This is a genomic window from Streptomyces rishiriensis (assembly GCF_030815485.1).
Classification (GTDB): Bacteria; Actinomycetota; Actinomycetes; order Streptomycetales; family Streptomycetaceae; genus Streptomyces; species Streptomyces rishiriensis_A.
In genome coordinates this window covers 4,819,593-5,277,732 of record NZ_JAUSWV010000002.1, presented here as the reverse complement: position 1 = coordinate 5,277,732, position 458,140 = coordinate 4,819,593, and the positions used below count along the sequence as shown (strand labels likewise).

At 71.0% G+C, this 458,140-nt stretch carries 412 protein-coding genes, 4 tRNA genes, 3 rRNA genes, 7 pseudogenes and 2 riboswitches (2 of these 428 only partly in view); of the genes and pseudogenes, 157 read left to right on the top strand and 269 right to left on the bottom strand.

Features of this window, described 5'->3' with window-relative positions:
- Nucleotides 1-205, bottom strand: the 5' portion of a protein-coding gene (locus QF030_RS26075; protein WP_307167697.1) for a TM2 domain-containing protein. It extends 290 nt beyond the left edge of the window; only the first 205 of its 495 coding nucleotides appear in the window; its start codon is at nt 203-205; its stop codon lies off the left edge, out of view.
- A gap of 194 nt (nt 206-399) precedes the next feature.
- Between QF030_RS26075 and QF030_RS26070 the strand changes: the two genes are divergently transcribed.
- The 4 genes from QF030_RS26070 to QF030_RS26055 all read left to right on the top strand — a co-directional run bounded on the left by QF030_RS26070 (nt 400) and on the right by QF030_RS26055 (nt 2,699).
- A complete protein-coding gene (locus QF030_RS26070) occupies nt 400-807 on the top strand; it encodes a VOC family protein (RefSeq protein ID WP_307165035.1) in 408 nt (135 codons plus the stop codon).
- 116 nt (nt 808-923) lie between these two features.
- Nucleotides 924-1,340, top strand: coding sequence for a hypothetical protein (locus QF030_RS26065; RefSeq protein WP_307165034.1), 417 nt, complete (start codon nt 924-926; stop codon nt 1,338-1,340).
- Nucleotides 1,341-1,345: 5 nt separating this feature from the next.
- A complete protein-coding gene (locus QF030_RS26060; RefSeq protein ID WP_307167696.1) occupies nt 1,346-1,855 on the top strand; it encodes a thiol-disulfide oxidoreductase DCC family protein in 510 nt (169 codons plus the stop codon).
- Between the two features lie 10 nt (nt 1,856-1,865).
- Nucleotides 1,866-2,699, top strand: coding sequence for a TetR/AcrR family transcriptional regulator (locus tag QF030_RS26055; RefSeq protein ID WP_307165033.1), 834 nt, complete (start codon nt 1,866-1,868; stop codon nt 2,697-2,699).
- Between the two features lies 1 nt (nt 2,700).
- Here QF030_RS26055 and QF030_RS26050 read toward each other — a convergent pair whose 3' ends face one another.
- A complete protein-coding gene (locus QF030_RS26050) occupies nt 2,701-5,106 on the bottom strand; it encodes an MMPL family transporter (RefSeq protein WP_307167695.1) in 2,406 nt (801 codons plus the stop codon).
- A gap of 166 nt (nt 5,107-5,272) precedes the next feature.
- Here QF030_RS26050 and QF030_RS26045 point away from each other — a divergent pair, with 166 nt between their 5' ends.
- A complete protein-coding gene (locus QF030_RS26045) occupies nt 5,273-5,962 on the top strand; it encodes a response regulator transcription factor (RefSeq protein WP_307165032.1) in 690 nt (229 codons plus the stop codon).
- Nucleotides 5,959-7,419: a sensor histidine kinase gene (locus tag QF030_RS26040; RefSeq protein WP_307165031.1), complete on the top strand. Its 1,461-nt coding sequence runs from the start codon at nt 5,959-5,961 to the stop codon at nt 7,417-7,419. Before QF030_RS26045 ends, QF030_RS26040 begins: the two co-directional genes overlap by 4 nt.
- Before the next feature lie 196 nt (nt 7,420-7,615).
- Here QF030_RS26040 and QF030_RS26035 read toward each other — a convergent pair whose 3' ends face one another.
- The 4 genes from QF030_RS26035 to QF030_RS26020 all read right to left on the bottom strand — a co-directional run bounded on the left by QF030_RS26035 (nt 7,616) and on the right by QF030_RS26020 (nt 11,502).
- On the bottom strand, nt 7,616-8,044 hold the full coding sequence (locus tag QF030_RS26035; RefSeq protein WP_307165030.1) for an ATP-binding protein: 429 nt from the start codon (nt 8,042-8,044) through the stop codon (nt 7,616-7,618).
- Nucleotides 8,045-8,165: 121 nt separating this feature from the next.
- Entirely contained in the window at nt 8,166-9,704 is a 1,539-nt protein-coding gene (locus QF030_RS26030) for an ABC transporter substrate-binding protein (RefSeq protein WP_307165029.1), read from the bottom strand.
- Between the two features lie 206 nt (nt 9,705-9,910).
- Entirely contained in the window at nt 9,911-11,260 is a 1,350-nt protein-coding gene (locus tag QF030_RS26025) for a metallophosphoesterase (protein WP_307165028.1), read from the bottom strand.
- A 2-nt stretch (nt 11,261-11,262) separates the two neighbouring features.
- Nucleotides 11,263-11,502 carry an SCO4848 family membrane protein gene (locus QF030_RS26020; protein ID WP_307165027.1) on the bottom strand — a complete coding sequence of 80 codons (240 nt, stop codon included), beginning with the start codon at nt 11,500-11,502 and terminating at the stop codon, nt 11,263-11,265.
- Nucleotides 11,503-11,593: 91 nt separating this feature from the next.
- On the opposite strand from QF030_RS26020, the gene QF030_RS26015 reads away from it, so the two are divergent.
- On the top strand, nt 11,594-12,946 hold the full coding sequence (locus tag QF030_RS26015; RefSeq protein WP_373428807.1) for a D-alanyl-D-alanine carboxypeptidase family protein: 1,353 nt from the start codon (nt 11,594-11,596) through the stop codon (nt 12,944-12,946).
- On the opposite strand, the gene QF030_RS26010 is transcribed toward QF030_RS26015, so the two are convergent.
- The 3 genes from QF030_RS26010 to QF030_RS26000 all read right to left on the bottom strand — a co-directional run bounded on the left by QF030_RS26010 (nt 12,900) and on the right by QF030_RS26000 (nt 15,412).
- Entirely contained in the window at nt 12,900-13,817 is a 918-nt protein-coding gene (locus QF030_RS26010; RefSeq protein WP_307165025.1) for a YihY/virulence factor BrkB family protein, read from the bottom strand. The two genes, QF030_RS26015 and QF030_RS26010, sit on opposite strands and share 47 nt — an antisense overlap.
- A gap of 139 nt (nt 13,818-13,956) precedes the next feature.
- Nucleotides 13,957-14,910 (bottom strand): decaprenyl-phosphate phosphoribosyltransferase, encoded by a 954-nt coding sequence (locus tag QF030_RS26005; protein WP_307165024.1) that lies wholly within the window; start codon nt 14,908-14,910, stop codon nt 13,957-13,959.
- A complete protein-coding gene (locus QF030_RS26000; protein ID WP_307165023.1) occupies nt 14,903-15,412 on the bottom strand; it encodes a phosphatase PAP2 family protein in 510 nt (169 codons plus the stop codon). The genes QF030_RS26005 and QF030_RS26000 overlap by 8 nt, the downstream gene beginning before the upstream one ends.
- Nucleotides 15,413-15,544: 132 nt before the next feature.
- Here QF030_RS26000 and QF030_RS25995 point away from each other — a divergent pair, with 132 nt between their 5' ends.
- Together QF030_RS25995 and QF030_RS25990 are read left to right on the top strand one after the other, a co-directional pair.
- Nucleotides 15,545-16,918 carry an FAD-binding oxidoreductase gene (locus tag QF030_RS25995; protein WP_307165022.1) on the top strand — a complete coding sequence of 458 codons (1,374 nt, stop codon included), beginning with the start codon at nt 15,545-15,547 and terminating at the stop codon, nt 16,916-16,918.
- Nucleotides 16,915-17,724, top strand: coding sequence for a decaprenylphospho-beta-D-erythro-pentofuranosid-2-ulose 2-reductase (locus tag QF030_RS25990; RefSeq protein WP_307165021.1), 810 nt, complete (start codon nt 16,915-16,917; stop codon nt 17,722-17,724). The genes QF030_RS25995 and QF030_RS25990 overlap by 4 nt, the downstream gene beginning before the upstream one ends.
- 154 nt (nt 17,725-17,878) lie before the next feature.
- On the opposite strand, the gene QF030_RS25985 is transcribed toward QF030_RS25990, so the two are convergent.
- The 5 genes from QF030_RS25985 to QF030_RS25965 form a co-directional block, all read right to left on the bottom strand.
- Nucleotides 17,879-18,457 (bottom strand): 2'-5' RNA ligase family protein, encoded by a 579-nt coding sequence (locus QF030_RS25985; RefSeq protein WP_307165020.1) that lies wholly within the window; start codon nt 18,455-18,457, stop codon nt 17,879-17,881.
- Between the two features lie 185 nt (nt 18,458-18,642).
- Complete coding sequence (gene trpS, locus QF030_RS25980) at nt 18,643-19,656, bottom strand: tryptophan--tRNA ligase (RefSeq protein ID WP_307165019.1); 1,014 nt, start codon at nt 19,654-19,656, stop codon at nt 18,643-18,645.
- Nucleotides 19,657-19,779: 123 nt separating this feature from the next.
- The gene (locus QF030_RS25975) at nt 19,780-21,231 is read right to left on the bottom strand and encodes a glycine hydroxymethyltransferase (protein WP_307165018.1); all 1,452 of its coding nucleotides are present in this window, start codon (nt 21,229-21,231) and stop codon (nt 19,780-19,782) included.
- A gap of 40 nt (nt 21,232-21,271) precedes the next feature.
- Nucleotides 21,272-21,362, bottom strand: a riboswitch (ZMP/ZTP riboswitch).
- Nucleotides 21,363-21,547: 185 nt separating this feature from the next.
- Complete coding sequence (locus QF030_RS25970) at nt 21,548-22,735, bottom strand: glutathionylspermidine synthase family protein (protein ID WP_307165017.1); 1,188 nt, start codon at nt 22,733-22,735, stop codon at nt 21,548-21,550.
- 32 nt (nt 22,736-22,767) lie between these two features.
- Nucleotides 22,768-23,199 carry a hypothetical protein gene (locus tag QF030_RS25965; protein ID WP_307165016.1) on the bottom strand — a complete coding sequence of 144 codons (432 nt, stop codon included), beginning with the start codon at nt 23,197-23,199 and terminating at the stop codon, nt 22,768-22,770.
- A 129-nt stretch (nt 23,200-23,328) separates the two neighbouring features.
- Here QF030_RS25965 and QF030_RS25960 point away from each other — a divergent pair, with 129 nt between their 5' ends.
- On the top strand, nt 23,329-24,171 hold the full coding sequence (locus QF030_RS25960; protein WP_307167694.1) for a DMT family transporter: 843 nt from the start codon (nt 23,329-23,331) through the stop codon (nt 24,169-24,171).
- Nucleotides 24,172-24,313: 142 nt separating this feature from the next.
- On the opposite strand, the gene pdxR is transcribed toward QF030_RS25960, so the two are convergent.
- Nucleotides 24,314-25,738 (bottom strand): MocR-like pyridoxine biosynthesis transcription factor PdxR, encoded by a 1,425-nt coding sequence (gene pdxR / locus QF030_RS25955; protein ID WP_307165015.1) that lies wholly within the window; start codon nt 25,736-25,738, stop codon nt 24,314-24,316.
- 47 nt (nt 25,739-25,785) lie between these two features.
- Between pdxR and QF030_RS25950 the strand changes: the two genes are divergently transcribed.
- Genes QF030_RS25950 through QF030_RS25940 form a run of 3 tightly spaced genes read left to right on the top strand, consistent with a single transcriptional unit; the run spans nt 25,786 to nt 27,478 of the window.
- Nucleotides 25,786-26,304 (top strand): carboxymuconolactone decarboxylase family protein, encoded by a 519-nt coding sequence (locus QF030_RS25950; protein ID WP_307165014.1) that lies wholly within the window; start codon nt 25,786-25,788, stop codon nt 26,302-26,304.
- The gene (locus QF030_RS25945; RefSeq protein ID WP_307165013.1) at nt 26,301-26,744 is read left to right on the top strand and encodes a carboxymuconolactone decarboxylase family protein; all 444 of its coding nucleotides are present in this window, start codon (nt 26,301-26,303) and stop codon (nt 26,742-26,744) included. The genes QF030_RS25950 and QF030_RS25945 overlap by 4 nt, the downstream gene beginning before the upstream one ends.
- A gap of 14 nt (nt 26,745-26,758) precedes the next feature.
- A complete protein-coding gene (locus QF030_RS25940; protein WP_307167693.1) occupies nt 26,759-27,478 on the top strand; it encodes an isocitrate lyase/PEP mutase family protein in 720 nt (239 codons plus the stop codon).
- A gap of 66 nt (nt 27,479-27,544) precedes the next feature.
- On the opposite strand, the gene QF030_RS25935 is transcribed toward QF030_RS25940, so the two are convergent.
- From QF030_RS25935 to QF030_RS25915, 5 genes are all read right to left on the bottom strand, one after another.
- Nucleotides 27,545-28,501 carry an ABC transporter substrate-binding protein gene (locus tag QF030_RS25935; RefSeq protein WP_307165012.1) on the bottom strand — a complete coding sequence of 319 codons (957 nt, stop codon included), beginning with the start codon at nt 28,499-28,501 and terminating at the stop codon, nt 27,545-27,547.
- A 1-nt stretch (nt 28,502) separates the two neighbouring features.
- Entirely contained in the window at nt 28,503-30,449 is a 1,947-nt protein-coding gene (locus QF030_RS25930) for an ABC transporter permease (protein ID WP_307165011.1), read from the bottom strand.
- The gene (locus QF030_RS25925) at nt 30,449-31,597 is read right to left on the bottom strand and encodes a quaternary amine ABC transporter ATP-binding protein (RefSeq protein ID WP_373428917.1); all 1,149 of its coding nucleotides are present in this window, start codon (nt 31,595-31,597) and stop codon (nt 30,449-30,451) included. The genes QF030_RS25930 and QF030_RS25925 overlap by 1 nt, the downstream gene beginning before the upstream one ends.
- 5 nt (nt 31,598-31,602) lie before the next feature.
- Nucleotides 31,603-33,135 carry a GMC family oxidoreductase gene (locus QF030_RS25920; protein ID WP_307165009.1) on the bottom strand — a complete coding sequence of 511 codons (1,533 nt, stop codon included), beginning with the start codon at nt 33,133-33,135 and terminating at the stop codon, nt 31,603-31,605.
- A gap of 157 nt (nt 33,136-33,292) precedes the next feature.
- Complete coding sequence (locus QF030_RS25915; protein ID WP_307165008.1) at nt 33,293-34,822, bottom strand: aldehyde dehydrogenase family protein; 1,530 nt, start codon at nt 34,820-34,822, stop codon at nt 33,293-33,295.
- Nucleotides 34,823-35,194: 372 nt separating this feature from the next.
- On the opposite strand from QF030_RS25915, the gene QF030_RS25910 reads away from it, so the two are divergent.
- Nucleotides 35,195-36,094, top strand: coding sequence for a bifunctional helix-turn-helix transcriptional regulator/GNAT family N-acetyltransferase (locus QF030_RS25910; RefSeq protein ID WP_373428916.1), 900 nt, complete (start codon nt 35,195-35,197; stop codon nt 36,092-36,094).
- Nucleotides 36,095-36,275: 181 nt separating this feature from the next.
- Here QF030_RS25910 and QF030_RS25905 read toward each other — a convergent pair whose 3' ends face one another.
- The 5 genes from QF030_RS25905 to QF030_RS25885 all read right to left on the bottom strand — a co-directional run bounded on the left by QF030_RS25905 (nt 36,276) and on the right by QF030_RS25885 (nt 40,911).
- Nucleotides 36,276-37,265: a malate dehydrogenase gene (locus tag QF030_RS25905; RefSeq protein WP_307165007.1), complete on the bottom strand. Its 990-nt coding sequence runs from the start codon at nt 37,263-37,265 to the stop codon at nt 36,276-36,278.
- A 415-nt stretch (nt 37,266-37,680) separates the two neighbouring features.
- Entirely contained in the window at nt 37,681-38,655 is a 975-nt protein-coding gene (locus QF030_RS25900; protein WP_307165006.1) for a helix-turn-helix domain-containing protein, read from the bottom strand.
- A gap of 129 nt (nt 38,656-38,784) precedes the next feature.
- Nucleotides 38,785-39,243 carry a helix-turn-helix domain-containing protein gene (locus QF030_RS25895; RefSeq protein ID WP_307165005.1) on the bottom strand — a complete coding sequence of 153 codons (459 nt, stop codon included), beginning with the start codon at nt 39,241-39,243 and terminating at the stop codon, nt 38,785-38,787.
- 236 nt (nt 39,244-39,479) lie between these two features.
- Nucleotides 39,480-39,944 carry a DUF3017 domain-containing protein gene (locus QF030_RS25890; protein ID WP_373428913.1) on the bottom strand — a complete coding sequence of 155 codons (465 nt, stop codon included), beginning with the start codon at nt 39,942-39,944 and terminating at the stop codon, nt 39,480-39,482.
- A gap of 112 nt (nt 39,945-40,056) precedes the next feature.
- Nucleotides 40,057-40,911, bottom strand: coding sequence for a bifunctional methylenetetrahydrofolate dehydrogenase/methenyltetrahydrofolate cyclohydrolase (locus QF030_RS25885; protein WP_307165003.1), 855 nt, complete (start codon nt 40,909-40,911; stop codon nt 40,057-40,059).
- 295 nt (nt 40,912-41,206) lie between these two features.
- Between QF030_RS25885 and QF030_RS25880 the strand changes: the two genes are divergently transcribed.
- Entirely contained in the window at nt 41,207-41,839 is a 633-nt protein-coding gene (locus QF030_RS25880; RefSeq protein WP_307165002.1) for an RDD family protein, read from the top strand.
- A 157-nt stretch (nt 41,840-41,996) separates the two neighbouring features.
- Here the strand turns inward: QF030_RS25880 and purH are convergent, their stop codons facing one another.
- Together purH and purN are read right to left on the bottom strand one after the other, a co-directional pair.
- Entirely contained in the window at nt 41,997-43,580 is a 1,584-nt protein-coding gene (purH, locus tag QF030_RS25875; protein ID WP_307165001.1) for a bifunctional phosphoribosylaminoimidazolecarboxamide formyltransferase/IMP cyclohydrolase, read from the bottom strand.
- Complete coding sequence (gene purN / locus QF030_RS25870) at nt 43,577-44,206, bottom strand: phosphoribosylglycinamide formyltransferase (protein WP_307165000.1); 630 nt, start codon at nt 44,204-44,206, stop codon at nt 43,577-43,579. Before purN ends, purH begins: the two co-directional genes overlap by 4 nt.
- Nucleotides 44,207-44,514: 308 nt before the next feature.
- Between purN and QF030_RS25865 the strand changes: the two genes are divergently transcribed.
- Nucleotides 44,515-45,273, top strand: coding sequence for a hypothetical protein (locus QF030_RS25865; protein ID WP_307164999.1), 759 nt, complete (start codon nt 44,515-44,517; stop codon nt 45,271-45,273).
- A gap of 245 nt (nt 45,274-45,518) precedes the next feature.
- Here the strand turns inward: QF030_RS25865 and QF030_RS25860 are convergent, their stop codons facing one another.
- Entirely contained in the window at nt 45,519-47,279 is a 1,761-nt protein-coding gene (locus tag QF030_RS25860; protein WP_307164998.1) for a cell division protein PerM, read from the bottom strand.
- 96 nt (nt 47,280-47,375) lie between these two features.
- Here QF030_RS25860 and QF030_RS25855 point away from each other — a divergent pair, with 96 nt between their 5' ends.
- Nucleotides 47,376-48,626, top strand: coding sequence for a helix-turn-helix domain-containing protein (locus QF030_RS25855; RefSeq protein ID WP_307164997.1), 1,251 nt, complete (start codon nt 47,376-47,378; stop codon nt 48,624-48,626).
- Between the two features lie 90 nt (nt 48,627-48,716).
- Here the strand turns inward: QF030_RS25855 and sucD are convergent, their stop codons facing one another.
- From sucD to QF030_RS25825, 6 genes are all read right to left on the bottom strand, one after another.
- Nucleotides 48,717-49,604, bottom strand: coding sequence for a succinate--CoA ligase subunit alpha (gene sucD / locus QF030_RS25850; RefSeq protein ID WP_307164996.1), 888 nt, complete (start codon nt 49,602-49,604; stop codon nt 48,717-48,719).
- Between the two features lie 21 nt (nt 49,605-49,625).
- Complete coding sequence (gene sucC / locus QF030_RS25845; protein WP_307164995.1) at nt 49,626-50,804, bottom strand: ADP-forming succinate--CoA ligase subunit beta; 1,179 nt, start codon at nt 50,802-50,804, stop codon at nt 49,626-49,628.
- A gap of 542 nt (nt 50,805-51,346) precedes the next feature.
- Complete coding sequence (locus QF030_RS25840; protein WP_307164994.1) at nt 51,347-52,333, bottom strand: hypothetical protein; 987 nt, start codon at nt 52,331-52,333, stop codon at nt 51,347-51,349.
- A gap of 462 nt (nt 52,334-52,795) precedes the next feature.
- Nucleotides 52,796-54,103 (bottom strand): VWA domain-containing protein, encoded by a 1,308-nt coding sequence (locus tag QF030_RS25835; protein ID WP_307164993.1) that lies wholly within the window; start codon nt 54,101-54,103, stop codon nt 52,796-52,798.
- Nucleotides 54,100-56,781 (bottom strand): DUF5682 family protein, encoded by a 2,682-nt coding sequence (locus QF030_RS25830; protein WP_307164992.1) that lies wholly within the window; start codon nt 56,779-56,781, stop codon nt 54,100-54,102. Before QF030_RS25830 ends, QF030_RS25835 begins: the two co-directional genes overlap by 4 nt.
- Before the next feature lie 121 nt (nt 56,782-56,902).
- On the bottom strand, nt 56,903-58,045 hold the full coding sequence (locus QF030_RS25825; protein WP_307164991.1) for an ATP-binding protein: 1,143 nt from the start codon (nt 58,043-58,045) through the stop codon (nt 56,903-56,905).
- A gap of 179 nt (nt 58,046-58,224) precedes the next feature.
- Between QF030_RS25825 and QF030_RS25820 the strand changes: the two genes are divergently transcribed.
- Nucleotides 58,225-59,577, top strand: a complete 1,353-nt coding sequence (locus QF030_RS25820; protein ID WP_307164990.1) for an SWIM zinc finger family protein — start codon at nt 58,225-58,227, stop codon at nt 59,575-59,577.
- An 80-nt stretch (nt 59,578-59,657) separates the two neighbouring features.
- Complete coding sequence (locus tag QF030_RS25815) at nt 59,658-61,298, top strand: DUF5691 domain-containing protein (protein WP_307164989.1); 1,641 nt, start codon at nt 59,658-59,660, stop codon at nt 61,296-61,298.
- Between the two features lie 361 nt (nt 61,299-61,659).
- Here the strand turns inward: QF030_RS25815 and QF030_RS25810 are convergent, their stop codons facing one another.
- Complete coding sequence (locus QF030_RS25810; RefSeq protein WP_020132112.1) at nt 61,660-62,076, bottom strand: cobalamin B12-binding domain-containing protein; 417 nt, start codon at nt 62,074-62,076, stop codon at nt 61,660-61,662.
- Nucleotides 62,077-62,576: 500 nt separating this feature from the next.
- Here QF030_RS25810 and QF030_RS25805 point away from each other — a divergent pair, with 500 nt between their 5' ends.
- Nucleotides 62,577-63,572, top strand: a complete 996-nt coding sequence (locus QF030_RS25805; RefSeq protein WP_307164988.1) for an esterase/lipase family protein — start codon at nt 62,577-62,579, stop codon at nt 63,570-63,572.
- 242 nt (nt 63,573-63,814) lie between these two features.
- Nucleotides 63,815-65,347, top strand: a complete 1,533-nt coding sequence (locus tag QF030_RS25800) for a M23 family metallopeptidase (protein WP_307164987.1) — start codon at nt 63,815-63,817, stop codon at nt 65,345-65,347.
- Between the two features lie 283 nt (nt 65,348-65,630).
- Here the strand turns inward: QF030_RS25800 and pcrA are convergent, their stop codons facing one another.
- Nucleotides 65,631-68,138 (bottom strand): DNA helicase PcrA, encoded by a 2,508-nt coding sequence (pcrA, locus tag QF030_RS25795; RefSeq protein WP_307164986.1) that lies wholly within the window; start codon nt 68,136-68,138, stop codon nt 65,631-65,633.
- 454 nt (nt 68,139-68,592) lie between these two features.
- On the opposite strand from pcrA, the gene QF030_RS25790 reads away from it, so the two are divergent.
- Both QF030_RS25790 and QF030_RS25785 read left to right on the top strand, forming a co-directional pair.
- Nucleotides 68,593-69,759, top strand: a complete 1,167-nt coding sequence (locus QF030_RS25790; protein WP_307164985.1) for a C40 family peptidase — start codon at nt 68,593-68,595, stop codon at nt 69,757-69,759.
- 319 nt (nt 69,760-70,078) lie between these two features.
- The gene (locus QF030_RS25785; RefSeq protein WP_307164984.1) at nt 70,079-71,086 is read left to right on the top strand and encodes a tellurite resistance/C4-dicarboxylate transporter family protein; all 1,008 of its coding nucleotides are present in this window, start codon (nt 70,079-70,081) and stop codon (nt 71,084-71,086) included.
- Here the strand turns inward: QF030_RS25785 and QF030_RS25780 are convergent.
- Complete coding sequence (locus QF030_RS25780; protein WP_307164983.1) at nt 71,064-71,417, bottom strand: hypothetical protein; 354 nt, start codon at nt 71,415-71,417, stop codon at nt 71,064-71,066. The two genes, QF030_RS25785 and QF030_RS25780, sit on opposite strands and share 23 nt — an antisense overlap.
- A gap of 462 nt (nt 71,418-71,879) precedes the next feature.
- On the opposite strand from QF030_RS25780, the gene QF030_RS25775 reads away from it, so the two are divergent.
- Nucleotides 71,880-72,959, top strand: coding sequence for a C40 family peptidase (locus tag QF030_RS25775; protein ID WP_307164982.1), 1,080 nt, complete (start codon nt 71,880-71,882; stop codon nt 72,957-72,959).
- 39 nt (nt 72,960-72,998) lie between these two features.
- Here QF030_RS25775 and QF030_RS25770 read toward each other — a convergent pair whose 3' ends face one another.
- Both QF030_RS25770 and QF030_RS25765 read right to left on the bottom strand, forming a co-directional pair.
- The gene (locus tag QF030_RS25770; RefSeq protein ID WP_307164981.1) at nt 72,999-73,754 is read right to left on the bottom strand and encodes a LuxR C-terminal-related transcriptional regulator; all 756 of its coding nucleotides are present in this window, start codon (nt 73,752-73,754) and stop codon (nt 72,999-73,001) included.
- On the bottom strand, nt 73,751-75,079 hold the full coding sequence (locus tag QF030_RS25765; RefSeq protein WP_373428806.1) for an ATP-binding protein: 1,329 nt from the start codon (nt 75,077-75,079) through the stop codon (nt 73,751-73,753). The genes QF030_RS25770 and QF030_RS25765 overlap by 4 nt, the downstream gene beginning before the upstream one ends.
- Before the next feature lie 458 nt (nt 75,080-75,537).
- On the opposite strand from QF030_RS25765, the gene QF030_RS25760 reads away from it, so the two are divergent.
- Both QF030_RS25760 and QF030_RS25755 read left to right on the top strand, forming a co-directional pair.
- Nucleotides 75,538-77,112 (top strand): PspC domain-containing protein, encoded by a 1,575-nt coding sequence (locus QF030_RS25760; protein WP_373428912.1) that lies wholly within the window; start codon nt 75,538-75,540, stop codon nt 77,110-77,112.
- On the top strand, nt 77,099-77,344 hold the full coding sequence (locus tag QF030_RS25755) for a hypothetical protein (RefSeq protein ID WP_307164979.1): 246 nt from the start codon (nt 77,099-77,101) through the stop codon (nt 77,342-77,344). The genes QF030_RS25760 and QF030_RS25755 overlap by 14 nt, the downstream gene beginning before the upstream one ends.
- Before the next feature lie 401 nt (nt 77,345-77,745).
- Here QF030_RS25755 and QF030_RS25750 read toward each other — a convergent pair whose 3' ends face one another.
- Together QF030_RS25750 and QF030_RS25745 are read right to left on the bottom strand one after the other, a co-directional pair.
- The gene (locus tag QF030_RS25750; protein WP_307164978.1) at nt 77,746-78,282 is read right to left on the bottom strand and encodes a DoxX family protein; all 537 of its coding nucleotides are present in this window, start codon (nt 78,280-78,282) and stop codon (nt 77,746-77,748) included.
- 174 nt (nt 78,283-78,456) lie between these two features.
- On the bottom strand, nt 78,457-79,746 hold the full coding sequence (locus QF030_RS25745) for a hypothetical protein (RefSeq protein ID WP_307164977.1): 1,290 nt from the start codon (nt 79,744-79,746) through the stop codon (nt 78,457-78,459).
- 201 nt (nt 79,747-79,947) lie between these two features.
- On the opposite strand from QF030_RS25745, the gene QF030_RS25740 reads away from it, so the two are divergent.
- The gene (locus QF030_RS25740; RefSeq protein WP_307164976.1) at nt 79,948-80,877 is read left to right on the top strand and encodes a DUF4429 domain-containing protein; all 930 of its coding nucleotides are present in this window, start codon (nt 79,948-79,950) and stop codon (nt 80,875-80,877) included.
- Nucleotides 80,878-80,918: 41 nt separating this feature from the next.
- Here the strand turns inward: QF030_RS25740 and QF030_RS25735 are convergent, their stop codons facing one another.
- Nucleotides 80,919-82,199, bottom strand: coding sequence for an MFS transporter (locus QF030_RS25735; protein ID WP_307164975.1), 1,281 nt, complete (start codon nt 82,197-82,199; stop codon nt 80,919-80,921).
- A 136-nt stretch (nt 82,200-82,335) separates the two neighbouring features.
- Here QF030_RS25735 and QF030_RS25730 point away from each other — a divergent pair, with 136 nt between their 5' ends.
- Entirely contained in the window at nt 82,336-83,271 is a 936-nt protein-coding gene (locus QF030_RS25730; RefSeq protein WP_307164974.1) for a LysR family transcriptional regulator, read from the top strand.
- A gap of 133 nt (nt 83,272-83,404) precedes the next feature.
- Here QF030_RS25730 and QF030_RS25725 read toward each other — a convergent pair whose 3' ends face one another.
- Entirely contained in the window at nt 83,405-84,199 is a 795-nt protein-coding gene (locus tag QF030_RS25725; protein ID WP_307164973.1) for a class II aldolase/adducin family protein, read from the bottom strand.
- Between the two features lie 110 nt (nt 84,200-84,309).
- Here QF030_RS25725 and QF030_RS25720 point away from each other — a divergent pair, with 110 nt between their 5' ends.
- Nucleotides 84,310-84,936: a hypothetical protein gene (locus tag QF030_RS25720; RefSeq protein ID WP_307164972.1), complete on the top strand. Its 627-nt coding sequence runs from the start codon at nt 84,310-84,312 to the stop codon at nt 84,934-84,936.
- Nucleotides 84,937-84,993: 57 nt separating this feature from the next.
- Nucleotides 84,994-85,467 carry a pyridoxamine 5'-phosphate oxidase family protein gene (locus QF030_RS25715; protein ID WP_307164971.1) on the top strand — a complete coding sequence of 158 codons (474 nt, stop codon included), beginning with the start codon at nt 84,994-84,996 and terminating at the stop codon, nt 85,465-85,467.
- A 93-nt stretch (nt 85,468-85,560) separates the two neighbouring features.
- Here the strand turns inward: QF030_RS25715 and guaA are convergent, their stop codons facing one another.
- Nucleotides 85,561-87,141 carry a glutamine-hydrolyzing GMP synthase gene (guaA, locus tag QF030_RS25710; protein ID WP_307164970.1) on the bottom strand — a complete coding sequence of 527 codons (1,581 nt, stop codon included), beginning with the start codon at nt 87,139-87,141 and terminating at the stop codon, nt 85,561-85,563.
- Between the two features lie 341 nt (nt 87,142-87,482).
- On the opposite strand from guaA, the gene QF030_RS25705 reads away from it, so the two are divergent.
- Both QF030_RS25705 and QF030_RS25700 read left to right on the top strand, forming a co-directional pair.
- On the top strand, nt 87,483-87,764 hold the full coding sequence (locus QF030_RS25705) for a chorismate mutase (protein WP_307164969.1): 282 nt from the start codon (nt 87,483-87,485) through the stop codon (nt 87,762-87,764).
- Between the two features lie 813 nt (nt 87,765-88,577).
- The gene (locus tag QF030_RS25700; RefSeq protein ID WP_307164968.1) at nt 88,578-89,603 is read left to right on the top strand and encodes an LPXTG cell wall anchor domain-containing protein; all 1,026 of its coding nucleotides are present in this window, start codon (nt 88,578-88,580) and stop codon (nt 89,601-89,603) included.
- Nucleotides 89,604-89,739: 136 nt separating this feature from the next.
- Here the strand turns inward: QF030_RS25700 and QF030_RS25695 are convergent.
- From QF030_RS25695 to QF030_RS25655, 9 genes and pseudogenes are all read right to left on the bottom strand, one after another.
- Nucleotides 89,740-91,519, bottom strand: a pseudogene (locus QF030_RS25695) (GMC family oxidoreductase N-terminal domain-containing protein).
- Nucleotides 91,520-91,595: 76 nt separating this feature from the next.
- Nucleotides 91,596-93,239: a succinic semialdehyde dehydrogenase gene (locus QF030_RS25690; RefSeq protein WP_307164967.1), complete on the bottom strand. Its 1,644-nt coding sequence runs from the start codon at nt 93,237-93,239 to the stop codon at nt 91,596-91,598.
- Nucleotides 93,240-93,361: 122 nt separating this feature from the next.
- Nucleotides 93,362-94,267, bottom strand: a complete 906-nt coding sequence (locus tag QF030_RS25685; RefSeq protein WP_307164966.1) for a hypothetical protein — start codon at nt 94,265-94,267, stop codon at nt 93,362-93,364.
- 124 nt (nt 94,268-94,391) lie between these two features.
- A pseudogene (locus tag QF030_RS25680) lies at nt 94,392-95,324 on the bottom strand (serine/threonine-protein kinase); the annotation flags it as partial.
- Nucleotides 95,325-95,509: 185 nt separating this feature from the next.
- Nucleotides 95,510-97,135 carry a serine/threonine-protein kinase gene (locus QF030_RS25675; protein WP_307164965.1) on the bottom strand — a complete coding sequence of 542 codons (1,626 nt, stop codon included), beginning with the start codon at nt 97,133-97,135 and terminating at the stop codon, nt 95,510-95,512.
- Nucleotides 97,136-97,227: 92 nt separating this feature from the next.
- The gene (locus tag QF030_RS25670) at nt 97,228-98,877 is read right to left on the bottom strand and encodes a serine/threonine-protein kinase (protein ID WP_307164964.1); all 1,650 of its coding nucleotides are present in this window, start codon (nt 98,875-98,877) and stop codon (nt 97,228-97,230) included.
- A gap of 72 nt (nt 98,878-98,949) precedes the next feature.
- A complete protein-coding gene (locus QF030_RS25665) occupies nt 98,950-100,644 on the bottom strand; it encodes a serine/threonine-protein kinase (RefSeq protein WP_307164963.1) in 1,695 nt (564 codons plus the stop codon).
- A gap of 168 nt (nt 100,645-100,812) precedes the next feature.
- A complete protein-coding gene (locus QF030_RS25660) occupies nt 100,813-103,497 on the bottom strand; it encodes a protein kinase (protein ID WP_307164962.1) in 2,685 nt (894 codons plus the stop codon).
- Nucleotides 103,498-103,673: 176 nt separating this feature from the next.
- Nucleotides 103,674-105,824 (bottom strand): serine/threonine-protein kinase, encoded by a 2,151-nt coding sequence (locus QF030_RS25655; RefSeq protein ID WP_307167690.1) that lies wholly within the window; start codon nt 105,822-105,824, stop codon nt 103,674-103,676.
- 252 nt (nt 105,825-106,076) lie between these two features.
- On the opposite strand from QF030_RS25655, the gene QF030_RS25650 reads away from it, so the two are divergent.
- A complete protein-coding gene (locus QF030_RS25650; RefSeq protein WP_307164961.1) occupies nt 106,077-107,120 on the top strand; it encodes a serine hydrolase domain-containing protein in 1,044 nt (347 codons plus the stop codon).
- Nucleotides 107,121-107,473: 353 nt separating this feature from the next.
- Here the strand turns inward: QF030_RS25650 and QF030_RS25645 are convergent, their stop codons facing one another.
- Nucleotides 107,474-109,180 carry a glycerol-3-phosphate dehydrogenase/oxidase gene (locus QF030_RS25645; protein WP_307164960.1) on the bottom strand — a complete coding sequence of 569 codons (1,707 nt, stop codon included), beginning with the start codon at nt 109,178-109,180 and terminating at the stop codon, nt 107,474-107,476.
- 356 nt (nt 109,181-109,536) lie between these two features.
- On the opposite strand from QF030_RS25645, the gene QF030_RS25640 reads away from it, so the two are divergent.
- Entirely contained in the window at nt 109,537-110,745 is a 1,209-nt protein-coding gene (locus tag QF030_RS25640; RefSeq protein ID WP_307164959.1) for a nucleotide sugar dehydrogenase, read from the top strand.
- Between the two features lie 650 nt (nt 110,746-111,395).
- Here the strand turns inward: QF030_RS25640 and QF030_RS25635 are convergent.
- The 4 genes from QF030_RS25635 to QF030_RS25620 form a co-directional block, all read right to left on the bottom strand.
- A complete protein-coding gene (locus QF030_RS25635) occupies nt 111,396-112,520 on the bottom strand; it encodes a GuaB3 family IMP dehydrogenase-related protein (RefSeq protein WP_307164958.1) in 1,125 nt (374 codons plus the stop codon).
- Between the two features lie 128 nt (nt 112,521-112,648).
- Nucleotides 112,649-114,154 (bottom strand): IMP dehydrogenase, encoded by a 1,506-nt coding sequence (guaB, locus tag QF030_RS25630; RefSeq protein ID WP_307164957.1) that lies wholly within the window; start codon nt 114,152-114,154, stop codon nt 112,649-112,651.
- Nucleotides 114,155-114,318: 164 nt separating this feature from the next.
- Nucleotides 114,319-114,906, bottom strand: a complete 588-nt coding sequence (locus QF030_RS25625; protein WP_028807228.1) for a sigma-70 family RNA polymerase sigma factor — start codon at nt 114,904-114,906, stop codon at nt 114,319-114,321.
- A gap of 451 nt (nt 114,907-115,357) precedes the next feature.
- Nucleotides 115,358-115,969, bottom strand: a complete 612-nt coding sequence (locus QF030_RS25620) for a response regulator transcription factor (RefSeq protein WP_003948568.1) — start codon at nt 115,967-115,969, stop codon at nt 115,358-115,360.
- Between the two features lie 379 nt (nt 115,970-116,348).
- Here QF030_RS25620 and QF030_RS25615 point away from each other — a divergent pair, with 379 nt between their 5' ends.
- The gene (locus tag QF030_RS25615; RefSeq protein WP_307164956.1) at nt 116,349-116,678 is read left to right on the top strand and encodes a WhiB family transcriptional regulator; all 330 of its coding nucleotides are present in this window, start codon (nt 116,349-116,351) and stop codon (nt 116,676-116,678) included.
- Between the two features lie 229 nt (nt 116,679-116,907).
- On the opposite strand, the gene QF030_RS25610 is transcribed toward QF030_RS25615, so the two are convergent.
- Entirely contained in the window at nt 116,908-117,843 is a 936-nt protein-coding gene (locus QF030_RS25610) for a LysR family transcriptional regulator (protein WP_307164955.1), read from the bottom strand.
- 80 nt (nt 117,844-117,923) lie between these two features.
- On the opposite strand from QF030_RS25610, the gene QF030_RS25605 reads away from it, so the two are divergent.
- The 3 genes from QF030_RS25605 to QF030_RS25595 all read left to right on the top strand — a co-directional run bounded on the left by QF030_RS25605 (nt 117,924) and on the right by QF030_RS25595 (nt 120,450).
- On the top strand, nt 117,924-118,622 hold the full coding sequence (locus QF030_RS25605; RefSeq protein ID WP_307164954.1) for an MOSC domain-containing protein: 699 nt from the start codon (nt 117,924-117,926) through the stop codon (nt 118,620-118,622).
- A 256-nt stretch (nt 118,623-118,878) separates the two neighbouring features.
- Complete coding sequence (locus QF030_RS25600) at nt 118,879-119,652, top strand: SDR family NAD(P)-dependent oxidoreductase (protein WP_307164953.1); 774 nt, start codon at nt 118,879-118,881, stop codon at nt 119,650-119,652.
- A gap of 90 nt (nt 119,653-119,742) precedes the next feature.
- Nucleotides 119,743-120,450: an ester cyclase gene (locus QF030_RS25595; RefSeq protein ID WP_307164952.1), complete on the top strand. Its 708-nt coding sequence runs from the start codon at nt 119,743-119,745 to the stop codon at nt 120,448-120,450.
- 103 nt (nt 120,451-120,553) lie between these two features.
- Here QF030_RS25595 and groL read toward each other — a convergent pair whose 3' ends face one another.
- The 4 genes from groL to QF030_RS25575 all read right to left on the bottom strand — a co-directional run bounded on the left by groL (nt 120,554) and on the right by QF030_RS25575 (nt 124,795).
- Nucleotides 120,554-122,179, bottom strand: a complete 1,626-nt coding sequence (gene groL / locus QF030_RS25590) for a chaperonin GroEL (protein WP_307164951.1) — start codon at nt 122,177-122,179, stop codon at nt 120,554-120,556.
- Between the two features lie 111 nt (nt 122,180-122,290).
- Nucleotides 122,291-122,599 carry a co-chaperone GroES gene (gene groES / locus QF030_RS25585; protein ID WP_020132158.1) on the bottom strand — a complete coding sequence of 103 codons (309 nt, stop codon included), beginning with the start codon at nt 122,597-122,599 and terminating at the stop codon, nt 122,291-122,293.
- Nucleotides 122,600-122,984: 385 nt separating this feature from the next.
- A complete protein-coding gene (locus QF030_RS25580) occupies nt 122,985-123,809 on the bottom strand; it encodes a polysaccharide deacetylase family protein (protein WP_373428805.1) in 825 nt (274 codons plus the stop codon).
- The gene (locus tag QF030_RS25575; protein WP_307164950.1) at nt 123,806-124,795 is read right to left on the bottom strand and encodes a polysaccharide deacetylase family protein; all 990 of its coding nucleotides are present in this window, start codon (nt 124,793-124,795) and stop codon (nt 123,806-123,808) included. Before QF030_RS25575 ends, QF030_RS25580 begins: the two co-directional genes overlap by 4 nt.
- Nucleotides 124,796-124,935: 140 nt before the next feature.
- Here QF030_RS25575 and QF030_RS25570 point away from each other — a divergent pair, with 140 nt between their 5' ends.
- Nucleotides 124,936-126,132 (top strand): class I SAM-dependent methyltransferase, encoded by a 1,197-nt coding sequence (locus QF030_RS25570; RefSeq protein WP_307164949.1) that lies wholly within the window; start codon nt 124,936-124,938, stop codon nt 126,130-126,132.
- Here the strand turns inward: QF030_RS25570 and QF030_RS25565 are convergent.
- The 6 genes from QF030_RS25565 to QF030_RS25540 all read right to left on the bottom strand — a co-directional run bounded on the left by QF030_RS25565 (nt 126,110) and on the right by QF030_RS25540 (nt 134,177).
- The gene (locus QF030_RS25565; protein ID WP_307164948.1) at nt 126,110-128,161 is read right to left on the bottom strand and encodes a cell wall-binding repeat-containing protein; all 2,052 of its coding nucleotides are present in this window, start codon (nt 128,159-128,161) and stop codon (nt 126,110-126,112) included. The two genes, QF030_RS25570 and QF030_RS25565, sit on opposite strands and share 23 nt — an antisense overlap.
- Nucleotides 128,162-128,528: 367 nt before the next feature.
- Nucleotides 128,529-129,866, bottom strand: a complete 1,338-nt coding sequence (locus tag QF030_RS25560; RefSeq protein ID WP_373428804.1) for an RNA polymerase sigma factor — start codon at nt 129,864-129,866, stop codon at nt 128,529-128,531.
- Between the two features lie 79 nt (nt 129,867-129,945).
- The gene (locus QF030_RS25555) at nt 129,946-130,302 is read right to left on the bottom strand and encodes a YciI family protein (protein WP_307164946.1); all 357 of its coding nucleotides are present in this window, start codon (nt 130,300-130,302) and stop codon (nt 129,946-129,948) included.
- A 216-nt stretch (nt 130,303-130,518) separates the two neighbouring features.
- The gene (locus tag QF030_RS25550; protein ID WP_307164945.1) at nt 130,519-131,574 is read right to left on the bottom strand and encodes an LCP family protein; all 1,056 of its coding nucleotides are present in this window, start codon (nt 131,572-131,574) and stop codon (nt 130,519-130,521) included.
- A gap of 83 nt (nt 131,575-131,657) precedes the next feature.
- Nucleotides 131,658-133,013, bottom strand: coding sequence for an endo-1,4-beta-xylanase (locus QF030_RS25545; RefSeq protein ID WP_307164944.1), 1,356 nt, complete (start codon nt 133,011-133,013; stop codon nt 131,658-131,660).
- 105 nt (nt 133,014-133,118) lie between these two features.
- Nucleotides 133,119-134,177, bottom strand: a complete 1,059-nt coding sequence (locus QF030_RS25540) for a LacI family DNA-binding transcriptional regulator (protein WP_307164943.1) — start codon at nt 134,175-134,177, stop codon at nt 133,119-133,121.
- A gap of 153 nt (nt 134,178-134,330) precedes the next feature.
- On the opposite strand from QF030_RS25540, the gene QF030_RS25535 reads away from it, so the two are divergent.
- Nucleotides 134,331-136,634: a beta-xylosidase/alpha-l-arabinosidase gene (locus tag QF030_RS25535; protein ID WP_307164942.1), complete on the top strand. Its 2,304-nt coding sequence runs from the start codon at nt 134,331-134,333 to the stop codon at nt 136,632-136,634.
- Nucleotides 136,635-136,761: 127 nt separating this feature from the next.
- Here QF030_RS25535 and QF030_RS25530 read toward each other — a convergent pair whose 3' ends face one another.
- The 4 genes from QF030_RS25530 to tsaB are packed head-to-tail and all read right to left on the bottom strand — an operon-like array spanning nt 136,762 to nt 139,334.
- The gene (locus QF030_RS25530; protein WP_307164941.1) at nt 136,762-137,022 is read right to left on the bottom strand and encodes a hypothetical protein; all 261 of its coding nucleotides are present in this window, start codon (nt 137,020-137,022) and stop codon (nt 136,762-136,764) included.
- The gene (gene tsaD / locus QF030_RS25525) at nt 137,019-138,116 is read right to left on the bottom strand and encodes a tRNA (adenosine(37)-N6)-threonylcarbamoyltransferase complex transferase subunit TsaD (protein WP_307164940.1); all 1,098 of its coding nucleotides are present in this window, start codon (nt 138,114-138,116) and stop codon (nt 137,019-137,021) included. Before tsaD ends, QF030_RS25530 begins: the two co-directional genes overlap by 4 nt.
- Nucleotides 138,109-138,639 carry a GNAT family N-acetyltransferase gene (locus QF030_RS25520; protein ID WP_307167687.1) on the bottom strand — a complete coding sequence of 177 codons (531 nt, stop codon included), beginning with the start codon at nt 138,637-138,639 and terminating at the stop codon, nt 138,109-138,111. The genes tsaD and QF030_RS25520 overlap by 8 nt, the downstream gene beginning before the upstream one ends.
- A 41-nt stretch (nt 138,640-138,680) precedes the next feature.
- Nucleotides 138,681-139,334 (bottom strand): tRNA (adenosine(37)-N6)-threonylcarbamoyltransferase complex dimerization subunit type 1 TsaB, encoded by a 654-nt coding sequence (gene tsaB, locus QF030_RS25515; protein WP_307164939.1) that lies wholly within the window; start codon nt 139,332-139,334, stop codon nt 138,681-138,683.
- Nucleotides 139,335-139,445: 111 nt separating this feature from the next.
- On the opposite strand from tsaB, the gene QF030_RS25510 reads away from it, so the two are divergent.
- Complete coding sequence (locus tag QF030_RS25510; RefSeq protein ID WP_307164938.1) at nt 139,446-139,997, top strand: hypothetical protein; 552 nt, start codon at nt 139,446-139,448, stop codon at nt 139,995-139,997.
- Between the two features lie 154 nt (nt 139,998-140,151).
- Nucleotides 140,152-140,322, top strand: coding sequence for a hypothetical protein (locus tag QF030_RS25505; protein WP_307164937.1), 171 nt, complete (start codon nt 140,152-140,154; stop codon nt 140,320-140,322).
- A gap of 79 nt (nt 140,323-140,401) precedes the next feature.
- Here QF030_RS25505 and tsaE read toward each other — a convergent pair whose 3' ends face one another.
- From tsaE to QF030_RS25475, 6 genes are all read right to left on the bottom strand, one after another.
- On the bottom strand, nt 140,402-140,917 hold the full coding sequence (gene tsaE / locus QF030_RS25500) for a tRNA (adenosine(37)-N6)-threonylcarbamoyltransferase complex ATPase subunit type 1 TsaE (protein WP_307167686.1): 516 nt from the start codon (nt 140,915-140,917) through the stop codon (nt 140,402-140,404).
- 86 nt (nt 140,918-141,003) lie between these two features.
- Complete coding sequence (locus tag QF030_RS25495; RefSeq protein WP_307164936.1) at nt 141,004-142,242, bottom strand: alpha/beta fold hydrolase; 1,239 nt, start codon at nt 142,240-142,242, stop codon at nt 141,004-141,006.
- 55 nt (nt 142,243-142,297) lie between these two features.
- The gene (gene alr, locus QF030_RS25490) at nt 142,298-143,461 is read right to left on the bottom strand and encodes an alanine racemase (RefSeq protein ID WP_307164935.1); all 1,164 of its coding nucleotides are present in this window, start codon (nt 143,459-143,461) and stop codon (nt 142,298-142,300) included.
- A gap of 34 nt (nt 143,462-143,495) precedes the next feature.
- Nucleotides 143,496-144,326: a L,D-transpeptidase family protein gene (locus tag QF030_RS25485; protein ID WP_307164934.1), complete on the bottom strand. Its 831-nt coding sequence runs from the start codon at nt 144,324-144,326 to the stop codon at nt 143,496-143,498.
- Between the two features lie 176 nt (nt 144,327-144,502).
- Nucleotides 144,503-145,942: an NAD(P)H-hydrate dehydratase gene (locus tag QF030_RS25480; protein ID WP_307164933.1), complete on the bottom strand. Its 1,440-nt coding sequence runs from the start codon at nt 145,940-145,942 to the stop codon at nt 144,503-144,505.
- 69 nt (nt 145,943-146,011) lie between these two features.
- A complete protein-coding gene (locus QF030_RS25475) occupies nt 146,012-146,383 on the bottom strand; it encodes a holo-ACP synthase (RefSeq protein WP_307164932.1) in 372 nt (123 codons plus the stop codon).
- 185 nt (nt 146,384-146,568) lie between these two features.
- Here QF030_RS25475 and QF030_RS25470 point away from each other — a divergent pair, with 185 nt between their 5' ends.
- Both QF030_RS25470 and QF030_RS25465 read left to right on the top strand, forming a co-directional pair.
- On the top strand, nt 146,569-147,558 hold the full coding sequence (locus tag QF030_RS25470) for a hypothetical protein (RefSeq protein WP_307164931.1): 990 nt from the start codon (nt 146,569-146,571) through the stop codon (nt 147,556-147,558).
- Entirely contained in the window at nt 147,555-149,312 is a 1,758-nt protein-coding gene (locus QF030_RS25465; protein ID WP_307164930.1) for a M16 family metallopeptidase, read from the top strand. Before QF030_RS25470 ends, QF030_RS25465 begins: the two co-directional genes overlap by 4 nt.
- 257 nt (nt 149,313-149,569) lie before the next feature.
- Here the strand turns inward: QF030_RS25465 and glmS are convergent, their stop codons facing one another.
- Nucleotides 149,570-151,417, bottom strand: a complete 1,848-nt coding sequence (gene glmS / locus QF030_RS25460) for a glutamine--fructose-6-phosphate transaminase (isomerizing) (RefSeq protein WP_307164929.1) — start codon at nt 151,415-151,417, stop codon at nt 149,570-149,572.
- 162 nt (nt 151,418-151,579) lie between these two features.
- On the opposite strand from glmS, the gene coaA reads away from it, so the two are divergent.
- The gene (gene coaA, locus QF030_RS25455; protein WP_307164928.1) at nt 151,580-152,548 is read left to right on the top strand and encodes a type I pantothenate kinase; all 969 of its coding nucleotides are present in this window, start codon (nt 151,580-151,582) and stop codon (nt 152,546-152,548) included.
- A 16-nt stretch (nt 152,549-152,564) separates the two neighbouring features.
- Nucleotides 152,565-153,503: a DUF389 domain-containing protein gene (locus QF030_RS25450; protein ID WP_307164927.1), complete on the top strand. Its 939-nt coding sequence runs from the start codon at nt 152,565-152,567 to the stop codon at nt 153,501-153,503.
- A gap of 130 nt (nt 153,504-153,633) precedes the next feature.
- Here QF030_RS25450 and glmM read toward each other — a convergent pair whose 3' ends face one another.
- The 3 genes from glmM to rplM form a co-directional block, all read right to left on the bottom strand.
- On the bottom strand, nt 153,634-154,992 hold the full coding sequence (gene glmM, locus QF030_RS25445) for a phosphoglucosamine mutase (protein ID WP_307164926.1): 1,359 nt from the start codon (nt 154,990-154,992) through the stop codon (nt 153,634-153,636).
- A gap of 278 nt (nt 154,993-155,270) precedes the next feature.
- Nucleotides 155,271-155,792: a 30S ribosomal protein S9 gene (gene rpsI / locus QF030_RS25440; RefSeq protein WP_081553202.1), complete on the bottom strand. Its 522-nt coding sequence runs from the start codon at nt 155,790-155,792 to the stop codon at nt 155,271-155,273.
- A gap of 40 nt (nt 155,793-155,832) precedes the next feature.
- On the bottom strand, nt 155,833-156,276 hold the full coding sequence (gene rplM, locus QF030_RS25435) for a 50S ribosomal protein L13 (protein WP_020132189.1): 444 nt from the start codon (nt 156,274-156,276) through the stop codon (nt 155,833-155,835).
- A 440-nt stretch (nt 156,277-156,716) separates the two neighbouring features.
- Here rplM and QF030_RS25430 point away from each other — a divergent pair, with 440 nt between their 5' ends.
- Nucleotides 156,717-157,589 carry a hypothetical protein gene (locus QF030_RS25430; protein WP_307164925.1) on the top strand — a complete coding sequence of 291 codons (873 nt, stop codon included), beginning with the start codon at nt 156,717-156,719 and terminating at the stop codon, nt 157,587-157,589.
- Nucleotides 157,590-157,617: 28 nt separating this feature from the next.
- Here QF030_RS25430 and truA read toward each other — a convergent pair whose 3' ends face one another.
- From truA to rpsJ, 31 genes are all read right to left on the bottom strand, one after another.
- Nucleotides 157,618-158,475, bottom strand: a complete 858-nt coding sequence (truA, locus tag QF030_RS25425) for a tRNA pseudouridine(38-40) synthase TruA (protein WP_307164924.1) — start codon at nt 158,473-158,475, stop codon at nt 157,618-157,620.
- 110 nt (nt 158,476-158,585) lie between these two features.
- Entirely contained in the window at nt 158,586-159,098 is a 513-nt protein-coding gene (gene rplQ / locus QF030_RS25420; protein WP_307164923.1) for a 50S ribosomal protein L17, read from the bottom strand.
- Nucleotides 159,099-159,289: 191 nt separating this feature from the next.
- Nucleotides 159,290-160,312 carry a DNA-directed RNA polymerase subunit alpha gene (locus QF030_RS25415; protein WP_081553201.1) on the bottom strand — a complete coding sequence of 341 codons (1,023 nt, stop codon included), beginning with the start codon at nt 160,310-160,312 and terminating at the stop codon, nt 159,290-159,292.
- A 175-nt stretch (nt 160,313-160,487) separates the two neighbouring features.
- Nucleotides 160,488-160,892 (bottom strand): 30S ribosomal protein S11, encoded by a 405-nt coding sequence (gene rpsK, locus QF030_RS25410; protein ID WP_010354218.1) that lies wholly within the window; start codon nt 160,890-160,892, stop codon nt 160,488-160,490.
- Between the two features lie 70 nt (nt 160,893-160,962).
- Entirely contained in the window at nt 160,963-161,343 is a 381-nt protein-coding gene (rpsM, locus tag QF030_RS25405; protein WP_307164922.1) for a 30S ribosomal protein S13, read from the bottom strand.
- Between the two features lie 211 nt (nt 161,344-161,554).
- Complete coding sequence (gene rpmJ, locus QF030_RS25400; protein WP_003998809.1) at nt 161,555-161,668, bottom strand: 50S ribosomal protein L36; 114 nt, start codon at nt 161,666-161,668, stop codon at nt 161,555-161,557.
- A gap of 72 nt (nt 161,669-161,740) precedes the next feature.
- On the bottom strand, nt 161,741-161,962 hold the full coding sequence (infA, locus tag QF030_RS25395; RefSeq protein WP_003948620.1) for a translation initiation factor IF-1: 222 nt from the start codon (nt 161,960-161,962) through the stop codon (nt 161,741-161,743).
- Between the two features lie 305 nt (nt 161,963-162,267).
- Nucleotides 162,268-163,104: a type I methionyl aminopeptidase gene (gene map / locus QF030_RS25390; protein WP_307164921.1), complete on the bottom strand. Its 837-nt coding sequence runs from the start codon at nt 163,102-163,104 to the stop codon at nt 162,268-162,270.
- A gap of 105 nt (nt 163,105-163,209) precedes the next feature.
- Complete coding sequence (locus QF030_RS25385) at nt 163,210-163,872, bottom strand: adenylate kinase (RefSeq protein ID WP_307164920.1); 663 nt, start codon at nt 163,870-163,872, stop codon at nt 163,210-163,212.
- Nucleotides 163,872-165,185, bottom strand: coding sequence for a preprotein translocase subunit SecY (secY, locus tag QF030_RS25380; protein ID WP_307164919.1), 1,314 nt, complete (start codon nt 165,183-165,185; stop codon nt 163,872-163,874). The genes QF030_RS25385 and secY overlap by 1 nt, the downstream gene beginning before the upstream one ends.
- Before the next feature lie 257 nt (nt 165,186-165,442).
- Nucleotides 165,443-165,898, bottom strand: coding sequence for a 50S ribosomal protein L15 (gene rplO / locus QF030_RS25375; protein ID WP_307164918.1), 456 nt, complete (start codon nt 165,896-165,898; stop codon nt 165,443-165,445).
- Between the two features lie 2 nt (nt 165,899-165,900).
- Nucleotides 165,901-166,083 carry a 50S ribosomal protein L30 gene (gene rpmD, locus QF030_RS25370; protein ID WP_005313525.1) on the bottom strand — a complete coding sequence of 61 codons (183 nt, stop codon included), beginning with the start codon at nt 166,081-166,083 and terminating at the stop codon, nt 165,901-165,903.
- Nucleotides 166,083-166,688: a 30S ribosomal protein S5 gene (rpsE, locus tag QF030_RS25365; RefSeq protein WP_307164917.1), complete on the bottom strand. Its 606-nt coding sequence runs from the start codon at nt 166,686-166,688 to the stop codon at nt 166,083-166,085. The genes rpmD and rpsE overlap by 1 nt, the downstream gene beginning before the upstream one ends.
- 64 nt (nt 166,689-166,752) lie before the next feature.
- Nucleotides 166,753-167,136, bottom strand: coding sequence for a 50S ribosomal protein L18 (rplR, locus tag QF030_RS25360; RefSeq protein WP_020132625.1), 384 nt, complete (start codon nt 167,134-167,136; stop codon nt 166,753-166,755).
- A 3-nt stretch (nt 167,137-167,139) separates the two neighbouring features.
- Nucleotides 167,140-167,679, bottom strand: a complete 540-nt coding sequence (rplF, locus tag QF030_RS25355) for a 50S ribosomal protein L6 (RefSeq protein WP_307164916.1) — start codon at nt 167,677-167,679, stop codon at nt 167,140-167,142.
- Nucleotides 167,680-167,703: 24 nt separating this feature from the next.
- A complete protein-coding gene (gene rpsH / locus QF030_RS25350) occupies nt 167,704-168,102 on the bottom strand; it encodes a 30S ribosomal protein S8 (RefSeq protein ID WP_030788259.1) in 399 nt (132 codons plus the stop codon).
- Nucleotides 168,103-168,316: 214 nt separating this feature from the next.
- A complete protein-coding gene (locus QF030_RS25345; protein ID WP_030890724.1) occupies nt 168,317-168,502 on the bottom strand; it encodes a type Z 30S ribosomal protein S14 in 186 nt (61 codons plus the stop codon).
- Nucleotides 168,503-168,507: 5 nt separating this feature from the next.
- A complete protein-coding gene (rplE, locus tag QF030_RS25340; RefSeq protein ID WP_030788262.1) occupies nt 168,508-169,065 on the bottom strand; it encodes a 50S ribosomal protein L5 in 558 nt (185 codons plus the stop codon).
- The gene (gene rplX, locus QF030_RS25335) at nt 169,065-169,388 is read right to left on the bottom strand and encodes a 50S ribosomal protein L24 (RefSeq protein ID WP_006376030.1); all 324 of its coding nucleotides are present in this window, start codon (nt 169,386-169,388) and stop codon (nt 169,065-169,067) included. Before rplX ends, rplE begins: the two co-directional genes overlap by 1 nt.
- A gap of 2 nt (nt 169,389-169,390) precedes the next feature.
- Complete coding sequence (rplN, locus tag QF030_RS25330; RefSeq protein WP_003992364.1) at nt 169,391-169,759, bottom strand: 50S ribosomal protein L14; 369 nt, start codon at nt 169,757-169,759, stop codon at nt 169,391-169,393.
- A 129-nt stretch (nt 169,760-169,888) separates the two neighbouring features.
- Complete coding sequence (rpsQ, locus tag QF030_RS25325; protein ID WP_057602880.1) at nt 169,889-170,176, bottom strand: 30S ribosomal protein S17; 288 nt, start codon at nt 170,174-170,176, stop codon at nt 169,889-169,891.
- Nucleotides 170,176-170,400 (bottom strand): 50S ribosomal protein L29, encoded by a 225-nt coding sequence (gene rpmC / locus QF030_RS25320; protein ID WP_005481220.1) that lies wholly within the window; start codon nt 170,398-170,400, stop codon nt 170,176-170,178. The genes rpsQ and rpmC overlap by 1 nt, the downstream gene beginning before the upstream one ends.
- Entirely contained in the window at nt 170,400-170,819 is a 420-nt protein-coding gene (gene rplP / locus QF030_RS25315) for a 50S ribosomal protein L16 (protein WP_006140905.1), read from the bottom strand. The genes rpmC and rplP overlap by 1 nt, the downstream gene beginning before the upstream one ends.
- A gap of 5 nt (nt 170,820-170,824) precedes the next feature.
- Complete coding sequence (rpsC, locus tag QF030_RS25310) at nt 170,825-171,652, bottom strand: 30S ribosomal protein S3 (protein WP_020132630.1); 828 nt, start codon at nt 171,650-171,652, stop codon at nt 170,825-170,827.
- Complete coding sequence (rplV, locus tag QF030_RS25305) at nt 171,652-171,999, bottom strand: 50S ribosomal protein L22 (RefSeq protein ID WP_003974262.1); 348 nt, start codon at nt 171,997-171,999, stop codon at nt 171,652-171,654. The genes rpsC and rplV overlap by 1 nt, the downstream gene beginning before the upstream one ends.
- A gap of 41 nt (nt 172,000-172,040) precedes the next feature.
- Nucleotides 172,041-172,322 carry a 30S ribosomal protein S19 gene (gene rpsS, locus QF030_RS25300; protein WP_307164915.1) on the bottom strand — a complete coding sequence of 94 codons (282 nt, stop codon included), beginning with the start codon at nt 172,320-172,322 and terminating at the stop codon, nt 172,041-172,043.
- A 12-nt stretch (nt 172,323-172,334) separates the two neighbouring features.
- On the bottom strand, nt 172,335-173,171 hold the full coding sequence (rplB, locus tag QF030_RS25295; protein ID WP_020132633.1) for a 50S ribosomal protein L2: 837 nt from the start codon (nt 173,169-173,171) through the stop codon (nt 172,335-172,337).
- A gap of 40 nt (nt 173,172-173,211) precedes the next feature.
- The gene (gene rplW, locus QF030_RS25290) at nt 173,212-173,631 is read right to left on the bottom strand and encodes a 50S ribosomal protein L23 (RefSeq protein WP_020132634.1); all 420 of its coding nucleotides are present in this window, start codon (nt 173,629-173,631) and stop codon (nt 173,212-173,214) included.
- Entirely contained in the window at nt 173,631-174,287 is a 657-nt protein-coding gene (gene rplD, locus QF030_RS25285) for a 50S ribosomal protein L4 (protein ID WP_307164914.1), read from the bottom strand. The genes rplW and rplD overlap by 1 nt, the downstream gene beginning before the upstream one ends.
- Before the next feature lie 7 nt (nt 174,288-174,294).
- On the bottom strand, nt 174,295-174,939 hold the full coding sequence (gene rplC, locus QF030_RS25280; RefSeq protein ID WP_020132636.1) for a 50S ribosomal protein L3: 645 nt from the start codon (nt 174,937-174,939) through the stop codon (nt 174,295-174,297).
- 18 nt (nt 174,940-174,957) lie between these two features.
- A complete protein-coding gene (gene rpsJ / locus QF030_RS25275; RefSeq protein ID WP_003948644.1) occupies nt 174,958-175,266 on the bottom strand; it encodes a 30S ribosomal protein S10 in 309 nt (102 codons plus the stop codon).
- 694 nt (nt 175,267-175,960) lie between these two features.
- Between rpsJ and QF030_RS25270 the strand changes: the two genes are divergently transcribed.
- Nucleotides 175,961-176,239: a hypothetical protein gene (locus tag QF030_RS25270; RefSeq protein ID WP_307164913.1), complete on the top strand. Its 279-nt coding sequence runs from the start codon at nt 175,961-175,963 to the stop codon at nt 176,237-176,239.
- 106 nt (nt 176,240-176,345) lie between these two features.
- On the opposite strand, the gene tuf is transcribed toward QF030_RS25270, so the two are convergent.
- The 5 genes from tuf to QF030_RS25245 form a co-directional block, all read right to left on the bottom strand.
- Nucleotides 176,346-177,539 (bottom strand): elongation factor Tu, encoded by a 1,194-nt coding sequence (tuf, locus tag QF030_RS25265; RefSeq protein WP_057602878.1) that lies wholly within the window; start codon nt 177,537-177,539, stop codon nt 176,346-176,348.
- Nucleotides 177,540-177,693: 154 nt separating this feature from the next.
- Nucleotides 177,694-179,820 carry an elongation factor G gene (gene fusA / locus QF030_RS25260; protein ID WP_307164912.1) on the bottom strand — a complete coding sequence of 709 codons (2,127 nt, stop codon included), beginning with the start codon at nt 179,818-179,820 and terminating at the stop codon, nt 177,694-177,696.
- A gap of 39 nt (nt 179,821-179,859) precedes the next feature.
- Nucleotides 179,860-180,330 carry a 30S ribosomal protein S7 gene (gene rpsG, locus QF030_RS25255; protein WP_020132641.1) on the bottom strand — a complete coding sequence of 157 codons (471 nt, stop codon included), beginning with the start codon at nt 180,328-180,330 and terminating at the stop codon, nt 179,860-179,862.
- Between the two features lie 3 nt (nt 180,331-180,333).
- Nucleotides 180,334-180,705: a 30S ribosomal protein S12 gene (gene rpsL, locus QF030_RS25250; protein WP_003948652.1), complete on the bottom strand. Its 372-nt coding sequence runs from the start codon at nt 180,703-180,705 to the stop codon at nt 180,334-180,336.
- Between the two features lie 256 nt (nt 180,706-180,961).
- On the bottom strand, nt 180,962-182,095 hold the full coding sequence (locus tag QF030_RS25245; protein WP_307164911.1) for a glycosyltransferase family 2 protein: 1,134 nt from the start codon (nt 182,093-182,095) through the stop codon (nt 180,962-180,964).
- Nucleotides 182,096-182,236: 141 nt separating this feature from the next.
- On the opposite strand from QF030_RS25245, the pseudogene QF030_RS40620 reads away from it, so the two are divergent.
- Nucleotides 182,237-183,515, top strand: a pseudogene (locus QF030_RS40620) (hypothetical protein).
- A 99-nt stretch (nt 183,516-183,614) separates the two neighbouring features.
- On the opposite strand, the gene QF030_RS25235 reads toward QF030_RS40620, so the two are convergent.
- From QF030_RS25235 to QF030_RS25225, 3 genes are read right to left on the bottom strand one after another with little or no spacing between them, the layout of a single operon-like run.
- Entirely contained in the window at nt 183,615-183,899 is a 285-nt protein-coding gene (locus QF030_RS25235; protein ID WP_307167858.1) for a hypothetical protein, read from the bottom strand.
- A complete protein-coding gene (locus QF030_RS25230) occupies nt 183,896-184,558 on the bottom strand; it encodes a hypothetical protein (protein WP_307164909.1) in 663 nt (220 codons plus the stop codon). Before QF030_RS25230 ends, QF030_RS25235 begins: the two co-directional genes overlap by 4 nt.
- Nucleotides 184,551-184,868 (bottom strand): WhiB family transcriptional regulator, encoded by a 318-nt coding sequence (locus tag QF030_RS25225; RefSeq protein WP_307164908.1) that lies wholly within the window; start codon nt 184,866-184,868, stop codon nt 184,551-184,553. The genes QF030_RS25230 and QF030_RS25225 overlap by 8 nt, the downstream gene beginning before the upstream one ends.
- A 223-nt stretch (nt 184,869-185,091) precedes the next feature.
- Here QF030_RS25225 and QF030_RS25220 point away from each other — a divergent pair, with 223 nt between their 5' ends.
- The 5 genes from QF030_RS25220 to QF030_RS40615 all read left to right on the top strand — a co-directional run bounded on the left by QF030_RS25220 (nt 185,092) and on the right by QF030_RS40615 (nt 188,352).
- Nucleotides 185,092-185,589, top strand: coding sequence for a helix-turn-helix domain-containing protein (locus QF030_RS25220; RefSeq protein WP_307164907.1), 498 nt, complete (start codon nt 185,092-185,094; stop codon nt 185,587-185,589).
- Nucleotides 185,590-186,172: 583 nt separating this feature from the next.
- Nucleotides 186,173-186,586 carry a hypothetical protein gene (locus QF030_RS25215; RefSeq protein WP_307164906.1) on the top strand — a complete coding sequence of 138 codons (414 nt, stop codon included), beginning with the start codon at nt 186,173-186,175 and terminating at the stop codon, nt 186,584-186,586.
- 230 nt (nt 186,587-186,816) lie between these two features.
- Nucleotides 186,817-187,419 carry a phage tail tube protein gene (locus QF030_RS25210; protein ID WP_020132649.1) on the top strand — a complete coding sequence of 201 codons (603 nt, stop codon included), beginning with the start codon at nt 186,817-186,819 and terminating at the stop codon, nt 187,417-187,419.
- A gap of 139 nt (nt 187,420-187,558) precedes the next feature.
- Nucleotides 187,559-187,849 carry a hypothetical protein gene (locus QF030_RS25205; RefSeq protein WP_054238774.1) on the top strand — a complete coding sequence of 97 codons (291 nt, stop codon included), beginning with the start codon at nt 187,559-187,561 and terminating at the stop codon, nt 187,847-187,849.
- A gap of 116 nt (nt 187,850-187,965) precedes the next feature.
- On the top strand, nt 187,966-188,352 hold the full coding sequence (locus tag QF030_RS40615; RefSeq protein ID WP_373428803.1) for a hypothetical protein: 387 nt from the start codon (nt 187,966-187,968) through the stop codon (nt 188,350-188,352).
- Nucleotides 188,353-188,403: 51 nt separating this feature from the next.
- Here QF030_RS40615 and QF030_RS25195 read toward each other — a convergent pair whose 3' ends face one another.
- Nucleotides 188,404-189,564, bottom strand: coding sequence for a hypothetical protein (locus QF030_RS25195; protein WP_307164905.1), 1,161 nt, complete (start codon nt 189,562-189,564; stop codon nt 188,404-188,406).
- Nucleotides 189,565-189,882: 318 nt separating this feature from the next.
- On the opposite strand from QF030_RS25195, the gene QF030_RS25190 reads away from it, so the two are divergent.
- Nucleotides 189,883-190,092: a hypothetical protein gene (locus QF030_RS25190; protein ID WP_307164904.1), complete on the top strand. Its 210-nt coding sequence runs from the start codon at nt 189,883-189,885 to the stop codon at nt 190,090-190,092.
- A 52-nt stretch (nt 190,093-190,144) separates the two neighbouring features.
- Here the strand turns inward: QF030_RS25190 and QF030_RS25185 are convergent, their stop codons facing one another.
- Entirely contained in the window at nt 190,145-190,822 is a 678-nt protein-coding gene (locus QF030_RS25185; RefSeq protein ID WP_307164903.1) for a hypothetical protein, read from the bottom strand.
- 28 nt (nt 190,823-190,850) lie between these two features.
- Here QF030_RS25185 and QF030_RS25180 point away from each other — a divergent pair, with 28 nt between their 5' ends.
- The 14 genes from QF030_RS25180 to QF030_RS25115 all read left to right on the top strand — a co-directional run bounded on the left by QF030_RS25180 (nt 190,851) and on the right by QF030_RS25115 (nt 204,113).
- Nucleotides 190,851-191,540 carry a hypothetical protein gene (locus tag QF030_RS25180; protein WP_307164902.1) on the top strand — a complete coding sequence of 230 codons (690 nt, stop codon included), beginning with the start codon at nt 190,851-190,853 and terminating at the stop codon, nt 191,538-191,540.
- A 10-nt stretch (nt 191,541-191,550) separates the two neighbouring features.
- Nucleotides 191,551-192,744, top strand: coding sequence for a phage tail protein (locus QF030_RS25175; RefSeq protein ID WP_307164901.1), 1,194 nt, complete (start codon nt 191,551-191,553; stop codon nt 192,742-192,744).
- Entirely contained in the window at nt 192,741-194,030 is a 1,290-nt protein-coding gene (locus QF030_RS25170; protein WP_307164900.1) for a tape-measure protein, read from the top strand. Before QF030_RS25175 ends, QF030_RS25170 begins: the two co-directional genes overlap by 4 nt.
- Nucleotides 194,031-194,284: 254 nt before the next feature.
- Nucleotides 194,285-195,205, top strand: coding sequence for a phage distal tail protein (locus QF030_RS25165; RefSeq protein WP_307164899.1), 921 nt, complete (start codon nt 194,285-194,287; stop codon nt 195,203-195,205).
- 4 nt (nt 195,206-195,209) lie between these two features.
- On the top strand, nt 195,210-196,526 hold the full coding sequence (locus QF030_RS25160; protein ID WP_307164898.1) for a hypothetical protein: 1,317 nt from the start codon (nt 195,210-195,212) through the stop codon (nt 196,524-196,526).
- A gap of 70 nt (nt 196,527-196,596) precedes the next feature.
- Nucleotides 196,597-197,811 carry a hypothetical protein gene (locus QF030_RS25155; protein WP_307164897.1) on the top strand — a complete coding sequence of 405 codons (1,215 nt, stop codon included), beginning with the start codon at nt 196,597-196,599 and terminating at the stop codon, nt 197,809-197,811.
- Nucleotides 197,812-197,849: 38 nt separating this feature from the next.
- Entirely contained in the window at nt 197,850-199,037 is a 1,188-nt protein-coding gene (locus QF030_RS25150; protein ID WP_307164896.1) for a hypothetical protein, read from the top strand.
- Nucleotides 199,038-199,080: 43 nt separating this feature from the next.
- Complete coding sequence (locus QF030_RS25145) at nt 199,081-200,103, top strand: hypothetical protein (RefSeq protein ID WP_307164895.1); 1,023 nt, start codon at nt 199,081-199,083, stop codon at nt 200,101-200,103.
- A gap of 37 nt (nt 200,104-200,140) precedes the next feature.
- On the top strand, nt 200,141-201,283 hold the full coding sequence (locus QF030_RS25140) for a hypothetical protein (RefSeq protein WP_307164894.1): 1,143 nt from the start codon (nt 200,141-200,143) through the stop codon (nt 201,281-201,283).
- Entirely contained in the window at nt 201,283-202,023 is a 741-nt protein-coding gene (locus QF030_RS25135; RefSeq protein WP_307164893.1) for a hypothetical protein, read from the top strand. The genes QF030_RS25140 and QF030_RS25135 overlap by 1 nt, the downstream gene beginning before the upstream one ends.
- Nucleotides 202,024-202,052: 29 nt before the next feature.
- Nucleotides 202,053-202,592 carry an ATP-binding protein gene (locus QF030_RS25130; protein WP_307164892.1) on the top strand — a complete coding sequence of 180 codons (540 nt, stop codon included), beginning with the start codon at nt 202,053-202,055 and terminating at the stop codon, nt 202,590-202,592.
- 111 nt (nt 202,593-202,703) lie between these two features.
- Nucleotides 202,704-203,591 (top strand): peptidoglycan-binding protein, encoded by an 888-nt coding sequence (locus QF030_RS25125; RefSeq protein WP_307167685.1) that lies wholly within the window; start codon nt 202,704-202,706, stop codon nt 203,589-203,591.
- A 16-nt stretch (nt 203,592-203,607) separates the two neighbouring features.
- Nucleotides 203,608-203,856 carry a hypothetical protein gene (locus QF030_RS25120; protein WP_307164891.1) on the top strand — a complete coding sequence of 83 codons (249 nt, stop codon included), beginning with the start codon at nt 203,608-203,610 and terminating at the stop codon, nt 203,854-203,856.
- Entirely contained in the window at nt 203,853-204,113 is a 261-nt protein-coding gene (locus tag QF030_RS25115) for a hypothetical protein (RefSeq protein ID WP_307164890.1), read from the top strand. Before QF030_RS25120 ends, QF030_RS25115 begins: the two co-directional genes overlap by 4 nt.
- A 78-nt stretch (nt 204,114-204,191) precedes the next feature.
- Here QF030_RS25115 and QF030_RS25110 read toward each other — a convergent pair whose 3' ends face one another.
- From QF030_RS25110 to QF030_RS25060, 11 genes are all read right to left on the bottom strand, one after another.
- Entirely contained in the window at nt 204,192-208,091 is a 3,900-nt protein-coding gene (locus QF030_RS25110; RefSeq protein WP_054238758.1) for a DNA-directed RNA polymerase subunit beta', read from the bottom strand.
- 97 nt (nt 208,092-208,188) lie between these two features.
- Complete coding sequence (gene rpoB / locus QF030_RS25105; protein WP_307164889.1) at nt 208,189-211,674, bottom strand: DNA-directed RNA polymerase subunit beta; 3,486 nt, start codon at nt 211,672-211,674, stop codon at nt 208,189-208,191.
- A gap of 556 nt (nt 211,675-212,230) precedes the next feature.
- Nucleotides 212,231-212,614 carry a 50S ribosomal protein L7/L12 gene (rplL, locus tag QF030_RS25100; RefSeq protein ID WP_307164888.1) on the bottom strand — a complete coding sequence of 128 codons (384 nt, stop codon included), beginning with the start codon at nt 212,612-212,614 and terminating at the stop codon, nt 212,231-212,233.
- Nucleotides 212,615-212,725: 111 nt separating this feature from the next.
- Nucleotides 212,726-213,256, bottom strand: coding sequence for a 50S ribosomal protein L10 (gene rplJ, locus QF030_RS25095; protein WP_307164887.1), 531 nt, complete (start codon nt 213,254-213,256; stop codon nt 212,726-212,728).
- A gap of 293 nt (nt 213,257-213,549) precedes the next feature.
- Nucleotides 213,550-214,371, bottom strand: a complete 822-nt coding sequence (locus QF030_RS25090) for an LppX_LprAFG lipoprotein (RefSeq protein WP_307164886.1) — start codon at nt 214,369-214,371, stop codon at nt 213,550-213,552.
- A 93-nt stretch (nt 214,372-214,464) separates the two neighbouring features.
- Complete coding sequence (locus QF030_RS25085) at nt 214,465-215,370, bottom strand: hypothetical protein (RefSeq protein WP_307164884.1); 906 nt, start codon at nt 215,368-215,370, stop codon at nt 214,465-214,467.
- A 146-nt stretch (nt 215,371-215,516) separates the two neighbouring features.
- Nucleotides 215,517-216,242: a 50S ribosomal protein L1 gene (gene rplA, locus QF030_RS25080; RefSeq protein ID WP_020132674.1), complete on the bottom strand. Its 726-nt coding sequence runs from the start codon at nt 216,240-216,242 to the stop codon at nt 215,517-215,519.
- 85 nt (nt 216,243-216,327) lie between these two features.
- Nucleotides 216,328-216,762: a 50S ribosomal protein L11 gene (rplK, locus tag QF030_RS25075; RefSeq protein WP_020132675.1), complete on the bottom strand. Its 435-nt coding sequence runs from the start codon at nt 216,760-216,762 to the stop codon at nt 216,328-216,330.
- A gap of 167 nt (nt 216,763-216,929) precedes the next feature.
- Nucleotides 216,930-217,790, bottom strand: coding sequence for a transcription termination/antitermination protein NusG (gene nusG / locus QF030_RS25070; protein ID WP_307164883.1), 861 nt, complete (start codon nt 217,788-217,790; stop codon nt 216,930-216,932).
- 80 nt (nt 217,791-217,870) lie between these two features.
- Nucleotides 217,871-218,158, bottom strand: coding sequence for a preprotein translocase subunit SecE (secE, locus tag QF030_RS25065; RefSeq protein WP_062640252.1), 288 nt, complete (start codon nt 218,156-218,158; stop codon nt 217,871-217,873).
- Nucleotides 218,159-218,271: 113 nt separating this feature from the next.
- A tRNA-Trp gene (locus QF030_RS25060) sits at nt 218,272-218,344 on the bottom strand.
- Nucleotides 218,345-218,560: 216 nt separating this feature from the next.
- On the opposite strand from QF030_RS25060, the gene QF030_RS25055 reads away from it, so the two are divergent.
- On the top strand, nt 218,561-219,787 hold the full coding sequence (locus QF030_RS25055) for a pyridoxal phosphate-dependent aminotransferase (RefSeq protein ID WP_307164882.1): 1,227 nt from the start codon (nt 218,561-218,563) through the stop codon (nt 219,785-219,787).
- Nucleotides 219,788-219,922: 135 nt separating this feature from the next.
- Nucleotides 219,923-220,954 (top strand): adenosine deaminase, encoded by a 1,032-nt coding sequence (locus QF030_RS25050; RefSeq protein WP_307164881.1) that lies wholly within the window; start codon nt 219,923-219,925, stop codon nt 220,952-220,954.
- A gap of 4 nt (nt 220,955-220,958) precedes the next feature.
- On the opposite strand, the gene QF030_RS25045 is transcribed toward QF030_RS25050, so the two are convergent.
- The gene (locus QF030_RS25045) at nt 220,959-221,546 is read right to left on the bottom strand and encodes a TetR/AcrR family transcriptional regulator (protein ID WP_307164880.1); all 588 of its coding nucleotides are present in this window, start codon (nt 221,544-221,546) and stop codon (nt 220,959-220,961) included.
- 99 nt (nt 221,547-221,645) lie between these two features.
- Between QF030_RS25045 and QF030_RS25040 the strand changes: the two genes are divergently transcribed.
- Nucleotides 221,646-222,278 carry an NAD(P)-dependent oxidoreductase gene (locus tag QF030_RS25040; protein ID WP_307164879.1) on the top strand — a complete coding sequence of 211 codons (633 nt, stop codon included), beginning with the start codon at nt 221,646-221,648 and terminating at the stop codon, nt 222,276-222,278.
- An 85-nt stretch (nt 222,279-222,363) separates the two neighbouring features.
- Here the strand turns inward: QF030_RS25040 and QF030_RS25035 are convergent, their stop codons facing one another.
- From QF030_RS25035 to QF030_RS25000, 8 genes are all read right to left on the bottom strand, one after another.
- Nucleotides 222,364-223,419: a UDP-N-acetylmuramate dehydrogenase gene (locus QF030_RS25035; RefSeq protein ID WP_307164878.1), complete on the bottom strand. Its 1,056-nt coding sequence runs from the start codon at nt 223,417-223,419 to the stop codon at nt 222,364-222,366.
- Nucleotides 223,420-223,612: 193 nt separating this feature from the next.
- Entirely contained in the window at nt 223,613-225,073 is a 1,461-nt protein-coding gene (locus tag QF030_RS25030; protein WP_307164877.1) for a DHA2 family efflux MFS transporter permease subunit, read from the bottom strand.
- A 105-nt stretch (nt 225,074-225,178) separates the two neighbouring features.
- Nucleotides 225,179-225,748 carry a TetR/AcrR family transcriptional regulator gene (locus QF030_RS25025; protein WP_307164876.1) on the bottom strand — a complete coding sequence of 190 codons (570 nt, stop codon included), beginning with the start codon at nt 225,746-225,748 and terminating at the stop codon, nt 225,179-225,181.
- A 103-nt stretch (nt 225,749-225,851) separates the two neighbouring features.
- Nucleotides 225,852-226,280, bottom strand: coding sequence for a MaoC family dehydratase (locus tag QF030_RS25020; RefSeq protein WP_307164875.1), 429 nt, complete (start codon nt 226,278-226,280; stop codon nt 225,852-225,854).
- A 7-nt stretch (nt 226,281-226,287) separates the two neighbouring features.
- The gene (locus QF030_RS25015; protein WP_307164874.1) at nt 226,288-226,770 is read right to left on the bottom strand and encodes a MaoC family dehydratase N-terminal domain-containing protein; all 483 of its coding nucleotides are present in this window, start codon (nt 226,768-226,770) and stop codon (nt 226,288-226,290) included.
- A gap of 136 nt (nt 226,771-226,906) precedes the next feature.
- Nucleotides 226,907-227,071, bottom strand: coding sequence for a 50S ribosomal protein L33 (rpmG, locus tag QF030_RS25010; protein WP_003948671.1), 165 nt, complete (start codon nt 227,069-227,071; stop codon nt 226,907-226,909).
- An 89-nt stretch (nt 227,072-227,160) separates the two neighbouring features.
- Nucleotides 227,161-227,233, bottom strand: a tRNA-Met gene (locus QF030_RS25005).
- 46 nt (nt 227,234-227,279) lie between these two features.
- Nucleotides 227,280-227,352: transfer RNA gene (locus QF030_RS25000), tRNA-Thr, on the bottom strand.
- 271 nt (nt 227,353-227,623) lie between these two features.
- Here QF030_RS25000 and QF030_RS24995 point away from each other — a divergent pair.
- Nucleotides 227,624-228,892, top strand: a complete 1,269-nt coding sequence (locus QF030_RS24995) for a hydrolase (RefSeq protein ID WP_307164873.1) — start codon at nt 227,624-227,626, stop codon at nt 228,890-228,892.
- A 141-nt stretch (nt 228,893-229,033) separates the two neighbouring features.
- Entirely contained in the window at nt 229,034-229,690 is a 657-nt protein-coding gene (locus QF030_RS24990) for an SDR family oxidoreductase (RefSeq protein WP_307164872.1), read from the top strand.
- A 47-nt stretch (nt 229,691-229,737) separates the two neighbouring features.
- On the opposite strand, the gene QF030_RS24985 is transcribed toward QF030_RS24990, so the two are convergent.
- Complete coding sequence (locus QF030_RS24985) at nt 229,738-229,959, bottom strand: hypothetical protein (protein ID WP_307164871.1); 222 nt, start codon at nt 229,957-229,959, stop codon at nt 229,738-229,740.
- 98 nt (nt 229,960-230,057) lie between these two features.
- Here QF030_RS24985 and QF030_RS24980 point away from each other — a divergent pair, with 98 nt between their 5' ends.
- A complete protein-coding gene (locus QF030_RS24980) occupies nt 230,058-230,405 on the top strand; it encodes a hypothetical protein (protein ID WP_307164870.1) in 348 nt (115 codons plus the stop codon).
- Nucleotides 230,406-230,492: 87 nt separating this feature from the next.
- On the opposite strand, the gene QF030_RS24975 is transcribed toward QF030_RS24980, so the two are convergent.
- Nucleotides 230,493-230,574: transfer RNA gene (locus QF030_RS24975), tRNA-Tyr, on the bottom strand.
- Nucleotides 230,575-230,797: 223 nt separating this feature from the next.
- Here QF030_RS24975 and QF030_RS24970 point away from each other — a divergent pair.
- Nucleotides 230,798-231,286 carry a YajQ family cyclic di-GMP-binding protein gene (locus tag QF030_RS24970; RefSeq protein WP_307164869.1) on the top strand — a complete coding sequence of 163 codons (489 nt, stop codon included), beginning with the start codon at nt 230,798-230,800 and terminating at the stop codon, nt 231,284-231,286.
- A 106-nt stretch (nt 231,287-231,392) separates the two neighbouring features.
- Here QF030_RS24970 and QF030_RS24965 read toward each other — a convergent pair whose 3' ends face one another.
- Nucleotides 231,393-231,659, bottom strand: a complete 267-nt coding sequence (locus tag QF030_RS24965) for a GlsB/YeaQ/YmgE family stress response membrane protein (protein ID WP_307164868.1) — start codon at nt 231,657-231,659, stop codon at nt 231,393-231,395.
- 186 nt (nt 231,660-231,845) lie between these two features.
- Here QF030_RS24965 and QF030_RS24960 point away from each other — a divergent pair, with 186 nt between their 5' ends.
- Entirely contained in the window at nt 231,846-233,099 is a 1,254-nt protein-coding gene (locus QF030_RS24960; RefSeq protein WP_307164867.1) for an APC family permease, read from the top strand.
- Between the two features lie 84 nt (nt 233,100-233,183).
- Here QF030_RS24960 and QF030_RS24955 read toward each other — a convergent pair whose 3' ends face one another.
- Nucleotides 233,184-233,783, bottom strand: coding sequence for an SMI1/KNR4 family protein (locus tag QF030_RS24955; protein ID WP_307164866.1), 600 nt, complete (start codon nt 233,781-233,783; stop codon nt 233,184-233,186).
- Nucleotides 233,784-233,967: 184 nt separating this feature from the next.
- Nucleotides 233,968-234,258, bottom strand: coding sequence for a YccF domain-containing protein (locus QF030_RS24950; protein WP_373428911.1), 291 nt, complete (start codon nt 234,256-234,258; stop codon nt 233,968-233,970).
- A 117-nt stretch (nt 234,259-234,375) separates the two neighbouring features.
- Between QF030_RS24950 and QF030_RS24945 the strand changes: the two genes are divergently transcribed.
- Genes QF030_RS24945 through QF030_RS24935 form a run of 3 tightly spaced genes read left to right on the top strand, consistent with a single transcriptional unit; the run spans nt 234,376 to nt 237,215 of the window.
- Entirely contained in the window at nt 234,376-234,777 is a 402-nt protein-coding gene (locus QF030_RS24945) for a YccF domain-containing protein (protein ID WP_307164865.1), read from the top strand.
- Between the two features lie 44 nt (nt 234,778-234,821).
- On the top strand, nt 234,822-235,394 hold the full coding sequence (locus QF030_RS24940; protein ID WP_307167684.1) for a replication initiator: 573 nt from the start codon (nt 234,822-234,824) through the stop codon (nt 235,392-235,394).
- 12 nt (nt 235,395-235,406) lie between these two features.
- Nucleotides 235,407-237,215 (top strand): recombinase family protein, encoded by a 1,809-nt coding sequence (locus QF030_RS24935; RefSeq protein ID WP_307167683.1) that lies wholly within the window; start codon nt 235,407-235,409, stop codon nt 237,213-237,215.
- Here QF030_RS24935 and QF030_RS24930 read toward each other — a convergent pair.
- From QF030_RS24930 to QF030_RS24875, 12 genes and pseudogenes are all read right to left on the bottom strand, one after another.
- A pseudogene (locus QF030_RS24930) lies at nt 237,181-237,309 on the bottom strand (YccF domain-containing protein); the annotation flags it as partial. The gene QF030_RS24935 and the pseudogene QF030_RS24930 overlap by 35 nt on opposite strands.
- Complete coding sequence (gene htpX, locus QF030_RS24925; RefSeq protein WP_307164864.1) at nt 237,306-238,169, bottom strand: zinc metalloprotease HtpX; 864 nt, start codon at nt 238,167-238,169, stop codon at nt 237,306-237,308. The pseudogene QF030_RS24930 and the gene htpX, both read right to left, overlap by 4 nt.
- Nucleotides 238,170-238,371: 202 nt before the next feature.
- Nucleotides 238,372-239,907: an NADH-quinone oxidoreductase subunit N gene (locus QF030_RS24920; RefSeq protein WP_307164863.1), complete on the bottom strand. Its 1,536-nt coding sequence runs from the start codon at nt 239,905-239,907 to the stop codon at nt 238,372-238,374.
- Nucleotides 239,904-241,502 carry a complex I subunit 4 family protein gene (locus tag QF030_RS24915; RefSeq protein WP_307164862.1) on the bottom strand — a complete coding sequence of 533 codons (1,599 nt, stop codon included), beginning with the start codon at nt 241,500-241,502 and terminating at the stop codon, nt 239,904-239,906. The genes QF030_RS24920 and QF030_RS24915 overlap by 4 nt, the downstream gene beginning before the upstream one ends.
- A gap of 6 nt (nt 241,503-241,508) precedes the next feature.
- Nucleotides 241,509-243,503: an NADH-quinone oxidoreductase subunit 5 family protein gene (locus QF030_RS24910; protein WP_307164861.1), complete on the bottom strand. Its 1,995-nt coding sequence runs from the start codon at nt 243,501-243,503 to the stop codon at nt 241,509-241,511.
- Nucleotides 243,500-243,901, bottom strand: coding sequence for an NADH-quinone oxidoreductase subunit NuoK (gene nuoK / locus QF030_RS24905; protein WP_307164860.1), 402 nt, complete (start codon nt 243,899-243,901; stop codon nt 243,500-243,502). Before nuoK (QF030_RS24905) ends, QF030_RS24910 begins: the two co-directional genes overlap by 4 nt.
- Nucleotides 243,901-244,560 carry an NADH-quinone oxidoreductase subunit J family protein gene (locus QF030_RS24900; protein WP_307164859.1) on the bottom strand — a complete coding sequence of 220 codons (660 nt, stop codon included), beginning with the start codon at nt 244,558-244,560 and terminating at the stop codon, nt 243,901-243,903. The genes nuoK (QF030_RS24905) and QF030_RS24900 overlap by 1 nt, the downstream gene beginning before the upstream one ends.
- Nucleotides 244,557-245,141 (bottom strand): NuoI/complex I 23 kDa subunit family protein, encoded by a 585-nt coding sequence (locus QF030_RS24895; RefSeq protein ID WP_307164858.1) that lies wholly within the window; start codon nt 245,139-245,141, stop codon nt 244,557-244,559. The genes QF030_RS24900 and QF030_RS24895 overlap by 4 nt, the downstream gene beginning before the upstream one ends.
- Nucleotides 245,141-246,109 (bottom strand): complex I subunit 1/NuoH family protein, encoded by a 969-nt coding sequence (locus QF030_RS24890; protein WP_307164857.1) that lies wholly within the window; start codon nt 246,107-246,109, stop codon nt 245,141-245,143. Before QF030_RS24890 ends, QF030_RS24895 begins: the two co-directional genes overlap by 1 nt.
- Complete coding sequence (locus QF030_RS24885; protein ID WP_307164856.1) at nt 246,106-247,590, bottom strand: NADH-quinone oxidoreductase subunit C; 1,485 nt, start codon at nt 247,588-247,590, stop codon at nt 246,106-246,108. The genes QF030_RS24890 and QF030_RS24885 overlap by 4 nt, the downstream gene beginning before the upstream one ends.
- Nucleotides 247,587-248,333 carry an NADH-quinone oxidoreductase subunit B gene (locus QF030_RS24880; RefSeq protein ID WP_307164855.1) on the bottom strand — a complete coding sequence of 249 codons (747 nt, stop codon included), beginning with the start codon at nt 248,331-248,333 and terminating at the stop codon, nt 247,587-247,589. The genes QF030_RS24885 and QF030_RS24880 overlap by 4 nt, the downstream gene beginning before the upstream one ends.
- The gene (locus tag QF030_RS24875) at nt 248,324-248,731 is read right to left on the bottom strand and encodes an NADH-quinone oxidoreductase subunit A (protein ID WP_307164854.1); all 408 of its coding nucleotides are present in this window, start codon (nt 248,729-248,731) and stop codon (nt 248,324-248,326) included. Before QF030_RS24875 ends, QF030_RS24880 begins: the two co-directional genes overlap by 10 nt.
- Before the next feature lie 197 nt (nt 248,732-248,928).
- On the opposite strand from QF030_RS24875, the gene QF030_RS24870 reads away from it, so the two are divergent.
- The 5 genes from QF030_RS24870 (at nt 248,929) to QF030_RS24850 (ending at nt 256,387) form a co-directional block, all read left to right on the top strand.
- Nucleotides 248,929-250,224 (top strand): sensor histidine kinase, encoded by a 1,296-nt coding sequence (locus QF030_RS24870; protein WP_373428802.1) that lies wholly within the window; start codon nt 248,929-248,931, stop codon nt 250,222-250,224.
- A 250-nt stretch (nt 250,225-250,474) separates the two neighbouring features.
- Nucleotides 250,475-251,869 carry a sensor histidine kinase gene (locus tag QF030_RS24865; RefSeq protein ID WP_307164853.1) on the top strand — a complete coding sequence of 465 codons (1,395 nt, stop codon included), beginning with the start codon at nt 250,475-250,477 and terminating at the stop codon, nt 251,867-251,869.
- A gap of 571 nt (nt 251,870-252,440) precedes the next feature.
- Nucleotides 252,441-253,100, top strand: coding sequence for a response regulator transcription factor (locus tag QF030_RS24860; protein ID WP_307167681.1), 660 nt, complete (start codon nt 252,441-252,443; stop codon nt 253,098-253,100).
- A 268-nt stretch (nt 253,101-253,368) separates the two neighbouring features.
- Nucleotides 253,369-255,315: a 2-oxoacid:acceptor oxidoreductase subunit alpha gene (locus QF030_RS24855; RefSeq protein ID WP_307164852.1), complete on the top strand. Its 1,947-nt coding sequence runs from the start codon at nt 253,369-253,371 to the stop codon at nt 255,313-255,315.
- A complete protein-coding gene (locus QF030_RS24850) occupies nt 255,308-256,387 on the top strand; it encodes a 2-oxoacid:ferredoxin oxidoreductase subunit beta (protein ID WP_307164851.1) in 1,080 nt (359 codons plus the stop codon). Before QF030_RS24855 ends, QF030_RS24850 begins: the two co-directional genes overlap by 8 nt.
- A 21-nt stretch (nt 256,388-256,408) precedes the next feature.
- Here the strand turns inward: QF030_RS24850 and QF030_RS24845 are convergent, their stop codons facing one another.
- A complete protein-coding gene (locus QF030_RS24845; RefSeq protein ID WP_307164850.1) occupies nt 256,409-256,804 on the bottom strand; it encodes a winged helix-turn-helix transcriptional regulator in 396 nt (131 codons plus the stop codon).
- A 107-nt stretch (nt 256,805-256,911) separates the two neighbouring features.
- Here QF030_RS24845 and QF030_RS24840 point away from each other — a divergent pair, with 107 nt between their 5' ends.
- The 4 genes from QF030_RS24840 to QF030_RS24825 all read left to right on the top strand — a co-directional run bounded on the left by QF030_RS24840 (nt 256,912) and on the right by QF030_RS24825 (nt 260,843).
- Complete coding sequence (locus QF030_RS24840) at nt 256,912-257,766, top strand: SDR family oxidoreductase (RefSeq protein ID WP_307164849.1); 855 nt, start codon at nt 256,912-256,914, stop codon at nt 257,764-257,766.
- Between the two features lie 139 nt (nt 257,767-257,905).
- Entirely contained in the window at nt 257,906-259,102 is a 1,197-nt protein-coding gene (rarD, locus tag QF030_RS24835) for an EamA family transporter RarD (protein ID WP_307164848.1), read from the top strand.
- Between the two features lie 131 nt (nt 259,103-259,233).
- The gene (locus QF030_RS24830; protein ID WP_307164847.1) at nt 259,234-259,719 is read left to right on the top strand and encodes a VOC family protein; all 486 of its coding nucleotides are present in this window, start codon (nt 259,234-259,236) and stop codon (nt 259,717-259,719) included.
- A 170-nt stretch (nt 259,720-259,889) separates the two neighbouring features.
- The gene (locus QF030_RS24825; RefSeq protein ID WP_307164846.1) at nt 259,890-260,843 is read left to right on the top strand and encodes a M28 family metallopeptidase; all 954 of its coding nucleotides are present in this window, start codon (nt 259,890-259,892) and stop codon (nt 260,841-260,843) included.
- 15 nt (nt 260,844-260,858) lie between these two features.
- On the opposite strand, the gene QF030_RS24820 is transcribed toward QF030_RS24825, so the two are convergent.
- A complete protein-coding gene (locus QF030_RS24820; RefSeq protein WP_307164844.1) occupies nt 260,859-262,439 on the bottom strand; it encodes a tetratricopeptide repeat protein in 1,581 nt (526 codons plus the stop codon).
- Between the two features lie 216 nt (nt 262,440-262,655).
- Here QF030_RS24820 and QF030_RS24815 point away from each other — a divergent pair, with 216 nt between their 5' ends.
- From QF030_RS24815 to QF030_RS24805, 3 genes are all read left to right on the top strand, one after another.
- Entirely contained in the window at nt 262,656-263,159 is a 504-nt protein-coding gene (locus QF030_RS24815) for a DUF6668 family protein (protein ID WP_307164842.1), read from the top strand.
- Between the two features lie 51 nt (nt 263,160-263,210).
- Nucleotides 263,211-264,509 (top strand): amidase family protein, encoded by a 1,299-nt coding sequence (locus tag QF030_RS24810; RefSeq protein ID WP_307164841.1) that lies wholly within the window; start codon nt 263,211-263,213, stop codon nt 264,507-264,509.
- Between the two features lie 92 nt (nt 264,510-264,601).
- On the top strand, nt 264,602-265,189 hold the full coding sequence (locus QF030_RS24805; protein ID WP_307164840.1) for a flavodoxin family protein: 588 nt from the start codon (nt 264,602-264,604) through the stop codon (nt 265,187-265,189).
- Between the two features lie 61 nt (nt 265,190-265,250).
- Here the strand turns inward: QF030_RS24805 and QF030_RS24800 are convergent, their stop codons facing one another.
- From QF030_RS24800 to QF030_RS24785, 4 genes are all read right to left on the bottom strand, one after another.
- Entirely contained in the window at nt 265,251-266,198 is a 948-nt protein-coding gene (locus tag QF030_RS24800; RefSeq protein WP_307164839.1) for an ABC transporter permease, read from the bottom strand.
- A complete protein-coding gene (locus QF030_RS24795) occupies nt 266,185-267,213 on the bottom strand; it encodes an ABC transporter ATP-binding protein (RefSeq protein WP_307164838.1) in 1,029 nt (342 codons plus the stop codon). The genes QF030_RS24800 and QF030_RS24795 overlap by 14 nt, the downstream gene beginning before the upstream one ends.
- A 164-nt stretch (nt 267,214-267,377) precedes the next feature.
- The gene (locus QF030_RS24790; RefSeq protein WP_307164837.1) at nt 267,378-268,646 is read right to left on the bottom strand and encodes a LolA family protein; all 1,269 of its coding nucleotides are present in this window, start codon (nt 268,644-268,646) and stop codon (nt 267,378-267,380) included.
- A 227-nt stretch (nt 268,647-268,873) separates the two neighbouring features.
- Nucleotides 268,874-269,884 (bottom strand): polyprenyl synthetase family protein, encoded by a 1,011-nt coding sequence (locus QF030_RS24785; protein ID WP_307164836.1) that lies wholly within the window; start codon nt 269,882-269,884, stop codon nt 268,874-268,876.
- Between the two features lie 943 nt (nt 269,885-270,827).
- A riboswitch (cyclic di-AMP (ydaO/yuaA leader) is annotated at nt 270,828-271,027 on the top strand.
- Nucleotides 271,028-271,030: 3 nt separating this feature from the next.
- Between QF030_RS24785 and QF030_RS24780 the strand changes: the two genes are divergently transcribed.
- Nucleotides 271,031-271,504, top strand: a complete 474-nt coding sequence (locus QF030_RS24780) for a transglycosylase SLT domain-containing protein (protein WP_307164835.1) — start codon at nt 271,031-271,033, stop codon at nt 271,502-271,504.
- 103 nt (nt 271,505-271,607) lie between these two features.
- Here the strand turns inward: QF030_RS24780 and QF030_RS24775 are convergent, their stop codons facing one another.
- Entirely contained in the window at nt 271,608-272,432 is an 825-nt protein-coding gene (locus QF030_RS24775) for an HAD family hydrolase (protein WP_307164834.1), read from the bottom strand.
- A 291-nt stretch (nt 272,433-272,723) separates the two neighbouring features.
- Between QF030_RS24775 and QF030_RS24770 the strand changes: the two are divergent.
- The 6 genes and pseudogenes from QF030_RS24770 to QF030_RS24745 all read left to right on the top strand — a co-directional run bounded on the left by QF030_RS24770 (nt 272,724) and on the right by QF030_RS24745 (nt 280,635).
- Nucleotides 272,724-273,789, top strand: a pseudogene (locus QF030_RS24770) (GNAT family N-acetyltransferase).
- 154 nt (nt 273,790-273,943) lie between these two features.
- Nucleotides 273,944-275,383, top strand: coding sequence for a glycosyltransferase (locus tag QF030_RS24765; RefSeq protein ID WP_307164833.1), 1,440 nt, complete (start codon nt 273,944-273,946; stop codon nt 275,381-275,383).
- A gap of 164 nt (nt 275,384-275,547) precedes the next feature.
- Nucleotides 275,548-276,303, top strand: a complete 756-nt coding sequence (locus QF030_RS24760) for a polysaccharide deacetylase family protein (RefSeq protein WP_307167680.1) — start codon at nt 275,548-275,550, stop codon at nt 276,301-276,303.
- A 73-nt stretch (nt 276,304-276,376) separates the two neighbouring features.
- Complete coding sequence (locus QF030_RS24755; protein WP_307164832.1) at nt 276,377-278,389, top strand: hypothetical protein; 2,013 nt, start codon at nt 276,377-276,379, stop codon at nt 278,387-278,389.
- A 36-nt stretch (nt 278,390-278,425) separates the two neighbouring features.
- Entirely contained in the window at nt 278,426-279,100 is a 675-nt protein-coding gene (locus QF030_RS24750; RefSeq protein WP_307164831.1) for a hypothetical protein, read from the top strand.
- Nucleotides 279,101-279,450: 350 nt separating this feature from the next.
- The gene (locus tag QF030_RS24745; RefSeq protein ID WP_307164830.1) at nt 279,451-280,635 is read left to right on the top strand and encodes a glycoside hydrolase family 26 protein; all 1,185 of its coding nucleotides are present in this window, start codon (nt 279,451-279,453) and stop codon (nt 280,633-280,635) included.
- Here the strand turns inward: QF030_RS24745 and QF030_RS24740 are convergent.
- Nucleotides 280,556-283,132, bottom strand: a complete 2,577-nt coding sequence (locus tag QF030_RS24740) for a lipopolysaccharide biosynthesis protein (protein WP_307164829.1) — start codon at nt 283,130-283,132, stop codon at nt 280,556-280,558. The two genes, QF030_RS24745 and QF030_RS24740, sit on opposite strands and share 80 nt — an antisense overlap.
- The gene (locus QF030_RS24735) at nt 283,125-284,360 is read right to left on the bottom strand and encodes a DegT/DnrJ/EryC1/StrS family aminotransferase (RefSeq protein ID WP_307164828.1); all 1,236 of its coding nucleotides are present in this window, start codon (nt 284,358-284,360) and stop codon (nt 283,125-283,127) included. The genes QF030_RS24740 and QF030_RS24735 overlap by 8 nt, the downstream gene beginning before the upstream one ends.
- A 301-nt stretch (nt 284,361-284,661) precedes the next feature.
- Here QF030_RS24735 and fahA point away from each other — a divergent pair, with 301 nt between their 5' ends.
- From fahA to QF030_RS24695, 8 genes are all read left to right on the top strand, one after another.
- Nucleotides 284,662-285,873 (top strand): fumarylacetoacetase, encoded by a 1,212-nt coding sequence (gene fahA, locus QF030_RS24730; protein ID WP_307164827.1) that lies wholly within the window; start codon nt 284,662-284,664, stop codon nt 285,871-285,873.
- A 441-nt stretch (nt 285,874-286,314) separates the two neighbouring features.
- On the top strand, nt 286,315-287,253 hold the full coding sequence (locus QF030_RS24725) for a M56 family metallopeptidase (protein WP_307164826.1): 939 nt from the start codon (nt 286,315-286,317) through the stop codon (nt 287,251-287,253).
- A 279-nt stretch (nt 287,254-287,532) separates the two neighbouring features.
- Entirely contained in the window at nt 287,533-288,321 is a 789-nt protein-coding gene (locus QF030_RS24720) for a GntR family transcriptional regulator (protein WP_307164825.1), read from the top strand.
- A 199-nt stretch (nt 288,322-288,520) separates the two neighbouring features.
- Nucleotides 288,521-288,748: a 4Fe-4S dicluster domain-containing protein gene (locus tag QF030_RS24715; RefSeq protein ID WP_020130156.1), complete on the top strand. Its 228-nt coding sequence runs from the start codon at nt 288,521-288,523 to the stop codon at nt 288,746-288,748.
- A gap of 15 nt (nt 288,749-288,763) precedes the next feature.
- A complete protein-coding gene (locus QF030_RS24710) occupies nt 288,764-290,104 on the top strand; it encodes an ABC transporter substrate-binding protein (protein ID WP_307164824.1) in 1,341 nt (446 codons plus the stop codon).
- Complete coding sequence (locus tag QF030_RS24705; protein WP_307164823.1) at nt 290,101-290,982, top strand: ABC transporter permease; 882 nt, start codon at nt 290,101-290,103, stop codon at nt 290,980-290,982. Before QF030_RS24710 ends, QF030_RS24705 begins: the two co-directional genes overlap by 4 nt.
- Nucleotides 290,966-291,781, top strand: a complete 816-nt coding sequence (locus tag QF030_RS24700; protein WP_307164822.1) for an ABC transporter ATP-binding protein — start codon at nt 290,966-290,968, stop codon at nt 291,779-291,781. Before QF030_RS24705 ends, QF030_RS24700 begins: the two co-directional genes overlap by 17 nt.
- An 11-nt stretch (nt 291,782-291,792) precedes the next feature.
- Complete coding sequence (locus QF030_RS24695; RefSeq protein ID WP_307164821.1) at nt 291,793-294,729, top strand: fumarate reductase/succinate dehydrogenase flavoprotein subunit; 2,937 nt, start codon at nt 291,793-291,795, stop codon at nt 294,727-294,729.
- 72 nt (nt 294,730-294,801) lie between these two features.
- Here the strand turns inward: QF030_RS24695 and recQ are convergent, their stop codons facing one another.
- The 15 genes from recQ to QF030_RS24620 all read right to left on the bottom strand — a co-directional run bounded on the left by recQ (nt 294,802) and on the right by QF030_RS24620 (nt 313,135).
- A complete protein-coding gene (gene recQ / locus QF030_RS24690; protein WP_307167679.1) occupies nt 294,802-296,844 on the bottom strand; it encodes a DNA helicase RecQ in 2,043 nt (680 codons plus the stop codon).
- A gap of 225 nt (nt 296,845-297,069) precedes the next feature.
- Nucleotides 297,070-298,728, bottom strand: a complete 1,659-nt coding sequence (nuoN, locus tag QF030_RS24685) for an NADH-quinone oxidoreductase subunit NuoN (RefSeq protein ID WP_307164820.1) — start codon at nt 298,726-298,728, stop codon at nt 297,070-297,072.
- Nucleotides 298,725-300,296, bottom strand: coding sequence for an NADH-quinone oxidoreductase subunit M (locus QF030_RS24680; RefSeq protein ID WP_307164819.1), 1,572 nt, complete (start codon nt 300,294-300,296; stop codon nt 298,725-298,727). Before QF030_RS24680 ends, nuoN begins: the two co-directional genes overlap by 4 nt.
- A gap of 5 nt (nt 300,297-300,301) precedes the next feature.
- The gene (nuoL, locus tag QF030_RS24675) at nt 300,302-302,266 is read right to left on the bottom strand and encodes an NADH-quinone oxidoreductase subunit L (RefSeq protein ID WP_307164818.1); all 1,965 of its coding nucleotides are present in this window, start codon (nt 302,264-302,266) and stop codon (nt 300,302-300,304) included.
- A 15-nt stretch (nt 302,267-302,281) separates the two neighbouring features.
- Nucleotides 302,282-302,581 carry an NADH-quinone oxidoreductase subunit NuoK gene (gene nuoK / locus QF030_RS24670; protein ID WP_020130147.1) on the bottom strand — a complete coding sequence of 100 codons (300 nt, stop codon included), beginning with the start codon at nt 302,579-302,581 and terminating at the stop codon, nt 302,282-302,284.
- The gene (locus tag QF030_RS24665) at nt 302,578-303,420 is read right to left on the bottom strand and encodes an NADH-quinone oxidoreductase subunit J (protein WP_307164817.1); all 843 of its coding nucleotides are present in this window, start codon (nt 303,418-303,420) and stop codon (nt 302,578-302,580) included. Before QF030_RS24665 ends, nuoK (QF030_RS24670) begins: the two co-directional genes overlap by 4 nt.
- A complete protein-coding gene (nuoI, locus tag QF030_RS24660) occupies nt 303,417-304,058 on the bottom strand; it encodes an NADH-quinone oxidoreductase subunit NuoI (RefSeq protein WP_307164816.1) in 642 nt (213 codons plus the stop codon). The genes QF030_RS24665 and nuoI overlap by 4 nt, the downstream gene beginning before the upstream one ends.
- Nucleotides 304,051-305,412, bottom strand: a complete 1,362-nt coding sequence (nuoH, locus tag QF030_RS24655; protein WP_307164815.1) for an NADH-quinone oxidoreductase subunit NuoH — start codon at nt 305,410-305,412, stop codon at nt 304,051-304,053. Before nuoH ends, nuoI begins: the two co-directional genes overlap by 8 nt.
- A complete protein-coding gene (locus QF030_RS24650) occupies nt 305,409-307,913 on the bottom strand; it encodes an NADH-quinone oxidoreductase subunit G (RefSeq protein WP_307164814.1) in 2,505 nt (834 codons plus the stop codon). Before QF030_RS24650 ends, nuoH begins: the two co-directional genes overlap by 4 nt.
- Nucleotides 307,910-309,262, bottom strand: a complete 1,353-nt coding sequence (gene nuoF / locus QF030_RS24645) for an NADH-quinone oxidoreductase subunit NuoF (protein WP_307164813.1) — start codon at nt 309,260-309,262, stop codon at nt 307,910-307,912. Before nuoF ends, QF030_RS24650 begins: the two co-directional genes overlap by 4 nt.
- Nucleotides 309,259-310,131 carry an NADH-quinone oxidoreductase subunit NuoE gene (nuoE, locus tag QF030_RS24640; RefSeq protein WP_307164812.1) on the bottom strand — a complete coding sequence of 291 codons (873 nt, stop codon included), beginning with the start codon at nt 310,129-310,131 and terminating at the stop codon, nt 309,259-309,261. The genes nuoF and nuoE overlap by 4 nt, the downstream gene beginning before the upstream one ends.
- Nucleotides 310,128-311,450, bottom strand: a complete 1,323-nt coding sequence (locus QF030_RS24635) for an NADH-quinone oxidoreductase subunit D (RefSeq protein WP_307164811.1) — start codon at nt 311,448-311,450, stop codon at nt 310,128-310,130. Before QF030_RS24635 ends, nuoE begins: the two co-directional genes overlap by 4 nt.
- Entirely contained in the window at nt 311,447-312,211 is a 765-nt protein-coding gene (locus QF030_RS24630; RefSeq protein ID WP_307164810.1) for an NADH-quinone oxidoreductase subunit C, read from the bottom strand. Before QF030_RS24630 ends, QF030_RS24635 begins: the two co-directional genes overlap by 4 nt.
- Nucleotides 312,208-312,762, bottom strand: a complete 555-nt coding sequence (locus tag QF030_RS24625) for a NuoB/complex I 20 kDa subunit family protein (protein WP_062640096.1) — start codon at nt 312,760-312,762, stop codon at nt 312,208-312,210. Before QF030_RS24625 ends, QF030_RS24630 begins: the two co-directional genes overlap by 4 nt.
- A gap of 13 nt (nt 312,763-312,775) precedes the next feature.
- Nucleotides 312,776-313,135, bottom strand: coding sequence for an NADH-quinone oxidoreductase subunit A (locus QF030_RS24620; RefSeq protein WP_007383963.1), 360 nt, complete (start codon nt 313,133-313,135; stop codon nt 312,776-312,778).
- Between the two features lie 739 nt (nt 313,136-313,874).
- On the opposite strand from QF030_RS24620, the gene QF030_RS24615 reads away from it, so the two are divergent.
- Complete coding sequence (locus QF030_RS24615; protein ID WP_307164809.1) at nt 313,875-314,675, top strand: C40 family peptidase; 801 nt, start codon at nt 313,875-313,877, stop codon at nt 314,673-314,675.
- 935 nt (nt 314,676-315,610) lie between these two features.
- Here QF030_RS24615 and QF030_RS24610 read toward each other — a convergent pair.
- Nucleotides 315,611-316,906, bottom strand: coding sequence for a geranylgeranyl reductase family protein (locus tag QF030_RS24610; RefSeq protein ID WP_307164808.1), 1,296 nt, complete (start codon nt 316,904-316,906; stop codon nt 315,611-315,613).
- 97 nt (nt 316,907-317,003) lie between these two features.
- Here QF030_RS24610 and QF030_RS24605 point away from each other — a divergent pair, with 97 nt between their 5' ends.
- Nucleotides 317,004-317,510, top strand: a complete 507-nt coding sequence (locus QF030_RS24605) for a GNAT family N-acetyltransferase (protein ID WP_307164807.1) — start codon at nt 317,004-317,006, stop codon at nt 317,508-317,510.
- Between the two features lie 147 nt (nt 317,511-317,657).
- Nucleotides 317,658-317,972 carry a PASTA domain-containing protein gene (locus QF030_RS24600; protein WP_373428801.1) on the top strand — a complete coding sequence of 105 codons (315 nt, stop codon included), beginning with the start codon at nt 317,658-317,660 and terminating at the stop codon, nt 317,970-317,972.
- Between the two features lie 54 nt (nt 317,973-318,026).
- Here the strand turns inward: QF030_RS24600 and QF030_RS24595 are convergent, their stop codons facing one another.
- From QF030_RS24595 to QF030_RS24580, 4 genes are read right to left on the bottom strand one after another with little or no spacing between them, the layout of a single operon-like run.
- The gene (locus QF030_RS24595) at nt 318,027-318,722 is read right to left on the bottom strand and encodes a demethylmenaquinone methyltransferase (RefSeq protein ID WP_307164805.1); all 696 of its coding nucleotides are present in this window, start codon (nt 318,720-318,722) and stop codon (nt 318,027-318,029) included.
- Between the two features lie 32 nt (nt 318,723-318,754).
- Complete coding sequence (locus QF030_RS24590) at nt 318,755-320,203, bottom strand: acyltransferase family protein (protein ID WP_307164804.1); 1,449 nt, start codon at nt 320,201-320,203, stop codon at nt 318,755-318,757.
- Nucleotides 320,203-322,548, bottom strand: coding sequence for a bifunctional polysaccharide deacetylase/glycosyltransferase family 2 protein (locus tag QF030_RS24585; RefSeq protein WP_307164803.1), 2,346 nt, complete (start codon nt 322,546-322,548; stop codon nt 320,203-320,205). Before QF030_RS24585 ends, QF030_RS24590 begins: the two co-directional genes overlap by 1 nt.
- Nucleotides 322,549-322,567: 19 nt before the next feature.
- The gene (locus QF030_RS24580; protein ID WP_307164801.1) at nt 322,568-322,978 is read right to left on the bottom strand and encodes a hypothetical protein; all 411 of its coding nucleotides are present in this window, start codon (nt 322,976-322,978) and stop codon (nt 322,568-322,570) included.
- Nucleotides 322,979-323,285: 307 nt separating this feature from the next.
- Here QF030_RS24580 and QF030_RS24575 point away from each other — a divergent pair, with 307 nt between their 5' ends.
- Nucleotides 323,286-324,326 (top strand): chitinase, encoded by a 1,041-nt coding sequence (locus QF030_RS24575; protein ID WP_307164800.1) that lies wholly within the window; start codon nt 323,286-323,288, stop codon nt 324,324-324,326.
- A gap of 47 nt (nt 324,327-324,373) precedes the next feature.
- Here QF030_RS24575 and QF030_RS24570 read toward each other — a convergent pair whose 3' ends face one another.
- The 6 genes from QF030_RS24570 to QF030_RS24545 form a co-directional block, all read right to left on the bottom strand.
- Complete coding sequence (locus tag QF030_RS24570; RefSeq protein WP_307164799.1) at nt 324,374-324,982, bottom strand: hypothetical protein; 609 nt, start codon at nt 324,980-324,982, stop codon at nt 324,374-324,376.
- Nucleotides 324,983-324,989: 7 nt separating this feature from the next.
- Nucleotides 324,990-326,189 (bottom strand): cyclic dehypoxanthinyl futalosine synthase, encoded by a 1,200-nt coding sequence (mqnC, locus tag QF030_RS24565; protein WP_307164798.1) that lies wholly within the window; start codon nt 326,187-326,189, stop codon nt 324,990-324,992.
- A 72-nt stretch (nt 326,190-326,261) separates the two neighbouring features.
- Nucleotides 326,262-327,116 carry a prepilin peptidase gene (locus tag QF030_RS24560; protein ID WP_307164797.1) on the bottom strand — a complete coding sequence of 285 codons (855 nt, stop codon included), beginning with the start codon at nt 327,114-327,116 and terminating at the stop codon, nt 326,262-326,264.
- Nucleotides 327,117-327,147: 31 nt separating this feature from the next.
- On the bottom strand, nt 327,148-327,753 hold the full coding sequence (locus QF030_RS24555; protein WP_307164796.1) for a hypothetical protein: 606 nt from the start codon (nt 327,751-327,753) through the stop codon (nt 327,148-327,150).
- Nucleotides 327,750-329,480: a serine/threonine-protein kinase gene (locus tag QF030_RS24550; RefSeq protein ID WP_307164795.1), complete on the bottom strand. Its 1,731-nt coding sequence runs from the start codon at nt 329,478-329,480 to the stop codon at nt 327,750-327,752. The genes QF030_RS24555 and QF030_RS24550 overlap by 4 nt, the downstream gene beginning before the upstream one ends.
- Before the next feature lie 73 nt (nt 329,481-329,553).
- A complete protein-coding gene (locus QF030_RS24545) occupies nt 329,554-330,402 on the bottom strand; it encodes a menaquinone biosynthetic enzyme MqnA/MqnD family protein (protein ID WP_307164794.1) in 849 nt (282 codons plus the stop codon).
- A gap of 288 nt (nt 330,403-330,690) precedes the next feature.
- Here QF030_RS24545 and QF030_RS24540 point away from each other — a divergent pair, with 288 nt between their 5' ends.
- From QF030_RS24540 to QF030_RS24515, 6 genes are all read left to right on the top strand, one after another.
- Nucleotides 330,691-330,894 carry a cold-shock protein gene (locus QF030_RS24540; RefSeq protein WP_003974443.1) on the top strand — a complete coding sequence of 68 codons (204 nt, stop codon included), beginning with the start codon at nt 330,691-330,693 and terminating at the stop codon, nt 330,892-330,894.
- A gap of 470 nt (nt 330,895-331,364) precedes the next feature.
- Entirely contained in the window at nt 331,365-332,114 is a 750-nt protein-coding gene (locus QF030_RS24535) for a class I SAM-dependent DNA methyltransferase (RefSeq protein ID WP_307164793.1), read from the top strand.
- A gap of 120 nt (nt 332,115-332,234) precedes the next feature.
- Nucleotides 332,235-333,038, top strand: a complete 804-nt coding sequence (locus QF030_RS24530; protein WP_307164792.1) for an alpha/beta fold hydrolase — start codon at nt 332,235-332,237, stop codon at nt 333,036-333,038.
- Nucleotides 333,038-334,363 carry a PP2C family protein-serine/threonine phosphatase gene (locus tag QF030_RS24525; RefSeq protein WP_307164791.1) on the top strand — a complete coding sequence of 442 codons (1,326 nt, stop codon included), beginning with the start codon at nt 333,038-333,040 and terminating at the stop codon, nt 334,361-334,363. The genes QF030_RS24530 and QF030_RS24525 overlap by 1 nt, the downstream gene beginning before the upstream one ends.
- Entirely contained in the window at nt 334,360-334,713 is a 354-nt protein-coding gene (locus QF030_RS24520) for an STAS domain-containing protein (RefSeq protein ID WP_307164790.1), read from the top strand. Before QF030_RS24525 ends, QF030_RS24520 begins: the two co-directional genes overlap by 4 nt.
- Nucleotides 334,714-334,812: 99 nt before the next feature.
- Nucleotides 334,813-335,772, top strand: a complete 960-nt coding sequence (locus tag QF030_RS24515; protein WP_307164789.1) for an aminoglycoside phosphotransferase family protein — start codon at nt 334,813-334,815, stop codon at nt 335,770-335,772.
- A gap of 36 nt (nt 335,773-335,808) precedes the next feature.
- Here the strand turns inward: QF030_RS24515 and QF030_RS24510 are convergent, their stop codons facing one another.
- Nucleotides 335,809-336,909, bottom strand: coding sequence for a helix-turn-helix domain-containing protein (locus QF030_RS24510; protein ID WP_307164788.1), 1,101 nt, complete (start codon nt 336,907-336,909; stop codon nt 335,809-335,811).
- A gap of 98 nt (nt 336,910-337,007) precedes the next feature.
- Here QF030_RS24510 and QF030_RS24505 point away from each other — a divergent pair, with 98 nt between their 5' ends.
- Nucleotides 337,008-338,300, top strand: a complete 1,293-nt coding sequence (locus QF030_RS24505; RefSeq protein ID WP_307164787.1) for an MFS transporter — start codon at nt 337,008-337,010, stop codon at nt 338,298-338,300.
- Here the strand turns inward: QF030_RS24505 and QF030_RS24500 are convergent.
- The 3 genes from QF030_RS24500 to QF030_RS24490 all read right to left on the bottom strand — a co-directional run bounded on the left by QF030_RS24500 (nt 338,216) and on the right by QF030_RS24490 (nt 342,244).
- A complete protein-coding gene (locus QF030_RS24500; RefSeq protein ID WP_307164786.1) occupies nt 338,216-338,710 on the bottom strand; it encodes a hypothetical protein in 495 nt (164 codons plus the stop codon). The two genes, QF030_RS24505 and QF030_RS24500, sit on opposite strands and share 85 nt — an antisense overlap.
- A gap of 42 nt (nt 338,711-338,752) precedes the next feature.
- Nucleotides 338,753-340,675 (bottom strand): AMP-dependent synthetase/ligase, encoded by a 1,923-nt coding sequence (locus QF030_RS24495; RefSeq protein ID WP_307164785.1) that lies wholly within the window; start codon nt 340,673-340,675, stop codon nt 338,753-338,755.
- A gap of 210 nt (nt 340,676-340,885) precedes the next feature.
- On the bottom strand, nt 340,886-342,244 hold the full coding sequence (locus QF030_RS24490; protein WP_373428800.1) for an acetyl-CoA C-acetyltransferase: 1,359 nt from the start codon (nt 342,242-342,244) through the stop codon (nt 340,886-340,888).
- A 101-nt stretch (nt 342,245-342,345) separates the two neighbouring features.
- Between QF030_RS24490 and QF030_RS24485 the strand changes: the two genes are divergently transcribed.
- A complete protein-coding gene (locus QF030_RS24485) occupies nt 342,346-343,737 on the top strand; it encodes a 3-oxoacyl-ACP reductase (protein WP_307164784.1) in 1,392 nt (463 codons plus the stop codon).
- A gap of 8 nt (nt 343,738-343,745) precedes the next feature.
- Nucleotides 343,746-344,597: a MaoC/PaaZ C-terminal domain-containing protein gene (locus QF030_RS24480; protein ID WP_307164783.1), complete on the top strand. Its 852-nt coding sequence runs from the start codon at nt 343,746-343,748 to the stop codon at nt 344,595-344,597.
- Between the two features lie 28 nt (nt 344,598-344,625).
- Here the strand turns inward: QF030_RS24480 and QF030_RS24475 are convergent, their stop codons facing one another.
- From QF030_RS24475 to QF030_RS24435, 9 genes and pseudogenes are all read right to left on the bottom strand, one after another.
- Nucleotides 344,626-345,270 (bottom strand): TetR/AcrR family transcriptional regulator, encoded by a 645-nt coding sequence (locus tag QF030_RS24475; RefSeq protein WP_307164782.1) that lies wholly within the window; start codon nt 345,268-345,270, stop codon nt 344,626-344,628.
- Between the two features lie 71 nt (nt 345,271-345,341).
- A complete protein-coding gene (locus QF030_RS24470) occupies nt 345,342-345,662 on the bottom strand; it encodes a DUF4229 domain-containing protein (protein WP_307164781.1) in 321 nt (106 codons plus the stop codon).
- Nucleotides 345,663-345,757: 95 nt separating this feature from the next.
- On the bottom strand, nt 345,758-346,282 hold the full coding sequence (locus QF030_RS24465) for a GNAT family N-acetyltransferase (protein WP_307164780.1): 525 nt from the start codon (nt 346,280-346,282) through the stop codon (nt 345,758-345,760).
- A 16-nt stretch (nt 346,283-346,298) separates the two neighbouring features.
- Nucleotides 346,299-346,967, bottom strand: a complete 669-nt coding sequence (locus tag QF030_RS24460; protein ID WP_307164779.1) for a UdgX family uracil-DNA binding protein — start codon at nt 346,965-346,967, stop codon at nt 346,299-346,301.
- 65 nt (nt 346,968-347,032) lie between these two features.
- Nucleotides 347,033-348,198 (bottom strand): annotated as a pseudogene (gene mqnE, locus QF030_RS24455) (aminofutalosine synthase MqnE).
- A gap of 102 nt (nt 348,199-348,300) precedes the next feature.
- A complete protein-coding gene (locus QF030_RS24450) occupies nt 348,301-348,756 on the bottom strand; it encodes an Lrp/AsnC family transcriptional regulator (protein WP_054238669.1) in 456 nt (151 codons plus the stop codon).
- Between the two features lie 104 nt (nt 348,757-348,860).
- On the bottom strand, nt 348,861-349,526 hold the full coding sequence (locus tag QF030_RS24445; protein WP_307167677.1) for a UbiX family flavin prenyltransferase: 666 nt from the start codon (nt 349,524-349,526) through the stop codon (nt 348,861-348,863).
- A gap of 146 nt (nt 349,527-349,672) precedes the next feature.
- A complete protein-coding gene (mqnP, locus tag QF030_RS24440) occupies nt 349,673-350,575 on the bottom strand; it encodes a menaquinone biosynthesis prenyltransferase MqnP (RefSeq protein WP_307164778.1) in 903 nt (300 codons plus the stop codon).
- Complete coding sequence (locus tag QF030_RS24435; RefSeq protein ID WP_307164777.1) at nt 350,572-352,029, bottom strand: menaquinone biosynthesis decarboxylase; 1,458 nt, start codon at nt 352,027-352,029, stop codon at nt 350,572-350,574. Before QF030_RS24435 ends, mqnP begins: the two co-directional genes overlap by 4 nt.
- Before the next feature lie 157 nt (nt 352,030-352,186).
- Between QF030_RS24435 and QF030_RS24430 the strand changes: the two genes are divergently transcribed.
- Nucleotides 352,187-352,600 carry a PLD nuclease N-terminal domain-containing protein gene (locus tag QF030_RS24430; RefSeq protein WP_307164776.1) on the top strand — a complete coding sequence of 138 codons (414 nt, stop codon included), beginning with the start codon at nt 352,187-352,189 and terminating at the stop codon, nt 352,598-352,600.
- Between the two features lie 57 nt (nt 352,601-352,657).
- Here QF030_RS24430 and QF030_RS24425 read toward each other — a convergent pair whose 3' ends face one another.
- Together QF030_RS24425 and QF030_RS24420 are read right to left on the bottom strand one after the other, a co-directional pair.
- A complete protein-coding gene (locus tag QF030_RS24425; RefSeq protein WP_307164775.1) occupies nt 352,658-354,004 on the bottom strand; it encodes a S8 family peptidase in 1,347 nt (448 codons plus the stop codon).
- A 618-nt stretch (nt 354,005-354,622) separates the two neighbouring features.
- On the bottom strand, nt 354,623-355,408 hold the full coding sequence (locus QF030_RS24420; protein WP_307164774.1) for a CDP-alcohol phosphatidyltransferase family protein: 786 nt from the start codon (nt 355,406-355,408) through the stop codon (nt 354,623-354,625).
- 305 nt (nt 355,409-355,713) lie between these two features.
- Between QF030_RS24420 and QF030_RS24415 the strand changes: the two genes are divergently transcribed.
- From QF030_RS24415 to QF030_RS24400, 4 genes and pseudogenes are all read left to right on the top strand, one after another.
- Nucleotides 355,714-356,172 (top strand): nucleoside deaminase, encoded by a 459-nt coding sequence (locus QF030_RS24415; protein WP_307164773.1) that lies wholly within the window; start codon nt 355,714-355,716, stop codon nt 356,170-356,172.
- Between the two features lie 52 nt (nt 356,173-356,224).
- Nucleotides 356,225-356,476, top strand: a pseudogene (locus QF030_RS24410) (2-oxoglutarate and iron-dependent oxygenase domain-containing protein); the annotation flags it as partial.
- Nucleotides 356,477-356,712: 236 nt separating this feature from the next.
- Nucleotides 356,713-358,896 carry a hypothetical protein gene (locus tag QF030_RS24405; RefSeq protein WP_307164772.1) on the top strand — a complete coding sequence of 728 codons (2,184 nt, stop codon included), beginning with the start codon at nt 356,713-356,715 and terminating at the stop codon, nt 358,894-358,896.
- Complete coding sequence (locus QF030_RS24400) at nt 358,896-360,452, top strand: hypothetical protein (protein WP_307164771.1); 1,557 nt, start codon at nt 358,896-358,898, stop codon at nt 360,450-360,452. Before QF030_RS24405 ends, QF030_RS24400 begins: the two co-directional genes overlap by 1 nt.
- Before the next feature lie 9 nt (nt 360,453-360,461).
- Here QF030_RS24400 and QF030_RS24395 read toward each other — a convergent pair whose 3' ends face one another.
- From QF030_RS24395 to hemL, 9 genes are all read right to left on the bottom strand, one after another.
- Nucleotides 360,462-361,409 (bottom strand): CU044_5270 family protein, encoded by a 948-nt coding sequence (locus QF030_RS24395; RefSeq protein WP_307164770.1) that lies wholly within the window; start codon nt 361,407-361,409, stop codon nt 360,462-360,464.
- Nucleotides 361,406-361,999, bottom strand: coding sequence for an RNA polymerase sigma factor (locus tag QF030_RS24390; protein ID WP_307167676.1), 594 nt, complete (start codon nt 361,997-361,999; stop codon nt 361,406-361,408). Before QF030_RS24390 ends, QF030_RS24395 begins: the two co-directional genes overlap by 4 nt.
- 114 nt (nt 362,000-362,113) lie before the next feature.
- Nucleotides 362,114-363,190 carry a c-type cytochrome biogenesis protein CcsB gene (gene ccsB, locus QF030_RS24385; RefSeq protein WP_307164769.1) on the bottom strand — a complete coding sequence of 359 codons (1,077 nt, stop codon included), beginning with the start codon at nt 363,188-363,190 and terminating at the stop codon, nt 362,114-362,116.
- Entirely contained in the window at nt 363,187-364,932 is a 1,746-nt protein-coding gene (resB, locus tag QF030_RS24380; RefSeq protein ID WP_307164768.1) for a cytochrome c biogenesis protein ResB, read from the bottom strand. Before resB ends, ccsB begins: the two co-directional genes overlap by 4 nt.
- 3 nt (nt 364,933-364,935) lie before the next feature.
- A complete protein-coding gene (locus QF030_RS24375) occupies nt 364,936-365,706 on the bottom strand; it encodes a cytochrome c biogenesis CcdA family protein (protein ID WP_020130083.1) in 771 nt (256 codons plus the stop codon).
- 1 nt (nt 365,707) lies between these two features.
- A complete protein-coding gene (locus tag QF030_RS24370) occupies nt 365,708-366,340 on the bottom strand; it encodes a TlpA family protein disulfide reductase (RefSeq protein WP_307164767.1) in 633 nt (210 codons plus the stop codon).
- Nucleotides 366,341-366,406: 66 nt separating this feature from the next.
- The gene (locus QF030_RS24365; protein ID WP_307167675.1) at nt 366,407-367,720 is read right to left on the bottom strand and encodes a hypothetical protein; all 1,314 of its coding nucleotides are present in this window, start codon (nt 367,718-367,720) and stop codon (nt 366,407-366,409) included.
- Between the two features lie 167 nt (nt 367,721-367,887).
- Nucleotides 367,888-368,607, bottom strand: coding sequence for a histidine phosphatase family protein (locus QF030_RS24360; RefSeq protein WP_307164766.1), 720 nt, complete (start codon nt 368,605-368,607; stop codon nt 367,888-367,890).
- Nucleotides 368,604-369,923 carry a glutamate-1-semialdehyde 2,1-aminomutase gene (gene hemL / locus QF030_RS24355; RefSeq protein WP_307164765.1) on the bottom strand — a complete coding sequence of 440 codons (1,320 nt, stop codon included), beginning with the start codon at nt 369,921-369,923 and terminating at the stop codon, nt 368,604-368,606. Before hemL ends, QF030_RS24360 begins: the two co-directional genes overlap by 4 nt.
- A gap of 563 nt (nt 369,924-370,486) precedes the next feature.
- On the opposite strand from hemL, the gene QF030_RS24350 reads away from it, so the two are divergent.
- The gene (locus QF030_RS24350) at nt 370,487-370,924 is read left to right on the top strand and encodes a hypothetical protein (RefSeq protein WP_020130078.1); all 438 of its coding nucleotides are present in this window, start codon (nt 370,487-370,489) and stop codon (nt 370,922-370,924) included.
- Between the two features lie 124 nt (nt 370,925-371,048).
- On the opposite strand, the gene QF030_RS24345 is transcribed toward QF030_RS24350, so the two are convergent.
- Nucleotides 371,049-371,906 carry an aldo/keto reductase gene (locus QF030_RS24345; protein ID WP_307164764.1) on the bottom strand — a complete coding sequence of 286 codons (858 nt, stop codon included), beginning with the start codon at nt 371,904-371,906 and terminating at the stop codon, nt 371,049-371,051.
- 613 nt (nt 371,907-372,519) lie between these two features.
- Between QF030_RS24345 and QF030_RS24340 the strand changes: the two genes are divergently transcribed.
- Entirely contained in the window at nt 372,520-373,377 is an 858-nt protein-coding gene (locus QF030_RS24340) for an SAM-dependent methyltransferase (RefSeq protein WP_307164763.1), read from the top strand.
- 23 nt (nt 373,378-373,400) lie between these two features.
- Here QF030_RS24340 and QF030_RS24335 read toward each other — a convergent pair whose 3' ends face one another.
- The 3 genes from QF030_RS24335 to QF030_RS24325 are packed head-to-tail and all read right to left on the bottom strand — an operon-like array spanning nt 373,401 to nt 377,164.
- The gene (locus QF030_RS24335; protein ID WP_373428799.1) at nt 373,401-374,285 is read right to left on the bottom strand and encodes a PaaX family transcriptional regulator; all 885 of its coding nucleotides are present in this window, start codon (nt 374,283-374,285) and stop codon (nt 373,401-373,403) included.
- 51 nt (nt 374,286-374,336) lie between these two features.
- Nucleotides 374,337-375,770, bottom strand: coding sequence for an alpha/beta hydrolase family protein (locus QF030_RS24330; protein ID WP_307164762.1), 1,434 nt, complete (start codon nt 375,768-375,770; stop codon nt 374,337-374,339).
- The gene (locus QF030_RS24325; RefSeq protein ID WP_307164761.1) at nt 375,767-377,164 is read right to left on the bottom strand and encodes an MFS transporter; all 1,398 of its coding nucleotides are present in this window, start codon (nt 377,162-377,164) and stop codon (nt 375,767-375,769) included. The genes QF030_RS24330 and QF030_RS24325 overlap by 4 nt, the downstream gene beginning before the upstream one ends.
- 245 nt (nt 377,165-377,409) lie before the next feature.
- Here QF030_RS24325 and QF030_RS24320 point away from each other — a divergent pair, with 245 nt between their 5' ends.
- Together QF030_RS24320 and QF030_RS24315 are read left to right on the top strand one after the other, a co-directional pair.
- A complete protein-coding gene (locus QF030_RS24320) occupies nt 377,410-378,021 on the top strand; it encodes a response regulator transcription factor (protein WP_307164760.1) in 612 nt (203 codons plus the stop codon).
- Between the two features lie 42 nt (nt 378,022-378,063).
- Nucleotides 378,064-378,522: a hypothetical protein gene (locus QF030_RS24315; protein ID WP_307164759.1), complete on the top strand. Its 459-nt coding sequence runs from the start codon at nt 378,064-378,066 to the stop codon at nt 378,520-378,522.
- A gap of 64 nt (nt 378,523-378,586) precedes the next feature.
- On the opposite strand, the gene QF030_RS24310 is transcribed toward QF030_RS24315, so the two are convergent.
- The 4 genes from QF030_RS24310 to QF030_RS24295 all read right to left on the bottom strand — a co-directional run bounded on the left by QF030_RS24310 (nt 378,587) and on the right by QF030_RS24295 (nt 382,813).
- Nucleotides 378,587-380,002: a sensor histidine kinase gene (locus QF030_RS24310; protein ID WP_307164758.1), complete on the bottom strand. Its 1,416-nt coding sequence runs from the start codon at nt 380,000-380,002 to the stop codon at nt 378,587-378,589.
- Between the two features lie 112 nt (nt 380,003-380,114).
- Nucleotides 380,115-380,852, bottom strand: coding sequence for a response regulator transcription factor (locus QF030_RS24305; RefSeq protein ID WP_307164757.1), 738 nt, complete (start codon nt 380,850-380,852; stop codon nt 380,115-380,117).
- A gap of 234 nt (nt 380,853-381,086) precedes the next feature.
- Nucleotides 381,087-381,707, bottom strand: a complete 621-nt coding sequence (locus tag QF030_RS24300; protein ID WP_307164756.1) for an FMN reductase — start codon at nt 381,705-381,707, stop codon at nt 381,087-381,089.
- Nucleotides 381,704-382,813, bottom strand: coding sequence for an LLM class flavin-dependent oxidoreductase (locus QF030_RS24295; protein ID WP_307164755.1), 1,110 nt, complete (start codon nt 382,811-382,813; stop codon nt 381,704-381,706). The genes QF030_RS24300 and QF030_RS24295 overlap by 4 nt, the downstream gene beginning before the upstream one ends.
- 115 nt (nt 382,814-382,928) lie before the next feature.
- Here QF030_RS24295 and QF030_RS24290 point away from each other — a divergent pair, with 115 nt between their 5' ends.
- Complete coding sequence (locus tag QF030_RS24290) at nt 382,929-383,726, top strand: helix-turn-helix domain-containing protein (protein ID WP_307164754.1); 798 nt, start codon at nt 382,929-382,931, stop codon at nt 383,724-383,726.
- Between the two features lie 65 nt (nt 383,727-383,791).
- Here QF030_RS24290 and QF030_RS24285 read toward each other — a convergent pair whose 3' ends face one another.
- Nucleotides 383,792-384,673 carry an NADP-dependent oxidoreductase gene (locus tag QF030_RS24285; RefSeq protein ID WP_307164753.1) on the bottom strand — a complete coding sequence of 294 codons (882 nt, stop codon included), beginning with the start codon at nt 384,671-384,673 and terminating at the stop codon, nt 383,792-383,794.
- Nucleotides 384,674-384,851: 178 nt separating this feature from the next.
- Here QF030_RS24285 and QF030_RS24280 point away from each other — a divergent pair, with 178 nt between their 5' ends.
- The gene (locus QF030_RS24280) at nt 384,852-385,268 is read left to right on the top strand and encodes a winged helix-turn-helix transcriptional regulator (protein WP_307164752.1); all 417 of its coding nucleotides are present in this window, start codon (nt 384,852-384,854) and stop codon (nt 385,266-385,268) included.
- A 33-nt stretch (nt 385,269-385,301) separates the two neighbouring features.
- Here QF030_RS24280 and QF030_RS24275 read toward each other — a convergent pair whose 3' ends face one another.
- The 4 genes from QF030_RS24275 to QF030_RS24260 all read right to left on the bottom strand — a co-directional run bounded on the left by QF030_RS24275 (nt 385,302) and on the right by QF030_RS24260 (nt 388,311).
- Nucleotides 385,302-386,198, bottom strand: coding sequence for a TIGR03943 family putative permease subunit (locus QF030_RS24275; RefSeq protein WP_307164751.1), 897 nt, complete (start codon nt 386,196-386,198; stop codon nt 385,302-385,304).
- Nucleotides 386,195-387,235: a permease gene (locus QF030_RS24270; protein ID WP_307164750.1), complete on the bottom strand. Its 1,041-nt coding sequence runs from the start codon at nt 387,233-387,235 to the stop codon at nt 386,195-386,197. The genes QF030_RS24275 and QF030_RS24270 overlap by 4 nt, the downstream gene beginning before the upstream one ends.
- Nucleotides 387,236-387,241: 6 nt before the next feature.
- Nucleotides 387,242-387,715, bottom strand: coding sequence for a MarR family winged helix-turn-helix transcriptional regulator (locus QF030_RS24265; protein ID WP_307164749.1), 474 nt, complete (start codon nt 387,713-387,715; stop codon nt 387,242-387,244).
- Between the two features lie 68 nt (nt 387,716-387,783).
- Nucleotides 387,784-388,311 (bottom strand): hypothetical protein, encoded by a 528-nt coding sequence (locus QF030_RS24260; RefSeq protein ID WP_307164748.1) that lies wholly within the window; start codon nt 388,309-388,311, stop codon nt 387,784-387,786.
- A gap of 127 nt (nt 388,312-388,438) precedes the next feature.
- On the opposite strand from QF030_RS24260, the gene QF030_RS24255 reads away from it, so the two are divergent.
- The 4 genes from QF030_RS24255 (at nt 388,439) to QF030_RS24240 (ending at nt 391,132) form a co-directional block, all read left to right on the top strand.
- Nucleotides 388,439-388,777, top strand: a complete 339-nt coding sequence (locus QF030_RS24255) for a YnfA family protein (RefSeq protein WP_307164747.1) — start codon at nt 388,439-388,441, stop codon at nt 388,775-388,777.
- Between the two features lie 67 nt (nt 388,778-388,844).
- Nucleotides 388,845-389,621 carry an SDR family NAD(P)-dependent oxidoreductase gene (locus QF030_RS24250; RefSeq protein ID WP_307164746.1) on the top strand — a complete coding sequence of 259 codons (777 nt, stop codon included), beginning with the start codon at nt 388,845-388,847 and terminating at the stop codon, nt 389,619-389,621.
- Nucleotides 389,618-389,848, top strand: coding sequence for a hypothetical protein (locus QF030_RS24245; protein ID WP_307164745.1), 231 nt, complete (start codon nt 389,618-389,620; stop codon nt 389,846-389,848). Before QF030_RS24250 ends, QF030_RS24245 begins: the two co-directional genes overlap by 4 nt.
- A 27-nt stretch (nt 389,849-389,875) precedes the next feature.
- Nucleotides 389,876-391,132 carry a GNAT family N-acetyltransferase gene (locus QF030_RS24240; RefSeq protein WP_307164744.1) on the top strand — a complete coding sequence of 419 codons (1,257 nt, stop codon included), beginning with the start codon at nt 389,876-389,878 and terminating at the stop codon, nt 391,130-391,132.
- A 75-nt stretch (nt 391,133-391,207) separates the two neighbouring features.
- On the opposite strand, the gene QF030_RS24235 is transcribed toward QF030_RS24240, so the two are convergent.
- Complete coding sequence (locus QF030_RS24235; protein ID WP_307164743.1) at nt 391,208-392,401, bottom strand: RtcB family protein; 1,194 nt, start codon at nt 392,399-392,401, stop codon at nt 391,208-391,210.
- A 203-nt stretch (nt 392,402-392,604) separates the two neighbouring features.
- Here QF030_RS24235 and QF030_RS24230 point away from each other — a divergent pair, with 203 nt between their 5' ends.
- The 3 genes from QF030_RS24230 (at nt 392,605) to QF030_RS24220 (ending at nt 395,927) form a co-directional block, all read left to right on the top strand.
- Entirely contained in the window at nt 392,605-393,438 is an 834-nt protein-coding gene (locus QF030_RS24230; protein ID WP_307164742.1) for a DUF3558 domain-containing protein, read from the top strand.
- Between the two features lie 118 nt (nt 393,439-393,556).
- Nucleotides 393,557-394,528 (top strand): DUF3558 domain-containing protein, encoded by a 972-nt coding sequence (locus QF030_RS24225; protein WP_307164741.1) that lies wholly within the window; start codon nt 393,557-393,559, stop codon nt 394,526-394,528.
- Between the two features lie 76 nt (nt 394,529-394,604).
- The gene (locus tag QF030_RS24220; protein ID WP_307164740.1) at nt 394,605-395,927 is read left to right on the top strand and encodes a DUF2637 domain-containing protein; all 1,323 of its coding nucleotides are present in this window, start codon (nt 394,605-394,607) and stop codon (nt 395,925-395,927) included.
- A gap of 61 nt (nt 395,928-395,988) precedes the next feature.
- Here QF030_RS24220 and lysS read toward each other — a convergent pair whose 3' ends face one another.
- The gene (gene lysS, locus QF030_RS24215) at nt 395,989-397,731 is read right to left on the bottom strand and encodes a lysine--tRNA ligase (protein WP_307164739.1); all 1,743 of its coding nucleotides are present in this window, start codon (nt 397,729-397,731) and stop codon (nt 395,989-395,991) included.
- 140 nt (nt 397,732-397,871) lie between these two features.
- On the opposite strand from lysS, the gene argS reads away from it, so the two are divergent.
- Together argS and QF030_RS24205 are read left to right on the top strand one after the other, a co-directional pair.
- Nucleotides 397,872-399,641, top strand: coding sequence for an arginine--tRNA ligase (gene argS, locus QF030_RS24210; protein ID WP_307164738.1), 1,770 nt, complete (start codon nt 397,872-397,874; stop codon nt 399,639-399,641).
- Between the two features lie 341 nt (nt 399,642-399,982).
- Nucleotides 399,983-400,771, top strand: a complete 789-nt coding sequence (locus QF030_RS24205) for a DUF4253 domain-containing protein (RefSeq protein WP_307164737.1) — start codon at nt 399,983-399,985, stop codon at nt 400,769-400,771.
- 15 nt (nt 400,772-400,786) lie between these two features.
- On the opposite strand, the gene QF030_RS24200 is transcribed toward QF030_RS24205, so the two are convergent.
- Entirely contained in the window at nt 400,787-402,064 is a 1,278-nt protein-coding gene (locus QF030_RS24200) for an aminotransferase-like domain-containing protein (RefSeq protein WP_307164736.1), read from the bottom strand.
- Between the two features lie 400 nt (nt 402,065-402,464).
- On the opposite strand from QF030_RS24200, the gene QF030_RS24195 reads away from it, so the two are divergent.
- Nucleotides 402,465-402,737 (top strand): hypothetical protein, encoded by a 273-nt coding sequence (locus QF030_RS24195; protein ID WP_307164735.1) that lies wholly within the window; start codon nt 402,465-402,467, stop codon nt 402,735-402,737.
- On the opposite strand, the gene QF030_RS24190 is transcribed toward QF030_RS24195, so the two are convergent.
- Nucleotides 402,677-404,011 carry a helix-turn-helix domain-containing protein gene (locus QF030_RS24190; protein WP_307164734.1) on the bottom strand — a complete coding sequence of 445 codons (1,335 nt, stop codon included), beginning with the start codon at nt 404,009-404,011 and terminating at the stop codon, nt 402,677-402,679. The two genes, QF030_RS24195 and QF030_RS24190, sit on opposite strands and share 61 nt — an antisense overlap.
- Before the next feature lie 188 nt (nt 404,012-404,199).
- On the opposite strand from QF030_RS24190, the gene QF030_RS24185 reads away from it, so the two are divergent.
- Entirely contained in the window at nt 404,200-404,925 is a 726-nt protein-coding gene (locus QF030_RS24185) for a DUF4232 domain-containing protein (protein WP_307164733.1), read from the top strand.
- An 11-nt stretch (nt 404,926-404,936) separates the two neighbouring features.
- On the opposite strand, the gene hemB is transcribed toward QF030_RS24185, so the two are convergent.
- The 6 genes from hemB to QF030_RS24155 form a co-directional block, all read right to left on the bottom strand.
- Nucleotides 404,937-405,929, bottom strand: a complete 993-nt coding sequence (gene hemB, locus QF030_RS24180) for a porphobilinogen synthase (protein ID WP_307164732.1) — start codon at nt 405,927-405,929, stop codon at nt 404,937-404,939.
- 357 nt (nt 405,930-406,286) lie between these two features.
- On the bottom strand, nt 406,287-407,993 hold the full coding sequence (locus QF030_RS24175) for a bifunctional uroporphyrinogen-III C-methyltransferase/uroporphyrinogen-III synthase (RefSeq protein ID WP_307164731.1): 1,707 nt from the start codon (nt 407,991-407,993) through the stop codon (nt 406,287-406,289).
- On the bottom strand, nt 407,990-408,958 hold the full coding sequence (hemC, locus tag QF030_RS24170) for a hydroxymethylbilane synthase (RefSeq protein ID WP_307164730.1): 969 nt from the start codon (nt 408,956-408,958) through the stop codon (nt 407,990-407,992). Before hemC ends, QF030_RS24175 begins: the two co-directional genes overlap by 4 nt.
- Complete coding sequence (locus tag QF030_RS24165) at nt 408,955-410,697, bottom strand: glutamyl-tRNA reductase (protein WP_307164729.1); 1,743 nt, start codon at nt 410,695-410,697, stop codon at nt 408,955-408,957. Before QF030_RS24165 ends, hemC begins: the two co-directional genes overlap by 4 nt.
- Nucleotides 410,694-411,458 (bottom strand): redox-sensing transcriptional repressor Rex, encoded by a 765-nt coding sequence (locus QF030_RS24160; RefSeq protein WP_307164728.1) that lies wholly within the window; start codon nt 411,456-411,458, stop codon nt 410,694-410,696. Before QF030_RS24160 ends, QF030_RS24165 begins: the two co-directional genes overlap by 4 nt.
- 250 nt (nt 411,459-411,708) lie before the next feature.
- Nucleotides 411,709-411,981 carry a glutaredoxin family protein gene (locus QF030_RS24155; protein ID WP_307164727.1) on the bottom strand — a complete coding sequence of 91 codons (273 nt, stop codon included), beginning with the start codon at nt 411,979-411,981 and terminating at the stop codon, nt 411,709-411,711.
- A gap of 102 nt (nt 411,982-412,083) precedes the next feature.
- Between QF030_RS24155 and QF030_RS24150 the strand changes: the two genes are divergently transcribed.
- The 3 genes from QF030_RS24150 to QF030_RS24140 all read left to right on the top strand — a co-directional run bounded on the left by QF030_RS24150 (nt 412,084) and on the right by QF030_RS24140 (nt 415,725).
- Nucleotides 412,084-413,031 carry an HAD family hydrolase gene (locus tag QF030_RS24150; RefSeq protein WP_307164726.1) on the top strand — a complete coding sequence of 316 codons (948 nt, stop codon included), beginning with the start codon at nt 412,084-412,086 and terminating at the stop codon, nt 413,029-413,031.
- Nucleotides 413,032-413,448: 417 nt separating this feature from the next.
- Nucleotides 413,449-414,228 carry an ECF subfamily RNA polymerase sigma factor, BldN family gene (locus QF030_RS24145; RefSeq protein ID WP_307164725.1) on the top strand — a complete coding sequence of 260 codons (780 nt, stop codon included), beginning with the start codon at nt 413,449-413,451 and terminating at the stop codon, nt 414,226-414,228.
- A 255-nt stretch (nt 414,229-414,483) separates the two neighbouring features.
- A complete protein-coding gene (locus QF030_RS24140; protein ID WP_307164724.1) occupies nt 414,484-415,725 on the top strand; it encodes a DUF5667 domain-containing protein in 1,242 nt (413 codons plus the stop codon).
- 136 nt (nt 415,726-415,861) lie between these two features.
- Here QF030_RS24140 and QF030_RS24135 read toward each other — a convergent pair whose 3' ends face one another.
- The 12 genes from QF030_RS24135 to QF030_RS24080 form a co-directional block, all read right to left on the bottom strand.
- Nucleotides 415,862-416,932: a lysophospholipid acyltransferase family protein gene (locus QF030_RS24135; protein ID WP_307164723.1), complete on the bottom strand. Its 1,071-nt coding sequence runs from the start codon at nt 416,930-416,932 to the stop codon at nt 415,862-415,864.
- A 14-nt stretch (nt 416,933-416,946) separates the two neighbouring features.
- Nucleotides 416,947-418,017 carry an NAD-dependent epimerase/dehydratase family protein gene (locus QF030_RS24130; RefSeq protein WP_307164722.1) on the bottom strand — a complete coding sequence of 357 codons (1,071 nt, stop codon included), beginning with the start codon at nt 418,015-418,017 and terminating at the stop codon, nt 416,947-416,949.
- Nucleotides 418,018-418,319: 302 nt separating this feature from the next.
- The gene (locus QF030_RS24125; protein WP_003948845.1) at nt 418,320-418,418 is read right to left on the bottom strand and encodes a 30S ribosomal protein bS22; all 99 of its coding nucleotides are present in this window, start codon (nt 418,416-418,418) and stop codon (nt 418,320-418,322) included.
- Nucleotides 418,419-418,595: 177 nt separating this feature from the next.
- The gene (locus QF030_RS24120; RefSeq protein WP_015658719.1) at nt 418,596-418,808 is read right to left on the bottom strand and encodes a helix-turn-helix domain-containing protein; all 213 of its coding nucleotides are present in this window, start codon (nt 418,806-418,808) and stop codon (nt 418,596-418,598) included.
- Between the two features lie 134 nt (nt 418,809-418,942).
- Nucleotides 418,943-419,758 carry a phosphatase gene (locus tag QF030_RS24115; protein WP_307167673.1) on the bottom strand — a complete coding sequence of 272 codons (816 nt, stop codon included), beginning with the start codon at nt 419,756-419,758 and terminating at the stop codon, nt 418,943-418,945.
- A gap of 238 nt (nt 419,759-419,996) precedes the next feature.
- A complete protein-coding gene (locus tag QF030_RS24110; protein ID WP_307164721.1) occupies nt 419,997-421,169 on the bottom strand; it encodes an acetoin utilization protein AcuC in 1,173 nt (390 codons plus the stop codon).
- Entirely contained in the window at nt 421,120-422,343 is a 1,224-nt protein-coding gene (locus QF030_RS24105) for an MFS transporter (RefSeq protein WP_307164720.1), read from the bottom strand. Before QF030_RS24105 ends, QF030_RS24110 begins: the two co-directional genes overlap by 50 nt.
- Nucleotides 422,344-422,419: 76 nt before the next feature.
- Nucleotides 422,420-423,136, bottom strand: a complete 717-nt coding sequence (locus QF030_RS24100; RefSeq protein ID WP_307164719.1) for a VC0807 family protein — start codon at nt 423,134-423,136, stop codon at nt 422,420-422,422.
- A gap of 86 nt (nt 423,137-423,222) precedes the next feature.
- Nucleotides 423,223-423,867, bottom strand: coding sequence for an HAD family hydrolase (locus QF030_RS24095; protein WP_307164718.1), 645 nt, complete (start codon nt 423,865-423,867; stop codon nt 423,223-423,225).
- Between the two features lie 72 nt (nt 423,868-423,939).
- Nucleotides 423,940-424,056, bottom strand: a 5S ribosomal RNA gene (gene rrf / locus QF030_RS24090).
- A gap of 91 nt (nt 424,057-424,147) precedes the next feature.
- Nucleotides 424,148-427,269: ribosomal RNA gene (locus QF030_RS24085) — 23S ribosomal RNA — on the bottom strand.
- A gap of 307 nt (nt 427,270-427,576) precedes the next feature.
- Nucleotides 427,577-429,102: ribosomal RNA gene (locus tag QF030_RS24080) — 16S ribosomal RNA — on the bottom strand.
- Together the 16S, 23S and 5S rRNA genes form the textbook arrangement of a ribosomal RNA operon.
- 856 nt (nt 429,103-429,958) lie before the next feature.
- On the opposite strand from QF030_RS24080, the gene trpS (QF030_RS24075) reads away from it, so the two are divergent.
- Nucleotides 429,959-430,996, top strand: coding sequence for a tryptophan--tRNA ligase (trpS, locus tag QF030_RS24075; RefSeq protein ID WP_307164717.1), 1,038 nt, complete (start codon nt 429,959-429,961; stop codon nt 430,994-430,996).
- Here trpS (QF030_RS24075) and QF030_RS24070 read toward each other — a convergent pair.
- Nucleotides 430,924-431,934 carry a GlxA family transcriptional regulator gene (locus QF030_RS24070; RefSeq protein WP_307164716.1) on the bottom strand — a complete coding sequence of 337 codons (1,011 nt, stop codon included), beginning with the start codon at nt 431,932-431,934 and terminating at the stop codon, nt 430,924-430,926. The genes trpS (QF030_RS24075) and QF030_RS24070 overlap by 73 nt on opposite strands.
- A gap of 75 nt (nt 431,935-432,009) precedes the next feature.
- On the opposite strand from QF030_RS24070, the gene QF030_RS24065 reads away from it, so the two are divergent.
- The gene (locus QF030_RS24065) at nt 432,010-432,597 is read left to right on the top strand and encodes a cysteine hydrolase family protein (protein ID WP_307164715.1); all 588 of its coding nucleotides are present in this window, start codon (nt 432,010-432,012) and stop codon (nt 432,595-432,597) included.
- Between the two features lie 15 nt (nt 432,598-432,612).
- Here QF030_RS24065 and proC read toward each other — a convergent pair whose 3' ends face one another.
- The 3 genes from proC to QF030_RS24050 form a co-directional block, all read right to left on the bottom strand.
- On the bottom strand, nt 432,613-433,425 hold the full coding sequence (proC, locus tag QF030_RS24060) for a pyrroline-5-carboxylate reductase (RefSeq protein WP_307164714.1): 813 nt from the start codon (nt 433,423-433,425) through the stop codon (nt 432,613-432,615).
- A 196-nt stretch (nt 433,426-433,621) separates the two neighbouring features.
- On the bottom strand, nt 433,622-434,458 hold the full coding sequence (locus QF030_RS24055; protein ID WP_307164713.1) for an ABC transporter permease: 837 nt from the start codon (nt 434,456-434,458) through the stop codon (nt 433,622-433,624).
- Nucleotides 434,455-435,360, bottom strand: coding sequence for an ABC transporter ATP-binding protein (locus QF030_RS24050; RefSeq protein WP_307164712.1), 906 nt, complete (start codon nt 435,358-435,360; stop codon nt 434,455-434,457). The genes QF030_RS24055 and QF030_RS24050 overlap by 4 nt, the downstream gene beginning before the upstream one ends.
- Before the next feature lie 154 nt (nt 435,361-435,514).
- On the opposite strand from QF030_RS24050, the gene QF030_RS24045 reads away from it, so the two are divergent.
- Nucleotides 435,515-435,988 (top strand): hypothetical protein, encoded by a 474-nt coding sequence (locus QF030_RS24045; protein ID WP_307164711.1) that lies wholly within the window; start codon nt 435,515-435,517, stop codon nt 435,986-435,988.
- Here QF030_RS24045 and QF030_RS24040 read toward each other — a convergent pair.
- From QF030_RS24040 to QF030_RS24030, 3 genes are all read right to left on the bottom strand, one after another.
- The gene (locus QF030_RS24040; protein ID WP_307164710.1) at nt 435,952-436,728 is read right to left on the bottom strand and encodes a class I SAM-dependent methyltransferase; all 777 of its coding nucleotides are present in this window, start codon (nt 436,726-436,728) and stop codon (nt 435,952-435,954) included. The two genes, QF030_RS24045 and QF030_RS24040, sit on opposite strands and share 37 nt — an antisense overlap.
- Before the next feature lie 346 nt (nt 436,729-437,074).
- Nucleotides 437,075-437,680: an EamA/RhaT family transporter gene (locus QF030_RS24035; protein ID WP_373428798.1), complete on the bottom strand. Its 606-nt coding sequence runs from the start codon at nt 437,678-437,680 to the stop codon at nt 437,075-437,077.
- Nucleotides 437,681-438,014: 334 nt separating this feature from the next.
- Nucleotides 438,015-438,335 (bottom strand): SH3 domain-containing protein, encoded by a 321-nt coding sequence (locus tag QF030_RS24030; RefSeq protein ID WP_307164708.1) that lies wholly within the window; start codon nt 438,333-438,335, stop codon nt 438,015-438,017.
- 181 nt (nt 438,336-438,516) lie between these two features.
- Here QF030_RS24030 and QF030_RS24025 point away from each other — a divergent pair, with 181 nt between their 5' ends.
- On the top strand, nt 438,517-440,679 hold the full coding sequence (locus tag QF030_RS24025) for a serine/threonine-protein kinase (RefSeq protein WP_307164707.1): 2,163 nt from the start codon (nt 438,517-438,519) through the stop codon (nt 440,677-440,679).
- 160 nt (nt 440,680-440,839) lie between these two features.
- Here the strand turns inward: QF030_RS24025 and ilvD are convergent, their stop codons facing one another.
- The 4 genes from ilvD to QF030_RS24005 form a co-directional block, all read right to left on the bottom strand.
- Complete coding sequence (ilvD, locus tag QF030_RS24020) at nt 440,840-442,693, bottom strand: dihydroxy-acid dehydratase (protein WP_307164706.1); 1,854 nt, start codon at nt 442,691-442,693, stop codon at nt 440,840-440,842.
- 125 nt (nt 442,694-442,818) lie between these two features.
- Nucleotides 442,819-443,424, bottom strand: coding sequence for a TetR/AcrR family transcriptional regulator (locus QF030_RS24015; RefSeq protein ID WP_307164705.1), 606 nt, complete (start codon nt 443,422-443,424; stop codon nt 442,819-442,821).
- Nucleotides 443,421-444,278 (bottom strand): sugar phosphate isomerase/epimerase family protein, encoded by an 858-nt coding sequence (locus QF030_RS24010; RefSeq protein WP_307164704.1) that lies wholly within the window; start codon nt 444,276-444,278, stop codon nt 443,421-443,423. Before QF030_RS24010 ends, QF030_RS24015 begins: the two co-directional genes overlap by 4 nt.
- A gap of 149 nt (nt 444,279-444,427) precedes the next feature.
- Nucleotides 444,428-445,360: a Ppx/GppA phosphatase family protein gene (locus QF030_RS24005; RefSeq protein WP_307164703.1), complete on the bottom strand. Its 933-nt coding sequence runs from the start codon at nt 445,358-445,360 to the stop codon at nt 444,428-444,430.
- A 71-nt stretch (nt 445,361-445,431) separates the two neighbouring features.
- Here QF030_RS24005 and QF030_RS24000 point away from each other — a divergent pair, with 71 nt between their 5' ends.
- Entirely contained in the window at nt 445,432-446,334 is a 903-nt protein-coding gene (locus QF030_RS24000; RefSeq protein ID WP_373428797.1) for a hypothetical protein, read from the top strand.
- Nucleotides 446,335-446,438: 104 nt separating this feature from the next.
- Here the strand turns inward: QF030_RS24000 and QF030_RS23995 are convergent, their stop codons facing one another.
- Nucleotides 446,439-448,217, bottom strand: a complete 1,779-nt coding sequence (locus QF030_RS23995) for a BACON domain-containing protein (protein WP_444875793.1) — start codon at nt 448,215-448,217, stop codon at nt 446,439-446,441.
- A gap of 271 nt (nt 448,218-448,488) precedes the next feature.
- Between QF030_RS23995 and radA the strand changes: the two genes are divergently transcribed.
- Entirely contained in the window at nt 448,489-449,898 is a 1,410-nt protein-coding gene (gene radA / locus QF030_RS23990; protein ID WP_307164701.1) for a DNA repair protein RadA, read from the top strand.
- Nucleotides 449,899-449,978: 80 nt separating this feature from the next.
- On the top strand, nt 449,979-451,103 hold the full coding sequence (gene disA / locus QF030_RS23985; protein ID WP_307164700.1) for a DNA integrity scanning diadenylate cyclase DisA: 1,125 nt from the start codon (nt 449,979-449,981) through the stop codon (nt 451,101-451,103).
- Nucleotides 451,104-451,279: 176 nt separating this feature from the next.
- Here the strand turns inward: disA and QF030_RS23980 are convergent, their stop codons facing one another.
- Nucleotides 451,280-452,128 carry a hypothetical protein gene (locus QF030_RS23980; protein WP_307164699.1) on the bottom strand — a complete coding sequence of 283 codons (849 nt, stop codon included), beginning with the start codon at nt 452,126-452,128 and terminating at the stop codon, nt 451,280-451,282.
- 260 nt (nt 452,129-452,388) lie between these two features.
- Between QF030_RS23980 and QF030_RS23975 the strand changes: the two genes are divergently transcribed.
- From QF030_RS23975 to cseC, 5 genes are all read left to right on the top strand, one after another.
- The gene (locus tag QF030_RS23975) at nt 452,389-453,321 is read left to right on the top strand and encodes an A/G-specific adenine glycosylase (RefSeq protein ID WP_307164698.1); all 933 of its coding nucleotides are present in this window, start codon (nt 452,389-452,391) and stop codon (nt 453,319-453,321) included.
- A 311-nt stretch (nt 453,322-453,632) separates the two neighbouring features.
- Entirely contained in the window at nt 453,633-454,175 is a 543-nt protein-coding gene (locus QF030_RS23970) for a SigE family RNA polymerase sigma factor (protein ID WP_307164697.1), read from the top strand.
- Nucleotides 454,160-454,825, top strand: a complete 666-nt coding sequence (locus QF030_RS23965) for a hypothetical protein (protein WP_307164696.1) — start codon at nt 454,160-454,162, stop codon at nt 454,823-454,825. The genes QF030_RS23970 and QF030_RS23965 overlap by 16 nt, the downstream gene beginning before the upstream one ends.
- 300 nt (nt 454,826-455,125) lie before the next feature.
- Complete coding sequence (cseB, locus tag QF030_RS23960; protein WP_307164695.1) at nt 455,126-455,827, top strand: two-component system response regulator CseB; 702 nt, start codon at nt 455,126-455,128, stop codon at nt 455,825-455,827.
- A gap of 25 nt (nt 455,828-455,852) precedes the next feature.
- On the top strand, nt 455,853-457,196 hold the full coding sequence (gene cseC, locus QF030_RS23955) for a two-component system sensor histidine kinase CseC (RefSeq protein ID WP_307164694.1): 1,344 nt from the start codon (nt 455,853-455,855) through the stop codon (nt 457,194-457,196).
- A 565-nt stretch (nt 457,197-457,761) separates the two neighbouring features.
- On the opposite strand, the gene QF030_RS23950 is transcribed toward cseC, so the two are convergent.
- Nucleotides 457,762-458,140 carry the 3' portion of an MDR family MFS transporter gene (locus QF030_RS23950; RefSeq protein ID WP_307164693.1) on the bottom strand. Its footprint extends 1,202 nt past the window's final position, so only the last 379 of its 1,581 coding nucleotides appear in the window; its start codon lies beyond the right edge, outside the window; the stop codon is at nt 457,762-457,764.

Genomic DNA, 458,140 nt, shown 5'->3' with positions numbered 1-458,140 from the left:
GGTAACCGGCTGCCGGGTAGCCGGGATGGGCGTAGCCCGGATAGCCGGGGTACGGCTGACCGGACTGGGGGTAGCCGTACGGACCGGGACCGGGCTGGCCCGGCTGGCCCGGCTGGCCCGCATCGTGCGGGCCGTGGGGGCCGGCGCCGGGGTAGCCGTAACCGGGCTGCGGCGGTTGCGGCGGCGGCTCGGGCGACTGCGGCATCGGCGGCTGCTGGGGCTCCTGAGGCTGCTGCGGCGTTTCGGACAAGGCGGTTTCCCCCGAGGTCAGGTGATCGGATCATCCGCAGATGAGACGAGTGCGGATGAATGCAGAACATCTTGCAGCAGAAATCGCGCCACGCGGAGACCGGGGTGCGGTTGACCGGTTTTCGGGCCCCCTACACCTAATCTGACGACATGTCAGATGACCAGTCGTACGAGCTGCTCGGTTTCGACAACGTCCTGCTGCCCGTCGGTGACCTCGGCGAGGCGGTCGGCTTCTACGAGCGGGCCGGCTTCACGGTGGGACTGCGGTTCGACGAGGCCGGGATCGCCCTGCTGAAGGTCGGGGGCGAGACGCCGGGGGTCCTCCTCCGGCACGAGGAGGCCCTGGGGCACCGGCCGCCGCCGTGGCCGTCCCCACGCCTCTGGCTGGAGGTGCCGGACGCGCGGGCGGCGGCCCGGCGGCTGGCCGGGGCCGGCATCACCCCCCTGGACCCGCCGTTCTCCACCTCCACCGGCTGGACCGTCGAGATCGCCGACCCCTGGGGGAACGTCATCGGGTTCACGGACTACCTCAAGCGGCCCGAGCTGGCGAGGCGTTAGGGCGGCGGGGCGGCGACGCCTCCCCCTCCGCACCCATCCAGTTGAACGTGTTCAAAACAAGCGCTACAGTCGCCCTCGACAGCGTTTTGAACGCGTTCAAGAAAAGGGTGGGGAACATGGACCGCACGGTCATCGCCTACGTCGTCTACCTGGTGGTCAGCATCGGCCTGACCGTCTGGGTGGCCAGGACGCTCAGTCGCAACGGACGGATCTTCCTCGCCGACGTGCTCCAGGGGAACGAGAAGCTCGCCGACGCCGTCAACCACCTCCTGGTGGTCGGCTTCTACCTCCTCAACCTCGGCTTCGTCGCCCTCTACCTGAGCGGCGACGACACCATCGAGGACACGCGCGGCATCTTCGAGGCCCTGTCGACCAAGCTCGGCGTCGTGCTGCTGGTCCTCGGCGCGATGCACCTGGCCAACGTGTACGTCCTCAACCGGATCCGGCGGCGCGGGGTCATGGAGCGGGAGCAGGTCCCGCCCGTCGCGCCGCAGGGCTGGGTCGCCCCTTCGGCGCCCACCGCCGGGGCGTGAGCACGATGGCCGCCGCTCAGGCCGCCCACGACCGGGGCGCCCAGCGCGTCCCGGTCCGCCGGCTCACCGTGCTCCACGACGCCGGATGCCCCCTGTGCGGCTTCCTGCGCGACTGGCTCGGCCGGCAGCCGCAGCTGGTGCCGCTGGAGTTCGTCCCGGCGGGGTCCGCGGAGGCGACCGCGCGCTTCCCCGGCCTCGACCACCGCGCGACCCTCGACGAGATCACCGTCGTCGGCGACTCCGGCCAGGTCTACCGGGGCACCGCGGCCTGGATCGTCACTCTGTGGGCGCTGCGCGAGTACCGTGCGATGTCCCACCGGCTGAGCACTCCCGCCGGGGCGAAACTGGCGCGGAGCGCCGTTCTCGCCGCCGCCAAGTGGCGCGACGGGCACGGGCGGGCCGTGGGCTGGGGCGGGGGCGTCTACCGCCGTGCCGACGGCTGGTCGTACGACCCGCGGCTGGGCTGGAGCTACCAGCGGCCCACCTGTGCCGACGGCGCCTGCTCCACTGGCTAGGCTCCTGTACGTGCCCGCGAACAACGACGGTCCCGCCGAGGCCGCTTCCCCGTCCGAGCCCCATGGGGCCGCCCCCGCGACCGAACACCATGAGGCCGCCCCCACGTCCAAGTCCGAGCAGACCCGCGCTCTGATCCTGGAGACGGCGATGCGGCTGTTCCAGGAGCGCGGCTACGACAAGACGACGATGCGGGCCATCGCCAAGGAGGCCGGGGTCTCGGTCGGCAACGCGTACTACTACTTCGCCGGCAAGGAGCACCTGATCCAGGGCTTCTACGACCGGCTCGCCGCCGAGCACCGGGAGGCCGTCCGGGACGTCCTGTCCCGGGAGACCGGCCTGGAGGCCCGGCTGGCGGGGGTGCTGCGGGTCTGGCTCGAGGTGGCCGAGCCGTACCACGAGTTCGCGGTCCAGTTCTTCAAGAACGCCGCCGACCCGGACAGCCCGCTCAGTCCGTTCTCCGCCGAGTCGGAGCACGCGCGCGTGGAGGCCATCGCCGTCCACAAGGAGGTGCTCGCGGGGTCGAAGGCCAAGGTCCCGCAGGAGCTGCGGGAGGTGCTGCCCGAGTTGATGTGGCTCTCCCAGATGGGTCTCGTCATGTACTGGATCTACGACCGTACGGAAGGGCGCGAGCGCAGCTACCGGCTGGCCGGCCGGGGGGCGCGCCTCACCGCGCGGGGCGTGGCGCTGGCCCGGTTCCGGGTGCTGCGGCCGCTCGTCCTCGAGGTCCACGACCTGTTCACGGACTTCCTGCCCGGCATGACCAACGCCCTGCCGGACCCCGCGAGGAAGAGCCCGCCCGGCCCGGCGGACTCCGCGGACCCCGCGGGCTCTTCCTCGGGTTGAGTCAGCCGACCTCCGCGCCCTCCTCCAGCTCCACGTCGAAGACCAGGGGCTCCCCCGCGACCGTCAGCTGCCGGGCGCGCCTCAGCAGGGGCGGGGCGGCGGTCGTCGACAGCAGATACGTCCCCGGGGCCGGGACGGAGAGGATGTAGGAGCCGTCGGCGAGGGAGGTCACGCGGTCCAGTTCCCGTCCGCCCTGCGACATCAGGGTGACCGTCGCGTTCTCGACCGGCCCACCCGCCGTGTTCCGGACGAAGCCGTGCACGACCGAGGCCGGTCCGTCGCCCGCCTCGGCCCCCGCCGGCGCCGCCGCCTCCTCCTTGGGCTCGACCGCGAGATGCGGCAGCCGCTTCTCCAGCCACCCGGGCAGCCACCAGTTGGAGTCGCCGAGCAGGTGCATCGCGGCCGGCACCAGTGCCGTACGCAGGATGAACGCGTCCAGCGCGACCGCGGCGGCGAGGCCGACGCCCGCCATGGCCGCGCCCGCGTCACCGCTGAGCACGAAGGCGAGGAAGACGCAGACCATGATCAGGGCTGCCGAGTTGATGACGCGGCTGGTCTCGGCGAGGCCCACCCGGACCGCACGGGCGTTGTCCCTGGTGTGCACCCACTCCTCGTGCATCCGGCTGACCAGGAAGACCTGGTAGTCCATGGACAGGCCGAAGAGCAGGGACAGCATGATGACGGGCAGGAAGGCGTTGATCGGCCCTTCCTTGCCGAGGCCGAGCAGATCCAGGCCCCAGCCCCACTGGAAGACGGCGACGAGGACACCGAAGGAGGCCGCGGCCGCGACCAGGTTCATCACGGCGGCCGTCAGCGGCACCACCAGGGAGCGGAAGGCGACCAGGAGCAGCAGGAAGCCGAGGCCGATGATGGTGGCGATGAACAGGGGCAGGCGGTCGCCGGTGACGGTGGCGAAGTCCTTGGAGACCGCCGTGACGCCGCCCACGTGCGCCTCGGCCCCGGCCGCCGGGATGACGTCGTCGCGCAGCCGGTCGATCAGGGTGTCGGTCTGCTCGGACTGCGGCGAGGTCGTGGGCACCACCTGGATGACCGTGACCCCGCTCGCGGGCGGCAGCGCGGCCACCTGGGCGACGCCGGGCGTCTGTTCGATGTCCTGGGCCAGGGCGGCCGCGTCGCCGCCGTCGACCACCACCTGGAGGGGACCGTTGAAGCCCGGCCCGAATCCCTCGGCGAGCAGGTCGTAGGCCTTGCGGGTGGTCGTCGAGGCATCGTCGTTGCCCTGGTCGGTGGCGCCGAGCCGGAGCGACAGCACGGGCAGCGCGAGGACGGCCATGACGACCAGCGCGAGCGCGGCGATCGTCCGCGGCCTGCGCTGCACGCCCATCGACCAGCGGGCGGCGGGACCGCTCGCCTTCTCCGGCTCGGGGCCGGTCGAGGCCAGCAGACGCCGCTGCTTCCGGTTCAGTACGCGCGCGCCGAGGAATCCGAGCAGCGCGGGCAGCAGCGTCGTCGCGGCGAGAACGCTCAGCACCACCGTCAGTGAGGTGCCGATGACGACGCCGTCCAGGAAGCGCAGGTTCGTCACCAGCATGCCGGCCAGGGCGATGCAGACCGTGCCGCCCGCGAACAGCACGGCCCGGCCGGAGGTGTTGAGGGCGGTGACAGCCGACTCCTCCGGGTCCAGGCCGCGCAGGACGCCCTTGCGGTGCCGGGTCACGATGAACAGGGCGTAGTCGATGCCGACGCCGAGGCCGATCAGCGAGGACAGCAGCGGGGCCAGGTCCGGGATGTCGGTGACATGGCTCAGCAGCTGGGTCGAGAACAGGCCCATGCCGACGCCGAAGACCGCCACGGCGAGCGGCAGCAGCATCGCGTAGAGCGAGCCGAAGGCCAGGAACAGGACGACCGCCGCCGCCGCGAGGCCGACCATCTCGGCGAGCCCGGTGGGCGGTTCCTGCACCCGTTGGACGGCCTGGCCTCCCACCTCGACCTCCAGGCCGTCCCGCCCGGCGTCCCGCGCGGTGTCGACGACGTCCTGGACGAGTTCCTTCGGGACGGCGTTCGCCTGCTCGGTGAAGGTGATCCGGGCGTAGGCGATCCGCCCGTCACCGCTGATCCCCGCCGTGTCCCCCGCGTACGGGCCGGTGACCCCGCCGACGCCCTTCATCTTCGCGATCCCGTCGAGCGCGGGCTGGATCCTGGACCGTACGTCCTGGTCCCGTACCGAGCCCTCGTCGACCTTCCACACGACGGTGTCGGTGTCGCCGGCGCTCGCCGGGAACGCCTTCTCCATCAGGTCGTACGCCTTCTTGGAGTCCGTGTCGGGGAGGGAGAAGACGTTCGCGTAGTCCGTACCCGCCGTCGAGGCCGAGAATCCCAGGCCGAACAGCGCCCCCACCCAGAGCAACAGGACCACCAGCCGGTGCCGATAGCACCAGCGTGCCAATGCCGCCACGCTCAATCTCCTTCTGCAGATCGTCGGTCGGTCCCCCGGGTCCTGGGCAACAGGATCGGCGGCGCGCGCACGCATGGACATGTGACGACCATGACTCTCAAGGAACTCCAAAGCGCGAACCGGCCCGATCGTGGGCGGGTCCGCCGATACTGGGGGCATGACGACGGCTTCCGGCACCGTGCTGGTCGTGGAGGACGAACCGAGCATCGCGGACGTCCTCGCCATCGCCCTGCGCTACCACCGCTTCGAGGTCATGGTCGCGGGCACCGTCCGCGAGGCCCTCGCCCTCGCCGACCGCACCCGGCCGGACGTGGCCCTGCTCGACGTGATGCTGCCGGACGGCGACGGCCGGGCGCTGGGCCGTGAACTGCGCTCGCGCAGGCCCGGCCTGGCGCTGGTGTTCCTCACCGCGCGGGACGCGCCGACCGAGATCGTCGGCGCCCTCGGCTTCGGCGACGACTACATCACCAAGCCGTTCGACATCGACGTGGTCGTCGCCCGCCTCACCGCCGTGCTGCGCCGTACCCGGCCGGCCGACGTCCTTCCGCAGCGGCCGCCGCTGCGCTACGGCGATCTGGAGCTCGACGAGACGACCTACAGCGCGCGCCGCGCGGGCCGCTCGGTCGAGCTGACCCCCACCGAGTACGCGCTGCTGCGGTTCCTGGTCCGCAACGGCGGGCGGATCGTGCCCAAGGAACAACTGCTGCGCCACGTCTGGCAGTACGAGCACACTCCGCCGGAGTCGACGGTCGTCGAGACCTACATCAGCTATCTGCGGCGCAAACTGGACGTCCTGGGACCGCCGGTGATCACCACCCGGCGGGGCGTCGGATACGGGCTGGCGTGAGGCGGATCCACCGGCCCGGCATCCACTCGCTGCGCGCCAAGCTGACTGCGGCGAACGTGGGGCTGCTCGCGTTCGGCATCGTCGTCGCGACCGCCGTCAGTCTGATGGGGATGCGGCACTATCTCCTCGACCAGGTGGACGCCGAACTGACCAAGATGCGTGACTCGCTGGGCAGTTCACAGCTGACCCTGCGCCAGATCGACTCGCTGTCCGTGCTGAGCGTCGTCAGCGACCGCCTCCTGCCGCAGAGCACGGACACGCAGGGCACGGACACCCGGCCGGCACCGGACTCGATCTTCACCGCCGTCGACGGCCGGGGCACGGCCCTGGCCGTCTTCGGCGTCCGGCCCACCGACGCCCAGCGCGGCCTCGCGGACGCGGTGCCGGACCCGCTCGCCCTCACCACCGACACCGAGCCGCACGACGTCACCGTGCACGGCGACACGTACCGCGCGACCGCGACCCGGCTGCCCGACGGCACCTACATCCTGCTGGCCACCTCCACCGAAGCCCTCCACAAGGGCATAGCGAAGGCCCTGAAGCTCGACCTCGCCGTCGGCACGCTGCTGCTGGTGCTGCTGGCCTGTCTGACCCTGTTCAGCGTGCGGCGGCGGATGCGGCCGCTGGAGGACATGGTGGAGACGTCGTCGGCGATCGCCGAGGGGGACCTGACCCGGCGCGTGCCCTCCAGCCACCACCCCACCCAGGAGGTCGAGCAGCTGCGGCTCGCCCTGAACTCCATGCTCCACCAGGTGGAGACGGCGTACCGCACGCGCGAGCACAGCGCGGCCCAGCTGCGCCGCTTCGTGGCCGACGCCTCGCACGAACTGCGCACCCCGCTCTCCGCGATCCGCGGCTACCTCCAGCTGTACGACCAGGGGATGCTGGTCGAGCAGGAGGAGCGCCGGCGGGCCTGGGACCGGATGAACGGCGAGGTGGACCGGATGGGCCGGCTCGTCGACGAGCTGCTCACGCTGGCCCGTCTCGACCAGCGGCCCGAACTTCGGCTGCGGGGCGTCGACGTGAGCCGTCTGGTGCGGGACTCGGCGCAGGACCTGCGCGCGCAGCAGCCCGGGCGGCCGGTCACGGTCGAGGCCGACGGGGCCGTGCTGGTGCGGGCCGACGAGTCGGGACTGCGTCAGGTGCTGGGCAACCTGGTGGCCAACGTGCGCACGCACACGTCGGCCGAGGTGCCGGTGCGGCTCGGGGTGCAGCGGGTGGACGGGGTCGTTCGGCTGTCGGTCGAGGACAAGGGGCCGGGGCTGGGACCGGAGGACGCGGCACGGGTCTTCGACCGGTTCTTCCGGGCCGGGGGCGGCGCGGGCAGCGGCCTCGGCCTGGCGATCGTGCAGGGGGTCGTGCGGGCACACGGGGGCGAGGTGAGCGTGCGGACGGCACCGGGCGAGGGCCTGACCGTCACGGTGACGCTGCCGACCCGCCCGAAGGCCGACACCTGAAAGCACCCCGGGCGAATGCCGTCCGTGGGATACCGCCGGGCGGTGCCGTCGGGCGGTCACCACCGGGCAGGCACCACCGGGGCGAGGCCGCCGGGCGGGTGCCGCCCAGGGGCCCCTGGGGGCCGCCGCGCAGGCACCTCCGGGCGAGGCCGCCGGGCGGGTGGTGTCGGGCGGGTGCCGTCGGGTGGGGCCGGGTCTAGGCGGGGGCCGTGACCAGGGCCCATACCGTCTTGCCGTGCCGGCCCCTGTTCCACACGCCCCACGCGGCGGCGAGGTGCTCCACCAGGTGCAGGCCCCGGCCGTGCTCCTCCGACTCCCCGACCGGCCGCAGCCGGGGATCGAGCCGGCCCTCGTCGGAGACCTCTATGAGGCAGGAGCCGTCACCGAGTGCGGTGACGGCCACCTCGAACTCGCGCTCGCTCCGGGGGTCCGGGCTCGAAGAGTCCGGGGAGCGTCCGTGGCGTACGACATTGGTGGCCAGCTCGGACACGACGAGGACGGCGTCGGCCAGCGCCGGGTCGTCGGGGCCGTGGCCCCAGTCCGCGAGATGGTCCCGCACCCGGCGCCTGGCGAGACCGACGGACGCCGGGTGCCGGGGCAGCCGGAAGGAGTTGCGTCTCAGCACGTCTGCTCCTCATCCCGTACACACCTCCGGCACATGGCGCCGCTCCGGGTGCCTGCCCGGTGTGACGGGGGCGCATGCCCGGCTCACGGGATCAAGTGTGCGAGCCGGTCGGGGAGCCGGCTCAGATCCAGTCGAGTTTCCAGAGACGGAACACACCGTTGCCGTCCGCCAGGAACTGACCGCCGCCGATGTCCGCGCTGGTGACGATGTACTCCTTGCGCTGCCACAGCGGGACGACCGGCACCTCCTCGGCGATGACCTGCTGGAGTTCGCGGAAGTCACCGGCGGCCCGGCTGCGGTCGGCGAACTGCCTGCTTCCGGCGACGTACTTGTCGACGGCCTTGTTGCTGAAGCCGGTGTTCATGGTGGAGTCGGTCCCGACGAGCGGACCCGCGAAGGTGTCCGGGTCGGGATAGTCGGCGACCCAGCCGACCGCGTACGCGTCGAGCTTGCCGGTGGCCCACCGCTTCTGGAAGTCGGTCCACTCGTAGCCCTTGACGTCCACCGTGAACAGACCGCTCGCCTCCAGTTGCCGCTTGACCTCCGCGGCCTCGGCCGCCGCGGCGCCGCTGCCCAGGCCGTAGCCGTAGGTGAACTTCACCGGGATGCTGACACCGGCCGACTTCAGGAGCTTGCGCGCCTTCGCGGCGTCGCGGTCCGGGTAGTTGTCGAAGAAGGAGGTGGTGTGGCCGGTGATGCCGGTCGGGATGAGCGAGTACAGCGGCTCGACGGTCCCGTCGTACACGCTCGCCGCCAGCTGTTCGCGGTCGATCAGCCAGGCCATCGCTTTGCGGACGTCCGAGTCGTGCAGCGGTGAGCCGGAGCGGGTGTCGAAGTACAGGTTGCGGGTCTCGGAGCCGTCGGCCTCGTAGACGCGCTGCTCGGGGTCGCTGGTGTCGAGGGCGGCCAGGACCGAGGGCGGCAGCTGACGGGTGGCGGCCTTGATCTGCTTGGCCTTCCAGGCCTTCTCGAGGGCCTCGGGGTCGGAGTAGTAGCGCAGCTCGACGGGGGCACCGGTCGACACGGCGCCCTCGTAGTGGGAGTTGGGCGACAGCAGGACCTTCTTGCCCTTCGTGTACCCGGTCAGCCGGTACGGGCCGGTGCCGTCGACACTGCTGCCGACGCGCAGCCCGTCCGCCGGGTAGCGGGTGCGGTCGACGATCGAGCCGGCTCCGGTGGCCACCTTGAACGGGAAGGTGGCGTCCGGCGACGACAGGTGGAAGGTCACCTTCAGGCCCTCGGCGTCCACCGACTTCAGGGTGGAGAACAAGGACGCCGGGCCCACATCCGAGTTGATCTTCTTGACCCGGTCGAAGGAGTACTTCACGTCCTCCGCGGTCACCTGGGAGCCGCCGGCGAACGTGAGGTCGTCACGCAGCTCACAGGTGTACGTGAGGAGACTGCCCGCGGCGAAGGAACAGCTCTTCGCCGCGTCCGGCACGGGTGAGACGCCGCCCGGCTCGTAGGTCAGCAACGACTGGAAGACGTTGCTGAACAGCGCCCAGGATCCGGCGTCGTAGGCGCCGGCCGGGTCGAGCGAGGTGATGGTGTCCGTGGTGCCGACCGTGATGGTCTCACCACCGCTGTCCTGCGACGGCAGCAACTGCCAGCCACCCACTCCGACGACCGCGAGAACCAGCAGCGTCAGGAGGATCCGCATGCGAACAGATCGCATGGTGATGCCCTGCCTCCCCAGGCCGCCAGAAGGGCCCAGTCCACAGAAAAAGTGCCGCTCCCCTTGGCGGCGGGCTCACCTAATCACACGTGTTTCGCCAGGGGGAAGAAGATTCGGGCGAGATGGGAAAGAACTTACCGACGCCGTGTTTCTGCCGGGTTTCACAGCCTCTGCACAGAGTTGACCGGCCGTCAGGCGTGCGTCGAGGCCAGTTCGACGACGGTGATGTCGGAGGGTGCTCCGACCCGGGTGGGCGGACCCCAGGCGCCCGCGCCGCGCGACACGTACAGCTGGGTGTCGCCGTAGCGTTCCAGTCCCGCCACCGTCGGGTTCGCGGCGGCCGCGAAGAAGTTGCCGGGCCACAGCTGACCGCCGTGCGTGTGGCCGGAGAGCTGGAGGTCGACGCCGTGCCGTACGGCGTCGTGGATCTGGACGGGCTGGTGGGCGAGGAGCACGCACGCGCGCGTGGTGTCCCGGTCGCCGAGCGCGCCGGCGAAGTCGGGCCCCTGGCCCTCGCTCTCGCCCGCGATGTCGTTGACGCCGGCCAGGTCGAACCAGGGCAGCTCCGTACGGGCGTTCTCCAGCGGGTTCAGGCCGAGCCGCCGCACCTCCTCGACCCACTGTTCGGCGCCGGAGAAGTACTCGTGGTTGCCGGTGACGAAGAAGCTGCCCTGCCGGGCCTTCAGCCGGGCGAGCGGGGCCGCCGCCGGGCCCAGGTCCTTCACGCTGCCGTCGACCAGGTCGCCGACGACCGCGATCAGGTCGGGCTGTGTCGCGTTGATCGTGTCGACGACCCGCTGCGCGAAGCCCCGGCCGAGGACCGGGCCCAGATGGATGTCGCTGACGACCGCGATCCGGTAACCGTGGGCGCCGCGCGGGAGCTTGGCCAGCGGCACCGTCACCCGCTTGACCCGGGGGCCGCGCAGCACGCCGTAGGTGCCGTAGCCGACCGTCCCGACGGCGGCCGCGGCGGCCGCGCCGCCCACCACCCGGGACACGAAGAGCCGACGGGAAGGGCCCGAAGGGGACTGCGCCGGACTCTCGGGCTCCGGGCGCTCGGGCGCCGGACCCCCGGGCGCCGACTTTCCGGACTCCGGCCCCTCGGCCGCCGGGTCCTCGGGGGTCGGCTCGGCGCGTTCCGGCCGTTCGGCCTCCGGTGTCTCGGCGGCCGGCCCTCCGATCGGGACCGGCTTCGGCTCGGGCCGTGCCGCGGAGGTCCGCGCGGGCGACCGCCTCTCCAGGAAGCGGCGCAGCAGCGGCCGTACGGCCTCGCCCACGATCACGCCGAGGAGCAGATAGACCGACAGGGCCAGCCACAGGAAGCCCGGCCAGGCCAGGACGCGCTGGAGCCAGAAGGGGGCGCCGGCGCGTTCGGCGACCAGGGCGCCGATCGCCAGCCCCCAGCCGCCCGCGATCAGCACCGCCCCGCCGCGGCGCGCCCGGCCGGGGCCGCGGGTGGTGTCGCGGAACAGCCTTCGCCACAGGTACCAGTTGGCCGCGACCAGCACGGTCAGGGCGAGCAGCGCGAAGACGATCACCACGGTTATGACGCCTGCCGCAGTGCGCGCAGGCCGCGCAACCCGATGAGCCCGACGGCCGTCCCCCATACGAAGGAGACGATTGCGAGCGTCAGGTGCACCCAGAAGTACGCCGTGGGATCGCCGTCGTCGAACGCGAGTCCGCTGCTGTCCTTGACCAGGTTCTTGACGAAAGTGATCCAGATGACCCAGCTCCACACCCCGAAGGCGAGCAGGAACCAGGAGACGGGGCGGCTGAGCTTCATGGGTTCAGTATCACCGGCGGTTGTCCGGTTCCGTGACCGGGGTGGGGTGGATGACGGGACATCCCGTCGTGTGCCAGGTACGTTCTCCGTCGTGCCCGCACCCATGATGCAGACCGTCAGGCGATTCCTGCTGGTCACCTCCGCGACCCTCGCGTCCCTCGCGCTCACCGCGCCCGTCTCGCTCGCGGCGCCGAGCCCGTCGCCCTCCCCGGCCGCGTCCGGGTCGCCGTCGGCGTCGGCCTCGCCCTCCGGATCGCCGGCCGCGTCCGCGTCGCCGTCGGTCACTCCCCCGGCGGGCATGTCGTCCGTGGGCGGCGCGCGGCTCGGGCAGGCCGGAACGCAGGTGGCGATCGCGGGCGGCGCGCCGGTGCTGCCGAAGGACCTCACCGCGCGGTCGTGGATCGTCGCCGACGCCGAGTCGGGGGACGTGCTCGCCTCGCACAACGCGCACTGGCGGCTGCCCCCGGCGAGCACGATGAAGATGCTCTTCGCCGACACCGTGCTGCCGAGGTTCCCCAAGAGCACCGTCCACAAGGTCGAGGCGAAGGACCTGGCCGGCATGGGGGCCGGCTCCAGCCTGGTCGGCATAAAGGAGGGCGAGACGTATACGGTCCACGACCTGTGGCTCGGCGTCTTCCTGCGCTCCGGCAACGACGCCGTGCACGTCCTGTCGCAGATGAACGGCGGGATCGCCGAGACCGTGAAGGACATGAACGAGCACGCCGAGGAGCTCCAGGCCCTCGACACGAACGTCGTCTCCCCGGACGGTTACGACGCCTCCGGCCAGGTCTCCTCCGCGTACGACCTGACGCTGTTCGCCCGTTCGGGACTCCAGAAGCAGGACTTCCGGGAGTACTGCTCGACCGTCACGGCCAAGTTCCCCGGCGAGACGACGAAGAACAAGAAGGGCAAGACGACCCGCGGGACCTTCGAGATCCAGAACACCAACCGGCTGCTGAGCGGCGACTACGACATCTCCCAGTACCCGGGCATCGCGGGCGTGAAGAACGGCAACACCACCAACGCGGGCGCCACCTTCACCGGCGTGGCCGAGCGCAACGGCAAGGTGCTGCTGGTCACGGTCATGCATCCGGAGAAGACCGACCACAACGAGGTCTACAAGGAGACCGCCGCGCTGCTGGACTGGGGCTTCCAGGCGGCCGGCAAGGTAAAGCCGGTCGGTGAGCTGGTCGCGCCGAAGGGCACCACGCAGGCCGACGCGCAGCCCGGCGCCAACCCGTCCTCCTCCGAGGCCGCCGGGCAGGCCGGTGGCGCCGGGAACGTGTCGGCGAAGCCGGTGGCGGGCGCGGTGACCGAGGACGGCTCGGGCGGCATGTGGATCGCGCTGGCGATCACCGGCGGTCTGCTGGTGCTGCTCGCGGGCGGCGGGTACCTCGTCAACCGCCGCTGGCCGCTGCCGGACCTGGTACGACGTCGTCGCTGACGTCGATGTCGCGGGGGCCGTCGGGGACGCTGCCCGTCGCCGTCCAGGCCGCGCAGTACAGGACCAGCTTCGAGGTGAAGTTGATCCACAGCAGCAGGGCGATGGGCACGCCGAACGCGCCGTACATGCTCTTGGCGGCCACGCCCTGCATGTAGCCGCTCAGCAGCAGCTTCAGGAGCTCGAAGCCGATGGCGCCGATGAGCGCGGCGACGACGAGACGGCGGCGCGGGGGTTCGACGCCGGGCAGCAGCGTGAGGACGTACAGCAGGAGCAGGAAGTCGGCCAGGACGGCGACGGAGAACGCGGCGACGCGCAGCAGGACGGTGCCCCAGCCCTCCTCGTCGATGCCGGACTGGTCGGTGATCCAGCCGACCAGCGCCGAGGCGACGGTGGAGATGGCGAGGGTGAGCAGGAGGGCGCCGCCGAAGCCGAGGAGCACGCCGGTGTCCTTGGCCTTGCGCAGAACGGGGTTCTCGTCGTCGTCGGGCCGCTCCCAGACGGCGCGCAGGCAGTCCCGCATCTGGCCGACCCAGCCGATGCCGGTGAGCAGCAGCAGCGCACCGGCGATGAGGCCGATGGCGCCCGCGTTCTCGACCAGTCCGTTGATGTCCAGCTGGTCGGAGATGCCGGGGACCTGGTCGGCGATCTTGTCCTGGAGTTCCTGCTGCTGGGACTCGCTCAGCGTGGCGGCGCCGATGGCGGCGGCCACGGTCAGCAGCGGGAAGAGCGCGACGAAACTGACGAAGGTCATGGCGGCGGCCAGCCGCGTCCACTTCACCCGGTCCAGTCGCTCGTACGACCGCCACGCGTGCGTGGCCATGAGGCGCGCGACCCACGGCCCGATGCCGGGGAGCTTCTTCAGCCAGTCCATGAGCCGACTCTGCCCCCGTCCGGAGGAACGACGCGGATATCGCCGATGCGGATCCCGCGGAACACCCTGGTTCGGGTACCCCGGGAACGCGGATCGGTGGCCGGTGCGGTGCCCCCCGGTCGCGGCACGCGCGCGTGGCTCACCAGTCGGCCACCGCCAGTGCGTACATGGCCAGCCAGGCCAGGGCGATCAGGGCGAGGGCGCGGTCGCCCAGGACGACCTCCTCGGGCTCGCCCGCGGTGCCCCGGTCGGCGAAGACGGCGTACCGCAGGACTCCCAGGATGAAGGCGACCACGGAAAGCTGACGCCAGGGCAGCACGCTCGTGTGCGGGACGCCGCCCTCCTCCAGGGCCCACAGGCAGTAGCCGAGGACGGCGACCCCGGCCGCCAGTTGCCAGACGAAGCGCAGGTAGCCGGTGGTGTACTCGGTGAGCAGCACGCGCGTGGCGCCCGCCGTGCCGGCCAGCTGGACGGCCTCGGAGTAGCGCTTGGCCGCGACCATGAACAGCGCCCCGAACCCGGTGGTGATCAGGAACCAGCGGGAGAGCGGGATCCCCAGGGCGAGTCCGCCCGCCATGGCCCGCATCAGGAAGCCGGTCGTGACGACGACGAGGTCGACGACCAGGACGTGCTTCAGGCTGACGCAGTACGCCAGTTGCATGCCCAGGTAGGCGGTGAGGAGCACCGCGACGGCGGGGTTCGTCAGCCAGGCCGCGACGGCCGGCGTGAGGACCGCGAGGGCGCCCGCGACGCCGTACGCGACGGGCACCGGGACCTGCCCGGCGGCGATCGGGCGGTGCCGTTTGGTGGGGTGGGCACGGTCGGCCTCGGCGTCCCGGGCGTCGTTGATCAGGTAGACGGCGGCGGCGCAGGCGGTGAACAGCGCGAAGACGAGGGCGAGTCGGGTGACCGCGTGCGCCGAGAAGAGCCGGCCGGCCGCGGCGGGGGCGGCGACGACCAGGACGTTCTTCACCCACTGTTTGGGGCGGGTGGTCCGCAGGAGGCCGCCGACGAGCGTGCCGGGGCGGCGGCTCGGAGGCCGGGGAGCCGGCGGGCGGTGCGTGCGCTGTTGGTGGAGCAGTGCCTCAGCCATGGTGGCCCTCCCTCATCCAGCGCGCCCCCCACCGCGCGGTGACCGCCCCCAGGGCCGCGCCCGCCGCCACGTCGGAGGGGTGGTGGACGCCGGCGACCAGGCGGGAGAGGCACATCGCGGCGGCGAGCGGCGCGGCGGCATGGACCCCGAGTGCGCCGTAGGCGACGGCCGCGGCCGCGGCGGAGGTCGCGTGCGAACTGGGGAAGGAGTGCCGTCCCGCGGTGCGTACGAGGTGTTCGACGTGGGCGGGGCGCGGCCGTCGGACGACGCGTTTCACTCCGATGCTGGCGGCGTGCGCGCCCGCGGTGAGCGCGGTGGCGCGCAGCCAGGCGCCGCGCCGAGCGCCGTCGACGGCTGCTCCCACGATGCCCCCGGCGAGCCACAGGGCGCCGTGCTCGCCCGCCCAGGAGAGGGCGCGCGCGACGCGGGCGACGCGTGGGTCCGCGCCCCGGGCGTGGAGCGCCGAGAGGATCCGATGGTCCAGGTCGTCCAGTTCGTCCATGGGGACTGACTGTTCACGCCCGCACCCTCGGAACTCCGGCAATATTGAGCGACATCCCATTAATCACCCATTTCGGGGAGTAATGCATGTTTCAAAATAAATCGCCCATATAGAGGCGATACGGTCACCACCATGCCTGCCGAGACCACCACCGAGCCCGTCCCCGTCACGGGATGGGGCCGCACCGCTCCGTCCGCCGCGCGGGTGATCCGCCCACGGAACTACGCGGAGGCCGTGGCGGCGGTCCGGGACTGCGGGCCCCGCGGAGGAATCCCCAGGGGTCTGGGACGGGCGTACGGGGACGCGGCGCAGAACGCGGGCGGGTCGGTGATCGACCTGACCGGCCTGGACCGGATCCACGTCATCGACGCCGACGACGGGAGCGTCCTGTGCGACGCGGGGGTCTCGCTGCACCGGCTCATGGAGGTCCTGCTGCCGCTCGGCTGGTTCGTGCCGGTGACCCCCGGCACCCGGTACGTGACCGTGGGAGGCGCGATCGGCGCCGACATCCACGGCAAGAACCACCACGTGTCCGGCTCCTTCGCCCGGCATGTGCTGTCCTTCGAACTGCTCACGGCGGACGGCACGATCCGCACGGTGGGCCAGGGCACCGACCTCTTCGACGCGACCACCGGCGGCATGGGCCTGACCGGCGTCGTCCTGACGGCCAGGATCCGGCTCCAGCCGGTCGGGACGTCCCTGATGTCGGTCGACACCGAGCGGGCCGCCGACCTCGACGACCTGATGGCCCGGCTCACGGCCGGCGACCACCGCTACCGCTACTCGGTCGCGTGGATCGACCTCCTCGCGCGCGGGGCGGCCACCGGACGCGCCGTCCTCACCCGTGGCGAGCACGCGCCCCTGGACGCCCTGCCCGCCCGCGCGCGCAGGGCCCCGCTCGCGTTCCGTCCGTCCCGGCTCCCGGCCGCTCCCGCGTTCCTGCCGAGCGGCCTGCTCACCCGCACGACCGTCGGACTGTTCAACGAGCTCTGGTACCGCAGAGCGCCCCGCGCGCGTACCGGCGAACTCCAGAGCCTGGCCGCCTTCTTCCACCCCCTCGACGGCGTGCCGCACTGGAACCGCGTCTACGGCCGCGACGGCTTCGTGCAGTACCAGTTCGTCGTCGGATACGGCCAGGAGGACACGCTGCGCCGGATCGTGGGGCGGATCTCCGCCCGCCGCTGCCCGTCCTTCCTGGCCGTCCTCAAACGGTTCGGGGACGCCGACCCCGGCTGGCTCTCCTTCCCCCGCCCGGGCTGGACCCTCGCGCTGGACATCCCTGCCGGACTGCCCGGCCTCGGCGCCTTCCTGGACGAACTGGACGAGGAGGTGGCCGGCGCGGGCGGCCGCGTCTACCTCGCCAAGGACTCCCGGCTGCGCCCGGACCTGCTCACCGCGATGTACCCGCGCCTCGACGACTTCCGCGCGCTGCGCGCGGAGCTGGACCCGCGCGGGGTGTTCGTGTCGGACCTCGCCCGCCGGCTCAACTTCCAGGAGTCACGATGAAGGACGCCTTCGGCCTCCCCCAGTCCCTGCTCGTCCTCGGCGGCACGTCCCAGATCGCGCTGGCCACCGCGCGCCGTCTGATCGCCCGCCGCACCCGCACGGTGTGGCTGGCCGGGCGCCCGTCGCCCGCCCTGGAGTCGGCAGCCGCCGCACTGCGCACGCTGGGGGCCGACGTCCACACCGTCCCCTTCGACGCGCTCGACCCGGGATCCCACGAGAGCGTCCTCGGCAAGGTCTTCGCCGAGGGCGACGTCGACACGGTGCTGCTCGCCTTCGGCGTCCTCGGCGACCAGGCGAACGACGAGCGGGACCCGGCGGCCGCGGTGCGCGTCGCGCAGACCAACTACACGGGGGCGGTGTCGTCGGGGCTGGTCGCCGCGCGGGCCCTCCAGGCCCAGGGCCACGGCTCCCTGGTCGTCCTCTCCTCCGTCGCCGGCGAGCGGGCCCGCCGCTCGAACTTCATCTACGGCTCCAGCAAGGCGGGCCTCGACGCCTTCGCCCAGGGGCTGGGCGACGCGCTGCACGGCACGGGCGTGCACGTCATGGTCGTACGCCCCGGGTTCGTCCGGACGAAGATGACGGCGGGGCTGCCGGAGGCACCGCTGGCGACCACCCCGGAGGCGGTCGCGACGGCCGTCGAGCTGGGGCTGCGGCGCCGCTCGGAAACCGTGTGGGTGCCGGGCGTGCTGCGCGTGGTGATGTCGGCCCTGCGCCACGCGCCCCGCGGACTGTTCCGCAGACTGCCGGAACAGGTGCGCCGACCGGACCGGCCGGTCGACGCGGCCCGGGTCGTGTCCGCGAAGTAGCGCCGTCTGACCGGGGGCAGAGCTCGCGGCGTCCGGTGCGCCCGATCGCAAGGCGGAGGGCCGGCCTCGTACCGGATGCGCGTGGGCGATCCCGACAACGCGGCGAGCGGGTGTGCCTGGCGTCGCGAGCCGGGCGGGACTTCGCGGACGGGGCCTAGCGCGTCGGCAGCGAGCCGCGGTCGACGTGGGCCGCCTGCGGGGGTACGACCGCGCCCCCGAAGGCGTAGTCGCGCAGTTTGCGCCAGACGCCGTCGGCACCCTGCTCGGCGAGGGCGAATCCGGTGCAGGACCACTCGGCGTCGTAGTGGGCGAGCTCGTCGAAGGCCCGGTCCATCGCCGCGTCGTCGATGCCGTGCGCCACGGTGACGTGCGGGTGGTAGGGGAACTGGAGCTCCCGCGTCAGCGGCCCGGAGCCGGACCGGATCCGCTGCTGGAGCCAGGCGCAGGTCTCGGCGCCCTGGACGACCCGCACGTAGACCACCGGCGACATGGGCCGGAAGGTGCCGGTGCCGGACAGCCTCATCGGGAAGGGCCGCCCGGCCGCGGCGACCTGGGTGAGGTGCGCTTCGACGGCCGGCAGCGCGCCGGCCGCGACCTCCGTCGGCGGCAACAGCGTGACGTGCGTGGGGATGCCGTGAGCCGCGGCGTCGCCGAAGCCCAGGCGCCGCTCCTGGAGCAGGCTGCCGTGAGGCTCCGGGACCGCGATCGACACGCCGATCGTTACGGTCCCCACGTCTTCTCCTGTCGTCATGTCGTCATGTCGTCATGTCGGGGTGTGTTGCCGGGTTCGTACTCAGTCGTACGGCTATCGACTGTACGGCCACAGCTGTGCTCTGGGCAGGCGCGGGGAAAGTGATGTGCAGCGCTCTGCCCTGAGGAACAGGAGTGCGGTGCGCCCCGAGTGCTGCGGAGCGCCGCTCAGTGCTTCGCGGGCAGGAATCCCACGCGCTCGTACGTCTGGGACAGCGTCTCCGCGGCGACGGCACGGGCCTTCTCCGCGCCCTTGGCCAGGATCGAGTCGAGCGTCTCGGGGTCGTCCAGGTACTGCTGGGTGCGGTCCCGGAACGGCGTCACGAAGTCGACGACGACCTCGGCGAGGTCCGTCTTGAGCGCGCCGTAGAGCTTGCCCTCGTACCGCTGCTCCAGCTCGGCGATGCCCGTGCCGGTCAGCGTCGAGTAGATGCCGAGCAGGTTGCTGACGCCCGGCTTGTTCTCGGTGTCGTAGCGGACGACCGTGTCGGTGTCGGTGACCGCGCTCCTGACCTTCTTCGCGGTCGCCTTCGGGTCGTCGAGCAGGTTGATGAGGCCCTTCGGCGTGGACGCCGACTTGCTCATCTTGATCGACGGGTCCTGGAGGTCGTAGATCTTCCCCGTCTCCTTCAGGATGTGCGGCTTCGGGATCGTGAAGGTCTCGCCGAAGCGGCCGTTGAAGCGCTCGGCGAGGTCGCGGGTCAGCTCGATGTGCTGGCGCTGGTCCTCACCGACCGGGACCTCGTCGGCCTGGTACAGCAGGATGTCCGCGACCTGGAGGACCGGGTACGTGAACAGGCCCACCGAGGCGCGGTCGGCGCCCTGCCTGGCCGACTTGTCCTTGAACTGGGTCATCCGGCTCGCCTCGCCGAAGCCGGTGAGGCAGTTCATGACCCAGGCGAGCTGGGCGTGCTCGGGGACGTGGCTCTGGACGAAGAGCGTGCAGCGGTCCGGGTCGAGACCGGCCGCGAGGAGCTGGGCGGCGGCCAGCCGGGTGTTAGCGCTGAGCTCCTTCGGGTCCTGCGGCACCGTGATCGCGTGCAGGTCGACGACCATGTAGAACGCGTCGTGGGTCTCCTGGAGCGCCACCCACTGGCGGACGGCGCCGAGGTAGTTGCCGAGGTGGAACGAGCCTGCGGTGGGCTGGATTCCGGAGAGCACGCGGGGTCGGTCTGAGGCCATGCGACTTATTGTCTCAGAGGTGTGGGAGTGGTTTCGGTGCCCGGGGAACCGCGCCGCCGTCGTGGTCGGCCGCGCCCCGTGGCGGAGCCGCACATGAATGCGGCCCCGCGCCCCCGAGCAGATTCACCCGAGGTTGATCTCGGGGTACAGCGGGAAGCCCGCGACCAGGTCCGTCGCCCGCTGGGCGATCTCTTCCGCCACCTTCGCGTCGAGCACGTGGGAGGCCTTGGACGGGGCGCCGGACTTGGTCGTGCCCGACTCGGTCGTGGTCAGGACCCGGTCGATCAGGCCCGCCACCTCGTCCATCTCGGCCGTCCCGAGGCCCCTCGTCGTCAGCGCCGGCGTGCCGATGCGGATGCCGGAGGTGTACCAGGCGCCGTTCGGGTCGGCGGGGATGGCGTTGCGGTTGGTGACGATGCCCGAGTCGAGCAGGGCCGCCTCGGCCTGGCGGCCGGTGAGGCCGTAGGAGGAGGCGACGTCGATCAGGTTCAGGTGGTTGTCCGTGCCGCCGGTGACCAGGGTCGCGCCGCGCCGCATCAGGCCCTCGGCGAGGGCGCGCGAGTTGTCGACGATGCGCTGGGCGTAGTCCTGGAAGGACGGCTGCCGGGCCTCCGCCAGGGCGACGGCCTTGGCGGCCATGACGTGCGGGAGCGGACCGCCGAGAACCATCGGGCAGCCGCGGTCGACCTGGTCCTTGAGGGAGTCGTCGCACAGGACCATGCCGCCGCGGGGGCCGCGCAGGGACTTGTGGGTGGTGGTCGTCACGATCTGGGCGTGCGGGACCGGGTCGAAGTCGCCGGTCAGGACCTTGCCCGCGACCAGGCCGGCGAAGTGCGCCATGTCGACCATGAGGGTCGCGCCGACCTCGTCGGCGATCTCGCGCATGATCCGGAAGTTCACCAGACGGGGGTACGCGGAGTAGCCCGCGACGAGGATCAGCGGCTTGAAGTCGCGGGCGGTGGCGCGCAGGGCCTCGTAGTCGATCAGGCCGGTGGCCGGGTCGGTGCCGTAGGAGCGCTGGTCGAACATCTTGCCGGAGATGTTCGGGCGGAAGCCGTGGGTGAGGTGGCCGCCGGCGTCCAGGGACATGCCGAGCATGCGCTGGTTGCCGAAGGCATGGCGCAGCTCGGCCCAGTCGGCCTCGGAGAGGTCGTTGACCTGGCGGACGCCCGCTTTCGCGAGGGCCGGGGCCTCCACACGGTCGGCGAGGACGGACCAGAAGGCGACGAGGTTGGCGTCGATGCCGGAGTGCGGCTGGACGTAGGCGTGGCGGGCGCCGAAGAGCTCGCGGGCGTGCTCGGCGGCCAGCGACTCGACGGTGTCGACGTTGCGGCAGCCGGCGTAGAAACGGCGGCCGACGGTGCCCTCGGCGTACTTGTCGCTGAACCAGTTGCCCATCGCGAGGAGCGTGGCCGGGGAGGCGTAGTTCTCCGAGGCGATCAGCTTGAGCATCTCGCGCTGGTCGTGGACCTCCTGGCCGATGGCGTCGGCGACGCGCGGCTCGACGGCGCGGATCACGTCCAGTGCGGCGCGGAAGGCGGTGGACTCGGTGGAGAGGGACTGCTGCTCGGACATGTCGTCGGCCTCCGGGGGCGTGGCGTGCGGTCACGGTTCTCGGTCTGGCCCAGGCGCACGGCACTCTTGTCGCTCACAGGCCGCTCCCCGATGGTCCGTCCCATCCCAGCGCGCCAGTCACGGCCCGCTCGCCAGCCTACCGGCCTCCCCCGATTCCCAAGGCCCGGCGTCCATCATGCGAGCGACGTCGGACCCGCACCGGACCACGCCTCCACCTGCCCCGGAGCGGCCGGTGGATCCGGGGGGCGGGGGTTCGGGGGGGTCGGGGGTCCAAGGGTTCATTGGGACTCGCGGGGGGGCCGAGGAGACTCGGGGTCTAGAGGATCACGTGGGGCAGGAAGCGGGCGTACTCGTCCGTGATCAGGCCGGAGGACTCGCGGATGCCGAGGCCGGCCGACTCGTCCTCCACCATCCACGCGCCGAGGACGACATGGTTGCCGTCGAACGCGGGGAGCGGCGCCAACTGCTGGTAGCAGCAGGCTTCGCCGGTGCGCGGTGCGGGATCGCCGCCCGGGGCGTGCACGGTGACGCCGGCGCCCTCGCGGCCCAGCAGCGGCTTGGCCACGTAGCCGGTGGTGGCCGCCAGTTCGCGGGGGCCGTCCAGGTAGGCGGGGAGGAGGTTGGGGTGCCCGGGGTACAGCTCCCACAGGACGGCCAGCAGCGCCTTGTTGCTGAGGAGCATCTTCCACGCCGGCTCGATCCACAGGGTCGTGCCGGTTCCGCCGCCGTTGTCGAGGGTGTCGAGGACATGACCGGCGAAGCGGTCGGTGGTCAGCCACTCCCAGGGATAGAGCTTGAAGCAGCTGCGGATGAAGCGGAGTTGCCGGTCGACGAAGCGGCCGGACAGCGGGTCCCAGCCGATCTCCTCCATGGAGATCCAGTCGGTGTCGAGGCCGGCCTGCTCGGCGGTCTCCTTGAGATAGGCGACCGTCATGAGGTCCTCGCCCAGCTCGTCCTCCGAGGAGTGCGCGAAGTAGAGCGGGCTGCCGGGCGGGAGCAGGGGGGCCTGCTTCTTCCAGGCGGCGGTGAGGCGCTCGTGGAGGGAGTTCCACTGGTCGGCGCCCGGGAATCGTTCCTCCATCCAGAACCACTGGGGGGAGGCCGCCTCCACGAGCGAGGTGGGCGTGTCGGCGTTGTACTCCAGGAGCTTCGCCGGGCCGGTGCCGTCGTAGCGGAGGTCGAAACGGCCGTACACGGACGGGAGTTCGGCGCGCCGGTGCCAGGCCTCGACGACCGCCGCCGCGATCCGCGGGTCGGTGATCCCGAGGTCGGCGAGGCGGTCGGACTCGACGAGGTGGGCGGCCGCCGCCAGGCACATGGTGTGCAGTTCCTCGACGGTCTCCTCCAGCGCCTCGACCTCGTCGAGAGTGAACACGTAGTACGCGCTCTCGTCCCAGTAGGGACGCAGGCGGCCGTCGGGGTGGCGGGTGAGGGGGTAGACGAGACCCTGTTCCTCGACGGTCCGCTGCCAGTCGGGGCGGGGTTCGATGCTGTGACGTCGCACGGTGCCGGTGTCCTGTTCAGCCGCTCGGGCGCTCAGCCGCCGGAGCTGCCCTTGCCGACACCGCTGCCGCTGTCGCTGCCGCTGCCGAACCCGTTCCGGTCCACTCCGCTGCCGCCGCTGCCGCCCCCACTGGTGCTGCTCGAGCCGGTCGAGCCGGTCGAGCCGCCGGACCCCTTGCCCGGCTTGGTGAAGGAGCCGCCGTCGACCCAGGAGCCCTTCTTGTCGCCGCCGTAGTACCAGGCGGCGTCGGTGGAGACCGTGGCGGACTTGCCGACCTTGCCGGACCCGGTGGACGTGCAGTTCTTGTCGGCGACGACCTTGTAGCCCTTGGTGAGGTTGTAGCTGTCGCGGTCGACGCACCGCTTGTCGGGGTCGGAGGAGCAGGCGGACAGGGCCGCCGCGAGCACTCCCATGCCGCCCAGTACGACCGTCCCCGAACGAAGTCTCCGCCGCGCGTCCGCCATGTTCCGTCTCCCCGTTGTCGCATCGCCGCTACGACGATTTCCGGCCGTCAGCCTAGACACCGTGCCGGGGGCGGCCGAAGGCGGCCCGCCCACGAGCCGTTCGCCTACAGTCCTTTCGTGCTCTTCGGAATGGTGTGCGCCCTCGGCGCGGCGGTCTGCTTCGGTACGGCGACGGTGTGGCAGGCGATGGCGGCGCGGGCGGCTGCCGACGGGACCGGCGGGGACGCGGCGCTGCTGCTCCGGGCGGTGCGGGAGTGGCGGTACCTGGCGGGACTCGGTCTGGACGGGCTGGGGTTCCTGTTCCAGATCGCCGCGCTGCGGTCGGTGCCGATCTACGCCGTCGGCGCGGCCCTCGCGTCGAGCCTGGCCGTGACGGCGGTGGTCGCGGCGCGGCTGCTGCGGGTACGGCTGAGCCGGACCGAGTGGGCGGCGGTGGCCGTGGTGTGCGCGGGGCTGGCGATGCTGGGTCTGGCGGCGGGGACCGAGGGCGAGGAGAGCGGCCCGCCGGCGCTGCCGTGGGTGATGCTCGGCGCGGCGGGCGGGGTGCTGCTGCTGGGACTCGCCGGAAGGCGGCTGACCGGGCGCGGACGGGCGCTGGTGCTGGGCCTCGGGGCCGGATGCGGGTTCGGGGTGGTGGAGGTGGCGGTGCGGCTGATCGACTCGCTCGCCCCGTCGGAGCTGCTCACCGATCCGGCGGTGTACGCGCTGCTGCTCGGGGGCGGTGCCGCGTTCCTGCTGCTGACCTCGGCTCTCCAGCGGGGCTCGGTGACGACGGCCACGGCCGGGATAGTGATCGGGGAGACGATCGGGCCGGCGCTGGTGGGCGTGGTGTGGCTGGGCGACCGTACCCGGGAGGGGCTCGGCTGGCTGGTGGTGCTCGGCTTCGCGGTGGCGGTGGCGGGGGCGCTGGCACTGGCCCGGTTCGGGGAGGCGCCCGCCGCGGCACCGGCGGCGGAGCGGGCAGGCGCCTGAGCCGCCGGTAGGGCGGTCGGCGCCGTGGTGCGGTCCCGCCCACAGGGGCGGGCCTCACCTCCGTCGAGGACCCGCACATCGCCGTTCGTCAGGGGGCGGCTGTCGGCGGCTGTCGCGGCTGTCGCGGCTGCCTCCGGGATGCCTATCCGGGAAAGGGGATCCCGGAGCCGTTCTCGCCGGAAGGAAGCGCCGCGCACAACGCGTCCAGCGCGCCGGACCAGGCGTGGTCCGGCGGGGTCCCGTAGCCGACGACCAGCGCGTCGAGGGGCTCGGTGACCGCGTCGGGGTGGCGGTGACGGGGGGTGAGGCCGTTCACCGCCAGGCCCTGGTAGGCGGCCGCCCGTACCGCCGCCTCCTCCGTGCCGGGCGGGAGCCGCAGGACGGCGTGCAGGCCCGCCGCGATGCCGGTGACGCGGATCGCGGGGGCGTGCGCGGTGAGGGCGGCGACCAGCGCGTCGCGGCGTCGGCGGTAGCGGGTGCGGGCCGCCCGCACATGGCGGTCGTACGCGCCCGACGTGAGGAACTCCGCCAGCGTCAACTGGTCCAGGACCCCCGAGGTGTCCACCCCGCCCTTGGCCGCCACGACCTCGTCCGCGAGGTCGGGCGGCAGCGCCGTCCAGCCCAGGCGCAGGCCGGGAGCCAGCGACTTGCTCGCGGTGCCCAGGTACACCACGTGGTCGGGGGCCAGTCCCTGGAGGGCGCCGACGGGCTGGCGGTCGTAGCGGAACTCGCCGTCGTAGTCGTCCTCCAGGACCAGCGCGCCGGTCCGCCGCGCCCAGTCGACGACGGCCGCCCGCCGGTCGTGGTGCAGGGGTACGCCCATCGGGAACTGATGGGCGGGGGTGAGCAGGACCGCGCCGGCGCCCTCCAACAGGCGGGTGTCGGTGCCGCGTTCGTCGACCGGTAGCGGGGTCATGGAAAGGCCCGCCGCCGCGAGCAGCTTCCAGTGCTCGTCCAGGCCGTACGAGTCGACGGCGATCGTGCGCACCCCGCGATCCCGCAGGACGGTGCTGAGCAGCCTCAGGCCGTGCGCGAACCCGGCGCAGATCACGACGTGTTCGGGGTCGACGCGTACGCCGCGGGCGCGGGCGAGGTAGCCGGCGAGGGCGGTGCGCAGCTCGACCCGGCCGCGGGGATCGCCGTAGCCGAGGGCGTCGGAGGGGGCCGCGGTGAGGGCGCGGCGGGCCGCCCTGAGCCACTCCGCGCGCGGGAAGGACCCGAGGTCGGGGGTGCCGGGGCGCAGGTCGTAGCCGGGCCGGCGGCGCTCGGGGCGAGGGCGCGCCGCGCCCGTGGGCGGGACGGTCCTCCCCTCGGCCACCCGTGTGCCCGAGCCCTGGCGGGCGGTGAGCCAGCCCTCGGCGACGAGGTCGGCGTAGGCGTCGGCCACCGTGTTGCGGGCGACACCGAGGTCGACGGCGAGCGAGCGCGAGGAGGGCAGCCTGGTCCCGGAGGGCAGACGCCCACTGCGGACGGCCTCGCGCAGGGCGTCCGTCAGGCCCCGGCGCAGGTGCGGTCCGGTCGGCTCCAGATGCAGGTCGACGCCGAAAGTGGCCCAGGATCTCGCCATGGAAATGGACCATACTCCTGGGCTGCCCCGCTCCTAGGGTCGAGGGCATGACGACGCACGCACACCCCACGAGCCCCGATGAACAAGTCCGCCACGCCCCCGAGCGCGCCCCCCGGCTGGACTGGGCCGCGCACGCGCCCGACGTCCTCAAGGCGATGCTCCGGCTCGACGCCGCCGCCCGGAAGGGCCTCGACCCGAAGCTGGCCGAGCTGGTGAAGGTCCGCGCCTCGCAGATCAACCGCTGTGCGCTCTGCGTCGACATGCACAGCAAGGACGCGCTGGCGGCGGGCGAGAGCGTCGAGCGGATCATCCAGCTCAGCGCGTGGGAGGAGTCGGCGCACTTCTACACCGAGAAGGAGCTCGCGGCGCTGGCCCTGACCGAGGCGGTGACCGTGCTCACGGACGGGTTCGTGCCCGACGAGGTCTACGAGCGGGCGGCCGAGCACTTCGAGGAGGCCGAGCTGGCGCAGCTGATCGCCGCGATCACGGTGATCAACGCGTGGAACCGGTTCGGCGTGACCTGCCGGCTGGTGCCGGGCCACTACCGGCCCGGGCAGCACGCGTGAGCCGGACGAACCTCCTCGACCGCGAGGTCGGCCGGGCCATGTCCTCGCTCAGCGCGGCCGCCAAGCGGGGTCTGGGCGACCCCGCGCTCGCCGAGCTCGTGGTGATCCGCGCCTCGCAGCTCAACCACTGCGCGTTCTGCCTCGACATGCACCTCACGATCGCCCGCGAGCACGGGGTGAGCGGGAAGCAGCTCGATCTGCTGAGCGCGTGGGAGGAGGCGGGGGACGTCTACGACGAGCGGGAGCGGGCCGCGCTCGCGCTGACGGAGGCGGTGACCGTGCTGACGGAAGGCTTCGTGCCCGACGAGGTGTACGAGCGGGCCGCCCGGCACTTCGACGCCGCGCGGCTCGCGCATCTCGTCGCGCTGATCACCGCCATCAACAGCTGGAACCGGGTGATGGTCGCCCGCCGCATCCCGACCGGGGGGTACACACCATGAGCGAGGTGGACGTCATGAGCAAGGTGGACGACTTCCGACGGCTGCACCACGGCCGGCTGCCGGGCGACCCGCTCGTGCTGCCCGGCCCCTGGGACGCGGCCAGCGCCCGGGTGTTCGCCGACGCCGGGTTCCCGGCGCTCGCGACGCCCAGCGCGGGCGTCGCCGCCTCGCTCGGGTACGCGGACGGGCTGACCCCGGCCGACGAGATGTTCGCGGCGGTCGCCCGGATCGTGCGGGCGGTGGACGTGCCGGTGTCGGCGGACGTCGAAGGCGGATACGGGCTGCCGCCGAAGGAGCTGGTGGAGCGGCTGCTGGAGACGGGCGCCGTCGGCTGCAACCTGGAGGACTCGGTCGACGGCGTCCTCAAGGACCCGCGCGAGCACGCCGAGTGGCTGGCCGAGGTGCGGCGGGCGGCGGGCGACCGGCTCTTCGTCAACGCGCGCATCGACACCTTCGCGCACGGCGACGGCGATCCCGCAGGTGCCATCGAGCGGGCGGCGGCGTACGTCGCCGCGGGCGCCGACTGCGTCTACCCGATCGGCGCCCCCACGGCCGTCCTGCCGTTGCTGCGGTCGGGCATCCAGGGGCCGCTCAACGTGGGCGGCCGGGTGGACGGCGAGGGCCCCTCGCCCGCCGGACTCGGCGAACTCGGGGCCACCCGCGTCACGTTCGGACCGGGCCTCCAGCGGCGGGCGGCGGCCGCCCTCCGGGAGATCAGCGCGGAGCTGATCTAGCGGCCGGTACGGCGGCCGGTGCGGCGCCCGCGGCCGCGCCCGGTGCTGGGGTCGAGGCCGTGAGGGTCAGGACAGCCACGCCTTCCAGGTCGACGCGTGGCTGTCCACCCACTTCTTCGCGGCCGCCTCCGGGGTGAGCTTCTGGTCGGCGATCATCAGGGACACCTCGTTCTGGTCCTCCGTCGTCCACTTGAACCTCTTCAGGAAGGCGGCCGCCTTGCCGCCGTCCTTCGAGAAGTCGGCGTTGAGGTACTTCTGGAGCGGGGTGTGCGGGTAGCCGCAGGCGACCTTGTCCGGCTCCGCGTCGCAGCCGTCCTTGTAGGCGGGCAGCTTCACCTCGGTCATCGGGACCTTCTCGAAGAGCCACTGCGGGGCGTACCAGTAGGTGAGGAAGGGCTTCTTCTCCTTGGCGAACTGCCGCATCTGGGTGATCTGGGCGGCCTCGGAACCGGCGAAGACGACCTGGTAGTCGAGCTTCAGGTTCTGCACCAGCGCCTTGTCGTTGGTGACGTAGGACGGGGAGCCGTCCATGAGCTGGCCCTTGCCGCCGCTCTCGGCGGTGCGGAACTGCGACGCGTACTTGTTCAGGTTCTTCCAGTCCGTGACGTCCGGGTGCTCCTTGGCGAAGTACGTCGGGACGAACCAGCCGATGTGTCCGGTGACGCCGAGGTCGCCGCCGTGCGCGATCGTCTTCTTGTCGTCGACGTAGCGCGCTTCCTGGTCGGGGTGGCCCCAGTCCTCCAGGATCGCGTCGACCCGGCCCTGGCTGAGCGCGTCCCAGGCGGGCACCTCGTCGACCTGCACGGTGTCGACGCGGTAGCCGAGCTCGTGCTCCAGCAGATACTGGGCGACGGCCACGTTGGCCTGCGCACCCACCCAGGACTGGACGGACAGGGTGACCGTCCTGGCACCCTGCGCGTTGGCGAAGGGCGAGGCCTGCTTGGTCATGTCGGCGGCGCCGCAGCCGGTGAGCAGCAGGAGCGCCGACGCCCCGGCGGTCAGGGCAGTGGTACGAAGTCGCATGTCACGCTCCCTTCTTCACACGGCGGTCGGCCGGCTGGGTCACCCGGTCGAGCATCAGGCCGAGGCAGACGATCGCGGCGCCGGCCACCAGACCGGTCGCGAGGTCGCCCTGGGCGAGCCCGAACACGGCGTCGTAGCCGAGCGCGCCACCGCCGACCAGACCGCCGATGATGACGACGGCGAGGACGAGGACCACGCCCTGGTTCACGGCGAGCAGCAGCGCGGGCCGCGCGAGCGGGAGCTGGACCTGGCGCAGTTGCTGCGCGCCGGTCGCGCCGAGGGACCGGGCGGACTCCATCGCCGCCGGGTCGACCTGGCGCAGGCCCTGGGTGGTGATACGGACGACGGCGGGCAGCGCGTAGACGACGGCCGCCGCGACCGCGGGGGCGCGGCCGACGCCGAACAGGGCGACGACCGGGATCAGGTACACGAACTGCGGCATCGTCTGGAACACGTCCAGGACCGGGCGCAGCAGCCGTTCGACGCGGTCGCTGCGGGCGGCGGCGATGCCGGTCGCGAAGCCGAGGACGAGCGTGACGGCGACGGCGGCCAGCACCTGGGAGAGGGTGTCGAGCGACGGCTCCCAGACGCCGAGCACGCCGGTCGCGGCCAGCGCGAGGACGGCGGTCAGCGCGGTGCGCCAGGTGCCGATCGGCCAGGCGATCGCGGCGACCAGCAGCAGCACCGCCCACCAGGGCAGGACCTGGAGGCCGTCCCGGAGGGGGTCGAGGACCCAGGTGGTGAAGTGCCCCGCCCAGTCGGCGGTGCCGCCGATCACGGGCACCCCGGAGTAGAGGTGGTCGGTCATCCAGTCGACGGCGTCGTTGACCGGGGCGGCGATGCTCACCGTCCAGGAGTCGGGCCAGTCGAGCCGGCCCGCCACGCGCCCGGCGAGCGCCACGGCCACGGCGGCGGCAGCGGCGTACAGCCAGGCGGCCCGGCCGTGGCCCGGTTCGCCGTCGCCGGCGTGCCCGGCGGCGGCCGTGACCCGGTCCAGGACGATCGCGAGCAGCACGATCGGGATGCCGGCGGCGAGCGCCGCGCCCACGTCGACCGAGGCCAGCGCCTGGTAGACGCGGTCTCCGAGGCCGCCCGCGCCGATCACCGACGCGATGACCGCCATCGACAGCGCCATCATGATCGTCTGGTTGAGGCCGAGGAGGAGTTCCTTGCGGGCCAGCGGGATCCGGGCGGTCAGCAGGCGTTGCCGGGCGGTCGCGCCCAGCGACTCCACCGCCTCCAGGACCTCCTTGTCGGCGCCGCGCAGCCCGAGCGCGGTGAGCCGGGCCATGGGCGGGGCGGCGTAGACGACGGTGGCCAGGACGGCCGCCGGGACGCCGATGCCGAAGACGAGCACGACCGGGAGCAGATACGCGAAGGCGGGCAGTACCTGCATCGTGTCGAGGACCGGGCGCAGGCCGCGGTCCAGGCGTTCGGAGAGACCGCCCGCCAGGCCGAGCACCACGCCCACGACGACCGACACGAGGACGGCGACGATCATCAGGGCCAGCGTCTGCATCGTCGGCACCCACATGCCGAGCAGACCGCAGGCCGCGAACGCGGCCGCCGTGCCGAGCGCGAGCCGCACCCCGGCCACCCGCCAGGCGACCAGCGCGGCCGCCGCGGTGACCCCGGCCCAGCCCGCGCCGAGCAGGACCAGGTACACGGCGCGCACCGAGAGGACCACGCCGTTGCTGAGGTAGCCGAAGAAGTAGAGGAAGAGCGGGTGGCTGTCGCGGTTGTCGACGATCCAGTCGCTGGCGCCGGTGAGCGGTGTGGTCAGGTCGACGGTGAGCGCGTGCGGCCAGGTGCCGCTGGACCACCGGGCGTCGGCCAGCGGGACGAGGATCGCGGCCGCTAGCGCGAGCAGCGCGAGCTTGCGGACGGCCTGGTGTTTGAGGACGCCCGGAAGGGCGACCCGGGGGGCGGTCGTGGTGAGCGTGGCCATCAGACCGCCTCCCTACGGGGCTCCGTTCCGACCGCGACGGATCCGGGCTCCCGTCCTGACGGGACGGACGGCGCGGACGGCGCGGGTGCGGAACCTGTTCCGGCCACGACGCCGAGCAGACGCTCGTGGTCGACGACGCCGAGGCACCGGCCCGAGTCCATCACCCGCACCGGGCCGCCCGACCGGGCGACCGCCTCGATCGCCTGGGAGACCGTGGCCTGCGGGGACACGGCCGGGCCGCCGCCCGCCTCCTCCAGGGAGGCGGGCCGCATGGCCGTACGGACCGTCAGGACCTGCTCGCGCGGCACGTCACGGACGAACTCGCGGACGTAGTCGTCGGCCGGGGAGCCGACGATCTCCTCGGGCGTGCCCAGCTGCACGACCTGCCCGTCGCGCATCAGGGCGATGCGGTCGCCCAGCTTCAGCGCCTCGCTGAGGTCGTGGGTGATGAAGACCATCGTGCGGCCCTCCTCGCGGTGCAGCCGGACGACCTCCTCCTGCATGTCGCGCCGGATGAGCGGGTCGAGCGCGCTGAACGGCTCGTCGAAGAGGAGCACCTCGGGGTCGACGGCCAACGCACGGGCCAGGCCCACGCGTTGCCGCTGGCCGCCGGAGAGCTGGGCGGGCCTGCGCTGTTCCATGCCGTCCAGGCCGACCTTGTCCACGACTTCCTGGGCGCGCGTGCGCCGTTCGGCCCGGCCCATGCCCTGGATCTCCAGGCCGTAGGCCACGTTGTCGAGGACCGTGCGGTGCGGGAGGAGGCCGAAGTGCTGGAAGACCATCGCGGCGCGGTGCCGGCGCAGTTCACGCAGCCTGGTGCGGTCCATCGCGCGGACGTCCTCGCCGTCGACGACGATGGTGCCGGCCGTCGGCTCGATCAACCGGGTCAGACAGCGCACCAGGGTGGACTTGCCCGAGCCGGACAGACCCATGACGACGAAGACCTCGCCCTTGCGCACGTCGAAGGAGACGTCCCGGACGGCGGCCGTGCAGCCGGTGCGCGAGCGCAGTTCGGCGGGTGGGAGCGCGGCGAGTTCCGGGTCGCCCGGGACGCGTTCGGACTTGGGGCCGAAGACCTTCCACAGGCCGTCGACCGAGAAGACGGGGGCGTCGGTGTCCGCGGTGGGCGGCTTACGGGTGGCGGGCATGATGGTCATCGCGCATCGTCTCCGATCAGGTCGACGGCTTTCTCGGCGACCATGAGCACCCCGATCATGGGGTTCACGGCGGGCATGGTCGGGAACACCGAGGCGTCCGCGATGCGGATGCCGTCCAGGCCTCGTATGCGCAACCGCGGGTCGACCACGGCCAGTTCGTCGTCCTCGGCCCCCATGCGGCAGGTGCCCGCCGGGTGGTAGACGGTGTGCGCGACCTTGCGGGCGTACTCGCTCAGCTCCTCGTCGCCCGTGATGTCCGGGCCGGGCGCCACCTCGCGCTTGAGCCAGCCGGCCAGCGGCTCGGTCTTCGCGATCTCGCGGGCGATCCTGATCCCGTCGACGAGGGTGCGGCCGTCGTGGTCGTCCTCGTCGGTGAAGTAGCGGAAGTCGAGGGCGGGCTTCACGGACGGGTCCGCGCTCTCCAGGTAGAGCCGCCCGCGGGACTTCGGCTTGGGGATGTTGGGGGTCATCGAGACGCCGTGCGGCGGGCGTTCGTAGCCCAGGCGCTCCGGGTTGTCCGTGAAGGGGACCTGGTAGAAGTGGAACATCAGGTCGGGTCCCGGGTGCCCGGGGTCGCGGCGCACGAAGAGACCGGCGTCGGAGTCCATCGCGGAGTTCTCGGGGAGCGGGCCGTGGGTCTCCCAGACGATCACCGACTCGGGGTGGTCGAGGAGGTTCTCGCCGACGCCCGGCAGGTCGAGCACGACGGGTATGCCGAGCGCGTCCAGGTCGGCCTTCGGACCGATGCCGGAGTGCAGGAGGAGGCGGGGCGAGTCCACGGCGCCCGCGCACAGCACGACCTCGCGGCGGGCCCGTACGAGGATCTCCTCGCCGTCCTTCGTGCGGACGTGCACGCCTTCGGCGCGCGCGCCGTCCAGCTCGAGCCGGTACGCCCAGGTCTCCAGCAGGATCGTCAGGTTGGGCCGCTCGTCCATCACCGGGTGCAGATAGGCGACCGAGGCGCTCGACCGCTTGTTGGTCTCCGGGTGGTAGGCGAGGTCGAAGAAGCCGACGCCGTCGTCGAAGGGCTTCTCGTTGAAGCCCTCGATCCGGGGCACTCCGGTCGCCTGCCGCGCGGCGTCGACGAAGTCGCGGGCGATGGCGTTCCGGTCCTTCTCGTCGACCGGGACGATGTTGTTCAGCAGCCGCGCGTAGTACGCCTCCATCGAGGCCGCGTCCCAGCCCTCGGCGCCGGCCGCCTCCCACTCGTCGAAGTCGGACGGCAGCGGCTTGAAGGCGATGAGCGTGTTGTGGGAGGAACAGCCGCCGAGGACACGGGCGCGGCTGTGCCGGATGTGGGAGTTGCCGCGCGGCTGTTCGGTGGTGGGGTAGTCGTAGTCGAGTTCACCACCGAGCAGGCCCATCCAGCGGCGCAGGGTGAGGACGTCGTCGCGGCCGACGTCGCTGGGGCCGCCCTCGATGACGGCGACGGTGGTGTCGGGGTTCTCGGTCAGCCGGGAGGCGATGACAGAACCGGCGGTTCCGCCTCCGATGACGACATAGTCGTAGACATGTGCGTTCTCTGGCATGGGGGGTACTCCAGGGGCGTGCGAAGTCTTCCGGCGGGCTGGGGCGGGCGGGAAGCCGGCCTGGGGAGGGATACCGGGAACGGGATACCGGCGCGGGGTGCCGGGCGGGGTGCCGGGGTCGGGATACGGGATGCCGGGGCGGGTTACCGGTCGGGGGTCAGCCGGCGAACCAGCGGACGGGACGCGGCGCGAGGTTCTGGTAGACGTGCTTGGACTCGCGGTACTCGGCGAGCCCGGCCGGGCCGAGTTCGCGGCCCACGCCGCTTTTTCCGAAGCCGCCCCACTCCGCCTGCGGCAGGTAGGGGTGGAAGTCGTTGATCCAGACGGTGCCGTGCCGCAGCCGGCCGGCGACCCGGCGCGCGCGGCCCGCGTCGGCGGTCCAGACGCCGCCCGCGAGGCCGTACTCGGTGTCGTTGGCGAGAGCGACCGCCTCGTCCTCGGTGCGGAAGGTCTCGACGGTGAGGACCGGTCCGAAGACCTCCTCCCGCACGACCCGCATCTCGCGGTGGCAGTGGTCGAGGACGGTGGGCTCGTAGAAGTAGCCGGACTCCGGCCGCTGCGGGGCGGGTTCGGGGCGCCGGCCGCCGGACCGCAGCACCGCGCCCTCCGCGAGCGCGGAGGCGACGTAGTCCTCGGTCTTGGCGCGCTGCTGCTCGGAGACGAGCGGACCGCATTCGACGCCGTCCTCCGTGCCCCGGCCGAGCCGGATCCTCCCGGCCCTGCGGGCGAGTTCGTCGACGAAGCGGTCCCGGACCGACTCCTCGACGATGAGCCGGGAACCGGCCGAGCAGACCTGGCCGCTGTGGATGAAGGCGGCGTTGAGGGCCTGGTCGACGGCGGTGTCGAAGCCCTCTTCGGTGGCGCAGGCGTCGGCGAAGACCACGTTGGGGTTCTTGCCCCCGAGTTCGAGCGCGACCTTCTTGACGCTCGGGGCGGCCGCCTGTGCCACCTTCGTGCCGCTGACCAGGCCGCCGGTGAAGGAGACCAGGTCGACGTCGGGGTGCTCGGCGAGCCGCGCGCCGACCGTGTGCCCGGGCCCGGTGACGATGCCCGCGACCCCGGCGGGCAGCCCGGCCTCGAGGAGCAGGTCGATGAGCGCGATCGTCGTCATCGGGGTGATCTCGCTCGGCTTGACGACGAAGGTGTTGCCCGCGGCGAGCGCCGGGGCGATCTTCCAACTCGCCTGGAGCAGCGGGTAGTTCCAGGGGGTGATGAGCGCGCACACACCGACCGGCTCATGGACGACGACGCTGTGGATGTCGGGCGAACCCGCGTCCACCACCCGGCCCGGGGCCTCGGCGGCGACGAGTCCGGCGAAGTAGCGGAAGGCGTCGGCGACGCAGTCGATGTCGACGCGGCCTTCCTCCAGCGTCTTGCCCGCGTCCCGGCTCTCCAGCAGGCCGAGTCGTTCGCGGTCGCGCACGAGCAGATCGGCGACGCGGTGCAGCAGGGCGGCGCGTTCGACGACGGGGGTACGCGGCCAGTCGCCCTCGTCGAAGGCGGCGCGGGCGGCCGCGACCGCCAGGTCGGTGTCCTTCTCGTCGCCCTCCGCGACCACGGCGAAGGGGCGGCCGTCCGCGGGGTCGAGGATCTCGCGGGTCGCACCGGAGACGGCTTCCAGCCACTCTCCGCCCGCGTGGATCGTCCGGTGGTCTCGCCGTTCCGGCTGTTCCGTCCTGTCGGCCATGATCGGTGTCGCCTTCCGTTCCTGTTCAGTCCCCCTGCGTCACCTGTGGGTCTGTCTCGGCGACGGCGTCCACATGCCCCCGCGCCCCCATTGCATGCGCAATCCATGGCCGAAAGTGCCCTGTGTCACTGACGTTGTGGACATAAGAATCCAAAACGTACGTCACCTCATACGCGGACGAACAGGTGCGGGAAGGGGAAGGTGCGGGAACGGGAAGGCATGGACGCCGCCGAAACCTTTGACTAAGGTCAAAGAACTATGGAGCCAGTGCAGAGGAAGCCGGCACAGACGGAGCCGGCACAGACGGAGCCGGGGCGGGCCGAGCAACCGCGGGCCGAGCACTCGGGGGCGGAGCACTCGGGGGCGGAACAGGTGGCGGCGGAGCAGGTGGCGGCCTTCCGTCGCTTCAACCGCTACTTCACGCGCCGCATCGGCGCCCTGGACGACCACTACCTCGGCCAGGACCGCCCCCTGGGCGAGGCCCGGCTGCTGTTCGAGATCGCCGACGCGGAGGCCGGGGTGTCCCTGCGCGCCCTGCGCGGCCGGCTCGGACTGGACGCCGGGTATCTGAGCCGGATGGCGAAGGCCCTGGAGGCGCAGGGCCTGGTCCGGATCAGCGTGCACCCCGACGACAACCGGCTGCGGATGATCGAGCCGACCCCGGCCGGACGCGTCGAGCTCAAGGAGCAGAACCGCCGGGCCGACGTGCGCACGGCGGAGCTGCTGACCGGGCTCGGCGAGGAACAGCGCGCGGAACTGACCGAGGCGATGGCCACGGCACGCCGTCTGCTGCGCCTGGCGGCCATCACCGTCGAGCCGGTCGACGGCGCCGCGCCGGACGCCCGCGCCTGCATGGAGGCCTACGCCGCCGACCTCACCGACCGCTTCGGCAGCTTCACGGCGTCCGATCTGGTCCGCCCCGCGGAGGTCTCCGGCGCGAGCGGCGCCTTCTTCGTCGCGTACGAGGAGGGACGGCCGGTGGGCTGTGGAGGACTGCGCACGCTGGAACCCGGCGTCGGCGAACTCAAGCACGTCTGGGTGCACCCTGACGCCCGCCGCCTCGGCCTCGCCCGGCGGATCCTCGACCGGCTGGAGTGCGCGGCGACGGAGCGCGGCCTGCGCCTGCTGCGCCTGGACACGAACGCGTCGCTCACCGAGGCACGGGCGATGTACCGGGCGTGCGGCTACCAGGAGATCCCGGCGTACGTCGACCACGTCTACGCCGACCACTGGTTCGAGAAGCGGCTCCCGACGTCAACGACCGCCGACTGACCCGGGCGACCCGGTTTCGCTCCGCGCAGCGCACGCGGGAAGAGGCTCCGTCAGGTCGGCGGGCGGCTGGGCTCCGGTCCGCGTTCGTCGGGTCCGTCCGGCGAGGCCGCCCACGTCGCCCGGCCCGAGACAGCGATCCCCGGGCGGCTCGGGCCGCCCGGGGATCAGTGGTCCGGAAACCTCAGAGGAGACCGAGGGCGCGGACCGCCTCGCGCTCCTCCGCCAGCTCCTGCACCGACGCGTCGATGCGGGCGCGGGAGAACTCGTTGACGTCCAGGCCCTGGACGATCTCGTACGAGCCGTCCTTGGTGGTGACCGGGAAGGAGGAGATGAGGCCCTCCGGGACACCGTAGGAGCCGTCCGACGGGATGCCCATGGAGGCCCAGTCGCCGTCCGCCGTGCCGTTGACCCAGGTGTACACGTGGTCGATGGCCGCGTTGGCGGCGGAGGCGGCGGAGGACGCCCCACGCGCCTCGATGATGGCCGCGCCGCGCTTGGCGACGGTCGGGATGAAGTCCTCGGCCAGCCACTTCTCGTCGTTCACGGTCTCGGCGGCGTTCTTGCCGGCGATCGTGGCGTGGAAGATGTCCGGGTACTGGGTCGCGGAGTGGTTGCCCCAGATGGTCAGCCGCTTGATGTCGGCGACCGTCGAGCCCGTCTTCTTCGCGAGCTGGGTCAGCGCGCGGTTGTGGTCGAGGCGGGTCATCGCGGTGAAGCGCTCGGCCGGTACGTCCGGAGCGGCGGCCTGGGCGATCAGGGCGTTGGTGTTGGCCGGGTTGCCGACGACCAGGACCTTGATGTCGTCCGCGGCGTGGTCGTTGATGGCCTTGCCCTGCGGCTTGAAGATGCCGCCGTTGGCCTCGAGGAGGTCGCCGCGCTCCATGCCCTTGGTGCGCGGGCGGGCGCCGACGAGAAGGGCGACGTTGGCGCCGTCGAAGGCGACGTTCGGGTCGTCGCTGATGTCGATGCCCTGGAGCAGCGGGAACGCGCAGTCGTCGAGCTCCATGGCGGTGCCCTCGGCGGCCTTCAGGGCCGGGGTGATCTCCAGCAGGCGCAGCCTGACCGGCACGTCCGCGCCGAGCAGCTGGCCGGAGGCGATGCGGAAGAGCAGGGCGTAACCGATCTGGCCGGCCGCGCCGGTGACGGTGACGTTCACGGGAGTGCGGGTCATGGCGTTCTCCGTATGACAGCTGTCGGTGGGGCGTCCCTGCCCCTGGTGGGACGTACAAATGATCGATCTCTTGGTATCAAGAGATCCAACCAGCGGTCAGGCTATCGCGCCTCCGCGATCCCGGGCGGCCGGGGTTGTGTGGCCCGTCCCACAGAGTGGCCCAGGGGGTAGGGGCGAGCGGCCGCGGCCCGACAGGGGGCGGCGGCCGCCGGTCCGGGAGAGGTGGAACCAGCGGCCGCCGTAGTGGGGGTACCGGGTCGTGCCGGACTCCCGTGGGGGTACGGTTCGCGTGCCCGCGGCGGAGGAGGGTATTCCTGCCCGTTCGGACTTTTTTGCACCGGGTCCGCCGACGCCGCCCGCCTCCCGTGCCCACCTCACCCGTCCGGCCCAACGGCGGGCCCGGCGCCCGGCCGTCTCACGGGGTGCAACCCTGCTCTCCCGACGCCAGGACCGCGCACACCGTCGCGTCCGCCGGGCTCTTCACCGCCACCATCGGGGTGTACGCGATCGTGTCGCCGGCCACCGTGACGGCGCCGGTCTGCCGTACCGGACCCACGGTCACCCGCACCTCGTCGCCCTGCGCGGCCCGGGTGATCCGGCCCCAGGCCGTCCCGCACGTGCTGCTGAAGCGGACCTCGACCAGGGTCGCCCCGACCGTCGCGGTCCTCGCCGTCGTCACGAGGCCGCCGCTGCACCCCATCTCCTCCGCGTCCCGGCCCGTGCAGTCGGAGCCACGGCACAGCACCCCGGGGGGCAGGGCGGTGCTCGGCGCGGCCGAGGCGGGAGAGGGCGGCCCGGTGGTGCCCACCGCCTGCTTCCGGTCCCCTCCGTCGGTCAGGAGGAAGGCGCCCACGACGACCGTCACCACCCCCACCACCCCCGCGAGGAACAGCGTCGTCCGCCGGGGGCCGGAACCACCCGGGGCGCCGCCGACCGGTATCCGCGCGTCCCGCGACGGCGGCATCGTCGGCGACACGCCCGCCGGTCCCGCGACGCCCGGGGTCACCGCGATCCGGCCCACATCGCGCTCGCGCACATCGGGCGGCGGCCCGAACTCTCCCGGCGCGGCCCGCGCCCGGGAGATCCGCACGGCCTCCATGGTCCGGTCGTGCCGCATCTCCGAGCTGCTCCACGCCCGCTCGGCCAGTTCCCACATGGTGGTGAGATGGAGGGGAGGCGTGCCCGTGACCTCGGCCAGTGCCACGACCGCGCCCTTGGGGGCGAGCAGCCGGCCGTTCAGATAGCGGTCCCAGGACGTCTTGCCGTAGCCCGTACGGTCGGCCACCACCGCGACGCTCAGCCCCGTGCGGTCCACGACCCGCCGCAACTGCTCGACGAACTCCCGTACCTGCGGGTCGAGTTCCCCGGGCAAAGCCTTCCAGCGAGGCATCGAACCCCCCTCCCCTCCGCCAGGTCCCCCATGGGCCACGTTAGACCTGATGACGAGACGATTCGGGACAGATACCCGAACGGTCAACGTATCGACACGAGAAGCGCACATCGGCACGACGAACGCACATCAGCCGAAGACGACCGCTCCCCCGACGGCGACGCACAGCAGGGCCAGCAGGAGCAGGGCCGCCCAGAGCAGCAGGCGTCCGGTGGGCCGGGCCGAGGCCGGTGGAGCGGGCTCCTCCAGCTGGTCCCACCAGGGGATCGTCGGGTCGTCACGGTACTCCTCGGCCGGGCTCGCCGGCACCGGCCGGGGCCAGGCCTCGACGGCCAGTTCCCAGCGCACGACGTGCCGTTCGGCGTCCGAGCCGACCAGCCCCGCCACCCGGCACAGCGCGGCGACGGCCTGCCGGGGCGGCGGCTGAACGGCGTTGAGATAGCGCTGCCAGGAGGACTTGCTGTACGCGGTGCGCGCGCCGAGCGAGGCCAGGCTGAGGCCCGTACCGTCCTTGAGCTGCCGCAACTGCTCCACGAAGTGCCGTACCTCCGACGGCAGCCCGTCCGGCAGCGGCTGCCAGGCGCCCATCCGGCCCACCTTTCCTTCGATCCGTTGGGGGGACGACGCGGGACGGCCGGACGGTTCCCATGGCGGGGGCGTCTGTGGCCGGGCGCGCACACCGTGGCGGAACGGTCACTTCCGTGCCACAGCCTCCAGGCGGCTGTTGAACAGGCAGCTCAGGAGGGTGGAACGTGGAACGCGTCGGCGGCCCGTCCTCCTCGGGGGATGAGGACGGGCCGCCGTTGCGCTGCGCGCAGCTCGGTTCAGCTGCTGACCGTGAAGTGCAGGGTGTCCTTCAGGAAGGGGATCTGGAGCCACGGGTTGGGCTGCGCCATCAGCGCGAGCAGGACGATGGCGGTGCCCAGCACGGTGTACGTCACGATGTCGGTGAAGCGGGAGCGTACGGCGAGCATGCCGACCCCGGGCAGCAGCCAGCGCAGCACCGCGCCGACCAGCAGGCCGACGCCGATCAGGATCGTGCCGATCCGGAACACGTCGAGCGCGGTCACCAGCAGACCGAGCGCGACGATGCCCAGGACGACGATGATCGGCCACTGCCGGGCGGCCAGCGCGTCGCCGGGCGCGGCCCGGCCGCCGCCCTCGGGGCGTGCGGTGTCCCTGGTGAACAGCGGGAAACGCCGGGTGGTGCGGCGCGCCACCCCGTCGGCGTCGGGCGCGCTGACCGGATCCCGCACCTCGATGTCGTCGGTCTCGTCGATCCCGTCGATGTCGTCCCTACCGCCGACGCCGTCGGTCGCCTCGGTGCCGTCGGTGACGTCGGTGCCGCCGCTGCTGATGCTGCTGGTTCCTTCGCGGTTTCCGGTCTTGCCGGAGGTCTTGTCAGTCGACACTGCGTTCCGCCGCCTCCACCACGTTGACGAGCAGTTGGGCGCGGGTCATCGGGCCGACGCCGCCGGGGTTCGGAGAGACCCAGCCGGCCACCTCACGGACGTCCGGATGGACGTCGCCCACGATCTTCCCCTCCGCGCTGCGGGAGACGCCGACGTCCAGGACGGCCGCGCCCGGCTTGACGTCCTCGGCCCGGATCAGGTGCGCCGAACCGGCCGCGGCGACGATGATGTCGGCCCGCTTCAGGTGCGCCGAGAGATCCCGGGTGCCGGTGTGGCACTGGGTCACCGTCGCGTTCTCGCTGCGCCGCGTCAGCAGCAGCGGCATCGAGCGGCCGATCGTGACCCCGCGGCCGACGACCACGACCTCCGCGCCCTTGGTCTCGACGCCGTACCGACGCAGCAGCGTCAGCACGCCGTTGGGGGTGCAGGGCAGCGGGGCGGGTTCGTTGAGGACCAGCCGGCCGAGGTTCGTCGGGTGCAGGCCGTCGGCATCCTTGGCCGGGTCCACGAGTTCCAGGATCCGGTTCTCGTCGATGCCCTTGGGCAACGGGAGCTGGACGATGTAGCCGGTGCAGGCGGGGTCGTCGTTCAGCTCGCGGACGACCGCCTCGATCTCCTCCTGGGTGGCCGTGCCGGGCAGCTCGCGCTGGATGGAGGCGATGCCGACCTCGGCGCAGTCACGGTGCTTGCCCGCGACGTATTTCTGGCTGCCGGGGTCGGTGCCGACGAGGATGGTGCCGAGTCCGGGCGTCACGCCCTTCTCCCTCAGCGCCGCCACCCGGGCGGTCAGATCGGACTTGATCGCGGCTGCGGTGGCCTTGCCATCGAGAATCTGGGCGGTCATGCACCCATCCTCCCGGATGACGGGCCCCCGGTTCCAATCCGCCCGGGTACCGGTCCGGGTGAACCCGGGCACCGGCGGGCCCCGATCCGGCCAAGCCCCTGGATCGTTCCGGCCATGATCGACAAGGTTGCACTTGCACAAAGCCTGCGGAATGCGGCTGGACAGGAGCACACCTGTCCAAGAACGATGGGTCCCCGCAGTATGCGGTCGGTGTTGGGGGGCAAACCGCTCATCTGAAGACGTTCCTCCGCGCATTCCGCGTCGTCCCCGCTTTTGTGCAACGGAGGAAATCGCCATGAGCTTCGGCCCGCCCAACGACCCCTACGGTCAGCCGCAGAACCCCCAGCAGGGGCAGCCCGGTTACGGCTACCCCCAGCAGGGCCAGCCCGGTGACGGCCAGCAGGCGCCGCAGGGCGTCCCCCCGCAGGGGTACGGCCAGCCGCAGCATCCCGGCTACCCCCAGCAGCCCGGCTACCCCCAGCAGCCCGGCTATCCCCAGCAGGGTCACGGTTACCCGCAGCAGCCCGGCTACGGCGGTCAGCCGCCGTACGCGAACTGGGGCCAGCGGTTCGGCGGCCTCGTGGTCGACATGCTGGTGTTCGCGGTGCCCTACGCCCTCGTCCTCATCGGCAAGGACACTCCGGCACTCCTGGCCATCGGCGCCGCCGCCCTCGTCGGCCTCGCGATCTGGCAGCTGATCCAGGAGGGCCGTACCGGTCAGACGGTCGGCAAGAAGGCCCTGGGCATCCGCCTCGTGCGCGAGATCGACGGCCAGCCGATGGGCGTCGGCATGGCGTTCGTCCGCCGCCTGGCCCACACCCTGGACAGCCTGGCGTGCTACCTCGGCTGGCTGTGGCCGGCCTGGGACGCCAAGAGGCAGACCTTCGCCGACAAGGTGTGCAGCTCGATCGTGATCCGCACGCACTGAAGTACGCACCGAAGCACGTCCGAAGCACGCCGGACGCACGCGCCGAGCCGCGGATGAACGCACGTCGGCCCCGGCCCCCCTCCTGAAACCAGGAGACGGGCCGGGGCCGCTGCTCGACCAGGGCAGACCGGAACAGGTCAGGCCAGGTCGGGCCGGCTCAGTGGAAGAAGTGGCGCGTACCCGTGAAGTACATCGTCACGCCCGCCTTCTTCGCGGCCTCGACGACCAGCTCGTCACGGACGGAACCGCCCGGCTGCACCACGGCCTTGACGCCCGCCTCGACCAGGACCTCGAGCCCGTCCGGGAAGGGGAAGAACGCGTCGGAGGCGGCGTACGAGCCGCGCGCCCGCTCCTCACCGGCGCGCTCGACGGCCAGCTTCGCGGAGTCGACGCGATTGACCTGTCCCATGCCGACGCCGACCGAGGCGCCGTCCTTGGCGAGCAGGATGGCGTTGGACTTCACGGCCCGGCAGGCCTTCCAGGCGAACGCGAGATCGGCGAGCTCCGACCCGGACAGCGCCTCACCGGTCGCCAGCGTCCAGTTCGCCGGGTCGTCGCCGTCCGCCTGGAGCCGGTCGGTGACCTGGAGCAGCGCGCCGCCGCCGACGGGCTTGAGCTCGACGGCGCCCGCGGGCCCCTGCGGCGCCCTGAGCACCCGGATGTTCTTCTTCTTGGTGAGGGCCTCGAGCGCCCCCTCCTCATAGCCGGGCGCGACGATGACCTCGGTGAAGATCTCGGCGACCTGCTCCGCCATCTCCTTGCTGACCGGCCGGTTGACGGCGATCACGCCGCCGAACGCCGACAGCGGGTCACAGGCGTGCGCCTTGCGGTGCGCCTCGGCCACGTCCGCGCCGACGGCGATCCCGCACGGGTTGGCGTGCTTGATGATCGCGACGGCCGGCTCGGTGTGGTCGTACGCGGCGCGGTGCGCGGCGTCCGTGTCCGTGTAGTTGTTGTACGACATCTCCTTGCCGTGCAGCTGCTCGGCCTCGGCGAGACCGCCGCCGCTGCCGTCCACGTAGAGCGCGGCGGGCTGGTGCGGGTTCTCGCCGTAGCGCAGGGTGCTCTTGCGCTCCCAGGTGGCGCCGAGGAAGTCGGGGAAGCGCGACTCGTCCACGGGCGCGTAGGAGGACGCGAACCAGGAGGCCACGGCCACGTCGTAGGCGGCGGTGTGCTGGAAGGCCTCGGCGGCGAGCCGCTTGCGGGCCGCCAGGTCGAAGCCGCCGGACTGCACGGCCGAGAGGACGTCGCCGTACCGCGCGGGGCTGGTGACCACGGCCACCGACGGGTGGTTCTTCGCGGCGGCGCGCACCATGGACGGCCCGCCGATGTCGATCTGCTCGACGCACTCGTCCTCCGAGGCGCCCGAGGCGACGGTCTCCCGGAAGGGGTAGAGGTTGACGACGACGAGGTCGAACGGCGCGACGCCCAGCTCGTCCAGCTGCTGCCGGTGGCTGTCCAGTCGCAGGTCGGCGAGGATGCCGGCGTGGACCTTGGGGTGCAGGGTCTTGACCCGGCCGTCCAGGCACTCGGGGAAGCCGGTGAGCTCCTCGACCTTGGTGACGGGGACGCCGGCGGCGGCGATACGGGAGGCGGTGGAGCCGGTGGAGACGAGCTCGACACCGGCCTCGTGCAGCCCGCGCGCGAGCTCTTCCAGACCGGTCTTGTCGTAGACGCTGACGAGCGCGCGACGGATGCCCCGCTTGCTGCTCTCTGCCGTGACAGTGCTGTCGGCGGTCACTGGATAACTACCTTTCGTCCCTCAATGCGATAGCCGTTGCGGGCGAGCCGCCCCACGACCTCGACGAGCAGCCTTCGCTCGACTTCCTTGATGCGCTCGTGCAGAGCGCTCTCGTCGTCCTCGTCCCGGACCTCGACCACCCCCTGGGCGATGATCGGTCCGGTGTCGACGCCGTCGTCGACGAAGTGGACGGTGCAGCCGGTGACCCGGGCGCCGTACGCCAGCGCGTCCCGCACACCGTGGGCGCCGGGAAAGCTGGGCAGCAGGGCCGGGTGGGTGTTGACGAACCGCCCCCCGAACCGCGCCAGGAATTCCTTCCCCACGATCTTCATGAACCCGGCGGAGACGACGAGGTCCGGCTCGTGGGCGGCCACCGCCTCGGCGAGCGCGGCGTCCCACTCCTGCCGGCTAGCGAAGTCCCCGACCTTCCGCACGAAGGTGGGAATCCCGGCGCGCTCGGCACGGGCGAGCCCCTCGATGCCCTCCCGGTCGGCTCCGACGGCCACGATCTCGGCGCCGTAGGCATCGACGCCGGTGGCCGCGATGGCGTCGAGGAGAGCCTGGAGGTTCGTACCGGATCCGGAGACCAGCACGACGAGGCGCTTGGCCACGGGCTTGGCGGCCACGGTGGGGGCCCTTTCTCGGGGAAGCGTTTGCACGGCCGGTTTATACATTCGTACGAATGCTTCGCGCCCCGGGATACGGGGAAGTCTACGAAGCGGCCGACCGTCAGCAACGATACCGGCACACCGGACGGCCCCCACGGGACGGGGGCGTGGCCGGAAGGTAGCGTCTGGGGCGAGCGGGTTCGGGAACGCGGTGGCCCTGTGGTGCGTTCTGCAAGTGACGGCCCAGCTAGGCAGTACCAGCCCAAAAACGTTCATTACCAGCCAAGCCGATCACCAGCCGATCACTAGGGGAAGACGCCCACTTGATGCCGGACCGCAGTCTGCGACGCCTCACGCTCCCCCCGCAGTCACGGCAGGGAGGGGAGCGCGGCGCCGTGCTGCTGCGAGAGCTCCCAACCTCTCCCCCCGACGCCCCCTCGGGCGACAACACGGGCGGCAACCCGCCCCCCGAGGACGACAATCCCTTCGCCCCGCCCCCCGAGGGCACCCCGGACCGGCCCTGGCAGCCCCGGCGTCCGGCGGGCGGCGCCCCCGAAGGCGGGCGCACCCCATGGGGCGGCCAGTGGAGCGACCAGCAGCCCGGCCGCTCTCCCGGCGGCTTCGGCGAGCGTCCCGGCGGCACCCCCGAGGGCGGCGGCCCCGGCACCGACCCGGGCAAGCGCTGGGACCCCACCGACCCGGCCCAGCGCCACGCGCGCTACGCCCTGCTCTGCGGTATGTGGGCCTTCTTCTTCGCTCTCTTCGGCTGGCCGTACGTGGCCCTGCTCCTCGGCGCGCTGGCCCTGAACTGGGGAATCAGCGCCCTGCGCGCCAAGCCCCGCACCCCCGACCCCGACGCCCCGCCCGCCCCGGAGCCCACCGGCCGCCCGCAGAAGACGGCCGCCGTCAGCGGCCTGGTCACCGCGTCCGTCGCCCTGGCCCTGGTCGCCGCCAGCTTCACCGCGCAGCTGGTCTACAGCGACTACTACACCTGCACGAACGACGCCCTCACCAACGAGGCCAAGCAGTCGTGCGACGACCTGCTCCCCAAGGAACTGAAGAACATCCTGGGTGCGAACGCGTGACCCTGCGAACCGCCTGACCCTCTGACGCACCGACCGGCCGCCGGGACCTCCGCGTGCCACTCCACGGCCCGCGCCGAGCCGACGCGTGGCACCCGCGTCTTCCCTGAGGCCCCGGACGGTCACTTCAGCCCGCCCGCGTCAGAGGACCAGGCCGTCCAGGCCGACAGGCCGTCCAGGCCGACAGGGAAGTCTGGGAGCGCAGCCCCCAGGGAAGGGTGGGGGCGGCGGGGCGAGATCCCCGAGGGTCACCGTCCCGCCCCCTCGGCCTCCTCCGGCCCCTCGCCCTCCCCCGCCTCCCGCAACGCCGCCCACCGAACCTCCCGGGCCACGTCCCCGTGCCACACCGGCTCCACGTGACTCAGGGGGTCGATGGGGATGGGGTCAGTGTGGTCCACGGGCTTCAAGGGATCCAAGGGCTCCAGCGGGTCCATCGGATCCAGCGAGGCCATGGGATTCCGAGGGCCGATGGAATTCCCCAGCCCGACAGGTTCGGGTGCGACAGCCGGTACGGGCGGCACCGCCGACATGGGCGCGACAGTCCCGACACGCGGCTCGGCGTCGGCGTACTCCACCGGCGAGAAGTCGTACAGCTCGGACCCATCGAGCTCACCGGGCCCACCAGGCTTACCGGGCTCATCGGACGACCCCGCCGGGCCGGTGGCAGCACCCACCGCCCGGGACCCCCTGCACCGCCACTCCCGCACCACCAGAGCCACCGGCACTCCCGCCCCCACGATCCACAACACCACCGCACCCCCCACCTGCCACCACACCGGCCCGAGCCGGGTCAACGCGGAAACCCCCAACGGCCCACCGGACAACCCGGCAAGCCCTCCCATCAGCACCCCGCACAACACACCCGCGAGCACCACGCCCCCCGCGGTCCGCCCGCGCGACCAGGCACCTCCGTCGCCTCTGTCACCCCCGCCACCAGCGCCGCCCGCTCCCCGAGCCACGAACACCCCCACCGTCACGCCGGCGACCAGCGGAACCACCCCCGGCGCCCAGTTCCACGGCGTCCCGACCCCCGCCTCCGGCACCGCCGCCAGCAGCGGAAACGGCGGCAGCGACAACGGAGCCGGGTCGGCGGCCAGCGGCGCGACCACATGTCCGGCGCCGAGGACGTACCCCGGCCCGAGGGCGTAGGCCGCCCCCCACACCGCCGCGTTCGGAACCAGCGCCACGCACAGCAACAGCACCGCGAACCGTCCCGACCAGCCCTCCGTCAACTGGAGGAACCCCTCACGGGCGACGCCCAGGTGCCATACCGAGGACACCGCCACCAGCGCCGCCCCACCCCCGAAGAGCACCGCCGCCCCGGCCCCCGCCGCACGCCCGGCGACCCCGAGCCGCTCCCGCCCGTCCGCCCCGAGCAGGTGCCGCCGCACGCCACGGGGCAACGCCAGGAGCACGCTGTCGACAGGCTCGCGGGGCCGGCCGTGGGCCGACCACACCCCCGCTCCGGCGGCCAGCACGGCGACCGCCGGCACGCACACCGCCGTCCAGGCCCACGACGGCCGCAGAGCGCCACCGGTGGCGGCGTAGCAGGCGACGCCCGCGCCGACGGCGAGGTAGCCGAGCACGACGCCCGCCCACGCCGTACGGGCACTCACCAGCACCGCGCCCTCGTCGTCACCGACGCCTGCGTCCACCGCGTCCCGCGCGGCGCGCCGCACCAGCCACACCGGCAGCGCGAGCACCAGCAAGGGAGTGACCCCGACCGGCGCCGGCATTCCGGACAGCGTGTCGACCCGTACCAGCTCCGCGCCGTGGGCCAGCAGCCACAGCGCGGCGGCGACATGCAGTGCGCCGTCCGGCCCGCTGTCGGGATACGGCGAGCTGATCCACAGCACCATCACGAGCACGGCGAACGAACCGAGCCCGAGCCCGGCGGCGAGCGCACCACCCAGGAGGCCGGCGGCCAGCCCGGAGGATCGGTCACGCATCCGGCTGAGCAGGGGCGACAACGACAGTCGGCGAGCGGTCATCTGGGTCACGCCCGTCATGCTCCCAACGACACGCGCTTTCCCGTCGTAACAGGCGAAGTTCCGTTGTGTCGCTCAATATACGTTTATGTACTTTTTCGTGGGAAGGGTTCCCCTGTGACACAGAGCCCTGCCCCACTCCCTCCCGCCAAGCAGCGCGGACACCTGCGCGAGGCGGCCTCGCTGACGCAGGCTCAGGTCGCCGAGCGGGTCGGCGTCAGCCGGGAGACGGTGCACGCGTGGGAGTCCGGCCGCACGACACCGCGCGGCCGAAGGCGGGAGGCGTACGCGAAACTGCTGGCATCGCTGACCAAGGCGGACATGGTGACGAACACCCAGGAGGCAGCGCCCCCACCCCCGGTGACGGTGTGCCTGAACAGCGACCCCCACCACCCCGAGACGCTCGAGATCCCCGCAACCCTGGGAGCCCCGGCAACCCAAGAAGCCCTGCCGGCCCCGGACACCCCGGAGACCCCAGACACTCCGGAAGCCCCGGAAACCCCGGAAGCCCTGGAAGCCCTGGAAGCCCTGGAAGCCCCTGGAGCGCAGCTCACGGGGGCCAGGGGCGCCGCCCTGACCCCGGCTCAGGCCTTCGACGCCCTCTACGCCTTCTGCGCCTCCGCCCTCGTACGGCAGGCATACCTGCTCTCCGGCCGCCGCGAACTCGCGCGCGAGTCGGTCGAGCGGGCGTTCCAACGGGCCTGGCAGCGCTGGCCCGAAGTGGCCGTGGACCGCGATCCGGCGGGCTGGGTGCGGGCGACGGCGTACGAGTACGCACTCTCCCCCTGGCATCGGTTCCGCCCCCGCTACCGGCACCCGGAGCCGCCCCCGGCCGACGCCGCCGACCGCGCGCTGCTGGACGTCCTGCTGACCCTCCCCGCGCCCTACCGTCGCACGCTCCTCCTCTACGACGGTGTCGGCCTCGACCTCCCGGAGACGGCGGCGGAGACGGAGGCGAGCACCCCCGCGACGGCGAACCGACTGCTGCACGCCCGCGAGGCGGTCGCCGCGCGGCTGCCCGAGCTGGCGAGCCCCGCCGCGCTGCACCGGCGGCTGGCGGAGGTGGCGTCCGCCGAACGGCTGCGCGCGGCCGGGCCGACCACCGTGCGGACGGGCAGCGAACAGCGGGCCCGCTTCTGGACCAGGGCGGCGATCGCGTTCACGGTCGCGATCATCGGCGCGACCGCACTGACCGTACGGACGGCCCCCACCCGGTACGAGCCCGCCGTACCCCCCGGCGAGACGGTGCAGGGCGTCCCCCCGCGGTCGGCCCCCGGCACGCTCTCGGACGCGGAGCTGAACCTGCGCGCCAAGCTGCGTTCCGATCTCCGGCACGGCCCGCAACGGCTGATCCCGCTGGCCGAGTGAACCGGGCCCGGCCGCGGCCCGGAAGGCCGGGAAACGCCGGTGGGCCCGCCCCCGCAAGGGGAACGGGCCCACCGTCACTCAGCCTGGAACTCAGCCGGCCGCGAGGATCTCGCGGGCCAGCTTCGCCGTCTCGGTCGGCGTCTTGCCGACCTTGACGCCGGCGGCCTCGAGGGCCTCCTGCTTCGCCTGGGCGGTGCCGGAGGAGCCGGAGACGATGGCGCCGGCGTGGCCCATGGTCTTGCCCTCGGGCGCGGTGAAGCCCGCGACGTAGCCGACGACCGGCTTCTTCACGTTGTCCTTGATGAAGGCCGCAGCCCGCTCCTCGGCGTCGCCGCCGATCTCACCGATCATGACGATGAGGTCGGTGTCGGGGTCGGCCTCGAACGCGGCGAGCGCGTCGATGTGCGTCGTACCGATGATCGGGTCGCCACCGATGCCGACGGCGGACGAGAAGCCGATGTCACGCAGCTCGTACATCATCTGGTAGGTCAGCGTGCCGGACTTCGAGACCAGACCGATGCGGCCCGGCTTCGTGATGTCGCCCGGGATGATGCCGGCGTTCGACTGACCCGGGGTGATGAGACCGGGGCAGTTCGGGCCGATGATCCGCGTCTTGTTGCCCTGCGAGACGGCGTACGCGTAGAACGCGGCCGAGTCGTGGACGGCGATGCCCTCGGTGATGACGACCGCGAGCGGGATCTCGGCGTCGATCGCCTCGACCACGGCGGCCTTGGCGAAGGCCGGCGGCACGAAGAGGACGGACACGTTCGCGCCCGTCTTCTCGATCGCCTCGGCGACCGTGCCGAAGACCGGGATCTCGGTGCCGTCGAAGTCGACGGACGTGCCCGCCTTGCGGGGGTTCACGCCACCGACGATGTTGGTGCCGTCCGCCAGCATGAGCTTGGTGTGCTTCATGCCCGTGGCACCGGTCATGCCCTGGACGATGACCTTGCTGTCCTTGTTGAGGAAGATAGCCATGGCTGTTCTGTCCCTCGTCCCTTACTTCGCAGCCGCGAGCTCGGCGGCCTTGTCGGCCGCGCCGTCCATGGTGTCCACGCGCTGGACCAGCGGGTGGTTGGCGTCGGAGAGGATCTTGCGACCCAGCTCGGCGTTGTTGCCGTCGAGACGGACGACCAGCGGCTTGGTGACTTCCTCGCCCTTGTCCGCCAGCAGCTGCAGCGCCTGGACGATGCCGTTGGCGACCTCGTCACAGGCGGTGATGCCACCGAAGACGTTGACGAATACGGACTTGACGTCCGGGTCGCCGAGGATGATCTCCAGGCCGTTCGCCATGACGGCGGCGGAGGCGCCACCGCCGATGTCGAGGAAGTTGGCGGGCTTGACCCCACCGTGCGCCTCACCGGCGTACGCGACGACGTCGAGGGTGCTCATGACGAGACCCGCGCCGTTGCCGATGATGCCGACCTCGCCGTCGAGCTTGACGTAGTTGAGGTTCTTCGCCTTAGCGGCGGCCTCGAGCGGGTTGGCCGACGCGTGGTCGACGAACTCCTCGTGTCCCGGCTGACGGAACTCGGCGTTCTCGTCCAGGGAGACCTTGCCGTCGAGGGCGATGACGTCGCCGGAGGCGACCTTCGCCAGCGGGTTGACCTCGACGAGAAGGGCGTCCTCCTCGATGAAGGTCTTCCACAGCGTCACGAGGACGCCTGCGACCTTGTCGGCGACCTCGGCCGGGAAGTTCGCGGCCTCGACGATCTCACGGGCCTTCTCGGGAGTCACACCCTCGTTGGCGTCGATCGGCGTCTTGGCGACGGCCTCGGGGCGGGTCTCCGCCACCTCCTCGATCTCCATGCCGCCCTCGACGGACGCGATGGAGAGGAAGGTGCGGTTGGCACGGTCGAGGAGGAAGGAGACGTAGTACTCCTCCAGGATCTCCGGGGCCGTCTCGGCGATCATCACCTTGTGGACCGTGTGGCCCTTGATGTCCATGCCGAGGATGTCCGTCGCGCGGGCGACGGCCTCGTCCGGGGTGGCGGCGAGCTTCACGCCACCGGCCTTGCCACGCCCGCCGACCTTCACCTGGGCCTTGACGACGGACTTGCCACCGAGACGCTCGGTGGCTGCGCGGGCCGCCTCAGGCGTGTCGATGACTTCACCGGCCAGCACCGGTACATCGTGCTTGGCGAAGAGGTCCCTCGCCTGGTACTCGAACAGGTCCACGCGCTTCCGTCCCTATCAGTGATCTCGCGGTTCGTCTGATGCGTGGGCGTGCCGCGAAGGGCAACGTGACGTCAGCCGTCTGTCACAAGAGAGGCGCACACGGTGTCCGAGCGCGCGGCATGTCCGTCTCGCAGGTTAGCGCTGCTTCTGGGAGGCCCCTAAATCGAGGGTCACACCTGAGCGGTGATACCTGTCACATGATGCCGGGATCACTGGCACCCCGTGCCGGATGTGAGGAGACCAGGAGCGGACGGGGAGGGCCTCACCGGGTTGGGGTTGGCCCGGTGAGGCCCCTGAACACCCCCTTAGGGGCCCTGGGCGATCGGTCCTCACCCCGATGAGGACCACTCGACCCCATCCGTGAGGTTTCGGTCGGACGGACCGGTGGCTTTCGGCCGTCCGGGGGCCTGCCGCCTCACGGAGTCAACCGGTCAGACGCGTGACGCGCTGCCGTTGTTCGTGGTTCGCCCGATCCGCGTACGGCCCACCCGGGAAGGCGTGGCACGGGGAAGGGAGCGGTGGGGAGGGGAGGGAGCCTGTCGCTAGCCGGGGAAGACGGGGATGTTCCGGTGCCGGTCGTGGACACCGGCCGCCTCGGAGCGCACGGCACAGCCGGGCACCAGCCGCACCGGTACCCGGTGGCACGACGTGACGGCATGCGTGTCGCCGTGCCGGGAGACACCGCCGTCGACCACCGACGCGGCGCCGATCAGCACGCCGTCCCGGCCACCCGCGGGTCCGCGGCGCACCGGCCCGGGAGCGCGGACAGCTGCGCGCACGCGACCGACGTCTTCGAGGTGATTGACGTGACCGACGTGACCGACGTGACCGACTTGGACGGACGCGACGCGGCGACCGGCGTCGACAGGACCGCCGATACCGGTACCCACCGGTCCGTACGACGCCGCAACCGCGCCGGCCGCCGCGTCCGGCGCTGTCACGGACGCGGTCACCGCCGTCGCCGCGTCGGCGGCCGTCCGGTCCCCGAGCCCGTCCGCGTCCGGCGGCGGGTTCGCCGCGGATCCCTGCGCGGACAGCCCCACGCCCGGCACCGGAAGCGTCCGCACGGAAACCGACGGAAGGGCGGAAAGTCCGGGGAGATCGGAGAGATCGGAGGGATCGGGAAGACCGGGCAGGGCGGGAAGACCGGGCAGGTGGGGCAGAGCCGGAAGGCCGCGGAAGGCTGGCAGGGCTGCCAGGACAGGAAGCTTCGGAGGAACGGGAAGCTTCGGGACGTCGGGCAGGCCGGAGACCGCGGAGAGCCTGGGAAGGTCCGCCGCCGCAGAAGGGCCGGGAAGACCGGCAAGACCGGGGAGGCGGGAGAGCTCGGACAGGGCCGGCACGGTCGGCGGCCTCGGCGGCGCCGAGACGGGAGGCGGCACCGAGACGGGCGGCGGCACCTGCGTCGAGAGCCGCTCACGCTGCTCCTCCTCGGCCGCCACCACGACATGACCGACCGCCGGAACCGAAATCAGCCCCTTGACCTGATGGTTGACCGCCCCCTCTACGGAGAGGAGAGGCGCGGACAAGGCTGATGTGGACCCCGCCGACGTGGAAGAGGCCGAGTTGACGCCCGCCGACGCGGACAGGGCCGACGCGGACAAAGCCGATGTGGAGCCCACCGACGCGGACAGGGCCGGCGCCGACAAAGCCGATGTGGACCCCGCCGACGCGGACCCTGCCGGTGTGGACGAGGCCCCCGCGGACAAGGCCGGTGCGGACAGGATCGGTGCGGACAGGGCCGGTGCGGAGAGGGCCGGTGCGGACTGGCTTTCCGCCGCATGCGCCTGTGCCCCGCTGAGGAACCCGAGTGCCAGCAACCCGCCGACCAGAAGCGCCAGTTGCGCCACACGTCGCCCGGCCGCGCCACGCAGGACGCGCAGAAGCCGCGGTGCGGCATCAGGCAGGGCGGTGGGCCGGATCAAGGTGGGAGCTTCCTCCCGTGCGGCGACGAGGTGCCCTCGATCCTCGCATGCGCGTCCCGCGTCGCGTCAGTCGGTGTCCGGCACGGGCAGCGGACGCTTCTCGATCGCCGCCGCCATGACGTCCGGGAACAGATCGGGCGTGCAGGCGAACGCCGGTACGCCCAGCGCCGCGAGCGCCGCCGCGTGCTCCCGGTCGTAGGCGGGCGCCCCCTCGTCCGACAGCGCGAGCAGCGCGACGAACTGCACGCCGGACGCCTTCATCGCCGCGACCCGCTTGAGCATCTCGTCCCGTATGCCTCCCTCGTACAGGTCGCTGATGAGCACGACCACGGTCTCGGCGGGCCGGGTGATCCGCGCCTGGCAGTACGCGAGCGCCCGGTTGATGTCCGTGCCCCCGCCGAGCCGGGTGCCGAAGAGGACGTCCACCGGGTCGTCGAGCAGGTCGGTGAGGTCGGCGACCGCCGTGTCGAAGACGACGAGCCGTGTGTTGATCGACCGCATCGACGCCAGTACCGCACCGAAGACCGACGCGTACACCACCGACGACGCCATCGAACCCGACTGGTCGATGCAGAGGACCACTTCCTTCTTCACGGACCGCGACGCCCGCCCGTACCCGACGAGCCGCTCCGGCACGACCGTGCCGTACTCGGGCAGATAGTGCTTGAGGTTGACGGCGATCGTGCGGTTCCAGTCGATGTCGTGATGGCGCGGGCGGCGGACGCGCGTGCCGCGGTCGAGGGCGCCGGTGAGCGCGGCTCGGGTACGGGTGGCGAGCCGCTTCTCCAGATCCTCGACGACCTTGCGGACCACGGCCCGCGCCGTCTCCTTCGTCGTCTCCGGCATCGCCTTGTTGAGCGAGAGCAGCGTGCCGACCAGATGCACGTCGGCCTCCACCGCCTCCAGCATCTCCGGTTCCAACAGCAGCGCGGACAACCCGAGCCGGTCGATGGCGTCGCGTTGCATCACCTGCACGACGGAGGAGGGGAAGTACCTGCGGATGTCCCCGAGCCAGCGGGCCACCGACGGCGCCGAGGCCCCCAGCCCCGCCGAACGCTCCCGCCCCGTCCGTGCCCCGCTCTCCTTCCCGTAGAGCGCGGTGAGCGCCTCGTCCATCTCGGCGTCCCGCCCGGAGAGTGCTTGGCCGGTGCCGTCGGCCGCGTCGCCCCCGAGCACCAGCCGCCAGCGCCGTAACCGCTCCTGCCCGGCCTCGACCCCCACTGCCCCGGTCGCCGCTGCGTTGACCGTCGCCGCGTTGACCGCCGCTGCCCCGGTCACCGCCGCGTCGCTCGGCGCAGCCCCGGTCGCCGCCGCGTTGACCACCGCTACCCCGGTCGCCGCTGCGTTGGTCGTCGCAGCCTCGGTCGTCCTCATGTGCCCATCCCCGCGAGCTCGTTGTCGTCCGCCAGCCCATGGACCGGCTCCGATCCCGACCCCGGCCCTGGCCCCCATCCCGATCCCGATCCCGATCCCGATCCCGATCCCAGCAGCAGACGTACCACCGGCAGGACCGCGTCGGCGCGTTCCTCGTCGAGTTCCGCCGCGAACCCGGGTGTCCCGGAGCCCGCGCCCGGCCCACTGCCCCGCTTGCCCGGGCCGCGCCGGACCAGCTCGCCCAGCGTTCTGCGCACCCCCTGTTCGTAGGCCGAGAACGTCCGCCGCAGCAACGGCAATACGTCCGTGAACGCCTCCGCCGGCACCGACGTGAGCCATCCGTCGACCAGTCCGAGCAGCCGTTCGTCGTGCATGAGGAGCAGCCCGCCCCCGGAACCGCCGCCGACGAAGCCCTCGATCCAGGCGGCCGCGTCCGACGGCGGTGTCCCCGCTGACAGGGCGAGCCCCATGAGCCGCGCCGCCTCGTCCTGGTGCAACTCCCCCTCGTCCAGGAGCAGCCGCACCGCCCGCCCCCGGATCACCCCCGGCACGGTGTCCCGCCCGGAGAGCACCCGCAGCACACTCCGCCAGCGCTCCCGCAGACCGCAGGGTCCCGGGCGGGGCTCCCCGTCGAGGTCCCGGTCCCGGTCGCCCGCCGCGGAGGCGCCCGGCAGCTCCCCGACCCCGCCGGGCTCCACGCCCCCGGCGCGACCCCCCGCTGCCCCGGGCACTCCTCCGGCCACCGTCGGTCCCGGTGCGGCGGCCCGTCCCGGAGCCGCTGCCGTCTCCTCCAGCATCCCCACCGCTGCGTGCACGGCGTCCACATGGCGCCGCATCCCGTCCGCCGCGTCCGCGTCCAGCGAGGCGCAGGCCGGGGGGAGGCCGACGAAGACCCGTTCGGCGAGGCCCGCGGCCACCTCCGCCAGCGCGCCGGTGTCGGTGCCGCGCACGTCGCCGTAGCGGAGCGAACGGACCAGCGCGGGCAGCGCCTGGGCGAGGTGGCCGACGTCCGTGTCGAGGGCCGCCCGGTCGGCGAGGACCCGCATCACCGTCGGAAGCGCTTCCGGCAGCCCGGCCAGGAGGCAGCGCTCGGCGAGTCCGGTCACCTCGGCGAGGTCACGCGCGGCGACGGCGTCCGCTTCCGCCTTGGCGGTGGCCGCGGCGAGCACGGTCGTCCCCCACACCCCGGCTTCGGCGGTCCGCACCGACAGCTCGGGCTCCCACCGCAGCCGCCATGTCTCCCGGAAGGTCCCCGTGCTGCCGGGCGAGGCGGCCGGCTCGCCCCACGCGATCCGCAGCAGCCGCAGCCGGTGCAGGAGCGTGCTGCGCTCGGCGTCGTTGTCCTTGCGCAGGTCCAGCGCCAACTCGCGTGCCGCCGCCTCCGGTTTCAGCCGCAGCCGGCGCTGAATCCGGTCGAGGTCACGCTGCAACGGCACGGCGGGCGCGCCGGCCGGCACCTCGCCCAGGACGTCCCCGACCACCAGCCGGTCGCGTACCAGCGCCAACGGAACGTCCGAGCCCTCGCACAGCACCGCACGCACGGCGTCGGTCGTCTCGCCCAGGCCGGGCAGCGGCCGGCCGCGCAGCGCGGCGAGCGTCTCGGCCAGCCGGACCGCCTCAATGACATGCGCCGGGGACACGATCCGGTCCTCCGCACGCAGCAGCATCGCCACCTTCGTCAGCCAGCGCTCGACCGGCCGGTCCGGCGCACCGAAGAGATGCGCGTACCAGCCCGGCGAGTCGATACCGGCCCCGTACCCTCCGGCCCGGGCAAGCCTGCGGTGGGTCCACGGCACCCAGGTCAGGTCGGCTCTGACCTTGGGCAGCCCCCTGAGCAGCGCGCGGTCGGCGGCGACGGCGACCTTCCTGCGGAGCGCGGGCACATGCCACGCCCCGCACACCACGGCCACGCCGTCCGGCCCGAACTCCTTTTCGGCGGAGCGGACTTGGATGCGCATGTAGGCCTCCCGCACGAGGTCCCGCTCCTCGCCGTCCCCCCGGGCTCCGGTCGCACCGGCCTCCCTCAGCGCCCCCATCGCCTCCTCGATCGCGGCGAACGGCGCGAACGGATCCTCGGCCCCCGTCGGCCGGTGCTCGACGACGTCCTCCCACCACCGCTCGGGATCGTCGTACCCGGCGACCGCGGCGAGCCGCCCGAGGGGGTCCCCCCGCATCCCGTCCCCGGCGCCGGGCGCGTCCTGCCCGCTCTCGCCTCCGCTCTCGCTCTGGCCCTCGCCCCCGCGATGTCCCCCGGGTTCCGTCCCCTCCTTATGGTCCTCCTCTGCCTTCTCCGCTCCCTCCTTCTTGCCCTTCTTCTCCCAGGCCAGGGTGTGCGTGGCCGGGAGGTCGATGAAGCGAGCGGGGACGCCGTGCTCCAGGGCCCAGCGGAGGGCCACCCATTCCGGGGAGAACTCCGCCAGCGGCCAGAAGGCGGAACGGCCGGGTTCGTCGACGGCGTGGGCGAGCAGTGCGACCGGCGGCCGCATGTCCTCGTCGGCGGCGAGCGGAATCAGCGTGTCGGCCTCGGGCGGCCCCTCGACCAGTACGGTCCGCGGCCGGGCGGCGTCCAGCGCCGCCCGTACCGCCCGCGCCGACCCCGGCCCGTGATGACGTACCCCGAGCAGCAACGGCCGCCCCGCCTCCGGGCCCCGACCGCCGCCCTCCGCGACGCCCGTCATCCCCTGCCCTCGCGCCTGCGGGGCCACCTCGTGTCGTCGTCCACAGCCACCCTCCACGCCTCACGGGCCCGCGCCCGAATGACCTCGTCACCGGTACCGGCGTCGCTCCTCCTGCTCCCGTTCACGCGCTCACCTCCCGGCAGGCGCGGTAGAAGTCGGTCCAGCCGGCGCGCTCCCGGACGACCGCCTCCAGGTACTCCTGCCACACGACCCGGTCGGCCGCCGGATCTCGGACCACGGCGCCGAGGACGCCCGCGGCCACGTCCCCCGCCCGCAGCACGCCGTCGCCGAAGTGCGCGGCCAGCGCGAGGCCGCCGGTGACGACGGAGATGGCCTCCGCGGTGGACAGCGTGCCGCTCGGCGACTTGACCTTCGTACGGCCGTCGGAGGTGACACCCGCGCGCAGTTCGCGGAAGACCGTCACCACCCGGCGGATCTCGTCGATCCCGTCGGGAGCGGCCGGCAGGTCGAGGGAGCGGCCGATCTGGTCGACGCGCCGGGCGACGATGTCCACCTCGGCCTCGACGCTTTCGGGCAACGGCAGCACCACCGTGTTGAAGCGGCGGCGCAGGGCGCTGGACAGTTCGTTGATCCCGCGGTCCCGGTCGTTGGCCGTGGCGATGAGATTGAACCCGCGGACCGCCTGCACCTCCTGCCCCAACTCCGGTATGGGGAGGGTCTTCTCCGACAGGATCGTGATGAGGGTGTCCTGCACGTCGGCCGGGATGCGGGTCAGCTCCTCCACCCGCACCGTCGCCCCCTCCGCCATGGCCCGCATGACGGGGCTGGGCACCAGCGCGTCCCGGCTCGGACCGTGGGCGAGCAGCTGCGCGTAGTTCCAGCCGTAGCGGATCGCCTCCTCCGGTGTGCCGGCGGTGCCCTGCACCAGCAGCGTCGAGTCACCGCTGACGGCCGCCGCCAGGTGTTCGGAGACCCAGGTCTTGGCGGTGCCCGGGACCCCGAGCAGGAGCAGGGCGCGGTCGGTGGCGAGGGTGGACACGGCGACCTCGACGATGCGGCGCGGGCCCACGTACTTCGGCGAGATCACCGTGCCGTCCGGCAGGACACCGCCGAGGAGATAGGTGGCGACGGCCCACGGCGACAGTTTCCAGCGGGCCGGGCGCGGGCGGTCGTCCTGGGCCGCGAGCACGGCGAGTTCGTCGGCGAAGGCGTCCTCGGCGTGCGGACGCAATGCTTCCGCCGAGTCGTTCCCACTCGGTTCCACGGACGTGGGTTCCGCCGTGGGATCTACGGACACGGACATGGCTGTGGCCCCCTCCAGCTCGGCCGGTTCGGCATCTGGTGTCCACCGTGCACCACGCCACTGACAATGCGATCCGACCTGCGAAAACGTCCTTCCGGCCGCCCTCGCCGGGCGGTCGGCGGGCGGCCGCCGGGTGCTCGCCGGACCGATTGTCAGTGGTGGGATCTACCTTCGATGGCATGACTCAGCAGGGGGTGCGCTGGACGGCGGACCAGGTGCTCGCACTGGCGCCTGACTCCACGTCACGCAAAGCGGGAAGCAAACTCGGCACGGCCGATCCGTGGTCGGGCACGGGCAGTTCGCGGGAGGGGGCGGTATGGGGCCTGTGCGAGGGCAGCGGCGGTACCCCGTACCGGACGGTCGTCGACACCGCGGACGGGGCCGGTCCGGCGTACAAATGCACTTGCCCGAGCCGCAAGTTCCCGTGCAAGCACGCGCTCGGGCTGCTGCTGCTCTGGGCGGACGGCGAGGGGGCTGTGGCGGCGGGACCGGTGCCGGACTGGGCCGAGCAGTGGATCGCGGGACGCAGGCGGACGGCGGGGAAGGGGGAGGCGGGTCCCACGGGTTCCGGGTCCGGCCCCGCCGATCCGGAGGGGGCGCGCCGCAGGGCGGAGCGGCGTGCCGAGCGGATCACCGCGGGGGCGACGGAACTGGAGGAGCGGCTCGCCGACCTGCTGCGCACGGGCCTGGCCGCGGCCGAGCAGTCCGGGTATGCGCTGTGGGAGGAGACGGCGGCCCGCATGGTCGACGCGCAGGCGCCCGGACTGGCGGCTCGGGTACGGGAGTTGGGTGCAGTTCCGGGGTCCGGTCCGGACTGGCCGGTGCGGTTGCTGGAGGAGTGCGCTCTGCTCCACCTTCTCGACCAGGGCTGGTTGCACCGTGCGGGACTGCCGGACGCCCTGGCGGCGACGGTCCGCGCCCGCGTGGGCCTGCCGTCCCCGCCGACGGGTCCGCCGGTCCGCGACCACTGGCTGGTGCTCGCCCAGTACGACACACCGGACCCGAGGCTGACGACCCGCCGCATCTGGCTGTACGGCACCGCCTCGGGCCGCACCGCGCTCCTGCTCTCCTACGGCGCGGCGGGCCGCGCACCGGAGCTCGCCCTGCCCGTCGGCCTCGCCCTGGACGCCGAGTTGTCCGCACACCCGGGCGCGGTACAGCAACGGGTATCGCTCGGCGAGCAGTTCGCCCCGCCGTTCCTCACCGGGAGCCGCCCCCCGGGCGGGACGACGACCGAGGCGACCGCCCGCTACGGCGAGACCCTGCGCCACGACCCCTGGCAGGACTCCGTCCCGGTGACGCTCGACAACGTCATACCGACCCCGGACGGCGACTCCTGGCAACTGGCCGACGCCGACGGCGACAGGGCGCTGCCGCTCACCCCCGCAGCGATCTCCCGCCCCGGCCTGTGGCGCCTGGTCGCCCTCTCGGGCGGCGCCCCCGTCAAGGTCTTCGGCGAGTGCGGCCACCGTGGCTTCACCCCGCTGACGGCCTGGCCGACGGGCCCCGGCGAGGCGGTACGCCTGTGCTGAACGAAGCCCGCAGCAGCGACCGGAACCACAACGACGGACCACGACGCGGGACCACGACGACGGCAGCAGAGGGAGGTTCCATGAACGCCGCCCGCCCCCTCACCCCACCGACCGCCTGGGAGGACCTGGTCACGGCCGCTCTCCTCGGAACGGACCGCCGTACGCCCCCGGGCACGGCTCCCGGCCGGGCCGCTCCGGCCGCCCTGTTGGACGCGGCGGCCGCGGAGACCGTACGCCGACGGGCCGGTCTGCGTCCCGGCCGGGCGGCCCCCCTGCCGGCGCCGGCCGCCGAGGACCCGCGTCCGGCACTGCCCGTCGCGGCGGCCCGCCGGCTCGCCTTCCTGCTGGCCGACCGACCCGGCAGCGGCTCGGGCGGCCGCAGAGGCACCGCACCGGATCTCATGGAGTTGCTGCCCCAGTGGCTGACGGCGGTGAACGCCCGGGGGTTCGCCGCACCCGCCGAGTCCCTCCCCGCGCTGCTGGACGCGGCGCGGGGGCGTACGGACCTGCGTCCGGCGGCGCTGGAGTTCGCCGGCCCGCGCGCCCTGTGGCTCGCCCGGCTGAACCCCGACTGGCGGTTCGCCCTGCGGGCGGCACCGGGCGGCGGCGCCTCGCTGCCGGGCCCCACGGAGACCGAACGCATCGAAAGGCTCTGGCAGGAGGGCCTGTTCGCCGAGCGGGTCGCCCTCCTGGCCACGATCCGCCTCCGCGACCCCGACGCGGCGCGCGAACTGCTCGCCGCGTCCTGGTCGGCGGAACGAGCCGAGGACCGACTGATGTTCCTCGACTCGCTGCGTGCCGGCCTCGGCCCACGGGACGAGCCCTTCCTGGAACAGGCCCTGACGGACCGGAGCCGCAATGTGCGGGCCACCGCCGCGGAGCTGCTCTCGGCGCTGCCGGGTTCGGCGCTCGCCGCGCGGATGGCGGTCCGGGCCGGCGCCTGCGTGGCCGTCGACCACACCGTCGACACGCCGACGCTCCTCGTGGAAGCCCCCCACGAGTGCGACGCGGCCATGGAACGTGACGGTGTGTCGGCCAAGGCGCCGCCCGGCCGGGGTGAGCGGTCCTGGTGGTTCGGGCAACTCGTGGAGGCTGCCCCGCTCGCCACCTGGAGGTCGCGCCTGGGCGGCCGTACGCCGGAGCAGATCGTTGCCCTGCCGGTGGCCGACGACTGGCTGGGCGAACTGCACGCGGCGTGGTGCCGGGCCGCCGTCCGGCAGCGCGACGCCGACTGGTCGCGGGCGCTGCTCGGGGTGCCGTCGGCGCCCGGCGCGGGCGGGCCGGGCGCGGTCTCCCTGGCCGAACGGGCCAAACTGCTGGGCACGCTTCCGGCGGCCGAACGGGCCGACTGGGTCGCCGGTTTCATCGCCGCCCACGGCCTCTCGGAGGCGTTCCAACTGCTCGGCGTATGCCCGGTACCGTGGGCGACACCGCTCGGCCGTGCCGTCGTCGACGCGCTCAACATCGCTCGGGACGCGGGCAGTTACCCCTGGAGCTTCAGCGGCGTCATGGGTTTGGCCGAACGCTGCCTCGACCCCGGGGAGGCAGCCCGCCTCGACGCCCTCCTGGCCGTACCGGACGAGCCGGAGGACGCCTCACCGGGCGCCGGCAGCTACTGGGCGGAGGCATTCCAACGGCTGGGAAGAACGCTCCGACTGCGGGCGGTGATGGCACAGGAACTGACCAGCCCCCCGGCCCCCACTTCCAGCCCACCCGACTGAGGAACACCGGTTCACCTGTCCCGCCGGCCCGACGGAGGACGCCGGTCCACCTCTCCCGCCGGCCCGACGGAGGACGCCGCTCCACCTGTCCAGCCGACCCGGCAGAGGAACGCCGGCCCGCCCATCCAGCCCGCCCGACCGGGGACGCCGACCAACGCGCTCAGCCCCCGACCGGGGGACGCCGGTTCACCTGTTGAGCCCGTCCGGCGATTGAGGACGAGGCCCGTTCAGGGCCGAACGGGGGTCTGGGGGCAGCGCCCCCAGGCAACGCCCACCCGAGCCACCTGCACATCCACGCGCAGACTCACCCGCACAACCACCCGTGAGAACCACCCGTGACATCCGCCCGCACGACAACCGGCTAGGCGCCGGCAGGCTGCCGCACGTTCGCTCGGACCCAGTCGACGATCGACGCGGTGGTCGCTCCCGGCGTGAAGATCTCCGCGACGCCCTTCTCCTTCAACGGCGCGATGTCCGCCTCCGGAATGATGCCCCCGCCGAACACCAGGATGTCCGCCGCGTCCCGCTCCTTCAGCAGCTCGATCACCGCGGCGAAGAGCGTGTTGTGGGCGCCGGACAGGATGGACAGACCGATCGCGTCGGCGTCCTCCTGGATCGCGGTTCCGACGATCTGCTCGGGCGTCTGGTGGAGCCCGGTGTAGATGACCTCCATACCGGCGTCGCGCAGCGCCCGCGCGATCACCTTGGCCCCGCGATCGTGGCCGTCGAGCCCCGGCTTGGCCACCACCACGCGGATCGGACCGGCTGCCACACCCATCACTGCCTCCATGAAGCGACTACGTCCATCCTCAACGGCACGGACACCCCGTGCCACACCGCCCGGGGAAGTGAACGAACGTTATCGCCAGCATCCCGCAAGCGGCAGTTTCACGGTGTGGACCGAGGGGGAAATCACACGAAGGGACATTTTCACCGCGCACCGTTCTCCCGCGCCACGGGAGAACGGTCGCACCGGGAGTCGCAAAGAGGTCGCCGTACCCACGCCGCCGGCCGCTGGCGTGGCGGCACGGCGCAACGGAAGGCACGATGGTCACGTAGGACAGGTAAGGCACGACAGCGGGGAGCCTCGTCGCCAGACCGGCAGGGTTCCTTGTGACGTCAGTGGTGTAACGGGTGTCACACAAGCCGTACACGCCCCGCGCTCCAGGCCCTGCCCGCCCCACTCCCTGCCGTGCCCGATCGACCTCCTCCACCGCGACTTCCACGAGGGCACACGGGGGACAGAGAAGTCCTCAGCGTGCCGACAGGAGGTCGGCCATGAAGGTCACCCGGGCACTACAGCCCTTTCTTCCGCTGTGTCAGCGTCTGTTGCCGGACCTGCGGACCCTTCCGGGCATCCTGAACCTCTCAAGCCTGCCGAACCTCCCAGGACTCCCCGGCCTGCCCGGCCTCCCGAGCAGACTGGCCGGACTCTCCCTGACCCTTCTCAAGGCGACGGCTCTGGACCTGGCGATCCTCGCGGGCCACCTGCTCCTCTACCCCTCCGGCATGGCGCAGGAGCGCCGAGCCGCCGCCCGGCCCGCGCTGCCCAGGGTGGCCGGTGCCGACGACCCCGCACAGCTGCCGACCAAGGGTCCGCTCCCGGTCGTCCTGCTGCACGGGTTCATCGACAACCGTTCCGTGTTCGTCCTGCTGCGCCGCAGCCTGGCCCAGCACGGCAGGCAGCGCGTGGAGTCGCTCAACTACTCCCCCCTGACCTGTGACATCCGGACCGCCGCCGAGCTGCTCGGCCGGCACATAGAGGAGATCTGCGAGCGCACCGGCAGTTCGCAGGTCGACGTGGTCGGGCACAGCCTGGGCGGCCTCATCGCCCGGTACTACGTGCAGCGGCTGGGCGGTGACGGCAGGGTCCGGACGCTGGTCACGCTGGGCACGCCGCACTCCGGCACCCGGGTGGCGCCGCTGGCGAACGCGCACCCGATCGTGCGCCAGATGCGCCCGGGCTCCGAGCTGATCGAGGAACTCTCCCGGCCGGCGCAGGGCTGTCGCACGCAGTTCGTCAGCTTCTGGAGCGACCTCGACCACCTCATGGACCCGCTGGAGTCGGCCTGCGTCGACCACCCCGACCTGTTGGTACAGAACGTTCGAGTGACCGGGATCGGCCACCTCGCCCTGCCGGTCCACCCGGCTGTCGCCACCGGCATACGGCAGGCCCTCGACACGGCACGTACGGGAGCGTCCGCCGGCGCGCGCACCGGCAGCCGAGCCGGCACCCGCACCGGCACTCAGACCGATGGCCTGACCGTGGCCTGACGCCGCCCCCGAGAGCGCCCCTGAGGACACTTCCACGGCGCCCGTGACGGCGTCCGACCTCCGATCAGCATCGAACGTCATTCGAACATAGGGCCAAACCCGCGCCCGCCGTCCCCCGAAACACGGCCGAATGCCCCTTTCCCGCAGGCATGAAACCTGCGGAAGATTGTCGTGCCCGCGTACTGCCGGGTACAGTCGCCGCACTGCTCTGGCAGCCCCTGTTGTCGGCGAAAGAGAAGTTGGTGAACGACCGTCACCCGTCGGGGATCATGACCACCCCGACCCCGGCTTCCGACGCCGTTTCGGCGCACTACGCGTCGTACGGCACCCAGGAAGCCCAGCACGACGGCTTCACCACGTACCCCGGTTACGAGAGCGGCGCCTTCGACACCGGCGCCCACGCCACCGGCCACTTCACACCGGCCGACCCGCTCTTCGGTGAACTCCCGGGCGACGGCACGAATCCCGCCACCGGCGCGTACGACAGCACCCAGTGGAGCACCGGCGGCCACCAGGCCCCGGACACGGGCGGTCACCAGACCCTGAACTACGACGGGTACGCGGCCCAGCACCACGCCTCGTACGACACGGGCGCGTACGACTCCACCGCCTGGTCCACCGGCCAGCACCAGCAGCTGAACGCCGTCCCACAGCAGGGCACGGCACCCGATGCCACCGGGCAGTGGGACGCGAGCGCCTGGCTCCAGCCCGACCGGTCCGTGAGCCCCGCCGACCAGACCCAGCAATGGGAATGGGGCACGCAGGCCTTCGACACCGGCGCCTACGACGCCACGCAGTGGAACTCCGACGGCGGCGAGGCCGGCCGGCACACCTCCGACGAACCGGAGCGGCAGGCCGAGGTCCCGTTCGACCAGCAGGCCACCGCCACCTTCGAACAGGTCGGACACGACGAACACGCCCCGGCCGAGGGTGAGTCGTCCGACGGCGTTCCGATGCCGCTCCTCGACGACCAGGAGGAGGCGGCCCCGGTTCCGGTCCCCGCGTCCGGCGGGCGGGCGGCCACCCGCAACGCGAACCGTTCCCGGCGCCGGATGCCCGCGAAGCGCTCCGCGCTGCTGACCGTGGCCGTCCCCTCGGCCTGTGTGATGGGGGTCGCCGGCATCGCCGCGGCCTCGGTCGGCACGCTGACCGGCGGCGACGACAAGGGCACGACGGCCTCCGCCTCGGACGCACAGCCGGTGAAACCGTCCGCCGCCAACAACAAGCTGGACGCCCAGCTCGAGACCCTCAGTGCCGAGGCCGACGACTTCGCCGACCGGGCCAGCCGGACGCAGGAACGTATCGACCTCAAGACACAGCAGGAAGCCGAGAAGAAGAAGGCGGCGGCCGAGGCGGCCCGCAAGGAGCGGCTGCGCCCCAAGTACGCCCTTCCGGTCGCTCAGCACGGCCTCAGCGCCTACTTCGGCCAGGCCGGCATCAACTGGATGTCCCAGCACACCGGCATCGACTTCCCCGTCTCCTACGGCACGACCGTGATGGCGGCGACCGACGGCACCGTACGGACGCAGTGGAACAGCGCCTACGGCAACATGATGATCGTGACGGCGAAGGACGGCACGGAGACCTGGTACTGCCACCTCTCCAGCTACCGCGTCTCCTCCGGGACGACGGTCAAGGCCGGCGACCCGATCGCGTACTCCGGCAACTCCGGCAACTCCACCGGCCCGCACCTGCACTTCGAGGTCCGGCCCGCGGGCGGCTCCGCGATCGACCCGCTGCCGTGGCTGCGCAGCCACGATCTCAACCCGACGTAGGCGCTCGCCCCGAGGCGAGCCCAGCGTGGCCGTGACCGCTCGCCGGGTGCGCATGAAGTGAGCCCCACCGTCGAAGCGGGGCCCCTTCGTGTGCGGACTACTTCATACGCGGAACTACTTCCCCTACGGAACTGCCTCACGCGCGGGACTACTTCCCCTGCGGAACTACCTCACGCGCGGGACTACTTCCCCTACGGAACTGCCTCACGCGCGGGACTGGTTCATGCGCGGGACCACCTCGTGCGCGCGACCACGACCACAGCCGCAGGCACGGCCGTGGTCGCTACAGCTTCTCCACCGGCGCGTACCGCAGCAGCAGGCGCTTCGGCTTGATGTCGCCGAAGTCGACCGTCGCCTCCGCGTTCGCTCCCGTGCCCTTCACGCCGACGACCGTGCCGAGACCGAACTGGTCGTGGGTGACGCGGTCGCCCACGGCCAGCGTGACCACCGGCTTGTCGGCGGACCGGCGGGTCGCGAAGCCGGACGCGCCCGCGGCCGAGGAACGCGAGCGGGACGAGGACAGCGACGCCGCCACGCCGGAGACGGGGCCGGAGGACACGGGCGCGGTCGCCCCCGTCCGCTTCCAGTCCACATGCGTCGGCGGGATCTCCTCCAGGAACCGGGAGGGCGGGTTGTACGACGGCTGCCCCCAGGCGCTGCGCAGCGCGGACCGCGTCAGGTAGAGCCGCTCCCGCGCGCGGGTGATGCCGACATAGGCCAGGCGGCGCTCCTCCTCGAGCTCCTTGGCCTGGCCGAGGGCGCGCATGTGCGGGAAGACGCCGTCCTCCATGCCCGTGAGGAAGACGACCGGGAACTCGAGTCCCTTGGCGGTGTGCAGGGTCATCAGGGTGATGACGCCCGAGCCGTCCTCCTCGTCGGGGATCTGGTCGGAGTCGGCGACCAGGGCGACCCGCTCCAGGAACGCGGAGAGCCCGACCGGCGCCACGGCCTCGCCCTCCGTCTCTCCCTCGGCCTCGCCGGCCTCCTGCTCGAACTCCAGGGCCACGGCGGCGAGTTCCTGGAGGTTCTCGATCCGCGTCTCGTCCTGCGGGTCGGTGGAGGCCTGCAACTCGGCGAGGTAGCCGGTGCGTTCGAGCACCGCCTCCAGGACCGTCGCCGGACCGGCGCCCGACTCGACGATCGTGCGGAGCTCCTCCATCAGCGCGTTGAACCGCTTCACGGCGTTCGTCGACCGCGAGGCCATGCCGTACGCCTCGTCGACGCGCTTCAGGGCCTGCGGGAAGCTGATCTTCTCCCGCTGGGAGAGGGCGTCGATCATCGCCTCGGCGCGGTCGCCGATGCCCCGCTTGGGCACGTTGAGGATCCGGCGCAGCGGCACCGAGTCCTCCGGGTTGGCCAGCACACGGAGGTAGGCCAGGACGTCCCGGACCTCCTTGCGCTCGTAGAAGCGGACTCCGCCGACGACCTTGTAGGGCAGGCCGACGCGGATGAAGATCTCTTCGAAGACACGGGACTGGGCGTTGGTGCGGTAGAAGACGGCGACATCGCCCGCCTTCGCGTCGCCCGCGTCCGTCAGCCGGTCTATCTCGTCGGCGACGAACTGCGCCTCGTCGTGCTCGGTGTCGGCGACGTAGCCGGTGATGCGCGCGCCCGCGCCCGCGTTGGTCCACAGGTTCTTGGGGCGACGTGACTCGTTGCGCTCGATGACGGCGTTGGCGGCGGACAGGATCGTCTGCGTGGAGCGGTAGTTCTGCTCGAGCAGGATCGTCGTAGCGTCCGGGTAGTCCTCCTCGAACTGGAGGATGTTGCGGATCGTCGCACCGCGGAAGGCGTAGATCGACTGGTCGGCGTCGCCGACGACGCAGAGTTCGGCCGGCGGCACGTCGTACTCGCCCGGGGGCACGTCGACGGGGTGCTCGGAGGTGCCGACCAGCTCGCGCACGAGGGCGTACTGGGCGTGGTTGGTGTCCTGGTACTCGTCGACCAGGACATGGCGGAACCGGCGGCGGTAGTGCTCGGCGACGTCCGGGAAGGCGCGCAGCAGATTGACCGTCGTCATGATCAGGTCGTCGAAGTCGAGGGCGTTCGCCTCGCGCAGCCGCGACTGGTACATCGCGTAGGCCTGGGCGAGGGTCTTCTCGAAACCGTCGGCCGCCTGGGCGGCGAAGTCCTCCTCGTCGATCAGCTCGTTCTTCAGGTTGCTGATCTTGGCGCTGAAGGACTTGGGCGGGTAGCGCTTGGGGTCCAGGTCCAGGTCCCGGCAGACCAGGGCCATGAGGCGCTTGGAGTCGGCCGCGTCGTAGATCGAGAACGACGACGTGAAACCGAGCTTCTTGCTCTCGCGGCGCAGGATGCGCACACACGCGCTGTGGAACGTCATCACCCACATCGCGTGCGCGCGCGGGCCGACGAGCGCTTCGACGCGCTCCTTCATCTCGCCCGCGGCCTTGTTGGTGAAGGTGATCGCGAGGATCTGCCCCGGGTGCACATGGCGCTCGGCGAGGAGGTGAGCGATGCGGTGGGTGAGCACGCGCGTCTTGCCGGAACCGGCCCCGGCCACGATGAGCAGCGGGGAGCCCGCGTGGGAGACGGCCGCGCGCTGGTTGTCGTTCAGCCCTTCCAGGAGCGCGGCCGCGTCCAGGACGGGGCGCGGGGCGCCGCCGCGGTAGTGGCTGTCCCGGTCCGGAGGCACGTCGAACTTCCCGCCGAACAGATCGTCCGGAAGCGACTCCGGTCCGTGATCGTCCTCGGGCGGTGGCGGGGGTTCCTCGTCGTGGGCACGGGGGCCCTGGAGGTTCGCCAGGAAGCTGTCGTCAAAGAGGCTGCTCATCGCTCTACGAGTCTAGGGGGCGCCACTGACAACCTGCCGCCGTCCCGGAAACATCCCTCACCTCACCCTGCGGCACACTCCTGTCACGATCGGCGACCCGCGCGGTCGCGACGTGGGTTCCCGACCGAAGGTCACGAAAATGTATCGGGCATATCGCCCATCAACCTTCACACGGACCACACGAGTTGGTTACCGTGCCGAGCAGGCCGTACGACCCCCACCGGCGAACCCCGCCGGACCGCACGGCCTCCGCCGAGTCCGACGCGTCCGCTCACGCCGACGGAACCGGGGACCCACCGGGGCCTGGGTGAATCGGCCCGACGCCCCCTTGGGGACGGGTCGTAGGGCAACCCTTCCGAGCCACCTGCCCGCACCCTCCCCCCAGCGCCTGGCCGGTCTGGGAGGGACCCACCGCTGACCCCGGCAGGCGGAGCACTGGAAGGAGTCGCCTCCCTTGGCGTCGCAGCACCGCAAGCCGCGCTCCGCGGGCACGCGCGTGGCGGGCATACGCACCCCCTCTCTCGCCACCGCCGCCCTCACGTCCGTGGCCCTGCTCTCCCAGACGGCGAACGCCGCTCCGTCGGACGACGGCAAGCCGAGTCTGGAGGAGGTCGAGAAGAAGGTCGACGACCTCTACCGCCAGGCGGAGTCGGCGACCGAGAAGTACAACGCCGTCAAGGAGAAGACGACCAGGCAGCGCAAGCGCGCGGACGGCCTCCTGAACGACGTCGCGCAGCGCACCCAGAAGCTCAACGAGGCGCGGGAGGAGCTGGGTTCGTACGCCGCGGCCCAGTACCGCACCGGCGCCTCCGCGCCCGACACGGCGTCGTTCCTGCTCGCGGACACCCCGCAGGACTACTTCGACCAGCACCACCTGATGAGCCGGCTGACCGACCGCCGGAAGGGCGCGGTCGACGACTACGTCACCGGGCAGTCCGCGACGATGAGGCAGCGCCAGGAGGCCAGCGAGAGCCTGGCGACGCTCACCGACTCGCAGAAGGACCTGCGGACCGCCAAGGCCACCGTCCAGAAGAAGCTCGGTGACGCGCGCGAGCTGCTGTCCCAGCTGACGGCCCAGGAGAAGGCGCGCCTCGCGGCGATCGAGAGGCAGCGGCAGGAGGAGGCCGCGCGCAAGGCGGCGGAGCTCGCCCGGCAGCAGGCGGCGGAGCAGGCGGTCGCGGCCCAGCAGGACAGCGGCGGCACGGCGTCGGGCACCGGGTCGTCCTCGACCGCCCCCTCCTCCGCCGAGGCCCCCTCGTACGCCACCAAGGCCGACAAGGCGCTCGCCTTCGCCCGCGCACAGATCGGCAAGCCGTACGTCTGGGGCGCGACGGGCCCCGACTCCTACGACTGCTCCGGCCTCACCCAGGCCGCCTGGAAGGCCGCCGGCGTCACCCTCCCGCGCACCACCTACGACCAGGTGAGCGCGGGCACCACGGTCGCCCTCGCCGACGCCCGGCCCGGCGACCTGGTCTTCTTCTACGACGACGTCAGCCATGTCGGCGTCTACATCGGCAACGGCATGATGATCCACGCCCCGAAGCCGGGCGCGTACGTCCGCGAGGAGTCGGTCTTCTACGACGGCGAGTCGGGCCTCCACAGCGTGATACGCCCGGCCTGAGGATTCTGAGGATCCTGAGCTTGCTGGGTTCCTGCGCTTGCCGGGGCCTTGAGGTCGCTGGGGTTCCGGATGACGGGCGGCACGCGCGCGTGGGGCCGCGTGGCACATGCGCGCCGGGCACGCGCGCGTGGAGCACTCTTCTGCGAGCCACGCCGGGCACGCGCGCGTGGGGCTTCGTTTCCGAGCGGCGTGACCGGCGTGACCGGCGCCTTCCCCGGCGTCGGCCCGCGCCTTGCACGCGCCGTGCACGCGCAGAATTCTGCGCACCCGCGCGCGTGCCCCGCTTCCGCAGCGCGCGGTGCTCCTTAGCATCGGCCGCATGCCCGGCTCCCCCGCCCTCCCGTCACCGGCGCCCTCCCCCGGCTCCCCACTGCGCGTCTGGTGGGCGCAGCGGCCACCGGCGGCGGGGGCGGCGGTCATGGCGACCGGCATCCTGTCGATCGGACTTCACCTGACGGGACACGACGTCCTGTCCCGCGTCGCCCTGGTGATGGCGGGCGCCGCTTGGGTGGCGCTGGCCGCGGACTTCGTCATACGGCTGGTGCGCAACCGCGAGCGGTGGCTGACGGAGGCGGGCACGCCCGGAGCGCTGACCGCGGTGGCGGCGACGACCGTGCTCGGCACGCGTGTCGCCGCGCTCGGCCGGCACACCCTCTCGGAGGCCCTGCTGGCGCTGGCGGCGGTGCTGTGGCCCGTACTGCTCGTGACCGTCGTACGGCGGTGGGAGCGGGGCATGCCGGGCTCGGTGTTCCTGTGCTGCGTGGCCACCCAGGGGCTCGCCGTGCAGGGAGCGGTCCTCGCCGAGGCGGAGGCGGCGGCCTGGCTCGCGCACACGGCGCTCGTGCTGTTCTGGCTGGGACTCGTGGAGTACGGCGTCGCCCTGGCCCTCTTCGACCCGCGGCAACCGGCCGAGGGCGCCGGGGACCAGTGGGTGGCGGGCGGCGCGCTCGCCATCTCGGCGCTGGCGGGGGCGGGACTGCTCGCGGCCGACGACGGGGGCCTGTACCTGTGGAACGCCGACGACAGCGGCGTGCTGCGCACGGTGACCCTGGCGCTGCTGGTGCTCTCCCTGGTCTGGTACGCCGTCCTGCTCGTCGCCGAGGTGCGCTGGCCGCGGCCTCGCTACGACATGTGCCGCTGGGCGACCGTGTTCCCGATGGGGATGACGGCGGCGGCGACGCTCTCCGTCGCCGCCGCCCTCGACGTGCCGTCGCTGAAGGGGCCGGGGCAGGTGCTGCTGTGGATCGCGGTGGCCGCGTGGTCGGCGGTCGCCGCGGCGGCTCTGGCCACGGCCCTGGCGTCCGTCAGGTCCAGAGCACCGCGATGAAGACGTTCGCCACGGTCAGCAGTCCGACCAGGCCGAACAGGGGCTTCTCCACCGTCTCGTCGTCCCGCTTCACATAGACGAGGCCGAGGATCACGATCAGCAGTGCCAGCTTCACACCGATCTTGATGTTGTTGACGTGCTGGTCGTCCGCCTGGTTCAGGCCGACCAGGATCACGCCGGTGACCAGCATCGTCGCCGCGCCGTGGAGCATAGCGGGGACGAAGCGGGCCGTGCCCCGGCCCATCGCCTTCAGCTGTGTGAGGAAGCCGCCGAGGAGCGCGGCGATGCCGATGATGTGCAGGCCGACGAAAAGATGGATGAGTACGTCCATGAAGCCGGATGCTAGCCAGCCGTGCCGGGGTCACCCGCCACCGGCCCTCCCGTTCGGCCTCAGGTGCATATATGCGTCCCATAGCACCGTGCCGCTCCGACGTGTCCCGAAATAACCGTTTCGGTCATCGCGGCGCGCGAAGCCGACGGCCCGGGCCCGGTTTTTCGGGCATGTGTGATCACGACGCGGTCCACTCGTGTCACTTCCGCACTTCGCGTTACCGGGCTGTCACACCCGGGCCTAGCGTCCTGCCCCAGGTGACCGGCTCCCCACCGCCGCCCGGGCCACGGGCGGCAGTCGGCCACCACCGCCGAGAAGGTCCGGCGGCGTCCCGCTCCCCCTGTGCGGGCCGTCGCCGGACGCGTCAGCCGCCCTCCGGGGCCGTCCGTCCGCTCCCCCGACGGCTCCCCGGAGGGTGTACGGGCGGACGAGGCGGTCGTACGAAAGGACGTGCAGTCCCACGTGGCAGCGCACCGCAAGCCCCGACAGCGCTCGCTCGGCGGCCAGACGGCCCGCACGGCGTTCACCCTCGCTCTCGCGGGCGCCGCGACGGCGACGGCCTTCGACGGGACCGGACAGGCCGAGCCGAACCTGACCCCGTCCCAGGTCGAGGCGAAGGTGGCGAAGCTCTACCAGGAGGCGGAGGCAGCCACCGAGAAGTACAACGGCGCCCGGGAGAAGGCGACGGCGGCCGAGCAGCGACTGAAGAGCCTGCGGGACGAGGCGGCGCGCAAGGAGGAGAAGCTCAACGCGGCGCGGGAGACGCTGGGTTCGATGGCGGCGGCGCAGTACCGAAGCACCGGGCTCGACCCGGCCGTGCAACTGGCGCTCTCCGACGACCCCGACCGGTACCTCGACGGCGCCGCCTTCGCCGAACGGGCCGGGGACCGCCAGTCGGCCGCCGTCACCCGAGTACGCAGACAGCTGCGGGAGATCGAGCAGCTGCGCGGCGCCGCGCGCGTCGAGCTGACCTCGCTCCGGACGCGCCAGGCCGAATTGAAGACCCACAAGAAGGCGATCACCGGCAAACTCGAGGCTGCGCGCCGCCTGCTGAACCGGCTGACGGCGGCGGAGCGGTCCCGGATCGGCGAGGCAACGAGCGGCGGCAGCGCGAGCGGCCGCGCCTCACGCTCCTCGACGGACGGACGCGACAGCCTCCAGACCCCGGGCACCGCCACCGCCGAAGCGCCCAACTCCCGTGCCGCCGAGGCCGTTTCCTACGCCTACTCCAAGCTCGGCAGCCCGTACGTCTGGGGCGCGACCGGGCCGAACGCCTTCGACTGCTCGGGCCTCGTGCTCGCCTCGTACCGCTCCGCCGGCGTCTCCCTGCCTCGCACCACCTACGCCCAGATCGGCGCCGGACAGCGCGTCTCCCGCTCCGAACTCCTCCCGGGCGACCTGGTGTTCTTCTACTCCGGCATCACCCACGTCGGCCTCTACATCGGCGACGGCCAGATGATCCACGCGCCGAACCCGTCGGCCCCGGTGCGGGTGGCCCCGATCGACGAGATGCCGTTCGCGGGCGCGACCCGGGTGGTGTGAGGGCCCGTGCAGGACCGCCCGTGTCGGACCGCCCGTGCCTCACACCAGCCGTCGCGCCGTCGCCCAGCGGGTCAGCTCGTGCCGGTTGGACAGCTGCAGCTTGCGCAGCACCGCCGAGACGTGCGACTCGACCGTCTTGACGGAGATGAAGAGCTGCTTGGCGATCTCCTTGTAGGCGTACCCACGGGCGATGAGCCGCAGCACCTCGCGCTCGCGCTGGGTGAGACGGTCCAGATCCTCGTCGACCGGCGGGGCGTCCGTCGAGGCGAAGGCGTCGAGGACGAACCCGGCGAGGCGAGGCGAGAAGACGGCGTCGCCCTCCTGCACCCGGAAGATGGAGTCCACCAGATCGGTGCCGGTGATCGTCTTGGTGACATAGCCCCGTGCGCCGCCTCTGATCACCCCGATCACATCCTCCGCCGCGTCCGACACGGACAGGGCGAGGAAGCGCACCGGCTGCTCGGCGTCGGACATCAACGGAGCGCAGCGGCGCAGCACTTCGACCCCGCCGCCGCCCGGCAGATGAACGTCGAGGAGCACCACCTCGGGCCGCGTCGCGGTGATCACCGTGACCGCCTGGTCGACGTCCGCCGCCTCGCCGACGACCTCGACCCCGGTCTGCTCGGTCTGGCCGATCTCGGCCTGCACTCCCGTACGGAACATGCGGTGGTCGTCGACGAGCACCACGCGCACATGGCGTCCGCCCGTGCCGCCGCCGGGTGCCTTCGTCGGCCCGGCCGCCTCCGCCGCTCCCCCAGTGCCGTTCGTGCCGGTCGTTTCGGTCGGGTCGCTCATGACGTCTTCTCCGCCCTCTCCATCTCCAGTTCGACCTCCGTGCCGCCGCCCGGGACGGCCCGCAGCCGCGCCGTGCCGCCGTGGCGCTCCATGCGGCCGATGATCGATTCTCTGACGCCCATGCGGTCGGCGGGTATCGAGTCGAGGTCGAAGCCGGGTCCGCGGTCCCGGACGGACACGAAGACCGTCCTGCCCTCGACTTCGGCGTAGACCTGCACGGCGCCGCCCTCGCCACCGTACTTGGCCGCGTTCACCATCGCCTCACGCGCGGCCTGCATCTGTGCCCCGACCCCTTCGTCGAGCGGACAGTCGCCGACGACGACGACCTCGATGGGGACGCCGTGCTTGTCCTCCACCTCGGCGGCGTTCCGCCGCACCGCGTCGGCGACCGTGGTGGGCTCGTCGGCCTCCTCCTTGCCGGTGCCCTCGGGTCTGTAGAGCCAGGTGCGCAGGTCGCGCTCCTGGGCACGGGCGAGGCGGCGCACCTCCCCGGCGTTCTCCGCGTTGCGCTGGATCAGGGTCAGCGTGTGCAGCACCGAGTCGTGGACGTGCGCGGCGACCTCCGCGCGCTCCTGGGCCCGGATGCGCATCAGACGCTCCTCGGAGAGGTCCTGGGTCATCCGGACCAGGTAGGGACCGGCGAGGAGCGTGATGCCGACGAGCACGGCGAGCGCCGCCTGGAGCACGGAACCGAGGTGGGCGGCCGAGCCCTGGAGGACGAAGATGCCGGAGACACCGGCCGTGACCAGCAGGACGCCGGCGCCCGCCCGCAGGAGCGTGAGCGTACGGCGTCTGCGGCCGACCTCGACCCAGCGGGCCCGGCGCGCGTTGTCCGCCTGGCGCCAGACCAGGGCGACTCCGGCGCCGACGAGGACGGCGGGCAGCAGATACGCCTTGGCGCCGCTGCCCAGGTTCACATTGCCCACGAAGACCATGGCGACGACGACCATGAGGAGCAGCGCGACGATCTGCCCCTTGTCCGGTTTGCGGGCCACGAGCCTGCGACGGCCGTCGGGTGCGGTCTCGGTGCCGACGAGCGCCGGGGGCTTCTGATCGCCGACCCCGCCGACCCCCAGCGGTACGAAGAACCAGAAGGCCGCGTAGAGCAGGGCGCCGAGACCGTCCGCCATGAACAGACCGGCGAAGACGAGCCGCACCCACACCACGGGCAGCCCGAGATGCCCGGCGAGCCCCCGCGCCACGCCACCGAGCCAGCGTCCGTCACTGCTGCGGTAGAGCTTGCGCGGCGGCCGCGGTTCGACGAGTGGCACTGCTGCGGCTTCCGGCATGCCAACGATGGTCACACGGGCCCCGGTCCCGGGCATCAGGGTTCGCCCCCGAGACGCCCCTGATCTCCTGGTTCCTCGGCCGTCGAACGCCTCCCCCGGCCCGGATCAGGGCCGATATCAGGGTCCGACCAGGGTCATTCCGGCTGCCGCGAGGGCGGCTCGCCCGCCACCATGGACTTATGACAGATCACCAGCACGCCGCGGACGCCGTGCCCAACGGGGGCACCGCGCCCGACGCGGCCGCCCCGTCCCCCGGCGCCCGGGGCACCGCGGGTGAGGATTCGCGGGCGCACGAGCGGGCGGGCGCGCATGAGCGGGCGGGCGCGCACGGGGAACAGGGAGAGGACGCGGAACGCCGCCCGTCGGCGGGCACCGGCGAGGGCGCGGACGACAGGACAGTGGTCGAGGCGGCCACCGAGGCCGCGACAGCCGCGGCGGCGGCCGGCACGGGAACCGGCGGCGGGACGGGAGCCGACGACGGTTCACCGGACGGGATCCGAGGACCGGGGCCAGGCAGGGGACCGGACGCCGGCCGGCGGTCCGGAGCAGACCACGAGCCGGTAGCGAGCCACCGAGGAACAGGCGAGGGACCGGGAGCGAGCCACCGACCCGGAACAGGCCACGAACCGGGAACGAGCCACGGACCCGGAAGAGGCAAGGGACCGCAAGCAAGCCGCGGGCCCGGAGCAAGCCAGGGGCCAGGCGGAAGCCCGGGACCCGCAGCCGGCGGCAGGTCGGCAGGCGGAAGCAGGGGGTCGGGAGGCCCGCAGGCGCCGCAGGAGGCCGCAGCTGTCGGGCTCGCGCCCAAGCTCCGGCGGGACCGGGAGCACAAGGTGCTCGCCGGGGTGTGCGCGGGCCTCGGGCGGCAGTGCGACATGGACCCGGTGATCTTCCGGATCACGCTGGCCGTGCTCTCCGCGACCGGTGGCATCGGCCTCATCTTCTACGGCTTCGCCTGGCTCTTCGTCCCCTACTCCGACGACGAACAGAACGAGGTGCGCAGGCTTCTGACCGGCCGGGTCGACGGCCAGGCCCTCGCGGCCGTGCTGTTCGCGCTGGTCGGCTGCGGGGTGTTCCTGTCGATGCTGAACAACGGCAGCGTGCTGGCCTTCGCCGTCGTCGTCTCCTTTCTCCTCGCGGGCGCCGGCTACTGGTCACGGCACCGGGACTCCTCGGACCCCGACCCGCTGGCCGCGCAGGCCGTGGCCGACGCCCCGCCGGAGGCCCAGGCACCGCCGGTCCCCTCCGCCTACCCGTCCTGGTGGCGCGACCCCATCGTCAAGGACGGCACACACGACGGCGGCACGGGCTATCTGTGGGGTCCCTGGGACGCCCGCGCCCGGGACTTCACGGCGACCATCGACGTCGACCTCGTCGGCCACACGCGCCGACCCGAGGACATACGGGCCCCGCACAAGCCGTACGCCGGGCCGCGCGGCCCGCGTTGGATCGGCGGCTGGCTCTTCCTGCTCGCCGCGCTCGCGGCCGGTCTCGTCACCCGGCTCACCTGGGACGACCACCCGCTGGGCACCAGCCTCCAGGCGGGACTCGCGGTCGCGCTCATGGTGCTCGGCGTGGGTATCGCGGTCAGCTCGTTCCTCGGGCGGACCGGCGCCGGGTCGGTGTTCCTGGCGATCGTCACGGCGGGCCTGCTGGCCGGTACGACGGTCCTGCCCAAGGACATCGGGACGCGGTGGGTCGACACGGTGTGGCAGCCGGCGGCGGTGGCGGACGTACGGACGGCCTACGACCTGGGCACCGGGGACGGCACCCTGGACCTGTCCCGGCTGGAACTCGCGAAGGGACAGACGGTGAGCACCAACGCCGAGGTGGGGGCGGGCCGGCTACGGGTGATCGTCCCGCCGGACGTGACCGTGAAGGTGAGGATCGACGTGGGGCTGGGAGACATCCAGCTGCCGGGCGACGACGAGAAGGATGTGGACGTGCAGCCGGGCAAGCACAAGGAGGTGACCCTGTCGCCGGTCTCGGGCGGCAAGGACTCCGGGACCATCGACCTGGACCTCCAGGTCGGGGTGGGACAGGCGGAGGTGGCCCGTGCTGCGTCATGAGTTCCAGCCCGGCAGGCTGGTCGCCGGCGCCTTCTTCACCCTCGCGGGCGTCATCTACGCAGGTGACGCGGGCGGCCTCTGGGAGACCCCGTGGTTCGTGGTGATCCCGGTCGTCACAGCCGGCCTCTGCCTGGCGGGCGCGACCGGCGTCGTGGCGAGGAGCATACGCAGACGCCGGAACCCGTCCCGCCGGACCACCCCGGCCGGGACCGGCCCGGACCCGGCCGCCTGACCGACCGCCCCCTGACCCCACGTCCCTCGACAACCGCACCCCTCTACCGCCCGTCAGCCACCCGCCGGCCGACCGGTCGGCCCCCCGCCCAGTCGGCCCCCCGCCCAGTCGGCCCCCCGCCCAGTCGGCCCTCCGACCGTCCGACGTCATGGTCCGAGGCGTCGGAGGGCTTCCGGTCGAAGGGCCTCACAGGGCCCCGGGCCTCACGGACACCAGGCGTCGAAGGGTCACCGGTCGTACGTCTCACAGGGCTCCGACCTCAAGGGCCAGGCGTCGGAGGGCCGCCGGCCCAAGGGTGTCACAGGGCTCCGACCCTCAAGGACCAGGCGTCGAAAGGCCGCCGGTCGAAGGGCCGCACAAGGCTCGGGCCCTCGGACCCTCAGGACCAGGCGTCGAGGGCCTCACAAGGCTCGGGCGCCCGATCGCTGTCGCCGCCTGGAGCGCCAGGCGGCGTCGAGGGAGAGGACGGGGGCGCCGGCGAGGACCAGGGGCAGCCAGGCCATCAGGTAGGCGAGATCGTTGCCGTAGTAGTACGGGTCCGAGGCCCAGCTCACCGTCAGCCACAGGCTGAGCGAGATCAGCGCGCCGCCGAGCGCGGCGAGTCGGGTGAGGACGCCCAGCAGGGTGCCGATACCGACGGCCAGTTCGCCGAAGGCCATGGCGTAGCCGAAGCCGACGGGGCTCTTCAGGGCCATGTCGACCAGGGCCGGGATGACCGAGGAGTCACGGACGGCGCGCATGGTGTCACCGATGGAGCCGGCGCCGCTGTCCTTCAGGAAGGCGCCGTCGGTGAGTTTGTCGAGGCCGGCGTAGATGAAGGTGACGCCCAGGAAGATGCGCAGGGGAAGGAGGGCGTACCGGGTGGCGGTGTCCCGCCAGTCGCGGCCGCCGCCTTCGAGATAGGGGGGGTAGGTATCCGTCCGCATGCCATGAGTCATCGCCCGTAGCCGCCTCTCGCCCGGTGGTGGGACCCCTCGACAGACCATACGTACGAAATGGGGGGTGCGCTCAACTGTTTGCACGAGCTGTCCGCACCACTGGTTCACTTCGGCCGGTCGATTCACTTCGGCCGGTCGCCCCGCCCGGGTCCGGAGTCCACTCCACCCGCCGGTTCAGTCCGTGACGTCGATCGCGTACCGGTTCGTCTCCGCACCGGCGGCCGTGACGACCTGCACGTCCACCCGGCCCGGTTCCACGTCCGCGGGGACGGGGACGGTGAGGACGGCGTCGGTGGGGTTGCTGAAGCCGCCGGTGACCGGCACCAGGGGGACGTGGACATGGACCGGGCCGATACGGACGACCATGCGGGAGAGCCGGTCGGCGGTCTGGGCGCCGGGTGGGACGAATCCGGCGCCGCGGATCTCGATGTCGTCGCCGGTGCGGATGGGGGCGTCGAGGTCGCCGGCCTCGCGGGAGCGGACGACGGAGAGGATGACGGGACGGCCGCCCTCCGCGTACTTGCCGGCGAGGTAGGTCGCGGCCGAGACGAGGACCACGACCGCCAGGCCCCAGGGAAGGTCGGGCAGCTGGTCGGGCCGGCGGGCCAGCCGGACCGCGGCGAAGACGAGGGCGACGGCGCCGATCACGACGTACTGGATGTCGGCGAAGGTGCCGCGGCCGGCGTCGTCGGTCAGCAGGTCGGCAGCCCGGGGGCGGTCGGCGCGGATCTTCTGGAGCCGCTGGCCGAGGACCCGCAGGCCGACCACCCGGCGCACCAGCACGGCGATCCCGCAGACGACGGCGAGGACGGTCACCACGCCGGCGCCGCGGGAGAGGTCGAGCCCGGCGAGCAGCGCGTCGCGTTCGGCGTGGCCGGAGGCGGCGGCGAGCCGGCCCACCAGGACCAGCACGGCGTAGGCCACGAGCAGTAGCCAGGCGACGGCGACTGCGCGCGAGGTGGAGAGGCGGTTGTCCTCGCCGATCACGGGGGCGAGCGCCCCGCCGCGCGTCCGGTGGAACCAGGAGGCGGCGGTCAGTGCTCCGGCGACGACGAGCGCGGCGATGAGTCCGGCGGTGCGGGCGTCGGTCCAGCCCGCGCCGATCGCGGTCAGTGACTGCGCCAGCAACAGGGCCACGACCGCCACCCACACGGTGACCGTCGTGCGGAGCCACAGACGGGACAGCCAGGCCTCGCCCTCGGCGCGGCCGCGTTCGGCGACGAGTTCGGCGGACTGGGTGAGCTCCTCGGAGACCCATTGACGGGAGGCCGAGACGGAGTGGGCGACGGCGGCCGGCAGGCCGTGTCCGGCCGCGAACCCGTCCCGCTGCACCAGGAACTCGGCCACCGCTCGCCGGTGTCCCGCACGGGCCCCGTGCGGGCAGTCCCCGCAGGTACAGCCACCCTCGTGGACGCCCGGCCCCCTGCGCGACTCCGTGCCCTGTCTCGCCTCCTGCACCGCCATGTCCGACGCCCGCCTTCCCCACGACCCGATCGGATGGCGGCCCTTGGGGGACCCGGTCCGGGTCCCGGCCGCCGCACTGTGAACAACTCCCCCGTAATGACAGCGAATTGTGCCCTACGGCACACCCCTTGTTCCCGGCAGGTCTGGTCAGCGCGGGTGAAGCGGGCGGGGCCGTGTTGACCCGGCTGCGAGAATTCCCGTATGGCCGAGATCATCCAGCGTGACGGGACCTGGGCCTTCGACGGCACATCGGTCAGGATCACGCCGGGACTCCACCGCTCCGTACCCCTGTTCCGGCAGACGTACGGGGAGATCACCGTGCCTCTGGAGGCGGTCGCCGGGGTCGTCTACGAAACCGAACGCAGGCGCGGGCGGCTGCGGATGCGACTGCGCGAGGGGGCCGATCCGCTGCTGCACGCGACCGGCGGCCGGCTGCCCGATCGGGCCGATCCGTACCGGCTCGTCGTGGACGTGGACCGTTCGGGGGTCGCCGAGTACCTCGCCGAGGAGATCCGGCACGCGCTGCTGCTCGACCAGATCCCGGGCGAGCCGACCAAGGCGTATCTCCTGCCGGGTCCGCCGGTTCCGGTCTCCGTGCGTTCCTCCGACGGCACCGTCTCCTTCGACGGCACCCGGGTACGGGTCGACTGGGCGGACACCTCGGACCGGGTGAAGCGGGCGACGGGCCCGCGCATGATCGACGTGGGCGATGTCGTGCGGGTCGAGTGGCTGCCCAACTCCGGCTACGAGGACGGCTTCCTGCGGTTCGTGACCCGCGAGACGGTTTTCTCGAGACTGCCGGCCGAGAAGGACCCGTACGCCCTGGATCTGTGGGGGAACGTGAGCCGCGATCTGCTGACGGCCCTGGTCGCGACGGCGGTCACCGCGCGTCTCCCGCACCCCTCCGCAGGTGCGGGTACGGAACACGTCGGCGAGGACGGGCACGGGCGGGAAGGCGCGTACGGGCACACGGTCCGTCGGCGCGGGCTCGCGGCGTCCGTCCCGCCCCCGGCCGACCACCACGACGTACTGCTGCGCCGACTGCGCGAGCTGGGCGAGCTGCACCGGGACGGGGTGCTCACGGACGAGGAGTTCGCACGGACCAAGGCGGTCGTCCTGCGCGGCTTCTAGGGCAGGGCCCGGTCCCGGACGGTCCCGGAGCGTGCGTCGGGTCAGGTGTGGCTGCGGGCCGGTTTCGGCTCGTGCTGCGGCACGTGGTCGTGCCGGGGAAGCAGCAGCGGGGTGGCCAGCAGGAGCACGCCGGCCAGGCCGATGGCCGTGCGGGGGCCGAGCAGGCTGCCCAGTACGCCCCAGGCGGCCGTCAGGAGCGCGGTCGTGGCCTTGGTCGTCACCGCCCAGGCGGTCAGGGTGCGGGTGACGCGGTCGGTCGTGGTGCGCTCGAGACGGTAGGTGGCGCAGACGGGGTTGAAGACCCCGCAGCAGAAGATGAGTCCGAGCTCGACGCCCGTCACCAGCAGCAGCCCGCCGGAACCCGGTCCGAGGAAGGCCAGCCCGACGGGCCAGATCGAGCGCAGTGCCCCGGACACGACCAGGACCCGGTGCTGTCCGAACCGGCTGACGAGCGGTCGGGCCAGCCGCGAACCGAGCAGTCCGGCGATCGAGGGCGCGGCGAAGGCCAGGCCGTACTGCCACGGTGCGAACCCGAGCCGGCCGAGCATCAGGACGGCCAGCAGCGGCTGGGTGGCCATCACCAGGCCGTTGAACAACGCGGTGTTGTGGAACAACGGTCGCAGTGTCGCGTCGGTGAGGATGTACCGCCAGCCGTCGAGCAGGTCCCGAGCCCGCAGACGCGTGGCCTCCCGGCGCTCGGGCAGCGGCTCGTGGCCGCCCATCGCGCGGATGCCCAGGGCCGAGAGCAGATAGCTGACCGCGTCGGCCACCACGGTCGCCACCGGACCGAGGAGCCCGATCGCGGCGCCGCCCAGCGGCGGTCCGATGATCGTGGTCGTCCAGGACGTGGACTCGAACCGGGCGTTGGCGACGAGCAGGTCCTCGGCCGGCAGCAGCGTCTTGAGGAACGCGCCGGAGGCGGCGCGGAAGGTGATGTCGGCCGCCGCGACGACGATCGAGACCAGCAGGAGCTGAAGGAAGGTGAGCACGTCGAGCGCGAAGGCGGCGGGGACCGTCAGCAGCGCCGTGAACCGCACCAGGTCCATCGCGATCAGTACCGGCCGCTTGCGACGGAACTCCACCCACGGGCCGAGCGGCACCGCCACGGCCGCACCCACCGCGGCCCCCGCGCCGGAGAGCGCGGCGACCTCGGCCGGTCCGGCGTGCAGCACCTCGATGGCGATCAGCGGGAAAGCGCCGAAGGCCAGCCAGGTGCCGAGCGCGCTGGTCCCGTACGCTCCCCAGAGCCACCCGAACCGCCGCCCCAGCCGGTGCCCGAGCGGACGCCCCGATCGCCGCTCCCGCCGGCGCCCGCTCCTCATGTCCGCCTCCGCCCCTCGCTCCCCGCCCGCACACCGATCCCCGGTCGGAAGCATCAAAGCGGGCCCCACCGGCGCGGAGCAAACAACCGCAGGGCCGACGGGTCACAACCAATGGTTGTGTCTCTAGGCTGTGGGCATGGACCTCGACACCGTTCGGACCTTCGTCGCCGCCGCCGACGCGGGGCAGTTCCAGGAGGCCGCCGCCGAGCTGGCGGTCACCCAGCAGGCTGTCTCCAAGCGCATCGCCGGGCTGGAGCGCGACCTCGGCGTGCGGCTGTTCACCCGCACCGCGCGGGGCGCCGTGCTCACCATCGACGGGCAGGCGTTCCTGCCCCACGCGCGTGAGCTGCTGCGCGTCGCCGAGCGCGCCGTCGCGTCCGTGCGCGCCGGCCGCCGTCCGCTGCGCGTCGACGTGATCGCCTCGCGCAGCGCGGCGTCGGGCCTGATGCGCGGCTTCCACCGCACGCACCCCGACATCGAGCTCGACGTCATGATGCTCTTCGACATCGAGACGGCCGTCGCCGCCATCCGGTCCGGGGCGATCGACGCCTCCTTCCGTGCCGTCGCCGTGCCCGGCCGGCCGCTCCCCGAGGACATCCGGTCCGTCCGGGTGCTCGACGAGTCGCTCCAGCTGCTCACCGGGCCTGCCCACGCGCTGGCGGGCGCGAGGTCGGTGCCCCTCGCCCGGCTCGCCGGGCACCGGATCTGGATGCCCGGCATCGTCCCCGGTACCGAGTGGGCCGTCTATTACGACGACCTTGTCGCCGAGTTCGGCCTCACCATCGAGGCGACCGGCCCCAACTTCGGCTCCGACGCCCTCCTCGACACCATCGCCGACACCCCGGCCCTGGCGACCTTCATGGGCGAGCAGACCCGCCTCATCTGGCCCGCCGGCCACGGCCTGCGCCGCATCCCGGTGACCGACCCGACGCCTGTCTACCCGCACTCACTCCTCTGGCACCGCGACAACGCCCATCCGGCGCTCGCCGCCCTCCGCGCCCACCTCACCGCCACGGCGACGGGCCACGACGCCACCGGCACCTGGGCCCCGCACTGGGTGACCCCGCACTGACCCCGCACTGACCCCGCAACTCGCACTGAACTCCTCAGCCGTGCACACACGGCCTGCGGGACAGGGCCGTCGGACACGGCCAGCGGACACGGCCAGCGGATACGGCCGGCGGACACGACCCCGAGGCAGGGGCTCAGCTCAGCAGGTCAGGCTCGCTCCGGCTGATGTCCTGCCACAACGGCTGGTAGTTGATCCATGCCACAAGGTCGCCGCCGAGCTGTTCCCTGGTCGCGACGGCCGCCCGGTGGTCGATCAGGACAGGTCGGCCCGCCGCCCGCGCGGTGAGCTGGACCTGGCTGGAGCGTTCCATCGACAGGAACCACCAGGCGGCCGCGTCCACCGAGTCGCCGACCGTCAGCAGCCCGTGGTTGCGCAGCACGAGCGCCTTGCGGGTGCCGAGCGCGGACGCGATACGCCGTCCCTCTCCCGCGTCGACGGCCACGCCGGTGTAGGCGTCGTAGAGCGCGTGGTCCTCGTAGAAGGCGCAGCTCTCCTGGGTGATGGGGTCGAGCAGCTCGCCGAGCGCGGCGAGGGCACGGCCGTGCACCGAGTGGCAGTGGGCGACCGCGACGACGTCCGGGCGGGCGGCGTGGACCTGGGCGTGCACCGTGAAGGCGGCCTGGTTGACGTGGTAGCGGCCCTCGACCACCTGTCCGTCGGCATTGGCCAGCACCAGGTCGCTGACGGTGACGTGCTTGAAGGGCATCCCGAAGGGGTTGACCCAGAAGCAGTCGTCGAACTCCGGGTCACGGGCGGTGATGTGCCCCGAGACGCCGTCCTCGAAGCCGAGCCGCCCGAAGACGCGTACCGCCCCCGCCAGCCGTTCCTTGCGGTGTCGGCGCTCGTCCTCCTCCGAGTCGTGCATCGGCGGCATCGCGAACCGGAGCCGGTCGGTGGGCAGTGGGGCAGGCGGCGTGGGCCCGTGCATCGGTCCTCCAGCACTGGGTTGCGTTACGACGCGGAAGTTACCGCCGGTCAGCACAAAAGGGCAGAGCCGTTATGTAAAGATGACGATTTCCGTCACCTCCGGAGCACACCTTGAGCCTCGCCGACCGCCACATCACCGCCCTCATGCGCCAGATCGCGACGCGCAACGCCATCGAGCTCGTCCATCCCTTCGCGGAGCTGGAGACGTTCGGGGCGCTGGTCTATCTCGCCGAGTGCTACGGCTTCCGGTACGAGAGCGTGCGCCTGGTCGGCAAGCACCGCGTCATGCACGTCCAGCTGGTGCGCGACCCGAGCCCCTGGGCGCGGCAGCGGGCCGCGGCGAACTCGGCGGCCTTCCCCGACCCGGGGCCCAGCCGCCCGGTGCCCGGCATGTACCTGGGCTCGCTCACCCCCGTCCCCGAGGTGCAGCCGGAGATCGACGTGATCACGGCGCTCATCCGGCACGACGCCCTCGGCGCGGCCGCCAACCGCAAGCAGCTGCTGGCCATCGGCTGGGGATCGGCGGTGCTGTTCCTGCTGATGGCCGTGGTGACCGGCGCGTACGCCGTCCTGCTCCCGCTGGCCGTGCTGATGCCGCTGTTCATGCTGGGCGCCCTCAAGGTCAACACGACCCGGCGCGCGAAGCTGGCCCAGCGGCTCATGGCCGCCGGCTGCACGCCCGTCCGGGACGCTGCGGGACTGGAGCGGTACGTCCGGCCGGTACCGCAGGGCTTCTGACCCACCGCCCGTAGATACCGGACAGCGGATGTCGGGTATCGGCGCCACACTCGCCGTATGACAGCGAACTGGGCGGCCTTCGCCGCTGCCGAACCCGCACTCGCGAAGCTCACCGAGGAACGCTTCGGAGCCTTCACGCATCACGTCCTCGCGACGCTGCGCAAGGACGGTTCCCCCCGCACCAGCGGCATCGAGGTCCGGTTCCTCGGCGGTGAGCTGTGGCTCGGCATGATGCCGGGCTCGCTCAAGGCCCTCGATCTGCGCCGTGACGCACGCTTCTGCCTCCAGGCCAACCCCGGCGAGGGCACCGGGATGGGCGGGGGCGACGTACGGATCGCCGGTCGGGCGGTCGAGGTGGAGGACGGGGAGGCTCGGGCGGCCTATGTGGAAGAGGTGGAACCGCCGCAGCCGTTCCACCTCTTCCGCACCGAGCTGACGGAGGTCGTACGGACCTACGTCGAGGACGACACCTATCTGGTCGCCCAGGTCTGGCAGCCCGGCGAGCCGGTGCGCACGCTCCGACGGACCTGAACCCTGTCCTCGGGAGAAGGCCTCAAGGGGCCGAGCGGCGAGCGACCCTCCTCCGGGCCCCAACGGTCCCCAGAAAGGGCCCGGAGGAAGGGCCTACTCCCACTCGATGGTGCCCGGCGGCTTCGAGGTCACGTCGACGACGACACGGTTGACGTCGCGCACCTCGTTGGTGATCCGGGTGGAGATCTTCGCCAGGACGTCGTACGGGAGGCGCGACCAGTCGGCCGTCATCGCGTCCTCGGAGGAGACCGGGCGCAGGACGATCGGGTGGCCGTAGGTGCGGCCGTCACCCTGCACGCCGACGCTGCGGACGTCCGCGAGGAGGACCACCGGGCACTGCCAGATCTCACGGTCGAGACCGGCGGCCGTCAGCTCCTCGCGGGCGATCGCGTCGGCGTCGCGGAGCAGGTCCAGACGGTCCTTGGTGACCTCGCCGACGATCCGGATGCCGAGGCCGGGACCCGGGAACGGCTGGCGCTGGACGATCTCCTCCGGCAGGCCGAGTTCCTGGCCGACCATGCGGACCTCGTCCTTGAACAGCTTGCGCAGCGGCTCGATCAGCTGGAACTCGAGGTCCTCCGGCAGGCCGCCCACATTGTGGTGCGACTTGATGTTCGCGGTGCCGCTGCCGCCGCCGGACTCGACGACGTCCGGGTACAGCGTGCCCTGGACCAGGAACTCCACCGCCGGACCCGCGTCCGCGATGATCTCCGCCTGGGCCTGCTCGAAGACCCGGATGAACTCGCGGCCGATGATCTTCCGCTTCTCCTCGGGGTCCGAGACGCCCTTGAGGGCGGTGAGGAAACGCTCCTCCGCGTCGACGACCTTCAGCTGGACGCCGGTCGCGGCCACGAAGTCCTTCTCGACCTGCTCGGTCTCGCCCTTGCGCATCAGACCGTGGTCGACGTACACGCAGGTCAGCTGGGAGCCGATGGCCTTCTGCACCAGGGCCGCGGCGACCGCCGAGTCCACGCCGCCGGAGAGGCCGCAGATGGCGCGCTTGTCACCGACCTGCTCACGGATGGCCGCGACCTGCTCGTCGATGACGTTGCCGGTCGTCCAGTCCGGGGTGAGGCCCGCGCCGCGGTACAGGAAGTGCTCCAGCACCTGCTGGCCGTGCGTTGAGTGCATGACCTCGGGGTGGTACTGGACGCCGTACAGCTTCTTCTCGTCGTTCTCGAAGGCGGCGACCGGGACGACGTCCGTGGAGGCGCTGACGCTGAAGCCGTCGGGGGCGGCGGAGCAGGCGTCGCCGTGCGACATCCACACGGCCTGCTCGGCCGGGGTGCCCTCGAAGAGGGTGGAGGACGCGCGGGAGACGCGCAGCTCGGTGCGGCCGTACTCACGGGCGCCGGTGTTGTCGACCGTGCCCCCGAGGCTCTGCGCCATCAGCTGGAAGCCGTAGCACATGCCGAAGACGGGGACGCCGGCCTCGAAGATCTCGCGGTCGAGGCGGGGGGCGCCCTCCTCGTACACGGACGAGGGGCCGCCGGAGAGGATGATCGCCGCCGGGTTCTTGGCGAGCATCTCCTGGACGGGCATGGTGCTCGGCACGATCTCGCTGTAGACCCGCGCCTCGCGGACTCGACGGGCGATGAGCTGGGCGTACTGCGCGCCGAAGTCGACGACCAGGACGGTGTCGGGGGCGGCGGCAGAAGGAGTCGCTGATGACACGGGGGCCTTCCGGCGGTGGGGCGGGGTCTCTGTGTAATCCGATTCTACCGAGGTGGACGTGGGACCGGTCCCGATGCCGGACCCACCACCCGCGTCTCAGGATGCGAGCCGCCTCGCGAACCGCCTTGGACCTCACCCGGAGACCCTGCATACTGGCCGCATGCTCACGCACGCGACCTTCCTGTTTACCTATGGCAACCGGCCCACCGGCTGCCATGGTCGTGCTGCTTGAGCAACTGACGAGCGACTTCCCAGGCGCCCCGGGCCGACAAGGCCCGGGGCGCCTGTCGTTTTCCCGGGTCCTGCCGCTCGGGGCACCCGTCACCACCACAGGAGCCCCCATGACCACCATCGACGTGACCGGCGCCCGCACCCCCGAGGCCGCCGACATGATCACCGGAGCCCGTGAGCGCATCGACTCGCTCGACGACCGGATCATCGGCCTGATCCAGGAACGGATGGCCGTCTCCGCCGTCATCCAGGAAGCGCGGATGACCTCGGGCGGCCGACGCGTGAACCTCTCCCGCGAGATGGAGATCCTCGGCCACTACCGGGACGCCCTCGGCAAGCCCGGCACGTCGCTGGCGATGACGCTGCTGGAACTCTGCCGCGGGCGCGTCTGAGGTCGGGCACCGGTTGTGCCCCCTTGGACGCCGCTCTCACCCGTACGGGCGCGTGACCGCCTCCCGGACGACCTCGTTGGTCCCGGTGTCCGTTCCAGCCAGGGGCGGGCCCGGAATAACCACGCGTGGCTCGCTGGAGCGATGAGGCGTACGGATCGTGCCGTGCGCCGTGGGACCTCGCTCCGGACAAGTGACCGGACGGCAGGGGACAGCAGCCCGGTCACCCAAGAGAACGGCCGGCCTCGGGGACGCCCGGGGCCGAGCCGACCGGCGAAAAATGCAAAAATGCACAAGGTCCGGGTCAAACGGTTGCGGGCGCCGCGCTCATCCAGCACGATGCGTAGAAAGCCCCGAACAGGCTCAACTCCCCCTCCGGGCAACCGCCTTCCGTGCGTTGCCCGCCCTGGCGAAGGTCCAGGCCAGCGGCGCGACCCCCCGGCGCCGCTCCCAGGCACCGGCGCTGCCCTGACGCCGGTGCTGACGATAGAGAAGGGCCTCGCGGATCCGTCCCGCGGGGCCCTTCGTCATGCCGCCACCACAGTTGACGGGCGCGGAGGCCTGAGGGGCACGCAGGTCTGAAGGGCGCGCAGATCTGAGGGGCACGCAGATCTGAGGGACACGCAGGGACGACGGGCACACAGCGCCCACGGGCACGGAGGGGCGATCCGGCCCTGGCGGTGTGACGGGCGTCATATAAAGATTCTGTGAGTCGCGCACAACTGTTCCCAGTGCTCGCCTGTCACACCTACCGAATCAAAGGCCACACCCACACCCCCATGCGGAAGGCCTCCCACCGGATCCATCGAGGTCTCCATGAAGCTTCGTCGCACGCTCGTCTCCGTGGCCGCCACGGCCGTCATCGCGCCGCTCACCCTGCTGGCCGCGCCCGCCGCCTTCGCGGAGGAGAGCGGTTCGCCGTCCGCCAGCGCGTCCGCGTCGGACGACACCTCCGCCTCGCCGTCGACCGGCTCGAGCGCCTCCGCCTCCGAGTCCGACACCTCGTCCCCGTCGGCGTCCGGCTCGCAGAGCGGCAGCGCCTCCGGCTCCCCGTCCGGCAGCTCGTCGCCCTCGGCGTCCGGCTCCGGCAAGGCCTCCACGAGCCCGTCGGCGAGCGAGAGCGAGGACGGGTTCGACCCGTACACGGACTGCAAGACCTTCAACCTGGACGAGAAGCTCACCGCCCATCTCAAGGGTCTGCCCAGCAAGATCGTCGCCGGTTCCGGCTGGCACGACTTCGAGTTCGTGGTCAAGAACGGCTCCGACCACGACCTGAAGAACGTGTACATCGACTCCTTCGTGGAGTACGGCGACGAAACGGACGAGTGGCTGTCCGAGGGCCTCGCCGTGCTCCAGGTCAAGGAGGACGGCAAGTGGACCGACAGCTTCCAGGACTACTACGAGGACGAGGACGGCAAGCAGGCCAACCTCACGAGTTCCTTCGTGGGTCTGCTCGACTCCCTGGAGAAGGGTTCCTCCGCCACCCTCGACCTGCGACTGAAGGTCAAGGCCTCCGCGCCCGCGGGCTCCTCGCTCGCCTTCAGCGAGGCCGTCTACGCGGGCGAGGACTCCCTCTGCTACGGCAACGGTGACCTCTACGACATCGAGATCCTCGCCGCCGGCAGCTCCGCGGACGGTGTCGACGACGCCGAGCCGAACGGTGACAAGCCGACCGACGGCGTCAAGCCCCAGGGCAGCGCCAAGCCCATCAGCGGCAGCCTCGCCTCGACCGGTTCGAACTCGGCGCTGCCGATGATCGGACTCGTCGGCGGAGTCGCCGTGGTGGCCGGCGTCGGCGCGGTGTTCGCGGTCCGTCGCCGCAAGGTCGGCACGCACGCGTAACGCGTATCGAGACCAGCGAAGGGACCTGCGCTCGGAGGGGGGCGCAGGTCCCTTCGCCTTTCGCCCTTCGTCTGGGCGGATCGCCTTCTGCTTTGGCCTGGGCGGATCGCCGACCGCTTTCGCCGGGCCGGATCGGCTACCGCTTGGGCGGGACGGCCGGCATGCCCAGGAACGGCAGGCGGAGCGCTCCGAACGCCTCGGCGGGCACCACCGGGCTGACCGGCTCCACCGGCTTCAGCCGCTCGTACGCCCTGCCCTGCGCCGGACGCGGGTCCGTCTCACCCTTGTTCGGCCAGTACGACATCGCGCGCTCGGCCTGGGCCGTGATGGTGAGCGACGGGTTCACGCCCAGGTTGGCCGAGACCGCGGCGCCGTCGACGACCGAGATGCCGGGGTGGCCGTAGAGGCGGTGGTACGGGTCGATGACCCCCGTCCGGCGCGAGTCGCCGATCGGGCAGCCGCCGAGGAAGTGCGCGGTGAGCGGCGTGCCCATCAGCTCGCCCACGTTGGATCCGGCGAAGCCGTTGATGTCGGCGGCGATCGCGGAGGCGGCCTCGGAGGCGGCCCTGATCTGCTTGGGGTTGGGGGCGCCGTGGCCCTGGCGGGCGGTGAGCAGGCCCTTGCCGACGCCGTCCGGTTTCAGGTACGTCGTCAGCGAGTTGTCCAGGGACTGCATCACCAGGCCGATGATGGTCCGCTCCGACCAGCGCCGGTTGGAGAGCGAGCGCAGGACGAGCAGCGGGTGGCGGGCCGCGTTCGCCAGCCACCCGGCGACCCTCGACGAGCCCTCCGCGTACGGCACCTGCAGGATCGACAGGCCGCCCATCGAGTTGGAGCCCTTGCCGTAGCGGACCGGCTCGATGTGGGTGCTGTCGTCCGGGTGGACGGAGGAGGTGATGGCGACTCCGCGGGTGAAGTCCACCTTCGCCGCGCCCGTCACCTTGCGATAGCGGCGGTCGTCGGTCTGCGCGCCGACCAGCGCCTCCGAGTTGGTGCGGGTCAGCTCGCCCAACCGGTCTGACAGGTAAGGGAGTTGGCCGTCCGCCTTCATGCGGTGCAGCAGCGTCTGGGTGCCGTAGGTGCCCGCGGCGAGCACTACTCGGCGGGCCTTGAAGACCCTGCCCTTCGCCTTGCGGCGGCCGTCGGTGGGGAGCGTGGCGACCGCGTAGCCGCCCTGCGAGTCGTCCGTGACGGACACGACCGTCGTCAACGGGTGCACGACCGCGCCCGCCTTCTCGGCGAGGTGGAGATAGTTCTCGTTCAGGGTGTTCTTCGCGCCGTGCCGGCAGCCGGTCATGCACTCGCCGCACTCGGTGCAGGCCTTGCGGGTCGGGCCGACGCCTCCGAAGTAGGGATCGGCGACCTGTTCCCCCGGCCCGGCCTTCGCCGTCCCGTCGGCGTCCTCGCCGTCGCCGAAGAACACGCCGACGGGGGCCATGTGGAAGGTGTCGCCGACGCCCATCCGCTCCGCCGCCGCCTTCAGATGCACGTCGGAGGGGGTCGTCGTCGGGTTGAGCCGTACGCCCAGCATGCGCCGCGCCTGGTCGTAGTACGGCTTCAGCTCCTCCTGCCAGTCGGTGATGTCACGCCACTGGGGGTCGTCGAAGAAGGGCTTGGGCGGTATGTAGAGGGTGTTGGCGTAGTTGAGGGAACCGCCGCCCACGCCCGCGCCGGCCAGCACCATGACGTTGCCCAGCAGATGGATCCGCTGGATGCCGTACATGCCGAGCCTGGGCGCCCAGAGGTAGTTCTTCAGGTCCCAGGAGTTCCTGGGCAGCGATTCCCGGGTGAAACGGCGGCCCCGCCTCCAGGACGCCGACCCGGTAGCCCTTCTCCGTCAGGCGCAGGGCGGTCACCGAACCGCCGAAGCCGGAGCCGACGACGAGGACGTCGTAGTCGTAAGCGTCCTGGGACACATGCTCTCCTCGTTGAGAACGGGTGGGGCGGGGCGTACTGGTGGGGCGGGGGACCGTAGGGCGGCGGCGGGGGCTCCTAGCGGAAGCGGAACGCCTTCATGAGCTTCAGGCTCCGGCTCATGAACTCCGCGTACTTCTCGTCGTCCATGCCCAGTGCCGGAGCCATCGGCAGGAGGCGCTGCTGGGCCACCGTCTGGGCCTCGGTGTACTTGAGGATGCCCTCGGAGCCGTGGCGGCGGCCGAGCCCGGAGTCCTTCATGCCGCCCATGGGGGACTGGACGCTGCCGTAGGCGGAGGCGTAGCCCTCGTTGACGTTCACGGTGCCGGCCCGCACCCGGGCGGCGACGTCCCGGCCGCGGCGGCCGTCCTTCGTCCAGACCGAGGAGTTCAGGCCGTACGGCGTGGAGTTGGCGAGCTCGACGGCCTCGTCCTCGGTCTTGAAGCGGTAGATCGAGACGACCGGGCCGAAGGTCTCCTCGGTGCAGACGGACATGGGTTCCGTCACGCCGTCGAGGATCGTCGGCTCGAAGAAGTAGGGGCCGATGTCCGGGCGGGCGACCCCGCCTGCGACGACCTTGGCGCCCTTGGCGACGGCCTCCTCCACGTGCCGGGTCACCGTCTCCAGCTGGCGTTCGCCCACCAGGGAGCCCATGTCGGCGCCGTAGGCCAGTGAAGTGCCCAGGCGCATGGCCTTGGTGCGGGCGGCGAAGCGCTCGACGAAGGCGTCCGCGATCGACTCGTGGACGTACAGCCGCTCGATGGAGATGCAGAGCTGGCCCGCCGAGGAGAAGCAGGCGCGGACGGCGCCCGCCGCGGCCTTCTCGATGTCGGCGTCCTCGAGGACCAGCATGGCGTTCTTGCCGCCGAGTTCGAGGGAGACGCCGACGAGACGGGCGGCGGCGCCCTGGGCGACCTCTCGGCCGGTGCGGGTGGAGCCGGTGAAGGAGACGTAGTCGGCGTGCCGGACGACCTCCGGGCCGACGACGGGCCCCTCGCCGAGGACGACCTGGAAGACCTCGGCGGGCAGTCCCGCCTCGACGAGCAGGTCACGGGCCCACAGGGCGGTCAGGCAGGTCTCCGTGTCGGGCTTCATCACGACCGCGTTGCCCGCGACGAACGCCGGGAGCGCGTCGCCGACCGACAGCTCCAGCGGGTAGTTCCAGGGGGCGATCTGGCCGACGACCCCGCGCGGGTGGCGCAGTTCGGTGACCTTCGTCAGCGTCGGCATGGCGCCCGCGTGCCGCTTGGGGCGGAGGTACGACGGGGCCTTGCGGCCGTAGTGCCGGGCGGCGACGGCCACCGCCTGCACCTCTTCGTGGGCGTGCAGTCGCGCCTTGCCGGTCTCCAGCTGGATGAGGTCGAGCACCTCGGCCTGGCGCTCCAGCACGAGGTCGTGGAAGCGGAGCAGGACGGCGGCGCGTTCCCGCACCGGCGTCCGCTCCCAGACCGCCTGCGCCTCGCGGGCCGCCTCGAAGGCCTTCAGCACGTCGTCAGGCGTGGACTCGGGCAGGTCGGCCAGCTTCCCACCGGTGAAGGGCGTGTGGTTGGCGGTACGGCCGGAGCCGGTCACCCCCTTGGTGAGCTGGGCTATCAGCTCGGGTGTGACCACGTCCGCGGCGGTACGGACGCCCTTGGGAGCGGGGGCGAGAGGGTTGGTACCGGTCGTGGTCTTCCCACTGAGCTCGGTGCCGGTCTTTTCCGGGGCCTGCGAGTCCGTCATGAGGCGCAGGGTATGACGTGGGGAGGACTTTGGGTACCCGCCGGTAATACCGTTTCACCGACCGCACACATGACGCCAGCGTTCACTGGCAACAAACCTGCTGATCAGGACGTTGTGCCCGGTCATTTACCGATTTCCAGGCGGTCCCGCGCCGCCTTGAACACCGCCGTGCCCTGCTTCTCCTCCGGGGTCCCCTTGGGCATGACGACGCGCAGCTCGTACATGCGGGCGTCGGCGGTGAGGACGAACAGTTCCATGACACGGGTCGGGGCGTCGTCCAGGGCGTAGGTGGTGTCGGCGAGGGCGGCCTCGGCGCCGTGGAAGGTGGTGCGGGTGGTCTGGGTGCGCGCGTCCGGGGCGTAGCCGTTCCAGGTGTCGTGCGTCTGGGCCGCTCTGGCCATCGGGGCGGCGGGCGCCTTGTCCCACAGGGTGAGGCGTACGTCGACCGGGCCCGCCGAGTAGACCACCAGCCGCGGTTCCTGATCCGCGCCGTCCTGCCGGGCCGACTGCCGGTACCCGCTCGGAAGGGACAGCACGGCGTCCAGCCCGGCCTCGCGGTGAGCGACCCACCGCGTGCCCGCGACGGCGGAGGCGGACGGAGTCGTCGACGCCGAGCCGGAGTAGGTCACCGGCCGCTCCGCCGCTCCGCTGTCGGTCCCGCCGAGCCGGTCGCTCCCCCACCAGGCGCCGCCGCAGAGCAGCCCGGCGAGCACGGCCAGGGTCAGCGAGCGACGCGTCGACGACCGCCGGAGGCGGCCCGCGCGGGCCGGTCCGGGCCCGGTGGCCGACGCCGGGTGGGGCAGCCGTGGTCCGGGGGCGTCGTTGACCGGCAGCGGCACGCTCGATTGCGCCGCTTCCGGCGGGGCCACGCCGACGCGCACCCTTCCCGCGTCCGGCCGGGCCGTCCTCACCCGCACCGTTCCCGCGTCCTCGCCGAACTCCCGTAAGACCAGCGCGTCCTGAGGCTCGACCTCACCGGCCTCCACCTCTTCGCCCGCCCTCTCCTCTCCCTGCTCCGCCTTCGTCACTTCGCCCGCCTTCTCCTCCTCTTCCTCCGCCTTCCCCTCCGCCCCCGTCTCCCCCGTCTCCCCCGTCTTCTCCGTCTTCTCCGTCTTCTCCGTCTTCACCACGTTCGCCGCTTCCCCCGTCCCGGGCTTCCCGGGTTTTCCCGGCGGGGGCCGGCAGGGGTCGGCCCCCGGTGACCGCGGCGAGTATCTCGGCGACCTCCGCCGGGCCGGGCCGCTGAACCGGGTCGCGGACCAGGAGCCGTACGACGAGGGGGCCGAGGGGGCCGGCCTGTTTCGGCTCCGGGGGGTCCGCGGCGATGATCGCGGCGAGCGTGGACTCCACCGTCGTCCGGCGGAACGGGGACCAGCCCTCGACGGCCGCGTACAGCAGGACGCCCAGGGACCAGAGGTCGGACGCCGGACCCCCGCCGCGTCCGGACATCCGCTCGGGCGCGACGAACTCCAGCGAGCCGACGAACTCGCCGCTGACGGTGAGGGATTCCTCGCCCTGGATGTGGGCGATGCCGAAGTCGGTGAGGACGACCCGGCCGTGGGGCTGCCCCGGCTCGGGCGGGATCGGCAGTGGGGGAGGTCCGAGCAGGACGTTGGCGGGTTTCACGTCCCGGTGGACGATGCCGACGGCGTGCGCGGCACGCAGGGCGCCCAGGACGGCGAGACCGATCCGGGCGGCCTCGGCCGGGTCGAGGGGGCCGCGCTTCAGCACCTCGTGCAGGGACTCGCCACGGACCAACTCCATGACGATCCACGGGAGTCCGCCCTCCACGCCGGCTCCCGTGCCCTCCTCCACCACCACGTCATGGATGGCGACGGCGTTGGGGTGGTCGACGCGCGCGGCGGCCCTGGCCTCCCGGTGGAGGCGGTGGGCGGCCCGGCGGTGGAAGTCGTCCTCGGGATCGCCGGGCAACCGGGGCTGCTTGACGGCGACCTCGCGATCCATGAGCTCGTCGCGGGCCCGCCAGACGGTGCCCATCCCGCCGGAGCCGATACGTTCCAGCAGCCGGTAGCGCCCGCCCACCGTCCGGTTTTCGGCGCCGCCGGGGCCCCCGTCGTTGCTCATGCCTCCATGACTACCACGATCCCCCGCACCCTCACCTGCCCAGGGCGAACCGTCCCGATTCCAGCCGTCGCCCCTCCACCGCGCCCTCCCCCGCGAGGTGTGCCGGTCTCACCAACTCCACTGACTTCAAGGCCCGTTCGCAGCACTCGTGCGTGCGCCGCGCGAAGCGACCCGTGGGCCACCGGCTAGAGCTTGTCGATCTCCAGGTTGGCGATCGCGGTACGGGCCACCTCACGGCCGCGCAGGGTGAAGTCGCCCTTGCCGGGGTAGCCGATCATCAGTTTGTACATGTCACCGCCGGAGGACTTGTAGTACAGGATCCTCAGCTCGCGCGGGGCCGGCTCCTGGGAGTCGGTGGTGGTGTAGCCGACCGTGTTCCCGGCGGCCTTGCGGTCGTGGAACGTCATGTTGTCGTCGGTCGAGGTGCGCGGCCCCTTGGGCATCTCGAGTTCGTAGCTGCCGGACTCCTTGAAGTCCCCGTCGTCGGCGTACATCTCGGCGGCCGCGGAGGCCTTGATCTCGTGGCCGGTGTCCTCCGCCTTGCGGCTCACCAGCAGGACGACCGAGATCGCGCCGCTCGGGTCGGTGTAGCTGACCCAGTGCTCGTCGGCGGCGGCGTTCTTCCCGGGTTCGCTGCGTACGTAGGTGTCGGGCACCGCCAGCGTCGCGGTGACCTCCTTCTCGTGCTCCGTCGTCCAGCCGTCCGGCAGCGGCCCCGCGAACGGGTCGGCGACCACCAGGTACACCGCCACCGCCGCCGCGACGACCGCCGCGCCGAGCCCGGTCCACACCGCGCGGCCGAACCGGCGCCGGGCGCGCGGGGCTTCGCCCTGCCGCACGACCTGGGTGGGCTGGGGCTGGGGCTGGGGTGCGGGCGGGTTCGCGGCGGCCTCCAGCAGGGCCCGCACCCGCGCGGCGGCCGGGCGGCGCGCCGGGTCCTTGTCCAGGAGTCCGTTGACGGCCTCGGCGAGCGGGCCCTGGGCGGCGGCGGGCGGCGCGGGCACCGCGTTGAGGACGGACTGGAGCGTGGCCGGGGTGTTGCTGCGGCGGAACGGCGAGACGCCCTCCGTCGCCGCGTACAGCACCACGCCCAGGGACCACAGGTCGGAGGCCGGGCCGGGTCGCTGGCCCAGCACCCGCTCGGGGGCGATGTACTCGGGCGAGCCGACGAAGCCACCGGTGTCGGTCAGGTTGGTCTCGCCCTCGATCTGGGCGATGCCGAAGTCCGTGAGGACGATCCGGTCGTGGCGGCCGAGGAGGATGTTGTCCGGCTTCACGTCCCGGTGCAGGATGCCCGCCGCGTGCGCCGCCTCCAGCGCGCCGAGCACCTCCAGGCCGACCCGGGCCGCCTCGCGCGCGCCGAGCGTGCCCTCCTGGAGGGCGTCGCCGAGCGAGCGTCCGTGGACCAGCTCCATCACGATCCACGGACGGCCGTCGACGACCGCCACGTCGTGCACGTTGACCACGGCAGGATGGTCCAGCCGGGCCGCGGCCCGCGCCTCGCGGCGCATCCGCTCGAACACGTTGGTCTGTTCACGTTCGGGAAGGTGGTCGGGTACGCGGGGTTCCTTGACGGCGACCTCACGGTCCACCGTCTCGTCCTTGGCGCGCCAGACCGTGCCCATGCCGCCGTGCCCGAGCTTGGCGAGCAGTCGGTAGCGTCCCGCGATGAGCCGCCCGACGCCCGGTTCCTGCGGCGGGACGGCCAGGTCGGGCAGCGCGGCCTGCTGCGGCGGCGCCGGCCTCGGCGGTTGCAGAACAAAACTCGTCGTCTCGTCGGCCTCGCGGCCGGCGCCCCCGTCGAAACTCATGACTCCATCCCTATCGCGCCGGACAGGCCGGTATCCACCGGCGGCGCACACCGGTCACAGACCCGTGACGCACAACGTTCCTTATTTCCCGTTTAGGTCGATACGGCGAACGTGTCGACCGCGACGTCGAAGTACTCCCGCGCCTCCCGCACCTTCCCGACCGGCGCCGACACCCACACGTCGTAGAGCAGCCCGCCCTCCTCCCAGCACAGGTCGTACGTGTGCCGGGGCCCCTCCGCCGCGCTGAAGCCGTCCCAGGTGAACTCCCAGAGGGCGGCGGGGCTCCGGCCGTGTGCCGTCTCGGTGACCCGGCCGTCGTGGTAGCCCGGGTTGGTGTCCGGACCCCCGGCGGCGGCGGACTCCATCACGGCGAGCGGGCCGCCGGGTGGTGCGGCGGCGACCTTGACGCCGAGCCGGAAGACCTGCCCCGGCGACAGGTAGAAGACCCGCTCGCCCTGGGGCACCCGCGTGAAGTCCTCCGGCACGGCGAGCGAGAACCCGGCGGGATCGACCGCCACCCGGTAGCCGGAGGGCGCGGTCGGCGTGCCGGGGCGGTCGTCCGAGGCCGCCGAGGCAGCGCCCGCCGTGGCGGACCCGGAGGGCCTGGAGGACGGGGTGGAGCCCGACGGCGAACGGGTGGCCGAGGGGGTCCCGGTGGGCGTGGGGCTCGCCGAGCCGCCCGCCGGGGACCCCGGCGCCGAACTCGTCGGGGTGCGCCCGCCGTCGCCGTCGCCGTTCAGCAGCAGCGCCGCCGCCGAGACACCCGCCCCCGCCATCGCGGCGACCAGCAGCGCGGCGACGAGCACCCCCCGGGTGGAGCGCTCCCTGGCCGGTGGCTCCCAACGCGGCCGGGACAGGTCCGCCTGGGTCGGCGTGTACCCCGCCGACACCGGGGCCGGCGTACGCCCGGTGTCCAGGTAGGCGCGCAGCAGCCGCTCCGCCTCGGCGGCGCCCAGCCGCCGGTCCGGATCGCGTTCCAGCAGCCCCCGCACGACGGGCAGCAGCGGCTCGGCCTGCGCGGGTGTCCGGATCTCGGCGAAGACGACCGCATGCAGGATGCCGCCCAACGAGTCGCGCCGGAAAGGCGACTCGCCGCTGAGCGCCGTGCACAGCAGCGCGCCGAGCGACCACAGGTCGGACTCCGCTCCGGTCCGCGCCCCGGACATCCGCTCCGGCGCGGTGTACTCGGGCGAGCCGACGAACGACCCGGTCTCGGTCAGCGTGGTGGCGCCCGCGACCTGCGCGATGCCGAAGTCGGTGAGGACGACGCGGTCGCTGTCGCGTTCGAGCAGGACGTTGGCGGGCTTGATGTCCCGGTGCAGGACCCCGGCGGCATGGGCGGCGCGCAGCGCCCCGAGGAGGGCGATGCCGATCCGGGCCGCCTCGGCCGGCTCGATCGGACCCCGCGCGGCGATCCGGTCGGCGAGCGATCCGCCGTCGATCAACTCCATGACGATGTACGGACGTTCGCCTTCCTCGACGACGTCGTGCACGACGATGATGTGCGGGTGGCTCAACTGGGCCACCGCGCGGGCCTCGCGCAGTGTCCGGTCGCGGCGGCCGCGGGCCTCCTCGTCGGAGAGCGTGTCGTCCCGGGTCAGCTCCTTGACGGCGACACGCCGTCCCAGCAGCTGGTCGGTGGCACCCCACACGACTCCCATGCCCCCGCGCCCGAGCCTCGCTTCCAGCCGGTAACGGCCCGCGATGACCCGTACGCCGTCCCCGTCCCCCTCGGTCCCCATGGACTCATCATGCCCCACCGGACACCACGCCTCCGGGGCGCCGTCCGGCCAACTACCGGGCCCCGGCCGACGCTACGAAGTGGGCTCCCGCCAGCTCTGTAGTACGGATTTGAACCGCTTGGCCGTCTCGGGCCAGTCCGCCGCGGGCGAGGACATGTAGATCGCGTACTCGGTGCCGTCGCGGGCCACGTACGTCTCCTCGATCGCGCGGCGCGGCCCGGGGAACTCCGTGTCCTTCGCCAGCGCGGTCCAGGTGTACTCCCATTCGGCGCCTTCGCGGTCCCGGTAGACGTTCTTCTCCAGGGTGACCCGGTCGTAGCCGACCAGCCGCTGGAGCTGCTGTTCGAGGTCGACCTGGTGCGCGTAGGGGTCGCTGAAGTCGGGGGACTTGTCGAGGGCGATGCGGAGGAAGTGCTCGCCGCCGTCGGGGGTGTAGTCGATCTGCTTGAGGTCGCCGTCGTCCTGGTAGACGTCCCGCTCCCAGCCCTTGGGGAGCGAGAGCCCGAAGCCCAGCGGGTCGTTGATCTCCTCCCAGGAGTCGTCCTGGGCGGGGGTGCTCGTCTCGGCCGACGTGCTCGGGCTCGGCGAGGTGGACGCCGACGCGGAGCCACCGGTGCCCTGCCGCCCCTCGTCCCACTTCTGCCACGCCACCGCCGTTCCCCCGCCGACCAGCGCGGCGAAGACGACCACGAGCGCCAGCACCCGACGACGACGAGGCGGCTGGGACCGCTGCGGCTGCCGTGCGACGTCCTGGCCGAGGTTCGTCGGCCCCACGGCGGTCGCGGCCGTCATGGGATGGCCGGGCACGGGCGTCGCCGCCTCCGGCGGCAGCGGGACGTACGCGGTGCCGGCCGTCGGGTGGGACGGCGGGTGCGCCACGGGGCGGTGATGCCCCGAAGCCCGGTCGGGACCGCCGTACTGCGTCGGCACGTACGCCTGCGCCCCGTCCGGGCGCCGCCCCTCGGCGGCCTCGGCAAGGAGTTGCTCGGTCTCGGCGGTGTCGGGACGGGTGGCCGGGTCCTTGCGCAGCAGGGCGGTGATGACGGGGCCCAGCGGGCCGGCGTGCCCGGCTTCGGCGGCCTCCTCCTCGACGACGGCCTGAAGAGTGGTCAGCGGCGAGGTGCGCCGGAACGGCGACCGTCCCTCGACCGCCGTGTACAGCGTCGCGCCCAGCGCCCACAGGTCCGAGGAGGGGCCGGGGTCCTGGCCGCGCACGCGTTCGGGGGCCAGGTAGTCGACCGAGCCGACGACCTCCCCGGTCCGGGTGATGGTGCTGTCGCCCTCGATCTGGGCGATGCCGAAGTCCGTGAGGAGGACACGGCCGTCGTGCGAGAGCAGCACGTTGCCGGGCTTGACGTCACGGTGCAGGACGCCGGCCGAGTGCGCGGCACGCAGGGCACGCAGCACCCACAGACCGATCCGGGCGGCCTCGGTGGGCTCGATCCGCCCGTCCTCCTTGACGGCGTCGGCCAGCGAGCGGCCCTCGACCAGCTCCATCACGATCCAGGGCCGGCCGTCGTGCTCGAGCACGTCGTGCACGGTGACCACGGCGGAGTGGTTGATCCGCGCGGCCGCGCGGGCCTCAGCTCTGGTCCGCGCCAGCAGCACGGTTCGGTCGCTCTCCGCGACGTAGAGCGCCGCCGTCAACTCCTTGATGGCGACGGCCCGGTGCAGCAGCTCATCGTGCGCACGCCACACCCGGCCCATACCGCCGCTCCCGATGGCGTCGGCGAGCCGGTAGCGACCCGCCAGGAGCAGGCCCTGCATCTGATTCACGTTGCCCCGCAATGCTCTTGACACAGCCAGCGTAAAGACCGGGCACCTTCCGGGGAACCGGCAGGGTGCCAAGGTGACAGCACTGTGACGGTTGTCGCCTCCAGGGCCGGGAGAGAACCGCACGCGAGCGGGCGGGACCGGACAGGACCGGGCGGGTGCTCAGCCGGTGTACTGGTACGTGGCCGACGCCTGCTCGAACAGCCGGGTGACCTCGTCCCGCTCCGCCTCCGGCCCCCTGACCTGCACGACGTGGTACCGCCCCGAGACGAGGATCGCGGCATTGCGGACGTACAGCTCCTGCCCGTCGCCGTCGGTCCAGGTGAACTGCCCCTCGGCCATGGTCCGGGCGCCCACCGTCGTCGTGCGCAGCCCCGAGGCCGTCGCCCAGCTGGAGTCACGGTACGGCTGGAGTTCGCTCTCCTTCTCCCGCTGGTAGACCATCGGGTCGCTGCCGTTCGACGACGCGCTGTCGCGTCCGGGCACGACGATCAGCTCGAAGTCGCCGTGCGCGTACACGACCTGGCCGCGCCCGTTCTTCGGGGTGCGGTCCCAGCCGTTGGCGACGGCGACCCGGAAGCCGGCGTCGTCCGCGCGGACGGTGAACCCCTCGGCGACGCCCGACCCGGACCCACCGGTCTGCGTCTGGGTGGCCTCCGCTCCCGAGGACGGCGAGGCGCCGGCGCCCGGCGAGGTCTGGTCGGGCCGGGGCTCGCTGCTCGCCTCGGGCGCCTGGCCGCCCGGCGCGCCGGTGGCCCCGGTCCGCCGTGAGCCGTCCGTACCGGCCGCGCCCTCGTCCGCCTTGGGCATGAACAGCACGGCGTACGCGATGGCCCCGGCCAGCACGAGCAGGATCAGCACCAGCAGGGTGCGGCCCAGGCTGCGGGGCGAACCGCTCGTCTCCGGCCGGTCCCGTTTGTGCCGCCCGTGGGTCGCGGGCAGACGGGCACGCCGTCTGCGCACCAGTTCGCCCCGGCGGCGGACGATCGGCAGCCGACGCGGATCGGTCGGCGGCGCGGCGACGACGTAGGTACCCGCCTCCGGCTCCGGCGCGGACCGCACCAGTGAGCGCAGCCAGCCCCGCAGTTCCTCGAAGCCGAGGCGCTCGGTCGGGTCCTGGCGCAGCAGCGACTCCACGACCGGTCTGAGCGGTCCGCACTCCTCGGCGAAGGCCGGCGGCTCGGCGCACACCATCTGCACCAGCTCGGCCGTCGACTCCTCGGGGTAGGGCGCATGTCCCTGTACCGCCCGGAAGAGCAGCGCGCCCAGCGCCCACAGGTCGGTCGCGGGACCGATCGGCGCGGCCAGCTGCCAGTTCTCGTGCACCGGCCCGGCCTGCTCGGGCGCCCAGCGTTCGGTGACCGGCCCGACCACGGCCATCCGGGCCTGCCGCGCCCGCTCCGCGGCCAGCGCGGTGCCGGGCCCGCGGCGCGCGACGCTCCCGGGCGCCCCGGCCACCGGCTCGTCCCAGCGGGCTCCGCCCGGGCCCTCCCCCGACGGTCCCGTGCCCTGCCCCTGCACGGGCACCTGGGCGCCGGGCACGGGCGTGAGCGAAGAGTGCGAGGCCGGCGGGACGGCGTGCGGTGCGCCGCCGGAGCCGGGGCCCGCCCGGTGGGGATGAGCGGGCTGTCCCTGGCCGTACCCGGCGGGGCCGGGCACGGGTGCGCCCGAGACTCCGTAGGGGTCGGCGATCTGCCCGGGGGGACCGCCTGCCGGGGTCCCCTGGCCGTCGTCGCCCGGGGTGCGGGCGCCCGGCAGGGCCGCACGTCCGTTCTGCTGCGCCTCCTGGGCCTCCTGCACCCGGGCCGCCGCCCGCGCTCCCGCGCGATAGGCGGCGATCGCCCCGGCGCGCGCGGCGCGGATGTCCCCGCCGGTCTCCGTCGGCGCCCTGCGGGCCACCGCCCCGGATGCCCCGCCGCCACCGGACGGCTCACCCGCCGGCACCGGCAGCGCACCCGATGCCCGCGCCTCTATGGCGGCCCGCCGCGCGGCCTCGGGGTCGACCGCACCGGCACCGGCCCCGCTTCCGCCGGAGCCGGCCCCGACGGAACCGCCGAAACCACCGAAGCCGCCGGAGCCACCGGTTCCGGCGGGTCCGCCGAGAGCGACCTGGCCGTCGGGTCGCGGCGCAGACACGGGGGCCCGGGGCCCGACGACGCTCCCGCCGTTGCCCGCGCCGCCGTTCCCCCGGCCCGCCACGCCCTGCTGACGCTCCGCGTCCGGCGCCGGGACCGGGTCGTACCCGCACAGCGCCTCTTCCGCCGCGCCCACCGCCAGGCCGGTCAGCATGACCCGCCCGTCGTCGCAGACGAGGACCGTACGCGCGGTGATGTTCCGGTGCACCCAGCCGTGCGCGTGCAGCACCCGCAGTGCCATGAGTACGTCGGAGGCCACCTCGGCCGCCCGGTACGGCGTCAGGGGCTTCTCGGCGAGCAGGGCCGCGAGCGGCCGCGCGGCCACCAGTTCACTCACTATCCACAGCGAGCCGCCCTCGGCGAACACGTCGAAGACCTGGTCGAGCCGCGGATGGTCGGGAATGCCCGCCGTCGCCTGCGCCGCCTCCATCGCCCGCCGGACGACGGGATCGGCGGGCCGTCGTGTCCCCTCGCCCAGGCCCCGGGGTCTGGGTCGCCGTGCCCCGCGCTCCCGCGCGGTGAACCCTTCGGGCAGTCCCTCCGCGTCGAGCACCTCGGCCTCGACCACCTCCGGCAACGGCACCTGGCGGACCAGGACTTCCTGCCCGCTGTAGGTGTCGAAGGCGCGTGTCTCGGTGAGTTCGTACTCGTCGGAGGGCGGCAGCGGCAGGCGGTAGCGGTCGACGAGTACTCGACCCGCGTAGTCGTCCACGTTGCCTCCCCCGGCCGCCCGGTCGGTCAATTCCGTTCGCGTTGCGTGCCGTTACAGCCGTATCCGGCCGTATAGCTGGATGCGTACGGTCCGCAAGCACTCACGATACGTGCCGGAGGCAACCCGCAAAGAGGGGATGCCAGATCTCACGCCCGAACACGGCTGCCCGGCGGCCACTACTTCTTGGGCGTGAAGGTGTCCGTCAGCGTCGTCCAGGTCGTCTGCCGCAGGTCGGTACCCCAGGCGGCGGACTTCGCCGTGTACATCAACGCGTACCCGAGAGAGTCGTCGACGACGAACCCGCGGTCGATGGTGCGGTACGCCGTCCCGCTCTCCGTGTAGGTGAAATCCCAGTCGGCCGTGTTCCAGCCGCGGTAGTCCACCGCCTCTATTCGGATCTTCTTGTACTGGGAGCGCGTCATGTAGCGCTCCTGGCTCTTCCAGTCGGCGACCGGGTCACCCTTGGGCGTGGTCGTCCAGGCGACGAGAAGTTTCTGTCCGTCGGGTCCGGTGAAGCGGTCGCCCGCGGAGTCCGAGGACCGGTACTTCCACCCCGCGGGCAGTCCGATCGAGTACCCCTGACCGCCCTGGTACGTCGTCGACGCCCGGGCGTCCCCCGAAGCGGTGACGCCGGATCCGGCGCCCCCGGCCGCGGAGGTCTCGCCCGACGTGGAACCGGAGGACGCGGCGGGCGCGGAGGCCTTCGCGGACGACGATCCGTCCGTACGGGTCCCGTCGTCCTCGTCCTCCTTGGTGTCGGCGCCGGTGCTCTCGGTGGCCGCCGCCCGGGAAGCACCGCCGTCCTTCGCACCGCCAGCGGTGTCGTCGCCTCCGCCGAGGGTGAGGGCCAGCACGGTACCGAGCACCGCGAGCACCACGACCACGGCGATGATCACCAGCGTCCGCTTGGGCACCACATCGGTCAGCGGCGCCCTGGGCACGTGCCGCGGCGGCAGATCCGGCGGCGTCATGACGGGCCATCCGGAACTCCGCGCACCGGAACCGGAACCGGAACGTGCCGCCGGTACGGACGCGGACGATGACGCGGACGACGCGGTCGACTGCGCCGCACCGGACGCCGGCCGGACGGCCGGACCCGAAGCCGGCCCGGTCGACGGGGCCGTGGCCGGACCCGTCGTGACCCGGGAGGCCGGGGCCGCAGGCGCGGCGGCGGACGGCGCGGAAGCCCCGGTACCCCGGGCCGCACCACCCTTACGCGTCTCGCTCTGCCGCGTCTCGGTCGCGCCCACGGAACCGGAAGCGCTCGTGCCGCTCGCCGACTTGGCGCGGGCCGCGGCCGCCGAGGTCGCGGCGCCCGCCGCCACGGCGGCCTTGCGCACGGACCGGAACGCGCCGCGCAGCTTCTCGCCCGCCTCCGCGCCCGCCGAACTCCCCTTGCTCCCGGCGCCGGCGCCCGGCAGCGCCGGCAACGGCACGACCTTCGTCGCGTCCGCCGGCTCGGCGTACCGCGGCTCGGGCGCGTGCAGCACCGCGTTGAACATCGCCCGCGCGCCGGCGTCGTCGAGCCGCCGTGCGGGATCCTTGGTGAGCAGGCCGTAGATGACGTCCCGCAGCGGACCCGCGTTCTTCGGCTCCTCCAGCTGCTCGGTCATCACCGCGGTGAGCGTGGCGATCGCCGAGCCCTTGTCGTACGGGGGCGAGCCCTCGACCGCCGCGTACAGCAAACCGCCGAGCGACCACAGGTCGGCCGCCGGACCCGGCTTGTGACCGCGGGCCCGCTCCGGGGAGATGTACGACGGAGCGCCGACGAGCATGCCGGTGGAGGTGATCGACGGGTCGCCCTCGACCTGCGCGATTCCGAAGTCGGTGAGGACGACCCGGCCGTCCTCGGCGATCAGCACGTTCGACGGCTTCACGTCCCGGTGCAGGATGCCCTCGCGGTGCGCCGAACGCAGCACGTCGAGGATGGCCAGCCCGACCTCCGCCGCACGCTTCGGCTCCAGCACTCCGTCCTCACGGATGACCTCGGCGAGCGACTTGCCCTCGACGAGCTCCATCACGATCCACGGCCGGTCGTCCTCCTCGACCACGTCGAAGACGGTCACCGCGCTGTTGTTGCGGATCCGCGCGATGGCCTTGGCCTCGCGCAGCGTCCGGGTGATCAGCCGGCGCTTCTCGTCCTCGTCGATGTTCCCGGGGAACCGCAGCTCCTTGACGGCGACCGTGCGTGCGAGGGTCTCGTCCTCGGCGCGCCACACCGTCCCCATGCCGCCGCGGCCGAGTACATCTCCCAGCCGGTACCGCCCGGCGAGGAGACGTGCGCTCTTGTCCTGACGGGATACTCCCGCCCGCTCCGCCTCCGACATGCGTCCCCTCATGCAACCCGCCCTGACAGAGCCTCCATTGTCCCCCACCCGACAAGTGCCCGACGCCCAGGGTGCCCCTGATGCGCTCCCGACCGCACTCAGGAGCGGTGCATTCCGGCCAGAAGGTGCAGCACGCTCCGGCCACGGAGCCCCACGAGCCCCTTTCGCGGGGCGGGGACCCGATGAAGTCGGGCGCGACCGGCCCTGGATGATGAGCCTGCCGGGGGAGGAGCGAAGAAGGGAGAAGCCGTGATGCGACCGCTTCGGAGCATGGTGGCCGTACCCGTGGCCCTCGCGCTCCTCGGCCTGTTCGCGACCAGTTCGCCCGCTGCTCCCGCACCGCCCACGGACTCCCTGCTCCCGCTGCTCCTCACCCGCGGCATGGCGCCCGCCGCCGCCCTGCTGGCCCGTGAGGAGGGCGGCACCCGCTACGCGGAGGCGGGCCCGGGCCTCTCCCGCTCCGACCATTTCCGGGCCGGCAGCATCACGAAGACCTTCCTCGCGACCGTCGTGCTCCAACTGGCCGCCGAGCACCGGCTGTCGCTGTCCGACACGGTGGAGTCGCACCTGCCGGGCCTGGTGCGCGGGGCGGGCAACGACGGGCGCGCGCTGACCCTGCGTTCCCTGCTCACCCACACCAGTGGCCTGTACGACTTCACGCGGGACACCGAGGGCGCCGTCCCCGTCCTCCCGATGCAAGCCGTCGGTATCGCTGTCACCCACCCTCCTGCCGACCGAGGCCGATTCGCCTACTCCAACACCAACTACGTCCTGCTCGGCCTGGTGGTCGAGCAGGTCACCGGCCGCTCGTACGCCACGGAGGCGGAACGGCGGATCATCCTTCCCCTGCGTCTGACGGGCACCTCCTTCCCCGGCTCCCGCACCTCTCTGCCCTCCCCGCACGGCCGCGCCTACGACCCGGACGGGACCGACGTCACCGATCTCGACCCGCGGGTGGCCGGGGCCGCGGGTGAGCTGGTGACCACGCTCAACGATCTGGACCGCTTCTACGCGGCGCTGCTCGGCGGCGAGCTGCTGCCCCCGCGCCGGCTGCGCGAGATGCTCGACACCCGTACCGCACACGGCTCGTACGGCATGGGCCTGTTCCCCGCGAAGCTCCCGTGCGGCGTCACGGTGTGGGGACACAACGGCCGGATCTCCGGAAGCTACGTGCGCAGCGCGGCCACCGTCGACGGTCGGCGTGTCCTCACCTTCCGGGTGAACACGACGGCGATAGCAGACCCCGCCCTCGAACCGGCCCTGCTCGCCGCCGAGTTCTGCCCTCGCAATCCGTAGAACGAGCCGATGCCGAACGGAGATCCCGGATCACCACACCCGTTCGAGTGAATCGCCACCCGGAGAACCGCCCCGCCCGGGCCGGAAGCCCGGCAGGTGGGGAGAGTTCAGGGGCAGAGGGGCAGAGGGGCAGAGGGGCAGAGGGGCAGACGGCCGTCCGGCCGGACGGCCGGAGAGCCAGACGGCCGGAGAGCCAGACGGCCGGAGGACCAGACCGCCGGAGAACCAGACCGCCGGAGAACCAGACCGCCGGAGAACCAGACCGCCGGAGAACCAGACCGCCGGAGAACCAGACCGCCGGAGAACCAGACCGCCGGAGGACCAGACCGCCGGAGGGTCAGACGGCCGGAGGGTCACAGGGGCACGATGTCCGGCGCTCCGAGGCGTGCCGCGTCCGCGGTCAGGTCGTCGGGCTGGCGCTGCGACTCCCGCTCGGCCTCCACCCGCTTCTCGTAGTGCTGGACCTCGCGCTCGATCTGGTCCTTGTCCCAGCCTAGGACCGGCGCCAGCAGCTCGGCCGCCTCCCGGGCGCTGCGCGTACCGCGGTCGAAGGTCTCGATGGAGATGCGGGTGCGGCGGGTCAGCACGTCGTCCAGGTGCCGTGCTCCCTCGTGGGAGGCGGCATAGACGATCTCGGCGCGCAGGTAGTCGTCGGCGGCCTGGAGCGGCTCGCCCAGCGTCGGGTCGTCAACGATGAGGTCCAGTACCTCCTCCGCCATCGCCCCGAAACGGTTCAGCAGATGCTCCACCCGCACCACGTGCAGGCCGGTCCGCGCGGCGATCCGCGCCCGCGCGTTCCACAGCGCCCGGTAGCCCTCCGCGCCGATCAGCGGCACGTCCTCCGTGACGCAGTCGGCCACCCGCTGGTCCAGCCCGCGCACCGCCTCGTCGACCGCGTCCTTCGCCATCACCCGGTACGTCGTGTACTTGCCGCCCGCGACGACCACCAGTCCCGGTACCGGATGCGCGACGGTGTGCTCCCGCGACAGCTTGCTGGTGGCGTCGGACTCGCCGGCCAGCAGCGGCCGGAGCCCGGCGTACACGCCCTCGACGTCGTCGCGGGACAGCGGCACCCGCAGGACCGAGTTCACATGCTCCAGCAGATAGTCGATGTCCGCGCTGGAGGCCGCCGGGTGGGCCTTGTCGAGGTCCCAGTCGGTGTCGGTGGTGCCGATGATCCAGTGTCGGCCCCACGGGATGACGAAGAGCACGGACTTCTCGGTGCGCAGGATGAGCCCGGTGGAGGAGCTGATCCGGTCCCTCGGCACGACGAGGTGGATGCCCTTGGACGCGCGGACGTGGAACTGCCCGCGCTCCCCCACCATCGCCTGGGTGTCGTCGGTCCACACACCCGTGGCGTTGACGACCTGCCGGGCGCGGATCTCGTACTCCCCGCCGCCCTCGGCGTCCTGCACCCGAGCGCCCACGACGCGTTCACCCTCACGCAGGAAACCCGTCACCCGCGCGCGGTTGGCCACCTTCGCCCCGTAGGCCGCGGCCGTGCGCACGAGCGTGGCGACGAAGCGGGCGTCGTCCATCTGGGCGTCGTAGTACTGCAACGCGCCGATCAGCGCGTCCTTCTTCAGGGCCGGGGCGACCCGCAGGGCGTGGCGGCGGGTCAGGTGGCGGTGCGTCGGCAGGCCCCGGCCGTGCCCGCGGGCCATGGACATCGCGTCGTAGAGCGCGACGCCCGAACCGGCGTAGAGCCGTTCCCAGCCCTTGTGCTGGAGCGGATACAAGAAGGGCACGGGTTTGACGAGGTGCGGAGCGAGTCGCTCCAGCAGCAGTCCGCGCTCCTTCAGCGCCTCCCGTACGAGCGCGAAGTCGAGCATCTCCAGATAGCGCAGGCCACCGTGGATCAGTTTGCTGGACCTGCTCGACGTGCCCGACGCCCAGTCGCGCGCCTCGACCAGCCCCGTGGACAGGCCGCGGGTCACGGCGTCCAGGGCGGTGCCCGCGCCGACCACACCGGCGCCCACCACCAGCACGTCCAGCTCCCGCTCGGCCATGGCTGCCAGTGACTCGGCTCGCTGTGTCGGCCCCAGTGTCGCTGTCCTCACCACTGCCTCCCGCTGTCGATCGCGCCGACCGCGCCCTCAGGGCGAGATCCGGTTCGTATCCCCCATGCCCAAATTCTGACCGCGTTGCCCGGCTTCAGCCACTACTCACCCCCAGCCTGTGGACAACTTCCACGGAACCTGGACCGGCCCTCCGGAAATCACGACGGAGGACACACCCGGTAACGGCCGGCCCGCACACCGCTCCGGCAGGCCCGACCGACACAACCGGCCAACACAACCGATCAATCCCGCATAACGGTCATATTTACTCCTAGTCTGACATTGCGCTCGCCCACTCTGTCCACCGGGCTTGCGCACCTGTCCCACCTCGGTTACTGGGAAGGACGGCATACGCCATGCCCGCAGATCTCGCCGTCATCGGACTCGGCCCGTTCGGCCTGCCCCTGGCCCAGGCCGCCGTGGCCGCCGGAATTTCGACCATCGGCTACCGCACCGGCCCCGAGGCCGGCTCCCTCAGTCCCGCCGAACTGCGCCGGATGCTCTCGGGAGGCTTCCGGCCCGCCACCAACCCCGCAGAGCTGGGGCGGGTGCGCACCGCCGTCATCTGTGCCCCCACCCCACGCGACGCGGACGGCGGACTCGATCTGAGCCAGCTCGAGGTGGCCGCCCGCACCCTCGCCGGACACCTGCGGCCGCACACCACCGTGATCCTCGAGTCGCCCGTGTACCCCGGGGCCACGGAGGAATTCCTGCGGCCGTTGCTGGAGGAGACCTCCGGCCTTCGCGCGGGCCGCGACTTCCACCTCGCCTACTCCCCCAGCCGGGTCGACCCCGGCAGCCGCGCCTTCAACCCCGCGAACACCCCGAAGGTGATCGGCGGCCTCACCCCGGCCTGCACCGAGTCCGCCGCCGCCTTCTACGGCCGTCTCACCGACAAGGTGGTACGCGCGCGTGGCCTGCGGGAAGCCGAGACCGTGCAGCTGCTGGAGACCAACTTCCGGCACGTCAACATCGCCCTCGTCAACGAGATGGCCGTCCTCTGTCACGACCTGGGCGTAGACCTGTGGGACGTCGTCCGCTGCGCGGAGACCAAGCCCTTCGGCTTCGAGGCCTTCCGCCCCGGCCCCGGCGTCGGCGGCCACTCCGTCCCCCTGGACCGCACCGGCCACCCCGGCAGCCCGCTGCGCATGGTCGAACTGGCCCAGCAGGTCAACAGCCGCATGCCCCGCTACGTCGTCCAGCGCGCCGCCGCCCTCCTCAACGAGCACGGCAAGTCGGCCCGGGGCGCACGCGTGCTGCTGCTCGGCGTCACCTACAAGCCGGACCTCGCCGACCAGCAGAACACCCCCGCGCGTGAGATCGCGATCCGCCTGATGGAGCTCGGCGCCGCCGTCAGCTACAACGACCCGCACGTCCCGTCCTGGAGCGTCCTGGACCGACCGGTGCCCCGCGCCGACTCTCTCTACGAGGCCGCCGCCGACGCCGATCTGACAATCCTCCTCCAGCAGCACCGGACGTACGACCTCCAAGGCCTGTCGGTGAAGGCACAGCTGCTGCTGGACACGCGGGGTGCCACTCCTACGGGGGCGGCGCACCGGTTGTGAGACGGGGCGCACGCGGCCACCCCGGGCTCCGGGGGCTGATGGCGTACGGCACGGCCCGCCGGTAACGTACAAACAGGTGGAGCCCACCGCAGCGGTCACTGCGGCAGGCTCCAGGATGGATCACGGAGTGTCCGCCCCTACTGTGTATGGGGGCGGCCGCTCACCATCCGAACAGGTGGAGCCCACCGCAGGGGCTACTGCGGCAGGCTCCAGGATGGATCACGGAGTGTCCGCCCCTAGTGTGTATGGGGGCGGCCGCTCACCATCCGAAAGACGCAAGATCCACCTCCTCCGGCACCGCACCGTCCGAAGACGGAGTCGGTCCCAGCGGGTGGGCTTGCGGTGACGTCCCACGGGCGCCCCCTTCCACGACGCCGTCATGACCCGGTGAACGGCACGTTCGGGAACTCGGGCCGGGCCCCGAGGGCCGGGGTCCGGAACCATGTCCTTGGAAGGGGGCACCCCACACAACTGGGGCGCCGACCCGGACGCTATCGCCCGCGAGCCCCCTGACCAGCCCGGTTCCGCCCCGGACGCAACCGGGCGCCCCCGTCCACGCCACACGCCCCGCCGCGTCCGGGCATGCGAAAGGGGCCGGTCATCTCACCGAGTGAGTGACCGGCCCCTGCCGACGTCCTACCGAAAAGCGCCTACTTCCGGTGCACGGAGTCCGCGACCGTCACCTCGACGCGCTGGAACTCCTTCAGCTCGCTGTAGCCGGTGGTGGCCATGGCGCGGCGCAGGGCGCCGAAGAGGTTCATCGAGCCGTCGGGCGAGTGGGACGGGCCCGTGAGGACCTCCTCGATGGTGCCGACCGTGCCGAGGTCGACCTTCTGCCCACGCGGCAGCTCCTCGTTGACGGCCTCCATGCCCCAGTGGTGGCCGCGGCCCGGCGCGTCGGTCGCGCGCGCGAGCGGCGAGCCCATCATCACCGAGTCGGCGCCGCAGGCGATCGCCTTGGCCAGGTCGCCGGACCAGCCGACGCCGCCGTCCGCGATCACGTGCACGTACCGGCCGCCGGACTCGTCCATGTAGTCACGGCGGGCCGCCGCCACGTCCGCGACGGCCGTCGCCATCGGGACCTGGATGCCCAGCACGTTGCGCGTGGTGTGCGCCGCGCCGCCGCCGAAGCCGACCAGGACGCCCGCCGCGCCCGTGCGCATCAGGTGCAGGGCCGCCGTGTAGGTGGCACAGCCGCCGACGATCACAGGGACGTCGAGCTCGTAGATGAACTGCTTCAGGTTCAGCGGCTCGTGCGAGCCGGAGACGTGCTCCGCCGACACGGTCGTGCCGCGGATGACGAAGATGTCCACGCCCGCGTCCACGACGGCCTTGGAGAACTGGACCGTGCGCTGCGGGGAGAGCGCGGCCGCGGTGACCACGCCCGAGTCGCGCACCTCCTTGATGCGCTGCCCGATCAGCTCCTCCTTGATGGGAGCCGCGTAGATCTCCTGGAGGCGACGGGTCGCGGTCTCCGCGTCCAGTTCGACGATCTCGTCGAGCAGCGGCTGCGGGTCCTCGTGCCGGGTCCACAGACCCTCGAGGTTGAGGACGCCGAGGCCGCCCAGCTCGCCGATGCGGATGGCGGTGGCCGGGGAGACGACCGAGTCCATGGGGGCGGCCAGGAAGGGCAGCTCGAACCGGTAGGCGTCGATCTGCCAGGCGATCGAGACCTCCTTCGGGTCCCGCGTACGGCGGCTGGGGACGACGGCGATGTCGTCGAAGGCGTACGCCCGGCGGCCGCGCTTGCCGCGCCCGATCTCGATCTCAGTCACGTGTGTGGCCTTTCCCTGATGCGTTGCAGCGTGTTCCAGTATCGCCGACGGGTACGACAAGGGCGGCCCCGGAGTCTCCCGGAGCCGCCCTCGGTACGCCCGACGCACGCTTCACGCGCGCGTAAGGGTCACTTACGGCTGTAGTTCGGCGCCTCGACCGTCATCTGGATGTCGTGCGGGTGGCTCTCCTTCAGGCCCGCGGAGGTGATCCGGACGAAGCGGCCGTTGTCCTGAAGCTCCGGCACCGTCCGGCCGCCGACGTAGAACATCGACTGGCGCAGACCGCCGACCAGCTGGTGGACGACGGAGGACAGCGGGCCTCGGTAGGGCACCTGTCCTTCGATGCCCTCGGGGATGAGCTGCTCGTCGGAGGCGACGCCCTCCTGGAAGTAGCGGTCCTTGGAGAACGACTTGCGCTCGCCGCGGGTCTGCATGGCGCCCAGGGACCCCATGCCACGGTACGACTTGAACTGCTTGCCGTTGATGAACAGCAGCTCGCCCGGCGACTCCTCGCAGCCGGCGAGCAGCGAGCCGAGCATCACCGTGTCGGCGCCCGCCACCAGGGCCTTGGCGATGTCACCGGAGTACTGCAGGCCGCCGTCGCCGATGACCGGGACACCGGCCTCCTTGGCGGCGAGCGCGGCCTCGTAGATGGCGGTGACCTGCGGGACACCGATGCCGGCGACCACACGGGTGGTACAGATGGAGCCGGGACCGACGCCGACCTTGATGGCGTCGGCGCCCGCGTCCACGAGGGACTTGGCGCCGTCACGGGTGGCGATGTTGCCGCCGATCACGTCCACCCGCGTGTGGTTCGACTTGATCTTGGCGATCATGTCGCCGACGAGCCGCGAGTGACCGTGGGCGGTGTCCACGACGATGAAGTCGACGCCGCGCTCGATCAGGGCCTGGGCCCGCTCGAAGGAGTCACCGGCGACGCCGACGGCCGCGCCGACCAGGAGTCGGCCCTCGGAGTCCTTCGCGGCGTGCGGGTACTTCTCCGCCTTGACGAAGTCCTTGACCGTGATGAGGCCCTTGAGGACGCCCTCGTCGTCGACGAGCGGAAGCTTCTCGATCTTGTGCCTGCGCAGCAGCTCCATGGCCTCGACGCCGGAGATGCCGACCTTGCCGGTGACCAGCGGCATCGGCGTCATGACCTCGTGCACACGACGCGTACGGTCGGTCTCGAAGGCGATGTCGCGGTTCGTGACGATGCCGAGCAGCCGCTTGTTCCCGTCGGTGACCGGGACGCCGCTGATGCGGAACTTGCCGCACAGCGCGTCGGCCTCGGCGAGCGTGGCCTCCGGGTGGATGGTGATCGGGTCGGTCACCATGCCGGACTCGGAGCGCTTCACGAGGTCGACCTGGTTCGCCTGGTCCTCGATCGAGAGATTGCGGTGCAGAACACCGACGCCGCCCTGGCGGGCCATCGCGATCGCCATACGCGATTCGGTGACCTTGTCCATGGCGGCGGACAGCAGCGGGATGTTCACCCGCACGTTCTTGGAGACGTACGAGGCGGTGTCGATCTCGTCGGGAGCCATGTCCGACGGGCCCGGCAGCAGCAGCACGTCGTCGTAGGTGAGCCCGAGGGTCGCGAATTTTCCGGGCACTCCGTCGACGTTGGCAGTCATGACACCTTCCCCAAATGGCCTTGATCGGTGCGGATGTCCATGCTAACGGGAAGCGCACCTCCCGAATTCCACGGTCGGACGTGACTACGGGCTTCGTAGGTTCGTACGGAAACGGTCGGCGCCCCGTTCACCGGCGCCCGTTCCGAAGGGATTGCTACGGACCGCTACTGCTCGGCGAGCGCCCGCAGTCTGCTCAGCGCCCGGTGCTGGGCCACGCGGACCGCGCCGGGTGACATTCCCAACATCTGGCCGGTCTCCTCGGCGGTGAGGCCCACGGCGATGCGCAGCAGAAGCAGTTCCCGCTGGTTCTCGGGCAGGTTGGCCATCAGCTTCTTGGCCCATTCGGCGTCGCTGCTGAGCAGGGCGCGTTCCTCGGGGCCGAGTGAGTCGTCCGGCCGTTCGGGCATCTCGTCGGAGGGGACGGCCGTCGAGCCCGGATGGCGCATCGCGGCGCGCTGGAGGTCGGCGACCTTGTGCGCGGCGATGGCGAAGACGAAGGCCTCGAAGGGCCTGCCGGTGTCCCGGTAGCGGGGCAGGGCGAGGAGAACCGCGACGCAGACCTCCTGGGCGAGGTCCTCGACGAAGTGGCGCGCGTCGCCGGGCAGGCGGGACAGCCGGGTGCGGCAGTACCGAAGTGCCAGGGGGTGGACATGGGCCAGCAGGTCGTGGGTGGCCTGCTCGTCGCCGTCCACGGCGCGATGGACGAGCGAACCGATCGTCCCCACGGCAGTGACCGCCTCGTCATCGCGCATCGGTCCATGGTGCACTGCGGCCGGACCGGCCGCGGCACCGTGCCCGTCGTTGTGCACCGAAGCGTTATGAGCAGGTGCGCCGGAAGCCATCCCCTGCGCCCTCCCCTCCCGCTCGACCGACTCGTCCCCGAGGAACTCCACACCTCAAGGATGCGGCATCCGCGACGAAACGAGCAGCGGGCACCCTGCGAGAGGCTGTACCGCTCCGGTCCGCCGTGCGGTGGAAGGGGTCCTCGTCCGGCCCTCGCACCGCGTCTGAGCAGGGAGTTCGGTCCATGACCCCGCTCCCCTCGGTGAATGACGGATGTCACCCGAACCCGGTCGGATCCACCGGACGGCCGGGGCCCGTCCCGCTTCGGACCGACCCGGGCCCCGTCCCGCTCCGACCGCTCCGAGCCCGACGGACGGGCGAGGAAGACGGACGGCGGGGACGGACGCGTGGGAGCGACCCCTAGCGGACCAGTCCCCAGCGGAAGCCGAGCGCCACCGCGTGCGCGCGGTCCGAGGCGCCGAGCTTCTTGAAGAGCCGGCGGGCGTGTGTCTTGACGGTGTCCTCGGAGAGGAACAGCTCACGGCCGATCTCCGCGTTGGAGCGGCCGTGGCTCATCCCCTCGAGGACCTGGATCTCACGCGCGGTGAGCGTGGGCGCCGCGCCCATCTCGGCCGAGCGCAGCCGGCGCGGGGCGAGCCGCCAGGTCGGGTCGGCGAGCGCCTGCGTGACGGTCGCCCGCAGTTCCGCGCGCGAGGCGTCCTTGTGCAGATAGCCGCGGGCGCCGGCGGCGACCGCGAGAGCGACACCGTCGAGATCCTCCGCGACGGTCAGCATGATGATGCGTGCTCCGGGGTCGGCGGACAGCAGCCGCCGCACGGTCTCGACGCCGCCCAGTCCGGGCATGCGTACGTCCATCAGAATCAGGTCCGAGCGGTCGGCACCCCAGCGGCGGAGGACTTCCTCGCCGTTGGCCGCCGTCGTCACGCGCTCGACGCCGGGCACGGTCGCGACCGCGCGGCGGAGCGCCTCTCGGGCAAGCGGGGAGTCGTCGCAGACGAGGACGGAAGTCATGGCCGCCCTCCGCAGCTGATGCGCGTCACCTTGTGCCTCCAGGCTGTTACGAATCGTCACCTGTGCGGTCGACCGTCTCGGACGCCTGCCCGAGCGTTTGTGTTTTCAACCGCCACCGCACTCTCAACGACGGTCACTCGAAAGAGTTACGGGGCCGCATGCATTCTTCGGCACTCTACGTGAGGGGGCGGATACGGAGGAGGCAACCACACGGACCCTCAAGCTTTCATCACAAGCGATGCCCCATTCGGCCCCATTTCTTCCCTTTTGCTGGTGTCTGAGGCTAGATTCGCAATGAGTCATATTTTCATCTCCTTAGATCGTAGTTGTACGGTCGTGGGCACCGTATCCGCTTTGAACGGCTACAAGGGGTCACGCAATGGCAGATTTCTCCCGCCTTCCCGGACCGAACGCGGACCTGTGGGACTGGCAGCTCCTGGCCGCCTGCCGCGGGGTGGACAGTTCGCTCTTCTTCCATCCGGAGGGTGAGCGCGGGGCGGCTCGGAGCGCTCGAGAGAACTCGGCCAAGGAGGTCTGCATGAGGTGCCCGGTCCGCGCGCAGTGCGCGGCGCACGCGCTGGCGGTACGCGAGCCCTACGGCGTCTGGGGCGGGTTGACCGAGGACGAGCGCGAGGAGCTGATGGGCCGGGCGCGCAATCGCCTGGTGTCGGCGTCGTCGGGCGCGAGAGACACTTCATCGAACACATGAAGGAACGTTTCTCCAAAACGCCCTGAAGCAGCGGTCCGGAAAACGGCGGGCACACGTGCGTGTGCCCGCCGTTGGCCGTTTCGGCTGAAGGCCTGCGGAGCCGAGGCGAGGGCTTGAAAGCCTGCGGTGCTGCATCCCTGTGGCGCTGGGGTGCTGCGATCCTGGGGCACTGCGGTGCTGCGGCCCTATCGCGCTGGGTGCTGCGGTGCGTGTGCTGTGTCTGCTGCCGTCAGCCGACGCGCGCCGCCGCCCTGCACAGTTGCTCCAGCGTGGCCGACACCGCCGGCACCTGGGCCAGGTCCGGCAGGGTGAGCGCGACGATCTCCCGCCGCACCGCCGGTTCCAGGGCCACCGCGCGGACACCGCGTGGCCGTACGGACTCGATCGCGAGCTGGGGCAGCACGGCGACACCGAGGCCCGCGCCCACCAGACCGACCACGGCCGGATAGTCATCGGTCGCGAAGTCGATGCGGGGTGTGAAGCCCGCACTCTCGCACACCTGGATCAGCTGACCGCGGCAGCGCGGACAGCCGGCGATCCACGGCTCGGCGGCGAGGTCGGCGATGGCGACGGCCTCCGAGGGCTCCGTGCGCGCGAGGCGGTGCCGTTCGGGGACGAGGGCGACCAGCCGGTCCGTCAGCAGCGGCCGGACGACCAGGTCGTCCCATTCGCCCTCGCCGGCCTGCGCGGCGTCGCCGGTGCCCGTCGCGCGTTCGTAGCGGAAGGCGAGGGCGATGTCGCAGTCGCCCTCACGGAGCAGCTCGACCGACTTCGGCGGCTCGGCCTCCTCCAGGGATACCCGGGTGCCGGGGTGAGCCGCGCGCAGGGCGGCGAGGGCGGTGGGGACGAGGGTGGAGCTGCCGCTGGGGAAGGAGACCAGACGGACCCGGCCGGCGCGCAGTCCCGCGATGGCGGCGACCTCCTCCTCGGCGGCGGTCAGTCCGGACAGGATGCCCGCCGCGTGCCGGACGAGGGCCTCACCCGCCTGCGTCAGGCGCATCTCGCGTCCGGTGCGGATCAGCAGAGGTGTGCCGACGGACGCCTCGAGGGCCTTCATCTGCTGGCTGACGGCCGGCTGGGTGCAGCCCAGTTCGCGCCCGGCCGCCGAGAAGGAACCGGTGGCGGCCACGGCACGCAGGACGCGGAGATGACGGGCCTCGATCATTCACCGAGCATAAGGGAACCTTGGACAGCCGCGCGAATAATGCGTCGACACTTTGACCCGCGGTCTCGTACCGTGCCGCTATGAGGCTTCTGTCTGTCAATCTGGGCCGCCCGAAGGCCGTCCCGTACACCGACCAGCCGCAGGGGCTGACCGGCATCGACAAACGGCCGGTCGAGGGACCCGTGCGGGTGGCGGCGCCCGGCCCCAAGGGGGTCGGGGCCAGTGGCGTGGCCGGGGACACCGTGTGCCACCTGCGCCATCACGGCGGCGACGACCAGGCGGTGTACGCCGTCGCGCGCGAGGACCTCGACGACTGGGAGCGCGAGCTGGGGCGCGCGCTGGCCAACGGCGCGTTCGGCGAGAACCTCACCACCACGGGTCTCGACGTCTCCGGAGCGCGGATCGGCGAGCGCTGGCGGATCGGTCCGGACGTGGTGCTGGAGGTGACCGCCGGGCGGATACCGTGCCTCACCTTCCAGGGCCACATGGGTGAGAAGCGCTGGGTCAGGAGGTTCACCGAGAAGGCGGCCACGGGCGCGTATCTGCGGGTGATCGCGCCGGGCGAGATCCGCGCGGGGGACGAGGTGCGGATCGTCCACCTTCCGGAGCACGAGGTGACGGCCCGGATGGAGTTCCAGGCCTCCACCACGCACCGGGAACTGCTGCCCCGGCTGCTCGCGGCGGGCGAGGCACTGCACCCGGAGGCGCTGGCGGCGGCCCGGAGCTATGTCGAGAAGTACGGAGTGCCCTCCGGGGACAGGGGCGGCGACAGTTCCTGAGGACAGGGCTGCGGGCGGGGCCCGGAACCGTGGCCGCGCCCGCAGCCCCGGCGAGGAACGGGTCCGGGGACAGGGTCGGGGCCAAGTCCGCTGCCGGGTCTGTGGTCTGAGTTCGCGTCAGCTCGGCGGCGTGGTTCGGCGGGGCGCAGGACGGAGCACGGGGGTGGCGTGCGCGGGCATGCGCACGAACCCTTCATCTTCGGGAGGCCGCGTGCAGAGAACGGACGCCCGTACTCCGGGTCACTAATCTTCTGCCATGACAACGGCTCTGATTACGGGTTCGACCGCGGGCATCGGTGCCGCGTTCGCGCGCAGACTGGCCTCGGACGGACATGATCTCGTCCTCGTGGCACGGGACATCAAGCGGCTGCGCGAGCAGGCGACCGAGTTGCACGACCGGCACGGCATCGAGGCTGAGGTGCTGACGGCCGACCTCGCCACGGACGAGGGCATCGAGGCGGTGGCCGCCCGGCTCGGCGACCGCAAGAACCCCGTCGATCTGCTGATCAACAACGCCGGCTTCGGCAACAAGGGCCGCTACCTCGACGTGTCCATGGCGGACGAGCTCAGGATGCTCAAGGTGCACTGCGAGGCGGTGCTGCGGCTGACCTCCGCGGCGACGGCGGCGATGCGCGAGCGCGGGCGCGGGGGTGTCGTCAACGTGGCCTCGGTGGCGGCCTTCGTGCCGCGCGGGACGTACGGGGCGTCCAAGGCGTGGGTCGTGCAGTTCACCCAGGGAGCGGCCAAGGACCTGGCGGGCAGCGGGGTGCGGCTGATGGCCCTGTGCCCCGGGTTCGTGCGCACCGAGTTCCACGAGCGGGCCGGGATGGGCACGGACAACATTCCGGGCTGGATGTGGCTGGACGCGGACAAGCTGGTCGCGGCGGCGCTGCACGACCTGGCCCGCGGGAAGTCGCTGTCGATCCCGGACCCGCGCTACAAGGCGCTGATGGGCCTGGTGAAGGTGACGCCCCGCTCGCTGCTGGGCGGGATCAGCTCGCGGACCGGCCGGAAGTACGGGCCCCAGTAGCGGCCTCGGCGGCGGACGGGTGACGTCGGCGCTCCGGTGGGAAAATGGGCGTGACGGGAGACCGGACCCAGGGGGGCCGGAGGCGGCGGCATGACGTTCGTACAGCTCATCGACTGCAAGACCAGCCGGTTCGACGAGATGGACCGGCTGATGGACACCTGGGTCGAACAGACCAGGGGCAAGCGGACCGCGACGCACGCGGTGGTCGGCAAGGACCGCTCGGACGCGTCGCACTTCATCGAGATCGTGGAGTTCCCTTCGTACGAGGAGGCGATGCGGAACTCGAACCTTCCGGAGACCGACAAGGTCTTCCGGGAGCTGGTGGCCCTGTGCGACGAGATGCCGACGTTCACGGACCTCGACGTCGTACGGGACGAGCAGCTGTACGCCGCGACGGCGCGGCGGTTCTTCGAGACGGTCGGCATGCGGGGTGAACTGCCGCCGCTGGACGGGCTGATGGCCGAGGAGTATCGCGACCACAATCCCGCCAACGAGCAGGACACCGTGGGAATGGACGCGATGCGCCGGGACGTCGGGATGTGGCGGAGCGGCTTCGACTTCGCCTTCTCCGTCGACGACCAGATCGAGCAGGGCGACCGCGTCTGCAACCGGTGGACCTGGCGCGGCACCCACAGGGGCGACTTCATGGGGCTCCCGGCCACCGGAAAGCAAGTCACCATGACCGGCATGACCATCTTCCGGTGCAGGGAGGACGGGAAGATCGTCGAGGCCTGGTGGGAGTACGACCTGCTGGGACTGATGGAGCAACTGGGGGCGCTGGACGCGCTGGAGCAGTAGGGACGCAGAGGCCCGGCGCCCCTTGTCCATGGGGTGCCGGGCCTCTGCCGTGCTCGCGACCTGGGTCAGTGCCTACCGGCCCGGGTCGTACCGACGTACTACGTCAGTGGGAGTGGCCGTGGCTGTGGCCCGCGGCGGCCGGCTCTTCCTCTTCCTTCTTCTCGACGACCAGGGTCTCGGTCGTCAGGAGGAGGGAGGCGATGGAGGCGGCGTTCTCCAGGGCGGAGCGGGTGACCTTGACCGGGTCGATGACGCCGGCCTTGACCAGGTCGCCGTACTCGCCGGTCGCGGCGTTGAAGCCCTGGCCCTTGTCGAGCTCGGCGACCTTGGAGGTGATGACGTAGCCCTCGAGGCCCGCGTTCTCGGCGATCCAGCGCAGCGGCTCGACGACGGCGCGGCGGACGACGGCGACACCGGTCGCCTCGTCGCCGGTCTTGCCGAGGCCGCCCTCCAGCACCTTGGCGGCGTGGACGAGCGCGGAGCCACCACCGGAGACGATGCCCTCCTCGACCGCGGCGCGGGTCGCGGAGATGGCGTCCTCCAGGCGGTGCTTCTTCTCCTTCAGCTCCACCTCGGTGGCGGCGCCGACCTTGATCACGCACACGCCGCCGGCCAGCTTCGCGAGGCGCTCCTGGAGCTTCTCGCGGTCCCAGTCGGAGTCGGTGTTCTCGATCTCGGCCTTGATCTGGCCGACCCGGCCCTGGACCTCGGAGGAGTCGCCGGCACCGTCGACGACCGTGGTGTCGTCCTTGGTGACGGTGACGCGGCGGGCGGAGCCGAGCACGTCGACGCCGACCTGGTCGAGCTTGAGGCCGACCTCTTCGGAGATGACGGTGGCGCCGGTGAGGACGGCCAGGTCCTGGAGCATCGCCTTGCGACGGTCACCGAAGCCGGGGGCCTTCACGGCGACCGCGTTGAAGGTGCCGCGGATCTTGTTCACGACCAGGGTCGACAGGGCCTCGCCCTCGAGGTCCTCGGCGATGATCAGCAGCGGGCGGGAGGAGTTGGTCTGGATGACCTTCTCCAGCAGCGGCAGCAGGTCGGCGATCGAGGAGATCTTGCCCTGGTTGATGAGGATGTAGGGGTCCTCGAGGACGGCCTCCATGCGCTCCTGGTCCGTCACGAAGTACGGCGACAGGTAGCCCTTGTCGAAGGCCATGCCCTCGGTGAAGTCCAGCTCCAGACCGAAGGTGTTGGACTCCTCGACGGTGATGACACCGTCCTTGCCGACCTTGTCCATCGCCTCGGCGATGAGCTCGCCGACCTGCTGGTCCTGGGCGGACAGCGCGGCGACGGCGGCGATGTCGGACTTCTCTTCGATCGGGCGGGCGGTGGCCAGCAGCTCGTCGGAGATGGCCCTGACGGCGGCGTCGATGCCCTTCTTCAGGGCGGCCGGGGAGGCGCCCGCGGCGACGTTCCTCAGACCCTCGCGTACGAGCGCCTGGGCGAGCACGGTGGCGGTGGTCGTACCGTCACCCGCGATGTCGTTGGTCTTGGTCGCCACCTCCTTCACCAGCTGGGCACCGAGGTTCTCGTACGGGTCGTCGAGCTCGACCTCGCGGGCGATCGTGACACCGTCGTTGGTGATGGTGGGGGCGCCGAACTTCTTGTCGATGACGACATTGCGGCCCTTGGGGCCGATCGTCACCTTGACCGTGTCGGCAAGCTTGTTGACGCCGCGCTCGAGGGCGCGACGGGCGTCCTCGTCGAACTTCAGGATCTTCGCCATGGGAGCGGTTCAGCCCTCTCGGAAAACGTGGGAGAAACGAACTGCGCCCCCAGCACCCGGCTTCACAAAGTCGCGGGGCCAGGAGCGCAGTTCACTGCAAAACTGGGTGAATTACTTCTCGATGATCGCGAGCACGTCGCGAGCCGAGAGGACGAGGTACTCCTCGCCGTTGTACTTCACTTCGGTGCCGCCGTACTTGCTGTACAGGACAACGTCGCCGACCTTGACGTCGAGCGGCAGGCGCTCGCCGTTCTCGAAGCGACCCGGGCCCACCGCGAGGACAGCACCCTCCTGGGGCTTCTCCTTCGCGGTGTCCGGGATGACCAGGCCAGAGGCCGTGGTCTGCTCGGCGTCGAGCGGCTGGACCACAATGCGGTCCTCGAGCGGCTTGATGGCAACCTTGGAGCTGGTGGTCGTCACGATCCGACCTCCCCCTTCGGAGATCTCACGGGGCTAACTGTCTGAGGTGGCGACCAGGTGGATCCGTCGTCGCGGGTGCCGGACCTGCCCGTCGCGTGTTGGCACTCTCCAGGGGGGAGTGCCAGCACTGAGACTATGACTGCGATTAGCACTCGGTCAAGCGGAGTGCCAATGCGGCGGCGCGTCGGCCGGTTTTCGGTGGGCCTGAGTGGCCTCCGCCGGCCGGTGCCGGTGTGCACGTCACCGGGTGCTGCCGCCCCCGGGCCCCCCGCTGCCGGCCCCGATGGGCCTCGTCCTCGTCGTCGTCCTCGTCCTCGTCCTCGAACGCCGGACGGGCTGGCGGCTGGAAGAGGGACACCCGGCCGCTCGGGGGCGGGGAGGGCTCTCAGACGTAGTCCTCCAAGCGGCCCACCGTCAGGCCCTGCTCCTGTACCCGTCGCAGCAGGCGCGTCGTCCGTTCCCGTAGGCCCGGGCCCGTCGACTCGTCCGGGGCCACGGCGATGACGTCGCCCGGGTGCAGGCGGTGCGGGCCGTGGGAGTACGTGAGGTCGGTGGACCCCATCGAGGCGCGCCACAGGACGATGGCCGCGATGCCGCAGTCGGCGGCGGCGCGTCGGGTGGTGGTGTCGTAGATGCCGTAGGGCGGGCGGAAGAGGCGGGGGCGCAGGCCGAAGCGGGCGCGGAGCTTGTCCTGCTGGCCGCAGATCTCGGCGCGCTGGCCGGCGTAGGGCAGGCCGCGCAGGGCCGGGTGGTCCAGGGTGTGGTTCTGGATGTTCGCGCCGACGGACCGGAGCCGGGCGAAGTGGGCGTAACCAGGGCCGACCACGCTGTCCGTGAGGAACATGCTCACCGGGAGGCGCAGCTCGCGGACCATGTCGACGAAACGGGGGTCGCGTTCGGCGCCGTCGTCGTAGGTGAGGAAGACGACCCGGTCGGCGGTCGGGACCTGGTCGACGACGGGCGGGAGGGCCGCTCCCGGACTGCCCGCCAGGGAGCGGGCGGGACGGCGCGGCGCGGGCGGCAGGGGCGCCGTCAGGCCCCAGCGGCGGTAGGCGTCCTGTCCGGCCGGGCCGTGCGGGCGGACCCGGGCGGCGGCCTTCTTGCCGAGCCGCTCGATCGGGTCGACGGACTGGGCGCAGCCCGCCAGGCTCGCGAGTGTCGTGAGGGTCGTCAGGATCAGCAGTACGGCCGGCAGCCCCCGCGTCCTCACAGGTAGTCCTCCAGTCGCGCCACCGCGTACCCCTTCGCCGTGACCTTGTTCAGGAACCGGCGGACCATGTCGGGCATCGTGCCCTTCCAGTCGCCGCGGCCGCGGAAGTGGCTCAGCACGATGTCCCCGGGGTGGAGGTCCTGGTCCCACTCCCGGTACTCCCAGTGGTCGACGAAGACCTCCTCGGCCCAGAGCGGGGCGTAGCGCACGCCGCAGGTCTTCGCGGCGCGCAGGGTGTCCTGGTCGTAGTTGCCGAAGGGCGGCCGGAAGAGGGCGGGGCGTTTGCCGTAGCGCTTCTCGATCACGCTCTGCATGCCGCAGATCTCGCGCTTCTGGCGGCTGTAGGAGAGGGCGGGCAGGTAGGGGTGGTGCAGGGTGTGATTGTTCAGCCCCACCCCACGGGCCTGCATCTCCTTGAAGTAGCCGTAGTCGTCCTTGATCAGGTAGTCGCTGAGGAAGGCGGTGTACGGGATCTTCAGCTCGCTCATCATGCGCAGGAACGCCGGATCCTTCTCGGCGCCGTCGTCGAGGGTGAGGAAGACGACCCGGTCCTCGGTCGGGATCGTGGTGAAGACCGGCGGGAGGCCGAGTTCCTCGTGATCGTCCACCTCGAAGCCCTTGCGGGTGGCGATCTCCGGCTTGTGCGCGGGCGGCGCCGGGGGTGTCAACGGGACCTTCTTCAGGCCCCAGCGCTTCGCCGCGGCGACCCGGGCCCGGTGCGCGGCGCGGAGCCTGGCGGCGTACGAGTGCAGGGCGCGGGCCGGCGGCGCCGCGGGGGGCGGCCCCGCCTTCCCGGGCTGCTGGCCCGGCGCGGGGCGGGCGGGGCGGCCGGCGCCCTCGTCGCCTCCCGCGCAGCCCGAGGCGACGGTGGCCAGCGCGAGGACGGCGATCAGGCTCCGGACGCCCGCGCGCCCGCGCACAGGCCCGCGCCGACGCGGCACCTTGGCGCAGCCGCGCTTGTCATCGTTTTGTACGACAGGTCCCATGGCACCGGATCCTCGCAGTCGCCGCCCTGGAACCCGATCCGACACCGCCGCCGCAGACCCACCATCCACCGACTGGCCCAAGGAGACCGGCGGCCGCGGGCGGTGACGGGTGCGGTGCCCGGCTGGTCGACAATGAGGTGGTGAACGACCTTGCTCCCCTCCTCACCGCCGAGGGCCGTGCCCTCCTCGACATGGTGCGTGACACGGCTCCCGCCGATGAACTCGCCGTCGCCACCCGGCTGCGGCGCGAGCACCCCGCCGATCTGGTGTCCGCGGCGATCGGCCAGGCCCGGCTGCGGCAGCGGGCGGTGCCGAAGTTCGGGGCCGACGACGCGGAGCGGATGTTCTTCACGCCGAACGGCGTGGAGCAGTCGACGCGGGCGAGTGTCGCCGGATACCGGGCCGAGCGGATGAAGGCGCTCGGCGTGACCTCGGTCGCCGACCTGTGCTGCGGGATCGGGGGCGACGCGATCGCGCTCGCCCGGGCCGGAATCCGGGTGCTGGCCGTGGACCGCGACCCGGCCACGGCGGAGGTGGCGCGCGCGAACGCCGAGGCGCTGGGACTGGGCGCGCTGATCGAGGTGCGGGAGGCGGACGTCACCGAGGTGGACACCGCGGGCTACGACGCCGTGTTCGTCGACCCGGCGCGCCGGGGAGGCCGCGGGCGCATCTTCGATCCCGAGGCGTACTCCCCTCCCCTGTCGTGGGCGGTCGGCGCCGCCCTCGCCGCCCCGCGCGCCGCCCTGAAGATCGCGCCCGGTGTGCCGCACGAGGCGATCCCGGCGGAGGCCGAGGCCGAGTGGATCTCGGACGGCGGGGACGTGAAGGAGGCGGTGCTGTGGTTCGGCACCGAGCCGGGGGCCGTGCGGGCCACCCTCCTCCCGGGGCCGCGGACGCTGCTGGGCGCCGGGCTGCCCGACCCGGACGTCCGGCCGGTCGGGCGGTATCTGTACGAGCCCGACGGCGCCGTCATCCGCGCCCATCTGGTCGCCGACGTGGCCCGGGACCTCGACGGCGGTCTGATCGACGGGACCATCGCCTACGTCACCGCCGACACCCTGCGCCCGACCCCGTACGCCACCGCCTACGAGATCACCGATCGGCTCCCGTTCAGCGTGAAGCGGCTGAAGGCGCTGCTGCGGGAGCGGGGGGTCGGAATCCTGACCGTGAAGAAGCGGGGATCGGCGGTCGAGCCGGAGGAGCTGCGCAGGAAGGTCCTGCCCAAGGGTCAGGGGCCGAACTCAGCGACCGTGTTCCTGACCCGGGTGGCGGGGGCGCCGACGATGCTCGTCGGGGCCCCCGCCGGGTCGGCCGTTACTGCCGGTGGAGCGTCTTGAGCGATGCCGCGTTCGGCTGGGCGCCGACCGCGCCGGGACGCTGCACGGTGGTGACCGAGGCGTCGCCGTCGGTGCGCGCGGCGAAGGCGCTCGCCGAGGTGCTCGGCGGGATGACGCCGTTGAAGTACGGGTGGTAGTCGACGTAGGCGCTGCCCGCGCCCATCGTGGCACCCACGGTGTTCAGCGCGGCCGGGGAGATCGAGCTGTTGATCCCGAAGGCCGCCGTGAAGTGGACGCTGGCCGTCTCACGCTGGAAGTAGCTGGTGAGTTCGGCCGACGGAGCGGCGGCGCTGGTGGTCCACAGCAGCGGCCCGAAGACGTTCATCGCCGAGGCCGCCGACACGCCGTCGCGCCAGGATCCGGAGTAGGCGAGGCCGGTCTGGCTCGGCGCGGACCACCAGAACAGGGCGATGGCCACCGAGATCGACGGGTCCGTGGTGCCCGAGATCGGGTAGTACGAGTACGTCGAAGGCCAGTGCGAGAAGCTCGAGTGGGTGAGGGCGTACTTCGCCGCCGAACCGACCGTGATGATCATGGTCTTGTCCGGGTTCAGGCTGTTGAGGTACGACTGCACCGACGCCGTCAGCTTGTTGCCGTTGGTGAGCACGACACCGCCCGCGCTCGCGGCGCCGTCGGAGCCGGCCGCGGCCGCCGCCGAGAGGGCCGCCCGGTACTCGGTGCCGCCGGCCAGGAAGACGTACTTCGGGGCGGAGGTGATGGTTCTGGTCACCATCACCGAGGTCGCGTAACGGTCCGCGCCGGTCAGTCGCACGGGGACGTAGCCGAGCGCCTTCACCTGGCTGAGGACCGTGTTGTCGAGTACGGACGTGCTGCCGACCAGGTACACGGGCTTGCCGGGCTTCAGCATCCGCTTCAGCTCGTTCTTCGTCGTCGAGGAGAGCCCGGTCTTCTGGGTCATCAGCACCGGGCCCTCCTTCCGGCCGGCCAGGGCGGGCGCGGTGACGGCGTACGCCGGGTCGTCCTGGTTGACCAGCACCGCGGACTTGGCGTCCATCAGGCCGGGTTCGGTGCGGCCGACGGTGTTCCAGGTCCAGCGGGAGGAGGCGGTGGCGGTGAGGTAGGGGGTGGCGCCCCAGATCCGCGCGGTGCTGTTCTTGCGCAGAGGCTGCCAGCTCGGGTTGCCGACGGAGTTGCTCTGCGTCGCGCCGCTGACCGGGGTCAGCTCGCCGGTCGTCGTGTCGACGTACTCGACGGTGTGCACGTCGTCACTGTTCGGCGAGGTGTGGGCGTCGAAGAGGATCCGCTTGCCGGTGGGCGACCAGGACGGGGCGGCGTACCGGCGCGGGCCGGTGGTGAGCTGCTTGACGTCGGTGCCGTCGGCGTTCGCCGTGAAGATCTGGGGGTTGCCGTCGGTGTCCTCGCGGACGAACGCCAGCTTGGTCCCGTCCGGCGACCAGGCGGGCTGCTCGGCGTCGGCCAGGGCGAGCTGGACCGTGTTCGCGGCGGCGCCGTAGACGTACACGCCCGCATCGGCGTCGCAGCTGCCCGCGCGGCGCTCGAACGCGACCAGACCCTTGACGTTCACGCTCGGTTCGGCGTCGCAGACGGTGGCCGGTTCCAGGTTCGCCGGCAGCAGCGGACCGGGCGCCCACGAGGCGTCGGAGGGGCCGTAGGCGAGCTGGCCGCCGCTGGCGAAGACGACGAAACGGCCGCCGTTCCAGAACGTCAGGTCCTCGTACGGGGCGCTGGAGCGCAGGCCCTGCGCCCAGGGCAGGGTGATCTTCTTGGTGCCGTTGGGCAGCACGCTGGAGATCTGGCCGGACACGCTGACCACGCGGCTTCCGTCCGGCGCCCAGGTGGCGTAACTCCCCACGTTGGGGATCGTGCTGGTGGTGCCGGTGACGGGGTCGATGAGCAACCCGCCGTCGTTGAGGATCTTGCCCTCGGTGCCCGGCCAGGGCCCTGCGTCGTCGGCGACGGCGCCGGGCGCGGTGGCCAGGGCGCCCGCGGCGGCGAGTGCCGCCACGGTGGCGAGCGCCGCGGTACGGCGGCGCGTGAACAGTCTCAAGTTGTCGACCCCCGGGGATCACATGATGTCGTCGGAGCCGCGCGTGGGCCGGGTCGGCGTCGTCCCCCGTCGCCCATTTCCCTCGGCCACACAGTCGTTTCACAGCGGCCGGATCACTCTAGATCGCGCTCGCCACAAAGGGAACGTGTTTACGGCCTACGAACGTTCGAATGGCCGGGGCTTGAGCTTGCGCGAGGACGGACTCGTCAGGTGCGGCTCGGGGTGCGGACCGCGTGCGGTGGGAACCGCGAGCGCGGGCTGCGCCATGGGGACCGTGGGGGTGCGTGCCGCGCGGCGGGAACCGTGAGAGGGCGGGCTGCGCGGCGAGGACGCCAGCGCGGGCTGCGCGGTATGAGGCTGTGGTGCCTCAACCCGGCAGGCAGTCGTCGGCCCGCGCCCGCAGCAGTTCCCGTTCCCGCTCGTTGCCCGTCAGCTCCGCCGCCCGCTCGAACTCGGCCCTCGCCTCCGCCGTCCGGCCCAGCCGCAGCAGAAGGTCGCCGCGGACGCTGGGCAGGAGGTGGTAGTCGCGCAGGGTCGGTTCGGCGACGAGCCGATCGACGATCTCCAGCGCGGGTTCCGGGCCGTCCGCCATCGACACGGCGACCGCGCGGTTGAGTTCGACGACGGGGGACGGGATCCGGGCGACCAGCAGCGCGTACAGGGTGGCGATGGTCCTCCAGTCGGTGTCCTCGTAGGTATGGGCGTGCGCGTGGCACGCCGCCACGGCGGCCTGGAGGGCGTACGGGCCGGGAGCGCCGGTCCCCACGGCGCCTGCCCGGTCGAGGGCGGCGATACCACGGGCGACGAGCATGCGGTTCCAGCGGCGCCGGTCCTGGTCCCTGAGGAGGACGGGCCTGCCGTCGGGGGCGGTGCGGGCGGCCGTGCGGGACGCCTGGAACTCCAGCAGCGAGACCAGGCCGTGCACCTCGGGCTCCTTCGGCATCAGCGCCGCGAGCTGCCGGGCCAGCCGCAGCGCGTCCTCGCACAGCGCCGGGCGCAGCCAGTCGTCGCCGGCGGTGGCCGCGTATCCCTCGTTGAAGATGAGGTAGATGACGTCGAGGACCGAGCCGAGCCGGGCCTCTCGGTCCGGTCCGTACGGCACCTCGAAGGCGATGTTCCTGCCGGCCAGGGTCTTCTTGGCGCGGACGATGCGCTGGGCGACGGTCGGTTCGGGGACCAGGAAGGCGCGGGCGATCTCGGGTGTGGTCAGGCCGCCGAGCAGGCGCAGGGTGAGCGCGATGCGGGCCTCGGCGGACAGCACCGGGTGGCAGGCGGTGAAGACGAGCCTGAGCAGGTCGTCGTCGATGGCGTCCGGGTCGGCGGGCTCCTCCGGCGGGACCGCCGGGTCCAGGCCGCGGCCGATCTCCTGGAGCTTGCGGGCGTAGTTCTCCCGGCGGCGGACCAGGTCGACGGCGCGGTGCCGGGCGGTGGCCGTGAGCCAGGCGCCGGGGTTGTCCGGCACCCCGTCGCGGGGCCACTGCTCCAGGGCGGCCACCAGGGCGTCCTGCGCCAGCTCCTCCGCGATGCCGACGTCCCGGACGACACGGGCGACGGCGGCGATGACCCGAGGGGCCTCGAGCCGGAAGACGGTCTCGATGGCGGCACGCGGGTCCGAGGGACTTCCGGGGTTCGAGGGGCTTCCGGGGTTCGAGGGGCTTCGGGGGGCCGAGGGGCTTCGGGGGGCCGAGGCGGGCTGTTGTTCCACAGCCCACCATCGAACACCCCGGCAGTCGTTCAGGCCAAGGAGGCCCAGCCCACCGCGAGGGTCCGGCCTCTCGAGCGGCTCAGCCCTCCGCGATCTCCCGCACCTCGCAGGTCACCGTCCAGTGCTCCTCGTGCGCCTTCAGGAACCTCTTGGTCCACTCGACGGCCTCGGCCATATCCTTGCACTGCATGAGCGCGTAGCCGCCGACGACCTCCTTGGACTCGGTGAAGGGGCCGTCGGTGAGGGAGAGTTTCCCGCCCTCCCAGTGCGCGCGGACACCCTGCGCGGACGGCGTGAGCCCGGCGGTGTCGAGCATGACGCCGGCCTTGGTGACCTCCTCGATCAGCTCGCCCATCCGCTGCATCAGCTCGGGGCTGGGGCCCTCGGCGGGGGCGGTGGCCTCGTCGATCTTCACGAGCGACAGGTAGCGGGGCATGGTGACTCCTCGGGTGCGGTGAGCCGGGTCCCTCCCGGCCTCTCATCCCTTCGTCGAACGGGGGACGACCGGATCGACACCGTCGCCGGATTTTTTCCCGGGAACTTTTCCGTCCGGTGTTTCCGCAGCTCACGCCCACCGCGAGCAGCGCGGCCGCGACCCGGCAGGCTGCGAACTGTCCGTCGGTCGGCCCCGGCCCCCGCCGCCCTGGCCACGTCACCTCAGCGACGCCCACAGCTCGCTCGCCGCCGGTTCCTGTGCCACCACCCGGTTGGGGTCGGAAGGGGCTGCCACCACGGGCATGGTCACCGTCTCGAGACGGGCGGCCGAGAGGCCCTTCAGGCTCTGGCCGAGCTCCATCAGCGCGGCGAGGGAGTCGAGGCCGGTGTCCGTCGTGAGGCTGCCGGTGACCGCGTCGGCGACCGTGTACAGCCGGGTGGGGCTGGTCAGCAGGTCGGTCGAGGCGATCTGCTCCAGCAGGGCCTTCACCAGCGTCTGCTGGAGGCCGATGCGACCGAGGTCGCTGCCGTCGCCTATGCCGTGCCGGGTGCGGGCCAGGGCGAGCGCCCGGGTGCCGTCCAGGTGGTGGGTGCCGGCCGCGAGGTGCAGGTGGCTGTCGTCGTCGTCGATGTCCTCGTCGGTGGTGACGGTGACCCCGCCGAGCGCGTCGACGAGCTTCGCGAAGCCCGAGAAGTCCACCTCGATGTAGTGGTCCATACGGACGTCGGTGAGGGACTCGACCGTCTTGACGGCGCAGACGGGACCGCCGACCGAGTAGGCGGTGTTGAACATCGCGCCGTACGCCACCGCCGTCGAGCCGCCGTCGGACAGCGGGCAGGAGGGGCGGGTGACGAGGGTGTCGCGCGGGATGCTGACGACGGTGGCCGTCGTCCGGCCCGCGTCGATGTGCACGACCATCGCGGTGTCGGAACGGGCGCCCGAGCTGTCGCCGCCGCCGAGCGCCTGGTTCTCCTCGCCGCTGCGCGAGTCCGAGCCGAGCACCAGGATGTTCACCGCCTCGGTGGGCAGCGGGGAGGCGGACGCCGAGCCGGACGGGGCCGGGGTCGTGACCGCCTTCGCGGGGCGGTTGTCGCCGAGCGCGTTGTCGATGTCGACGCTCTTGATGTTGTCGTCGAGGTGCCAGTAGGCCCAGCCCGCCGTCCCGATGCCCAGCACCAGGGCGGCGGCCAGCGCGAGACCGGCGGCCTTCAGCACTCTCGGCCGCCGGCCCGTCCGTCTGCCGGCGTCGTCCTGCTCCTCGTGTCGCGTCACGCACAGGAACGTAAGTCCGAATTATGAGCGGACTGTTAGGACGAGCGCCCCACGGCGAACTTCTTGTGGAAATCTCACGTTCCTCAGCCCAGCGTCACCGTCGGCACCGGATTGCTGCCGCTCCACCCGGCGTTGAACCCGAAGCTCACCGAACCCCCGTCCGGCACGGAGCCGTTGTACGAGGCGTTCACGCACGTCACGGCCGTCCCCGCCTGGGTGCAGCCGGCGTTCCAGGCCTGGGTGATCTGCTGGCCCGCGCCGTACGTCCAGGTCACCTTCCAGGAGGAGAGCGAAGCGCCCGAGCAGGAGATCGTCACGTTCCCGGTGAATCCGGTGTTCCACTGGCTGCCCACGCTGTACGCCGCCGTGCAGGCGCCGGTCGGCGGAGGTGTCGTCGTGCCGCCCAGCGCCTCCGCGATGCCGTAGTACGCCGGTTTCGGGGCGTAGTTCGCGTCGTACGGCGTCGCCGCCCCCTGTCCCGGGAAGGTGCTCTCCACCCAGGAGTCGGAGTCGGTGAAGCCCCACACGGTGAGGTTCACGCAGCGCGTCACCGCCACGCAGGCCGCGGTGACCGCCTTGTAGTCCGCCTTCTGCTGGGCCAGTTCGGCGCTGTCGGACGGGAGCGTCATCCGGATGTCCAGCTCGGTGATGGCCACGTCGACGCCGAGGTCGGCGAAGCGCTGGATGTTCTGCTGGAGGGTGGCGGGGACCTGACCGAGGATCAGGTGGGCCTGGAGGCCGACCCCGTCGATCGGTACCCCTCGCTCCTTCAGTGACTTGACCAGGTTGTAGAGGGCGGTGCTCTTCGCGTTGACGCCCTCGACGTTGTAGTCGTTGATGTACAGCTTGGCGGCCGGGTCGGCGGCCCGCGCCCAGGTCAGCGCGTTGGCGATGTAGTCCGCGCCGAGGCCGTTGTACCAGAGGGCCGAGCGGTAGGTGCCGTCCTCGTTGAAGGGCTCGTTGACGACGTCCCAGGCCGCGATCTTGCCCTTGTACCGGCCGACCTCGGTGTCGATGTGGTTGTGGAGCAGGGTGGTCAGCTGGGCGGACGTCCAGCTGCCGTTGGTCAGCCAGTTCGGGTTCTGGCTGTGCCAGACCAGGGTGTGGCCGCGCACCTGCTGGTCGTGGGCCTGCGCGAAGGCCACGATCTGGTCGGCCTCCGCCCAGTTGAAGGAGCCCTGGGTCGGCTCCACCGAGCCCCACTTCATGGCGTTGCCGGGGGTCAGCGAGCCGAACTGCGCCCCGGCGATGTCGCCGTAGGTGCCGGTGAGTTTGGAGCCGGTGACCGCCGTGCCGACGACCTTGCCCTTGGCCGCCCCGAGCTCGCGCAGCGGGGTGTCGGCGGCGTGCGCCACTCCGCTCAGAAGGGCGCCGACGGTGGCCGCCCCGGCGACCAGCGCGGCGAGACGTGCACATAGCGACGGACTGGAGGATCTCATTGCGGGTGCCTCCGAAAGTTTCGGTCGTGCAACCGATTGACTTCGGAGGAGTGTGGAGGTGTCCGCCACACCCGTCAATACGTCAACTTCCGGCCACTCGCGTTCCTACCGGGCGGGCGGCGGCCCCGTGCTCGTGCGCACCACCAGACTCGTCGCCAGCTCCACGCGCGTCGCCGTCGGTGCCTCCCGGGACGCGGCGCGCCCCAGCTCCAGCACCAGCCGCGCCGCCGCCTCGGCCATCTCCGTGAGCGGCTGCCGTACGGTCGTCAGCGGCGGGCCCACCCAGCGGGCCACCGGCAGGTCGTCGAAGCCGACCACGCTCACGTCCTCCGGGATGCGCAGTCCCAGCTCACGGGCCGCCTCGTAGAAGCCGAGCGCCTGGAGGTCGTTGCCCGCGAAGACGGCGGTGGGCCGGTCCGGGCGCTCGAGGAGCTCACGGCCGAGCCGGTAGCCGGTCTCGTGGTGGAAGTCGCCGGTCTTGATCAGCTGCTGGTCGACGGGGAGCCCGGCCGTCTCCAGCGCGGCACGGTAGCCGTCGATCCGGGCGCGGCTGCACATCATCTGCGGCGGGCCGCTGATCGCCCCGATCCGCCGGTGCCCCAGCTCGACCAGGTGCCGGGTCGCGGCGAGGCCGCCCTGCCAGTTGGTGGCCCCGATGGACGGCACGTCGGCGCCCGGGTCGCCGGCCGGGTCCATCACCACGAAGGGGATGGACCGGCTGGTCAGCAGTGCCCGCTGGGACTCGTCGAGTCCGGAGAGGACCAGCACGACACCGTGCGGACGGCGGGCCGCGACCTGGTCGGCCCAGGTCCGGCCGGGCGTGAGCCGTCCGGCGCTCTCGCTCAGCACGACACTCAGCCCGGCGTCCCGCGCCACGTTCTCGACGCCCCGGATGACCTCCATCGCCCAGGCGCTCTCCAGTTCGTGGAAGACCAGATCGATCAGGGGGGAGCGGGTCGCCTCGGCGCGGCGGCGGCGGTAGCCGTGGGCGCGCAGCAGTTCCTCGACGCGGGTACGGGTCGCGGGGGCGACGTCGGCGCGGCCGTTGAGGACCTTCGAAACAGTCGGCGCCGATACGCCGGCCTCGCGGGCGATCTCCGCGAGCGTCGCAGTCTGCGTCGGCCGCGCTTCTGTCCGCGTTTCCACGGGGTCCGAGGGTGTCATGGCGGCGATCGTATCGCCACGCGACCTCTTGACGAACCTATTGTGACGCCATAGGTTCCCGGAACATTCGAAGTAATGCTCGAAACATTCGTTCGCCTCGTTGTCCGCACCGACTGTCCACCTGGTGGCTCACCGACCTCTGACAGGAGTTTCATGACCACCGCCCCCTGGCGTGACCCCGCCCTGCCCGCCGCCGCCCGTGTCGACGACCTCCTCTCCCGGATGACCCTGGAGGAGAAGACCGCCCAGCTGTACGGCGTGTGGGTCGGCGCCGCGACGGACGGCGACGGAGTCGCCCCGCACCAGCACGACATGACCGCCGACTACGACTGGGACGAGCTGATCACCCGGGGGCTCGGCCAGCTGACCCGGTCCTTCGGCACCGCGCCCGTGGACCCCGCGCTCGGCGCCCGCGCCCTGGCCCTCGCCCAGCGGCGGATCGCCGCGGCCGGCCGCTTCGGCATCCCGGCCGTCGCCCACGAGGAGTGCCTGGCCGGCTTCACCGCCTGGCGGGCCACCGCCTATCCGGTCCCGCTCGCCTGGGGCGCCGCCTTCGACCCGCCGCTGGTGGAGGAGATGGGCCGGGCGATCGGCCGCGACCTGCGCGCGGTCGGCGTCCACCAGGGCCTCGCCCCCGTCCTGGACGTCGTCCGGGATCCGCGCTGGGGCCGCGTCGAGGAGACGATCGGCGAGGACCCGTATCTGGTCGGCACGATCGGCACGGCCTACGTCCGCGGGCTCGAGTCCGCCGGGATCGTCGCCACCCTCAAGCACTTCGCGGGGTACGCCTCCTCGGCGGGCGCCCGCAACCTGGCCCCGGTGCGGGCGGGCACCCGGGAGTTCGCCGATGTGACCCTGCCCCCCTTCGAGATGGCGCTGCGCGAGGGCGGCGCCCGCTCGGTGATGGCGGCCTACACCGAACGCGACGGCGTCCCGGCCTCCGCCGACCCCGAGCTGCTGACCCGGCTCCTGCGGGAGGAGTGGGGCTTCACCGGCACGGTCGTCGCCGACTACTTCGGCATCGGCTTCCTCCAGACCCTGCACCGGGTCGCCGGCACCCCCACGGAGGCGGCCCACCTCGCCCTGGCGGCCGGCATCGACGTCGAGCTGCCCACCGTCAAGTACTACGGCGAGGCACTGGTCGCCGCCGTACGCGCCGGCGAGCTCCCCGAGGAGCTGATCGACCGGGCCGCCCACCGCGTCCTGCTCCAGAAGTGCGAACTGGGGCTGCTGGACGAGGACTGGCAGCCGCCGAGCCCCGAGTCGGTCGACCTCGACCCGGCGGCCAACCGCGCCCTGGCCCGCCGGCTGGCGGAGGAGTCGGTGGTCCTGCTGGACAACCCCGACGGGCTGCTCCCCCTCGCCCCCGACACCCGCATCGCCGTGGTGGGCCCGCGGGCGGCCGACGCGCTGGCGATGCTGGGCTGCTACTCCTTCCCGTCCCATGTCCTCACGCACCACCCGGAGGTGGACCTGGGCATCGAGATCCCCACCGTGCTGGAGTCCCTGCGGGCCGAGCTCCCGGACGCCAAAGTCACCTTCACCGAAGGGTGCGGAGTCTCGGACCCGGACCCGTCCGGCTTCACCGAGGCCATCGCCCGCGCCGCCGAGGCGGACGTCTGCGTGGCCGTCCTGGGCGACCGGGCGGGCCTGTTCGGCCGGGGCACCTCCGGCGAGGGCTGCGACGTGGCCGACCTCAGCCTGCCCGGTGTCCAGGGCGCACTGCTGGACGCGCTGGTCGCGACGGGCGTCCCGGTCGTCCTCGTCCTGCTCACCGGCCGCCCGTACGCGCTCGGCCGCTGGCACGGGCGGCTGGGAGCGGTCGTCCAGGCGTTCTTCCCCGGCGAGGAGGGCGGTCCCGCGGTGGCCGGGGTGCTCTCGGGCCGGGTGAACCCCTCGGGCCGCCTTCCGGTGAGCGTGCCGCAGGTGCCGGGCGGCCAGCCCTGGACCTATCTCCAGCCGCCGCTGGGCCTGGCGGGCGAGGTCAGCAACCTGGACCCGACCCCGCTGTACCCGTTCGGACACGGGTGCTCCTACACGCAGTTCGCGTGGGAGGACTTCTCCGGCCCGGACGCGGAGATCGGCACGGACGGCTCGTACGACCTGTCCGTCACGGTCCGCAACACCGGCGACCGGGCGGGCGCGGAGGTCGTGCAGCTGTATCTGCACGACCCGGTGGCGAGCGTGACCCGTCCCGACGTACGGCTGATCGGCTACCAGCGGCTCGAGCTGGCGGCGGGCGGCGCGGCCCGGGTGGCCTTCCGCTTCCACGCCGACCTGTCGGCGTTCACCGACCGCGCGGGACGCCGGGTGGTCGAACCCGGGGACCTGGAGCTGCGGTTGGGGGCCTCCAGCGGACAGGTGCGGGAGGTGGCCCGGGTACGGCTCACCGGACCGGTGCGCGAGGTGGGGGCGGAGCGTCGGCTGCGCTGTGAGGCGGACGTCCTGCCGGACTGACGTGCTCGCGGGCGGCGTCGGCCGGTGGGACCGGACGCGGTGGAGCAGCGCCTTCTCACGCCGCCCAGCCGCCCCGGGACGCCTTGAGGCCCCGCGCCGCTCGTCTTCGTGGGCGAGGCGCCGCCGCTCACGTCGGGTCCGGCACCGGCTCGAACCGCCACCGGTGCACCGCCCGGCTGACCAAGGTCTCGTCGGGATCGGGGAGTTCGGGGAGGACGGCGTCGTAGTCGGCGTCCCACCAGGTGATGACCAGCACCCGGTCCTGGGGGGCGCGGAAAATCTCCCGGCGCACGGGCCCGGGCGCGAGTTCCTGCGCCCGCGCCCAGGCGAGCAGTTCCTCGCCCCGGCCGGTGACCGCCCGGGCCTCCCACATCAGGGCGACCGTCATGAGTAGAGGTTGCCCTCGCCGACCTCGTGCACGTGGTCGTGGTCGTGCGGCCGGCCCGGCACATGCGGCTCGGTCACCGGCAGCGAGGAGTCCGCCGACAGGTCCCAGCCGGACGCGGCGCGCCCCCGGGCCACCATCTCCGCGCCCAGGGCGGCCACCATCGCGCCGTTGTCCGTGCACAGTTTGGGGCGCGGGACGCGCAGCCGGATACCGGCCGCCTCGCAACGCTCCTGGGCCAGGGCCCGCAACCGGGTGTTCGCGGCCACGCCGCCGCCGATCATCAGGTGGTCGACGCCCTCGTCGCGGCACGCCCGTACGGCCTTACGGGTCAGGACGTCCACGACCGCCTCCTGGAAGGAGGCCGCCACGTCCCGGACCGGCACCTCCTCGCCCGCCGCCCGCTTGGCCTCGATCCAGCGGGCGACCGCCGTCTTCAGCCCGGAGAAGGAGAAGTCGTACACCGGGTCGCGCGGGCCGGTCAGGCCGCGTGGGAACGCGATCGCCGACGGGTCGCCCTCGCGCGCGTAGCGGTCGATGACCGGGCCGCCCGGGAAGCCCAGGTTCAGCACCCGGGCGATCTTGTCGAAGGCCTCGCCCGCCGCGTCGTCGATGGTCGCGCCCATCGGACGGACGTCGGAGGTGATGTCGGTGGACAGCAGCAGGGACGAGTGGCCGCCGGACACCAGCAGCGCCATCGTCGGCTCGGGCAGCGCGCCGTGCTCCAGCTGGTCCACGCAGATGTGGGAGGCGAGGTGGTTCACGCCGTAGAGGGGCTTGCCGAGGGCGTACGCGTACGCCTTCGCCGCGGAGACGCCGACCAGCAGGGCGCCGGCGAGACCGGGACCGGCGGTGACCGCGATGCCGTCGAGGTCCCTGGGGCTCACCCCCGCTTCCTTCAGCGCCCGCTCGATGGTCGGGACCATCGCCTCGAGGTGGGCCCGCGACGCCACTTCCGGCACGACCCCGCCGAAGCGGGCGTGCTCGTCGACGCTGGAGGCGATCGCGTCCGCCAGCAGGGTCGTGCCGCGCACGACGCCGACGCCGGTCTCGTCGCAGGAGGTCTCGATCCCCAGAACCAGGGGTTCGTCAGCCATTGTTCTCGGTTTCCTGTGTCCCTTGTACCGGGGTCGGTACTGATGTCGATGGATCGGTCAGCCGCATCACCAGGGCGTCCACGTTCCCCGGCTGGTAGTAGCCGCGCCGGAAGCCGATGGCCTCGAAGCCGAAGCGTTCGTAGAGCTTCTGGGCGCGCACGTTGTCGATGCGGCACTCCAGCATGACCTCGGCGCACTCGAAGGCGGTCGCCGCGCGCAGCAGCTCCGTCAGCAGGCGGCCGCCGAGCCCGGTGCCCCAGTGACCGCGGGCCACGGCGATGGTCTGGACGTCGGCGACCGCGGCGAAGCCGCTGTCGGACCCCGTGCCGGCCGCGGCCAGGCCCGCGTACCCGACGATCCGCTCGCCGTCGGGCGTGGTGTCGACCGCGACGAGATACCGCCGGGTCGCGTCGGGGCCGCGCGCATGGGCCAGGTCGGACCAGAACATGCCCCGTGACCAGGCGTCCTCAGGGAAGAGGTCCTTCTCCAGCTCCAGCACGGGTTCGATGTCCCACCAGCGCATCTCACGCAGCACGGGTCGGCCGGCCGGGTCGGCGGTTCCGGTCACTTGGGGGTGACCACCTTGTAGTTCTTCGGCACCTGGGCGTCCGGTCGGCGCAGGTACAGCGGGCGCGGGGCCGGCAGTTCCTCGCCGCGGGCGAGCCGCTCGGCGGCGAGCGAGGCGAGGGCGGCGGCGGAGACGTGCTCCGGCTCGTGCGCCTCGGGGAAGGTGTCCGGGTACAGCAGCGCGCCCGCGCCGACGGACGGCAGCCCGGCCACCGCGTCGGCGATGTCGGCGGGCCGGTCCACCGCGGGGTCCGAGACCCGGGTCCGGGAGTCGGCGTAGCGGGCCCAGTAGACCTCCTTGCGGCGGGCGTCGGTCGCCACGACGAAGGGGCCCCGCAGGTCGGACGCGTAGGCCAGGCCGTCGAGCGTGCACAGGCCGTGTACCGGGACGCCGAGCGCGAGCCCGAAGGTGTCGGCGGTCATCAGGCCGACTCTCAGCCCGGTGTAGGGGCCGGGGCCGATGCCGACGACGATCCCGGTGACGGCGTCGAGACCGCGCCCGGCCCCGGCGAGCAGCCGGTCGACGGCCGGCAGCAGCAACTCGCCGTGGCGGCGCGCGTCGACCTGACTCGAGGAGGCGATGACGTCCGTGCCGTCGTGCAGCGCGACGGTGACGGCGGGGGTGGCGGTATCCAGAGCGAGCAAGAGCACGCAAACAGCCTACGGCTCCCGTGCCCCGGACAGGGCCGCGCCGGTCGGAGGCGTGATGACTGCTAACGTCGCCGCGAAACGTGACGTACGGGACAGACTGGGTGGTCGCCGATGCCAAGCAACAGCTCGACTTTCGTCGCCGGGCTCACCTCGGCGGCCCTGGCGACGGTCGCGTTCCTCACCTTCCAGGCGTCGGCGAACGCGCCCGCCGACCTGAGCCGGCCGCAGCGCAGCGGAGCCCCCGCGAAGGCGGTGAAGGCGCCCCGGGACAAGCACCACCCCGCAGCGCTGCCGGCCGATTCGGGCGTCGGGGCGCGGGTCGTGTACTCGCTGGACGACGACCGGGTGTGGCTGGTCCGGTCGGACGGCGGGGTCGGACGGACGTTCAAGGTGGCTCCCGGCAGCGTGGACCCGCTCCCGGGCAACTACGCCGTCACCTCCCGGGCGGGTGCCGTCACCGGCACCGACGGCACCCCCATCGAGCACGTCGTGCGCTTCGCGACCGTGAACAACGTGACGATCGGCTTCAGCGCGGCCCTGGACGGCTCGCTGCCCGAGCCCGACCCCACGGTGAAGACGGGAGGCATCCGGCAGACCGTCGCGGACGGCGACGCCATGTGGGACTTCGCGACGATCGGACAGCCCGTCGTCGTGATCCCGTAGCCGCACGCCGGGGCCGGCCCCCGGGTATCTCGTGAACGTTCCGACGAGACGTCGGCAAAATGTTGCGTCGGGTGTCTTGTGCGTGGTCACATGGTATCAACTTCGTAGTTAGGTCTACCTAACCACGCCCGCCCCCGAACCTCAGGAGGCGTCCATGTCGGTCACCGAACCCAAGGGCCGGCCCTCTCGGCCGTTCACGCTCGCCGGTGTGTCCATGCGCGATCTGCTGGCCTCCTGCGCGGCCGCGGAAGCCGTCTCGACACCTCCGCGGCTGCCCGACCCGGCACTCACGGAGCGCCCGGTGGCGCGCCCCAAGGCGGCGTGAGCGCCGCACCGTCGCCCACACGCCGACGCCCTTGCGGCCGACCGCACGCCGACCATGCCGACGGGCCGGGTGAGGGCGGTCAGCCGGACAGGACCGACAGCACGCCGAGGTCCGCCGAGGTCCAGCGATCGCCGAGCCCCGTCACCGTGACGTGCCGCACCTCGTCGGTGGTGTCGCCGACGGCCCGGTGGATGAGGACCTGGAGCCGGTCGTCGGTCAGCTCCTCGACCTTGCCCTCGCCCCATTCCACGACGATCACCGACGCGGGCAGCGACACGTCGAGGTCGAGGTCCTCCATCTCGTCGAGCCCGCCGCCCAGGCGGTACGCGTCGACGTGGACGAGCGGTGGACCGTCCCCGAGCGAGGGGTGCACACGGGCGATCACGAACGTCGGCGAGGTGACGGCGCCGCGGACGCCGAGCCCGGCGCCGAGCCCGCGGGTGAGCGTCGTCTTGCCCGCGCCGAGTTCTCCGCTGAGCATCACCAGATCACCCGCCCGCAACAGCCCGGCGAGCCGGCGGCCCAGCTCACCCATCTGTTCGGGGGAGTCGATGCGCAGCTGGACGGACCGGCGTGATGCCGTGTTCTCTTCCATCATCACTCACTCGCAGTAGTACACTGATCACACCCCGCAAGGGGTCGGTTCGGCTGGACCGCGTCGAAGGCCGGAAGCCACCTCCGTCAGGAGGAGGCGGAGTCACAGCCGTTCACGGTAGCCGGGTTCGGTATCGCCCCTGTGCGGGCGAGCAGATCGGCGAGGCGGTCGGTGACCACTTCCGGGTGCTCCAGCATGACGAGGTGCCCCGCATCCGGCACCAGGACCAGTTCCGCGCCCGGCAGGGCGTCCGCGATCGCCTCACTGTGCTCGCTCGGTGTGACCAGGTCCCCGATCCCGGCGAGCACCAGCACCGGCATGTCGGTGAAACAGGCCAGCGCCTCGGTCTTGTCGTGATCCGTGAACGCCGGGTAGAACTCGGCGACCACGTCGATCGGCGTTCCCTCGATCATCCGCTCGGCGAACCGCGCCACCGCCGGATCCACGTCCCGCGACGCGAACGAGTACCGCTTGATGATCCCGGCGAACAGATCGGCGGTGGCCCGCCGCCCCTTCTCCACCAGGGCCGCCTGCTGTCCCAGTGCCTTCAGCACCCCCGGCAGCACCCGCCGCACCGCGTTCACTCCCGCGACCGGCAGCCCGAAGTTGACTTCGCCGAGCCGCCCCGACGAGGTACCGACGAAGGCGGTGGCGACGACCCGCTCACGGATCAGCTCGGGGTACAGCGCGGCCAGGGCCATCACCGTCATCCCGCCCATGGAGTGTCCGACGAGCACGATCGGCCCCTCCGGCACGGCCGCGTCGATCACCGCCCTCAGATCGCGCCCCAGCTGATCGATGGTGAGCGGCTCGCCGTTTCGTATCTGGGCGTTGCCGCGCCCGGACCGGCCGTGACTGCGCTGGTCCCAGTACACGGTCCGTACGACACCTCGCAGGGCCGCCCGCTGGAAGTGCCAGGAGTCCTGGTTGAGGCAGTAGCCGTGGCTGAATACGACCGTGACGGGGAGCGGGGCCCTGCGCCCGAAGAGCCTGCGCCGCCGGTTCGCAGGTCCGCCCTGCGGCTCGACGTCGTCGACCTCGTAGTACAGCTCGGTGCCGTCGTCGGCGTACGCCTTGTCGGGGGTGCCGCGCAGCGCGCCGTACGGTCCCGTCGAGTCGAGGGCGAGCCGGGCCTTCGCCCGCATGCCGCGCCCCACGGTCATCCGCTCCAGGGCGACACCCGCCGCGGCGCCCGCGGCGATCACGCCTATCGCGGCGCCGGCGACGCCGGTCGCCCGGCGCCACCCTCCGGCCGCCCCCGCGGCGGATGCGGCGACGACCGCCGAGGCGGCGCCCGCCACCGCCTCAGCGCTGCTCTCGCTCACGTACCGCTCCTCTTTGGCCGATGCTCGTGTACTGACTGCGGGTTACCCGCGTTGGTCACTCATTCACATAGACGCGAGGAACGCGCGCACCGATGCGCGTGACGATCTCGTACCCGATGGTTCCGGCCGCCTGGGCCCAGTCCTGTGCCGTGGGCTCACCGCGGTCGCCGGGTCCGAAGAGGACCGCTTCCGCGCCCGGGCCGGGCTCGTCGCCGCCGAGGTCGACGACGAACTGGTCCATGGCGATCCGTCCGGCCGCCGTACGCCACTTGCCGGCGACCAGCACCGGTCCGCTGCCGGAGGCGTGCCGGGGAACGCCGTCCGCATAGCCGAGGGGCACCAGCCCCAGGGTCGTCTCGCCCGGGGTCACGTAGTGGTGGCCGTAGCTCACGCCGTGGCCGCCCGGGACGTGCTTCACCAGGGCCAGCGAGGCCGCGAGGGTCATCACCGGGCGCAGCCCGAAGTCGGCCGCGGACCCCAGCTCGGGGCTGGGCGACAGGCCGTACATCGCGATGCCCGGGCGGACCAGGTCGAAGTGGGTCTCAGGGAGTGTGAGCGCGGCCGGGGAGTTGGCGATGTGCCGCACCTCGGGCCGCACGCCCTGCCGCTCGGCGTACGCCACCATCTCGTGGAAGCGGTCGAGCTGGAGGGCGATGGAGGGATGCCCGGGCTCGTCGGCGCAGGCGAAGTGCGACCACAGCCCGGTGACCCGGAGCAGCCCCTCGCCCTCGGCCCGCAGCGCCTCGCCCACCAGCTCGGGCCAGTCGGCGGGCTGGCAGCCGTTGCGCCCGAGCCCGGTGTCGGCCTTGAGCTGCACGCGGGCGGCCCGCCCGGCGGCCCGTGCCCCCTCGACGGCCTCCCGCAGCGCCCAGAGTGCGCTCACCGACACGTCGATGCCGGCCTCGACCGCCTCCCGCCAGGGCCCGCCCGGCGTCCACAGCCAGCACATGATCCTGACGTCCGCCGGCAGCCCGCCCGCCGCGCGCAGCGCCAGCGCCTCCTCGGGCGTCGCGGTGCCCACCCAGCGGGCGCCGGCCTCGACCGCGGCACGCGCACAGGGGACGGCCCCGTGCCCGTAGCCGTCGGCCTTCACCACGGCCATGAACTCCGCGCCGGGCGCTTTGGCGCGCAGCGTACGCACGTTGGCCCGCAGCGCGGCCAGGTCGATCTCGGCACGCGCGCGCGAGGGGGTGGCGGGCGGCTCGGCAGTCTCACTCATCGTGCCCAGTGTCTCAGAGCACCTGGACGGCCCCCTAGGTACCGGGCCGGTGCCCCCAGACGTAGACCCGGTCGCCCTGCTTCAGCACGCCCCACAGCCTGCGCGCGTCACCGACCGTGAGATTGACGCAGCCCATGGAACCGATGGTGGTGTGGATGCTGCCGTAGACGGCGTGGAAGGCCTGGCCGCCGTCGAAGAACTGCGCATAGGGCATCGGGGCGTTGTAGAGCGTGGAGACATGGTTCTTGTGCCGCCAGTAGATGGTGTGCCACCCCTTGCGGGTCGGGTGCACGACCCGCCCGCTGCGCATCGGCACGGGCCCGAAGAGGACCTTCGTCCCCTTCTGCACCCAGGTCAGCTGCCGGTCCAGATCGACGCAGGCGACCCGGTGGGTCCGCACCGGGCACTTCTTCCGGGCGTTGGGGTTCTTCCGCGCCGCGATGAGCTGCATCCGCGCCCAGGTGACGGGCCCGGCGAACCCGATCGCGGGCTCGATCCGCTGCTGCCGCTGAAAGGCCCGGATCGCCTTGCAGTCGGCGGCGGACTGCTTCCCGTCGACCGGCAGCTTGAGCCACCGCTCGACCGCCCGCTGGTACGGCCCGGTCCGCTTGCTGCAGGCGACCCGGGTCATCACCTCGTCCAGCGGCACGTACTCGACCAGCGCGTACGTCCCTTCCACCGCGTCGCGCGGCTCGACGGCGTCCTCGGCGGCGGTGGGCGCGTACACCCTCGGCGCGAGCGCCTGGTCGGGCGTGTCGACCTCCCAGGACGGAGGCGACGGAGGAGGAGCGGCCCGAGCGGGCGTCCCCAGGGGAAGCAGCGCGGCGGCGGCGAGCAACAGAGCCACGGTTCGTGTGCTGAACATCCGATCAGACAAGCGCGCCACCTCGGGCGCCCGTGGCTGCCGCGCGGCGGCTTCACCCTTTCAGCGGGGGTATTGCCAGTCCGTCCGGCGTGTGAGGACGAGACCGTCCCGGCCGAAAGGGGGCCCGGGCAGCCCCTGGGGACGGACTTGGGGGCGGGGGCGAGGAGAGCCGCCCCCTACCCCCGCACGTCACGCCACGCCTCCGCAACCGCCGCGGCCACGTCATGCGCCCCCACCGGCGCACCGTCCGCGGCGAACCTCCCCGCCAGCCCGTGCAGATAGGCCCCCGCACTCCCCGCGTCCAACGCGTTCAGCCCCGCCGCCAGCAACGACCCCGCCAGCCCGGACAGCACATCGCCGCTCCCGGCCGTGGCCAGCCACGCCGTCCCCGTCGCGTTCACCCGCACCAGCCCGGCCCCACCCGCGTCCGCGACCAACGTCGTCGACCCCTTCAGCAGCACCGTCGCCCGGTAGCGGGCCGCCAGCTCCCGCACGGAACGCAGCCGGGCCCCCTCCACCTCCTCCCGCGCCACCCCGAGCAGCGCGGCCGCCTCCCCCGCGTGCGGCGTCATCAGCGTGGGCGCGGTCCGCTCCCGCACCGCGTCGGCGTCCGCGAGGCGCAGTCCATCGGCGTCGATCAGCACCGGCACGTCGGCGGACAGCACCTCCGCCACCGTCTTGGCGTCGTCCCCGGCGCCCGGTCCGACGACCCAGGCCTGTACCCGCCCGGCCTGCCGGGGCCCCCGGTCGGACACCAGCGTCTCGGGAAACCGCGCGACGACCGCGTCCCCGGCCGGTCCCACGTACCGCACCGCCCCCGCCCCGCCCCGCAGCGCGCCCGCGACGGCCAGCACGGCGGCCCCCGGATACCGGGCGGACCCGGCGGCGATCCCGACGACGCCCCGGCGGTACTTGTCGCTCTCCCCGCCGGGCACCGGCAACAGAGCGGCCACGTCCGCATGCTGGAGGGCCGCCAGCTCGGGCTCGGCGGGCAACTCGCCCCCGAGCCCGATGTCGACGAGCCGCACCGACCCGGCGTACTCCCGCGCCGGATCGACGAGCAGCCCCGGCTTGTGCGTGCCGAAGGTGACGGTGAGGTCGGCGCGGATCGCGCTCCCGTGCACCTCACCGGTGTCGGCGTCGACCCCGCTGGGCAGATCGACGGCGACGACGGCGGCCCGGGCCTCGGCGACGATCGCGGCGAGCGAGGCCGCGTCCGGCCGCAGCCCGCCCTTCCCGCCGATCCCGACGATGCCGTCGAGCACGAGGTCGGCCCGCCGGACGACGGCTTCGGCGCCGGCCGGCCCGACCGGGTGCCCGCCCGCCCGCCGCAGGGCGGCCAGCCCCGCGGCGTGAGTGCGCTCGGGCGCGAGCAGCACCGCGGTCACCCCCGCACCGCGCCGGGCGAGCCGGGCGCCGGCGTACAGGGCGTCGCCCCCGTTGTCGCCGCTGCCGACCAGCAGCACGACCCGCCGTCCGTACACCCGCCCCAGCAGGTCGGCGCAGGCGGCGGCGAGCCCGGCGGCGGCCCGCTGCATGAGGGCCCCTTCCGGAACCCGGGCCATCAGCTCCCGCTCGGCACGACGGACGGTCTCAACGCGGTAGGCAGTACGCATACGGTCGAGTCTGCCCCGGACTCCCCCGTCACCGCACGCCGCCACCGCACGCCGTCGGCCGGCCGCGGCTCACCCCTCGGCCACCACCACCGCCGAGGCGACGCCCGCGTCGTGACTCAGCGACACATGCCAGCCGCGCACGCCCAGTTCGGCCGCCCGCGCGGCGACGCTCCCCCGCACCCGCAGCCGAGGCCGCCCGCTCTCCTCGACGAAGACCTCCGCGTCCGTCCACAACAGTCCGGGCGGCGCCCCCAGGGCCTTGGCGAGAGCCTCCTTCGCGGCGAACCGGGCCGCCAGCGAGGCGGCACCCCGCCGCTCGCCGCTCGGCAGCAGCAACTCGCTCTCCAGGAACAACCGCCGGGCCAGCCCCGGCGTCCGTTCCAGCGACGCCGCGAACCGCTCGATCTCGGCCACGTCGATACCGACCCCGATGATGCTCATGCCGAGCACCCTACGGCCGGACTGTCACAGCCTGCTGCTAGCCTGCGGCGACTTGATCAAGCCGGATCGCACCGGACGACGCCGCATCACCTCGGACGGCGTGCGGTCGCATCGGTGAAGAACCCGCAGCGCGCCCTGGGGGGCCAGCCCGCGCGCCGCGGACAGTTACGCCAGGGGGCGGAGGAATGACCAGCACCACCAACGGCATGGCCGGCGACGGACCCACGAACACCTGGGGACCGACCTTCGACCCGTACGACAACACACCCGAGCTGATCCCGCTGCGCACCGCCGCCCAGGCCGGACACTGGCCCACTCTGCGGGCCTGCCTGGCGGGCCTCGACTCGGTCGACAAGCTGTCCTCCGCCGTCGGCCTCGTCGCCGACATCCCGGGCGTCGAGAACTTCCTGGAGCGGGCGGCGGCGGAATCGCCCGGCGACCCGCTGCCGCGCACCCTGCTCGCCGAGCGGTACGTCTACATCGGCTGGGACATCCGCAGCGGCGCCCGCGCCCAGCACGTCTCGCGGGACCAGTTCACCCAGTTCCACGACTGGCTGCGCAAGGCCGAGCAGCTGCTGATCGAGGTCTGCGCCGAGCACCCCGCGTACGCCCCCGCCTGGACCGCCCGGCTGATGACCGCGCGCGGCCTCCAGCTGGGGCAGGCCGAGGCCCGCCGCCGCTACGACCGCCTCTCCGCCCACCATCCGCACCACTACCACGCGCAGGTGCAGCTGCTCCAGCAGCTGTGCCCCAAGTGGAGCGGCTCCTGGGAGGCGGCGCACGGCTTCGCCCGTGAATGCGCGACCGCGGCCCCCGACGGCTCGAACTCCGGTGCCCTGGTCGCCCTCGCCCACATCGAGCGCTGGCTGGACCTGGACACCGGCGAGGACGCGGCCTACATGCGGGGCCTGCCGGTCCGCGACGACCTGCGCAACGCCGCCCAGGTCTCGGTACTGCACCCGGACCACCGGCCCGACTGGAACTCGATCGGCGCGCACAACGCGTTCGCGTTCGCCTTCTCGCTCGGCAACCACTGGGAGTACGCGGCCCCGCACTTCGCCTTCCTCGGCGACCGCGCGTCCGAGTCCCCGTGGCACTACGTGCCCGACAAGAAGTCCGCGTTCCTCAAGTCCCGCAAGGCCGCGCTGGAATCCCGAGGAGGCGGCAACCGATGACCACCGACCTGCACGAGCACGAACACGACCACCACGCCGGCCTCGCCGCGCTGGCCGGGCTCGTCTCGCACACCACCACGCAGCACATCCCCACCCTCTACGCCCCCGCCTCCGGCAAGGAGATCACCGCCGGACTCTTCTTCCGGGTGGGCCGCGCCGACGAGACCCTGGCCACCGCCGGCCTCACCCACCTCGTCGAACACCTCGCCCTGCACCGCCTCGGCCTGTCCGATCTGCACTACAACGGCGCGACGGCGAACGCGTACACCCTCTTCCACGTCACCGGCAGCGAGGAGGAGGTGGTCAAGTACCTCAACAGCGTGTGCGCGGGGCTGCGGGACCTGCCGATGGAGCGGCTGGACACCGAGAGGGAGATCCTGCGCACGGAGGCGGCCGGCCGCGGCGGCCCGCAGCAGCAGATGCCGCTGTGGCGGTACGGCGCACAGGGCTACGGCCTGTCCAGCTACAACGAGCTCGGCACCTGGAGCCTGACCCCGGACCAGGTGCGGCACTGGGCCGAGACCCGCTTCACCAGGGACAACGCGGTGCTGTGGATCACCAGCGACCAGGTGCCCGACGGCCTGGACCTCACTCTCCCCCAGGGCACCCGCCTCCCCGCTCCGGCCGCGACCAGCGCACTGCCCACGACGCCCGCGTACATCAGCGGCGACGACGGCCATGTCGTCCTCACCTCGGTGCTGCGCCGCTCCACCGCGGCCGTCGTCTTCGCGGACGTCCTCGGCCGGGCCCTGTTCCAGGACCTGCGCCAGGAGGGCGGCTACTCGTACTCCGCGGAAGCCGACTACTCCCCGCGCGACGCCGACTTCGCCACCCTCACCGCGTACGCGGACTCCCTCCCGCAGAAGCAGGACGCGGTCGTCGGCGGCTTCGTCGACACCCTCGCCCGGCTGCGCGCGGGCCGCATCGAACAGTCCGAGCTGGACTCCGTGCGCGCCAAGCTCCTCAAGATGTACGACGCCCCCGACCTCGGCGCCGCCGCCCTCCCCTCGTACGCGCTGAGCCTGCTGCTCGGACACCGGATCCTCACCCCCGACCAGCACCGGGCGGAGCTGAACGCGGTGACGACCGACGACCTGCGCGAGGTCGCCCGGGAGGCGTGGGGCAACGCGCTCCTGCAGGTACCGGGCCGGGGCGTCGACTGGGCGGGCCTCACTCTCGCCCCGCAGCACTCGCAGGCCGCCCTGACCGGTACCCGCCACCAGTCCCTGGAGGACGAGGAGGTCACCCTGGTCATCGGCGCCGAGGGGGTGAGCCTGCTGACGCCGAGGGGCCCGGTCACCGTCCGCTACGACGCCTGCGCGGCGATGACCACCCGCCCCGACGGCGCCCGCACGCTGACCGGCCACGACGGCTTCTCGGTCACCGTGGAGCCCACCCTGTTCCGAGGGGTGACGCCGGAACGCATCGCCGCGCTGGACGCGGCCGTGCCCGCACAGGCGGCGGTCCGGATGCCGGCCCGCGAGCCCGACCACATCCCGCAGCCGCGCAAGCGGACCCCCCGTCCGCGTTCCTCCGGCAACGGCCGCTCCACCTGGGGCTGGACCGCCGCGCTCTGGCTCGTCGGCCTGCTCGCGGCGGCATGGGGCCTGCTGTGCGGGATCATCACGGCCGACGAGGCCTCGGCCACCGCCCCGGAGTGGGACGCGGTGACGGGCGTCTGGGTCCTGGAACTGCCCCTCGCGTTCGCGACCTGGAAGGTGTACGCGGCGAGAAGGCGACGCGCACGGAGCTGACGGGTCGCCCGTGGGGCCCCGACCGCCGCAGGCGATAGGGGCCCCACGGGCGCGGGCGCGGTCGATCCGCGGCTCCACCGCGTCGCGCGGCGACCAGCCACCACGCACCCGCACATCCCCACCCGCCGACGCCCCGCGCCCACATCCGCACCCGCACCCGCATCCCCACCCGCCGACGCACAGCACCCCGCCCCGCCCTACCCCCCGGCCGACGCCCCCGCCGACGCACAGGATCCGCCCCCCTCAGGCGCCCCCGCTCACTCCACCGTCACCGACTTCGCCAGGTTCCGCGGCTGGTCGACCTCGTTGCCCCGGGCCGTCGCCAGCTCGCACGCGAACACCTGCAAGGGAACCGTGGCGACCAGCGGCGACAGCAGCACCGGCGTGACCGGGATCCGCACCAGGTGGTCGGCGTACGGCACCACCGTCTCGTCCCCCTCCTCCGCGATCACGATCGTCCGCGCACCCCGGGCCCGGATCTCCTGGATGTTGGACACGATCTTGTCGTGCAGGACGGACCGCCCCCGGGGCGAGGGCACCACCACCACGACCGGCACGTCCTCCTCGATCAGCGCGATCGGCCCGTGCTTCAGCTCGCCCGCCGCGAACCCCTCCGCGTGCATGTAGGCGAGCTCCTTCAGCTTCAGCGCGCCCTCCAGCGCGACGGGGTACCCGACATGCCGCCCGAGGAACAGGACGGTGTCCTTGTCGGCGAGGGAACGCGCCAGCTCCCGCACCGGCTCCATGGTCTCCAGCACCCGCCCGACCGCGCCGGAGATCTGCGCGAGGTCCCGGACGACGGCCCGGATCTCGTCGCCCCACTTGGTGCCGCGCACCTGGCCCAGATACAGCGCGACGAGATAGCAGGCCACCAACTGCGTCAGGAACGCCTTGGTCGAGGCGACGGCGACCTCCGGCCCGGCGTGCGTGTACAGCACCGCGTCCGACTCCCGGGGGATCGTCGACCCGTTGGTGTTGCAGATCGCCAGCACCTTGGACCCCTGTTCCCGCGCGTGCCGCAGCGCCATGAGCGTGTCCATCGTCTCCCCGGACTGGGAGATGGCGATGACCAGCGACCGGGAGTCGAGAATCGGGTCCCGGTAACGGAACTCGCTGGCCAGCTCGACCTCGCACGGGATCCGCGTCCAGTGCTCGATGGCGTACTTGGCGATGAGGCCCGCGTGGAAGGCCGTACCGCACGCGACGATGACGACCTTGTCGACCTCCCGCAGCTCGGAGGCCGGGATCCGCACCTCGTCGAGCGTCAGCGCGCCAGAGGCGTCGACGCGGCCGAGCAGGGTGTCGGCGACGGCCTTGGGCTGCTCGGCGATCTCCTTGAGCATGAAGTAGTCGTAGCCCCCCTTCTCCGCGGCCGACGCGTCCCAGTCGACGTGGTACGACCGGACGTCCGCCGGGCGCCCGTCGAAGCCGGTCACCGTCACCCCGTCCCGCCGCAGCTCGACGACCTGGTCCTGACCCAGCTCGATCGCCGACCGGGTGTGCGCGATGAACGCGGCGACGTCCGAGGCGAGAAAGGCCTCGCCCTCGCCGACGCCCACCACGAGCGGCGAGTTGCGCCGCGCCCCGACCACCACGTCCGGCTCGTCGGCATGCGCCGCGACCAGCGTGAACGCCCCCTCGAGCCGTCGGCACACCAGCCGCATGGCCTCGGCCAGGTCGGCCGTCGCCGAGAACTCCTCGGCGAGCAGATGGGCCACGACCTCGGTGTCGGTCTCGGAGAGCAGCGTGTGCCCCCGCTCGGCCAGTTCGGCCCGCAGCACGGCGAAGTTCTCGATGATCCCGTTGTGCACGACGGCGACCCGGCCTGCGTTGTCGAGATGCGGATGCGCGTTGGCGTCCGTCGGCCCGCCGTGCGTGGCCCACCGGGTGTGCCCGATGCCCGTCGTCCCGGTCGGCAGCGGCCTGGCCGCGAGCTCCTTCTCCAGATTGACGAGCTTGCCCGCCTTCCTCGCGGCGGCGAGCCCTCCGTCGGCCAGAACGGCGACCCCCGCCGAGTCGTAGCCCCGGTACTCCAGCCGCCTCAGCCCGGCCATGACGACGTCCAGCGCCGACTGAGACCCCACGTATCCCACGATTCCGCACATGCGCGGCAGCCTACGATCGAATCCCGCCCGGAAAGAGCCTCCACGTGCCCGATTTCGGAAATTCCCACGGGTGTACGCCGCCTCGACGAGGCGTGACGGACCCCACCCGCCATCCTGTTCAAACTCCGTTAACAATGGACTGTGATCTCTCCGGTCTCCCCGATGCCCCGGAGCGCCCACCGGCCCAGGCCGGAGGCGACTCCCTTCGTCGACCTCACCCGATCCGAGTGGAGCGCGCTGCGCGAGAAGACTCCGCTGCCGCTGACCGCCGAGGAGGTCGAAAAGCTGCGCGGCCTCGGTGACGTCATCGACCTCGACGAGGTCCGTGACATCTACCTCCCGCTGTCCCGTCTGCTCAACCTCTACGTGGGCGCCACCGACGGCCTGCGCGGCGCCCTGAACACCTTCCTCGGCGAACAGGGCTCCCAGTCCGGCACCCCGTTCGTGATAGGCGTCGCGGGTTCGGTGGCGGTCGGCAAGTCGACGGTCGCCCGACTGCTCCAGGCCCTGCTGTCCCGCTGGCCGGAACACCCCCGCGTGGAGCTGGTCACCACGGACGGCTTCCTGCTCCCCACCAGGGAACTGGAAGCCCGCGGCCTGATGTCCCGCAAGGGCTTCCCCGAGTCCTACGACCGCCGCGCCCTGACCCGCTTCGTGGCCGACATCAAGGCCGGCAAGGGCGAGGTCACCGCACCCGTCTACTCCCACCTGATCTACGACATCGTCCCGGACCGCAGGCTCACCGTGCGCCGCCCCGACATCCTCATCGTCGAGGGCCTCAACGTCCTTCAGCCCGCGCTCCCCGGCAAGGACGGCCGCACCCGCGTCGGCCTCGCCGACTACTTCGACTTCAGCGTGTACGTCGACGCGAGCACCGAGGACATCGAGCGCTGGTACCTCAACCGCTTCCGGAAACTCCGTCAGACGGCCTTCCAGAAGCCGGACTCGTACTTCAGGAAGTACACCCAGGTCTCCGAGGACGAGGCCGTCGACTACGCCCGCACCCTCTGGCGCACCATCAACAAGCCCAACCTGGTGGAGAACATCGCGCCCACCCGGGGCCGCGCCACCCTGATCGTCCGCAAGGGCCAGGACCACAAAGTGCAGCGCCTGAGCCTGCGCAAACTCTGACGGCTACCCTGCCTCCATGCTGCACCTGCGCCTGATCACGCCGTCGGACAGAACCGACGACGTGATCCATGTGATCGAGAAGACCGTCGGCACCACCCATCTCGTGGTGGTGCCGGGGGCGGCCCGCAATCCGGCGGGCGATGTGGTCATGTGCGACGTGGCGCGCGAGGCGGGCGACGAACTCCTCAGCGAACTACAGCAGTTGGGCCTGGACAAGACGGGCTCCATCGCCGTGGAGAACATCGACCTGTCGCTCTCCCGGCGCGCCGACAAGGCCGAGGCGGAGGCGCCGGGCGAGGGCGCCGACGCGGTTCTGTGGGAGCACCTCACGGACGCCACCCACGAGGAGTCGACGCTCTCGGTCACCTACCTCGCGTTCATCACCCTCGCCACGATGATCGCGGCCTGCGGTGTGGTGCTCGACAACGCCGTCCTGATCGTGGGCGCGATGGCCGTCGGCCCGGAGTTCGGCCCCCTGGCGGGTGTGTGCACCTCGATCGTGCAGCGGGCTCCCCGGCTGGCCCTGCGCTCACTGATCGCCCTGCTGGTCGGCTTCGCGGTGGCGATGGCGGCGACGGTGGGCTTCAGCCTCTTCATGGACGCGATCGACCTGTTCAGCAAGGGGCAACTGGAGGCCGACCGGCCCCAGACCGGCTTCGTCTACGCCCCCGACGCCTTCTCGTTCATCGTGGCCGTCCTGGCGGGCGCCGCCGGCACCCTCTCCCTGACCTCGGCGAAGTCCGGCGCCCTGGTGGGCGTGGCGATCTCGGTCACGACGGTCCCGGCCGCCGCCAACGCCGCCGTGGCCCTCAGCTTCGGAGACATGGCACAGACCCGGGGCTCCACAGAGCAACTGCTGCTGAACCTGATGGGCATCATCCTGGCCGGCACATTGACGCTGCTCGCTCAGAAGTGGTTCTGGTCGAAGCAACGGCAACGGGCAGCCGCCGGGTAGCGCGCGTTCCTGTTTTCAGGGGCGCGGGGGGAACTGCGCGACAGGCCACGACGAACCCGCAGCCCGCAACGCACAGCACCCCCACCCCGAACCCCGCTCGAAGCGGCCGCGCCGACTGACCGAGCGCCGACTAACCCAGCGCCGACTTCACGACATCGGCCAGCCGCCCGGCGACAGACCGGGCCTGGTCGATGTCCGCGGCCTCTACCATGACGCGTACGAGCGGCTCGGTCCCGGAAGGCCGAAGCAACACCCGCCCGGTGGAGCCGAGTTCCCGCTCCGCCTCACCGACGGCAGTCGCCAGCTCGGCCGAGTTCCCGACCCGGGACCGATCGACGTCCGGCACATTGATCAGCACCTGCGGCAACCGCTCCATCACCGAGGCCAGCTCCCGCAGCGAACGACCGCTCTCGGCGACGCGAGCCGCCAGCATCAGCCCCGTCAGCGTGCCGTCACCGGTCGTCGCGTGGTCGAGGATGATCACGTGCCCGGACTGCTCGCCCCCGAGCGCGTACCCGTGTTCCTTCATCTCCTCCAGCACGTACCGGTCGCCGACGGCGGCCCGCACGAGCTGGATACCCTCCCGATCCATGGCCAGCTTGAAGCCGAGGTTGGACATGACGGTGGCGACAACGGTGTCGGACCGCAGCGCGCCCCGCTCCCGCATGGCCAGTGCGAGCACGGCGAGAATCTGGTCCCCGTCGATCTCCTCACCCGTGTGGTCCACGGCCAGGCACCGGTCGGCGTCCCCGTCGTGCGCGATGCCGAGGTCGGCCCCGTGCTCGAGGACCGCGGCCTTCAGTTTGTCCAGGTGCGTGGACCCGCACCCGTCGTTGATGTTGAGCCCGTCCGGCTCGGCGCCGATGGTCACGATCTCCGCGCCGGCCCGCGTGAACGCCTCCGGCGACACCCGGGCGGCGGCGCCGTGCGCCTCGTCGAGGACGATCTTCAGCCCGTCCAGCCGGTTGGGAAGCACGGCGATGAGGTGCGCGACGTAGCGGTCGAACCCTTCGCTGTACGACCGCACGCGGCCGACGCCGCTGCCGGTCGGCCGGCTCCAGGGGGCGCCGGTGCGGTGCTCCTCGTAGACGGACTCGATCCTGCCCTCGAGCTCGTCGGCCAGCTTGTGGCCGCCGCGGGCGAAGAACTTGACGCCGTTGTCGGGCATGGCGTTGTGGCTGGCGGACAGCATCACGCCGAGGTCGGCGCCCAGCACACCGGTGAGGTAGGCGACGGCGGGCGTCGGCAGCACGCCGACCTTCAGCACGTCCACGCCGGCGCTCGCCAGACCGGCCACCACGGCCGCCTCCAGGAACTCCCCGGACGCGCGCGGGTCCCGTCCGACGACTGCCACCGGCCGGTGGCCCGCGAACGTGCCCGCCTCGGCCAGCACATGCGCCGCCGCGACGGACAGGCCGAGCGCCATCTCCGCCGTCAGATCCGCGTTGGCGACACCGCGCACGCCGTCCGTGCCGAAGAGTCGTCCCACTTGTCCTCCTGAGGAAGCGTCAGTTTCAAAAGGCGTGCGGGTACGTCGGACGATCGACCGGTCGGGTCGGGTCGGTCCACGGCGGCTCCGCGTCCAGGCATTGGATGCCCTGAACATCCGATCACACAAGCCTTTGAGCACCTTGTGCCGTTATACGCCCACGGCTGCGAGAAAACGAACGCCCCGGCGACACTGTGGCGTGCCGCCGGGGCGTTCGGAGTACGTACGAGCGAACCGCACGGGCCCGTCCCGGAATACGTACGAGCAGGCAGCGAAGCTTAGCGCTTGCTGTACTGCGGGGCTTTGCGGGCCTTCTTGAGACCGGCCTTCTTGCGCTCGACCGCACGGTCGTCACGCGTGAGGAAGCCGGCCTTCTTGAGGGCGCCACGGTTGTTGTCGACGTCGGCCTCGTTCAGCGCGCGGGCGACACCGAGACGGAGCGCACCGGCCTGACCGGAGACACCGCCACCCGAGATACGGGCGATGACGTCGTAGCGGCCTTCGAGCTCGAGCACCTTGAAGGGCTCGTTGACTTCCTGCTGGTGCACCTTGTTCGGGAAGTAGTCCTCGAGGGTGCGACCGTTGATCTTCCACTTGCCGGTGCCCGGAACGATCCGGACGCGGGCGATGGCGTTCTTGCGACGGCCCAGGCCGGCGGCCGGCTGGGGCTCGCCGAAGCGGGAGGCGAGGGACTCCGAGGTGTACTCACCCTCGACGGGGACCTCGGACTCGGTGGTGTAGCTCTCGATGTCGACGAGCTCGGTCTCTTCGAGCGGCTGCTCGGCAGTGGTCTCGGCCACGGTTCTCCTCAGTTCTTTTCAGCTAGGGGTGTGGCCGGAATTACTGCGCGACCTGGGTGATCTCGAACGGCACGGGCTGCTGAGCCGCGTGCGGGTGCACGTCGCCCTTGTAGACCTTCAGCTTCGACAGCATCTGACGGCCCAGCGTGTTCTTGGGGAGCATGCCCTTGACGGCCTTCTCGACGGCCTTCTCCGGGTTGTTCGCCAGGAGGTCGTCGTAGCGCACGGAGCGCAGACCGCCCGGGTAACCGGAGTGGCGGTACGCCATCTTCTGGGTCCGCTTGTTGCCGGAGAGGTGCACCTTGTCGGCGTTGATGATGATGACGAAGTCACCGGTGTCGACGTGGGGCGCGTAGATCGGCTTGTGCTTGCCCCGGAGGAGGGACGCGGCAGTGGTGGCGAGACGGCCCAGGACGATGTCCTGAGCGTCGATGACGTGCCACTGGCGCGTCACATCGCCGGGCTTGGGGCTGTACGTACGCACGGTTCGTAGCCTTCGCTTCTTCAGTGAATTGGTCCTGACAAGGTCACCGAAGACGATCACGACAGCCCAGACCGCACTGCGGTGACGCAAGCCGCGTGCTGGTCGCTGGTCATCGGCCCGGTGGACCGGTGTAAGGGCCCGTCCCGTGAGAAGAGCAAGCCAATACACAACGAAGATGCAGGATACCCGGCTCTCGGGGGCCGGGTCAAAACGGGCCCTCTCACCCGATCACGCGTGGGCATGTCAGCCTCACCGGAAGCCGCCGCCGGAAACCCCGTTCCGGAGTGGCCTGCGCCACACTACCGGTCCCCGCCTGCGAATATGCCGCACCAACCACCCGGAGATGTCACGTTTGCCCCCACTCGCACCATGAACACCAAGGACTCCGGCGCCGGTTGGGGCGGAACAGCATCCCCCGCTCCCCGTCTAAGATGCGGCCCATGAGCTATGGGCAGGGGGGACCTCAGTCCCAGTGGGATCCGTGGAAACCGAACTCCCAGCAGCCGTGGACCAGCGGCGATGACGGCCCGACCCCGGACTGGGCCGCGCTCGCGGAGGCGTCCGAGACGCGCAACAAACGCCGTCGGCTGCTCTTCATAGGCGGCGGCGCGCTGGCCACGCTCGCCATCGGCACCGCCGTCGCCATGGCCGTGGTGTCGGCGAACGGCAGCGACGAGGCGAACCAGCCGACCTCCTCGGTGCCCGCGACCGACCTGCCCAGCGCGTCCACCACGCCCTCCTTCGCGCCGACCAGCGCCCCGCCCCCGCTGGACCCGAAGGAGTTCGTCGCCAGCAAGGCCAAGGACACCGCCCCCAACGGGCCGGACCTGCTCTTCCCCGGCACGCAGCTGACCATGGGCTCGGCCGTGTACAAGAAGGGCCCCAAGGCCGACAGCACCACCTGCACCACGGGCGTCCAGGGCACGCTGCCCAAGGTGCTCACCGCGAACGACTGCACCCGCCTCATGCGCATCACCTACACCAAGGACAACATCGCGGTCACGGTCGGTGTGGCGGTCTTCGACACCGAGGCACAGGCCCTCAAGGTCAAGAGCCAGGCCGACAAGCAGAGCATCGTCAAGGCCCTCACCGGCGGGGACGTCAAGGCCTTCTGCGACGGCGCGATCTGCCGCTCCACGACCAATTCCTACGGCCGGTACGCCTACTTCACCATCACGGGCTTCACGGACGGCAAGGACGTGACCACCAAGGACACGGCGGTCTTCACCGCCGGGGACGACCTCGCGGAGTTCGCCTTCCAGCGGATCCGCCAGCGCGGCGAGGCCCAGGCCTCGGCGGCTGCCGCGAACTGACCGCGGACACCGACGCGGGGCCGGGAGCTCAGCAGCACCCGGCTCCGGGCAGCGTCCGCCTGTTGCGCGCCTCCTTGTTGCGCGCGGCGAGCAGCTCGTCGGCCGGGTAGCCGACCTCCTCCAGCGTCAGCCCGTGCGGCCGTACGACATGCACGGCGGAATCGCGCACCCCCGCCGCCAGCACCTTCCCGGGCCACTCCGCGCTCCGGTGCCCGTCGCCGACGAAGAGCAGCGCCCCGATCAGCGAGCGCACCATGTTGTGGCAGAAGGCGTCGGCCCGGACGGTCGCGGTGACGACCCCGTCCTCGCCGCGCACCAGGCTCAGCTCCTGGAGCGTGCGAATGGTCGTCGCCCCCTCCCGCCGCTTGCAGTAGGCGGCGAAGTCGTGCTCACCGAGCAGCCGCCGGGCGGCCTCGTTCATGGCGTCGACGTCCAGGGGCCAGTCGTGCCAGAGGACGTGGCTGCGCAGCAGGGGGTCGACACCCCCCGGGTTGTCGGTGACCCGGTACGCGTACCGCCGCCAGATCGCCGAGAACCGCGCGTTGAACCCGGCGGGCGCCTCGGCGAGGGACCAGATCCGCACATCCTTGGCGAGCCGCCCGGCGAGCCGCTTGAGGAGCTTCTCCCGGTGCTCGGCCCAGAGGTCCTCCGGCAGATCGACGTGCGCCACCTGCCCGCGCGCGTGCACACCGGCGTCCGTACGCCCCGCCACGGTCAGCTCGTACGTGGTGTCCCCCGACCGGGTCACGGTCCGCAGGGCGTCCTCGATGTCCCCCTGCACGGTCCGCCGCCCGCCGGCCTGTCTGGCCCATCCGGAGAACCCGCTCCCGTCGTACGAGAGGTCCATCCGCACCCGTACGAACCCGGGCTCTGCTTCGTCACTCACCCCTGGATCCTTTCAAGCCTGACCTTCGGAGAACGCCTCCGCGAACGCCCTCCGCAAACGCGGAACGGGCCCACCCCGAAGGGCGGACCCGTCCACTGCGAGGCGGTGCCTCAGGCGTCCTTGGACTCCTCGGCCGGAGCCTCGTCGGCCGCAGCCTCGTCGGCGGGCTTGGCGTCCTCGACGACCTCGTCCTTCTTGAGGTCGTCTTCCTTGACCGCACGCTTGGTGGCGGCCTCGGCCTCACCAGTGGCCTGCTGCGCGACGGTCAGCGCCTCGACCAGCTCGATGACAGCCATGGGCGCGTTGTCGCCACGACGGTTACCGATCTTGGTGATGCGGGTGTAGCCACCCGGGCGGTTCTCGTAGCGCGGGCCGATCTCGGTGAAGAGCGTGTGCACGATGCTCTTGTCCGTGATCACCTGGAGCACCTGACGACGGTTGTGAAGGTCGCCCTTCTTCGCCTTGGTGACCAGACGCTCGGCGTACGGACGCAGCTTGCGCGCCTTCGCCTCGGTGGTGGTGATGCGGCCGTGCTCGAACAGCGACTTCGCGAGGTTCGCGAGAAGCAGCTTCTCGTGCGCGGCGCTGCCGCCCAGACGGGCACCCTTGGTGGGCTTCGGCATGGTGTTTCTCCTAGGTGTCTGCCCCGGCCGTATCAGGTACCGGGGTCAGTGTCCGAGCAGGCGATCGCCTGTCGAAGATCCGGGCGCCGTTCCCGGCGCGCCCGGAGGATCCGCGCCCCCGAAAGGGCGCGGGGACTGCGTGACCAGCCACAACGGTCCCGCAGCCGAAGTCGGACCGCGTCGCGGAGCGACTAGTACTGCTCGGTCTCCACGAAGCCCGCGTCCGCGTCGTCGTCGGCGCCGAAGGCGTCGGCGGCGGCGGTCGGGTCGAATCCGGGCGGGCTGTCCTTGAGCGCGAGGCCCATGCCGGCCAGCTTCGCCTTGACCTCGTCGATGGACTTCGCACCGAAGTTGCGGATGTCCAGCAGGTCGGCCTCGGAACGGGCGACGAGCTCACCCACGGAGTGGATGCCCTCACGCTTGAGGCAGTTGTACGACCGAACGGTGAGCTCGAGCTCCTCGATCGGCAGGGCGAGATCAGCGGCGAGAGCGGCGTCCGTGGGGGACGGGCCCATGTCGATGCCCTCGGCGTCGATGTTCAGCTCGCGGGCGAGACCGAACAGCTCGACCAGCGTCTTACCGGCGGAGGCCATGGCGTCACGGGGACGCATCGCCTGCTTGGTCTCGACGTCGACGATCAGCTTGTCGAAGTCGGTGCGCTGCTCGACACGCGTGGCCTCGACCTTGTACGTGACCTTGAGAACCGGCGAGTAGATCGAGTCGACCGGGACGCGCCCGATCTCCTGACCCAGCTGCTTGTTCTGCACGGCGGAGACGTAACCGCGACCGCGCTCGACGGTCAGCTCCATCTCCAGCTTGCCCTTGCCGTTGAGCGTGGCGAGGACGAGGTCGGGGTTGTGCACCTCGACACCGGCCGGGGGCGCGATGTCGGCGGCGGTGACCAGACCCGGGCCCTGCTTGCGCAGGTACATCACGACCGGCTCGTCGTGCTCCGAGGAGACGACCAGCTGCTTGATGTTGAGGATCAGGTCGGTGACGTCCTCCTTGACGCCCGGCACGGTGGTGAACTCGTGCAGCACGCCGTCGATACGGATGGACGTGACCGCCGCACCCGGGATCGAGGACAGGAGGGTCCGGCGCAGGGAGTTGCCGAGGGTGTAACCGAAGCCCGGCTCCAGCGGCTCGATCACGAACCGGGAGCGGAATTCGTCGACGACCTCTTCGGTCAACGAGGGACGCTGAGCGATCAGCATGTGGCGATCAGATCCTTCTTTCGTGGACGCCCGCTATTTGACGCCCGACGGAACCGTGCGCACTCACCGCACGGGTACTGCAAGGGTACGGGCGATACGGCCCTTTTACGGAGCCGTACCGCCCGAAAGCCTCAGACCGACACGCGGCCGTGTCCAGCCGACGTGAGCCGGTGCGTCAGACGCGACGACGCTTGGGCGGACGGCAGCCGTTGTGCGGGGTCGGGGTGACGTCCTGGATGGAGCCGACCTCGAGGCCCGTCGCCTGGAGCGAGCGGATGGCGGTCTCACGACCGGCGCCCGGGCCCTTGACGAAGACGTCGACCTTGCGCATGCCGTGCTCCTGCGCGCGACGGGCAGCCGACTCGGCGGCCATCTGCGCGGCGAACGGCGTGGACTTGCGCGAGCCCTTGAAACCGACGTGGCCGGCGGAGGCCCACGAGATCACGTTTCCGGCCGGGTCCGTGATGGACACGATCGTGTTGTTGAACGTGCTCTTGATGTGCGCCTGGCCGTGCGCGACGTTCTTCTTTTCCTTGCGGCGCACCTTCTTGGCAGCGCCCTGACGACCCTTGGGGGGCATCTACAAACTCCTACGGGGAGGTGGTCGGTCCTACAGCGAAGACCGCTGATGAAGCGTTGTCCGCTGAGGACTACTTCTTGCCCGGCTTCTTCTTGCCGGCGATGGCGCGACGCGGGCCCTTGCGGGTACGAGCGTTCGTGCTGGTGCGCTGACCGCGGACAGGCAGACCACGACGGTGACGGAGACCCTGGTAGCTACCGATCTCGACCTTGCGGCGGATGTCGGCCTGGATCTCGCGACGGAGGTCACCCTCGGTCTTGATGTTGGCGTCCACGTACTCGCGGATCGCGACGAGCTGCTCCTCGGAGAGGTCGCGAACGCGGGTGTTCGGGTCGACGCCGGTCGCTGCCAGCGTCTCCTGGGAGAGGGTCCGGCCGATGCCGAACACGTAGGTGAGGGCGACCTCCACACGCTTTTCGCGCGGGATGTCGACACCGGAAACGCGTGCCATTCAATGGCTCCAGTTGATCTTCGGAGGTCTTCCGCAGCACCGACTCCCATCCGCCGGCCTCCTCGTGAGGATTAGGTACGAATGGGTCCCCGGCCTCCGAGCCGGGGGTATCAGACGGGAGCACCCGTCTGGGCTCTGCGTATGAACAAATACTGCTCGCGTCGCGCGAAGTCTCTGCGATGTCGATGCAGAGGGTGTGATCTCTGAGCGATCAGCCCTGGCGCTGCTTGTGGCGCGGGTTCTCGCAAATGACCATGACCCGACCGTGACGGCGGATCACCCTGCACTTGTCGCAGATCTTCTTGACGCTCGGCTTGACCTTCATGGGATGTGAGGTTCTCCGGGTCAGTTGCCGGCCACCCCGCACGCGGAACCGCGCACAGGGCCTGGGCAAGATCTACTTGTAGCGGTAGACGATCCGGCCACGCGTGAGGTCGTACGGAGACAGCTCCACCACGACCCGGTCGTCAGGGAGGATACGGATGTAGTGCATACGCATCTTGCCGCTGATGTGTGCCAGGACCTGGTGGCCGTTCTGGAGCTCGACCTTGAACATGGCGTTCGGAAGAGACTCGACGACAGTGCCCTCGATCTCGATGGCACCTTGCTTCTTGGCCACGCTTCGCCCTTCGAATCGACTACCTTGATCGACTCCCCTGCGTTTCCCCTAGGGGCGCATGCAGACATGCGAGTGCACGAGAGCCGACGAGTCAGTCTACGTCAGGCTCCGCGGAAACACGAATCGTGAAGTCTGCCCAACGGCGGAGATCCTTAAGCAACGGGCTCCGCCCGTCCGGCGTTCGAGGACGAGGCCCGTCGGGGACCGGAAGGGGTGCCCGGGGGCACAGCACAGCCCCCGGGGACGGGACGGACGCGAAGGGGCGGCGGGGGCAGGTCACCCGGCGCCCACTCCGCAGGGCGGCCTCAGCCCAGCGGATCCGGCGCCGCCGTCACACCGTGCTCCGCCAGCTTCGCCTTGCCCCCGTCGACAGCCGTCAGCACCAGCGGACCCGCCTCGGTCAGCGCGACGGAGTGCTCCCAGTGCGAGGACCACGTGCCGTCGGTCGTGATGACCGTCCAGTCGTCCTCGAGGACCTCGGTCCGCGGGGTCCCCAGGGACACCATCGGCTCGATGGCCAGGCAGAATCCGGGAACCAGCTTCGGCCCCTTGCCCCGCCTGCGGTCGACGTAGTTCAGGAGGTGCGGGTCCATGTGCATCTCGGTGCCGATGCCATGGCCGCCGTAGTCCTCGATGATGCCGTAGCGCCCGCCGCCCGGCTTGGGCTGACGGCGGATGTACGTCTCGATCGCGCGGGAGACGTCGACCAGCCGGCTGCCCGCCTTCATCGCGGCGATGCCGGCCCACATCGACTCCTCGGTGACCCGGGAGAGCTCGACCAGCTCCGGAGCGTGCCCCGAGCCGACGAACGCCGTGTACGCCGCGTCGCCGTGCCAGCCGTCGACGATCGCGCCGCAGTCGATGGAGATGATGTCGCCGTCCTTGAGGACGACCTCTTCGGAGGGGATGCCGTGCACCACCACGTCGTTGACCGAGGTGCAGATCGTCGCCGGGAATCCGCCGTAGCCGAGGAAGTTCGACTTCGCGCCGTTCTCCGCCAGGACCTTACGAGCGACGTCGTCCAGGTCCTTCGTCGTCGCCCCCGGCACCGCGGCTTCGCGTGTGGCCGCGTGGATGGCGGCGACGACCAGCCCCGCCGCACGCATCTTGGCGATCTGCTCGGGGCTCTTGATCTGCACCATGGGGGGCCTGCGCTCTCCGTCACTCAGGTCGGTCGGGTTACGTATGTACACAACAGTACGGCCGTGGTGTCCCGGAGGACTCCACGGCCGTACGGAGAACGACGACTACTGGTCGTCGCCCTCGCGCTTCAGTGCCGCCAGCGCACGGGCGGTGACCTCTTCCACCGGACCCATGGCCTCGATGGTCACGACCAGGCCCTGCGCCTTGTAGTAGTCGATGATCGGCTCGGTCTGCGTGTGGTAGACCTCGAGCCGCGTGCGGACCGTCTCCTCGGAGTCGTCGTCCCGCTGGTACAGCTCGCCGCCGCAGACGTCGCAGACGCCTTCCACGGCGGCCTTCTTGTACGTCACGTGGAAGACGTGCGAGGAGTCGTTACGGCAGATGCGCCGGCCGGCGATCCGCTTGACGACCTCCTCCTCCGGGGCCTCCAGGTCCAGTACCGCGTCCAGCTTGATGCCCTCGTTGGTGAGGAGCTCGTCCAGCGCCTCGGCCTGCGACACGTTGCGCGGGAAGCCGTCCAGCAGGAAGCCACGCTCGGCGTCCGGCTGCTCCATGCGGTCCTTGGCCATGGCGATGGTGACCTCGTCGGGGACGAGGTTGCCGGCGTCCATGTAGGACTTCGCGAGTTTCCCGAGCTCCGTCTGCTGGCTGATGTTGGCGCGGAACAGGTCGCCCGTGGAGATGTGCGGAACGCGCAGCTTCTCGGCCAGACGTGTGGCCTGCGTTCCCTTTCCGGCGCCCGGCGGCCCGACGAGGACGATACGCATCAGCGGAGGAACCCTTCGTAATTGCGCTGCTGGAGCTGGCTCTCGATTTGCTTCACCGTCTCGAGACCGACACCCACGATGATCAGGATGCTGGTACCACCGAACGGGAAGTTCTGGCTTGCCCCGAAGCCAACCAACGCCATCGTCGGTACAAGAGCGATCAGACCCAGATACAGCGAACCCGGCCAGGTGATCCGGTTGAGTACGTAGGAGAGGTACTCAGCGGTCGGTCGGCCAGCCCGGATGCCCGGGATGAAGCCACCATACTTCTTCATGTTGTCGGCTACTTCCTCGGGGTTGAAGGAGATAGCCACGTAGAAGAACGCGAAGAAAACGATCAGCAGGAAGTACATGCTGATGTAGATCGGGTGGTCACCCTTGGTCAGGTTGGTCTCGATCCAGGTCTTCCAGCTGGAGGTTCCGCTGGAGAACTGGGCGACCAGGGCCGGGATGTAGAGCAGCGACGAGGCGAAGATGACCGGGATCACACCGGCCTGGTTCACCTTGAGCGGGATGTACGTCGAGGTACCGCCGTAGGACCGGCGGCCGATCATGCGCTTCGCGTACTGCACCGGGATACGGCGCTGGGCCTGCTCGACGAAGACCACCAGACCGACCATGACCAGGCCGACCAGGATGACGGTGCCGAACTCGATCCAGCCGCCCGCGAGCGTGCCCTGCTTCTTGATGGCCCACAGGGCCGAGGGGAAGGTCGCGGCGATCGAGATGAACATCAGGATCGACATGCCGTTGCCGATACCGCGGTCGGTGATGAGCTCACCGAGCCACATGACCATGGCCGTACCGGCGGTCATGCAGATGACCATGGTGATGGTCGTGAAGATCGCCTGGTCCGGGACGATGCTCGAAGCGACCGTGCAACCGGAGAACAGGGCGCCGCTGCGGGCGGTGGCCACCAGGCCGGTGCCCTGGAGGATGGCGAGCGCCACGGTGAGGTAGCGGGTGTACTGCGTGATCTTCGCGGTGCCGGCCTGGCCCTCCTTCTTGAGGGCTTCCAGACGCGGGATCACCACGGTCAGCAGCTGAAGGATGATGCTCGCGGTGATGTACGGCATGATGCCCAGCGCGAAGATCGTGATCTGGAGCAGCGCGCCGCCGCTGAACATGTTGACCAGACCGAAGAGGCCCTGGTTGCCGGACGCCTCGTCCACACACCGCTGAACGGACGTGTAGTCGACACCGGGAATCGGAATATGTGTCCCGAGCCGGTAGATGACGATGATGGCGAGCGTGAAGAGCAGCTTCTTGCGCAGGTCGGGCGTCCTGAACGCCCGGGCGAACGCGGTGAGCACGGTGCCTCCTGCGACCCCCACGCATCTGCGTCAAGGGTGACGGTCTTGAGGGTCCAATAAGAACAACGACAACGACAACGACATGTGTAACGGTCGACTGCCGCTCAAGGTGCCCCATGGGAAGCATCTTGTGAAAGTGGGCAGCGGAGGTCACCTTACCGGCGAGAGTGCCGCCCTAGGAACGACCAACCGGGGATACCCCATATGTGGGGTATCCCCGGTCGGGATCGCTCAGGTCATCGAGGCGCCTGTGGTGTTCAGACGAGCTCGGTGACGGTACCGCCGGCGGCGGTGATCTTCTCCTTGGCGGAGCCGGAGACGGCGTCGACCGTCACCTGCAGCGCCACGGAGATCTCGCCCTGGCCGAGGACCTTGACGAGGCTGTTCTTGCGAACGGCGCCCTTGGCGACGAGGCCCTCGACGGTGACCTCGCCACCCTCGGGGTACAGCGCCGCCAGCTTGTCGAGGTTCACGACCTGGAACTCGGTCTTGAACGGGTTCCTGAAGCCCTTGAGCTTCGGGAGACGCATGTGGAGGGGCATCTGCCCACCCTCGAAGCGCTCCGGAACCTGGTAACGGGCCTTCGTGCCCTTGGTACCACGACCGGCCGTCTTACCCTTCGACGCCTCACCACGACCCACACGGGTCTTGGCGGTCTTGGCGCCCGGGGCGGGACGGAGGTTGTGGATCTTGAGCGGGTTGTTCTCCGCCATGATCAGTCGACCTCCTCAACCGTCACGAGGTGGCGGACGGTGTGCACCATTCCGCGGAACTCGGGGCGGTCCTCCTTGACGACCACGTCGTTCAGGCGCTTGAGCCCGAGCGAACGCAGCGTGTCGCGGTGGTTCTGCTTGCTGCCGATGTACGACTTCGTCTGCGTGATCTTGAGGCGGGCCATTACGCACCAGCCCCGGCACGCGCACGAAGCAGGGCCGCGGGAGCGACGTCCTCGAGGGGCAGACCGCGGCGGGCCGCGATCTCCTCGGGACGCTGCAGGCCCTTCAGGGCCGCCACGGTCGCGTGCACGATGTTGATCGCGTTCGACGAACCGAGCGACTTCGACAGGATGTCGTGAACGCCGGCGCACTCGAGCACAGCACGCACCGGGCCACCGGCGATAACGCCGGTACCGGGGGAAGCAGGCTTGAGCAGGACGACGCCCGCGGCCTTCTCGCCCGTGATCGGGTGCGGGATGGTGCCCTGGATACGGGGGACCTTGAAGAAGTGCTTCTTGGCCTCCTCAACACCCTTGGCGATGGCGGCCGGCACCTCCTTGGCCTTGCCGTAACCGACACCGACGGTGCCGTCACCATCGCCCACCACGACCAGCGCGGTGAAGCTGAAGCGACGACCACCCTTCACAACCTTGGCGACGCGGTTGATCGCGACGACGCGCTCAACGTACGCGGTCTTCTCGGCGGCGGCGTTGCCACCGTCACGGCCCTTCCGGTCCCGCCGCTCGCCGCCACCGGCACCGCTTCCGCGGCGCTGGGGTCCAGCCATTGGATTACCTCTCTCTTTTTCCGCTAGCTACGCAGCGACCTAGGTCGCTAGCGCGACGGGCGACTCAGAACTTGAGTCCGGCTTCGCGGGCGGCGTCCGCCAGGGCGGCGATGCGCCCCGCGTACTGGTTGCCGCCACGGTCGAATACGACAGCCTCGACACCGGCGGCCTTGGCGCGCTCGGCGACCAGGGCGCCGACCGACTTGGCCTGCGCGGACTTGTCGCCCTCGCCGCCGCGGATCGTCGTGTCCAGGGTCGACGCCGACGCCAGGGTGTGACCCTTGATGTCGTCGATGACCTGGGCCACGATGTGGCGGTTGGAGCGCGTCACGACGAGACGCGGACGCTCAGCCGTACCCGAGATGTGCTTACGGATCCGGATGTGGCGACGCTTGATCGCGGCACGCTTGTAAGCGTCGCCCTTGAGGATCTTCTGTCCGTATGCCATGGCTTACTTACCCGCCTTTCCGACCTTGCGGCGGATGACTTCGCCCTCGTACTTGACGCCCTTGGCCTTGTACGGGTCGGGCTTGCGCAGCTTGCGGATGTTGGCCGCAACCTCGCCGACCTTCTGCTTGTCGATGCCCTCGACCGAGAACCGCGTGGGGTTCTCGACCTTGAAGGAGATTCCCTCGGGGGCCTCGACGGTGATCGGGTGGCTGTAACCGAGCGCGAACTCGAGGTTCGAGCCCTTCGCGGTCACGCGGTAACCGACACCACTGATCTCGAGCTTCTTCACGTAACCCTGGGTCACGCCGGTGATCATGTTCGCCACCAGCGTGCGGGACAGGCCGTGCAGGGCCTTGCTCTGACGCTCGTCGTTGGGGCGGGTGACGTTCAGAACGCCGTCCTCACCCTTGGCGATCTCGATCGGCGAAACGACGGTGTGGGACAACGAGCCCTTGGGGCCCTTGACCGAAACCGTCTGGCCGTCGATGGTGACGTCCACGCCGGCGGGAACCGTGATAGGGAGCTTGCCAATGCGCGACATAGCTGTTTCCTCCGTTCCCTTCCGCTACCAGACGTAGGCGAGAACTTCTCCGCCTACGCCCTTCTTGCCGGCCTGCTTGTCGGTGAGGAGACCGTGCGACGTGGAGATGATCGCCACGCCGAGGCCGCCAAGCACCTTGGGCAGGGAGGTGGACTTCGCGTAAACCCGGAGACCGGGCTTGGAGATCCGCTTGATGCCCGCAATGGAGCGCTCGCGGTTCGGGCCGAACTTGAGCTCGAGGGTGAGGTTCTTGCCGACCTCGGCGTCCTCGACCTTCCAGCCCGTGATGAAGCCCTCCTGCTGGAGGATCTCCGCGATGTGAGACTTGATCTTGGACGCCGGCATCGTCACGGAATCGTGGTACGCCGAGTTCGCGTTCCGCAGACGCGTCAGCATGTCTGCGATCGGATCAGTCATGGTCATGAGTTGGCCTGTGGCCTCTCTCGCCGGGGTTTCCTGGTGCGCCATCCCTCTCCCCGATCCGAGACGGGACGGGTGCGGCGCGGTGGACCTACGGCGTAGTAAGTCGTACGGGCTACCGTCAGGCGCCCAACCCTCCAAGCCTAAGCCATGAAGAGGTGGGCACCTGACACGCCCATTGCTTACCGAGAGCCTCTGGAACCCCTAAAAAGGGGGTTTACCAGGAGCTCTTGGTCACGCCCGGCAGCTCGCCGCGGTGAGCCATCTCACGAAGGCACACACGGCAGAGGCCGAACTTGCGGTACACGGAGTGGGGACGGCCGCAACGCTGGCAGCGGTTGTACGCACGCACAGCGAACTTGGGCTTACGAGCAGCCTTTGCGATCAGAGCCTTCTTCGCCATCTCGCTCACGCCTCCTTGAAGGGGAAGCCGAGGTGACGAAGGAGCGCACGGCCCTCAGCGTCGTTGGTCGCCGTGGTGACCACGGTGATGTCCATACCCCGGACACGGTCGATCTTGTCCTGGTCGATCTCGTGGAACATGACCTGCTCCGTGAGACCGAAGGTGTAGTTGCCACGGCCGTCGAACTGCTTGGGGGACAGACCACGGAAGTCGCGGATGCGCGGGAGCGCGAGCGACAGGGTGCGGTCCAGGAACTCCCACATGCGGTCGCCACGAAGCGTGACGTGGGCACCGATCGGCTGACCCTCACGCAGCTTGAACTGCGCGATGGACTTGCGGGCCTTGGTGACGGCCGGCTTCTGACCGGTGATCGTGGTGAGGTCGCGGATGGCGCCCTCGATCAGCTTGGAGTCGCGGGCGGCGTCGCCCACACCCATGTTGACCACGATCTTGACGAGGCCGGGAATCTGCATGACGTTCTCGTAGGAGAACTCCTCACGCAGCTTGCCCGCGATCTCCTCGCGGTACTTCGTCTTGAGACGCGGAGTGGTGGTGGTAGCCATCAGATGTCCTCACCCGTCCGCTTGGCAACGCGGATCTTGTTGCCCTCGTCGTCGAAGCGGTAACCCACACGCGTGACGACCTTGTTGCCGTCCTTCTCAACGACCAGCTGGACGTTGGAGACGTGGACAGGCGCCTCGGTCGTGACGATGCCGCCGGCCTGCGAACCCTTTGCGGTCGGGCCGGCCTTGGTGTGCTTCTTGACCCGGTTGACACCCTCGACCAGGACGCGGTCCTCACGGGGGAAGGCCGCGATGACCTTGCCCTGCTTGCCCTTGTCCTTGCCGGTGATGACCTGAACCAGGTCGCCCTTCTTGATCTTCATGCTTACAGCACCTCCGGAGCCAGCGAGATGATCTTCATGAACTTCTTCTCGCGCAGCTCCCGGCCGACCGGGCCGAAGATGCGGGTGCCACGAGGGTCGCCGTCGTTCTTCAGAATGACAGCGGCGTTCTCGTCGAAGCGGATGTACGAGCCGTCCGGACGGCGGCGCTCCTTGACGGTGCGAACGATGACCGCCTTGATGACGTCACCCTTCTTCACGTTGCCGCCGGGGATCGCGTCCTTGACGGTGGCGACGATGACGTCACCGATGCCCGCGTAGCGGCGACCGGAGCCACCGAGCACACGGATGCAAAGGATTTCCTTCGCACCAGTGTTGTCGGCGACGCGAAGTCGCGACTCCTGCTGGATCACGTCTATCTCCTGTGTGTCTGCCGGTTCCCCGCAGGGGCCTCTGGCGAGGACCCCTGCGGAGCCTGGCGGAACTGTCCTGCGAGGGATGCCTCGCAGGCCTGCTTACGGGAGTTCCCTTGCGGGAACTACCTACTTGGCCTTCTCGAGGATCTCGACGACGCGCCAGCGCTTCGTCGCGGACAGCGGCCGGGTCTCCGCGAGGAGGACACGGTCGCCGACGCCCGCGGCGTTCTGCTCGTCGTGAGCCTTGAGCTTGTTCGTACGGCGGATGACCTTGCCGTACAGCGCGTGCTTCACGCGGTCCTCGACGGCGACGACGACAGTCTTGTCCATCTTGTCGCTGACGACGAGACCCTCGCGGGTCTTGCGGAATCCGCGCGCCTCAGTGGTGTTCTCGGTCACGTTGCTCTCGCTCATCAGGCGCTCTCCACCGTCTCGATGCCCAGCTCGCGCTCACGCATCAGGGTGTAGATCCGCGCGATGTCCTTACGGACGGCCTTGAGCCGACCGTGGTTCTCGAGCTGACCCGTCGCCGCCTGGAAGCGGAGGTTGAACAGCTCTTCCTTGGCTTCGCGGAGCTTGTTGAGAAGCTCCTCGTCACCCAGTTCGCGCAGCTCGGACGCCTTGGTACCGGCCGACATCACGCTTCACCTGCCTCGCGCTTGACGATCCGGCACTTCATCGGCAGCTTGTGCGCTGCGCGAGTGAGGGCCTCACGGGCGATCTTCTCGTTGGGGTAGGACAGCTCGAACATGACCCGTCCCGGGTGCACGTTCGCGATCCACCACTCGGGAGAACCCTTACCGGAACCCATGCGGGTCTCGGCAGGCTTCTTCGTGAGCGGGCGGTCCGGGTAGATGTTGATCCAGACCTTGCCACCACGCTTGATGTGGCGGGTCATCGCGATACGGGCCGCCTCGATCTGGCGGTTGGTCACGTACGCCGGCGTGAGGGCCTGAATGCCGTACTCGCCGAACGAGACCGTCGTACCGCCCTTGGCCTGACCACGGCGCTTCGGGTGGTGCTGCTTGCGGTGCTTGACCCTACGGGGGATCAGCATGTCGGTCAGGCCTCCGTTCCGGTGCTCTCAGCCGGAGCGGCAGCCGGAGCGTCGGCCTTGGGGGCCTCGGCAGCGGGAGCCTGCTGCGGCTTGCGACCGCGACCGCCACGCTCGCCACCGCGGCCACCACGGGCCGGGCGGTCAGCGCCACCACGGGCCGGGCGGTTGCCGGCGCGGGCAGCAGCGTTCTCGGCGCGGACCTCGGCGATGTTCTTGACATCGCCCTTGTAGATCCAGACCTTCACGCCGATGCGGCCGAAGGTCGTCTTGGCCTCGAAGAAGCCGTAGTCCACGTTCGCGCGGAGCGTGTGCAGGGGCACACGGCCCTCGCGGTAGAACTCCGAGCGGGACATCTCGGCGCCGCCGAGGCGGCCACCGCACTGGATCTTGATGCCCTTGGCGCCCGCCTTCATCGCCGACTGCATGCTCTTACGCATGGCGCGACGGAAGGAGACGCGGGAGGAGAGCTGCTCGGCGACGGCCTGAGCCACCAGCTGAGCGTCGACCTCGGGGTTCTTGACCTCGAGGATGTTCAGCTGGACCTGCTTCTTGGTCAGCTTCTCCAGGTCGCCACGAATACGGTCGGCCTCGGCGCCGCGGCGGCCGATGACGATGCCCGGACGCGCGGTGTGGATGTCGACGCGAACCCGGTCACGGGTGCGCTCGATCTCCACCTTCGAGATACCGGCGCGCTCCATGCCGGACGTCATCATCCGACGGATGGCGACGTCCTCGCCGACGTACTCCTTGTAAGACTTGTCGGCGTACCAACGGGACTTGAAGTCCGTGGTGATGCCGAGCCGGAACCCATGCGGGTTAACCTTCTGGCCCATTACCGGGTTCCTTCCTTACTGCTGACGACCACGGTGATGTGGCTGGTCCGCTTGCGGATCCGGTAGGCACGGCCCTGGGCGCGCGGACGGAACCGCTTCAGGGTCGGACCCTCGTCGACGTACGCCTCGGAGATGAAGAGGCTGTCGGCGTCAGTGTGGTCGTAGTTGTGCGCGGCGTTGGCGATGGCGCTGTCAAGCACCTTGCCGACCGGCACGCTCGCGGCCTGCGGGGCGAAACGCAGGACCGCCTGAGCCTCCGTGGCGTCCATGCCACGAATAAGGTCCACCACCCGGCGGGCCTTCATGGGCGTGACGCGGATGTACCGCGCCTGGGCCCTGGCTTCCATGGTTGTCCTTCCAGTGTCTGTCATGGTCATTCCACCCCGCGTTAGCGGCGCTTCGACTTCCGGTCGTCCTTGACGTGACCCCGGAAGGTGCGCGTCGGCGAGAACTCGCCGAGCTTGTGGCCGACCATCGACTCGGTGACAAACACCGGAATGTGGGTCTTGCCGTTGTGCACCGCGATCGTGTGACCCAGCATGGCCGGGGTGATCATCGAGCGACGGGACCAGGTCTTGATGACGTTCTTGGAACCGGCTTCGTTCTGGGCGTCCACCTTCTTTACGAGGTGTCCGTCGACGAAGGGCCCCTTCTTGAGACTGCGCGGCATCTAAACCCGCTCCTAGCGCTTCTTGTTCGTCTTGCGGCGGCGGACGATGTACTTGTTCGAAGCCTTCTTGGGCGAACGAGTACGACCCTCCTTCTGACCCCAGGGGCTGACCGGGTGGCGACCACCGGAGGTCTTGCCCTCACCACCACCGTGGGGGTGGTCAACCGGGTTCATCGCCACACCGCGAACGGTCGGGCGGACGCCCAGCCAGCGCTTACGGCCGGCCTTGCCCCAGTTGATGTTGCTCTGCTCGGCGTTGCCGACCTCGCCGACCGTGGCGCGGCAGCGCTGGTCGACCAGGCGGATCTCACCGGACGGCATACGAAGGTGGGCCATCGTGCCCTCCTTCGCGAGCAGCTGCACCGAAGCACCGGCGGAGCGGGCGAACTTGGCGCCGCCACCGGGACGGATCTCGATCGCGTGGATCGTGGTACCGACCGGGATGTTGCGGAGCGCCAGGTTGTTGCCCGGCTTGATGTCGGCCCCGGGACCGTTCTCGACGCGGTCGCCCTGCGACAGGTTGCGCGGGGCGAGGATGTAGCGCTTCTCGCCGTCGGCATAGTGCAGCAGCGCGATGCGCGCGGTGCGGTTGGGGTCGTACTCGATGTGCGCGACCTTCGCCGGCACGCCGTCCTTGTCGTGACGACGGAAGTCGATCACTCGGTAGGCGCGCTTGTGTCCGCCACCCTGGTGGCGAACGGTCACACGACCGGCGTTGTTACGGCCGCCCTTGCTGTGCAGCGGGCGGACCAGCGACTTCTCCGGCGTGGACCGCGTGACCTCGACGAAGTCGGCGACGCTCGAGCCACGACGGCCCGGCGTAGTCGGCTTGTACTTGCGGATTCCCATTATTCAGTCCTCGTCCGATATCGGACGATCCGGACCGCCCTCAGGCGGTCGGACCGCCGAAGATGTCGATACGGTCGCCCTCGGCAAGGGTCACGATCGCGCGCTTCGTGCCGGCACGCTGACCGAAACCGGTCTTCGTGCGCTTGCGCTTGCCGATGCGGTTGATCGTGTTGACCCCGGTGACCTTGACCGAGAAGACCGCCTGGACGGCCTGCTTGATCTGGGTCTTGTTGGCGTTCGGGGCGACGATGAACGTGTACTTGTTCTCGTCGAGGAGCGCGTAGCTCTTCTCCGACACGACCGGCTTCAGCAGAACGTCACGGAGGTCCGTGAACGCCTTGCTGGGCGCGGTGACGACGGTGTTCTTGCCTTCGGTGGCGTGGCGCTTCGCCTTGGCGACGCGCGCTGCCTTGGCGACCTTGGCCGCCTTGGAGGCGATGCTCGGGTGACGCGTAGCCATCAGGCGTCACTCCCTTCGGTGTCGTTGGCCTGCGGGCCGGCGACGAAGGACTCGAAAGCGGCCTGGGTGAAGACCACGTCGTCCGAGACGATCACGTCGTACGTGTTCAGCTGGCCCGGCTCCAGGATGTGCACCTGGGGCAGGTTGCGGGCGGACAGCCACGCGGCCTCGTCGGCGCGGTCGACGACCAGGAGCAGGTTCTTGCGCTCCGAGATCTTGCCGAACAGCGTGCGAGCGGCCTTCGTGGAAACGGTCTCGCCCTCGATCACGCCGGTGACGACGTGAATGCGGTTGTGGCGGGCCCGGTCGGTGAGGGCGTGACGCAGAGCGGCAGCCTTCATCTTCTTCGGGGTCCGCTGCGAGTAGTCACGCGGCTGCGGGCCGTGGACGACGCCACCGCCGGCGAACTGCGGCGCGCGGGTCGAGCCCTGGCGTGCGCGGCCGGTGCCCTTCTGACGGTAAGGCTTCTTACCGCCACCGCGGACTTCACCGCGGCGCTTGGTCTTGTGCGTGCCCTGACGGGCAGCCGCGTTCTGCGCGACGACGACCTGGTGGATCAGCGGGATGCTGATCTTCTCCACGCCGAAGATCTCCGCGGGGAGCTCGACGCTTCCGGTCTTCTCGCCTGCAGGCGAAAGGATGTCAACAGTGCTCATCGGTACCTCAGGCCCCCTTGGCCGCGGTGCGGACCAGGACGAGGCCGCCGTTCGGACCGGGGACAGCGCCCTTGATGAGCAGCAGACCCTTCTCCGCGTCAACGGCGTGGACGGTCAGGTTCTGGGTGGTGACACGCTCGTTGCCCATGCGACCCGCCATGCGGAGGCCCTTGAACACGCGGCCCGGGGTGGCGCAGCCACCGATGGAGCCGGGCGAGCGGTGCTTGCGCTGGGTGCCGTGTCCGGCGCCGAGGCCCTTGAAGTTGTGACGCTTCATGACACCGGCGAAGCCCTTGCCCTTGCTCTTGCCGGTCACGTCGACCTTCACGCCGGCCTCGAACACCTCAGCGGTGATCTCCTGGCCGAGCGTGTACTCGGAGGCGTCCGCGGTGCGGATCTCGACGAGGTGGCGACGGGGGGTGACGTCGGCCTTGGCGAAGTGGCCCTTGAGGGGCTTGTTCACCTTGCGCGGGTCGATCTCGCCGAAAGCGATCTGGACCGACTCGTAGCCGTCACTGTCGTTCGTACGGACCTGGGTCACGACGTTGGGGCTGGCCTTGACGACGGTGACCGGAACAACACGGTTGTTCTCGTCCCACACCTGCGTCATGCCGAGCTTCTCGCCCAGGATGCCCTTGATCTGCTTAGCCATTCTTCAGATCACCGGCCCCTAGAGCTTGATCTCGATGTCGACACCGGCCGGGAGGTCGAGTCGCATCAGAGAGTCAACGGTCTTGGGCGTCGGGTCGAGAATGTCGATCAGACGCTTGTGCGTGCGCATCTCGAAGTGCTCGCGCGAGTCCTTGTACTTGTGCGGCGACTTGATGACGCAGTACACGTTCTTCTCAGTGGGCAGCGGCACCGGGCCCGCGACCGACGCACCAGTGCGCGTCACCGTCTCGACGATCTTCTTCGCCGAGGAGTCGATGACCTCGTGGTCGTAGGCCTTGAGCCGGATGCGGATCTTCTGTCCCGCCATGGCTACTCAGTAGTCCTGTCTCTTCTAACGCTCTGGAACCAGATGGTCCGTTCACTTCGTCCTCCGACCCACGCGGTCGGGTGTGTCGCGCTCTCGCCGACACAGATGCCCCTTGATCGAGCATCCCTGCTGGGAAAGCACGGCCCTTCCGGAACCGCAAGCCGGGGACGAAAGGCCCACCGGGTGCCTGGTCGGCGCTCCATTGACACTTCCCGAAAGATTCCCGTACGTCCGCCCCAGCGCTGCCGTGAGGCAGTTAGGGCGACGAGTACTGTGGGACTCGCTTTCGGTCCTCCCGGCGGGAGGCGCGCAACATCAACACTCGACCGAGCAACTCCGACAGTCTGCCATATGGGGCAGGGGCCTGGCCAATCGAGCCGGAGACAATACCCCGGACGTGACGTAGGTCAAACGCCGAGCCGGTCGAGGCGGGCTTTCCCGGGCCCGGACGTGAGGTCGTTCACCGTGAACCCGTTCGAGCTTTGCGGGTAACAACGGGTGCATCCGGCCGACGGCAGACGGAGACCGCGTGAACAGCCCCCTGGCAGACATGACGAGGACGCCTCCGTCATATCCGACTCGCTCACCGTGGCCGACTCCTGGAGGGACCGCAGCGACACCCGGGTCACCCAGGCCGCACAGGGCCGCCTGGCCGGCGCCCTGGCCGGTCTCTCGCGCGGCGACCGGGGTCCTGGTGGAGAGCAGCGCCGCGGCCGTCACAGCGGCGGTCCGGGAGGTCCTGGCGATCGGTGCCGACGGCGACTTCCGCGACTACGCATGGGAGCGCAACGGCATGCAGGTGCTGCTCGACCCGCACACGTACGCCTGTCCCGGCGTCCGCTGGGTGGCGGGTCTGGGCTGCTACGCGGGCGGCAAGGCTTCCGGGGGGCCGTTCATGGCCAAGGGAACGGTCGTCGCCACGGCCGCCCGTCTCGCCACGGTCGTCGTCGACAAGGCCGGCGACCGGAACTGAGCCACCCGGGCGGCGACACCACGCGAAAGGGCCCGTACGACCGAAGTCGTACGGGCCCCCTCAGGTGCTCAGCTCAGGCTGGAGCAACCAGGTCGATCAGCAAGAACTACTTGGTGATCTTGGTGACCTGGCCGGCGCCCACCGTGCGACCACCCTCGCGGATGGCGAACTTCAGGCCCTCTTCCATGGCGATGGGCTGGATGAGCTCCACCTTCATCTCGGTGTTGTCACCCGGCATCACCATTTCGGTGCCCTCGGGGAGGGTCACCACGCCCGTCACGTCCGTCGTACGGAAGTAGAACTGCGGACGGTAGTTGTTGAAGAACGGCGTGTGGCGGCCACCCTCGTCCTTGGACAGGATGTAGGCCTGGGCCTCGAAGTCGGTGTGCGGCGTGACCGAACCCGGCTTGATGATGACCTGGCCGCGCTCGACGTCCTCGCGCTTGATGCCGCGGAGCAGCAGACCGACGTTCTCACCGGCCTGGCCCTCGTCGAGCAGCTTGCGGAACATCTCGATACCGGTGACCGTGGTGGTGGTCTTCTCGGTCTTGATACCGATGATGTCGACGGTCTCGTTGACCTTCAGGATGCCACGCTCGATACGGCCGGTGACGACCGTACCGCGACCGGTGATCGTGAAGACGTCCTCGATCGGCATGAGGAACGGCTTGTCGACGTCGCGCTCCGGCTCCGGGATCGACTCGTCGACGGCCTGCATGAGGTCGAGAACCGACTGACCCCACTCGGCGTCGCCCTCGAGCGCCTTGAGCGCCGAGACCTTGACGACCGGCAGGTCGTCGCCCGGGAACTCGTACTCGGAGAGGAGCTCACGGACCTCGAGCTCGACGAGCTCCAGGATCTCCTCGTCGTCCACCATGTCGGCCTTGTTCAGGGCGACGACGATGTACGGAACGCCGACCTGGCGGGCCAGGAGCACGTGCTCCTTGGTCTGCGGCATCGGACCGTCGGTGGCGGCGACCACGAGGATCGCGCCGTCCATCTGCGCGGCACCGGTGATCATGTTCTTGATGTAGTCCGCGTGACCCGGGCAGTCGACGTGCGCGTAGTGACGCGTCTCCGTCTGGTACTCGACGTGCGCGATGGAGATGGTGATACCGCGCTGGCGCTCTTCGGGAGCCTTGTCGATCTGGTCGAAGGCCGAGGCCTCGTTCAGGTCCGGGTACTTGTCGTGCAGCACCTTGGTAATGGCGGCCGTGAGGGTCGTCTTACCGTGGTCGATGTGACCGATGGTGCCGATGTTGACGTGCGGCTTAGTCCGCTCGAACTTCGCCTTCGCCACGGGGGTCCTCCTGGGAGTGGTTCTGGAACGCCTTGCTTCATCGGCGCCAGGTGATCTTTGCTGGAAAGCCCGGGTCCAGGGGCAAACATCCGGGGATGCGGCTGTTTGCCCCTGAGGCTCCGGAGTCAAGCCTACGGCGTGTAAACCGAGGGTGTTACTCGCCCTTGGCCTTCGCGATGATCTCCTCGGCGACGTTCCGGGGAACCTCGGCGTAGGAGTCGAACTGCATCGAGTAGCTTGCGCGACCCGACGTCTTGCTGCGGAGGTCGCCGACGTAGCCGAACATCTCCGACAGGGGCACCAGGCCCTTGACGACGCGGGCACCTGCCCGCTCCTCCATGGCCTGGATCTGACCACGGCGGGAGTTGATGTCGCCGATGACCTCACCCATGTAGTCCTCGGGCGTGGTGACCTCGACGGCCATCATCGGCTCGAGTAGCACGGGGCTGGCCTTGCGCGCGGCCTCCTTGAAGGCCTGCGAACCGGCGATCTTGAACGCGAGCTCGGAGGAGTCCACCTCGTGGTAGCCACCGTCGAGCAGGGTGACGCGCACGCCGGTCATCTCGTAACCGGCGAGGATGCCGAACTGCATGGCCTCCTGCGCACCGGCGTCGACCGAAGGGATGTACTCCTTCGGGATACGACCACCGGTCACCTTGTTCACGAACTCGTACGAGGCGTCGCCGCCCTCGATCGGCTCGATCGCGATCTGCACCTTGGCGAACTGGCCGGTACCACCAGTCTGCTTCTTGTGCGTGTAGTCGACCCGGTCGACCGCCTTGCGAATGGTCTCGCGGTAGGCGACCTGGGGCTTGCCGACGTTGGCCTCGACCTTGAACTCACGGCGCATACGGTCGACCAGCACCTCGAGGTGCAGCTCGCCCATGCCACCGATGATGGTCTGGCCGGTCTCCTCGTCCGAGTGGACCTGGAACGACGGGTCCTCTTCGGCCAGGCGCTGGATCGCGATGCCCAGCTTCTCCTGGTCGCCCTTCGACTTGGGCTCGATGGCGACCTGGATGACCGGAGCCGGGAAGTCCATGGACTCCAGGATCACGGGCTGCTTGTCGTCGCACAGCGTCTCGCCGGTCGTGGTCTGCTTCAGACCCATGACGGCGACGATGTCGCCGGCGCCGACCGCCTCGATCTCCTCACGCTTGTTCGCGTGCATGCGGTAGATCTTGCCGATGCGCTCCTTCTTGCCCTTGACGGAGTTCAGCACGGCAGTGCCGGACACCAGGCGGCCCGAGTAGACCCGGACGAAGGTGAGCTTGCCCAGGTGCGGGTCGCTCATGATCTTGAACGCGAGGGCGGACAGCGGCTCGTCCTCGGACGGCTTGCGCTTGACGACCAGCTCCGGGTCCTTCACGTCGTGGCCTTCGATGGCCTCGACGTCCAGGGGGGAGGGGAGGTAGCGCACGACCGCGTCGAGCAGGGGCTGGACGCCCTTGTTCTTGAACGCGGTACCGCAGAACACGGGGGTGACCGTGACGCCGTCGGACTTGCCGGACGCGATGGTGATCCGACGGATCGCGGCGTACAGCTGCTCCACGGAAGGCTCCTGGCCCTCCAGGTACAGCTCCATGATCTCGTCGTCGTTCTCGGCGACGGTCTCGACGAGCTTGCCGCGGTACTCCTCGGCAGCCTCGGTGTGGGTGGCCGGGATGTCGACGACGTCGTACATCTCGCCCTTCTCCGCCTCGGCGGACCACACGAAGGCCTTCATCGTGACCAGGTCGACGACGCCCTTGAAGTCGGCCTCGGCACCGATCGGAAGCTGCATCACGATCGGCGTCGCACCCAGGCGGCTGCTGATCATGTCGACACAGCGGTGGAACTCGGCACCGGTCCGGTCGAGCTTGTTGACGAAGCAGATACGCGGCACGCCGTAGCGGTCCGCCTGACGCCAAACGGTCTCGGACTGGGGCTCGACACCCGCGACACCGTCGAACACCGTCACGGCACCGTCGAGCACGCGCAGCGAACGCTCCACCTCGACGGTGAAGTCGACGTGGCCCGGGGTGTCGATGATGTTGATGGTGTGGTCGACATCGGCAAGCGGCCAGTGACAGGTGGTGGCAGCAGAGGTGATCGTGATGCCACGCTCCTGCTCCTGCTCCATCCAGTCCATCGTGGCGGCGCCGTCGTGGACCTCACCGATCTTGTAGGAGACGCCGGTGTAGAACAGGATCCGCTCGGTGGTGGTCGTCTTGCCCGCGTCGATGTGGGCCATGATCCCGATGTTGCGGACCTTGGCCAGGTCAAGTGAAGTGGTAGCCATAAGGCTTTCGTCTTCTCTCGGTCTCGATGTGGGTAGCGACTACCAGCGGTAGTGCGCGAAGGCCTTGTTGGACTCGGCCATCTTGTGGGTGTCCTCGCGCTTCTTCACAGCGGCGCCGAGGCCGTTGGACGCGTCGAGAAGCTCGTTGAGGAGGCGCTCGGTCATGGTCTTCTCGCGACGGGCGCGGGAGTAACCGACGAGCCAGCGCAGCGCCAGGGTGCTCGCGCGACCCGGCTTGACCTCGATCGGGACCTGGTAGGTCGCGCCACCGACACGGCGGGACTTGACCTCGATGGTCGGCTTGATGTTCTCGAGAGCGCGCTTCAGCGTGATGACCGGGTCGTTGCCGGTCTTCTCGCGCAGGCCCTCCATGGCGCCGTAGACGATGCGCTCGGCGGTGGAGCGCTTGCCGTTCAGCAGCACCTTGTTGATGAGCGACGTGACAAGAGGAGAACCGTAGACCGGGTCGATGATGACCGGGCGCTTCGGGGCAGGGCCCTTACGAGGCATTGTTTACTTCTCCTTCTTGGCGCCGTAGCGGCTGCGGGCCTGCTTGCGGTTCTTGACACCCTGGGTGTCGAGGGAACCGCGGATGATCTTGTAGCGAACACCGGGCAGGTCCTTCACACGGCCACCACGCACGAGCACGATGGAGTGCTCCTGCAGGTTGTGTCCCTCACCCGGAATGTAAGCAGTGACCTCGATACCGCTGGTCAGACGCACACGCGCGACCTTACGCAGGGCCGAGTTCGGCTTCTTCGGGGTGGTCGTGAACACACGCGTGCAGACGCCGCGACGCTGGGGCGAACCCTCGAGTGCGGGCGTCTTGTTCTTCTCGACCTTGTCCTGCCGGCCCTTACGGACCAGCTGCTGGATCGTAGGCACTACTTCTCCGGTTTCTGTGTGCCGAATGGTGAAGCTAACCTGGAACTTCTCCGACCCACGCGGTCGGGTGTGTCGGATCCGGCGGACTCCCGCCGCGAGGCGGGAAGAGGCACAGATCACGGTGGCCGCTAGCTAGGCCCGTGTGCGGCTGAAGACACGCACGAGGGCCAGGGCACACCCCAGGCACAAGGTCTGAGCGTACCTAGCGCATTCACTCCGGTCAAAACAGAAGCCCCGCAGCCGACACGCCGAAGGTTTACGAGCGCCTTCCCAGCCCCTGTGACAGCGGGGCCGCGGTACCGGAACCACCCGGAGGCTGCGCAGGCGACGGCACGGCCGGATCACCGGCCCGCGACGGCCGCTGCCCGGCGCCCGCCGCCGGATCCGCCGCCGCCCCTCCCGCGGCCTCTTCCGCCGCCGCGCCTGCGGCGGTGCCCGCCGCGGTGTCGTGACCGATGAAGTAGGTCGGACGGTTCTGTACGGCGGTATAGATGCGGCCGACGTACTCGCCGAGCAGGCCCACGCAGATCAGCTGGACCGCGCCGATGAACAGCACGCCGGTGAAGAGGGACGTCCAGCCCGGGACGGTGTGCTGGAAGGCGTGGGCGCTCAGGGTGTAGATCATCAGGCCGAGGCAGACCAGGAACGCGAAGCCGCCCAGCCAGGTGGCGATGCGCAGGGGCGCAGCCGAGAAGCCCGTGACGCTGTCGACGGCCAGCCGGATCATCCGGCCGAGGGGGTACTTGCTCTCGCCCGCCGGACGCGGGGCGCGCTCGTAGCGGACCTCGCCGCTGGGGAAGCCCAGCCAGGGGACGAGGAGACGGTAGACGCGCTGCTGGTCCGGCAGCGCCTTCAGGGCGTCCACGGCGGCCCGGCTCAGCAACCGGAAGTCACCGGCCTGGGCCGGGACCGACGGTCCGGCGAGACGGCGGACGAGCCGGTAGTACAGGCCGGCCGTCCACCGCTTGAAGCCGGTGTCGCTGGCCCGGTCGGCACGGATGCCGTAGACGATGTCGAGGCTCTCGGCGCGGGCCAGCGCGAGCATCTCGGGAATCTTCTCGGGCGGATCCTGGAGGTCGGCGTCGATGCTGACGACGTATGCGCCGCGCGCCCGGTCCAGACCCGCGGTGAGGGCGGCCTGGTGGCCGGAGTTGCGGCGCAGGCCGATGACCCGCAGTTCCGGCCAGCCGAGCCGGAAGGCGGCCAGCAGCTCGGCCGTGCGGTCGGTGCTGCCGTCGTCGACCGCGACGATCTCGTAGCCGACGCCGAGGTCCGCCAGGACCGGGCGCAACCGGCTGACCAGCGCGGGCAGAACCTCTTCCTCGTTGTACATGGGTACGACGACCGACAAGACGGTCGCCGCGGCCGTGGTGTTCGGCGCTTCGGTCACCCGTCCTCCCCCAAGCTGTGGCGCACATGTGCGACTCTGTTGCGATCTTATGACCACGCTCTTATGACCACACTTCACGATCATCCGGACAACGCTGCCGCCCCTGGGCGCCCGGCGGTCGGCCGAGGGGGGACCCCAGCCATGAGCACGGCTTCCAGCGACACGGCGACGGACTCCGCCGTGCCCGACGGGCCGCAGGAGCGCTCGCGGAGACTGCGCCGCCTCGCCCTGCCGGACGGTGTACGACCGTACCTCGCTCCGATGCTCCTCTACGGCGTCACGAAGCTCGTGGGCCTGACCGTGTTCGCCTGGCTCCTGGAGTCGGCCGACGAATACCAGAAGAAGAACCCTCGCTTCGGCGGGGGCGCCCACTGGTGGGACGTCCTGGCCACCTGGGACGGCTGGTGGTACCTCCAGGTCGCCGAGAAGGGGTACGACCCCCGCCCGCTGGAACGGCTCGCCCCGGGCGGACTGTTCACCGTCAAGCAGAACTCGGTCGCCTTCTTCCCGCTCTATCCGGGCCTGATCCGGGGCGTCTCCGAGATCACCGGGCTGGGGCTGTACGGCTCCGGGATCCTCGTCTCGGTCATCGCCTCCTTCGTCGCGGCCGCCGGCATCTACGCCGTGGTCTCGACGCTCGCCGGGGTGCGGGCGGGCACGATCGCGGCCGGGCTGTGGGCGGTGGTGCCCGGCGCGGGCGTGGAATGGGCGGTCTACTCGGAGTCGGTCTTCGTCGCCATCGCCTCCTGGTGCTGCTACTGCGTGATGAAGCGGCGGTGGGTCGCGGCGGGGTTGCTCGCCTTCGTGGCCGCGGCTCAACCGTCCGACCTCCGCCGCGCTCATCGGCGCGGTCGGGCTGGCCGCGATCGTCACCCTGGCCCGGCGGGACAGCAGGCGCGAACACGGCGTCTCGGGGCCCCTGTACGCCATGTTCGCCGCGCCGCTCGGCCTGCTCACCTACATCACCTGGGTCGGTCTCGGCATGGGCGACCTCACCGCGTACTTCACGCTCCAGCGCGAGGGGTGGGCGCACTACTTCGACTTCGGCTCCTACACCCTCGACGTGCTGGGCAACACGGCGGTGGGCCGCCACGACTACCTGTTCGCGTTCTCGGTCCCCGATCTCCTCGGCGTCCAGCTGGTGCTGGCGCTGCCCTTCCTGATCGCGCTGATGCTCCGCAAGAAGCCGCCGCTGGTGCTGGTCGCGTACACCCTGGCGAGCGTGATCACCGTGCTGGGCACCCAGCAGATGTTCGGCAACACGGGGCGGTATCTGCTGCCGGTCTTCCCGCTGCTGCTGGCCCCGGCGGCGGCGCTGAGCCGGCTGAAGTGGCCGAGCCTGGCGGTGTTCTTCGGGACGGCGGCCATCGCGTCGGGGTGGTACGCGCACTACGTGATCTTCGAGCTGGGCATTCCGTAGCCCCGGTGCGGTGGAACCGGGACGTGAACCGGGCGGTGAACCGGTGAACCCGGACGGTGATCCAGGCGGTGAACCGGGGGGCGGTGAAAGAGGCCGGGGTCACCGGGTCCGGCGGGTGGCGCGTTCGGCGGCGAACACGTCCTCGAGGCGGAAGAGCTGGGCCCGGCCCGCCTTGCCGGCCGGCGCGAGGTGACCCAGCTGGACCCACTTGCGGATGGTGGCGGGGGCCACACCCACCTCCTGGGCCGCGAGAGGGCCGGGAATCAGGGTCGGCCGGCCGCCGGCACGTCGGTCGCGGGTGTCTCGGTCGGCGCGGTCGGGGGCGCTTCGGTCGGCGCGGTCGGGGCCGCTTCGTTCGGGGGTGCTTCGTTCGGGGGTGCTCATGCGCGCGCCCACTCTGCCTCGTCCCAGGTGTGCCGGTAGGCCGGGTCGTCGTGGCAGCCGCAGTCCGGTTCCGGGCAGCGGCAGGCCGGATTGACGCAGAGGACGGCCGTGCGGTCGGGGAACGCCCGCAGGGATACGGAGTCGCACCACGGGCAGCGGCCGGCCACCCGTACGACGGTCTCGGTGTCGCCCAGCGCCCGGGCGCAGCGGCGGGCCATCCGCCGGGTCTCGTCCCGCACGTGCGCGGCCAGGACGGTGTCGGCGGCCACGCGGTCCAGGAGGGACGCGATCCGGCGCAGCCGCTCGGGCACCGAGGCGCGGCGCGGACGGGGCAGGCCGAGCCGGTCGCGTACCGCCTCCTCCAGTTCGAGCACGCCGTCGGTGATGTCGCGGATGGCGTCGGAGACGTGGAGGCGGAGCGGGGCCGCGCCGTGGCCGGGCGCCACGAGGCCGTGCCGCTGCTGGAGAAGCAGCTGCTCCTCGCGCTCCTCGCGCAGACGGGCGCCGAGATCGGCGGGGGGCCTCGGTGCGGCGGGCCGGTGGGCGGGGGTGGTGCGGCCGGGGACCAGTTCCGTGGACAGCTCGGGGAACTGCTGGAGCAGGGTGCCGATCCAGAGGGCGGCCTGGGTGGTGGGTCGGTCCTCGCAGGACTCAGCCACGGTGGCCTCCCTGGGCCGGCAGGTGGGTGAGGCCGGCGGGTCGGGCCGACGGGAGGAGATGCGCGGGCACGGGGACCGGACGGCCGGAGCGCCAGAGCCGGCCGCCGCAGACGCCGTCGAACCAGTTGTCGGCCGGTGCCACCGCCTCCTCGCAGGCCCGCCGTACGCGGCAGCCGGCGCAGGCCAGGAGCGCGGGGGCGGCGACCTTGGCCTTCTTCGAGAAGACGACCCGCGGTGGGAGCCCGGCACAGGCGGCCGCGGACTGCCAGCCGGGCGCTGACGGGCAGGAACTCGTTTCGGGCATGGACATGTGACCCCCTGGGTTCGTGATCGAGCCGTACTGGACGAACGCCGTCCAGACTTACAGATTGCGTGCGCGCCCGCAACGATGTTCAGTCGAGCCGGGGACCTACACCTCCCCCGAACCTCCACGAAGGGCACGAATTTTCCTCAGTGCTTGCTCGAGAGCACGTAATTCCGCGCGCGCAAGCAAGCTAAACTCTTGCCCACCCCCCGAAGGAAGAGAGAAAGACATGACCAACCAGGGCTTGGACGCATTCGCCGCGTGGGTCGAAGACCTCATGCGCGAGCGCGGCTACGACATCGACAGTCCACGCGGCGGCGGCAAGTCGAGAATCGCGGACGAGGCCGGCGTGCATCGCGCCGCGGTGACCCGTCTGCTCCAGCGGCAGAGCATGCCGGACCTCGAGACCACCCGCAGGCTCGCCCGCGTGCTCGGGGTGCCGGTCCGCGACATGCTCATCCGCTCCGGCCGGCTGACCGCGGAGGAACTGGCCGACCCGCACGACTACCTGTCCTCGCCCTCGCCCAGCGCCGACTTCGGGCGCCGCCCCACGTTGGAGGAGGTCGCCGACCTGCTGGGCGTGCCCGCCGACCGGCGGGAGATGTTCGTCAGGGTGGTGGAGCAGTTCCTGCCGAGCGAGGCCGAGGCCGGGGCCGAGGCGACGCAGGTGCGTGAGGACAGGCGGGTCCTGGTGGAGACGGCCGCGGCAGCGCCCGCCGTCGACTGACCGAACCGAAACCGCCGGTCACGCATGTCGTGCCGGCTCCGATCGAAGGGCACCCGTGGGCCGACGGGAGCTCCGATCGACGAGTCCCCCTCCCTGCGACCGAGGGGGACCGAGAGTCCTGACCGACGGCTCAGCTCCCCTCTGCGGACTCGGAAGCCCTGACCGGCGGCTCAGCTCCCCTCTGCGGACTGGGAAGCCCTGACCGACGGCTCAGCTTCTCTCTGCGGACTCGGGAGCCCGATGGACGACTCGTCCCCTCTCTGGGGGCCGCAACGCCTCGCCGGGAAGTCCGATCGACGGCTCATCCCTCTCTGGGTGATCGCCCTGATCGACGGCTCTCCCTCTTTCTGACCTGCACTCCAGCCCCTCCGCTCCCTCCCTTCACATCTCCCTCGCCGTTTTAGTTGCGTGCGCGCACGCTCGTCTGTCACAGTTGGTGCAGCGGCGGAGCTGTGCCCGCGAGCCCCGAGCGGGCCGTACCCGCCGCCGTACGCCGGGCCGAGGCGCCGCGCGCCTCCCCTTCCCCGCCCCTGCGCGGCGCCCGCCCGGCGACTTCCCCTTCTTCACGGCGAGGTGACCCGGCATGACCACACCCACCCCACCGAGCGCCTTCCCGGACGTCGAGGCCCTGGTCGTCGACATCCTGGAGGCCGACTCGGCGCTCTCCACGGCGCTCGTCGCCGTCGAACCGCCCGCGAACTTCGACGGCACGACCGCCGCCGTCCTCGTCAACCGGCGCGGCGGCGCGTGGATCGGCGAGCTGCACGTCGACCAGCCGCTGATCGAGCTGGAGGTGTACGGCCCGACCAAGCAGGCCGCGCACGTCCTGGCCAACTCCGCCCGCCGCGCGCTGCTGGCCGCGGCCGGCAACCGGTACGGCACGAACCTCGTCACCGAGGTGGAGGAGCAGGACGGCCCGCGCTGGCTGCCCGACTACCTCTACTCCGCGGCCAACCGCTACGTCGGCGTGCTCAAGGTGTTCCTGGACGTCCACTGAGACACCCGGGGACGGGAGCGTCCCCGTGACGTCCCCGTGACGTCCCCGAGCGTCCGCCGACGCACCCCGCGCGGGCGGTTCCCGCTCCGCGCCCCACCGACCGAAGGCCCCGCCGTCCACACGGCGGGGCCTTCGCCGTACCCGGAGCGCTTGTCCACCGGGCGACGGCACCCAGCACCACCGCACCACTCCGCACCCTCCGTCACACCCTTCTATAAGGAGACCCACCCATGGCAGGAACCAACTCCTCCGAGATCCGCATCGCAGGCGTCGGCCGGCTCTACGTCGCCGCCGCCGACACCAAGGTTCCGACGACCTTCTCCACCGACCCGTCCACCGACTGGGCCACCGGTTGGAAGAACCTCGGCTTCACCTCCGGTGAGGGCGTCACCTTCAGCAAGAAGGACAAGCTGGAGCCGGTCGACGTGTGGCAGGCCGTGAGCCCGGTGCACTTCGTGTACTCGGACCGCGACCTGACCCTGAAGTTCTCGCTGATGCAGTTCAACGAGGACACGCTGCCGTTCTTCATGGGCGGCGGCGCGGTCGAGGCGGTCACCGGCTCGACCGGCGTCTACAAGTACGAGATCGCCGACCGCCCGTACGCCGACGTGCGCGCCCTCGGCCTGGAGTTCACGGACGTCCGCGCCTCCGACGGCGCCACGGTGACCTACCGCTTCGGTGTTCCGCGCGGCCAGGTCACGGCGGCGGACGACATCAAGCTGGCCCGCAAGTCCGCGGCCCAGCTCGGCATCACCTACACGGCGATGGCCGCCGCCGACGGTTCGGCGCTGGCCAGCTTCGTGATGAAGGACGCCGCGTACGCCGCGTCCTGACCCGCCGGGGCGGGGCGGGCGCCGCCAACGACCGCCCGCCCCGCCCCGCCCCGGGCCCACACCTCTCCTTCGCAGTACCGATGACCCGATGACCAGCTGCTGCCCCAAGGACTCAAGGACCCAAGGAGTACCCATCGCCATGGCCCGTTTCGACGTCAACGCCGCCCGCGCCCAGCGCCTGGAGGCGCTCGGCCGTACCTGGTCGTTCGAGCTCGACGACGAGAGCTTCACCCTGCCCACCGAGCTGACCCGCGCCACCGCGAAGGCGCTGCGCGAGCTCGACGACAACGACGTGGACGGGCTGCTCGGGCTGCTCATGGGCGAGCAGCAGTTCGCCCGCTTCGAACGGCACGAGGTCACCATGCAGGACATCGCCGCGATCCTGGAGGCCTACGGCAAGGAGACCGGGCTCGGCCTGGGGGAAGGCTGAGCCTCGTCGGGTTCGTCGACGAACACGCCGAGGCCCTCGAAGCGGACCTGCTCCGCTATTACGGGATCGATCTGCTCGACTGGCACCGTGAGCGCCTCTCCGCGAGGCGGCTCGCGGTGCTCATCAAGCAGTTGCCGCGCGACAGCGCGCTGAACCGGGAACTGCACGGCGAGGCCGCCGACTGGTCGGTGAGCGACCATCTGCTGGCCGCCGCCGTGGACCATCTGGCGGCCGCCAACTGGATGTTCGCCTGCGTCAACTCGGAGGAGGGGGACCAGCCGGACGCCCCGGCTCCGGTGCCGCGTCCGGCGGATCTGGCCGAGAACGACACCTACGGGGACGGCGGCACGTACGAGAAGTACCAGGGGCACGAGGAGACCGGCGCGCACTCCGGGGGCGTCGGACGGTCGGCCTCCGGGCCGGTCCCCGCGACGGACGGGACACGGGCGGCCACGCCGGACGAGACCCCGTCGGCGTTCCAACTCGCCCGGTTCTTCGGCTGATCCGCCGGCGCCCACCGGTACGCCGGTCACGTCATGCCCGTCGGGCTCCGCTCAGCGGGAGCCCGACGGGCCGTTTCGCTCGTCCCGGCGACGGCCGCCCGCCCGGCCCTCCAGTTCGTCCGCGAGGGCCCGGGCCTTGTCCGAAAGCAGCCGGGGCCGGGGTTCGTCGCGGGCGCCCTGCGGATCGGTGGACCCGACCGGCTCCGGCCGCTCGACGTCCCCGGACCGCTCGGGCCGCTCGACGTCCCCGGACCGCTCGACGTCCTCAGTCCGCTCGGGCCGCACAGTCCGCTCGGGTCGTTCGGACTGCTCCTGTGCCGGTCGTTCCGCGGTTCCGGAGCTGTCCGGCCTGCGTGCCCGCTCCCGTCCGGCGGCTGCGGTCTCGCCGGGCAGGGCCAGCGGGGGCACGCTCGGCCGGCCGTTCCGCCGGACCACCGGCCGCCGGTCGGAGCCCGTGACGCGCTTCCCCCGCACCTCACGGGCGGAGAGCAGGATGTCTCCCTCGGCACCGGACCCGGAACCGGCCCCACCGCCACCGCCGACCTCGTCCATGACGTCCCGGTCCCCGTCGGACGAGCCGCCGCCCGTGCTGCTCGCGCCCGTCGGGCCGGCCGGCCCCGTCGTCCCGACAACGTTGGCCGTGCCCGGGTCGCCGTAGGGAGCCTCCTCGTGCCCGACCGTCTCCCCGTCCGTCTCCCCGACCGTCTCCCCGACCGGGGAAGGCATCGGCACCGGGGTTCCGTCCGCCGCCGAACGCTCCCGTTCACCGCGCCGCTCCACGCGCGTCCAGGCGGACGGAGGGCGCAGCAGTTCCACATAGGGCAGCGGAATGACCTCGCCGCCGCGCTCGTGTTCTCCCTCGGCCCGTCGGGCCCGGTGAGGACGCTGGCCGGCGCGGGCGTCCTCCTGGCCCTGGAGATAGGCGGCGGTGATCCGCTCCTCGTACGCGCGGCGGATCGCGGGCAGCTGTTCGTCGACCACGTCGGCCCAGCCCGCGCTGTACGCGGCCAGTTCCCGCCGGTCGAGATCGCTGCGGGGAAGGACCACCAGGTCACCCGGTTCATGGCCGTGCCGGAGGACCAGTTCCGAGACACGGGCGATGAGATGTGGAAGATCGGCGGCTTGTTCGAGCCAGTCGATCACATGCTCGCGCCGCGCGTTGGTCGCGTCCCCGTCCACCCCGTAGGCCTTGCTCTCGTCCCCTGGCCCCATCGCGCCCCCGCGCGAGAACGGCTGCCCGTCGCCGTCCACCGTCGTCCGGCGGACACTCAGTTCCCTTGTGTAACGCCGCTGTTCACCATTTCGTGCCCGACGGGAGAACGGCCGGATCCTACTCCACGAACCTGGGCACCACTTCGGGCGCACCCCCGGTATCACCGCAGGTCCCGACCGCTGAGCGACGTACGGTCCTCGCCAAACACAGAACGGCACCACAGGATTACTCGTACACTAGTTCGAACACGCGTTTCGTACGCCTCAGAGGCGCCACCTGTACCACAGCCCAGCGGACAGACCGGAAAGCAGGCCGACATGGTGACTGGCACGAGCAACTCCCCGAAGCAGCCGATCGACACCTACACCCGCCTCGCCCACCTCCTGCACACCACACCGCCCGACCGCGAGGCCCTGCTCGACCGGGTGTACGAGGAACTGCTCGCCCGGGAGTCCCGCGCCTACGCGGCCGGCTGGTCGGACGCCCTGACGGAGGCGCGGCGGGTGCATACCGGGCGCCGCCCGTAAGCCCGCGCCGCCCCAGCCCGCAGGGGCTCAGGCGAGGCCCCCGCCCGTGCCGTCAGAGGCTCTTCTCCCAGCGTGAGAATCCCCGCAGGACGGCCCGGGTGCTCCACCGCAGGCCGAAGTGGAATCCGAGCTGGGGCAGCACCTTGCCCTGATGCATCCCCTGCCTGCTCCAGAATGAGTAGTAGACGTCGTCGGGGTCCCCGAAGAACTGCCAGAACGTACGTGAGGCGTCGTACTGGCCGATATACCGCGCCATCTCCTCGGCCTGGGTCATCCTGTCGAGCCAGAAGATCACGAGCGTCGTGCCGTCGTACCCGGCGTTCCATTCACCGACCGCGCGTACCGCCGGCAGCGGCCGGCCGTACCAAGGGGCCTCCCCTACGCCGAGACGCCGCTCCACCTCGCTCGCGGGGACGTGGTCCTCGAAGAGCCCCCGCTCCGTGTTCGGCCTAACCGCCCAGTCGCCGATCCACTCGGACAGGGAATCCCGCTCCAGCCGAGTACGGATCACCTCGGTACCGGCGTCTTCGTGATGCGGCCCCTTCGATGTGTCCGGCTCTTTCTCTTCACCGTAGAGGAAGACGTCCACGCCGCGACCCGGCTGGAATTTATCGGCAATCTCCAGGACTCGTTCCGCATACCAGGCGATCGAGCCCTTTTTCTTCGGCTCGAAATACCAATTCCAACTGGTGGGGACGGCGAGCACTACGCGCACATCGTCAGAAAGCATGCGGGAACGCTAGCACAGGAGGGCAACAATGGGACGAGATCTCAAAGAAGTCGACGAGGCTCTCAAAACCCTCAAGAGCGACACCGAAACAGGTTTCGCCGGTATAAGGACTACCCTCGGCACGCACACCACGGATATCTCCGGGATAAACACCAAGCTCGGTACGCAGTCCAAGGACATCGTCAAGCTCCAGCAGTCCTACAAGGGACTCCGCACGACCCACAGCGGTATCTCCACATCTCTCTCGTGGATGAGCAACTCCATCGCTGCGCACACCAACGGTCTCACCGGCCTGGCCGCCAGTCTCACCCTGCTGACCGTCGGCCTGTCGATCTTCAAGGTCGACGAGAAAGGGATAACAATTCTCGGCGCGACCCGGGAATTCCCATGGAAGAAGAAGATCGACGAGCTTCAGAAAAAGATCGAGTCGCAGACACAGGAAAGGGATCGCGTCAAGAAGGAAACCCGCGACAAGCTCATCGACGACAACTTCCAGCACATCGAAAAGCTCAAAGAGACTGAGCAGACGGTCGAGAAACTGAAGCAGCGACTCGAGGTTGCGCGAAACGCCGCGAACGCTGAACGCCGACGGCTGGAGGCAGATCCCAACATGCGGACCAACCGGGGAATCGACGCACCGGTTCCCGTGGTCCGCGGTGTCGCCAGCGAGGTGACCGTTCTGCGCAGGGCTCTCCAGGAACTCACCGCAGCACTCTAAGGAGACATCCATGTCGTTGTCCTCAGCGGCGAGCCGGGCCGCCAACTCACTGCAACAGTTCAAGGCACAGGCCACCGGGGTCGCGACGGCGACCCAGAACCTCAGTCGCGCGGCACAGAGCGGAAAGGGCGAGATCGGCAAGCTCCGCTCCGCATCCCAGGAGACGGCCAAGCAGCTGAAGGACCTCAAGACCGCCTCCGACCAGGCCGAGAAGTCGCTCGGCAAAGCCGGGAAGACCGGGTCCGGTGCCGGCACGAACCTCGGTAAGTACGAGTCCGGGGCGGGCAAGGCGGCCAAGGGCCAGGACAAGATGAACAAGTCGATGAAGGGCAACTTCTTCGGCATGCTCATGGACCTGCTGGCACCGCTCATCCAGAAGGTCGTCGAGATGGCGACCAGGTCGAAGACCATGCAGAAGGTCCTCAAGACCGCCTTCGACGTCATCAAGTCCGTGATCAGCACCGTCATGAAGGCCATCGGGCCGATCATGAAGAACGCGGCCAAGCTCATCAAGTCGGTCTGGACCGGCATCAAGACGGCGATCTCGGCCGTCGTGAAGGCCGTCGCCACGGTGATCAAGACCTACGTCGCCATCTGGAAGAAGGTCATCACCACCGCGCTGAACGCGATCAAGACGGTCGTCTCCGGCGTCTGGAAGGGCATCAAGGCCGTCATCTCGCCGGTCGTCAACTGGGTCAAGTCCGCGATCCCGAACGCCTTCAAGGCCGTCAAGGACAAACTGTCCAGCATCTGGGGCGGCCTCAAGGGCATCGCCGGCCGCGCCTTCGACGGCATCAAGGGCGCGGTGAAGGGCCCGATCAACGCGGTCATCGGCATCATCAACCGCGCGATCGGCGCCCTCAACGGCATCAAGGTGTCGATCCCGGGCTGGGTCCCGGGCGTCGGCGGCAAGACCTTCGGCGTCAGCCTGCCGAGGATTCCGATGCTGGCCACCGGCGGTGTCGTCATGCCCCGCTCCGGCGGTGTCCCCGCGATCCTCGCCGAGGCCGGTGAGGCGGAGGCCGTCCTGCCGCTGAGCAAGCTGGACCGGCTGCTGCGGCGGGCCGCGGCGCAGGGCTCGGCGTACGCCGGGACGAGCGGTCCGGGCGGCGCGCTGCACATCGAGCACTACTACGCGGCCGAGAGCAGCAGCCCGCAGCGGACCGCCGACGCCCTGATGTTCCTGGCGAAGGCACGCGGATGAGTACCGCCGCACTGCCTGCGGGAGGCGGGGCGGCCGACCTGTTCGCCGGGGTGACACCGGCTTTCCAGGCCTTCCGGTCCCGGCTGGGGCAGAACACCGCCGCGGCGCGCTCCCTGGTCGGCCGGATCAAGAGTGCCGCCACCGGCGTCGACGCCGTCCGTTCCGCCGCTTCCCAGGGCGCCACCGCCGTACGTCAGGTCAAGACCGGCGCCGAGGCCGCGAGCCGCTCTCTCGCGAAGGCCGGGCAGACCGCCACCGCCGCCGCCTCCGGCATCAAGTCGGCCGGCACCCGCGCCAAGGGCGCCGGCAAGTCGCTCGGCACCCTGAACTCCGCGTTCGGCGGTGTCCTCGCCATCGTCGGTGCGCTGATCGAGGCCTCCGGCGTGCTCGGCGACCTCATGGGCGCCTTCGGCACCGCCATGACCATCGGCTCCGGCGTGATGCTGATCATCAACGCCCTCACCCGCGCCAACCCCATCGGGTTCGTCACCGGTCTCCTCCTGCCCGTCGCCGGCTGGCTGATCGATCTCGCGCTGACCTCCGAGACCGGGCAACGGCTGATGGAGCAGCTCGCCACCCTCGTACTGAAGTACGTCGAGGGCTATCTGATCCTCATGACGCCGCTGCTCAAGGGCATCGCGAGCGCGGTGAACACGTACGTCACCGGATACCTGGCCGTCATCACCACCGCGCTCACCGTCATCGGCACGCTCCTCGGTACCGGTTTCGCCGTCATGAAGGCGCTGACCACCGGGGACACCCGGGCGCTCAGCGGCAAGGTGTCGTCGGTCTGGCGGGGGTTCAAGGACGCGGTGCGGCCGGCGCTGGAGTGGATCACCAGGGACGTCCCCCGGATGTTCACCCGGATCAAGGAGGCCACCTCCCGCACCCTCGACGCGATGGGGAAGTTCGTGACGACCGGCACCCAGACCGTCGCCGGTGTGGTCAAGGGGCCGATCCAGGGACTCATCGCCTTCGCCAACTGGGTCATCGACGGGCTCAACTCCCTGAGCTTCTCCATCCTCGGCAAGAAGTTCGGCATCCACCTGGACAAGATCCCGATGCTCGCGGAGGGCGGCATCGCCGTCCCCGGCGCCTCCCGGGGCGCGGGCCGGGTGCTGCCGCTGACCGCCCTGGAGCGGCAGCGCGTGCTCGCCCGGCGGCACCGGGCCCGGACCTCAGCACCGCCGTACCGGGTCAAGGAGTTCCACGAGAGCGCGGGCACGGGCGCCCGGGGCACCGCGGAGGACCTGCTCTTCCTGGCCGCGGCCCACGCATGCGCCTGACCCCGCACGCGCACCCGGGCACACAGCCGCACCCAGACACGCAGCCGCCTCCGGACACGCACCCGCACCCGCCCGTGAACCAGCAGCCCCCACCGCCCATAGGCACGCGGCCGCACCCGCCCATGCGCCGACAGCCGCGTCCCCCCATGAGCCCGCGCACCAGCCCTCACCCGTGCTCGCAGCCGAGCCGCGCACAAGCCCGCCCGCACCAGCTCGCCCACAAGCCCGTACACAAGGAGTGAGGTGACGGCCCGATGGCCGAGATCACGACAACCGCATACACAGACGATGTGGCCCCCGGCTCACTCATCACCCGCGACGGGCAGATGCAGTGGGCCGGACTGCTGATGGGCCCCGGCACCTCCTACGAGATCGACCGCGGCGGCCTCAACGGCTGGGAGGACCTGCCGGAGTACGACTCCTCCGACGCCGACCACCCCACCGCGCACGGCGCCTGGCCGGGCGCCCGCTACGCCAAGCCGCGCAGGGTCGGCGGCACGGTGTGGACCGTCCCGGCGCAGGACGACACCGTCTCAGCGCTCACCGCGACCCGCGTCCTGCGCCAGGCCCTGCTGCTCGGCGACGCCGAGCGCTGGCTGGCGGTGCGGCTGCACGGCGAGACGCTGGCCGTACGGGCCCGGGTCAGCCAGCGGGTGCTGGCCGCCGACCGGACGTACACCACGCAGGGCGTCTCCCGGGCGTCCGTGCAGTGGTACGCCACCGACCCGCGCCGGTACTCGGTCACCGAGCAGACCGCCGTCACCGGCGCCCCGCAGCCGGAGAGCGGTCTGACCTGGCCGCTGACCTGGCCGCTGTACTGGGGTCAGGCGGCCTCCACGGGGGACGTCAACGCCGACAACGGCGGCTCCGCGCCCACCCACCCGGTGATCACCTTCACCGGCCCGTGCGCCAACCCGACGGTGACCGACCGGACTTCGGCGCAGCGGCTGCGCTACGAGATCGCGCTGGCCTCGGGCGACGAGCTCGTCGTCGACACCGCCGCCGGCACGGTCACCCTCAACGGCACGGCCTCCCGCCGGCACACCGCGGCCGCGGACAGCAGCCCCGAGGAACTCTTCGCGTTCGCCCCCGGCCGCGCGCAGCTGGCCTTCCGGCCCGACACCTACGGCACCGGCGCCCAGATGACGGTGCGCTGGCGAGAAGCGGAGTGGTGACCCCATGACCGTACGAGCCGCCTGGCTCACCGAGACCGGCCAGACCCGGGAGGACACCCGGGTCACCCTGTCCGGACTGCTCACCCCGAACGCCCTGGTCGCGGAGAACATCCCGCTCAAGGCCCGCGGCGGTATCGTCCCCGGCGGCTTCGCGCTCACCGGCGCCCCCGGGGGCATGACCTGCACGGTCGGCACCGGCCGCGCCTTCGTGCAGGGCGGCCGGACCGGCCAGGGCGTCTACCCCGTGGCGGTGACCGAACCCGAGAGCCTGACCGTCGAGGACGGCGACCCCACACACCAGCGGATCGACCTGGTCGAACTCGTCGTCCAGGACAGCGCCTACGACGGCACCGCGGACACCGTGGCACGCGTCCGCCTGGTCAAGGGCACCCCCGCGGCCACGCCCCAGCAGCCGGTCGGCCCCGACGGCAGCACCCTGCCGCTGTACCGGATCCTGGTGCCCGCCGGGGCGTCGGCCGGCTCCGGCGGACTGGCCTGGGACTCCGCCGTCGCCAACCTGCGCTACGCCACGGTCGCCCTGGGCGGCATCGTGCCCTCCGCCGGCTTCAGCGGCGCGTACGCCGGCCAGTACCGGGACAACGCCGGCGTCCTGGAGCGCTGGGACGGCACCGCCTGGGTCGCGTACCCCAAGGGCGTCGGCGGCATCCCGCCGGCCGGCACCCTCACCGCCGGCAGCTACGCGGGCCAGTACCAGGAGGACCCCACCGGTCCGCTCCAGCGATGGAACGGCTCGGCCTGGGTGGCGTATCCGAAGTCCGTCGGCGGCATCGCCCCCTCCGGCGCCGTCGCCACCGGCGGTTACCCCGGCCAGTACCGCGAGGACTCCGCCGGTCTCCTCCAGCGCTGGAACGGCTCGGCCTGGAGCTACGCGGAGGGCCGCACCACCCTCCTGCTCAGCGTCTCGCAGACCAGCGAGCAGTCCGTGGTCCACAACACGTGGACGCAGATGACCCTGCAGGGCACCGACGTCGACGACGCGGGCGCCTGGTCGGGATCCAACACCTACACGGTGCCGAGGGCCGGCTGGTGGCGGGTGTCGGGGTCCGTCACCTGGCTCATGCAGCCCTCCACGGGCTCGCGCGGCGGGCGCGTCTACCTCAACGGCAACGGCGTCGCGCGCGCCACCTGGCTGGTCGGCGCGGGCCCCGGCGCGACCTCGGTCGGCGGCACCGCCCTGATCAGGTGCGCCGTCGGCGACAAGCTCGCGCTCTACGGGCTCCAGAACTCCGGCTCGACCATCATCACCCTCGGCGGCTCCGGCTACTACACCAACTTCGCCGCCGAATGGCTCAAGTCCTGACGCGTCCTGACGGACCCTCACACCCTTCGCACCCCGGAGTTCGCCTCCGACGACCACAGGAGACCAGCAGATGAACCTGCGCAGCTCATGGGTGGCCGAGACCGGCCAGACCCGCGAGGACACCCGCCTGACCCAGCTCGGCGCGACCACCCCGGCCAACCCGCTGGACGTCCGCTCCGGCATCCTGCCCGGCTCCTACGACGGCCAGTACCGCCTCTCGGGCTTCTGGCTGGAGGGCCGCGCGGGCACCATGACCGCCACCGTCCACGAGGGCCGGGCCGTCGTCCAGGCCGACAGCAACCAGGGCGCCTACCCGGTCACCCTGGCCGAGCCGATCACCCTCACGTTCGCCGACGGCGACGCCTCCTACGGCCGGATCGACGTCGTCGTGCTGCGCGTCTACGACGATCTGTACGACGACTCCGGCTTCACCAAGGCCGCCGTGGAGATCGTCCGGGGAACTCCGTCGGCCACCCCCGTCGTGCCCGCGCTCCCGGGGATCGCGCTGCCGGTCTACCAGGTCGCCGTCCGGGCCGGCATCAGCGCCGGCAAGGGCGGGATCAACTGGAGCACCGATGTGAGCGACCTGCGCACGCCCACCGTCGCGGTCGGCGGCATCCTGCCCGTCTACGGCGACACCGGCAACGGCGCCTACCCCGGCCAGTACCGCGACTCCGGCGGCGCTCTCCAGCGCTGGGACGGCTCCGCCTGGGTGTCCTACCCCAGCGCCCTGGGCGGCATCGCCCCGTCCGGCGCGGTCGGCACGGCCAGTTACACCGGCCAGTACCGCGACAGCCCCGCCGGGCTCCAGCGCTGGAACGGCACCGCCTGGGTGACCTACCAGCCGGTCCCGACCTGGACGAACTACACGCCGGTCTGGCGCTGCGACACCGGCACGGCGCCCACGATCGGGAACGGCACGCTGGCCGGGGCGTACGTGAAGACGGGCACCGTCGTCACCTTCCGGATCTACCTCAAGATCGGTTCGACGACCAACCTGTCCGCCCAGGACGCCAACGGCGACTGGAGCTTCTCGCTGCCGGCCACGCCGGTCTCCACCGCCTGGAAGCTGGACGGCCGCGTGCTGAACGCGGAGGCCTTCGACGACTCCGCGGTCCTCATGTACCAGGGCAGCGGGCTCCTCGCGGTGGCCAACGGCGGGGTCGTCCGCTCGCTGCGCGACACGCTCAGGACCGGCACCAGCCCGTGGGACAAGTCGGCCCCCTTCACCTGGGCCGTCAACGACATCCTCTCCCTCCACGGCACCTACGAGTCGGCGTCCTAGCCGGCCCTCTGCCCGGCCACCTGACGAAGGGAACCATCATGGCCGTACGTTCCGCCTGGCTGTCGCCCGACGGCCAGACCCGGGAGGACACCCGGGTCACCCAGATCGGGGCGGTCGCCCCGGTCAGCGACATCAAGGGCCGCTCGGGTGTCCTGCCCGGCTCCGAGAACGGCCTGTACCGGGTCACCGGACTCTGGCTGAACGGCACCACCGGCGGCATGACCGCCACCGTGGGGGTGGGCCGGGCCGTCGTCCAGACGTCCGTCGCCCGCGGCGCCTATCCGGTCGCCGTCACCGAACCGGTCCCGCTCACCTTCGACGCCGGCGACTCCCAGTTCGGCCGCGTCGACCTCGTCGTCCTGCGGATCTACGACGACGACTACGACGGGTCCGGCCGTACCGAGGCCGTCGTCGAGATCGTCAAGGGCGCCGCGGCCGCCACCCCGGTGGCCCCCGCCGCCCCGGACGCCTCCCTCGTCCTGTTCACCGTCGCCGTGGCCAAGAACGCCGGCGCCGGCAGCGGCGGTATCGACTGGGACAGCGCCCGCGTCGATCTGCGCCCCACCACCGTCCCGCTCGGCGGCATCCTGCCGACCCGCTCCGACGACACCGCTCCCGGCGGTTACCCCGGCCACTACCGGGACGTCAACGACACGCTCCAGCGCTGGAGTTCCACGGCCTGGGTGTCCTACCCGAAGGGCGTCGGCGGGCTCGTCCCGGCCGGGGTGCTGACCACGGGCGGCTATGTCGGCCAGTACCGCGACTCCACGCTCGGCCAGCTCCAGCGCTGGAACGGCAGCGCCTGGCAGCCGGCCGTGCCGGGGCCCGTCTTCGCGCAGTCACTGGACGCCGGGACCACCGCCTCGACGACGTACACGGCCGCCCTGGCCTCCACGGCCGTCACGGCGCTCACGCTCAACTTCACCGCTCCGCCGTCCGGCGCCGTGATCATCAGCCTGGGCGCCCGGATGTCCTCCGGCGGCGAGACCGCGCAGGCGCACATGTCGCCGCAGGTCACGCTGGGCTCCACGGTGATCTGGGCGGCGGACGACGAGCGGGCCGCGTCCGGCTCGGGCGCCGTGTCCAAGTCGACGTCGACCCAGCTGCGCCTGGCCTCCCTCACCGCCGGCTCGACCTACACCGTCACCGCGATGCACCGGTCGAGCAACGCGACCTTCACCTGCGCGTTCGACACCATCTTCCTGCGCGTCGACCCGATCGCCTGAACCGGCGGCCCGCTCCCGCACGTCTCCCCGAAAGGAGTCGACCATGCCCGTGCGCTCCGGATGGCTCTCCCCCGACAGCCAGTCCCGCGAGGACACCCGACTCGTCTCGCTCGGCGCCCTGACCCCCACCTCGCCCGTCGCCACCCGCTCCGGTGTCCTGCCGGGCTCCTCCGACGGCGCCTACCGCATCTCCGGCTTCACGCTCAGCGGCACGGCGAACAGCATGTCCGCCACGGTCAGCCCCGGCCGTGCCGTGCTCCAGAGCACCGACGCCAGGGGCGCCTACCCGGTCGCCAGCACCGAGTACCTGCCCGTGACGTTCGCGGACGGCGACGCCCAGTACCAGCGCGTGGACCTGCTCGTCCTGCGGATCTACGACGACGCCTACGACGGCTCCGGCCGCAGCGAGGCCGTCGTCGAGATCGTCCCGGGCATCCCGGCCGCCGCCCCGGCGGTACCGGCGGCGCCCGGCCTGTCGCTTGCGCTGTACGAGGTCACCGTCCCGGCCAAGGCGAGCGCGGGCACCGGCGGCATCGCCTGGGCCACGGCGCTGGTCGGCCGCCGCACCGCCACGGTCGGTGTCGGCGGCATCCTCCCGGTGACCACCGACGCCTCCAACGGCGCGTACCCCGGCCAGTACCGCGACCTGAACGGCGTGTTCCAGCGCTGGTCCGGCACCGCCTGGGCCGACTACCAGCCGCCGCTCGTCGTGGAGACGACCACGGCCGGCCTCACCGCCCAGGGCAACTGGTCCCTGTCGTGGTTCGGCGCCCGCCGCACCCGCGGTGTGTGCTCGTTCTCCGTCGGCCTCACCCGCACCACCAGCGCCCTCACCGCGACGGCCGCCGGCACCACCAGTCCGGGCAACGTCGCCGACGAGCTGATGTGCGCCCTGCCCGCCGGCTGGCGTCCCGTCATCGAGACCTACGCCTGCGCCAGCGACGGATACGCCGACGGCGCCGTCCGGATCGCCGCCGACGGCTCGGTCCAGCTCGTCAGCTGGTCGACCAGCGGTGTCATCGCGGTGGGCAACGTCCTGCGCTTCTCCGCCTGCTTCGTGCTGTGAGCGCCGACCGACACCGGCCCTGGGAGCTGACCGCCGTATGACCACGACCACCCCCTACCGCGCGATCTTCTGCGATCTGCGCACCGACGACACCATCGACATCCTGCCCCTGCGGGACGTCACCGTCGACGACTACATCGGCAGGGCCGGATCCCTCTCCGGCACCGTGCCCGTCCCCAACGCGGAGATGGCCGCGCGCGTCCGCCGCATCGAGGAGGGCCGCACCTCCGTCTACCTCCAGCGCGGCAACGACCTGTGGTGGGGCGGCATCATCTGGACGTCCACCCTCCAGAGCGACGACCGGGGCGTGCTCACCCTCGGCATCCAGGCGGCCACCTTCGAGTCGTACGCGGGCCGCCGCCGTATCCGCCAGGACCTCACGTTCTCCGGGAGCGACGACCAGCTGGAGGTGGCACGGCGCCTGTGGCGGCACCTCCAGACCGGCGAGCTCGTCGACGACGGCACGCCGCCCGCCCCGACCGGCGGCGACATCGGCGTCACGTACGGGACCGAGACCTCGGGGCGGTCGCGCGCGGTGTCGTACCGCGACGGCGACGAGACCGTCTATCTGGAGGCGATCGACGCCCTGGCCGCCCTGGAGAACGGCTTCGAGCACTACATCGCCGTCTACCGCGACCCGGTCACCGGCACCCGGGTGCGCCGGTTGCGGCTGGGCAGCCCGAAGATCACCACCGGCAGCACCGACCTGGTCATGGACCGGCCCGGCACGATCCTGTCGTACACCTTCCCGCGCGACGCCACCCGCGGCGGCACCACCGCCCGGGCCCGCGGCGCCACGGACAACACCAACCAGGCCGTCGAGTCCCGCCCGCTGTTCGCCGACGCCGACATCCCCGACGGCCGAGCCCTGATCGAGGTCGGCTACCCGCGGATCGACCTCGCCTCGGACCACAACGACATCGCGAGCACGACGATCCTGCGGTCCCTGGCCAACGCCGAGCTCGCCGAGGGCACCGGCGCCGTGGTGATCCCCGAGATCAGCGTCCGCCTCGACGACCTGGTGCCGTCCGCGCTGCTGGGCCGCACCGTCCGGCTCCGGATCGCCGACGAGTGGTGGACCGAGGGCCTGGACGCCCGCTACCGGATCATCGGCGTCAAGGTCAGCCCGGCCCAGCGCGGCCGCCCCGACACCGCCGAGCTCTACCTGGAGGAGGCCTGATGCCCCAGCTCCCCGAAGACATCATCGACCGGCTCACCCAGATGGAACGCCGCATCCAGCAGCTGTCCACCGCCGTCAACACCCGCCCCGCCCTCAACACGATCACCGGCGGCGAGGTGGAGATCAAGGACGGCACCCTGAAGGTCACCGACGGCGGCACCCTGCTGGTCCAGCGGCCCGGCAGCACCGACACGATGTTCCGGGTCGGCTCCTGGAAGGACGCCGAGTACGGCCTGGAGATCCACCGCCAGACCGGCAGCCTCGCCATGACCCTGTTCAACGGGGACGGCAGCGCGAACTCGCTCCAGCCGCTGCGGATCTACGACAGCGGCAACCGGGAGATCTTCTCCGACGACGTCAACAGCGGCGGGCTGGCCCGGCCCTGGCTGGCCATGCTGCCCCCGCAGGATGCGGCGCAGACGCGCTGGCCGCAGACCACCTCCACGGCCTGGGCGACGATCGCGATGTCGTACAACCCGGTCTGGCAGCCGAAGATGCGCCTGCGGCTGAACACCGCGGCCAGTTCCGGCGCCGCCGGCCAGGTCCGGGTGCTGGTGAACAGCGCCCAGTGGGGCCCCACGGTCGCCGCGGGCACCGAATTCGACTACACGGACCTGATCAGCACCACCTTCTCCACCGTGTACACCACCACGCTCAAGGTGGAGGTCCAGGCGATCGTCACCAGCGCCTCCGGCACCGTCTACGCCACCCCGGTCCTCATGCACGGCCGCCAGACCTGACCCCGACACCACAGAAAGGCAGCGCGTCCATGGACATCGACCCCACCCAGCCCTGGGGCCTCGTGATCGACTACGCGGGCCGGGCCACCCTCACCGAGAGCGGCCACACGATCCACGTCAACGTCTCCGACACCAGCCTCAGCTCGGTCATCGGCCCCGACTCGATCAGCGGGACCTACTCGCCGGTCAACGTCACCGCCCAGTTCACCGAGACCGGGGAGGGCGGCGCGGTCCTGCGCGGCACCGGCCGCATCACGGTCATGCCCGTCGGCGCGGACCCCGTCGTCCCCGACCCGACGGCCGTCCGGCAAGCGGTCGCCGCGGCCCTGACCGACTTCGCGACGAACGCGGCGGCGTACGTCGCCCTCTGCGCCCGGTGGCAGCCGGACGACGGCGCCGAGAACGGTGACGGCGACGGCACCACTCCGGACCCCGCGACCGAACCGGACCCGGCCACCGAGGCCGATCCCGAGACCGCCGCCGACCCGGCCGCCGAGGCAGCCACCGAAACCGGCACCCTCACCGCGGCCACCACCGGCACCGGCGCCGACGACCCCGCCATGGTCTGAGGGCACCGCACCGACAGAAGAACGGCCCTCGCCGCCACCCCCGCCACCCCGAGCCGCTCCCCCGCCGGCCGGGGTTTTCTCATGCCCGCACCCTCCTCGGAAGGCACCACCATGGCCAACCCCCTCTCGGCCGACGCCCTCGTGTCCGCACTGCGGGCCGAGGGCGTCAGCGTCGTCGAGCATTCCGGCTGGCGCACCAACAACCGTAACCACAAGGGAAGTTGGGGACCGGTCAACGGCGTGGTCATCCACCACACCGTCACCTCCGGCACCAGCAACAGCGTCAGTATGTGCTTCGACGGCCACTCCGCCCTGCCCGGCCCGCTCTGCCACGGCGTGATCGCCAAGGACGGCACGGTCCACCTCGTCGGCAACGGTCGCGCCAACCACGCGGGAAGCGGCGACGGTGACGTCCTGCGCGCCGTCATCGCCGAGAAGGCACTGCCCGCGCCCGACGAGAACGACACGGACGGCAACGTCCACTTCTACGGCTTCGAGTGCGTCAACCTCGGCGACGGCAAGGACCCCTGGCCGGCGGTCCAGCTGGAGGCCATGGTCCGCGCCTCCGCCGCGCTGTGCCGGGCCCACGGCTGGTCGGCCGCCTCCGTGATCGGCCACAAGGAGTGGACGAACAAGAAGATCGACCCGCGCGGCTTCGCGATGACCGACTTCCGCACCAGGGTCACCGCCCGGCTGGGCAAGCCCACCACCCCGGGCACCGGTACGGGCGCCGGCACGAGCGAGCCGCGGTACCAGCCCTTCCCCGGCGCCGCCTGGTTCCGGAAGAACCCGAAGTCGGCGATCGTCACCGCGCTGGGCAGGCGCCTGGTCGCCGTCGGCTGTTCCGCCTACGCCTCGGGGCCCGGCCCGCAGTGGACCGAGGCCGACCGGCTCTCCTACGCCAAGTGGCAGCGCAAGCTCGGTTACACCGGTTCCGCCGCCGACGGCTGGCCGGGCGCCACGTCCTGGGCGGCGCTCAAGGTCCCCTACAGCTCCTGAGAATCGAGGCCCCCCGATGTCAGAGGCCGCCAAGCGCACCCTCCGTACCGTCCTCCAGACCGCTGTCGGCCTGTGCGTCCTGCTTCCGGCGGTCGTCCACGCCGCCGGCATTCCCGGCACCCTGCCCTGGGTCGCCGCGGCGCTCACCGCCGCCGGCGGCGTGACCAGGGTCATGGCCCTGCCCGCCGTACAGACCCTGCTGCCCTCGTGGCTGCGCACGGACGTCCCGGCCGGCGGAAAGCCCAGCGAAACGAGCGACGCGTGAACGAACCCTTCTCCGACCCGGCCGCCGTGGCCCTGGAACTGGAAAGGCTGCGCGGCACCGTCGAGGCCGGCTTCGCCCGCGTCGACGGCTCACTCGCCCTGCTGGTCCAGCGCAGCGACCAGACCGACAAACAGATCGCCGACCACGAACAACGCCTCGACGCCCTGGAACGCTCCCGCTGGCCGCTCGCCAGCATCGGCGCCCTGGCCGCCGTGGCGACGGTCGCCGTCACCGCCTGGGAGCTGACCGGCCGCTAGGTCGTGTCCGGACATGCCGAAGGGCGGCCACCCCGTACGCAACGGGGTGGCCGCCCTTCAGTACTTCAGACGTACGCCTTACTGGTTGTACGGACCGTAGTCGTAGTCCTCCAGCGGAACGGCCTGGCCGGAGCCCGTGCCGAACGGCGAGTAGTCGATGTCGTCGTAGCCGACGGCCGAGTACATCGCGGCCTTGGCCTCCTCGGTCGGCTCGACCCGGATGTTGCGGTAGCGGGACAGACCCGTACCGGCCGGGATGAGCTTACCGATGATGACGTTCTCCTTGAGGCCGATCAGGGAGTCGGACTTGGCGTTGATCGCCGCGTCCGTCAGCACCCTGGTCGTCTCCTGGAAGGACGCCGCCGACAGCCAGGACTCCGTGGCCAGCGAGGCCTTGGTGATACCCATGAGCTGCGGACGACCGGAGGCCGGGTGACCGCCCTCCTGCACCACACGACGGTTCTCGACCTCGAACTTCGAGCGCTCGACGAGCTCGCCGGGCAGCAGCTCGGCGTCGCCGGACTCGATGATCGTCACCCGGCGCAGCATCTGCCGGATGATGATCTCGATGTGCTTGTCGTGGATCGACACACCCTGCGAGTTGTACACCTTCTGGACCTCGCCGACCAGGTGGACCTGGACGGCACGCTGACCCAGGATGCGCAGCACGTCGTGCGGGTTGGTGGCACCCACGGTGAGCTTCTGGCCCACCTCGACGTGCTCGCCCTCGCTGACCAGAAGTCGGGCGCGCTTCGAGATCGGGAACGCCGTCTCGTCGCTGCCGTCGTCCGGCGTGATGACGATCTTCTTGGTCTTCTCGGTCTCCTCGATCCGCACGCGGCCCTGGGCCTCGGAGATCGGGGCGACACCCTTCGGGGTACGGGCCTCGAAGAGCTCGACGACACGCGGCAGACCCTGGGTGATGTCGTCACCGGCCACACCACCGGTGTGGAAGGTACGCATCGTCAGCTGGGTACCGGGCTCACCGATGGACTGGGCGGCGATGATGCCGACCGCCTCACCGATGTCGACCAGCTTGCCGGTGGCCAGCGAGCGGCCATAGCACATGGCGCAGGTGCCGACCTGGGACTCACAGGTCAGGATCGAACGGGTCTTGACCTCCTCGACACCGTGGCGCACCAGCTGGTCGATGAGCACGTCGCCCAGGTCCACGTTGGCCGGCGCGATCACCTTGCCGTCGATGACGACGTCCTCGGCGAGCATGCGGGCGTAGACGCTGGTCTCGACGTCCTCGGCCTTGCGCAGCACGCCGGCCTCGTCGTGCGAGGCGATCCGCAGCTTCAGACCGCGCTCGGTGCCGCAGTCCTCCTCGCGGATGATGACGTCCTGCGAGACGTCCACCAGACGACGGGTCAGGTAACCCGAGTCGGCGGTACGCAGAGCCGTGTCGGCCAGACCCTTACGGGCACCGTGCGTCGAGATGAAGTACTCGAGGACGGACAGACCCTCACGGAACGAGGCCTTGATCGGACGCGGGATGGTCTCGTTCTTCGCGTTCGACACCAGACCACGCATACCGGCGATCTGCCGCATCTGCATCATGTTTCCTCGGGCACCCGAGTCAACCATCATGAAGATGGGGTTCGTCTTGGGGAAGTTCGCGTTCATCGCCTCGGCGACCTCGTTGGTCGCCTTGGTCCAGATCGCGATGAGCTCCTGCGTGCGCTCTTCCTTGGTGATCAGACCGCGCTCGTACTGCTTCTGGACCTTCTCGTCCAGCTCCTCGTAGCCCTTGACGATGGCCTTCTTGGCCTCGGGCACGACGACGTCCGAGATGGCCACGGTGACACCGGAACGGGTGCCCCAGTAGAAGCCGGCCGCCTTCAGGTTGTCGAGCGTCGCCGCCACGATGACCTTGGGGTAGCGCTCGGCGAGGTCGTTGACGATCTCGCCCAGCTGCTTCTTGCCCACCGAGTAGTCGACGAACGGGTAGTCCTCGGGCAGCAGCTCGTTGAAGAGCGCGCGGCCCAGGGTCGTCCGCAGGCGGAAGGTGTCACCCTGCTGCCACTCCGGCTCGCCCTCTTCGCGGGCCGGCGGGGTCCAGCCGCGCGGCGGGATGGTGCCCACCGGGAAGCGGATGTCGATCGCCGACTGCAGCGCGAGCTCACCGGCGTCGAACGCCATGATCGCCTCGGCCGTGGAGCCGAACGCGCGGCCCTCGCCCTTGGTGTCACGCAGCTCGCCGTCGGTGGTGAGGAAGAACAGACCGAGGACCATGTCCTGGGTCGGCATCGTCACCGGACGGCCGTCGGCGGGCTTCAGGATGTTGTTCGAGGACAGCATCAGGATGCGGGCCTCGGCCTGCGCCTCCGCGGAGAGCGGGAGGTGGACGGCCATCTGGTCACCGTCGAAGTCCGCGTTGAACGCGGTGCAGACGAGCGGGTGGATCTGGATGGCCTTGCCCTCGACCAGCTGCGGCTCGAAGGCCTGGATGCCGAGACGGTGCAGGGTGGGCGCACGGTTCAGCAGCACCGGGTGCTCCGCGATGACCTCTTCGAGGACGTCGTACACGACCGTGCGGCCGCGCTCCACCATGCGCTTCGCGCTCTTGATGTTCTGCGCGTGGTTCAGGTCGACCAGGCGCTTCATCACGAACGGCTTGAAGAGCTCCAGTGCCATCGCCTTCGGCAGACCGCACTGGTGCAGCTTCAGCTGCGGACCGACGACGATCACGGAACGCGCGGAGTAGTCCACACGCTTGCCGAGCAGGTTCTGACGGAATCGACCCTGCTTGCCCTTCAGCATGTCGCTGAGGGACTTCAGCGGGCGGTTACCGGGACCGGTGACCGGGCGACCACGACGACCGTTGTCGAAGAGGGCGTCCACGGCCTCCTGGAGCATGCGCTTCTCGTTGTTCACGATGATCTCGGGCGCACCGAGGTCGAGAAGGCGCTTCAGGCGGTTGTTCCGGTTGATCACACGGCGGTACAGGTCGTTCAGGTCGGAGGTCGCGAAGCGGCCACCGTCCAGCTGCACCATCGGGCGAAGGTCCGGCGGGATGACCGGTACGCAGTCCAGCACCATGCCCTTGGGGCTGTTGCTGGTCTGCAGGAACGCGGAGACGACCTTCAGGCGCTTGAGCGCACGGGTCTTCTTCTGGCCCTTGCCGGTACGGATGATCTCGCGGAGACGCTCGGCCTCCTCGTCGAGGTCGAAGGACTCCAGGCGCTTCTGCAGCGCCGCGGCACCCATCGAACCGTCGAAGTACGTGCCGAAGCGGTCACGCAGCTCGCGGTAGAGCAGCTCGTCGCCCTCGAGGTCCTGGACCTTGAGGTTCTTGAAGCGGGCCCACACCTCGTCGAGACGGTCGATCTCGCGCTGGGCGCGGTCGCGCAGCTGCTTCATCTCGCGCTCGGCGCCTTCGCGCACCTTGCGGCGCACGTCGGCCTTGGCGCCCTCGGCCTCGAGCTCGGCCAGGTCGGTCTCGAGCTTCTTGGCACGGGCCTCGAGGTCGGCGTCGCGACGGTTCTCGATCTGCTGACGCTCGACGGAGACGTGCGCCTCCAGCGAGGGCAGGTCACGGGTCCGGCGCTCGTCGTCGACGTACGTGATCATGTACGCCGCGAAGTAGATGACCTTCTCGAGGTCCTTGGGAGCCAGGTCGAGCAGGTAGCCCAGACGGCTCGGGACACCCTTGAAGTACCAGATGTGCGTCACGGGAGCGGCGAGCTCGATGTGGCCCATCCGCTCACGGCGCACCTTGGCGCGGGTCACCTCGACGCCGCAGCGCTCACAGATGATGCCCTTGAAGCGGACACGCTTGTACTTGCCGCAGTAGCACTCCCAGTCCCGGGTCGGACCGAAGATCTTCTCGCAGAAGAGTCCGTCCTTTTCGGGCTTGAGCGTGCGGTAGTTGATCGTCTCGGGCTTCTTGACCTCGCCGTGGCTCCACTGACGGATGTCGTCAGCGGTAGCCAGACCGATCCGGAGCTCGTCGAAGAAGTTGACGTCGAGCACTATGCGTCAATCCCTCTCAGGGTTGTAAGTCTTGGGGTCTGATACGGGGGTCCTGGGGCCGGCAGGGCTCAACGTCGTGAGCCCTGCCGAACTCCCGTCAGACCTCTTCGACGCTGCTCGGCTCACGCCGGGACAGGTCGATGCCGAGCTCCTCCGCAGCGCGGAAGACATCCTCGTCGGTGTCACGCATCTCGATGGACATACCGTCACTGGACAGCACCTCCACGTTCAGGCAGAGAGACTGCATCTCCTTGATGAGCACCTTGAAGGACTCGGGGATGCCAGGCTCGGGGATGTTCTCGCCCTTGACGATGGCCTCGTAGACCTTCACGCGGCCGGTGACGTCGTCGGACTTGATCGTCAGCAGCTCCTGGAGGGCGTATGCGGCGCCATAAGCCTCCAGCGCCCACACCTCCATCTCACCGAAGCGCTGACCGCCGAACTGCGCCTTACCGCCCAGCGGCTGCTGGGTGATCATCGAGTACGGACCGGTCGAGCGGGCGTGGAGCTTGTCGTCGACCAGGTGGTGCAGCTTCAGGATGTACATGTAGCCGACCGAGATCGGCTCCGGGAACGGCTCGCCGGAGCGGCCGTCGAACAGCGGCGCCTTGCCGGACGGGAGCACCATGCGCTCGCCGTCGCGGTTCGGGATGGTGTGCTGGAGCAGACCGGTCAGCTCGTCCTCGCGGGCACCGTCGAACACCGGGGTGGCGACGTTGGTGCCGGGGGCCACGCTGTCGGCGCCGATCGCCTGAAGGCGCTGCGCCCAGTCCTCCGCGAGTCCGGAGACGTCCCAGCCGCGGCTGGCGAGCCAGCCGAGGTGGATCTCCAGCACCTGTCCCGGGTTCATTCGGGACGGCACACCGAGCGGGTTGAGGATGATGTCGACCGGGGTCCCGTCCTCGAGGAACGGCATGTCCTCGATGGGCAGGATCTTGGAGATGACACCCTTGTTGCCGTGACGGCCGGCGAGCTTGTCACCGTCCGTGATCTTGCGCTTCTGCGCCACGTAGACCCGAACCAGCTGGTTCACGCCCGGCGGCAGCTCGTCGCCTTCCTCACGGTCGAAGACGCGGACGCCGATGACCTTGCCGATCTCGCCGTGCGGCACCTTCAGCGAGGTGTCACGGACCTCACGGGCCTTCTCGCCGAAGATCGCGCGCAGCAGGCGCTCCTCCGGGGTCAGCTCGGTCTCACCCTTGGGCGTGACCTTGCCGACGAGGATGTCACCGGCGACGACCTCGGCACCGATACGGATGATGCCGCGCTCGTCGAGGTCGGCGAGGACCTCCTCGGAGACGTTCGGGATGTCCCGGGTGATCTCCTCGGGGCCGAGCTTGGTGTCACGGGCGTCGACCTCGTGCTCCTCGATGTGGATCGAGGAGAGGACGTCGTCCTGCACGAGGCGCTGCGACAGGATGATCGCGTCCTCGTAGTTGTGACCCTCCCACGGCATGAACGCCACGAGCAGGTTCTTGCCCAGGGCCATCTCGCCGTTCTCGGTGGCCGGGCCGTCGGCGAGGACCTGACCGGTGATGATCCGGTCGCCCTCGTTGACGATGACCTTCTGGTTGACCGAGGTGCCCTGGTTGGACCGGGAGAACTTGGCCAGGCGGTACGTGATGTACGTGCCGTCGTCGTTGGTCGTGGTGATGTAGTCCGCGGAGACCTCCTGGACCACACCGTCCTTCTCGGCCCGGACCACGTCGCCGGCGTCGACGGCGGAGCGGTACTCCATGCCGGTGCCGACGAGCGGGGCCTCGCTCTTGATGAGCGGCACGGCCTGACGCATCATGTTCGCGCCCATGAGGGCACGGTTGGCGTCGTCGTGCTCGAGGAACGGGATCATGGCGGTCGCGACCGACACCATCTGGCGCGGCGAGACGTCCATGTAGTCCACGTCGTCACCGGGGACGTAGTCGACCTCACCGCCACGGCGGCGGACCAGGACGCGGTTCTCGGTGAAGCGCAGGTCGTCGTCGAGCGTGGCGTTGGCCTGCGCGATGACGAACCGGTCCTCTTCGTCGGCCGTCAGGTAGTCGACCTCGTCGGTGACGACACCGTCGGTGACCCGGCGGTACGGCGTCTCCACGAAACCGAACGCGTTGACGCGGCCGTAGGAGGCGAGCGAACCGATCAGACCGATGTTCGGGCCTTCGGGAGTCTCGATCGGGCACATGCGTCCGTAGTGGGACGGGTGCACGTCACGGACCTCGAAGCCGGCCCGCTCACGGGACAGACCACCCGGGCCGAGGGCGTTCAGACGACGCTTGTGCGTCAGCCCCGACAGCGGGTTGTTCTGGTCCATGAACTGCGACAGCTGGCTGGTGCCGAAGAACTCCTTGATGGAGGCGACGACCGGCCGGATGTTGATCAGGGTCTGCGGCGTGATCGCCTCGACGTCCTGGGTCGTCATGCGCTCACGCACGACGCGCTCCATACGAGCCAGACCCGTACGGACCTGGTTCTGGATGAGCTCGCCGACGCTGCGGATACGACGGTTGCCGAAGTGGTCGATGTCGTCGGTCTCGACCATGATCGAGCGGCCGGACTCGCCGACCGTCTCGGTCTCCCCGGCGTGCAGCTTGACCAGGTACTTGATGGTCGCGATGACATCCTCGACGGTCAGGACACCCGCGTTGAGCGGGGCCTCGCCACCGAGCTTCTTGTTGACCTTGTAGCGGCCGACCTTGGCCAGGTCGTAGCGCTTGGGGTTGAAGTAGAGGTTCTCGAGCAGCGTCTGCGCGGCCTCACGCGTCGGCGGCTCGCCCGGACGCAGCTTGCGGTAGATGTCGAGCAGCGCGTCGTCCTGGCCCTGGGTGTGGTCCTTCTCCAGGGTGGCGCGCATGGACTCGTACTCGCCGAACTCCTCGAGGATCTGCTCGGTGGTCCAGCCGAGAGCCTTCAGAAGGACGGTGACGGACTGCTTGCGCTTGCGGTCGATACGTACACCGACCATGTCGCGCTTGTCGATCTCCAGCTCCAGCCAGGCACCCCGGGAAGGGATGACCTTGGCGGAGAAGATGTCCTTGTCGGACGTCTTGTCGATCGAGGAGTCGAAGTAGACGCCCGGCGAACGGACCAGCTGCGACACGACGACACGCTCGGTGCCGTTGATGACGAAGGTGCCCTTGTTGGTCATGAGCGGGAAGTCGCCCATGAAGACCGTCTGGGACTTGATCTCGCCGGTCTCGTTGTTGGTGAACTCGGCCGTCACGAAGAGCGGGGCCGCGTACGTGAAGTCACGGTCCTTGCACTCGTCGATGCTGTTCTTCGGAGGCTCGAAACGGTGGTCGCGGAAGGTCAGCGACATCGACCCGGAGAAGTCCTCGATCGGAGAGATCTCCTCGAAGATCTCCTCCAGACCGGACTTGGTGGGGACGTCCTGACCGGACTCGAGAGCGGCCTCGACGCGACCCTTCCAGGCGTCGTTGCCGAGCAGCCAGTCAAAGCTCTCGGTTTGCAGCGCGAGAAGGTTCGGAACCTCGAGGGGCTCCCTGATCTTTGCAAAGGAGATGCGCAGCGGGGCGGTGCTGGCGGCGTTGTTCGTATTCGCGATCGAGGCGTTGCGCGAGGCGGCCAAGAGGGGGTCCTTCCGAGGGCTCGGACTCACTACGCGCGTACCGGCTCCTCTCCTGCGCGCAGAGACAGAAATCCCAGGTGGGGATTGTCTGGTCGTCCGGCTCAGGTGAGGGCATGCCCCTGGTGACGGGCAGGGAACAGCTAACAGGCAGCGCAAAGGGTCAGTGTAGCCACTTGGCACACTGATGTCCAGTGCGGGTTTCTCGAGACCCTCGTAGTTCTCAACGCCCTCGGTCTGCTAGTCCTCAACGCACGGTGATACTGCCCTCTTTGCCGTCGATCCATGCCTCGGATTCGGATCCTTGTGACGACGCGTCCTGAGAATTGCGCGCTGCGTGCGGTTCGTCAAGGCCCCCCTGCGCGGACTCAGGCGCTCGGAGACACGATGAAGATCACCATACCCCCCGGTCAAGCGGGTGCAAGGCAACCGTGGCCGCGCTCCCAGGAACGCCGAAGAGCGACCACCCAGATGGATGATCGCTCTTCGGTGCGTGAGCGTTACAGCCCCGCGGGGACTGATTCAGCCTTCGCGTCCGGTCGTCGCCGACCGGGAGGTGTTACTTGACCTCGACGGAGGCGCCGGCGGCCTTGAGGGACTCGGCGGCCTTCTCAGCGGCCTCCTTGGCGACCTTCTCGAGGACGGGCTTCGGAGCGCCGTCGACGAGGTCCTTGGCCTCCTTCAGACCCAGGGAGGTGAGCTCACGCACGACCTTGATGACCTGGATCTTCTTCTCGCCGGCACCGGTGAGGATGACGTCGAACTCGTCCTGCTCCTCAGCGACCTCGGCGGCGGCGGCCGGGCCGGCCGGCGCAGCGGCAACCGCGGCGGCGGCGGTGACGTCGAACTTCTCCTCGAACGCCTTCACGAACTCGGAGAGCTCGATGAGGGTGAGGGTCTCGAACTGCGCGAGCAGCTCTTCCTGGGACAGCTTCGTCGCCATGGTGGGCGATCCTTCCATTCAATTCGGCAGGTGCCGGATGTACATGTCGGCGGGCGTACGTTCGGCCCGCTTCGACCACTGCGTCAGGCAGCGGTCAGAGTGCGAGCCGAGTTACTCGGCACCGCCCTGCTCGGCCAGCTTGACGCGAAGCGCCTCCGCGGTGCGGACGAACTTCGACGGGAGCGCCTGGAAGAGCGAGGCAGCCTGGGACTGCTTGCCCTTCATGGCGCCCGCCAGCTTGGCGAGCAGAACCTCGCGGGACTCGAGGTCCGCAAGCTTCTTGATCTCGTCGGCGGACAGCGCCTTACCGTCAAGGACACCGCCCTTGATGACGAGGTTCGGGTTGTCCTTGGCGAAGTCACGAAGACCCTTCGCCGACGTCACCGGGTCACCGGTGATGAAGGCAACCGCCGTCGGACCGTTGAACAGGTCGTCGAGCGTCGAGATCCCGGCCTCGTTGGCCGCGATCTTGGTCAGCGTGTTCTTCACCACGGCGTACTGGGCGTCGTCACCGAGCGAACGGCGCAGCGTCTTGAGCTGCGCCACGGTGAGACCCCGGTACTCGGTCAGCACAGCGGCGTTCGAGCTGCGGAACTGGTCCGCGAGCTCGGCTACCGCGGCAGCCTTGTCGGGCCTTGCCATAAGCGTGGCCTCCTTCCGGGTGATGAGGACCGCTCAGAAGGAGACTGGCAAAACGAAACGCCCCGGCGCAGGCGCACGGGGCGTAGCTCGACCGAACGAATCCGTGGGAGGATCCGGTCCGGGAGCGTATCCACTGACACCTGCGCGGGTCGTCCGCATTACAGCGGATCCTTCGGCCACCGCCCCCTCTTGCGAGAGCACGGCAACGACCAGCGGTCTTTGGCTTCTCGAGGAGAGTACGTGAACGGGGCGCGGTCAAGCAAATCCGCCCGTACGGGGCCGTACGGACGAGCTCAGTCCCCGGCCTTCTTCAGCTCCTCGGCCATGTCCAGGGTGTCCGAGGGGGGCGGCGCCTTCACGGTCACGGGCTTCCCGAAGTCGAGGAACGTGATGGTGAGGTCGAGCTCCCCGTGCCGTCCGAAGCCCTGCATCCGCAGCTGCCGCGTACGGTCCTGGGCGTCGATCCAGAGGTCCATGGTGAGTTCGTCCACACCCTGCTTCTCGTACTGGGCGAGGCTCTTCTCGGTCCGCCGGCGGACGCTGTCGTCGTCGTCCTTGTAGGAGGCGCGGATGTCGTCGACGGTGGCGGTGCCCGTGTAGTGGGTGGTGGGGACGCCGCCGACGGTCTCCGCGCCGGCCTTCTCCAGGTCGTCGGCCGCGGCGAGGAAGCCGCCCTCGTGGGAGGGGTTGTCCCGGACCCGGTCCACCATCGTGCCGGTGTCGACCTCGACCCCGCTGGGGGTGTCGGAGCTGCCCGGCTTCCCGAACCTGATCCAGTGCTTGCCGTCCTCGCCGGCTTCGTCGGTGCCCACGTAGAGCACCCCGCCGACCAGCCGAAACTCACCCGTGCCCTGGTCGGGCCCGCTGAGCACGGTGGACTTCAGGCTCATGACCGGCGGCTCGGTGCCGATCGCGGCCTCTGCCTCGATACGGCCTTCCCCCGGTGTCCGGCCGGTCATGCGGTACCGCAGGGACACGGCCTCCTCGGCCTTCGCCGCGGCCCGGGTGACGGCGGCCGCCGCGGCCGGGTCACCCGCGCCCTCCGCGTCGTCCGTCGCCGCACATCCGGCGACGAGCAGCGCCGACAGTCCGAGGACACCCACGGCAGACCTCATCCGACTTCCCCCAGAACCCGATACAGCGAACACACGGTCGATGCACAGCAAGACCGTGAAGGTATCCCAGGGGATCGGAAGAGGTCCCGTGATTTACGAGCCGGTACCCGCCCCCTGCTGCTTCACCAGCTCCGAGAAGTCCGCGGTGTCGCTCGCCGGAGGCACCTCGGCCATGACCTCGGTGCCGTAGTCGGTGTAGTAGGCGGTCTGGGCGTAGGCGCCCGCCGTGGTCTCGCCCTTCTCGACCTTCTTGACCAGCAGGTCCCGGTCGTCGACCCAGATGTCCACCGTCTCGGTGGTGACGCCGGCCTGCTCCAGCGTCTTCCTCAGGTCGTCGAGCTGGCTCTGGTCGAGGTTGGAGTTCTTCTCGGCCAGGTCCGCCACCTCGACCGTCCCCGAGTAGTGCGTGGTCCGCTGTCCCCGCACCTTCTCCTCGCCGACCTCCCGCACGTCCCCGGAGGCCAGCAGCAGCTTCACCGACTGGTTCGGGGTGGTGTTCTGCATCTGATCCTTCAGATACGCGCCGGAGCTGCCGCCGAGGCTCTCCAGGTCGTCGTAGGCGTATCTGATCCAGTGCCTGCCGCCGGCCTGCTCCGCGAAGGTGTCGCCCATCCTGGCGTAGTAGGCGTCGGGCAGATAGCGGGCCTCCATCGACGTGGTGCCCATCTGGCGCATGGTGTCGGCCATGGTGCCGCCGGTGTACGTGATGGTGAGCGTGCCGGTGAGGCCGTCCCCCCAGCCGAGAGCGCCGTCGGCGGTCATCGACATCACCGAGCCCATGGTCGTGGTCGACTCGACCTTCGCGGAGTCGGCGCCGTCGGTGGACTTCTCGGCGGTGAGCAGGGCCGCGACCGGGCTGAGCAGGGGGCTGCCGTCCCCGCCCCTGGCCGAGCCGCCGGAGCCGTCCGAGCCACCGGAGCCCCCACAGGCCGTCACACCCGTCAGCAGGGTCACCGCGGCGACCGAGAGGCCCGCGCGGCGCAGGGTCGTGCGCTTCATTCGTCCCACCCCCATGGATTCCTGTCACTGAACGCTAACGCACGGCACTGACAGTCGTACGAAAAAGAGACGTACGGCAAAAGGGACGAGCCCCGCACCTCGAAAGGTTGCGGGGCTCGTCACCGACTGAGGGTGAGCTGTGAGGCTCAGACCGCGGCCGGGTCCTCCTCGACGAGAAGGTTCCGGGTGCGGTTCGGGTCCACCAGGATGCCGGGGCCGATCGTCGTGCTGATCGCGGCCTTCTTGATGTAACGACCCTTGGCGGCGGACGGCTTCAGACGGAGGATCTCCTCCAGCGCCGCGCCGTAGTTCTCCACCAGCTGGGTGTCGTCGAAGGACGACTTGCCGATGATGAAGTGCAGGTTCGAGTGCTTGTCGACGCGGAACTCGATCTTGCCGCCCTTGATCTCCGTGACGGCCTTGGCCACGTCGGGGGTGACGGTGCCGGTCTTCGGGTTCGGCATCAGACCACGCGGACCGAGCACGCGGCCGAGGCGGCCGACCTTGCCCATGAGGTCCGGGGTGGCGACGACGGCGTCGAAGTCCAGACGACCCTTCGCGACCTCGTCGATCAGTTCGTCGGAGCCGACGATGTCGGCGCCCGCGGCCTCCGCGGCCGCAGCACGGTCACCGGTCGCGAAGACCAGGACCCGGGCGGTCTTGCCGGTGCCGTGCGGCAGGTTCACGGTGCCACGGACCATCTGGTCGGCCTTGCGCGGGTCGACACCCAGGCGGAAGGCGACCTCGACGGTGCCGTCGAACTTGCTCGTGGAGGTCTCCTTGGCGAGACGGACGGCCTCGAGCGGGGCGTAGAGCTTCTCCCGGTCGATCTTGGCGTCCGCAGCGCGGAGGGACTTGCTGCGCTTGCTCACTACTGCTCCTGTGTGTCTTGAGGAGTCGTGGTTGGGGCCGAGCAGGCCCTGCCACGGTGCTACGAAGGTGCTACGGGGCTGGGGATCAGCCTTCGACCGTGATGCCCATGGAGCGGGCGGTGCCGGCGATGATCTTCGACGCGGCGTCGAGGTCGTTGGCGTTCAGGTCGGGGAGCTTGGTCGTGGCGATCTCACGGACCTGCGCCTCGGTGATCTTGGCGACCTTGGTCTTGTGCGGCTCGCCGGAGCCCTTCTCGACACCAGCGGCCTTGAGGATCATCTTCGCGGCCGGCGGCGTCTTGGTGATGAAGGTGAAGGAGCGGTCCTCGTAGACCGTGATCTCCACCGGGATCACCCAGCCACGCTGCGACTCGGTCGCGGCGTTGTAGGCCTTGCAGAACTCCATGATGTTGACGCCGTGCTGGCCGAGCGCGGGGCCGACCGGCGGCGCGGGGTTGGCCGCACCGGCGTTGATCTGGAGCTTGATGAGCCCCGTGACCTTCTTCTTCTTGGGAGGCATTGCTCTCTCCGGGTCCTAGTGAGAGTTTTCAGCCGTCCGGTCCGGATGATCCGGATGGAGGCATACCGCACAACGATAACGGGTATCTGTGCGCGGCCAAAAACCGAGCAGGTCAGACGGGCTGCGAGAGCCTGTCTGACCTGGTCGGAGGCATCTGTTCCAGAGAGCTAGTTCTTCTGGATCTGGTCGAAGGAGAGCTCGACCGGGGTCTCGCGGCCGAAGATCTCGACCAGGCCCTTGACCTTCTTCGAGTCGGCGTTGATCTCGTTGATCGTGGCCTGCAGCGTGGCGAACGGACCGTCGGTGACGGTGACCGAGTCGCCCACCTCGAAGTCCAGCACCTGGACCTCGACCTTGCGGGCCGGAGCCGGCTTGCCCTCGGCCTCGGCGGCCTCACGGGCGGCCTTCTCCTCGGCCTCCGGGGCGAGCATCTTGACGATCTCGTCCAGGGTCAGCGGGTACGGGTCGTACGCGTTGCCCACGAAGCCGGTGACGCCGGGGGTGTTGCGGACGACGCCCCACGACTCGTTCGTCAGGTCCATGCGCACCAGCACGTAGCCGGGCAGCTTGTTCTGACGGATGGTCTTGCGGTCGCCGTTCTTGATCTGGACGACCTCTTCCTGCGGCACCTCGGCCTGGAAGATGTAGTCCTCGACGTTCAGCGAGACGGCGCGCTGCTCCAGGTTGGTCTTCACGCGGTTCTCGTAGCCGGCGTACGTGTGGATGACGTACCACTCGCCGGGGAGGGCGCGCAGCTCCTCGCGCAGGGCGACAACGGGGTCGACGGGCTCGGCCGGCTCTTCTTCCTCGGCCTCGTCGACGACGTCCTCGGCCGCGATGTCCTCGGCCTCGACGTCCTCGTCGGCTTCCTCGTCCTCGACGTGGAGTGCGGCTTCCTCCGCGGGTTCGCCCGCTTCGGCCTCGGCAGCCTCGAACTCGTCCACCTCGTCCGAGCCCTCGACGATGTCGAGCTCGTCGTCCACGGACTCGTCCGGCTCGATGGCGTCGTTCAGGTTCTGGTCAGACACGGTGGCTGCTTCTTCCTGGATACATAGGGGTGGAACATGCGAAAGGGGCGCCGGATACCTCGGCGCCCTTCGCTCTAGGCTCAGCCAAAAACGTACTTGGCGGCGTGGCTGAGTCCATAGTCAATCACGGTCACCAGGCCGATCATGATGACCACGAAGACGATCACCACGGTCGTGTACGTCGTCAGCTGACTCCGCGTGGGCCATACGACCTTGCGGAGCTCCGCGACGATCTGCCGATAGAAGAGCGCGAGACGCTTCAGCGGGCCCTTCTTGGCGCGCTTACCGCCCTTGCGGGTCTTCTTCTGCGCCTCAGGCACCTCGTCCTGGGCATCAGGCGTGTCGATGGAGCCCACGGCATCCGCCATTCGTCCTCACCTGTTCCCGGGTCGTGGCCGTGCCGCGCCCGGTCTGAGCCGCACGGCGATGCATTGCTGTACGTACATGCGCTGCGCACACATCCTGGTGACGGAGTGTGTAGCAGGGCCGGAGGGACTTGAACCCCCAACCGCTGGTTTTGGAGACCAGTGCTCTACCAATTGAGCTACGACCCTTTGTGCGTTCCCCAACGTACCGCATCCGACCGGGTGCTCGGTGTGCACCTGATGTGGCACGACTGTTGGAGGCCAACGACGTGTGAGTGTACGTGGTCTTGAGCGCCTCGTCGAACGGAAAGCGGCCTTGATCGGAATCACTCTGATGTTCAGTCGGCTGCCCAGTCCGTGAAACCCGTGTACCGGGCCGGTTACCCGTCTGAAACCATGGGTGCCATGAGCGCTGCAACCCCTCCCACCGAGCGCCGGGTCTCCGCCCGCGTCGGCGCGATCTCCGAGTCCGCCACCCTTGCCGTGGACGCCAAGGCCAAGGCCCTGAAGGCCGCCGGGCGTCCGGTGATCGGCTTCGGCGCGGGCGAGCCCGACTTCCCGACCCCGGACTACGTCGTCGAGGCGGCCGTCGAGGCCTGCAAGAACCCCAAGTACCACCGCTACACGCCGGCCGGTGGTCTCCCCGAGCTGAAGGCCGCTATCGCCGCGAAGACGCTGCGTGACTCGGGCTACGAGGTGGACGCCTCGCAGATCCTGGTCACCAACGGCGGCAAGCAGGCGATCTACAACGCCTTCGCCGCGATCCTCGACCCGGGCGACGAGGTCATCGTCCCGGCGCCGTACTGGACGACGTACCCGGAGTCCATCCGGCTGGCCGGCGGTGTCCCGGTGGAGGTCGTGGCCGACGAGACGACCGGCTACCGGGTCTCGGTCGAGCAGCTGGAGGCGGCCCGCACGGAGAACACCAAGGTCGTGCTCTTCGTCTCCCCGTCCAACCCGACCGGCGCCGTCTACGACGTCGGGGACGCCGAGGCGATCGGCCGCTGGGCCCTCGAGCACGGCCTGTGGGTGATGACGGACGAGATCTACGAGCACCTCGTCTACGGCGACGCGAAGTTCACCTCGCTGCCGGGGATCCTGCCCGAGCTGCGCGACAAGTGCATCGTGGTCAACGGCGTGGCGAAGACGTACGCGATGACCGGCTGGCGGGTGGGCTGGATCATCGGCCCGAAGGACGTCGTGAAGGCCGCCACGAACCTCCAGTCGCACGCCACCTCGAACGTCTCCAACGTGGCGCAGATCGCCGCGCTGGCCGCCGTCTCCGGTGACCTGTCCGCCGTCGAGAAGATGCGGGAGGCCTTCGACCGGCGCCGCAAGACGATCGTGCGGATGCTGAACGAGATCGACGGCGTCCTCTGCCCGGAGCCCGAGGGCGCGTTCTACGCGTACCCCTCCGTGAAGGCGCTCCTCGGCAAGGAGATCCGCGGCAGGCGTCCGCAGGACTCGGTCGAGCTGGCCGCGCTCATCCTGGAGGAGGCCGAGGTCGCGGTGGTTCCGGGTGAGGCCTTCGGCACCCCGGGTTACCTGCGGCTGTCGTACGCGCTGGGCGACGAGGACCTCGTCGAGGGCGTGAGCCGCATCCAGAAGCTGCTGGCGGAGGCCAGGGACTGACGTCCTCGTCCTCACGCGCGCGTGCGGGCCGTCTCCCTCGGGGAGGCGGCCCGCTTCTTCGTGTATGAGTGCGAGCAAGACCACGATCGGGGAAAGCGCTACCGGGACGACCGGAAGGTGCGGCAGGATCCTCGAATGGAGCGTGTACGTGATGTCTCTGAGCTGCCGAAAGCCCATCTGCACCTGCACTTCACCGGGTCGATGCGGGCCACCACCGTGCTGGAACTGGCCGACAAGTACGGCGTGCACCTGCCGGACGCGCTGACCGAGGCGCTGACCAGCGGGGAGCCGCCCAAACTGCGGGCCACGGACGAACGGGGCTGGTTCCGCTTCCAGCGCCTGTACGACGCGGCGCGCTCGTGCGTACGGGAGCCGGAGGACATCCAGCGGCTGGTGCGCGAGGCTGCCGAGGAGGATTTGAAGGACGGCTCGGGCTGGCTGGAGATCCAGGTGGACCCGACGTCGTACGCGCCCCGGCTGGGCGGGCTGATCCCGGCGCTGGAGATCATCCTGGACTCGGTGGAGACGGCCTCGCGCGACACCGGGCTCGGCATGCGGGTACTGGTCGCGGCGAACCGGATGAAGCACCCGCTGGACGCCCGCACACTGGCCCGGCTGGCCGTGCGGTACGCGGACCGGGGTGTCGTCGGCTTCGGGCTGTCGAACGACGAACGCCGGGGCATGGCCAGGGACTTCGACCGGGCCTTCGCGATCGCGCGGGAGGGCGGACTGCTGTCCGCCCCGCACGGCGGCGAGTTGACCGGCCCGGCGTCCATCCGCGACTGCCTGGACGACCTGGACGCGAACCGGCTGGGGCACGGGGTGCGGGCGGCCGAGGACCCACGGCTGCTGAAGAGGCTCGCCGACCGGGGTGTGACCTGCGAGGTGTGCCCGGCGTCGAACGTGGCGCTGGGGGTGTACGAGAAGCCGGAGGACGTTCCGCTGCGGACGCTCTTCGACGCCGGGGTGCCGATGGCCCTGGGCGCCGACGACCCGCTGCTGTTCGGCTCGCGCCTGGCGGCCCAGTACGACATCGCCCGGCGCCACCACGCCTTCACGGACGAGGAGTTGGCGGAGCTGGCCCGGCAGTCGGTGCGGGGCTCGGCGGCACCGGAGGACGTCAGGGCGAAGCTGCTGGCCGGCGTGGACGACTGGCTGGCGGCCTGAACCCTCAGTCGGCGATGCCCGCCACGAGGGTGCGCGCCAGGCCGGCGGCGAAGCCGTCCACCTCCGGCCGCTCCCCCGCCGCGTCGTAGGCGAACGCCCGCTGCGCACAGGCCCCCATCAGCAGCGATGCCGCGGCGAACGCGTCCGTCGTCCGCCGGACCCGCCCCACTGCCTGCTCCGCCCGCAGATAGGCCGCGAGCTGCTCGATCGGCACGTGGGGGCCCACGCCCAGGTCCCGCATGGCTTCGTCGTGGCGCCGCTTGAGCTGGGTCTCGGCGTACAGGGAGGCGGCGATGGGGAAGCTCTGCTCGTAGAAGAGGGCGGCCTGGCGGGCGATCTCCGTGAGGTTCCCTTCCAGCGTGCCCCGGCCGGGCTCGGCCGCCAGGCTGCTCAGCAGCGGGGTCAGCCGGGGCAGCCGTTCCGCGAGCACACGGATGAACAGCTCTTCCTTGCTCGCGAAGTACTTGTAGAGCGCCGCCTCGGAACAGCCGGCGGCCTTCGCGATCTCCTTGGTCGTGGCGCGGGCCAGGCCGACGGTGAGCATCAGCTCGTGCGCGGCGTCGAGGATGCGGACGCGGGCCGGTCGGTCCATGCGGGGTCCCCTCTTGACGGGTGGGTGAACGCTTACCCACTCTAGAGGCAGTCGGGGTGAGTGAACACTCACCCACCTGACCGGAGTGGGGAGCACGCCATGAAGTTCACCGTTTTCGGCGCCACCGGAGGCATCGGCCGCGAGGTCGTCCGACAGGCCCTGGACGCCGGGCACGAGGTCACGGCCGTCGTACGGGATCCCGCCCGGCTCACCGTCGCCGGCGGCCGCCTGGAGGTGGTCCGCGCGGACCTCACCGACCCGGCGGCGTTGCGCCCCGCCGTGACCGGCCGGGACGCGGTCCTGTCCGGGCTCGGCGCACGAAGCCGCAAGGACGCCGGGGTGGCCGCCCGGCTCACGCGCACGGTGCTGTCGGCCCTGGAGGCGGAGGGCGTGCGCCGGCTGCTCGTGGTCAGCGCCGGCCCCGTCGGCCCCGAGCCGGAGGGCGACGGAGTCCTGGACCGCACCGTGCGCGGCATCGTGTCGGCGGCGCTGAAGGACGTGTACGCCGACCTGCGGGAGATGGAGGCGGAGCTGGCGCGCAGCGCCGCCGACTGGACGGCCGTACGGCCGCCGCGGCTGCAGGACAAGCCGGTGACGGGGTCGTACCGCACGGTGGTGGGCGGCTTCCCCCGCAGGGGCCGGTTCATCGGACGGGCCGACGTGGCGCACTCGATGCTGGCGATGGTGGCGGACGAGGGGACGGTGAAGCAGGGCGTGGGGGTGGCCTACTAGGGCCGCTCCCCGACCCCTCGGTGCCCACTCGGGGCCGCTGGGCGACGCTCCTCGATGCCCTTGGCGATCCGCGCGGGGACCAGGGCTACAGCCCGACGCCCACCATCACCGGCTCGTTGACGAGCGTGACCCCGAAGGCCTCGCGCACTCCGGCCACGACCTCGCGGGCCAGCGCCAGCAGGTCCTCCGTGGTGGCCGAGCCGCGGTTGGTGAGGGCGAGGGTGTGCTTCGTGGAGATCCGGGCGGGCCCGCCGCCGTACCCCTTGGTGAAGCCCGCCTTGTCGATCAGCCAGGCCGCGGAGGTCTTGGTGTGCCCCTCCCCGGCCGGATAGGCGGGCGGCTCCGCGCCGTCGCCCAGCCGCTCCCGCACGCGCGCGTGGAACACGGCGAAGTCGGCGTCGGTGAGGATCGGGTTGGTGAAGAAGGAGCCGGCCGACCAGGTGTCGTGGTCCTGCGGGTCGAGGACCATGCCCTTCCCGGCGCGCAGCTTCAGCACGGTCTCGCGGGCCTCGGCGAGCGGCACCCGGTCGCCGGGCTCGACGCCCAGCGCGCGGGCCGTCTCGGCGTACTTCAGGGGCGCGGACAACCCGTCCGCGTCCTCGAGTTCGAAGCGGACGCGCAGGACGACGAACCGCTCGGGGTCGGCCTTGAAGCGGCTGTGCCGGTAGGAGAAGGCGCACTCTCCGGCGGTGAGGGTGACGGTCTCGCCCTCCCGGCGGTCGTAGGCGATCACCTCGGTGATCGTCGTGGCGACCTCCTGGCCGTACGCCCCGACGTTCTGGATCGGGGTGGCGCCCGCCGAGCCGGGGATGCCGGCCAGGCACTCGACGCCGGCCAGCCCGGCCTCGACGGTGCGGGCGACGGCGTCGGTCCAGGTCTCGCCCGCGGCCAGCTCCAGTCGGGTCCCGGCGAGTTCGCAGCCGCGCGTGGCGATGCGCAGGGCGGTGCCCTCGAAGCCCTTGTCGCCGATGACGAGGTTCGAACCGCCGCCGACGATCAGCAGCGGCGTACCGTCGGCGTCGGCCGCGCGCACGGCGGCGATCACCTCGGCGTCGGTCGTCGCGGTCACCAGCCTGGTGGCGGGACCGCCCAGCCGGAAGGTGGTCAGCGGGGCGAGCGGGGCATCGTGGAGTTCCTGCACGCGCCCAAGACTACGAGACACCACCGACAGCCCCGCCTCCCCGCCTCCCCGCCTCCGACAGCGCCATCCACCGGCCGCCTCGGCCGCCCCCCTGCATGGCACTGCACGGCACGCGCGCGTGCGGCCCCGCCGCGGTGGACGGGACCGTACGCGCGCGTGCCGGACGGAGCGGGCACGTCGTGTGCCGCGTGTCTCAGCGGCCGGCGGGCTCCAGCACGGGCGCCGCCCCGGAGCCGGTTCCGGAGGCCGCGCCGGAGTCCGTCGCCGCGGGGGGCGCGGGCCGTCGGGCCGGTATCAGCAGGGCGGCGAAGCCGGCGAGGGCCACCACCGCCGCGCCCGTGACCAGCGCGGGCCGCAGTCCGTCGACAAAGGCCTGGCCGGACTCGTAGCCGCCCTGCGCCGAGAAGATCGACGCCATGATCGCGATGCCGAGCGCACCGCCGACCTCCCGCAGCGCGTTGTTGGCACCGGAGGCGATCCCCTGTTCCTGCACTCGGACGCTGGACATCACCAGGTTGGAGGCCGGGGCGAAGAACAGCGCCATGCCGATGCCGCTGACGATCAGACCGGGCAGTTGGACGGCGTACGAGGCGTCGACGGTGGCCACGGCGGCCATCCAGCCGAGACCGGCCGCCTGGAGGAAGAGCCCGGCGGCGACGACCGGTCGGCCTCCGACGCGGTCGGAGAGGATGCCGGCGATCGGCGCGACGAGCATCGGCATACCGGTCCACGGCAGCATCCTGAGGCCCGCCTCGGTGGGCGAGTAGCCGAGGACGCCCTGCATGTACTGGCTGAGCAGGAAGATCGAGCCGAACATTCCGAGGAACATCAGCAGGCTCGCGGCGTTGATCCCGGCGAAGGCGCGGGACCGGAAGAGGCGCATCGGCAGCATGGGGTTCTTGGCCCGCAAGCCGTGCAGGACGAACCCGACGAGCAGGACGGCGCCCGCGAACAGGCCGGTCAGCACGAGCGGGCTGGTCCAGCCGTCGGCCGGCCCGCGCACCAGGCCGTAGACGAGCCCGAAGAGGCCGCCGCTGGCGAGCAGGGTGCCGGGGAAGTCGAGCGGGGCGCCGGTGCCGTAGGACTCGGCGAGGCGCAGCCGGGCCAGCGGCAGCAGGGCGAGGCCCAGCGGAACGTTCAGCCAGAAGATCCAGTGCCAGGACACGTGCTCGGTGAGGCTGCCGCCGATGAGCGGTCCGGAGGCGACCGCGAGTCCGTTGACCGCGCCCCAGATGCCGTACGCCATCCCGCGCTTCGCGGCGGGCACGGCGGCCGTGAGGAGCGTGAGCGTCAGCGGCATCATGACGGCGGCGCCGACGCCCTGGACCGCGCGGGCGGCGATGAGGGAGCCGATGCCGGGCGCCATGGCCGCGGCGGCGGAGGCGACGGTGAAGACGGTGAGCCCGGCGATGAACATCCGCCTGCGGCCGAACCGGTCGCCGAGTGCCGCGCCGAACATGAGCAGCACGGCGAAGGTGAGCGTGTAGGCGCTCACGGTCCATTCGAGGTCGCCCAGCCCGCCGCCGAGGTCCTCGCGGATGGACGGCAGGGCGGTGGTGACGACGAGATTGTCGAGTGCCGCCATGAATCCGGCGACGCTGGTGATGACGAGGGCCCAGACGGCTCCCCCGCGACGTGCGGTCTGCTCTGACATCGCTCCCCCAGCGGGTGATGGAACTACGGCTAGTAATCGATCACTAACTTGCGCGTCCAAAAAAATGACGCCCAACGGTCGCGCCGGCGCACCGCGCCGTCCGCGCTACTTCTCGAGTCGGCCCTTGAGCCGAGCCGACGGGTACATCCCTTCCCAGACCCGGTGTCCCGGCGGGAATCCCATGGCCACCAGGCAGTTGATGAGCATGCCGTACGCCATGAAGACCGTCGTCTCGGCCTCGTCGGCGCCGAGCGGCAGGTGGACGGTGTCCCAGAGCCGCATCCACCCGGCGCGCACGGCCTCACCGAACCCGTGGTCGCCCTCGGCCTCCGCGGCGGCCACCGCGACGTATGTCTGCATCTGCATCATCAGCCGTTCGGGCTGCTCCGCGATGACCCTGGTGTACGCGTTGGCCATGGCATGCAGGGCCTCTTCGCCCTCCAGCCCCTCGGCGGCCTCCGCGAACGTACGGACCGTGTCGTCCATGCAGCGCTCGGAAGCCGCGAGGAAGATCGCTTTCTTGCCCGGGAAGAGCCTGAAGAGATACGGCTGCGAGACACCCACCCGCTTGGCGATCGCCTCGGTGGACGTGCCGTGATAGCCGCCGCGGGCGAACTCGCTCGTCGCCGCGCGGATGACGCTCTCACGCCTCTCGTCTGCGCTCATCCTGACCATGCGACTAAGTTAGTACTCAATCACTAACTAGGTCAAGGCGTGCCGACGCGTAAGGGGCGCCTCTCCAGGGAGAGCGCCCCTTACGTCACGTGCTGCCTGGGCATCAGGCCAGTCGTACGACCGCCCGGGACATCCCGAGGACCTTCAGCCCGCCGCTGGTCACCGTCAGATCGACCCGCACGGTGTTGTCGTCGAGCTTGGCGCCCACCTTGCCGGTGACCTCGATCACGGCACCCTGGTCGTCGTTCGGGACGACGACGGGCTTGGTGAAGCGAACGCCGTAGCCGACGACGGCGCCCGGGTCGCCGGTCCAGTCGGTGACGACGCGGATCGCCTCGGCCATGGTGAACATGCCGTGCGCGATGACGTCCGGCAGGCCCACCTCCTTGGCGAACTTCTCGTTCCAGTGGATGGGATTGAAGTCCCCGGAGGCACCCGCGTACTGCACCAGTGTGGCGCGCTTCACGGGGAAGGACTGCGTCGGCAGCTCGGTGCCGACCTCGACGTCGTCGTAAGCGATCTTCGCCGTCATCGGTTCCTCACGCCTTCCCGTCCGTGGCGTCCACGGAGTCAGCCGGCTCCGCCGCGCGGGCGACGAGCTTGGTCCAGGCGGTCACTACGTGCTCGCCGCTCTCGTCGTGGACCTCGCCACGGATGTCCAGGATGTCGTTGCCGGCCATGGACTTGACCGCCTCGATGGTCGAGGTGACCGTCAGCCGGTCACCGGCGCGCACCGGGCGCCGGTAGGCGAACTTCTGGTCGCCGTGCACCACCCGGCTGTAGTCGAGGCCCAGCTGGGGGTCCTGCACGACCTGTCCCGCCGCCTTGAAGGTGATCGAGAACACGAAGGTCGGCGGCGCGATCACATCGGCGTACCCGAGCGCCTTGGCGGCTTCCGGGTCGGTGTACGCCGGATTGGCGTCACCGACGGCCTCGGCGAACTCGCGGATCTTCTCCCGACCGACCTCATAGGGATCGGTGGGCGGGTAGGTCCGCCCGACGAAGGACTGGTCGAGCGCCATGGCCTCGGCACCTCCTGGTTGCTCTGCTGCTCTGTCACTGCACCGATCAGCCTTGCTCTACTGACCGGTACCGGTCGCTCAACGACACGAGGCCGCCCCCGATCACTCGGGGACGGCCTCGCATACGAGCCTGAATTTATCGCGTTTCGCGGTGCGCGGTGTGCGCATTGCAACGCGGGCAGTGCTTCTTCATCTCCAGTCGGTCCGGGTTGTTACGCCGGTTCTTCTTGGTGATGTAGTTCCGCTCCTTGCACTCCACGCAGGCCAGCGTGATCTTCGGGCGGACGTCGGTGGCAGCCACAGGAGTGCTCCTTGACGAACGGATGGGACGACATAACGCATAAAAGAGTAGCCGATCGAAGGACCGACCCCGCAATCGGCTACTGTCAGTAGCGGTGACCGGACTTGAACCGGTGACACAGCGATTATGAGCCGCTTGCTCTACCGACTGAGCTACACCGCTTTGATGGGATCAGGTCCCGCCTTGCGACGGGAACCTCACCCACCAGAGCCCCAATACGGAATCGAACCGTAGACCTTCTCCTTACCATGGAGACGCTCTACCGACTGAGCTATTGGGGCGAGCGATGAAGACATTACACGGTCCGCAGCCGTTCACCCAAATCCGTTTCGCGAGGCCTTCCGGGACCGCCCGGAGGGCCGTTTCCGCAGGGTCCCAGCGGCCTCCCGAGCACCTCCCGCCCACCGGACCACACCGGTACGACTATTGCGCTCCTCCCCGCTGACGCCGAAACGCCGTCCTAGGCTCGACTCACTCTGCGTGATCTTGCGTCCCCGCGACCGCGCGTCACCCGCGTCCCCGCGCAGTCCCGTGCCGAGCCCCTGGAGTGCGATGCCCGACAGCCAGCCGCAGCCGCCCCCTTGGCCGTCGTCCGCGTCCGGCGCCTCGGGACGTTCGCCGGACCCGGCCGCCCTCCTGCTGTGCGGCGCGCGCCTGGCCGACGGCCGGACCGTGGACGTACGGCTGGGCCGCGGGCGTATCGAGGCGGTCGGCACGGCGGGCAGCCTGACGACCGGCCCGGCCCGCGGCGGCACGCGCGTGGACCTCGGCGGCTACCTCCTGCTCCCCGCCCCCGCCGAGCCGCACGCGCATGCCGACACCGCGCTCACGGCCGACACCGACGGCCCGGTCTCGTACGCCCCCGAGGACGTCCAGCGCCGCGCCACGGAGGCCGCGTTGCTGCAACTGGGCCACGGCGCGACGGCGCTGCGCGCCCATGTGCACGTGGGCGACGTCCAGGGCCTCGGCGCGCTGGCCGCCGTCCTCCAGGCCCGGCGTTCGCTGCGCGGGCTCGCCGAACTGACGGCGGTGGCGATGCCCCGGGTACTGACCGGGGCAGCCGGGGCGGACGGGCTCGCGATCCTGCGGGACGCGGTGAAGATGGGCGCCTCGGTGGTGGGCGGCTGTCCGGACCTCGACCCCGATCCGACGGGCTACGTGGAGACCGTCCTGGAAGTCGCCTCCGAACACGGCTGCCCCGTCGACCTGCACACCGACGCCGCCGACCCGGCCCGCCTCGCCCGCCTCGCCGCGATGGCCGGCGGCCTGCGCCCGGGCGTCACCCTGAGCCCCTGCGGCGGCCTCGACGACCTCCCCGCCGAAGCGGCCGGCCGCACCGCCGACCAACTCGCCGCCGCCGGCGTGACGGTGGTCTGCCTCCCCCAGGGCGGCTGCGGCACCGTCGAGCACCGGGACGCCGCGCCCGTAAGGCTGTTGCGCGCGGCGGGCGTACGGGTCGCCGCCGGCAGCGGGGCGTTGCGGGACGTCTCCAACCCGGTCGGCCGCGGCGACCCCCTGGAGGCGGCCTACCTGCTCGCCTCCCGCCACGGCCTGCGTGCCGAGGACGCCTACGACGCCGTGAGCACGTCCGCGCGGGCCGCGCTGGGCCTCCCCGAGGTCCGCGTGGAGGCGGGCTTCCCGGCCGACCTCCTGGCCGTTCGCGGCGACCGACTGGCGGGCGCCCTGTCCCTGGCGTACAGCAGGATCGTGATCCACCAGGGCCGCGTGGTGGCCCGCACGAGCGCGGTCCGGGAGTACCGCAACTCCACGGCCGCCCCGGAGTGGGGCCTGCCGAGGCAGGGACGCGGAGAACTCTCGTAGAACCGCCTGAACAGGACAGCGGGCACGGGACAGCGGGCACGGGACAGCAAGGACGGGACAGCAGGGACCGGACCGGGAGTTGGACGGGGCCCGGGCGAGGTCATGCGGCGGATGCGGGGGTCCGGGCGTACGGTCGGAAGCATGCGCATTGTCATCGCTGGTGGTCATGGTCAGATCGCGCTGCGGCTGGAGCGCCTGCTCGCCGCGCGCGGGGACGAGGTCGCGGGGATCATCCGCAAGGCGGAACAGAGCGACGACCTGCGGGCGGCCGGCGCCGAACCGGTCGTCCTGGACCTGGAGTCGGCGTCCGTCGAGACGGTCGCGGAGCGGCTGCGGGGCGCGGACGCGGCGGTGTTCGCGGCGGGCGCCGGCCCGGGCAGCGGAGTGGGCCGCAAGGACACCGTGGACAAGGGCGCGGCGGTCCTGTTCGCGGACGCGGCGGTCCGGGCGGGCGTACGGCGCTTCGTGGTCGTGTCGTCCATGGGCGCGGACCCCGGCCACCGGGGCGACGAGGTCTTCGACGTCTACCTGCGCGCCAAGGGCGAGGCGGACGCGCACGTGCAGGGCCTCACCTCCCTCGACTGGACGATCCTGCGCCCCGGCGCCCTGACGGACGACGCCGGCACCGGCCTGGTCCGCCTGGAGGCGCGTACGGGCCGCGGGCCCGTCCCGCGCGACGACGTGGCCGCCGTCCTGGCCGAACTGCTGGACACCCCGGCGACCTCCGGCCTCACCCTGGAGCTCATCAGCGGCTCGGCGCCGGTGGCGGTGGCGGTCAAGGCGGTGGCGGGGAACTGAAGAACGCGGTGCGCGGGAAGTAGCGCTGACGAGGGCTGGAAGAGGCGCTAGAAGAGGGGCAGCTGTCCCGGAAAATCCGGGACCACATACCCGTCCAACGACGGCTGGGCGGCGCCCAGTTGCGCCGGGCTGCGGGAGCCGGGGCAGGAGACGAGGTCCCCGGTCCCGCGCGCCCCCGGCGGGTCGTGCCGGGCGAACCGTCCGGCGACGACGGCGATCTCGCGACGGCATACGGGACACGTTCTACGGCGGCTGGACGCGCTGGACATGTGATCAGTCTGCCCCAGTGGGCCACGCGGGTACCCCGCGACGGGACGCGCCCCGCTCGCCGCGCGGAAGTGCGGCCGGCTCCTTAGCATCCGTACACGTGGCACATACCTTCGAGGAACTCGTGGAGAAGCAACGCGCGGCCGACGAGGCACACGCGAGGGTCGAAGCGCTGCGGGACACGTACGGCGCACCCACGGCCACCCCCTGGCCGGAGATCCAGACCGACACCTACGAAACCGCCTGGCGCGCATGGCGCGACCTCGCCCGCGATGTCCAGGCCGCGGTGACCGAACATGCCAAGGACGAGAACAGACCACGCAACGACATCGAGGCGGAGGTGAAAAGAGCGGCGAAGACACCCTCGCCGGAAGCCCCCGAACCCCGGGACGCCCCGGCAGATCCGGAAGACCCGACAGACCCGACAGACCCGGCCGAAGGGAGGTGAAGCGCGCCGCCGCCCAGGCTTTCCCGCATACGAAGAAACCCCTCCGCTCTGCGTTTCCGCAGTTCGGAGGGGTTACCTCTCTCAGCGTGGCGGCGCCAGGATTCGAACCTGGGAAGGCTGAGCCGGCAGATTTACAGTCTGCTCCCTTTGGCCGCTCGGGCACACCGCCGGGTTTGCCGCCTGTTCGAACCGCTTTTCGGCGGTGCTCCCTGGCAACGACGTAAACGATACCCGATGCCCAGGGGTGCTTCGCCACCTGATTCCTCGCTGCCCGGAGGGAGCGGGGTGACTAGGCTTGTCCGGATGCGGCCCGGGACCACGCCGGGCTCGGCGGTCGCCCACGTACGCCGATACGCACCTGACACGCACCCCGATACAAGGAGCCACAGGACATGGCCGACTCCAGTTTCGACATCGTCTCGAAGGTCGAGCGGCAGGAGGTCGACAACGCCCTCAACCAGGCCGCCAAGGAAATCTCGCAGCGCTACGACTTCAAGGGCGTCGGCGCCTCGATCTCGTGGTCCGGCGAGAAGATTCTGATGGAGGCGAACTCCGAGGACCGGGTGAACGCCGTCCTCGACGTCTTCCAGTCCAAGCTGATCAAGCGCGGGATCTCGCTCAAGGCGCTGGACGCGGGCGAGCCCCAGCTCTCCGGCAAGGAGTACAAGCTCTTCGCGGAGATCAAGGAAGGCATCTCCCAGGACAACGCGAAGAAGGTCGCGAAGCTCATCCGCGACGAGGGCCCCAAGGGCGTGAAGGCCCAGGTGCAGGGCGAGGAACTGCGTGTCAGCTCCAAGAGCCGCGACGACCTCCAGACCGTCATCACCCTGCTCAAGGGCCAGGACTTCGACTTCGCCCTTCAGTTCGTGAACTACCGGTAGCCGGCCGACCGGAGGCGAGCCGGCCAGCCACGAGCCGGCCAGTTGTACGCAAGGGTGGGCGCCCGTCGGGTGCCCACCCTTCTCGTCCGGCCCGCCGCGCAGGCGCTCAGTCGCGCGAGTTGCCGAACAGCAGGCGGTAGACGATCAGCAGCACCAGCGAACCGCCGATCGCCGCGGCCCAGGTCGCGCCGTCGTAGAAGTCCTTGGTGACGGGGTGGTCCAGCCAGCGGGCCGATATCCAGCCGCCGATGAACGCGCCCGCGACGCCGATGAGGGTCGTGCCGATGAAGCCGCCCGGGTCGCGGCCCGGAAGCAGGACCTTGGCGATGACTCCGGCCAACAACCCCAGAATGATCCAGCTGATGATGCTCATGCCCTGAACCTGCCCTTCCGTGCTGTGCCCGCGCTGTCCGGGCACTGTGATGTCACTCGCTCCGGACGGGCTGTGCTCGTTTCCGTCACCCCCCGCGTCCTGCGTCGCACGCGAGTTCGGCTCGTGTCGATGACGACGACGTCCTGAGGACACACGCTGGTTCCCCCGATCACTAGGGTGCGGTCCATGACACAGTCCGGATCACGCGCCGAACTGCGGCGGACACTGGGCCTCGGCGACGCCGTGGTCATCGGGCTCGGCTCGATGATCGGCGCCGGCGTCTTCGCGGCGCTCGCTCCCGCCGCACAGGCCGCGGGTTCCGGGCTGCTGCTCGGACTCGCGCTCGCCGCGCTGGTCGCCTACTGCAACGCCATGTCGTCCGCACGGCTCGCCGCGCTGTATCCCGCCTCGGGTGGCACGTACGTGTACGGGCGCGAGCGGCTCGGCGCGTTCTGGGGGTATCTGGCGGGCTGGTCGTTCGTGGTCGGGAAGACGGCCTCCTGTGCGGCGATGGCTCTGACGGTCGGTGCGTACGTGTGGCCGGGGCAGGCGCACGCGGTGGCGGTCGCGGCCGTGGTGGCGCTGACCGCGGTGAACTACGGCGGCGTCCGGAAGTCGGCCTGGCTGACGCGGGCGATCGTGGCGGTGGTTCTGGCGGTCCTCGCTTCCGTGGTGGTCGTGTGCCTGGGCTCCGGCGCGTCCGACGACGGGCGGCTGGACGTCGGGATCTCCCACGGTGTCGGAGGGGTGCTGACCTCCGCCGGTCTGCTGTTCTTCGCCTTCGCCGGGTACGCCCGCATCGCCACGCTGGGCGAAGAGGTGCGTGACCCGGCGCGCACCATCCCCCGCGCGATCCCCCTGGCCCTGGGCATCGCTCTGGTCGTGTACGCGGGTGTGGCGGTCGCTGTCCTCTCCGTGCTGGGGCCGGGCGATCTCGGGCGGGCAGGGGCCCCGTTGGCCGACGCGGTGCGGGCGGCGGGGGTGCCCGGGCTGGTGCCGGTGGTGCGGATCGGGGCCGCCGTGGCGGCGCTGGGCTCGCTCCTCGCCCTCGTCCTGGGCGTCTCACGTACGACACTGGCCATGGCACGGGACCGGTATCTGCCCGGCGCCCTGGCCGCCGTGCATCCGCGCTTCCAGGTACCGCACCGGGCCGAGCTCACCGTGGGCGCGGTGGTCGCGGTCCTGGCCGCCACGGTGGATGTCCGGGGCGCGATCGGTTTCTCCTCCTTCGGCGTGCTGACGTACTACGCGGTGGCCAATGCGTCGGCCTGGACGCTCGATCCGGCCCCGGCGAAGCGGGTGCTGCCCGCGGTGGGGCTCCTGGGCTGCGTCGCGCTCGCGTTCGCGTTGCCTAGAACCTCGGTGGCCGTGGGGGCGGGGGTGCTGGCGGTGGGCGTGCTCGCCTACGGGATACGGCGGCGCTGGGCGGGGTCGCGGTAGCCGCGAGAGGGTGACGACGGAGGGCGAGGGGCAGCTGCCCGGGCAACGGGTCCGTGGCAGGAGGGCCGCTACGGCGCCGTCGCCTCAGGCGGCCGCCGTGCGTATGCGGAACTCGGTCCAGGGGGTCGGTTCCAGGTCGTCGCCCAGGGTGCCGTACCAGCCCGTGCCGTCCAGCCGGGCGTGCAGCCAGGCAGTGGGGCGGGGGGCGTCGACGAGCCAGGGGTGCAGCCACGTAGTGGGGCCGAGGGCGTCGACGAGCCATGCGTGGTCGGGGTCGCCGGGGTTCGGCTCGCAGGGCAGCACCGTAGCCCGCGGGGAGCGGCAGTCCACGCAGGCGTACATCGCGCAGCCCCAGTGGGATATCGGCAGGACGCCCTCGGGCCAGGGCCGGTCGGGATCTTCGTGACCGCTTTCGCGGTTGGCGAGGTACGGGCTGACGGCGGCGGGTTCACCGGCCGGCAAGCTGTCGAGCAGGGGCAGCAGGCCGTACTCCGAGCGGAATCCGCCGTCCCCAGTACGCAGGTAGGGGTCGGCGAGCAGTGGCGGCAGGGGGAAGCCGAGGGCGGCCTCGGCACGGGCCACGGTGGCCGCGTCCACGGGGTCGGGGAACGAAGGCCGGTCGCAGGGGCGGGTGCTGGCCGCCTCGGCCGCCGCCCTTGCCCACAACTGCTCGTTCTCGGTCATGCGTTCATGATGCAGTCCGCCACTGACAACCGGACCGGCCTGTGGACAACCCGCCGCTTGTGGACAACCGGCGAGCGCCCGGGCGTCGTCGAGCGAACGGGGACGACCGGCGGGCCGCTGTCGCGAACGGCGGCCCGCCGGTTACTGACGGGCTGTGGCCGACGAACGGATCGGACTCGGTCCGTCAGCGCGCCGCGAACGGTTGGTCGGTGGGCACGATCTCGCGGCCCAGCGGGAAGAGCGAGACCGGAATCAGCTTGAAGTTCGCGACGCCGAACGGGATGCCGATGATGGTCAGGCAGAGGAGGAGGCCGGTGACGATGTGCCCGATGGCGAGCCACCAGCCGGCGAGCACCAGCCAGAGCACATTGCCGAGGCAGGAGGGCGCGCCCGCGTCACGACGCTCGATCGTCGTGTAGCCGAAGGGCCACAGCGCGTAGTCGCCGATCCGAAATGCGGCGATTCCGAACGGGATCGTCTCCGAGGGTTCCCGATCACGCTACAAGGGCGCTGCGGTTCCGCCTGAACGCCTGACCGGCTGATACTGGTGACAGCAGGCATGCCGATGGACCGACCTGGAGAGGTACCGACCATGAAGCTCTTCAACCTGCTGTTGAACATCATCTGGCTTTTCTTCTGTGGCATCTGGATGGCGATCGGCTACCTGATCGCGGCGCTGATCTGCTTCGTCTTGATCATCACCATCCCGTTCGGCATCGCGTCCCTACGCATCGCCGGCTTCGTCATCTGGCCGTTCGGCCGCACCACAGTGGATCGGCCGGGTGCTGGGGCAGGGTCCTTCATCGGGAACGTGATCTGGGTGATCTTCGCGGGCTGGTGGCTGGCTCTGGCCCACCTGGTCACGAGCATCCCGCTGTTCCTGTCGATCATCGGCATCCCGTTCGGGTGGGCCAACCTGAAGCTGATCCCGATCTCGCTCATGCCTCTCGGACGAGAGGTTATCTCTTCAGACGAAGGTTTCGGATCTCGTTGAGAGGCATCACCATGCCTTATTGCGGGCGGTAACCGGACAGAGCGATCAACTGGGGCGCACAGATCGACATCCGCTCACTGCGCTCCGACGGCGACGGTCCCGACGATGACGCCGTAGCTGCGTACGTTGCCAAGTACGTCACCAAGGGCGCGGACAAGACCGGCGTCGGCACCGACCGCACGGTCACCACGTTGGACGACATAGCGACGGCTCCCGTGAGCGAACACGTCCGCACCCTCGTGCGGGCCTGCTGGCGGCTCGGCGGCCTCCGCGAATACGAGCCGCTACACCTGCTCGTCTGCCGAGCGGGCGTTACTCCTGCGCATCCTGTTCGGACCGCAGGCACGTCGACGGACAAACTCCAAGAAGCCCGACGGAATGTCAGATCCCCGAGTTACCTTGGGAGTTCAGACAAACGCCCCGGCAGCGGCTGCCACCGCCCCGGGGCTGGCCGACTGACTAGGAGTCGACATGTCTCATGTAAGCACACCCCTGTCTTCAGCCATCGAGACCGCTGCCCGGACGGTCGGCACACGCTCGCTGCGTGCGGTCGACTACCTACGCGTCTCGACCGAAGAGCAGAAGAAGAGGTACGGCGTAGCCAGGCAGAGCCGTAAAACCACTCGGCAATCGCGCTCAAGCAGTGGACTCATGTCGGCACCTACAAAGACGAGGGTGTCTCGGGCTCCCTGGAAGCGGCTGACCGTCGGGACCTGAAGCGGCTCATGGATGACGCCCAGCAGACTCCGCGTCCCTTCGACATCGTGGTCGTGCCGGACGGCCGTGTGATCGGACGTAAGAGCCGCGCCTTCTGGCGTTGGGTCTGGGCTCTGGAAGACATCGGGGTCTTCGTCGCCGTCGTCGCCGACGACTACGACAACACCACCACCGAGGGGCGCAAGAAGATGCGCCGGGATGCCGATTACGCCGAGACCGAATGGGAGACGATCCGCGACCGCACTCAAGGTGGCTTGCAGGAGAAGGCAGAGCTGACGCCGGCCGCTCATATCGGCGGCCGAGCTCCCTACGGATACCGCATCGCCAACAAGGGCACCCCCGGCTCGTACCTCGTGATCGACGAGGATGAGGCAAAGGTCATCAAGCACGTGTACGACTTGGTGGTCGGCGAGGGACTCAACCTTCGCAAGGCCACCGTTCGGCTCATCAGCGAAGGGATCACGGCCCGCTCCGGTAAGACCTGGACGCGCGACAATCTCCGAGATCGCATCATGTCAGCGCCGGTACTCGACGCCACCCTCGTCTTCCGTGGGAAGCATGCCCAGAGGGATGAGAAGGGCGACCCCATCTGGGGCGACTCCGTCAGGATCGAATTGCCTCGGATCCTGACCGAGGAACAGAGTGAAGAGCTACGGCGCAAGGTCGCCGAGACGGCGAAGCACAGCAGCGGCAAACGGTGGGTCTACCCGCTGAGTGGTCGGGTTGTCAGCCTCTGCGGGAAGGGCCACTCGGGATTCGGCTATGCAGCGGATCGGGAAGTTGCCCGGTTCTACCGCTGCATCGGCAATGGGCCCAAAGACCTTGCCCAAGAGTCTTGCGGCTGCTCGCGCATCGATGCGGATGCACTTGAGAAGCACGTGTGGAAGCACGTCACCGCGATCGTGAGCGACAGCGAAAGGCTGCAAGAGCTCGCGGCCGAGTGGATCGGGATGGCGGCCGGGGACACGGCTGCCCTGGTCGACCGGATCGCCGACCTCGACCAGCAGATCGAGGGCATGAACGCGTCCATGGCGGCCGTCATCGTCGCAGCCGCCAAGCAGAGCAAGTCTTCGGACGCCATCGAAGCTGCTACGGCAGTGCTGAACGAGGAACTTCAGCAGCTCCAGAATCTGCGCGACGAAGCGGCCGAATGGCTGGCGGAGATGGAGGAGTCCGATAGGTACGCCCGCGATCTCATCGCGCTGGCGAGCATGGCGAAGAACTCGTTCCCGGACATGGCCCCTGAGCAGCAAGCGGCCATCTTGTCCATGCTGGAGTTGAAGGTCACCATCACCGGCCCGGTGCCTGACGACCGTCGTGGCGGTGTCCCCTGCACTGTGCGGGCTTGGTACGCCGCCGCCGGCCTTACCGTCCCTGCTGCTGCGCTCTCCGACGAGGAGTGGGCAAGGGTCGCTCCCCTACTCCCGAAGGGGCGCGGGGGCACGGTCCGCCGTTCCGTAGACGCCATCTTCTACAAGGCGCGGACGGGCAAGTCGTGGCCCAACGTGCTCAAGGAAACCGGTGCCACGATCCAAGCCTCGAAGCACTTCAACGCCTGGACGTCGGACGGCACCTGGAGCCGTGTGAACGCTGCCATGGCGGACGTGGAACAGGTCCCTCTCCCGGAGCTCCAGCTACTGCCCTCGATGGTCATCGAAGGGCGGGTCGACCCGAGCGCGATGCTGAACGCAGAAGAACGATCCCGAAGGGAATGCCGATGATCGTGATGCAGAGCAGCAATCCGGCGGCCAGGTACGCGAGGAACAGCCAGAATCCGCTCAGGATCAGCCAGATGACGTTCAGGATGGTCTTCACTGGTGGCGACCTGCCATTTTCTCGAGCCGGGCGATACGGTCCGCCATCGGCGGGTGCGTCGAGAACATCTTGGAGAGTCCCTGGCCCGGGCGGAAGGGATTCGCGATCATCATGTGGCTCGCGGTCTCGATGCGCGGCTCCGGAGGCAGCGGAAGCTGCTTGGTGCCTGTCTCCAGTTTGCGCAGCGCGCTCGCGAGGGCCAGCGGGTCACCGGTGAGCTGGGCGCCCGAGGTGTCCGCCTCGTACTCCCGGGAGCGGCTGATGGCGAGTTGGATGACGCTGGCGGCGAGCGGGCCGAGAATCATGATCAGAAGCATGCCGAGGATGCCGGGACCGTCGTCGTCGTCCGAACGGCCGATCGGGATCAGCCAGGCGAAGTTGACGAGGAACATGATCACGGAGGCGAGCGCGCCGGCGACCGAGGAGATGAGGATGTCCCGGTTGTAGACGTGACTGAGCTCGTGGCCGATGACGCCTCGCAGTTCACGCTCGTCGAGGAGGCGCAGAATGCCTTCCGTGCAGCACACGGCGGCGTTGCGCGGGTTGCGGCCGGTGGCGAAGGCGTTGGGTGCCTCTGTCGGGGAGATGTACAGGCGGGGCATGGGCTGACGGGCCTGGGTGGAGAGCTCGCGGACCATCCGGTACAGGGCGGGAGCCTCGAACTCGCTCACCGGGCGGGCACGCATCGCGCGTAGGGCCAGCTTGTCGCTGTTCCAGTACGCGTACGCGTTGGTGCCGAGAGCGATCAGGACCGCGACGATCAGGCCCATGCGGCCGAAGAAGCTGCCGATGACGATGATGAGTGCGGACAGTCCCCCGAGGAGTACTGCGGTCCTGAGCCCGTTGTGCCGGCGGTGCACGGTACGCCCTCCAAGTCGTGCAGCAGGGGAACCCTTTGCTTGCGAGTCTTGCTCCTGTGCGGTGGCACTGTGTCGTGGTGTCACTTCCAGTGCACCTTCCCGTACTGGTCAACGCCAGGCGGCAGGCACTAGTTCCCTTGTGCCTGCGGGCATGGGCGTGGGCCGTCCGGGTGAGGACGGGGGCATGCGTGCGCGTGCGGGCTCAGAAGAGGCCGGTGTCGGTGAAGCGCAGGACCAGCTGGGGTGCTCCCGAGAGGGCGATGCCGAGGGCCGCGGTGAGGGTGATCGCGGCGGTGAGCGGGGCGGGGACGCGGTGCTTCTCGGGCTCGCCCTCGGGGGCGCGGAAGAGCAGCGCCGTCCACTGGAGGTAGTAGTAAAGGGCGATCACCACGTTGACGGCCATGACGACCGCGAGCCAGCCGAGGCCCGCGTCGACGGCCGCCGAGAAGACGGTGACCTTGGCGAAGAGACCGATGATGCCCGGCGGCAGTCCGGCGAGGCAGAGCAAAAAGAAGGCCAGGATGAGGGCTGCCGCCGGGTTCTTCGCGTAGAGGCCCCGGTAGTCCGTGATCCGGTTCGTCGCGCTGGTACGGCCCACCAGGGCGGCCACCGCGAAGGCGCCCAGGTTCACGGCGGCGTACATGAGGGCGTAGGCGACGGTGGAGCCGATGGCGTGCTCGGCGTCGTCGGTGTACGCGGCTGCGGCGATCGGGACGAGGAGGTAGCCGGCCTGGCCCACGGAGGACCAGGCGAGCAGGCGTACGGCGCTGTACGCGCGCGTGGCTTGCTGGCGGAGGGCGCCGACGTTGCCGACGGTCATGGTGAGGGCGGCCAGGGTGGCCAGGGCGGGGCCCCAGACGTCGGCGTACGAGGGGAAGCCGATGACGGTGACGAGGATGAGGCCGGAGAAGCCGACCGCCTTGCCGACGACCGACAGGTAGGCGGCGATGGGCAGGGGGGCGCCGACGTAGGTGTCGGGGACCCAGAAGTGGAAGGGGACGGCGGCCGTCTTGAAGGCGAAGCCGATGAGGGTGAGGATCACGCCGGTCTGGGCCAGGGTGTCCAGTCGGCCGTCGACGTGCTGGATGCGGTCGGCGACCTGGGTGAGGTAGAGGGTTCCCGTCGTCGCGTACACGAAGCTGATGCCCAGAAGGGTGACGGTGGTCGCGGTCACGGACGACAGGAAGAACTTCAGGGCCGCCTCGGAGGACTTGCGGTCACCGTGCCGGATGCCGACGAGGGCGAAGGCGGGCAGGGAGGCGACCTCCAGGGCGACGACAAGGGTGGCGAGGTCGCGGGAGGCGGGCAGCAGGGCGGCACCGGCGGCGGAGGACAGCAGCAGGAACCAGAACTCCCCTTCGGGAAGTCGCCCGCGCGCGTCCTTCAGGGCGGTGACCGACAGCAGGGCCGCCAGGAGCGCTCCCCCGAGCACCAGGAACTGGATGACGAGGGTGAAGCGGTCTGCCGTGTAGCTGCACACGCGCGGGTCGCCGGTCAGGCAGAAGGTGGAGCGGTCGCCGTCCAGGAGAGGCAGGAGGAGGGCCGTGGAGGCGGCGAGCCCTCCGACCGAAAGCCAGCCGAGGAGCGGTTTGCGGGCATCGCCGACGAAGAGGTCGGCGACGAGGACGACGAGGGCGACGACCGCCGCGAGGGTGGGCGGTGCGATGGCCGTCCAGTCGACGGACTGGACGACCGACTCGGCCAGGGGCCGGAACACGGGTTGGGCCAGGGCGCTCATCGGGTGCCTCCTGCGAGGAGCTGCTGCACGGCCGGGTCGGTCAGCCCGAGGAGGGCCTTCGGCCACAGACCGGCGACGACGGTGAGGGCGACGAGCGGGGCCCAGGCCGCGAACTCGTAGGTCTGTACGTCGGCGAGGCGTGGGGCGTCCCTCGGGACGACGCCCATGCAGACGCGGCGGACCACGACGAGCAGGTACGCGGCCGTCAGCAGGGTGCCGAACGCGGCGATCGCCATGAAGGTGAGGAAGGCGGGGCGGCTGAGGTCGTCGGCGGGGTCGAAGGCGCCGAACAGGGCCAGCATCTCGCCCCAGAAGCCGGCGAGGCCCGGCAGACCGAGTGAGGCGACGGCGGCGAAGGCGAGGAGGCCGCCGAGGCGGGGGGTCCTGCCGTACAGCGCGGCGCCGGTCTGCTCGGCGAGGGTGTCCAGATCGGTGGTGCCGGTGCGGTCCTTCAGCGCTCCGACCAGGAAGAAGAGCAGTCCGGTGATGAGGCCGTGGGCGATGTTGGCGAACAGGGCGCCGTTCACGCCGGTCGGGGTCATGGTCGCGATGCCGAGCAGGACGAAACCCATGTGGCCGACGGAGGAGTAGGCGATGAGGCGTTTGAGGTCGCCCTTCGCGCCCTGCTTGGCGAGGGCCAGGCAGGCCAGTGATCCGTAGATGATCCCGACGACGGCGAACGCGGCGAGGTAGGGCGCGAAGGTGCGGAAGCCCTCCGGCGCGACGGGCAGCAGGATCCGGACGAACCCGTACGTGCCCATCTTCAGCAGCACTCCGGCCAGCAGGACGGAACCGACGGTCGGGGCGGCGGTGTGGGCGTCGGGCAGCCAGCTGTGCAGCGGCCACATCGGGGTCTTGACGGCGAGCCCGATCCCGATCGCGAGAACGGCGATGACCTGTACGGATGTGGTGAGCGACCGGCCGTTGTCAGTGGCGAGTGCCACCATGTCGAAAGTGCCCGCCTTGATTCCGATCAGGAGCAGGCCGAGCAGCATGACCACGGATCCGAGCAGGGTGAAGAGGATGAACTTCCAGGCGGCCTGGGTCCGGCCCGCGCCGCCCCAGCGGGCGATGAGGAAGTACATCGGGACGAGGACCATCTCGAAGGCGAGGAAGAACAGCAGCAGGTCGAGGACGGCGAAGGCCGCGAGGGTGCCGGACTCCAGGACGAGCACGAGCGCGACGAAGGCTTTCGGGGACGGGTCCGCGATCTGTGGCGTGGGCGGCTGATGCTGCCGCTTGAAGTAGGAGTACACCGCGCAGAGGAAGGTCAGCAGCGCGGTCAGGACCAGCAGGGGGAGAGAGATGCCGTCGATGCCGAGGTGGATGCGCACGTCGAGTGCGGGGATCCAGCTGATGTCCGTGGTGGCCTGCATCTTCGACGGATGGTCGTGGTCGAAGCCGAGCGCGAGGACGATCGCGGCGACGAGGATCGCGCCGGTCACGGTCATGCCGTGGCGCAGCACGGCCTGCTCGGGTGACTTCCCCTTCAGTCCGGGCGGAGCCGGCAGGAGAGCGGCGGCTGCGCCGAGGAGTGGGCCGACCACGATGAATGCCAGAAGGAACTGCAGCACGGACTCGTTGATATCGATCACGCCCGCTCACGCTCCCGAAGCGACGAGAAGGGCGGCGACCGCCAGGACGACGGTGCCGGCGAGCAGCGCGCTCACATAGGTCTGGAGGTTGCCGGTCTGGGCGCGCCGTACGGCGGCCCCCAGCCAGCGGGGCAGGGCGCCCGCGCCACGCACGTAGGTGTCGACGACCTCGCGGTCGAGGAACCGGACGAGGCTCGCGCCGGCTTGGACCGGGCGGACGAACAGCGCCTGGTACGCGGCGTCGAGGTGGAACCCGGCTGCGGCGTGGGGGTGCAGCGGGCCGAGCAGGAGCCGTCCGGGGTCCGCCGGGTCGGGGGCGGAGGCCACGTCTCCGTAGGCCGGCGCGTGCGTCGCGATCGCCTCCGCCTCGACGAGTCCCGGGTCGCCCTCGGGGTGTGCGGCGACCGCGCCCAGGGGTACGCGGGTGGCCGGACCCAGGAGATGGCGCCAGGCGGCGTACATGACGAGTCCACCGGCCAGGGCCACACCCGTGCCGAGGACGGACGTCGTGAGGGTCGGGGCGAGGTCGTTGCCGTCGAACCAGTGGGGCAGGGAGCGGTAGGCGAGCCCGCCGAGGGCGAGGGACGGCACGGCCAGGACCCACAGCACCACGGTCATGGTCAGGGGTTGACGGCCGTGATCGGGGGCCTCGGTGCCCCGGCCGTAAAAGGTCAGCAGCCACAGGCGGGTCGCGTAGGCGGCCGTGAGGAGGGCGGTGAGCAGTCCGGCGACGAGGACGATCCAGCCCGCGGCACCGGGTGCGTGCTCGGTGTGGCCCGCGGTGATGTGCTCGGCGGCACCGAGCACCGACTCCTTGGAGAAGAAGCCGCTGAACGGCGGGATCGCGGCGAGCGCGAGAAGCGCCACGGTCATCGTCCAGTAGGCGTCGGGAATGCGGTCCCGCAGGTGGCTCATGCGGGACATGGCCGCCAGTGAGTTGGTGCCGGCGGCGTGGATGATCACGCCGGCCGCGAGGAACAGCAGCGCCTTGAAGGCGCCGTGCGAGAGGAGGTGGAAGACGGCGGCACCCCGGTCGCCGAGTGCGAGGGCGCCGGTCATGTAGCCGAGCTGGCCGATCGTCGAGTAGGCGAGGACCCGCTTGATGTCGTCCTGGGCGAGGGCCGCCAGACCCGAGCCGACCATGGTGACGGCGGCCATCGCGGCGAGGGTCACCATCGCGGCCGAGGACGCCTCGAAGACCGGGAGGAGACGGGCGATGAAGTAGACGCCGGCGGCGACCATCGTCGCGGCGTGGATCAGCGCGGAGACGGGTGTGGGGCCCGCCATCGCGTCCGGGAGCCAGGTGTGCAGGGGGAACTGCGCGGACTTGCCTGCCACGCCCGCCAGGAGCAGCAGGGCGACGAGCGTCGGGTGGTCGAGCCCGCCGTGGGCGACGGTGGCGAGGATCTGCGTGATCCGGAAGGACCCGGCGTCGGTGGCGAGGGCGAACAGGCCGATGAGGAAGGGGACGTCACCGAGTTTGGTGACGAGGAAGGCCTTGATGGAGGCGGCGCGGGCCTCCGGGGTCTCCCAGTAGTGGCCGACGAGGAAGTAGGAGCAGATGCCCATGACTTCCCAGCCGACCAGCAGCACGATCAGGTCGCCGGAGTAGACGACGAGGAACATCGCGGAGGTGAAGAGGGAGACGAGCGCGGCGTACGAGGGGTAGCGGGGGTCCTCGCGCAGGTAGCCGGTCGAGTAGATCTGCACACAGGTGGCGACGAGGCCGACCAGGACGGCGACGAGGGCGGCGAAGCCGTCGATGTACAGGGCCAGCTCGATCGGGATCGAGCCGGTGGGGGTCAGTTCGGTGGCCGCGGTGACGGTCGCGTCTCCGCCCTGGCGCACGGCGACGATCGCGGCCAGTGCGAGCGCGGCGAGCGTCGGCAGGATGGCGAGCGGGCGTACGAAACCCGGCGCGGTGCGGCCCAGCAGCAGTCCGGCGGCCGCGCCCAGGAACGGGAGGAGGGGGACGAGGACGGCGAGGGTGGTCGTGGTCACGCGGTGGCCTCAGCCTTCTCGGCGGCCGTTCCGGTCGCGGTGGTGTCGCTGTCGGGGCCGTCGGCCGCGGGGCTCTCGTGGCCTTCGGCGGTGTCGCGGAGACGGTCGATGTCCGCGGTGCCCCGGTTGCGGTGGACGGCGAGGACGATCGCCAGGCCGATGCCGATCTCGGCGGCGGCGATGGCGATGGTGAACAGGGTCAGGGCCTGACCGGAGTGCAGGGTCTCCTCGGCGGTCGTGCTGAGCCAGACGTCGAAGGCGACCAGGTTGAGGTTGACGGCGTTGAGCATCAGCTCGACCGACATCAGGACGAGGATCGCGTTGCGGCGGGCGAGTACGCCGTACAGGCCGGTGCAGAACAGAAGGGCGGACAGGACGGCGGGATAGGCGAGGTGCATCAGCGGGTGCCTTCCTGCTCGGCCGGGTTCTCCCGGGCATCCGGAACAGAAAGAGAACTCTCTGTGACGGGTCGGGAACTCTCGGTGGCGGCTCGGGAGTTCACAGGGGGAGAGCTCGACTCCGCCTTCGCCCTGCGGGACAGGACGATCGCGCCGACCAGTGCCGCGAGGAGAAGGACGGAGAGGGCCTCGAAGGGAAGGACCCAGTTCTGGAAGAGGCTCGCGCCCGTGGCCTCGGTGGAGCCGGCGGCCGGACCTTCCAGGTCGATCCAGGTGGCCCGGAAGGCGTCCACGACCACCCAGACGAGCGCGGCTGCCGCGGCGACGGCCACCGCGAGAGCGGCCCAGCGGTTGCCTGAGTCCGCGTCCGGAGAGCGGCCGATGGGGGCCTTGGTGAGCATCAGACCGAAGAGGAGGAGCACGACGACGGAACCGACATAGATGAGGACCTGCACCCAGGCGATGAACTCGGCGGTGAGCAGGAGGTACTCGACGGCGAGGCCGCCGAGGGTGACCACGAGCCACAGGGCGGCGTGCACCAGCTGCCTGGTGGTCACGGTGACGAGGGCGGCGCCGAAGGTGACCAGCCCGACGAGCAGGAAGGCGATCTCGACACCGGTCGGGGAGAGGAAGCCGTGGTGTGCCTGAGCGAGGGTCACGACTCTCCTCCCTGGGGTGCGTTCGGCTCGGCGGCCGGGGGTGCGTTCGACTCGGCCTGGGCTGCCGCCAGCTTCTCGGCCGTCTTGCGGGCGGCCGCGATCTCCTTCGGCTCCTCGGCGGCGGGGTCGAGGGCGGGTGGGGCCGGGACGGTCCACATCCACTCGCGGAGCTTGTCGCGTTCGTGGGTCAGTTCGTGGATGTCGGTCTCGGCGTACTCGAACTCCGGTGACCAGAACAGAGCGTCGAAAGGACAGACCTCGATGCAGATACCGCAGTACATGCACAGGGCGAAGTCGATGGCGAAGCGGTCGAGGACGTTGCGGCTGCGCTCGCGGCCGCCCGGGGCGGCGGGCGGGACCGTCTCCTTGTGGGAGTCGATGTAGATGCACCAGTCGGGGCACTCACGGGCGCAGAGCATGCAGACCGTGCAGTTCTCCTCGAACAGGCCGATGACGCCACGGGTACGGGGCGGAAGTTCGGGCTGGGCGTCCGGGTACTGCTCGGTGACGGTCTTGCGCGTCATCGTGCGGAGGGTGACGGCCAGACCCTTGGCGAGGCCACTGCCGGGGATGGGGGCCATTACCGGATCACCACCTTGACGATGCCGGTGAGGGCGATCTGAGCGAGGGAGAGGGGGACGAGGAGGGTCCAGGAGAGCTTCTGAAGCTGGTCCTCGCGCAGGCGGGGGTAGGTGACGCGCAACCAGATCACGAGGAAGGCGAGGACGGCCGCCTTGAGCAGGGTCCAGACCCAGCCGAGGCCGTCTGCGCCCCAGGGGCCGTGCCAGCCGCCCAGGAAGAGGACGGTGGTCAGGCCGCACAGGACGACGATTCCCGCGTACTCGGCGAGGAGGAAGAGGGCGAAGCGCAGACCCGTGTACTCGGTGTACGCGCCGAAGATGATCTCCGAGTCGGCGACGGGCATGTCGAAGGGGGGCCGCTGCAGCTCGGCGAGACCCGCGACGAAGAAGACGATGGCGCCGGTGATCTGCCAGGGCAGCCACCACCACTCGAAGGCGTCGACGATGCCGGGCAGGGAGACCGTGCCCGCCGCCATCGCCACCGAGGCGGCGGTGAGCAGCATCGGAAGCTCGTAGGCGAGGAGCTGGGCGGCGGTACGCAGGCCGCCGAGAAGGGAGAACTTGTTGGCACTGGCCCAGCCGGCCATGAGGGAGCCGAGCACGCCGACGCCCATCACCGCGAGCACGAAGAAGATGCCCGCGTCCACGACCTGGCCGACGGCGCCTTCGCCCGGGCCGATGGGAATGGCGAGCAGCACCAGGAGGTACGGGAGGAGGGCCACGGCCGGCGCGAGCTGGAAGATACGGCGGTCCGCGCCCGCGGGGACGATGTCCTCCTTCTGGACGAACTTGACGCCGTCCGCGACGAGCTGGGCCCAGCCGTGGAAGCCGCCCGCGTACATCGGCCCCAAGCGGCCCTGCATGTGGGCCATGACCTTGTGCTCGGCCTGACCGACGATCAGGGGAAAGGTGAGGAAGACGACGAAGACGACCAGGAGTCGCAGGGCGACGTCGAGAGCGTCGTTCACTGCGGGCCTCCTGTGGGGTTCTCGGGGGCGGGGGGTTCCGTGCCGTCGGCAGGGGCCGTCGCGCCACGGGTGGGCGAAGGCTTCCCGACGGAGTCCGGCTGCTCGGACGCAGCCTGCTCAACGGCGCCCTGCCCGGCGGCGCCCTGCGGGTCCGGAGCCGCGCCCCGGTTCGGCTCCGGCCTCTTGTCCGGCTCTGCCGCCGATGGCCGGTCCCCCGGCTGCTGATCGGGCTTCTGCTGCCGGTCCGAAACCGACTCCTGCTCCGGCTCCGGCTCCGGCGCGGGAGTGTGGTCCGACTTCGGCTTCTGGCCCTGCTCCCCCATCGGTTCCCGTCGCTCGCTCGGCTCTGGGGTCTGCTGCCGCTCGTCGAAAGCCGGTCGGGCGTGATGCCAGGGCGCGTCGGAGCTACGGGGGGCCGTGGAGGCGCGGGGCGGGGTGTCGGGGGATGTCGAGGTCGTCGGAGGCTGGGTGCGCTGGGAGGCCGAGCCCTGGGAGGCGCTGCGCGCGCGGCGCGGTCCTGCCGGATCCTGCGGGGCCGTCTCGGGGACCGTCGGTTCCTTCGGCGCGGCGGGCCCGGATCCTGCGGGGCCGGATGCGGGCTCGGATGCGGGCTCGGCTCCTGCGGTAGTCGGGGAGTCCGTGGTGCTCGTCCGTTGTGACGCAGAGCCGGCGCTCGCGCTTCGGGCGCGGCGGGGTCCGGCCGGAGTCGAGGGACCTGAAGAAACCGGAGAAGCAGGAGAGGCAGCAGAGGCTGGCGAGGTCTGTGGGGGTGGGGAAGTCGGGGAGGTTTCCGGGGCTGGGGAGGGCGGCTGGCTGGCTGAGCCTTCCGATGCTGTGCGGGCGCGGCGGACCGGGCGGTCGCCTGCCGCGCGCCCCGCCGCCGCTCGGGCCGGGCGGGCCGGGGCGGGCGGGAGTTGGCCCTTCAGGGGGCCCCACTCGTTGGGGTCGGGGACGCCCGGGGGAAGCATCTGGCGGCGCTTGGGGCCGCCGTGCTCGGACTCCCCCGGCTCCTTCGCGCCCGGCCAGGCCTTGGCGACGCGGGCGGCGAGGACGAAGTCCTTGCGCAGGGGGTGGCCTTCGAAGGTCTCCGGGAGGAGGAGGTGGTTCAGGGCGGGGTGGCCCGCGAAGGTGACGCCGAACATCTCGTGCGTCTCGCGTTCGTGCCAGGCCGCACCGGCGTAGACGTCGATGGCGGAGGCGAGGGTCGGCGCCTCGTGCGGGATCGTCGTGCGCAGCAGCAGGCGACGCACCGGGGACAGGGCCACCACGTGCGCCGAGACGCGGAACCCCGTGCCCGGTTCGTCGACCGCGCTCAGCCAGTCGAAGTAGGTGCAGGTCAGGCGGTCGCGGGCCACGCGCAGAGCGTCGGTCCAGGACGTCGGCGGGACGTCGACCGTCAGGACGTCGTAGGACTCCTCGGCCGTGGCCTGGGGGCCGAAGAGCTCGTCGGCAGGAGCGGGGAGCCAGCCGATCGTGGTCATCGGCCCTCCTCCGACGGCGCGGAGGATTCGGCGGAGGGCGGCCGCACCAGGTCGCTCTGGAGGGCTGCCGGCGAGGGACGGGAGACGGCCGGGCGGGACGGGGCCGGGCCGTAGCGCTCGTGCAGGGACTCCCGGGCGATCTTCTCCTGGAGCTTGAGGATGCCCTGGAGAAGCGCCTCCGGGCGCGGCGGACAGCCCGGCACGTAGACGTCCACCGGGATGATCTGGTCGACGCCCTTCGTCACCGAGTACGAGTCCCAGTACGGGCCGCCGCAGTTGCTGCACGCGCCGAAGGAGATGACGTACTTCGGCTCGGGCATCTGCTCGTAGAGGCGCTTCACCGCCGGGGCCATCTTGTCCGTGACCGTGCCGGAGACGACCATCAGGTCGGCCTGGCGGGGGCCGGGCGCGAAGGGGATGACGCCGAGACGGATGAAGTCGTGGCGGGCCATCGACGCGGCGATGAACTCGATCGCGCAGCAGGCGAGGCCGAAGTTGAAGACCCAGAGCGAGTAACGGCGGCCCCAGTTCAGGATCACCTTCATCGGCTCCGGAGCCAGGCGGGCCAGGGTGCCCAGGCGCTTCGGCTCCGGCAGCGGAACAGGTTCCGAGGGCACCGGTTCGGGCCGCTCGGGCTGTCCGGGGTGTTCCGGCCGTCCGGGCTGCTCGGGGTGTCCCGGTCGTCCGGGCTGCTCGGGCTGGTCGGGCTGTTCCGGTGCATTCACTTTCGGCGTCACGTCCATGTCAGGACGCCCTTCTTGTAGGCGTACAGCAGGCCCACGGCCAGGAAGCCGAGGAAGATGAACATCTCCACGAGCGTGGCCGCGCCGTAGCCGGGGGCCGCGAAGACCGTCGCCCAGGGGAAGAGGAAGATCGAGTCGACCGCGAAGATCACGTAGAGGAAGGCGTAGACGTAGTAGCGGACCTGGGTGTGGGCCCAGCCCTCGCCCACGGGGTCGACGCCGCACTCGTACGTCAGGAGTTTCTCCGGGGTGGGGACCACCGGGCGCAACAGGTGCCCGGCCCCGAAGGCCACGGCGACGAACAGCACGCCGACGACGGCGAGCAGCCCGACGACGGAATAGGACTGGAAGTAGTCCGCCGCGAATTCCGCCGCGACATCGACGGTCCGTTCCCGCACGCCCGTCCCTCGCTCCCTGACCTCAGTCTCTTGGACCCAGGCCCGTCGACGATCTGTACGCACGGGAGTCTAGGCCCTGATAAAGGGACGGTAAGCAGCCCGTCGCGCCTGCTCTTGTGGGGCGGGGGTTTTCCCCCGGTCGAGGAAGGCAGCAGACCTCATGGCGCGTCGCCGTGCGGCGCGGCAGGCTAGCCCATATGACCGCTTCGACCAGCCGATCCGCCTCCGACCCCAGCAGCTCCCACACGGGGGGTACCCATCCGGGCGGCTTCCCACCGGGCGGCTCCCGTCCGGGAGCCGCTCCCCTCGCGACCGTCGTGCCGGTGCCGGGCGCGACCGGGAAGGACGGCGACCGTCTGCCTCCGGCCCGGTTCGCCTACGACCCGCAGACGTGGAAGGAGATCGCGCACCTTCTGACGAACCTGCCGATGTCGTTGATCGGGTTCACCTACGTGATGACGGTGATCGTCACCGGCGCTGCGATGACGGTCACCGTCATCGGGTTCCCGCTGCTCGCGCTGGGGCTCGCCGGGGCGCGGCTGATGGGCCGGTTCGAGCGGGGGCGGGCGCGTCTGCTGCTCGGGGTGCGCATCGACGAGCCGAGCCCGTTGCCGCTGCGCCGGGCGGGCGGGCTTTTCCAGCGGATGTGGCTCATGTTGAAGGACCCGGTGGCCTGGCGGACGGTGCTGTACGACCTCATCCGGTTGCCCTGGGGGGTCCTGACGTTCAGCGTGGTCGTTCCTTCGCTGTTCGTGCTGTGGCCGGTGCTGCCGTTCCTGGCGCGCGGGCTGACCAACGCGGACCGGGCGATGGTGCGGGCCCTGCTCTCCCCCTCCGACGAGCTGGAGCGGCGGATCGCGGAGCTGGAGTCGGACCGGGGGGTCGTGGTCGACACGGCGGCCGCCGATCTGCGGCGCATCGAGCGCGATCTGCACGACGGGGCGCAGGCCCGGCTGGTCAACCTGGCGATGGGGCTGGGCCTGGCTAAGGAGAAGCTGCTGGAGGGGCAGGCCGACGACGTCGTGGCGGCGATGGTGGAGGAGGCGCACGGCGAGGTGAAACTCGCGCTCCAGGAGCTGCGGGACCTGGCACGAGGCATCCATCCGGCGGTTCTGACCGACCGGGGGCTGGACGCGGCGCTGTCGTCCGTGGCCTCGCGCTGCACGGTGCCGGTGAAGGTGACCGCCGACCTGACGTCCCGACCGGCGCAGGCCATCGAGGGCATCGCCTACTTCACGGTTTCCGAGCTGCTCCAGAACGTCAGCAAGCACAGCGCGGCCCGGTCGGCCTCGGTCGACGTGTGGCGGACCGACGACCGGCTGCTCATCCAGGTGTGGGACGACGGCCGGGGCGGGGCGCGGCTCGACGGCGGGTCGGGGATGCGGGGGCTGGCGGAGCGGCTGGACGCCGTCGACGGGCTGTTCATCGTGGACTCGCCGACGGGGGGTCCCACGACGGTGACCGCGGAGTTGCCCTGGCGGAACCGCGGATAGCCGGGCACGGGCGGTGGCGCTGCGGGCAGCGGGTCGGCCGGATCGTGGTCCGGGACGGCCGGGCCGTGGGCGTGCGCACCACACGGCGGGCCGTGTCGGTGGTGCGCACCACCGACGCCGAGGGGGGTGGGGAAAACCCCCCTTCCAAGAGGCCGACGGACTCCATGGTCCGCGGGCCCGCCGCCGAGCAGGGTGGGAGGTACGGATCGACAGCTGGGCGACGAGCAGGACGAGCAGAACGGACGACGCGATGGCCACTCAGTACGGGCAGTACGGGCAGCCCGACCCATACGAGCAGCACGGGCGCCAGGACCAGTACGGGCCGGAGTACGGGCGCCGCGACGGTGGCCGCCGTCACCTGTTGCCGACGGGGTTGCGTGAGCCGCTCACTGCGCGTCACTGGCGGGAGCTCGCCTATGTCCTGCTCGGTCTGCCGATCGGCATCGTGCTGTTCACCTTCACGATCACGATGCTGTCGCTGGGGGCGGGCCTGCTGGTGACCTTCCTCGGCATTCCGGTGCTGGCGGCGGGACTGGCCGCGGGCCGGGGCTTCGCAGCGATGGAACGGGCCCGGGCGCGCGGGCTGCTCGGCCTGGAGGTGGCCGATCCCGAGCCGCTGAGGCCACGGGGCAGGGGTGCGATGGCCTGGATGGCCGCCGTCCTCAAGAGCGGCACGTCCTGGCGGCAGGCGCTGTACGCGGTGGTGCAGTTCCCGTGGGCGGTGTTCTCCTTCTGCGTCGCCGTGACCGTGTGGTCCTTCGGCTGGACCATGCTGACGTACCCGCTGTGGTTCTGGGTCTTCCCGATGTACGGCGGCCAGGGCGGGCTTCAGCTGTACGGCGACGAGCAGCACAGCGTCTACCTCGACAACCCCTTCGAGATCACCGTGACGGCGCTGGTGGGTCTGCTGATCACGCTGGCCACGCCGTGGATCGTCCGGGCCCTGACGACGGTGGACCGGCTGCTGGTGCACGGGCTGCTCGGGCCGTCGTCGCTGGGGGCGCGGGTGGTGGAGCTGGAGTCCGACCGGGGGGTCGTGGTGGACACGGCGTCCGCCGATCTGCGGCGCATCGAGCGCGATCTGCACGACGGGGCGCAGGCCCGGCTGGTAGCGCTGGCGATGGATCTTGGGCTGGCGAAGGAGAAACTGCGGGAGGATCCGCGGGCGGCGGCGCGGATGGTGGACGAGGCGCACGGTGAGGTGAAGACGGCGTTGCAGGAACTGCGGGACCTGGCGCGCGGCATCCATCCGGCAGTGCTGACGGACCGGGGACTGGACGCGGCGCTGTCGGCGGTGGCGTCGCGGTGCGTGGTTCCGGTGCGGGTGGAGGTGGATCTGGTGGAGCGGCCGGCGCCGGCGATCGAGGGGATCGCGTACTTCACCGTCTCGGAGCTGCTTCAGAACATCAGCAAGCACAGTCGGGCACGGTCGGCCTCCGTCGATGTCTGGCGGGCGGAGGACCGGTTGATGCTGCAGGTGGTGGATGACGGGGTCGGCGGAGCGGATGCCTCCGGCGGGGGGTCGGGGTTGGCCGGGCTCGCGGGGCGGTTGGACGCGGTGGACGGGATCCTGGTGGTCGATTCGCCGGCGGGCGGGCCTACCCGGGTGACCGCGGAGTTGCCCTGGCGCGGGGACGGAGTCTGAGGGGCGGGTCTCTTCGCCCCTGCCGCCCCTGGTCCTTCCCCTCACCGGGGGATGCCGCCCCCAGGCCCGCGGCCTCGATCCCCGATCCCCGATCCCCGATCCCCGATCCCCGATCCCCGATCCCCGATCCCCGATCCCCGATCCCCGATCCCCGATCCCCGATCCCCGACACGGTCCCCCTTGCCCCGTGCCCGTGCCCCGATCCGGAGCGTGTGTCCCCGCGTCCCCGCGTCCCCGCGTCCCCGGTCTGGGCTCCAGTGCCCCGGGCCGGGCGGGGGCCCTGACGCCCCAGGCACCCGTCCCCCGCTTGTCAGGCTCCCGTCTTCGAACTCGCCCGTCCGGGGTCGCGCCCGGGCGGGCCGCTGGACGTTGTCCTGTTCCTTGTTTCTCTCTTCGAGGCTCTCTTCGCGGCTCTCTCCGAGGCCGAAACCGGGCGGGTCAAGGCCTTGTTCGCGCCGTCCTCGGCGTGGGCCGGGCTTTCGGCGGGTGCAGACGGGCCACTTGCTGGAATGCTTGACTGGTTCTACCAACGGGGTGGACGGCTGGGGGGCCGAGGATCGTGGAGGACAGGGTGCGGGTGGTCATCGCCGAGGATTCGGTGCTGTTGAGGGAGGGGCTGACCCGGTTGCTGACCGACCGGGGGCATGAGGTGGTCGCCGGGGTCGGGGACGCGGACGCTCTGGTCAAGACCATCACCGAGCTCGGCGACGAGGGCGCGCTGCCCGATGTCGTCGTCGCGGACGTGCGGATGCCGCCGACCCACACGGACGAAGGGGTGCGGGCCGCCGTACAGCTGCGCAAGACGTATCCCGGGCTCGGGGTGCTGGTGCTGTCGCAGTACGTGGAGGAGCGGTACGCCACCGAACTCCTGGCCGGTTCCAGCCGCGGGGTCGGGTATCTGCTCAAGGATCGCGTGGCAGAGGTGCGGGAGTTCGTGGACGCCGTGGTCCGGGTCGCGCAGGGCGGTACCGCCCTCGATCCGGAGGTCGTCGCGCAGTTGCTCGGCCGGAGCAGGAAGCAGGACGTGCTGGCCGGACTCACCCCGCGGGAGCGCGAGGTCCTGGGGCTGATGGCCGAGGGGCGGACGAACTCCGCGGTCGCCCGGCAGCTGGTCGTCAGCGACGGGGCCGTGGAGAAGCACGTCAGCAACATCTTCCTGAAGCTCGGCCTCTCGCCGAGTGACGGGGATCACCGCCGCGTACTGGCGGTTCTCACCTACCTCAATTCCTAGCGAGATGGCACTGTGCCTTTCGTCGAGCGGGGGAACTCGGTGGAGGCGGCGCACAGGTGGTGGTGAACCGTGGTGTGATCCGGAGCGTCCACCGAAATCGCGTCCTGCGGCGGGAAATCATGGAAAGCGGGGGTGCCGGGCCGTCTCGGGACAGCGAACCGTCATACGAATGGCCGAGGTAAGGCGACCCTTACAGACGTAGGGTTGATTCGTGGACGGCCTTTGGGAAGGTCTTCCGGGACAGCCACCTCGAGGGAGGTCCAGTTCAGTGACCAGTCAGGTCAGCAGCCCAGCGGAACAGGCCGACGGAACCGACGGAGCAGACGCGACCGTCGTGGGAGAGCAGCGCAGACCGGGTCGGGCGAAGGACGTCCGTCGTCTCGACCGGGTGATCATCAGGTTCGCGGGCGACTCGGGTGACGGTATGCAGCTCACCGGCGACCGCTTCACCTCGGAGACGGCGTCGTTCGGCAACGACCTCTCCACCCTGCCGAACTTCCCCGCCGAGATCCGCGCACCCGCCGGCACCCTCCCCGGCGTCTCCTCGTTCCAGCTGCACTTCGCCGACCACGACATCCTGACCCCGGGTGACGCGCCCAATGTGCTGGTCGCGATGAATCCGGCGGCGCTGAAGGCCAACATCGGCGATGTGCCGCGCGGCGCGGAGATCATCGTCAACACGGACGAGTTCACCAAACGGGCGATGCAGAAGGTGGGGTACGCGGCCTCGCCGCTCGAGGACGGTTCCCTCGACGGTTACCAGCTCCATCCGGTCCCGCTGACCACCCTGACCGTCGAGGCTCTCAAGGAATTCGACCTCACCCGTAAAGAGGCCGAGCGCAGCAAGAACATGTTCGCGCTCGGCCTCTTGTCGTGGATGTACCACCGGCCCACCGAGGGCACCGAGAAGTTCCTGAAGTCGAAGTTCGCGAAGAAGCCCGACATCGCGGCCGCCAACCTGACCGCTTTCCGGGCCGGGTGGAACTTCGGCGAGACGACCGAGGACTTCGCCGTCAGCTATGAGGTCGCCCCGGCCGCGAAGGCGTTCCCCGTCGGCACCTACCGGAACATCTCCGGGAATCTCGCACTGTCATACGGGCTGATCAGCGCCTCCCGGCAGGCCGATCTGCCGCTGTTCCTGGGGTCGTACCCGATCACGCCGGCCTCCGACATCCTGCACGAGCTGAGCCGGCACAAGAACTTCGGCGTACGGACGTTCCAGGCCGAGGACGAGATCGCGGGGATCGGCGCGGCGCTGGGGGCGGCCTTCGGGGGGTCTCTCGCCGTCACCACCACCTCCGGGCCCGGGGTGGCGCTCAAGAGCGAGACCATCGGGCTCGCGGTGTCGCTGGAGCTGCCGCTGCTGATCGTGGACATCCAGCGGGGCGGTCCGTCGACCGGCCTGCCGACCAAGACCGAGCAGGCCGACCTGTTGCAGGCCATGTTCGGGCGCAACGGTGAGGCGCCGGTGCCGATCGTCGCGCCCCGCACACCCGCCGACTGTTTCGACGCCGCGCTGGAGGCGGCCAGGATCGCGCTCACCTACCGCACGCCGGTGATGCTGCTGTCGGACGGCTACCTGGCCAACGGCTCCGAGCCCTGGCGGATCCCGGAGCTGGACGAGCTTCCGGACCTGACCGTGCAGTTCGCCCAGGGTCCCAACCACACCCTGGACGACGGCAGCGAGGTCTTCTGGCCGTACAAGCGCGACCCGCGCACGCTCGCCCGGCCGTGGGCGGTGCCCGGCACTCCGGGGCTCGAGCACCGCATCGGCGGGATCGAGAAGGAGGACGGGACGGGGAACATCTCCTACGCCCCGGCCAACCACGAGTTCATGGTCCGGATCCGGCAGGCCAAGATCGACGGCATCGACGTCCCCGACCTCGAGGTGGACGACCCGCACGACGCGGACACCCTGGTGCTGGGCTGGGGATCCACCTACGGGCCCATCACCGCCGCGGTACGACGGCTGCGCGCCGCCGGGGAGGCCGTCGCGCAGGCCCATCTGCGGCACCTCAACCCGTTCCCGCGCAACCTGGGCGCGGTGCTGGAGCGCTACGACAAGGTCGTCGTCCCGGAGATGAACCTCGGCCAGCTCGCCACCCTCGTACGGGCGAAGTACCTGGTCGACGCCCGCTCGTACAACCAGGTCAACGGGATGCCGTTCAAGGCGGAGCAGCTCGCCGCGACCCTCAAGGAGGCCATCGATGGCTGAGACCTCGACGGAAGGCACGGGCACGATCGAGGCGCTTTCACTCGTCCCCAAGGCCGTGGCCCGGCAGTCCATGAAGGACTTCAAGTCGGATCAGGAAGTGCGCTGGTGCCCCGGCTGCGGTGACTACGCGATCCTGGCGGCCGTCCAGGGCTTCATGCCGGAGCTGGGGCTGGCCAAGGAGAACATCGTCTTCGTCTCGGGCATCGGCTGCTCGTCGCGCTTCCCGTACTACATGAACACGTACGGGATGCACTCCATCCACGGGCGGGCGCCGGCGATCGCGACCGGTCTCGCCGCCTCCCGGCGGGACCTGAGCGTGTGGGTGGTCACCGGGGACGGCGACGCGCTGTCCATCGGCGGCAACCATCTGATCCACGCCCTGCGACGGAACGTGAACCTGAAGATCCTGCTGTTCAACAACCGGATCTACGGGCTCACCAAGGGCCAGTACTCGCCCACGTCGGAGGTCGGCAAGATCACCAAGTCGACGCCGATGGGCTCGCTGGACGCGCCCTTCAACCCGGTGTCGCTGGCGCTCGGCGCGGAGGCGTCGTTCGTGGCACGGACCATCGACTCGGACCGCAAGCATCTGACGGAGGTGCTGCGCCAGGCCGCCGCCCACCCCGGCACCGCGCTGGTGGAGATCTACCAGAACTGCAACATCTTCAACGACGGCGCGTTCGAGGCGCTGAAGGACCGCGAGACGGCGAAGGAAGCGGTGATCCGGCTGGAGCACGGGCAGCCGATCCGGTTCGGGGCGGACCACGCGCGGGGCGTCGTACGCGACCGGGCGAGCGGGGATCTGCGGGTCGTCACGGTGACCCCGGAGAACGAGGCGGACGTGCTGGTCCACGACGCGCACGCCGCGTCCCCGACCACTGCCTTCGCGCTGTCCCGGCTGGCCGATCCGGACACCCTGCATCACACGCCGATCGGTGTGCTGCGCTCGGTGAAGCGGCAGGTCTACGACACTCAGCTGGCGGACCAGCTGGACACGGCGATCGAGCAGCACGGCAAGGGCGATCTGGCGGCGCTGCTGGCGGGCGGCGACACCTGGACGGTCGTCGGCTGAGCGCCGGGAGGCACTGATCGGTCACGAGGTCCGGGAGCGGAGTTCCCGGGCCTCGTCGTATGTCCGGCGGGCCTGCTCCACGTCCGGCATCCGGGTGTGGGTCCACAGGGCCAGCGCGCGCACCTGTTCGGCCGCCTCCCGGCCGAGGTCGGTCAGGGAGTAGTCGACGCGGGGCGGGATGACCGGCTTGGCGTCGCGGTGCACCAGGCCGTCGCGTTCCAGGGTCTGGAGGGTCTGGGTCAGCATCTTCTCGCTGACGGGCCGGCCCGCCCCGCCGATGGCCCGGCGCAGCTCGCTGAACCGGTGCGAGCGGTCCAGCAGCTCGATCAGCACCAGGACACCCCACCGGCTGGTGACGTGCTCGAGGACGAGACGGTGGGGGCACATGCCCTCCGCCTGCGAGGCTTCCACCTGCATACTTACTACCATGCCAGTACCTTACTTCAAAGTGGGTACTTTCGCTCGGTTAGTGCTTCTCCTAGGGTCGGTGGCAGACCCGCAGCCCCCACTAGGAGTTCTGAGCCATGAGCATCGTCGTCACCGGAGCCACCGGACACCTCGGCCGCCACGTCGTGGAGCAGTTGCTGGAGAAGGTTCCGGCCGAGCAGATCACGGCCGTCGTGCGCGACGAGGCCAAGGCCGCCGACTTCGCGGCCCGAGGCGTACGCCTCGCCGTCGCCGACTACAACGCCCCCGAGACCTTCGGCAGCCTGTTCGCCTCCGGCGACAGGGTGCTGCTCATCTCGGGCAACGAGTTCGACAAGGGCCGCCCGGCGCAGCACCAGGTCGTGATCGACGCGGCGAAGGCGGCCGGGGTCGCGCTCCTCGCGTACACCAGCGCGCCGGGCAGCCTGAGCGCGGCGCTGGCGGACGACCACCGCGCCACCGAGGCGGCGCTGATCGCCTCCGGTCTCCCCTACACGCTGCTGCGCAACGGCTGGTACCACGAGAACTACACCGAGCAGCTGGCCCCGGTGCTGGAGCACAACGCCGTCGTCGCCGCCGCCGGCGAGGGCCGGGTCTCCTCCGCCTCCCGCGCCGACTACGCGGCCGCCGCCGTCGCCGTACTCACCGGCGAGGGCCACGAGAACGCGACGTACGAGCTGGGCGGCGACGAGGCGTGGAGCTTCGCCGAGTACGCGGCCGAGCTCAGCAGGCAGACCGGCAAGGAGATCGCCTACAACGCGGTGCCCGGCGAGGTGCTCACCGGCATCCTGACCGGCGCCGGTCTGCCCGAGCCGTTCGCCACGATCCTGGTCGGCGTGGACGCGTCGATAGAGAAGGGTGAGCTGGTCGTCACGAGCGGCGACCTGTCCCGGCTCGCGGGCCGCCCGACCACTCCGCTCGCCGAGGCGATCACGGCCGCGCTCAAGGGCTGACCCTCCCCCGGGAGCCCTCGCGCCGTCCAGCGCCGCCCCGCCCCTGTCTGTCATGACCGTATAGCGATACGGGCATGACAGACAGGGGCGCCCGGCGTTACCTTCGTCCACGCATGCCTGACGTGAGAAGGAGGGGCCCATGGCCGGGACGTCGAAGAGTGAGGGCCGGACAGGCCTGCTGAACGGCCTCGCGGCGTACGGGATGTGGGGGCTGGTCCCCCTCTTCTGGCCCCTGCTCAAGCCCGCCGGGGCGACCGAGATCCTCGCCCATCGCATGGTGTGGTCGCTCGCCTTCGTCGCCGTCGCGCTGCTCGTCGTACGGCGCTGGGCTTGGGCCGGTGAGCTGCTGCGCCAGCCACGCCGGCTCGGGCTCGTCGTGATCGCCTCGGCCGTCATCACCGTGAACTGGGGCGTCTACATCTGGGCCGTGAACAGCGGCCATGTCGTCGAGGCGTCCCTCGGATACTTCATCAACCCGCTGGTCACCATCGCCATGGGTGTGCTGATCCTCAAGGAACGGCTGCGGCCCGTGCAATGGGCGGCGGTCGGCGTCGGCTTCTCGGCGGTGCTGGTCCTGGCCATCGGCTACGGCCGCCCGCCGTGGATCTCCCTCACCCTCGCCTTCTCCTTCGCCACCTACGGACTGGTGAAGAAGAAGGTCAACCTCGGCGGGGTGCAGTCGCTGGCCGCCGAGACCGCCATCCAGTTCCTGCCCGCGCTGGGCTACCTGCTGTGGCTGTCCGCGCACGGCGGCCTCACCTTCGCCACCGAGGGCGCCGGACACGCGGCCCTGCTCGCCTCCACCGGCATCGTCACCGCACTGCCCCTGGTCTGCTTCGGCGCGGCGGCGATCCGCGTGCCGCTGTCCACACTGGGGCTGCTCCAGTACCTGGCGCCGGTCTTCCAGTTCCTGCTCGGCGTCCTCTACTTCGGCGAGGCCATGCCCATCGAGCGCTGGGCCGGGTTCGCGCTGGTGTGGCTGGCGCTGGTGCTGCTCACCGGCGACGCCCTGCGCACCTCACGCCGGGCCGCCCGCGCGCTCGGCCCGGCGATCGCCGAGAGCAGGGCCCAGGTGCCGCCCGGCACGAGCGGCGCGGCGATCGGCGCGAGCGCCACGACGGGCTCGACCGTCAGGACCGGCTCGGCCACCACCACAGGCTCGACCGCCACGCCCGGCACGACCGGTGCCGTTCGAAAGGCGGAGAGCGTGGCCTCCGGCGTCCTCGGCGGGGCTGCCGTCACCGGCGTCACCGCTGTCACCGGCGTCACCGCCGTCTCCGGGCTGCCCGGCGCTCCGGCTCCGGAGGCGCAACCCTCTCCCGGCGCCGAGCCGTAGCCCGCCCTCACCGCTGTCACTGCCGCTCAACGGCATCGACGGGACCGGAAGGCTGCGGTCCGGTCCGATCGTTCCCGCGGAGTTCGGCGCGCGGGAGGCCGACCCGCTGCGGGACTGCTAGAAGTGGCTGCATGACCGAGACATCTGGAGTACCCGAGGCAGGGCCCACGCCCGTGCACTGGAAGCTCGTCGTCGACTCAGCCGATCCGCACGCGCAGGCCGATTTCTGGGCCGGCGCGCTGCATTACGAGGTCGAGGACAACAGTGCGCTCATCGAGCGGTTGCTGGAGCTCGGCGCGCTGCCGGGAGCGGCGACGCTGGAGTTCCACGGCCGCCCGGCCTTCCGGGACCTGATCGCCGTACGTCATCCCGCCGACCCGTACGACCCCGACACCGGGACCGGACTGGGCCGGCGGCTGCTGTTCCAGCGGGTGCCGGAGGCGAAGACCGTGAAGAACCGGCTCCATCTCGATCTGCATCCCGGTGCGGGACTGCGCGCCGGGGAGGTCGGGCGGCTGACGGCGCTGGGGGCGAGCGTGCTCGGAGAGGTGAAGGAGCCGTCCGGGCAGTGGGTGGTCATGGCCGATCCTGAGGGCAACGAGTTCTGCGTGCATTGAGGGGCACAACGGGCTTCGATATGTGAAACCGCTGTCCGGATAGCGCTCTTGACGGAGTGTCGGCCCCGGCTCCACCATCCAGTCACCCCATTCACTGTGGATTACCTGTGGGCGTCCAGGTGCTCGACGGTCGCCCACGGGTGTCCCGCTGGAATTCGGAGCCCCCCACCATGAAGCTCCCCGTTTCCGGGCGGGCGACGGTCACCGCCGTCGTCGCGGCCGCCACACTGTTCGCCACCGGGTCCATAGCCGGGGCGGCGCCCGCCCCCGAGGCCGGGGCGCTCGCCGCCGCTCCCGACATCCCGGTGGCCAACGTCAAGGCCCACCTGGCCCAGCTCCAGTCCATCGCCACCGCCAACGGCGGCAACCGCGCGCACGGCCGCACCGGTTACAAGGCGTCGCTCGACTACGTGAAGGCCAAGCTGGACGCCGCCGGATACACCACCGTCATCCAGCAGTTCACCTCCTCCGGCCGCACCGGCTACAACCTCGTCGCCGACTGGCCCGGCGGCGACACCGGCCGGGTGGTGATGGCCGGGTCCCATCTGGACTCCGTGACCGCAGGGGCCGGCATCAACGACAACGGCTCGGGCTCGGCGGCCGTCCTGGAGGCGGCACTGGCCGTGTCCAGAGCCGGCTACCAGCCCGCCAAACACCTGCGGTTCGCCTGGTGGGGCGCGGAGGAGCTGGGCATGGTCGGGTCCCGGTACTACGTCAACAACCTCTCCGCGGCGAACCGGGCCCGCATCAGCGGCTATCTGAACTTCGACATGATCGGCTCGCCGAACCCCGGCTACTTCGTCTACGACGACGACCCGGCCATCGAGAAGACCTTCAAGGACTACTTCACCGGTCTCGGCGTCCCCACGGAGATCGAGACCGAGGGCGACGGCCGCTCCGACCACGCGCCATTCAAGAACGCGGGCGTGCCGGTGGGCGGTCTGTTCAGCGGCGCCGACTACCTCAAGACGGCGGCCCAGGCGGCCAAGTGGGGCGGTACGGCCGGGCGGGCCTTCGACCGCTGCTACCACTCCTCCTGCGACACGACCGCGAACATCGACGACACGGCCCTGGACCGCAACGCGGACGCGCTGGCGTACGCGGTCTGGACCCTGTCCTCCTGACCGGCGGGCCGGTCGCTACGCGCCCGCCTTCCGGGCGCGTCCGGCCAGTCTGAGCATGCGCGCGCGGGCCGACTCCAGCTCCTCGATGTCGTCGGCGGCCGGGCCCTCCTCGGTGGTGAGCTCCGTCCACAGGCCGAGGAGTTCGGTTCCCAGGTTCAGTCCCTGCAAGGGGTCGCGTACGGCGCGCCAGGCCGCGGCCGCGCTCTGGACGTTGCCGTACGCGGCCTCCGAGTCCGGGGTCCGGCGGTGGATGCGGGCCAGGTCGAGGGAGGTGTGGAAGGAGCGCAGCGGGTCGCCTGCCAAGTAGGCGATGTACGCGGTGAGTTCGCGCAGCCGGAGCACCTCGGGGTGCTCCGGTCCCAGCGTTGCGGACGCCTCCAGCACGGTCCGTTCCGCGAGAGCGGCCGCGGTGTCCGTACGGCCCGCCCGCACGGCCTCGTTGATCCGCGCGAGCGGTTCCGCGAGGAGCGCCGGGGTGCCGCCGTCGCCGTGGAGGGTACGGGGGTCGTCCCCCAGCACCGCCTCCGCGACGGCGTCGAAGCCGCGGGCGGGGGTGGGCTTGGGGCCCGGGTCCGGGTCCGGATCGAGTGCCGAGTCGGGGATGAAGTCGTGGGGGACGAGCGATGTGGGCGTGGAACCGGACCTGGTGGTGGAGGTGGCGCCGGAGGCCGCCGTCGGGAGCGGCAAGGGGATCGGGGCCGGGGCGGGAACCGGGGCCGGCGCCGCGGTCGGGGTGGGGAGCGCCTCCGGGGCAGAGGCGGAGGTGGCCTCCGGGGCAGAGGGGGAGGGGGCGTCCGGGTTCGGCCGCTGGTCCATCGTCGGCGGCGGGCCGAACACGCCCGTCGGAGCGGTGACCGTGCCGGGCGCCGGGGTCTCCGCCGCGTATCCGGGTGCCGACTCCGGCGCCGACCGGGTTCCCTGCTCCGCGTCCCGCTCGGGCACCGCGCGCAACGGGAACGTCGGCGCCGCGTCCCGCACCGGCTCGGGCACCTGGCGCAGGAGATGCGTGGGCTCGTCGCGTCGCGGCTGAGCGGACTGTTCGTCTGCGGCCGACGCGGGCGCGTCGGCGGGCACGGGCCAGTCGACGGGGGCAGGACCCTCGACGGGGTCGGGGGGCACGGGCCTGTCGACGGGGGCGGGAGCCGGAACGGGCGGGCCGACGAGGGCGGGAGCGGACGGGGACGTTGACCCCGCCGAGGACGGGGACGCGTCGGTGGGTGTGGTGCTCCGCGTGTCCGGTGCTGTCTCCACCCGTGCCGACGGCGCCGATGGCGCCGACGACGGAGCCACGGCCGTCCGCTGGGGATCCGCCGTGAAATGGCTGGAACCGTCCGGGTCCACACGCAGGGCGACGACGTAACCGATGCGCTCGTCGTGGACCGTGGCGAGGACCGGGTGCCCGGTGGCGAGGGCGATGCGGTGGAGGTGACTCAGGACGGCGCGCTGGATCTCCTCGCCGTCGGCCGCCACGACCGGGACACCGCCTATCGTCGCCGTCCCACCCCCGCGGACATGGACGTCGAGCGGTGCCACCACGACGGCCGTGGGGCCGGCGTACTTCTGTTCCCGCTTCTTCTCGCGGCTGAGTCGAGACATCGGTTCCTCACTCGGATGCGTCGTCACGATCCGGTCGTCCAGGTACGTGTACGCGGACACGTACTGTTGAGTCTCTCCGAGCGCTCCCGGTCCACGCGTCACCACGACGTCACAGCATCGTTCCAGGAACCCACGTCCCGCTACCGGGGCAGCTCCGGGACCACCAGGATCGGGGGCGTCCCGGAGGGACGGCGACGACTGGGAGGATCACGGGGCATGGGGACGACGGACGGGCAGCGGGGGCCGGAGATCTGGATCCGCGGGCCGGTGGCCGCACCGGATCCGGTACCGGTGCCGTACGCCTCCACCGCCGCGCCCCGGCGCTTCTCCTGGGTCGCCACGCACGGCGGGGCCGGCAGTTCCACCCTGGCCGCGGTCTACGGCGGCCACGACTGCGGACGCGCGTGGCCAGGCGCCGGCGATCCCCCGTCCGTGTTGCTGGTCGCCCGCACCCACGCGGCCGGACTGGACTCCCTCCTGCGGACCCTGGAGGTCTTCCGGTGCGGCGAGGCTCCGCAGGGCCTCGACCTGGACGCGGTGGTGCTCGTCGCGGACGCGCCGGGACGGCTGCCCCGGCCGCTCGTCCAGCGGGTGCGGGTCATCGAATCGGTCGTCGACGTGTACCGCGTCCCCTGGGTGACGAACTGGCGCCTCGGTGAACTGGGCGGCACCCCGCCGCGCGAGACGGAACCGCTGGCCCGGCTCACCGGGGCCCGCTGAGCAGGCGCGGGGGTGCCGGTGAGACCCGGGTCCCTGGGGTGGCCGCCGGCCGTGGAGATCGCCGCGGCCGTCCGGGCGGGGCGGCTGTCTGCCGTGGACGCGGCCGGTGAGGCGCTCGCCCGGATCGCGCGGGTCGACCGTTCGCTGTGCGCCTTCGCCGAGGTGTGGGAGGAGAGGGCGCGGGCGTGGGCGCGTGAGGTCGACGCCCGGGTGGCCGCGGGCGAGCGGCTGCCGCTGGCCGGGGTGCCGATCGGCGTGAAGGGGCGTCATGGGCTGGGCGCCGCGGGCCCGCTGATCGCCGCCGGATGTGTGCCGGTGGGGGCGACGGCCGTGCCGGGTCCCGGTACTCCGTGGCAGACCTGGGGCCTCGGCGCCCATGGCCGGACCGTCAACCCCTGGCGCCCCGACCGCACGCCGGGCGGCTCCTCGGCCGGGTCCGCCGCGGCGGTGGCCGCCGGCCTGGTCCCCCTGGCGACGGGCAGCGACGGCGCGGGCTCGGTGCGGATCCCGGCCGCGTGGTGCGGTGTGATCGGCCTGAAGACCACGAACCGCCGGCCGTCACCCGGGCGGGGCGCGGCATCGCCCGCCCGGGACCGTACGGGACTGGCGGCGCCCGGCGTACTCGTACACCACGCGGCGGACGCGGAAGCGTACATGCAGGTCATGACCCCGAGGGCGCCGACGGACCCCGTCCCCTCGATGGATCCAGCTTCCGTGACGGGTCCCGCTCCCTCTACGGATCCCGCTCCCGTGATGGGTCCCGCTCCCTCGGCGGGGTCCGTCCCGCCTGTCGCCGTCTTCTCCGCCGACCTCGGATTCGCAGATCCCGACCCCGAGCCGCTCGCCCTGGCCCGTGCCGCCGCCGGGCGCCTCGCCGAGGCGGGTGTCGTACGGCTGCTGCCGTCCTGCGACGTGCCCCTGCGGCTGGCGGACCCCGCACCGGCCTGGCTCGCGCTGCGCACCCCCGGGGCGGACCTGCGCGCCGCCGAAGACGTCCGGGCCGCCAACGACCGACTGCTGGCCGATCTCTTCTCCCGCGTCGACCTGCTGCTGACCCCGACGACGCCGAACGCCGCACACGGCCACGAGGGCCCGGGCAGCCGGTTCTCGACCGCGCTCACCTGGGCGTTCAACCTGAGCGGGCATCCGGCGATCAGCATCCCGGCGGGGCTCGGCACCGACGGCTGTCCCGTGGGGCTGCACATGGTCGCGGCACACGGCAGGGAGAGCGCCCTACTGACGGTCGCCACTGGTGCCTCTGGTGCCAGTGCCGCCAGAACCGCACCGGCTCCACGAACTGCACCAGCGGCACCAGCCTCCCCCTGGCCCGACCCCTGCCGTCGTCCCTGACTTCTCCTGCCTTCACCCCCGACAAGTACTTGCGCACACATATAATGCAGGTGCAGACTATCGTCGTACGCCGACTACCTGGGGGATGGATCATGACTCGCCGCAGTTTCCTGTTCGTGCTGGGGAGCAGCCGTCCGGACGGCAACACCGAGTTGCTGGCCCGCGCGGCCGCCGAGCAGTTGCCCTCCGACGTCGAGCAGACGTGGATCAGTCTGGCCCGGCACCCGCTGCCCGACTTCGAGGACCAGCGTCACGACAGCGGCCGCGTCCGCCCCACCGAGGGCAACACGGCACTGCTGCTCGACGCCACGCTCGCCGCGACGGACATCGTGATCGCGTCGCCGCTGTACTGGTACTCGGTGTCCGCGCAGACCAAGCGCTACCTGGACCACTGGTCGGGCTGGCTGCGCACCCCCGGCCTCGACTTCAAGGCGACGCTCGCCGGGCGCACCCTGTGGGGCGTGACCGCGCTGGCGGACGACCAGCCCGTGGTCGCCGATCCGCTCGTCGGCACGCTCAACAACTCGGCCGCCCACCTGCGGATGTCCTTCGGCGGGGTGCTGCTCGGCAACGGCAGCAAGCCCGGTGACGTCCTCAAGGACACGGAGGCGCTGACGCGCGCCAAGACGTTCTTCGCGGGAGAGACCCCGGCGGCCCGCTTCCTGTACGAGACCCACTGAGACGTACGCCCTGTGCCCAGCGCCGTACAACTCAGCGCCGTACCGCCCAGCGCCGTGCTGCCTACGCGGTGATGTCCTTCGTCGTGAAGCGCGCCCAGGCCGCCGAGCCGAAGACGGCCGCGTAGAGGGCCTGGAGGCCGAGGTTCTTCCGCAGGTCGTCCCAGTAGACCGGCTCGCGCATCAGGTCGGCGAAGGACAGCCAGTGGTGCGAGAAGAAGTACGGCTGCAAGGCGTGCAGTTGGGGAATCTGGTCGAGGATCTGGACCGTGATCAGCAGACCCACCGTCGTCGCCATCGCCGCGATGCCACTGCTGGTGAGGGTGGAGACGAACAACCCGAGCGCCGCCACGCCGGTGAGCGAGGCGGCGACGACCAGGGCGATCAGCAGTGCCCGCAGCAGCCCGTCGCCGAAGCCGATCCGGGTGCCGGAGATCGTCGTCAGGTCCCCCATCGGGAACAGCAGCGCCCCGACCGTCAGCGCCGAGACCGCGACCACCAGCGTGGCCACCAGGCAGAAGATCATGACGGTCGCGTACTTGGCCAGCAGCAGGCGGGTGCGGCCGGCCGGGGCGACCAGCAGGTAGCGGAGCGTGCCCGCGTTCGCCTCGCCCGCGATCGAGTCGCCCGCGATGACCCCGATCGCCATCGGAAGGAAGAACGGCAGGGTCACGGCCAGCCCGGTGAAGACCAGGAACAGGCCGTTGTTGGTCACCTGCGAGATGAACGCCGGCCCCTCGCCTCCGCCCCCTCCCCCGCCGCCGGGTCCGCCGGACGAGCCGTCGCTCGTCTCGATCTTCACGGCGATCCCGACCAGGACCGGCACGGCCGCCAGCACGCCCAACAGCGCGAGGGTGCGCCAGCGCCGGAAGGTGGTCAGCACCTCGCTGCGGAGCAGCCCGAAGGTCCAGATCCAGGTCCGGCTCCGGTCCGGCGTCCGCACCGGTGTCACCGGCGTGGGTCCCGGTGCCGGTGCCTGGTTCCGGTCGTCCACCGTGTCAGCCGGCGACATCGAATCCCTCCCCCGTGAGAGCCACGAACGCGTCCTCCAGGGAGGCCCGCTCGACGGCGAAGCCGCGGACGCGGACGCCCGCCGTCACCAGCGCGGTGTTCAGGTCGGCGAGATCGCGGTCCGGGGGCGGGGCCTCGGCACTCACACGGTCCTCGCCGAGGACCACGTCGTCCGCCCCCTGCTCCTTCAGCACCCGGGCCGCGTCCGCCGGGTCCGGGGTCGTCACGACCAGTCGGCCGCGCGTCCCCGCCGCGAGGTCGGCCACCGTGCCCTGGACGAGCAGCCGGCCCTGTGCCATCACCGCCGCGTGCGTGCACACCTGCTCGATCTCGTCGAGCAGGTGCGAGGAGAGGAAGACGGTCGTGCCCTCCGCGGCCAGCTCCCGGATCAGCGACCGGATCTCCCGCATGCCCTGCGGGTCCAGACCGTTGGTCGGCTCGTCGAGAACGAGCAGCCGACGGGGCTGGAGAAGGGCGGCGGCGAGGCCCAGCCGCTGCTTCATACCGAGGGAGTACGCCTTCGCCTTCTTGCCGGCGGCGGCCGTGAGGCCCACCCGTCGCAGCGCCGCCGAGACCCGCTCACGCCGGGTGCGCGGGTCGGCGGTCGGATCGGCGGCGTCGTAGCGGAGCAGGTTGTCACGGCCGGAGAGGAAGCCGTAGAGGGCGGGACCCTCGATCAGGGTCCCGACGTGGGGCAGTACGGCGCGGGCGGCCCGCGGCATGGGTTGTCCCAGGACACGGGCCGAGCCGGCCGTGGGCTCGATGAGCCCCATCAGCATGCGGATGGTGGTCGTCTTGCCGGAACCGTTGGGGCCGAGGAAGCCGAAGACGCTGCCCGCCGGGACGGTCAGGTCGAGACCGTCCACGGCGAGCTGACCGCCGCGGTAGCGCTTGGTGAGGGCGCGGGTGCGGATGACGGCTTCATCGTCCGCAGGCTCCGGCACGGGCTCGGGCACGGGCACGGGCTCGGGCTCGGGCTCGGGCTGCCGCACGGACCCCCGCACTGACTCCCCCATCGGCTTCCCATCCGTTCCCTGTCGGCTCGCCCGGCGGTTCACCCATCCGCTCGCCTGTCGGCTCACCCGCCGGATCACCTATCGGCTCGCCTTTCGGTTCACCTATCCGCTCGTCCGTCGGCTCGTCCGTCGGTTCACCGGTCGACTCACCTTGTCGGCCGCTGCTACTTCGCCGCGTTCGCCGCCTTCACCAGGGCGTCCTTGGTGACCGCGCCGACGTAGACCTTGCCGTCGTCCGTCATCAGGGCGTTGATCAGGCGGGTGGAGAAGACGGTGCCGGAGCCGAACTTGCCGGTCACCTTGTCGCCGAAGGAGCCGAGGAAGCCGCCGAGGTCGCCGCCGGCCTCCGCGCCCGAGGGCATGCCCTCGCCGCCGGTGTCGAAGACGGCCACGGACGTCCAGCCCTCGCCGAGCACGTTGAGTCCTCCGGGGCCACCGAGGCCGCCGAGGCCCTCCGCGCCCTCGACGCCTTCGAGGTCCTTCGCGAGGTCGTCGGGCTTGCCCGAGTGCCCGGGGGCAGTCTCTGCGACCTCGTCGCCCTCGGTGACCTTCGCGCCCTTGGGGACGGTGAAGTCGAAGGTGGACGCGGCGGGCTCGGCGAAGCTGATCTGGGTGAAGCCCGCGTCCACGACGGCGGCGCCACCGCCGGCCGGGGTCAGCGTGAACTTCAGCGGCAGGCCCGTCTTCGCGTCCACGGCCACACTGATCGCGCCGACCGTGGAACCGGACTGCTTCGGCTTGACCAGGAGCTTGTAGGCGTCACGGCCGGCGACCTGCACGGTGCCGTCGACGGTCACGGAGGTCGTGTCGTCGACCGCCTTCAGGGCGTCCTCGGTGAGCTCCCCGGGCGTCGCGGGGACAGGGGCCTCCGTCTTGCCGGCACCCTTGCCCGAGCTCTCGTCGGCGGTCGAGTGGTAGACCTCGTCGGAGGCGCTGTCGTACCCCCACACGTCCTTGCCGTTGTGGATGACGCTGTACTCGGCGGCGTCCTCCAGCAGCGAGAGCTTCTGCCGGTCCGGGCCGTCGGCGGCGACGCGCAGGGTGTGCGTGCCGGCGGCGAGCTCGGTGAGTTTGGTGGACGGGTCGGCGGACGAACCGTCGTCGCCCTTGGCGGCCCCCGAGAGGAGCCCGCTCTCCAGTCCGCCCAGGTCGGGCAGCCCGAGATCGGTGCTGATCTTCACCGTCCCGGACAGCTGCTGTACGTCCGAAGCGGCGATCTTGTCGAGAAGCTGCTGGGCGGTGATCTTCGGCAGGTCGGGGTCGCCGGAGTCGGCGAGGGCCGGGACCAGCCCGATCGTCGCCGCCGCGACACCGATCACGGTGACCGGGACGATGTACCGCGCGGCCTTGCGCCGTCCGAGGCGCAGGTCGTCGGCCTCTCCGGCGGTCGGCTCCCCGCCGGTCATGGTGTCGTCGGATTCCTTCGGTGCCATGTGTGCCTTACCTCCGTCGTCGGCGGCGGCCGGTCATCTCACGCTTGAACGTCCCCACCCCAAGCCGCCATTCTCACCCGAATCGGTGAGGAGTGGTGTTTTCCGTGGTTCCCATCTGACCAAATCGGCCAGGGAGAAGCGTCAGCCCGAGGGCTCAACTCCACATACGCCTGCGGTATGACACGAAGGTGACGGGCCGGCACCCGACCCGTAGGGGTTCCCGGGGGTCAGCCCGCCCGGTGGACCACCGCGTCGCAGAGTTCCAGCAGCGCCGCCTTCGCGTCGCACTCCCGCAACGGCGCCAGCGCGGACCGCGCTTCCTTCGCGTACCGCACGGTGTCCCGGCGGGCCTGCTCCAGCGCCGGGTGGGCCCGGAGCGCCTCCAGCGCCTCGGTGTGCCGGGCGTCGTCGGTCAGGTCGGAGTCCAGCAGCTCGCACAGGGCGATGTCCTCGGGCAGCGACAGCCGTGCCGCCCGCTCGCGCAGCCGCAGCACGGGCAGCGTGGGCACGCCCTCGCGCAGATCCGTCCCCGGCGTCTTGCCCGACTCGTGCGAGTCGGAGGCGATGTCCAGGACGTCGTCCGCCAGCTGGAAGGCCACGCCGAGCCGCTCGCCGTACTGCGTGAGCACGTCGACGACCGTCTCGTCGGCACCGGACATCATCGCCCCGAACCGGCAGGCCACCGCCACCAGCGAGCCCGTCTTGCCGCCGAGCACGTCGAGGTAGTGGTCGACCGGGTCCCGTCCGTCCGTCGGCCCCGCGGTCTCCAGGATCTGCCCGGTGACCAGCCGCTCGAACGCCTCCGCCTGCACCCGTACCGCCTCGGGGCCGAGGTCGGCCAGGATGTGGGAGGCCCGTGCGAAGAGGAAGTCACCCGTGAGTACGGCGACGGAGTTCCCCCAGCGGCTGTTCGCGCTGGACACCCCGCGCCGCACGGCCGCCTCGTCCATCACGTCGTCGTGGTACAGCGTGGCCAGGTGGGTCAGCTCCACCACGACGGCCGAGGGCACGACACCCGGCGCGTACGGGTCACCGAACTGCGACGCGAGCACCACGAGCAGCGGCCGGAACCGCTTCCCGCCCGCGCGTACGAGGTGCTGGGCGGCCTCCGTGATGAACGGGACCGCGCTCTTGGTGGCCTCGAGCAAGCCTTCCTCGACAGCCGCCAATCCGGCCTGGACATCGGCTTCCAGAGCCTGGTCCCGCACGCTCAGCCCGAACGGCCCGACGACGGTCACGAGGGGTCTCCTGTCTGCTGGTGTCTACTGGCGATTACGCGGTTTGTCGATAGGTCTCTGCCATCACTCAAGTCAGCGTATCCGGTCACGTTTCGATCACCGATAGCCCCCACGTCCCGCGGGCTCGAATGGGCTCGCCCGGGAGGTCTCCAGGAGGCGCCCGAGAGGTGCCCCGCAGGCCAGGCCCGGTCGGATCACGCCCGAAATGTTTTCGATCAGCTCATATGAGCGGACATGAAGAGAGTTTCCGGGAAGTGGAGATTCATGTCCTCGGACGGGCCGCCGGCCGCTCCGAAACGTCCGCGCACCCCTTTTGCGCGTGACGACGATCACGCGTTTCTTCTCAGGTTCCCCCCGCGACCCGTCGAGCGCGACGGCAGGCGCGCCCCTCACCCCTCCCCCTCCTCCAGCCCCCCTCCGCCTTTCCTCCAGCCTCCCCCCACTCCCCTTCCACCCCCTCCCCCCTTCCCCACCCCCTCTCGCCGCCTCCGATCCCCTCCCCTTCTCGTCCACCTCCCTCCCCCCTCTGCGCGATCCGTCGTCGCCCCGTCGTCGACCCGCCGTCGACCCGCCGTCGACCCGCCGTCGACCCGCCGTCGAACCGGCGCCGGGTCGCCATCGAACCGGCGTCGGCCCGCCACCGATTCGGCACTGATTCACCATCGGTCTATTAATAGGGAGTTGGGGCGAATGCCCGATTCGCCGCTCTTGTGGATGCTGGTGAGTTGGCTCACTCCCCGCGAAGATCCGGTCTACCCTCACCCTTCACCGATTCTCCGCACGCCTTAAGCAAGTTGAAGGTTTGCACCCACAAAGGATCAAGCACCCCATAGGCCACAGACCAAGGTCAATAGGGGTGATCTGTGAATCCGGTACTTGTTCCGGACATGTGCTCTCGCATACGTTCCCGGCCTGTCGGGCGGAACGCCGAATCCTGCCGCCGCTCGCACACCCACCGATACCGCTCGGCAGGAGCGGGGGAACCAGGTAAGTCGCCGAAACGGACTTTCCGTACGTCTTGGATACACAAGACGTTTCGGGCAGGCCTTACGGCTAGGGGTCAAGCCGCGTCCGTCAGGACGCGACCGGGCAGCTCCCGCCCGAACCCGACAGCTCACCTCGCAGGCGCCGGAGAGGAAATTCGTCATGCCCGCTGCCGCTCAGCCGCGCCGCAACCGTTTCGTCCGCACGCTCGCCGTCGCCGCCACCGGCGCGGCCGTGCTCGCCCTTCCCGTCCTCGGGGCGACCACCGCCTCCGCGGCGACCCCGGCCGTCTCCACCGCCACCAGCCTCGGCTACGCCAACAACCTCGACGGCTGGATCCGCGCCTCCCTCCAGGTCATGGGGCAGCACGGCATCCCGGGGACGTACAACGGCATCTACCGCAACGTCATCCGCGAGTCCTCCGGCAACCCCAACGCCATCAACCTCTGGGACTCCAACGCGGCCGCGGGCATCCCGTCCAAGGGGCTGCTCCAGGTCATCGACCCGACCTTCCGCGCCTACCACGTCAACGGGACGTCGTGGGACTCGTACGACCCGGTCGCGAACATCACCGCCGCCTGCAACTACGCGGCCGCGCGCTACGGCTCGATCGACAACGTGTTCGGCGCGTACTGACCGTCCCGCCGACCGGTCACCGGTCCCGGCAGCCGGTGCCGCTACCCGACACCCGGCAGCCGGTGCCGCTACCCGACGCCCGGTAGCCGGTGCCGGTAGCCGGTTACGGAAACAGTCTTTCGAGGACGACGGCCACGCCGTCGTCCTCGTTCGACGTCGTGACCTCGTCGGCCACCGCCTTGAGTTCCGGGTGGGCGTTGGCCATGGCGACGCCTCGCGCCGCCCAGTCGAACATCGGGATGTCGTTGGGCATGTCCCCGAAGGCGACGGTGTCCTCGGGCCGCAGCCCCAGGTGTTCGGCGGCCAGGGCCAGACCCGTCGCCTTGGTGATCCCGCAGGGCTGGAGTTCGACCGTGCCCGGCCCCGACATGGTGACGGTGGCCAGGGAGCCGACCACCGAGCGGGCCGTCGACGCCAACTCGTCGTCGGACAACGTCGGATGGCGCAGCAGTACCTTGCTGATCGGCTCGCACCACAGATCGTCGCGTCGATCGACCCGCAGGGCGGGCAACGTCGGGTGGGGCATCCGGTAGCCCGGCTCGATGAGCGTCAGCCCGTCGACCCCGTCCTGGTCGACGGCCGCGTACAGCTGCCCGACCTCCGCCTCGATCTTGCCGAGCGCGGTCTCGGCCAGCTCCCGGTCCAGGGTGACCGACCACAGCAGACGGTCCGCGCCGGCGTCGTACAACTGCGCCCCCTGCCCGCACACCGCGAGCCCCCTGCTGTGCAGCCGGTCGAGCAGCGGGCGCACCCGGGGCGCGGGCCGTCCGGTCACCACCAGGTGGCGTGCGCCGGCGCTCGCCACCCGCGCGAGCGCGTCGAGCGACCGGTCGGAGAAGGTGTCGTCGCCGCGGAGCAGCGTCCCGTCCAGGTCGGTGGCGATGAGGGAGTACGCGGTGCGCGCGGCATATGCGGTGGGTGCGGCCATGATCAGAGAATACGGATCCCGGGGTCCCCGGGTTCGACGCGAACCGGACGACGTCGAAGTCCTGTCCGGTTCTGCCAACTCCCCTTGTGTGCCTGGCTCACGACTGGCTGCCGACCGACTCAATGGAACGGCTTTCTGACACCTCGCCGGGTAGTGGACGGTTAAAGGCCTCTGCACCGGTTGGCAGCAACATGTGACGCTACCTACCGCGATGCCCGGGTGGAGCGGTACCGTCCAGGTGTCCAGGGGGGACTTGATCGGGGGGTCGGGTTGAGCAGTGGGCGCATTCGTGTGCTGGGGCCGCAGGATCTCGGCGAGGGGGAGAGGGAGCGGTGGCGCGCGCTGCGTGCCGCGTCCGGGCTTCCGCGGAACCCGTTCATGGAACCGGAGTTCACCGACGCCGTGGGCTTGGTGAGGCCACGCTCGCGGGTGGCGGTGGTGTACGAGGGGCGGGAGCCGGTCGGCTTTCCTGCCCCACGAGCGGGGCCGGCTCGGACAGGGGCAGGCCCTCGCGTACGGCGTCTCGGACGCGCAGGGCGCGGTGCTGGCCCCGGGTCTCGGACTGAAGGCGGCCGAACTGATGCGGGCGTGCGCCCTGTCGAGCTTCGCCTTCGACAACCTGGAGGCGGGGCAGGGGCTGTTCACCCCGCACGCGGCGGCGGAGTACGCCTCTTATGTCATCGACGTGGAAAAAGGTTACGAGACCTACGAGTCCGTGTTGCGGGCCCAGTCGCCGAAGTTCCTGAAGACGACTCTCGCCAAGGAGCGCAGGCTCGGCCGCCAGGTCGGGGAGCTGCGGTTCGTGTTCGACGAACGGGATCCGGCCGCGCTGCGCACGCTCATGGGGTGGAAGTCCGCGCAGTACCGCAGGACCGGTCGCCGGGACCGGTTCGCCCAGGAGTGGATCACCCGGCTCGTGGACGCGCTCTCCGTGACCCGCGCGCCGGAGTGCTCCGGCACGCTCTCCGTCCTCTACGCCGGTGACCAGCCGATCGCCGCGCACTTCGGGCTGCGTTCGTCGACGGTCCTGGCCTGCTGGTTCCCTGCGTACGAACCGGGATTCGCGAAGTTCTCGCCCGGCCTGGTGCTGCATCTGCGGATGGCCGAGTCGGCCGCGGCCGAGGGCATCGGCCTGCTCGACCTGGGGCGGGGCGCGGCCGAGTACAAGGACGCGCTGAAGACCGGGGAGGTGCCCGTGTACGAGGGGGCGTGGTCGCGTCCGGGGGCGGGCGCCGTCCTCTACTGGCTCAGCCGTGAGCCGTCCCGCCGGGCGCACCACTTCGTGCGCAACCGGCCGAGGCTCGCCGCGGCGGCCGCACGGGCCTTGAAGGGCGCGGGCCGACTGCGCCGACCGTGACGAGCGGCGCCGGCCGACCGTCCGTCGGGCCCGACGTCGTGACCGGCGCCACGGATGTGACAGGCGTGACCGGCTCCGGCTGTGCCCGCACCGGTCCGGCCGGCAAGGCACACGCCGCGTGACAGGAACGACTGGCGTGAGACAAGGGGGATGCATGTACCGCGCTGCACGCGCACAGCAGGAGATACAGCGGTTCCTGGACATCGAGCCGGTGCAGGTCGCCGAGCTCGAGCTGGACGGCGGGGGCGTCCTCAGACCGGGGCCCGGGAGTCCGCCCGTGACGCACGGCGAGGTGTTCGTGCTGGTCAGAAGGGGCGGACGACCGATCGGAACGCTGCTCGGGTCGGTACCGGAGGGCGCGGACCCGAAGACCGTCCTGATGGGCCTGGCCTCGCGTGAGCACGCACCCGGGCCGCCTGACACGGGGCCCGCCCAAGTCACCGCCCAGACCGCCGCCACCGCCCCGATCGCCGCCACAATCCCGACCACCACCACCCCGACCACCACCGTGCCGCCCGCCACAGCGTCGAACGCCACCGTGCCGCCCGCCACCGCCCCGAGCGCCACCGCGCCGACCGCTACCGCCGCCCCGAACGCCACCGTGCCGTTCACCACCGTCGTCGTCGCCACCCGGGAGCGCGCCGAAAGACTTGCCCACGCCCTCGACTCGCTGCTGGCCCAGGATCACCCGGACTTCGAGATCGTCGTCGTCGACAACGCGCCCGTGACGGACGCGACGCTGGATCTGATCGAACGCAAGTACGCCGAGCACGTGCGGTACGTGACCGAACCGACGCCCGGCCTCGCCGTCGCACACAACCAGGGCGTCGCGACCGCCCACGGCGAGGTGATCGCCTTCACCGACGACGACGTCGTGGCGGACCCGCGCTGGCTCACGGAACTCACCGCGCCCTTCACCGCCGACCCGGGCCTCGGCTGCGCCACCGGCCTGATCCTGCCGGCCGGGCTGCGGACCCCTGCCCAGGTTCTCCTGGAGAGCCACGGCGGCTTCGCCAAGGGCTTCTCGGCCCGTACGTACGACCCGCGGGACCCGCCCGCCGACGAACCGCTGTTCCCGTTCACCGCGGGCCGCTTCGGCTCCGGCGCCAACATGGCCTTCCGTAGGGAGGTGCTGCGGGCGGTCGGCGGTTTCGACCCGGCGACCGGCGCGGGGACGCTCGCGCGGGGCGGCGACGACCTCTACGGATTCGTCCGGGTCCTCGCCGGGGGCCACCGGCTGCACTACACGCCGCAAGCCCTGGTCTGGCACCACCACCGGGAGACCTGGCGGGATCTGGAGACCCAGGCGTACGGCTACGGCGCCGGCCTGACCGCCTACCTCACGGCGATCCTCGTCAACCGGCCCGGCCTGCTGCCCGCGTTCCTGGCCCGGTTGCCCAGGGGGCTCGCCCACGCGCGGACGCTGACGGCGAGCCGGGAGGCGGAGCCCGCGGCGGACGGCGCGCCCGGCGGACACGACGCCCGGACCCACGCCTGGCCCACCCGGCTCTCCCGGCTCCAGCGGCGCGGCATGCTCTACGGGCCGGTGGGCTATCTGCGGGCCCGGCACGCGCTGCGGGGTGCTGTCCGATGACGGCACCCGCGCACAGGCCAGACGGAGCCCACGGCGGCCACCGCAGCAACGGCAGCAACGCCAGCAACCGCAGCAACCGCAGCAACCGCAGCAACCGCAGCAACCGCAGCAACGGCAGCAACGGCAGCAACGGCAGCATCCCGGTGTTTCTGTATCACGCCGTGATGGAGGAACCGCCCGGCTGGATCGCCGAGTTCACCGTCAGTCCGCAGCAGTTCGCGGGGCATCTGGACGCCGTCGTGGACAGCGGCCGTACGCCCGTGACGATCAGCGCGCTCGCCGACCACCTCGCGGGGCGGGCGCCGCTGCCGCCCCGGCCGGTGCTGCTCACCTTCGACGACGGCTTCGCCGACCTGCCCGGTGCGACCGCCGAGGCGCTGGCCGGGCGCGGGCTGCCCGCCACCGCCTACCTGACCACCGGAGCGATCACCCGGGGCGGCCGCAGCCTGCTGCCACCCGCGCCGATGATGACGCTGGAGCAGGCGGCGCAACTCGAGCGGTACGGCATGGAAATCGGCAGCCACACCGTCACCCACGCCCAGCTGGACACCCTCGCGCCCCGGGCGCTGGCGCACGAACTACGGGAATCGCGTTCGGTGTTGGAGGACGCGCTCGGCCACCGGGTCCGCCACCTCGCCTACCCGCACGGCTACAACAGCGGCCGGGTACGGCGGACGGCAGTCGCCGCGGGCTACGAGACGGCCACCGCCGTGCGGCACGCGCTCAGTTCGGACCGCGACGAGCAGTACCGCATCGCCCGGCTCATCGTGCGCCGGGGTCACACCGTCGCCGACATCCTGGGCTGGCTGGCGGGATCCGGCGCCCGTGTCGCCCCGTACCGCGACGGACCGAAGACGGTCGGCTGGCGCTGGTACCGCCGCGCCCGCGCCGTCGTACAGGGACCGGTGTTCGCAGGTTGAGGCGGGTTCGACGATTTTGGTGTGAAAAGAAGTAGAAATTCCTATAGTTGGCATGAGGGAGGGGAGCCTCGACGTGCAACACCACGTGCCCGTACCGAGCACCGAGAGCAGCGAGCTGCCCACCCCCGACCTCTCCGCCGGACCGGGCAGCCCGAGCGCTCCCGCTGGTCCCAGCCCTTCCGGTAGTCCCAGCACTGCCGCTGTCCCCCGCCCTTCGGGTAGTCCCGGTAGTCACAGCGGTCCTGGCGATCCGGGCAGCCCGGACCCGAACAGCGGCGGTGGTCGCAGATCCTGGCGGGTCCCACGACGTCGGCCGGACGCCGGTCTGCTGACGCTGCTGCTCGCCACCGCCCTGTGGGTGTACGCGCTGCCCCGCATCGGCTTCCGCGAGATGGGCGACTACGGCCTGCTGGACCGGCTGCCGGTCGCCTACTACCTCTCGTTGCTGGTCCTCACGGCCGGCTTCGTCCTCAGTCTGCGGCGCGCGGGCACCGCGCCCTGGTGGCCGGCCGCGCACTGTGCCGCGCTGCTCCTCGCGCTGAAGGCGCCACCGGCGGTGCTGTACGACGCCGTGCGCTACCCGTGGGCGTCCAAGCACGACGCCATCGTCGACACGCTGCTCACCAACGGTGAGCTGCGGCCGGGCGCGGCGCTGTCGGGAAACATGTCCGCATACGACCAGTGGCCGGGCTTCTTCACCCTCAACGCGGGCCTCGTGCGCGCCTTCGGCGTGGAGAACGCCGCCGTTTACGCGAACTGGGCGCCGATCGTCGTCGGCCTGCTCATGATGCCGGTGCTGGTCCTGATCTACCGCACCTTCTGCGAGGACTGGCGGCTCATCTGGACCGCCGTGTGGATCTTCCAGCTCGCCAACTGGGTGGGCCAGGACTACTTCGCCCCGCAGGCGCTGGCCTACCTGCTGCATCTGACGGTTCTCGCGGTGGTGCTGCGGCACTTCGTGCGGCCCGGGTCCGCCGGACGACTGCGCGACCGCACCTTCCTCGACCCGGTGGCCGCGCCCGTACCGCCGCCGACGGGGAGGAGGCAGCGCGCGGTGTGCGTGGTGATCCTGGCGCCGCTGATCGCCGCCGTCAACGCGACGCACCAGCTCACCCCGGTGATGCTCACCATCTGTCTGGTCGCGCTCAGCCTCACCCGCCGCTACCGCAATTACGGGCTGCTGGCGGTCGCCGCGACGCTGATGCTCACCTGGGACCTGACGATGGGCCGGCCGCTGTTCGTCGAGACGCTCAACACCATCAGGAAGTCGATCGGCGAGCTGACCGAGAACTCCCGTGCGGGCTACACGGGGCAGCTCACCGGGCCCGGACCGGAACTCGCCGGCACCGCCAACGTGGTGATGGTGCTCGCGATCGCCGTCCTCGCCGGGGCCGCCGTCGTACTGCGGCGTCGGCTGACCCGTAGCGCCCTGCCCCTGCTGCTGGTGTCCGTCGCCCCGGTACCGCTGTTCGCCGTCAACGACTACGGCGGCGAGATGCTCTTCCGCGTCTATCTGTTCGCCCTTCCCGGCGCGGCCTTCTTCGCCGCCGCCGCGCTCGTCCCTGCCGTCGCGGGGACGCACCGCAGCAGGGCGAAGGCACTGCGGCGCAGGGCGGCGGCCTTCGCCCTGCCGGTCGTCCTGCTGGCCCTGCTGGCCGGCTTCCTGCCGTCTTACTACGGCAAGGAGAAGATGTTCTACACGCCGCCGGAGGAGAGCGCGCTGGTCACCAAGGCCCTCGACAACGCTCCCGACGGCTCGTTGATCCTCGCCACCAGCGGCTCCTTCCCGCAGGCGCTCCACCGCTACGACCGTCTCGAGCACTGGTTCTTCGCCGAACAGGCCCTGCCCGAGAACGAGAAGATGCTGAAGGACCCCGCCGGCTACCTCGCGGACGGGATTCCACCGGGCGCGAAGGCGTACGTCGTCCTCACTCACACGCAGGACGTCTACGCCGCCGGCGAGGGTCTGCTGCCGCCCGGCGGCTTCGAGACCCTGCGCTCGAAGCTGACCGCCTCGCCCCTCTTCCGGACCGTCGAGAGCCATCCGTACGGCGTCGTCCTGGAGTACCGCCCGGCCGGCCGATGACCCCACATGAGCCCAGATGAGCCCAAGGTGATCGAAGTGACGACCAGAGACTCCGAGGACATCGACAACGAGAACACCGCCGACGGGGGCCGCGGAGATCCGGCCTACGGCGACCCGGGCCACGGGGATCCGCCCTACAGGGATCCGGGCCACGGGGATCCCGGCTACGCGCACCCGGGCTGCGGAGACCTGGGCAGCGGAGTCATGGGCAGCGGAGTCATGGGCGAGGTCTCGGAAACCAAGGGGGCCGATGGCGCCAGGTCCGCCAGGTCCGCCCGGTTCACCCGGGTCACCCGGTTCACCCGGTTCACCTCGACACATCGGAGAGTGCTCGTCGCGGCCTCTGGTTGGTCGGCACTGGCCGTCACCGCATTGCCTGGGCCGTCCCCGGTGCGCTGGATCCCGGTGCTGCTGTTCGTCCTGTTCGGTCCCGGATGCGCGGCGCTCCATCCGCAGCCGGGCCGCCTGGCCTCCGGCGCCAGACTGGAGGCGATCGCGCTCGCCGCGCCCATCAGCCTCTCGCTCGGTGTCCTCACCGCCACCTCGCTGTTCCTGGTGGAGGCCTTCTCGACAACCGCCTTCCTGGTCTCACTCGCCTGCTTCACCACGGTCACCGCGGCACTGCCGGGACTGCCGCTGCCCGCCGCTCGGCGCGGCGCGGTCGAGCGCGCCAGGGTCAGGCGCAGGCCTTCCGGCGGCAGTGACACATGACGGGACGGCATCGGCTGCGGCATGCGCGGCCAACGCCAACGCCAGGGCCGAGTCTGGGACCTACGCCAGGGCTGAGGCAAGGGCCACGCAAGCCGGCCGAACCGCACGTGATGAGCGACGCGGAGCACCACATGGGGGACGACTTGGGAGACCGGTTGCGGGACGGCTTGAACCACATCTGGGAGGACGGCTCCGGTAACCCGCCGGGGGACGGCTCGGACCCCGCTTCGCGGAACGGCTCACGGAACGGCTTGCGAAACGATCCTGAGGGCGAACCGGGCAGCAACCCGGGCGACGACCCGCGGAGCGAGCCTGCGGACGGCCCGCGAAGCACGTGGGCAGACGGCCCGGTGAGCGGCCGGCCGGACGGCCCCGACAGCGGCCCGGCTGGCGGCTCGGGGAGCAACCGGGCGGGCGGCACGCCAAGAGATGCGAAGAGCGCCCGGCGCATCTGCACGGCCGTCGCGCTGATGGCGGTGGCCGCGCTGCTCGCCGGGCTGGGCATCTGGGCCGGCCGCGCCGAGGAACCGGATTCCGCCACGGACGCCCTGCCCGACAACGCGGCCTCGGGTGAGTTGCCCACCGGTTCGTGCGCCCCCACCGACACGCTGATCCCGCCGTGCGGCGCCTGGTGGGGCGCCGCCGTGCCGTACACCGAGGACGGCTCGCTCAAGGACGCCGTGTACGGCTTCGAGAAGAGGATCGGCCGCAAGCTGGACCTCGTCTACAACTACCACGACATGTCGGGCACCAGGCTCGACGGGGAACTGCTCACCCCCGACGAACAGGAACTCGGCAAGGACAGGCTGCTCATGCTGGCCTGGGAGTCCACCGTCTGGACCGAGCCGCACCACGAGAACTGGACGGAGACCCAGCTCGGCTGGAAGAACATCGCGTCCGGCAGGCTCGACGAGGAACTCCTCGATCCGCAGATCCGGCGTATCAAGGCCTACGGCAAACGCGTCTTCCTCTCCTTCGACCAGGAGACCGACGCCCGCATCAAGGAAGGCGCGGGCACCCCGGAGGAGTTCGTCGCCGCGTACCGCCATGTGCGCGACCGGTTCCGTGAACTGGGGGCCGACAACGCGGTGTGGGTGTGGACCGTCTCCGGCTACCTCGGCAGCGCGGCCGACATGAAGGCGCTCTACCCCGGGGACGAGTACGTCGACTGGATCGCCATGGACCAGTACAACTACTACCAGTGCCACGGCACCACGGACTGGAAGGACTTCCTGCGCAGCCAACAGCCCGCCTACGAGTGGCTGCGCGAGAACATCAGCGACGAAAAGCCGGTGATGCTGGCCGAGTTCGCCACCGCACCCGACGCCGATGCCCCGCAGCGCCAGCGCGACTGGTACACCCAGATCCCCGCCGCCGTGAAGAAGCTCCCCGAGGTGAAGGCGCTGGTCCACTGGAACCGGCCGACCTCCGAGGAACCCGTGTGCGATCTGACCGTCAACGAGGGCCCTGGTCTCGAGGGCTACCGGGAGGCGGGTAAGAACGGCTACTTCCACCAGCCGGTGCCGTCCCGCTGACCGCGACCGCGCCGCGCGGCTGTCCGGCACCCGCGCGGCCACGGGTGGCGAGCGACACGGACACGACGGCGAGGACGAGGACGAGGACGACGAACAGAGGAAGGACCACCGGCGCGAGCTCCTGCCGCCACACCCAGCCGCCCACCGCGACGAGATACAGGACGCCCCAGCGCCCGGGCCACGTCAACCACCGATCCGCCCGCGCGAGCAGCAGCCACAGCGGTACGAGACACAGCAGCTGCACGGCCGGCGGTGCCCAGCGCAGCAGCGGCTCGGGCCCGTCGAGCCCCATCCCCTCCGCGAGGTGACCGGCCGCCTTCGCGTACGACGCCCCACCGAGCGGTGACGGCTCCCGGCCGAAGGCGGAGGGTACGGCGTACAGGGCGAGCAGCACCGAACCCAGCGCCGCCCCCGGCAGCAGCGCCCCGCGCGCAGCGCGCAGCGTCACCGCGCCGACGAACACCACGAGCAGTACACCCCCCGCGACGAGCGCCGCGAGCGGCAGCGCCGCCAGCAGCTGACGTCCGGTCAGTACGTCCTCGGACGGGCCGTCGAACCACGGCAGATCACGCAACGCCGTCCAGAAGACCACGGTCGCCACGCCGAGCAGACCCCACAACCCGCCCGAGACCCACCGATCCCAACGCCCGCCCGACCCGCACCACTCCCGGCCCCCACCCGACGCGGACCGGTCCCGTGCGGCCTCCCCTGTCGACCGGCCCCACGCCCCGGCCTTCGCAGAAGCGGCTTTCACGGACCCGGCCTTCGCGGTCCCGGCCTTCTCGATCTTCCCGGTCTCTTCGCTCCCCTTGCCTGCCTCGATCCCCTCCTCTCGCTCGGCCCCCTTCCCTCGCTCGGCCCCCTTCCCCCGCTCGGTGCCCTTCCCCCGCTCGGTCCCCTCCCCCCTGCCTCCCTTGAGAGCCTCGGACTCTTGTGGGGTCCGCCTTATCAGCGCGAGCGTGTCCGCTTGCAGCGCCTCGCGTTCGTAGCCGGGGCGTCCTATGAACAGGGTGACCGTGTCCTCATCGACGCCCTCGCGTTCCTGAGCCGCTCGGCGCGCCCAGTTCGTGCCGTACCCGGCGGTGGCGTTCAGCCGCGCCCAGTGAGTGCCGTAGGCCGGGGCCGCGGAGGAACGGCCGACGGCGGACGGACGGCGGTCGCGGCGCAGCGCGGAACGCAGACCTACGGCGGAGACGGCGGCGATCAGCGTCATGCTGATCAGTACCGCCCAGCCCGCACCCGCGATCCCGGCCGGGGCGAACAGCAGGGCGGCGCTGCCCAGCACCAGCGTGCACATGGCGCCCTGGAGCGCGGCGAGCACCCCGGTCCGGCCCTGCACCCGCAGCACTCCGATGTACAGCTCGACCACTACCCGGGGCAGCGCCCCGGCGGCCAGCAGCCGCAGCACGGTGGTGCCGTGTTCGGCGTAGTCCTCGTGGAACGGCAGCAGGATCTGCGGGGCGAACACCACCAGGACCAGCACCACCGGCACCAGCAGCAGCGTCATCCGGCGCAACGCCCCCCGCACGCCCTCGGCGAGCTGGCGCGGATCGTGGGAGGCGTGCGCGGTGAGGGAGGAGGCCATGTTGATGGCCATGAACTCCATCGTCCCGCCGACGGTGTACGCCACGTAGAAGTAGCCGTTCTCCGCCGCGCTGAAGCGGACCGCGACCATCACCGGCAGCAGGTTGATCATCGCCAGGCTGAACAGCGCGCCCAGCGAGTCCCCGGCCAGGAAGCGGCCCATCTCGCGCAGTTGCGGCGGCTCCAGGTCGTGGTCGACGGCAGCCTGGCGCGGAATCAGCCGGCGGAAGATCAACCAGCCCAGTGGCAGCGTGGAGAACGCGATCGCGAGGGCCCAGGACACGAAGATCCCGAGCACCGGCAGTGCGGTCGCGCACACGACCAACAAGATCAGTTTGCCGACGGAGAACACCGCGTTGCCGATGGGCACCCAGCCCGACCTGCGCAGGCCGGTGAGCACCCCGTCCTGGAGTGTGAGCAACGCCCATGCCACGCACGCGACGATGAACGCCGCCCCCGCTGCGGCCGTGCCGAGCGGCGCGTACGTCGCCCCCCACATATCCAGGGTGAGCAGGAAGGCGAAGGCGGCGACGGCCACGACCGCCGAGCTGACCGCGTACGCCCGCCACACCAGCGAGCCCGTGGTCCGTCCCGCGCGCGGCACGAAGCGGACGACGGCTCCGATCATCGTCGTCGCCGTGATGCTGGCCAGCAGCCGCATCGCCGCGATCGCCGCCGAGCCCTGGCCGACGGCCTCCTCCGAGTAGTAGCGGGCGGCCATCAGCCAGAAGCCCAGGCCCAGCACGGCGGACACACCCGTGCTGAGCATCAGGAAGTAGGCGTTCCTGAACAGGGATTCGGAGCCGCGGGTCCGGTCGTCCGGCCGGTCGGGCGGTGGCGCGCCGGCCGTCTTTCTGCCGACCGGCGGCGCCGAGGACTCCGGCACCTGGATCTCGGCCTGTGTCTCAGCCACGGGTCGGCTCCAGCCCTCCCGGCGCCTCGGCCGGCCGTACGCCGGACTCCTGGAGCACCTCGACGACCCGCCGGGCCCGCAGCGGATCCACGGGCAACGCGTGCCGGGCGAACCAGCGGGCCCCGGCGGGATCGGGCGACGGGTCGGTGAAGGCGGCACCCGCGTAGTCGTCCAGCGGCGGATCGTAGAGGTACCCGACGACGATGCCCCGCCGCGCGAGCGCCGCCCTCGCGGCGTCCCGGTCGGCGACGAACAGGGGTACGCGGAAGAGAGGTTGGACCCGGTCGGCGCGGGCGGCGCCGGGACGTGCCCACGGTGTGGCCGTAAGCAGTTCCGTGCCCGCCCGGCAGGCCGCCAGCACCTCGTCCAGGTGGTCGAGCCTGCGGGCGATGCGGCCGGCTCTCAGCGGACCTGAACGCAGCCGGTAGTCGTGCATGTCGACGCGAACCCAGGAGTCGTGCGCAGTGAGGTCCGGCGCCACGGTGACGGCGCGGGCCAGCTCGGCCGACCGCAGCGGCATGCGGATCTCCTCCCGCTCCATCAGCCCGAGCAGCCGCATCGTGGCCCAGGCGGCCCGCCGCAACCGCAGCCCTCGCACGGCCGCCTCCGCGTACGGCCGGACGGTGTAGGCGAGTTCCGCCGTGAGCCGTGCCGGCAGCAGCAGGTCCTCGCAGGTCTTCTCCAGGGCCTCGCGCAGTCCCGGGTCGGCGCAGGCCAGGAAGCCGCCGGCCTTGGCACCGACATGCTTGGAGAGGCTGAAGACGGAGGCGTCCCCCCAGGCCCCGACCGGTCTGCCGCCCACTTCGCTGCCGATGGCATGCGCCCCGTCCTCGAACAGCGGGATACCCAGTGCGTCGCACTTCTTCCGCAGACGTGGTGTGTCGTCCGGACTGCCGTACAGATTCGTCGTGAGGACGCCGGAGAGCGACCCCCACACCTCGTCGGGCACGGCATCGACGTCGATCGACGCGTCCAGCGGGTTCAACGGCGCCTGCACGGGCCGCAGTCCGGCCGCCAGCAGGACGAAGAAGATCACGTCGTCGTTGACCGGCGACATCAGTACCCGTCCGCCCGGCGGGCACCAGTGGCGCAAGGCCACGTACAGCCCGAATCTGCACGACGGTACGTACACGCATACCCGGCCGAGTCTGTCGCGCATCGTCGCTTCCAGCCGCTTCGGCCGTGAGCCACGCCGCGCCGACCCGAGGCCGGCCTCCCCTATGGCCATCCGCCCCCCAGGTGTGCCAGGGGAAGGCCCCCTCCCCGAGGCCTTCCAGCACCCGCCCAGAGTCTCCCGTTTCGCACCGCTCCGTCAAGATTGCGTACCGGCCGGTGGACCACTTCGGGTGAGCGACCGGAAGCGGAGAGCGGCCGGCCGACGGACCTCGCCGGTCCGGCCCCCATGTCACTTCCGCGACGTCAGCCGTAACGTGTGGCGCGGCTCGGCGCACCCGCGCGACACCCGCTCGGGGTCCGGCGAGCCCTACATGGCGAGCACCAAAGAGCGCACGAAAGAGAGGCAGTACCCGATGCCCCCCTTCGACCTTCCCGAGGGCGATCCCTTCGGTCCGCACAACCTCCCGTACGGCGTCTTCTCCCTCCCGGGTTCCACGGAGCGGACCGTCGGCGTCCGGCTCGGCGACCATGTCCTCGACGCGGGCGCGGCGGCCCGCGCTCTCGGCTCGCCACACGTCGGCCTGCTCGCCTCGCCGACGCTCGACCCGCTGCTGGCGGCGGGACGCGCGACCTGGTCGCAGGTGCGCCGCGCCCTGACGGAGTGGGTGACCGACCCCGTCCACCGGCCCACCGTCGAATCCCTCTTCCATCCCCTTGCCGGCGTGACCCTGCACCTTCCCTTCCAGGTCGCCGACTACGTCGACTTCTACTCGTCCGAGCACCACGCCCGGAACGCGGGCGCGATCTTCCGTCCGGACGCCGGGGACGTCCTCCTGCCCAACTGGAAGCATCTGCCGATCGGCTACCACGGCCGGGCCGGCACGGTCGTGGTCTCCGGCACGGACGTCGTCCGCCCGTCGGGCCAGCGCAAGACACCCGACGACCCGGCCCCCGTCTTCGGGCCCTCGGTGCGGCTCGACATCGAGGCCGAGGTCGGCTTCGTGGTCGGCGTGCCCTCGCGGCAGGGCAGTCCGGTCGCGCTGGCCGACTTCCGTGAGCACGTATTCGGCCTGTGCCTGCTCAACGACTGGTCCGCCCGTGACCTCCAGGCCTGGGAGTACGTCCCTCTCGGCCCGTTCCTCGCCAAGTCGTTCGCCACGTCGGTGTCGGCGTGGATCACTCCGCTGGAAGCCCTGGAGCACGCGCGGGTGAAGCCCCCGGAGCGGACCCACCCCCTCCTCCCCTACCTCGACGACGCGGCCGCCGAATCCGGCGGATACGACCTGCGCATCTCTGTCGCGCTCAACGGTCACACGCTCTCCGACCCGCCCTTCTCCAGCATGTACTGGACGGCCGCCCAGCAACTCGCCCACCTCACCGTCAACGGCGCCTCCCTGCGCACGGGCGACCTGTACGGCTCGGGCACGGTGAGCGGCCCCGAGCCGCACGAGCGCGGCTCCCTGCTGGAGCTGACCTGGAACGGCCGTGATCCGCTGGAACTCCCCGACGGCAAGCGCACGTTCCTCGAGGACGGCGACGTGGTGACCCTGTCGGCATGGGCCCCAGGTCCCGGCGGAGCGCGAGTAGGCCTGGGAGAGGTGAGCGGCCAGGTGATCGCCGGGTGAAGCGCCCAGGGGCCCTGGTGTGAGAGCGGAAGTGGGAGCGGGCGTGGGCGTGGGGTAGGTGTGAGTGAACCCGGCGCCCGCATCTGCACCGGGGGCGAAGGCGGGGCGGGGGAGCGGAGGGCGGGGGGAGCGGAGGGCGGCTGCAGCGGCGGGATCAGGGACGGCCGCAGCGCCCGAGCCGTCGTCGCAGCCAGGGCCGGTGGCCAAGCCGGTGGTGAGGGGGTCGACGGTGGCGAGGCCGTCGAGCCGGGTCGGCGTGGGCTGAACCGGAGCGTCGTCGTGGGCTGACTCCCGGCGTAACCGCCGTCATACTGGCGGCGGGCACGGTTCTCGTGCCGAGCCCGCCGCCCATGGCAGGCCGCACGCCCGCGGGTACGCCGCAAGCACCCCGCGCGCACGTGGCCCACGCCCCCTTCCCGACCAGGATCCGGAGCCCATGGCATGACCCTCTGCCTGCTCCTGCTGAGCGTCGTCGCCCTGTCCGCCGCCGTGCCGGCTCCCCGTGCGCTCACCCGGTCCGCCTGGCCCGAGCGGGAGCCCGTGCTCGGGCTGTGGGTCTGGCAGTGCCTGGTCGCCACGGTCCTGTTGTGCTGTGTGGCCGCCCTGACCCTGGGCGCCGCCGCCGTGTTCCACACCGTCCGCGCCCGGGTCTTCGCCCCCGCGCCGCCCGGGGTCTCCGAGGCGTACGACCTCTCCGCCGCCCCGCTGTGGGCCGCGACCCTCACCCTGCTGCTGGCCTGCGGGGCCGCCTGGACCACCGCGATGCTCGCCCGTGAGCTCGTCGAGGCGCGCCGACGCCGCGGCAGGGCCAGGGCCCACCTGCGGGAACGCGCCCCCGACCTGCCCGCCGGCCTGCCGTCCGCCCGCGGACCGTTGCTGGTGCTCGAGGACGAATATCCGGACGCCTGGTGGATGCCCGGCAATCCACCCCAGTTGATCGTGACGACCGGCGCCCTGCACCGCCTCACCTCCCACCAGTTGGACGCCGTCCTCACCCATGAGCGCGGCCATGCCCGCGCCCACCACGACTGGCTGCTCCACCTGTCGACCGCCCTTGCCACCGGCTTCCCCCGTATTCCGCTCTTCTCCCACTTCTGCGACCAGACCCACCGCCTGGTCGAACTCGCCGCCGACGACACGGCGTCCCGCCGCTGCGGTCACCTGACCACGGCGCTCGCCCTGATCGAGCTGAACCAGCACCGCGGCGTCCTGTCCTGCGCCTCGAGTCACCGCCTCCTGGGCGAGCGGGTCGACCGTCTGCTCGAGCCTCCGCCGCGCCTGCTCCGCAGACAGCGGGCGCTGACGACGACGGTGGCCACGCTGGTGCCACTGCTGCCCCTGCTGATCACCTTCGCCCCAGGACTGACGGCGCTGTCCTGACGGCCTCGCCCTGGCGGCTCTGCCCTGACCACCTGGTCGCGACGGCCGTCTCCCGTGGGCCTCCCGCATGTGCCTTCTCGCGTGTGCCTCTCGCACAGGCCTTCTCCGGTAGACCCTCTCGCGCAGACCGCGCATCGGCCTCACCGCGTCGCCCCGACGTGGCAGATCTTGTGTACGCCGGTCCCGTTTCACCAGGTCAGCTCCTTTTCTGACACTCCCGCAGGTGGCGCAACACTCCGGCAACACCGCTTTTCCTACCAGCTCGCTATGGTTCGAAACATGCCACCGACCGACCGCATCCGAGACCACGCCGGCCAGGGCGCGACCACCGTCGCCGCCCACCGTGCGCGTCGTCGGCTGCGCGCGGACCAGGCCCGACAGCTCGCGGACCTCCTGCGCCGCCAGCTGCTCACCGACGGTTTCCCGGACGGCACGCTCCCGCACGAGTCGACCCTCGCCGGTGACTACCGCGCCTCCCGCAACACCGTCCGCCAGGCACTCGACCTCCTCCGGGCAGAGGGACTGGTGGAGCGCCTGCCCGGCGTGGGCACGGTCGTCGTGGCGCAGAAGTACCCGCACGGCCTGGACCGTCTGATGGGCCTCGCGGAGACCCTGCACGAGCACGGTCACGTCACCAACGAGGTCCGCACGATGGGCCCCGTCGCCGCGCCCGCCCCGGTGGCCGACCGCCTCCACGTCCCGCCCGGCACCGACGTGCTCTACATCGAACGCCTGCGCCGTCTGGGCGGCCTCCCCCTCTCTCTCGACCTCACCTACATCCCGCTCGACATCGGCACCGCCCTGCTCGGCGCCGACCTGGAGAACACCGATGTCTTCCGGCTCCTGGAGGCGGTCACCGGGCAGCGACTGGGCCACGCCGAGATCACCCTGGAGGCGGTGAACGCGGACGCCCACTCCGCCGCCGTACTGGAGGCACCACGTGGCGCGGCCGTCCTGATGCTCGAACGCCTCACGCACCTCGCCGACGGCCGCCCGGTGGACCTGGAGTTCATCCGCTTCCGCGGAGACCGCATCTCGATGAGCGGCCTGCTGCACCGCTCCCTCTGACCTCTCGCACCGGCAGCCTTTCCGCCCCCGTCTCCGCCCTCCCGCTCGTCCTCATGTCCGCTCGCTTCTCCACTCGCTTCCCCCGCTTCCATCGCCGCTCCCTTCACCGCCCACAACCCTTCATCGTCCGGCACGACCTCATCGGTTCACCGCCGACCGGGATTTCTCAGGATTTCTCGGGACTTTTCTGGAGACAGCCATGACCCTGGCACCCCAGCGGGCCGATGTGCCCGTGACCATCGACGAGTCGAAGTGCATCGACGGCTGCACGCTCTGTGTGGACATGTGCCCGCTGGACTCCCTCGCCATCGACGAGAGCAACGGCAAGGCCTATATGCACGTCGACGAGTGCTGGTACTGCGGCCCGTGCGCGGCTCGCTGTCCCACCGGTGCCGTCACGGTCAACATGCCCTACCTGCTCCGGTGAAAGGCCCGAACCTCCATGAAACCGAAAGCGACAGCCGCGTCCGCCGCCCTCCTGCTGCTCCCCCTCACCGGATGCGGCAGCGCCGAGGCCGGTAGCGGCTCCACGGTCACCGTCACCGTCGGCTACCAGTCCAAGACCATCAACACCGTGACGGCGGGCACCCTGCTGCGCTCACTCGGCTACTTCGAGAAGGAGCTGAACGCCCTCGGCGACGGCACCACCTACAAAGTGGACTGGCAGGACTACGCCACCGGCGCCCCCATCACCGCGCAGATGACCGCCGGGAAGATCGACATCGGCTCGATGGGCGACTTCCCGCTCCTCATCAACGCGGCCCGCGGCAAACAGCTCGGCAAGCCCACCCACCTGGTCTCGGTCACCGGCTACAACCTCCGCGGCGGCCTCAACACCATCGTCACGGCGCCCGGCTCCAAGCTCGCCTCCATCGAGGATCTCAAGGGCAAGAAGGTCTCCACCAGCATCGGTTCCGCCGCCGACGGCACCCTCGTACGGGCCCTGCAGCGCGCCGGCCTCGACCCGGCCGAGGACATCGAGAAACTCAACCAGCAGCCGGCCGTGGGTGCGTCGGCCCTCTCCGCGGGCAGCGCCGACGCGCTCTCGCAGTTCGTCGCCTGGCCCGGCCTGCTCGCGTACCAGGGCAAAGCGAAGGCCCTGTACGACGGCGCCCAGCTGGACCTGCCCACCTTCCACGGCGTCACCGCCCGCGAGGACTTCGCGAAGAAGCGCCCGGCCGTGCTGGAGGCGTTCCTGAAGGCTCAGGCGCAAGCCACCGACTACCTCGACACGCACCCGGTGGCCGCCGCCGAGAACGTCGCCAAGGCCACCGGCCTACCCGCCGAGGTCGTCTACCTCTACAACGGGGCCCACGGCATCTCGACCTTCGACCCGGCCATCAAGCCGCAGCTCGTCGCCGCGCTCAAGGAGGACGTCTCGATCCTGAAGGCGGCCAAGCTGACCGGAGACGTCGACGTGGACTCCTTCGTCGACGACCAGTACGTGAAGAAGGCACTCGGCACGTCCTACGCGCAGCAGCTCGCCGCCACGCCCGCACCGGCCGCGAGCGAGGTCTGGTCCAAGGACGCCACCGAGACCCGTACCTTCAAGACCCCCGCCGAGCTGCTGGCCTACGTCGCACAGCACAAGGACGGCATCCGCGCCGCCTATGTCCCCGACGCCACCACCGGCACCCTGTGGTTCGCCGACAAGGCCGTCTGGGTGGCCGACGGCGCGACGCTTCTGCCGTTCGTCGCCCCGGCGACCGCCCAGGCCTACGTCGATGCCCACGGCGGCGCCCGCGTCGTCACGTACACCGAGGCGCTGGGGCGGGCGTCGTGATCCGGTATGCGCTGCGGGTGGCCTCGGTGGCGGCCGCGCTCGGCCTGTGGCAGCTGCTGACCAGCCTGAACGTCGACCTGTGGTTGCGTTTCTCGCAGTTCCCCACGGTCGCCGATGTGGCCCACGCCTTCGCCGACCGCCTGGCCGGTGACGATTACTGGACCGACCTCACCGACAGCCTGACCCGCATCGTGACCGGATTCCTCCTGGCCGCCGTCCTCGGCGTGGCCACGGGCGTGCTCGTGGCGCGCTCGCGCCTGGCCGAGGACCTGCTCGGGCCGGTCCTCGAAGTCGTCCGCCCGATCCCCGCGATCGCCCTGGTACCCGTAGCGATCCTGCTCTTCCCCTCCAACGAGCAGGGCATCGTCTTCATCACCTTCGCCGCCGCCTTCTTCCCGGTCCTGGTCTCCACCCGGCACGCCGTCCGCGCGCTGCCCCCCGGATGGGAGGAGGCGGTCCGCACCATGGGCGGTGGCCGGTGGCGGATCCTCGGCTCGGTCGTCCTGCCCGGGGCGCTGCCGGGCATCTTCGGCGGCCTGTCGGTCGGCATCGGAGTGTCGTGGATCTGCGTGATCTCCGCCGAGATGATCTCCGGCCAGTACGGAGTCGGATACCGCACCTGGCAGGACTACACGGTCGTCGACTACCCGGGCGTGTTCGTCGGCATGGTCACGATCGGCGTGCTCGGCTGGGCCACGTCCACAGCCGTGGAACTCCTCGGCCGCCGTCTCACCCGCTGGCTGCCCCGCACGTCGTACGTCCCCACCGGCCGGGCCCGGCCGAAGAGTCCCCGATCGGCCGCTCCGGCACCGGTGGTCCTTCCCGCCGTCGCCACCGGACCCGAACCCGAGGAGGCCCGCGATGAGCACCTCGTCTGAGACCCGCGAGACCACCCGTACCGACACCGCGCACGCGGCCACCACCACGGCCACCGGTACGGCCGTACGCGGCACCCGGCTCACCCTCCGCGCGGCCACCCTCGGCCGCCCCGACGCCGCCGCCTTGGCCGACGTCGACCTGGACGTCCCGCCGGGCGAGATCCTCACCGTCGTCGGCCCCTCAGGCTGCGGCAAGTCGACGCTGCTGCGCACGCTGGCCGGGCTGCTGCCCGCGCTGACCGGAGCCGTGGAACAGGACGGCCGGCCGATCGGCGGACCGGCGGCGGACCGTGCGCTGGTCTTCCAGGAGGACGCCCTGCTCCCGTGGCGCAGCCTGCTGGCCAACGTCGAACTGCCCCTCGCCATCCAGGGCTCACCGCGCGCGGAGCGCAGGAAGCGGGCGGCGGCCTGGCTCGAGCGGGTCGGACTCGCCGACCGCGCCCGGCAGTTGCCGCACCGTGTCTCCGGAGGCCAGCGCCAGCGGGCGCAACTGGCCCGGGCCCTCGCCGCGGAGCCGCGCGCCGTCCTCATGGACGAACCGTTCGGCGCCCTCGACGCCCAGACCCGCGCCGGCATGCAGGACCTGCTGGTGGAGGTGCTGCACGGCACGGGCGCGACCGTCGTCTTCGTCACCCACGACGTGGACGAGGCCCTGTTCCTCGGCGACCGCGTGGCCCTCCTCGGCGCGGGCCGCCTCGTCGCCGTACGGGACGTGCCGCGTCCACGCGACCGCGCCGCCCATGACGACCCCGCGCGCGTGGCGCTGCGACGCGATGTCCTGACCTCACTCAGCACCTGAAAGGCATTCCGGTGGACACCCTCCTCCAGATCCCCGCGCTCGGCGACGCCGAGGAGCTGACCTGCGACGTCCTCGTCATCGGCGGCGGTACCGCCGGCACCATGGCGGCCCTGACCGCCGCCGAGCGCGGCGCGGACGTCCTGCTCCTGGAGAAGGCCCACGTCCGGCATTCCGGCGCCCTCGCGATGGGCATGGACGGCGTGAACAACGCGGTCATCCCCGGTCGCGCCGAGCCCGACGACTACGTCGCCGAGATCACCCGCGCCAACGACGGCATCGTCGACCAGTCCACCGTCCGCCAGACCGCCACCCGCGGCTTCGCCATGGTGCAGCGCCTGGAGTCGTACGGCGTGAAGTTCGAGAAGGACGAGCACGGCGACTACGCCGTCCGCCAGGTCCACCGTTCCGGCTCGTACGTGCTGCCCATGCCGGAGGGCAAGGACGTCAAGAAGGTCCTGTACCGGCAGCTGCGGCGGCGCGAGATGCGGGAGCGGATCCGCATCGAGAACCGGGTGATGCCGGTGCGCGTGCTGACCTCGCCCGAGGACGGACGCGCCATCGGGGCGGTCGGCTTCAACACCCGCACGGGGCAGTTCGTCACCGTCCGCGCGGGCGGGGTCGTCCTCGCGACCGGCGCCTGCGGCCGCCTGGGCCTGCCCGCCTCCGGCTACCTGTACGGCACGTACGAGAACCCCACCAACGCGGGCGACGGCTACGCCATGGCCTATCACGCGGGGGCCGAGCTGACCGGGATCGAGTGCTTCCAGATCAACCCGCTGATCAAGGACTACAACGGCCCCGCCTGCGCCTATGTCGCCAATCCCTTCGGTGGCTACCAGGTCAACCGGCACGGCGAACGCTTCGTCGACTCCGACTACTGGTCGGGCCAGATGATGGCCGAGTTCGCGGCGGAGGTCGCCAGCGACCGGGGTCCGGTGTACCTGAAACTGAGTCACCTCCCGGAGGAGTCGATCTCGGCCCTCGAGTCGATCCTGCACTCCACCGAGCGTCCGACCCGAGGCACCTTCCACTCCGGGCGCGGTCACGACTACCGCACGCACGACATCGAGATGCACATCTCGGAGATCGGCCTGTGCGGTGGTCATTCGGCCTCGGGCGTACGGGTCGACGAGCACGCCCGCACGACGGTCCCCCGCCTCTACGCCGCCGGTGACCTGGCGTGCGTCCCGCACAACTACATGATCGGCGCGTTCGTCTTCGGCGATCTGGCCGGCTCGGACGCGGCCCGGTACAAGGCGTACGACGGTGAGCTTCCCGCCGACCAACTGCGCGAGGCGCACGAGCTGATCTACCGCCCGTTGCGCAACCCGGAGGGTCCGCCGCAGCCCCAGGTCGAGTACAAGCTGCGCCGTTTCGTGAACGATTACGTGGCCCCGCCGAAGTCGGGCGCGCGGCTGTCGCTGGCCCTGGAGTCCTTCGAGCGGATGCGCGACGACATCGCCGCGATGGGTGCCCGTACTCCGCACGAGTTGATGCGGTGCGCCGAGGTCTCCTTCATCCGTGACTGCGCGGAGATGGCCGCGCGTGCCTCGCTGGCCCGTACCGAGTCCCGCTGGGGCCTCTACCACGACCGCCTCGACCACCCTCGTCGCGACGACGCCTCCTGGTTCCATCACCTCGATCTGCACAAGTCCCCCTCTGGCGCGATGGAGTTCACGGCCCGGCCGGTGGCCCCGTATCTGGTTCCGGTCGACGAGTTCGCCCCCGTCGGCGGCCCGTCCCGGCCGCTCGGCGAAGTGCACCCCGAGGACGTGGCCACGGCCGGTTCACGGGACGTGGCGCCCGTCGCCACCGGGCCCGAGACAGCCGCTCGGCAGTCCACGAACGCCTCGGCGCTCGCGACGCCCGAACCCGGCCTCGATCAGTCCTCCCCTCAGTCGTCCGTCCGTCTTCTCGAACTGGTCGCCCTCGCCGAGGACGAGCCCGAACTCGGTGCCCTGCTGCCCTACTTGAGCGACGCGGCGGCCGCTGTCCGGCGCGAGGCCGTCGCCGTCCTCACCGAGACGGTGCCGCCGGGCACCGGTCCCGCCCTCGCACAGGCGTTGCGCGACCCCTCGGCGGAGGTGCGTGCCGCCGCCGCGGCCTCGCTGCGCGAACTCGTCGAGACCCTGCCCGCGGAGCCGGCCCTGCGCGACGGCCTCGCCGCCGCCCTGGCCGAGCCCGACCCCGTCGTCCGCGCCGCGGCCCTGGACGTACTGCGTGCTCTGCGCCTCGGCGACGCCGCCCTGTTCGCGGGCTCTCTCACCGACGCCGACATCGCCGTCCGTATCGAGGCCGTCCGCGCCCTGGTGTCCGTCGACGCCGCCGAGGAACTGGCCCGCGCGGCGACCGCCGACCCGTCCCGCGAGGTCCGCGTCACGATCGCCAAGTCACTCGCCACGGTGGCGGCCGGACGCCTCGACGACACCTCACCGTCCGCCTTCGCTTCCGTCCCCGGCGACAGCTCCGTCCCAGGCGGCGACGGCTCCGGCGACGACGACGCTCACTCCGGCTCCAGCTCTGGTTCTGACTCAGGCTCCGGTGACAGCACGCCCTCCGATGCGGGCGTCGCCCCCGGGTTCGACGCCGTCCACGCGGCCCTCGTCGGACTCGTCGACGACCCCGACGCCCTGGTGCGTGCCGCCGCCTACGGGGCGTTGGGCACCACCGGCTGCCCGGTGCCGCTCGCCGCGCGGGCCGTGAGCGCGCTGGCCGATCCCGCCTGGCAGGTGCGCGCCGGTGCCGCCACCGCGCTGTCCGTGGCCCACCCCGACACGGCTCTCCCCGTCCTCGCCAAGACCCTGGCCGACCCGAATGCCGATGTCCGCAAGGCCGCCGTCCTGGCCCTGACCCGGCACCGAGGCTGGGAAGCCGCCCGCGCGGCCCTCGCCACGGCGACGACGGACTCCGACGCGGACGTCAGGGCGTATGCGACGCGCGCTCTGTGAGCAGCGCGCGCCGCTTCCGCTCCCGGCCGCTCACAGGCCCCCGTGCCAAGCCTCCAGGCCAGTCCCCCGGCCCTACTCCCAGTCCTCGGGCTCCGGCTCCGCGTCCATCTCGGGCCAGTAGTCCGAACCACCCGGATCCGTTTCGTCACTCCGCACGGTGCCGGGGGCCGGGCGGGCCGGACGTACCGCGGCTTCGGGAGCGGCGGTGTCCGGTGTCCCGCCCAGCGAGGCCAGCACCGCGATCACGCCCTCCCCGTAGGTCACCAGCTTCTTCTCGCCGACCCCGCTGATGCCGCCGAGCTGTTCCACCGAGGTCGGCCAGGCGGTGGCGATCTCCCGGAGCGTGGCGTCGTGGAAGATGACGTACGCCGGGACGCCCTGCTCCCGTGCCTGCTCGGCCCGCCAGGCACGCAGGGCCTCGAAGGCCGGCGCCAGTTCCTCGGGCAGCTCGGCCGCGGCGGCCTTGGACTTGCTCCTGCCGGAGGAGGAAGAGCCCGACGCCTTCGACGTCGCCGGCTTCTTGGGCTCCTTGCGCAGCGGTACGTCCCGCTCGCGGCGCAGTACCGACCCGCTGGCCTCCGTCAGCACCAGCGTGCCGTACTCCCCCTCCACCGCGAGCAGTCCCTGCGCCAGCAACTGCCGCACCACGCCGCGCCATTCGCCCTCGGAGAGATCCGCCCCGATGCCGAACACCGACAGCTGGTCGTGATCGAACTGGATCACCTTGGCCGTGCGCTTGCCCGTGAGGATGTCGACGATCTGTACCGCACCGAACTTCTGCCCGCGCTCGCGCTGGAGCCGCACCACCGTGGACAGCACTTTCTGGGCCGCGACCGTGCCGTCCCAGGTCTCCGGTGGTGTGAGGCAGGTGTCGCAGTTGCCGCAACCCACCGCGCCCGGCTCCTGGCCGAAGTAGGCGAGCAGTTGTCCGCGGCGGCACCGGGAGGTCTCGCACAGCGCCAGCATCGAGTCCAGGTGCGCGGCGGCGCGCCGCCGGAAGGCCTCGTCGCCCTCGCCGGACTGGATCAGTTTGCGCTGCTGTATGACGTCGTTGAGGCCGTACGCCATCCATGCCGTGGAGGGCAGTCCGTCCCGTCCGCCACGCCCCGTCTCCTGGTAGTAGCCCTCGATCGACTTGGGCAGGTCGAGGTGGGCGACGAACCGTACGTCCGGCTTGTCGATGCCCATGCCGAAGGCGATGGTCGCGCACACGACCAGGCCTTCCTCCCGCAGGAACCGTGACTGGTGCGCCGCGCGCGTGCCGGCGTCCAGGCCCGCGTGGTACGGCACCGCCTCCACGCCGTTGCGCGAGAGGAACTCGGCCGTCTTGTCGACGGAGTTGCGCGAGAGGCAGTACACGATGCCGGCGTCGCCCGCGTGCTCCTCTCGCAGGAAGCTCAGCAGCTGCTTCTTGGGGTCGGCCTTCGGCACGATCCGGTACTGGATGTTGGGCCGGTCGAAGCTCGCCACGAAGTGCCGGGCCGACGGCATGTGCAGCCGCTGGGTGATCTCCTGGTGCGTCGCGTGCGTGGCCGTCGCCGTGAGCGCGATCCGCGGGACGTCCGGCCAGCGCTCGCCGAGCAGTGAGAGGGACAGATAGTCGGGGCGGAAGTCGTGGCCCCACTGGGAGACACAGTGCGCCTCGTCGATCGCGAAGACGGCGATCTTGCCCCGGGAGAGGAGGTCCAGGGTGGAGTCCAGGCGCAGTCGCTCCGGCGCCAGGTACAGCAGGTCCAGTTCGCCTGCGAGGAACTCCGCCTCGACCACCCGCCGCTCGTCGAAGTCCTGGGTGGAGTTCATGAACCCGGCGTTGACGCCGAGCGCCCGCAGCGCGTCCACCTGGTCCTGCATCAACGCGATCAGCGGGGAGACCACGATGCCCGTGCCGGGTCTGACCAGGGCGGGGATCTGGTAGCACAGCGACTTTCCGCCGCCGGTCGGCATGAGGACGACCGCGTCCCCGCCGGCCACCACGTGCTCGATGACCGCTTCCTGCTCGCCGCGGAAGGCGTCGTACCCGAAGACCCGGTGCAGCGTGGCCAGTGCCTCGCTGTCGGTCCGCTCCGATGTCCCGGTGATACCTGTCATCTCGCTGATCCCGCCCGTCCCGCCCATCGACTGGTCCCCCGTACGTCGTCTCTCGACCACTGCCTCCACGATAGGGGTCCGGACTGACAGCGCCGGAGTTATCCACAGGCTCGTTCCGGTGACCCAGGGTGCCAGGCGTCGGCGCATCGCGGACCGGATCATGTGCAACGGCGCCGACGGGCCCGGCCCCCACCTGGGGGACCGGGCCCGTCGTACGGAGATGCCCAGGTCGGCGCACCCGGGCGGAGCGGCTCAGCGCACGAACACTCCCGCCTGGTTCGCCAGGTCGAGGAAGTACTGCGGCGCCACGCCGAGCACCAGTGTGACCGCCACGCCCACCGCGATCGCCGTCATCGTCAGCGGTGACGGGACGGCGACGGTCGGGCCCTCGGGCCGAGGCTCGCTGAAGAACATCAGCACGATCACGCGGATGTAGAAGAACGCCGCGATCGCCGACGAGATCACACCGACCACGACCAGCGGGGCCGCGCCACCCTCCGCCGCCGCCTTGAACACGGCGAACTTCCCGGCGAACCCGGAGGTCAGCGGGATACCGGCGAAGGCCAGCAGGAAGACCGCGAACACGGCCGCCACCAAGGGCGACCGGCGCCCGAGCCCGGCCCATTTGGACAGGTGGGTCGCCTCGCCGCCCGCGTCGCGTACGAGGGTGACCACCGCGAACGCGCCGATCGTCACGAACGAGTACGCGGCGAGGTAGAAGAGGACCGACGAGACGCCGTCCGGAGTGGTCGCGATGACACCCGCGAGGATGAATCCGGCGTGCGCGATGGACGAGTAGGCCAGCAGCCGCTTGATGTCGGTCTGCGTGATCGCGACGATCGCGCCGCCCAGCATGGTGACGATCGCGACGCCCCACATGACCGGTCGCCAGTCCCACCGCAGGCCGGGCAGGACGACGTAGAGGAGGCGCAGCAGCGCGCCGAAGGCGGCCACCTTGGTCGCCGCGGCCATGAAGCCGGTGACCGGGGTCGGCGCTCCCTGGTAGACGTCGGGCGTCCACATGTGGAACGGCACCGCTCCCACCTTGAACAGCAGCCCCATGACGATCATCGCGGCGCCGACGAGGAGCAGCGCGTCGTTGCCCATGGTGTCGGCGAGCGCCGGGTTCACGTTCTGCACGGTGCCGTCGACGACCTGCGCGATCGTGCCGTACGAGACAGAGCCCGCGTACCCGTACAGCAGGGCGATGCCGAAGAGGGTGAACGCGGAGGCGAACGCGCCGAGGAGGAAGTACTTGACCGCGGCCTCCTGTGACATGAGCCGCTTGCGGCGGGCCAGTGCGCACAGGAGGTACAGCGGCAGTGAGAACACTTCCAGGGCGATGAACAGGGTCAGCAGGTCGTTGGCCGACGGGAAGACCAGCATGCCGGCGACCGCGAACAGCAGGAGCGGGAAGACCTCGGTGGTCGTGAAACCGGCCTTGACCGCGGCCTGCTCACTGTCGCTGCCGGGCACGGAGGCCGCCTGGGCGACGAAGGAGTCGACCCGGTTGCCGTGCACCTCGGGGTCGAGGCGCCGTTCCGCGAAGGTGAACAGACCGACCAGGGCGGCCAGCAGGATCGTGCCCTGGAGGAACAGGGCCGGCCCGTCGACCGCGATCGCGCCCATGGCCGCGATGCGTGCCTTCGTGGTGCCGTAGCCGCCCTCCGCGAGCGCCACCACCGCGGCGAAGGCGGCGGCCAGCGCCACGACGGATACGAACACTTGTACGTAGTAGCGGTGCTTGCGCGGCACGAACGCCTCGACCAGCACGCCGATGATCGCCGCGCCGATGACGATCAAGGTGGGCGACAATTGCCCGTACTCGATCTTCGGCGAGTCGATCTTCGAGATCGGTTCGGCCGCGGTTGCCGCCGTTGTCCACAGGCTGTGGACGGCTGATGCGCTCACTTGGCCGCCTCCACCTCGGGCTGGGGGTCCTTCTTGTGTACGTCGGACAGGGTCTGTTTGACCGCCGGATCCACGATGTCCGTGACGGGCTTCGGGTAGACGCCCAGGAAGATCAACAGCACGATCAGCGGGGCGACGACCACGAGCTCACGCGCGCGCAGGTCGGGCATCGCCGAGAGCTCCGGCTTCACCGGGCCCGTCATCGTCCGCTGGTAGAGGACGAGGGTGTAGAGCGCGGCGAGGACGATGCCGAAGGTGGCGATGATGCCGATCGCCGGGTAGCGCGCGAAGGTGCCGACCAGGACCAGGAACTCGCTCACGAAGGGCGCGAGCCCCGGCAGCGACAGCGTCGCCAGACCGCCGATCAGGAAGGTGCCGGCGAGTACCGGCGCGACCTTCTGCACCCCGCCGTAGTCGGCGATGAGCCGCGAGCCGCGCCGGGAGATCAGGAAGCCCGCGACCAGCATCAGGGCGGCTGTCGAGATGCCGTGGTTGACCATGTAGAGCGTCGCGCCGGACTGGCCCTGGCTGGTCATCGCGAAGATGCCCAGGATGATGAACCCGAAGTGCGAGATCGAGGCGTACGCCACCAGCCGCTTGATGTCCCGCTGACCCACGGCGAGCAGCGCCCCGTAGATGATGCTGATCACCGCGAGGACGAGGACGGCGGGCGTCGCCCACTTGCTCGCCTCCGGGAACAGCTGGAGGCAGAACCGCAGCATCGCGAAGGTGCCCACCTTGTCGACGACCGCCGTGATGAGCACGGCGACCGGGGCGGTCGCCTCACCCATGGCGTTGGGCAGCCAGGTGTGCAGCGGCCACAGGGGCGCCTTCACGGCGAAGGCGAAGAAGAAGCCCAGGAACAGCCAGCGTTCGGTGTTCGTCGCCATGTCGAGCGTGCCGTTGGCGCGGGCCTCGGCGATCTCCGTGAGCGAGAAGTTCCCGGCGACCACATAGAGGCCGATCACCGCGGCGAGCATGATCAGCCCGCCGACCAGGTTGTACAGGAGGAACTTCACGGCCGCGTACGACCGTTGCGTCGACGCCGCCTCCTCACCGTGCTCGTGGGCACGGTCCCCGAAGCCGCCGATGAGGAAGTACATCGGGATCAGCATGGCTTCGAAGAAGATGTAGAAGAGGAAGACGTCGGTCGCCTCGAAGGAGATGATCACCATCGCCTCGACGGCCAGGATCAGGGCGAAGAAGCCCTGCGTCGGCCGCCAGCGCTTGTTGCCCGTCTCCAGCGGGTCGGCGTCGTGCCAGCCCGCGAGGATGATGAACGGGATCAGCAGCGCGGTCAGCGCGAGGAGCGCGACCCCGATGCCGTCCACGCCCAGCTCGTACCGGACCCCGAAGTCCGCGATCCAGGAGTGCGATTCGGTGAGCTGGTAGCGGTCGCCGTCCGGATCGAAGCGGACCAGGACGACGATCGCCAGGGCGAGTGTCGCGAGGGAGAACACCAGGGCCAGCGATTTGGCGGCGTTGCGCCGGGCGGCCGGTACGGCGGCCGTGAGGACCGCCCCGATCGCCGGGAGCGCCGCCGTCGCTGTCAGCAGAGGAAAGGACATCGGTATCAGACCGCCCTCATCAGCAGGGTCGCGGCGACGAGGACCGCCGCACCGCCGAACATCGAGACCGCGTACGACCGCGCGAAGCCGTTCTGGAGTCGGCGCAGGCGCCCGGAGAGGCCGCCGACCGAGGCCGCCGTGCCGTTGACGACTCCGTCGACCAGGGTGTGGTCGACGTAGACCAGGGAGCGGGTGAGGTGCTCGCCGCCGCGGACCAGGACGACGTGGTTGAAGTCGTCCTGGAGGAGATCGCGCCGGGCGGCCCGGGTGAGCAGCGACCCGCGCGGGGCGACGACCGGGACAGGGCGGCGGCCGTACTGGGCGTACGCGATCGCCACGCCGATCACCAGGACCACCATCGTGGCGAGGGTGACGGTGAGGGCGCTGACCGGGGAGTCGCCGTGGGAGTGGCCGGTGACCGGCTCCAGCCAGTGCAGGAAGCGGTCGCCGATGCTGAAGAACCCGCCGGCGAAGACCGATCCGAAGGCCAGCACGATCATCGGGATCGTCATGACCTTGGGCGACTCGTGCGGGTGCGGCTCCGCGTGCTCGCCGTGGTGCGCGGCGGCGGGCTCCGCGCTGGGCGCCTCGGGGGAACGAGTGGGTCGGTTCTTCCAACGCTCCTCGCCGAAGAACGTCATCAGCATCACGCGCGTCATGTAGTACGCGGTGATGGCCGCGCCGAGCAGGGCGCAGCCGCCGAGGATCCAGCCCTCGGTGCCGCCCTTGGCGAACGCCGCCTCGATGATCTTGTCCTTGGAGAAGAAGCCGGACAGTCCCGGGAACCCGATGATGGCGAGGTAGCCCAGACCGAAGGTCACGAAGGTGACCGGCATGTACTTCCTGAGTCCGCCGTACTTGCGCATGTCGACCTCGTCGTTCATGCCGTGCATGACGGAGCCCGCGCCGAGGAACAGCCCGGCCTTGAAGAAGCCGTGCGTCACCAGGTGCATGATCGCGAAGACGTAGCCGATGGGACCGAGGCCCGCGGCCAGCACCATGTAGCCGATCTGCGACATGGTCGAGCCGGCCAGCGCCTTCTTGATGTCGTCCTTCGCGCAACCGACGATCGCACCGAACAGCAGCGTGACGGCACCGACGACGGTGACGACGAGCTGCGCGTCGGGTGCGCCGTTGAAGACGGCCGCCGAGCGGACGATCAGGTACACGCCCGCCGTCACCATGGTCGCCGCGTGGATGAGGGCCGAGACCGGGGTCGGGCCTTCCATCGCGTCCCCGAGCCAGGACTGGAGCGGCACCTGGGCGGACTTGCCGCAGGCGGCGAGCAGCAGCATCAGGGCGATGGCGGTCAGCTTGCCCTCGCTCGCGTCACCCGCGATGCCGGGTTCGCCTTCCGCCCCGAGCAGCGGGCCGAAGGCGAAGGTCCCGAAGGTGGTGAACATCAGCATGATGGCGATCGACAGGCCGATGTCGCCGACGCGGTTGACCAGGAAGGCCTTCTTCGCGGCGGTGGCGGCGCTGGGCTTGTGCTGCCAGAAGCCGATGAGCAGGTAGGAGGCGAGTCCGACGCCCTCCCAGCCGACGTACAGCAGCAGGTAGTTGTCGGCGAGGACGAGCAGCAGCATCGCCGCCAGGAACAGGTTCAGATAGCCGAAGAAGCGGCGGCGCCGCTCGTCGTGCTCCATGTACCCGATCGAGTACAGGTGGATCAGCGAGCCGACACCCGTGATCAGCAGCACGAACGTCATCGACAACTGGTCGAGGCGGAAGGCGACGTCCGCCTGGAAGCCCTCGACCGGGATCCAGCTGAACAGATGCTGCGTCAGCGTCCGGTCCTCGGCGTCCTTGCTCAGCAGGTCGCTGAAGAGGACGACGCCGAACACGAAGGAGACGGACGACAGGAGCGTGCCGACCCAGTGGCCGACGGCGTCGAGCCGACGGCCGCCGACCAGAAGGACGGCCGCTCCGAGCAGGGGCGCCGCGATCAGCAGCGCAATCAGGTTCTCCACGATTCTTCCGACCCCTTACAGCTTCATCAGGCTGGCGTCGTCGACCGAGGCCGAGTGGCGGGAACGGAACAGCGACACGATGATCGCGAGTCCGACCACGACCTCGGCGGCGGCGACGACCATCGTGAAGAAGGCGATGATCTGGCCGTCGAGATTGCCGTGCATCCGGGAGAAGGTGACGAACGCGAGGTTGCAGGCGTTGAGCATGAGCTCGATGCACATGAAGACGACGATCGCGTTGCGCCTGATCAGCACACCGGTCGCACCGATCGTGAACAACAGCGCGGCGAGGTAGAGGTAGTTGACGGGGTTCACTTCGACGCCTCCTCGGGCCGCTTGAGGTGTGGCGGCTCGATCGCGGTCCGCTCCAGGCGCTCCTCGGCGCGCTGTTCCAGGGCCTTGAGGTCGTTCAGCGCCTCGGTGGACACGTCCCGGATCTGGCCGCGCTCGCGCAGCGTCTTGCTCACCGTGAGCTCCGACGGGGTGCCGTCGGGCAGCAGACCCTGGACGTCCACGGCGTTGTGCCGCGCGTACACGCCCGGCGCGGGCAGCGGCGGTACGTGCTTGCCCTCACGGACCCGCTGTTCGGCCAGCTCACGCTGGGTCTTGGCCCGCTCTGTGCGTTCACGGTGGGTGAGCACCATGGCGCCGACGGTGGCCGTGATGAGCAGGGCGCCGGTGATTTCGAAGGCGAAGACGTACTTGGTGAAGATGAGGGCGGCGAGGCCCTCCACGTTGCCGTTGGCGTTCGCCTCGGCGAGGCCGGTGAACTCCGTCAGGGTGGCGTTGCCGATGCCGGCGATCAGCAGGATGCCGAAGCCGAGGCCGCTGACGAGGGCCAGCCAGCGCTGGCCCTTGATGGTCTCCTTCAAGGAGTCCGCCGCGGTGACACCGACGAGCATCACCACGAACAGGAACAGCATCATGATCGCGCCGGTGTAGACGACGATCTGCACGATGCCCAGGAAGTACGCCCCGTTGGCGAGGTAGAACACCGCGAGGACGATCATGGTGCCGGCGAGGCAGAGCGCGCTGTGCACGGCCTTCTTCATGAAGACGGTGCACAGGGCGCCGATCACCGCGACGGTGCCGAGCATCCAGAACTGCACGGCCTCGCCGGTGGAGGTGGAGTAGGCGGCGAGTTGTGCGCTCATCGGCCGACCACCTCCCCGGACGCCGGCTCGTCCGCGCCGGACGTGGCGGCACCCTCCTGCGGGGCCTCGCCCTTGGAGACGGCCGGCTGCTGTTCCGTGCCGGGCGCCGCCTCCGTCACCAGACCCCGGTAGTAGTCCTGCTCGTCCGTCCCCGGGTAGATCGCGTGGGGCGAGTCGACCATGCCCTCTTCGAGGCCGGCGAGCAGTTGCTCCTTGGTGTAGATCAGGTTGGCGCGGCTGGAGTCGGCGAGCTCGAACTCGTTGGTCATCGTCAACGCGCGCGTGGGGCATGCCTCGATGCACAGGCCGCACAGGATGCAACGGGCGTAGTTGATCTGATACACCCGCCCGTACCGCTCGCCCGGCGAGTAACGCTCCTCTTCGGTGTTGTCCGCGCCCTCGACGTAGATGGCGTCGGCGGGGCAGGCCCAGGCGCACAGTTCGCACCCGACGCACTTCTCCAGGCCGTCCGGATGGCGGTTGAGCTGGTGCCGTCCGTGGAACCGGGGAGCTGTGGTCTTCTCCTGCTCCGGGTACTGCTCGGTCAGCCGCTTCTTGAACATGGCCTTGAAGGTCACGGCGAAGCCGGCCACGGGGTTCTGGAAACCGGGCTTGGTCTCCTTGGGCTCCTCAGCCATCGGACGCCTCCTTTCCATCCAGCGATCCGTCACTCACAGTGTCCACTCCGCCACTGACAATGAGCTCTCGTTCCTGGTGCGGGCGGCGCCTGGGCACCGGCGGCAGCTCCTGTCCCGGCAGTGGCGGTACGGGGAATCCGCCCGCCATCGGGTCGAAGCCGGCGGGCTCGGCGGGGGCCTGTGCTTCCTTGCCCCCGTTGCGGAACATGTCCGCGATGAAGGACAGGAGCAACAGAGCCAGGACGCCACCGCAGACGTAGAGAGCGATCTCGGCGAAGTCGTAGTTCTCGTTGCGCAGGGTCCGTACGGTCGCGACGAGCATCAGCCACGTCACCGAGACCGGGATCAGGACCTTCCAGCCGAGCTTCATCAACTGGTCGTAGCGGACGCGGGGCAGCGTGCCGCGCAGCCAGATGAAGAGGAACAGCAGCAGCTGCACCTTGGCGATGAACCAGAGCATCGGCCACCAGCCGTGGTTCGCGCCCTCCCAGAAGGTGCTGATCGGCCAGGGGGCCCGCCAGCCGCCGAGGAAGAGCGTGGTCGACACGGCGGAGACCGTGATCATGTTCGCGTACTCGGCGAGCATGAAGATCGCGAACTTGATCGACGAGTACTCGGTGTTGAAGCCGCCGACCAGGTCGCCCTCGGACTCCGGCATGTCGAAGGGGGCACGGTTGGTCTCGCCGACCATCGTGATGATGTAGAGGATGAAGGAGACCGGCAGCAGGAGGATGTACCAGCGGTCCTGCTGCTGTTCGACGATCGTCGACGTCGACATCGACCCCGAGTAGAGGAACACCGAGGCGAACGAGGCGCCCATGGCGATCTCGTAGGAGATCATCTGGGCGCAGGACCGCAGTCCGCCCAGCAGCGGGTAGGTGGAGCCGGAACTCCAGCCCGCCAGCACGATGCCGTAGATGCCGATCGAGGCGCAGGCGAGGATGTAGAGCATCGCGATCGGCAGGTCGGTCAGCTGCATCGTGGTGCGCTGGCCGAAGATCGAGACCTCGTTGCCGGCCGGGCCGAAGGGGATCACCGCGATCGCCATGAAGGCCGGGATGGCCGCGATGATCGGCGCGAGGATGTACACCACCTTGTCCGCGCGCTTGACGACGAGGTCTTCCTTCAGCATCAGTTTGATGCCGTCGGCGAGCGACTGGAGCATGCCCCAGGGGCCGTGCCGGTTGGGGCCGACGCGCAGCTGCATCCAGGCGACGACTTTCCGCTCCCAGACGATGGCGAACAGCACGGAGAGCAGCAGGAAGGCGAAGCAGAAGACCGCCTTGAAGACGACCAGCCACCAGGGGTCGCGGCCGAACATCGAGAGGTCCTCAGCGGCGAAGTACGGGCTCATGCCTCCACCTCCTCGGTGGCATCGGCGACGAGCGTCGCCGGGCCGATGCGGACAAGGGCGCCGGGTGTCGCCCCGGCGTCGGAGGCGACGCCTCCGCCCGTGGAGTTCAGCGGGAGCCAGACCACCCGATCGGGCATCTGTGTGATCAGCAGCGGCAGTTCGACCGCCCCTGCGGGCCCGGTCACGGCGAGGACGTCGCCGTTCTTGACGCCCACCTCGGCGGCCGTGGCGGGCGACACACGCGCGTGTGCGGCGTGCCGCGTCCCGGCGAGCGCCTCGTCTCCCTGCTGGAGGACACCCCGGTCGAGCAGCAGACGGTGCCCGGCGAGAACGGCCTCGCCCGCGGCGGGACGCGGCAGCTGGGCGGCGGTCTCCAGGGACTCGGGGGCCCGCGGCCCGTCCCACGCGCCGAGCCGGTCGAGCTCCGCGCGCGCGGTGCGCAGGTCCGGCAGGCCGAGGTGGACGTCCATGGCGTCGGCGAGCATCTGGAGCACGCGTGCGTCGGAGGGCGCCGGACGGCGTGTCATCTGGTCGGGCTTCAGGGCAGCCTCGAAGAAACGGACCCTGCCCTCCCAGTTGAGGAAGGCGCCCGCCTTCTCGGCGACCGCGGCCACCGGGAGGACGACATCGGCGTGCTCGGTGACCTCACCGGGCCGCAGCTCCAGCGACACGACGAAGCCGGCCTCGGCCAGCGCCACACGCGCGCGTGCCGGGTCGGGCAGGTCCGCGACCTCGACGCCCGCGACGAGCAGCGCCTGAAGTTCGCCGGACGTGGCGGCCTCGATGATCTGCCCGGTGTCCCGGCCGTAGCGGTGCGGAAGTTCGGCGAGGCCCCAGGCCGCGGCGACCTCCTCACGCGCCCGTGGGTCGGTGGCCGGACGACCGCCCGGCAGCAGTGACGGCAGAGCGCCGGCCTCGATCGCGCCCCGCTCGCCCGCCCGGCGTGGAATCCACACGAGTCGGGCGCCGGTCGCCGCGGCGGCCCGCACGGCGGCGGTGAGGCCGCCTGCCACGCCGGCCAGCCGCTCGCCGACGACGATCACCGCGCCTTCGGCCCGCAGCGCCTCGGCGGCCTTGCCGCCCGCGTCCTCCAGGCCGACGCCGCCCGCGAGTGCGTCCAGCCACTCCGTCTCGGTCCCCGGTGCGGCCGACAGCAGTGTGCCGCCCGCCTTCTCCAGGCCCCGGGTGACGTGCGTGGCCAGCGAGAACACCCGCTGTCCGTGCTTGCGCCAGGCCTTGCGCAACCTCAGGAAGACGCCGGGCGCCTCCTCCTCCGACTCGAACCCGACGAGCAGTACGGCGGGCGCCTTCTCCAGCAGGGTGTACGTGACGCCCGTACCGTCGAGGTCACGTCCGCGGCCGGCGATGTGGGCGGCCAGGAAGTCGGCCTCCTCACTGCTGTGCGCACGCGCGCGGAAGTCGATGTCGTTGGTGTCGAGCGCCACGCGCGTGAACTTGCTGTACGCGTAGGCGTCCTCGATGGTGAGGCGGCCGCCGGTCAGGACACCGGTCCTGCCACGCGACGCCAGCAGACCCTGGGCCGCGATCTGCAACGCCTCCGGCCAGGAAGCCGGTACGAGGTTCCCCTCGGCGTCGCGCACCAGAGGCGTGTCGAGCCGGTCCCGCTGCTGGGCGTACCGGAACGCGAACCGCCCCTTGTCGCAGATCCACTCCTCGTTGACCTCGGGGTCGTTGGCGGCCAGGCGCCGCATGACCTTGCCGCGCCGGTGGTCGGTGCGCGTGGCGCAGCCGCCGGAGCAGTGCTCGCAGACCGACGGTGAGGAGACCAGGTCGAAGGGCCGCGAGCGGAATCGGTACGCCGCCGAGGTCAGCGCGCCGACCGGGCAGATCTGGATGGTGTTGCCGGAGAAGTACGACTCGAAGGGGTCGCCCTCACCGGTCCCCACCTGCTGCAGCGCGCCCCGCTCGATCAACTCGATCATCGGGTCGCCCGCCACCTGGTTGGAGAACCGGGTGCAGCGCGCGCACAGTACGCACCGCTCACGGTCGAGCAGCACCTGCGTCGAGATCGGCAGAGGCTTCTCGTACGTGCGTTTCCTGCCCTCGAAGCGGGACTCCGCCTGGCCGTGCGACACGGCCTGGTTCTGCAGGGGACACTCGCCGCCCTTGTCACAGACCGGGCAGTCCAGCGGGTGGTTGATGAGGAGCAGCTCCATCACACCGTGCTGCGCCTTCTCGGCCACCGGTGAACTGAGCTGGGTCTTCACCACCATGCCGTCCGTGCACGTGATCGTGCAGGACGCCATCGGCTTGCGCTGGCCCTCGACCTCGACGATGCACTGCCGGCAGGCGCCGACCGGATCGAGGAGGGGATGGTCGCAGAAGCGCGGGATCTCGATGCCGAGTTGCTCGGCGGCCCGGATGACCAGGGTGCCCTTGGGCACGCTGATCTCGGCGCCGTCGATCGTCAGCGTCACGAGATCTTCCGGCGGGACCGCCGCCTCGCCGCCTCCGGAGGGAGCGCTGGTGGTCACCGTCATGCGTTCACCTCCGTGTGCTTGTCCGCCCAGACCGTCGACTTGGCCGGATCGAAGGGGCAGCCGCGGCCCGTGATGTGCTGCTCGTACTCCTCGCGGAAGTACTTGAGCGAGGAGAAGATCGGCGAGGCCGCGCCGTCGCCGAGGGCGCAGAAGGACTTGCCGTTGATGTTGTCGGCGATGTCGTTGAGCTTGTCGAGGTCGGAGAGGGCTCCCTTGCCGGCCTCGATGTCCCGCAGCAACTGCACGAGCCAGTACGTTCCCTCACGGCACGGGGTGCACTTGCCGCAGGACTCGTGCGCGTAGAACTCGGTCCACCGGGTGACGGCCCGCACGACGCAGGTCGTCTCGTCGAAGCACTGGAGAGCTTTGGTGCCGAGCATGGAACCCGCGGCACCCACTCCTTCGTAGTCAAGAGGGACGTCGAGGTGCTCCTCGGTGAACATCGGCGTCGAGGAGCCGCCCGGTGTCCAGAACTTGAGCCGGTGCCCCGGCCGCATGCCGCCGCTCATCTCGAGGAGCTGGCGGAGGGTGATGCCGAGCGGGGCCTCGTACTGGCCGGGGGCGGCGACATGGCCGCTGAGCGAGTAGAGCGTGAAGCCCGGGGACTTCTCGCTCCCCATCGACCTGAACCATTCTTTGCCGTTTTGCAGAATCGCGGGAACCGACGCGATCGATTCGACGTTATTCACCACAGTCGGGCACGCATAGAGGCCCGCGACGGCAGGGAAAGGAGGGCGCAGCCGCGGTTGACCACGGCGGCCTTCGAGCGAGTCGAGCAGCGCGGTCTCCTCACCGCAGATGTACGCGCCGGCGCCGGCGTGCACGGTGAGTTCGAGGTCGAGTCCGCTGCCCAGGATGTTCTCGCCGAGGTAGCCCGCCGCGTAGGCCTCGCGCACGGCCTCGTGCAACCGCCGCAGAACGGGGACGACTTCACCACGCAGATAGATGAAGGCATGAGACGACCGGATCGCATAACACGCGATCACAATGCCCTCGATGAGGCTGTGCGGGTTCGCGAAGAGGAGCGGGATGTCCTTACAGGTCCCGGGCTCCGATTCGTCGGCGTTGACAACTAGATAGTGCGGCTTTCCATCACCCTGGGGAATGAACTGCCATTTCATTCCCGTCGGGAATCCCGCGCCGCCACGCCCTCGCAGACCGGAGTCCTTCACGTACGCGATCAGGTCGTCCGGCGACATGGCGAGCGCCTTGCGGAGGCCCTCGTACCCTTCGTGCCTTCGGTAGACGTCCAGGCTCCAGGACCGGTCCTCGTCCCAGAAGGCCGACAGCACGGGTGCGAGCAGCTTTTCCGGGCTGCCGCCCTTCAACTCGGGTGCCAAGGTCATCACTCCCCCTCCTCGGCGGTAGGCCCTGCCGGGTGAGCCGGGTCGGAGGCCGATGTGTTCTGCGGCGCGTCGTGCGAACTCAGGTGCTCCTTGGGCGACGGCTCGTGCACCGTCCGGTCCTGCGGCTCGTCGTGCGGCCCGCCGTCCCGCGGGTGGACCACTCGCGCGGGTGCGGTCTCTCCCCTTGCCAGGCGAAGACCCACCAGCGACGCCGGTCCCGCACTGCCGCTCGCCTCGACGGCACCCTCCCGCTCGTCGGGGAAGCCCGCCAGGATCCGGGCGGTCTCCTTGAAGGTGCACAGCGGCGCACCGCGCGTCGGCGCGACGGTGTGACCGATCCGCAGGTCGTCCACCAGGCGCTTCGCGCTCTGCACGGTCTGGTTGTCGAAGAACTCCCAGTTGACCATCACGACCGGCGCGAAGTCACAGGCCGCGTTGCACTCGATGTGCTCCAGGGTGATCTTGCCGTCGTCGGTGGTCTCGCCGTTGCCGATGCCCAGGTGCTCCTGGAGCTGTTCGAAGATCGCGTCACCGCCCATCACCGCGCACAGCGTGTTGGTGCAGACGCCCACCTGGTAGTCGCCGCTGGGGCGGCGCCGGTACATGGTGTAGAAGGTGGCGACCGCGGTGACCTCCGCCGTGGTCAGTTTCAGCACGTCCGCGCAGAACTGCATCCCGGTGCGCGTGACGTGTCCCTCCTCCGACTGCACGAGATGCAGCAACGGCAGGAGCGCGGACCGGGAGTCGGGATAGCGGGCGATGATCTCGCCCGCATCCGCCTCCAGCCGGGCCCGGACGTCGTCCGGGTAGGCGGGCGCGGGCAGTTCGGGCATACCCAGGCTGACGCCCCGCTCGGAAGAAGAGGTGGTCACCGGTCGACGCCTCCCATTACGGGGTCGATGGAGGCGACGGCGACGATGACGTCGGCGACCTGGCCGCCCTCGCACATCGCCGCCATGGCCTGAAGGTTGGTGAAGGACGGGTCCCGGAAGTGGACCCGGTAAGGGCGGGTGCCTCCGTCGGAGACGGCGTGCACACCGAGTTCGCCCTTGGGTGACTCGACGGCCGCGTACGCCTGTCCCGGCGGGACGCGGAAGCCTTCGGTCACCAGCTTGAAGTGGTGGATCAGGGCCTCCATGGAGGTGCCCATGATCTTCTTGATGTGGTCCAGGGAGTTGCCCAGACCGTCGGGGCCCAGGGCGAGCTGGGCGGGCCAGGCGATCTTGCGGTCGGCGACCATGACAGGGCCGGGCTGCAGCCGGTCCAGGCACTGCTCGACGATCCGGAGCGACTGGCGCATCTCCTCCAGGCGGACCAGGAAGCGGCCGTAGGAGTCGCACGAGTCGGCGGTCGGGACATCGAAGTCGTACGTCTCGTAGTCGCAGTACGGCTGCGCCTTGCGCAGGTCGTGCGGAAGGCCGGTGGACCGAAGGATCGGACCGGTGGCGCCGAGGGCCATGCAGCCGGCCAGGTCGAGATAGCCGACGTCCTGCATACGGGCCTTGAAGATGGGGTTCCCGGTGGCGAGCTTGTCGTACTCGGGGAAGTTCTTCTTCATCTTCTTCACGAACTCGCGGATCTGGTCCACCGCGCCGGGCGGCAGGTCCTGGGCGAGTCCGCCGGGGCGGATGTACGCGTGGTTCATCCGCAGGCCCGTGATGAGCTCGTAGATGTCGAGAATCATTTCACGATCACGGAATCCGTAGATCATGATCGTGGTGGCACCGAGTTCCATGCCGCCCGTGGCGATGCACACCAGGTGGGAGGACATCCGGTTCAGCTCCATCAGGAGCACCCGGATGATCTTGGCTCGCTCGGTGATCTGGTCCTCGATGCCGAGGAGCTTCTCGACGGCGAGACAGTAGGCGGTCTCGTTGAAGAACGACGTCAGGTAGTCCATGCGCGTCACGAACGTGGTGCCCTGCGTCCACGTGCGGTACTCGAGGTTCTTCTCGATACCGGTGTGGAGGTAGCCGATGCCGCAGCGGGCCTCGGTGACCGTCTCGCCCTCGATCTCCAGGATCAGGCGGAGCACCCCGTGAGTGGAGGGGTGCTGGGGGCCCATGTTGACGATGATGCGCTCGTCGTCGGCCCGGGTCGCGGACTGGACGACCTCGTCCCAGTCGCCACCGGTGACCGTGTACACAGCGCCCTCGGTGGTCTCACGGGCGGATGCTGACTGCGTGCTCATGAGTACGACCTCCGCTGGTCCGGAGCCGGGATCTGGGCGCCCTTGTACTCGACGGGGATGCCGCCGAGGGGGTAGTCCTTGCGCTGCGGATGGCCCTGCCAGTCGTCCGGCATCATGATCCGCGTCAGGGCCGGGTGACCGTCGAAGACGATCCCGAAGAAGTCGTAGGTCTCGCGCTCGTGCCAGTCGTTCGTGGGATAGACGGAGACCAGGGACGGGATGTGCGGGTCGGCGTCCGGCGCGCTGACCTCCAGCCGGATCAACCGGTTGTGGGTGATCGAGCGCAGGTGGTAGACGGCGTGCAGCTCACGGCCCTTGTCGTTCGGGTAGTGCACGGCGCTGACGCCGGTACAGAGCTCGAAGCGCAGGGCCGGATCGTCGCGCAGGGTGCGCGCCACACGGAGCAGGTGCTCGCGTTCGATGTGGAAGGTGAGCTCATCGCGGTCGACGACCGTCTTCTCGATCGCGTTGGCGGGGAGCAGACCCTGCTCCTCCAGCGCGCCCTCGAGTTCGTCGGCGACCTCGTCGAACCAGCCGCCGTAGGGCCGGCTCGCCGCTCCCGGGAGCCGGACGGAGCGGACCAGGCCGCCGTATCCGGAGGTGTCGCCACCGTTGTTGGCGCCGAACATCCCGCGCTGGACGCGGACCTCCTCACCACCTTGGCCGCGCTGGCCAGGGAGGTTGGAGGCGGAGAGATCCTTCTCGGGGTTCACCCCGTTCGAGGAGTCGTCGGCGCCGTGGGTGCCGTTTGCGTCGCTCACCGCAGCAGCCCCTTCATCTCGATCATGGGCAGGGCCTTGAGCGCCGCTTCCTCCGCCTCGCGGGCCGCCTCCTCGGCGTTCACGCCGAGCTTGGTGTTCTGAATCTTGTGGTGGAGCTTGAGGATCGCGTCCATCAGCATCTCGGGGCGCGGTGGGCAGCCCGGGAGGTAGATGTCGACGGGCACGATGTGATCGACGCCCTGGACGATCGCGTAGTTGTTGAACATGCCGCCGGAGGAGGCGCACACGCCCATGGAGATGACCCACTTGGGGTTCGGCATCTGGTCGTAGACCTGCCGGAGCACCGGCGCCATCTTCTGGCTCACCCGGCCGGCGACGATCATGAGGTCCGCCTGACGGGGTGAACCCCGGAAGACCTCCATACCGAAGCGCGCCAGGTCGTAGCGGCCCGCACCGGTGGTCATCATCTCGATGGCACAGCAGGCGAGGCCGAACGTGGCGGGGAAGACGGACGCCTTGCGCACCCAGCCCGCGGCCTGCTCGACGGTGGTCAGCAGGAATCCGCTCGGCAGCTTTTCTTCGAGTCCCATGGCTAAAGGCCCCTCAGTCCCATTCCAGGCCGCCGCGCCGCCATACGTACGCGTACGCGACGAAGACGGTGAGCACGAAGAGCAACATCTCCACGAGCCCGAAAACACCCAGGGCGTCGAAGGTGACGGCCCAGGGGTAGAGGAAGACGATCTCGATGTCGAAGACGATGAAGAGCATCGCCGTCAGGTAGTACTTGATGGGGAAGCGCCCGCCGCCGGCCGGCGTGGGGGTCGGCTCGATACCGCACTCGTAGGCCTCGAGCTTGGCGCGGTTGTACCGCTTCGGCCCGATCAGCGTGGCCATGACCACGGAGAAGATCGCAAAGCCTGCCCCGAGGGCTCCCAGTACGAGGATGGGCGCATACGCGTTCACCGCTCCTCGCTCCTCTCAGTCGGCACTGACTGCTGGCGATGACGTGGGGCTCACCCGCCCCCAGGTCCGCGAACCCCGCCCGTCCCGGCGAAGATCGCGAACATGTGAAGCAGGTCACAAGCCCAACTGCCTCGCATCTTATGCCCGCCGCTCTGTGATCTGCGACACGGGGTATTACACAAGCTTTGTGATCTCCACCACCTGACGAAGGATCATGAAGTCATATCGACAGTGATCTTCATACGTGAAGCGTCAGAGTGATCACAAGAAGTGACTTTTGCGCTCGTCACGGCAGGAATCGAGGGCCATCTCCATATCAAGAGGGTTCCCGTGCATGCAAATTGGCGATGGGCGCGGTGCCCTGATAGTGGCGCGCGTTCACACATCAGGGGGAGACGGGGCCGAGGTGTGGACGCGTGTACGCGTTCACAAGCGGAGGAGATCGCGCCGGGCGCATGAGACGCGGCCGCCGCGGTGACCGTTCCGTGACCTCCGCCACATCCGTGAGGGGCGCCTAAGAACCGGGCTTGGCCAACGGTCTCAACCGGTGGTAGGTGGCGGGCAATCCGGACGTAACGATGAAAGTCCATGATCACAGGCTTGATCACCTGCGTCCGCAATGTCCGTTACGGCGTCAATAAAGAACCCAGGACAGGGAATTTGAGGCACCCATTGAACAACTGTGGCGCAGCACACGTTTCTTGAAGGTATGGAGGAGCCCCTGATACCGGTTGTACCCATGTCCCTCACCGCTCACATACGCAGCCACCGGAAACCCCGCCGCAGCGCGTCGACGATCGCGATGCGGGCCGGAGTCGCCAGTGGTGTCCTCGGCACGCTGGCCGTCGCCACAGCAGCTGGCTCGGCCAACGCCGCCGAGCCGGTGACCCAGACGCTCGAACTGCCCGTCCTCACGGGCGACCTGGCCGCCCAGGTCGCGCAGTCCGCCCAGGCCACGCAGCAGGCCGCGGCGAACTACCAGCTTCAGGCCGAGCGCGACGCGGCCGCCGCCGCAGCCGCCAAGGAGGCCAAGAAGGACCTCGCCCACGCCAAGGCCGAGGCGAAGAAGAAGGCCGAGGCCGCCCGCAAGGCCGCCGCCGAGCGCGCCACCCGTGCCGCCGAGCGGACAACGCTCACCACGGCCTCGAGCAGCAGCTCCGACAGCACGAGCAGCTCCACGGCGACCGGTTCGGCCGCGGCCGTCATCGCCTTCGTGAAGGCGCAGATCGGCGACGCCTACGTCTCCGGCGGCACCGGCCCCAACTCCTGGGACTGCTCGGGTCTCATGCAGACGGCCTTCAAGCAGGTCGGCGTCGACCTGCCGCGCGTCTCGCAGGACCAGTCGACCTTCGGCACCCAGGTCTCGCTGGACAACCTGCTGCCGGGCGACATCCTCTACTGGGGAAGCGCGGGCAGCGCGTACCACGTGGCGGTGTACGTCGGCGACGGCATGTTCGTCGGCGCGCAGAACCCGTCCACCGGTGTGGCCGAGAAGCCGCTGTCGTACGACCCGCCGACCGGCGCGGTACGGGTGCTCTGACACCCCCAGGTGCCCCTGAGGGCATCTCACGCACGCAAGGGCCGCAGCCGCTCGGGGGCAGCGGCCCTTCGGGCACTGGCGGTGCGGGCGGGCCGGTGCGTACGGCAGGTCCGCGCCGTCCGCGCGCCGTTTTCCTGACGCGCCTGGGCCCAGCAGCCGCCTCCAGGACACGCTCAGGGCCTCGGGTCGCGCCCGGGGCACGTGTGTGAGGTCGTCCGTTCACCTCCGGGGCCATGCAAAGGCCTCCGTTCACCTCCGGGCGCGTGTGCAGACGCCTCCGTGCGCCTCCGGGCGCCTCCGGGGAGCGTCTAAAGGCCCCCAGTCGCCTCAGGGGCGGCGTAGAGGCCGCCGACTGCCCCAGCCTGTCTTCAGCCGCCCTCGCGACGCGCGTAGAGGCTCTGGGCCGCCCCAGGTGCGCATCGGGGCGGTCGGGCGGTCCAGTCGGTCTCGTGACCCCCGAAGGCACGTCGGTCGGGTCCCGTGGACATGCCTGCCGCCCTCAGCACCGCCGATCGGGCCGAGGCAGCGGCACCCGCCCTGCACAATGTCCTGACATGTCGTACACACCGTCAATCCAGCGCCGCAGCGGCTCGGTCGGGCCGTGGCGGTAGCGGCGCCCGTGGCTCCTGTCGCTGGCCGTGGCTTCGGTCGTGGCCATGGCTTCGGCCCTGGCCGTTGCATGTGGGCGCAGGGCTCGATGGAGCCTGGAGCGGATCCCAAGCACTCAGGACCGAGGCGGGGACCCGGGGGCGGGCCTCGGGTCGGGCCTCGGGCCGGGGTTCGGGCCGGGGTTCGGGCCGGGGTTCGGGTCGGGTTTCGGCGCACGCCGTGGTTGCGGCCCGGTGAAGGCGGGCCGGGGGGGGTGGCGGGCCGGCGGGAAGGGGTCTTCGCGCCGGGCCGCCGGGGCTCGCGTTCTGGAGCGGGTCCAGCCGTGGTCAGGCCTTCGGGGCCACCTTGCTCAGGCCGTTGATGATGCGGTCCATCGCGTCACCGCCCGTGGGGTCCGTCAGGTTGGCGAGCATCTTGAGGGTGAACTTCATCAGCAGGGGATGGGTCAGGCCGCGCTGGGTCGCGATCTTCATGACCTTCGGGTTGCCGATGAGCTTCACGAAGGCACGGCCCAGCGTGTAGTAGCCGCCGTAGGTGTCCGCGAGGACCTGCGGGTAGCGCTGGAGGGCCAGTTCACGCTGGGCGGGGGTGGCGCGGGCGTGGGCCTGGACGATGACGTCGGCGACGATCTGCCCGGACTCCATGGCGTAGGCGATGCCCTCGCCGTTGAAGGGGTTCACCAGACCGCCGGCGTCGCCGACCAGCAGCAGGCCCTTGGTGTAGTGGGGCTTGCGGTTGAAGGCCATGGGCAGGGCGGCGCCGCGGATCGGGCCGGTCATGTTTTCGGGGGTGTAACCCCAGTCCTCCGGCATGGACGCGCACCAGGCCTTGAGGACCTCACGCCAGTCGAGTTCCTTGAAGGAGTCGGAGGTGTTCAGCACGCCCAGGCCGACGTTCGACGTCCCGTCGCCCATTCCGAAGATCCAGCCGTACCCGGGCAGCAGACGGTCCTCACCCGGGCCCCGGCGGTCCCACAGCTCCAGCCAGGACTCCAGGTAGTCGTCCTCGTGGCGCGGGGAGGTGAAGTAGGTGCGGACCGCGACGCCCATGGGACGGTCCTCGCGGCGGTGCAGGCCCATCGCCAGCGAGAGGCGGCTGGAGTTGCCGTCGGCCGCCACCACGAGCGGGGCGCGGAAGGTGACTTCGCGTTTCTCCTCGCCCAGCTTGGCGTGCACACCGATGATGCGGCCGGTGCGGTCGTCGACGATCGGGGCGCCGACGTTGCAGCGTTCGTAGAGGCGGGCGCCCGCCTTCTGGGCCTGGCGGGCGAGCTGCTCGTCGAAGTCGTCGCGCTTGCGGACGAGTCCGTAGTCGGGGAAGGAGGCGAGATCCGGCCAGTCCAGCTGAAGGCGGACGCCCCCGCCGATGATGCGCAGGCCCTTGTTGCGCAGCCAGCCTGCCTCCTCGGAGATGTCGATACCCATGGCCACGAGCTGCTTGGTGGCTCGCGGGGTCAGGCCATCGCCGCAGACCTTCTCGCGCGGGAACTCGGTCTTCTCCAGGAGGAGTACGTCGAGTCCGGCCTTGGCGAGGTAGTACGCGGTCGTGGAGCCGCTCGGCCCCGCGCCGACGACGATCACATCGGCGGTGTTTTCGGAGAGGAGCTCGTTCACGACGGTCACGGCGGGATCTCCCCAAGTTCGGAATCTTCGTGCCGACCGGCACTGGACATGGGCAGTCTATTCAGCAGAATTGATCACCCGGCTGAAGGGCTGCCCCGTGAACCGAGCTCTCCCCGTAGTACGGCTGCGTGTCCCCACGGACGAGGACGCTGTCACCTGGCACCGGGTCTTCGACGACCCGGACGTGATGGAGTTCCACGGCGGCAGGTCCGCGGAGCTGTCCGCCTACGAGGAGCTCACCGCCCGCCAGCGCCGTCACGACGCCGAGCACGGCTTCTGTCTGTGGACGATGCTGGACCGGGACGACCGCGTCATCGGGTTCACGGGCGCCCAGCCGTGGCCGCGGGAGTGGGGCCCCAAGGGCGAGATCGAGATCGGCTGGCGGCTCGGGCGGGAGCACTGGGGGCAGGGATATGTGACGGCGGCCGCACAGATGACGCTGGAGCGGGTGCGGGCGGCCGGAGTGCCGGGCGTGGTGGCCGTGGTCGACCCGCGCAACGCGCGGTCCATCGCCGTCACCGAGCGGCTGGGCATGCGGCTCGCGGAGGTCTTCACGGCGCCGGAGTCGAAGCGGGAGGGGCGCTGCTACCGGCTCGCGTGGTGACTCCGGCCGCCCACAACCCAGCTGTCACCTTGCGTAGTTGTTGGCTACGGAAAGACACCTGACGCTTCCGGACGGCACCCCTGCGCGGTTACCCTTCGAGTACCACTGGGGGTGACATCTGTGTTCATATCGCCCAAGACACCCGGAGTGCGTGTACCGAGACTCGTCGGGCTGATGGCCGTGGACGCGCGCGAGACCGCTGCGGCGCAAGGCGTGCTGCTGGCCGCACCGGACCGGCCGGAGTTCCAGCGTGCCGTCGTGGACTACGTCGTACGGCAGTATCCGCCGCCCGGTGTCGAGGTGCCGCGCGGCGCCGTCGTGACCGTGTGGTTCGAGTTCGGCGAAGGCGAGGGCGGCGGAGGCGCGGGCGTGCGCGAGCCCCGCGTGCCCGGACCGGGCGGAGGCGGGCTGGAACGCGAGCTGGACCGGCCCGAAGACCCTTTCGAGGCGATCGCCAGGTGACCGTGCGGCTCCGCGACGACCACCTGGCGGCCGGAACCGGCCCGGACCCGCGTCTCAGGCCTCCTTGAAGCCCCGGTGCAGGGTCACGACACCGCCCGTCAGATTCCGCCAGGCGACCTTCGACCAGCCGGCCTTGAGCAGGTGCTGGGCGAGGGCGGGCTGGTCCGGCCAGGCCCGGATGGACTCGGCGAGGTAGACGTAGGCGTCCGGATTGGAGGAGACCGCGCGCGCGACCGGGGGCAGCGCGCGCATCAGGTACTCGGTGTAGACGGTCCGGAAAGGCGCCCAGGTCGGGTGCGAGAACTCGCAGATCACCACGCGTCCGCCGGGACGGGTCACCCGGTACATCTCGCGCAGGGCCGTGTCGAAGTCCTGCACGTTGCGCAGGCCGAAGGAGATGGTGACGGCGTCGAAGACGTCGTCCTTGAAGGGCAGGCGCGTGGCGTCCCCGGCGGTGAACGGCAGCCAGGTGTGGTTCTTCTTTCCGACCTGGAGCATGCCGAGGGAGAAGTCGCACGGGACGACATAGGCGCCGGTCCGCGCGAAGGGGAGGGACGACGTCGCCGTACCCGCGGCGAGGTCCAGGACCTTCTGGGCGGGGCGGGCGTCGACCGCCTTCGCAACCTCCTTGCGCCACCTCCGGTCCTGGCCGAGCGAGAGCACGTCGTTGGTGAGGTCGTACCGTTCCGCCACGCGGTCGAACATCGAGGCGACTTCGTGGGGCTGCTTGTTCAGGGAAGCACGGGTCACCCGCCCATTGTGGCAGCCCCGCCCTCACCGGCTCACGGCAGGAGCCTCGGCCTCTTCCGTGCCGCGACGTCCTCGACCCACCCGCAGACCAGCACGAACAGCGCGATGAGCAGCCAGCCCACGCCGAACATGAACCACTGGCTCTCCAGCGGCAGGTACGTCTCGAACGCGGGGACGTCCCAGAACCGGTCGATCAGCGGCACGGCCAGGATCAGGGCGATCTCGTGCCAGAGGTAGATCGTCACCGCGCGGGCGTTGAAGACGCTGACGATCCGGTTGGCGCGCCGGAAGCGGGTGAGCCAGGCGAAGTCGATCCCGAAGTAGGCCTTCGCCCACATCAGCAGCATGACGAAGCCCGCCGACCAGAACGCCTGCGCGAGGGGGTCCTCGTCGAGGTCGTAGGTGCCGAACTCGGCCTGGTGCGTGAGGGCGTACCAGCCGCCGAAGCCGATCGCGGCAAGCGACATCACGACCACCAGGGCCGGCTTCATGCGCTGGAGCACACCGTCGCGGTGCGCGAAGCCGAGCATCCAGCAGAAGAGGTACGTCGACAGGTCCCACATCGCGGTGCCGACGCGGTTGTCCGGGCCGGCCCATACGAAGGTGAGCCCGAGGACCGGCGCGAGGGAGAGCACCAGTACCGGGATCGGGGCCAGCCGGAACAGGCGCAGCAGGAGCGGGGAGAGCAGGACGAACCAGAGGTACGTCCGCAGGTACCAGAGGATCTCCCAGGCCTGTTCGCCCCAGGCGTTGCCCGGCGGGTCGCCCAGCGGCACGATCCAGTAGACGATCTGCCAGCCCGGTATCCAGTCGTGGATCAGCATCGCCAGGACGACGAAGACGCCCCAGAACCAGAAGGGGGGAAGGAGCCGGCGGAGGCGGCTCCTCACCACCTTCAGCGCCGGACGCTCCAGGGACTTCGCCATCAGGGTGCCGGCCAGGCCGAACATGATCCCCATGGAGGGGAAGACCATGCCCGCCCAGGCCCAGCCGAAGGTGTGGTAGGCGACGACACGGACGAGGGCGAGGGCGCGGAGCGTGTCGAAATAGCGGTCGCGCTGGGGAGCGGCCGGCTTGGAGGGGGGCGGGGGCTCCTCCGTCACCTCCTCGGTGCCGGACGCCGGAGCCAGGGGCCGGCCAACAGGGTCCTCGTCCGGGTCCGGGTCCACCGCCGGCAGGGGCGCCGTCTCCTCGACGGCGACCCCCTGCCCGTACTCCGCGTGGTCCGCGTGGTCCGCGCTCTGCGAGTACTCGGCGTACTCGGCGTACTCCTGCGGGTACGGCTGCTGCGGGTACTGCCGGGGAGGGGCGTGCTGGGGATACGGCTGCTGCCCGTACCCGTCATAGCCGTACGGGTACGGCGAGGGCGACGGCTGCCCGTACTCGTCGCCGTATCCCTGCCCCTGCCCCTGCCCCTGCCCCTGCCCGGAGCCGTACCCCTGGCCAGGGCTTTGGCCGAAGCCCTGCTGATCCCAGTTCATCAGCTGACCCCGGCGGGGGTGCCGACCTCGCCGGTGCGCTTCAGCTTCTGCCAGCGCAGGCGGCCGCCGGTGAGGGCGGTGATGCAGGAGTGGATGAGGACGAGGTACATCATCTGGCGATAGGCCAGTTGCTGCAGCGGCATCATGAGCAGGTAGCGGTACTTCTCCCGGTCCAGACGGAACGCGTAGGCCGCGCAGCCCAGCTGGACGCCGAGCACCGCCAGCCAGGCCAGCAGGGCGGCCTGGAAGTCGACGAAGATCATCGAGTAGATGGTGAACACGTCGATGAGCGGGGCGAAGACCGGCGTGATGATCTGGAAGAGGACCACGAGCGGCATGCCCACCCGGCCGAAGCGGCCCGAAGGCCCCTTGTCCGTCAGGGACTTGCGGTGCTTCCACAGTGCCTGCATCGTGCCGTAGGACCAGCGGTAGCGCTGGGACCACAGCTGCTTCAGGGAGCCGGGCGCCTCCGTCCAGGCCTTGGCGTGCTCCTGGTAGACGACCTGCCAGCCCCCGCGGTGCATGGCGATGGTGATGTCGGTGTCCTCGGCGAGGGTGTCCTCGCTCATGCCGCCGACCTCGAGCACGGCCTCGCGGCGGAACGCGCCGATCGCGCCGGGGATGGTCGGCATGCAGCGCAGCAGGTCGTACATGCGGCGGTCGAGGTTGAAGCCCATCACGTACTCGATGTGCTGCCAGGCGCCGATGATCGTGTCGCGGTTGCCGACCTTGGCGTTGCCGGCGACCGCGCCGACCTTCGGGTCGGCGAAGGGCTGCACGAGCTGGTGCACGGCGTCCGGCTCGAAGACCGTGTCGCCGTCCATCATCACGACGATGTCGTAACTGGCGCTGCGGACACCGTTGTTGAGAGCGGCCGGCTTGCCCGCGTTCTCCTGCCGGATGACGCGGACGTTCGTCATGCCGAGGGCCCTCGCCGCCTCGCGCGAGATCTCGGACGTGTTGTCCGTCGAACCGTCGTCCACGACGATGACCTCGATCGGATGGGTGCTCTTCGCCAGTGACTTCAGGGTGTTGGCGATGCACTCCTTCTCGTTGTACGCCGGGACGATCACGCTGACCGGCCGGGTGACCGTCGGTCCCCAGCTGAAGCGGCGCTTGTTGCGCTTTCTGTAGTGCCGGCGGGCCAGGATCAGCATCATCCCGAACCGGCCCATGACCGCCACGCCGACGATCATCAGCCCCACCGACAGGGTCGGGACGGTCCACTCGGCGAGGGTGACCGCCGCGATGAGGGCCTTGCCCTCGTAGAGCGTCACGCCGGTGGCCTCGCGGTGGGCCGCCTGGAGACGGTTGACGGTGCCGCCGGTGCCGCCTTCGCCGTCGGGCACGTTGCCGGGCTGCTCGCCGGTCGCCGTCGCGCCCTCGGTTCCCGTCGTCCCCTGGGTCGCCGTCGCCGCGCCCGCGGCCTGCTGCTGACCCGTGCCGGAGGCCTCCCGGGCCGCGGCGTTCTGCTCCTGCATGACACCGCTGATGGTGGTGAAGGAGTAGCCCGCGGCCTTCATCTTCTTGATGTAGGTCGGCAGCGCCTTGATCGTCTGCGAACGCTCGCCACCCGCGTCGTGGAAGAGCACCGACGCGCCCTTGCCGTCCTCCGGCGTGGCCCACTTGATGATCTTCGAGACGCCCGGCTTCTTCCAGTCGTCGCTGTCGGTGTCGACGAAGACGCTGGTGTAACCGTCCTCGCCCAGCTTCTCGTAGATGGGCCAGCTGTAGTTGTCGATGGCGTCCGTCTCGGAGGAGTACGGGGCGCGGAAGAGCGTCGTCGTGATGCCGGCCGCGCCCGCGAGCGCGAGCTGGGTCTGCTCCATCTCACGGTCGACGCGGGCGTCGGACTGGTAGGAGAGGTCGACGTGGGTGAAGGTGTGGATACCCACCTCGTTGCCCTCCTCGACCATGTCCTTCACGATGTCCGGGTAGCGCGAGACCATCGACCCCACCAGGAAGAACGTGCCGGGCACGTCGTACTCCTCGAGGATCTTCAGCACCTGGGGCGTCCAGGTCGGGTTCGGACCGTCGTCGAAGGTCAGCGCGATCGTCTTGTCCGGCACCGACACGGTGGTGGCCTGGCCGCCCTGGAAGGTCAGGATGGGACCGCCGTCGAGGACCTCGTCGGGCACCTTGCCGGCGCTGGCCCCGGTGCGCACGCGCTGGTCGCCGCCGACCTCGGCGCGCAGATAGCCGTCCAGGAGCATCACGCTGGTGAGCGCGAGCAGAAGCAGCAGGGCGAGGATGACGCGCGGTTTCTGAAGCGCCGCGGCCTTGCCCGCCGCCCGCTCCATGCGGGTCGGGGCACGACGGCGGCCGCGAGAGGAAGTGGTCGTCATGGGAGTGGCTGGGCTCCGGTCAGTTGGCGGTCGCGGAGGCGGTCGCGGTCGGGGTGGAGCTCGGCGGCTCGCCGGTGGCGACGCCCGAGGGCGGAGTGCCGGTGGGCCTCGAGGGCGGGGTGCCGACACCGCCCTGCGGCTGGTAGCCGCCGGGGCCGGAGTTCTGGGAACCGCGCGGGCCTCCGTTGCCGAACGGCAGCAGGGAGGACGGGGCCAGGGAGGTGCCCCAGCCCATGAAGGCGGCGCCGAGGACGACGGCGTACACAAGACAGCCGACCCCCATGAGGAGACCGATCCGGCGCAGCAGCTTGGACCTGCGTCCGGAGTTGTCAACGAATACGGGCCCCTCGGCGGAGGCGTCGTCACGTTTGCGGCTGCGACGGCTGCCGCGAGCGGCGGCACGGCTTTCGATGGCAGGCTCGGATTGCATTCCACGGATATTAGAGAGCCTTTATGTGGCGCAAACTCTGCGCCGCTTGTGAGCGACCCATGAGAAACACGTGAACCTGTCTCTTCCCTGAGAGATCCCCGAATGTCCTGCGCGACACCTGCCCCTCATGGGAGGGTTGATTATCCCTTTTGGGCGGATGCTTATCACCTTTTGCGCGCTTATTTCCAGGAAGTGTCTATGTGTTCACTGTTCCCGCGCGAACCGCCCACTTGTGAGACATTCCCATTCGGGAAACGAGCTTTGTTTCCATGCTGAGACAGAAATCACGAGAGCGGGTGCATGCGCAATGAGGAGTTTCCTGATGCCGATGGCCGGGGCCACCTGTCTGTTTGCCCTGGCCGTTACAGGATGCTCCGCGGGGTCCGACGGCACGTCGGACGCGGCAGCACCCGCGGAGAGCGAACAGGCGAGCAGTCCCTCACCATCGACCAGTGCCACGTCATCGAGTACCGGCACCTCCTACGCGCCCTACGTGAGCGCGGTGGAGGCCGACGACAACGACTCGGCCGGGTCGCCGACGACGTACAACCTGGCGTTCGTCATCTCCACCGGCAGCGGCTGTACGCCGAACTGGAACGGTACGAACGCCATCGGCGACTCGGCCGTGAAGTCCCGCATCTCGGCGCTGACCGAATCGGGCGCCACGGCACGCGTCTCCTTCGGCGGGGCCTCCGGCAAGGAGCTCGCGGCCACCTGCGACAGCGTGTCCGAGCTCACGGAGGCGTACGGCGAGGCGCTCGACGCGGCCGGGTCCACCCAGGCGGACTTCGACATCGAGGGCGACGAACTGACCGACTCCGACTCGGTCGCCCTGCGTTCCCAGGCGATCGCGGCGCTCCAGGAGGAACGCCCGGACCTCGAGGTGTCCTTCACCCTGCCGGTGATGCCCTCCGGGCTGGACGCGGACGGCCTGGCGCTGCTGACGTCCGCGAACAAGTACGACGTCCAGGTCTCCACCGTCAACCTCATGACGATGAACTACGGCGAGTCGTACGCCGGGGACATGGGCGGATACGCGGTCACCTCGGCGACGGCCGCGCAGGCGCAGCTCAAGAAGATCTTCGGGACGACCGACGCCGGGGCCTGGAAGGGGATGGCGCTCACCTCGATGATCGGCACCAACGACGTGGCCGGCGAGACGTTCACGCTCGCGGACGCCGCGGAGGTACGGGCGTTCGCCGAGGAGAAGGGCATCTCCTGGGTGTCCATGTGGTCGACGTTCCGCGACCGGCAGTGCGAGGACGGCTCCGCCACGGACGACGCGTTGACCAATTGCAGTGGGGTCGCGCAGAGCGCGGGAGCGTTCGCCGAGGCGTTCTCGCAGTAGGACCCGCAAAGGTCGGTCGTACGCCGGCCGCCGGTTCGTCGGCGCTCTCAGCGGCGTCGGAACAGGAGGCGGCCCTCGATCACCGTGGCCACACAGGTCGCCGCGCCCCGGTTCCGCAGGGCCGCCTCGTCGGGCACGTCGAAGACGGCGAAGCGGGCGGCGGAGCCCCGCTCCCTGGGCGGGGCGAACTCCACCGGAAGGCCGCAGGCGTACGGATCCAGCGAGGGCACCCCGCCGGGGTCCGGCCCGGTCCGGCCCACGAGCGCCAGGCCGGACCGGGCCACGGCGTCCCGCACCGCACGTCGGCGCAGTTCCTCGCAGGCCACCGCGACCGTGCCGTGGGCCAGCATGCGCTGCACCCCGCGCCGGGCGCTCGCCCCCCAGCGGGCGTCGTCCGGGGCCAGCGCCTCGAGCGCGTCCCCGGTCAGCGGCTCGGTGCCCAGCGCGTCGGCCTCGCGGGGGTCCGGGTGATAGGCCCCCTCCAGCAACTCCGTGCCGTGCGGGTTGATCAGACCGGGCGTCAGGATGCCGGGCCACCGGCGCAACCGCGCCGACGGATACGCGTCGACGAGCTGCTCCAGCGGCCCCGCCTCGGCGATCCGGGCACCCTCGACGGCGAGAGCGCGGCCCCTGGAGTCGGCGTGAATCGTCAGCAAGAGGGCCCTAGTTGGACGCGAGGAGCTTCAGCTCGGGGTGGGCGGTGCCGCCGGCGATCGCGGTCGACGAGATGTGCGACATGACCCGCTCGTCCACGGGGTCGTTCGCCGGGTCGTCGTGCACGAGCAGATGCTCGTACGTCGTCGCGCGCTGGGCCGGGACGCGGCCCGCCTTGCGGATCAGGTCGATGATCTCGAGGCGGTTGGAGCGGTGCTTGGCACCGGCGGAGGAGACGACGTTCTCCTCCAGCATGATCGAGCCCAGGTCGTCCGCCCCGTAGTGCAGGGAGAGTTGGCCGACCTCCTTGCCCGTCGTCAGCCACGAGCCCTGGATGTGCCGGACGTTGTCGAAGAACAGCCGGGCGATCGCGATCATCCGCAGGTACTCGAAGAGGGTCGCCTGGGTGCGGCCCTTCAGGTGGTTGTTCTCGGGCTGGTACGTGTACGGGATGAAGGCCCGGAAGCCGCCTGTCCGGTCCTGCACGTCACGGATCATCCGCAGGTGCTCGATGCGCTCGGCGTTGGTCTCGCCGGTGCCCATCAGCATGGTGGACGTCGACTCGACGCCCAGCCCGTGCGCGGTCTCCATGATCTCCAGCCACCGCTCGCCGGACTCCTTGAGCGGGGCGATGGCCTTGCGGGGACGGGCGGGGAGCAACTCGGCGCCGGCGCCGGCGAAGGAGTCGAGGCCGGCGGCGTGGATCCGGGTGATGGCCTCCTCGACCGACACCTTCGAGATGCGCGCCATGTGCTCGACCTCGGACGCCCCCAGCGAGTGGATCACCAGCTGCGGGTACGCCTCCTTGATGGCGGCGAAGTGCTTCTCGTAGTACTCCACGCCGTAGTCCGGGTGGTGCCCGCCCTGGAACATGATCTGCGTGCCGCCGAGCTCGACGGTCTCGGCGCACCGCCGCAGGATGTCGTCGAGGTCGCGCGTCCAGCCCTTGGCGGTGTCCTTGGGGGCCGCGTAGAAGGCACAGAACTTGCACGCCGTGACGCAGACGTTCGTGTAGTTGATGTTCCGCTCGATGATGTACGTGGCGATGTGCTCGGTGCCCGCGTACATCCGGCGGCGTACGGCGTCGGCGGCGGCGCCGAGCGCGTGCAGGGGGGCGTCACGGTAGAGGTCGAGTGCCTCTTCCGGGGTGATCCGCCCGCCGTCCGCGGCACGGTCGAGCACAGACTGGAGGTCGGCCTTCTCGGGCACCGGAGCGTCCCTTTCGTCAAGGGTTGTGGGCGGACCGGGCCAGCCTACGCCAGCGGTCCCGGCACCCGGACGTCAGGCCGCGTACGCACCGACCAGCAGCCCGGCGAAGGCCCCGGCGAGCATGAAGGGACCGAAGGCGATCATCGTCCCGCGTCCGGCCCGCCCCACGACGGCCAGCGCACCGCCGTACAGCGCCCCGAGCAGGAACGCGGCGAACGTGCCCAGCATGACCGTCGCCCAGCCGTACCAGCCGAGGACGGCGCCCACCGAGAGCGCCAGCTTCACATCGCCGTAGGCCATGCCGCCGGGGTTGACGAGATGCAGGACGAGATATCCGGCGCCGAGGGCGAGCGCGCCCAGCAGGGCCGTCGTCCAGTCGCCGGCGTGCTCGGGCAGCAGCGCGGCCGGGCCCAGCAGGACGAGGGTGGCGGCCGCGAGCGGGAGAGTGAGCGGATCGGGCAGTCGGCGCACCCGCAGGTCGACGGCGGCCAGCAGCACCCCCGCCGGCGCGAGCAGCAGCCAGACGGCGAGTTCGGGCCGGACACCGGTCGCGGCGGCGAGCGCGGCACAGACGACGGCGGTGAGCAGGGGAAGAGCGAAGGCGCCGGGCGCGTAGGCAGCGGTGGGGGCGGTGGGGGCCGGGGAGGCTGTCGAGGCGGTGGAGGCTGCGTGGGCGGCGGGTCCTGCCGGGCTCGCGTCGGCCGGGCGCTCCGGCGCCTGCGCCTGCTCGGCGCACCGCGCACACCTCGCCCGCCCGAGCCACCCCCGGATCGGGTGCCCGCCCGGACAGGTCGTCCGCCAGCCGCCGTCCCGCTCCTCCCACGGCACGGAGAACCGGTGGACGGCCCGGGGCAGCAGCGCGCCCGCCATGGCGCCCCAGAGCGCGGCGAACGTGATCAGCGCCAGGTCGCCGGGAGGTGTGGTCATCGGCAGAGATCCCAGGGATCCCGGGGCGGCCTCATGAAGAGCGCGCCGCCCTGCTCCTGCTCCTGCCCTTGCCCTTCTTGCGCAGTCTTTTCATCCGGGCCCGCTCCTCCTCCCGGCGCGCCGCGGACACCGTGACGCGCCTGCGGTACCGCAGCCCGCCGAGCAGTGCGGCCGTGGCCGCGTAGGAGAGGAACGCGCTGCCCGTGCCCGGGATGTACGCGCACATCGGGCTGCCGGAGCGGCAGTTGCGGCCGGGCAGGGCGCCGAGGACGTACATCGGCGCGCCGAACGCCACCGCCCAGCAGACCGCTCCCCCGATCGCGAGCCCGACCCGCGCCGGGCCCGTAGAACCGCGGTCCCGGTGCTGGTCCGGGCCCTGGCCCTGGTTCCGTTGCCGGGGCCCGTTCCGTTCCGGGGCGGAGCACCAGGCGCCGCCGATCCAGCCGGCCACCGACAGCAGCCCGAGCAACGCGCCGGCCGTCCATCCGCCGCCGGGCAGGGCCACCAGCGCCGGTGCCGTCACCCGGACGAACCACCTCCACAGGCCCATGGCGGACAGCAGGACGGCGAGGACCGCCGCGAGAAGGAGTACGCCGCCGGCGACACCCCAGCCGTCACGGGCCCGGAACCGGCTCACTGTGCGACCTTCGACATGCGCGCCACCGGATTGCCCTCCGCCGCGCTGTCGGAGGCGTACGTCAGGTCGTCGCCGGTCGGGGTGAGCCGGATCGTGTGGGGCGTGGGATTGCAGCCGCTGTGATTGCTCTCGGCGCCGACCGAGGTGGCGACGACCTCCTTCTCCGTCACCTGCTTCAGCGTCAGGACGTCGACGCAGCTGCCGCCGAGCACATCGGTCTGCCGCAGTTCTCCCAACCTGCCACCCACGTCCGTCTGCCGGACCGTCACCCGGAAGGTGCCCATCGGCAGCGTGCCGCCGAGACCGCTGCCCTCGCCCTCCCAGGTGCCGACATAGCGGGCCGGGAGCGCGGTGGGCGCCTGCGAGGCGGCCGGGGCGGAACTCGAACCGCCGGCGGGCGCCGAGGAGTGGGAGTCGCTGTCGGAGGCGTCGTTGTGTTCGTCGTCGCCGGGCAGCAGGCGGAACAGGAACACCGACCCGACCGTGACCGCGGCCATCGCCCCCGCGACCGCCAGGGCGACGGTGCAGCTCAGCCGCCGCCCGCGCCCGCCCTCTCCCGGGGTCGCGGTGGCTGCCACGGTGACCGAGACCTTGCCCGGCCGGTCCGAGCCGGCGGCCGCGGGCTCGGCGTCCCTCGGCTCGGGAACGGAACGGGGCTCGGCGGCAGGACGCGGCGCCCAGGCCGGGGTGGCGCCGCCGCCGCCCATCACCGGCGGCGGTCCGAACTCCCCCAACGACACCGCCGGCTTCCCCGGGATCACCGCCGGACTGCTGAACCCCACCGGCCCGGACCCGACCGGTTCCGCACCGGCCCCCGTCCCCTCCAGGTTCAGCAGCTGTACGGCGCTGCGCCCCAGTTGCTCCACCAGCGCACCCGGCAGCCAGCCGCCCGCCACCAGCCGGGCCGCGCCCTGCGGGGCGAGCCGCCGGGCCACCTCGGCGGGGGCGGGCCGGGCGGTCGGGTCCTTGGCCAGGCAGGCCTCGACCACCGCCCGCAGTCCGCCCCGCAGCCCGGCGTCCGGCCCGCCCAGTTCGGGCTGCTCGTGGACGACCTTGTAGAGAAGGGCGGCCGAGGAGTCCCCGGGGAACGGGGGCCGCCCGGTCGCCGCGTACGCCAGCACCGCGCCGAGGGAGAAGACGTCGGCCGCGCCGGACGCGACCTTGCCGAGGATCTGCTCGGGGGCCATGTAGCCGGGCGAGCCGACCGAGACGCCGGTCGAGGTGAGCGACGCCGTGCCGTCGGTCGCCCGGGCGATGCCGAAGTCGATGAGCAGCGGGCCGTCCACCGTCAGCAGGACGTTGGACGGCTTCACGTCCCGGTGCACGAGGCCCAGTTCGTGCACGGCTCCCAGCGCCTCGGCCAGGCCCGCGCCCAGCACCCGCACGGAGTGCTCGGGCAGCGGTCCGCCGCCGGAGGTGACCGCCGCGGCCAGTGACGGGCCGGCCGCGAAGCCGGTGGCGACCCACGGCACCGTCGCCTCCGGGTCGGCGTCCAGGACCGGCGCGGTCCAGGCGCCGCCGACCCGCCGCGCGGCCTCGACCTCGCGCCGGAAGCGGGCGCGGAACTCCTCGTCGAGCGCGAGGTGCGGGTGCACGATCTTCACGGCGACCGTGCGGCCGCCGGCGCTGCGGCCCAGGTAGACGCGGCCCATCCCGCCGGCGCCGAGGCGGCCGAGCAGCCGGTAGGGCCCCACGGTCGTGGGTTCGTCGGCTCCGAGCGGCTGCATGGGACGTCCACCTCTCCCCCGAAAGGCGCCCCCGCGGGCCCCCGTTGGACTCGGCAGCAGCGTAGTGCCGTGGTTACGGCCGGAGCAGCTCGACCTTCACGTCCGCCGGGAAGCCGGTCGTCGGGCCGACCCGGCGGGCGAACTCGGTCACGGCCTCCAGCTGGGGCCCGCCGAAACGGAAGTCGAGGGTGGTGAAGTACTGCTCGAGCACGCGCTCGTCGAACTCCTCCCAGCGGGCGGCCTGCTCGGCGACCTTGCCGACCTCGTCCAGGGAGAGGTTGCGGGACTCGATGAAGGCCTCGTGGACCTGCCGGGTGATGACCGGCTCGCGCTCCAGGTACTCCCGGCGGGCCGCCCACACCGCGAAGACGAACGGCAGGCCGGTCCACTCCTTCCAGAGCGCCCCGAGGTCGTGCACCTCCAGCCCGAACTTCGGTGCGTCCAGCAGGTTGGCGCGCAACGCCGCGTCTCCGATGAGTACGGCCGCCTCGGCGTCCTGCATCATCAGGCTGAGGTCGGGCGGGCAGGTGTAGTAGTCCGGCTGGACGCCGAAACGGTCCGCCAGCAGCAGCTGGGCGAGGCGCACGGACGTGCGGGAGGTCGAGCCGAGGGCGACCCTGGCCCCGTCCAGTTCCTCGAGCGGGACCTGGGAGACGATCACGCAGGACATCACCGGGCCGTCGCAGCCGACGGCGATGTCGGGGAAGGCGACCAGATCGTCGGCGTTCTTGAGGAACTCGACGAGGGTGATGGGCCCGATGTCGAGATCGCCCGACACCAGTCGCTCGCTGAGCTTCTCCGGGGTGTCCTTGGTCAGCTCGAAGTCGAGGAGGGTGCCGGTTCTCGCGAGCCCCCAGTAGAGGGGCAGGCAGTTGAGGAACTGGATGTGGCCGACGCGCGGCCGGGTGCGAGAATTGTCCACATCGCGAGGCTAGACCCCATCGGATAGCGTGGGCACTCCACCCCCTCGGTCAACCCCTTCCGGGGATCTTCAAACATCCGAGTGACGTGATCTTGACCTCTATTGCTTTCGGCTGCCTGCATGCTAGGCTCGCCGCAAGTTGCAGTTTGGTTTCCCTTGCAGTACAGAGCCTGCGGAGCATGTAACCGCGGGCTCTCGTCGTTTTCAGACGTATGCAGTTGTGCGGCACTTGCTTTCACGCTTGCAGGGTTCTGGAGCAGGGCAACCCTTTGGGCCCAAGGAGGGCTTATGGCTACCGGAACCGTGAAGTGGTTCAACGCCGAAAAGGGCTTTGGCTTCATCGCCCAAGAAGGCGGCGGCCCCGACGTCTTCGTCCACTACTCCGCGATCAACGCGCAGGGTTTCCGCTCGCTCGAGGAGAACCAGCAGGTCTCCTTCGACGTGACGCAGGGCCCGAAGGGTCCCCAGGCGGAGAACGTCACCCCCGTCTGAATCTTCACACCCTGAGATCGCAAGTCTGAGAGCAGTACCCAAGGAGCCCCGTGCCGGTCGGCACGGGGCTCCTGCCTTCGCCCTCCTGCCTTCGCCCTCCGGTCACGGCTGTCGGGCCGCCCCGTGTGATCTCCTCCTCCGGGCGCGGCCCCCTGCTTCACATGTACTGCCTCGCACGTGCCGCCTCGCACGTGCCGCCTCACACGTGCTGCATCACCGGCACGAACGTCGGATCGGCCTGTTCGCCGTGTGGAACACGGGCGTGACGGCGGGCGCCTTGGCCGGGGGTGCTGATCGGCGGAGTCCTCGCGATGGGGGTGCCCCCGCTCGGGCGTGGCCGGGAGTGGGGGAAGAGGGCGCCGTTCCCGGTGGTGGTGCTGGCCGCGGTGACGGTGACCGGGGTGCTGCGCGCGACGGGTGTGGCGTAGAACCGCCCCCGCTGTCAGTGGCGGCTCCTAGGCTCCCCGCCCATGACCGACACCACGGACCCCACCCCCAGCACCCCGGGCCCCGCCTCCACCCCGGAGACCTCCGCTGTCCCGGGCCCCGGCGCCGCCGCCCCGGCACCGGCCTCCGCCACCCCCGGCTTCGTCGCCGTCACCCGCACCTTCTATGACGCCATCGCCGAGGACTACGCCGAGCGCTTCCGTGACGAGCTGGTGGCCAGGCCGCTGGAGCGGGCCGTACTCACCGCGTACGCCGAGCTTGTCGGCCCGGGGGGCCGGGTGGCGGACCTCGGGTGCGGTCCCGGCCGGTCGACGGGTTTCCTGGCCTCGCGCGGGCTCGACATCCGAGGGCTCGACCTGTCGGAGTCGATGCTGGCGATCGCACGGCGCGAGAACCCGGAGATCCGGTTCGAGCAGGGCTCGATGCTGGAGCTGGACTTCGCCGACGGGAGTCTGGCGGGCGTCGTCTCCTTCTACTCCTCCATCCACACCCCTGTGGCCGAGCTGCCCGCCCTCTTCGCCGGGTTCCACCGCGTGCTCGTCCCCGGCGGCCATCTCCTCCTCGCCTTCCAGGTCGGCGACGAGCCGCGCCACTACGACCGGCCGTGGGGCCACCCGGTGGCCATCGACTTCGAACGGCGCCGTCCGGAACGGATGGCCGAGCTGCTCACGGCGGCCGGTTTCGCGATGCTGTCGCGCACCGTGCGGGAGCCTGCCGCCGAACTCGGCGAGTCGACTCCGCAGGCCTTCCTGATCGCCCGCAAGCCCTCCTGATCGCCTGCGCAATCCCCCTGATCGCCGCAGGCCGGCCGCGCCCGCCGACTCCGAGCCCGGGCATGGAGTGACTCAGAGTGGGTACCGGGGCAGTCGGCGAGGTTTGGGAAACTGGTGGGTATGGACATCGATCGCAGGAACAACGTCAGCATCACCGGCAACGCGCAGGGACCGACGGTGATCCTGGCCCACGGGTTCGGCTGTGATCAGAACATGTGGCGGCTCACCGTGCCCGCTCTGGCCGACCGGTACCGGGTGGTGCTGTTCGACTACGTGGGAGCGGGCCGGTCGGACCTGTCCGCGTTCTCGGAGGACCGATACAGCTCCCTCGACGGTTACGCGCGGGACGTGGTGGAGGTGTGCGAGGCGCTCGACCTGCGCGACGCGGTGTTCGTCGGGCACTCGGTCAGCGCGATGATCGGTGTGCTGGCCGCCGACAGGGCTCCGGAGCGCATCGGGGCCCTGGTGATGGTCGCCCCGTCGCCGCGTTACATCGACGACGAGGACTACCGGGGCGGGTTCAGCGCGCCGGACATCGATGAGCTGCTGACGTCACTGGAGTCGAACTATCTGGGCTGGTCGGCCGCGATGGCACCGGTGATCATGGGACACGCGGACCGGCCCGAACTCGGTGAGGAGCTCAAGAACAGTTTCTGCGCCACCGACCCGGAGATGGCGCGCGTCTTCGCCCGGGCCACGTTCCTGTCGGACTCGCGGGACGACCTGAAGAGCGTGCGGGTGCCGACGCTGGTGTTGGAATGCACCCAGGACGCCATCGCGCCGCGGGAGGTCGGCGCCTTCGTGCACCGGGCGATCCCCGGCTCGACGCTGGTCACCCTCGACGCCACCGGGCACTGTCCGCACCTGTCCGCGCCCGAGGCCACCAACAGGGCGCTCACCGACTTCCTCGCGAGGCTGCCGTGATGTGCCGTTCCGGTCGGCAGCCAGATCCTGCCGACGCCGACAGGGACAGAACCCCGGACGCGGCGTTCGCCGCCCTGCTCGAGGACAGCGCCGAGGAGCTGTACGAGAGCGCGCCGTGCGGATACCTGTCCATGCTGATGGACGGCACCATCGCGAAGATCAACGCCACACTGCTGGGCTGGCTCGGTCTGGAGCGGGAGGCGGTGGTGGGCCGGATGCGGTTCACCGATCTGCTGACCGTGGGCGGCAAGCTGTACCACGAGACCCATTTCGCGCCGCTGCTGCGCATGCAGGGCAAGCTCGGCGGCATCGCCCTGGAGATGAAGCAGGCCGACGGGTCCCGGATACCGGTGCTGGTCTCCTCGGTGGTCAAGTACGGCGGCACCGGCGAACCGCTGATGATCCGCACCACCGTCTTCGACGCCCGGGACCGCCGCGCCTACGAGGAGGAACTGCTGCGCGGCCGGAAGGTGGCCGAAGAGGCGCGCAGACAGGCGGAGGCCGACCGGGCCAGATTGCAGGAGGCCCTCGCGGTGCTCCAGCAGTCGCTGCTGCCCGCCACGCTGCCGCCGGTGCCCGGGGTGGAGACGGCCGCCCACTACTACACGGCCTCCCCCGACCGGCTCGGCGGCGACTTCTACGACGTCTTCCCGGTCGACGGCAAACGCTTCGCGTTCTTCCTCGGCGATGTGTGCGGCAAGGGTCCCCAGGCCGCCGCCGTCACCTCACTGACCCGCTACACGCTGCGCGCCGCGGCCATGCACGACTCCGATCCCGTCGCGGCCCTGTCGACCCTCAACAAGGTGCTCCACGAGCGGTACTCCGGCAGCGGTGATCCGCGTTACTGCACCGCCGTCTTCGGGATCCTCGAACCCGACCCCGCCACCGGACAGGTCGCCGTCCGCATAGCCTCCGGCGGCCATCCGCCGGTCCTCGTCCTGCGCGCCGAGGGCACGGCAGACTTCCTGCCCACCCCGGGCGGACTTCTCATCGGCGTCCTGCCCGACGCGCGCTTCGTCGACGCCACCACGGTCCTCGCCCCCGGCGACACCCTGTTGCTCTACACCGACGGACTCACCGAGGCCCGTACCGGCGAGGACCGGGGCAGCCTGTACGGGGACGAGGCGCTGCGCGCCTTCGCCGCCGGGCACGCCGGCCGGTCCCCGCAGGCCGTCATCCAGGCGCTGACCGGACTGCTGGACGAGTTCGGCGACGGCCTCGACGACGACACCGCCCTCCTCGCGCTGGGCGTCCCCGGTCCCGGTCCCGACCCCGAAGCCGACCCCGCCCCCGACCCCGACCCGGCGACGAAGAGCAACCGATGAGCCCGCTGAAGATCACCACCCGAGACACCGCGACCGGTCCCGTCCTGTCGGTCCTCGGCGACCTCGACTACACCCACGCGGGACGGCTGCGCGACCTGCTCACCACGCTCAGCCTCCAGCCGGGCCAGCTCCTCGTCCTGGACCTGACGGGCATGGACTTCTGCGACTCCAGCGGCATCACCGCGCTGATCGCCGCGCACCACCAGGCGAACGCCGCCCACGCGGACATCGCGCTGGCCGGCGTTCCGGCCAACACCCTGCGCATCCTGCGCATCGTCGGCCTCGACCAGATCTTCCCCCTCCACCCCGACAGCGAGACCGCCGCCCGTCGCTCGCGGCAGAGTTACTGAACGATCCGACACGCGCCGCCGCGCGATGAGTTGTGCGGCCGTCGGGCCGGAGTCCGGGCCTTTCCGGACTCTCCCGGACCTCCCGGCACAATGGGGGCCATGATCGAGGTACCGCAGGCCTTCGTGAACGGCACCGTCCAGCGGGAGGGTGAGCGCGGCGCGGACTGGGTCGAGGGACTCCCCGCGCTGGTCGCCGAGTTGCTCGACCGCTGGGACTGTGTGCCCGACGGCGACGTCGTGCACGGCGGCGTCGGGATCGTCGTCCCCGTACTGCGACGGCCCGACCGGATCCCCGCCGTCATCAAGGCGTCCTTCCCGCACCCGGGCAACGTCCACGAGCCGGACGCCTTCGCCGCCTGGAGCGGACAGGGGGCGGTACGGCTCTACGAGCGGGACGACGCCCGCTTCGCGATGCTGCTGGAGCGGGTGCGGGCGTCGTCCCTCGCCGAGGTCGAGGACACCGAGGAGGTCGCCGTCGTCGCCGGGCGGCTCAGCCGACGGCTCGCCGTCCCCGCGCCGGACGGGCTGCCCCGGCTGAGCGACATGGCCGACGGATGGAGGCGGCAACTGCTCATGGACCAGGACGAGTTCGCCCAGGCGCTGCCCGCCCGTACCGTCGACGCGGCCCTGGACACCGTACGAGAGCTCGGGCGCAGACAGCCCGATCTGCTCGTCCACGGGGACCTGCACGCCCGCAACATCCTGAGCGCCGAGCGGGAACCGTGGCTCGCCGTCGACCCCAAGGGGTGGGCCGGGGATCCCGCGTACGACGGCGGCACCCTGCTCAAGCCGCTGATCCTCGGACACGTCGTGCGGCACGGCGACGGAGACCTGCGCCGGGTCGCCCACCGCATCCTGGACCACTTCGCCGAGGCCGCCGGGCTCGACCGCGAACGCACCCGCCGCTGGGCGCACTTCCACCTCGTCCAGGCCGCCTTCCACGGGCGCCACCACGGGTTCCGGGTCGCCCGCGAGGGGCCGCGTCTCGACTTCGTCACCCACCTCGTGGACCGGCTGGCGGAGACGCTCACCCCGTACCGGCACCCTTCGCACCCCTGACGAGCCGGTCCGTGGCCGCGCCGTGAAGTGATCGGCTCAGCGCAGCACGGCCGCCAGCAGGTCGGACCCCAGGGCCGTCAGAGCGGGCAGGTCGAGGGTGTAGCGGACGTAGCGACCGTGCCGCCGGGCCGTGAGCAGGCCAGCGCGGCGCAGTACGGCGAGGTGGCGGGAGACCTCGGGAGGCGTGAGTTCCCAGGCGTGGGCCAGCTCGCGGTTGGTGTGCGGGCCGCGGGCCAGGGTGCGCAGCAGCCGTAGCCGTACCGGATGGGAGAGAGCCCGCAACCGCAGGGTGACCGTGTCCAGCGACACCGTCTCCGGCGACACCGGCTCCGCCGAACTCTCCTCGGCCACCGGGTACTGCACCACCGGCTGCCAGCCGGGCGCGTGGACCGCCACCAGGTGCGGGCGGCCGAAGACGCTGGGGATGAAGGTGACCCCGGTGCCGTGGGCGGCGGTCGCCTTGTCCTGAAGCTTGTCCACGACGATGCAGTCGCCGTCCGGTGCCAGGGTGACCGCGTCGGAGACCGAGGCGAGCGCCGCCCCGATGCCCTGGCGCTTCAGCAGGTCGTTCTTCCTGCGCAGGTCGGTGGCGAGTCGCACGGCGACGCCCGCCCAGGCGGCGTCGAAGAAGGACTCGGCGCACTGTTCGAGGGTGTCGCGCACCCGTGCCCGTACCGCGGCCGGGTCCGCGAGCAGCCGCTCCGCGAAGGCCTCTTGCAGCGCGCCGCGGGACTGGGCCAGGTCGAGGGCCCGTTCGCGCGCACGCGCGTCGGTGAGCGGCGACCGGGCGCCGAAGTGGACCCGGTTGCTGCCGCACGTGGTGACGAGCGCGGCGGTCACACACCTCTCGTCGTCGATCCGGTCCACGTCGTCCAGCTCCTCGGCGAGAGTGGGCCGCGGCCGGGCGGGGAGCAGGAAGTCCGCCTGTGAGGAACGCCAGAGGAACTCCGCCTCCCGCAACCGCTCGGCCGGCTCCGGCCGCAGCGCGGTCCAGACGTCCCCGGCCCAGCCGGCGAGCTGCGGGTGGTGCCCGGGTTCGGCCAGCACGTGCAGCATCGCGGTCAGCTCGGCCAGCGGGGAGGCGGCGAACCGCAGTCGCTCGGCCGGCAGTCCGGCGATGTCGATCCTCAACGTCATCCCTCATCATCACCGACCGGACGGCCGACGACCGCGTCGGTTGACGGTGTCCGTCAACCGACGTGCCCGGCCCGGCGGTCGACCTCACCGTTGCGGCCATGGCACCCATCACCGACATCCGGCTCCGCGCCCTCGTCCGGGCCTCCGGAGGCCCCCGCTATGCCGTCGCCCTGGCCGTGGACGCGCTCGGCACCGGTCTGCTGCGGCCCTTTCTGCTGCTCTACGGGGTGACGGTGCTGAGGCTGTCCGCGCCGGTCACCGGCATCGCCATGACGGCCGGCATCGTGGTGGGTCTGGTGTGCATGCCCGCGGTGGGCCGATGGCTGGACCGGGGCGCACGCAGCACCGTCGTGGCGGCGTCGATGCTGGTACGGGTGCCCGGTGTGGCGTTGCTGCTGGCCACCCCGGCGGGGCACGCCTGGCCGTTCGCGACGGCGGCGCTCTTCCTCGGCATCGGCAACCAGGCCTGGCCAGCGGCTCACGCCGCTCTCGTGGCCACGGTCGCCCACGGCCGGGAACGGGACACCGCTCTGGCGGCGGGCCGCGCCCTGCGCAACGCCGGCCTCGGCACGGGCGCGCTGATCGCCACCGCGTGCCTGGCGGGCGGCGCCCCCGCGTTGCGCGCGCTGGCAGCCGTCACCGGGCTCGCCTGTCTCGCCGCGGCGGCCCTGGCGTGGTCGGTCCGGCTGCGCGCGTCCGCGGCCGCCGTCCCGGCCGGTGACAGGCGCACGGACGAGGTCAGGGCCGACGGCGCCCCGCCCCGGATGCGCGCGCTGATCGCCGCCAATGTCGTCTACGTCTTCTGCCTCAACGTCCCCGAGATCGCGCTTCCTCTGGTCCTGGTCAGCCAGTTGCACGCGTCCCCGGTGTGGTCGGCGGCCATCTTCGTGGCCAACACGGTGCTGGTGGTCACCCTCCAGGTTCCGGTCACCGTCCTGATGTCCCGCTTCTCGCGGCGGAGCGTGCTCGCTCTCGCCGGTGTGGTGCTCACCGTGTCCTACCTCGGCTTCCTCGCGGCCACCTCGCTGGGACACGGCTGGGGCGCCCCGGCCGTCGCCGTGGTGTCCGTGGTCTGCACCCTCGGCGAGATCATCTATGCCGGCAGCGCCACCGCGCTCGTCACCGTCCTCGCCCCGGCCCATGTCCTGGGCCGCACCCTCGCCCGCTTCGAGCTCTCCACGGGCTTCGGCCTCGCCGTGTCCCCGGCGGTCATCACCGCTCTCGCGCCCCACGGCCCGGCCGCGCTCTGGGGCGGCCTCGCCGGTGCGACGCTCCTGTCCGCCTCCGCCGTCGCCATCGAGAAGGATCAGGGAACGCAGCCCAAGGACTCCGGAACCGGGCCCAACGGGTCCGCCGTCAGCACGTCCGGAGCGCTCAGCGCCTCCTCGTAGACCTGGCGCTCGAAGACGAAGGGACCCAGGGGCAGTTCGCCCCACTCCTCGCGCTCCGGGTAGTGGAAGCCGGACCAGGTGACCGCCGTCGGGGTCACGGCGATGCGGGCCATGAGGGGCCAGCACTGCCAGATGCCACAGGGGCAGCCGAGGAGCGGGGTCCGCAGGGCTGTCCGCAGGAACGGGTTCTCGGGGAAGTCGAGGACGCCCAGCCCGCCGTGCTGACCCCAGATCAGCTCGGCCGACTCCCGCTCCTGGTCCTCGAACTGGTCCTCCAGCTCCGGCCGCCACAGCTCACGCGTAGCCCACGCGGTCCGTGCACGCAGATCGACGCCGTCGACGCGGACACCCCAGACCAGGGCGGTGGGGTGATCGTCCCAGGGATGGTGGAGGAACTCGACGCCGTTCACGCACCGCATGCTCCCCGGCCGCGAGTCACCCCGCAAACCCTTTCAGTGCTGGTACAGCCCCTCCACCTGGTCCGCGAAGTCCGCGAGGACGGCCTCGCGGCGGAGTTTCATCGAGGGGGTCAGGTGGCCGGCGTGCTCCGAGAAGTCGGTCGGGAGGATGGCGAAGCGGCGGATCGACTCGGGGCGGGAGACCAGCTTGTTCGCCTCGTCGATCGCCCGCTGGAGCACGGCGTGCAGTTCCGGGTCGTCCATCAGCAGCTCCACCGGGACCGGGTGCTTGCCGTTCATCTGGCGCCAGTGGGTGAGGCCGTCCGGGTCGAGGGTGAGGAGGACGGAGACGTAGGGCCGGCCGTCGCCGAGGACCATGGCCTGGGAGATCAGGGGGTGGGACCGCAGCCAGTTCTCCAGGGGCGCGGGGGCGACGCTCTTGCCGCCCGCCGTGATGATCATCTCCTTCTTGCGGCCGGTGATCGTCAGATATCCCTCGTCGTCCAGTTCGCCGATGTCGCCGGTGGGCAGCCAGCCGTCGGGAGCGGCGGGGACCACGCCCCCGGCCGCCGGGTCCCAGTAGCCGCGCAGGACGTGTTCGCCGGCGATCAGGATCTCGCCGTCCGCCGCTATGCGGATCTTCGTCCCCGGCAGGGGCCAGCCGACCGTGCCCAGGCGGGGCTTGAGCGGCGGGGTGACCGTGGACGCGCCGGTCGTCTCGGTCAGGCCGTAGCCCTCGTAGATCTCGATGCCCGCGCCGAGGTAGAAGGCCGAGAGGCGTCGGCCCAGGGGCGAGCCGCCGCAGATGGCGTGGCGGACCCGGCCGCCCATGGCGTTGCGGATGCGACGGTAGACGAGCGGGTCGTAGAAGGTGCGGGCGGCGCGGAGGGTGGCCGCCGGGCCGGATCCGGTGCCGGTCTTCTGCGCCTCGGCCGCCTCGCCGTAGCGGCGGGCCACGTTGACCGCCCGGTCGAAGGAGGACAGCTTGCCGCCGGCCTCGGCCTTCGCGCGCGCGGAGTTGAAGATCTTCTCCAACATGTACGGGATGGCCAGCAGACAGGTGGGTCTGAAGGCCGCCAGGTCGGGGAGGAGTTCGTCGGCCTTCAGGCTCGGGGCGTGGCCCAGGCGGACCCGGGCGCGGACGCAGGCGATGGCGACCATGCGGCCGAAGACGTGGGACATGGGGAGGAAGAGCAGGACGGAGAGGTCCTCGCCCTTGGCCTTGAAGACCGGGTGGAGCAGTTCGATCGCGTTGTCGACCTCGGCGAAGAAGTTGCCGTGGGTGAGCGCGCAGCCCTTGGGTCGGCCCGTGGTGCCGGAGGTGTAGATGAGGGTGGCGATCGTGTCGGGGACCAGCATCCCCCGGCGGATCTCGACCTCGGCGTCCGGTACGTGCTCGCCCGCCTCGATCAGCCGGTCCACATGGCCCTTCTCCATCACCCACAGGTGGCGCAGGTCGGGCAGCCGGTCGAGTTCGGGGCCGAGGGCGGCCGCCTGGGAGATGCTCTCGGTGACCAGGGCGACGGCGCCCGAGTCGTGGAGGATCCAGCGGGTCTGGAAGACGGAGGAGGTCGGGTAGATCGGGACGGTGACCAGGCCGGCGGCCCAGGCCGCGAAGTCGAGCAGCGTCCACTCGTAGGTCGTGCGGGCCATGATGGCGAGCCGGTCGCCGGGGACGAGGCCCTCCGCGATCAGTCCTTTGGCCACCGCGTGGACCTGGGCGGCGAAGCGTTCGGCCGTGATGTCCGTCCACTCGCCGTCCTGCCCCTTACGGCTGAGGACCACCGCTTCGGGGGCGGCGGCCGCGTTGTCGTAGGGCAGGTCGGCGAGCGAGCCGTACGTCACCGGGCGCGCCAACGCCGGTACGGACGCCTCCCGTACGGCGCCGTCCAGTCGTCGTGTCTCGGGTTCCACCAGGGTGGGCGGAGCGTCGGGGTCGGCGTAGGCCGGACCGGCGGCTGGGTACGGGGTGGACACGGGCGGCTCCCTGGGCGTGCAGCGACGAAACTGCTTGCTGCATGACGTACGTGCCTCGCATACCGAGGCGTTCAACCGGGATGCCCCCTATGAAAGGGGTTACCGCCAGTTAGGTAGGGGATCGTACGGCGCGCACGTGTGGGGCTTGTGCGTGTTCCGGGATGTTCCGGGGCTGGGGATGTGCAATCTCGGGGGTTATGTGAGGAATGTTCATGTTCGCTCCAGAATCGCCGTGACCCCCTGTCCGCCCGCCGCGCAGATCGAGATCAACCCCCTTGCGGGGCCCTCCCGTTCGGCGAGCAGTTTGGCCAGGGTCGCCACGATGCGGGCACCCGTCGCGGCGAAGGGGTGGCCGGTGGCGAGGGAGGAGCCGGCCACGTTCAGCCGGTCGCGGTCCACCGGGGCCAGCCCCTGCTTCTCCCAGGCGGCGAGCGTCGCCAGCACCTGGGAGGCGAAGGCCTCGTGGATCTCGACCAGGTCGAAGTCCTCGATGCCCAGACCGGTCCGCGCCAGCATGCGCGGGACAGCGTACGCGGGCGCCATCAGCAACCCGTCCTCGCCGCCCGCGACGTCGCCCCGCACGAAGTCCACGGCCGCCGTCTCGTACGCCGTCAGGTAGGCGAGCGGCTCCAGGCCCCGCGCCTCGGCCCACTCCTCGGAGGCGAGGAGCACGACCGCCGCGCCGTCCGTCAGCGGCGTCGAGTTGCCCGCCGTCATGGTCGGTTCGGGCCCGTCCGTGCCGAACACCGGTTTCAGCGCGGCCAGTTTTCCGGCCGTGGAGTCCGGGCGCAGGTTCTGGTCGCGGGCCAGGTCGCGGAAGGGAACCACCAGGTCGCCGAAGAAGCCGCGTTCGTAGGCGGCCGCGAGCCGCTGGTGACTGGTGGCCGCCAACTCGTCCTGGGCCTCGCGCCCGACGCCCCAGGCACGTGCGGTGACCGCCGCGTGCTCGCCCATGGACAGACCGGTGCGCGGTTCGGCGTTGCGCGGGATCTCGGGGATGAGATGGGAGGGGCGGATCTGCGCGAGGGCCGCCAGGCGGGCGCCCGTCGACTTGGCCCGGCGGGCCTCCAGGAGGATCCGGCGCAGGCGGTCGTTGACGCCGAGCGGGGCGTCGCTCGCGGTGTCCGCGCCGCCCGCGATCGCGGACTCGGTCTGGCCGAGGGCGATCTTGTTGGCGGCGGCGATCACGGCCTGCAGGCCCGTGCCGCAGGCCTGCTGGATGTCGTAGGCGGGGGTGCGTGCGTCGAGTCTCGAGCCGAGGACGGTCTCGCGGGCGAGGTTGAAGTCGCGGCTGTGCTTGAGGACGGCCCCGGCGACCAACTCTCCCACGACGCCCGGCACGTCGAGCGCGTAGCGGTTCACCAGGCCGTTCACGGCCGCCGTCAGCATCTCCTGGTTGGAGGCGGTGGCGTAGGGGCCGTCGGAACGGGCGAAGGGGATGCGGGTGCCGCCGACGATCGCCACGCGGCGGATGCGCGGCAGTTCGGGCCGGGGTTGCGGCGCGCCGCCCTCCGCGACCTTCAGATGGCTCACTCGCCGGCTCGCCCGTGACGGTTCCGAGGTACTCATCTCGACCTGCTCCTCACCCGTGACCTAGACTTACCCACGGTAACCTTACTTCAGAGTAAGCACCCGGTACGAGGTGTGCGCCGAGCCCGTGGGAGATCATCATGGCCGACCGCTATCTGAGCTTCACCGCCACGGCCCCCGGCCGGTTCCTCACCGCGCGGCTCGGGCTTCCGCAACCGGCCCCGCTGAGCCGCTGGTCGGCCGAACGGCCCGCCCTGGACGGCCCTTTGCTGCACCTCACGGCCGGCGGCCCGTCCGGGCTCGACCTCGCACCGGTGCTGGCCCGCACCGGGCTGCCCACCGCCACCGCAGAGGCCGTCGGAGCGGCCACCGGATCCACCGGAGGCGGCACCGCGTCCGCCACCGGGGCCGCCCGCAGCGGGGCCGCCCGACCCGCCGCCGTCGTCCTGGACGCGACCGGCGTCCGTGACGTCGACGCGCTCGCCGAGGTGCACGCGGCCCTGCACCCGGTCGTGCGGTCGGTCGCGGCGAGCGGACGCGTCGTCGTGCTGGGGGCTCCCCTGGACGCCCGTGACCACCACCAGGCGGCCGTGCAGCAGGCGCTCGAGGGCTTCGTGCGGTCCCTGGGCAAGGAGATCGGGCGGGGCAGGACGGTGAACCTCGTCCGGCTGACCGACGCGTCCGCCGCCGAGTCCACGCTGCGTTTCCTGCTCTCCCCCAAGTCGGCGTACGTCAGCGGCCAGGTGATCGGGGTGGGGGCCGCGGGGGCCGAGGGGTCCGACGGCCCCGTCGACCCGGCCCGTCCCCTCGCCGGCCGTACGGCCCTCGTCACCGGCGCCGCCCGCGGCATCGGCGAGGCCGTCGCGGAGACGCTGGCCCGGGACGGCGCCCATGTCGTCGTCCTGGACGTGCCGCAGGCCGAGGAGGACGCCCGCCGGGTCGCCGCGCGGCTGGGCGGCAGCGCCCTCACGCTCGACATCACGGCCGCCGACGCGGGCGAGCGGATCGCCGCCGAGCTGCCCGACGGACTGGACGTGCTGATCCACAACGCGGGGATCACGCGGGACCGGCGGCTGGTCAACATGCCCGCCGAGCGCTGGAGTCCGGTGCTCGACGTCAATCTCGCGAGCGTCCTGCGCACCACGGACGCGCTGCTCGCCAAGGGCGCTCTGCGGCGGGGCGGACGGATCGTGGCCACCGCCTCCATCGCCGGACTCGCGGGCAACGCGGGGCAGACGAACTACGGCGCGAGCAAGGCGGGCGTCGCCGGTCTGGTCCGGGCTCTCGCGCCCCTCGCGCTCGCCGAGCACGGGGTCACGGTGAACGCGGTGGCGCCGGGCTTCATCGAGACGAGGATGACGGCCGCGGTGCCGTTGTTCATCCGCGAGGCGGGCCGCCGGATGAACTCCCTCGCGCAGGGCGGCCTGCCCGTCGACGTCGCGGAGACGACCGCCTGGCTCGCCCATCCGGCGTCCGGCGCGGTGAACGGACAGGTGGTGCGCGTGTGCGGCCAGAGTCTGCTGGGGGCGTAGTGACCGGCATGGTGACCGAACTGTCCGGGCCTCCGTCGCTCGGTCCGCTGCTCGCCCTCGGCGCGCTGCGCTCGCCGTTCAAGCGGCCCCGGCCGGGCGTCGCGTTCCCCGGCACCGGCGACCGGCTGGTCCTGCCCGAGCTGCGGGTGGATCTGGGCCGGCTGGCCGCGTACGAGCGGGTGTGCGGCTTCCCGACCGGCGAGGACGCCCTGCCGCTCACCTACCCCCACGTCCTGGGCTTTCCGCTGGCCATGCGGATCATGAGCGGCCGCGGCTTCCCGCTGCCGCTGCTCGGACTCGTCCACACGTCGATCGAGATCACCCGCCACACCGCCCTCCCGGCCACCGCAAGCCACGAACTCGCCGTGCGGGTCGAGCGGTTGGCCCCGCACCGGCGCGGGACCGAGGCGGTCGTCGTCACGGAGCTGCGGGACGCGGGCGCGGTCGTGTGGGAGTCGACGAGCACCTATCTGGCCCGGCACCCCACCGAGGCCCCACCCGCCCCGCGCGAACCCGGATCCCGCCCGCTTCCCGTGCTGGACGAGTGGCGGCTCGCCGCGGATGTCGGACGGCGCTACGGCGCCGCGTCGGGCGACCGCAACCCCATCCACCTCCACCCGCTCACCGCCCGCCTCTTCGGCTTCCCCCGGGCCATCGCGCACGGCATGTGGACCGTGGCCCGCTGCCTCGCCGCGCACGGCACCCCGCAGGCCGTACGGGTGCGCGCGGAGTTCCGGGCGCCGGTCCTGCTGCCGGGCACGGTGACCTTCGCGGCGGACGGCGAGCGCTTCGAGCTGCGCGGGACGGGAGAGGCCGGACGGGTGCATGTGAGCGGACGGGTGGATCCGCTCGCGCCATGACAGGCCCGGCGCCCGCGGGCGGCGCCCCTCAGGCCTCCGGCGGGGTCCAGGGGCGGCCCTCCATGAGGTTGCCCAGACCTGCCCAGGCGAAGTTCATCAGGGTCGCGGCCGCCTGGCGGGCCGTGGTGCCGTCGGCCGTGTTGGCCCAGGCGGCGAGGGACTCGGCGGCGCCGACCAGCGCCTCGGCGAGTCCGGCGACCTCTCGTTCGAGGAGATCGGGGTCCCGGTGGGCTTCCCTGGCCGCGACCACGATCAGCTGCGTGACGAACGCGACGATCTCCTCGCGCATCGCCGCGACCTCGGCGGCGAAGGGCTCGCCGTGGGTACGGGCCTGAAGATGCAGGACGGCCCAGGCGTGCGGATGCTCGGCGGTGTGCGCGAAGAATGCCCGCAGACCGTCCCAGAGTTGGCGGTCGGCGGGCAGGTCGGTGCGGACGCCGTTGCGCACCGCCTCGACGAGCGCCTTGGCCTCGCGCCGGATGCAGGCGGTGAAGAGGTCTTCCTTGGAGTTCAGGTACAGGTACACCAACGGCTTGGACACGCCCGCGAGTTCGGCGATCTCGTCCATCGACGCCGCCATGTACCCACGGCGGCCGAAGGTTTCCACGGCGGCGTCCAGCATCTGCTGCTCACGGACCGCACGCGGCATCCGTTTGGTCTTCACGGCACCCATGGGCACAGCGTAGTTGGGCCCGCCCGGGTCCCTGCCCGGCCCGGCCCGCCGGGTGGCGCGGGGTGCCGCCGCTAGGAGGTCTGCGCCTGACCCGGAGCCGGCGTCTGCGCGTGGGCCGCCTCGTCGATCGTGGCGTCCTCCTGGGACTTGTTGGCCTCCAGGTTGGCCTTCATGCGGTCCACCCGCTGCACGACGTGCACCGAGGCGCGGTCGCGCTCCTTGCGCAGCACCACGAAGCTGATCGGCGCGGAGATCACCAGCGACAGCAGCAGGATCCACATGATGTTGGAGTCGCCGAGACCGCGCGGCACGACGCCCGAGTAGACGAGACCCCAGACGACCACGAGGCAGCCGGCGAAGACACCGAGACGCATCAGTGTGTAGCGGAGCATGTCAATCCACTCTTCCGAATCCAAAAGGGGCCGTCATCCAGTGAAGCACGCCGGGGACCCGATCTTGCATCGGGGTGCGAGCGGGTCGGGCCGGGTCAGGTCAGGGGCAGCAGCATGATGATGTCGTCCCGGTCGTCGCCCGGCGCGACCCTGATGGCGCCGGGCACCCGGCCGACCTCCTTGTAGCCGCAGGAGCCGTAGAAGTGCTCCAGGCCGAGTCCGCCGCGGCAGGTGAGCCGGATCGCGTCGATGCCGTCGAAGGCCCGGGCCTCCTCGGCGGCGGCCGCCAGCAGGTCCCGGCCGTAGCCCCTGCCCTGGTGCCGGGGGTGCACCATCACGGTGTACAGCATCACCCAGTGGGTCTGGAGCCGGTGCGTGTTGAAGCTGAAGAACGCCGTCGCGGCCACCTCTCCGGCCGCGTCGTGTCCGACGAGCAGCCGGGTGCGGCCCTCGGCCATCTGGACGAGGTGGCGGACCAGCTCCGGACGGACCGTCTCGCGCTCCACCGGCGCCACGAAGCCGACCGCTCCGCCCGCGTTGGAGACGTCCGTCCACAGGTCGAGGATGCCGTCGCGCAGGGCGGGGGTGACGGCGGGATCGAGAGTGAAAGTAAGGGACACGCCAGGATGGTAGTCCTTACGGTGACGCCTGCGACAGGATGCGCGCCGCCGTTCTCAGATCCTGGACCAGCCCCTGGTAGGCCCCCTCGCGATCGTCCGCGCGCAGGACGGAGGAGGGGTGGACGGTGGGCACCAGCCGCTCGGACCGACCGTGGATCTCCTCCTCCAGGAGAGTGCCGCGCACCTGGCCCACCCGGAAGCCGGAACCGAGGAGCGCCTTCCCGGCGGTCGCGCCGAGCACGATGATCAGCTCGGGTTCGACGACGGCCAGCTCGGCCGCCAGCCAGGGCGCGCACGCCGTCATCTCCCGCAGGCTCGGCGCCTTGTGGATCCGGCGCTTGCGCGGTTCGGCCCGGGTGAACTTGAAGTGCTTCACCGCGTTGGTCACATACGCCTCGCCCGGGTCGATGCCCGCCTCCGCCAGCGCCCGGTCGAGCAGCTTGCCCGCGGGCCCCACGAAGGGTCTGCCCTCCCGGTCCTCCTGGTCACCGGGCTGCTCGCCGACGAGCATCACCCGGGCGTCCGCCGCTCCCGCGCCGAACACCGTGCGGGTGGCGTCCCGGTGCAGCGGACAGCCACGGCAGTCGGCCGCGGCCCGGCGCAGGGCGGGGAGACCGCCGCGCCGCGGAACGAAGGGTTCAGCGGTGTACGCGTCCTCGGGCGCGGTCGTCGTACGGGCGTTCATGCCCGCCGAGTACCCCCGCGCCCGCCGGACGCACATCCGCGTCCGGGCCGGGACCCGGCCCGGACTCAGACCCGCATCGGCTGCGGCGACTCGCGGCGCGCCGGGTCCGGACCGTCGTACTCGCGGATGATCTCGTACCGCGTGTTGCGCTCCACCGGGCGGAAGCCGGCGTCCCGGATGAGGTCCAGCAGGTCGTCGCGGGTCAGCTTGTTCGGGGTGCCGTAGTTGTCGGCGTCGTGCGTGATCTTGTACTCGACGACCGAGCCGTCCATGTCGTCGGCGCCGTGCTGGAGCGCGAGCTGCGCCGTCTGGACGCCGTGCATGACCCAGAAGACCTTGACGTGCGGGACGTTGTCGAAGAGCAGCCGGGAGACCGCGAAGGTCTTGAGGGCCTCCGCGCCGGTCGCCATCTGGGTGCGGGCCTGGAGCCGGTTGCGGACCTTGCCGTCCTGCATGTCGACGAAGTCGTGCTGGTAGCGCAGCGGGATGAAGACCTGGAAGCCGTTCGTCTCGTCCTGGAGTTCACGCAGCCGCAGGACGTGGTCGACGCGGTGGCGGGGCTCCTCGATGTGGCCGTACAGCATGGTGCACGGGGTCTTGAGCCCCTTCTCGTGCGCCAGCCGGTGGATGCGCGACCAGTCCTCCCAGTGGGTGCGGTGGTCGACGATGTGCTGCCGGACCTCCCAGTCGAAGATCTCCGCGCCGCCGCCGGTCAGCGACTCCAGACCGGCGTCGATCAGCTCGTCGAGGATCTCCGAGGCCGACAGCCCGCTGATCGTCTCGAAGTGGTGGATCTCCGTCGCCGTGAACGCCTTCAGGGAGACGTCCGGGAGCGCGGCCTTCAGCTCCCGCAGCGAGCGCGGGTAGTAGCGCCACGGCAGGTTCGGGTGCAGGCCGTTGACGATGTGCAGCTCGGTGAGGTTCTCGCCCTCTCCATCGCCTTGGCGAGCTTCACCGCCTCCTCGATGCGCATCGTGTACGCGTCCTTCTCGCCCGGCTTGCGCTGGAAGGAGCAGTAGGCGCAGGAGGCCGTGCACACGTTCGTCATGTTGAGGTGACGGTTGACGTTGAAGTGCACGACGTCGCCGTTCTTACGGGTCCGCACCTCGTGCGCGAGTCCGCCCAGCCACGCCAGGTCGTCCGACTCGTACAGCGCGATGCCGTCCTCACGGGTCAGCCGTTCACCGGCCCCGACCTTCTCCTCCAGCTCGCGCTTGAGCCCGACATCCATGCCCACACCTCTCTACGACTTGCTACGACGACGCGACCGACGACCAACCGTACGCCCCCGCCCTGCGGGCGGGAGGTGCCCCCGGACGGCCTTGGAAGGGGCCTACACCTCTTCGGGAAGCTCCCCGACCCGGTTCTCCCACTTGGTGGAGAGCACGATGGTGGTACGGGTCCGGGACACGCCCTTGGTCCCGCTGAGCCGGCGGATGATCCGCTCGAGACCGTCCACGTCGTTCGCCCGCACCTTGAGCATGAACGAGTCGTCTCCGGCGATGAACCAGCAGTCCTCGATCTCGCTGAGGTCCTTCATCCGGTTCGCCACGTCCTCGTGGTCGGCGGCGTCGGACAGGGAGATGCCGATGAGGGCGGTGACGCCGAGCCCGAGCTGGGCGGCGTTCACCGTGGCGCGGTAGCCGGTGATGACGCCGGCCGCCTCCAGCCGGTTGATGCGGTCGGTGACGCTGGGTCCCGACAGACCGACGAGGCGCCCCAGCTCCGCGTACGAGGCCCGGCCGTTCTCCCTCAGGGCCTGGATGAGCTGCCTGTCCACCGCGTCCATGCGATCGAAGCCTTCCGGTGAGGAGAGATGAAGAGGTGTGGGGGGAGTCCTGCAGTGGGTGGTGCCGAAGGGGTGGTGCGTGCCGCCCGCGTGCCGCCCGACGCTCAGGCGGGAGGACGGGAGCCGCCGCCGATCTCGCCCTTCCAGCGGCGGTACAGCCCGTGCCCGACGCCCGCCGCGTCGAGGACCCGCCCGGCGACGAAGTCCACCAGGTCCTGGATGTGGGTGGCGCCCGCGTAGAAGGCGGGGGAGGCCGGCACGACACTCGCGCCCGCCTCGTCCAGGGCGACGAGATGACGCAGGGTCTGACCGTTCAGCGGGGTCTCCCGGACGGTCACGACCAGCGGGCGCCGCTCCTTGAGCGTCACGCTCGCCGCCCGCTGCAGGAGGTCCTTGGAGAGCCCGAGGGCGACCCCGGCCACGCAGGCGGTGGAGGCGGGCACGATCAGCATGCCCTTCGTGGCGTACGACCCGGAGGACGGCCCGGCGGCCAGGTCCCCGGCCGCCCAGTACCGCACCCGGTCGCCCTCGCCCGCGAGGTCCGCGGCGAACGTGCCGGGCTTCCCGTCGGCCCCTCGCGCGAGCCATTCCCGCAGGTCGTCGCGCCAGTGCGCGTCCCGGAAGGAGATCCCCGTCTCGTCGAGCAGGGTGAGTCGCGAGGCCCGGCTGACCACCAGGTCGACGCTTTCGCCCGCGTCGAGCAGCGCGCGCAGCACAGCGGCGGCATAGGGCGTACCGGACGCCCCGGACACCCCCACGATCCAAGGCACGCGCTGCGTTTCTCCTGCGTTCACACATTGAGCGTACCGGTGGGCGGAGAGGTCTTCAGGACCGGTCGGTCCTGGAGCCCCCGTGCTCCCTTCGCCGCCCCCGCCCGCCCGTTCACCCGGACGGACTACAGGGACGGGCCGGACCTCTAGACCGTGAGCCCCCGCACCAGCAGGTCGATCAGCGCGCACCCGAACAGGCTGATGCCGATGAACCCGTTCGTCGAGAAGAACGCCCTGTTCAGGCGGGTCAGGTCGTGGGGCCGCACGATCGTGTGCTCGTAGACGAAGGCACCCGCGACGATCACCAGGCCGAGCCAGAAGAAGGCGCCGGCGTCCGTGGCCAGGGCGTACCAGACGAAGAGTGCCGTGGTGATCGCGTGGCAGACGCGCGCGCCCCGGATCGCCGCCGGGATGCCGAAGCGGGCCGGGACCGACATGACGCCGATCTCGCGGTCCGTCTCGACGTCCTGGCAGGCGTAGATCAGGTCGAAGCCGCCGATCCAGACGCCCACGGCCAGGCCCAGGATCACCGCGTCCCAGGACCACTCGCCGGTGATCGCCAGCCAGCCGCCGATCGGGCCCATGGCCTGCGCCAGGCCGAGGATGGCCTGCGGGAAGTTCGTGAAGCGTTTGCCGTACGGGTAGACCACCATCGGGATCACGGCGATGGGTGCCAGGGCCAGGCAGAGCGGGTTCAGCAGCGCCGCCGCGCCCAGGAAGACCGCGAGGGCGATCAGGGCGCCGGTCCAGGCGTGCCGCACCGACATGGCGCCGGTCACCAGCTCGCGGTGTGCCGTGCGGGGGTTACGGGCGTCGATCTCGCGGTCGATGATCCGGTTGACCGCCATGGCGAAGGTCCGCAGGCCCACCATGCAGACGGTGACCAGCAGCAGCTTGCCCCAGTGGATGTTCTCGTCGGTCCGGAACATCGCCGTCAGCGCGGCGATGTAGGCGAAGGGCAGCGCGAAGACCGAGTGCTCGATCATCACCAGCCGCAGGAAGGCCTTGGTGCGTCCTGGCTGCGGCAGCGCTGCGGAGGCGGAACTCACAGGCCGTACTCCTTCCAGCGGCGGTCGACCTTCGCCGCCGTATCCGGGTCGGACAGCACCATCTCGGGCCAGCCGCCGTCCCGCGTGTACCCCTCCTCGTGCCACTTGCGCGTCGCGTCGATCCCCGCCTTGCCGCCCCAGAACTGCTGGTAGGAGGCGTGGTCGAGATGGTCGACCGGGCCTTCGACGACGGACAGGTCACGGGCGTAGTCGGTGTTGCCGAGCGCCCGCCACGCGACCTCGTGCAGATCGTGGACGTCGCAGTCCGCGTCGACGACCACGATCAGCTTGGTCAGCGACATCATGTGGGCGCCCCAGACCGCGTGCATGACCTTCTGCGCGTGCTTGGGGTACTTCTTGTCGATCGAGACGATCGCGCAGTTGTGGAAACCGCCGGACTCGGGCAGGTGGTAGTCGACGATGTCCGGGACGATGATCTTGAGGAGCGGGAGGAAGAACCGCTCCGTGGCGCGGCCCAGCGGGCCGTCCTCCGTCGGCGGCCGGCCGACCACGATCGACTGGAGCAGCGGGCGCCTGCGCATCGTCACACAGTCGATCTTCAGGGCCGGGAACGGCTCCTGCGGGGTGTAGAAGCCGGTGTGATCGCCGAAGGGACCCTCCGGCAGCATCTCGCCCGGCTCCAGCCAGCCCTCGATCACGACCTCCGCCTGCGCCGGCACCTGGAGCGGCACCGTCTTGCAGTCGACCATCTCGATCCGCTTGCCCGCGATGAACCCGGCGAAGAGGTACTCGTCGATGTCGCCGGGGAGGGGGGCGGTGGAGGCGTACGTCACGGCGGGCGGGCAGCCGAAGGCGATCGCGACCGGGAGCCTCTCGCCCTTGCGGGCCGCGACCTGGTAGTGGTTCCGGCTGTCCTTGTGGATCTGCCAGTGCATGCCGATCGTGCGCTTGTCGTGGCGCTGGAGCCGGTACAGGCCGAGGTTGCGGATCCCGCTCTCCGGGTCCTTGGTGTGCGTCAGGCCCAGGTTGAAGAAGGAGCCGCCGTCCTGCGGCCAGGTGAAGAGGGCGGGCAGGGCGTCGAGGTCGACGTCGTCGCCGTGCAGGACGACCTCCTGGACGGGCGCGTCCTGGGGCTTCACCTTCTTCGGCGGGACGTGCGTCATCGCGCCGAGCTTGCCGAACGCCTCGCGCACGCCGACGAAGCCGTGCGGCAGCTCGGGGCGCAGCAGACCGCCGATCTTCTCGCTGATCTCGGCGTACGACGTGAGGCCGAGGGCCTTCAGCAGCCGTCGGTCGGTGCCGAACACGTTCATCGCGAGGGGCATGCTCGACCCCTTCACGTTCTCGAAGAGCAACGCGGGGCCACCGGACTTCTGGACCCGGTCGACGATCTCCCCGACCTCCAGATACGGATCGACCTCAGCCTTGACGCGCTTGAGGTCGCCTTCGCGTTCCAGTGCCCTGAGCAGGGAACGAAGATCGTCGTAAGCCATGCGTCCCAGTATCGCCGAGGCCCGTCCGGTGCCGACGCGCGCCCCGTACTACGCCCCCGCACCGCCCCGGGGGAACGATTCCCGCCACCCGCTACCCTGGCCCGGTCACCGGGGCCGTTCCGCGCCCCGTCGCCGTCTCCTGGGGGAACCCGCCACCATGCTCAGGTATCTGCCGTTCCTGCTGGTACTGGCGCTGTGGATCTACGCCTTCATCGACTGTCTCAACACCCCGGAGGAAGAGGTGCGGGGGCTGCCGAAGGTGATCTGGGTCATCATCATCCTGCTCTTCGGCGAGGTGCTCGTCGGCCCGATCGCCTGGCTGGTGGCGGGCAGGGCGCGTCGCGCGCCCGTGGGCGGTGGCACGTCGGCCGAGTCGCCCCGCGGCCGGCGCGCCGAGTGGGTCGCGCCGGACGACAACCCCGAGTTCCTCAAGTCCCTCGCGGAGAACAAGGCGGAGGACGAGAAGAACGACGAGGCTCTCCTCAAGGACTGGGAGGCCGATCTGCGCCGCCGCGAGGAGGAACTGAAGCGCCGCGAGTCCGGTGACGACCCCCAGGCTCCGCAGAACTGAGACACGCAGCACCGGACACCCGCACCGAGCCACGCGGCACGAGCTCCGAAAGGGCGCCTAGGCCGCGTCGTGTTCGACGGACCGGGGCGCGCACCGGGGGGCGTTCCGCCAGTAGCAGCCGACCTGGACGAGTCCGTACCGGTAGTCCGAGCCGGTGCCGGCGACGGGGAGGGCGTCCCGGCCGAGCGTGCGCAGGATGTCGCGGGCGTTCCCCCGACAGTGGCCTGAAGTCAGACACAGGGCGGCGGAGCCGGTGACGAAGGGCGCGGCCATGCTCGTACCCGAGAGGAAGCCGTAATCCTCGCCGAGGGGCGTGGCGCGGGTGGGGAGGGTGGAGAGGATGTCGGTCCCCGGGGCTGCGATGTCCACCCACGACGCTCCGTGGCTGGAGAAGTCGGCCCGCTGGTCGAACACGGTGGTGGCGGCGACGCTGATCACCTCCGGGTAGGCCGCCGGATAGGACGGCGCCGTGCTGCCTCTGTTGCCCGCGGAGGCCACCACGGCGACGCCCGCCTGAGTGGCGAGCCGGAGCGCCTGGTGCACCAGCGGGCTGTCCTTCGGGGTTCCCAGGCTCAGGTTGGCGACCCTGATGTTCTTCGCCTTCGCGTTCTGGGCGACCCAGTTCAGACCCGCGATGAGGTCGGAGAAGAGTCCTGAACCGTTGTCTCCCAGGACCTTGACGTTCCACAGCCGGGTGCCGGGAGCGGCGCCCTCCACCCCGATGCCGTTGTTGAGCGCCTGGACGATGCCCGCGACGTGCGTCCCGTGGCCGTGGAGGTCGTCCGCGCCGGGGGAGGTGCTGAAGTTGGCGCTCCCGGCCACCCGCAGGTCCGGGTGCCCGGCGTCCACGCCGGTGTCCAGTACCGCCACCCCGACCCGGGCGGCCTCGGGCACCCGGAATCCGTGGTCGGAGCCCGCCACGGCGCCGATCCGGAACAGACCCCACTGCCCGGCGAGCAGCGGGTCGCCCCGGTACGCGGCACCGCCCACGCCCGGCTCGCCCGCCCGCCGCCGCGGCGCCTGCGACGACGAACCGGCGACGGGCTCGGGCACGGACACCAGCCGGTCGGGTTCGACCGAGGCCACCTGCGGGTCGGCGCGGATGGCCTCGATCTGGTCCTCGGTCGCCTCCAGGGCGTAACCCTTGAGGGCCGCCCCGTCGACGGTGGCGTCGAACACGTGGCGCAGCCGGCTCCCGCCGTCCGACGACACCCCCTCGGCCTGTTCCTCGGCGACTCTGCCCGGGTCGGTGACCGTGTCCTTCAGCTGCACGATCCACCGCTGCGCCGGGACGGGCTCGGCGGCATGCGCGGAACCGGGCACGACCCCGGCGGCCATGAGGGCCGACAGCGCGGCACAGGCGAGCGCACCGTTGCGGAGCGGGATCTTTCCGAGTCTTCGCACCAAATCCTCCATACCCTGCGCACCGGAGAGCGACAAGATAGGACAATAGGAGCGGTCATTTGTTCGCCATGGCTGGCTCACCCGGGTTCGTCCGGGCCGACGGTGAAATCACCTGCTCGGCCGAACGGCCACGGCGCGCGCACGAGTTGCTCGCAGGACGGCCACGAGTCCGGTGCGAGGCGGCGCTCGCGGCCGGCGGCGAGGCGCTCACGGCCCGCCGCTGACGGACCCGCGGGAGGCCGCAGGCCGCTCACGGGCCTGCGGGAGGTGTCACGGCCCGCCGCTCACGGGCCTGCGGGAGGCGGGAGGCGTCACGGCCCGCCGCTGACAGACCTGCGGGGAAACCCTCACGGCGCCCCGCTCACAGGCCTACCGGGAGAGCCTCACAACCGGCGCCGCTCACGGGCCTACGGCAGGCGCCACAACCCGGCGCTCACGCCCGCGGGAAGGCCGCTCGCGGGGACGCGTCACGGTCCGGTGCTCACGGCCCGCGGGAAGGCCGCTTGCGGGGACGCGTCACGGTCCGGTGCTCACGGCCTGCGGAGAGGCCGCTCGCCGGGCCCGGACGGGCGAGGCCGGAGGGCGTGCGGGCGCCCTCCAAGGCTGCCTCCGCCCGGGTCACCGCAGCCGGGACGACGACAGGATCGACAGCAGGTGCGCGGGGACCATCAGCCAGGTGATCGCGGCGATGGCCGCCAGCGCCCAGCGGGTGGGCCCGACACCGCCGGTCGCCGCGTCCAGGGCGGCCACGGCCAGCAGGACGAGGGAGGCCTCGATGCCGTTGGTGACCCGGTGGATCTTGAAGGCGGCGGCGAGGCGACGCAGCGAGGCGACGCCCTGGGAACGGGGCGCGGTGGCCTCGTCGTCGGCAACGGCGAGCCCGCGCCGGGCCCGGGCCACGTCCACCAGGTCGGTCGAGGCCTTCAGCAGCACCACGCCGAGCGCGGTCGCGAGACCCAGTGACACCCAGCCGTTGAAGCCCGCCCAGCCGCCGAGGCCGGACTCGGCGGCCCGGAAGCCGAAGCCGATCATGAGCGCCGCGTCGGCCAGATAGGCGCCGAGCCGGTCGACGTAGATGCCGGTCGCGCTGTTCTGCCCCTTCCAGCGGGCGACCTCGCCGTCCACGCAGTCGAAGAGCAGGAACAACTGCATCAGGAGGGCGGCGAGCACGGCCCCCGTGAGACCGGGGATCAGCAGCGCGGCGCCGGACAGCACCCCGCACACCACCATCGTCCAGGTCAGCTGGTCCGGGGTGACCCGGGTGCGCACCAGCTGGCGGGTGAACCGCAGCGAGACGCGCCGCATGTAGAGCCGCCCCGCCCAGTGCTCGCCGTTGCGGCTGGCGAGCTTGGCCTGCGGCTGGCAGACCTCCCGCAGCTCCTCCAGAACAGGAGCAGCAACCATGACCTTTCCTTCCGCCCGGGGCTCAACTGCCGCGCCTGCGGCGGTGATCGGCACAGGTTACTTGACCCGCTCCCGGACATTTCCCGGGGGATCTCGGCACGGTCGGGTGTGCTGTCAGGACCCGCTCGGCAGCCCGGGCCCTGGCAGCTGTCGCCCGGTCACCGCCCGGATTGCCGGCCGGATCACCGACCGGACGACCGGCCGCCTCACCACACGATCGCGTGAGCGCCCGCGTCGGCGCGGCTCCCTCCGGGCACGGATCGGGGTGAAGGCGCGCAGCCTGTCGCGGAGTCGAGGAGGACCTCATGGTGCGGATGGATCAGGCGACGGCACGGTCGTGGCTCGCCACCGCCGTCGAGGAGGCGCGGGCCGGTCTCGCGGAGGGCGGTATCCCGATCGGCGCCGCGCTCTACGGCCCGGACGGCACCCTGCTGGGCCGCGGCCACAACCGGCGCGTCCAGGACGACGACCCCTCGACGCACGCGGAGACGGCCGCCTTCCGCGCGGCGGGGCGGCAACGCTCGTACCGCGGCACGACGATGGTGACCACCCTGTCCCCCTGCTGGTACTGCTCCGGGCTGGTCCGCCAGTTCGGCATCTCCCGGGTGCTCGTCGGCGAGGCGCGCACCTTCCACGGCGGTCACGACTGGCTGGCGGAGCACGGTGTCGAGATCGTGCTCCTCGACGACTTCGCGTGCATCGCCCTGATGCGTGACTTCATCGCTGCGAACCCGGCTCTCTGGAACGAGGACATCGGTGAGTGATTCCCCGGCCGACCACACCTCCCCCACCGCCCGCATCTCCCCCACCGCCCGCATCTCCGGCGCCCCGCGCACCTCCCGTGTCCCGACCATCGACCTCGGACCCTGGCTGGACGGCGCTCCCGGCACCCGCGCCGCGATGGCCCGTACCGTCGACGACGCCCTGCGGACCGCCGGCTTCCTGCTGGTCACCGGGCACGGGGTCGACCCTGCCCTGCGCGACCGCATCCGGCGTGCCGCCCGGGCGTTCTTCGTGCTGCCCGCCGACGTCAAGCAGGCCTACGGCGCGAAGGTCGGCGGGCGCGGCTGCACCCGGGGACGCTCGTGGAGTCCGTCCCGGCGCCCGTCGGCCGCGTGGCGTACGAGGCGGTCGACTCGCACGTGTATCTGCGGGAGAAACTGGACCCGATCACGGTGGAATGACCGGGCCGTTCCGCCCACCTCCGGAAGTTTCGTGACCCAACGGACACCACGCGATCTGGCACTTATCAACTCCCTCTCCTTACCCTTGCGTCGGGAACCGAGCCCTGGGGGAGGTGCGCGGTGCACAGACGGTTGTACGGGCGTGGCGCGCTGTTCGACGTCGAGCCCGCCGGTCTCGTACCGCGACTCGTGGGGATCCGTCCGTACGAGCTCCACGCGGAGAAGCCCGAACACCCCGCCGGGCCGCCCCTGCTGGTGCTGGCGGGCGGCCGGGGTCTGGGCAAGAGCGCGGTGCTCGCCGAACTGTGGGACGCCTACACGGAACACACCCGCAGGGGTGAGGCCCGAAGACGTACGCCGGTCGCGTTGATCGACTGCGAGGACGAGCAGTTCGCGCGGCCGCCGCACGAGGAGAGCCCGGAGTCCTGGTCGCCGGTGTGGCAGGCGTTGCTGGTCGTCGCCGAGCAGCTGACGGAGCCGGTGCGGGCCGCCGGGCAGCTCACCTTTCCGCGGCTGACGGCCGGGCTGGTGGCGGTCCGGGCCAGCGACTGGAGCGGCCGCACCGACTCCGACCGCATCCGGCGGGAGCTGGTGCGGATCCTGCTGCTGAACGAGCGCGCCTCCCGGTTCACCCTGGCCGGGCGGTGGGCGGCCAAGGTCGCGTCCAAGGTGATCGCGGCGGCGAGCGGCGGGGGCCCGTTCGTCGCGGCGACCGTGGAAGCGACCCTGGAGGCGCTCTCCGAGGGCGTCACACACCGCAAGGAGCAGCGGCCGGCCACCTGGTACCGCTCCTATCCGAACGCGGGCGGCAACGCCAAGCGGGGACTGCTGCTGCTCGCCGGGAACTTCCGGGCAGGCGGCACCTCGCGCGAGCACGCCGAGCGCTGGCTGGTGCGGGCGCTGCTCGCCGACCTGGCCGAGGCGTACTCGGGGATCGGCTCGCACCTGACCCGGCTCGGCAGGCCGCTCGTACTGCTGGACAACGCCCGTAGCGGTCCGGGTCCCGGGCTGCTGGACGCCGTCCTGCGGGACCGGGCGGACGGGGTCGGCGACCAGGTGGTGTGGGTGGCGACGGTGCGCGGCGCGGCCCACCCGGCGCTCGGGGACGCCGTACGCCGTGAGCTGCCGGAGGTGGCCCGCTCCACGGACTGGGCGCCGGGCAGTTCGCCCTCCTCGCGGGCACTGCTCGTACCGCTGACGCCGCTGTCCCCCGACGACACCCTGCACATGGTCGGCGCGGTCTGCGACGACACCGAGCTGCCGCCCCGGTTCCCGCACGCCACCCACCGGCTGACGGGCGGCAACCCGCTCGGCATCGTGCTGCTCGCGACCGCCGCCGGTCAACACCCGGCGCAGGCCGACTCGCTGGGGCGGCTGCTCACCGCGAAGGTCAAGCTGGAGGAGGGACAGGCCGACGACGGCCGGCCCGCCTACACCGAGCTGCTGGAGCGCCTGGTCCCCGCCGACCGGCTCGACGAGCTGACCGTCCTCGCGGCCGCCCATGACCACGACTCCGCCGTCGCCCTCGCCGACGCCCAGCTCCCCGACGACTTCGGTTCGTCCGGCGTGAGGTCGCTGCGGGCCAGGCTCGCCGCGGAGGGGCTGCCGGGCGCGCCGGGTCACTTCGTCGGCGATCCCTTCACCCGCACCCTGTTGTTGCTCCGGCTGCACCACCGGCCCGCCGACCACGCCAGGTGGCGTGAGGTACACGAGACCCTGATCCGCCACTACGCCCCCGCCGACGGCCGGGATCCGGACGGCCAGGATCCCGCCCACGCCCGGTACCGGCTCTACCACGAGCTGGCGCTCGGCGACACGGCCGGCGCGGTGGCCTACCTGCGCGACACGTTCGCCGGGCTGCGCACCCGCACCTGGCTGGACACCCTGCGCTTCCTGGCGTCCGCGCCCTACTTCCACGCGCACGACGCGGCAGGCCGCGACGCCGACGGGCAGGACGACCGCCGGTCGGCGATCGCGCTGGGCCGCACCGACGCCGCCCAGGAACCGCCGGAGGGCGTGAACGCCTCCCTCCACCTGCGGATACGACGGCTGCTGCACGCGGTCTGGCAGGTGACCGACCCGCTGGTGCTGCCGGACCCGAAGGTGTGCGGGCGGCTGGAGTTCGAGCTGCTCCAGCTGTCCGACCAACGGCCCGCCGGGGGCGCGCTGCTGTTCGCGACCTCCCAGGCCTGGCCCGCGGACGCTCTCGCGGGCCGCCCGCTGCGCACCCCGGCCCAGGACGACGACGGCGACGACACGGACGGCGACGGGCACGGACCGGACGACGGGGACGGGGTGGCGTGATGGCCGACGGAGTCGGAAGCCCGCTGGCGCGGTGGCTGCGGGAGGTCTGGGAGATCCGCCTCCACCGCTATCTCGCCCTGCTGGTCACCGCCGCCGTGCTGACCGGGCTGGTCTTCGCGGTGCGGGCGGTCACCGACGAGGACCGGTCCTGCGCGCCCGGGGTGGCCCGTCCGGCAGGCGGCGACGAGTGCGTGGGCGTGGCCACGGACGCCTACGACTTCGGGCATCCCCAGCTGCGGGAGGCGGTGCGGGCGATCGACCGGGAGAACGACCGGCTCAAGACGGGCAGTTATGTCACGGTCGCGCTGATGCTGCCGTACACCGCCTCCACCCCGTCGACGCTCAGCGACATCCAGCACGAGGTGCAGGGCGCCTACCTGGCGCAGTGGCAGGCCAACCACACCTCCAACGGACAGGCTCCGGCGATCCGTCTGGTGCTCGCCAACCCGGGTGCCACCAGCGGCCACTGGCAGACGATGGTCGATCAGCTGGAGCGGATGGCGAAGGGCGCCGACCGGCTGCGCGCGGTCGCCGGGGTCGGGCAGAGCACCGACAACAACAAGAAGGCCGTGGCGGAACTGACCCGGCGGGGCATACCGGTGGTCGGCGCCTCGATCACCGCCGACGATCTCGCCAACGGCCAGAACGGCAAGGATCCCTTCCCCGGCCTGGCCCGGGTCTCCCCCACCAACACGGACGAGGCACGCGCCCTCGCCTCGTTCGCCAAGGTCGAGGCGGGCCGGGCCCTGCTGGTGTACGACAAGCCCGGCGACCCGTACACGCGGACGCTCCAGACGTCGTTCACCGCGCTGCTGAAGGGTTCGCCCTACGAGCCGCAGCCGTTCACCCCACCGGCCGACCGCACCCAGGAGGGGACGACGGCGAACACCTTCCGGCAGATCACCCACCTGGTGTGCGACACCTCCGCGGAGACGGACACCATCCTGTTCGCGGGCCGGCACACGCAGTTGCGCCAGTTCGTCAACGCGCTCGGCACACGCGGCTGTCAGAACCGCAGGCTCACGGTGCTGACGGGCGACGAGGGCTCGTACCTGTCCGGGGACAAGAAGCTGGACCGCACCGCCCTCACCCACCACCTCTCCGTCCGCTACACCTCGCTCGCCCACCCGGACGCCTGGGTGAACGCCCCCGCGGGGCTGCCGGGCGGCTCCGCGGGGGACGCGAAGGTCCTCACCGACCTCCTCGCCCGCAGCGCCCGTGAGCCGGTCGGCCCGATCGGCGACATCGCCCTCGAGGACGGCCAGCTGATCATCGGTTTCGACGCGCTGACGCTGGCCGTGCACGGCATCCGCGAGGCCACACCCGACGGTGCGACGGTCCCGCCGCTCGCGGACGTCGGCCTGCAATGGCCCCAGGTCAAGGGCTCGCTGCGGGTGAGCGGGGCGAGCGGCTGGATCTGCCTGGACGTGCACGGCAATCCGTACGACAAGGCCGTGCCGATCGTCGAACTCCACGCCGACGGCGGCTCCCGCTTCGTCCGCATCGCCTGGCCGGAGGGAAGGCCCCCGGCCACGGAATGCCTGCCGCCGTCCTAGGACGGTGCCCTACGGGCGCTGGCCCACCTTGTCGACGACGGCGCGACGCACGATGGCGGCGTCGTCGAGCACGGTCCCCTTCCTGTACTTCCCGTAGTCCCGGGTGACCGTCGTCCGCTGCCCGAGCATCTGGTGCGTCTTCCTGTCGAAGATCCATTCCACCCGGAACGGCAGCTTCGCGTCCTCACGGGCGACCGCCACCCCGTGCCGTCCGAGCACGTCCTCGGCGTCCTCGTCCACGGTCACCCCGGAGACGCGAGCGGCGGCCCGGTACAACGCGGCCTCCTGGGCGGGCGGCACGATCCCGTCCCGCATCAGTTCGCCCACCGCCCGGAACAGCGCGTAGTCCCTCTCCAGGACGACGGGCGAGGCCCCGTCGACCATGAGGACCGTCAGCGAGACCTTTTCGCGGAACCGGTCGTACATCGCGTCCGGGTCGGTGGGCAGGGACGCGAGGTAGTCGTACCCGGCGTACAGCTGGCCGGGAAACACTTCCGGCCGATAGGTCGGGTAGCTCACCTCGCGCGAGGCGGTCCCGTCCCGGATCACGCCTTCGCGGCCGCCGTCCACGGACACCCAGACCTCCCTGCGGTGCAGGGGCGTGACGACTCGCTTCCCGTCCCTGCCGATCTTGACGGAGGACGTCTTGGACTCGACGTACGTGAACTGGTCGTCGCGGATCTTGTCGTATCCGGTCGACCGGCCCGCGACCAGCGCCGCGTCCTCCAGGACGGCCGCCACCGTCGTCGTGCGCGGTGCGGCGTCGCCGGACGACGGCAGCACGGTGAACGTGACGGCGGCGACGGTCGCCACGGCCGCCACGGACAGCGCGGGGCGCAGCCATCGGCTTCCCGGGCGCGCGGGGGCTTCGCCGGTGTGCGCGATCTCGGTCATCAGATGCTCCTTGAGGAGTCGGTGACGGCCCGGTGGAAGGTCCTGCTCGGGAAGCTGGGTCATCGGTTCCCCTCCTTGACGGGCCCGACCGCGGTGCCGCGGTCACCTTTCATCTGTCCGCGCGTTCGCGGTGGTTCCATATGCTTCGCGAGCTTCGTCCGCGCTCGCGAGAGCCGCGAGCGTACGGTTCCGACCGGCACCCCCAGCGCCTCGGCGGCGGCCCGGTAGTCGAGGCCGGACCACCCGCACAGCGCCAGCACCTCCCGCTCGGTCCGCCGCAGTCTCGCCAGCGCGGTGCGTACGAGGTCCAGCCGGGCGGCGTCGTCCACCCGTCCGGCGACCTCCTCGGCGAAGTCCTCCACGGCCTCGTCGCGCGGGAGCCGGGACACGGCCGCCGCGTGCCTGCGGGCCGCGCGGCGGGTGTTGCGCGTGACGTTGGTGGCGATGCCCAGCAGCCACGGGCGCAGCGAACCGCCGGCCTCGTCGGGTTTCTCGCGCAGCCGCCAGGCTTCCAGGAAGGTCAGCGACACGACCTCCTCGGCGACCGTCCACTCCCCCGTGAGCCGGTAGGCGTGGTTGTAGACGGAGCGGGCGTAGGCGTCGAAGAGCTCGGCGAATGCGTCGTGGTCCCCCGCGCGGATTCGTTTCCTCAGCGTTCTCGACGTACTCGGAGTCGTGTCCACGCCCTTCTGCCTGTCCGCACGACGAAGGCCGGTTCCCGTGACCCAGGTCACAGGAACCGGCCTTCACCGTCGGCTTGTCGCGGCTCACACGCCCGCGTACGAGTGCTTTCCGGAGACGAAGATGTTGACGCCGTAGTAGTTGAACAGCCAGCAGCCGAACGCGATCAGGGCCAGGTAGGCGGCCTTGCGGCCCTTCCAGCCGGCCGTGGCGCGGGCGTGCAGGTAGCAGGCGTAGGCGACCCAGGTGATGAACGACCAGGTCTCCTTCGGGTCCCAGCCCCAGTAGCGGCCCCAGGCGTCGCCCGCCCAGATCGCGCCCGCGATGATCGTGAACGTCCACAGCGGGAAGACGGCCGCGTTGACCCGGTAGGCGAACTTGTCGAGCGAGGCCGAGGCGGGCAGGCGGTCCAGCACCGAGTTGGCGAACCTGCCGGGCTTGCCGCCGGTCGCCAGCTTGTTCTCGTAGGAGTCCTTGAACAGGTACAGGATCGTGGCGACCGCGCCGACGTAGAACACCGCGCCGCAGAAGATCGCGGTGGAGACGTGGATGTACAGCCAGTACGAGTGCAGCGCCGGGACCAGCTGGTCGCTCGCCGTGTAGAGGACGGTGACCGCGAGACCCAGGTCCAGCAGGACCGAGGTGATCAGGAACAGGCCGAGCCAGCGCACGTTCTTCTTCAGCGCCAGCAGCCCGAGGTACACGCCGACGGCCACCGTGGAGAAGGTGAGGTTGAACTCGTACATGTTGCCCCACGGCGCCCGCTCCACCGAGGCCGCGCGGGCGATCACGCCGCCCAGCTCGACCAGGAACGCGAGCACGGTGAGGGAGATGGCGATCCGGCCGTACATGTCGCCCTGCTCGTCGCCGCCGTGCGCGCCGGGCCCGTCGGGCACGTCGCGCGCGCCGGCCGCGGAGCGCACCACGACCTGCGGCCGCTCCAGGACGGCCGTGCCGCCCTGCTTCGCGGCGGTGACGGCCGGGCCCTCGGCCGCGGTCGTGGCGGTGAGCGCGGCGGCGGTACGGCCGACCTTGCTGCGGCTGCCGAGGAGCCACTCGGCGATGTACGCGAAGAAGGCCAGGGTGTAGACGGCCATCGCGGAGTAGATCAGCGTGTTGCTGATGCTCGCGAGGTTTTCGTTGGTGGCGGCGGCGAGAGTCACTTCTCAGCCCCTTCGGCAGGTACGGCTTCGGGTTCGGAGGATGCGGGCGATGCGTGCGGTGCCGGCGACGCGGGGGTGTCGGGATCCGGGGTCGACGGGGCCTGGTCGTACAGGATTCCGGCGAGGTCGCCGAGTTCCTCGGGCACCTTGGCCGACTCGCTGCGGCCGAGTCCGCCCATCTCGACGACCGTCACCCCGTCGTCCCCCTTCACCGCGCGCACCCAGACCCGGCGGCGCTGGAGGAACAGGGAACCGGCGAGGCCGAAGATCGCGGTGATGGCCCCGCCCAGCGCCCAGCCGCTCGCGGGCTGCTGGGTGACCTGGAAGTTCGCCCACTCCTTGGTGCCCTCGTAGGTCACCGAGCCGGCGCCGTTCGGGAGGGTCATGGTCTCGCCGGGCTCGAGGTTGTCCCGCAGCTGCGCGCCCTTGGAGTCCTTGAACTCCTTCATGTGCGACTTGTCGAGCTGGTACACGCTCTGCGGGATGCCCGAGTCGACGCCGAGGTCGCCGTGGTACGGCGTCAGGTTCAGCACCGGGTTGCGCAGTGCCGGGAAGGTCGACGCCGCCTCACTGCCCTCGGTGTACGTCGGCAGGAAGAAGGCCGAGATGCCGAGCTGCTCATCGACGCCCTTGGCGTCCCGGTAGCCGTCGAGCACCTTGATCACACCGCTGGAGGTGATGTTGGAGTCGAGCGGCAGCAGCGGCACCGCGTCGCGGTAGACGACGTTGCCCTTGCCGTCGCGGACGGTGATGACGGGCGCGTAGCCGTGGGCGGTGAGGTAGATCTTCGAGTCGTCGATCTCCAGCGGGTGGTTGACCTTGACGACGGCCTTCTTGTCCTTGCCGTACGCGCCCACGCTGTAGGTGATGACGGACTGGAAGGTACGCGCGGTGCCCTTGTTGGGCCCCGAGGTCTCGTACGTGCCGGTGAACTTGTCCAGGGTGAAGCTGAACGGGTTCAGGTCGTCGGTGCCGAAGAGGTTGCCGGACTTGAAGTCGTTGTACTGGGTGAGGGTGTTGGAGAAGCCGTCGCCCTCGACGACCAGCTTGTTCCCCTCGGACTTGTAGAGCTGGCCGCAGGCGAAGGCGACCAGCATCACGATCAGCGCGATGTGGAAGGAGAGGTTGCCGACCTCGCGGAGGTACCCCTTCTCCGCGGCGACGGCGTCCCCGGAGAGGTGGGCGCGGAAGCGACGCTTGCGCAGCAGGGTGAGCGCGGCCTCGCGGACCTGTTCCGGCTCCGCGTCGGTGCGCCAGGTGGTGTACGCGGGCAGCCGGGTCAGCCGCTTCGGCGCACCCGGCGGGCGGCTGCGCAGCTGACCGACGAACTGCCAGGTGCGGGGCACGATGCAGCCGATGAGGGAGACGAACAGCAGGATGTAGATCGCGGAGAACCACACCGAGCTGTAGACGTGGAAGAGGCCGAGCCTGTCGTAGACCGGCGCGAGCGTCCCGTGTGCCTGACGGAACTCGGCGACCTTCGTCTCGTCGGTGCCCGACTGCGGGATCAGCGAACCGGGGATCGCGCCGAGGGCCAGCAGCAGGAGCAGCAGCAACGCGACCCGCATGGAGGTGAGCTGCCGCCAGAACCAGCGGGTCCAGCCGACGACCCCCAGGGCGGGTCCGCTGGCCAGCGTGTCCACGGGCGCGGTGGACAGCTGGGAGCCGGCGGCGCCGAGGTCCTGCTCGTCGGGGGTGACCGGGCTCTCGCCGGGGTCGGCGCCGACGGTGCTCTTGCTCATGAATCAGATCCCCACAGTGAAGCCGACGGACCAGGACTGGATGTCCTGCACGAGGCGGTCCCACGCACCGGTCAGCAGCAGCAGACCGGTCACGATCATCATCGTGCCGCCGATCCGCATCACCCAGGCGTAGTGACGCTTGACCCAGCCGAAGGCGCCGAGCGCCTTGCGGAAGGCGACCGCGGCGAGCACGAAGGGCACACCGAGGCCGAGGCAGTAGGCGACGGTCAGTATGGCACCGCGGCCCGCGCTTCCCTGCTGGGAGGAGAGGGCGATCACGGAGGCCAGGGTCGGGCCGATGCAGGGGGTCCACCCGATGCCGAACAGGGCGCCGAGCAGCGGGGCGCCGGCCAGTCCGGCGACGGGCCGCTTGTGGAAGCGGAACTCCCGCTGGGTCATCCAGGGCATCAGGCCCATGAAGAAGACGCCCATGAGGATCATGAGCACCCCCAGCACCTTGGACAGGACGTCCTGGTTGGCCTGGAGGTTCTCACCGAAGTAACCGAACAGGGCCCCGCTGGAGACGAACACGGCGGTGAAGCCGAGGACGAAGAGCGAGGCGCCGGCGACCATCCGCCCGCGGCGGGCCTCGGCCAGGTCCGTGCCGGCGACGCCGGTGACGTACGAGAGATAGCCGGGGACGAGCGGCAGGACGCACGGCGAGAAGAACGAGACGAGGCCGCCGAGCAGCGCGATCGGCAGCGCGACCAGCAACGCGCCGTTGAGCACGGTGTCGTTGTATCCCGTCGCGGCGAGCGTGGTGACCGCGCTCACGTCACTTCTCCGCGAGGACGGGCGCGATCATCTTGCGCAGCCTGTCCTCGCTGAGCGCGGCCAGCGACCGGGCGGCGATCTTGCCCTCCCGGTCGATGACCAGCGTGGAGGGGATGGCCTGGAGGCTGAGCGTGCCCTTCTTGAAGCGCAGCAGCAGCTTGCCCTTCGGGTCGGACAGGCTGGGGTAGGTGATGCCCTGCTGCTTCTCGAAGGCGAGGGCGTTGTCGTTGCTGGTGTCGAGGGTGTTGATGCCGACGAACTGCACGCCCTGGCCCTTGAGGTCCGTGTAGACCTTCTGGAAACCAGGCGCCTCGGCACGGCACGGGGCGCACCAGGAGCCCCACACGTTGAGGACGACGACCTTGCCCTTGTAGGCGGCGATGTCGAGCTGTCCTCCGGCGACGCTCTTGCCGGACAGGTCGGGGGCCGCGGCGCGCGTCCCCTTCTTCGCGGTGGAGATGCCGTCCTTGCCCATCACGAAGTTGGTGTCACCGCCTCCTCCGGCGGTGCCTCCGGAGGTGCAGGCGGACAGCAGCAGGGCGGCGACGGCTCCGCCGGCGGCCGTGGTCAGGGCGGCACGGCGCGAGCGGTTCCGGCTGGTCGAGCACAGGGGGGCGCGGCTGGCGGCACTCATGTGAAAAGTTTCGCATGCCCGTTCTGGGGATCTTGCGCACCCCCCTTGCGGGGAGAAAACCCCATTTCAGGCGGCGTTGGCGGCGGCGTCCGCCGAGGCCGAGGCAGAGGTGGACGCGGAGGGGGTGCTCGCGGCCAGGAAGGTCTTCCAGCCCCCGGTCGGCTGCTGCCCGACGTCGAGGGTGCGCAGCTTCTCGAGGACCTCCGGCTTCTGGACGTCGATCCAGTCCACGAACTGCCGGAAGGAGACCAGCCGCACGTCCGCGCCCTTCTCCTTCTCGCGCGCGATGTGCTTGAAGGCCTCCTCGACGGCGTCCATGTAGATGCCGCCGTTCCACTGCTCGAAGTGGTTGCCGACGAAGAACGGCGCCCGGTTCGTCTCGAATGCCCGCTTGAAGCCCTGGATGTACGCCTGCGCGGACTGCTGCCGCCAGCCCGGGTAGTTGTGGCTGGGCGCCTTGGTCGAGTTGATCGACTGGTTGGCGAGCATGTTGTAGTCCATCGAGAGGACCTCGAAACCACGGCCGGGGAAAGGTATCTGCTGCAACGGCAGGTCCCAGATCCCGTCCTTCTTGCTCGGCCACACCTGACGCCCGCCCGGCGAGGAGGCGTCGTAGCGCCAGCCGAGGGCACGGGCGGTGGGCAGCAGATTCTCCTGGCCGAGCAGACACGGCGTCCGGCCGCCGACGAGTTCCTTGTCGTAGTCGAAGGGCAGCGCCGGCAGGTCGTTCCAACCGGTGTTGGTCCGCCACTCCTTCACGAACGACTTCGCCTGGTCTATCTCGCTGCGCCACTGCTTCGACGTCCAGTTGCCGACGGTCCCGTGCCCGGAGCAGAAGTGCCCGTTGAAGTGGGTGCCTATCTCGTGCCCCTCGAGCCAGGCCCGGCGGACGCCGTCGAGCGTCATCCTGACGTGCTCGTCGGTGAGGTAGCCGATGTCGGAGGCGCCGCGCGGGTTGTTCGGCGGGTCGTAGAGCCGCTTCTTCGACTCGGGCAGCAGATACAGCCCGGAGAGGAAGAAGGTCATGCCCGCGTCGTGCTCCTTGGCGAGGTCGAGGAAGCGGTTGAAGAGGCCGTTGCCGACCTCGCCGGCCCCGTCCCAGGAGAAGACGACGAACTGCGGCGGCTCCTCGCCGGGCTGGAGCGGCACCGGCGCGGCCGGCTGGTGGGGCTGCTTGCCCGTGAAGGAGGTGGAGCCGTCGCCGAGGGGACGGGCGGTGACCTTCGGACTGGCGCTGGCGGAGGGCTTGCCGGAGCCGCTGGAACCGCCCGGGGTGCTCGGCCCGTCCGAGTCCGTGAGGCTGCCGCAGCCCGCGAGTCCGGCAGCGGCGGCGGCCCCGGCGCCGAGTCCGAGTGCTCCCCTTCGGGTGATGGCGCGCATGGCAACCCCGTTCGTCACATTTTCCGATGGTCACCCATTCAGAGGACGTGACGAACGAGGCGGTTCCGCCGATAGTTCCGGATTCCGTAACAGGAGGGCCTTTCGGCCATGGCATCCGGCCACGGGTTCCACCTGGGCGGATCCGGCCGGACGGGGCGCCCGCGGGCCTACGCCCCGAAGGCCTTGCCCTTGCCCTGGACCGGCTTGGCACCGGCCCGCAGATGGGCGGGCACCAGGTCGATGGCGGGCTCGCTGTAGCCGACGGACACGATCCGGTCGCCCTGGTACGTGAAGGTCGTCAGCGAGGCGAGCGTGCACTGCCGCTTGCGCGGGTCGTGCCACAGCCGCCGCCGCTCGACGTAGGACCGCACGATCCAGATCGGCAGCTGATGGCTGACGAGCACCGCCTCGTGCCCGCGGGCCGCGTCCTTCGCCGCGTCCAGCGCGCCCATCATCCGGACGACCTGGTCGACGTACGGCTCGCCCCAGGACGGCTTGAACGGGTTGACGAGGTGCTTCCAGTTCTCGGGCCGGCGCAGCGCCCCGTCCCCGACGCCGAAGGTCTTGCCCTGGAAGACGTTCTCCGCCTCCAGGAGCCGCGCGTCGGTGGCCAGGTCGAGCCCGTGCGCCTTGGCGATCGGCGTCGCCGTCTCCTGCGCCCGCTCCAGCGGGGAGGCCACGACATGGGTGACGTCACGGGAGGCGAGGTGCTCGGCGACCCGGTCGGCCATCTGCCGGCCCAGCTCGGACAGGTGGTAGCCGTCGAGACGGCCGTAGAGGACCCCGTCGGGGTTGTCGACCTCACCGTGCCGCATGAGGTGGACGACGGTGAGTTCCTTGCTGCCCGGGGACAACGGATTCTCGGGGGCGTTCTCCGGGGTGGTCATGCCGCTGTGGCCTCCGCAGCCGCTCGGGCCGCCGCCGGAAGGGCGTCGGCGATTCTCTGGACGGCCCGGTCGTCGTGAGCCGTCGACACGAACCAGGACTCGAAGGACGACGGCGGCAGGTACACGCCGTTCGCCAGCAGGGAGTGGAAGAAGGCGGTGAAGCGGAAGGACTCCTGCGCCTTGGCGTCCTCGTAGTCACGGACCGGCCGGTCCGTGAAGAAGACGGAGAACATGTTGGAGGCGCTCTGGAGCGTGTGCGCGACCCCCTCCTTGGCCAGCGCCTCCGACACCAGCGACTGGATCCGGGCGGAGACGTCGTCGATCTTGACGTACGCGGCGTCGTCGAGGAGCCGGAGCTGGGCGAGCCCGGCAGCGGTCGCCACGGGGTTCCCGGAGAGGGTGCCGGCCTGGTAGACGGGCCCCGCGGGGGCGAGGTGCGCCATGACGTCCGCCCGGCCGCCGAAGGCCGCGGCGGGGAAGCCGCCGCCCATGACCTTCCCGAAGGTCATGAGGTCGGGCCGCACGCCGTCGATCCCGTACCAACCGGCCCGGCTGGTCCGGAACCCGGTCATGACCTCGTCGGAGATGAAGAGCGCGCCGTTGTTCTGGCAGGCGTCCTTGAGCCCCTGGTTGAAACCGGGAAGGGGTGGCACGACGCCCATGTTGCCCGGCGAGGCCTCGGTGATCACACAGGCGATCTCGCCGGGGTGCCGGTGGAAGGCCTCCTGCACGGCCTCGAGGTCGTTGTACGGCAGGACGATGGTGTCGCCCGCCTGGGCGCCGGTGACACCCGGGGTGTCGGGAAGCGCGAAGGTCGCGACGCCCGATCCGGCCGCCGCGAGCAGCGAGTCGACGTGCCCGTGGTAGCAGCCGGCGAACTTGATCACCTTGGTGCGCCGGGTGAACCCGCGGGCCAGCCGGATGGCCGACATGGTGGCCTCGGTGCCGCTGGAGACCAGCCTGACCTCCTCCAGCGGCTCGATGCGGGCGACCATCTCCTCCGCGAGCGTGACCTCGCCCTCACCGGGCGTACCGAAGGAGGTACCGCGCGAGACGGCCTCCTGCACGGCGGCGATCACCTCGGGGTGCGAGTGCCCGAGGATCATGGGCCCCCAGGAGCAGACCAGGTCGACGTACTCCCGGCCGTCGGCGTCCGTCAGATACGGACCGGTACCGGACACCATGAACCGGGGCGTGCCGCCCACGGCGCGAAACGCGCGCACCGGCGAGTTCACACCCCCCGGCGTGACGGCGGACGCGCGGTCGAACAGTGCCTGCGATACAGGCGCATCGTATGAATAGGGCAGTTCGCTCATGACCTGCGACTTCTCCGACCTTCTCCGACTTGCTGGACTCCGGCTGTCAGTGACCTCCCAGGGTAGGCCAGCGGCGGCCGGGGGCCGGCGGGGCCGTCATCCGCTTCACCATCTGCGAAACTGAGTCGGAACGGCCCTGACAGACGTAGCTCACACCGACCGTGTGTCCAGTGGCTGCGAAGATCCTGCGGACAGGTGTTTCAACGCACGTTTCGGCGGGCGGCCGTGGGGGAGGTCACTGACACGATGATCGGGTTGCGCGGCGGGGGCCACGCGTCCTAGAAAAGCAGTCGGGTGGAGATATGCATCGCGGTGGCGGACTGGGCGAGGGGACTGACGACCTGGGTCCTCGACGTGCCCGGCGGGGAAGGCACCGGCGCGACGCGGAGGAAGCGAACGAAGCACGTCAGACGCAGGCACAAGGTGTACCGAGTGAGCCCGAGCGGATCGACCGCATCGATCAGATCGACCGGATCGACCAGAGCGAGCGGTTCGAGCGGATCGACCGGCGAGTCGACCAGCGGGTCGATCCCCTTCGGGTGGGGAGCAGGAATGGTGGTCGGGTGGGGGTGACGTACAAGTACTTCGGCGCGCCCGACGGCGCGACCGCGGCCCGCGTCCCGATCTCGATGCGCCCCGAGGAACTCGGCGGTGACGAGCTCGGCATGAACGGCATGTTCACCAAGATCAAGCCGGAGACGATGGCCGCCATGGTGCTGACCGGCATCGAGGGCGTCCCGCTCAGCAAGGTGCCCCCGCTGGAACTGGTCGTTCTCCACCCCGACTACGCCGTGGTGAAGCTCCCCATGACGGTCGTGGACCCGCTGCGGGACATCGGTGAGGAAGCGGTGGGCGCGGCGGCCTTCATCTGGTCGACGGTCCCGGACCGGGGCGGCCCCAGAGACGCGTTCAACGTGTACCAGTTGCTGCACGAATGGCAGGACTTCAGCCACCGTCTGCATGAGGCGGGGCATCAGCCGTACTGCTTGGTGTGGCCGTGAGCTGAGGTCGGCCGGTGGCGGGCGAGCTCCTCGGCCCTCGCCCTTTTCGGCTCTCACCCCTCTTCTGACTCCGCCGCCGTCGGACCTCCCCGCTTTTCCGGTGGGTTCGGCGCCCTCCCTGCCGTCAGGCGTCGAGGGTGACATTGCCGAGACGGCTGACCATGGCCGGGTCCCGGTGGTCGAAGAACAGGGACTCTCCCGTGTCCAGGGCGGCGACGGCCGCCATCTGGTCGTCGGTGAGCCGGAAGTCGAAGACGTCGATGTTCTCCGCCATGCGCTCGGCACGGACCGACTTGGGGATCACGACGACCTCACGCTGGATGAGCCAGCGCAGCACGACCTGCGCCACGGACTTGCCGTGCGCGGCGGCGATCCCGCCGAGCACCGGGTGGGTGAAGAGGTTGTTGCGGCCCTCGGCGAAGGGGCCCCACGACTCGATCTGGACGCCGCGCTCGCGCATGATCGCCTGGTCGTCGGTGCGCTGGTGGAAGGGATGGGTCTCGATCTGGTTGACCGCCGGCACGACCTCGTTGTGGTCGATCAGGTCCACGAGCCGGTCGGCGTGGAAGTTGGAGACGCCGATGGCCCGGGCGAGACCCTCTGCGTGGAGGCGCTCCATGGCACGCCAGGAGCCGTAGACGTCGCCGTAGGGCTGGTGGATCAGGTACAGGTCGAGGTGGTCCAGGCCGAGCTTGCGCAGCGAGGTGTCGAAGGCGCGCCGGGCCCGATCCTCGCCGGCGTCGGAGATCCACAGCTTGGTCGTGACGAACAGTTCCTCGCGCGCAACGCCGCTGCTCCTGATCGCGCGGCCGACGGCCTCCTCGTTGCCGTAGGCGGCCGCGGTGTCGAGCGCGCGGTAGCCGGCGGCGAGGGCGTCGCCGACGGCCTGCTCGGTCTGCTCGGGCGGAATCTGGTAGACGCCGAAGCCGAGAATCGGCATCTCGACGCCGTTGTTCAGGGTGACGGTGGTGACGGTCTGCATGAGTGTTTCCTCACGTGTGTGCGGGGTGGGGCGTGAGTCGCCCTCCGGGTGGGTTTCCCCGGAGGGCGGGGGCAGGCTGACGGGTTTCCCGACCTGCCCGGCGGTCGGCCGGACGCCGTCGGCGGTGGCAGCGGCAGCGGCAGCGGTGTCGTGGTGCCCGGGTCCGGTCCGGGCGACCCGCAGGCCGTCCCGTGCGATGTACCGCGTCGCTCGCCACCTCTCGCCACCTCTCGTCGCCCGGCCGTCCGGTCGCCCGTCCGTCGGCTCCGGGACGGCCGTCGGCTCCGGGACGGCCGTCGTGGCCACGGCGGCCCCCTGCAGCCGTACCCGTCGGGCGGCGGCGCCTCACGGTCGGTGCTCCATGTGGACACATCGCGACGGGGTCCGGCCTGCGGCCGGTCCGAGCGGCCGTCGCGGCCGGTCGGGGCGACGGCGGGCCCTCTTGGCGGGAACTCCCGTCGTGAGTCCGGTCGTTCGGGTTCACGGAACGTGTCGACCGCCACGGGGACGGGGCTGGTCTTCGAGCGACCCCGCATGGTGAATGATGATCTGACAGTCACTCACGGCGGTTCATCCGGTGGTGGGACGCGAGTCCAGGACGGAGCCAGGCAGCATGACCTCTCCCCTCAGCGGCAGCAGCGACGCCGGTAGCGGCGGCACCGGCAGCCCCTTCTTGAAGATAGACACGAGCAAGCCCCACCCCGCACGGATGTACGACTACTTCCTCGGCGGGAAGGACAACTACGAGGTCGACCGGGATGCCGCCGAGCAGTTCATCAAGGTGGCCCCGGAGGTGCGGGAGGGCGTCCGCGCCAACCGGCACTTCATGCACCGCGCCGTCCGGCACGTCGTCGCGGAGGGCGGCGTCCGGCAGATCCTCGACATCGGCACGGGCCTGCCCACCGAGCCCAACGTGCACCAGATCGCGCACTCCGTAGCCCCTGGGACCCGGGTCGCGTACGTCGACAACGACCCGATCGTCAGCACCCATTCGATGGCCCTGATGGCCGACGCCGACCCCGGCGCCGACGCCCACACCTCGGTCGTCCTGGCCGACCTGCGGGATCCCCGGGCCGTCCTCGACCACCCCGACGTGCGCAGGATCATCGACTTCGACGAGCCCGTGGCCCTGCTGCTGGTGGCCGTCGTGCACTTCCTCGCCGACGCGGACGACCCGGACGCCGTCGTCGCGACACTCCGTGACGCGCTGCCCGCCGGTTCCTACCTCGTCCTGTCGCACGCCACGGGCGACGTCCACGACGACCGGCGCGAGGACGCGGCCTCCGTCTACAACAAGGCCAGCGCCTCCCTGAACCTGCGCTCCCACGCCCGCGTCCTGGACCTCTTCGGCGACTTCACCCTCCTCGACCCGGGCCTGGTCCCGGTGCCGGACTGGCGCCCCGAAGAGCCCCCGAAGCGGAACGCCCCACCGATCGGCATCTACGGCGGAGTGGCCCGCAAGAACGACTGAACGGCGGGACGGCGGGAGCCCGGTCAGCGTAGCGGGGCGGTTTCCAGGAGGGTCCGGGCCAGGTGGCGGGCCGGGGTTTCGGTCTGGCCGGCCACCCGGCGGAAGGTGTCCTGGGCGGGGCGGGCCGGCCAGTCCGGCGGGAGGTGGCGGGCCGGGAGCCGGGGGTCCGCGCGGATCGTCCAGAGCCATTCGCTGACGAGGAGCAGGCGGGTGCCGATCGGGTCCTCGCCCGGGCCCGCGGTCAGGTGGGCGGTCCAGCGCTTGTCGAAGGAGACATAGCGGGCGGCGACGCTCTCCAGGTCCCAGGTGTCGCGGATCATGAGGCCGATGTCGGTCGCCTCGTCGGCCGAGGCGTGGAAGATCTTCACGTGCGCGGTGAGCCCGAGTTCGGCGACGACGGAGGCGACGTCGACCCTCCCCGGCGCGATCCACAGCCCGCTGTACAGCGCGCCGAACCCGGACCAGGCGAGCCGTGAGCGCAGGTCGTGGCGCTCGCGCTGGCGGGACTCGGGAAGCGAGAAGCCGAGCAGGGTCCAGTCGCCGTCCCAGTCGTCGTTGACGGCGCCCTCGCGCCAGATACGGGTGCGGCCGTCCCGCAGGACGCGCGTCGCCTGCCCGGTCAGGCCGAAGTACATCCTGCGGCCCTCGCGCTGCCGCCGGAGCAGACCCCGGCTGACCATGCGGGTCAGCGTGGACCGTACGGCCTGTTCACCGACGCCGACCCGGCCGAGCACGTCGATGATGCTGCCCGAGTAGACGCAGAGATCGCCCTCTTCCAGGACGTGGTTGCCGAAGAAGGCGAGCATGAGCGACTGCGGGCGCAGTTGCGGGGCGCCGCCGTCCGAGGCGTCCGGCACCTCGTCCGACATGTCGTGCCGCATGGTGTCCGGGATGTCGTCGTCCTCCACGGGAGAAAGGGTACGACCGCCCGCCGAGGGGTGTGGCGGACGGTCGCCGGGCTATCGGCCGTCGGCCGGGTGGGCGAGGTCGTACGGGCGCAGGTAGGCGGTGGGGTGGTAGGGGACGTAGCGGGTGGGGGTGGTGGGATCGGCGGCCCGCGCACGGGAGTTGAGGGCGGCCGGGTCGGCGCCCCGCCAGCGGCCGGTGGTGAGACGGTCCTCCAGGGTGTGCAGGGCGGCGAGCTGTTCGGCGGGGCTGAAGGTGCAGTGGCCCGCGTTGTCGACGTACGCCTGGCGCAGCAGGGCCGAGGCCCCGGCGGCGGTCACGGCCCGGCGCAGGGCGCTCTCGGTCTGGGCCGGGACCAGGGCGTCGCCGACGGTGTGGACGGAGAGCTGCGGCTTGGTGAGCTCACCGGTGAAGGAGCTGGTGCCGCTCATCCAGGCCACCGCGTCCGGGTCGGCGGCGATGCGCGGGGCGCGGTTGAGGGCGGCCAGGTCGGCCGTCAGGGACAGCCCCGCCTTCCTGTACAGCTCGGTGACCTCCTTGCGGACGGAGGACCGGCCGAGCAGCTTCGCGTAGTCGACGCCGGTGTTCCAGGACATGTTGCCGCCGGCCCGGACCTCGGCCTCCTGCCGCCGGTTGAAGGCGGCGATCTGCAGCAGCCCCTTGACGGCCTCGTACTGGTTCGCCTGCTGCGCGTCCCAGTCGGTCGCGGCGGGCCGGGTCTGCGTCGGCTGGTTCCAGACCGGGATGTTGTGCAGGGCGGCGGCGAGGGCGATCCGGGCCCGCCCGGCGGCCGTCGACTGCGCCGAGTCGACCGCGGCCGTCAGGGTGCTCGCCGCGTCGGTGGCGGCCGTCTGGTCCGGGAGGTCCACCAGCGGGACGCCGGAGCCGGGCGCGAGCAGGGTCTTGACGGCGAAGGCGGGGTCGAGGGTGTTGTTCCAGTTGGCGACACCGCCCTGGACCAGGCCGCACAGGGCGACGGAGCCGTCGATGCGGTCCGGATGGCGTTCGGCGATGGCCGTGGTGACGAGCCCGCCGTACGACCGTCCCCAGGCGATCGTACGGACCGCCGCGCCGAAGCGGTCCGTGAAGGCGGCGAGGGCGGCGAGCTGGTCGGGAACCGCGTACGCCACCGCCCAGCCCGTGGTGGCGTACGAGGAGCCGACGAGCGCGTAGCCCTTCTCGAGGAGGAGGGCCTTCGTCGCGTCGTCCGGGGCGTCCTGCGCGGGGTTGGCGGGACCGGACGTGTAACCGTGGCTGAAGAGCAGGACGGTCCCGTTCCAGGCGGCGGGCACGTCCATCAGGTAGGCGGCGCCGGAGGGCAGTCGGCCCTCGATGTGGCTCGTGTCCGCCGCTGCCGCCGCCGTCGAGGCCGGAAGGGCGGTGGCGGCGAGCAGGACGGCCGCCGCCCAGACGGTGCGCGTCCGGGTGCGGGTCCGGGTGCGGGCGGGCGTACGGATGCGGGCGGCGGCCGGGACGGGGTGCGTCATGCGGAGATCTCCTGCGTGCGGGGGGCGTCGGAGCCTTCGGCGGGGTCCGCGGTGTCGGCGAGGGAGGTCCGACTGGTCTCGCGGACGAAGAGAACGGTCACGGCGGTGACGGCGGCGCCGCCGCAGAGCAGCAGGGAGACGGGAGTGCTGTCGCCGCTTCCCGCCACCAGGCTGCCGGCGATCATCGGGGAGAAGCCGGCGCCGATGAGGGTGGCGCCCTGGTAGCCGAGGGAGGCGCCGGTGTAGCGGACCCGGGTCCCGAACATCTCGGTGAGCAGCGCGCCCAGCGGCCCGTACATCATGGACTGGGCGAAGCCGTGGCCGAGGACGACGGCGAGGATCAGCAGTCCGGGCGACCCGGAGTCGACCAGCGCGAGCACGGGGAAGGCCAGCGCCGCCGAGGCGAGCGCTCCGGCGAGGACGACCGGACGGCGGCCCACCCGGTCGGAGAGCGCGGAGGCGCAGGGCAGCACGACGAGGGCGACGGCGGCGGACACCGTGAGCGCGGTGAGCACCTGCGGTCGGGCGTAGCCGATGCCGGTGGCGTACGCGATCAGGTAACTGGTGAGCAGCGACTGGGCGGTGAAGGCGCCGATGCCGACGCAGCAGGCCAGCAGGACCGGGCGCGGTCGCCGCAGCACGTCGAGGATGGGCAGCCGCGACTCGGCGCGGTCCTTCTTCACCTCGGCGAAGAGCGGGCTCTCGACGACCTTGAGGCGGACGAAGAGGCCGACGCCGAGCAGCACCACGCTCAGCAGGAACGGCACCCGCCAGCCCCAGGCCGCGAACTCGTCCTCGGGAAGGGCGACGACGAGCGCGACGACGGCCGTGGAGAGCAGGGAGCCGAGCGGGGCCCCCATCTGCGTGAAGCTGGACCACAGTCCGCGCCGCCGCTCGCCCGCGTGCTCCACGACCATGAGCGTGGCACCGCCCCACTCGCCGCCGATGGCGATGCCCTGCACGACCCGCAGGGTGATCAGCAGCACCGGCGCCCACACGCCGATCGTGTCGTACGTGGGCAGCAGTCCGACGAGGAAACTCGCGCCGCCCATCAGACCCATGGTGAGCAGCAGCATCGACTTGCGGCCGAGCCGGTCGCCGAAGTGCCCGAAGAGGACGCCGCCGAGCGGGCGGGCGACATAGCCGGCGGCGAAGGTGCCGAACGCGGCGATGGTGCCGACGGCGGGGTCGGCGCCGGGGAAGAACAGCTCGCCGAAGACGAGGGCGGCGACGGTTCCGTAGACGAGGAAGTCGTAGAACTCCACGGCGGTGCCGAGCAGTCCGGAGGCGGCGACCACACGCAGTTGCCTGGAGCGTTCGGCGGCCGCGGCCGCGGACGGGGAGGTGGACGGTGACGGTGACGGTGACGGTGATGCGACGGGGGACGGGGGCATCGCGGTCTCCCTTGACCGGGGGAAGGACACCGCGAAGTTAGGCCTTCAACTGACTGCCGTCAAGAAAGTGCACAACATTGGCCCATGGCTCGCTCCCCCGCCGCTTCTCACCTCGCCCCACCTGCCTCCCACGGCCCGCGCTTCCCCCGAAGGGTCCAGTCCACCGCGCAGGAGGCGCCCGCCCCGCCGACCCTGGGGACGGGGCGTGTCTGTCGTGCCCTGTCCATCGAGCAGCGGAGGTTCCGGTGAGCGGTTGCGCCGAACGCGTGCGGATCGCGGTCATCGGGGACTGCCCCGTCTTCCGGCACGGCATCTCGAACCTGATCGGCGCCGCTCCCGACCTCCACCTGGTCTCGGCCGCCCCGTCGCTCGAGAGCGCGGACGGCGGCCTGCGGGGCGCACAGGTCGTCCTGATGGACCTCCAGCAGCCCGCGCCGAGGCTCACCGCGATCGTGACGAGTCTCCGGCGGAGGGGGCATGCCGTCCTCGTGGTGTCGTCCTCACCGCATCTGGACGCCGTGCGGGCGCTCCAGGCGGGCGCCAGCGGCTATCTGAGCCGGCAGGCGGAGGCGCACGAAATGCTGACCGCCATCCGGACCGTGGGTTCGGGTCGCAGTTACGTCTCCGCGCCCACCAGCCAGCTGGTGGGACCCTCCCCCCGTTTCACGGACCGGGAGCAGGAAATCCTGCGCCTTCTCGCGAACGGTTCGACGGACCACGAGATCGCCGCCGCATTGGGCATCAGCAAACACACGGTCCATTCGCACCTCGACCGGATCGGCGAGAAAACAGGCTCCCGCCGCCGCCCCGACCTGACCCGAATCGCCGTGGAAATTGGTCTCACCGGCCCAGAATAATTCCCGATGTGGGTATTTCTACCCCGCAGGGCAGGGGTAGACGTGGCCCTTGACCTCGATAAATTAACGCGGGACCTTGGCAGAGAATCACTCAGGCATGCCGGAATCATCTGGGAGAACCTCATGCGTAATCGTCTCGCAGTTCTCACCATCGCGGCGCTGCTGCCGCTCACCGGAGGGGCATCCCTCGCGATAGCCGGTCAGGCATCCGCAGCCCCTCCGCCTCCTGCCGTCACAGTCACAGGGACAGTAGATGACTGCGAAGACGACTCTTCCCCAGAAGAGGTCTCGATAGCGACGAGCAAGGAAACCAAGGTGGACGACACCGGTGTCAAGAGTTCCAACAAGTACAGTGTCAAGTTCAAGAATATCCCGAAGAAGGGCAGAGACGCTACGGCGACCGTTACCTGCGTAGGCGGCTCTAAGTACACGCAGGAATTCAGGGTCAACGGGGCCCAAGGAACGGAACCCGTGACGCAGAAGGTGCATCTCGAGCCGTAGGACCGGTTTCGAGCAGACCGGGTTTCGCGACCGCGAGGCCCGGTCAGACGTACGCTCACCCCCGTCACAACCCGCCGCCCACCGTGAACCCGATCACCGAGCCGCCGCCCGCCCGCCGGTGTGCGAAGGGCGCGCCCTCGTGTGCCAGGGCCACCTCGCGCACGATCGACAGGCCCAGGCCCGAGCCCGGCAGGGAACGGGCGTCGGCGGCGCGGTAGAAGCGGTCGAAGACGCGGGTCAGGTCGGCCTCGGCGATACCGGGACCGCGGTCGAGGACCTCGACGCGGACGACGCCCGGCCGGGAGGGCCCGGTGACGGCGATCTCGACGGGCGTTCCGCCCTCGCGGTCGAACTTGGTCGCGTTCTCCACGAGGTTGGACAGCGCCCGCTGAAGCATGCCCGGCCGCCCGTAGAGGGTGGTGTCACCGCTCGTCCGGATCACGACCGACCGCCCGGTGCGGCGCCGTGCCAGACCGGCGACCTCCTCCGCGAGGTCGGCCAGGTCCAGCCTGCGCGGCGGCTCGGTGTCGGACTGGCCGGCGGCGAGGTCGACGAGCTCGTTGACCAGGTCGGTCAGTTCCCGGGCCTCCTGGGTCAGATCCGCCACCAGTTCGTCGCGGGTGTCGAGGGGCAGCTCGTCGATGCGGCGCAGCAGCGAGATGTTCGTACGCAGCGAGGTGAGCGGTGTGCGCAGCTCGTGCCCCGCGTCCTGGACCAGCCGCCGCTGGTCCTCCTCCGACTGGGCGAGCCGGCCGAGCATGCGGTCGAAGGCGCGGCCCAGCCGCCCCACCTCGTCGTGCCCGGTGACCGGCACCTGCACGCCGAGCCGGCGGGTGCGGGCGACGTCCTCGGCGGCGGTGGTCAGGATGACCAGGCGGTGGGTGATGCGCCGGGCCAGCCACCAGCCGAACAGCCCCGCGGCCGTCACCACCGCGATCATCAGGACCAGCGTGCGCTGCTGGAGGGCCCGCAGCAGGTCCTCGGTGTCGCTGAACTCCTGCGCCACCTGCACCGCTCCCCGGCCGCCGCCCAGTGAGACGGTCGCGACGCGGTAGACGTCGCTGCCGACGTCGACGTCCTCGTGCTCGGTGATCCGTCCCGCCGCCGCGGCCGCCGCGATCGCGCGGTCGGCGGACACGACGGGCAGTCCGGGGCTGCCGCTGTCCACGACCGAGCCGTCCGCGCCCAGCACCTGTACGTCCGTACGGGCCGGCCGCACGATGTCGTGGCCCGGCGCGGAGGAGGAGAAGTCGGCCGCCGCCATCCGGTGGTCGCGCACCTCGTCCCGCAGGTCCTGCACGACCTCGTCGAACACCGACTCCTGGTCGACCCGGACCAGCCGGGCGGCCGCCGAGTACGACAGGACGCCGACGAGCACGGTGACCGCGGCCGTCACGGCGGCGAAGGACACCGCGAACGTGGTGCGCAGCGACACCAGCTTCGGCCGTGGCCGGGACAGCAACCGACCCGGACGGCTCACTCGCGTCCTCGTCTCACCGTCGTCCTCGTCTCACAGTCGGCCCGTCTCACGGTCCCCCGTCTCACCGTCGGCCCCGGGCCGCTCGCTCTGCGCCACTCACCCACTCACCCACTCAGTCCTCCCGCAGCACGTAACCCACCCCGCGCACGGTGTGGATCAGCTGCGGGGCACCCGGCTGGTCGAGCTTGCGGCGCAGATAGCCGACGTAGACGGCGAGGTTCTTGGAGCCGGGACCGAAGTCGTAGCCCCAGATACGGTCGTAGATCGTGGAGTGGTCCAGGACGATCCCGGCGTTGCGCACCAGCAGTTCCAGCAGCTCGAACTCGGTGCGGGTCAGTTCCAGTTCGCGTCCGCCCCGCCACGCCCGCCGCGCCTGTGGGTCCATCCGCAGCCCGGCCGCGTCCACGTGCCGCTCAGGACCCCGCTCCGTACCCCGCTTCGGGGCCTCCGGCACCGGCGTGGCGGCCTCGGGGGCGGTGTCGGGGCTGGTGCGGCGCAGGAGCGCCCGCAGCCGGGCGAAGACCTCCTCGACGTCGAACGGTTTCACGACGTAGTCGTCGGCGCCCGCGTCCAGACCGGCGATCCGGTCGGCGGTCTCCACCAGCGCGGTCAGCATCAGAATGGGCGTGCGGTCGCCCTCGGCGCGCAGCACCCGGCAGACCTGGAGGCCGTCGATGCCGGGCATCATCACGTCGAGGACGAGCACGTCCGGCGGGTTCTTGTGGGCGTGTGCCAGCGCCTCGACGCCGTCGGCGACCGCGGTCACCCGGTAGCCCTCCAGCGTCAGGGCGCGTTCCAGGGCGTTGCGGATGGCACGGTCGTCTTCGGCGAGCAGCACGGTGGGAGGCACCAGGCCAGTCTGGCAAGGCCTCCGGCGGTTGGGCGGTGGGGACGGTCCTACGATCACCCTTCTTACTGGGCTCTCACCGTCCGGGTGGGCGTGCTCTGCTCGCGGGCTGCCGTCCCCGGACCCCCGCTCCGGGCCGTACGGCCTCGTCCTCCCCTGCCGGACGGACCGGATCTCCTCGAGCGCCGGGCGGGCCGCGCCTTCCCGCCCGGCGATCAGGAGGTCATCGTCCGGCGCTCAGCGGGCGGCCAGTGCGGCCAGCTGGTCGGCGAAGGGCACCACCGTGAACTCGTCCTTCGTGCCCTTGCCCTGTTCGGTCTGCACCGGTCCGGACGGTGTGGACAGGCCCGACATCAGTGTCGCCAGCTCGCCCGCCGCCCGCTCGATCCGCTCGGGCAGGCCCTCCGCGCCCCAGTCCTCGGAGGCGGCGTAGACGGCGGTCGGGACGACCACGGCGCGCAGGTACGAGAAGAGCGGCCGCAGGGCGTGCTCGAGCACCAGCGAGTGCCGCGCGGAACCGCCCGTGGCGGCGATCAGCACCGGCTTGCCCGCCAGCGCGTCCGGGTCGATCACGTCGAAGAACGACTTGAACAGGCCGCTGTAGGACGCGGAGAACACCGGGGTGACGACGATCAGCCCGTCCGCCGCCGTCACCGAGGCCAGCGCGGACGCCAGTTTCCGGCCGGGGAAGCCGTTGGTGAAGTTGTGGGCGATCTCGACGGCGAGATCACGCAGCTCCACGACCTCCACCCCGACCTCCGCCGAGGCCCGCCCGGCGGTCGCGGTCGCCAGCCGGTCGGCCAGCAGCCGGGTCGACGACGGGACGCTCAGCCCCGCCGAGACGACGACGAGCTTCATACGACGTTCACCCCTTCCTGGGTGGGCTGGGCCGCCTGGGCCGCCTTGAGCAGCGACTCGTGGGTGGGCGCGTCCGGCACCTCGGCCGGACGGCCGACCGCGAACTCCTTGCGCAGCACCGGCACGACCTCCTCGCCGAGCAGGTCGAGCTGCTCGAGCACGGTCTTCAGCGGCAGCCCGGCGTGGTCCAGGAGGAACAGCTGGCGCTGGTAGTCGCCTGCGTACTCGCGGAACCTGAGCGTCTTCTCGATGACCTGCTCCGGCGAGCCGACGGTCAGCGGGGTCTGGTCGGTGAAGTCCTCCAGCGACGGCCCGTGCCCGTACACCGGCGCGTTGTCGAAGTACGGACGGAACTCGCGCACCGCGTCCTGCGCGTTCTTCCGCATGAAGACCTGCCCGCCGAGCCCCACGATGGCCTGCTCGGGCGTGCCGTGTCCGTAGTGCGCGTACCGGGCGCGGTACAGCTCGACCATCCGCTTGGTGTGGTCCGCCGGCCAGAAGATGTTGTTGTGGAAGAAGCCGTCGCCGTAGAACGCGGCCTGCTCGGCGATCTCGGGCGAGCGGATGGAGCCGTGCCACACGAACGGCGGCACGTCGTCCAGCGGGCGCGGCGTGGAGGTGAAGCCCTGCAGGGCCGTGCGGAACTTGCCTTCCCAGTCGACCACGTCCTCGCGCCACAGCCGGCGCAGCAGGGCGTAGTTCTCGATGGCGAGGTTGATGCCCTGCCGGATGTCCTGGCCGAACCAGGGGTAGACCGGGCCGGTGTTCCCGCGCCCCATCATGAGGTCGACGCGCCCGTCGGCCAGATGCTGGAGCATCGCGAAGTCCTCGGCGATCTTCACCGGGTCGTTGGTGGTGATGAGGGTGGTGGAGGTGGAGAGGACCAGCCTCTCCGTCCGCGCGGCTATGTAACCGAGCATCGTCGTCGGGGACGAGGGCACGAACGGCGGGTTGTGGTGCTCGCCGGTGGCGAAGACGTCGAGGCCCACCTCCTCGGCCTTCTGCGCGATGGCGACCATGGCCTTGATCCGCTCGCGCTCGGTCGGCGTACGGCCCGTGGTGGGGTCCGGCGTGACATCGCCGACGCTGAAGATCCCGAACTGCATGGTCGCTCAACCTCCAAAGTTGTTGACCGTTAAACTATACCGGCCAAACACCTCCCCCGCTCCCGCTATTCCGCCTACCGACGTCGATGTCAGTGCCCCGTCCTACGATCCGGACATGGCCACCCCACGCCGTGACACCCGGGGCATCGTCGACGCCGCGGACTTCCTCGCACGCGTGCGCTTCCACCGCCCCGAACCGGCCCCGCCCCTGCGCCCCTACGTCGAGCACTACTGGCTGATCGACTGGGACCTGGCCGAGCCGTACGTCTCGCACGTGGTCCCGCACCCCGCGGTCCACCTCGTCTTCCAGCGGTTCGAGGGCCAGGAGCCCTTCGTCGAGATCGCCGGCGTCCAGCAGGGGCTCTTCACCCAGAAACTGGAGGGGCGGGGGCGGGTGTGCGGCGTCAAGTTCCGCCCCGGCGGCTTCCGCCCCTTCGCCCCCGGGCACCCGGTCTCCCACTGGACGGGCCGCCGGGTCCACCTCACCGGCACCGACCCGGCCCCGGTGCTGGACCCCGCCGACGAGGAGGCCCGGGTGGCCGCCCTCGACGCCCATCTCCTGGCGGCCCGCACCCCCCGCCCGGACCCGCAGGCCGACCTGGCGATGACCCTCGTCGACCGCATCCGCACCGACCGCACGATCCGCAAGGTCGCGGACCTCGCGAGCGACGAGGGACTCTCCGTACGCCTGCTCCAGCGGCTGTTCGCCGCGTACGTCGGCGTGGGCCCCAAGTGGGTGATCCTGCGCTACCGCATCCACGAGGCCCTGGAACGGGCGCAGGCCGAGGAGACGGCGGACTGGGCGGCCCTGGCCGCGGACCTGGGCTACGCGGACCAGGCCCACCTGGTCCGCGACTTCACCACCACGATCGGGGTCCCCCCTGCCACGTACGCGAGGCACCGCGTCCTCTGAGCCCGCCCCCACCGCCCGAGACCTGTACGCCGCCTCGACCGCGCGGGCCCGGGTCGCGGCCCCCGCTAGGGGACCAGCACCACACGGCCCCGGACTCCGCCCTCTGCCAGCCGCGCGTGCGCCTTCGCCGCGTCCTCCAGGGCGTAGGTCTCGGCCACCCGGAGGGTCAGCTCCCCCGCGTCCACCGACCGCACCAGCTCCGCCAGCCGGGCCCCGTCCGCGCTCACCTCGACGGCGTCGGTCCGTATCCCTCGCTCCGACGCGGGCTGAGCCTGCGGGATCACCCCCACGTACACGCCCCCGTCCCGCACCAGGGCCAACGCCTCGGAGCCGAGCACCGCCGCGTCGAGCACCGCGTCGAAGCCCCCCTCGCCGCCCTCGAAGCGGATGGCCCCCAGCGACCGGACGAACTCCTCGTCCTGTGCCCTGGCCAGCACGGCAACCTCCACCCCGCGCCGCGCGGCCAGCTGGACGGCGTACCCGCCGACCGCCCCCGCACCGCCCGTGACCAGCAACGACTGCCCCGGCGACAGAGCCAGCAGGTCCAGCGCCTGCGCGGCGGTCAGCGCGTTCAGCGGCAGCGTCGCCGCGTGCACCGCGTCCACGGAAGCCGGCGCGAGCGCCACCGCGTCCGCGTCGACGACGACGTACTCCGCGTGGGCGCCGAGCGGCTTGACCATCCCGTAGTCGAGCGCCACGACCTCCTCTCCCACCTTCCACGCGGAGGCCACTCCCACCGCGTCCACCGTCCCGGCGATGTCCCAGCCGAGTCCGACCTGCTTGCCCGCGCCGCCGAAGACGCCCGAGCGCACCCCGGCGTCCACCGGGTTCAGCGCGGCCGCCGCCACCTTGATCCGGACCTGCCGGGCGGCCGGCTCCGGCAGCTCCGCGTCCACGATCTCGACGGCCTCGGGCCCGCCGAACGTCCGCACCACTGCTGCACGCATGACAACTCCCCTGATATGGCTGGCACTTGTGGGACCGCTTGCGAACGGCTCCCCGGGAAGCTCCCGTGTCTCACGCCGCCCGCCCGCTGCCCTCTTGCTGCCGCAACCCTAGGAAGAGTTACTATCCAGGAGGAAGTAGTTACCTGAAGGTGCCTACGTCACCGGGAGGAGAGCCGCCATGGCCACCACGACCGCCGCCCAGCGGCGCGAGCAGGCCCGAAGCGAGTACGACGCCTTCCTCCGCAGCTGCCCGACCAACCAGCTCCTGGACCGCCTCAGCGACAAGTGGGTCAGCCTGGTCGTCTCGGCCCTCGCCCCCGGCGCCCAGCGCTACAGCGACCTGGCCCGCAGGATCGCCGGCGTCAGCCCGAAGATGCTCACCCAGACCCTGCGCTCCCTGGAACGCGACGGCATCCTGACCCGCACGGTCACCCCGTCCGTCCCCGTCCGCGTCGACTACGAGCTGACCCCCCTCGGCAGCAATCTCGCGCTGCTGCTGACGGCCGTGAAGGACTGGGCGGAGACCCACTTCGACGACGTCCAGGCGGCCCGCCGACGCTATGACGCGGACGGCGCGGACGGCGCCGACGTCTAAGCGACGCCCCCCGGGGCGCTCAGGGGGCCTCGTTCAGGACGGGAGCGGCAGCGCGTCCATGTACGCGTTCAGCGGCTTGCGCACCTTCTGCACGGCCCGCGCGTCCAACGCGACCGCCGCGGACGACGTGCCCAGCGCGCCGCTCTCCCGCCAGGTCCCGGTGACGTTCACCCAGGTATCGGCCTTCGGCGCCGCGACCCCCGTGACCAGCACCTTCACGGACGACGCGTCCGCCGCACAGCAGTTGACGACGATCCGGGTCAGATACCAGCCGTCCCGCTTCCCCGGGGCCGGGCTGACGAACCCGGTCATCACGACGGCGCGACCCCGGATGGCCCGCGACCGGTCCTGCTGCACCCGCTGGGTGAAGTCGGTGAGCGTGATCGGCAGCGGGGAGGTCGCGGGCAGCGGATCGAAGGCGTCCTCCTGTACGGCGACGGCCTTCGCCGGCTCCCGCGAGGCCGTGTAGGAGCCGAGCGCGGGCGGCGCGTAGAAGAGCAGGCTCAGCACGGGCAGGAACAGCAGCCAGGCGATCCGGGGAACCGCGGAGTGATCGTGCCCATGCCCCTCCTGGCCCTCCTGCCCCGCGTGCTGCTCTCCGCGACTCTCGTGACCCCCGTGCCCCTCATGTCGCTGCCCACGGCCGGGACCCGGCTCTCCGCGCCCCTGCGCGCCGTGCCCCCGCTCCCCGGACTCCGCACGGCCGTACCCCTGCCCGCCGTGCCCCCGCTCGTCGTGCCCCCGCTCCCCGTTCGGCGGGGAGGCCCACGCCTCCGCCACGCCGAGCACCACCAGCAGTACCCCGGAGGCGATCAGCAGCGGCCGCATTCCCTCCTTGACGTACCGCAGGTACTCGTCCGTGAACAGCGAGGTGTGCAGCAACCCCAGGCCACCCAGCACCAGCAGCCCCACCTGCGCGAAGCGCCTCACAGCAGCACCCCTCCGATCACCGCGCTGCACACCACGGCCACCACCGCCGTGGCCGCCGAGAACCGCACCGCGAAGGCCCGGCCGAAGGTGCCCGCCTGGAGTGCGATCAGCTTGAGGTCGACCATCGGCCCCACCACCATGAACGCCAGCCGCGCGACCGGCGAGAACCCGCTCAGCGAGGCCGCCACGAACGCGTCCGCCTCGCTGCACACCGCCAGCACGATCGCCAGCGCCGCCAGGAACAGCACCGACAGCCACGGCGAACCGGCGAAAGCGTCGAGCAGCGTGCGCGGCACCGCCACGTTGAAGGTCGCCGCCGCCATGGCCCCCACCACCAGGAAGCCTCCCGCGTGCAGGAAGTCGTGCTGGAAACCACGCCGGAACTCGGTGAGCCGGCTGCGTCCCGGCACATGCCCGGTGTGCCGGACGACGGTGGGCTTCAACCACTCCTCGCGCCCCAGCCAGAGCCACAGCCAGCCCATCGCGGCGGCGGTGGCCAGCGAGGCGAGCAGGCGGGCCAGCACCATCTCCGGACTGCCCGGGAAGGCGACGGCCGTGGCGGTGAGCACCACCGGGTTCACGGCGGGCGCCGACAGCAGGAACGCGAACGCGGCGGCCGGAGTGACCCCCCGCCCGATCAGGCTGTTCGCCACCGGCACCGACGCGCACTCGCACCCCGGCAGCACCACGCCCGCCATCCCGGCGACCGGCACCGCCAGCGCGGCCCGCTTCGGCAGCAGCCGGCCGAAGACCCGGGCCGGCACGAACGCGTTGATCGCCCCCGACAGAGCCGTGCCCAGCAACAGGAACGGCAGCGCCTGCACGGTCACGGCCAGGAACACCGTCCGCCACGCCTGCATCGCGGGCGCGTCCAGTGACCGCCCGACGAGCACCAGCAGCACGCCCGGCACCACCGCCGCGCCCAGCAGCAACAGCGGCCAGTTGCGGGGCAGTTCCCGCGCCGGGCGGACGCCCGGCGCTCGCGCTTCGCCGGCGGACGCCGTCGGCGCGGCCGGCCGTATGTCCGTTTCCCGCATCCCGCCCTAGACCCGGCCTTCCCGCAAGCGTGCGACCTGCTCCGTGCCGAACTCCACCGTGCGCCGCATGTGCCGCACGATCACCGCGAGCTCGTCGTCCCCCAGGTCCTCGAAGAGCGGCGTCCAGTCGCCGCCCAGCCGCTCCCACATCCCGGTGAACTCCGCGATCCGCTCCGGCACCGTCACCACGAGGACCCGTCGCCGGTCGGCCGCGTCCCGCTCCCGGACGACGTAACCCGCCTTCTCCAGCCGGTCCACCAGCCGCGTCGCCGACCCGGTGGTCAGCCCCGTCAGCCCGGCGACCCGGCCCGTCGTCACCGGCTCCCGCTCCAGCATCAGCAGGTTCAGACACTGGAGGTCCGTCGGGTGCAGTCCGAGACGGTCGGCGAGAGCCTGGTTGAACAGGGCGTACGCGGCCGCGTAGCGACGCGACACGACGGCCAGCTCGGCCAGCAGCCGCGAGCGCACGTTCCCGGACATCGCACCCCTTCGTCGGCACCGCCGTCAGCGCCGTCCGCAGATCGTACGACGCCCCGCTCGCGCGGACGTCAGAAGAAGTACGCGTCCCCGGTGTCCAGGACCAGCACCTGCTGCCGGTCGTTGGACCGGTTGCGGTCCACCGCCCCGCCGCCCCACAGGGTGTCCACGGCCATCGTCACCTCGGTCGGCCGCCCCCGCAGCCACACCCGCATCGCGATCCGCTCCCCCAGCCCGTCCGCGGCCAGCGCCCCCGTCCGGCACACCACCTCCTGGCGGCCCGTCCGCGCGCAGCCGGCCGGCAGCCGCTGCGCCCCGGGCGCCAACGGCACCGACCAGCGCAGCCGCACGGTGGAGTCGGAGACGTCCCCCGGACCGTGGTTGCGCGGGGTCAGCCGGACGTCGACCCGGCCGCCGCGCATGACGGCGGAGCCGTGGTACGACAGATCCGCCTCGGTCGCCTCACCCGTCGCCTCCCGCGACACCGCCCCTGCCGCCTCTGCCGCGTCCGCCGCCTGCGCGGGCGCGCCCACCGGCCCCATCGCCGACGTCATGCCCAGTACCGCGCCCACCACCGCGAGAACCCGCATCCTGCGCATGCCACCACTCCTCGATCGGAAACGGCCCGGTACGAAGGGCCGGGTACGAAGGGGATGTATCCCACGCCGGGCGCCCGACAGGCGCCCTCCAACAGGTGACAGCACCCGACCGTGCCAGGCTGCCCACATGCTCATCTTCCGGTCGGCCGCCCTGTTCCTCGTCGCCGCGCTCCTCGAGATCGGCGGCGCCTGGCTGGTCTGGCAGGGCGTGCGCGAGCACCGCGGCTGGCTGTGGGCGGCCGGCGGCGTCCTCGCCCTCGGCGCGTACGGCTTCGTCGCCACCTTCCAGCCCGACGCCCCCTTCGGCCGCGTCCTCGCCGCGTACGGCGGCGTCTTCGTGGCCGGCTCCCTGCTCTGGGGCGCGGTCGCCGACGGCTACCGCCCCGACCGCTGGGACATGGCCGGCGCCCTGATCTGTCTCGCCGGGATGGCCGTGATCATGTGGGCCCCGAGGAACGGCGGCTGACCCCGATACCCTGGGCGGCAGTCGGTCGTACGAACGAGCGAACACCACCGTGCACGAGGAGCAGCCCATGGCCACCGCCGCACCGTCCGCCGCCTCCCGCATCGCCGTCGTGACCGGTGCGAGCAGCGGAATCGGCGCCGCCACCGCCCGGCAGCTCGCCGCGGCCGGTTACCGGGTCGTCCTGACCGCCCGCCGCAAGGACCGCATCGAGGCGCTGGCCGAGGAGATCGCGCAGGCGGGCGGCTCCGCGACGGCGTACCAGCTGGACGTCACGGACCGAGCGGCGGTCGACGAGTTCGCGAGCGCCTTCAAGACGATCGGCGTCCTCGTCAACAACGCGGGCGGCGCGCTCGGCGCCGACCCCGTCGCCACCGGCGACCCGGCCGACTGGCGCACGATGTACGAGACGAACGTCCTCGGCACCCTCAACGTCACCCAGGCCCTGCTTCCCAGGCTGGTGGCGAGCGGTGACGGAACCGTCGTGGTGGTGTCCTCGACCGCCGGGCACGGGACGTACGAGGGCGGCGGCGGCTATGTCGCCGCCAAGCACGGCGCCCACGTCCTCGCCGAGACGCTCCGCCTGGAGATCGTCGGCCTGCCGGTCCGCGTCATCGAGATCGCCCCCGGCATGGTCAGGACGGACGAGTTCGCCCTCACCCGCTTCGGCGGCGACGCGGACAGGGCCGCCAAGGTCTACGAGGGCGTCGCCGAACCCCTCACCGCCTCCGACGTGGCCGAGACCATCGCGTGGGCGGTCACCCGCCCCAGCCACGTCAACGTCGACCTGCTCGTCCTGCGCCCCCGCGCCCAGGCGTCCAACACGAAGGTGCACCGGGAACTGTGACGGCCGAGGAGGAGGGCGCGGGCCGGGACCCGGACGCGAGCGAACGGCTCCCTCCCGGACAGTCCCCTCCCGGACAGCTGTCGCCCGGACAGCGCTCACTGGAGCAGCGCCGTCTCGCCCGGGAGACGAAGGACGAGCGGCACATGTGGGTCTTCCTGGCCTACTTCCTCTTCGGCATCCATGTCGTGGCGTTCGTGATGATCTACGCGGTACGCCACGCGAAGTGACGGCCGCCGCGCCTTAGGGTCTTCCACGTGGACAGACACATACCGTTCGAGACGCTGCACAACTTCCGTGACCTGGGCGGATACCCGACGAGCAGTGGCCACCGGGTCCGCGCGGGCCGGCTGTTCCGCGCGGACTCGCTCGGCAAGCTGCGACCGGACACCCCGGACTGGGACCGCTTCCTCGCCCTCGGCGTCCGCACGGTGGTCGACCTCCGCCACCCCTGGGAGGCGGAGGCGAGGGGCCGGGTCCCGGAGCACGGGTCCTTCATCTACCGCAACCTCAGCATCGAGCACCGCCCTTACGACCAGGCGGCGTTGACCGCCGACGTGGACCCGGGCCCGTATCTCTCCGCCCGCTTCATGGAGGTGGCGCAGGACGGCACGAAGGAGATCGCGGCCGCCCTGGAGCTGGTGGCCGAGGCGCAGGAGGGGCTGGTCTTCCACTGCGCCTCGGGCAAGGACCGCACCGGGCAGCTGGCGGCGCTGATCCTCGGTCTGCTGGGCGTGCCGGACGAGGTGATCATCGAGGACTTCACCCTGACGGAACTGGCGACCCCGGCCCTGCTCGCCGACTGGCGCGCGAGGAACGACGGCCGCTCCCCGGCGTGGCCGTCCTACGGCCGGGCTCCCGAGTCGGTGATGCGTCTGTTCCTGGAGGCGCTGCGGGCCCGGTACGGCTCGGTGGAGGCGTATGTGACGCAGGCTCTCGGCATGGACGCGGAGACCCTGTCGGCGACCCTGCGCGCCCGCCTTCTGGAACCGGTGCCCACGACCTGGCCGGAGCTGACCCACCGCAGGGCGGAGCCGCTCGACGCCCCCCTCCTGGTCCGCCTGCGCGACACGGCGGCCCTGTGGCAACTGGCCCGGGGCATCGAGCAGTGGCGGCCCGGCGAGAAGACCGAGGCCCACTTCGTCGACCGCATGCGCGACGGCGAGGTCTGGCTGACGTACGCGGACGGCGTGGTCGCGGGCGCCTTCGAACTCTGGTGGGACGACCCGGCCGCCTGGGGCCCCCGGCCGCCCGAGGCCGGTTACATCCACCGCCTGATGACGACCCCGCACACCGCCCCACCGGGCGCGGGCCGCAGGATGCTGGCCCACGCCGAGTCCCGCATCGCCGCGGCGGGCCGCCCGTACGCCCGTCTCGACTGCCTCTCCGCCAACCCCCGCCTGCGCGCGTACTACGAGTCCGCGGGCTACACGGTCGTCGGCGAACAGCGCGCGAAGGAAGGCGGGACGGGAAGCCCGTACGCGGTGACCCTGCTGGAGAAGCGGCTCGGGTGAAGGAGCGACGGGAGGGGCCCCTGCCGAACCGGCTCGGGCCCCTCCCCGGCGGGCTTCTTCCGCCGGCCGGCGGTGTCAGCCCTTCACACAGACGACCTGCTTGAGCTTCGCCACGACCTCGACCAGGTCCCGCTGCTGATCGATGACCTGCTCGATCGGTTTGTAGGCGGCCGGGATCTCGTCCACGACGCCGGAGTCCTTACGGCACTCCACGCCCCGCGTCTGCTCCTCCAGGTCCTGCGTCGAGAAGCGGCGCTTGGCGGCGTTACGGCTCATCCGCCGACCCGCGCCGTGCGAGGCCGAGTTGAAGGCCTTCTCGTTGCCGAGACCCTTCACGATGTACGAGCCGGTGCCCATCGAACCCGGGATGATGCCGAACTCGCCGGAGCCGGCCCGGATCGCGCCCTTGCGGGTCACCAGCAGATCCATCCCGTCGTAGCGCTCCTCGGCGACGTAGTTGTGGTGTGCGCTGATCTCCCGCTCGAAGGCCGGCTTCGCCTTCTTGAACTCCTTGCGGATCACGTCCTTCAGGAGCGCCATCATGAGCGTGCGGTTGTACTTCGCGTACTCCTGGGCCCAGAACAGGTCGTTGCGGTAGGCCGCCATCTGCGGGGTGTCCGCGACGAAGACGGCGAGATCGCGGTCGATCAGGCCCTGGTTGTGCGGGAGCTTCTGGGCCACCCCGATGTGGAACTCGGCGAGTTCCTTGCCGATGTTCCGGGAACCGGAGTGCAGCATCAGCCAGACAGCACCGGTCGTATCCGTGCATACCTCGACGAAATGGTTGCCCCCGCCAAGGGTCCCCATCTGCTTCACGGCCCGCTCCTCACGGAACTTCACCGCGTCCGCGACCCCGTCGAACCGCCCCCAGAAGTCGTCCCACCCGCCGGTGGCCAGCCCGTGGAACCGGTCCGGCTCGACAGCGGTGTCGTGCATCCCGCGGCCCACCGGGATCGCCTGCTCGATCTTCGAACGGAGCCGGGAGAGATCGCCGGGAAGGTCGTTCGCCGTGAGCGAGGTCTTCACCGCGGACATCCCGCAGCCGATGTCGACCCCCACCGCCGCGGGACAGACGGCGCCCTGCATCGCGATGACCGAGCCGACCGTCGCGCCCTTGCCGTAGTGGACGTCCGGCATGACCGCCAGTCCCTTGATCCACGGCAGGGTCGCCACGTTCCGCAGCTGCTGGAGCGCACCTTCCTCGACCGACGCCGGGTCGGCCCACATACGGATGGGTACCTTCGCGCCCTGCATTTCTACGTACGACATATCGTCCTCATTCCCCCGGATTGAACACAAAAGCCTTAGATCGCAAAACTGGTGCCAAGGTCAACGAAAAGGACAGCGGACCGGCATCCACAGCTCCACGTGCGATACACATTGTCTCCAGGGGCCGCCCCCGCCCGGCAAGCGAATAACCAGCGGGGACACCGGGCCGCTCACTTCACCCGACTTGTCGAGAGGAGCCGACCGTGCAGCGGACGGCATACGTACCCGGCGTCGTCGCGCTCCTCGCGGCGCTGCTGGCCGGCTGCACCGGCGGTTCGGACGAGGGCGGCTCGACGGACAACTCCAACCCGGGCGACGCGGGAACGACCGCCGCCGTCGCGCAGCCCGGCAAGTACGACACGCTTCCCGAGGCCTGCGGGGTGGTGAGCCGGTCCACCCTCGACTCGCTCCTGCCCGGCATCAAGCAGCTCGCCGACGAGGCGCAGCGCGACACGGCCTACGCGGGCGAGGCGACCCAGACGTTCGACACGGACCGCAAGGTGGGCTGCCGTTGGAAGGTGGAGTCGACGGACGCCACCGACCATCTCCTCGTCGACTTCGAGCGGGTCGTCTCGTACGACAACGCCGTCAGCGACGACAACCAGGCCGAGACCCTCTTCGCGCAGAAGGTGACGGCGGCCGACCTTCCGGCGCCCGCCGCCTCCACCACCACCGGCGCTGCGACCGGCTCCCCCACCACGAGCCCGAGCCCCTCCCCCTCGACGACGACCTCGCCCTCCCCGGGCGCCTCGTCCTCCGTCTCGCCCTCGGCTTCGTCCACCGTTCCCCCGGCCGAACTCCAGCCCCGCCTCCTGGAGGACCTGGGCGACGAGGCGTTCGTCGACGACGCGCTCAGCAGCTCCGGTTCGACGGCCAAACAGCGCACGGTGACTGTGGCGTTCCGCACGTCCAACGTCATGGTGACCATCCGGTACGAGGAGCAGCCGGCGACCGTCGGCACGGTGCCGGACAGCGAGGAAATGCAGGACAAGGCCCGGAAACTGGCCGCGCAGCTCGCCGACTCCCTGGCCGGCTGAGGGTACTTCGGCCCGGTTCGCGCCCCGCCCGCAAAGCCCTCGAAGCGGAACCGCACAGCTTCTTCACCGACTACCGTGGCCCCTCGGACCCGATCCGACCGCAGGAACCACGAGCGTCATGAGTGAAGGAACCATGCAGCGACGAGCCCAGCGAGACGGCCAGTTTGACCAGCGCGAGCAGCGTGCCGAGCGAGTGAACCGTGCCGGAGGGCTGAACCGCCTCCTGGCCGCGGCGGTCGCCGTCCCGGTGATGCTGATCGCCGCGGGCTGCTCCTCGGACTCCGGCTCGGGAGACGACGCGAAGGACACCAGCGCCTCCACCGGCTCCGGTTCCGGCGCCGGCTCGACGGCGAGCGCCGCGCCGACCGTGCAGGCGGCGGCGTACAGGACGCTGCCCGAGGCGTGTGCGGTGGTGACCAGGAAGACCCTGACGGAGCTGGTGCCGAAGGGGGCGGCCTCGGGCAAGGAGGGGACGTCCAGCGACACCGCGGCCCGGGCCAGTTGTTCCTGGTCCAGCCTGGCCAACAAGGGTGTGAAGGGCTCGCAGTTCCGGTGGCTGAACGTTTCGCTGCTGCGCTTCGAGTCGGACGCGACGACCGGTGACGGCGAGTCGCAGGCGAAGACGTACTACGCGAAGCAGGTCAAGGACGCCCAGGCGGTGACGGGCGCGAAGAACGTCAAGTCGGCGCCGGTGACCGCGACGGGTGACGAGGCGACGTCGGTGCGCTACGACCTGAAGAAGACGGAGGGCGCCTTCAAGCAGCAGACGGTCGTGGTCCGCGTCGAGAATGTGGTGCTCACGCTCGACTACAACGGTGCCGGTCTGGCGGGCGACAAGTCGCCGAGCGCGGAGACCCTGACGAAGTCGGCGGAGAAGGCGGCCAAGGAAGCGGTGGCCGCGGTGCGGTCGGCCAACGGCGAGGGTGGCGGCGGCGGTTCGGACCCGTCGGCCACGAGCCCGTCCCCCTCCACGTCGGCCTCGGCCGCCCCGAAGGCGACGCCCTCCAAGTCGTCGTCGGCGACCCCGAAGGCGACGGCCTCCAAGGCGGCCGCGGCAGCCCCGAAGGCGTCCGCCTCCGCGAAGAGCTGACGATCCGGCAACGCGTTCGCCGCACACATGTGCCACCCTGTTGCGCGCAAGAACAGGCAAGGGGAGGGGAGTACGGGTGTCCGCGCCAATACAGCTGACCCGGACGCACCGCGTTCTCATCGGCGTGGTCGTGGCCGGCGCCGTGGTCATCGCCGGCATCGGCTTCGCCGGTTCGTACGCGGCCGTCCGGGAACTGGCCCTCGAGAAGGGCTTCGGGAACTTCTCGTACGTGTTCCCGATCGGCATCGACGCGGGTATCTGCGTCCTGCTGGCCCTGGATCTGCTGCTGACCTGGATCCGCATCCCCTTCCCGCTGCTGCGGCAGACGGCGTGGCTGCTGACGGCGGCGACGATCGCCTTCAACGGCGCGGCGGCCTGGCCGGACCCGCTGGGCACGGGGATGCACGCGGTGATCCCGATCCTGTTCGTGGTGTCCGTCGAGGCCGCCCGGCACGCGATCGGCCGGATCGCGGACATCACGGCCGACAAGCACATGGAGGGCGTGCGGCTCACGCGCTGGCTGCTCTCCCCGCTGCCCACCTTCCTGCTCTGGCGGCGGATGAAGCTGTGGGAGCTGCGCTCCTACGAACAGGTGATCAAGCTGGAGCAGGAACGTCTCGTCTATCAGGCGAGGCTGCGTTCCCGCTTCGGTCGCGCCTGGCGCCGCAAGGCCCCGGTGGAGTCGCTGATGCCGCTGCGGCTGGCCCGTTACGGCGTTCCGCTGGCGGAGACCGCCCCGGCGGGTCTGGCGGCGGCGGGCATCGAGCCGGCCCTGCTCCCTCCGGTGCAGGCGGCGGCGGCCGCGCCCCAGCAGGTGCTGACGGCGGCCGCCCCGGTCGGCGCGGGCGTCCGGGCCGTCGAGGCGGCTCCGGCGCCGCAGCAGACCCAGGCGCCGCAGCAGGCTCAGCAGCAGGCACAGCAGGTCGGCCCTGCGCCCGCCCCCGCGCCCGCGGAGGAGGAGCCGAGCCCGTGGTTCCAGGCGCCGCACGAGGTCGCGTACCAGGGGGGCTACGACCCCACGTACGACCCCTCGGAGCAGTACGCCCAGTGGTACGAGGAGCAGCAGCAGGCCGAGCAGTACCAGGACCAGTACCAGGAGGAGCCTCCGGCGCAGGAGCCCTCCCCCGAGGAGACCGGTTCGTTCCCCATCCCGGTGGGTCCCGGCCGCAGCCGTGAGCTCGGTGAGGGCGGCGGCACCCCGCTGATCGAGCCGGACGAGGAGTCGTACTACCAGGTCTTCAAGCAGTCGATCAACGGCAGCTACCCGACCCCGAGCCAGTTCAGCGACAACGTCGAGGCGACCTACGGCGTCCCCGTCGCGGACGCCGAGGCCAAGCGCATGGTCATGCGCTTCCAGAACCGCCACACGGCGGAGCTGGAGGAGGACCACATCGCGTAGGCGGAACCGGACGCGAAGGGGCCCTCGTACCGACAGGTACGAGGGCCCCTTCCGGTGGGTCCTACTCCCCGAGCAGGGCGCGCACCCGCTCCTGGCCGACGGCCAGCAGCAGGGTGGGCAGCCGCGGGCCCGTGTCACGCCCCACCAGCAAGTGGTAGAGCAGGGCGAAGAACGTCCGCTGGGCGGTCTTGATCTCCGGCGGGAGTTCCTTGGGGGTGGCGTCGGCGGAGAAGCCGGCCTGGACCTTCGGGACGCCGTAGACGAGGTGCGACAGGCCGTCCAGCGACCAGTGGTCGGCGAGCCCGTCGAGCAGGAGCCGCAGGGACTGCCGGGAGTCCTCGTCGAGGGACTTCAGCAGCTCGGCGTCGGCCTCGGCGCGGACGACGGTGCGCTGGTCGGCGGGGACATGGGTGTTGATCCACGCCTCCGCCTTGTCGTACCGGGGCCGGGCCTCGTCGAGGGAGCCGAGCGGGTTCTCCGGGTCGAGGTCGGAGAGGATCCGCAGGGCCTGGTCCTCGTGTCCGGCGGTGATGTCGGCGACGGAGGCCAGTGTGCGGTACGGCAGCGGCCGGACGGTGCGCGGCAGCTCACCGGCGGCCGTGCCCACCGCACGGGAGTGCGCGGCGATGTCGGCCGGGAGCGCCGAGCCGTCGGTGACCTTGGCGTCCAGCTTGTCCCACTCGTCGTAGAGCCGCTGGATCTCCTGGTCGAAGGCGATCTTGAAGGACTGGTTGGGGCGGCGGCGGGCGTAGAGCCAGCGCAGGAGCTGCGGCTCCATGATCTTCAGCGCGTCGGCGGCCGTGGGCACGCCGCCCTTCGAGGACGACATCTTCGCCATGCCGCTGATGCCGACGAAGGCGTACATCGGCCCGATGGGCTGCTTGCCGCCGAAGATGCCGACGATCTGGCCGCCGACCTGGAAGCTGGACCCGGGGGACGAGTGGTCGACGCCGCTCGGCTCGAACACCACGCCCTCGTACGCCCAGCGCATCGGCCAGTCGACCTTCCAGACCAGCTTGCCGCGGTTGAACTCGTTCAGCCGGACGGTCTCGGCGAACCCGCAGGCGGTGCAGGTGTAGGACAGCTCGGTGGTGTCGTCGACGTACGAGGTGACCGTGGTGAGGTCCTTCTCGCAGTTGCCGCAGTAGGGCTTGTACGGGAAGTAGCCGGCCGAACCGGAGGAGCCGTCGTCCTCGTTCGCCGCGCCCGACCCCTCCGCCGCCTCGAGCTCGGCCTCGTCGAGCGGCTTCTGCTGCTGCTTCTTCGCGGGGGCCTTCTTGGTGCGGTACTGGTCGAGGATCGCGTCGATGTCACCGCGGTGCCTGATCGCGTGCAGGATCTGCTCGCGGTAGACACCGGAGGTGTACTGCGCGGTCTGGCTGATCCCGTCGAACTCCACGCCCAGCTCGGCCAGCGACTCGACCATCGCGGCCTTGAAGTGCTCGGCCCAGTTCGGGTACGCGGAGCCACGCGGCGCCGGGACGGAGGTCAGCGGCTTGCCGATGTGCTCGGCCCAGGAGTCGTCGATCCCCTCGATGCCCTGCGGCACCTTGCGGTAGCGGTCGTAGTCGTCCCAGGAGATCAGGTGACGGACCTGGTGTCCGCGGCGGCGGAGCTCGTCGGCGACCAGGTGCGGGGTCATGACCTCGCGGAGGTTGCCCAGGTGGATGGGTCCGGACGGGGAGAGTCCGGACGCGACGACCACAGGTTTGCCGGGGGCCCGACGCTCCGACTCCTCGATGACCTCATCCGCGAAACGGGAGACCCAGTCGGTGGTCTCGGTGCTCAGAGCCACGATCGGCACGTCCTCTTGTTCTGAAGGCTTCCGGGTTTGAAGTGCGTTCCATTGTCCCAGACGGCCCCGCGCCCGGGAAAACCGCTTTACCCCCCATGGGATACTGACCGTGCCCATCCATCCCCACGAGGAGAACGGCACCCACTCCTATGGCCCCGGTCACGTCCCTCAGTCACTCCGTCGAACAGCACCTCACGTCCGCCCTCTCGGCCACCCTGCCGGAGGCCGCCGGCGCGGACCCGCTGCTGCGACGAAGCGACCGGGCCGACTTCCAGGCCAACGGCATCCTGGCGCTGGCCAAGAAGGCGAAGGCGAACCCGCGGGAGCTGGCGACGCAGGTCGTGGCACAGGTCGTCATGGGTGACCTGATCGAGGAGATCGAGGTCTCCGGCCCCGGCTTCCTGAACGTGACGATCACCGACGGCGCGATCACCCGGAACCTCGCGGCGCGGTACGCGGACACGGACCGCCTGGGCGTGCCGCACGCCGCCCACCCGGGCACGACGGTCATCGACTACGCCCAGCCGAACGTGGCGAAGGAGATGCACGTCGGCCATCTGCGCTCGGCGGTCATCGGCGACGCGACGGTGCAGATCCTGGAGTTCACCGGCGAGAGCGTGGTCCGCCGGCACCACATCGGCGACTGGGGCACCCAGTTCGGCATGCTCATCCAGTACCTGGACGAGCACCCGCACGAGCTGGACCACAAGCAGTCCCAGGTGAGCGGCGAGGAGGCGATGTCGAACCTCGACCGCCTCTACAAGGCCGCGCGCAGGCTGTTCGACGCGGACGAGGAGTTCAAGACCCGGGCCCGGCGCCGGGTGGTGGACCTCCAGGCGGGCGACCCGCACACGCTGGCGACCTGGCAGAAGTTCGTCGACGAGTCGAAGATCTACTTCTTCTCGGTCTTCGAGAAGCTGGACATGGAGATCCGCGACGAGGACATCGTCGGCGAGTCGGGTTACAACGACATGCTGGCGGAGACCTGCCGGCTCCTGGAGGAGTCCGGGGTCGCGGTCCGCTCCGAGGGCGCCCTCTGCGTCTTCTTCGACGACGTCAAGGGCCCGGACGGCAACCCGGTCCCGCTGATCGTCCAGAAGTCGGACGGCGGCTACGGGTACGCGGCGACCGACCTGTCGGCGATCCGCGACCGTGTCTTCAACCTCAAGGCGAGCACCCTGCTGTACGTGGTGGACGCCCGTCAGTCGCTGCACTTCAAGATGGTCTTCGAGACGGCGCGCAGGGCGGGCTGGCTGAACGAGGACGTCAAGGCGCACCAGTTGGCGTTCGGCACGGTCCTCGGCAAGGACGGCAAGCCGTTCAAGACCCGTGAGGGCGAGACGGTCAAGCTGGTCGACCTCCTCGACGAGGCCGTCGAGCGGGCCACGGCCGTGGTCCGCGAGAAGGCCGTGAAGGTCGGCCTGACCGAGCCGGAGATCGTGGAGAACGGCCGCTACGTCGGTGTCGGCGCCGTGAAGTACGCCGACCTGTCGACCTCCGCGGTGCGGGACTACAAGTTCGACCTGGACCAGATGGTCTCGCTGAACGGCGACACGTCCGTCTACCTCCAGTACGCGTACGCCCGGATCCAGTCGATCCTGCGCAAGGCCGGCGAAGCCCGCCCGGCCGCCCACCCTGAACTGGAACTCGCCCCGGCGGAACGGGCGTTGGGCCTGCACCTGGACCGGTTCGGCGAGACGGTGCACGAGGTCGCGGCGGCGTACGAGCCGCACAAGCTGGCCGCGTACCTGTACCAGCTGGCCTCGCACCTGACGACGTTCTACGACCAGTGCCACGTGCTGTCCCCCGACAACTCGCCGGAGGTCGTCGAGAACCGCCTCTTCCTGGTGGACCTCACGGCCCGCACCCTCCACCTGGGCATGGCCCTGCTGGGCATCAGGACGCCGGACAAGCTCTGACCGACCCGGCGGCGCCCAGGGGCCATCGACACACGCGGCCCGTCCTCCTTCCGGCAACCGGCTACCGGTTCCACGGGGAGGACGGGCCGCGGTCGTGCGAGCGGCAGTCGGGCGGCGCGGACGACCCGTCGATCAGTGACGTCCTATCACCTTCCTGCTGGTCGCAGGCGCGGGTGTGGTCGTCCCGGCCGCCGTCGTCCTCCCGCTCGTCGGTCTGGGCAGCCGGCTGACGCCCGTCCGGCGCCGTCGGCGCGCGAGACACACCGCCTGACGGCCGTCGCGGGCGGGGCGGGGCACACCGACCCGGGTCGCTGTCAGTGCCTGCCCTTACAGTCACCGGCATGGCGACTCTTCCCAATCCGCTCCCCAAGCTGGCCTCCGATCCCAGCGGCCGCTCCCTCGGCCTCCAGCTCCCGCCGGGCCGGCTGATCGACGCGACGGACGAAGGCGTGTGGCACGAGCCGTTGCTGTGGCACGCGGAGCAGTCCGCGTCCTCCGGCAACTGGACGGCCCTGGGCGGGAGGGCGGGGCGAGCCGGACTGGTCCCGGTCCTGGTCGACCTCGGCGGATCCCAGGGCGGCCCTTCGGAATGGGAGTTGGCACCCGCCGAGGTGTCGTACCCCGGGGATCACGACGCGGAGGAGGTCCTCGCGGAGCACTGGGCGGAGTGCGCGGCGGACGGCGAGGAGTGGCCCGGCCTGGCCACGCCCGGCACCCTGACGGCGGATCCGGACGTACGCGCCGCGCAGATCGCCGACACCCTTGCGGAGCAGGGGCCTTCCTGGTTCAGGTCGCCACATGTCGCCCTGGTCCCGGCGCGCCGCAGCGCGGACGTCCCGGCGGCCGTCGGCTGGTCCGGCCCGGCCGAGCACGACAACGACACCGCGCGTCTGTGCGCCGTCCTGCGCTCCTGGGAGGACCGCTTCGGCATACGGGTCGTCGGCCTCGGCTCCGACGTCCTGGCCGTGTCCGTCGCGGCCCCGCCCGGCACCCTCGCGGAGGCGGAGCGGATCGCCGCCGAGCACTTCGCCTTCTGCCCGGACAACGTCCTCCGGGGCCCGGGCACCCTGGAGGCCTATGCCCAGCAGCTGCTCGTCGGCGAGCCCGCCTGGACCTTCTGGTGGGACTGACCCGACAGGCCCGCGCTACCCGGTGAGCCCGCGCCCGAGCCTGCGCAGCCCCTCCCCGATCTCCTGCGGGGTCTGCGTCACGAAGCACAAACGCAGGGTCGAGCGATCGGGTTCGCCGGCGTAGAAGGGGGCGCCGGGGACGTACGCCACGTCCTGGGCGACGACCCGCGGGAGGAGCTCCGTGGTGTCGTACGACTCGGGGAGGCGGGCCCAGAGGAACATGCCGCCTTCGGGCCGGGTCCACACCGACCCGGCCGGGAGGGCTTCCGCGAGACCCGCGAGCATGGCGTCCCGGCGCTCCCGGTACACGGCGGCGACCCGGGCCACGTGCGCGTCCAGGTCGAACGCGGCCAGATACCGCGCCGCGGCGAGCTGGTTGACGGTCGGGGTGTGCAGGTCGGCGGCCTGCTTGGCGACGACACAGGCCCGGCGCAGCTCGGCCGGCGCACGCAGCCAGCCCAGCCGGATGCCGGGTGCCATGACCTTGGAGAAGGAGCCGAGAAGGACCGTACGGTCGCGGGCGTCGGGGTGGGCGGCGATCCAGGGGACGCGCTCGCCTTCGTAGCGGAGCTCGCCGTACGGGTCGTCCTCGACGATCCACAGCCCGTGCCGCGCGGCGACGGCGGCGACCGCGGCCCGGCGCTCGGCGGGGACGGTGCGGCCGGTGGGGTTCTGGAAGGTGGGGACGGTGTAGAGGAGCTTCGCGCGTTCGCCGACCACCAGGTCGGCGAGTGCCTCGGGGTCGGGACCGTCCGCGTCGCAGGGCACCGCCACGATCCTCGCTCCCGCCAGGCCGAAGACCTGAAGGGCGGCCAGATAGCAGGGCGCCTCGACGAGCACCGTGTCGCCGGGGTCGAGGAGAGCGGTCGCCAGCAGGGACAGAGCCTGCTGGGAACCCGTGGTGACGAGCAGGTCGTCGGCGGTCGTGAGCAGCCCGCGGGCCGTCGTCCGGGCCGCCAGCCGCTCCCGCAGGATCGGCTCGCCCTCGGTCGTGGCGTACTGGAGGGCCTGGGCAGGGGCCTCCTCCAGCGCGTACCGGAACGCGGCGGCCACGCCCTCGCGGTCGAACAGTTCGGGCGCGGGCAGCCCGCCCGCGAAGTTTATCACCTCTGGGCGGGCGGTGACCGCGAGGATGTCCCGCACGGGCGAGCCGCCGATCGACCGGACCCGGGAGGCCAACGGAGGAACGGCGGCCGGGACGGAAGCCCGGACGGCGGCAGGGGCGGAAGCCGGGACGGCGGCGGGGACGGAGGCGGGGGCGGACGCACTGGGCGACTCGGCTGCGACAGTCATGCCCGCACCCTAGGGAGATAGATGCCGCTTACACATGGGTTTCTGCCATGTGGACAGCGGCACGCGTTCACACCTTCGTCCCCGTCGCCCCGTGCACGTCGACACCGTCACCTCCCGGCGGACAGCGCCGCCACCGGCTCCCGCACCCCTCGGGACTCCGGCCGGGTCGACCCCCGCGACCGCTGCGGGTCAGCGGTCTTCCCGGACTCCGCGGATTCTGCGGATCCAGCGGATTCTGCGGATCCGTGCGCGGAAAGGCTTCCCCCAGGCGGTCGGGCGTCCCGCGTCCCGTCCCATCATGGGGCCGTTCCCGCAGGTCAAAGGGCATGGGACCACTGGGGCGTCCCGACTTGTGGGGCGGATGTGGAAGGTCGGAGGCCGGACGACCCAGGCTTGCCCCATGCCCACACGGCCCACTCCGCCCACTCCCCCCACTCCCGTCACACGCTGGACTCCCCGCACCCCCCGCCGCGTCCGTCTGATCGCCGTCGCGCTGACCGCCGCCGCGGCCCTCACCCTGACCGCGTGCCACGACGGCGAGGGCCTGCGCGACGAGGGCCCGCCGGACGCCGGCGCCGTGACGGGGACGACCACCCCGTCCGGTTCCGGCGCCTACGGCGTGGCAGAGACTCCCGCCCGCTCCCACGCGGAACCGCCGAGCGGGAACGCGTAGTCGGGGCGCCCGTTCTCACCACTGGTGCGGAACGGCCTGCCCTCGTTGTCGATCGTCAGCGTGCCGTGCCGTGAACCGCTGGACCAGGACAGCTCCAGGTACCAGCGCACGTCGTACGCGGAGGCGTCGGCGGTGACGTAGAAGACCTCGGGGTCGGACTCGCTCACCTTGAACGGGAAGTTCGCGTGCCCCGCCTCGGGCACCAGCGCCGGCCGTGCCGCGTCGAGGGCGACGGAGAAGGCCCGCGTCGGCACCCCGCCCCCGCAGCCGACGCCCGGGTAACCCATGGCGTAGTCGTTCCAGGCCGGCGGCGCGCCCTTGCCGACGGTCCGGACCGTCAGACTGTCCACGACGACGGTCTCCTCGCCGGTCCCCTGCACGGTGAGCTCCAGATACTGCTCCCCCGCCGACACCGCCCCGTACCGGGCCACCCACGCGGGCGCGTCCTGCTCGCCGGGCGGTGGCCCGACCTGCGCCGGCCCCCGCTCGATCAGATAGTGCTGGATGCACGGGTTCTCCCAGGCGTACGGGCGCGTGGTGACCGTCAGCGGGACGGCGGCACTGGCCTCCGCACCCGGCGCCGCCGGGGAGCCGCCGGTGGCGGAGACCGACGGAGAGGCGGACCCGGAGGCCGAAGCCGACGGCGACGCGGACCGGGACACGGAGGGCGACGCGGACGCCGACGCCGAGGATGTGCCTCCCGTTCCGCGCCCCTGCACGGACGCCGTCCCCGCGGCGCCGGCGCCGTCCCCCTCGTCGGACCCCCCGGACGGCAGGGTGAGGGCGAGCGCCAGGGCCACCGAACCGAGGGCGGCCACGACACCGACACCGGCGAGAACCAGGGAGCGGCGGTGCCGACGGCCGCCCTCGCCCCCGACGCCGCCCCCACCACCACCGGCTCCGGCGCCCTCGGCCGCGCCGGCCGTTTCCGCGCCCCCCGCGTCCACGACCGCCGCCCCCGCGACGCCCTCGCCGACGACGACATCCGCGGTGCCGTCCGCGACGGCCTCCGCCTCGGCCGTACCGCCCTTCCTCCCCCGCACCGCGTCCGCCAGCACCCACCGCCGGTGCAGCTCGACGAGCTCCCGGGGCGACGCCTTGCAGAGCCGCGCCAGCCGTTCCACGGGCGCGTAGTCCGTGGGGACGGCGTCCCCGTTGCAGTAGCGGTGCAGCGTCGACGTACTCATGTGGAGCCGCTTCGCGAGCATCCCGTAGCTCAGCCCGGACCGCTCCTTCAACTCCCGCAGCAGCTCGGCGAACTCGCTCGCAGACACCGTTCCTCCACTCCCCGTGTCCCATCCCCGCGTTCCAGGGACGGTCCGATTCCGCAGGTCAGACCCATTGCCGGCGTTCCAGCGTCCCTGATCGCCCGCCGGACATGGCGGCCGGGACGGATCCCCCCACAAGCTTTGGTCATCCAAGCACGGCGCTTCAACCCGCCATTCCGGAAGAGGACTTCACGATGCGTATCCGCCGCACCAGCCACCTGCTCGCCCTCACCGCGCTGACCGCCCTCGCGCTCACGGCGTGCGAGGACGGGACGGGCGTACAGGACGAGGGAGCGTCGCGCCCGGCGTCGTCGACGGCCACGGCGGCACAGCCCACGCCCGCCACCGACAAGGGCGCCGGCACGACCCCGTCGAAGGACACGGCGGGCTCGACCGGCGGGACGGCCGGCAACACCGGCGCCGGCAAGGGCTCCGCCACAGGCGGCGACACGGGCGCCAGGACGGACGACAAGGCCGACACCGCCTCCGGCTCCCGCGTCCTGTGCAACGGGTCGAACACCGAGGTCACCGCAGAGCCGGTCGCCCGCCCGCTCAACCACATGCTGCTCACGGTGACCAACACCGGCAGCAGGACCTGCGACCTGACCTACTACCCGGTCGTGCGCTTCGACGAGATGCAGTGGGTGCCGCAGGCCGCCGAGAAGACGCGGCCGCAGGCGGTGACGAGCCTCGCGCCCGGCGAGTCCGGCTACGCCGGCGTCCTGCTGTCCGCCGCCGACGGCAGCGGCGACGGCGGACAGACGGCCAAGAAGCTGACGGTCGCCTTCCAGGGCTACACCCCGAACAGCGACGGCGGCGCCTCCGCGACGCCGCCCCTGCCCGCCAAGGGCCTCTACTACGACAGCTCCCTGACGGTGACGTACTGGCAGCAGGGCATGGACGACGCGCTGTCCTGGTGAGAACGGGCGGACTACCGCAGCTTCTGGGCCACTTCGGTGGCCCAGTAGGTGAGGATGTTCCGCGCTCCGGCCCGCTTGATGCCGGTCAGCGTCTCGAGGATCGCCCGGTCGCGGTCGACCCAGCCCTTCTCTGCGGCGGCCTCGACCATCGAGTACTCGCCGGAGATCTGGTAGGCGGCGACGGGCACGTCCACGGCTTCGGCGACGCGGGCGAGGACGTCCAGATACGGTCCGGCCGGCTTCACCATGACCATGTCGGCGCCCTCCTCCAGGTCCAGCGCCAGCTCGCGCAGGGATTCGCGGAGGTTCGCCGGATCCTGCTGGTACGTCTTCCGGTCGCCCTTCAGGGACGACCCGACGGCCTCCCGGAACGGACCGTAGAAGGCCGACGAGTACTTGGCGGTGTAGGCGAGGATCGAGACGTCCTCCCGGCCGATCTGGTCCAGGGCGTCACGGATGACCCCGATCTGCCCGTCCATCATCCCGCTGGGCCCGACGACATGGGCGCCGGCATCGGCCTGGACCTGCGCCATCTCGGCGTACCGCTCCAGGGTGGCGTCGTTGTCGACGCGCCCTTGCTCGTCCAGCACCCCGCAGTGCCCGTGATCGATCGTCTCGTCCAGGCACAGGTCTGACATGACGAGCAGGTCGTCCCCGACCTCGGCCCGCACGTCCCGGATGGCGACCTGGAGGATCCCGTCCGGGTCGGTCCCGGGCGTGCCGAGGGCGTCCTTCTTCGACTCCTCCGGCACGCCGAAGAGCATGATCCCGGAAATCCCGGCCTGTACGGCCTCCAGCGCCGCCTTCTTCAGGCTGTCGCGCGTGTGCTGCACGACACCGGGCATGGCCTGGATCGGCACCGGCTCGCTCACGCCCTCCCGCACGAACGCGGGCAGGATGAAGTCCGCCGGATGCAGCCGGGTCTCCGCGACCATGCGCCGCATGACGGGGGTGGTACGCAGCCGCCGGGGACGCGAACCGGGAAAGGATCCGTACTTCGTCATACGCCCTACGCTACGCCCGCCCCGGCCCCGCCTTTGCCGACGCCGAGTCGGCCCGCCACTCCGCGCATGTGCCACCGTGTGCCCGGTGTGCCTCACGTGACCTCGGTTCGTGACGACCTCGCGCGGAAGGGCGCCTCCGGCCGGTACGGCCGGGCGATCCGGACCAAGACCTGGCCCGCCGCCACCCAGCACGCGATCAGGATCGGTCGCCGTGGATACCGGTGGACGCCCCACCGTCACCGCCGACGGGCCGGCGCGCCTCGGGCAGCCCCCGGCCCGGAGCGAACGCGCGCGCGGCCCCGTACCCGTCGAATCGGGTCCGGGGCCGCGCGCACTGTCGGTCCGCGTCCTCGGGACTCAGGTGGCCCGCCTCCGGCGCGCTCCAGGACGCCGCTCGCTCGGCCGGCTGACCGGGTCACCGGCCTCCTGGGCCGCGGCCCGCCGGCGCAGCCCGAAGTCGGCCAGCGCCTCGGCCAGCTTGAGCGCGGAGGGTTCGGGCGCCATGACGTCGACCCGCAGCCCGTGCTCCTCGGCCGTCTTGGCCGTGGCGGGACCGATGCAGGCGATGACCGTCACGTTGTGCGGCTTCCCGGCGATGCCCACCAGGTTGCGCACAGTGGACGACGACGTGAACAGCACGGCGTCGAAGCCGCCGCCCTTGATCGCCTCGCGGGTCTCGGCCGGCGGCGGCGAGGCCCGCACGGTCCGGTAGGCGGTGACGTCGTCGACCTCCCAGCCCAGCTCGATGAGCCCGGCGACCAGGGTCTCGGTGGCGATGTCGGCGCGCGGCAGGAACACCCGGTCGATCGGGTCGAAGACCGGGTCGTAGGGCGGCCAGTCCTCGAGGAGCCCGGCGGCCGACTGCTCACCGCTCGGCACGAGGTCCGGCTTCACACCGAAGGCGACGAGCGCCTTCGCCGTCTGCTCGCCCACCGCGGCGACCTTGATGCCCGCGAAGGCACGCGCGTCGAGCCCGTACTCCTCGAACTTCTCGCGCACCGCCTTGACGGCGTTGACCGAGGTGAACGCGATCCACTCGTAGCGGCCCGTCACCAGGCCCTTGACGGCACGCTCCATCTGCTGGGGGGTGCGCGGCGGCTCGACGGCGATCGTCGGCACCTCGTGCGGCACGGCGCCGTACGAGCGCAGCCGGTCGGAGAGCGACACCGCCTGCTCCTTCGTACGCGGCACGAGCACCTTCCAGCCGAACAGCGGCTTGGACTCGAACCACGACAGCTGGTCGCGCTGGGCGGGGGCGGAACGCTCACCGACCACGGCTATCACCGGGCGGCCGCCCTCCGGGGAGGGCAGCACCTTCGCCTGCTTCAGCGTCTGCGCGATGGTGCCGAGGGTCGCCGACCACGTCCGCTGCCGTGTCGTCGTACCGGCCACGGTGACCGTCATCGGCGTATCGGGCTTGCGCCCCGCCGACACCAGCTCGCCGGCGGCCGAGGCCACCGCGTCGAGGGTCGTCGACACGACGACCGTGCCGTCGGACGCCCCGACCTCGCTCCAGCAGCGGTCCGAAGCCGTGCGCGCGTCGACGAACCGGACGTCGGCGCCCTGCGCGTCCCGCAGCGGCACACCGGCGTAGGCGGGTACGCCGACGGCGGCCGCGACACCGGGTACGACCTCGAAGGGAACACCGGCCGCCGCGCACGCGAGCATTTCCGCGGCCGCGTACGTATCCAGTCCGGGGTCCCCGGTCACCGCACGGACGACCCGCCTGCCGCCCCGCGCGGCCTCCATGACAAGATGTGCGGCATCGCGCACAGCGGGTACCTCAGCGGTTGTTGACGTGCCGTCAACGATCGTCGGGAGGGGCGCGCCCGTGCCCGGAAGAGGGTCCCACGAAGGACCCGCTTCCGCGTTCACGACGGCGACGCCCGGCCTCGCGTGCGTCCGTACGACGTCGAGCACCTCGTGCTCGGCGACGAGGACGTCCGCGTGCGCAAGCGCCTCCACGGCGCGCAGAGTCAGTAGTCCCGGATCCCCGGGTCCGGCACCCAGGAAGGTGACGTGCCCGTGTTCAGGACCGGCGGCTGGAAGGGCGGTGGGGCTCACAGTGCTCGCTCCCCCATCAGACCGGCCGCGCCCTGGGCGAGCATCTCGGCTGCGAGTTCGCGACCGAGCGCCATTGCCCCGTCGTGTGTCTCGGGCACGGGACCGGTGGTGGACAGCTGCACCATGCGCGTGCCGTCGGTGGTGCCGACGACGCCACGCAGGCGCATTTCGTTGACAATCTGCCCGTCGGCCAGGAGGTCGGCCAGTGCGCCCACAGGGGCGGAGCAGCCGGCCTCCAGGGCGGCGAGCAGGGACCGTTCGGCGGTCACGGCGATCCGGGTGAACGGGTCGTCGAGCTCACCGAGCGCGGCGATCAGTGACGCGTTGTCCGCGGCACACTCGATCGCCAGTGCTCCCTGGCCGGGAGCGGGCAGAACCGTGTCTATCGACAGGAAGTCGGTGACCTCGTCGATGCGGCCGATGCGGCTGAGGCCGGCCGCCGCCAGCACCACCGCGTCCAGCTCGCCGTCGTGCACGTACCGGATCCGCGTGTCGACGTTCCCGCGGATCGGCACGGTCTCGATGTCCAGCCCGTGGCTGCGCGCGTACGCGTTCAGCTGCGCCATGCGGCGCGGCGAACCCGTACCGATGCGTGCCCCGCGCGGCAGGTCGGTGAACTTCAGCGCGTCCCGGGCGACGATCACGTCGTGGGGGTCCTCGCGCACCGGTACGGCGGCCAGGACCAGGTCCTCGGGCTGCGTGGTCGGCAGGTCCTTCAGCGAGTGAACCGCGAAGTCGACCTCGCCCTTGGCCAGCGCGTCGCGCAGCGCGGTCACGAAGACGCCCGTGCCGCCGATCTGCGCGAGGTGCTCGCGGGAGACATCGCCGTAGGTGGTGATCTCGACGAGTTCCACGGGCCGTCCGGTCACCTGGCTCACGGCCTCCGCGACCTGCCCGGACTGGGCCATGGCGAGTCTGCTCCGCCTCGTCCCCAGTCTCAGTGCCTTCGTACTCTTGCCGCTCATGCCGGCCCTCGGTTCTCTGCGTTCTTCTCGGTGCTTTCCTCGGCCCGGGACACGGCGGCCACCGCCTCCGGGTCGAGGTCGAACAGGGTCCGCAGCGCGTCCGCGTACCCGGCGCCGCCGGGCTCGGCCGCGAGTTGCTTGACCCGTACGGTCGGCGCGTGCAACAGCTTGTCGACGACCCGCTTCACGGTCTGGGTGATCTCGGCGCGGTGCTTGTCGTCCAGGCCGGGCAGCCGTCCGTCGAGCCGGGCGATCTCCGTGGCCACGACGTCGGCGGCCATGGTGCGCAGGGCGACCACGGTCGGCGTGATGTGCGCGGCCCGCTGTGCGGCGCCGAAGGCGGCGACCTCGTCGGCGACGATCCGCCTCACCTGGTCGACGTCGGCGGCCATCGGCGCGTCGGCCGAGGCCTCCGCCAGCGACTCGATGTCCACCAGCCGCACGCCGGCCAGCCGGTGGGATGCCGCGTCGACGTCCCGCGGCATCGCCAGGTCGAGCAGGAAGAGGACCGGCTCCGGCCGGGCGAGCGCGGCGACCGGCTCGGGCCGGCGGCGCTCGGGGATACGGCCGAGGGCGGCGGCGGTCGCGGCGAGCGCGGCGATCAGCTCGGCGTCGGCCTCGGGACCACGGCGGGCGGCCTGCCGGCGGTCCACGGTCGCGTTGTCGACCCAGGCGGCGTGCTGCTCCAGCGTCGCCGCGTCCATGCCGGCGACGGCGGCCTCTCCCAGCACGGAGAAACCGGACTGCTGTGCGGCGGGCTGCTGCACCGCTGCCAGGTCGAGGGGGCAGTTCTCGTCGGTCCCGACCGAGGTGGGCGGCAGCGGCCGTATGTCCGTCGCCGCGGCCTCGTCGTGGAAGGCGACGGGGGCCCCGGTGCGGCCCTCGAGGGCCTCCGCGACCGCCTCCGCCGTCAGGACCAGACCCGTCGCCCCGGTACAGGAGACAGCCACGTCGGCACGTGTCAGCTCGGCCGGCACCGACTCCATCGGTACCGCGCGGGCCGACACGTCCGTGCCCTCGGCCTCGGTCAGGCGCTGTCCGTACTGCTCCTCGAGCAGGCGGGCGAGCCGCTCGGCCCGGTCGAAGGTGCGGTTGGCGACGACGATCTCGGAGACCCCGGCACGCGCGAGCGTGGCGGCGGCCAGCGAGGACATCGAACCGGCGCCGATGACCAGCGCCTTCTTGCCGCGCGCCCACGCGGCCACGTCCCCGCCCGCGGCCAGCTGCTCCAGGCCGAAGGTGACCAGGGACTGTCCGGCGCGGTCGATGCCGGTCTCGGAGTGGGCGCGCTTGCCGACCCGCAGGGCCTGCTGGAACAGGTCGTTCAGCAGCCGTCCGGCGGTGTGCAGCTCCTGCGCCCGGGCCAGGGCGTCCTTGAGCTGCCCGAGGATCTGTCCCTCGCCGACGACCATGGAGTCCAGACCGCAGGCCACCGAGAAGAAGTGGTGGACGGCGCGGTCCTCGTAGTGCACGTACAGGTAGGGGGTGAGCTCCTCGAGCCCGACCCCGCTGTGCTGGGCGAGCAGCGTGGACAGCTCGGCGACACCGGCGTGGAACTTGTCCACGTCGGCGTACAGCTCGATCCGGTTGCAGGTGGCGAGGACCGCGGCCTCGGCGGCCGGTTCGGCGGCGACGGTGTCCTGCAACAGCTTGAACTGGGCGTCCGTGGACAGCGAGGCCCGTTCCAGCACGCTGACCGGGGCGCTGCGGTGGCTCAGCCCGACGACGAGGAGACTCATGCCGGCATCACGGCGGGTACGTCCCCGTCGGGTCCCCGGTCGGTGGAGTCGGCGCGGCCGACGGGCGCCGGTACGGCGCTCTCGTTCGCCGCGGCTTCCTCGCCGGCCTTGCGCTGCTCGTGGAAGGCGAGGATCTGGAGCTCGATGGAGAGGTCGACCTTGCGCACGTCGACGCCGTCCGGGACGGTCAGCACGGTCGGCGCGAAGTTCAGGATCGACGTGACGCCGGCGGCCACGAGCCGGTCGCAGACCTGCTGGGCGACGCCCGGCGGGGTGGTGATGACCCCGATGGAGACGCCGTTGTCGGAGATGATCTTCTCCAGGCCGTCGCTGTGCTGGACGGAGATCCCGGCGACCTGCTTCCCGGCCATCGAGGGATCGGCGTCGATGAGCGCCGCGACCCGGAAACCACGCGAGGCGAAGCCGCCGTAGTTGGCCAGGGCCGCGCCGAGGTTACCGATCCCGACGATCACGACGGGCCAGTCCTGGGTGAGTCCGAGCTCGCGGGAGATCTGGTACACGAGGTACTCGACGTCGTAGCCGACACCCCGCGTCCCGTAGGAACCCAGGTAGGAGAAGTCCTTGCGCAGCTTGGCGGAGTTGACTCCCGCCGCGGCCGCGAGCTCCTCGGAGGAGACCGTGGGGACCGAGCGCTCCGACAGTGCGGTCAGCGCGCGGAGGTACAGCGGAAGGCGGGCGACGGTGGCCTCGGGAATCCCTCGGCTACGGGTCGCCGGTCGGTGAGTTCGGCCAGTTGCCACGGTGCTCCTGCGGGTAGAGCGGGGCTGTAGGCGGTCACACGTTCCCAGACCGCCCCGTCGACAGAAGGCTATGTCTTTGTGAACGCGTGCACAAAGATGGTGTCCGATTTGCCCGGCAAACGTGACCGGGGTCACGCGCAACATTCCAGGGGGCAAAACCGCCACTCTCCTCGTGAATCCCGCCCCCGAGACAAAACCGCCATCGATCCTAAGCGACGTTCGGTACAAGCTTGTACTACTCGGTCAGTTCTCATCCGGCCAGTTCTTTGCGCAGGCGGCTCTCGTCCACCCGCCAGAACGTGTGCTGCCTGCCGTCGACCAGCACCACCGGGATCTGCTCCCAGTACTGGTCGTACAGCTCCCGGTCGTCGGCGATGTCCTTCTGCTCCCAGGACACACCGAGTTCCCCGCAGACCTTCTCGATCACACGCTCGGCGTCGTCGCAGAGATGACAACCGGACTTACGAATGAGGGTGACCGACCGCCCGCCCGGAGCGGCCTTGCGTCGAAAGAGGGGAGTCATGCCGCCATTCTCGCGCTTCTTCGACGACACGGTCATCGAGAGTTCACACCCTTCGAACCTCTCGGCTCCGGAACCACCGAACAGAATGGCTATGCTCACGCCATGGCCGCTCTAGGATGGCTCACTCCCCGTAGGCGTTCCGCCACGGCGCGGAGCGTGTTGGCAGGCGAGGCCTCGGCGGAGGCAGCCCGCAAGTCCACCCAGGAAGCCCTGGACTCCGAGGAGACCCTGGCGCCCCTGGACATTTCCGACCGGGAACCGCAGTTCCCGGTGCACGGCGACGCGATGGCCGCCGCCTTCTTCGACCTCGACAACACCGTGATGCAAGGCGCCGCGCTCTTCCACTTCGGCCGCGGCCTGCACAAACGCAAGTTCTTCGAGACCCGCGACCTGGTCCGCTTCGCCTGGCAGCAGGCCTGGTTCCGACTGGCCGGCATCGAGGACCCCGAACACATGCAGGAGGCCCGCGACTCGGCGCTCTCCATCGTGCAGGGCCACCGGGTATCCGAGCTGATGTCGATCGGCGAGGAGATCTACGACGAGTACATGGCCGAGCGCATCTGGCCGGGCACCCGGGCCCTCGCCCAGGCGCACCTGGACGCGGGCCAGAAGGTGTGGCTGGTCACGGCGGCCCCGGTGGAGATCGCCCAGGTGATCGCCCGCCGCCTCGGCCTGACCGGCGCGCTGGGCACGGTCGCGGAGTCCGTCGACGGTGTCTACACGGGCAAACTGGTGGGCGAACCGCTGCACGGCCCCGCCAAGGCGGAGGCGGTACGCGCGCTGGCGGCGGCGGAGAACCTGGACCTCTCCCGATGCGCCGCCTACAGCGACTCGCACAACGACATCCCGATGCTCTCCCTCGTCGGCCACCCCTACGCCATCAACCCCGACACCAAGCTCCGCAAGCACGCGCACAAGCTCGACTGGCGGCTGCGCGACTACCGCACGGGCCGCAAGGCGGCGAAGGTCGGCATCCCGGCCGCGGCGGGCGTCGGCGCGGTGGCGGGCGGCACGGCGGCGGCGATCGCGCTCCACCGACGACGGCGATGACGACCAGGACGACCAGGACGACGAAGTAGGCATCCCGAACGAGCGGCCGAGGCGCAACAGCCCGGCCGCTCCTTCGCGTTACCGGACAACACCCGACACCGGGCAGCGAACCAGGCCAATCCGACGGTCGTACCCGGGTAACCCCCCGTCCAGTCCTGTTGTCCGCGCACAGCCACAACACGCCCCGGACCGAGCCGAAACTCGAACCATTTCGATCAACAAACGTTCACCTCGCGCAACTTGAACGGGCGCCAATAGGCCACAGAAGCGACGTAATCGATGATTTGAGCAACTCGGTGTAGCAGGGCCTGCACGAAGCGTTATTCTCCTCAGACGCAATCCGGTACCCCTTCCGTCGCTACGACGGGTGAATGGTTCCGTACTGCACGTGATGCAAGCTCTGCCTCTGGGAGTCCCGTGTACCCACACGTCGGGGTTGACACCTCGGGCCTGGCTACGCTGCGCGCAACGGTCGTTACGGTCCATGACCTCTTGCGCGGCGTCGTCCCCACCGCGTACGCCGTCCCCGCGTTCGCCACCACCGCTCCGCTCGGTCCGTGCTACGCCCTGGCCGACGGCAGCGCCGCGGTGGGCAGACGAGGACGCTCGGCCGGCGCGGCCACCGCCCGTCGGCCGGCCGCCGACAGTGACAGCGCCCGAATGATGGACCTCGTCGAGCGCGCCCAAGCCGGCGAGGCCGATGCTTTCGGGCGCCTGTACGACCAGTACAGCGACACCGTCTACCGCTATATCTACTACCGGGTGGGAGGCAAGGCGACCGCCGAGGACCTCACCAGCGAGACGTTCCTGCGCGCACTGCGTCGCATCGGGACGTTCACCTGGCAGGGCCGCGACTTCGGCGCCTGGCTCGTCACCATCGCCCGCAACCTCGTCGCCGACCACTTCAAGTCGAGCCGTTTCCGGCTCGAGGTGACGACCGGCGAGATGCTCGACGCCAACGAGGTCGAGCGCTCACCCGAGGACTCCGTCCTGGAGTCCCTCTCGAACGCGGCGCTTCTGGACGCCGTACGCCGGCTCAACCCCCAGCAGCAGGAGTGCGTGACGCTCCGGTTCCTCCAGGGGCTCTCCGTCGCCGAGACCGCGCGCGTCATGGGCAAGAACGAGGGTGCCATCAAGACGCTCCAGTACCGGGCCGTCCGCACCCTCGCCCGCCTGCTGCCGGAAGACGCCCGCTGAACCCGTCCCCCGCCCATGACCGACGCCACACACTCCGTGACGCCAACTCACCGTCAGTGAAAGTCCGTTGTCTTCCCGATCCGATCATCCGCAGTCCGTAACCCAAGTGCCGCGCCAGTCGTTGTGCGGGATACAGGCTCCCTGTGGTCACGTCCTGGCCGACCCCGATCACTCGATCGTGTGGACCCGGTTCAGGGCGTGCAACCGTCAGGACCCCAGGGGAGTCGACCGTCATGACGAGAGGAGGTGCCGCCAGTGATCGCGAACGTATCGGCGCACCGGCGGGCGAGCGCCTTCGCCCAGGCCCTGGAGGGGCAGTCCGACTGTTCCTCCGAGGGCACGGCGGCCGAGCAGACCGAAGGATCACCGCCGGCGCCGGCCGCTGCGGACCAGACCGGGCAGGGCCGACTTCTGGCCCTCGCCACGAGTCTCGCCGAGCTGCCCAAACCGGAATTCGATCCCGAGGTCAAGGTCGTCCAGCGGGCCCAGTTGGTCGCCGCTATGGAGGCCATGCTGCAGGCGGGCACCGCGGGAGGCGAAGCGGCGGACCCTTCGGTGCCGGAGCAACGCTCCCACCGCGCCAGGGGCACTCACCGGGCCAGTCCCCTGGGCAAGTTCCGACCGCGTTCCCGCCTCGCCAAGGGCCTCACCGCGGGCGGCCTCAGCGTCGGCGTCGCGGCGGGCGCCTTCGGCGGGGTCGCGGCCGCGAGTTCCGACGCCCTCCCGGGTGACGGGCTCTACGGACTGAAGCGCGGCATCGAGGACTTCAAGCTCAACTACCTGGCCGACGGCGACGACGAACGCGGTCGGACCTATCTCGACCAGGCGTCCACCCGGCTCAGCGAGGCCCGGCGGCTCATGGAGCGGGGCCGCAGCGGCGACCTCGACCACGAATCGCTCGGCGAGATCCGACGCGCCCTGAACGGCATGCAGCACGACGCGTCGGAAGGCCACCGCCTCCTCCACGAGGCGTACGAACGCGACCCGAACTCCCTGGGACCCATCCAGGCCCTCGACGCGTTCTCCCGCTCGCACCGCGAGGTATGGGGCGCCCTGCGCGACCGCCTGCCGGTCCAGCTCGGTGACGTCAGCCAGCAGGTCTCGTCGGTCTTCGAGGCCATAGACGAAGAGGTCGCCCCCCTCCAGTCCCTCCTCCCGCGGCCCCCGGCCCCGGGCGGCGGCGCGCGTGAGGGCTCCGGCCCGGCGTCCACCGGTACCTCGGACACCGACCGCCACGCGACCACCCCCGGCACCGGCCACGCCCCGACCGACGGGACCGGCGCCGGCACCGACAGCCCCGGCAAGTCGTCCACCTCCGGCACCACCGACGACGGCCTGCTCGGCGGCAACACCGGCGGCCTTCTGGACCCCCCGAAGGAAACCGGCGGCACCGCCCCGCCCACCGTCGTCCCCAGCACCCAGCCGGACGTCACCCTCCCGCCCCTCCTCCCCGGCCTGCTTCCAGGCCTGGGCATCGACAGCGAGGACGCGGAGTAGACCCGCCCCGCACAACGACGGTGGGGGCGCCCCTCTCAGGAGGAGCGCCCCCACCGTCGTACCCGGAGCAACCCGACGGGGAAAACGGCCGAAAGCACAGCCGTGAGCGCCTCGGCAGGCACAGCCGGAAGAACCGCTAGAAGAACACCGACCGCCGCTGGACCAGCAACTTGTACAGCGTGTGCTGGATCTGCTCGCGTACCTGGTCCGTCAGGTTGAACATGAGCATCGGGTCCTCCGCCGCCTCCGGCGGGTAGCCGTTCGTGGGGATCGGCTCGCCGAACTGGATCGTCCACTTCGTCGGCAGGGGGATCCCGCCCAGCGGTCCCAGCCACGGGAAGGTCGGCGTCAGCGGGAAGTACGGGAATCCGAGCACCCGCGCCAACGTCTTTGCGTTGCCGATCATCGGGTAGATCTCCTCGGCCCCGACGATCGAGCAGGGGATGATCGGGGCGCCCTGGCGCAGTGCCGTGGAGACGAAGCCGCCGCGGCCGAACCGCTGGAGCTTGTAGCGCTCGCTGAAGGGCTTCCCGATGCCCTTGAAGCCCTCCGGCATCACTCCGACCAGCTCGCCCTGGCCGAGCAGCCGCTCGGCGTCCTCCGCGCAGGCGAGGGTGTGCCCGAGCTTGCGGGCCAGCTCGTTGACGACCGGCAGCACGAAAACCAGGTCGGCGGCCAGGAGCCGCAGATGCCGGCCCGCCGGGTGGTGGTCGTGCACGGCGACCTGCATCATCAGGCCGTCCAACGGCAGCGTCCCGGAGTGGTTGGCGACGATCAGCGCGCCACCCTCCGCCGGGATGTTCTCGACACCCTTCACCTCGACCCGGAAGTACTTCTCGTACAGCGGCCGCAGCAGGGACATCAGGACCTGGTCGGTCAGCTCCTCGTCGTAGCCGAAGTCGTCGACCTCGTACTCGCCCGTGAGGCGCCGGCGCAGGAAGGACAGCCCGCCCGCGATCCGCCGCTCCAGGCCGCCCGCGTCCTTGTCCAGCCGTTCCTCACCCGTCACAGGAACATCATCCTGCCCGACCGCCCTGGTGGGCAGGGGCTGGACCTCACCGACCTCACCGGTCTCGCCGATCTCCCGGACCGGCGCGGGCTCGCCGTTCCTGCGCCGGCTCACCGCGCCCCGGCGCCGGGGCGGCCGCGCTACGGCGTTCCCCCGGGACCGGTCGTCGTCGAACGGAATGACCTTGGCATCCGCCATCGTTGATGCGCTCCTCAGTTGGCGCTCTGCGTCGGGGGGTGGACCGGGGAGAGGCCGCCGCCCGGCAGGGACGCGGCGATCCGGTCGACGGCCCCGGCAACGGCCTCGGGCGGCAGGAGTCCGGGTCCGTGACTGCGCGCGAAGTCCGCGAAGGTCTCCGCCGTGGTGTACCGCGGCATGAAGCCCAGCGTCTCGCGCATCTGGTCCGTGGACACGACCCGGCCGTGGGTGAGCAGCCGGACCTGCTCGGGCGAGAAGTCCGTCATGCCCAGCGTACGCACCAGCGACCCGGCCCAGGTGACGGCGGGCAGCAACAGGGGCACGGTGGGCCGTCCGAGCCGCCGCGAACACTGCGACAGCAACAGCACCCCGTCGCCGGCGATGTTGAACGTGCCGCTGTTGAGGGTGCCCCGCCGCGGTTCGTGCGAGGCGATCCGCAGCACCTCGATCACGTCGTCCTCGTGCACGAACTGGAGGCGGGGGTCGTAGCCGAGCACGGTGGGCAGCACGGGCAGCGAGAAGTACGAGGCGAGCGGCGTCTCGGCGGTCGGCCCCAGGATGTTCGCGAACCGCAGCACGCACACGGCGACATCGGGCCGCCGCCGGGCGAACCCGCGCACATACCCCTCGACCTCGACGGCGTCCTTGGCGAAGCCGCCGCTGGGCAGCGACTTGGGCGGGGTCGTCTCGGTGAACACGGCGGGGTCACGCGGCGCGGACCCGTAGACGTTGGTGGCGGACTTGACCACCAGCCGCTTCACGTTCGGCGATTTCTGACAGGCGCCGAGCAGCTGCATGGTCCCGATGACGTTGGTCTCCTTGACCGTGGTCCGGCTGCCCCGGCCCAACGCGGTCGCCGTCACGTCCAGGTGGACGACGGTGTCGGCACCGGTCTCGGCCAGCACCCGCGCGATGGTGGGCTGCCGGATGTCGGCCTCGACGAATTCGGCGCCGCCCAGATGGTGCTCGGGCCGCACCGCGTCCACGGCGACCACCCGGTCGACCTGTGGGTCACGCTGGATCCGTCGTACGAACCGGCCCCCCAGCTGACGGGCCACTCCGGTAACGAGCACGACCTTTCCCAAGATCAGCGCCTTCCTTCCGTCTGGAACCGCCGGCTGCCCTGCCGAGTTCCCGTCTGCGGGCAAACCTAGCGGGTCGATGTTGCGCTGTGATGACTGCCCGATGCTCGAAGTGACGAGAACCCTTCGGTCGTACGAGCAGATCAGCCAGGGCGCACGTCCAGGGCTGCGCACGGCGTTCAGCCGACCGTACCGGCACCCGGATATACGTGTGGCCCCCCACCGATAACACGGTGGGGGGCCACACCACGCCTACGCGGCTCGCGTCGCGCGAAGTAAGTGCTTGCGCTTACTCCTGCTCGCGCTTACTTCTTGTTGCGACGCTGAACGCGCGTGCGCTTGAGCAGCTTGCGGTGCTTCTTCTTGGCCATCCGCTTGCGCCGCTTCTTGATAACAGAGCCCACGACTACCCTCGCTCACTTCTCATCACTCGGTGCTGGGCGCCATGGGCCCATACGACCTACGAGGGGCTAGCCTACCCGCCTGAGCGCTGAGGTCGTAATCGAGGGGCGGGAGGGGCCCGAGACGGCCCTGAGGCCGGGCCCCACCCCGGGTCTGCCCTGTCGGACAGGCCCCGACCGTCAGGCGGTTTCCACCCCCACGTAGCTCTCGCGGAGGTACTCGTGCACCGCTTGCTCGGGGACGCGGAAGGACCGCCCCACCCGGATCGCGGGCAGATGACCGCTGTGCACCAGTCGGTACACGGTCATCTTCGACACTCGCATCACCGAGGCGACTTCCGCCACGGTAAGGAACTGAACCTCGTTCAGAGGCCTCTCGCCGGCTGCACCCATGACACACCTGAACCTTCCGCACTCGACTCGACGGCCACCGGCTTCCCCTTCCGGTGACTCTTCGTCGTTGCGTGCTCACTCCCCAATGTAGGGGCGGGTGATGCGAGTGGGGAAGAGGTGCACCCATCAGCGGCCTACTGTGACAGACACGCTCGATTGAGTACGTAGCGGGTCAGCGGCCGGTAGTAAGCGGACCGCACGGCGTCATCAAGTGGAACGACGACGGAGACGACTCCCTCGGCCTCGCCCACGAACAGCGCGGGGTCGTCGGTGTCCGCCAGCCCGATGGCCTCGAACCCCAGCTGACCTGCCCCGCAGACCCATCCGTGGTCCCCGACGACCAGCTCGGGCAACGGCCCTCCACCCTCGGCCGCCGCCGCCAGCGCGACCCGAACCGGGAGCGGTGAATGACTGTGCGCACCGGTCGCACAACCGGCGCGTTCGGCGCCCGCCTCCCGGACGACCGCGACTCCCCGGACGTAGTCGAGGTGGTGTGTGCGTAGACCGAACCGGGTCGTTATGTCGACACAGCGACCCTGCGCCGGGGTGAGGACTTCACATCCCGCCGTCGACAAAGCGTCCGCCACCGCTGCGTAGAACCCCAGCAGCCGATGCGGATGTCCGGTGCCCAGCAGCACCGGAGCACCACGCTGGGCGACCGAGGCGAGCCGATCCGCGAAGGCATCCAGCGCGACCAGCGTGCGCTCAGGATCGATCACATCATGCCCGGAAACGCAGCCCGGATCGGCCGAAACTCCACACTTGGCGGCCATCAGCGCGATCAGCTCCCGCTGCCCCCACGTCCGTTCCGGATCAAGCCCGATCAGCACCCGGGGATCACGAGCGGCGAAGAGCCGATAGCTCCGCAGGCTCTCCTCGCGGGTGGTCGCCACCGCCCCGGCCAACCGCGCGGCCAGCAGATGCGCCCGAAGCGCTGCGGAACTCGACACAGAACCGATGCTGACGTACGAACCGGCGTCCGGGGCCAAAACAGCCACAGCACCCCACCGTTGGCGTAAGCACCAGCCCGGCCGTCCGACCCGGCCGCACCCTTCAGCCCGGTCCGGCGATCGAGGACGCGGCCGCCCAGGCCGACATGGAGGTCAAGGCGGCACGGCCTCCTGGCGGGTCCGAAGGGCCGGCGCCCCCGGCGGGACGGGAAGGGGAGGTGCGGCGGGGGCGGACCCCTTACGGCAACAGCCCCCGCAACGGAAACACCGCCCGCCGCGTGGCCAGCACCGCCTGGTCCAGCCGATCGGCGGGGTCGTACCCCGACTCCCACCCGGCCCACTGCACCGGCCACCGCCCGTCAGTCATCCGCACCGGTCCCAGCTGCCGAGTACGAGCGAAGACCTCCTGCCGCCACCCCTCCGGAATCACCGTCTCCGGCGCCACCGGCACCCCTGCCGCCACCCCCACCAGATGCGTCCACGACCGCGGCACCACATCCACCACCGCGTATCCGCCCCCACCGAGCGCGACCCACCGGCCCCCTGCGTACTCGTGCGCCAACTCATGACAGGCCACCTGCACCGCCCGCTGCGCGTCGAGAGACACCGCGAGATGAGCCAGCGGATCCTCGAAGTGCGTGTCGGCCCCGTGCTGGGTCACCAGCACATCCGGCCGGAAATCGGCGACCAGTTCCGGCACCACCGAGTGGAACGCCCGCAGCCACCCCGCGTCCCCGGTCCCGGCCGGCAGCGCGACGTTCACCGCCGACCCCTCCGCCCGCTCCCCGCCGGTCTCCTCCGGCCACCCGGTCTGCGGGAACAGGGTGCGAGGGTGCTCGTGCAGGGAGATCGTCAGCACCCGCGGGTCGTCCCAGAACGCCGCCTGGACGCCGTCCCCGTGATGCACGTCCACATCCACATAGGCGACCCGCTCGGCCCCGAGCTCCAGCAGCCGCGCGATCGCCAACGAAGCGTCGTTGTAGATACAGAACCCCGACGCCCCGCCCGGCATCGCATGGTGCAGCCCACCCGCGAAGTTCACCGCGTGCAGCGCCTCGCCCCGCCAGACGGCCTCCGCGGCCCCGACGGACAGCCCGGCGATGAGGGCGGACACCTCGTGCATCCCGGCGAAGGCCGGATCGTCCATCGTCCCCAACCCGTACGACTGGTCCGCCGACCCCGGCTCCACCGACGCCGCCTTGACGGCCTGGACGTAGTCCTCCCGGTGCACGAGCCGCAACGTCGACTCCCCCGCGGGCTTCGCCGCGACGACGTCGACCTGCCGGTCGAGTCCCAGGGCGCCGACGAGCCTCCTGGTCAGATCCAGCCGAACCGGATCCATCGGGTGCTCGGGCCCGAAGTCATAGCCCGTTACTGCCTCGTCCCACATCAGCTGTGCGCGGCCGCTCATGCCCGCCACCGTATCGGTCCGGTTGAGCGGCGAACGACCGGGCGTACACCAACGTCACCAGCACCAACACCATCGGCACCACCATCGCGCCCCGATACGTCCAGGCGTCCCCCAGCGCCCCCACCAACGGCGAACCGATCAGGAAACCGACGTAATTGAAGATGTTGAGACGGGCGATCGCCGCATCCGAAGCCCCCGGGAACAACCGTCCCGCCGCAGCGAACGTCTGCGGCACCAGCACACACAACCCCAGTCCCACGAGCGTGAACCCGAGCATCCCGACCCACGCCCCCGGCGCCACGGCCACCACCGCGAACCCCGCCGCCGCCACCAGCGCCCCCAGCCGCACCACCGCCGCGGCCCCGAACCGCCGCACCCCGAAGTCCCCGAGGGCCCGCCCGACCAGCGTGGTCACCATGTAGACGTTGTACGGAACGGTGGCCAGCTGCTCGCTGCTGCCCAGCACGTCCTGGAGGTACTTCGCGCTCCAGTTGGAGACCGTCGAGTCCCCGATATAGGCGAAGGTCATCACCAGACACAACGGCAGCAGCACCTTGAAGGCGAGACCCGCACCGCCGCCGCCCGCCTCGGCGCCATCCGCCTTGCCGGCCTCCCCGCCGCCGTCCACATACCAACGGCTCGCCACCAGCGCGGCCGGCAGCAGCACCGCGACCACCGGCAGATACGACACCCACAGCGCGAGATGCCAGTGCGCCCCCACCCAGGCCAGCGAGGCCCCCACGATCCCGCCCAGGCTGTACACGGCATGAAAACTCAGCATGATGCTGCGCCCGTACGTCCGCTGAAGACTCACCCCGAGCATGTTCATCGAGGCGTCCAGCGCCCCCACGGCGAGGCCGAAGACGGCCAGGGCGACACCCAGCTCGGCCATCCCCCGCCCGGCCCCGACCCCGAGCAGCGCCAGCAGCACCACCGGCTGCGACCACCGCAGCACCCGGCTGGGCGGTATCCGCTTCACCAACTGCTCGGTCGTCACGCTGCCGACCCCGGCCAGGATGGGCACTGCGGCCAGGAAGACGGGCAGCAACGCGTCCGAGACCTCGTACCTGTTCTGGATGGCCGGGATCCTGGTCACCAGCAGAGCGAAGGCCGCGCCCTGCGCGAAAAAGCTGAACGCCAGAGAGGCCCTACCGCGCCGCAGCACTTCTGTCATGGCGGCGAGCGTAGGGCCCCTGCGTACTCGTGGGTAGATCCAGCCAAAGATGAATTCTCCTCAGCTTTACCGGACTTCACCGCGCGAGGACGACCTCGGGCGCCTCGGCGTCGGCCCCGACGGCCTTCCCGGCCCGCGTCTCGAAGGCGACCATCGCCGCCATCGGCCCGGCGCCGAGCGCCCCGCCGACCACGAAGCCGATCCCCATCGCCACGACCATGACCACGGATCCGAGCCACACCATGGTGTCCACCGGCACCGTGTACGCCCCCACGACCCGCACGACACACTCGACGAGCAGCACCACACCCCAGACGACCGAGAAGGCCCGCTCGCGCATCCGGAAGTCCGCCGACGCGGTCGACGCGCCACTCGCCAGCCGCTCCCAGGCCGCCGCCCTGACCGCGTCGCCCTTCACCAGGAACGGCTTCACCGCGGCGGTCATCATCGGCCTTCCCAGCGCCACGGAGACCAGGATCCCGATCCCGATCGTGCTGCTGACCCCGCTGTCCTTGGCCAGCATCAGCCGCGGATCGCCGGAGACCAGGCTGAGCACCAGTCCGACGACGTTGACGACGAGGATGAGCCCGGCGAGCCCGTTGACCGTCCGTCGGCTGACCGCGCTCCACAGCGTCCGCCCGGCCGGCACGAGGCTGCTCCAGGCGAGAGCGGCGAAGGTGCTCATCCCGAACGCGCCCTTGAAGAGGTAGTACGACCCGAGCGGCACCGCCACGTCCACGATGAGCGGGGCGAAGGCGTTCTGCTTCTTGTGCTGGTTCGTCGTCATGCCCATAGCTTCGCCGCCATGAGGGGTTCCCCAGTAGGAACGATCGTCCGGAGCTACGCATGACAAATGTCAGCCCGACACCGGCCCGTCCGTCAGATCAGCAGGTCAGGCAACTGCCCGAGTTCGGAGAAGAGTTGAGTGGCCCCCGCGAGCCTCACGGCCGGCGTCATCGCGGTGAACCCGTAGACGTCCATCCCGGCCGCCACAGCCGCCCGCACGCCCAGCGGACTGTCCTCGACCACCACACAGCGCTCCGGCGCCACACCCATCCGCCGGGCCGCGTGCAGGAACAGATCCGGCGCCGGCTTCCCCTTCCCGACATCCTGCGCGCTGAAGATCCGAGCATCCTCGAAGAACCGGTCCAGCCCGGTCTTCCGATGCCCCACGCGAATCCGCTCATGACTCCCGGACGACGCCACGCAGTACGGCACCCCGTCCGCGGCCAGCTTCGCCAGGACGTCCACGGCACCGACCACAGGCTCCAGCTCCTCTTCGAAGGCCGCGAACACCCGCCGGTGAAACGTGTCGTCGAACTCCGCCGGCAACAGCTGCCCGGTGCGCTCCCGCACCAGGTCGTGGATGCGGTGCATCGCGGATCCCATGTAGTCCCGGATGGAGTCCTCGTACGAGGTGGGGTGCCCTATCTCGGTCAGATAGGCCGCCAGCAGCCGATTGGAAATCGGCTCGCTGTCCACAAGGACACCGTCATTGTCGAAAATCACCAGGTCGTAGCGCATGAACAGACCTTAAACGAGCCCGAACGCAGAAAACCCCCGCACCGTGAGGTGCGGGGGTTTCCCGTAATATTTGTTCGGCGGTGTCCTACTCTCCCACAGGGTCCCCCCTGCAGTACCATCGGCGCTGTAAGGCTTAGCTTCCGGGTTCGGAATGTAACCGGGCGTTTCCCTTACGCTATGACCACCGAAACACTATGAAACACATGCAGCCGCACCATACCGTGACCATGGCATGGGGCCGTTCGTGGTTTCAGAACCAACACAGTGGACGCGAGCAACTGAGGACAAGCCCTCGGCCTATTAGTACCAGTCAGCTTCACCCATTACTGGGCTTCCACATCCGGCCTATCAACCCAGTCGTCTACTGGGAGCCTTAACCCCTCAAGGGGGTGGGAATACTCATCTCGAAGCAGGCTTCCCGCTTAGATGCTTTCAGCGGTTATCCCTCCCGAACGTAGCCAACCAGCCATGCCCTTGGCAGGACAACTGGCACACCAGAGGTTCGTCCGTCCCGGTCCTCTCGTACTAGGGACAGCCCTTCTCAATATTCCTGCGCGCGCAGCGGATAGGGACCGAACTGTCTCACGACGTTCTAAACCCAGCTCGCGTACCGCTTTAATGGGCGAACAGCCCAACCCTTGGGACCGACTCCAGCCCCAGGATGCGACGAGCCGACATCGAGGTGCCAAACCATCCCGTCGATATGGACTCTTGGGGAAGATCAGCCTGTTATCCCCGGGGTACCTTTTATCCGTTGAGCGACGGCGCTTCCACAAGCCACCGCCGGATCACTAGTCCCGACTTTCGTCCCTGCTCGACCCGTCGGTCTCACAGTCAAGCTCCCTTGTGCACTTACACTCAACACCTGATTGCCAACCAGGCTGAGGGAACCTTTGGGCGCCTCCGTTACTCTTTAGGAGGCAACCGCCCCAGTTAAACTACCCATCAGACACTGTCCCTGATCCGGATCACGGACCCAGGTTAGACATCCAGCACGACCAGAGTGGTATTTCAACGGCGACTCACCGTGAACTGGCGTCCACGTTTCAAAGTCTCCCACCTATCCTACACAAGCCGAACCGAACACCAATATCAAACTGTAGTAAAGGTCCCGGGGTCTTTCCGTCCTGCTGCGCGAAACGAGCATCTTTACTCGTAGTGCAATTTCACCGGGCCTATGGTTGAGACAGTCGAGAAGTCGTTACGCCATTCGTGCAGGTCGGAACTTACCCGACAAGGAATTTCGCTACCTTAGGATGGTTATAGTTACCACCGCCGTTTACTGGCGCTTAAGTTCTCAGCTTCGCCACCCCGAAGAGTGACTAACCGGTCCCCTTAACGTTCCAGCACCGGGCAGGCGTCAGTCCGTATACATCGCCTTACGGCTTCGCACGGACCTGTGTTTTTAGTAAACAGTCGCTTCTCGCTGGTCTCTGCGGCCACCCCCAGCTCGAGGAGCAAGTCCTCTCACCAGTGATGGCCCCCCTTCTCCCGAAGTTACGGGGGCATTTTGCCGAGTTCCTTAACCATAGTTCACCCGAACGCCTCGGTATTCTCTACCTGACCACCTGAGTCGGTTTAGGGTACGGGCCGCCATGAAACTCGCTAGAGGCTTTTCTCGACAGCATAGGATCATCCACTTCGCCACAATCGGCTCGGCATCAGGTCTCAGACTCATGGTGTGCGGATTTGCCTACACACCGTCCTACACCCTTACCCCGGGACAACCACCGCCCGGGATGGACTACCTTCCTGCGTCACCCCATCACTCACCTACTGCAAGTCTGGTCCGTCGGCTCCACCACTTTCCATTCCCCGAAGGGTCCGGAACGGCTTCACGGACTTAGCATCGCCTGGTTCAATGTTTGACGCTTCACAGCGGGTACCGGAATATCAACCGGTTATCCATCGACTACGCCTGTCGGCCTCGCCTTAGGTCCCGACTTACCCTGGGCAGATCAGCTTGACCCAGGAACCCTTAGTCAATCGGCGCACACGTTTCTCACGTGTGTATCGCTACTCATGCCTGCATTCTCACTCGTGAACCGTCCACAACTACCTTCCGGTGCTGCTTCACCCGGCACACGACGCTCCCCTACCCATCACAGCGGGCGTTGGCCCTATTGCTGCAATGACACGACTTCGGCGGTACGCTTGAGCCCCGCTACATTGTCGGCGCGGAATCACTAGACCAGTGAGCTATTACGCACTCTTTCAAGGGTGGCTGCTTCTAAGCCAACCTCCTGGTTGTCTGTGCGACTCCACATCCTTTCCCACTTAGCGTACGCTTAGGGGCCTTAGTCGATGCTCTGGGCTGTTTCCCTCTCGACCATGGAGCTTATCCCCCACAGTCTCACTGCCGCGCTCTCACTTACCGGCATTCGGAGTTTGGCTAAGGTCAGTAACCCGGTAGGGCCCATCGCCTATCCAGTGCTCTACCTCCGGCAAGAAACACACGACGCTGCACCTAAATGCATTTCGGGGAGAACCAGCTATCACGGAGTTTGATTGGCCTTTCACCCCTAACCACAGGTCATCCCCCAGGTTTTCAACCCTGGTGGGTTCGGTCCTCCACGAAGTCTTACCTCCGCTTCAACCTGCCCATGGCTAGATCACTCCGCTTCGGGTCTTGAGCGTGCTACTGAAACGCCCTATTCGGACTCGCTTTCGCTACGGCTGCCCCACTCGGGTTAACCTCGCAACACACCGCAAACTCGCAGGCTCATTCTTCAAAAGGCACGCAGTCACGACGCACCGAGTAAACTCGATGCGCGACGCTCCCACGGCTTGTAGGCACACGGTTTCAGGTACTATTTCACTCCGCTCCCGCGGTACTTTTCACCATTCCCTCACGGTACTATCCGCTATCGGTCACCAGGGAATATTTAGGCTTAGCGGGTGGTCCCGCCAGATTCACACGGGATTTCTCGGGCCCCGTGCTACTTGGGTGTCTCTCAAACGAGCCGTTGATGTTTCGACTACGGGGGTCTTACCCTCTACGCCGGACCTTTCGCATGTCCTTCGCCTACATCAACGGTTTCTGACTCGTCTCACAGCCGGCAGACTGTGAAAGAGAGATCCCACAACCCCGTACACGCAACCCCTGCCGGGTCTCACACGTATACGGTTTGGCCTCATCCGGTTTCGCTCGCCACTACTCCCGGAATCACGGTTGTTTTCTCTTCCTGCGGGTACTGAGATGTTTCACTTCCCCGCGTTCCCTCCACATACCCTATGTGTTCAGGTATGGGTGACAGCCCATGACGACTGCCGGGTTTCCCCATTCGGAAACCCCCGGATCAAAGCCTGGTTGACGACTCCCCGGGGACTATCGTGGCCTCCCACGTCCTTCATCGGTTCCTGGTGCCAAGGCATCCACCGTGCGCCCTTAAAAACTTGGCCACAGATGCTCGCGTCCACTGTGCAGTTCTCAAACAACGACCAGCCACCCATCACCCCCAACCTGAGCTGGAGTGCACTGGGGCCGGCACTGAAGGCAGCCATACGGCCATACCCTCAGATACCCAACAGCGTGCCCGGCACCCCACCCACTCGTGATCAGCTTTCCACGCTCCGAAGAGCAGTACTTGCAGCCCGAGATGACTGAAAATGCCGAATAATCAACGTTCCACCCATGAGCAACCAGCACCGGACGTACGCCGATGTACTGGCCTCTGACCGAGCGAACTCGGTAAGAAGTGCTCCTTAGAAAGGAGGTGATCCAGCCGCACCTTCCGGTACGGCTACCTTGTTACGACTTCGTCCCAATCGCCAGTCCCACCTTCGACAGCTCCCTCCCACAAGGGGTTGGGCCACCGGCTTCGGGTGTTACCGACTTTCGTGACGTGACGGGCGGTGTGTACAAGGCCCGGGAACGTATTCACCGCAGCAATGCTGATCTGCGATTACTAGCAACTCCGACTTCATGGGGTCGAGTTGCAGACCCCAATCCGAACTGAGACCGGCTTTTTGAGATTCGCTCCACCTCACGGTTTCGCAGCTCTTTGTACCGGCCATTGTAGCACGTGTGCAGCCCAAGACATAAGGGGCATGATGACTTGACGTCGTCCCCACCTTCCTCCGAGTTGACCCCGGCAGTCTCCTGTGAGTCCCCATCACCCCGAAGGGCATGCTGGCAACACAGAACAAGGGTTGCGCTCGTTGCGGGACTTAACCCAACATCTCACGACACGAGCTGACGACAGCCATGCACCACCTGTACACCGACCACAAGGGGGCGCCTGTCTCCAGACGTTTCCGGTGTATGTCAAGCCTTGGTAAGGTTCTTCGCGTTGCGTCGAATTAAGCCACATGCTCCGCTGCTTGTGCGGGCCCCCGTCAATTCCTTTGAGTTTTAGCCTTGCGGCCGTACTCCCCAGGCGGGGAACTTAATGCGTTAGCTGCGGCACCGACGACGTGGAATGTCGCCAACACCTAGTTCCCACCGTTTACGGCGTGGACTACCAGGGTATCTAATCCTGTTCGCTCCCCACGCTTTCGCTCCTCAGCGTCAGTAATGGCCCAGAGATCCGCCTTCGCCACCGGTGTTCCTCCTGATATCTGCGCATTTCACCGCTACACCAGGAATTCCGATCTCCCCTACCACACTCTAGTCTGCCCGTATCGAATGCAGACCCGGGGTTAAGCCCCGGGCTTTCACATCCGACGTGACAGACCGCCTACGAGCTCTTTACGCCCAATAATTCCGGACAACGCTTGCGCCCTACGTATTACCGCGGCTGCTGGCACGTAGTTAGCCGGCGCTTCTTCTGCAGGTACCGTCACTTTCGCTTCTTCCCTGCTGAAAGAGGTTTACAACCCGAAGGCCGTCATCCCTCACGCGGCGTCGCTGCATCAGGCTTTCGCCCATTGTGCAATATTCCCCACTGCTGCCTCCCGTAGGAGTCTGGGCCGTGTCTCAGTCCCAGTGTGGCCGGTCGCCCTCTCAGGCCGGCTACCCGTCGTCGCCTTGGTGAGCCATTACCTCACCAACAAGCTGATAGGCCGCGGGCTCATCCTTCACCGCCGGAGCTTTTAACCTCCACCCATGCGAGTGGAAGTGTTATCCGGTATTAGACCCCGTTTCCAGGGCTTGTCCCAGAGTGAAGGGCAGATTGCCCACGTGTTACTCACCCGTTCGCCACTAATCCCCACCGAAGTGGTTCATCGTTCGACTTGCATGTGTTAAGCACGCCGCCAGCGTTCGTCCTGAGCCAGGATCAAACTCTCCGTGAATGTTTACCGGTAATCCGGTCGACACCACGAGAGCGGAACAGCCAGGCGGAATAAGCCCGGCCGTTCACAGCGTCCTCGCTGTGTTTTGTTTCAAAGGAACCTCATCCTCGGCTATCACTGCCGGGGACGGGGTATCAACATATCTGGCGTTGATTTTTGGCACGCTGTTGAGTTCTCAAGGAACGGACGCTTCCTTTGTACTCACCCGAGAGACTCTCTCAGGCTTTCCTCCGGGCGCTTCCCTTCGGTCTTGCGTTTCCGACTCTATCAGATCTTTTCTCGACCCGATTTCCTCGGTGCTTTCCAGGTTCCCGCTTTTCTTTCGCGGTTTCCTTTCCGGCGGTTCCGACTCTATCAGAACCTTTCGGCGCTGATTCCCGGTCAGAGGGGGTTTGCCTTCCCGGCTGTTGGGCCGTTCCGACGAGTGAGACTTTAGCGGATTCCCGGCCCCCGAAGCCAATCGGGGTCCTGCGTCCTTTCGAACGTGGATTCCTCATTTCGCGAATACACACGCCAACGACACGACGGCAGACGAATCGACTGCGCGTCGAGAGGTGGTGGTACTTGCGGAATGGCTGTTCGGGGACCGACCGGAGTCGGCGCTCACGTCGAACAACTCGGAGAACACTACGTATCCGGTCGGGGTGTGTCAACCCATGCTCCTCGGGCGCCCCTGAGGCGTACTGTGACGGGCATGACTACGCGTACGTGCACCCAGCTGTGGTGGGCCGCCTGACGGCGGCCGTGCTCACGTATGCACTCAACGGCCGCCGCCCAGGCGGCCGTTCTTGTTTCTCCCTCCAGGGTTACAGGGGTCGGCCGGCCGGAGCGGCGGTCTCGACCGAGAGGTGGAGAGATGAAGCGGGTCTTCAGTGGGGTCAAGCCGACCGGGCATCTGACGCTGGGGAACTACCTGGGCGCCCTGCGGCAGTGGGCCGAGGTCGACCAGCACCGGGCGGACTCGCTCTTCTGCGTCGTCGATCTGCACGCGTTGACCGTGGAACACGATCCGGCGCGGGTGCGCCGGCTGAGTCGGCAGGCGGCGACGCTGCTGCTGGCTGTAGGACTGGATCCGCAGCGGTGCACCGTGTTCGTACAGAGTCATGTGGACGAACACGCACGGTTGTCGTATCTGCTGGAGTGCGTGGCCACGGACGGTGAGATGCGGCGGATGATCCAGTACAAGGAGAAGTCCGGGCGGGAGCGAAAGCGCGGGGGCGGGGTGCGGCTGTCGTTGCTGACCTATCCCGTACTGATGGCGGCGGACATCCTGGCCTACGGCGCCGACGAGGTGCCGGTGGGCGACGACCAGGCCCAGCATGTCGAGCTGACGCGCGATCTGGCGGTGCGGTTCAACCAGCGGTACGGGCACACGTTCGTCGTGCCGAAGGCCACGCACCCGGCGGTGGCGGCGCGGGTGATGAACCTCCAGGAGCCGACGTCGAAGATGGGCAAGAGCGATGACTTCGGGCCGGGCATCGTCTATCTGCTGGACGAGCCCGACGTGGTGCGCAGGAAGGTCATGCGGGCCGTCACCGACAGCGGGCAGGAGGTCGTGTACGACCGCGAGGAGCGGCCGGGGCTCGCCAACCTGCTGGAGATCCTCGCCGCGTGCACGGGCGGAAATCCGGAGGCGCTGGCCGGTGCGTACGGGTCGTACGGCGCGTTGAAGAAGGACACGGCCGACGCGGTGGTCGAGATCCTGCGGCCGGTGCAGGCCAGGCACAGGGAGCTGTGCGCGGATCCCGTCCGGGTGGAGGGGGTGCTGCGGGACGGGGCGGCGAAGGCTCGGGCGATGGCCCGGCCGGTCGTGGACAGCGCCTATCGCGCGATCGGCTTGCTCCCGCCGGCGGCGGAGCCGGTCACGGACCGGGTGCTGAACGCGGTGCGGTAGGCGCGTGGGCTGGTGGCGAGGCGCGATGCGAAGTGCTGGCGCATCGTGACCTCGCTGCCGAAGCCGGCGCGCCGGGCCACCTCGGGCATGGGGAGGTCGGTGCGTTCGAGGAGTTTCTGGGCGGCGGCGATGCGCTGGTCGAGGAGCCAGCGCAGGGGGGTGGCTCCGGTCTCGGCCGTGAAGTGGCGGGCGAAGCTGCGGGGGGACATGCCGGCGCGCGTCGCCAGATCGCCGACGGTGAGCGGCTCGTGCAGATGGCGCAGGGCATGTTCGCGCACGGCGGCGAGGGTGTCGGCGTCCCGGTCGGCGCGGGGGGTCGGGTGCTCGATGAACTGGGCCTGGGTGCCGGTGCGGAAGGGGGCGGTGACCATCGAGCGGGCGATGGTCGCGGCCGCTTCGGCGCCGTGGGAGCGGCGGACCAGGTGGAGGCAGAGGTCGATGCCGGCGGCCGTGCCGGCGGCGGTCCACATGTTGTCGTCCTCGATGAAGAGGGCGTCGGGGACGACGGTGACACCGGGGTGGTGCGTGCGGAGGAGGTCGATGAGGTTCCAGTGGGTGATCGCCCGGCGGCCGTCGAGCAGGCCGGCCTGGGCGAGGGTGAAGGCTCCGCCGCAGAGGGCCGCGAGGGTGGTGCCGCGGGCGTGGGCGCGTCGGAGGGCGTCCAGGACGGGGGCGGGTGCGGGGGTGAGGTGATCGTCCAGGCCGGGGACCAGGATCAGGTCGGCGCGGGAGAGCCAGGCCAGCGTGCGGTCGGGGAGGAGGGCCAGGCCTCCGCGCATCGGGATGGGTGCGGTGCTGTCGGTCGCCGCTCTGCGCAGGTCGAAGGCGGGGGCACCGCGGTCGGTGCGGTCGGTGCCCCAGACCTCGGTGATGACGGAGACGTCGAAGGCGCGGATGCCGGGGAAGGCGACGAGGGCGACACGGTACGCAGGGGCCACATCTGGCAGTAAACCATCGATCGCTGTCTTCTGACCGGCTGGGGCGCGGGCGGCCCCGGCGGCAGGATCGACGGCATGGATATCGCGGAGAACGCAGCGCTGGTGGTCGTCGATGTGCAGAAGGGTTTCGAGGAGCTGGACTTCTGGGGGGCGCGGAACAATCCCGGAGCGGACGACAACATCGCCGCGCTCATCGACGTATGGCAGGGAACCGGGCGGCCGGTCGTGTTCGTGCGGCACGACTCGGTGAAGCCGGGGTCGCCGTTGCGGCTGGGGTACGAGGGGAACGAGTTCAAGGAGTACGTGGAGGAGAGGCGCGGGAAGGGCGCCGGGGCCGAGCTGTTCCTCACCAAGACGGTGAACTCGGCTTTCCTCGGGACGCCGGACCTGGGGGCCTGGCTGACCGCGGCGGGGGTCTCGCAGATCGTGGTGGCCGGCATTCAGACCAACATGTGCGCGGAGACGACCGCGCGGATGGGCGGCAACCTCGGATACGACGTGGTGTTCGCGTACGACGCGACGTACACGTTCGACCTGGAGGGTCCGTTCGGCTGGCGGCGGAGCGCGGAGGAGATCGCGCAGGCGTCGGCGGTTTCCCTGCACGGGGGCGGGTTCGCGCGGGTGGCGACCACGGGGGAGATCGTGGGGGCGGCCGGCCGGTGACCGCCCCGGCGAGGGTCAGTCCTTCTTGCCGGACGCGAGCTCGCGGCTGCGGTCGCGGGCTGCCTCGAGCGCGGCGATGAGGGCGGCCCGAACGCCGTGGTTCTCGAGTTCGCGGATGGCGTTGATGGTGGTTCCGGCGGGGGACGTGACGTTCTCGCGGAGCTTGACCGGGTGTTCTCCGCTGTCGCGGAGCATCGTCGCGGCGCCGATGGCGGACTGGACGATGAGGTCGTGGGCCTTGTCGCGGGGCAGGCCGAGCAGGATGCCGGCGTCTGTCATGGCTTCGACCAGATAGAAGAAGTACGCCGGGCCGGAGCCGGAGAGGGCGGTGCAGGCGTCCTGCTGGGACTCGGGGACGCGGAGGGTCTTGCCGACGGCGCCGAAGATCTCCTCGGTGTGGGCGAGGTGAGCGGCGGTGGCGTGGGTGCCGGCGGAGATGACGGACATGGCCTCGTCGACGAGGGCGGGGGTGTTCGTCATGACGCGGACGACCGGGGTGCTGCCGGTGAGGCGCTCCTCGATGGAGGCGGTGGTGATGCCGGCGGCTCCGCTGATGATCAGTCGGTCGGCGGGAACGTGCGGGGCGAGCTCGTCGAGGAGGGTGCCCATGTCCTGCGGTTTGACCGTGAGGATCAGGGTGTCGGCGGTCTTGGCGGCCTCGGCGTTGGTGACCGGGGTGACTCCGTAGCGGGTGCGGAGTTCTTCGGCGCGTTCCGGGCGGCGGGCGGTGACCAGGAGGTCGGCCGGCGGCCAGCCGCCTCGGATCATGCCGCTGAGCAGAGCTTCGCCGATCTTGCCGGTGCCGAGGACTGCGACTTTCTGGCTCATGGTGCGGGGTCCTCCGGAGGTGTGCGTCGTCCGTCGTCCGTGGTCATCCTCGCACCGGGGGTGGGGGGTCGGCCTGGGTGTCCGGTGGGCGGACTGCTGTTTTCTCGCCCCCGCCGCCCCTTCCCGTCCCGTCCCCGGACCCCCCTTTCGCCCTGGACGGCCTCGTCCGCGAGCGCGCGGCCACCTGAACGAGGGGTCAGGCCGTGCGGCGTCGCAGGGTCGCCGCGCCCAGGCACAGGACCAGGAGGGCGCAGCCGCCGACGATGAGCACGTCCCGTACGAAGGTGGCGGTCATGTCGGTGTGAGTGAGGACCTCGTTCATGCCGTCGACCGCGTAGGACATGGGGAGGACGTCGGAGACGGCTTCCAGGGCGGGGTGCATGGTGTCGCGGGGGGCGAACAGGCCGCAGAGGAGGAGCTGGGGGAAGATCACCGCCGGCATGAACTGGACGGCCTGGAACTCCGAGGCCGCGAAGGCCGAGACGAAGAGGCCGAGGGCGGTGCCGAGAAGGGCGTCGAGGAGTGCCACCAGGAGGAGGAGCCAGGGGCTGCCCGTGACGTCCAGGCCCAGGAACCAGACCGCCAGGCCGGTGGCCAGGGCCGACTGGATGATCGCGAGGGCGCCGAAGGCGAGGGCGTAGCCGGCGATCAGGTCGCCTTTGCCGAGGGGCATGGCGAGCAGGCGTTCGAGGGTGCCCGAGGTGCGTTCGCGCAGGGTGGCGATGGAGGTGACCAGGAACATCGTGATCAGCGGGAAGACACCCAGGAGGGACGCGCCGATGTTGTCGAAGGTGCGCGGGCTGCCGTCGAAGACGTAGCGGAGCAGGAACAGCATCACGCAGGGGATGAGGATCAGCAGCGCGATGGTGCGGGGGTCGTGGCGCAGCTGGCGCAGGACCCTGGCCGCGGTGGCGGTGGTGCGGGAGAGGCTGAGGGCGCTGGTGGTGGGCGCGGGGGCCGGAGCCGGAGCGGAAGCCGGAGCCAGGGTGGCGGTCGTGGTCGTTGTGGTGGTCGTGGTCGCGTTCCTGGTCATCGGGTCGTCTCCTTCGTGCGGGTCTCGTTCGTGCGCTTCTCCTCCGGGTCGGTCTCCTTCGTGTCCGTGCCGGTCTCCTTCGCGTCGGTCTCCTTCGTGCGGGCTGCCGCTGTCGCCGCGTCCACCAGGTGCAGGAAGGCCGACTCGACCGTGTCGGCACCGGTGCGGGTGCGCAGGGCGTCCGGGGTGGCGTCGGCGAGGATCTCGCCCTCGCGCATGAGGAGCAGACGATGGCAGCGCTCGGCCTCGTCCATGACGTGGGAGGAGATCAGCAGGGTCGCGCCCCGGGTGGCGGCGATGTCGTGGAAGAGGTTCCACAGGTCGCGGCGCAGGACCGGGTCCAGGCCGACGGTCGGCTCGTCGAGGACCAGGAGTTCCGGGGTGCCCAGGAGGGCCACGGCCAGCGAGACGCGGTTGCGCTGGCCTCCGGAGAGATTGCCGGCGAGGGCGTCGGCGTGGGTGGTGAGGTCCACGTCGGCGATGGCCCGCGTGACGTTGTCATGGCGGCGGTCCGCCGCCGCTCGGCCCGGGTCGAGGATCGCGGCGAAGTAATCGAGGTTCTGGCGGATCGTCAGGTCGTCGTAGACGGACGGCGCCTGGGTGACGTAGCCGACGCGGGTGCGGAGGGCGGGGTGGCCCGCGGGGTGACCGAGGACGTCGAGGGTGCCGGTGACCTTGTCCTGGGTGCCGACGATCGAGCGCATGAGGGTCGACTTGCCGCAGCCGGAGGGGCCCAGCAGGCCGGTGATCTGGCCGCGCGGGACGGTGAAGTCGAGGGTGCGCAGGACTGTGCGGGGGCCTCGGACGACGGTCAGGTTCTCGGCGCGTACGGCGGGCGGGGCGGGCGGGGCCTGGGTCGCGTCCTCCCCGGGCGGACGAGGATCCGATGCAGAATTCATCATGTGATGAATAATGCTCCGGGGTGTGTAGAGGCGTCAAGTGGCTTGGGCGGGTGGGGGTGGTGTGGGTCCCCGGGGGGGGCGAGACGGTGCAGGCGCCCGGAGGGTGGTGCAGGCACGGAGGGGTGTGGGGCAGGCACGGAAGGGCGTGCCGTAGGTGGTCGGAGCCGTTCCGGTCTCGGCCTGGGCCGGGCTGCTGGGGTACGTCGGCGGCAGGCTCGTGCCCTGGCGGGAGGCACGGCAGGTGTGGCGCGGGCAGCGGGCGAAGGCCGTCGCACTCGGAGTCACGGCGGCGGCGATCGTCGTGGGGAACCTGTTCGAGGGGGTGTTGGTCGGGCCGGCGCCGGCCGTGGCGAAGACTGCGTGGGAGACAGCGTGGGAGACCAGCCATGTGCACGTCGAGACGGAGGACCGGGGAGACGCCGGGCTCGCCGTACGGGTACGGGGGCATGCGACGTTGCTGCGGTTGCCGGAACTCATGGACGCGTTGGACGCGCTGCCTCACGACCCCGCGGTGCGGCTGGAGTCGGTCGGGCTGCGGCCTGTGGATCACACCTGTGCGGCGGCCCTGGAGGGGTGGGCCGCCGCGGGCGGTCAGGCTCTCGTCGCGAGCAGCAGGATGACGTCGTAGACCTCTTCGACGAGTCCGTCGGGGAAGGCCCGCATCAGGTGGTCGCGCTCCTCGGCGAGGAAGGCGGTGCTCACCTCCTCGCCATGGACCAGGAACAGCGAGTGGCTGCTGATATTGGCCAGATGCGTGTCGACGGGGACGCGGCGGCTCCAGCGGACCTCACGGCGGGTCAGTCCGAGACGGCCGGTCGGGTCGACGACGCGGGCGTTCACGTTCTTGCTGTTCGCGGGGGTGCTCTCCCCGAAGTACCGGTCGACGCGCTGGGCCGCCTCCGCGAGCCAGGGCACGTCCAGGGCGGCGGTGTTCCACCACAACGCCAGCGCGCCGCCCGGGCGAAGGACGCGCAGGGCCTCCGGAACCGAGTGGGCCGGGTCGGTCCAGTGCCAGGACTGGGCGTAGGTGAGGAAGTCGAGGGAGGCGGTGGCCAGCGGGAGGTGGTTGCCGTCGCCCCGGACGACCGGCACGTCGGGGAGCGCGCGGCGGAACTGCGCGGCCATGCCGTCCCCGGGCTCGACGGCTATGACGTCGGCGCCGCGGGCGTGCAGGAGGGCGGTCGCTATGCCGGTGCCCGCCCCGACGTCCGCGACCCGCGCTCCGGCGAGGGGACGGCCGGCGAGGTCCTCGATCGTGTCGAGGAGGGCGGCCGGGTAGGACGGGCGGTTGGCGGCGTACTGGGCCGCGGCCGAGTTGAAGGAGTGGGCTCGGGTGGTGTGCGAGGGAGTGTCGGAGGAGGCCGTCATGGGGCCATGGTGGCCGGGGGCGGAGGGGAAGGGGAAACAGGTTCCGGTTCGGCTCCGGCCGGTTCGGCTCCGTCCGGTCGGGTTCGGCCGGGTTCGGTCGGGTCCGGTCCGCTTGGTTCCGTTCGGTCCGTCCGGGGGCAGGTCTGTGGGCCGACTCGGTCGTGGCGACGGGGGCTGGTAGGGGCTACCGGTGCTTTGGGGACTGGCTACTGGGCTTTCGGGACTATCGCGGCTACTGAAGCGCCGGGACTACCCACTTGCACGCCGGCCGGCCCGAGGCGCCGCGCTCTGCGCCCCCGGCGACAGCCGGTCCGGGTGGGGAGGTCAGCTGCGGCGGTGCGGGAGTTCAGCTGCGGCGGCGCTTCTTCGAGGGGTTGCCGGTGCGGCGGGTGGAGCGGCGTTCGTACCGGTCGCGCGCCGCGTCGTACTCCTCACGGTGGAGCCTCTCGCCGGGGGCCTCGGTGAGGGTGCGGAAGAAGTACGCGAGCAGCGATCCGACGAAGCCGACGGCAAGCAGACCGCGCAGGGACGCCTGGCGGTCGGGGTCGGGGCGCTTGCCGAAGCTCTCCCAGGTGTGGCGGAAGGCCAGTGCGGTGCAGACCGCGAACATCACGACGATGAGGAGCGTCACGAAGCTGCCCAGGTCGGCGATCGCGACACCGTCGTAGGCGAAGCGGAGGACGAAGCAGGAGACGGTTGCGGCGGCCAGGGAGCCGACGGCCACGGCGACACGACGGGCCGTGTAGCCCTGCGGGCCGGGGTCGTGGTCCACCCAGGTGGTGCCGAAGAAGCGGAGGGGCTCGGGGCGAGGACCGTCACCGGCGGGGCTTCCCGGTCGGCCGATGGGCACGCCGGTGGGGGCGCCCGCCGCGCCGGCCGGGGTGTCCCGGAGGTCGGCCGAGATGTCCGGGGTGTCGGCCGAGGAGTCCGGGGTGCCGTTTTCGTCGCTCACGGGACGATTATGGCTCCGGTACGACTCCGGCCGGAGGCGGGCTCCCGGGTGAGCTGCCGCTGGGCCCGTCGAAGACGGATCCGAGACCGGTCGGAGACGGATCCAAGGCCCGTCCAAGGCCGATCCGAGACCGGTCAACGGCCCGCGAAGGCCGAAGACCGGTGCGGTCCGAGTCCGAGCCGAGCCCGAATTCCGTCCGGATCAGACGTCCGGATCAGACGCCGGTCCCGATTCGAGCCCGGTCCGGATGCGAGCCCGATTCGGGCTGGGACCGGTCCGGATTCGAGACCGGTCCGAGCCCGAATCGGCGCCGGCGTCGGCGTCTGCCTCGGCGTCAGGCGCAGCGGGCGGCTACGTAGCCGTCGCTGCCTGTCCGTACGTACGCGTCCGAGACGAACTGGCTGTCGGCGATGTTGTCCCAGATGTTCGTCGTGCCGTACGGGCCGGTCACCGAAGTGCCCGGGGTCTGGCAGAAGATCGGGACCTTCGTGCCCTCGGACAAGACCCTGACGACCGGGTAGCTCGTACCCGGGCCACTGCGGACGTTCAGTCGGACGCCCGGGGCGACCGGGTAGTAGGTGAGAGCCGCCGCGGCCGTCGTGACGGCCTCCGCCGTCTCGCCGCTCGCGACCTCTTCCACGCGGTCAACAGACATGAAAAACCTCCCCCGTCGAACCCCATGACTGCCATGGGGTCACGTTGATTCCCCTGAAACACACAATGAAACACATGTGCAGAATTCGCACACGGAGGCTAGCAAGCCGCCTCGGTCCCGTAGGAGTCATCGACTAGGCTCCGTGCGTCGCGCGCGCGGTTGAACAGCACGGGGGTGGTCCATGTCGCCACAGCGCAACACCGGGGCGGGCGCGGAAGCGGAACTTCCGGAGTACGCCGGCCACTACCGCCTGGAGGAACGCCTGGGCTCCGGTGGCATGGGCGTGGTGCACCTGGCCCGGAGCACCTCCGGGATGAAGGTCGCGGTGAAGGTCGTCCATGCCCAGTTCGCCCTGGATCCTGAGTTCAGGGGCCGTTTCCGCCAGGAGGTGGCCGCCGCTCGGCGGGTGAGCGGGGCGTTCACCGCACCGGTCGTCGACGCCGATCCGGAGGCCGAACGGCCTTGGATGGCGACCCTGTTCATTCCCGGTGCGACGCTCGCGGAACAGGTGAAGCGGAACGGGCCGATGAGCTCGGGTGAGTTGCGGCGGCTGATGGCCGGGCTGGCGGAGGCGCTGCGGGACATCCACCGGGTCGGCGTCGTGCACCGCGATCTGAAGCCGAGCAACGTCCTGCTGGCCGAGGACGGGCCGAAGGTCATCGACTTCGGTATCTCCCGGCCGAAGGACAGCGAACTGCGCACTGAGACAGGCAAGTTGATCGGCACGCCGCCGTTCATGGCACCGGAGCAGTTCCGGCGGCCGCGTGAGGTGGGGCCGGCCGCCGACATCTTCGCGCTCGGGTCGGTGATGGTGCACGCGGCGACGGGACGCGGGCCGTTCGACTCCGACAGCCCGTATGTCGTCGCCTACCAGGTCGTGCACGACGAGCCGGATCTGACCGGCGTACCGGAGAACCTCGCGCCGCTGGTGGTGCGTTGTCTGGCCAAGGAGCCGGAGGACCGGCCCACGCCGGACGAGTTGATGCGGGAACTGCGGTCGGTGGCGGCCTCGTACGACACGCAGGTGTTCATACCGGCACAGCGGGTGCTGGAGGAGGCCGGGGCGGAGCCGGGGTCCGAGGGGCCGGAGGGGCCTTCGCGGGCAGCGGCTCCGGCGGAGGCGCGGCCGCGCAGCCGGCGCCGGCGGGTGGCGCTGGCGGTCGGCGCACTGGTCGTCGTGCTCTCGGGCGGGACGGTCCTCGCCACGCAGCTGCCCGGCGCGGACGAATCGGGGCGGGACGCCCGGGGTGTAGCGGGCGGCTCGCAGTCCGCGTCGCCGGCGTTCACCCCCTGGAGCACCCGACCGGTGAAGGGCACTACCGGCGCGGGTACCGGTACGGGCACGGGCGGCATGCCCCAGTGCGCCTACGACGCGCGACGACTGCTCTGTGTCCAGTCGGGGCTGGTGTCGGCGCTGGACGCGTCCGACGGCCGGGTGCTGTGGCGGCATGTCCTCACCGACGACGACGGGCCGAGCCAGGCTCCGGTGCTCGCGGGCGGACTGGCTCAGGTGATCACGCACTCGGGCAAGCGGCTGGAGGCGCTCGACCCGGCGTCGGGTGCCACGCGCTGGCAGCGCGATCTGGCGGACTACCCGGGTGTCCGGAGCGTCGGCGGCACCCTGCTGCTGACCGCCGCCGACGACACGGTGACCGGGGTGGACGCCGCGACGGGCAAGTCGATGTGGAGCCGGCGCATCCCGGGGCTGAGCGAGCCGTACTTCACGGCGTTCCCGAAGGATCCGCTGGCGTACGCGTCGAGCACGTCGGACGACGGGTACACCCGGATCACGGCCGTGGATCCCACGACCGGGAAGGTGCGGTGGGACGAGCGGCTCAGCGGCACGATGCGTCTCGTGGGCACCGCGGACGGCAGCCTCGTCCTGTTGTCCCAGGGCGACGACTACGGCACGGTCGACGCCGTGGTCCGCTACTACCCGCAGGACAAGGTGTCGCTGCGGGTGAGGCTGGGCGTCGGGCTTGTGGAGGCACGGGCCGCCGTGCAGGGCGACCGGGTCTATCTCCTGGCCTTCGACGGATCGCTCGTGGCCGTCGACACGGTCCTGGGCAAGCAGGTGTGGTCGCTCCAGACGGCGGTGAGCCGGGGTTCGGTGCCCGCCGCCGACGGGGACCACGTCTACTTCAGCGCCGCCGACGGGCGGCTCCTCGCCGTGGATGCCGAGAAGGGCAAGCTCGTCGGGCAGACCGCGCTGCGGCTGGGCGCCAACTCGGACGAGGTGGTGGCCACACTCCCCGCGCCCGAGGCGGTCGACGGCCACGTCTACGCCGGCGCCCCCGACGGAACGGTCTTCGCCGTGGACGGCCGCAACCCGGCGGACTGGTGAGAGCGGGCCGGTGACAGCGGCCGGTGACAGCGGACCGGTGGGAGCCGGCTGCGAGGAGACTGCTCACGGCGGGCTGGTCGTACGACGCGCCGAGGGCCGCCTCCGTACCGTGGAGACGGCCCTCACCTCAGCGCTTGCCCGGACGGGCTGCCGGGTGGCGTCAGCCCAGCTTCGACACGTCCCGCACCGCGCCCTTGTCGGCGCTCGTCGCCATCGCGGCGTAGGCGCGCAGGGCGGCGGACACCTTGCGCTCGCGGTTCTTCGGGGCGTAGACGCCGCCGAGGGCCGCCTCGCGCCGCGCCAGTTCGGCGTCGTCGACGAGGAGCTCGATCGTGCGGTTCGGGATGTCGACGCGGATGCGGTCGCCGTCCTCGACGAGGGCGATGGTGCCGCCGGAGGCCGCCTCGGGCGAGGCGTGGCCGATCGACAGGCCCGAGGTGCCGCCGGAGAACCGGCCGTCGGTGATCAGGGCGCAGGTCTTGCCGAGGCCGCGGCCCTTGAGGAAGGACGTCGGGTAGAGCATCTCCTGCATACCCGGGCCGCCCTTGGGACCCTCGTAGCGGATGACGACGACGTCGCCGTGCGTCACCTGCTTGTTGAGGATCTTCTCGACGGCCTCCTCCTGCGACTCGCAGACGACCGCCGGGCCCTCGAAGGTCCAGATCGACTCGTCGACGCCGGCCGTCTTGACCACGCAGCCGTCGACGGCGAGGTTGCCGCGCAGCACCGCGAGGCCGCCGTCCTTGCTGTAGGCGTGCTCGGCGGAGCGGATGCAGCCGCCCTCGGCGTCCACGTCCAGCGCCTCCCAGCGCTCGGACTGCGAGAAGGCCTCGGCTGAGCGGACGCAGCCGGGGGCCGCGTGCCACATTTCGAGCGCCTCGGGCGAGGGGGAGCCGCCTCGGACGTCCCAGGTCTTGAGCCAGTCCGCCAGGGACGGGCTGTGGACCGAGAACACGTCCTCGTTGAGCAGGCCCGCGCGGTGCAGTTCGCCGAGGAGGGCGGGGATGCCGCCGGCGCGGTGCACGTCCTCCATGTAGTACGTGCGGTCCTTCGCGACGTTCGGCGCGACCTTCGCCAGGCAGGGCACGCGGCGCGAGACCTCGTTGATCTCTTCCAGGCCGAACGGGACGCCCGCCTCCTGGGCGGCGGCGAGGAGGTGCAGGATCGTGTTGGTCGAGCCGCCCATCGCGATGTCGAGGGCCATCGCGTTCTCGAAGGCCGCCGTGGTGGCGATGTTGCGGGGCAGGACCGTCTCGTCGTCCTGCTCGTAGTAGCGGCGGGTGATGTCCATCACCGTGCGCCCCGCGGTTTCGTACAGCGCCTTGCGGGCCGTGTGGGTGGCCAGCACCGAGCCGTTGCCGGGGAGGGAGAGGCCGATGGCCTCGGTCAGGCAGTTCATCGAGTTGGCGGTGAACATGCCGGAACAGCTGCCACAGGTCGGACAGGCGTTCTCCTCGATGCGGAGGATGTCCTCGTCCGAGATCTTCTCGTTCACGGCCTCGGACATCGCGTCGACCAGGTCGAGCGTGCGGACGGTGCCGTCGACGAGGGTGGCTCGGCCGGACTCCATCGGGCCGCCGGAGACGAAGACGGTGGGGATGTTCAGGCGCAGGGCGGCGTTCAGCATGCCCGGCGTGATCTTGTCGCAGTTGGAGATGCAGATCAGGGCGTCGGCGCAGTGCGCCTCGACCATGTACTCCACGCTGTCCGCGATCAGGTCGCGGGAGGGCAGGCTGTAGAGCATGCCGCCGTGGCCCATCGCGATGCCGTCGTCGACGGCGATCGTGTTGAACTCGCGCGGGATGCCGCCGGCCGCGGTGATCGCCTCGCTGACGATCCGGCCGACCGGCTGCAGGTGCGTGTGGCCGGGCACGAACTCGGTGAAGCTGTTCGCCACCGCGATGATCGGCTTCCGGCCGATGTCCGCACCGGGTACACCGGAGGCGCGCATAAGGGCGCGGGCGCCCGCCATGTTGCGGCCGTGGGTGACTGTGCGGGACCTCAGCTCGGGCATCGTCGCTCGCTCCTTCAGAGACTGCGATCAGAGACTTCTGACTGCTAACGAGCGTACGCCGGTCATCCAGGTGTCGGACACGGTGTCCGTATGGCGGGACATATGTCTCACCCTCGGGGCGTGGCTCACGGTCCGGTCAGGTGCCCCTGCACGACCGGCGCCACGCGCGCGATGATCAGCTCCAGGTCCGCCGAGGCCAGCGGCTCCACCTTGATCACGTACCGCAGCATCGCGCAGCCCACCAGTTGCGCGGCCGCCAGTTCGGCGCGCAGCTCGGCGTCCGGCAGATCGACCTGGGAGGCGATCCGGCGCAGCAGCTGGGAGGCGACCAGGCGGCGGAAGACGGCGGCCGCGGTGTCGTTGTTCACGGCGGAACGCACGATGGCCAGCAGGGGCTTACGGCTCGTGGGGTTCTCCCAGAGACCGAAGAGGAAGCGGGCGAGCCGCTCCCCGACCTCGTCCAACGGGCCGTCGGCGACCGCTTCCGGGGCGTTCAGCGCGGGGGCGAAGGCGACCTCGATGGCCGCCTCGAAGATCTGTTCCTTGGTGCCGAAGTAGTGGTGCACCAGCGCCGGGTCCACCCCGGCGGCCTTCCCGATACCGCGGACGGACGTCTTGTCGTAGCCCCGCTCGGAGAACTCCTCGCGGGCGGCCGTCAGGATGCGGTCCCGGGTGTCGGCCGACTCCGTACGAGGGGGGCGGCCGCGCCTGCGGGCGGTGACGCCGGTCATCGGCGGGGCACCTTCGCCCCGGGGGACGGAGCCGACGAGGCCGTCGACGAGGCGGAGGCCAGGTGCAGGCGCGTGAAGGCCAGCGCCTCCGCCAGGTCGGCCTCACGTTCGGCGCTCGACATCGCGCGCCGCGTGTTGACCTCGATGACGACATGCCCGTCGAAGCCGGTCAGCGCGAGCCGTTCCAGCAGCTCGGCGCAGGGCTGGGCGCCACGGCCGGGGACCAGGTGCTCGTCCTTGGCCGAACCGTTTCCGTCGGCGAGGTGGACGTGGCCCAGGCGGTCGCCCATGCGGTCGATCATCTGCATCGCGTCCGCGCGGGCCGTCGAGGCATGGCTGAGGTCGATGGTGAAGTGCCGGTAGTCGTCCTTCGTGACGTCCCAGTCGGGCGCGTACGCGAGCATCTCGCGGTCGCGGTAGCGCCAGGGGTACATGTTCTCGACGGCGAACCGTACGTCCGTCTCGTCCGCCATCCGCCAGATGCCGGTGACGAAGTCCCGCGCGTACTGGCGCTGCCAGCGGAACGGCGGGTGGACGACGACCGCGGACGCGCCGAGCTTCTCCGCCGCCGCGCGGGCCCGCTGGAGCTTGGTCCACGGGTCGGTCGACCACACCCGCTGGGTGATGAGCAGGCAGGGGGCGTGGACGGCGAGGATGGGGATCCGGTGGTAGTCGCTGAGTCTGCGCAGCGCGTCGATGTCCTGGCTGACGGGGTCGTTCCAGACCATGACCTCGACGCCGTCGTATCCGAGGCGCGCGGCGATCTCGAAGGCCGTCGCCGTCGACTCCGGGTAGACCGAGGCCGTCGACAGGGCGACCTTCGCGTCCGGGATCCGCACGACTGGCTCTGCCATGGGGGACAGGTTACGGGGTGCGGTCGCCCGGGTGCGGGGCCCCGGCCGCCGTTGTGGTGTTCGCCACCGGCGGGTGGGTGTACGCCCTGGTCGCTCGCGCCCCGCGCGCCGAAGCCGGCCCCGTCACGACCGCGTGCCCGGCACGCCCGTCACTCCGACGCCATGTGATCGAGTCTGCGCAGAATGACGCCTTCCCTGAGCGCCCAGGGGCAGATCTCCAGCTGCTCGACGCCGAAGAGGTCCATCGCGCCCTCCGCGACCAGCGCACCCGCGAGGAGCTGGCCGGCGCGGCCCTCGGAGACGCCCGGGAGTTCCGCCCGCTGGGCCGTGGTCATGCCGGCCAGGCGGGGCACCCAGGCCTCGAGCGACTCCCGCTTGAGCTGCCGCTGGGCGTACGGGCCCTCGAGGGAACGCGCGGCTCCGGCGATGCGGGCGAGCTGCTTGAACGTCTTCGAGGTGGCGACGACGTGGTCGGGGGCGCCGAAGCGCTTGAACTCCCCCACCGTCCGGGCGATCTGCGCACGGGCGTGGCGGCGCAGAGCCCGTATGTCCTCGGCGTCGGGCGGGTCGCCGGGCAGCCAGCCCGCGGTGAGCCGGCCGGCGCCGAGCGGCAGCGAGACGGCCGCGTCGGGCTGCTCGTCGATGCCGTAGGCGATCTCCAGGGAGCCGCCGCCGATGTCCAGGACGAGCAGCTTCCCGGCGGACCAGCCGAACCAGCGGCGGGCGGCGAGGAAGGTGAGCCGGGCCTCCTCGGCGCCGGCGAGGACCTGGAGCTCGACGCCGGTCTCGGCCTGCACGCGCGCGAGGACGTCGTCGGCGTTGCTGGCCTCGCGCACGGCGGAGGTCGCGAACGGCAGCAGGTCCTCCACGCCCTTGTCCTCGGCGGCCTGGAGCGCCTCCTGGATCACGGCGATGAGTTTGTCGACGCCCTCGGGGCCGATCGCGCCGTCCTCGTCGAGAAGTTGGGCAAGGCGCAGTTCCACCTTGTGCGAGTGCGCGGGCAGGGGGCACGCACCGGGGTGTGCGTCCACCACCAGAAGATGCACCGTGTTCGATCCCACGTCGAGGACACCGAGTCTCATGTAGGGAACGCTACTGCCCACAGCGCCCCTGGCCGTGCCCGAAGCGGCTGCCGGCGACTTACCCTGGACAAGTGCCAAAGACGAACAAGGCGAAGACCGACAAATCGACCGACGGTTCTTCGCGGGCGAAGCCGGTGAAGCCACCGAAGAAGTCGAACAAGGCCCAGGCGGCGACAGTGCAGGCGTCGGCGGCGAAGGCTCCGGCCGCGGACGAGAAGGGTCTGGACTTCGCGCGGGCGTGGGTGGAGTTCCCCGACCCGGCGGACGACGAGCAGATCTTCCGATGCGACCTGACCTGGCTCACCTCTCGCTGGAACTGCATCTTCGGCAGCGGCTGCCAGGGCATCCAGCCGGGCCGCGCGGCCGACGGCTGCTGCACGCTGGGCGCCCACTTCTCCGACGAGGACGACGAGAAGCGCGTCGCCGGACACGTGGCGCGGCTCACGCCCGACATCTGGCAGCACCACGACGAGGGCGTCCGGGACGGCTGGGTCTCGGAGGACGACGAGGGTTCCCGCCAGACCCGCCCGTTCAACGGCTCGTGCATCTTCCAGAACCGCCCGGGGTTCGCGGGCGGCGCGGGCTGCTCGCTGCACATCCTGGCCCTCAAGGAGGGCCGGGAGCCGCTGGAGACCAAGCCGGACGTCTGCTGGCAGCTGCCGGTGCGCCGGACCTACGACTGGATCGACCGGCCCGACGACACGCGCGTGCTCCAGGTCTCGATCGGTGAGTACGACCGCCGCGGCTGGGGCCCGGGCGGCCATGACCTGCACTGGTGGTGCACGTCCGCGACCTCGGCACACGGCGCCGGCGACCCGGTGTACGTCTCCTACCGTCCGGAGCTGACCGAGCTGATGGGCAAGGCCGGCTACGACCGCCTGGTCGAGCTGTGCGAACAGCGCCTCTCCTCACAGCTCCCGCTGCTGGCCCCGCATCCGGCGGACCCGGCGGGTCCGCCGACCGCGTCGGGCTGACGGGCGACGGGCTGACCGGCCGACGTTCCGGAGTATTCGTCGACACCTGCGGACGGCCGGGTCCCGGCCGTCCGCGGTGCTGTGACGTCTGCGGCTGCCGTCCCCTACGACGTCTGCGGGCTCGGGGGGTCGCTGTCGTCGGACGGCGGGGTCGAGTCCTCCGAGGCGGTCGGCGACGGCTCGCCCGACGTGGGCTCCGGGTCGGGAGAGGACGGCGGATCGGTCGGAGTCGGGTCCGGGGAGGACGGCGCCGTGGGCGTGGGCTCCGGGTCGGACGACGGGGGCGGACCGCCGGGGCCGCCCGGACCGGGACCGTTGCCCGGGTCCGAGGGGACGGGCGCCCTGCCGTAGCCCTCGATGGAGACGACGGCGCCCGCCGGGGCGACGGCCACGCGCGCGTGCCAGTGGCCGGAGGGCTCGCGCAGATGGTCGACGTACACCTTGACCGTCACCGACTCGCCGGGTTTCAGCGAACCCGTGGAGCGGCTCAGATACAGCCAGGAGGCCGCCGTGGTGGCCGACCAGCGGACCGGCCCGTCGCCGTCGGCGGCCGCGGTGAGGGTGATGAGGGTGGTGTCACCGGTGTTGGCGGCCGTCACCGAGAGCTTGCCTGCGGCGCCTCGGCCGACTCCCGTGACGCTGACGACCTCGACGGAGACATCCGGTCCGTCGCCCTTGGGGAGGCCGGCGCCGGGGCGGGTGCTGGCGTTTCCCGCGTTCTCGTAGCCGCCGACCGTCTCGCCGTCGAGGTTGTCCGGGCCGTGCGCCTCGCTGGCGCTGGCCGAGCGGCCCTCGGCCCCCTCCCCCGTCGGTGTCCCCCGGTAGGCCGCCCACAGGGCGAGCACGGGAGCGGCGACGACGGTGGCGACCACGGTCGTGGTGACGGCACGCGCGCGGAGCCGCTCGCGGCGGGCGGCCCGGTCCTTGGGATCCATCGGAAAGCCCCGCCGGTCGTAGCGCGGCGCGGCGGCTCCCCGCGCGCGCGGGAGGTGCGTCATGGCCCTGTGCAGCTCCGCGCGGGGCGCCGGCAGGACGGGCAGCTCGGCGGGGGTGACACCGGCGCCGGGCCAGCGGCCGGGCACGGCGCGCTCGGCGGCCCGGCGGCAGCGCGGGCAGTCGTCGACATGCCGGACGAGCTCGCGGCGCAGGGCGGCGCTGAGCACCAGCTGGTTCTCGCCGGTGAGACGGACCACACCGGGACAGCCGCCGGTCTCGACGACGGCGAGTGCCGCGCGGGTGCGCTCGACCTCGCAGGCTGCCGAGGCGAGCAGTTCCCGGGCGGCGGCCAGGTCCTTGCCGAGGACGGCGGCGACCTCATGGGGGGCGAGGTGGTGGCGTACGGCGAGTTCGAGCGCCTCGCGCTGTTCCGGGGTGGTGCCGGCGGCCTCCGGCCAGGCGAGCCGGGTCAGTTCACGCCGGCGCTGCTCCCGGGTCTCGTCGGAGGCGGACGGGCCTGCCGACGCCGCGGTGCTCGTGGCCGTCGCGGGCTTCGCGCCCGGCTGCCGACGGGCGCCGTCGCGGGCCGCGGCGTGCGTGGCCTGACGTTTCTGCGCACCCTGACGTTGCTGCTTGGCCTCGGTCAGCTTGCGCAGGCACGCCCAGCGGGCCAGCGCGTACAGCCACGCCCGGCGGTCGCCCGCCGCGTCGGGACCGCGCTGGCCGCGCCGTTCGGCGAACGCGAGGACGTCTCCCAGGGCGGCGGTGGCCGTTTCGTGGTCGCACAGGACGGACAGGCAGTAGGTGAACAGGCCGTCCAGGTAGGGCTCGTAGCGCGCGGGAAGTCGCTGCGCGAGCGTGCGCGCCGCGGCGCCGTCGCGCGCCTCCCGGTGCGCCCGGTGTGCGCCGGTCGTGCGGGTCGAGGTTTCCGGGCTGCTGCTCATCACCCGTGCGACCGTAGGCGGCGCGGAACTAGGTCTTCTTGTCCCTTGAGTCCTTTTAATCCGTACGGGTGAAACGATCCTCCATAAGGGGACGGCAAAGGGAGGTCCGGTGGCTCGTTCGTGACGGGACGTGGCCGGATCGCAAGGGGGGCCTGCCTTCTTCCGTAGGGCGCGGGCCGCGCGAGGCGACGACGGGGCACTCGGGACGGGCACCCGGCGGGCCCGTTGTCCACAGGCGCGTCCGGCTGTCGGTGGTGGCGGCTACGGTTTCCCCATGGCTGCCCGTACGAAGACCACCAAGGACCGTCCGTCCTACCGCTGCACGGAGTGCGGCTGGCAGACGGCCAAGTGGCTCGGCCGCTGCCCCGAGTGCCAGGCCTGGGGGACGGTCGAGGAGTACGGCACGCCCGCGGTCCGTACGACGACACCGGGCCGCGTCACCACGTCCGCCCTGCCGATCGGCCAGGTCGACGGGCGGACGGCCACCGCCCGTCCCACCGGTGTACCCGAGCTGGACCGCGTGCTGGGCGGCGGACTGGTGCCGGGGGCGGTCGTACTCCTGGCCGGCGAGCCGGGCGTGGGCAAGTCGACACTGCTGCTGGACGTCGCGGCCAAGTCGGCGAGCGACGAACACCGCACGCTGTATGTGACCGGTGAGGAGTCGGCCTCTCAGGTCCGCATGCGCGCCGACCGCATCGGCGCCATCGACGACCACCTGTATCTGGCCGCCGAGACCGATCTGTCGGCCGTGCTGGGTCACTTGGACGCGGTGAAACCGTCACTGCTGATCATGGACTCCGTGCAGACCGTGGCCTCCCCGGAGATCGACGGGGCGCCCGGCGGCATGGCCCAGGTCCGCGAGGTCGCCGGCGCCCTGATCCGCGTATCCAAGGAGCGCGGCATGTCCACGCTGCTGGTGGGCCACGTCACGAAGGACGGCGCGATCGCCGGCCCCCGACTCCTCGAACACCTCGTGGACGTCGTGCTGAGCTTCGAGGGGGACCGCCACGCGCGCCTGCGCCTGGTGCGCGGCGTCAAGAACCGTTACGGCGCCACCGACGAGGTCGGCTGCTTCGAACTGCACGACGAGGGCATTACGGGCCTTGCCGACCCGAGCGGACTTTTCCTGACCCGACGTGACGAACCGGTCCCGGGTACCTGTCTGACCGTCACCCTGGAGGGCCGCCGCCCCCTGGTCGCCGAAGTACAGGCCCTCACCGTCGACTCACAGATCCCCTCACCCCGCCGCACCACGTCCGGCCTGGAGACCTCCCGGGTCTCGATGATGCTGGCCGTGCTGGAGCAGCGCGGCAAGATCAGCGCCCTGGGAAAGCGGGACATCTACTCGGCGACGGTCGGCGGAGTGAAGCTTTCGGAGCCCGCCGCGGACCTGGCGATCGCCCTCGCCCTGGCCTCCGCCGCGAGCGACACCCCGCTGCCGAAGAACCTGGTCGCGATCGGCGAAGTCGGCCTCGCGGGCGAGGTCAGACGGGTCACGGGCGTCCAGCGCAGGCTCTCGGAGGCCCACCGTCTGGGCTTCACGCACGCGCTCGTGCCGGGCGATCCCGGCAAGATCCCCACGGGCATGAAGGTCCTGGAAGTCGCGGACATAGGGGACGCCCTGCGGGTCCTGCCGCGCTCCCGTCGGCGAGACGCCCCACGGGAGGCGGAGGAGCGCCGGTAGACTTTGCCCTGGTCTCGCCCGTCCGTACGAAACGAGTGCGCGAAACGGGGGCGTCCCAGACCTGTGACCGGAGGAGTGCAGTGGCAGCCAACGACCGGGCGGCAGCTCCCGGAAAGTCCGGTGGGAGTTCCGGTGCCGACGGGCTGATGCGCGCCGCGCTGAGCGCGGTGGCTCCCGGCACGGCCCTGCGTGACGGCCTGGAGAGGATCCTCCGCGGCAACACCGGCGGACTCATCGTGCTGGGCTCCGACAAGACGGTCGAGGCGATGTGCACGGGCGGGTTCGTCCTGAATGTGGAGTTCGCGGCCACGCGTCTGCGTGAGCTGTGCAAGCTCGACGGCGGCATCATCGTCTCCTCCGACCTGTCGAAGATCCTCCGGGCCGGCGTACAGCTGGTGCCGGACCCCATGATCCACACGGAGGAGACGGGCACCCGGCACCGTACGGCGGACCGGGTCAGCAAGCAGGTCGGCTTCCCGGTCGTCTCGGTCTCCCAGTCCATGCGTCTGATCGCCCTGTACGTCGACGGACAGCGCCGCGTCCTGGAGGACTCCGCGGCGATCCTGTCCCGCGCGAACCAGGCGCTGGCGACCCTGGAGCGCTACAAGCTCCGCCTGGACGAGGTCGCGGGAACGTTGTCAGCGCTGGAGATCGAGGACCTGGTGACGGTCCGGGACGTCTCCGCGGTGGCGCAGCGTCTGGAGATGGTGCGCCGCATCGCCACCGAAATCGCCGAATACGTGGTCGAACTGGGCACGGACGGACGACTGCTCGCCCTCCAGCTCGACGAGTTGATCGCGGGCGTGGAGCCGGAGCGCGAGCTGGTGGTCCGGGACTACGTGCCCGAGCCCACGGCCAAGCGCTCCCGCACGGTCGACGAGGCGCTGTACGAGCTGGACGCGCTGAGCCACGCCGAACTCCTCGAACTGTCCACCGTGGCCCGCGCGTTGGGCTACACCGGATCACCCGAGGCGCTCGACTCGGCGGTCTCGCCCCGCGGTTTCCGCCTGCTGGCGAAGGTGCCGCGGCTGCCCGGCGCCATCATCGACCGTCTCGTCGAGCACTTCGGCGGCCTTCAGAAGCTCCTCGCCGCGAGCGTCGACGACCTCCAGACGGTGGACGGCGTGGGCGAGGCACGGGCCCGCAGCGTCCGCGAGGGCCTGTCACGGCTGGCGGAGTCGTCGATCCTGGAGCGGTACGTCTAGCCGGTCCCGTCCGGACGGGACCGGTACGCCCGGCCGGTCCTGACCAGGAGCGGCAGGCCTGGGCGGGCCGGCCCGCCCAGGCCGACCGAGCCCGACTCGTGGACCGAGTCTCACGTGTCGGGCTTGTCGACCTTGTCGGCCCGGTCTCACTTGTCGGCTTTGTCGGCCCGGTCGACCTAGTCGGCCTTCAGCACGAAGGACGTCTGGGCCTTGGCGAACCCCGGAGCCTTCGCCTCCACGAGATACGTACCCGCTCCCGCCGCCCCCGCCGGAGGCGTCGCGCACTCCGGGGCGCTCGGCTTGCGGTCCCACTTCACGGTGTACGTGAAGCTCTGCCCGGCCGGCACCCGGTACAGCAGGCTCCCGGCCGCCTTGGGGCAGTCGGCGGACGACCAGTAGGCGTCGTCGCCGCCCGTCTCGGTGATCGTCAACACCGCGGCCTTCGGCCCGAGATCGACCTTGCAGTCGCTCCCCGAGGCGTTCTTCGCGATCAGTTGGAACGTGGGGGTCTGGAGGGGCGAGTAGGAGTTCTGGACGCTGCGCAGGGTCAACGTGACCGCGCCTGCGGTGCAGTTGGGCAGGGTCGTCCCGGCCGGCAGCGTCGTACCGGTACCGCCGGTGCCGGCGCTGCCACCGCTGCCACTGCCGCTGCCGTTGGCGCCGTCGTCGATACCGCCGGCCCCCGCCGAGTCACCGCCCGAGCCACCCGAGCCGGCGCCGCCGTCCGCGCCGGAACCCGAGCCGGAACCGGAACCGGACCCACTGGAGGTGCCGTCGCTCGACTCGTCGCGCCCGCCCGGCTTTTGACTGATCGCGGGGCCCGATCCGGACGGCCCCGGCGTGATGGAGGAGGCGGGATTCTTGCCACCGCCGCCGTCGGCACCGTTCTTCTTGCCGCCCCCGCCCGAGGTCACCACCCACAGGGTCAGGAGCGCCAACAAGGCGAACACGGACAGCAGTACGACCCTCCGACGCCAGTAAATGGAGGAGGGAAGCGGCCCGACCGGATTGCGCAGTGATCCCACGGCGCAAACTGTACGAGAGATCGACGGCTTCGCAGGCCCCACCCGCCGCCTGGAGCGCAACTTTTCCGGATCATCATCCCGGAAACCGTTTCCCCTGTACCCGACTTCGGATCGCGCGGACACGCCGCCGTGCCGATCACACCCGTCGCACCTCTGGCCACGGGCGCTGTCACGCGCGCGTGACGTGTGCGCAGAGGCCCACCCGGGCGAGTGGCGGTACGCGCGCGTGCCCCGGTCCGCATGGCAGGATCGGAAGGGCCATGACTGCGCCAACGAAGCCCCCGCACCCTTCCCCCGCCCGCGCCGACCTCGACGCCACCGGGGCGGATCTGCACTCCCCGGTGATCGACTGGTTCGACGAGAACGCCCGCGACCTGCCCTGGCGGCGCCCCGAGGCCGGCGCCTGGGGCGTGATGGTCAGCGAGTTCATGCTCCAGCAGACACCGGTCAGCCGTGTCCTGCCGGTCTACGAGCAGTGGATCGCACGCTGGCCGCGCCCCGCCGACCTGGCCGCGGAGGCCCCGGGCGAGGCCGTACGCGCGTGGGGGCGGCTCGGCTACCCGCGCCGCGCCCTGCGGCTGCACGGCGCGGCGGTCGCGATAACGGAACGGCACGGCGGCGACGTACCGTCGGGCCACGCGCAGCTGCTCGCGCTGCCCGGCATCGGCGAGTACACGGCCGCGGCCGTGGCCTCCTTCGCCTACGGGCAGCGGCACGCCGTCCTTGACACCAACGTCCGCCGTGTCTTCGCGCGGGCCGTCACGGGCGTGCGGTACCCGCCGAACGCCACCACGGCGGCCGAGCGCAAGCTGGCCCGCGCCCTGCTGCCCGAGGACGAGCCGACCGCCGCACGCTGGGCCGCCGCGTCCATGGAGCTCGGCGCACTGATCTGCACGGCGAAGAACGAGACGTGTGTGCGCTGCCCTATCGCCGCACAGTGCGCCTGGCGGCTCGCGGGCAAGCCGGAGCACGACGGCCCCCCGCGCCGGGGCCAGACGTACGCGGGCACCGACCGGCAGGTCAGGGGCAAGTTGCTCGCCGTGCTGCGGGAAGCGCACACCCCCGTGCCGCAGGCCGCCCTGGACCGCGTGTGGCACGAGCCGGTGCAACGCGCGCGTGCGCTGGACGGCCTCGTCGCGGACGGACTCGTGGAGCCGCTCCCGGGCGGTCTGTACCGCCTGCCGCTGACCTGAGGTCGACCTGACGCACGGTCAGTTCACAGGTACACAGCTTCGTGACAGCCGCCGTCGGGCTTCCGTCACGTCCGACGTCCGGACGAAACACCCCATAAGCGAGCCATTCGGCCTGGGTCTCTACCCCAAACCTCTTTCCGTTACACAACCGACGGACAGCTGAGCGCTGGCCGCAGGCTGCCTCGGACAACGCCGTGACAACACCTCCGTAGCTTCATTCGCGTACCCGGCAGGACCACGAGGGCTACAGACCACAAGCAGTGAACCGGCGGCGGCAGTCCGCCGGTACGGGGAATCGGAGGCGGTTGACCATGGCCCAGGGCGAGGTGCTCGAGTTCGAGGAATACGTCCGCACGCGGCAGGACGCGCTGCTGCGCAGCGCGCGGCGGCTGGTCCCGGACCCGGTCGACGCGCAGGACCTCCTCCAGACCGCGCTGGCCCGGACGTACGGCCGTTGGGACGGCATCGCGGACAAGCGGCTCGCGGACGCCTACCTGCGCCGGGTCATGATCAACACAAGGACCGAGTGGTGGCGGGCCCGCAAGCTCGAAGAGGTTCCGACCGAGCAGCTCCCGGACGCCTGCGTGAACGACTCCACCGAGCAGCACGCCGACCGCGCACTGCTGATGGACGCGATGAAGGTGCTCGCTCCGAAGCAGCGCAGCGTCGTGGTGCTGCGACACTGGGAGCAGATGTCCACGGAGGAGACGGCCGCCGCCCTCGGTATGTCGGCAGGAACGGTCAAGAGCACGCTGCACCGGGCGCTCGCCCGGCTCCGTGAGGAGCTGGAGGCGCGCGATCTGGACGCACGCGCGCTGGAGCGTGAGGAGCGGGAGCGTTGCGCGGCGGCCTGACCGAGGCCGGGCCCACACCGGCCCGAAGCACCATCCAGGCGGCGATCACGGCGATGTCCGTGCTCGCCGCCCTCGCCCTTTGCGTCTCCGCCTGCGCCACCGGCGGCACCGGCACCCGTGACGAGGGTCCGGCTCACTCCGACGCGGTGGCGGGCGCCACCACCGCTCCGTCGGACGCCTCCACCGGCCCCCCCGACCGGACGAAGGCGGTCCGGCTGGTCAAGGACGACCCCGGGGTCTCGGCGGAGGTCAAGCGCGAGCTGCAGCCGTGCGTCGGCGACGAGTACCCGGTCGACGTGTCGTACGGCGACCTCACCGGCGGCACCGGCGACGACATCATCGTCAACGTGCTCACCTGCGGTGACATCGTCGGCGTGGGCTCGTACGTGTACCGGAAGGACGACGACGACGGCGGCTACCGGAACGTGTTCCGGGCCGAGGAGCCGCCCGTCTACGCGGAGATGGACCGGGGCGACCTCGTGGTGACCAAGCAGGTGTACGAGAAGGGCGACCCGGTCTCCGACCCGTCGGGGGAGAACGTGGTCACGTACCGCTGGACCGGGGGCCGCTTCGTGAAGGAGTACAGCTGGCACAACGACTACAGCAGCGTCGTCGGTGACGAGCCGACGGTGGCGCCGGAGACCGGCTGACCTGCCGCGACGAGTCCTGCCGACAAACTTTCCCGCGGCGTGAACCGTTCGGACCGCTCGTTCCGATCAATGGGGGGACGGACAGGGAGAGACGGGGGCGGACAGGACAGGCGGGGCACGGACAACACGGAGAACGGACCGGATCGCGCGCGAAGTGAACGCTCGCCGCGCTCCACGCGTCCAAGCAAGGGACACACCCGACAGTTCGCCGACAGGTGACCGACCGGGCGCGGGCGGAGGCCCGTCAGACTGACGACCCGCACGCACACGAGACCGCATACGAGAACTGAGAGCACCGGGATGGCAGACCAGACCCACGTCCTGTTCGTCGAGGACGACGACGTCATCCGCGAGGCCACCCAGCTCGCCCTGGAGCGGGACGGCTTCGCGGTCACCGCGATGCCCGACGGCCTGTCGGGCCTGGAGGCGTTCCGGGCCGACCGCCCGGACATCGCGCTGCTGGACGTCATGGTGCCCGGACTGGACGGCGTGAGCCTGTGCCGGCGCATCCGGGACGAGTCCACCGTGCCGGTGATCATGCTGTCGGCGCGGGCCGACTCCATCGACGTCGTCCTCGGCCTGGAGGCCGGCGCCGACGACTACGTGACCAAGCCCTTCGACGGGGCCGTGCTGGTGGCCCGGATCCGCGCCGTGCTGCGCCGCTTCGGCCACGCGGGCGGCGGCGACCGCACCGAGCCCGCCGCCTCCACGGCCGGCGGTGTGCTGTCGTTCGGCGATCTGGAGATCGACACGGAGGGCATGGAGGTACGCCGTGCCGGGCAGCCCGTGGCGCTGACCCCGACCGAGATGCGCCTGCTGCTGGAGTTCTCCTCCGCTCCGGGCACGGTCCTCTCGCGCGACAAACTGCTGGAGCGGGTGTGGGACTACGGCTGGGGCGGCGACACCCGGGTCGTCGACGTCCATGTACAGCGGCTGCGGGCGAAGATCGGCCAGGACCGTATCGAGACGGTCCGCGGTTTCGGCTACAAGTTGAAAGCCTGAGCGGGGCAGGGGCAGGGGCAGGAGGATGCGGGGGATGATCCGGCAGCTGGTTCCGGCTCGCGGGGAGCGCGTGGGCATCCGTACGGGGCTGCGATGGAAGCTGAGTGCGGCGATCGCGCTGGTCGGCGCACTGGTGGCGATCGCGCTCAGTCTCGTCGTGCACAACGCCGCACGCGTGTCCATGCTCGACAACGCGCGCGATCTCGCCGACGAGCGCGTGCGGATCGCCCAGCGCAACTACGAGCAGTCGGGGCGGCCGAACTTCCCCAACATCAAGATCGACGACTCCAGACTGCCGCCATCGCTGAGGGAGAAGGTCCAGGACGGCCGCAGGGCCACCTTCGTCTCGGACCACGCGGGCGGGGTGCCGGACATCTGGGCGGCCGTGCCCGTCAAGGACGGGCACGTGCTGTCCCTGCACACCGGCTTCACCGACCGCAGCACGGACATCCTCAACGATCTCGACCAGGCTCTGGTGATCGGTTCCATCGCGGTCGTGCTCGGTGGCAGCGCGCTCGGCGTGCTCATCGGCGGGCAGCTCTCGCGCCGGCTGCGCAAGGCGGCTGCCGCGGCGAACCAGGTCGCCAGGGGCGAGTCGGACGTCCGGGTGCGAGACGCCATCGGCGGGGTCGTCCGGGACGAGACCGACGATCTGGCGAGCGCGGTGGACGCCATGGCGGACACGCTTCAGGAGCGGCTGGAGGCCGAGCGCCGGGTCACCGCCGACATCGCCCACGAGCTGCGGACCCCGGTGACGGGACTGCTGACGGCCGCCGAGCTGCTGCCGCCCGGTCGGCCCACCGAACTGGTCCTGGACCGGGCGAAGGCGATGCGCACCCTGGTCGAGGACGTGCTGGAGGTGGCCCGTCTCGACGGTGCCTCGGAACGCGCCGAACTGCAGGACATCGTGCTGGGCGAGTTCGTGGCCCGTCGGGTGGCGGCCAAGGACCCAGACGTCGAGGTGCGGGTGGTGCACGAGTCGATGGTCACGACCGACCCGCGACGCCTGGAGCGCGTGCTGTTCAACCTGCTGGCCAATGCGGCCCGGCACGGCAAGTCGCCGATCCAGGTCACCGTCGAGGGCCGGGTCATCCGGGTCCGCGACCACGGCCCCGGTTTCCCCGAGGACCTGCTCGCCGAGGGGCCCAGCCGCTTCCGCACCGGCAGCGCCGACCGGGCCGGGCACGGACACGGCCTCGGCCTCACCATCGCGGCGGGCCAGGCACGGGTCCTCGGCGCCCGGCTGACCTTCCGCAACGTACGGCCCGCGGGAGCTCCTGAGCACATACCCGCCGAGGGCGCCGTCGCCGTCCTGTGGCTGCCCGAGCACGCGCCGACGAACACGGGAAGCTACCCGGTCATGCCCTGACGGCTTCCGCCGGGGTTCGTGGCGTGGCTGGGCAGCGCCCGGTCATCCCCTGACGCCGGGCAGCGCCCGGTGATGCCTTGACGGCTGGCCGCCGACTCGTAGCACGGGCTGGGCAGTGCCTGGTGATGCCCAGACGGCCGGCAGCCGACTCATGGTGTGGCTGGGCAGCGCCCGGTGATGCCCTGACGGCTGGCCGCCGACTCGTAGTACGGCTGGGCAGCGCCCGGTGGTGAGAGGAAGCAGCAGGGGCCGTCGGCGCGCGTCCTCAGCGCAGCCGGACTGAGTTCCGGGATGGGCCCCGGCCCGGTCGCGCTCCATGGCGTCCTTGGCCGGCCGCAGGGCCGCAGGGCCGCAGAGCCGCAGAGCCGCAGAGCCGCAGGGCCGCCGTTGCTCAACCGCCGAGCTGCCGCATTCCGTCCGCCGTCCATGGAACGGAGGGCTACACGGGCGACCGCGACCGACAGTCCCCCTCGTCTCAGCGCCGGGAGAGGGGTTCCGCCCCGGGCGCACAGACCGCAGGCCCCCCGGGGCGGACAGCGCCGGGGGGCCTGCGTTCACCAGCTGGTCAGACGGCGTCGACCAGGGGCGGCTGCGTCGCGGCCGCATCCGGCTCCTCGCCGTCCTTCTGCGGACCCGCTCCCTTGAGCGGAACCTCTTTGACGAACACCGCCGCCACCAGGGCGATGACCGCGACCACGGCTCCCAGCAGGAACGCCGAGTGGGTACCGGCCGAGACCGCGTGCTGATACGCCTCCCGGGCCGCAACGGGCAGCTTGGCCAGGCTGGCCGCGTCCAGTTGCGCGGACTGCTCGGTGATCTTCGAACCCAGCGCGCCGGCCCGCTCGGACATGACGTCCTGCACGCGGTTGTTGAAGAGCGCGCCCATGATCGCGACTCCGAAGGAGGAGCCGAGCGTACGGAAGAGGGTGGTCGACGAGGACGCG

Excerpts from the sequence above, each read along its gene's own strand:
- QF030_RS26070 (WP_307165035.1), top strand. The coding sequence starts at position 400 with ATGTCAGATGACCAGTCGTACGAGCTGCTCGGTTTCGACAACGTCCTG.
- QF030_RS26065 (WP_307165034.1), top strand. The coding sequence starts at position 924 with ATGGACCGCACGGTCATCGCCTACGTCGTCTACCTGGTGGTCAGCATC.
- QF030_RS26060 (WP_307167696.1), top strand. The coding sequence starts at position 1,346 with ATGGCCGCCGCTCAGGCCGCCCACGACCGGGGCGCCCAGCGCGTCCCG.
- QF030_RS26045 (WP_307165032.1), top strand. The coding sequence starts at position 5,273 with ATGACGACGGCTTCCGGCACCGTGCTGGTCGTGGAGGACGAACCGAGC.
- QF030_RS26030 (WP_307165029.1), bottom strand. The coding sequence starts at position 9,704 with ATGCGGATCCTCCTGACGCTGCTGGTTCTCGCGGTCGTCGGAGTGGGT.
- QF030_RS26020 (WP_307165027.1), bottom strand. The coding sequence starts at position 11,502 with ATGAAGCTCAGCCGCCCCGTCTCCTGGTTCCTGCTCGCCTTCGGGGTG.
- QF030_RS26010 (WP_307165025.1), bottom strand. The coding sequence starts at position 13,817 with ATGGACTGGCTGAAGAAGCTCCCCGGCATCGGGCCGTGGGTCGCGCGC.
- QF030_RS26005 (WP_307165024.1), bottom strand. The coding sequence starts at position 14,910 with ATGGCTGAGGCACTGCTCCACCAACAGCGCACGCACCGCCCGCCGGCT.
- QF030_RS26000 (WP_307165023.1), bottom strand. The coding sequence starts at position 15,412 with ATGGACGAACTGGACGACCTGGACCATCGGATCCTCTCGGCGCTCCAC.
- QF030_RS25995 (WP_307165022.1), top strand. The coding sequence starts at position 15,545 with ATGCCTGCCGAGACCACCACCGAGCCCGTCCCCGTCACGGGATGGGGC.
- QF030_RS25990 (WP_307165021.1), top strand. The coding sequence starts at position 16,915 with ATGAAGGACGCCTTCGGCCTCCCCCAGTCCCTGCTCGTCCTCGGCGGC.
- trpS (WP_307165019.1), bottom strand. The coding sequence starts at position 19,656 with ATGGCCTCAGACCGACCCCGCGTGCTCTCCGGAATCCAGCCCACCGCA.
- QF030_RS25975 (WP_307165018.1), bottom strand. The coding sequence starts at position 21,231 with ATGTCCGAGCAGCAGTCCCTCTCCACCGAGTCCACCGCCTTCCGCGCC.
- QF030_RS25965 (WP_307165016.1), bottom strand. The coding sequence starts at position 23,199 with ATGGCGGACGCGCGGCGGAGACTTCGTTCGGGGACGGTCGTACTGGGC.
- QF030_RS25960 (WP_307167694.1), top strand. The coding sequence starts at position 23,329 with ATGGTGTGCGCCCTCGGCGCGGCGGTCTGCTTCGGTACGGCGACGGTG.
- pdxR (WP_307165015.1), bottom strand. The coding sequence starts at position 25,738 with ATGGCGAGATCCTGGGCCACTTTCGGCGTCGACCTGCATCTGGAGCCG.
- QF030_RS25950 (WP_307165014.1), top strand. The coding sequence starts at position 25,786 with ATGACGACGCACGCACACCCCACGAGCCCCGATGAACAAGTCCGCCAC.
- QF030_RS25940 (WP_307167693.1), top strand. The coding sequence starts at position 26,759 with ATGAGCAAGGTGGACGACTTCCGACGGCTGCACCACGGCCGGCTGCCG.
- QF030_RS25935 (WP_307165012.1), bottom strand. The coding sequence starts at position 28,501 with ATGCGACTTCGTACCACTGCCCTGACCGCCGGGGCGTCGGCGCTCCTG.
- QF030_RS25930 (WP_307165011.1), bottom strand. The coding sequence starts at position 30,449 with ATGGCCACGCTCACCACGACCGCCCCCCGGGTCGCCCTTCCGGGCGTC.
- QF030_RS25925 (WP_373428917.1), bottom strand. The coding sequence starts at position 31,597 with ATGCCCGCCACCCGTAAGCCGCCCACCGCGGACACCGACGCCCCCGTC.
- QF030_RS25920 (WP_307165009.1), bottom strand. The coding sequence starts at position 33,135 with ATGCCAGAGAACGCACATGTCTACGACTATGTCGTCATCGGAGGCGGA.
- QF030_RS25915 (WP_307165008.1), bottom strand. The coding sequence starts at position 34,822 with ATGGCCGACAGGACGGAACAGCCGGAACGGCGAGACCACCGGACGATC.
- QF030_RS25905 (WP_307165007.1), bottom strand. The coding sequence starts at position 37,265 with ATGACCCGCACTCCCGTGAACGTCACCGTCACCGGCGCGGCCGGCCAG.
- QF030_RS25900 (WP_307165006.1), bottom strand. The coding sequence starts at position 38,655 with ATGCCTCGCTGGAAGGCTTTGCCCGGGGAACTCGACCCGCAGGTACGG.
- QF030_RS25895 (WP_307165005.1), bottom strand. The coding sequence starts at position 39,243 with ATGGGCGCCTGGCAGCCGCTGCCGGACGGGCTGCCGTCGGAGGTACGG.
- QF030_RS25885 (WP_307165003.1), bottom strand. The coding sequence starts at position 40,911 with ATGACCGCCCAGATTCTCGATGGCAAGGCCACCGCAGCCGCGATCAAG.
- QF030_RS25880 (WP_307165002.1), top strand. The coding sequence starts at position 41,207 with ATGAGCTTCGGCCCGCCCAACGACCCCTACGGTCAGCCGCAGAACCCC.
- QF030_RS25865 (WP_307164999.1), top strand. The coding sequence starts at position 44,515 with ATGCCGGACCGCAGTCTGCGACGCCTCACGCTCCCCCCGCAGTCACGG.
- QF030_RS25860 (WP_307164998.1), bottom strand. The coding sequence starts at position 47,279 with ATGACGGGCGTGACCCAGATGACCGCTCGCCGACTGTCGTTGTCGCCC.
- sucD (WP_307164996.1), bottom strand. The coding sequence starts at position 49,604 with ATGGCTATCTTCCTCAACAAGGACAGCAAGGTCATCGTCCAGGGCATG.
- QF030_RS25835 (WP_307164993.1), bottom strand. The coding sequence starts at position 54,103 with ATGAGGACGACCGAGGCTGCGACGACCAACGCAGCGGCGACCGGGGTA.
- QF030_RS25830 (WP_307164992.1), bottom strand. The coding sequence starts at position 56,781 with ATGACGGGCGTCGCGGAGGGCGGCGGTCGGGGCCCGGAGGCGGGGCGG.
- QF030_RS25825 (WP_307164991.1), bottom strand. The coding sequence starts at position 58,045 with ATGTCCGTGTCCGTAGATCCCACGGCGGAACCCACGTCCGTGGAACCG.
- QF030_RS25820 (WP_307164990.1), top strand. The coding sequence starts at position 58,225 with ATGACTCAGCAGGGGGTGCGCTGGACGGCGGACCAGGTGCTCGCACTG.
- QF030_RS25815 (WP_307164989.1), top strand. The coding sequence starts at position 59,658 with ATGAACGCCGCCCGCCCCCTCACCCCACCGACCGCCTGGGAGGACCTG.
- QF030_RS25810 (WP_020132112.1), bottom strand. The coding sequence starts at position 62,076 with ATGGGTGTGGCAGCCGGTCCGATCCGCGTGGTGGTGGCCAAGCCGGGG.
- QF030_RS25805 (WP_307164988.1), top strand. The coding sequence starts at position 62,577 with ATGAAGGTCACCCGGGCACTACAGCCCTTTCTTCCGCTGTGTCAGCGT.
- pcrA (WP_307164986.1), bottom strand. The coding sequence starts at position 68,138 with ATGAGCAGCCTCTTTGACGACAGCTTCCTGGCGAACCTCCAGGGCCCC.
- QF030_RS25785 (WP_307164984.1), top strand. The coding sequence starts at position 70,079 with ATGCCCGGCTCCCCCGCCCTCCCGTCACCGGCGCCCTCCCCCGGCTCC.
- QF030_RS25780 (WP_307164983.1), bottom strand. The coding sequence starts at position 71,417 with ATGGACGTACTCATCCATCTTTTCGTCGGCCTGCACATCATCGGCATC.
- QF030_RS25770 (WP_307164981.1), bottom strand. The coding sequence starts at position 73,754 with ATGAGCGACCCGACCGAAACGACCGGCACGAACGGCACTGGGGGAGCG.
- QF030_RS25765 (WP_373428806.1), bottom strand. The coding sequence starts at position 75,079 with ATGCCCGGGACCGGGGCCCGTGTGACCATCGTTGGCATGCCGGAAGCC.
- QF030_RS25750 (WP_307164978.1), bottom strand. The coding sequence starts at position 78,282 with ATGACTCATGGCATGCGGACGGATACCTACCCCCCCTATCTCGAAGGC.
- QF030_RS25745 (WP_307164977.1), bottom strand. The coding sequence starts at position 79,746 with ATGGCGGTGCAGGAGGCGAGACAGGGCACGGAGTCGCGCAGGGGGCCG.
- QF030_RS25740 (WP_307164976.1), top strand. The coding sequence starts at position 79,948 with ATGGCCGAGATCATCCAGCGTGACGGGACCTGGGCCTTCGACGGCACA.
- QF030_RS25735 (WP_307164975.1), bottom strand. The coding sequence starts at position 82,199 with ATGAGGAGCGGGCGCCGGCGGGAGCGGCGATCGGGGCGTCCGCTCGGG.
- QF030_RS25730 (WP_307164974.1), top strand. The coding sequence starts at position 82,336 with ATGGACCTCGACACCGTTCGGACCTTCGTCGCCGCCGCCGACGCGGGG.
- QF030_RS25725 (WP_307164973.1), bottom strand. The coding sequence starts at position 84,199 with ATGCACGGGCCCACGCCGCCTGCCCCACTGCCCACCGACCGGCTCCGG.
- QF030_RS25715 (WP_307164971.1), top strand. The coding sequence starts at position 84,994 with ATGACAGCGAACTGGGCGGCCTTCGCCGCTGCCGAACCCGCACTCGCG.
- QF030_RS25705 (WP_307164969.1), top strand. The coding sequence starts at position 87,483 with ATGACCACCATCGACGTGACCGGCGCCCGCACCCCCGAGGCCGCCGAC.
- QF030_RS25700 (WP_307164968.1), top strand. The coding sequence starts at position 88,578 with ATGAAGCTTCGTCGCACGCTCGTCTCCGTGGCCGCCACGGCCGTCATC.
- QF030_RS25690 (WP_307164967.1), bottom strand. The coding sequence starts at position 93,239 with ATGACGGACTCGCAGGCCCCGGAAAAGACCGGCACCGAGCTCAGTGGG.
- QF030_RS25675 (WP_307164965.1), bottom strand. The coding sequence starts at position 97,135 with ATGAGTTTCGACGGGGGCGCCGGCCGCGAGGCCGACGAGACGACGAGT.
- QF030_RS25670 (WP_307164964.1), bottom strand. The coding sequence starts at position 98,877 with ATGGGGACCGAGGGGGACGGGGACGGCGTACGGGTCATCGCGGGCCGT.
- QF030_RS25665 (WP_307164963.1), bottom strand. The coding sequence starts at position 100,644 with ATGCAGGGCCTGCTCCTGGCGGGTCGCTACCGGCTCGCCGACGCCATC.
- QF030_RS25655 (WP_307167690.1), bottom strand. The coding sequence starts at position 105,824 with ATGTCGGAGGCGGAGCGGGCGGGAGTATCCCGTCAGGACAAGAGCGCA.
- QF030_RS25650 (WP_307164961.1), top strand. The coding sequence starts at position 106,077 with ATGCGACCGCTTCGGAGCATGGTGGCCGTACCCGTGGCCCTCGCGCTC.
- QF030_RS25640 (WP_307164959.1), top strand. The coding sequence starts at position 109,537 with ATGCCCGCAGATCTCGCCGTCATCGGACTCGGCCCGTTCGGCCTGCCC.
- guaB (WP_307164957.1), bottom strand. The coding sequence starts at position 114,154 with ATGACTGCCAACGTCGACGGAGTGCCCGGAAAATTCGCGACCCTCGGG.
- QF030_RS25625 (WP_028807228.1), bottom strand. The coding sequence starts at position 114,906 with ATGCGCGATGACGAGGCGGTCACTGCCGTGGGGACGATCGGTTCGCTC.
- QF030_RS25620 (WP_003948568.1), bottom strand. The coding sequence starts at position 115,969 with ATGACTTCCGTCCTCGTCTGCGACGACTCCCCGCTTGCCCGAGAGGCG.
- QF030_RS25615 (WP_307164956.1), top strand. The coding sequence starts at position 116,349 with ATGGCAGATTTCTCCCGCCTTCCCGGACCGAACGCGGACCTGTGGGAC.
- QF030_RS25610 (WP_307164955.1), bottom strand. The coding sequence starts at position 117,843 with ATGATCGAGGCCCGTCATCTCCGCGTCCTGCGTGCCGTGGCCGCCACC.
- QF030_RS25605 (WP_307164954.1), top strand. The coding sequence starts at position 117,924 with ATGAGGCTTCTGTCTGTCAATCTGGGCCGCCCGAAGGCCGTCCCGTAC.
- QF030_RS25600 (WP_307164953.1), top strand. The coding sequence starts at position 118,879 with ATGACAACGGCTCTGATTACGGGTTCGACCGCGGGCATCGGTGCCGCG.
- QF030_RS25595 (WP_307164952.1), top strand. The coding sequence starts at position 119,743 with ATGACGTTCGTACAGCTCATCGACTGCAAGACCAGCCGGTTCGACGAG.
- groL (WP_307164951.1), bottom strand. The coding sequence starts at position 122,179 with ATGGCGAAGATCCTGAAGTTCGACGAGGACGCCCGTCGCGCCCTCGAG.
- QF030_RS25575 (WP_307164950.1), bottom strand. The coding sequence starts at position 124,795 with ATGGGACCTGTCGTACAAAACGATGACAAGCGCGGCTGCGCCAAGGTG.
- QF030_RS25555 (WP_307164946.1), bottom strand. The coding sequence starts at position 130,302 with ATGCCCCGCTACCTGTCGCTCGTGAAGATCGACGAGGCCACCGCCCCC.
- QF030_RS25545 (WP_307164944.1), bottom strand. The coding sequence starts at position 133,013 with ATGAGATCCTCCAGTCCGTCGCTATGTGCACGTCTCGCCGCGCTGGTC.
- QF030_RS25540 (WP_307164943.1), bottom strand. The coding sequence starts at position 134,177 with ATGACACCCTCGGACCCCGTGGAAACGCGGACAGAAGCGCGGCCGACG.
- QF030_RS25535 (WP_307164942.1), top strand. The coding sequence starts at position 134,331 with ATGACCACCGCCCCCTGGCGTGACCCCGCCCTGCCCGCCGCCGCCCGT.
- QF030_RS25530 (WP_307164941.1), bottom strand. The coding sequence starts at position 137,022 with ATGACGGTCGCCCTGATGTGGGAGGCCCGGGCGGTCACCGGCCGGGGC.
- tsaD (WP_307164940.1), bottom strand. The coding sequence starts at position 138,116 with ATGGCTGACGAACCCCTGGTTCTGGGGATCGAGACCTCCTGCGACGAG.
- QF030_RS25520 (WP_307167687.1), bottom strand. The coding sequence starts at position 138,639 with ATGCGCTGGTGGGACATCGAACCCGTGCTGGAGCTGGAGAAGGACCTC.
- QF030_RS25510 (WP_307164938.1), top strand. The coding sequence starts at position 139,446 with ATGCCAAGCAACAGCTCGACTTTCGTCGCCGGGCTCACCTCGGCGGCC.
- QF030_RS25505 (WP_307164937.1), top strand. The coding sequence starts at position 140,152 with ATGTCGGTCACCGAACCCAAGGGCCGGCCCTCTCGGCCGTTCACGCTC.
- tsaE (WP_307167686.1), bottom strand. The coding sequence starts at position 140,917 with ATGGAAGAGAACACGGCATCACGCCGGTCCGTCCAGCTGCGCATCGAC.
- alr (WP_307164935.1), bottom strand. The coding sequence starts at position 143,461 with ATGAGTGAGACTGCCGAGCCGCCCGCCACCCCCTCGCGCGCGCGTGCC.
- QF030_RS25485 (WP_307164934.1), bottom strand. The coding sequence starts at position 144,326 with ATGTTCAGCACACGAACCGTGGCTCTGTTGCTCGCCGCCGCCGCGCTG.
- QF030_RS25480 (WP_307164933.1), bottom strand. The coding sequence starts at position 145,942 with ATGCGTACTGCCTACCGCGTTGAGACCGTCCGTCGTGCCGAGCGGGAG.
- QF030_RS25475 (WP_307164932.1), bottom strand. The coding sequence starts at position 146,383 with ATGAGCATCATCGGGGTCGGTATCGACGTGGCCGAGATCGAGCGGTTC.
- QF030_RS25470 (WP_307164931.1), top strand. The coding sequence starts at position 146,569 with ATGACCAGCACCACCAACGGCATGGCCGGCGACGGACCCACGAACACC.
- QF030_RS25465 (WP_307164930.1), top strand. The coding sequence starts at position 147,555 with ATGACCACCGACCTGCACGAGCACGAACACGACCACCACGCCGGCCTC.
- glmS (WP_307164929.1), bottom strand. The coding sequence starts at position 151,417 with ATGTGCGGAATCGTGGGATACGTGGGGTCTCAGTCGGCGCTGGACGTC.
- coaA (WP_307164928.1), top strand. The coding sequence starts at position 151,580 with ATGCCCCGGAGCGCCCACCGGCCCAGGCCGGAGGCGACTCCCTTCGTC.
- QF030_RS25450 (WP_307164927.1), top strand. The coding sequence starts at position 152,565 with ATGCTGCACCTGCGCCTGATCACGCCGTCGGACAGAACCGACGACGTG.
- QF030_RS25430 (WP_307164925.1), top strand. The coding sequence starts at position 156,717 with ATGAGCTATGGGCAGGGGGGACCTCAGTCCCAGTGGGATCCGTGGAAA.
- rplQ (WP_307164923.1), bottom strand. The coding sequence starts at position 159,098 with ATGCCGAAGCCCACCAAGGGTGCCCGTCTGGGCGGCAGCGCCGCGCAC.
- QF030_RS25415 (WP_081553201.1), bottom strand. The coding sequence starts at position 160,312 with ATGCTGATCGCTCAGCGTCCCTCGTTGACCGAAGAGGTCGTCGACGAA.
- rpsK (WP_010354218.1), bottom strand. The coding sequence starts at position 160,892 with ATGCCCCCCAAGGGTCGTCAGGGCGCTGCCAAGAAGGTGCGCCGCAAG.
- rpsM (WP_307164922.1), bottom strand. The coding sequence starts at position 161,343 with ATGGCACGCGTTTCCGGTGTCGACATCCCGCGCGAAAAGCGTGTGGAG.
- rpmJ (WP_003998809.1), bottom strand. The coding sequence starts at position 161,668 with ATGAAGGTCAAGCCGAGCGTCAAGAAGATCTGCGACAAGTGCAGGGTG.
- map (WP_307164921.1), bottom strand. The coding sequence starts at position 163,104 with ATGGTGCAGATCAAGAGCCCCGAGCAGATCGCCAAGATGCGTGCGGCG.
- QF030_RS25385 (WP_307164920.1), bottom strand. The coding sequence starts at position 163,872 with ATGCGTATCGTCCTCGTCGGGCCGCCGGGCGCCGGAAAGGGAACGCAG.
- rplO (WP_307164918.1), bottom strand. The coding sequence starts at position 165,898 with ATGGCGGAGAACAACCCGCTCAAGATCCACAACCTCCGTCCCGCCCCG.
- rpmD (WP_005313525.1), bottom strand. The coding sequence starts at position 166,083 with ATGGCCCGCCTCAAGATCACGCAGACGAAGTCGTACATCGGCAGCAAG.
- rpsE (WP_307164917.1), bottom strand. The coding sequence starts at position 166,688 with ATGGCTGGACCCCAGCGCCGCGGAAGCGGTGCCGGTGGCGGCGAGCGG.
- rplR (WP_020132625.1), bottom strand. The coding sequence starts at position 167,136 with ATGGCATACGGACAGAAGATCCTCAAGGGCGACGCTTACAAGCGTGCC.
- rplF (WP_307164916.1), bottom strand. The coding sequence starts at position 167,679 with ATGTCGCGCATTGGCAAGCTCCCTATCACGGTTCCCGCCGGCGTGGAC.
- rpsH (WP_030788259.1), bottom strand. The coding sequence starts at position 168,102 with ATGACCATGACTGATCCGATCGCAGACATGCTGACGCGTCTGCGGAAC.
- QF030_RS25345 (WP_030890724.1), bottom strand. The coding sequence starts at position 168,502 with ATGGCGAAGAAGGCTCTGATCGCAAAGGCTGCTCGTAAGCCCAAGTTC.
- rplE (WP_030788262.1), bottom strand. The coding sequence starts at position 169,065 with ATGGCTACCACCACCACTCCGCGTCTCAAGACGAAGTACCGCGAGGAG.
- rplX (WP_006376030.1), bottom strand. The coding sequence starts at position 169,388 with ATGAAGATCAAGAAGGGCGACCTGGTTCAGGTCATCACCGGCAAGGAC.
- rpsQ (WP_057602880.1), bottom strand. The coding sequence starts at position 170,176 with ATGAGCGAGAGCAACGTGACCGAGAACACCACTGAGGCGCGCGGATTC.
- rpmC (WP_005481220.1), bottom strand. The coding sequence starts at position 170,400 with ATGTCGGCCGGTACCAAGGCGTCCGAGCTGCGCGAACTGGGTGACGAG.
- rplP (WP_006140905.1), bottom strand. The coding sequence starts at position 170,819 with ATGCTGATCCCCCGTAGGGTCAAGCACCGCAAGCAGCACCACCCGAAG.
- rpsC (WP_020132630.1), bottom strand. The coding sequence starts at position 171,652 with ATGGGCCAGAAGGTTAACCCGCATGGGTTCCGGCTCGGCATCACCACG.
- rplV (WP_003974262.1), bottom strand. The coding sequence starts at position 171,999 with ATGGAAGCCAGGGCCCAGGCGCGGTACATCCGCGTCACGCCCATGAAG.
- rpsS (WP_307164915.1), bottom strand. The coding sequence starts at position 172,322 with ATGCCGCGCAGTCTCAAGAAGGGGCCCTTCGTCGACGGACACCTCGTA.
- rplB (WP_020132633.1), bottom strand. The coding sequence starts at position 173,171 with ATGGGAATCCGCAAGTACAAGCCGACTACGCCGGGCCGTCGTGGCTCG.
- rplW (WP_020132634.1), bottom strand. The coding sequence starts at position 173,631 with ATGGCTACGCGTCACCCGAGCATCGCCTCCAAGGCGGCCAAGGTCGCC.
- rplD (WP_307164914.1), bottom strand. The coding sequence starts at position 174,287 with ATGAGCACTGTTGACATCCTTTCGCCTGCAGGCGAGAAGACCGGAAGC.
- rplC (WP_020132636.1), bottom strand. The coding sequence starts at position 174,939 with ATGGCTAAGCAGATCAAGGGCATCCTGGGCGAGAAGCTCGGCATGACG.
- rpsJ (WP_003948644.1), bottom strand. The coding sequence starts at position 175,266 with ATGGCGGGACAGAAGATCCGCATCCGGCTCAAGGCCTACGACCACGAG.
- fusA (WP_307164912.1), bottom strand. The coding sequence starts at position 179,820 with ATGGCTACCACTTCACTTGACCTGGCCAAGGTCCGCAACATCGGGATC.
- rpsG (WP_020132641.1), bottom strand. The coding sequence starts at position 180,330 with ATGCCTCGTAAGGGCCCTGCCCCGAAGCGCCCGGTCATCATCGACCCG.
- QF030_RS25235 (WP_307167858.1), bottom strand. The coding sequence starts at position 183,899 with ATGAGCACCCCCGAACGAAGCACCCCCGAACGAAGCGGCCCCGACCGC.
- QF030_RS25225 (WP_307164908.1), bottom strand. The coding sequence starts at position 184,868 with ATGTCCATGCCCGAAACGAGTTCCTGCCCGTCAGCGCCCGGCTGGCAG.
- QF030_RS25220 (WP_307164907.1), top strand. The coding sequence starts at position 185,092 with ATGACCAACCAGGGCTTGGACGCATTCGCCGCGTGGGTCGAAGACCTC.
- QF030_RS25215 (WP_307164906.1), top strand. The coding sequence starts at position 186,173 with ATGACCACACCCACCCCACCGAGCGCCTTCCCGGACGTCGAGGCCCTG.
- QF030_RS25210 (WP_020132649.1), top strand. The coding sequence starts at position 186,817 with ATGGCAGGAACCAACTCCTCCGAGATCCGCATCGCAGGCGTCGGCCGG.
- QF030_RS25205 (WP_054238774.1), top strand. The coding sequence starts at position 187,559 with ATGGCCCGTTTCGACGTCAACGCCGCCCGCGCCCAGCGCCTGGAGGCG.
- QF030_RS25195 (WP_307164905.1), bottom strand. The coding sequence starts at position 189,564 with ATGGGGCCAGGGGACGAGAGCAAGGCCTACGGGGTGGACGGGGACGCG.
- QF030_RS25190 (WP_307164904.1), top strand. The coding sequence starts at position 189,883 with ATGGTGACTGGCACGAGCAACTCCCCGAAGCAGCCGATCGACACCTAC.
- QF030_RS25185 (WP_307164903.1), bottom strand. The coding sequence starts at position 190,822 with ATGCTTTCTGACGATGTGCGCGTAGTGCTCGCCGTCCCCACCAGTTGG.
- QF030_RS25180 (WP_307164902.1), top strand. The coding sequence starts at position 190,851 with ATGGGACGAGATCTCAAAGAAGTCGACGAGGCTCTCAAAACCCTCAAG.
- QF030_RS25175 (WP_307164901.1), top strand. The coding sequence starts at position 191,551 with ATGTCGTTGTCCTCAGCGGCGAGCCGGGCCGCCAACTCACTGCAACAG.
- QF030_RS25170 (WP_307164900.1), top strand. The coding sequence starts at position 192,741 with ATGAGTACCGCCGCACTGCCTGCGGGAGGCGGGGCGGCCGACCTGTTC.
- QF030_RS25165 (WP_307164899.1), top strand. The coding sequence starts at position 194,285 with ATGGCCGAGATCACGACAACCGCATACACAGACGATGTGGCCCCCGGC.
- QF030_RS25160 (WP_307164898.1), top strand. The coding sequence starts at position 195,210 with ATGACCGTACGAGCCGCCTGGCTCACCGAGACCGGCCAGACCCGGGAG.
- QF030_RS25155 (WP_307164897.1), top strand. The coding sequence starts at position 196,597 with ATGAACCTGCGCAGCTCATGGGTGGCCGAGACCGGCCAGACCCGCGAG.
- QF030_RS25150 (WP_307164896.1), top strand. The coding sequence starts at position 197,850 with ATGGCCGTACGTTCCGCCTGGCTGTCGCCCGACGGCCAGACCCGGGAG.
- QF030_RS25145 (WP_307164895.1), top strand. The coding sequence starts at position 199,081 with ATGCCCGTGCGCTCCGGATGGCTCTCCCCCGACAGCCAGTCCCGCGAG.
- QF030_RS25140 (WP_307164894.1), top strand. The coding sequence starts at position 200,141 with ATGACCACGACCACCCCCTACCGCGCGATCTTCTGCGATCTGCGCACC.
- QF030_RS25135 (WP_307164893.1), top strand. The coding sequence starts at position 201,283 with ATGCCCCAGCTCCCCGAAGACATCATCGACCGGCTCACCCAGATGGAA.
- QF030_RS25130 (WP_307164892.1), top strand. The coding sequence starts at position 202,053 with ATGGACATCGACCCCACCCAGCCCTGGGGCCTCGTGATCGACTACGCG.
- QF030_RS25125 (WP_307167685.1), top strand. The coding sequence starts at position 202,704 with ATGGCCAACCCCCTCTCGGCCGACGCCCTCGTGTCCGCACTGCGGGCC.
- QF030_RS25120 (WP_307164891.1), top strand. The coding sequence starts at position 203,608 with ATGTCAGAGGCCGCCAAGCGCACCCTCCGTACCGTCCTCCAGACCGCT.
- rplL (WP_307164888.1), bottom strand. The coding sequence starts at position 212,614 with ATGGCGACGAAGCTGTCCCAGGAAGAGCTGCTCGCGCAGTTCGAGACC.
- rplJ (WP_307164887.1), bottom strand. The coding sequence starts at position 213,256 with ATGGCAAGGCCCGACAAGGCTGCCGCGGTAGCCGAGCTCGCGGACCAG.
- QF030_RS25090 (WP_307164886.1), bottom strand. The coding sequence starts at position 214,371 with ATGAGGTCTGCCGTGGGTGTCCTCGGACTGTCGGCGCTGCTCGTCGCC.
- QF030_RS25085 (WP_307164884.1), bottom strand. The coding sequence starts at position 215,370 with ATGAAGCGCACGACCCTGCGCCGCGCGGGCCTCTCGGTCGCCGCGGTG.
- rplK (WP_020132675.1), bottom strand. The coding sequence starts at position 216,762 with ATGCCTCCCAAGAAGAAGAAGGTCACGGGGCTCATCAAGCTCCAGATC.
- secE (WP_062640252.1), bottom strand. The coding sequence starts at position 218,158 with ATGGCGGATGCCGTGGGCTCCATCGACACGCCTGATGCCCAGGACGAG.
- QF030_RS25055 (WP_307164882.1), top strand. The coding sequence starts at position 218,561 with ATGAGCGCTGCAACCCCTCCCACCGAGCGCCGGGTCTCCGCCCGCGTC.
- QF030_RS25050 (WP_307164881.1), top strand. The coding sequence starts at position 219,923 with ATGGAGCGTGTACGTGATGTCTCTGAGCTGCCGAAAGCCCATCTGCAC.
- QF030_RS25045 (WP_307164880.1), bottom strand. The coding sequence starts at position 221,546 with ATGGACCGACCGGCCCGCGTCCGCATCCTCGACGCCGCGCACGAGCTG.
- QF030_RS25040 (WP_307164879.1), top strand. The coding sequence starts at position 221,646 with ATGAAGTTCACCGTTTTCGGCGCCACCGGAGGCATCGGCCGCGAGGTC.
- QF030_RS25030 (WP_307164877.1), bottom strand. The coding sequence starts at position 225,073 with ATGTCAGAGCAGACCGCACGTCGCGGGGGAGCCGTCTGGGCCCTCGTC.
- QF030_RS25025 (WP_307164876.1), bottom strand. The coding sequence starts at position 225,748 with ATGGTCAGGATGAGCGCAGACGAGAGGCGTGAGAGCGTCATCCGCGCG.
- QF030_RS25020 (WP_307164875.1), bottom strand. The coding sequence starts at position 226,280 with ATGACGGCGAAGATCGCTTACGACGACGTCGAGGTCGGCACCGAGCTG.
- QF030_RS25015 (WP_307164874.1), bottom strand. The coding sequence starts at position 226,770 with ATGGCGCTCGACCAGTCCTTCGTCGGGCGGACCTACCCGCCCACCGAT.
- QF030_RS24995 (WP_307164873.1), top strand. The coding sequence starts at position 227,624 with ATGCCCGACAGCCAGCCGCAGCCGCCCCCTTGGCCGTCGTCCGCGTCC.
- QF030_RS24990 (WP_307164872.1), top strand. The coding sequence starts at position 229,034 with ATGCGCATTGTCATCGCTGGTGGTCATGGTCAGATCGCGCTGCGGCTG.
- QF030_RS24985 (WP_307164871.1), bottom strand. The coding sequence starts at position 229,959 with ATGTCCAGCGCGTCCAGCCGCCGTAGAACGTGTCCCGTATGCCGTCGC.
- QF030_RS24970 (WP_307164869.1), top strand. The coding sequence starts at position 230,798 with ATGGCCGACTCCAGTTTCGACATCGTCTCGAAGGTCGAGCGGCAGGAG.
- QF030_RS24965 (WP_307164868.1), bottom strand. The coding sequence starts at position 231,659 with ATGAGCATCATCAGCTGGATCATTCTGGGGTTGTTGGCCGGAGTCATC.
- QF030_RS24960 (WP_307164867.1), top strand. The coding sequence starts at position 231,846 with ATGACACAGTCCGGATCACGCGCCGAACTGCGGCGGACACTGGGCCTC.
- QF030_RS24955 (WP_307164866.1), bottom strand. The coding sequence starts at position 233,783 with ATGACCGAGAACGAGCAGTTGTGGGCAAGGGCGGCGGCCGAGGCGGCC.
- QF030_RS24945 (WP_307164865.1), top strand. The coding sequence starts at position 234,376 with ATGAAGCTCTTCAACCTGCTGTTGAACATCATCTGGCTTTTCTTCTGT.
- QF030_RS24920 (WP_307164863.1), bottom strand. The coding sequence starts at position 239,907 with ATGAGCGCCCTGGCCCAACCCGTGTTCCGGCCCCTGGCCGAGTCGGTC.
- nuoK (WP_307164860.1), bottom strand. The coding sequence starts at position 243,901 with ATGCACCTCGCCTATCCCGCCGTCCTGTCCGCCCTTCTGTTCTGCACC.
- QF030_RS24895 (WP_307164858.1), bottom strand. The coding sequence starts at position 245,141 with ATGGCCCCCATCCCCGGCAGTGGCCTCGCCAAGGGTCTGGCCGTCACC.
- QF030_RS24885 (WP_307164856.1), bottom strand. The coding sequence starts at position 247,590 with ATGACCACGATCGGCTGGCTCCCCGCTCCTGCCGACGAGCTCTTCGGC.
- QF030_RS24880 (WP_307164855.1), bottom strand. The coding sequence starts at position 248,333 with ATGGACGTGACGCCGAAAGTGAATGCACCGGAACAGCCCGACCAGCCC.
- QF030_RS24870 (WP_373428802.1), top strand. The coding sequence starts at position 248,929 with ATGACCGCTTCGACCAGCCGATCCGCCTCCGACCCCAGCAGCTCCCAC.
- QF030_RS24865 (WP_307164853.1), top strand. The coding sequence starts at position 250,475 with ATGGCCACTCAGTACGGGCAGTACGGGCAGCCCGACCCATACGAGCAG.
- QF030_RS24850 (WP_307164851.1), top strand. The coding sequence starts at position 255,308 with ATGGCTGAGACCTCGACGGAAGGCACGGGCACGATCGAGGCGCTTTCA.
- QF030_RS24845 (WP_307164850.1), bottom strand. The coding sequence starts at position 256,804 with ATGCAGGTGGAAGCCTCGCAGGCGGAGGGCATGTGCCCCCACCGTCTC.
- QF030_RS24840 (WP_307164849.1), top strand. The coding sequence starts at position 256,912 with ATGAGCATCGTCGTCACCGGAGCCACCGGACACCTCGGCCGCCACGTC.
- rarD (WP_307164848.1), top strand. The coding sequence starts at position 257,906 with ATGGCCGGGACGTCGAAGAGTGAGGGCCGGACAGGCCTGCTGAACGGC.
- QF030_RS24830 (WP_307164847.1), top strand. The coding sequence starts at position 259,234 with ATGACCGAGACATCTGGAGTACCCGAGGCAGGGCCCACGCCCGTGCAC.
- QF030_RS24825 (WP_307164846.1), top strand. The coding sequence starts at position 259,890 with ATGAAGCTCCCCGTTTCCGGGCGGGCGACGGTCACCGCCGTCGTCGCG.
- QF030_RS24820 (WP_307164844.1), bottom strand. The coding sequence starts at position 262,439 with ATGTCTCGACTCAGCCGCGAGAAGAAGCGGGAACAGAAGTACGCCGGC.
- QF030_RS24815 (WP_307164842.1), top strand. The coding sequence starts at position 262,656 with ATGGGGACGACGGACGGGCAGCGGGGGCCGGAGATCTGGATCCGCGGG.
- QF030_RS24805 (WP_307164840.1), top strand. The coding sequence starts at position 264,602 with ATGACTCGCCGCAGTTTCCTGTTCGTGCTGGGGAGCAGCCGTCCGGAC.
- QF030_RS24800 (WP_307164839.1), bottom strand. The coding sequence starts at position 266,198 with ATGTCGCCGGCTGACACGGTGGACGACCGGAACCAGGCACCGGCACCG.
- QF030_RS24795 (WP_307164838.1), bottom strand. The coding sequence starts at position 267,213 with ATGGGGGAGTCAGTGCGGGGGTCCGTGCGGCAGCCCGAGCCCGAGCCC.
- QF030_RS24790 (WP_307164837.1), bottom strand. The coding sequence starts at position 268,646 with ATGGCACCGAAGGAATCCGACGACACCATGACCGGCGGGGAGCCGACC.
- QF030_RS24780 (WP_307164835.1), top strand. The coding sequence starts at position 271,031 with ATGCCCGCTGCCGCTCAGCCGCGCCGCAACCGTTTCGTCCGCACGCTC.
- QF030_RS24775 (WP_307164834.1), bottom strand. The coding sequence starts at position 272,432 with ATGGCCGCACCCACCGCATATGCCGCGCGCACCGCGTACTCCCTCATC.
- QF030_RS24765 (WP_307164833.1), top strand. The coding sequence starts at position 273,944 with ATGTACCGCGCTGCACGCGCACAGCAGGAGATACAGCGGTTCCTGGAC.
- QF030_RS24760 (WP_307167680.1), top strand. The coding sequence starts at position 275,548 with ATGGAGGAACCGCCCGGCTGGATCGCCGAGTTCACCGTCAGTCCGCAG.
- QF030_RS24735 (WP_307164828.1), bottom strand. The coding sequence starts at position 284,360 with ATGGCCATAGGGGAGGCCGGCCTCGGGTCGGCGCGGCGTGGCTCACGG.
- fahA (WP_307164827.1), top strand. The coding sequence starts at position 284,662 with ATGCCCCCCTTCGACCTTCCCGAGGGCGATCCCTTCGGTCCGCACAAC.
- QF030_RS24725 (WP_307164826.1), top strand. The coding sequence starts at position 286,315 with ATGACCCTCTGCCTGCTCCTGCTGAGCGTCGTCGCCCTGTCCGCCGCC.
- QF030_RS24720 (WP_307164825.1), top strand. The coding sequence starts at position 287,533 with ATGCCACCGACCGACCGCATCCGAGACCACGCCGGCCAGGGCGCGACC.
- QF030_RS24715 (WP_020130156.1), top strand. The coding sequence starts at position 288,521 with ATGACCCTGGCACCCCAGCGGGCCGATGTGCCCGTGACCATCGACGAG.
- QF030_RS24710 (WP_307164824.1), top strand. The coding sequence starts at position 288,764 with ATGAAACCGAAAGCGACAGCCGCGTCCGCCGCCCTCCTGCTGCTCCCC.
- QF030_RS24700 (WP_307164822.1), top strand. The coding sequence starts at position 290,966 with ATGAGCACCTCGTCTGAGACCCGCGAGACCACCCGTACCGACACCGCG.
- recQ (WP_307167679.1), bottom strand. The coding sequence starts at position 296,844 with ATGGGCGGGACGGGCGGGATCAGCGAGATGACAGGTATCACCGGGACA.
- QF030_RS24680 (WP_307164819.1), bottom strand. The coding sequence starts at position 300,296 with ATGTCCTTTCCTCTGCTGACAGCGACGGCGGCGCTCCCGGCGATCGGG.
- QF030_RS24665 (WP_307164817.1), bottom strand. The coding sequence starts at position 303,420 with ATGAGCGCACAACTCGCCGCCTACTCCACCTCCACCGGCGAGGCCGTG.
- nuoI (WP_307164816.1), bottom strand. The coding sequence starts at position 304,058 with ATGGCTGAGGAGCCCAAGGAGACCAAGCCCGGTTTCCAGAACCCCGTG.
- nuoH (WP_307164815.1), bottom strand. The coding sequence starts at position 305,412 with ATGAGCCCGTACTTCGCCGCTGAGGACCTCTCGATGTTCGGCCGCGAC.
- QF030_RS24650 (WP_307164814.1), bottom strand. The coding sequence starts at position 307,913 with ATGACGGTGACCACCAGCGCTCCCTCCGGAGGCGGCGAGGCGGCGGTC.
- QF030_RS24635 (WP_307164811.1), bottom strand. The coding sequence starts at position 311,450 with ATGAGCACGCAGTCAGCATCCGCCCGTGAGACCACCGAGGGCGCTGTG.
- QF030_RS24625 (WP_062640096.1), bottom strand. The coding sequence starts at position 312,762 with ATGGGACTCGAAGAAAAGCTGCCGAGCGGATTCCTGCTGACCACCGTC.
- QF030_RS24615 (WP_307164809.1), top strand. The coding sequence starts at position 313,875 with ATGTCCCTCACCGCTCACATACGCAGCCACCGGAAACCCCGCCGCAGC.
- QF030_RS24590 (WP_307164804.1), bottom strand. The coding sequence starts at position 320,203 with ATGAACTGGGATCAGCAGGGCTTCGGCCAAAGCCCTGGCCAGGGGTAC.
- QF030_RS24585 (WP_307164803.1), bottom strand. The coding sequence starts at position 322,548 with ATGACGACCACTTCCTCTCGCGGCCGCCGTCGTGCCCCGACCCGCATG.
- QF030_RS24580 (WP_307164801.1), bottom strand. The coding sequence starts at position 322,978 with ATGCAATCCGAGCCTGCCATCGAAAGCCGTGCCGCCGCTCGCGGCAGC.
- QF030_RS24575 (WP_307164800.1), top strand. The coding sequence starts at position 323,286 with ATGAGGAGTTTCCTGATGCCGATGGCCGGGGCCACCTGTCTGTTTGCC.
- QF030_RS24560 (WP_307164797.1), bottom strand. The coding sequence starts at position 327,116 with ATGACCACACCTCCCGGCGACCTGGCGCTGATCACGTTCGCCGCGCTC.
- QF030_RS24550 (WP_307164795.1), bottom strand. The coding sequence starts at position 329,480 with ATGCAGCCGCTCGGAGCCGACGAACCCACGACCGTGGGGCCCTACCGG.
- QF030_RS24540 (WP_003974443.1), top strand. The coding sequence starts at position 330,691 with ATGGCTACCGGAACCGTGAAGTGGTTCAACGCCGAAAAGGGCTTTGGC.
- QF030_RS24535 (WP_307164793.1), top strand. The coding sequence starts at position 331,365 with ATGACCGACACCACGGACCCCACCCCCAGCACCCCGGGCCCCGCCTCC.
- QF030_RS24530 (WP_307164792.1), top strand. The coding sequence starts at position 332,235 with ATGGACATCGATCGCAGGAACAACGTCAGCATCACCGGCAACGCGCAG.
- QF030_RS24525 (WP_307164791.1), top strand. The coding sequence starts at position 333,038 with ATGTGCCGTTCCGGTCGGCAGCCAGATCCTGCCGACGCCGACAGGGAC.
- QF030_RS24520 (WP_307164790.1), top strand. The coding sequence starts at position 334,360 with ATGAGCCCGCTGAAGATCACCACCCGAGACACCGCGACCGGTCCCGTC.
- QF030_RS24515 (WP_307164789.1), top strand. The coding sequence starts at position 334,813 with ATGATCGAGGTACCGCAGGCCTTCGTGAACGGCACCGTCCAGCGGGAG.
- QF030_RS24510 (WP_307164788.1), bottom strand. The coding sequence starts at position 336,909 with ATGACGTTGAGGATCGACATCGCCGGACTGCCGGCCGAGCGACTGCGG.
- QF030_RS24505 (WP_307164787.1), top strand. The coding sequence starts at position 337,008 with ATGGCACCCATCACCGACATCCGGCTCCGCGCCCTCGTCCGGGCCTCC.
- QF030_RS24490 (WP_373428800.1), bottom strand. The coding sequence starts at position 342,244 with ATGAGTACCTCGGAACCGTCACGGGCGAGCCGGCGAGTGAGCCATCTG.
- QF030_RS24485 (WP_307164784.1), top strand. The coding sequence starts at position 342,346 with ATGGCCGACCGCTATCTGAGCTTCACCGCCACGGCCCCCGGCCGGTTC.
- QF030_RS24480 (WP_307164783.1), top strand. The coding sequence starts at position 343,746 with ATGGTGACCGAACTGTCCGGGCCTCCGTCGCTCGGTCCGCTGCTCGCC.
- QF030_RS24475 (WP_307164782.1), bottom strand. The coding sequence starts at position 345,270 with ATGGGTGCCGTGAAGACCAAACGGATGCCGCGTGCGGTCCGTGAGCAG.
- QF030_RS24470 (WP_307164781.1), bottom strand. The coding sequence starts at position 345,662 with ATGCTCCGCTACACACTGATGCGTCTCGGTGTCTTCGCCGGCTGCCTC.
- QF030_RS24460 (WP_307164779.1), bottom strand. The coding sequence starts at position 346,967 with ATGAACGCCCGTACGACGACCGCGCCCGAGGACGCGTACACCGCTGAA.
- QF030_RS24450 (WP_054238669.1), bottom strand. The coding sequence starts at position 348,756 with ATGGACGCGGTGGACAGGCAGCTCATCCAGGCCCTGAGGGAGAACGGC.
- QF030_RS24435 (WP_307164777.1), bottom strand. The coding sequence starts at position 352,029 with ATGGCTTACGACGATCTTCGTTCCCTGCTCAGGGCACTGGAACGCGAA.
- QF030_RS24430 (WP_307164776.1), top strand. The coding sequence starts at position 352,187 with ATGCTCAGGTATCTGCCGTTCCTGCTGGTACTGGCGCTGTGGATCTAC.
- QF030_RS24420 (WP_307164774.1), bottom strand. The coding sequence starts at position 355,408 with ATGGTTGCTGCTCCTGTTCTGGAGGAGCTGCGGGAGGTCTGCCAGCCG.
- QF030_RS24415 (WP_307164773.1), top strand. The coding sequence starts at position 355,714 with ATGGTGCGGATGGATCAGGCGACGGCACGGTCGTGGCTCGCCACCGCC.
- QF030_RS24400 (WP_307164771.1), top strand. The coding sequence starts at position 358,896 with ATGGCCGACGGAGTCGGAAGCCCGCTGGCGCGGTGGCTGCGGGAGGTC.
- QF030_RS24395 (WP_307164770.1), bottom strand. The coding sequence starts at position 361,409 with ATGACCCAGCTTCCCGAGCAGGACCTTCCACCGGGCCGTCACCGACTC.
- resB (WP_307164768.1), bottom strand. The coding sequence starts at position 364,932 with ATGAGCAAGAGCACCGTCGGCGCCGACCCCGGCGAGAGCCCGGTCACC.
- QF030_RS24370 (WP_307164767.1), bottom strand. The coding sequence starts at position 366,340 with ATGAGTGCCGCCAGCCGCGCCCCCCTGTGCTCGACCAGCCGGAACCGC.
- QF030_RS24365 (WP_307167675.1), bottom strand. The coding sequence starts at position 367,720 with ATGCGCGCCATCACCCGAAGGGGAGCACTCGGACTCGGCGCCGGGGCC.
- QF030_RS24360 (WP_307164766.1), bottom strand. The coding sequence starts at position 368,607 with ATGACCACCCCGGAGAACGCCCCCGAGAATCCGTTGTCCCCGGGCAGC.
- hemL (WP_307164765.1), bottom strand. The coding sequence starts at position 369,923 with ATGAGCGAACTGCCCTATTCATACGATGCGCCTGTATCGCAGGCACTG.
- QF030_RS24345 (WP_307164764.1), bottom strand. The coding sequence starts at position 371,906 with ATGCAGACCGTCACCACCGTCACCCTGAACAACGGCGTCGAGATGCCG.
- QF030_RS24340 (WP_307164763.1), top strand. The coding sequence starts at position 372,520 with ATGACCTCTCCCCTCAGCGGCAGCAGCGACGCCGGTAGCGGCGGCACC.
- QF030_RS24330 (WP_307164762.1), bottom strand. The coding sequence starts at position 375,770 with ATGACGCACCCCGTCCCGGCCGCCGCCCGCATCCGTACGCCCGCCCGC.
- QF030_RS24325 (WP_307164761.1), bottom strand. The coding sequence starts at position 377,164 with ATGCCCCCGTCCCCCGTCGCATCACCGTCACCGTCACCGTCACCGTCC.
- QF030_RS24300 (WP_307164756.1), bottom strand. The coding sequence starts at position 381,707 with ATGAAGCTCGTCGTCGTCTCGGCGGGGCTGAGCGTCCCGTCGTCGACC.
- QF030_RS24295 (WP_307164755.1), bottom strand. The coding sequence starts at position 382,813 with ATGCAGTTCGGGATCTTCAGCGTCGGCGATGTCACGCCGGACCCCACC.
- QF030_RS24290 (WP_307164754.1), top strand. The coding sequence starts at position 382,929 with ATGGCCACCCCACGCCGTGACACCCGGGGCATCGTCGACGCCGCGGAC.
- QF030_RS24285 (WP_307164753.1), bottom strand. The coding sequence starts at position 384,673 with ATGCGTGCAGCAGTGGTGCGGACGTTCGGCGGGCCCGAGGCCGTCGAG.
- QF030_RS24280 (WP_307164752.1), top strand. The coding sequence starts at position 384,852 with ATGGCCACCACGACCGCCGCCCAGCGGCGCGAGCAGGCCCGAAGCGAG.
- QF030_RS24270 (WP_307164750.1), bottom strand. The coding sequence starts at position 387,235 with ATGCGGGAAACGGACATACGGCCGGCCGCGCCGACGGCGTCCGCCGGC.
- QF030_RS24265 (WP_307164749.1), bottom strand. The coding sequence starts at position 387,715 with ATGTCCGGGAACGTGCGCTCGCGGCTGCTGGCCGAGCTGGCCGTCGTG.
- QF030_RS24260 (WP_307164748.1), bottom strand. The coding sequence starts at position 388,311 with ATGCGCAGGATGCGGGTTCTCGCGGTGGTGGGCGCGGTACTGGGCATG.
- QF030_RS24255 (WP_307164747.1), top strand. The coding sequence starts at position 388,439 with ATGCTCATCTTCCGGTCGGCCGCCCTGTTCCTCGTCGCCGCGCTCCTC.
- QF030_RS24250 (WP_307164746.1), top strand. The coding sequence starts at position 388,845 with ATGGCCACCGCCGCACCGTCCGCCGCCTCCCGCATCGCCGTCGTGACC.
- QF030_RS24235 (WP_307164743.1), bottom strand. The coding sequence starts at position 392,401 with ATGTCGTACGTAGAAATGCAGGGCGCGAAGGTACCCATCCGTATGTGG.
- QF030_RS24225 (WP_307164741.1), top strand. The coding sequence starts at position 393,557 with ATGAGTGAAGGAACCATGCAGCGACGAGCCCAGCGAGACGGCCAGTTT.
- argS (WP_307164738.1), top strand. The coding sequence starts at position 397,872 with ATGGCCCCGGTCACGTCCCTCAGTCACTCCGTCGAACAGCACCTCACG.
- QF030_RS24205 (WP_307164737.1), top strand. The coding sequence starts at position 399,983 with ATGGCGACTCTTCCCAATCCGCTCCCCAAGCTGGCCTCCGATCCCAGC.
- QF030_RS24200 (WP_307164736.1), bottom strand. The coding sequence starts at position 402,064 with ATGACTGTCGCAGCCGAGTCGCCCAGTGCGTCCGCCCCCGCCTCCGTC.
- QF030_RS24195 (WP_307164735.1), top strand. The coding sequence starts at position 402,465 with ATGCCCACACGGCCCACTCCGCCCACTCCCCCCACTCCCGTCACACGC.
- QF030_RS24185 (WP_307164733.1), top strand. The coding sequence starts at position 404,200 with ATGCGTATCCGCCGCACCAGCCACCTGCTCGCCCTCACCGCGCTGACC.
- hemB (WP_307164732.1), bottom strand. The coding sequence starts at position 405,929 with ATGACGAAGTACGGATCCTTTCCCGGTTCGCGTCCCCGGCGGCTGCGT.
- hemC (WP_307164730.1), bottom strand. The coding sequence starts at position 408,958 with ATGAGCGGCAAGAGTACGAAGGCACTGAGACTGGGGACGAGGCGGAGC.
- QF030_RS24165 (WP_307164729.1), bottom strand. The coding sequence starts at position 410,697 with ATGAGTCTCCTCGTCGTCGGGCTGAGCCACCGCAGCGCCCCGGTCAGC.
- QF030_RS24155 (WP_307164727.1), bottom strand. The coding sequence starts at position 411,981 with ATGACTCCCCTCTTTCGACGCAAGGCCGCTCCGGGCGGGCGGTCGGTC.
- QF030_RS24150 (WP_307164726.1), top strand. The coding sequence starts at position 412,084 with ATGGCCGCTCTAGGATGGCTCACTCCCCGTAGGCGTTCCGCCACGGCG.
- QF030_RS24135 (WP_307164723.1), bottom strand. The coding sequence starts at position 416,932 with ATGGCGGATGCCAAGGTCATTCCGTTCGACGACGACCGGTCCCGGGGG.
- QF030_RS24120 (WP_015658719.1), bottom strand. The coding sequence starts at position 418,808 with ATGGGTGCAGCCGGCGAGAGGCCTCTGAACGAGGTTCAGTTCCTTACC.
- QF030_RS24110 (WP_307164721.1), bottom strand. The coding sequence starts at position 421,169 with ATGAGCGGCCGCGCACAGCTGATGTGGGACGAGGCAGTAACGGGCTAT.
- QF030_RS24105 (WP_307164720.1), bottom strand. The coding sequence starts at position 422,343 with ATGACAGAAGTGCTGCGGCGCGGTAGGGCCTCTCTGGCGTTCAGCTTT.
- QF030_RS24100 (WP_307164719.1), bottom strand. The coding sequence starts at position 423,136 with ATGGGCATGACGACGAACCAGCACAAGAAGCAGAACGCCTTCGCCCCG.
- QF030_RS24095 (WP_307164718.1), bottom strand. The coding sequence starts at position 423,867 with ATGCGCTACGACCTGGTGATTTTCGACAATGACGGTGTCCTTGTGGAC.
- trpS (WP_307164717.1), top strand. The coding sequence starts at position 429,959 with ATGAAGCGGGTCTTCAGTGGGGTCAAGCCGACCGGGCATCTGACGCTG.
- QF030_RS24065 (WP_307164715.1), top strand. The coding sequence starts at position 432,010 with ATGGATATCGCGGAGAACGCAGCGCTGGTGGTCGTCGATGTGCAGAAG.
- proC (WP_307164714.1), bottom strand. The coding sequence starts at position 433,425 with ATGAGCCAGAAAGTCGCAGTCCTCGGCACCGGCAAGATCGGCGAAGCT.
- QF030_RS24055 (WP_307164713.1), bottom strand. The coding sequence starts at position 434,458 with ATGACCAGGAACGCGACCACGACCACCACAACGACCACGACCGCCACC.
- QF030_RS24050 (WP_307164712.1), bottom strand. The coding sequence starts at position 435,360 with ATGATGAATTCTGCATCGGATCCTCGTCCGCCCGGGGAGGACGCGACC.
- QF030_RS24040 (WP_307164710.1), bottom strand. The coding sequence starts at position 436,728 with ATGACGGCCTCCTCCGACACTCCCTCGCACACCACCCGAGCCCACTCC.
- QF030_RS24030 (WP_307164708.1), bottom strand. The coding sequence starts at position 438,335 with ATGTCTGTTGACCGCGTGGAAGAGGTCGCGAGCGGCGAGACGGCGGAG.
- QF030_RS24025 (WP_307164707.1), top strand. The coding sequence starts at position 438,517 with ATGTCGCCACAGCGCAACACCGGGGCGGGCGCGGAAGCGGAACTTCCG.
- ilvD (WP_307164706.1), bottom strand. The coding sequence starts at position 442,693 with ATGCCCGAGCTGAGGTCCCGCACAGTCACCCACGGCCGCAACATGGCG.
- QF030_RS24015 (WP_307164705.1), bottom strand. The coding sequence starts at position 443,424 with ATGACCGGCGTCACCGCCCGCAGGCGCGGCCGCCCCCCTCGTACGGAG.
- QF030_RS24010 (WP_307164704.1), bottom strand. The coding sequence starts at position 444,278 with ATGGCAGAGCCAGTCGTGCGGATCCCGGACGCGAAGGTCGCCCTGTCG.
- QF030_RS24005 (WP_307164703.1), bottom strand. The coding sequence starts at position 445,360 with ATGAGACTCGGTGTCCTCGACGTGGGATCGAACACGGTGCATCTTCTG.
- radA (WP_307164701.1), top strand. The coding sequence starts at position 448,489 with ATGGCTGCCCGTACGAAGACCACCAAGGACCGTCCGTCCTACCGCTGC.
- QF030_RS23975 (WP_307164698.1), top strand. The coding sequence starts at position 452,389 with ATGACTGCGCCAACGAAGCCCCCGCACCCTTCCCCCGCCCGCGCCGAC.
- QF030_RS23970 (WP_307164697.1), top strand. The coding sequence starts at position 453,633 with ATGGCCCAGGGCGAGGTGCTCGAGTTCGAGGAATACGTCCGCACGCGG.
- cseB (WP_307164695.1), top strand. The coding sequence starts at position 455,126 with ATGGCAGACCAGACCCACGTCCTGTTCGTCGAGGACGACGACGTCATC.
- cseC (WP_307164694.1), top strand. The coding sequence starts at position 455,853 with ATGCGGGGGATGATCCGGCAGCTGGTTCCGGCTCGCGGGGAGCGCGTG.